This window comes from Stenotrophomonas sp. 116085_Sma (genome assembly GCF_056479585.1).
Window position 1 is genome coordinate 1 of the sequence record NZ_CM151057.1, and the last position, 445,000, is coordinate 445,000.

A 445,000-nucleotide genomic window follows, 5' to 3' on the forward strand; every position below is an offset into this window, starting at 1 on the left:
ATGGATGCTTGGTCCCGTAGTCTCGAGCGCCTCGAAGCGGAGTTCCCGCCGGAAGACGTTCATACCTGGTTGAAGCCACTGCAGGCCGATCTGCGCGTGGACAGCCTGGTGCTGTATGCACCGAATGCCTTCATCGTCGACCAGGTCCGCGAGCTGTATCTGGCCCGGATCCGCGAACTGCTGGCGCATTTCGCCGGCTTCAGCGACGTTTTTCTTGAAATCGGCTCGCGCCCGCGCCCTGTGGAGGCGCAGAACTCGCCGGTTTCCACGCCATCGGCGCATGTGTCCAGCGAACCGCAGGTGCCGTTTGCCGGCAACCTGGACAATCACTACACGTTCGCCAACTTCGTTGAAGGCCGCAGCAACCAGCTGGGCCTGGCCGCGGCGTTCCAGGCTGCGCAGAAACCGGGCGACCGTGCGCACAACCCACTGCTGCTGTACGGAGGCACCGGCCTGGGCAAGACCCACCTGATGTTCGCCGCCGGCAACGCGATGCGCCAGGCCAATCCAGGCGCGAAGGTGCTGTACCTGCGCTCGGAACAGTTCTTCAGCGCAATGATCCGGGCCCTGCAGGAAAAGACCATGGATCAGTTCAAGCGCCAGTTCCAGCAGGTGGACGCGCTGCTGATCGATGACATCCAGTTCTTCGCCGGCAAGGACCGCACCCAGGAAGAGTTCTTCCACACCTTCAACGCGCTGTTCGATGGCAAGCAGCAGATCATCCTGACCTGCGACCGTTATCCGCGCGAGGTCGAGGGCCTGGAAGCGCGCCTGAAGTCGCGGCTTGCCTGGGGCCTGTCGGTCGCGATCGAACCGCCGGACTTTGAAACCCGCGCCGCCATCGTGCTGGCCAAGGCGCGCGAACGCGGGGCCGAGATTCCCGATGATGTTGCGTTCCTGATCGCCAAGAAGATGCGCTCCAACGTGCGCGACCTCGAGGGCGCGCTCAATACCCTGACCGCCCGCGCCAATTTCACGGGCCGCGCGATCACCACCGAATTCGCCCAGGAAACCCTGCGCGACCTGCTGCGTGCCCAGCAGCAGGCGATCAGCATTCCCAACATCCAGAAAACCGTGGCCGACTACTACGGGCTGCAGATCAAGGATCTGCTGTCCAAGCGTCGGACCCGTTCGCTGGCCCGCCCCCGCCAGGTCGCCATGGCCCTGACCAAGGAGCTGACCGAGCACAGCCTGCCCGAGATCGGCGACGCGTTTGCCGGTCGCGATCACACCACGGTGCTGCATGCCTGCCGCCAGATCCGCACCCTGATGGAAACCGACGGCAAGCTCCGCGAGGACTGGGACAAGCTGATCCGGAAGCTGAGCGAATGATGCACGGATGCCGATGAGGCGTCATCGCACAAAACGGTGCAGAATCCGGTAGCAAGCGCGGGACACGTTGTGGATAAAAATGGCGTTTGAAATCGCGCCGAATTTATCCACAGCTTTCCCCACCCCCTGGGGGTCGGTAATACAGAGGGTTTCGAGGTCTGAAATTCTTTTATTTACAAAGACTTAGCGTTGTTTTCCAGCGATTCTGTCTCTACCAGCACCACCAAGCTTTTGATTTATTCCACATTTTTTAAAGCATAGGGGCACGGAACCACATGCGTTTCACACTGCAGCGCGAAGCCTTTCTCAAGCCGTTGGCACAGGTCGTCAACGTGGTCGAACGCCGCCAGACCCTTCCGGTTCTGGCCAATTTCCTGGTCCAGGTACAGAACGGCCAGCTGTCGCTGACCGGTACCGACCTGGAAGTGGAGATGGTGTCGCGGATCGCGGTTGAAGACGCCCAGGACGGCGAAACCACCATTCCCGCCCGCAAACTGTTCGAGATCATCCGTGCCCTGCCCGACGGCAGCCGGATCACCGTCTCGCAGACCGGTGACAAGATCACCGTGCAGGCCGGCCGCAGCCGCTTCACCTTGGCAACCCTGCCCTCCAATGACTTCCCGTCGGTGGACGAAGTGGAAGCCACCGAGCGCGTGGCCATTGGCGAAGCGACCCTCAAGGAACTGATCGAACGCACCGCGTTCGCGATGGCCCAGCAGGACGTGCGCTACTACCTCAACGGCCTGCTGTTCGATCTGCGCGGCGATGCCCTGCGGACCGTCGCCACCGACGGCCATCGCCTGGCCCTGTGTGAAACCGACCTGGCCAAGCCCAGCGGTTCCAAGCGCCAGATCATCGTGCCCCGCAAGGGCGTGACCGAACTGCAGCGCCTGCTGGAAAGCGGCGATCGCGAGATCGAGCTGGAAGTCGGCCGCAGCCACGTCCGCGTCAAGCGCGACGATGTCACCTTCACCTCGAAGCTGATCGACGGTCGCTTCCCGGATTACGAAGCGGTGATCCCGATCGGTGCCGACCGCGAAGTTAAGGTGGATCGCGAAGCGCTGCGCGCCTCGCTGCAGCGCGCCGCGATCCTGTCCAACGAGAAGTATCGCGGCATCCGCGTGGAAGTCTCGCCGGGCAACCTGAAGATCAGCGCGCACAACCCGGAGCAGGAAGAAGCCCAGGAAGAAATCGAAGCCGACACCACGGTCAGCGATCTGGCCATTGGCTTCAATGTGAACTACCTGCTGGATGCCCTGTCCGCGCTGCGCGACGAGGAAGTCATCATCCAGCTGCGCGACTCCAATTCCTCGGCGCTGGTGCGTGAATCCAGCAGTGAGAAGTCGCGTCACGTAGTCATGCCGCTGCGTCTCTGACAGCAGCGCTGTTCCACGTGGAACCGAACGACGCCCGGGATCTTCCCGGGCGTTTTTTTTGTTCCACGTGGAGCATTGAATTGGGTTGCTGAGCAGCCTCCGTTTGGAGGGACGTCATCCTTCCTGTTGGTCCCCTCTTTCGCTCTGCCTTCAACACCATTCATGGCAAGCGTTGGAACCTGCGATTGCAGCCAATGCCCGCTGGCGCATCCCCTTCGATCGGAAGCGCCCGCACCTGGATTCTCAACGCGGTGCATTCGGCCAGATCTGACTGGATTGACGAAGCGCCCCGCCGCTGATGCCGCGATCCCCGATGCTTCTGCAAACGCCTCTGTCCACAGGAGCGATTCGAGGCAGTTTGGGCCAAGCCTAGCTTCTAAATCTGGGTATAAATCTAAAGCATGGTGGTGATGGTAGGGCCAGATTTCGTGGGGAAACAAGCTATCTATATGATTTAAAAGAAATTTATAAGCCTGAAACCCCCTGTATAGAGGCCCCTAAGGCTGGGGGGGAACCTGTGGATAGTTTTCAGCGGCAGGCAAAAGGGCTTTTTTATCCACAGATTGCCCATACCTTGTGTATACGTCATACAGACCCGCTGTGGACAGCGTGAAACGAAGGCGCTGAATTCTTTGAAATCTGTGGAACCCTCCAGGACATTGGATCGCAGATTTGAAGGAATCCGGGGGGCATCCGACCGCACCCCCTGCCGAAGCGCGCACTCACACCTGTGTAAAAGCGCTGGAATCGTTGAAATCTGAGGGTCGATGCCCTGCTGCCCTCGGCAGAATTGAAGGGATTTCGGCCACGTCCAGGCCTGCAAGGGGCCAAGCGGACGGCGTGGTGCCACGTGGAACGTGCGATTGCCAAGCGCGCAGAGGCCTCTGCTCTGCTTGGTCGCTGGCGTGGCGCGTCCTCCTTGACCGATGCAGTAAGCTGATGGATTCCCTGCCCCACTACCGCCTCGTGCGGATGGTCTTTCGCGCCCCATGCTTATCCGCCGCCTCGCCCTGCACCAACTGCGTCGTTTCAGTGCGGTGGACCTGTCGCCCCAGCCGGGATTGAACCTGCTGACCGGCGACAACGGTGCCGGCAAGACCAGCGTGCTCGAAGCCTTGCATCTGATGGCCTATGGACGCAGCTTCCGTGGCCGGGTCCGCGATGGATTGGTGCGCCAGGGCCAGGAAGCGTTGGAAATCTTCGTGGAATGGGACGAACAGCGTGCCGATCACCCGCCCCACCGCCGAAAGGCCGGGCTGCGCCACAGCGGCCAGGACTGGAAGGGGCGATTGGACGGCGAAGATGTCGCGCAGCTGGGCAATCTCTGTGCAGCGCTGGCGGTGGTGACGTTCGAGCCCGGCAGCCATGCGTTGGTCAGTGGTGGTGGCGAGCCCCGCCGCCGCTTCCTCGATTGGGGCTTGTTCCACGTGGAACCGGGCTTTCTGTCCCTGTGGCGCCGTTACTCCCGGGCGCTGAAGCAGCGCAATGCCCTGCTCAAGCAGGGCGGGCCCTCGCGGATGCTCGATACCTGGGATCACGAGCTGGCCGAGGCCGGAGAACCACTGACAAGCCGCCGCCAGCACTACCTGGAGCGTCTGCAGCAGCGCACTGTGGCCTTGGCCGCCAGCCTGGCTCCGCAACTCGGCATCCAGGGACTGGAACTGAGTCCTGGATGGCGGCGGCATGAACTTCCGCTGGCCGATGCCCTGCTTCTGGCCCGGGAACGCGACCGCCAGGCCGGGTATACCTCGGTCGGCCCGCACCGGGCGGACTGGAGCGTTGATTTCCAGAGCATTCCGGGTCGCGATGCGCTGTCCCGGGGCCAGGCCAAGCTGACGGCATTGGCCTGCCTGCTCGCGCAGGCCGAAGACTATGCCGAACAGCGTGGCGAATGGCCGGTGATCGCGCTGGATGATCTGGCTTCGGAGCTGGATCGCACCCACCAGGCGCGGGTACTGGAGCGCCTGCTCAATGGCCCAGCACAGATCTTCATCACCGCCACCGAAACCCCAGCGGCGCTGCACGAACTGACCCACATCGCCCGGTTCCACGTGGAACATGCACAGATCGTGGCTGTGCCATAGTGGGCGCACCAGGGCCGCTCGACCCCGGCTGGTATAATTCGGGTTGGAATCCTTTCATTCTCGGCGCATCGCCCCAAGCGGTGGCCGACCTGCGGAGCCTACGGCAAGCGCAATGAGCGACGAACAGAACACCCCGGCAAACAACGGCAATTACGACGCCAACAGCATTACCGCCCTGGAAGGCCTGGAGGCTGTCCGCAAGCGTCCCGGCATGTACATCGGTGACGTGCATGACGGCACCGGTCTGCACCACATGGTGTTCGAGGTTGTCGACAACTCGATCGACGAAGCGCTGGCCGGCCACGCCGACCACGTCGCGGTGACGATCCACGCCGACGGCTCGGTTTCGGTGTCCGACAACGGCCGTGGTATCCCGACCGGCAAGCATGAGCAGATGAGTGCCAAGCTCGGTCGCGAAGTGTCTGCGGCCGAAGTCGTCATGACCGTCCTGCACGCAGGCGGCAAGTTCGACGACAACAGCTACAAGGTTTCGGGCGGTCTGCACGGCGTCGGCGTCAGCGTGGTCAATGCGCTGTCGCAGAAGCTGCTGGTGGACGTGTTCCAGAACGGCTTTCACTACCAGCAGGAATTCAGCAACGGCGCCGCAGTGACCACGCTGGCCAAGCTGGAAACCACCACCAAGCGCGGCACCACCGTGCGCTTCTGGCCGTCCACCGTCGCCTTCCACGACAACGTGGAGTTCCACTACGACATCCTGGCCCGTCGCCTGCGCGAACTGTCGTTCCTGAACTCCGGCGTCAAGATCGTCCTTGCTGACGAGCGTGGCGATGGCCGCCGCGATGACTTCCACTACGAAGGCGGCATCCGCAGCTTCGTGGAGCACCTGGCCCAGCTGAAGACCCCGCTGCACCCGAATGTCATCTCGGTTACCGGCGAGCACAATGGCATCGTGGTGGATGTGGCGCTGCAGTGGACCGACTCCTACCAGGAGACGATGTACTGCTTCACCAACAACATCCCGCAGAAGGACGGTGGTACCCACCTGGCCGGTTTCCGCGGTGCGCTGACCCGCGTGCTCAACAACTACATCGAGCAGAACGGCATCGCCAAGCAGGCCAAGATCAACCTGACCGGCGACGACATGCGCGAAGGCATGATTGCGGTGCTGTCGGTGAAGGTGCCGGACCCGAGCTTCTCCAGCCAGACCAAGGAAAAGCTGGTCAGCTCCGACGTGCGCCCGGCGGTGGAAAACGCCTTCGGTGCGCGCCTGGAAGAATTCCTGCAGGAAAACCCGAACGAAGCCAAGGCGATCGCCGGCAAGATCGTCGATGCCGCACGTGCACGTGAAGCCGCGCGCAAGGCCCGCGACCTGACCCGCCGCAAGGGTGCGCTGGATATCGCCGGCCTGCCGGGCAAGCTGGCCGACTGCCAGGAAAAGGATCCGGCGCTGTCCGAGCTGTTCATCGTCGAGGGTGACTCGGCAGGTGGCTCGGCCAAGCAGGGCCGCAATCGCAAGAACCAGGCGGTGCTGCCGCTGCGCGGCAAGATCCTCAACGTGGAACGCGCGCGCTTCGACCGCATGCTGTCGTCCGACCAGGTCGGTACGCTGATCACCGCGCTGGGCACCGGCATCGGCCGTGACGAGTACAACCCGGACAAGCTGCGTTACCACAAGATCATCATCATGACCGACGCCGACGTCGACGGCGCCCACATCCGCACCCTGCTGCTGACGTTCTTCTACCGTCAGATGCCGGAGCTGATCGAGCGCGGTTACGTCTACATCGGCCTGCCGCCGCTGTACAAGATCAAGCAGGGCAAGCAGGAGCTGTATCTGAAGGATGACCCGGCGCTGGACAGCTACCTGGCCAGCAGCGCGGTGGAAAACGCTGCGCTGGTGCCGGCCACCGGCGAACCAGGCATCGAAGGCCTGGCACTGGAGAAGCTGCTGCTGGCGTACGCCGCTGCCCTCGATTCCATCGAGCGCAACGCGCACCGCTACGACCGCAACCTGCTCGAAGCGCTGGTCGATTTCGTGCCGATGGACCTGGAGAGCCTGCGCAGTGCCGGCGAAGGCGAAGGCCTGGATGCACTGGCCAAGCGACTCAACCAGGGCAGCCTGGGCAGCCCGCGCTTCAGCCTGGAGCTGCAGGAAGCCAACGATGAGCGTCCGGCCGCCGTACTGGTCACCCGTCGCCACATGGGCGAACAGCACATCCAGGTACTGCCCATGTCGGCGTTCGAGAGTGGTGAACTGCGCGCGATCCACCAGGCCTCCAAGCTGCTGCATGGCCTGGTTCGCGAAGGTGCAACCATCTCCCGCGGCGCCAAGTCGATCGAAGTGGACAGCTTCGCCAAGGCGCAGAACTGGCTGCTCGAAGAGGCCAAGCGTGGCCGCCAGATCCAGCGATTCAAGGGTCTGGGTGAAATGAATCCGGAGCAGCTGTGGGACACCACCGTGAACCCGGAAACCCGCCGACTGCTGCAGGTGCGCATCGAAGACGCTGTCGCAGCCGACCAGATCTTCAGCACCCTGATGGGCGATGTCGTCGAACCGCGTCGCGATTTCATCGAGGACAACGCGCTGAAGGTCGCCAACCTGGATATCTGACACAATCCGGTGATGGCCGGTGCGCGAGGAGGCGCGCCGGCCTTCGATCCTTGAACGCAGGTACCCGATGTCCGCATCCGCCCCGGCTTCCGCCCCGCCCCCGATTCCGCCGGCCTCGGCCGCGCCGCGTGTCGCTTCACCGCTGGCGGGGTTTTTCATCGATCTGGGCATCGCCGCTGTCACCCTGTTCGGCCTGAGCCTGATCAGCGGCCTGCTGTGGGGCCTTTACCGTGGTGTGGTGGTTGGCTACGCCAATGCGCAGGCCAGCGGTGGAACGCCCGACGCCAATTCGGTCGCGGCGACACTGGGCCAGCCCGGCGCGCTTGCACAGATTCTCATGGCGCTGTTTGCCACCGGTGGCGCTGCGTTGCTGCTGTACTTCTGGCGACGGCCAGCCAATACCGCCGAGCGTCACGCGTCGCGCCAGGCGCTGCGCCGCCCCTCCACCTGGGGCTGGACCCTGCTGGTGGCGACCCTGATCGTGCTCGGCAGCAACGGCATTGCCTTCCTGGCCAAGCAGTTCGGCATCGAGCCGGTCCCCACCAATCTGGCGCTGATGCAGAGCGCGATCGCACGTTTCCCGTTGTTCCTGGTGCTGTTCGCCGTGGCACTGGCGCCGGCCTACGAGGAACTGCTGTTCCGCCGCGTGCTGTTTGGCCGCCTGTGGAAGGCCGGGCGCCCGTGGTTGGGCGTGGTACTGAGCAGCCTCGCATTCGCCCTGATCCATGAGATCCCTGGAACCAGCGCCAATGGCCCGGCCGAAATCGCACAACTTTGGCTGGTCTATGGCGGCATGGGGGCTGCGTTCTGCTGGCTCTACCAGCGTACCGGCACGTTGTGGGCGGCGATCACCGCGCATGCGTTGAACAATGCGGTTGCCCTTGCCGCGATGGTGTTCCTGGGGTCAACGTAACGCCGCGTCCGCTTGACGAAAGATTAAGCCGCTACGCTACACACTGCCCATATGAACACGGGGGAGCTTCCATGAAACAACTGCTGCTGGCCCTTGTCATCACCACTCTGGTCAGCGCCTGCGCGACCACCACCTCCCCTACCGGCCGCCGGCAGATGGTGGGCGGCGTCTCGCAGGCACAGCTGGACCAGCTCGGCGCACAGGCGTTCGCCGAAACAAAGCAGAAGGAAAAGATCAGCACCGACGGCCGCCAGAACGGTTACGTGCAGTGCGTGGTCAATGCCCTGGTCGCGCAGTTGCCGCCTCAGTACCGTGGCGTACGGTGGGAGACGGCAGTGTTCGTCGACAAGGAGCCCAACGCCTTCGCCCTGCCCGGCGGCAAGGTCGGCGTGAACACCGGCATCTTCACCGTGGCCAAGAATCAGGACCAGCTGGCTGCCGTGATCGGCCATGAAATCGGCCATGTCATCGCCCGTCACCACGAAGAACGCATCACCCGCCAGATGGGCGCGCAGACCGGCCTGGCCGTGCTCGGTGCGCTGGCCGGTGCGGCCTATGGCGAAGGCGCTGCCAGCACCGTCAACCAGCTCGGCGGCATGGGCGCGCAGACGGCCTTCCTGCTGCCCGGCTCACGCACCCAGGAAAGCGAGGCTGACGTAATCGGCCAGCGGCTGATGGCCCAGGCCGGTTTCAATCCGGCGCAGGCAGTGGACCTGTGGCAGAACATGATGGCCGCCAGCGGCGGCCGCAGCCCGCAATGGCTGTCCACCCACCCCGATCCGGCCAACCGGATCCAGGAACTGCGACGCGATGCCCCGGCCCTGACGCCGGTCTATCAGCAGGCGCAGGCGGCCGGGCTGCGGCCAAAGTGCGGATGAGTGCGCAGTTCTATGCTGTATTGCAGCACATAAAACGATTTCTCACGCCATCTGTTTCTGATACGTTTGGCGGCTCAGATTTTTCTGACAGTCCGACTTTGCCGCTAACCGGCGGTTCGATCGAGGTGAACGATGATTTTCCGTAACCACAAAGCTGTGCTTTCCGTCCTCGTCGCGACCGCCCTGACCGGCGCCGTGGTCACCGATGCCTTCGCGCAGTCCTCGCGTTCCTCCGAGCGCGGCAACCGCGGCGGCAAGCAGGCCAAGGCCGAGGCGCTGTACCCGAACGCGACCCGCCAGGAGCCGACGGTCAAGGCCTCGGCCAAGATGGGCAGCAAGCTGCAGAAAATGATCGACAGCTACAACAAGGAAAAGTTCCCGGAGACCCGCGAGCAGGCCGACGCGATCCTGGCTGACAGCGCCGCGAACGAGTACGACAAGTCGCTGGCCGCGCAGCTGGCCTCGCAGGCGGCCTACCAGACCGACGACGCCCCGGCGGCGATCGCCTATCTGAAGCAGGTCCTGCAGTTCAACGGCCTGGACAACAATGGCCACTTCCAGTCGATGCTGATGCTGGGCCAGCTGGAGCTGCAGGAAGACAAGACCGCCGAAGGCCTGGCAACCCTCGACAAGTACTTCGCCGAGAGCAAGTCGACCAAGCCGGAAGAACTGATCGCCAAGGGCCAGGCGCTGTACCAGCTGGAGCGCTACCAGGAAGCGATCCCGGTGCTGAAGCAGGCCATCGCCGGTTCCGCCGAACCGAAGGACAACTGGAACCAGCTGCTGATGGCGGCCCTGTCCGAAGCCGGCCAGTCCGGTGAAGCGGTCAAGGAAGCCGAGGCGCTGGCCGCCAAGAACCCGAACGACAAGAAGGCCCAGCTGAACCTGGCCAGCATGTACATGCAGGCCGACCAGATGGACAAGGCGGCCGCGGTGATGGACAAGCTGCGCAGCAGCGGCCAGCTCACCGAAGAGCGCGAGTACAAGCAGCTGTACTCGATCTATGCCAACACCGACAAAAAGGAAAAGGACGTCATCGCGGTCATCAACGAAGGGTTGCAGAAGGGCATCCTCAAGCCGGACTACCAGGTTTACCTGGCGCTGGCCCAGTCCTACTACTACTCCGACCAGGTGCCGCAGGCGATCGATGCGTGGCAGAAGGCTGCCCCGCTGTCCAAGGACGGTGAGACCTACCTGAACCTGGCACGCGTCCTGCATGCCGAAGGTCGCATCCCGGAGGCCAAGCAGGCCGCCCAGCAGGCGCTGGCGAAGGGTGTGAAGAACCAGGCTGATGCCAAGAAAATCATCAACCTGAAGTAAGTAGGAATAACGCCTGAATGCCTGCTCAGTTGATGCGCAGGCGCTCAGGATTGGTATAAGCTTGGAGGTTCCTGCGGTGTCATGCACCGCTGATCAGGGATTCCGCCCCCGGCATCCCGGCCCCACTATTGAGCTCTTGGCGCATGACGGAACAACTAGTCGTTCACCGGTACGAACAACCCGATGACAAGGGGCTGAGCTGGCCTCGCATCGTCGGCATCGCGTTTGTAATTGCCCTGCATCTGGCCGCCTTCATGATGCTCCTCATTCCCGCCGTGGCTCCCAAGGCCGTGGCTGAGAAGGAGCGCAACGTCATGGTGACCATCGTCGATGCGCCGCCGCCGCCGCCCCCGCCGCCGCCGCCGCCGCCGCCGACCGATACTCCGCCGCCGCCGGTGAAGAATCTGTCGCCGCCGAAGCCGTCGCCGGTCCCGCCGCCGCCGCAGGCGCCGGTCGTGGACTTGCCGGAGCCGCGCCCGAGCGATATCGTCACCCCGCCGTCGCCCCCCGCGCCGCCGGCACCTGCGACCTCGATCGAGGCCAGCGTGGACATCTCGTCGAAGGCCATGAATCCGCCGCGCTACCCGCCGGCAGCCTTCCGCGCTGGTATCCAGGGCGAAGTGATCCTGATCATTGATGTCGATGCCAGCGGCAACGTCACCAATGTCACGGTGGAAAAGTCCAGCCGTAACCGCGACCTGGACCGTGCCGCGATGGAAGCGGCTCGCAAGTGGCGCTTCAACGCCGCTGAATCTGGCGGTAAGAAGGCGGCAGGTCGCGTTCGCGTCCCGGTCAACTTTGCGCTGAACTGATGCGCCCGGGTGGCCGCCTGGCCACCCCCGCTCCCGGTTCGATTGTTTAGCTTAGCTACACCCTTTATCACCACACACAACAAAGGTAAGCGTCATGCTGCAGGAAATTTTCATCGCCGCTGCTGCCGGGGGCAATCCGTCCAACGCCCTGTCGCAGATGGGCTTCGAGCACCTGATCCACGAAATGACCACCAAGCCGGGTGATTTCGCGGTTTCCTGGGTCGTGCTGCTGACCCTGATCGCCATGTCGGCCATGTCCTGGTACTGGACCGTCATCAACATCTTCCGTGCGACCCGCCTGAAGAGCGCCGCTGATCGCGTCGTCAGCCTGTTCTGGGACACCCCGAACGCACAGGACGCCATCCGTGCGATGGAAGAGCAGCCGGCTTCGGAGCCGTTCTCGAAGATCGCCCTGGACGCTGCCCAGGCTGCTGCGCACCACCAGCGCGCTGAAGGCGGCGCCACCGGCGGCGTGGGTGAGAACCTGAGCCGTTCGGAGTTCGTCGACCGCGCCCTGCGTCAGGCCGTGACCCGCGAAAGCAACAAGCTGCAGTCGGGCATGACCCTGCTGGCCACCGTCGGCGCGACCGCTCCGTTCGTCGGTCTGCTGGGTACCGTGTGGGGCATCTACGGCGCGCTGATCAAGATCGGTGCCACCGGCTCCGCTTCGATCGACGCCGTTGCCGGCCCGGTGGGTGAAGCGCTGATCATGACCGCGATCGGTCTGTTCGTCGCAATCCCGGCCGTGTTCGCCTTCAACTTCTTCAGCAAGATCAACAGCGCGACCATCAGCAAGTTCGATACCTTCGCGCACGACCTGCACGACTTCTTCGCCACCGGCTCGCGCGTCCGCTAATTGCGGCGCGCGTCACCCAGCGACGAACGTAAGTAGTCACCAAGATCTAGACGGAGCCCGTTATGGCTTTCAGTAGTGGTAACAGCGGCGGCCCCATGGCCGACATCAACGTTACGCCCCTCGTGGACGTGATGCTGGTGCTGCTGATCATCTTCATCATCACGGCGCCCCTGATGTCCCACAAGGTCAAGGTGGATCTGCCGGAAGCCAACCTGATCCAGAAGCCGGAAGACGCTGAAAAGCGTTCCGGACCGATCACCCTGGCAGTCAAGGAAGACGGCTCGATCTACTGGAACGACGAAGAAATCAACAAGCAGACTCTCGAGTCCCGCTTGGCGACCGCCGCCCAGCAGACCCCGCAGCCGCCGCTGAACCTGCGTGGTGACCGCACCACCAAGATGCGCGTCATCAACGACCTGACCAAGGTCGCGCAGGAGCAGGGCATGCTGGACGTCGGCTTCGTCGCGACCAAAGAAAAGGGGCAATAAGCCATGGCATTCAGTAGTGGTGGTGGCAAGGGCCCCATGGCAGACATCAACGTCACGCCCCTCGTGGACGTGATGCTGGTTCTGCTGATCATCTTCATCGTGACCGCGCCGATCATGACGTACCCGATCGCCGTCGACCTGCCGCAGCGCGTGCTCAACCCACCGCCGCAGCTGGTTGAACCGCCGCCGCCGATCGAACTGAAGATCGACGCCAGCAACCAGGTCTCGTGGAACAACAGCCCGATCAATACCAGCGAGCTGCAGCAGCGGATGGAGCAGGAGGTCCAGCGTGACCCGACCAACCAGCCGGAACTGCGCATCGACGCCAGCCCGGATTCCGAGTACGACGTGATGGCCAAGGTTCTGGCCGCCGCGAAGAATGCTCAGATGAAGAAGATCGGTTTTGTGCAGCAGTAATCGCTACACCGCAACACAACAGTCATGACGCGACTGCAGACGCCCCTGGAAACAGGGGCGTTTTTTTTTGCGCTCATCAGCCGCCATGGGGTCAGATCCCTTTTCCTCAGGAAAAGGGATCTGACCCCATCAGGGAGCACGCGCCCGCTATGATCGGCGGATGCTCGCCCTCTTCGACTCCCTGCGCCACTGGCTCGACGGCATCGCCCACCTCGGCACGATCCTGGCGGTAGCCTATCTGCTGTACCTGCTCGCGCTGACCGGCTGGATCATGCTGCAGAAGCGTGAGCCGGTGGCCACGCTGAGCTGGATCCTGTCGCTGGCGCTGCTGCCCTACCTCGGCTTGTTCATCTATTACCTGCTGGGCCCGCAGAAGGTGAAGCGTCAGCGGCTGCGCCGTGGCCGTGCCCGTTCGGGCATGGAGCACTACAGCGACGTCTGCCCGCCCGATGCCGACTGCACCGAGCTGGCCAAGATCGCCCAGGCCACCACCGGCCTGGCGCCGAGCAGCGCCACCGAAGTGACCTGGCTTGTGGACGGTGCCGCTACGTACGCCGCTCTGTTGGAAGCGGTGACGCAGGCTCGCGATCACGTGCACCTGGAGTACTACATCTTCAATCCGGACCACGCCGGCACCGCGCTGCGCGATGCCCTGGTCGAACGCGCCCGCGCCGGCGTGCAGGTGCGCCTGCTGCTGGATGCCGTGGGATCCTCCGCCCTCCCCCGCCGCTTCCTGCAACCATTGCTGGACGCAGGCGGCGAGGCCATCTGGTTCCATCCGCGGCAACTGCTGAAGCCCTTCAAGCGCCCGTGGCTGAACCTGCGTACCCACCGCAAGCTGGTGATCATCGACGGTCGCCTGGCCTTCACCGGTGGCATCAACATCACTGACGAAGAGGACGAAAGCCGCCGGCCCGACGCCTACCGCGACCTGCACATGCGCATCCGCGGCCATGTGGTGCGCAGCCTGCAGCTGGTGTTCGCCGAAGACTGGCTCTATGCCAGTGGCCAGGATCCCTCGCGCATGGACATTGCCCGTCTTTGGCCGGCCGACATGCCGCTGCGCGGCGATGGTGCCATCAACGCCCAGGTGCTGGTCTCAGGGCCAGACTCCGGCTGGGAAACCATCCATCGGCTGCACGTGGCGGCGATCCAGGAGGCGCACGAACGGGTCTGGCTGGTGACGCCCTACTTCGTGCCCGGCGAAGCCGCGCGGATGGCGCTGACCTCGGCCGCGCTGGGCGGCCTGGACGTGCGCCTGCTGGTGCCGAAGATGAGCGATTCCTGGTTCGTCACCCAGGCCGCGCGCTCCTACTTCGACGAACTGCTGCATGCCGGGGTAAAGATCTACGAGTACGGCCCGCGCATGCTGCATACCAAGGCCTTCATCGCCGATGACGACGTCTGCATCGTCGGCAGTGCCAACTTCGACCACCGCAGCTTCCGGCTGAACTTCGAGCTGTCGATGATGATCAGCGACCGTGACCGCGTCGCCGCCCTGGCCGGGCTGCTGCAGGGAGAGTTCGACCGCGCCACCCGCGTGCACGACCAGGCCGGCCGCTCGCTGTGGCTGCACCGCCTGCCCGAGGCCTTCGCCCGGCTGGCCTCGCCGCTGCTCTGACGCAGCGCTACACTGCGGCGATCATCCGGGGAGCCCGACTATGTACTGGTTGTACCTGCTGCTGGCGCTGGGCTGTTTCGCCTTCGCGCTGAAGACCCCCAGCGCCGCATTGATGACCCTGTGCCTGCTGGCCGCCCTGGCCTTCCTGCTGGCCTGGGTGCGCGGCCGCTATGTGGCCCGCTTCGGCGACCTTCAGCGGGACCCTGCCACGCTTGTCGATGCCGAGGAACTGCGCCGCCTGCGCGAGCAGGCCCAGGCCCGCCGCAATGACGACGCCAACGACCACGATCCGTCCCCTCTTTCCAAGTAGTTCCGTTCCATGACCCAGCTCAGCGTCAACGTCAACAAGATCGCCGTCCTGCGTAATTCGCGCGGCGGCGCCGAACCGGACGTGGTGCGTGCCGCCCAGGCCTGCCTGGATGCCGGTGCGCATGGCATCACCGTGCACCCGCGGCCGGACCGCCGCCATATCACCGCCGAGGACGTGCTGGCGCTGTCGACGCTGACCCGCGCGCGGGGCGTCGAATTCAACATCGAAGGCAACCCATTCGCGCCGCCGCGCGAGGGCTACCCCGGGCTGCTGCCGTTGTGCGAACAGACCCGCCCGGCGCAGGCCACGCTGGTGCCGGATGGCGATGGGCAGATCACGTCCGATCACGGTTTCGACTTCGAGCGTGACGGCGAGCGGCTGCGACCACTGGTGGCCGAACTGAAGGCGATGGGTTGCCGGGTCAGCCTGTTCGTCGACGCCGGTAATCCGCTGCTGGAGCAGGCGGCCGAAGTCGGTGCAGATCGCATCGAGCTGTACACCGGCCCCTACGCCGAAGCGCACGCCGCCGGCGATGCCGAGGCAATGCTGGCGTTGTTCGCCACCGCCGCACGCCGCGCACAGGCGGTGGGACTGGGCGTCAACGCCGGCCACGACCTGTCGCAGGACAACCTGCGCGATTTCCTGGCCCACGTGCCGGACGTGCTGGAGGTGTCGATCGGTCATGCGCTGATCGGCGAGGCGCTGTATGACGGGCTGGATGCCACGGTGCGGGGCTACCTGGCACTGCTGTAACCGATGGATGCAGCCGAGCATGGGCTCGGCTCTACAAAAGGTAGCCGTATCCCACTGTAGAGCCGAGCCCACGCTCGGCTCAGACTTGCCCTGAACCCTTCAGGCGGCCGTCGCAGCCGCTGAGACAGGCGCGGCGTACTCTGCGGGCATGGGTATCGCGATCAAGGGCCGAGGTTCCACGTCCCACCTTGCCGGACGCTTTGAAAGCACCGTCAGCGAGGCGGTGGACGACGGCTGGGCGGTTGACGAGAGCGAGGAGTTCCTCGCGCCGCGCCTGCGCACCGAAGTACGCGCCGAGACCGCACGCAGCATCATCAGCCGCAACACTTCGCCGGACGTTGGCTTCAGCCAATCGGTGAATCCGTACCGCGGTTGCGAGCATGGCTGCTCGTACTGCTTCGCGCGTCCCTCGCACGCCTATCTGAACCTGTCGCCGGGCCTGGATTTCGAGACCAAGCTGTTTGCCAAGACCAATGCGCCGCAGCTGCTGCGCAAGGAGTTGTCGAAGCCGGGCTATGTGCCACAGCCGATCGCGCTGGGCATCAACACCGACGCGTACCAGCCGATCGAGCGCAAGTTCAAGCTGACCCGCCAGCTGATCGAAGTGATGCTGGAAACCAAGCATCCATTTTCGTTGATTACCAAGAACGCGCTGGTCGAGCGCGACATCGATCTGCTCGCACCGTTGGCGGCGGAAAACCTGGTCAGCGTGCACTTCTCGGTGACCTCGCTGGACCCTCATCTTTCCGCAAAGCTGGAACCGCGTGCATCAGCGCCGCATGCACGGCTGCGCGCGATGAAGCGCCTGCATGAAGCGGGCATTCCGGTGGGAGTGATGGTGGCGCCGGCAATCCCGTGGATCAACGACAGCGAACTGGAAGCCGTGCTGGAGGCCGCACATGATGCCGGCGCCAGCACAGCCGGTTACGTGCTGCTGCGCCTGCCGCTGGAAGTGGCGCCGTTGTTCCGCGACTGGCTCGATACCCATCATCCCGATCGCGCCGCGCACGTGATGAGCACCATTCAGCAGCTGCGCGGCGGCAAAGACTACGACAGCCAGTTCGGCACGCGCATGCGCGGCCAGGGCGTGTATGCCGATCTGTTGAACAACCGCTTCAAGCTGGCGCGAAAGCGTCTCGGCTTCAATGCGCAGAACAGCCATTGGCCGAAGCTGGATTGCAGCCGGTTCCAGAAGCCGTTGCCGCCGAAGAAGGATTCGCCGCAGGGAAGTCTGTTCTGAGTCCATCAGTCGAGCATGGCTCGACGCTGCATTCGAGGCTGTCGAGCAGGCTCGAGATCAACCCCCGAACAACTTCTGCGCACTCTGGAACAGGATCCAGCTGGTGGCGATGAACTTGTCGCCGCCCTGCGGTCGGTTGCCCCGATGGGTGTGGGTGAACGCGGTCGGCGCAATCAACAGACTGCCGGTGCGCGGCACGATCTTCCGCCCCTGGAACAGGAACTCGGTCTCGCCTTCGTCAAAGTCGTCGTTGAGGTACAGCGTCCACAGCACGTGCCGGTGCAGGGTCTCGGCCTGCGCATCCTTCGGGTACAGCTCGCAGTGCCAGTACGGGTAACCGCCTTCGCCTGCCGCATACCACTGCAGGTTGATCGCACCCGGGCGCAGGCAGGTGCGGGCCAGATCGGCCAGTTGCTGCTGCGGCATGTCAGGGAAGTCCTCGGCAGACAGGCGTCGCGGTTGGCCGTTGCTGTCCTGGATCTGCAACATCAGCGGGGCGATCAATGCCTGTGGATAACGGCGTAGATAAGTCAGCAGGCCGTTGAACACCGCGTGCTGCAGCTGATGTTCCACATCCTGCCAGCCATCAAGGCCGCTGATGCGCAGATCCTTGCTGTGCTTGAGTTCCGGGAACACGCCACTGCCCACGGCACCGGGCTGCAGGCCACGCGCTGCCCGCATGCGCTCGACGATCGCTGCGCAGACCTCGCTGGGGACCGCGTTGTGGATGACCTCGATGAAATCGACCGGGCCCTGCTCGTGCATGCGTGCATTCCTTAGGCGGCAACGGCTTGATGGTGCCGTTTGCCGCCCTCGGTGTCACCCCACGGTCATGTCATCGATCTGCCATGACCGTCGTCCGGCAACCGCCCATCAGCCCTGCGCGTCGTCGTGCGCGTGGTGGTAGCGCACGGCTTCGGCCACTTCCTCGCGCGAACCGAGGAACACCGGCACGCGCTGGTGCAGCTGGTCGGGCTGGATGTCGAGGATGCGCTCGCGGCCGGTCCAGGCGGCGCCGCCGGCCTGTTCGACCAGCAGGCCCATCGGGTTGGCTTCGTACATCAGGCGCAGCTTGCCGGCCTTGGACGGGTCCTTCTTGTCCCACGGGTAGATGAAGATACCGCCGCGGGTCAGGATGCGATGCACGTCGGCCACCATGCTGGCGATCCAGCGCATGTTGAAGTTCTTGCCGCGCGCGCCTTCCTTGCCGGCCAGCAGATCGCCCACATAGGCCTGCATCGGCGCTTCCCAGTGACGCTGGTTGGACATGTTGATGGCGAATTCCTGGGTGGCCGCCGGAATCTGCATGTTCTCGGTGGTCAGCACGAACTCGCCCTTCTCGCGGTCCAGGGTGAAGGCGTGCGTGCCGTGGCCGACGGTCAGCACCAGCTGGGTGCTGGGCCCGTAGATGCAGTAGCCAGCGGCGATCTGCTTGCTGCCCGGCTGCAGGAAGGCGTCATCGCCCGGCAGCTCGACGTTGGTCGGGCAACGCAGCACGGAGAAGATGGTGCCGACGGAGACGTTGACGTCGATGTTGGAGCTGCCATCGAGAGGATCGAACAGCAGCAGGAAATCGCCGCGCGGGTAGATGTCCGGCACCGGCTGGCTGTGATCCATTTCTTCGGAGGCGCACGCGGCGAGGTGGCCACCCCAGGCGTTGGCTTCAAGCAGGATCTCGTTGCTGATCACATCCAGCTTCTTCTGCGCTTCGCCCTGCACGTTGCCGGTACCGGCGTCGCCGAGCACGCCACCGAGGGCGCCCTTGCTGACGGCGATGGAGATGCTGGTGCAGGCGCGGGCGACGACCGCGATCAGCTGGCGCAGGTCGGCATTGATGCGGCCGGCGTGCTGTTCCTGGATCAGGAAGCGGGTCAACGAAGTACGGGACATGAGCGGGCAGGTCTCGGCAGCAGGAAAACACCTATTGTCGCCGGTCCGGCAAGCGCGTGCGTGAGCGCGGGAAGGCGTAATCGTTTCCAGATGCGTTGCGCTCGCGGAAGCGGGGCGCCCTGCTTCTGTAGAGCCGAGCCCGCGCTCGGCTGCGCTTCGTCCTTCATGCCGCACAAACCGAGCGTAGGCTCGGCTCTACAGAGACCAGCGCGCAAAAAACAAAGGCGCCTTTCGGCGCCTTTGTTCTCAAACCCGTGCAACCTTGCTTCAGCCCTTGGCGACGGTGGCCACGGCCTTGGCGACGTACTCCAGGTTGTTCTGGTTCAGCGCGGCCACGCAGATGCGGCCGGTGCCGACGGCGTAGATGCCGAACTCGTCGCGCAGGCGCTCGACCTGCTCGCGGCTCAGGCCGGAGTAGGAGAACATGCCGGCCTGCTCGTTGATGAAACCGAACTGCGGCGCGCCAGCGGCAGCCAGCTTCTCGACCAGGCCCTGGCGCAGGGCGTGGATGCGCTCGCGCATCTCGGTCAGTTCCTGCTCCCACATCGCGCGCAGTTCCGGGTTGGTCAGCACGCCGGCCACCAGCGCAGCACCGTGGGTGGACGGGCTGGAGTAGATGGTGCGGATCACGCGCTTGACCTGCGACTGCACGGCCTTGGCGTCCGCGGCGGTCGGCGCCACCATCGACAGCGCACCCACGCGCTCGCCGTACAGCGAGAACGACTTGGAGTACGAGTTGGCGACGATGAAGCTGTCGATGCCGGCTTCGGCGATGATGCGCACGGCGGCGCCGTCCTGCTCGATGCCCTTGTCGAAGCCCTGGTAGGCCATGTCGATGAAGGGGAACAGCTGCTTGTCCTTCAGCAGCTGCGCGACCTGCTTCCACTGGGTGACCGTGAGGTCGGCGCCGGTGGGGTTGTGGCAGCAGGCGTGCAGCAGCACCACGGTGCCGGCGTCCAGCTTGCCCAGGTCGGCCAGCAGGGCGTCGAAGTTGACGCCATGGGTGGTCGGGTCGAAATAGGTGTACTCCACCACGTCGAAACCGGCGGCGCTGAACACCGCACGGTGGTTTTCCCAGCTCGGGTTGCTCAGCGCCACGGTGGCGTGCGGCAGCAGTTTCTTCAGCACGTCGGCGCCGACGCGCAGCGCACCGCTGCCACCGACGGTCTGTGCGGTGGTGACGCGGCCGGCGGCCAGCAGCGGCGAATCCTTGCCGAACACCAGCTCACGCGTCGCCTGCGTGTACGCCGGCAGGCCATCGATCGGCAGGTAGCCGCGCGGTTTGGCTTCGGCGGCGAGCTGCTGCTCGATCTGCTTGACGGCGCGCAGCAGCGGAATGCGGCCGCTCTCGTCGTAGTAGATGCCCACACCCAGGTTGACCTTGGTCGGGCGGCTGTCGGCGTTGTACGCCTCGGTCAGGCCCAGGATCGGGTCGCCTGGGACCAGTTCCACGTTTGCAAAGAAGGACACGGCGGTACTCATTCGGTAGACGGAAAGGGGGAGGAAGTGCGCTACGCGGTCCGCGGCTTTTCAGCCGGAAACAGCCCATCGTAACAAAGCCTGCCGGGGCTGGCCGCCGCCATCGTCATCCGCAGCCCCGTACCATGGCGTGCGTTGCCGCCCGATCCATCAACCTGAATCATGAATCCTGCTGCACGACGCCATTGCCTGCCGCTGTCTGCCCTGCTGCTGTCGCCTTGGGCGGCGCTGGCCGAGCCCGCGCCCTCCGCCCTGCCCGCCGTGCAGGTGCAGGCCGCACGCGTGCCCGGCATCGACCCGTTCGCCTTGCCCGCGAGCCTGGACACGGTCTGGATCGATGCCAGCCGCGCGGGCACCGGCGCGCAGCTGTCCGAGGCGCTGGCCGGGGTGCCGGGCCTGCTCGCGCGAGACCGGCAGAACTTCGCCCAGGACACGCAGCTGTCGATCCGTGGCTTCGGCGCACGCTCGACCTTCGGCGTGCGCGGGGTGCGGGTACTGATCGACGGCGTGCCCGCGACCATGCCGGACGGCCAGGGCCAGCTGTCACATGCCAGCCTGCTCGGCGCCGAGCGCATCGACGTGCTGCGTGGGCCGTTCTCGGCGCTGTACGGCAACTCCTCCGGCGGTGTGCTGCAGGTCTGGAGCGCGCAGGGCCAGGCCGGCGACCCGTGGCGGTTGCGCGTGAACGCCGGCGCCGACCGCACGCTCAGCGTCGGCGCGCAGCTGAAGGGGGCGGGTCGCGGGCTGGACTACAACATCGCCGCCAACCACTTCCGTACCGATGGCTGGCGCGATCACAGCCGTGCGCGCCGCGAATCGCTCAACGCGCGCATCGGCGGTGAGCTGGGCGGCGGACGGCTGGAACTGCTGCTCAATGCGCTTGATGCACCGGATGCGCAGGACCCGCTGGGCTTGACCCGTGCGCAGGTGGCAGCCGACCCACGCCAGGCCACGGCAGTGGCGCACCAGTACAACACCCGCAAATCGGTGCGCCAGCAGCAGGCGGGTCTGCGCTGGACGCGTGAATCCGGAGCGCAGCGCTGGCAGCTGATGGGCTATGCCGGCCAGCGCGCGGTACGCCAGTACCTGCCGATCCCGCCGACCGCCCAGGCCAACCCCCTGCATGCCGGCGGCGTGATCGACCTGGACGCCGGCTACGGCGGACTGGACGCGCGCTGGGGCTGGCACGGCGATCTGGCAGGGCGACCGCTGGACCTGGTGGCCGGGCTCAGCGCCGACCGCCAGCGCCAGCACCGCACCGGCTACGAGAACTTCGTTGGCAACATCCTGGGCGTGCGCGGGCGCCTGCGCCGTGACCAGATCGACGTCGTGCAGAACGTGGACCAGTTCGCCCAGGCCTGGTGGCAGTGGAGCCCGCGCTGGTCATTGCTGGCCGGCGTGCGTCACAGCACCGTGCGCTTCGAATCGGACGACCGCTACATCATCGGCCGCAACCCGGATGACAGTGGCCGCCGGCGCTATCAGGCCACCACCCCGGTGGCCGGGATCACCTTCGAGGCCACCCCGCAGTGGCGGCTGCACGCGGCGGCGGGACGTGGTTTCGAAACCCCCACCTTCAACGAGCTGGGCTATCGCGCCGACGGCCAAGCCGGGCTGGCACTGGATCTGGCCGCTGCTCGCAGCCGCAGCGTGGAGGTCGGCAGCAAATGGCATGCGCAGGACGGAACCCAGCTTGATATCAGTGTGTTCCGTGCAGATACCGACGACGAGCTGGCCGTTGCCAGCAACATCGGCGGTCGCAGCACCTATCGCAACATCGGCCGCACCCGCCGCCAGGGTGTGGAACTGCAGTACCGGCAGCCGCTGGCCGAGCAGCTGGAACTGCAGCTGGCGTGGACCTGGCTGCAGGCGCAGGTGCGCTCGCCCTATCTGACCGCGAACAACACGGTGGCTGCGGGCAGCCGCCTGCCGGGCGTGCCCCGCCAGCAGGCCTTTGCCCGGCTGCAATGGACGCCAGCCGACTGGCAGTGGGCGCTGGAGGCCACCGCCAGCAGCGATACCGTGGTCAACGACGTGGCCAGCGAGCGCGCGCCGGGCTTCGCCCTGCTGCACCTGGAAGGTGGGCGCCGCTGGGCGCTGCCTGGCGGGGAACTGCGCGCCTTCGCGCGGCTGGAGAACGTGCTGGACCAGGCCTACATCGGCTCGGTAATCGTCAACGATGGCAATGGCCGCTACTACGAGCCGGGGCCGGGGCGGCGAGCCAACGCCGGCCTGCAATGGTCGTGGCGCTGAAGAGGGAGTGTTGGCCGCTGGCGGGCATCGCGCCGCGCAGGGCGTCAAGGGGTTGCCGGCCAGCGGCCGGCAGTACCCGTCAATCGGGGGCCTTGGCCGGCACGAACGGCGAGGTTGGATCGCTGGCCGGGAAGGTTTCCTCCAGCGCCTCGTCCTGGTTGTCGCTGGCGCGCTGCTTGCGCTCGCGGCGCTTGAGCGGGCTCTCCTGGCCACCGCGATGGCGGTCGCCGCCATCCTTGCGGTCCTGGGCCGCCTGTTCAGCCTCGTGCTTCACCGGCAGGTGTTCGTCGCCCTGCGCAGCATCGAAGAACGGCGCACCGGTGCCTCGGTAGTCGGCGTTGTCGGCATCGCGCTTGCCGCGCTGTTCGCCGGGAATGGGCGGGTGGTTTTCCCGCAGCGGGTCTCGGGAGGTCTCTCGGCTCATGGTCTGGCTACCTGCGCTCGGGGGGCCCCACTACACCGCCAGCAAGGTAAAGCCGCCGCGAACCTGGCGTCATGAACATCTCGCTCACCCCCCGGTAACGGCACCGCGCGTATTCCTGCCCACCCGCCCCCGCTGCAGGAGCCGGCCATGCCCCGTCTTGAACGACCCGCACCGTCCGTGTTCAACGCCCTGCTCGATCCGCTCGGCCAGCGCACCGCGCAGCGCCGTACGCGTCGCCACGAAGACCCCCAGGCGGTGGCGCAGGACTACCTGCAGTACATGCTCAGCGACTATGAGGAACGCCGCGGGCAGAGCCACCGCAACTGGCGTGACCTGTGCCCGGTGTATGCCTTCGCGTTGACCACGCATGCTGCCGATTGGCCACGCGGTGATGCCGCAGATACCTGCGAGGAACTGGCCGAGCACTGGGAACAGATGCGCGGACAGTCACGATTGGGCTGGTCGCAGGCGCGGCCGGTGGTGGAAGACGCCTGGCGCGCGCTGGACCATATTCCGGCAGCGGCGGTGAGGCCGCTGCTGCAGTAGTGGCGGGCACTTGAAGCAGCCGAGCGTGGGCTCGGCTCTACAGCCAAGTGGCCGCGCCACCTGACGTGCACGGCACGGACACGGGTGGTTTACATCGCTGGGCAGAAGCTGGGCATCCCCTGCCCCGTAACAGGTGTCACCATGGCCCGCCCGATCTGGACCGGCACGCTGTCGTTTGGCCTGCTCAACGTGCCAGTGTCGTTGATGTCCGGCGAGCGCAAAGTCGATCTGCAGTTCCGCATGCTCGACTCCCGCGATCGCAAGCCGATCCGTTTCGAACGGGTCAACGCCGACACCGGCGAGGAAGTGCCCTGGAAGGACATCGTCAAAGCCTATGAGTACGACAAGGGCAGTTATGTCGTGCTGGAGGAAGGTGATATCCGCTCGGCCGCGCCGGAAAGCCACGAGGCGGTGGAGGTGGAATCGTTCGTGGATGCGGCCCAGATCGACCCGCGCTATTACGAGAAACCGTATTTGCTGGTGCCCGGCAAGAAGGCCGAAAAGGGCTATGTGCTGCTGCGCGAAACCCTGCGCAGCACCGGCAAGGTGGGCATCGCGCGGGTGGTGGTGCGCACGCGCGAATACCTGTGCGCGGTCATGCCGCATGAGGACGCACTGGTGTTGATGATCCTGCGCTATCCACAGGAACTGGTGGATCCCGAGGATTACAAGCTGCCCACCGGCAAACTGTCCGACTACCGCATCACCAGCAAGGAAACGGCGATGGCCGAGCAGTTGATCGAGTCGATGTCCGGTGAGTGGGACCCGTCGCACTACCACGATGAGTTCCGCGAGCGCCTGCAGCAGGTGTTGAACAAGCGCATCAAGTCCAAGGGCGGCACCACGCGGGTGGACGATGAGCCGGCACCGCGCGAGGACGCCAGTACCAATGTGGTCGACTTCATGGCGCTGCTGCAGAAGAGCCTGGATGCGAACAAGCGAACGCCAGCGAAGAAGGCCGCAACGCGCAAAGCAGCCGCCACGTCACCAGCGAAGAAGGCCGCAAAGAAAACAACGAAGAAGGCTGCAAAGAAGACCGCACCTCGACGCAAGGCGGGGTGAGCCATGTCGTTGCACCAGTATCGGCGCAAACGCCGGCTTGGCGGCGGCGCCGGGCAGACGCCGGAACCTGACGACACGCGTGCCCCCGGTGACCCGAAGGGGCGGCCGACCTTTGTCATCCAGCTGCACCATGCCAGCTCGCGCCACTACGACTTCCGCCTGGAAATGGACGGCGTACTGAAGAGCTGGGCGGTGCCCAAGGGGCCTTCGCTGCGCGTCGGTGAAAAGCGGCTGGCCGTGGAAGTGGAAGACCATCCGCTGTCCTACGCCGGTTTCGAGGGAGACATTCCTGAAGGCCACTATGGTGCGGGCCACGTGGATGTCTTCGATCACGGCACCTGGGCCTGTGAAGGCGATCCACTGCAGGCACTGGCGGCGGGCAAGATCGACTTCGTGCTGCATGGACAACGCCTGGCCGGTGGCTGGAAGCTGGTGCGCACGGCGATGAAAGGGCGCCAGGTGCAGTGGCTGCTGATCAAGCGCGATGACGAGGAAGCACGCGATGCAGAAGCAGACGATCTGCCGGGAGTGTCCGCGCCGAAACGCTCATCGGCAGTGAAGAAGCGCACCGCGAGGGAGGCCGCGCGCGCCGCGCCTGCCGCGCGCACGGCGAACCGCAAGGCCGATGCAGGTTGGCATGCACGCGCGCTGAAACTGCACGGCGCACGTGACGCACCCTACCCGCGCGCCTTCAAACCGCAGTTGACCGATCATCGCAACAGTGCGCCGGACGGCGACCGCTGGCTTCACGAGATCAAGTGGGATGGCTATCGCCTGCTGGCTGATCTGCACAATGGCGAGGTCAAGCTGCGCTCCCGCAATGGTCTGGATTGGACCGATGATTTTCCCGAAGTGGTGCAGGCCGTGAAGGCGCTGCCGGTGCGCGATGCGCGCCTGGATGGCGAGCTGGTGGTGCTGGACAAGGAAGGACGCAGTGACTTCGCAGCGTTGCAGCGGGTGATCGACGGCAGTTCGAAGCAACCGCTGCGCTACATCGTGTTCGATCTTCCGGGCGTGGCTGGCGCGGACATCAGTCGTGCGCCGTTGCTGGAGCGCAAAGCACTCCTGAAAGCGCTCATTGGGCCCGCGCCTGGCACCCTGGCCTTCAGCGAGCACGTGATCGACCACGGCCCGCAGGTGTTCGACGCCAGTGGCAAGGCCGGATTCGAAGGCATCGTCAGCAAGCAGATGGATGCCCCGTACGTGAATACCCGCGCGCGCAGCTGGGTGAAGGTGAAGCACGAAGACACCGACGAGTTCCTGATCGTCGGCTACACGGCACCCAAGGGTTCCCGAGTGGGGTTCGGCTCGCTGCTGCTGGCGACGCCGGACAAGGGAGGCTTGCGCTATGTGGGCCGCGTTGGCACCGGCTTCGACGACGAAAGCCTGCGCGCACTGCTCAAGGCACTGCAGCCGTTGGCCGTGAAGACGCCCGTGCTGCAGCTGCCGGCGCATGTGCCGTTCCGCGCTGCCAGCGTACGCTGGGTGAAGCCGGTGGCGGTTGCCGAGGTGGCCTTCCGTGGCTGGGGCAAGGAAGGCCTGCTGCGCCAGGCCAGTTTCAAGCGACTGCGCAGCGACAAGCAGAAGGAGGACCTGGGAATGAGCGCCGCGCATGCCGAAACCGGAGGCGAGGTCCAGATCACTCATCCGGAGCGGGTAGTGTTTCCAAAGCAGAAGCTCAGCAAGGGAGACGTGGCGGACTACTACCGGCAGATGGCACGCTGGATCCTGCCCGAGATTGCTGGACGTCCGCTGTCACTGCTGCGCTGCCCGGACGGCGTGGGCAAGGCCTGCTTCTTCCAGAAGCACCATGGCCCCGGCCTGGGCGATGCGGTGCTCGCGGTGCCCCTGCAGCAGAAGAGCGGCCGCGAGGATTACGTCTACATCGACGATTTACGGGGCCTGCTGCAGCTGGTGCAGATGAACACCCTGGAACTGCATCCCTGGGGCGCGACGGTGGCCGATCCCGAACATCCGGATCGTCTGGTGTTCGATCTCGACCCCGGCGAAGGGGTGAACTGGGCACAGGTGAAGGCCGCTGCGCGCGATGTGCGTGACCGCCTGCAGCAGGTGGGCCTGAAGAGCTTCGTACGCCTGTCCGGTGGCAAGGGCGTGCACGTGGTGGTGCCGCTGCAGCCCAAGGCAGGCTGGGACGAGGCCAAGGCGTTCTGCGAGGCGTTCGCGCAGGCAATGGCGCTGGAGCAGCCTGATCGCTACGTGGCGACGATGAGCAAGGCCAAGCGCGGCGGGGTGATCTTCATCGACTGGCTGCGCAACACGCGAGGCGCCACCAGCGTGTGCTCGTGGTCGCTGCGTGCACGCGATGCTGCCGGCGTGGCAGTGCCGCTGCGCTGGGAAGAGCTTGCACGCGTCAGTGCGGCCGACGCGTTTCCGATGGCCAAGGCGCTGGCGCGCGCAAAGCGCTTGAGGGGTGACCCATGGCAGGGTATCGACACGCTTAAGCAGACGCTGCCGCGCATGGACCTGTAGAGCCGAGCCCATGCTCGGCTGCCTGTGTCCATGTGCATGAAAGCCGAGCATGGGCTCGGCTCTACAGATGCGGCGCTACGTTGCGTTCCGCGACGCACGACGCCCGAACCACCAGCCCACCAGCAGCTGCAACGGCAGCGATGCCAGCAGCGAAATGACGAACCACAGGGGAAAATCCGCACCTGCGGCCCATACCGCGTAGCCGCAGCCCAGCGCGATCAGCGACCAGATCGAGAACCCGTGCGAACGCGGCCAGCAGGGTGCGTAGTAGGTGGCGAAGGCGATGCCGGCGATGCCGCCGAGCACGCTGAAGGCCAGGTCCCAGCCCAGCTGCACGCTGTTGTTGCCGGGCGACAGGCCCAGCAGCGGCGGCAGCCAGCTGGCGACGCTGCTGACCAGGGCAAGTGACAGCACGCCGCCGATCAGGGCGACGATGGACAGGAACAGGGTCTTGAGCAGGCCGGGCATGCGCGCATTGTACGGCTGTGCGGCGCATCCGCGGTTGCCGGCCAGCGGCCGGCATTACCGATGGATCGGCATGGCCGCCGTGCCCGTGGGAGAGGGGTACGGAGCAGCGGCGGCCATGCACAGGCGGTCAGGCGGCGAAGTCGATCACCACGCGGCCTTCGATGGTGCCCGCGTGCATGCGCGCGAACACGTCGTTGATGTTTTCCAGGCGGTCGGTGCTGACCGTGGCCGCGACCTTGCCTTCGGCGGCGAACTGCAGCGATTCCTGCAGATCCAGCCGGGTGCCGACGATCGAGCCGCGTACGGTGATGCCGTTGAGCACCATGCCGAAGATGTCCAGCGGGAAATTGCCCGGCGGCAGGCCGTTGAGCGACACGGTGCCGCCACGGCGGACCATGCCCAGCGCCTGCTCGAATGCCTTCGGTGAAACCGCGGTGACCAGGGCGCCGTGCGCGCCGCCGATTTCCTTCTTCAGGAACGCGGCCGGATCGGTGGTGCGCGCGTTGACGGTGACCTGCGCACCGAGCTGCCGCGCCAGCGCCAGCTTGCTGTCGTCCACGTCCACCGCGGCCACGTTCAGGCCCATTGCGCGGGCGTACTGCACCGCCATGTGGCCCAGGCCGCCGATACCGGAGATCGCCACCCAGTCACCGGGCTTGGTGTCGGTGACCTTCAGGCCCTTGTAGACGGTCACGCCGGCGCACAGCACCGGCGCGATCTCGATGAAGCCCACTTCCTTCGGAAGCAGGCCGACGTAGTTGGCATCGGCCAGTGCGTACTCGGCGAAGCCGCCGTTGACCGAGTAACCGGTATTGCGCTGCGTTTCGCACAGCGTTTCCCAGCCACCCAGGCAGTGTTCGCAATGGCCACACGCCGAGTACAACCAGGGGATGCCGACCCTGTCGCCTTCCTTGACGTGCCCTACCCCGCCTCCCACGGCCACGACGTGCCCCACGCCCTCGTGGCCGGGGATGAATGGCGGGTTCGGTTTCACCGGCCAATCGCCCTCGGCGGCGTGCAGGTCGGTGTGGCAGACGCCACAGGCCTCGATCCTGACCAGCACCTCGCCCGCCCCCGGGCGCGGTACCGAGACTTCCTCGATGACCAGTGGCTTGCCGAACTCGCGTACGACGGCGGCCTTCATGGTGGATTGCATGTTCGGATCTCCGCAGTGCGCTTGCCCACAGAATGACGCCGGCTCGAGGCCGGCGCTTTGATCACGATCAAACCTTTGAAGATTCGTGCAGCGTGTTCAGCTGGCCAGCACCGATGCCTCGCGCGCCATGCGCTCGATCGCCTCCCAGTCACGGGTCTGCAGCAGCGCCGGGGTGGTCAGCCAAGAACCGCCCACGCACAGCACATTGGGCAGGTGCAGGAACTGCGGCGCGGTCTGCGCGCTGATGCCGCCGGTCGGGCAGAAGCGCACGTCGGCGAATGGACCGTTCCAGGCGGCCAGCAGCGCGGCACCGCCGGCCTGCACGGCCGGGAAGAACTTGAAGGTGTCCTTGCCGTGCTCCAGGCCCAGGATCAGATCGGATGCGGTGGCGGCACCGGGCAGGTACGGCAGGTCGGCATCGCGCGCGGCGGCATACAGCATCGGCGTTGCACCGGGCGATACCGCGAAACGTGCGCCGGCCTGCTTCGCCGCCTGCATCTGCGCGGCGTTGAGTACGGTACCGGCGCCGATCACTGCGTCCGGCACGGCCTCGACCATGGCCTTGATGGCGTCCAGTGCCTGCGGCGTGCGCAGGGTCACTTCGATCACCGGCAGGCCACCGCGGAACAGTGCTTGGGCTACCTCGACGGCTTCATTCACGTCTTCGGGGGTGTACACCGGAATCACCGGTGCCAGCTTCAACAGCGCGCGCAGGCGCGGATCAGCGCTGGACATGGTCTTGCTCCTTGCCCGACGGGGCATTGCGGATCGCCGCCGGGTCCGGCAGCGCAGCGGCGCATGATGCCATGCGCGCTGCGAAGGCGCTGTCCGCTGCCCTGCCCTCTGCCCGGCTCAGGCCGGATCGGCCTGCAACGCCTGGATACGGCGCTGGTACCAGTCACCCCCAAGTGGATCGAACACCGCCGAACGTTCCATCGGCGCTTCGTACACATGCACCGAAATGGCCAGGGCCTCATCGCTGGCATTGCGCAGGGTGTGGTATTCATGCGGTGGAATCAGGCTGCCGGCACTGCCGCAGCCGCCGCGCAGCACGGCATGGCGGCGGAAGCGCCAGCGCTCGCCGGCGCACTCCAGCAGTTCATAGCGGGTGATCTCCAGCTCGCCCGACCACACGCCCTCCACACACCACATGGCATCGTGGTCGTGCAGCGGCGTGCCCTGCCTTGGGCCCCAGCTCATGGCAATCACGCTGTAGCCGTGTTCGCGGCTGTGGTACAGCGGACGTCGCGCGTAATGATCACTGACCGGACGGTGCACGCATTCGGGCAACTCGATGCGGCTGTCCGCGATGGCTTCCTGCAGCGCCAGCTGCAGGTCGGCGGTGATGCGCTCGGCATCACCGGAGGTCATCGCCGCGTCGACTGCGGCGATCAACCGGTCGCGGCCACGGAACGCCGGAAACGGAGAAGTCTGCAGGTCCATGCCCCGACTGTAGCGGAGCCTGGTTAAGGGAATGTTGGTGATCGCGCGCGTCGCACCCGCATTCATGGCAAGCGCGCGTGAAAAACGGTTCAGATGCAAATGCAGTAGAGCGATCACAATGGAACCTCACGCGGTGGAACGTGTCGAACACGGTCTGTGCCGCTCCAGCTGCGACATTCCGCAACTTCGCGCCCGACGGGCGCAAGGCTAGAATTCTCCGACTTACCTGGTTCTATACATGTCAGTGCGAAATATGAGCGATGCCGCGTTGCCGGCATCGAAAGGCAAGGCTGCCACGATCAACGACATCGCACGACTGTCGGGAGTTTCCAAGAAAACGGTTTCAAGAATCATCAACAACTCGCCGCTGGTGCGCAAAGACACCCGCGACAAGGTCGAGGCGTTGATGCGCGAGGTCGGTTACGTGCCCGACCCTCTGGCGCGCGGGCTCGCGTTCCGCCGCTCCTTCCTGATCGGCCTGGTGTATGACGACCCGGGTGCCCAATGCATCGTTGACCTGCAGCATGGCGCGCTGGAAGCGCTGCGTGGCACCGGTTATGAGCTGGTGGTGCATCCCTGCGACAGCCAGGATCCGGAATGCGCGCACGGCGTGCGCCGCTTCGTGCAGCAGCAGAAGCTGCATGGGGTGATCCTCGGCCCGCGTGCATCCGAATCGGTTGCGCTCGCGCAGATGCTGGACGACATCGATTGCCGCTACGTGCGCATCAACGCACATGCGTCGGAGGATGAAGTGCAGGCGGTGGTCACCCACGATCGCGATGGCGCGGCGGCAGCAGCGGGTTACCTGCTCTCGCTCGGCCATCGTGACATCGCGGTGATCGCAGGGCCCGGAGACCGGCGCGCGGCGCGTGAGCGCACGCATGGCTTCCTTGAGCGGTTGGCCCAGGTGGGGCTGACCTTGCCGGGCGAACGCGTGCTGGAAGCCGGTGACACCTTCGAGTCCGGCGTGCATGCCGCCGAGCGGCTGCTGATGGGCGGGCAACGCCCCAGCGCGATCTTCGCCGGCAACGACGAGATGGCGGCCGGTGTCTACCAGGTTGCGCTGCGTGTGGGAATTGCCGTGCCACAGCAGCTGTCGATCGTCAGCTATGACGACAGCCCGCTGGCCTCGCGGTTGTGGCCGCCGCTGACTTCGGTGCGCCGCCATGTGTCCGACATCGGCCGCATGGCGGCGGCGATGCTGGTGCAGACCGAAGTACCGGATGCACCGACCGCGGCCAGCGTGCATCCACAGCTGATGGTGCGCGGTTCCTGCCGGGCCGTGGACGCCTGAGTACCCTGCCCTCGCCTGCGCCGCCGCGACGGCGCAGCGGTGCAGACATCAATGAAAACGGCGCACCCATGTGCGCCGTTTTCAGTGCGAAGCCATGCGCGTTGTGTGCTTACACGTCGCCGCCGTCGGCCCAGCCTTCCCCCGTGCCCTTCTGGAACACGCGGTCATCGCTCTGCACGTCACCGGCCGGCAGGTGCGCCTGGTCGGCCAGTGCCGCGTAGATCGGGGTGAAGTCCGGCGACGTCGCCTGCATCAGCTGTTCGAAGCTGTCGATGACGAAGTAGGTCTTCTGGAACGTGTCGATGCGGTACTTCGTGCGCATGATGCGCTGCAGGTCGAAGCCGATGCGGTTGGGCGCGGCTGATTCCAGCGAGTACAGCGATTCGCCCTTCGACGACACGATGCCGGCACCGTAGATGCGCAGGCCTTCGGGCGTATCGATCAGGCCGAACTCCACCGTGTACCAGTACAGGCGCGTCAGGTTCTGCAGCGCATCCGGGCCGATCGCGTGCGCTTTGACGCCGCCGCGCCCGTACGCCTCCATGTAGTCGGCGAACACCGGGTTCATCAGCAGCGGTACGTGGCCGAACAGATCGTGGAACAGGTCCGGCTCGGCGATGTAGTCGATCTGGTCCGGTCGACGGATCCACCAGGTCACCGGGAAACGGCGGTTGGCCAGGTGGTCGAAGAAATCCAGTTCCGGCAGCAGGCCTTCGACGCCGACCAGGGTCCAGCCGGTGGCTGCGCCGAGCACTTCGTTGAGCTGGTCGAAGCGCGGAATCATGTGCGCGCTCATGCCCATCTCGTCCTGCGCGTCCAGGAATTCCTGGCAGGCGCGGCCGACCAGCAGTTCGCGCTGGCGCTGGTACAGCGTGCTCCAGGTGGCGTGGTCGTCGGCGCTATAGGTGTCCCACGGCTGCTCGACGAGCGCGGTGGTGTACACCGGCACGTAGCCCTTGTCGGTCTGCTGGTGTTCGACGCGGCGGGGCTGGGCGAGGTCCATGGGGCACTCCTTGACGGGATACCTACGATGCTAGGCCAGAGCCCGCGCAACAGGGTTGCAAAAGTTGCGCCGATTGGCCTTGTTGGCGCAATATCCTTGCGTACTCACCATGTTGCGGGGCAACAATGGCCGGAGAAGTCCAGTTCGATCGCACGGATATACGCCTGCTGGCTGAAATCCAGCGGGATGGGCGCGCCACCAACGCCGAACTGGCGGCGCGGGTGAATCTCTCGCCTTCGGCCTGCCTGCGGCGGTTGCAGCGGCTGGAAAGCGAGGGTGTGATCGTCGGCTACGGCGCGCGGCTGGAACCGCGGCAGTTGCGCCTGGGCCTGCAGGCCTTCGTGCGCGTGCAGCTGGAAAAACACGACCAAGCCGCCATCGGCCACTTCGTGGACAGCGTGCAAGCGTGGGATGAAGTGGTGGCCTGCCATGCACTGACCGGCGACATGGATTACCTGCTGCACGTCTACGTGCGCGACCTGGAGCACTTCTCGCACTTCCTGCTGGACCGGCTGCTCAATGCCGGCGGCGTGGCCGATGCCAATTCCAGCTTCGTGCTGCGCACGGTGAAGGGATTCCAGGCATTGCCGCTGTCGCAGCTGGAGCCCTGAGCGGCCACCAGGCGTGCCCGGTGGCCAGGCACCAACGGATCAGCACTTGTCCTTGCGGCCCATCAGCTTGCCCAGGCGCGAGGCTTCCTCGCACTTCGGTGCGGCCACCGGCGCCGGTGCCGCTGCGGCGGCGCGCGCGCGCTGCAGCTGCTGGATCTTCGCGCGGATCTGCGGCATGGCCGCCATCGCAGCCTTTTCGCCTTCCAGGATCGCGGTGCCACGCTGGCTGAAATCGGCAGCGCCGATGTCCAGCACCTTCGGGCGGATGACGATGTCGGCGCGTGCCAGTTCCTGCTCGCCGAGGCGCTGGCCCATGATCGAGATGGACTGGTTGACGATGCCCAGCATGTCGGTCGGTGCCTTGCCGCTGGCCTTGCTGGAAATGTCCACGGCGATCACGAAGTCGGCGCCGAGCTGGCGTGCGGCATCCACCGGCACCGGGCTGACCACACCGCCATCGATGTAGTTGCGACCGCCGATCTTCACCGGCTCGAACACACCGGGAATGCTGCTCGACGCGCGCACCGCCTGGCCGACGTTGCCGCGCACGAAGATCGCCCGCTCGCCGGTTTCCAACTGGGTGGCGACGGCGGCGAACGGCTTCTTCAGGCGTTCGGCCGGACGGTTGGCGACCTGTTCGTTGACGTAGTCCTGCAGCTTCTGGCCCTGCACCAGGCCACCGGAGAACAGGCGCACGTCGCGGATGCTGGCTTCATCCAGCGCCACCGCCTTGCTCTGCATCTGGAACGCGTCCATGCCGCTGGCATACAGCGCGCCGACCACGCTGCCGGCACTGGTGCCGGACACCACCGCGGGCTCGAAGCCATTGGCTTCCAGCATCTTGATCACGCCGATGTGGGCGAAGCCTTTGGCCGCGCCACCGCCGAGCGCGATACCGATCTTCACCGGCTTGGCCTGCGGCACCACGGTGGGGGCCGGCGGCGGCGTGGGGCGGACCGGATCACCGCCGCAGCCGGCCAGCAGGCCGATCAGGGCGACGGACAGCAGCATGCGGGGGCGGAACAGGCTCATCGGCAGTGCGCTCGCGGCGCCGGGCTCGGGAAAGGGCGCCAGCATACCGAAGCCGTGGCGGGGCGGGCAGGGTGGGAATCCTCGCCCATTCAGGAAAGAGGTACGGTAGGTGCCGACCTTGGTCGGCACGCGCAGATTCCAGTGCCGACCAAGGTCGGCACCTACCAAACGAGTGGGTCAGAACCGGTTGTCGCCGTCCAGCATCCGGCCAAGACCTCCCAGCACCGAACCTTCGCCGCGGCTCTGGCCACCGCCCTGCGGTGCGGCCATCCACATGCGGCCAGCCAGGCGCGAGAACGGCAGCGACTGCAGCCAGACCTTGCCTGGACCGGTCAGCGTGGCCAGGAACACGCCCTCGCCTCCGAACAGCATGCTCTTGATGCCGGTGACCCGGCGTACGTCCATGTCCACCGTGGGGTGATACGCCACCACGCAGCCGGTATCCACGTCCAGGCGTTCACCGGCAGCCAGCTCGCGCTCGACCACGCAGCCACCGGCGTGGATGAACACCCAGCCGTCGCCCTCCAGCTTCTGCATGATGAAGCCCTCGCCGCCAAACAGGCCGGTCATGATCTTGCGCTGGAACTGCACGCCGATCTGCACGCCGCGCGCGCCGGCCAGGAAGCTGTCCTTCTGGCAGATCAGGCGGCCGCCGTGCTGGTCCAGTTTCATCGCCAGCACCGTGCCCGGGTAGGGCGCGGCGAAGGCGACCTTGCCCTTGCCGTGCCCGCTCTGCGTGTAGACGGTGGCGAACAGGCTCTCGCCGGTCAGCACGCGCTTGCCTGCGGCCATCACCTTGCCCATGAAGCCGCCGCCCTGGTCGCCGTTGGCGGCGCCGAACACCGTGTCCATCTGCACCGTAGCGTCCTTGAACATCAGCGCGCCGGCCTCGGCGATGGCGCTCTCGCCGGGGTCGAGCTCGATCTCCACGAACTGCATTTCATGGCCGACGATGCGGAACTCGATGTCGTCGGCGCGACCGCTGGCGCCTGCCGGCACCGGCGGCGGGGTATTGGGCATGCCCGGGGCCGGCGCCTGCAGCCCGGCCACCTCGGCGATCGGCGTCCACCCGCTCATGCCCTGGCACCAGGCCAGGGCGCGTGGATTGGCCTGCGCGTAGCGGCGCGCGGCCTCGTCATCAAGCGGGCCGACGCGCTCGGCCTGGGCGGAGGCATGGAAGTACCACTGGGTCATGGCGGCGGGTCCGTCGCGGTGGAAACCCCGAGTCTAGCGAGCCCCCGGGGGCGCCGGCGACGGGGCCATGAACGGCGGGCATTTGCGGCGTAGGTGCTGTATTGCAACAATTATCTGGTAGCGCCGTTTTACCACCCCTCCAAACACAGCCTACCGCCATGTCCCCGACCCGTACTTCCCGTGGCCGCCTTCCGGTCGCGCGCCCCCTCGTTGCCGCTCTTTCCGCCCTGCTGCCGCTGGTAGCAGCCGCCCAGGAAACCCCTGCCGCCAAGGATCCGGTTGCCCTCGATGCCCTGCAGGTGACCGCGCAGCGCCGCGTCGAGAACGCCAAGGACGTACCGGTCGCACTGAGCGCGATCCAGGGCGAGAAGCTGGATGTGCTCGGCTCGGCCGGCGATGACATCCGCTTCCTGGCCGCGCGCGTGCCCAGCCTCAACATCGAGTCGTCCTACGGCCGTGCCTTCCCGCGCTTCTACATCCGCGGTCTGGGCAACACCGATTTCGACCTCAATGCCTCGCAGCCGGTGTCGCTGGTGTACGACGACGTGGTGCAGGAAAGCCCGCTGCTGAAGGGCTTCCCGCTGTTCGACCTGGCCAACGTGGAAGTGCTGCGTGGCCCGCAGGGCACCCTGTTCGGCCGCAACACCCCGGCCGGCGTGGTCAAGTTCGATTCGGCACGCCCGTCGCAGGATGCCGATGGCTACATCCGCGTGGGATATGGCAGCTACAACAGCTGGAACGTGCAGGGTGCCTACGGCGGCCCGCTGACCGACCGCTGGTCGGCACGTGTCTCGGCCATCTACCAGCGCCGCGACGACTGGGTCGACAACACCCGCGTCGGAGCTCCCAACAGTGGCTTCGAAGGCTATGACGAATCCGCAGGCCGCGTGCAGTTCCTGTACGAAGGCGACGACTTCGAAGCGCTGTTCAACCTGCACAAGCGCAAGCTCAACGGCACCGCGCGCCTGTTCCGCGCCAACATCATCCAGAAGGGCGGCAATTCGCTGGTCGAGAACTTCGACCGCGACAAGGTGGCCAACGACGGCGTCAACTTCTCGGACCTGGACACCTGGGGCGGCAGCGCGCGCCTGCAGTGGAACCTCGGCTCGGTGACCCTGCACTCGATCACCGGCTACGAGACCGCCGAATCGCTCAACCGTGGTGACATCGACGGTGGCTACGGTGCAGCCTTCCTCGGTGCCGGCAATTACGGCCCGGGCCTGATTCCGTTCTCGTCGGAGTCTGCCGACGGCCTGCCGCACCACCGCCAGTGGACGCAGGAAGTGCGCATCGAGTCCAACGAATGGGGCCGCTTCGACTGGCAGGCCGGCGTCTTCTACTTCGATGAAGACGTGACCATCAACAACTTCAACTACGACTCGCTGACCCCGGGCAACCCGCAGACCGGCCACGTGGTGCAGAACCAGCGGAACAAGGCGTGGGCGGTGTTCGCTTCGGGCGACTTCGATGTCACCGACCGCTTCAAGCTGCGTGCCGGCGTGCGCTACACCCAGGACAAGAAGGACTTCAGCGCCAGCGTGCTGCAGGCCGTTCCGTTCGGCACCCCGGTCAGCGGCCCGTACCTGGCCAACACCGACGTCAACGACGTCAGCTGGGATGTCAGCGGCGTGTACAAGCTGACCGACGACATCAACGCCTACGCCCGTGTGGCCAAGGGCTTCCGCGCACCGTCGATCCAGGGCCGCCTGGCCTTCGCGCCGGGCCTGTCGCAGGCCGATTCGGAGAAGGTGATCTCGTATGAAGCCGGCATCAAGGCCGACCTGTTCGAGCGCCGCGCGCGCCTGGGACTGAGCGTGTTCCGCTACAACGTCGACGGCCAGCAGCTGATCGCCGTGGGCGGCAGCAACAACACCGCCACCCTGCTCAATGCCGACAAGACCATCGGCCAGGGCGTGGAGCTGGACCTGGAGGCCTACCTGGCCGACAACGTCCTGCTGACCTTCGGCAGCAGCTACAACGACACCGAGATCAAGGACAAGAACCTGGCGGTGGCGATCTGCGGCGGTGGCTGCACCATTACCGACCCGACCACGGTGATCAACGGCCAGACCTATGCGCTGGTCAACGGCAACCCGTTGCCGCAGGCACCGAAGTGGATCCACAACGCGACCCTGCGCGTGGGCTTCCCGCTCAGCGACGGCAGCGAGCTGTACGCCTACACCGACTGGGCCTACCGCAGTGCGGTGAACTTCTTCATCTACGAGTCGCCGGAATTCCGCGGCCGTAGTTCGCTGGAAGGTGGCCTGCGCCTGGGCTACAACTGGGATTACGGCCAGTACGACGTGGCTGTGTTCGGCCGCAACCTGACCAACCAGACCCGCGTGGTCGGTGCGATCGACTTCAACAACCTGACCGGCTTCCTCAACGAGCCGCGTACCTGGGGCGTGGAGTTCACCGCGAAGTTCTGATGCGGTCGCTGCGTTGATGCAATGAAGAAGGGCCGGCGTAATGCCGGCCCTTCTGTTTCCTGCTTCATGTAGAGCCGAGCCTGCGCTCGGCTGCTCTGAGCCGAGCATGGCTCGGCTCTACAGAGGCATGGCTTACAACGCGCTCTGCGGGCGCACCTTCAGTACCGCGTTCTCGGTGGTGCAGTCGCGGCTGGAGTGCAGGCCGGCCTTGCGCGCGGCAGCGATCTCCTTGCGTGCGGCCAGCAGGTCCTTGTTGAACGCGGCGTTGTCGTGCAGGCGGGCCACGGCGGCGGCGCCCATGAAGCGGCCTTCCAGGATGTCGCTCTGCCAGTGCACGTTGCACACCAGGCGGCTCTCGCCGTAGTTGCGGCCGCGGGCCTGGATGGCATCGGCGCGGTCCGGCACGATCTCCGACAGGATCAGTGCCCAGGCCCAGCCGATCGAGGTATGGCCGGACGGGTAGGAGCCATTCTTGCGCAGGCCTTCTTCATCCTTCGGCGAGCAGGTCGGCTCACCGTTGACCATGAACGGGCGCGGGCGCTGGTAGTGGTTCTTGGCCGCCTTGGTGGCGGCGCTGGCGTCGATCCGGCTGCGCTCCAGCAGTCGATACAGCGCCGGAGTCTTCACCGCATCGACGTCGATGTCGGCGGCGCAGGAGAAGTGGTTTGCACCTTCGGGGAAGCCGAGTTCCGCATCGATGCCGGCCTGGGCGAAGCGCGGGCTGCCACGCAGCGCGCGGGCTTCACGGCTGACCTGTTCGTCCAGGGCGAGGGCGGCCGAACCGGCCACCGGCGGCGCCGGCACCAGGTCCAGGCTGGCCGGGACCGCATCCTTGTCCAGATAGCCCACGGCCTTGGTGGTGATGTTGGCTTCGACGGCGGTCGGCTTGGCGGCGGTGGCGGCACAACCGGCCAGGGCCACGGCCACGGCAAGGCCGAGCAGCGGGCGGGCAGGGTGGGAAATCAGCGACATGGACGGGCTCCGGAGAAAAAACATCGCGCCATGATCGCAGTCCGTGTACGACACCGCAGTGGCCATCGGTCATACGGCCAGACCCGGCATGGTCATTGCCGCGATATGAAAAACGTCATCGAGTGGCGTCAGTCTCCTGAATCCGGGCGCAGCGCACGGACTTTCACGCCGCTGCACCGCGAGCATCGGCACAACGGCAAGCGCCAGGGCCGTCCAGTTCCAGCCGGGTCGGGGGGATCCGCAGACAGAGGGAGAGAAGCGATGCGCAGCACCGCAACAGGAAGTACCGTCCTGGCCCTGCTCCTCGGGCTTGCAGCAACGCCGGCGCAGGCCGCCGACGTGGTCGGCGTGGCCTTCGTGCATGGCACCGGCGCGCAGACCAACGCCACCCAGGACTACTGGCAGCCGGCCATCATCGACACCGTGCGCCAGGGCCTGCCGAACAGCAGCAACTACGTTGTCATCAACTGCGACTTCACCCAGTACATGTGGAAGCCGGAGGCCGCCGGCTGCCTGGCCAACCAGCTGACCAGTTTCATCGACAGCCGCGGCATCACCCAGCTGGTGGTGATCACCCATTCCAACGGCGGCAACGTGGTGCGCTGGATCCTGTCCAACCCGACCTACGACAGCCGCTACCCGAAGATCATCCGCACGGTGCGCAAGGTCACCGCGCTGGCACCGTCCTCGGCGGGCACGCCGCTGGCCGATGCGGTGCTCAATGGCAATACCTTTGAAACCTCGCTGGGCTGGCTGCTGGGCTACAAGAACGACGCGGTGCGGCAGCAGCAGGTGGCGAGCATGGCCACCTACAACGCGCAGAACCTGTACGGCACCGCAGGCCGTCCCGCGCTGCCCAAGCCGTTCCGCGCGGTGGTCGGCAGTGACGTGGAATCGGCGGTGTGGGACAGCAACAGCTACTGCGGGGGCTATGCCGCCAATGTCGGCCTGGAGTTCACCCAGAACTGGCTGTCGTCCTGCTCCGACGGCTTCCTGGAGTGCAGCAGCCAGAAGGCCGCCGGCACCACCTGGTTCACCGACAAGCAGCGTACCCAGGGGGCAGAGCCGCTCAGCCACAACCAGAGTCGTCGCGAGTGCTTCGGCCTCGGCACGATCCTGCGCAACGACTTGATCCAGTGAGGGAGACGACCATGACGATCCATTCCACCCTGCTGGCCAGCGCGGTGCTGGCGGTGCTGTCCCTCTCCCCAGCGCAGGCTGCGCAGCCGTTGAATGCCGCACGTGCCGGCGATCAGGTGCCCGCGGCGCTGGTTGCCGCGCCGTTGCCGGCCGATGAAAGCGAACACGCGCCGCTGTCCTTCGCTTGGGCGTTGGACCCGGTACAACCGCTGCAGGCGGCCACGCCGTATGCCTCTGTCAGCCGCAGCTACTGGCAGCAGGTCGATGGCGCGCAGCTGCAACGCGGCGTGGACCTGCCGCTGACCGCCGCCGATGCGGTGATCCAGCTGAGCCCGGCCGAAGGCGCGCGTGCAGTGCCGGCCAACACGTTGCAGGTGCGTGACCCGGCCGGCCGCAGCAGCGTGGCGCGCAGTGTCGACGCACGTGCGCTGCAGCAGGCCGGCATGCCGGTGAGCGATGGCAGCAGCATGCTGCGCACCGGCGCGACCAGTGCGGCCGGTGCGTACACGCTGCAGAGCGCGCAGGCACAGGGCCGCTACGTGGTGCAGGTGCTGGAGCCGAACAGTCCGCTGCGGCTGGAGGTGCAGGCCAACCAGGCGCAGGTGCTGGCCGGTGGCAACGTGCAGCTGCAGGCACGCCTGCTGGAAGACGGTGCCACCACCGCGCAGATGGCCTCGCGCCGCAGCAGCCTGGGCGGTGAAGCCCTGCTGGTCGCACCGGATGGACGCAGCTGGCCGCAGCGGTTGCTGCGCACCACCGATGGCGCCCTGCGTGCGCAGGTGCGGATTCCGGCTGATGTCGGCAACGTGCAGGGGCTGTGGGAGCTGCAGGTGTTCGCCCAGGCCGATGGTGTGTTGCGCGATGGCAAGGTCGCCTTCGCGGTGGCGCGGCCGACCGCGCGCTTCAGTGGCCAGGCGGCGCCGGACCCGGCCAGCCGACAGGTCGCACTGCCATTGCAGGTAGCCGCCGCTGGCCGCTACGAGGCGCGTGGCACGCTGTATGCCACCGGCCGCGATGGCCAGCTGAAGCCGGTCGCGCAGGCGCATGCGGCCGCGTGGTTCGATGGTCCGGGGCGTGGCCAGCTGGTGCTGCCGTTCGACCAGGCCGCGTTGCCGGCCGGCTTCGGCGCGCCGTACGAGCTGCGCGACCTGCAGCTGCAGGACCAGAGCCGGATGGCACCGATCGAATCGCGCGCGCTGGCGTTGAGGTTCTGAGGCTGGGTGCAGCGGGCCGGGATCCGGCCCGCTGCACCGGCATGGCGACGGAATGGCATCACATGGGGAATGGCATCACATGGGGAATGGCATCACGACGGGGTAGAGTCGACAGTTAGTCGACTGCCTTTCGCCTGAATCGCAAAGATCCCGCGCTGCGCGCGATAGTCGACTGACAGTCGACTCTACCGCCGCCGGTTTCCCGGGCCCATCGGTTTCCAAGCCGTTTCCCTCGAGGGCTCCGCCTCAGCCCGCGTAAGCGGTCAACCGGCCTTCCTGCTCGCACACGGTGATGGCGCCACCGAACACCGACGACAGCGGCTCGTTGCGCAGCAGTTCGGCGCGGGTGCCATCGGCCAGCACACGGCCATCGCGCAGCAGCACCACGCGTTCGATCTCGGGAATGATCTCTTCGATGTGGTGGGTCACCAGCACCAGGGTGATGCCCTGCTGGGCGAGCACCCGCATGGTCGCCACCAGCTGTTCGCGGGCGACCAGGTCCAGACCGGTGGAGGGCTCGTCCAGCAGCAGCGCCTGCGGCCGGTTGACCAGCGCGCGGGCGATCAGCACCCGGCGGGTCTCGCCGGCCGACAGCTCGGCATAGGCGCGCTCGCGCAGGGATAGGGCGCCGGTCATCGCCAGTGTCTCACCGACGCGTGCACGCATGTCGGCAGTCACCTCGCGGAAGGCCGGCACCACGTAGCTGGCGAAGAAGCCGGACAGCACCGCCTGTTCCACGGTCAGCCCCGGCATGTCGGCCAGGTTGCTGCTGAGATCGCCGGTGACGATGCCCAGCTGCGAACGCAGCCGGTCCACCTGCCAGCGGTTCTGGCCCAGCACCTTCACGGCCACCGAGCCGTCGCTATGCGCCAGCGGGTACAGCTCGCGGGTGATCAGCTTGATGAAGGTCGACTTGCCGCAACCGTTGGGGCCGAGCAGGGCAGTATGCTGGCCCTGCGCGATGCGCAGGCTGAGCCCGTGCAGCACCTTCACCTGGCCGCGCACCACGGTGGCGCGGTCCAGTTCGATCAAGGGGGGCAGCTCCGCAACGGGCGGGGCGGCAGTCATGGTGCTGGCGCGTGGATCAAGGCTCGACAACTCAGGTCCCCAACTGTGAACGGTGCCACGGATGACGGTGGCAATCACCGCCGCAGGGATGCAGTTTGCAACGCAAGCGCCCATGATGTCTGCCATCCCCGCGTCGATACGGAGAGCCGCCATGCCCGATGCCCTGATGTCCCTGTTGACCGGTGGTGTGCTGGGCCTGGGCTGGTGGGCCATGCTGGCGGTGCTGCTGGTCTTCACCCAGATCACCATCTTCTCGGTGACCCTGTACCTGCATCGCAGCCAGGCCCATCGCGGGGTCGATTTCCACCCGGCACTGGCCCACGTGTTCCGGTTCTGGCTCTGGCTCACCACGTCGATGATCACCCGCGAGTGGGTGGCCATCCATCGCAAGCACCACGCCAAGGTGGAAACCGAGGACGATCCGCACAGCCCGGTCACCCGTGGCATCGGCAAGGTGTTCTGGCATGGCGTGGAGCTCTACCGCGAAGCGCGCGGCATGCGCGCGGACATCGAGCAGTACGGGCGTGGCACCCCGGATGATGCGATCGAGCGCCACCTGTATACCCCGCACGCCACGCTCGGCCCGGTGCTGCTGCTGGCGATCAACAGCGTGCTGTTCGGCCTGCCCGGCGTGGCCCTGTGGGCGATCCAGATGGCGTGGATCCCGTTCTGGGCCGCAGGTGTGGTCAATGGCTTGGGTCACTGGTGGGGGTACCGCAACTACGAATCGGCCGATACCTCCACCAACCTGACGCCGTGGGGGTTCTGGATCGGTGGCGAGGAGCTGCACAACAACCATCATGCCTTCCCCAGTTCGGCGCGCTTCGCGATGCGGCGCTGGGAATTCGACATCGGCTGGAGTGCGATCCGCCTGCTGCAGGCGTTGCGCCTGGCCAAGGTGCTTCGCGTTGCACCGGCCATGGACGTACGCCCGAACATCGCTGTGCCCGATGCCGAAACGCTGAAGGCGCTGCTCTCGCACCGCTTCCAGGCGATGACCGACTACCAGCGCAATGTGTTCATGCCGGCCCTGCGCGAGGAGGCCACCCACGCCGGGGCCAAGCTGCGTCGCCTGCTGCCGCGCCGGCTGCGCCGTGGCCTGGTCAATGATGGCCGCTGGTTGAAGCCTGACAGCCGCGCCCAGCTCAGCGAATGGGTGTCGCAACGGCCGCGCATCCGCACCCTGGTCGAGTACCGGGGGCGCCTGGCCGCGTTGCTGGAAGCGCGCGGCCACGATGCGGCCGAGCGCCTGCATCAGCTGCAGGCGTGGTGCCGCGAGGCCGAGGAAAGCGGTATCGCCGCGTTGCAGGCCTACGCCGCACGATTGAAGGGCTACAGCCTGGTGGGCGCGTGAGGACAGGGTACGGGCTTCTGCTGGCGGCGCTGCTGCCGGGCGCGGTGCTGGCCCAGGTCACCGACACCGCCAGCTACCTGCAGCGGATGGACAGCGATGGCGACGGCAAGGTCAGCGAGGCCGAGTACGTGCAGTGGATGCTGTATGCCTTCGACCGCATGGACCGCAATGGTGATGGCGTGCTGACGGCCGAGGAGCTGCCCGGTGGCAAGGGCAGGGCGATCAGCCGCGAGCAGCAGCGGCAGGTGATCGTGAAGCGCTTCCACACGCAGGATGCCAACGGCGACGGCTTCCTGGATGCACGGGAGCTGGCGGCGCCGCCGCGCTGACTCTGCACCGTCGCCGGGCATGGCCCGGCGCTACCAGGTGCACCGGTCCCGGTAGCGCCGGGCCATGCCCGGCGTAGAATCGCCGCATGCCTGAACTGCCCGAAGTCGAAACCACACGCCGCGGCCTGGCGCCGCACCTGCAGGGCCGTCGCGTGCATGGGGTGATCCTGCGCCGGGCCGATCTGCGCTGGCCGATTCCGCCGGAAGTGGCCGAGCTGCTGCCGGGGCAGCGCATCGAGGACATCCGCCGCCGCGCCAAGTACCTGCTGCTGGACACCGCCATCGGCAGCGCCGTGCTGCACCTGGGCATGTCCGGCAGCCTGCGCGTGCTGCCCGGCGACACCCCGCTGCGCGCGCACGACCATGTGGATATCAGCCTGGACAACGGCCGCCTGCTGCGCTTCAACGACCCGCGCCGCTTCGGCAGCCTGCTGTGGCAGCCGGCCGGCGAGATCCATCCGCTGCTGCAGGGGCTGGGCCCGGAGCCGCTGGACGATGCCTTCGACGGGGACTACCTGTTCGCCCGCAGCCGCGGCCGCAGCGCGCCGGTGAAGACCTTCCTGATGGACCAGGCGGTGGTGGTGGGCGTGGGCAACATCTACGCCGCCGAAAGCCTGTTCAAGGCTGGCATCAGTCCGCTGCGCGAGGCCGGGAAGATCTCGCGCGAGCGCTACCAGCGGCTGGCTGGCGCGGTGAAGGAGATCCTCGGCTACGCCATCACCCGTGGTGGCACCACCCTGCGCGACTTCATCAGCCCCGATGGCGCGCCGGGCTACTTCGAGCAGGAACTGCTGGTATACGGCCGCGATGGCCTGCCGTGCCCGAACTGCGGCCGCGCACTGAAGCACGCCACCATCGGCCAGCGCGCGAGCGTCTGGTGCAGCCACTGCCAGCGCTGAGCCGGACGGCCAGCGGCAGCTGAACGGGCAGGGCGCGTCTCCGCTGCCCGTTAACGTTTGTCTGCCTATGATGGCCGACCTTCCTTCTGTGCCTGACGCGCCTGCATGCAACGACGCGACTTCATCCGCAATGCCTCCCTCGCCCTGGCTGCATTCGGCCTGCCGTCCCTGCCCGCGTGCGCGGCCAGCAAGAGTGGCCAGATGGGCCTGCGCCGCCTCGGTCAGCCGCAGCCGTTCGACTTCGCCACCCTGAAAGGGCAGGCGCGGGCGCTGGCACAAGCGCCCTACAAGAGCCACAAGCGGGTGCTGCCGGGCCGCCTGGAAGGACTGGACTGGGACCAGTACCAGTCGATCGGCTATCGCCAGGACCACGCGCTGTGGGCCGACCAGCCGGGCAAGTTCCAGGCCAAGTTCTTCCACCTGGGCCTGTACTTCCATTCGCCGGTGCGCATGTTCGACGTGGTCGACGGCAAGGCGCAGGAGCTGGCCTATGACGGCGCGGCGTTCAACTACGGCAAGAGCGGCATCAAGGACGGCGAGCTGCCGGCCGATCTGGGCTTCGCCGGGTTCCGCCTGAACACCCGCAAGGACACCGACCGCGACTTCGCTGCGTTCCTTGGCGCCAGCTACTTCCGCGCCGTCGGCAAGGAAGGCCAGTACGGCCAGTCCGCGCGTGGCCTGGCGATCGATACCGGCATGGGCAAGCCGGAGGAATTCCCGGACTTCATCGCCTATTACCTGGAACAGCCGTCGGCCGATTCGGAAACGATCGTGGTCTATGGCCTGCTGGATTCGCCCAGCGTGGCCGGCGCCTACCGCTTCGCGATCACCAATGGCGATGTGCTGCTGATGGACATCGACAGCGCGCTGTACCCGCGCAAGGCGATCGAGCGCCTGGGCATCGCACCGTGCACCAGCATGTACCAGGTGGGCGAGAACGACCGCCGCATGGGCTGGGACTGGCGCCCGGAGATCCACGATACCGATGGCCTGTCGCTGTGGACCGGCGCCGGCGAGTGGATCTGGCGGCCGTTGCTGAACCCGCGCAACCTGCGCTTCAACATGTTCATGGACCGCAACCCGCGCGGCTTCGGCCTGCTGCAGCGTGACCGCAACTTCGACCACTACCAGGACGATGGCGTGTTCTACGAGAAGCGCCCGTGCCTGTGGGTGGAGCCGAAGGGCGAGTGGGGCGAAGGCTCGGTGCAGCTGGTGGAGATTCCCACCGTGGACGAGACCTTCGACAACATCGTGGCCTTCTGGAACCCGAAGGAAAAACCGCAGCCGGGCCAGGAGCTGCTGGTCGGCTACCGCCTGTATTGGGGCGCCGAGCCGCCGGCACGCCCGCCGCTGGCGCACTGCGTGGCCAGCCGCACCGGCCTGGGCGGCGTGGTCGGCAAGAAGCGCGAGTATTTCAGCTGGCGTTTCGCGGTGGACTTCGAAGGCGGCGAACTGGCCAGGCTGATCGACAAGGCCGAGGTCGAGGCGGTGGTGGAAGCCAGCCGTGGCCGGGTCGAGATCGTGTCGGCGCGCCCGCTGCGCGAGATCAACGGGTACCGCGCGATGTTCGACCTGGTGCCGCCGGAGGGCAGCACCGAGCAGATCGATATCCGCCTGTTCCTGCGCAGTGGCGGCAAGACCCTTACCGAGACCTGGCTGTACCAGTACACCCCGCCGCCGGCGGGTGCGCCGGAGCGCACGCTGTACTGAGTGGTTTGGGATTGCAGGGCTTGCAGCCCTGCACCTGCTTCAATCAAAAGCAACGTCAACAGCAGAAGCTGGTTTCCTGTGGGGAGGCAGGGTGGGTCCGGTTGAGGGGGACGCCGTAAACCCATCCATGAAGTGACCCCCGCAACCGGACCCACCCCGCCTTCGACAGTTTTGCGCGATCTGTCGGAACAGCTCGTGGGGTCAGATCCGTTTTCCTTCGGGAAACGGATCTGACCCCGGAATTTCATTCGATATCTGACAGAGGTGTCGACCAAGGTCGACACCCACCAACAGCTGCGGGATTCTGTCAGAGGTGGGGCGGTGTCGGAGTGCGGGGTGTCAGCCGCATGGATGCGGCTGCCAAGCTTACAGGGACGTACTTGCAGCGTCCCCGCACTCCGACACCGTCCCGCCATCCCACGGAATGCCGCTTTGGCTTTGGCTGTTGCCGTTGCTGTTGCCTCTGCGGGTGCAGGGCGCAGCCCTGCCGAACACCCTCTACAGCGGCAGGGGCGCCTGCGCCGGGTCGATCCGCCCTTCACCGCGGGTGATCTTCTTGAACTCGGCACGGCTGACCGACACGTAGCGGTCGTTGCCACCGATCTCCACCTGCGGGCCATCCTTTACCGCGTGGCCATGTTCGTCCACGCGTACCGTCATCGTTGCCTTCTTGCCGCTGTGACAGATGGTCTTGATCTCCTGCATCTCGTCGGCCCAGGCCAGCAGGTACTGGCTGCCCTCGAACAGCTCGCCGCGGAAGTCGGTGCGCAGCCCGTAGCACAACACCGGAATGCGCAGCTGGTCGACCACCTCGCTCAGCTGCCAGACCTGGGCACGGGTGAGGAACTGCGCTTCGTCCACCAGCACGCAGCCCATCGGCCCGTGGGCGGCCAGGTCCTGCTCGACCCACTGCTGCAGGTCGGTGTCACGGTCGAACGCCATGCCCTCGGCGCGCAGGCCGATGCGCGAGGCGACCACGCCGGCGCCGGCACGATCATCCAGGCGCGGGGTCAGGATCGCCACCCGCATGCCGCGCTCGCGGTAGTTGTGCGCGCTCTGCAGCAGGGTGGTGGTCTTGCCGGCGTTCATCGCCGAATAGTAGAAATAGAGCTTGGCCATCGGCCAATTCTAGTCGCCCACCGCCTTGTCGTCGCGGACCGTGTCCGGCCGTCCTATCTCGACGCTGGGGGTCCGCGCGGGGCGCCAGTAGTTGTCCTGCAGGCACCAGTAGTCGGCGGCGCGCCAGTAGTCGTTGTCGTAGACGATGCTGCCCGGCGTCGCGATGCCCTGCTCGTTGCCGCGGCGGGGGACGACGATCAGGCCGGAGCTCACGTACCCGAGGCGGCTGCCGGTGATCTGCTGGCGGCCGTCCCTGAGGGCGCGCTCCATGCGAGGCTTGGCCACGCGGTCGCCATAGTCGGCATAGACCTGCTGGCCGCGCTCGATCGCCTGTGCCTGCTGCAATGCGTCCAGGCGTGCCCAATAGTGCTCCCGCAGCACCAGGAAGTCGTGATACATGCGCTCGGCGGCAAGGTCCATCCAGATGTAGGCCATCACCGGATCGGCCCGGGTACCGAGGCCCTCCTGGTACAGCCGCGCCACCATGGCCTGGGAGAATTTGTCGGCGTAGCGCGCCGAACGCTTGTAGTAGTCCAGCGCCCTGGCGGGCTGTCTGTCCCGTTCGGCCTGCTGGGCCATGCTGCGCCAGAACAGGTCCGGATGGGCATCAAAGAAGCCTCCGGTCAGGACGGTTGGCGGGATCTGCCGCGGGGCCTCCACCGGGCATTCCCTGGCGGTCACGCCAGCGGCCATCGACAGGCCCAGCAGCAGGCAGAAGAGTGGAGCGTGCTTCGCTTTCATATGATCGCCCTCCTGGCAATGACTATGGAAATACGAACGTCAGCGCCCCGCGCCTTCCACCGGGCTGAGTGGGCCGACCTCGACGCTGCGGCCGCGGAATTCCTGTTCCCAGATGCGGTCCTGCATGCACCAGTAAGCTGCAGGGTCCCAGTACGCATCCCGGTAGTAGTCATCGCCGCGGGTCGGCCAGCCGGCTTCCGGGCCGTCGGACAGTTCCACCTGCAGCATCGAGCTGACCCAGCCGGTACGGCTGCCGGTCATGCGGCTGCGGTCCACGCGCATGGCAGCCTCCATGCGCGGCTTGGCCGTGGCATCGCCGTAGGCCGCATACAGCGCCGGCCCTTCGGTGAGCACCCGTTGCCGCTGCGCGGCATCCAGGCGGTTCCAGTAGCGCTCGCGCTCCAGCAGCAGGTCGCGGTAGCCGCGTTCGGCGGCCAGGTCCATCCAGATGTAGGCCAGCACCGGATCAGGGGCGGTACCCGTGCCCTCCTGGTACATGCGCGCGACCAGCGACTGCGACAGCTTGTCGGCGTGCGCGGCTGCCCGCTTGAAGCGCACCAGCGCATGATCGGGCCGGCCCTGGCGCCACGACTGCAGGCCCAGCTCGCGCCAGTGCAGATCAGGATGAGCCTGCAGGAAGCCCTGGGTCATCAGCGCAGGCCGCAACGATGCGCCAGGATCGGGCGCGCAGTCCGCACTGCGGGCGGCCAACGGCGCCAGCAGCAACAGCAGGGTGCCCAGCAGGGCGGCAGAAGCGGTCGGGCGCATGCACCTGGCTCCAGTGCTCCGGTGGCGAATCAATAGCTTAGGAACGGTGTGCATGCAAGTCAGGTCCGCCCGCTGCGGCCCCGCTACAATCCCATTCCCATGCACGGTCTCAATCCCCCCCAAGCCGCCGCCGTCCTGCACATCGAAGGTCCGTTGCTGGTGCTCGCCGGCGCGGGCAGCGGCAAGACGCGCGTGATCGTGGAAAAGATCGCCCATCTGATCGGCAGCGGCCGCTATCCGGCACGCCGCATCGCCGCGATCACCTTCACCAACAAGTCGGCCAAGGAAATGCGCGAGCGTGTGGCCAAGCGCCTGCGCGAGCAGGATGCGGACGAGGTGACCATCTGCACCTTCCATGCGCTGGGCCTGAAGTTCCTGCAGATCGAGCATGCCGCTGTGGGCCTGAAGCGTGGTTTCTCGATCTTCGACGCCGACGATGCCGCCGCGCAGATCAAGGACCTGATGTACGGAGCCAAGCCCGACGACATCGAGGACATGAAGAACCTGGTGTCGCGCGCGAAGAACGCCGGCCTGTCGCCCGAGCAGGCGATGGCCGCCGCGCGCAGCAACCGCGAGAAGGAAGCGGCCAGCGTCTACGAGCGCTACCAGCTGCGCCTGACCGCGTTCAATGCGGTCGATTTCGATGACCTGATCCGTTTGCCGGTGCAGATCCTGGAAGAGAATCCGGAGATCGCGCTGGCCTGGCGTGAACGCATCGGCTACCTGCTGGTGGACGAATGCCAGGACACCAACGACGCGCAGTATCGCCTGCTCAAGCAGCTGGCCGGTGAGAAGGGCAACTTCACCTGCGTGGGCGATGACGATCAGTCGATCTACGCCTGGCGCGGCGCCAACCCGGAAAACCTGCAGCAGATGGGGCGCGACTACCCCACGCTGGAGATCATCAAGCTGGAGCAGAATTACCGCTGCTCCAACCGCGTGCTGCGCGCTGCCAACGCGCTGATCGCCAACAACCCGCATGAGCACCTGAAGAAGCTGTGGAGCGACCAGGCCGACGGCGAACGCATCCGCGTATGGGAATGCCGCAACAGCGAACACGAAGCGGAAAAGGTCGCCGCCGAGATCGCCTTCGTGGCCCAGTCGCGCAACGTGCCGTGGAGTGATTTCTGCATCCTGTTCCGCGGCAACTTCCAGTCGCGCCCGCTGGAAAAGGCGATGCAGCTGCTGCGCATCCCCTACCATCTGACCGGCGGCACCATGTTCCTGGAGCGCCAGGAAGTGAAGGACACGCTGGCCTGGCTGCGCCTGCTGGTGAACCCGGACGACGACACCGCGTTCATGCGCGCGGTGCAGTCGCCCAAGCGCGATGTGGGTGCCGGCACGCTGGCCAAGCTGGCCGAGCTGGCGCAAGAAAAGGACATGCCGATGGCGCAGGCCGCCGAGGCGATCGGCGCACTGCAGCAGCTGCCACCGCGCGCGGCCAACAGCCTGGCCCGCTTCACCGATATCCTGCGTGACCTGCGTGCGCAGACCCGGCAGGTCAGTTCCGGTGACATGATCCGCAAGGTCGCCAAGGAATCGGGCCTGCTCAGCGAGCTGCGCCAGCAGGCCAAGGAAGAGGCCAGCTACCAGCGCCGGGCGAACAACATCGAAGAGCTGGCGCAGTGGTTCGAGGGTGGCCCGCGTGGTGCTACCGCGGCCGACCTGGCCGGCCAGCTGGCACTGCTGTCGCGCAGTGACAAGGACGAGGGCGGCAACCAGGTGCGCATGATGACCATGCACGCCTCCAAGGGCCTGGAATTCCCGTACGTGTTCATCGTTGGCTGCGAGGACGGCGTGCTGCCGCACCAGGTCAGCCTGGACGAGGGCAACCTGCAGGAAGAGCGGCGCCTGCTGTACGTGGGCATCACCCGCGCCAAGATCCAGCTGTGGATGAGCTACAGCAAGCTGACGCGCAAGTTCGGCGAGCATGTGCGGCTGAAGCCGAGCCGGTTCTTCGAGGAGATTCCGGCCGAGGAGATCCAGCGCGATGGCGCTGACCCGGTGGCGGATGCGGCACGGAAGAAGGAGCGCGCCAGCGCGGGGTTGGCTGCGATCGAGGCGCTGTTTGATTGATCGGCGAACGGCGCAGCCCCTCGTGGTTGGCGCCGTTCGCAGTGCATTCGTGGTGGGCCGGGCGGGTGGGCTGGCCGGGACACGCCGTAAACCCGTCCATGGGGGCTCGGCCGCTGCATCCATGCCGCGGACGGTCCCGCCCAGCCCACCCGCCCGGCCTCTGACAGGTTCCGTGCGCGCCAGCCACGGAAAAGAAAAAAGAAAATCAAAAGCAACAGCCGGGGGTGAGGCAGAATCGGGGTTTCGGCTGGAGGTCTGCCTGTGCAACCGATCGAGAGTGAACGCCTGCGCCTGCGCCGCATCGAGCCCGACCGCGACGCGGCGCCGATGCTGACCCTGCTCAACGATCCCGGCTTCCTGCGCTTCATCGGCGACCGCAACGTGCGCAGCGAGGAACAGGCGCGCGAGTACATCGCGCTGCGCGTGCTGCACAGCTATGCGTTGAACGGGTTCGGCATGTACGCCATCGAGCGCCTGTCTGACGGCGCTTGGCTGGGCAACGCCGGGCTGGTGCGGCGCGATGGCCTGCCGGGGCCGGACATCGGCTATGCCGTGCTGTCGGAATTTGCCGGGCAGGGGTATGCCGGTGAGGCGGCGCGGGCAGTGTTCGCGCACGCCCGTGGCGCGCTGGGCCTGCAGGATCTGTATGGCATTACTGATCTGGACAACGTGGTGTCCGGGAAGATCCTGCTGGGCCTGGGCATGCAGGAGCGCGGGGTGATCCAGCTGCCGGGCGTGGACAGCCCGAGCCGCTTGTATGCCACGCCGGGTGCGGCAGAGGTCGGGTAGTGCCGGCAGCTGGCCGGCAACCCGAGGTGGCGATGGGGTCAGAGCCCGCAGTGCGGGATCCGACCCCGGTGGGCTGATCGTGGTGGGTGCCGACCAACGGTCGGCACCCACCCTTCAGCCCCGCAGTTCCGCCAGCTGTGCCTGCAGTTCGGCCACGGCCGCTTCCAGCTGGGCCACGCGCTCGGCCAGGCCCGGGTCGGCGGCCTCGCTGCCGCCGCCAGCGCTGGCGTACGTCGCTGCCAGCGCAGCGCCATCCACTTCGCCGCACAACAGGTGCATGTAGCGGTCCTCGCGCTGGCCGCTGGCGCGCGGCAGCACCACCAGCAGCGCGCGTTGCTGCAGGCGCTCGATGGCGTGGCGGGCTTCATCGGCATCGGCGAAGCGGTGCAGGCGCTCGCTGCGCGAGACCAGCTCGCCCAGGGTCTGCGGCCCGCGCAGCAGCAGCATGGCCAGCAGTACGGTCTGCTGCCGGGTCAGGTCCAGCGCGCCCTGCAGCCGGTGTTCGTAACGGTCGGCGCGTGAAGAAAAGTGCTGGCGTGCCAGCCCAAGTGTCTCCAGCTGGCGCAGGGCGTGCTGCACGCTGCCAGCGTCGATGTTCATCACCGGCTCGCGGGCGGTCTTCTGGTTGGCGGCCGACTGGGCCGCGTTGACCGTCAGCGGATAGGTATCCGGGGTGGTCGCCTCCTTCTCCACCAGGCAGCCCAGCAGGCGGGCCTGCACGGCATCGAGCAGGGGGACGTCGGGAGTCTGGACGGAATCGGTCATGGCGGCCTCCGGAGGGGCAACGGGTCAACCACCAAGCATAGCCGTCCCAGGGCCGCCTTTGCCGGTAAAATGCGCCGGTATATCTGATTGCCGGTGAATCCATGCGTCGTCCCGTTTCCCTGTCTGTGACCCTGCTCGCCACCGCGGTGCTGGGCCTGTCCGCCTGCAAGCGCGTGGAGGCGCCTGCCGCTGAAGCCGCTGCCCCGCAGGCTCCGGCCGCTGCCGCCAAGGCCGATGGCGCACCCGATGCGATCGCCAACGACAATCTCAACGCCGTGCTGTGGATGCAGCGCGCGCAGGAGTACAAGGCGATCACCGAGCAGACCTACCGCGCCGCCGCCGACCACCTGGATGTGGCGCTGAAGGAAGCCCACTGGGATGCGCTGGTACCGGAGGAGCGCGGCAACGAGGCCAAGGGCCTGAAGCCGGCAGTGGTGCTGGACGTGGACGAGACCGTGCTGGACAACTCGCCCTACCAGGCGCGCCTGGTGCGCGATGGCAAGGAATACGATGAACTGAGCTGGGACCAGTGGGTGGCCGAAAAGAAGGCCAAGGCCATTCCCGGCGTGGTCGATTTCGCCAAGGCCGCCAATGCCAAGGGCGTGACCCTGCTGTACATCTCCAACCGCGCCGTGCACCTGAAGGATGCCACCCTGGCCAACCTGCGCGAGCAGGGCCTGCCGGTGGCCGATGACAGCGTGTTCCTGGGCCTGGGCACCGTTGTTGAAGGCTGCGAGCAGGCCGGCAGCGAGAAGAACTGCCGCCGCCGCCTGGCCGGGCAGAAGTACCGCGTGCTGATGCAGTTCGGCGACCAGCTGGGCGACTTCGTGGAAGTGACCGCCAACACCAACGAAGGCCGTGACGCCCTGCTGCAGCAGTACCACGACTGGTTCGGCGAACGCTGGTGGATGCTGCCGAACCCGACCTACGGTGGCTTTGAGCCGGCGCAGTTCAACAACGACTACAGTCAGTCGCGCCAGGCCCGTCATGACGCCAAGCGCGCCGCGCTGGACTACGCACCGTGAGCCGCGCACCGCTGCCGCTGCGCGATGACGAGCGCCTGATCTTCGCGCTGGACGTGCCCGACCGTGTGCAGGCGCTGGAGTGGGTGGACCGTCTCGGCGACAGCGTGGCGTTCTACAAGATCGGCATGGAACTGCTGGCCTCCGGCGAGTACTTCCAGGTGCTCGATGAGCTGGCCCGCCGCGACAAGCGCGTGTTCGTCGACCTGAAGTTCTTCGACATCCCGGCCACCGCCGCGGCGGTGATCAAGCGCCTGTCGCAGTGGCCGGTCAGCTACGCCACCATCCATGGCTGGCACCCGGCCATGATGGAAGCCTGCGCGGCCGCCAACGGCAGCGACATGCGCCTGCTGGCGGTGACCGTGCTGACCTCGATGGGCCGCCCGGACCTGGCACAGATGGGCATCGACCGCGAACCGGTCGACGTGGTGGTCGAGCGCGCGCTGGCCGCCCAGGCCACCGGCATCGATGGCGTGATCGCCTCGGGCCAGGAAGCGGGGCCGATCCGCGCTGCCACGGGCGCGGGCTTCTCGATCGTCTGCCCGGGCATCCGTCCGGGTGGCCCGGTCGGCGACGACCAGAAGCGCACCGTTGGCGTGGCCCAGGCCTTCGCCGATGGCGCTGACGCCATCGTGGTCGGCCGCCCGATCCGCCTGGCCACCGATCCGCAGGCCGCGGCACGGGCGATCCAGCAGGAAATCGCGTCGGCGCTGGCTGCACGCTGAGATTCCGCGGCCAGAGCTGCACGCTCGAACGCCACCCCGTCCCGCGCGGGGTGGCGTTTTTGCATCCGGCCTGGGGAGCGGTTGTGCCCGAATCGCCACAAAACATGCCGTAGATTCCACGGGCTTGGTGTTACGGGTCATTAAATTAAATAAAATCAATAAGTTATATGACACTACGTGAAGTGTTGCCTTAACTTGAGAGGCAGCGTAGGATCGCCGCCATCCGGTCCTCGGGCCGGACATGTGCCACAACACTGTCCACCGGCCTTGTGCCGGCTTGAAGAGCCTGTGATCCCCCGTGATCCCGGCTCTTTTTTTATGCGCGGCGCCCGGTCCGGGGTCAGATCCCTTCTGCCCCTGGCAGAAGGGATCTGACCCCAAGTTGCCCCCCGGCTTGCCGCTGTCACGTCGCAGGCCGCAAGATGCGGACCGGTCCGGGGAGTCCGAGTGCATGAGCGTAGCGGTGCGAGGAAGGTCTGCGCGTGGGTGGGGGCTGGCAGCCATGCTGCTGCTGGCGGTGGCTGCGTGCCGTGATTCAGCCGACGATCCGGCCAAGCCGGCAGCCGAGCCGGTCGCGGCGGTGCAGGCGATGGCGCTGCGCCTGGCCGAGGACGATCTGGTCGGCTACGCAAAGCTGTCGGTGCCGCCGAGCCAGTACCCGCGCCTGCAACAGGCCTGGACCGAAGGCCACAGCCAATGGCCGCTGACCGAACTGCCGCTGGGCGACCAGCTGCTGCCGATGCTGGCCGCACTGCGCAAACCCAATGCCAGCGCCGAACTGCAGCGCAGCTTCGATCGCCAGCTGGCCGGACAGGCCGGCGCCGTTCGCCAGGCCGCACAGTCGATGGGCAACTTCGGCGTGCAGTATCTGCGCCATCAGAAGGGCTACACACCGGGCCAGCAGGCGCATTACATCGCCCTCGTCGAAACCCTCGCCAGCTGGGCGCAGGGCGCACCCATCAGCGACCGTGCGCGTGCCCGCAGCACCATCGCCGCGCTGGTCGGCGCCGCCAACAAGGTCGGCTTCGGCGACGAGGCCGGCCTGCAGGCCGCGGGCATGGAAGGCAGCCTGGAGCAGCTGGCGCCGTTCATCCACACCCTCAAGGCGGTGCTCGGCAGTTACGGGCTGGGCGTGGATGACGCGTTGCGCAGCGTGCGCGGCGAACTGCTGTCGGTGGAAGGCGACAACGCGCTGGTACGCCTGCGCTACGACCTCGCTGGTCGCGAGATGAGCCTGCAGCTGCCGCTGAGCCGGCGCGAAGGCCACTGGTACCTGACCCGAACCCTGGCCGACACCGACGCCCTGCTGCGCAAGGCCGATGCGGCCCGCGCCGCCGCCGCACCCGAACCGGCTGAAGCCCCCGCCGAGGATGGGGAAGCGGCAACGCCACCGCCTAAGCCATAATGGCGCCGATGTCGAAACAGAACCCGCTGCCGTTCCCCGGCGAAGAATCCCAGTCGACGCCCGCCGATACGGTGCCGGCGTCCCCCTCGACCGGTACCGGCCCAAACCCGGTACCGCCGCCCGCGCATGCGCGTCCGGCCGGCCGCCGCCCGCTGTGGGCTCGCCTGCTGGGCCGCCTGGTCGAGCCGTGGCTGTCGCTGAAGATCGAGCCGGAAGACCCGGGCCAGTACAACGATGGCCGCCCGGTCATGTATGTGCTGGAAGACTACGGCCTGTCCAACGCGCTGATCCTGGACAAGGCCTGCCGCCAAGCTGGCCTGCCGTCGCCGCTGGTGCCGCTGGCCGGCGACCCCACCGGGCGCAAGCGTGCTTACCTGGCACTGTCGCGTCGCAGCTCCAGCAATTCGCTGATCCCCGAGCAGCGTGGTGCCAAGACCCATTCGGACTCGCTGGCCAAGGTCCTGCAGGCGCACCGCGTGCGCGAGGATCTGGATGTGCACCTGGTGCCGGTGTCGATCTTCGTCGGCCGCGCGCCGGACAAGCAGAGCGGCTGGTTCGCGGTGCTGTTCTCGGAAAACTGGGCGCTGGTCGGCCGCTTCCGCCGCCTGCTGGCGGTGCTGCTGAATGGCCGCAGCACCATCGTCCGCTTCGCACCGCCGATCTCGCTGCGCAACACCGTCGACGAAGGCCTGGAGCCGGAGCGCACGGTGCGCAAGCTGCAGCGCGTGCTGCGTACCCATTTCCGCCGCATCCGTGAATCGGTGATCGGCCCGGATCTGTCGACCCGGCGCCTGCTGGTGGACCAGGTACTGGCCGCCGAACCGGTACGCGAGGCGATCGCCGCGCAGGCCAAGCGCGACAATTCCAAGCCGGCCGATGCCTGGAAGAAGGCGCACACCTACGCCTGGGAAATCGCCGCGGACTACTCCAGCCCGGTGGTGCGGTCGGCCAGCTTCATGCTCAGCCACGTGTGGAACCGCATCTATGCGGGCGTGCTGGTGCACCATCTGGACAAGTTCAAGGCTGCCGCACCGGGCCACGAAGTGGTCTACGTGCCCAGCCACCGCAGCCACATGGACTATCTGTTGCTGTCCTACCTGCTGTACGACCGTGGCATCGTGCCGCCGCACATCGTGGCCGGCATCAACCTGAACCTGCCGGTGGTCGGCACCCTGCTGCGCAAGGGCGGTGCGTTCTTCATCCGCCGCTCGATCCGCGGCAACGCGCTGTACTCGGCCGTGCTCAGCGAGTACGTCGCGCAGCTGGTGGCCGGTGGCTACTCGCTGGAGTACTTCGTCGAAGGTGGCCGTTCGCGCACCGGCCGCCTGCTGCAGCCCAAGGGCGGCATGATCTCGATGACGCTGCGCGCGTTCCTGCGCCAGCCGCGCAAGCCGGTGCTGTTCCAGCCCATCTACATCGGCTACGAGAAGCTGATGGAGGGCGGCAGCTACCTGGACGAACTGTCCGGACGACCGAAGGAAAAGGAATCGATCTGGTCGCTGCTGTGGGGCATCCCCAAGGTGCTCAAGCAGAACTACGGCCAGGTGGTGGTGAACTTCGGCGAGCCGATCGCGCTGAACGACGTGCTGGCCGAGAAGGCCCCGGAGTGGAAGGGCGAGGCGGTCTCCGAGGACGAGAAGCCGGCGTGGCTGTCGACCACGGTGGATACGCTGGCCGAACGCATCCAGGTGCGCATCAATGGCGCCGCCGACGTCAACCCGATCAACCTGCTGGCGCTGGCGCTGCTGTCCACGCCGAAGCACGCGATGGGCGAGGCCGACCTGATCGCGCAGATCGAGCTGTGCAAGACCCTGCTGGTCGAGATGCCGTACTCGGATCGGGTGACGGTGACTCCGCACTCGCCGGAACGGATCATCGCCCACGCCGAGGAAATCAACGTCCTCACCCGCATCAAGCATCCGCTGGGCGACGTGCTCAGCGTCAGCGGCGATACCGCGGTGCTGCTGAGCTACTTCCGCAACAACGTGCTGCATTTGTTCACCGCCTCGTCGTGGGTGGCCTGCTGCTTCCAGAACAACCGCCGCATGAGCCGCACCGGCCTGGTCCAGCTGGGCCGCACGGTGTACCCGTTCCTGCAGGCCGAGCTGTTCCTGCCGTGGAGCGAAGACGAGTTCGCGCAGCGCATCGACCAGACCATCAACGTGTTCGTGCGCGAGGGCCTGCTGCAGAACGTCAACGACGACGACGGCGGCATCCTGGCGCGCAACACCGGGCAGACCGACGAGGTGTTCCGCCTGCGTGCGATCGGCCACTCGCTGCAGCAGGCGTTCGAGCGCTACTACATCGCCATCTCGGTGCTGGTGAAGAATGGCCCGGGCGTGCTGGGCGCGGCCGAGCTGGAAAGCCTGTGCCAGCAGGCGGCGCAGCGCTTGAGCCTGCTCTATGCACCGGCCGCGCCGGAGTTCTTCGACCGCACCCTGTTCCGTGGCTTCATCCAGAAGCTGCGCGAACTGCGCCTGGTGTGGCCGGACGAGAACAGCAAGCTGCTGTTCGACGAGCGCCTGGATGCCTGGGCCAAGGACGCCAAGTTCATCCTCGGCCGCGAACTGCGCCACACCATCGAACGGGTCAGCCCGGAAGCGGCCCGCCTGGACGAGCCCGCGCCACAGGATTGAAGGTAGCGCCGGGCCATGCGGTGGGTGCGGACCGTGGTCCGCACACCTTCCGTCTGTGCCAACCAGGGTTGGCACCCCCCAGGACCGGCGCTACGCCGGTTCGTCGGGAATCTGCAGGCTTTCCAGCTTGGCGATGCAGTCCTTCAACTGCAGCTTGCGCCGCTTCAGGCGCTTGGATTCCAGTTCGTCCTCGCCATTGGCGGCCATGCGGGTGATCTGTTCATCCAGCAGGCGATGCTCGGCGCGCAGGGCAGCGAGGCGTTCGACGATCTCGGCGGGGCTGTAGGTGTCCACGACCTCCGAGCATACACAGCGATGATGACTGCCGGGAGAGGGGAATCCCGACCCCCGGCCGGGGCGGCTCCGAGCCGTTAGAATGGAACCCATGAGTGCCGTGATTTCCCTTCCCGATCCCCTGCCGCGTTCCCAGCCGCGCGCCGCCCGCGATCCGCGGCTGGCCGAGCGCGAACAGCACAAGCTGGCCAAGCGCCTGCGCCGCCAGGTCGGCGAGGCGATCGCCGACTTCGGCATGATCGAGGCAGGTGACAAGGTGATGGTCTGCCTGTCCGGCGGCAAGGACAGTTACACCCTGCTGGACGTGCTGCTGCAGCTGCAGAAGAAGGCGCCGGTGCCGTTCGAGCTGGTGGCGGTGAACCTGGACCAGAAGCAGCCGGACTTCCCCGAGCATGTGCTGCCGGAGTACCTGGCCGGGCTGGGCGTGCCGTACCACATCATCGAGCAGGACACCTATTCGGTGGTCAGCCGGGTCATTCCGGAAGGCAAGACCATGTGTTCGCTGTGCTCGCGCCTGCGTCGTGGCGCGCTGTACAACTACGCCGAAACCCACGGTTTCACCAAGATCGCGCTGGGCCACCACCGCGACGACATGGTGGCCACGTTCTTCATGAACCTGTTCCACCACGCCAAGCTGTCGGGCATGCCGCCGAAGCTGCGCAGCGACGACGGCAAGCATGTGGTGATCCGGCCGCTGGCCTACGTGCGCGAGAGCGACATCGTCGACTACGCGCAGGCACGCCAGTTCCCGATCATTCCCTGCAACCTGTGCGGCAGCCAGGAGAACCTGCAGCGCCGCCAGGTCGGCCTGATGCTGAAGCAGTGGGAAAAGGACCACCCGGGCCGCATCGAGCAGATCGCGCGCGCCATGGGCGAAGTGCGGCCCTCGCAGCTGGCTGACACCACCCTGTTCGACTTCATGGCGCTGGGCCGTCGCGACGACGCGCCGCTGCCCGACGCCCATGCCTGGCTGGCCGGTTCCCCGGCCGACGCCGACGCAGATCCCGAGACGCCCGCCGTTTAAGGCCGGCCGCCCTTCCTCTTTGCCATCCGGAATTCCATGTTCTTTCGCAACCTGACGTTCTTCCGTTTCCCGACCACCACCGATTTTTCCGAAGTCGACACCCTGCTGCCGCACGCCCTGCTGAAGCCGGTGGGTGCGCTGGAAATGAACTCGCGCGGTTTCATTTCGCCGTTCGGCCGCGAGGAGAAGGAACTGCTCTCCCACCGCATCGCCGAGCACCTGTGGCTGACTGTGGGTGGCGAGGACAAGATCCTGCCGGCGGCGGTGGTCAACGACCTGCTCGAGCGCAAGCTGGAGGAGATCGAGGAGAAGGAAGGCCGCCGCCCGGGTGGCCGCGAACGCAAGCGCATGAAGGACGACCTGCTGCATGAACTGCTGCCGCGCGCCTTCGTGAAGTCTTCGCGCAACGACGCCTTCATCGACCTGCAGCACGGCTACGTGGCGGTGGACACCTCCAGCCGCAAGACCGGCGAGTACTTCATGTCCGACATCCGCGGCCTGCTCGGCAGCTTCCCGGCCATGCCGCTGAACGCCGAAGTCGCGCCGCGCTCGATCCTGACCGGCTGGATCGCCGGCGAGCCGCTGCCGACCGGGCTGAGCCTGGGCGAAGAGTGCGAGATGAAGGATCCGGTGGAAGGTGGCGCGGTGGTCAAGTGCCAGCACCAGGAGCTGCGTTGCGACGAGATCGACAAGCACCTGGACGCCGGCAAGCAGGTGACCAAGCTGGCACTGATCTTCGAGGACAACCTGTCCTTCGTGATCGGCGACGACCTGATCGTGCGCAAGCTGAAGTTCCTCGACGGTGCCCTGGACCAGCTGGAGCATGCCGACGAAGACGGCCGCCGCGCCGAGTTCGACGCCCGCTTCGCCCTGCAGAGCGCCGAGATCCGCCGCCTGTTCCTGTTGCTGGAAGAAGCCTTCAAGCTCAGCAAGGCCGACTGAACAGGCAGCCCGACGGCCGCCGGTCATCCGGCGGCCCGAAGCAGCGCTATGCTGGGCGCATGAGCCGTCTGCTGCGCCGCCTGATCAGCCCGACCCCGCCCGCCACCGTACAGCGCGACACCGTTCGCCTGCGGCTGGAGGATGCCGAGATCGAGGTGCTGCGCGTGCGTGATCCGCGTGCGCGGCGCATCAAGCTGAGCGTGGACGAACGCGGCGCGCGCCTGACGCTGCCGCCGCGGGCAAGCCTGGTGATGGGCGAACGTTTCCTGGAACAGCACCGCGACTGGCTGGCGCTGCAGCTGCGCCAGTACCAGGGCCAGGGCCTGCCGGCACCGCTGCAGCCGGGCGAGGACGGCGTGCTGCCCCTGCGCGGCGAACTGCTGCCGCTGCGCTGGCAGGAAGGCCGCTACGCGCGCCTGGAGATCGACGCGCACGGTGCCTGCGTGCAGTGGCCGACCCGTGGTGGGGACGCCACCCTGCGCCGCCTGCTGCGCGAGTTCTACGAAGCGCAGACCCGCGCCGACGTCGGCCGCTGGCTGCCGAAGTACCTGCCTACCCTGCCGCGCGCACCCAGCCGCCTGCGGCTGAAAGTGATGTCCTCGCAGTGGGGCTCGCTGGCGCCCGACGGCAGCATGGCACTGGACCTGGCCCTGGTGCTGGGCCGCTCCGACGCTTTCGAGTACGTGCTGGTGCACGAACTCTGCCACCTGATCCAGCCCAATCACTCACCCGCGTTCTGGCACGAAGTGGAGCAACGCTTCCCCGCCTGGCGCGAGCAGCGCGACTACTTCCAGCTGGAAGGGCGACGCCTCAAAGCGATGCTGCGCCAGCTTCTGTAACTGTAGAGCCGAGCCCACGCTCGGCTGCCGTTGAATGCAGCCGAGCATGGGCTCGGCGCTACAGAAGCGCGCACAGCGCGCGACCCGCTCCTGTTCTTCCTTCCTTCTTCCGTGGTGGGCACACCGGAAACTGTCCGTGGCCGGGTGGGGGGGGGTTGGGCAGGACGCCCAACCCCGGTCTTGCCGTGTGCGCAGGAAAGCGCACACGAGCAAGCGGCGACCGAGCTTACAAGGGTGAAGGCGCTTTGCTTGCGAAGCACTGCTTCGCAAGCGCCTGAACGAACAGCCGCCAGCGGCTGGGCCGGGCCCCGGAGGGGGACTTGCAGCGACCCCTGCGCAATCCACCCTGTGCAGGGGTGGGATATATGGGGGCCGCTGGCGTGATAAATGCGGGACTATCCCGGACAAAGCGGGACTACCGCTCGCTTACGTCGGCGACTGATTGCGCCTGGTGCAATCAGTCGCCTGCTCGTTCCAAGGCCGCGAGCTCGGCGAGGATCTGATGCTCACGGACCCTCAGCTGGCCAAGTTCGACCAGTAGACCGATCTTGCTGCTGTTCAAAGCCCCGGATTGTCGGCGGCGCTGCATCATCGTGGCGATGACACCCCCACCCTCAGCATCAAGCGTACGAAGTTGCTGGGAGTAGTCATTGATAGCCGTCTTGCTGATCGAGAATCCGAGGTCGGCCAGCCATTTGGAAAGCTCGACAGACTGGGAATACCCGTTCTTCCGCAACCTTTCGTGTGCCTCGGCCAGAATTTCAGGTGGCAACGTGGCCATTTTGGGCGGTCTGGGCATAGCTTCTCTCGGAAGGTGCAATCAAGGGGAGTTGAGGAACAGGTTCATCTGGTTCAGGTTCCGATCCCGAAGGATGGCTCTAGCCAGCAATTTGCGAATGCCCTGTTCGGACATCCTGTACTGCTTCGCCAGGGCAGGGATCGTTGTGCCCGTTCGTTGGGCCTCGAGTATCTCACGCTCGCGAGGGGTGAGCTTAAAGGCTGCATCCTGAGGAAAGTAGATCGTTTGGCCACCCCAGTTCTCGGCCAACATATCGGCCACTACCGCTCCGATATGCTCGGCTGCATCGTCATCGAGGCCGAACTTCCGCGCAGCTTTGGCCGCCGCCTCAGCAGCATTGTCCAACAGCGCGTTACGGCGGGCCTCCATCGACCTCATGCCGAAGGAGCCTCCCGCCGGGCACGGCGATTGGCGTCGATCTGAAGAGCGGCAATCACTTTGGACAGCTGATCCGGGTTGCACCATTCCAGGCGTCCTACCTTGAACATGTGGCGGGCCACCGAATGTGCATATTCCCACTCGCGCCCCGAATCGGCCAGCAGCGCCTCGATCTTGGACAGCTGCGGGGACAGGTCGCCCTTGGGACGACCGGCCCAGCGCTTGGCCGCATACGCTGCCTTGGCGGGGATGCCACCCAGGCGGCGCAACTCATTGGCGATCGCATCGAGCTGCCGGCGATCGCACTTGCCGGCGCTGCGCTGGGCAACGCCATGCTCCCTGGATACACGCTCGACCAGGTCACGGTAGACGTCCTCGCAGAGGCTGAGCTTCTTGGCACCGGCGTGGATCGCGGCCAGTACCCGGTTACGGCCGTCGCCGGCCTTGCGAGCGCGGGTCATGCCTTGCTCCTTGCGGCCTGGGCGGCTCGGAGGGCGATCTGCCACGCCGGAACCTCCAGGCCGGACTGATCCAGAAGCCGCAGCAGGCCGGCTCGGGATCCGGCCACGATGCGGCCGCCAGCCGTCAGGACGTCGGCGATCTGGGACTTCTTGGTAAGGGGAGCCCTTCGTTCAGTAGCCACCGGTCGTCTCCAGCTTCTTCTGACCTTCCTCCAGGCCTTGGTTGAGCTTGGCCTGCCGCCCTGCGTCATAGCCGCTGGCGTAATCGTCGGCTTTGGACCGCCCACCTTTGATTTGCTTGCCGGTGCTGACCTCAACTTCGCCGCAACGAAGGCTCACCGCTGCGTCGATAGACTCACGGCGCCCTTCCGGCAGCTCTGCACGCGGGAACAGTCGGTAGATCGCAGCCACCCAGCCGAGTGCAAACTCTTCTGCGCGGCGCTGGCGATTCGCCAACTTACGAACGCGTGCAACGTGACGGGCCTTGTCGCGCTGCAACTGGCGGCGCAGCACGGTGAAGGCATATGCGGCGATCTGAGGATCGGCACCAGCACCGAAGAAGCGGAGCGTGGTACGGCCCTGCCAGATGAACTGCTCTTCCTTGAAGGACATCCCACGCTGGCGATTGCCGATCACGCGGCACCTATAGCCATCGGCAACCAAGGCGGCCAGGGCAATCAACGACTGGGGCAGATCACCACCACGAAAGCCGGTTGCGGCCTCGGTATCGCCGATTTCACTGGTGGCCGCGTCCGACTCGGTGAGGCCATAGCGGTCCATCAGCGCCCGAGCCTGGCGCAGTGCCGTCGCCGCCTCGGTGGCATTGGATGAGGCCGCCAGGCGGAGACATGCCTGGATCTTCCGCAAAGCTTGATCACGGGTCATCGATCAACCCTCCCGGCCAGAGAGCTGGAAGGCTTGTTCCAGCATCAGGAACAGGCGACGGATCTCGCCGCTCTGCAGGGCAAAGCGGGCGTCGAACTCGGCGCGGCGGCCGTCGGCATCGGCCTGCTCCAGTTGGGAGAGCGCGCCGTCCAGGAACTTCAGCTTGCGCAACACCAGGTCATCGCCCAGCTCGAAGGACAGCGCGTCCTCCAGCACCAGGGCCAGCTTGGTGACCTGCTTGCCGGCATCCAGGTGCTTGTCGATCTCGTCGCTGCGCAGTTCCTGGTCGCTGCAGCGCACCTTGGCGCCACCCTCGACCGGATCACGCAACTCGGCGGACTCGCCAAGGGACAGGCCTTCCGGCAGAGGCTCGCCAGCGATCCACCCGGTCAGGACCGAGCGCGGCGCGACTTCGGCATTCAGCGGCATCGCCGGGAAGCTGCCGAGCAGGCCGCGAATATCGGACACGAAGGCCTCAGCCACCTTGCGGCTGGAGGTGTCCACGGCCACATAGCCGTTGGCAAGGTCCAGAATAGCGTCGTGGCGGCTGTTCTTGACGAAGGCCTTGGGCAGTAGCTCGTGCAGGACGTCGTCCTTCATGCGCTTGCGCTCACGGCCACCCGGTCGACGCCCCTGTTCCTGTTCCATGACCTGAAGACGACTCTCCAGCGCACGGTTGACCACCGCGCCGGGCAGGATCTTGTCCTCGCCGCCCACGGTCAGCCAAAGGAAGTCGCCCTGCCGGCAGGACAGGTGCTCCTGCTCCTCGCGGCCGAAGGGGGAAATGAAGCCGCGAGAGTTCATTTCCAGAGGGCCGACCGGCTCCAGCACGCCATACGGCAGCACCGTCTCCACTTCGGAGAAGTCGGTGCTGGTTGGGAAGCGGAACAGCACCAGGTTACGCACGAACATGGCGGTTCTCCTCTGAGTTGGTGCCACCGTTGGCGGCGCTCATTGCACCCCAACGCAGGCGGCGCGGATGCTGGGAACACCACGCCAACCAGAGGCCCAGTGCGTCACCCTTTTCCCGCTGCGTCTGCGCCTCTGGCACGCCCGGTACAAGCAGCATCCCCTGCAGCAGTCCCTTTCCGTGCCTGGCTGCGACGCTGATCACCTTGCGCAGCTGTGCGCCGCTTCCTTCTGCGATGAAAATCGCACCGTCCGGCACACTCGTGCCGAACCCGATCTGGCCATTGGCCCAGCAGTACGCGATCACGAGTGCACCCCCAGGAGGTTGATTGGGCCACTGCGCTGCAAGACCAGCACCGGCGGGTGGAGCAGCAGCTCGAGAATGGCGTTGAGGGCCGCTTCGGCTTGGGCTTCGCACTTCTCGGCCATGCCATGCCCAACCTGGCGAGCAATGGCCGTGGCCACGTTCCGCTTCGTCTGCGGGTCGCGCAGGCCACACACGAAGTCGAGCCCGTCCATGCGCCGGATCGCGTCAGCCGTGGTAGACGCCATCGCACCTACCGCCCGCTGGGCGCACGGACCGCACATCGGCGATTCCGCCAAGCCGGTGGGCATGTCGCAGTTGACGCACGCGTTGCGCGGGCCGGAGGTGGCCACCTCAACGTCGGTACGCTCCTCGAAGAACAGCAGGGTCGGCTGCGAAATGTGGCGCTTCAGTCGCCAGGGAAACCCGTCGCCTCGGGCCTCGATGTACTGCAAGGCCAGTTGGACGCTGCCGCGAACTGGCCCGCTTACAGAGCCGCAAGTCGAGTCGTAGCCGCGCACGCCGTCCAGCTCAATGGACGGAGCATGGATCTCCACGTTCGCACGCGCAGCCTGGTCGGCGATCGCCACTGCCAGCACCAGGGTGTTGGCATTCAGTGCACCGCGAACGCCGTCGAAGCGGAAGGTGCAGGTGTCTCGGATCTTGGGCATGTCAGACCCCCGCCACATCGAGGGAAATCGGCTGGTACTGACCCCGTGCATCGCGCTCGTAGAAGCGCACGTAGGTCTTGCTGCCCACCACCGTCACCGCATCACTGATCGCGGTCATTGCCCGCTGCCAGCGGGCGTCATCGAACTGCAGCCGGCGCAGTGACAGCACCTCTGCCGTCTTGATGCTGCCGTCCTGGCCCACCTTGAAGGCGCTGTTGACCAGGGTGCGCAGCTCGGCGCGTGAGCCTTCGGTCCAGTCGTTCAGGCACTCATCGATGAGGGCCTTGGCAGCCTGCAGGCGCTCATCGAACTGGATGGTGTCCTGGCAGGCGCGCAGGATCTTGAAGCGGCCATCGTAGGAATACAGGCTGACGTTGCCCTTGTCGCCGCCGATCTTGGCGCCGTACTGCTCGCCGCTGAGCTGCACGAACGCGCCGATATCGGTGAACGTATCCGCTTTGAAGGTGCGCAGGGCTTCGCGCAGCTCCAGGGCGCGCTGGATCTTCTCCTGCACCAGCTGGTCACGCGTCAGATCGATCGGTTTGATCTGTGCCTCGGGCACCAACCGACCATTACGGTCCTCGCGGTAGCCTTCGGGAATGGATGGGGTCATTGGGCGCCTCCTTGGGCGGCGGGGGTGACAAACGGTTGAGTGGGCCGAAGGACGTCCGGGACGCCTTCGACATGGATAGGGCTGTTGGCGGTGAACCAGTCGGCGCGCCAGCGGCGGGCGGCATCCAGCGAGATGCCGAGCAGGCCGGAAATGCGCTGTGGGGTGAGCTGGCGCGGGTTCTGTGTACGGGCCCACAGTGCAAAGCGCATCGCGCGCAAGTGGTCGTAGCGCTGACGGCCTGTACGTGCCATCACTCCACCCCGCCGAAGATGCGATCGAAGTGGTTGTGCAGCGAATCGACCAGGCGGCCACCGAGGTAAGGCGGCAACTCACCTTCCAGATCCTCCTGGGACTGGCATACGGTGCCGATGGACGGCGTCAGGGGGCCTTTGTCGAAAGCGGGGCCTTTGTAGCCGCCAGCAGCAGATTGGGCCTTCTGCGTCCCTGTCGTCCCTGGCCGGGTACCACGCACGCGCTGTGCCTGCGCGGCGGCCAACGCCGTCGGGTCGATCTTCCAGTCGGGGTTGAGGCGGTAGTTGCGGGCCGGCCCTTCGCCAACGCGCAGGATCATTCCGCATCGCACCGCCTTGGCGACCGCGTTGGACACGTAGCCGCGATACTGGAAGCCGTGCTCCATCACCCGGTCGATCAGGTCGTCAGACCGGACCACGCTGCCGCCCAGCGACAGGGCGATAGCATGCTGCAGCGCGGGGCTGGGGACGGCGCTCATGGCTGAACAACCTGCGGCTGCGTGATGCCGGCTTCCGTACGCGTCAGCACGATGACCGGTGCAGGGCTGGGCGTAGTGCGAGCGACCACGCAAACCACCGCGCGGTGCTTGCCGTCGACCTTGCTGCGGGCCTGGGCGTCTTCGATCGCCTTGTCCGAGTCGGTGAAGGTGTCGCCACCCACCCACTCAGCAGGGACCACCAGGAACTGGCCGCGCTCAGCCATGAGCCACCTCCCGCAGCATCGGAGGACGCTGGGTCCACTCCAGCTGCACGCCCTGGTACTCAGCGGCCATCACGCGGTCCTGCCCGCCGCTGCCGTTGGGCTGGCGGCGCTTGAGGTGGCCACCCACCATCGTGGGAGGGCGGTCCAGAATCAGCACCGCGCGACGGCCATTGCTGTGCAGGCCCAGGATCTCGATGCCGCTGTTCTCCAGCTCGCGTGCCGTGTTGGCGGCGGCATACAGCACGTCGGAATTGCGTTCATGGTTCATGGTTGGATTCCTCGTCGGTAGCGGGCTTGTCCAGCCCGAGTTGTCCGTACAGATCCGGGAGCGCAACGCGCTTCATCGCGCTGACCTGCTCCAGGGAGGTCATGGCGCGCCCGACCAGGAAGGTGCAGGCGCGATCCAGTTCGGCCGCACTGGCGGCCAGGTGGTAGCCGTGAGCCGGGTGGGCGCAGATCGGGTGTCCCTCGCGCCGCAGCTGCTCGATGATCTGGCGCAGGCGGCGCTCGTCGGCGGTGCTGGTACGTGAAGTGATCTGCTGCACCAGGTCGCGGGCGGTGATGCCGTTGACGGCGCCGCGACGGCCCTGCAGCTGCAAAAGCACCGTCTGTGGGGACAGCTCTTGCGGTAGCAGGGCCAGCTGCATGTCAGTCGGCCCTCCGATCAATGCCGGCGGCGACGGCCAGGTCGACGATTGCGTCCGCATCCAGGTACCAGCGCTTGCTGGTGCTGGAAGACGTGACCTGAATGCCATAGCTGGGCAGAAGATCGATCCCGTACTCGCCGCCGGTCTGCATGTCCAGGATGTACAGCGTGGCCACCGCTGAGTCCTCCAGGAAGGGCGGCTTGCTCGCCACCATCCCTACGGGCCGATGGCGCTTGGGGTGGGCGCTGTGGCTCTTCCGGTTGCGCACCTGCCCGTGGCAGCGTTTGAGCGTCGGAACGGCCATCACTCCTCCTCGTCGTCGTCGCCGTCGCGCAGCTGGTCGACCAGCGCACGCAGCTGCTGCAGGTTGAGGCTGTCCAGGAGCGAGGCCATGTTCTGGCCGTCCCGCCAGTCGATGTGCGCTCGGCGGAACAGATCCCGGTGCATCACCGTCACCTGGCGATCGGGGAGTTCCGCTTCGCGCAGCAGCTGATGCGCGAAGCTGCGCAGGTACGGCAGCCCGTCGGTGGCGGCGCGGTCAGCCATTCGCCACCCCTTCGCGCTGAAGCACGTCGGCTGGGACATGGGCGATGATCCGTTCCCAGCTGGCGCGGGGCACGATCACCACCTGCAGGATGTCCAGGTTGATCGGCTCGGGCTTATCCTGAACATCGAAGGGGATCAGGATGGCCTCGGTAGCGAACGGCCACTGGTCGCCCTGCGGTGCCCTCACCATCGCTTCTGCCACCGGCCAGCCCTCAGTTCGGATCGCCATCTCACACCCCCCGCACGACATCAGCGGTGACGGTTGGCACGCCCAGGTCAGCGGCGCGGTTCATCGCCGCGGTCAGCGCGTTCTGGACGGCCAGCGGGTACAGCAGCGACCCTGCGCCGCGCGAAGGGACCAGCTTGGCGCGCAGGGCATCGATGGCCCCCTGTTCCACGACCTTGTCCAGAGGCACCTGGGCACGCTTGAAGCGGTGCGAAAGGTACGCTCCCAGCTCGTTATCCAGTGGCGGAAGCGTGATGATTTCGATGCGCTGCACGACTTCGCGCACCTCCGGGTTGTGTTCGGAGAGCTTCACGCCCAGCTCGGGCTGGCCGATCAGGATCACCGACAGCAGCGGGCGCAGGCCGTCCTTCAGCTCGCGGAAGCGCTTGAGGTGCTTCAGGGTTGGCAGCGGCAGGCTGTGAGCCTCCTCGATCACCAGCACATGGCTGTGGCCCGAGCGGGAACTGTCACGCAGAGATTCGTGCAGCTGGCGGAAGCGGGATTCGGGGCTGCTCTTCGGCTTGGCCAGCGGGGCGACAGCGGCCATGATCGCCTCGGCGATATGGTGGCTGCGCAGGGTCTTGCCCACGGCATCGCTGCCTTCGCTGGCCAGCACGTAGGGTTGGATCACGATGACGGCCTGTTCCTCGCGCTGGATGCGATCGACCAGATCTTCGCGCAGCGTGCTCTTGCCAGCACCGCTCTCGCCGATCACCGCAGCAAAGCCGCCGTGGCGGGCTACCTGGTACATGCTCTCGCGGACATAGCGAATGTCCGGCGACAGGAACACCTCTTCGGCGCTGGCCGGATCGGCGAAAGGATTGCTGGTGAGGCCGAAGTGACGCTTGGCCTGTGGAGTCAAAGCCTGAAAACGCAGTAGCATGGGATCTTCCTCGTCGTGAATGTCGTTGTCGTTATCGGTGTCTTGCGGTGGGGAAACCGGGGCTGGCGTGACCCCGCACGTCGGCCCCTCCTTTTCATGCCAGTGGGCGTCGGTTACGCCGTGCTGGGTCAGGCAGGAACTGATGGCAGCGCGCACCGCTGCCGGATCGCAGCTGGTGGGCAACTGGCCGTGGTTGATCAAGGCATTGAGGGCCGGACGGCTCAGACCTGCAGCACTGGCCAGGTCTCCCTGCTTGATGCCAGCCTCGGTGAGCAGGCGCTTCAGACGCAGCGTCATGCAGCACCTCCTTCCACAAGGCGCAGGCCGCCACGCTCAGGCGTCGCCAAGGCCTGTGCCCAGGATTCGACCTGATCCACCGGCAAACCTTCAGGCCAGCGCTGGGCGGTGCGGGCATAGTGGTCAGCCGTCCAGGCCGAACCCGCAGCCTCCAGCAGAGGCTTCAGACGCATGGCCGCTTCCACATGGTTCAGCGGCGGCAGCTCGGCGCGGATGGGCGTGACCGAATCGACCGTGAAGCGAGGGGCCTCGACCACATCGGGGACCGCGACGTCGACGCGATGACCCCGGCGCGGTAGGTGCTGGATCTCCGGCGCCTGCTGCACCGACTTGTAGGGGTCGATACGGCCACCGAACGGCATTGCCTTGGCCTTGCGCTGCGCCTTGGCTTGCTCGTCGGTCTCGGCATCCATCGCCAGGCGCTCGACCCGCTTGCGGTTTGTGTCCGCCGGGGTGTCGGCGTGCGCGTGGTATGTGCCGACCGCCACCGCACCGGTGAACCCGTATGCGTCTGCTTCCAGCGGCTCCATCGTGTACCAGGTGTCGCGGCCAGCATCGTCGGTAAACAGCGCCTGCGCACCGAACTCGCTACCGAAGGCATTGCGGGCGACCGTGAGCTTCTGGCCCACGATCACGCCCGGCACGCCCGACACGTCGTAGGTTCTGCCCAGGAAGCTGATCCGCAGCAGCGGGTTGACCTTGCGCAGTTCCGGTGCGCGGGTGGCCAGCTTCATGCAGTCCTCGGTCGCCGGTACCAGGCGCAGCTGATCGGGCTTGATCGTCATCCACGCCTGGTAGCGCGAGGACTTGTGCCGGGTGTGTTGAGCGGTGGTATTGAAGTTGCGCATCCAACGCCACGCCGATGCGTTGAGCTGCTCCAAGCTCTGCACGTTGTCGAAGCGAAGGCGGTGCTCGAACTTGCGTTCGATCAGGTCGTTGGTCTTTTCGACTTGGCCCTTTGCCCACGGCTGGCCCGGCTGATTGATCCAGATGCGAATACCCAGGGCCGCGCACAGGTTCTTGAACATCGCACCCGTATTGGCGCTGCCCGGGTCCACCATCACCATCGTCGGTGCGCCACAGAACGGATCAGCCGCACCGCGGTACTGCATGGCGTTGATGAAGGTGCGGCACAGGTTCTCGCCGCTCTCGGCGCCCAGCACGTATTCCACGTAGAAGGCGCCGCTGGTGTGGTCGGTGAACACGTAGCGCCAGACGCGCTCGTTCTCGACGCGCGCCAGGTTCTTGGGCTTGTTCTTGTAGAACTCGCTTGCCGGCATCGCATGCAGGCCGTCCTGGCGCTTGAGGTAATACAGCACGCACAGGCTGGGATCGGCCTGCCACACCTGGTTGGGATGTTCGCTGGCCAGCTGTACCTTCGGTGCGGGTGCCGACAGCTGATCAGGGTGCAAGCGGTTGGTGCGCAAGGCCTTGGCTGCCGAGCTCTCGCTCAGCAGTCGGATCTCGCCGGTACCGGCATCCACAGTCTCGCCGCGCACCATGCCATTGGCGCGCAGCATGTCGATGGCCTCGCCGATGCTGGCCAGGCGTTTGCCGGTGCCGCGACGCGACTCCAGCAACACAGCGGAAATCAGTTCCAGTTCCTGCTGGGTCCAGTCGGAGTTGCCCCGATCGCTGCGGCGCTTGCGCGGCTTCAGCGAACAGGTCAGCTTCGAGACCTGTCGGTACAGCGTCTGTACGCTGCAGCCCCATTCGGCGGCGTATCGCTCGGCAATGGCGCGTTTCTGGCCGTGCTCGGCGCAGAGCAGGTCAGCGGCGGCCTGCTCGATCAAGCTGGCGCTGAGGGCCATGTCAGCCCTCCCGCTTCCAGTCGGCCAGGCGGCGGTCATGAATCACCGTGACGCCCACCTCCTGGTGGTCGCGGACAAGGCGCAGGTCGTTGATCAGGCTGGCGATGATCCCGGCCACCTGTTCATCAACATTGAGGTCGTGCTGCTCGGCGTGCTGCATGAGCGCGATCACCGCCCCGCTGAAGCCGGCTTCTTCACTGCCGGTGGCGATGGCTAGACGGACCTGGGAGGTTGCGAGCTCCAGTTGGGTCAGCAGTTCCTGCGACTGCTCGTCCGGAGTGGCCTTCTTCCACTTCTTCTGCGCTTTTGCCGTCTTCTCCTCCGCCTTGTTGAGATCGTCGCTCAACTTGGTGATGCGCTGATCCTTGGCCTCAAGGTCGGCGCGGGCGTCGCGGATGGCGGCGCGGAGTTCGGCACGGGACATCGTCTCGACGTCATCGAGAGAGAGCCCGCCGGTCTCACCTTGTTCCGCGAGCTCGGTGAACTGCTCCTCCGGCAATGAAAGAAGTTCGATCAGCCGACTCTGGGTCTTGGTGGCAGCCACCAAATGCGTCGCATGCGACGCATTTGGGAGCATGGAGACGCGACGAGCGGCCTCCATCATGCGCTGGGCTTGCCGGGGCTCGATGCTCAGGCGTTCAAGCATTCCCTGCCAATCGCCATGCGTTGCGCATTCGCGGGCAACCACCAGGTAGCGGCCGGCGCGCAGGAAGGCTTCGCAGCCCCGGCGCAGTTCGCCGCGAATGGCGTTCTCGTAGTGGTCCGGGTGCCACGGCAGGCCGTCACCGAACTGATCCACCACCTCGCTCTGGTGCTCACCGAGGGTAACCAGCTCCTGGCTGCGCTCGGCCAGCTTTTCCGCGTCCAGATCCTGGACAACTGGCTCGGCCTGGGCGAGCGGCTTGGCGCCGCGCTTGTTGAGTTGCTTCTCTGCCATTTCGATCCTCGTCATCAGTTGGGGCTACGGCTGTAGCGGTTCTTGAAGTCGTCCAGCTGGCGCTCTTCACGAGCCACCTCGGCTTGATGGGCCAAGGCGATCTGGACAATTCGGGGGGCCAGGCGCCAGTTTTCCTGGTCGAAGGGGGAGCGTTCGACCAGGCCGTCTTCGGCCAGGCGCTGCAGGTTGCGCAGCGTGGTGCTGGGGGATTCGCCGATGCCGTCGGCGATCGGCTTCAGGCGCAGACCGGTGCGGCTGTGCCCGGCCAGGGTGAACAGCAGGCGGGTGAAGATGCTCTGCTCGCTCATGCCGCAGCACCCTGTTGACGGCGTGCCAGCTCCGTCAGGATCCGGACGGCGCGGCGGTCGGCTGCGTCGACGGCACCAGCCAGCGGCAGGGTGTTGGCCAGCGGCTCGTCTGATTCGACGGCGCACTGCCAGTTGTTCACAGCGGTGGCGTACTGGTCACGGGCCGAGGCAAGCAACAGCTCCAGTTCGCGGGTCGGGACTTCGTCCAGGGGGCGGCCGGCGGTGCTCATGCTGAGGCGCTCAGGCCTGCGGCCTTCAGCAGCCGGCGCCGCAGGGCCTGACCCTTCGGGCCGTTCCAACGCCCGATGAGGACGTCCCGGGCGTTCTGCGGGGGGACGCCGTTCTCCATGCACCAGCCGCGGAGACTGGTGCCCTTGCCAACGAAGGCGGTGCGGACCTTGAGGTGAAGATCCAGGCTGGGGGCGGGTTCGCTCATCGCGTGTATCCTTTGATCCTTGTTCCATTGGTTGGCTGCTGTAGGCGCTGCCAGTGGAAGTAATGATGTTCCCGTGCGGGAACACTTGTCAATACCCGAGCGGGAACAAAATGACTGACGGAAACTCAGAGAACGACAGCCGGCGCGACACCGGCGAAAGGCTTAGGTTGATCCGGGGCGATAGAAGCCAGAAGGACTTCGCTGAGCTGCTCGGCATCGGGCGAACCACGCTCATCCGGTACGAGGCGGGAACGCGGCCAGTAGAGGTCGAACTGCTCGTTAAATTGAATCTGCTATTCGGTACTCAACCGCTCTGGCTTCTCACCGGCATGGGCGCATCAGGAGAAGGGGTGCAGTTGACAAGTCGCGAGGCGATGCTGCTGAACAACTACCGGAACAGTCCTGAAGACGCGAAGGTGGCTCTTGAAAAAACAAGTGCTGCGTTCGCCCAGTCGAAACCGGAACTCAAAACGAAAAAGCACGGCTCGTCAGAGTGATGTGGCGTAAGAGCAAATCAACCAGGGGGAAAACATGAAGTGGAAAGTGCTCGCTATTGCTGGCGCAGTGCTGGTGATATCTGTCAGCGGCTGTGCCACCAAACGCTATGGCCGGTTGCAGCCGTTAACTGGCTACGAGACGTTGAACTATTCTTGTGAGCAGATCCGAATTGAACTATCCAAGGTGGATGCCTTTGATAGGCAGGTCGAGCAGCAAGCAAAGTTCAGCGGCATGTCCATTGCCAGCTTTTTGGGTGACTTTGGGATCGGAAATGTGATCGAACGGAATGAAGCAAAGAGGACGTCAGTGGAAAGGCGAGCTCAGCTTCAGGGGGCTTTTGCCGCCAAGCGATGTGGAGACGTTGAAATTCCCAGGGTAGAAGCCCCGGGTCCTGCGGCGATCGCACCTTCCGCTGTAAATCCTGGTTATCAACCTTCCAAACCGGAAACACCGCCCGCTGCCTCTGTCAACAGTTGGTGGGAAGCGCATAAGCCCAAGGGCGAATAGTCTTCTGCAGCTACGCACGTCGCGAAGGGATCTGCACAGTCCCACGCGCGCGCGTGAGATTCCTCGAAACCAGTTTCAAAGACGACGATCAGTCAAAGACTGAAACTCTGCCCATCGGTTTGGTGTGCGCATGGCGCACCTGGCCGGCGGGCATCCTCGTCTGCCCGTCGGCCATCTTTCCCTGGAGATGGCGCATGGCAGCAGAGCAACCCGGTAACAAGGCACTGCCCATCGCGGGCGGAATGCTGGCAACCATGCTGGCGTTGCTGCTCGGGTTGGTGCAGCCCTTCGAGGGCTACTCGGCCCAGCCCTATCGTGATGTCGTCGGCAAGCTGACGGTCTGCTACGGCCATACGGCCAAGGTAGAACAGCGCACCTACACCCGCGCCGAATGCGAGCGTCTGCTCCAGTCGGACCTCGGCGTCGCCTGGAACACCGTGCAGAGTTGCATCAAGGTGCCGATGACGGACTACCAGGCGGCCGCCCTGACGTCGTTCGCCTTCAACGTCGGTCCGGGTGGTGCTGGCGTCAAGGACGGCCTGTGCACGCTGCGCAACGGTCAGCAGCCGCGGATCCGTGTCTACGCCAATCAAGGCCGCTGGGACCTCGCATGTGCCCAGCTGAGCAACTGGGCCAATGCCGGCGGCAAGTCCTATAAGGGATTGGAGCGCCGCCGCACCGCTGAGCGCGCGATGTGCGAGGGCCGGTACTGATGGTCCGCACCCTGACCGCAACGGTCGCCCTGCTGCTGGTGCTCCTGCTGGTCGCCATCGCTGCAGCACTTCTCTATCGCGGCAATGCCCTGGACGCGCAGGCCCGTGATGCCACGGCGCAGCAGCGCGTGACCACGCTTCAATCGCAACTGGAAAGCGAGCGCAATGCTCGCGACACCGAGCATACCCAGGCCAGGGAAATGGCCCAGATCGGAGACCAACATGAAGATGATCGGGAGGCGTCCGCGTCCATCCCTGCTGCTGTTGTGGCTGACCTGCGCGCTGGCAATCTCCAGCTGCGCGACGACCTCGCCACCTGTCACACCGCCCGCCTGTCCCAAGCCGTCTCTGGCGCCGTCGAACGTGATGCGAGCGCCCAACTACGTCCAGAGGTTGCAGGCACTGCTCTTCAAATCGTCACCGAAGCTGAAGACCACGTCCGCTCCTGCCAGCGCGTCATCGGCGTCCTCACCGGACAGCGCCTACCCGTCGAGACCAACCCATGATCGTTGAAGTGCAACCGCTCTACCTGGTGTGGTTCGCAGGCATCGGCATCACGCTGCTTGGCGGCCTGATCGCCGGCGGCCGCTGGCTGGTCAACCAGCTGCAACAACGCACTGATCAGCAGCTGGCGATTCTGATCAACGACAGCAAGCGCTGGCGCGAGGTTGAGAGTCACCTCACCGACTTCCGCCTGGAAGTTGCGAAGGATTACGTCCGCCGCGAGGACTATGCCCGCGGACAGAGCGTTATCGAGGCAAAGCTTGATGCAGTGGCTTCGAAGATCACGAACATGCAAAGCAAGGGGAACACGCCGTGAGTCACGGAAATCAAGGCCCGGATTTGGGCAAGCTGCGCAGGGAGCAGCTGCGCTGGCTGATGTTGCTGGTGCTGGATCGCTCACGCCCCTATCCGATCGGTGAAGCCGTCCTGGCCGGCGCGGCCCAGGACATGTACCCGGATGCCACCGCGCTGGAGGTTCGCCGGGAACTGGACTACCTGGACACCCGTCGCCTGATCGACATCACCAAATCCCCGTCGGGGCCGTGGTCGGCGGAGCTGACCCGCCACGGTGTGGACATCGTCGAGTACAGCATCGACTGCGGTCCGGGGATCGCCCGCCCGCCGAAGTACTGGTGACCCCATGCCTCCCGTGAGCAAGATCGACTTGTTGCCGGCCGATGTGCGTGACGAGCTGGATCGGCGCCTGGTTGCCAACGCCTTCGGTGGCAGCATCTCGCTGTCCGAATGGCTGGGCGAGCAGGGCTACGAGATCAGCAAGACCACCGTCAACGAACGCGCCAAGCGGCTCAAGCGCCGCCTGGCTTCGATCAGCGCCAGCACAGAAGCCATGAAACTGGTGGCCGAGCAGGCGCCGGACAATGCCGCCGAGCGCGGCAGCGCGCTGATGGGCCTGTTGCAGACCGACCTGTTCGAAGCACTGCTGCAGTTCCAGGAGGCGGCCGACCAGGACGATGAGAGCATTTCCCCCGCCGATCGCATTGCGCTGTACAGCAAGGCGGCCAAGGCCATTGCCGAGCTGACCCGCTCTTCCATCGTGCGCGAGAAGTGGGCCGGCGAGATCCGCCAGAAGGCGCTCGTCGACGCGGCCAGCCGGGTCGAGGAGGCTGCGCGAGCCAAGGGCCTGGACGCCGAGGGCGTGGAGTTCTGGCGCAACAAGGTGCTGCATGGAGTCGGCTAAGTGAGTGCACTGGGTCCCCTGCCGGATACCGAGCGCGTCCTGGACTGGGATGAGCTGCCTGAGAGCGTGCGCTCGATCTCGGCCAACTTCGATCCGAGCAAGGCCGGTGTGCTGATGGCTCATCAGTCCGAATGGATCCGGATGCAGGAAGGGCTGGATATCGCGGTCTGCGAGAAGGGGCGCCGCACTGGCATCACCTTCGCCCAGGCGCTGAGCGACACCATCACCGCCGCTTCTGCCAAGGACGCCGGCGGCGACAACGTGTGGTACATGGCCGACACCAAGGAAAAGGGTCTGGAGTTCATTGGCTATGTGGCCAAGTTCGCGCCGATCATTGCCCAAGGCCAAGCCTCGCGTATCGAGCAGCACATCTTCCAGGACCAGCAGCCTGACGGCACCAGCCGGCAGATCCAGGCCTTCCGGGTTCGCTTCGCCAGTGGTTTCCGTATCACGGCACTGTCCTCGCGCCCGGAGAACATCCACGGCCTGCAGGGCGTGGTCGACCTGGACGAAGCGGCGCTGCACAAGGACGTGGCCAAGGTGCTCGAATCAGCCACCGCGCTGCTGATCTGGGGTGGCCGGATCCGCGTGTGGTCCACACACCGCGGCAAGAAGAATCCGTTCAACCAGCTGGTGCAGGACGTCCAGGCCGGTCGCTACGGCAAGAAGGCCGGGGTGATCCGCATCAGCTTCGATGATGCCGTGTCCAACGGCCTGTACGAGCGGGTCTGCGCCATGCGTGGCAAGGTGGCCACCGCCGAGGGCAAGAAGGAGTGGTACACCGCCATCCGCTCGGCCTATGGCCCGCGCAAGGCCGCCATGCGCGAGGAGCTGGATGTCATCCCGCGCGACGGAGATGGCTCGGCCATCCCCTCAGTCTGGATCGATCGGGCCATGTCCGAGGTCCGCCCTGTGCTGCGCTTGGTCTTCGATGACGACTTCCCCAAGCGCTCGGAGAAGGAACGCGAGATCTGGTGCTCGGTCTGGATCGCCACCACGCTGCTGCCGGTGCTGCGTGCTGCGGTGGCCGGGTTCACTGGGCGCTGGGCGGTCGGCATGGACTTTGCGCGCCACCGCCACTTCTCGGTCATCAAGCCGGCCAAGGTCAGTCAGGATCTGCGCCGGGATGTGCCGTTCCTGATCGAGATGGCCAACGCGCCCACCCGCCAGCAGGAGCAGATCCTGTGGGCGTTTCTGGACGCGCTGAATGAGGGCTTCCGCGGCCGCTGGTCGTTCGCTGGCGACGCCACCGGGCCGGGCCAGACTCTGATGGAGTACACAGGCGACCGTTACGGCCGTGCCGAGCTCGATGCCGAGACGGGCCGCTACAGCGGTGGCCCAATCCACGAGGTCACCCTGTCGCGCCCCTGGTACAGCGAATGGATGCCCAAGTACATCGCGTTGTTCGAGGACGGATTCATCACCGTGCCCAGGGACGCATCGCTGGAGGATGACCATCGGGCCGTGGAGTACGTTGATGGCATTCCGATGGTGCCGCGCCTGGAGCGCAAGGACCTGCAGGATCCGGAACTGGTGCGCCACGGCGACGGCGCGATCGCAGGCGCCCTGATGCAGTTTGCCGCGCTCAACCACGTCACCTCGGTACCCATCGAGTTCCAGGCGGCCGGCGCTCGCGCCTACATCGGCGACGGCCGAGCCGACGGCGTGGCCACCGTCGTGACCGATGATGCCTTCGGCACGGTCAGCGGCGGCAATGATTTTGGAGGATTCGCATGACCATCGCCCGCCCAGAGATCGGCCGCGAGATTGCCACCACCGCCGATGGCATCGACATCACCCGTGGCTACACCGGGCCGCTGCTGCTGCCCTTTGATAGCGTGCTGCGCAATCGGGGCGGCTATGACCTGCAGATCTACGAGCAGGTGCTGTCCGATCCGGAGGTGAAAACCACCTTCGGATCGCGCCAGGACTCGGTGGTGGCCTGCGAATGGCAGGTGGAGCCCGGTGGCGAGAAGCGCATCGACCGCCAGGCGGCAGAGTATCTGCAGGAGCAGCTGCACGGGATCGGGTGGGACAACGTCACCCGCAAGATGCTGTTTGGCGTGTTCTACGGCTACGGCGTGGCCGAGATCCTGTACAAGGTCGACGGCACCCGCATCGGCCTGGAGGCGATCAAGGTCCGCAATCGCCGACGCTTCCGCTACGGCAAGGAAGGCGACCTGCGCCTGCTCACCCAGACCCAGATGACGGAGGGCGTCCCGGCACTCGCGCCGTACTTCTGGAACTTCTGCTCCGGTGCCGATCACGACGATGAGCCCTACGGCCTGGGGCTGGCGCACTGGCTGTACTGGCCGGTGCTGTTCAAGCGCAACGGGCTCAAGTTCTGGCTGATCTTCCTGGAGAAGTTCGGCATGCCCACCGCAGTGGGCAAGTACGACAGTGAGGCGACCGATCCGGAGAAGTCCAAGCTGCTGCAGGCCACCCGCGCGATCCAGACCGACAGCGGCATCATCATGCCCAAGGGCATGGAGCTGGCGCTGCTGGAGGCCGGGCGCAGTGGCACGGCCGACTACAAGGCCCTGCAGGACTATATGGATGCCACCATCCAGAAGGTGGTGCTGGGCCAGACCGCCAGCACCCAGGGCACACCCGGCAAGCTGGGCAACGACCAGCTGCAGCGGGAAGTGCGCCGCGACATCATCACCTCCGATGCAGACCTGGTGTGTGAGTCCTTCAACAAGGGGCCGGCGCGCTGGCTCACCGAATGGAACTTCCCCGGCGCAGCCATCCCACGGGTCTACCGCGTCACGGAAGAGCCGGAGGATCTGGACGCCACTGCCAGTCGCGACAAGAAGATCCTCGACCTGGGCTACAAGCCCAAGCAGGTCTACATGGACCAGACCTATGGGGACAACTACGAGCCTGTCCAGGCGCTGCCGGAGCCACCTGCGGTACCGACAGCGATCGATGGGCCGCAGTTCGCTGATGCCGGCGGTACGGTGGGTAGCCTGCTGCGCCGGCACTATCCGGCGGCCTTTGCCGACAGCACCCCGAAGGCACCTGATCCTGCCATCGGCCTGGGCCAGCAGCTTGATCGGCGACTGTCGCCCCTCGGTGCTGGTTGGGTGGAGCAGATCCGCCAGCTGGTCGATGAGGTCGATTCGCTGGAGGAACTGCGCGACCGGCTGTTCGAGCTGCATCCGAACATGACCCTGGACGACTACGCCTCGGTGATGGCCGATGCGATGACGGCAGCGACGCTGGCCGGCCGTACCGACGTCCAGGGCGCGGGAGACTGATCAATGGCCGGCGTTGCCTACGCTCAACTGCCGTTCCAGGAGCAGATCGAGTTCTTCCGTCGCAAGAAGAACGTGCTCACCGAGAGCTACCTGGACGTGTGGGAGGCCGAGCACGACACCAGCTTCATGGTGGCCGGTGCCAACCGTGACGCACTGCTGGCCGACTTCCGGCAGTCCATCGACCGTGTCATCGCCGAGGGCCGCACGCTGGAGCAGTTCCGCGAAGACTTCGACCGCATCGTGGCCACGCATGGCTGGGATTACAACGGCGGCCGGAACTGGCGCTCGCGGGTGATCTACGAAACCAACCTGCGTCAGAGCTACAACGCCGGGCGCTGGGCCCAGCTGCAGCAGCTGATCAAGGTACGGCCGTTCTGGCGCTACAACCACAACGATGCCGTCGAACACCCCCGGCCACTGCACGTGTCCTGGAATGGCATGGTGCTACGCCATGATGATCCCTGGTGGCGCTATCACTATCCGGCCAACGGCTGGGGCTGCCAGTGCTACGTCGATGCGCTCAACGAACGCGATCTGCGCCGCTTGGGCAAGGACGGCCCCGACACGGCCCCTGAGGTTGTGATGCAGTCGGTGACGGTCGGGCAGCGCAGTCCCGGTGGACCGCGCACGGTGCTGACGCCGGCAGGCGTCGATCCTGGCTTCGGCTACGCGCCTGGAGCAACGGCGGACCACTGGCCCAGTGGCCGTGGTGGTCCGGTCACACCGCCCTCGCTGACAGGCCAACTGACCTCCGCTCTGCAGAGTGCACTGGAGACGGGCGCGCGGCTGCCAGCGGCGCCCGCTGCCGCCAGTGCCGCCCAGGCCTTGGCGCGGCCGCGTGCCAGGGACGCCCTGCAGGCCGGCTACGCAAGCTGGCTGGCCAGCATTGACGCCGATGCCGCGCACGCTGCTCGCTACCTGGCCGGCGCACTGTCTCCCGGTCTGGTGTCGCAGCTGCAGCGCGCTGCCGTTCGACCAGCGACGGCGGCCTTTGCAGTGTTGGCTGAGCAGCTCCCCATCACTCGGCCTGGCGCGGTCGCCATCGCCGCAGCCGAGCTGCCTATCCGCCTGCTCGATGCGGTGGCCATCCTATTGGACGTGGCCGCAGGCCACCTGCGGTATGTCCTTGCGGTGGGGCGCCCGGCCTTCATGGTGGTCGACGTGGCCATCTCGGAAACGGGCGTCAGCACCATCCAGCCCCAGCTGCAGATGCTGATGCCTTCTGATCTCAAGCGCAGCGTCGCCGATGGCACGCTGCAGCTGCTGCAGGGAGCACTCTGATGGCGCAGCTCGAAGTCACCCTGGATTCGGCAACACCTGCGCTGGCTGATGCGCTGCGCCAGCTGGAGGGCGAAGCACGGCAACTGATCCTGAGAGACTGGGGCGAGTACCTGCTGAGGTCGACACGCGAGCGAGCCAAGAAGGAGCGTGATCCGACCGGACAGCGATGGCGTGCACTGGAGCCAAGCTACAAACGCTGGAAACAGAAGAAGCGCCCCGGCGTCCCGATTCTGAAGTTTGATTTCCACATGCTCGGCGACATGGCATCGTGGCAAACGGATGGGAATGAGGCCGTCTTGGTTGGTACCAATGCGCCCTATGGCGCCATCCATCAGTTCGGCGGCACCATCCGTCACCCGGCGCGCCCGGCCAAGATCTACTTGAAGACTGGCAAAGGCGGTAGCCGGTTCGTCAAAGCCAATCGCAAGAATACGCGCTATAGGCGCTCGATCACGATGCCTGCTTACACGAACACCATCGCTGCTCGCCCTTGGCTTGGCGTCAGTCGCGAGGATGAGAAAGAGCTGCTGGATATCGCTCAAGATCACGTGAGCGGCGCCTTCGATTGATCGTCGCGTGGGAGGCGCTCTGCGCGCCGCTACAGGCGCGCCGCCACACTCGGGCGTCACCCACACCGGCTTGGTGTCTGACACACCTGTGCGGCCGATACTGGCACTTGTTTCCACGCAGGACGATCACCGCACGCGCATCGTGCATCTGCGGTTGAAATTCTCTGCAATGCACCGTCCCAAGACGTGAGACGGTACTGCGGGAAAAAGGAGGGCATGAGCCAGTCCGCTGCCGCCCTCGAAAGTTGGAAACCAGTTTCAAAGACAGCGACCTCTGGCGCGGGAAAACTGGCGGCATGAACCAGCCCGCCGCCACCCTGCAGATCTTCAAAGCCGGCACGCACGTTGCCGAAGACGGCCGCACGCTGACCTTCAGCGAGGCGGATGTGCAGCAGATCGCCGATAGCTACGATCCGGCGCTGCACGAAGCGCCCATTGTGGTGGGCCATCCCAAAACCGACGACCCGGCCTATGGCTGGAGCAAAGTGCTTCAGGCCAAGGACGGCCTCCTGATGGCCGAACCGCACGAGGTAGATCCTGCCTTCGCGGAGCTGGTCAACAACGGCCGCTTCAAGAAGATCAGCGCCTCCATCTTCATGCCCGATTCGCCGGGGAACCCGACGCCGGGCAAGTACTACCTGCGCCACATCGGCTTCCTGGGCGCGCAGCCGCCGGCAGTAAAGGGGCTCAAGTCGGCCTCCTTCGCCGAAGGCGATGACGCTGCGTGCTTTGCCATGTCGCTGGCCCCGCTGGGCTGGACGCTGACGGATCTGTTCCGCCGCTTCCGCGACTGGCTGATCGATACCCAGGGCCTGGAGACGGCTGACCAGGTCATTCCGGACTGGCAGATCCGCGGCATCGAGAGCAGCACACGCGATGACGAAAACTCGCGCACGTCGGCCCTCTTCGCATCGCCATTGCTCACCCAGTTCCCGCGCAGCGCCCTCGATGGACCTGCGCCCGTCCAGGCACCGCCTCCCACTCGTGAACAGGTCAAATCGGAGATCGACCCCATGTCCCAGCAGAACAACGTCGAGCACGCACAGCGCCAGCAGCAGCTCGACCAGCAGGCTTCCACCCTGGACGCTCGCGAGAAGGCCCTCGCCGCCCGTGAACAGGCCGCGCGACGCGAAGACGCAGTGGCGTTCGCCGAAGGCCTGGTGAAGGAAGGCAAGCTGCTGCCGCGCCAGCAGCCGGCCGTGGTGGAACTGCTGTTGGCTCAGCCCAATGGCAAGGATCCGCTGAACTTCGCCGAGGGTGAAACGACGGTGTCCAAGCCGGCCGAATCGGTGCTGCGCGAGCTGCTGACCAGCCTGCCCAAGGCCGTGGACTTCAGTGAGAAGTCTGGTGGTGAAGGTGTGGGGCCAGGCGCGGCCAACTTCGCTGCACCGGCTGGCACCCAGGTCGACCCGGAACGGCTTGCGCTGCACAACAAGGCGCTGGACTACCAGCGTACCCACGCGGGGGTGGACTACCTCACGGCAGTCAAAGCGGTCTCCTGACCTGTATCCAAACGCAGCTTCTCAACTCATTCCTCGCGCTGGAGCGCAGAACCATGACTCAGAAAATCTCGCTGCTCACCCTGGCTGTCATCGCAGCAGTCGCCTTGGAAGCCGAGCGCGTCGTCGGTCGTGACGGACAGTACGCCACCGCCGGCGGCAACGCCTTCGGTGTGACCAACACCAGTGGACTGGTGGGCGACCGGGTGCCCGTTGATGTGGTGGGCACCAGCATCGCCACTGCTGGCGGAGCGTTTGACGACGGTGCCTACCTGCAGGTGGGATCTACTGGAAAACTCATTGCTCGCACTACCGGCGTTGTCGTTGCTCAGGCTCTGCAGCCTGCCGCGGCAGATGGTGACCGCGTCGAAGTGCTCCTGATCCCCAACGCGCCAGCGACCACCGGCTGATCTCAGCCACAACTGCCGCCGCTCATCGTTCTCACCATCTCGCAGAGAGACCTTCCATGTCCCAGCAGACTCTCCGTCAGGCTCGCATCATCGATCCGATCCTGACCACCCATGCACTCGGCTACGTCCGCCCCGGCAACGTTGGCCAGTACCTCTTCCCGCGCGTCGATGTGGCCACCTTTGGTGGTCAGATCCTGACGTTCGGAAAGGAAGGCTTCCGTCGCTACAACACCAAGCGCGCGCCGGGCGAAGCAACCAAGCGCGTCCAGTTCGGCTACCAGGGCAAGCCTTACGCCATCATCCCTGCAGCACTGGAGGCGGTGGTTCCGGATGAAACCGCCAATGAGGCGGCCAACGGCCCAGGCTTGGACGCTTCGCAGGACGCGGTGGATATCGTCCTGGACATCATGGAGCTGGAACACGAGTGTGAGTGCGCTGACGTAGCGCGCAATGCGGCCAACTACGACAACGAACACAAGGTCGCTCTGGTGGGCGTCAATCGTTGGCGCGGCGCCTCTGGTGATCCGACTGCTGATATTGGCGTCGGCAAGGAGGCCATTCGTTCCAGCATCGGTATGCGGCCGAACACGGCGATCCTGTCGGCGGCGGCATTCGAAGCAGCCAAGGCCAATCCGAAGATTCAGGACTACCTCAAGCATCGCGGCTTCAATGCACTGACCACCCAAATCCTGGCGTCGATGTGGGAAATCCCGAACATCTACATTGGTGAGGCGGTGGTGGCTACCGGCCAGGATGATGACCTGGGCGATGTGTGGGGTCAGGACGTGATCCTAGCGTTCGTGGCCCCGCCGAGCGGCGGCAACCGCCGCAACCGCGCGCGACCGAGCTATGGCTACACCTACAGCATGGCGGGCGAGCCGAATGTGCGTCAGGCCTATCGCGAAGAGAACCGCCAGTCCTGGATTCACCCGGTCAACAACAACCGCACTCCGGTGCTCAGCGGCATGGTCGCGGGCTACCTGATCCAGAACGCAGGCGCGCCCGCAGCGTGATGAAGGGAGCCGGCGAAGGATAGTCGGCGTAGTTGCCGCTTTACCCGTACAACCCAGCGAGCGGCAGCACCAGGCGAACGCGGGACCTGGCCGTGCGAAGCACAGCAAAACCATGCGTGACAGCCGGAGAGCACGGCACCACACCTATTCGGAGATCTCGTCATGGCCAAGCCCCGCACTGCGCCGCCCAGCGCACCCAAGCCCGTCCAGGACGGCAAGCCGGCCGATGTGCCGGCCGTCACGGAAGAGAAGGCTGCCGACGCGTCGCCGGCGCAGGGCGGCTGGGTTCCGGAGGAAGGCCGCGGCGAACTTCAGCCCGCCGAGACGGTCGCCTCGGAGGTCGATGGCGCTGCCGTCGACCAACCGCCGGGCGATCAGTCTGTAGCGGACCAGGATGCCGGCGCCGAGGCGGGTACGCCTTCGGGTGACGCCTCTACCTCTTTCGATGCTGTTGCAACGGGCGACCATTCGACGGATCCCGCGTTGTCCAACGGTCTCTGGCTGTCTGCCTGCTTCGAAGTGCTCAGCCCGTTCAAGCACAACGACGTCGTCGTCAAGCCGCCGGCGTGGATCGAGATGACGTGGGAAGAGGCGCAGGCCTACCAGGATGCTGGCGTCCTCGGTGACGAACCGGCCACCCCGGAAGAGCTGGAGTAATCGGCCGCCATGTCCTACTGCACGCTCGCACTGCTGTCGGCGGCCAAGCTCGCTCAGGAGCTGGCGCAGGTGGCCACGCCGGAGCGCTATCCGATCGTGGACGATGCGCTGATGGATGCCACGCTGCTCGGCAGCGATCGCAGCGCCTTCGACCCAGCCGACGTGGCGATCGCCGATGAGGCGGCCGCGCACGTGCAGCGCGCTCTGGACGACGCCGATGGCTTGATCAACGGCTACCTGGTCATGCGCAAGCCCAAGCCCTATCCGGTGCCGTTGCCGGCGCCGGTACCGGGGATTGTGTCCACGTGGGCACGGTGGATTGCGCGCTACCTGCTGCATAAGGACCGGGTCAACACCGAGGAGCGCACCGATCCGGTGGTGCGCGACTACAAGGAAGCACTGCGCTTTCTGGAGCTGGTGCGCGATAGCAAGTTCAGCCTCGGCGCCGATGACCCGCTGCCTGCGCCCAGTGGCGGCGCGCCCGAGGTCTGTGCACCGCCGCGGGAGTTCAGCCACCGCACCCTGCAGGACTACGGCCGGTGAGCACGCAGCCCTTCGACATTGGCCTGGTGCGCGATCGCATCCGCCAGGGCGTCAGCGACAAGGACGTGCGTCAGATCCAGGGTAGCGCCGACTACGCCGCCGTCCAGGCGTTGCGCGACTTCCCTGCGCCGTGCTGCTACGTGTTGCTGGCCCGCGAGATGCCGCTGGAGACCAAGACCGGCGCCTCGATCCTGGGCCAGCAGTCGCGCCTGGCGCAGCTGGTCGAAGTCAACTTCGCGGTGGTGACCGTGTGTCGCAACTACCGCGAACAGCGCGGCGCCCAGGTGATTGATGAGCTCCGGATCCTTCTGGGCAAGGTTCGCCAACCACTGCTGGGCTGGACGCCGCCCATTGCCGGTGGCCGTGCCTGCCAGCTCATCGAGGGCAACCTCGAGGACTACGACGCCGCTACCGCCCTGTGGGTCGACGTATGGAAGACCCAGGCCCTTCTTCAACCTGAGATCCCGCGATGACCACCCAGAAATACACGATCAAGAAGCCGGGCCTGACGCTGTCGCGCAAGCCCATTGCCGCCGGCGAAACAGTCGAGGTTCCCGCCGACCTGGTGCCTTGGGCAGTCGAACGCGGCTTCATCGACGCCCCCGAGGCCGATTCCACCCCCAACACATCGCGCAGGGCCGGTGGCCAGGCGCCTACTGCCAGCGCCCAGGAGGCGAAGTAAGCCATGTCTAAGACCGAATATTTCTCGTTCCAGGGCCGCGTGTATCTGGGCCTGCGCAATGCCGACGGCAGCCGCGCGCCGGCGCGCTGGGTGTATGACGGCAGCGTCCTTGAGCTGGCCATGTCCAGCACCCGTGAAACCAAGAAGGAAAGCTGGTCGGGTGTGCGCGGCGTCGCCGCCACCATGACCACCGAGCGCAACCTGGGTGTGCGGCTGACGCTGGGTCAGATCAACACTGACAATCTGGCGCTGGCCACCGACGGCACGCGTCTGGATCTGGCGTCGGGCTCGGTCGCCAACGAGGCCATCGGCGACGTCAAGCCGGGCGACGTGGTCGCATTGGAGTACGCCGCGATCAGCGCGCTGGTGCTGGAGGGCGGTACGCCGGCAGCTCCGCTGGTGGCCGACACCGACTACACCGTCAACCCGGTCACCGGCATGATCACCTTCCTGACCACCAAGTCCGCTGTGGCCGCTAAGACCTACGAGTACGCCGCCCACAGCGTGGTCAAGGTGTTCGAGAGCAGCAAGTCGGAGTACTACGTGCTGTTCGACGCCGTCAACAGTGTCGACGGTACCACTCAGCGCGTCCGCGCCGACGTGAACCGCATTTCGTTCCCGGCGGCTGAATCCCTGGCGCTGATCAACGATACCTTCGGTGAGATCGTGCTCAATGGCGAGGCCAAGATCGATCCGGTTCGCCAGTCCGATCCGCGCTTCGGTCTGTACGCCCGCGTCATGCTGGTGGACGCCGCCTGATGGCCACCCGAATTGGCAACCAGGACCAACTGCCCTCCGAATCCGGCTCGCCGGATTCGGGGGCAGTGGCCGACGAACTGGACATCCTGGCTGCGCAGCAGCAGGGCCAGGTCGACGGCAAGACCATCATCGTGCGCGAGTACGGCTTCTTCGAAGGAGCCCGCATCCTGCCTCTGGCCGCTCCGCTGCTGGCCGACCTGCAGCCGCTGTTTGAGGGAAGTGAGCCCGCGTCGATGCTGGAGGTGACCGATGTACTGCTATCGCACCCTGACCTGATCCGCCATCTTCTGGCCTGCGCCATCGCCCCTGCGCCGGGGGAGTGCCAGGATGCTGCCGCCGAGGTGCGGGCACAGGAAGGCTGGCTGGAAACGCTCAATGAAACCGACGGCGAGCAGATGCTGCTGCTGTGGTGGCAGGCCAACGGAAATTTTTTGCTGCGCCGGCTGCTGCGCAACGCCGTCGGCAAAAGGGTGAGCCAGTCGGCTATGGACGGGTCTTCACCGACCTGATCTGCGCTGGCTACGGCCGCTGCTTTGCCGACATCGGTCGGATGACGCAGCGCCAGATCCTGCTCGCTTGGGAGCATGTCCAAGCCCAACAGCGGCGAGCACGGCGGGAGCGCATTACCGACACCAACGCTGCCTATGCCGGGGGCGATCCGGCGACCACCTTGCTGAAGGAACTGAAGTAACAATGGCCGCCACCCGCAACCTTGAACTTGCGATGCGCATCGCCCTGGATATCGAGCAGGCCCAGAAAGCCCTGCCGGTACTCCAGCGGGGTCTGGCCTCGGTCAAGGACGCCGGCACTGCTGCCGGCGCAGGTCTGGAGGGTGTCACCAAGGGAGCCGACAAGGCGGCCGGCGCGCTGGATCAAGCCAGCCGCAGTAGCGCGTCTGCAGCTGACCGGGTGCGAACTGCCGGCGCGTCCATGCAGAAGACGGTCGCCGATGAGATCCGCTCGATCTCCGAGCTTGATGCCCGCCTGCAGCAGGGCGCGGCCAGCATGTCTGAACTGGCCGACACCGAAGCCCTGCTCGACCGGGTTATGGCGCGCGGGCTGATCACCGCCGAGGACTACAACAGCGCGCTGAAGACGCTGGACAAGCAGGAAGCATCGCTGAGCCGCACTGAGCAGCAGCGTCAGCGTTCCCTAGAAGGCGTCATGGGCCGATACGACGGTGCGTCGGCCAAGCTGCAGAAACTCGAGCGCGACGAGCGCGAGCTCCAGTCGGCGGTGGATGCTGGCCGCATCAGTCGCGAGCAATACAACCGCGCCCTGGCCGGCATCAATATCCAGCGCAATGCCGTCAACCTGGCCGAGGCCAACAATCGCGGGCGCGGACCCGGCGCTATCTCCGCGGGCCAGTACCAGATGGCGATGCGCCAGCTGCCGGCGCAGATCACCGATATCACCACCAGCATCGTCAGTGGCATGCCGATCTGGATGGTGGCCATCCAGCAGGGCGGCCAGCTGAAGGATTCCTTCGGTGGTGTGGTGCCAGCCGCGCGTGCGCTGGCTGGCGCTATCACCCCCACCGTAGCCGTGGTCGGCGGATTGGCCGTGGCGGTCGGTGGCCTGGCACTGGCCTGGAAGCAAGCGGTCGACGAAGAGATGGCCTTCCAGCGGGCACTGATCGTCACCAACAACTATGCCGCCACCAGCACTGCCAACCTGCAGGCTCGGCGCGATCAGCTCGCCGGTCTCCAGGGCGTCTCCCGAGGCACCGCTGCTGAGGCGCTGACGAAGGTGGCGCAGACCGGCCGCTTTACCGGTGAACAGTTCGAGCTCGTGTCCCGCAGTGCGGCCAAGATGCAGGCCTCCGCCGGCCAGGCCATCGATACCACCGTCGCCAAGTTCCTCACCCTGAAGAAGGATCCTGTCGAAGGCCTGTTGGCGCTGACCGAGTCGGAGAACTTCCTGACCGAGGCCCAGCTGGCGCGGGTGCGCGCCCTGGTGAAGGAGGGCAACCAGCAGGAAGCTGTGGCGGAGGCGATCAGGATCTACGCCGACCGCCTGGACGACGTTGCTGCGCAGAGCAATGAAACGATGCCCGCGCTCGCCCGTGGTTGGCAGGAGGTCAAGAAAGATGTCAGCGGTGCATGGGGCGCGCTCGGCGACTTCACCAACGCAGTTGTGCAGCTGGCCGGCGAATGGGGTGTGCTGGCCAAACTGCCACGATTGTCCGATCTGCTCGGGTTGGGCGTGGTCGGCAGCACGCTGACCAAGAACTTCGGGCTTCCCTCCTTTGCCGACCTGACCGGAAAGATGGCAGCGCGCATCCGGGCGGCCTCTGGAACCAACGCGCCTGTGAAGGTGCAGATGGCTGGCATCGACGCCCCCCTCACGCCGGAGGAAGAAAAGGCCAGGCAGGAGTTCGAGCGGCTTCGCATCAGCAATCTGAGCAAGGTGAAGAAGCTCGAAGAGGAGATCGCCAATATCCGGGCACTGGGCAAGGCCGGCCGCATGGATGAAAAGTCGATCAAGTCCCTGGAGGCAGAGGCCCGCGCACGCTATGCGGAGAGCCTTCCCAAGAAACCCAAGGGTCCCAAGTCAGAAGCCCAGAAGGATGAGGCAGCGGCGCAGCGCGAACTGGAGCGCCTGAAGCAAGAGATCGAGTTGGTCGGCACGCTGGATGAAAGCCGCAAGAAGGCCACCAAGACGGCAGAGATCGAGGCTGCGATCAAGGAAGGGAACTTCCAGAACGCATCGGCAAAGACCAAGCAGGAATTGCTGGACACCGCCAAGAAGCTGGACTCTGATCGCCTTCGCGTAGAGGCGGCAAAGAAGCTGCTGGAGGTGCAGGATCAGATCGCCAACCTTGAAGGGCGCGGCCCCGATGCGCAGCAGGCAAAGAGCTTGCGCGAGCTCGAAGTCACACGCCGGCAGATGGTCGAGGCTGGCAACCAAGCGGGCGTGGAGCAGGTCGACCGTGCCAAGGAGCTGGTGCGGCTGACGGCGGACCTGCAGAAAATGCAGGAAACCTACAACCGCGCGATGGGCGAGATGGGCTTGGCCCAACAGCGCATCCAGGTTGAACTGCAGGCGGGACTGATCACCGAGGCGCAGGCACGCCAGAAGCTGGTGGATCTGTCCCGGCAGCAACTGACCGCCCTGGGCGATCTGCCCGATCGCATGCGTGCTACCGCTGAGGCGCTTAAGAACCCCGAGGCGCTGCAGGCGGCCGAGCAGATGGCTGTCAAGCTCAAGGAGATGGCCGCCACCACCAACCTGCTGCAGCAGAACGTGCGCACCACGTTCCAGAGCGCATTCCGTGACGCTCTGATGTCGCTGGCCAATGGCAATGCCACCCTGGGCGAGATCGTGCGCAGCTTCTTCCAGTCCATCGCCAGCGGCCTGGCTGGGTACGTGGCCGATGAGCTCTCGGCCAAGCTGGCGTCGACGCTGACGGGCAAGCTGTTCAACAAGGGCGCCGAGGTCGGTACCGAGGTTGCCGCGGCGACCGCAACGCAGGCGTCGGCGGCGGCCTTGTCCTCTGCCGGTGGCGTGGTGACCGCCGGCGCAAGTGCCGTGACGGGTAGCGCGTCGGCGCTGGCCGGCGCGGGTGGCGGACTTGTAACCGGTGCGGGAGCCCTGGTCGCTGCGGCGGTCCAGCTCAAGCAAGCTGCCGCAGCACTGGCCGCTGCCAACAATGCCAACGGTGTTGTCGACATCATTGGTGGGCTCGCTGGCGCCGCCAGCAAGACGGGTACGGTCAGCGTTGGGACACCGGTTCCGATCAAGAAGGCCCAGGGCGGCCCTGTCAGTGGTCCTGGTACCAGCACCAGCGACAGCATCGCGGCCTGGCTGTCCGATGGCGAGTTCGTGGCCCGTGCCAAGGTGGTCCGACAGCCTGGTGCGCTGGCGTTCCTGCACGCCTTCAATGCCATTGGCATGGATGCCGTCCGGCGCTGGGGCGCGTATGCCTTTGCCGACGGCGGCCTGGTCAGCCAGATGCCCTCGCTGCAGCGCTCGCCGGTGTTCAACACCGTGGCCGCAGCGCCGACAGGCTCGCCTACTCAGCTGGGTCTGCGCCTGATCAATCAGGTATCCCCGACCCTGTTCGAGGACTACATCGACGATCCAGGCAGCGACAGAACCATCATCAACAAGATCAACCGCAACTCTGCGGCGATCCGCCAAGTATTGGGACTCTGAACATGGCCTGGGCAACCGACACAGCAGCCAACATCACCGACCTCATGGCCCGCCTGCGGGACTTCCTGACCACCAACGCGGCCCTGGTGGCAGCGAACCAGCAGTGGCAGGTGGTGGGCGGCGTGGCCAGCGGTCCGATCGCGGCCAACGATTTCGTGTCACTGAAGGGGCGCGGGCTCTCCGGAGAGGATGAGATCTACGTATCGCTGCAGGCGTGGGTAGTGCCGGCCAGCAACTACTACAACATGCGCATGCGCGGCCACACGGCGTACAACCCAGATCTGCCAGGCATCCTCACGCAGCCCGGTGCTAACTCCAACTACGTGTCGATCCTCGGCGTCAATTCACCCATCAAATACTGGTTTATTGCCAACGGCCGCTGCTTCAAGGTGATCACCCGCATCAACGGGCGCTATGACGCTCTGTATGCAGGTTTCATCCTGCCCGAGCACCTGCCGGGCGACTGGAGCTACCCGCTTTTCATCGGCGGCTCGTTCCTGGGCAGCAACGGTGTAGCGTCGCTGGATACCTACGGCCACTCCAATTTCTGGAATGCGATCGCGGACGGGCAGAGCAACGACGCGTTGAGTCAAGGCTACCTCTTCACGCCGATGCAGGCGTGGCTGCCAGTTCGTAATGGGTACAACACCACGAACGTGGCCACGGGCCGTATCACCATGCCCTGGAACCCATATGTGGGTAATCAGAATGTCCGCAGTTGCCTAGATGGTCAGCGCTGGCTACAGCGCGGTCAGCTTATGGCGGTCGGCTGGACCTCGGGCAGCGTTGATCGCGGGTCGCGCGTCAGCGAGGTTCCAGAGGGCGGACAGTTCTACGGCAGCTTTGACGGCGTCTTCTACACGCCGGCCTTTGGTGCCACGGCTGAACAGATCGCCACGGTGAACAGCGTGGACCACCTGCTAGTGCCCAATGTCTATCGAACAGGCGATGGGCAGTACGCCGCCTTTGCTCTGGAGTAAGAGATGGCCTACGCCGAATTCACCAACGTCCCCAACGTACAGACTCTGATCGACCTGGTGGTCCAGTTCGCGCAGGCAAACGGCTGGACCGTCGAGCGCAACAATCTGGTCGGTGCCAATCGCACAGCCACGCTCCGTATTCCTGGCGTCTCTGACTACGTCCATCTTTTCAATACCGACCAGCTGAGCCTGATATCTCGCATCTCGATTGGCTATGACGGGAACGCAACACCGTCGGTACAGCCGCTCGTGTCCCCGCGCGACATCTTGACGTACGAGCTGGCTGGGCCATTCCCACGTTTGAAGCTATTCGCCAACGGCAACGCGATCCACGTCGCCATCGCACAGGCCGTTGCCGGCGAGTACCGCCATCACACCTTCGGCGTTCTTGAGAAGGCCGGCGCGTACACGGGCGGCACGTACGTCGACGGAACCTACTGGGCGCGCACGGGAAGCTATAGCGGGATGCTGACAACGAGTGGCAGCAACGTTGTTCCGTTCGGCCACAACACCAGCACCACGGGGTGTGGGCACGTGCGTGCAGACTCGGCTGAGGATGGTCGCGCCAACAGCTACAGCAGGATCTGCAACTACTACAACAGCACGCTGGGTGCCGAGGGTCAGGCAGGATCCGGTGTGGGATCTATCTACCAGTCGACCACTTCCTCCATCTACGACAGCATGTGGTTGGGCTACGCCCTGGGAGGTTGCGACGAGAACACTTTCTCTGGCCGCAGCGTGCTTCATCCGATCCAGTTGAGCATTCGCCGCCCCGGTACCGGTGTGTACCTATCACCGATCGGGCGAGTGTCTGGACTTCGTGCCTGCTACCTGGAAAAGCTCGAGCCCGAGCAGGAGATCACCATCGGCGAAGACACGTGGATGGTATTTCCGTGGCTGCGCAAGCTGGCCATGAGCAGCGTCACCAACGCGCCGCCGGCCAGTGGCAACTATGGCTGGGCCGTGAAGAAGTCCTGATGGCCATCATTCTCACCACGCAGAGCAGCACAGGGCCCAACTGGCGCAGTGGCAATCTGGCGATACCGCGCACCCGCATTCCTCTCCAGTTTCGCGGCGCAGCTGCACGGCTGGGTTTCTACACCGGGTCGACCAAAGAATCGACCATCGAGGAACCCGAACAGCGATCCAGCGGCCCTCAGCAGCGCACATCGTTCGACGACTGGTACTACCGGATCCATGTTCTGCCGCTGCGGATTGACCTGGGCAACCTGGTCACCAACCAGGTGCGCTACGTCCAGGTCTGGAACTCATACCTCCAGCAGCAGACCCTGGCCTCGGTGACCCTTGAGAACGGCGAAGGCGTCGAGCTGGTAGGTCCTGGCGCCCCGCCGTCGGCATTCTCGGCTCTGCAGCTGCGCCGTTGGCAGCTGTCGGTCACGACCGAAGGCCCGCCGGTAATCGCGGCGTCGCTGTCCTACGACTTCGTGGCCCTGGGGCGCCGCACCGTCACGATTACCGGCAATCGCATGTCGGCGTGGATGCTGCCGCCGGATTGGGAGCGGCCTGTCACCGAAACGCTGGCCTGGGCGACCGACGTCCAGCAGTCGATCGGCGGCGGCGAAGCCCGATTCCCATTGCGTGGCTCGCCGAGGCGCTCTTGGGAGTTCAGCGTGCTGGCCGACCGGCGCGAGCGCCAGGTGCTTGAACACGCACTGTTCGACTGGTCGGCGCGTACCTGGGCGCTGCCGGTCTGGAACGACGTGTCGTGGCTGAGTGCGCGCCTGGCGCTGGGGGTGCAGTCCATCCCGGTACAGGCCGCCACGCAGCGCGACTACCGCCCCGGCGGCCTGGCCATGCTTTGGAAGGACGTCACCACCTACGAGCTGGTGGAAGTGGCCGACATTGCTGCCGACAGTCTGCAGCTGGCCCGCCCCACGGCCAACGCCTGGGCACCTGGCACATGGGTGCTGCCCTGCAGGACAGCTCGTATTGCCGAGACCCCCAGCCTGGAACGCGTGACCGACCAGGTCATGCGCTCGACCGTGCGCCTGGCGGCGGTGGAGACCTGCGACTGGCCAGCAGCGGCGCCGGCGGCGGTCTATCGCGGTCGACCTGTGCTGGAGCAGCGCCCCGACCTCGACCAGGCGCAGACGGCCGAGTTCGGCCGGCAGCTGGTGGTGATCGATGGCGATATCGGCCCTGTTGCCGTCGATGACATCACCGGCAAGGCATGGCCACTGCAGTCACACGCCTGGCAGACCTGGGGACGCACGGAGCAGGCCAACCTGCGCAGCTTGCTGTACTGGTTGCAAGGCCGGGCGGCCGCTCTGTGGGTGCCGTCTTGGGCCGACGACCTGGAGCTGGTCGAGCCAGCCCTGACCACCTCCAGCGGCATCGTGATCGCCTGGGCGGGTGTGGCTCGCTTCGGGCGTGCTCAGTCCGGCCGGCGCCACCTGCGCATCGAGTTGTTCAGTGGCCAGGTGCTGTACCGGCAGCTGCTTGAGGCCACAGAGCTGGATCCACAGCGGGAGTTCCTGCAGCTGGACGTGCCGCACGGCATCGCCCTGCAGCCGAGTGCCATCCGCTTGATCAGCTGGATGGTGCTGGCCCGCCTCAGTTCCGACACCGTGGAGCTGTCCCATGAAACCGATGGTGAGGGCGTCGCGCGTTGCCGCGTGTCCTTCGCCGGCATTGGCGCTGAGGAGAGCGAACCATGAGTCTTTTTTCCCGCGACGTGGAGCTGTATGAGTTTGGCCGGGGTTCCCAGCGCTGGCGCTATACCTCCAGCGATCGCGCCGAAACCTACGACTCACAGGTGTTCACTGCCGTGGCGCTCAAGCGCGGGCGCTTGGGACAGTCGGCGCAGGAAGCCAGGTCGAACCTGGAAGTGACGGTGCCGCTGTCGCTCCCGCTGGCATTGGTGCTTCGACCGTTCCCCCCGACCGAGCGCATCACGGTTCGCTGGCGCAGGGTGCGCAAGAGCGATGGCGCCCTTCGTGGTACCTGGAATGGGGTGCTGAGCGACTTCACCGAACGGCAGAACGACCTGGTCCTGACCTGCCAGAGCAACATCGGCGCCGCCGCGACCAACGGCTTGCGACGCTGCTGGCAGGGACAGTGTCCCTTCGCGTTGTTCGACGCCGACTGCGGTCTGAATCAAGAGCTATTCCGCGTCGATGGTCTGCTCTCGGCCGCCACGTCTCAATCCGTGTCGTCGAGTGCCTTTGCGGCCAAGCCCGATGGCTGGTTCGTGGGCGGCTTCATCAAGTGGGTCCAGGGCTCGGCCACGGAGTACCGCTTCGTGGTTGCCCATGTCGGCCCGACCCTCACGTTGCTCACTGCGTCGCCGCTGGCTGCTGGGGCGCTGGTCTCGGCATACCCCGGTTGTGGCCACGCTCTGCAGGTCTGCCACGAGAAGTTCAACAACGCACCCAACTTCGGCGGTCAGCACACCATGCCAAAGAAGAATCCGTTCGGGCCAGATCCAATTTTCTGAGGGAATAGCACATGTGGTTTCAGATAGCCGCGTTGGTTGTGTCGCTGGTAATGAGCATCGTTTTCCGGGCCAAGCCAGCCGTGCCGAAACCGGCCGCTCTGGAGGACTTCAATGTCCCCACCGCTGAGGACGGCCGCGAATGCGCGATGATCTTCGGGACGAACTGGATCGACGACCCCAACGTGCTTTTCTACGGCGATCTGCGTACATCGCCGATCAAGGTCAAGGGCGGCAAGAAGTGATGGATCGTCCTGTACTGGTTACCGTCGAACACGCACGCGCGGCCAAGTTGGGCGAGCAAAGCGGTGTGCTGTGCGCCGCCGGCATCCGCACCTGGATGGAGCGTCACGGGCTGGATCTTCGCCGGTTCCTGGATGAAGGCCTGCCGGTGGAGCAGTTCGAAGCGCTTGACGACGCGTTTGCCCAGCGCCTGGCCGCGATCGCTCGCCAGGAGGCTGACCGTGGGTAGTGGCAAGAAACAGACCGTCGGCTACCGCTACTACATGGGTATCTACATGGGGGAATGCCTTGGCCCGGTCGATGCACTGCGAGAAATTCGTGTTGGCGATCGCGTGGTGTGGGCTGGAAACGTCTCATCTTCCGGGAACATCGCCATTTCCGCGCCCCAGGTCTTCGGCGGCGACAAGGGCGAAGGTGGCATCGTAGGCACGCTGGAGGTGCGCATGGGCGAGCCTACCCAGATGCCCAGCGCCTACCTGCAGTCGCTTGTGCCCGGCCCGTGGCCAGCGGCACGCGGCCTGTTCACGACGGTTTTCAATGGCCAGGTGTCGGCCATGAACCCGTACATCAAGAACTGGACAAAGAAGGTCTCGCGCTGGCGACAAGGCTGGAAGAAGGGGCTTTGGCAGGGTGACCTGGTGCAGATTGATGAGGGCATGAACGCGGCCCACATCATCTATCAGGTGCGCACTGAGGGCATGGGCCACCCGATCGACGTGATCAACGAGGCGAGCTTCCTGAAGGCGGCCCAGACATTGAAGGATGAAGGGTTCGGCCTGTGCCTGAAGTGGTCCCGATCGGTTCCAGCGGGCGAATTCATGGACATGGTGTGCGACCACGTCGGTGGCATGCGCATCGAAGATCCGGTGACCGGCCTGACTGAGCTGGTGCTGGTCAGGCCGGACTATGACCCGGCCACCTTGGAAGAGATCGGGCCGGGTCAGATCATGGAGTTGCTGGAGTGGCAGCAGCCGATGCTGGAAAACAGCGTCAACGAGATCACCGTCGTCTACCGGGATATCGCCACCAACAAAGACGCCGCTGTCACGTATCAGAACCTCGCCAGCGTTCAGGCCCAAGGCCGTGTGGTCAACACTCGGAAGAGCTATCCGGGCCTGTGGAACGCTGCACTTGCGGGGCGAGTGGCGGCGCGCGAAGTGGCGGCGGTGAGCAGCTTGCCCTGCAGGGTCAAGATCCGCGTGCGCCAGGATGCTGGCCCCTTCAAGCGCGGCCAGATCCGCGCTCTGTCGTGGCCACGGCGCGGCGTGGCCCGTATGCCGGTGCGTATCCTGGACGTCGACGGGGGCACACAGACTGAAACGGCCGTGGTGCTCACCGTCGTCCAGGACGTCGACGGCATGGCTTCAGCCAGCTACATCCAGCCTTCGGACAGTGCCTGGGTGGAGCCTGACACTAAGCCCAAGCCGGTCACGGCGCAGCGCCTGCAGGAGGCCAGCTACCGCGACCTGGCTACCACTCTTGGGGCAACGGAGCTGTCTGCCGTCTCGGCCGATGCCGGCTACCTGACCTCCATCGGCGTGCGGCCGTCCTCGGTGGCATTCGGCTACACGCTCCAGACACGGCTCGGCAGCGCGGCGTTCGCCGAGACAGGCGCGGCCGACTTCGCCCCTACCGGCCTGCTGATCAACGCGATGACGGCTACAACGACGGCCATCACGATGTCCGCCGGCATCAGCCTGGACATGATCGAGGTAGGCACCGAGGCGCTGATCGATGACGAGCTGGTCCGAGTGGTATCGATCGATCCGGTTGCGGCGACGCTGACCGTGGCCCGTGGCTGCGTAGATACCGTGCCGATGCCGCACGCCGTGGGCACGAGGGTATGGTTCACCGATGAGTACGTAGGTTTCGATGGCCGCGAGTACTTGGCCAACGAATCCCCTCAGGCCAAGCTGATCACCCGCACCAGCCAGGGCGAGCTGACCCCGGATCTTGCCACGGCGATCGCGCTGACGATGCGTCGGCGCCAGATCCGGCCCTACCCGCCGGCACGGCTGCGCATCAACGGCGATGCCTACCCGGCCGAGGCCTGGGGCAATGGCGGCACAGTCGTAGCCACCTGGGCGCACCGCGACCGTCTCCTGCAGGCCGACCAGTTGGTGGACTCCGAGCAGGCGAGCATCGGCCCAGAGCCGGGCACGATGTACTCCGCCCGCTGGTACCTGCAGGACACCCTGGTGCGCACGCAGGCCGGCATCACGGCCACGACCGACAGCTACCTGCCGCCGGTCGGCAGCGGCGGCAAGACCCTGCGGGTTGAGATCGAGGCCGTCCGCGACGGCTTCACCAGCTGGCAGCGCCTGCAGCACACCTTCCTCTACCGCGCCCAGCTGGTGACCGAAGCGGGCGACCGCATCGTCACCGAAGCCGGCGACCCGATCATCCTGGAGTAATTCCAATGCCTGACGTCAAACTCTCCCAACTCGCCGCCGCCAGTGCGGCATCGGTCACTGCCGGAGCTGGCCTGTGGACGATGGCTGGCCACATCCTCGGCCTGCAGATGGAGTATGTCGGGACGGCTTCTGTCCGGGTTTCCAGCGGTAGCGCGTGGATTCCGTCCTTGCAGCGAGCGATCGAGGTTCCGGCTGCACTGACCTTGAGCGGGCTCACGCTTGCGGCCAACACCTGGTACCACCTTTACCTGTACCTCAATGGCGCGACGCCCACTGTGGAGGCTGTGACGGCCGCGCCGGCCGCTCCGTACAGCGGGACCGCTCGCGCCAAGACTGGCGATACCACTAGGCGGTACATCGGCAGCTTTCGAACCAATGCGGCTGGCGCCATATTCAATTTTGCGCAGACCGGGACAACAATCGCCTACAAGAATGCGCAGGCTAATCCCCCTTTCCGCGTTCTCTCGCAAGGCACCGCCACATCTGAAACCAGCATCTCTTTGGCAGCCGTGGTGCCGTCGACCTCGAGGCTTGCAACGGTTCAGATCTACAACTTCACAGACACCAATATGGGTACGGGAACGAGCGACGACAGCGCTGTAGGGCCTCCAAGCCAGCCGAACGATGCCGTGTACCTGGTTCGCCGTGATTCGACGGCGATGGTTCCTCATCCGCTTGATGGCTCGCAGACAATGACCTATTGGCTGACCACCACACCAGTTGGATCGGCCTACGTGGATGTCTTCGGATATGTCTATGAACGTTGAAATGTATGCGGTCACTGGCACCGGCTACCGCGCAATCCGTGAGGAGATGGAGCTTCTGCCGGGCGAGACGGCTATGCCCTCGATTCCTGCTTCACTTCTGCTGCGGATCAGCGCCGACCAGGTCAGGCTGGAGCGGTCCCAGCGTCTGCGAGCCACTGATTGGACCCAGGCGCCTGACAGTCCACTCGATCCGGCGGCGAAGCTGGCCTGGGCGGCCTATCGGCAGGAGCTTCGTGATCTGCCAGAGCGGGCCGGCTTCCCCAACTGTGCGTGGCCGGTACCACCGGCCCTGCCTGAAAGCGCGGCCGGGCAGGAACGAGCCCCTCTCCAGAACTGAAACAGGGCGCCAGGCAGGCAGCTCCAACTGCCCACCTGGCGCCGCAACACACGCGTACAGCCCGCGTGCCATTGGCCGAGGCCCTGCTCCCCGCGCGGGGGAGACGAGCCTCGCCCAGAACCATCGCAGAGGCTGAGAATGAAGACGACCACGCTGTTCCCCTGGCCGGGCGGGAAGACCCGCCTGCTGCCTCACCTGCTGCCCCTGGTGGAAGATGTGCCTCATCGCACCTATGTCGAGGCTTTCGCCGGCGGTGCCGCCCTGCTGTTCGCCAGGGAACCCGCAAGGGCCGAGGTGTTGAATGACTGTCACGGCGAGCTGGTGCGCCTGTACCGGGTGGTGGCCAACCACCTTGAGGAGTTCGTCCGCCAGTTCAAATGGGCGCTGACGAGCCGGGAAATGTTCCGCTGGTGCCAGCTCCAGCACCCGGACACCCTCACCGATATCCAACGCGCTGCGCGCTTCTACTACCTGCAGAGGCTGGCCTGGGGTGGAAAGGCGACCGGCCAGACGCCAGGTTTCGGTAGGGGCGGCAAGGGCCTCAACCTGCTACGGATCGAAGAGGATCTGAGCGCTGCGCACCTTCGCCTTCACAAAGTCACCGTCGAGCACCTGGCCTGGCAGCAGTGCATGGCCAAGTACGATGCCGCCGACACCCTGTTCTTCCTCGACCCGCCGTATTGGGAGACCGAGGGTTACGGTGCCCCCTTTGGGATGGAGCAGTACCTGGAGCTGGCCCGCCAGATGGCAGGGTTGCGGGGCGCGGCCATCCTGACGATCAACGACCACCCGGCAATGCGGGAAGTGTTCGGACAGTTCAGTGACAGGGTGGTGCCGATTCGCTACACGATGGGCCGGCAGACGGTGCAGCGGCGGGAGTTGATCTACACGACCTGGTAGTGCGGCCGGGGCACGGGGCGGCTTCCGCCCCGTGCAATTTCATTCCCGTGGGCGCAACATGGGCGCCCCACCGTTTATCTCACGTGTTGCGGGCGATTTATCGCGCGCCGTTACACCACCCCACCCGGCCAAGCACGGCTTCTGATTTGAACGACCCACCACGAGGGGCTCAGCCGTTGGCCGAAACCCTCACCCCGCCCGCAACGCCGCCGCCGCCGCCCACCGCGCCGCCACCCGCGGCGCGGTAATGCACACCGCCTGGTCGGTCACCGTCGTCACCGCCCGCTCCAGCAGTTGGATATCCGCCTCATGCTGGCGCGCCACATGCGGGTCCTCGAAGAAGATCGCGCGCTGGCAGCGCCCTTCCAGCACGCGGTCTGCAATCTGCGCATCACCGCCCATCGGGCCGCTCTGGTAGCGCGTCACCCACGGCGTATCGCTGGGCCAGCCACGGCTCCAGGCCAGCTCGTTCAAACGTTGGCCGGTAGTACCGGTTGCCACCCGTTCACCGAACCGGGCCAGCACCTCGAAGTGCTCGTCGGCGAAGGCCAGCATCGCCGGCTTCATCGCGTCGTGCGCGATCAGCGCCAGCGTCTGCTCCTCGAATGCATGCAGGTCGTCAGCCCCGGCATCGGCGGCCAGGCGGGCGTGGATGCGTTCCACCTCGATCCAGTCGCGCGCAGTGGCCACGGTGGAGATGAACGGCTTGCCGTGGATCACGCACTGCCGCTTCAGCGCCGTGGCTTCCGGAAACACGGAGGACGGATCGACCGGATCGATCAGGTAGATCGCGCCATCCAGCGTCCGTTCCGGCCCCATGCCAACCACCTCGGCGACCAGCTTCATCAGGCCACCCTCGCGACCGTAGGGATAGCGATGCAGGCTCCCGTATCCGGCCAGGAAGCCCTGCCGCTCGATCGCGTCATGGGTGCGGCCGACCGCATGCAATGACACGCCCAGCTCGCGCAGGCCGGGTTCGCTGGCGCGCAGCCAGCGGAACAGGGCGGCGCGCGCGTCGTGGTGATGGAGACGGTTGGCGGCCAGGCCGATGCGCATCGAATGCTCCGCAGGTAGGGGTGAAAGCGGCAGTGTATGTCGGCATCTCCTCTACTTGCTGCTTTTACAACTTTCTTCATTGCTACCCGCACGCGCGTCGCTAGCGTGACAGGCAGCGGTACCGCAGCGCGGCCGTTCATTTCCGCCCGCGAAAAGAGGATGCCCATCGTGAACGTCGCTGGCATGCGTGCCGCCGCTGCGGTCATGGCCTGCGTGCTGTCGCCCATTACCGCCGCGGCTGCGGAGTGTGGGACGCCCCTGCGCATTGCCTGGCCCGCCGATCGCGCGCCCCTGTCTTCCAGTGAAGAGGGCGAGCCGAAAGGGCTCAGCGCGGAATACCTGGCGCTGCTGGGCGCACGACAGTTGCTGCAGCCCCAGCCATTGCCATCGGCCGCCGTCGCGGAAGGTGCGGTGCCCGCCGGCATCCAGGCCCTGCTGGGTTGGCCGCGCTCGCAGCTGCCGGCGGGCTGGGTGGCCAGTACCGCTTACCAGCAGCTGCCACAGGTGATCGTGCGCCGCCGCGATGCGCCGCCGATGCTGGGCCTGGAAGGGCTGCGCGGGAAGACCGTGGTCAGTCCCGACGCGGTGTCGCTGAGCGCAATGCTGGCCGAGCATGCGCCCGGTGCACAGCTGCTGCCGCCTGCGCCGATGGATGACGGATTGGCCCTGCTGGGAGCGGGCCTGGTCGATGCGGTGATCGCCAACCTCGGCGAGGCCGAGGCCGGCCTGCGCAGCTACCGGGGCACGCCGCTGGTGATCGCCGCGCCGGCGGGTATCGACGACGCGCTGGTGCTGGCCACCGTGCCGGCCTGTGCCGGTGTCGTCAGCGCGTTCGACCAGGCCATCTCGCAGCTTTCCGGCGCCGAGCATGAAGCGATCCGCAACGCGTGGCTGCCGGACCAGCCACGTCCCCAACCACCGCTGTCGCCGCTGCGCTGGCTGGTGTCGTCTTCGCTGATCCTGCTGGCGCTCGTACTGGTGTACGCCTTCGGCTACTGGCGCGTGCATCGCGAGAGTGAGCGTCGCCACGGGGCTGCGCAACGCCTGCAGGAGGTGACCTCGAACCTGCCAGCGGTGGTCTATCAAGCGCGTCGCTCTGCCACCGGCCACTACAGCTTTCCCCAGATCGCAGGCGATGTGCAGGCGCTGTTCGGAATCAGCGTGGAAACCGCCCTGATCGATCAACAGCGCCTGCTGGCAGCGGTTCATCCCGATGACCGCTCGCGGCTGATGGACACCGTCGACGCCGCTGCCCTGGCGCGGGGCCCGATCGACGTCACCTTCCGCACGCGTTCGCCACAGGGCTGGCGTTGGGTCCGCTCGCATGGACGGCCGCTGTCCCTGGACAGCAGCGACGTCGAGTGGAGTGGCTACTGGATCGACGTAAGCGAAGAGCAGTCGCGCACCCATGCGCTGGCCGAGGCACGTCGTGCGGCCGAGCAGGCAGCGCTGGCCAAGGCCCACTTCCTGGCAACCATGAGCCACGAGATCCGCACGCCGATGAGCACCCTGCTGGGCATGCTCGAGCGGCTGGATGGCAGCAGTCTGGATCATCGCCAGCAACAGGTGCTGGTGACCGTGGGTGATGCTGCCCAGATGTTGCGTCAGATCCTGGACGATGTGCTGCACACCCAACGGCTGCGGGCACTGCCGCTGCAGCTGCGGCCCACGAGCGTGGCTGCGCTGGTGCGCGCGGTGCAGCAGTTGTTGATGCCGGTGGCGGCCAGCCGGAGCCTGCATCTGCGGATCGAACTTGATCCGGAACTGCAGGCCGGATCGCTGGCCGACGGCCTGCGCCTGCGCCAGATCCTGTTCAACCTTGCCGGCAACGCGCTCAAGTTCACCGAGCAGGGCGGCGTGGACCTGCAGGTGCAGGTGCTGCAGCAGCGCGAGGGCGGCCAACGTCTTCGCCTGCAGGTAAGTGACAGCGGTGTGGGCATCAGTCCGGAACGCCAACAGGCGGTGTTCGCTGCCTACACCCAGGCCGAGGCATCGACAACGCGCCGTTTTGGCGGCAGTGGCCTGGGCTTGGCGATCTGCCGTGAACTGGCCGCATCGATGGAAGCGGAACTTTGCCTGCGCAGCACGCCAGGCAAGGGCACCACCGTGTGGCTGGAACTGGATCTGGACGCCTGTGAGTTGCCTGCGGAGGCGTTGCCGCTTCCGGTAGAGGCGGCGCGGCCACTGTCATCGGCCCGGGTGCTGTTGGCTGAAGATCATCCCACCAACCTGCATCTGCTGGAGCAGCGGCTGCATGATCTGGGACTGCAGGTGCACGCCTGCACCGATGGTCGCCAGGCCTTTGAGGCCTGGCAGGCGCGGGCGTTCGACCTGGTCATCACCGACTGCCATATGCCGCACATGGATGGCTTCGCCTTGGCACGGGCCATCCGCGCCGACGCCTGCACGGTTCGCGCGCAGGTCCCGATCATCGCACTCACGGCCAGCGTGCTGGACCGCACCCGCGAGGCCTGCCGCGAAGCAGGCATCGATCATTTCCTGGCCAAGCCGGTAGAGGCGCAGGAACTGCGTGGCTTGCTGGCCATGCTGCTGGTGCCGGAATCAACGCGCCAGTAGGCGGATGATGCTGGCGGCGGCGTCGCGGCCTTCGGCCACGGCGGTCACCACCAGGTCGGCGCCACGCACTGCGTCGCCACCGGCGAACAGGCGTGGGTGCGCGGTCTGGAAGGGCAGGCGGTCCTTGCCCCCGGCCACGATGCGGCCGTTGGACTGGCCTTCCACGCCGTGTTCGGCCAGCCAGGCCGGAACGGTCGGCGAGAAGCCGAAGGCGATGATCACCACGTCCGCCTCCAGCAGCGATTCACTGCCGTCGATCGGCACCGCGTTCTGGCGGCCGTTGGTATCCGGCTCGCCCAGTCGGGTCTCGACCACGGTCACTCCGATCACTTCGTCATCGGCACCGGCTTCGATCGACAGCGGCTGGCGGTTGAACAGGAAGCGCACGCCTTCCTCGCGCGCATTGGCGACCTCGCGCGCGCTGCCGGGCATGTTGGCCTCGTCCCGGCGATAGGCGCACGTCACCTTGGCCGCGCCCAGCCGGACCGCGCTGCGCACGCAGTCCATGCCGGTATCGCCACCGCCGAGCACCACCACGCGCTTGCCGTTGAGATCGGGCAGGGCGATGGTGTCCTCCCAGCCGGCGATCGGCCGGCCCTTCGGATCATCACCACCGACGATGCGGCTGTTCTGCACCAGGAACGGCAACGCCGGCAGCACGCCCTTCAGGTCCTGCCCGTCGAGTCCACCGTCGGTATAGCGGTAGGCGCCGGTACCGACGAACACCGCATCGTGGCTGTCCAGCAACTGCTGCACGCTGAGGTCACGGCCGATCTCCACGCCGAGGCGGAACTGCACGCCCATGCCCTCGAGCACTTGGCGGCGGCGATGGATCACGTCCTTGTCCAGCTTGAAGCTGGGGATGCCGAACTGCAGCAGGCCGCCGATCTGTTCATAGCGGTCGTAGACCACCGCGGCAATGCCGGCGCGCGCCAGGCGGTCGGCACAGGCCAGTCCGGCCGGCCCGGCGCCTATCACCGCCACGCTGTGGCCGCTCGGCTGCACCGCGCCCAGGTCCGGGCGCCAGCCCGTGGCCAGCGCCGTATCGACGATGTACTTCTCGACCGCACCAATGGTGACCGCGCCGAATTCCTCCAGCGTGCAGCTGCCTTCGCACAGCCGGTCCTGCGGGCAGACGCGGCCGCACACTTCCGGCAGCGGGTTGGTGCTGTGGCACAGCGTGGCCGCCTCGTGGATGCGGTTCTCCTGTACCAGCTGCAGCCACTGCGGAATGGCGTTGTGCACCGGGCACTTCCAGCTGCAGTACGGATTGCCGCAGTCCAGGCAGCGGCCGGCCTGGTACTGTGCGTCTTCCTTGCCGAACTTTCCGTACAGCTCACCCCAGTCGCCGGAGGTGCGCAGTTCCACCGGAATGCGCTGCGGCATGGTGCGGGGCAGGTCGAGGAACTGGAAGGCGTGCTTGCGGCTCATGGCGGGCTCTGTGTTGTTTTCCGGGGGCCGGCCAGCGACCGGCACTACCGTTATGCGGCGCGGCGCAGGGTTTCGGTCAGCGACTCGATGCTGGCGGCCTTGGGTTTGACCAGCCAGAACTTGCCGATGTAATCGCGGAACTCGTCCAGGATCTGCTGCGCCCAGATGCTGCCGGTCAGCTCGCGGTGACGGCCGATCAGGCGGTGCAGGTGCTGGCGGTAGTTCTCGAAGCCCTCGGCGGAGACGCGATGGATGTCGATCAGCTCGTGGTTGTAGCGATCGACGAAATCGCGGTCGACGTCCAGCACGTAGGCCAGGCCACCGGTGAAGCCGGCACCGAAGTTCAGGCCGACCTTGCCCAGTACCAGTACCACGCCGTCGGTCATGTACTCGCAGCAGTGATCACCGGCACCCTCGACCACTGCCAGCGCGCCGGAGTTGCGCACCGCGAAGCGCTCGCCTGCGCGACCTGCGGCGAACAGCTCGCCGCCGGTGGCGCCATACAGGCAGGTGTTGCCGATGATGGCGGTGCTGCGCGCCTCAAAGCGGGCGCCACGCGGCGGGCGAACCACCAGGCGGCCACCGGCCATGCCCTTGCCGACGTAGTCGTTGGCTTCGCCTTCCACTTCCAGGTGCAGGCCGCCGACATTGAAGGCACCGAAGCTCTGCCCGGCGCTGCCACGGAATCGGAGTTCCAGCGGTGCCTCGGCCATGCCCTGGTTGCCATGCGCGCGTGCCACTGCGCCAGCCAGGCGGGCGCCGATGCTGCGGTCGGTGTTGTGGATCAGGAAGCGGTGTTCGCCGCCGCGCTTGTGCTCGATGGCCGGCGCCAGCAGGCCGTCCATCTGCGTGGCCAGGCTGTCCGGTGATTCGTACAGGCGCTGGGCGGCACAGTGGCTGCCCTCGTAGCGGCTGTCGGCCAGCAGGCGCGACAGGTCCACGCGCACACCGTCGCGCGGTGCGGCCTCGATCTGCCGCAGCAGGTCGGTGCGGCCGACGATCTCTTCCAGCGAACGCGCGCCCAGGTACGACAGCCAGCCGCGTACTTCCTCGGCCAGCAGGCGGAAGAAGTTCTCCACACGCTCGGGCTGACCGGTGAAGTGGTTCTCGCGCAGGCGCTCATCCTGTGTGGCCACGCCGGTGGCGCAGTTGTTGAGGTGGCAGATGCGCAGGTACTTGCAGCCCAGCACGATCATCGGCGCGGTGCCGAAGCCGAAGCTGTCCGCGCCCAGCAGCGCGGCCTTGACCACGTCCAGGCCGGTCTTCAGGCCGCCGTCGGTCTGCAGCAGGGTGCGCCCGCGCAGGTCGTTGGCCAGCAGCGCCTGGTGCGCTTCGGCCACGCCCAGTTCCCACGGCACGCCGGCATAGCGGATCGAGCTGATCGGCGAGGCACCGGTACCGCCGTCGTGGCCGGAAATGGTGATCAGGTCCGCGCCGGCCTTGACCACACCGGCGGCGATCGTACCCACACCGGCATGGCTGACCAGCTTCACCGACACCAGCGCGGTCGGGTTGACCTGCTTGAGGTCGTAGATCAGCTGGGCCAGGTCTTCGATCGAATAGATGTCGTGGTGCGGCGGCGGCGAGATCAGGCCGATGCCCGGGCGCGCATAGCGCAGGCGTGCGATCAGTTCATTGACCTTGTGACCCGGCAGCTGGCCGCCCTCGCCGGGCTTGGCACCCTGCGCGACCTTGATCTGCAGCACTTCGGCATTGACCAGGTATTCGGCGGTGACACCGAAGCGGCCGGAGGCCACCTGCTTGATCTTGCTGCGCCGCTGCGTGCCGTAGCGTGCGGGATCTTCGCCACCTTCGCCGGAATTGCTGCGGCCGCCGAGGCGGTTCATGGCAATGGCCAGCGCTTCGTGCGCTTCGGGCGACAGGGCGCCCAGGCTGATCGCCGCGGTATCGAAGCGCGGGAACAGGGCACTGGCAGGCGCCACTTCATCCAGCGGCACGGGCGTGGCCGCCGGCACCAGTTCCAGCAGGTCTCGCAGCGCCGACGGCGGCCGTGCATGCACGGCATCGCAGTACTGCTGCCACGCACGCGGGTCACCGCTGCGCGCCGCGCGCTGCAGGGTGGTGACCACGTCCGGGTTGTACATGTGGTACTCGCCGCCGTGCACGTACTTCAGCAGACCGCCAACATCCACGTCCTGCTGCGCGTCCCAGGCCTGCGCGCGCAGCTCACGCGCGTCGGCGTCCAGGCGGGCGAAGCCGGCGCCGCCGATGCGCGACGCCGTATCCGGGAAGCACAGGTCCACGACCTCCGGCTCCAGGCCGATGATCTCGAACAGCTGCGCACCGCGGTAGCTGGCCACGGTACAGATGCCCATCTTCGAGATGATCTTCGACAGGCCCTTGTAGACACCCTTGCGGTAGCGGCGGCCGATCTGCGATTGCTCACCGCCCTTGCTCAGCTTGAGGATGCCGCGGCGGCCCAGGTCGAACAGGGTCTGGTAGGCCAGGTACGGATACACCGCGGTGGCACCGAAGCCGAGCAGGCAGGCCATGTGGTGCGGGTCGCGCGCGGTGCCGGTCTCGACGATCAGGTTGACGTCGCAGCGCAGGCCCAGGCGCGAGAGGTGGTGATGGATGGCGCTGGTGGCAAGCAGCGCATGCACCATCGGCCGCGCGGCCACCGGGTAGCGGTCGGACAGCAACAGCATCACCATGCCATCGCGTGCGGCCTGCTCGGCCTCGGCGCAGATACGCTCGATACCGGCACGCAGGCCTTCGTCTTCGCTGTAGGACAGGTCGAGCAGGCGGTTGGCCTGCAGGTACTGGTCCATCTTCAGCAGCTGGCGCAGCTTGCGCTGGCTCAGCACCGGCGAATTGAGGATGACGTGGTTCACCGTCTCCGGGCCGGCATGGAAGATGTTGGTCTCCTTGCCGAGCTGGGTGGACAGGGACATCGCGCAGTCTTCGCGCAGCGGATCGATCGGTGGGTTGGTGACCTGCGCGAAGGCCTGGCGGAAGTAGTCGTACAGCGGACGGCTGCGTTGGCTGAGGACGGCCATCGGCGTGTCATCGCCCATCGAGCCGGTGGCTTCCTGCTCGGTCTCGGCCAGCGGACGCAGCACCTGCTCCACTTCCTCGCTGCTGAGCTGGTAAAGCTTGTGGTAGCTGCGCAGGGTGCCTTCGTCGAAGGGCTCTTCCACCAGCGACGGGTCGATCAGTTCGGTCTGCAGGTAGGTCACGCCCTGCTGCAGCCATTGCTTGTACGGCGCGCGGCCACGGTTGATGCGGTCCACCGCGTCCGAGTCAAGCAGATCGCCGCGCTTGAGGTCGATGGCCACCATCTCGCCGGGCCCGAGCTTGCCCTTGCGCACCACGCGTTCGGTCGGCACTTCCCACACGCCGGCTTCGGAGGCGACCAGGAAGTGGCGGTCGGCGGTCAGCATCCAGCGCGCCGGGCGCAGGCCATTGCGGTCCAGCGTACACACGGCGTAGCGGCTGTCGCAGGCGACGATGCCGGCCGGGCCGTCCCACGGCTCGCTGTTCAGGCCGTGAAACTCGTAGAAGGCCGCCAGGTCCGGGTCCTTGAATTCCAGCGACTGGGTAGCCGGCGGTACCAGGATGCGCAGCGCCTGGATCAGCTCCATGCCACCGGCGACCATCAGTTCCAGCATGTTGTCCAGGCTCTGCGAATCCGAACCGTGCATGGAGATGACCGGATCGAACTCGGCGATGTCGAAGCGCGGTGTCTTCCACACCTTGCTGCGCGCCTGCGCCCAGCGCCGGTTGCCTTCGATGGTGTTGATCTCGCCGTTGTGGGCGAGCATGCGGAACGGGTGGGCCAGCGGCCAGCGCGGCAGCGTATTGGTGGAGAAGCGCTGGTGGAACACGATCGCGCTGGAGGCCAGTTCGCGGCGCTGCAGGTCCGGATAGAAGCGGCTGAGCTTGTCCGGCAGCACCATGCCCTTGTAGCTGATCGCATCCGGGGTGAGGGTGGTGACGTAGAAGTCGGCGTGTTCGCGCAGCTGCTGCTCGCTGCGGCGACGGGCCAGGAACAGCGCCAGCGCGAAGCCGGCATCATCCTGGCCGACGCCGGCGTCGACGAACACCTGTTCGATGCGCGGCAGCGTGTCGCGCGCCAGCTGGCCGCAGACGCTGTCGTCGGTGGGTACCTCGCGCCAGCCGGCAACCTTGCAGCCCACCGCTTCCACCTGCGCCTGCAGCTGCGCGCGGCAGGCCTGGGCCGCGCCTGCATCGTGCGGCAGGAACACCAGGCCGGCAGCGAAGCGCGCGGTGGTGGCGATGCCGGCCTCGCTGGCCAGCAGTTTCAGGAACGCATCGGGGCGGCGCAGCAGCAGGCCGCAGCCATCGCCGGTCAGGCCGTCGGCGGCCACGCCACCACGGTGGGTCATGCGCGAAAGCGCGGCGATGGCGGTATCAACCAACAGGCGCGATGGTTGATCGTCGAGCTGGGCGACCATGCCAAATCCACAGGCATCGCGCTCGGAGCGCGGGTCGTAAAGCCCTTGGCGGTTGCGGGGGGCCATCTCTACCTCGATGCGTATAGGGTTGGCGGCGACACTCGTCCCCGCTCATTCCCTGGAGCGCATCGTGAGGCCACCGGATGCCTCGACTAGATCACAGGTTGCTGCAACGCCGCAATACACGGTTGCAGGTGCAACGGAAAGCGCCGGCAACCCAGTGCCGGCGCGGGGCCGGACTCAGCCGCAGCGCGTGCCGCTGACCGCGCCCTTGTCGTCCACTTCGATGTTCAGGCGGTCGCCGAGGAACTCCATCGTGGCCACATCATTGGGCTTGAGCACACGCACCTGGCTGGCCCCGGCATCTTCCTGCGCCTGCTTACCGAGGGCATCGGTGTAGGCCTGGCCGACCAGGCTCTGCACCTGGCTGGCATCGCAGGTGCCGACGGGCGGTGCCTCGGTGGCCTTGCCGGCGTCGTCGGCCGGTGCCTTGGCGGCTTCGGCGGCCTGCTGGGCGTGGGCCGTAGCCGAATCCTGTTCATCCAGCGCCGGTGCCTGGCAGGCGGTCAGGGCCAGCACGGCCGGCAGCAACAGGACGGAGAGCGAACGGGCGCGAATCGGAAACGACATCATGACTCCGGAAGGGGTTGTGAAAGCCCGAGCATAGCGGCGAACCGACCCTCACGTGTTTGTCTTGTGTTATCGACAGGATCACTGCGCCGCACCAGTGACACTGCCGGACATGCCAACACCCCCCACTCCGGAACAACAGGCCGCGCGCGCTGCGGGCCTGCGCTATGTTGATGACACCCAGCCCGGCATCAGCCGCCGCCGCGCCGGCAAGGGGTTCAGCTACCGCGATGCCGACGGCCACGCGCTGCGCGATGCCACCACCCTGCAACGTATCCGTGCGCTGGCGATTCCGCCGGCCTACACCGCAGTGTGGATCTGCGCCCATGCCAACGGCCACCTGCAGGCGACCGGCCGCGATGCGCGCGGGCGCAAGCAGTACCGCTACCACCCCGACTGGGCCGCAGTGCGCGACGCCGGCAAGTTCGACCGGGTGATCGCCTTTGGCGAAGCACTGCCTGCGCTGCGGCGCCGGCTTGGCCGCGATCTCAAGCGCAGCGGCTTCCCGCGCGAAAAGGTGCTGGCGGTGGTGGTCGCGCTGCTGGCCGACACCCTGGTGCGGGTAGGCAATGAAACGTATGCCAGGGAAAACAAATCCTTTGGCCTGACCACGCTGCGCAACCGGCACCTGGACCTGCTGCGCGGCGGGCGCGTGCGCATGCGCTTCCGCGGAAAATCCGGGCAGCTGCATGAAGTAACGGTCGGTGACCGCCGGCTGGGCACGCTGGTGCGCGGTGTGCAGCAGTTGCCGGGCCAGGCGCTGTTCCAGTACCGCGACGACGACGGTGTCATCCAGCCGGTCGATTCCGGTGCGGTCAACGATTACCTGCGCGAGGTGATGGGAGAGGACTTCACCGCCAAGGATTTCCGCACCTGGGGCGGCACCCTGGCCGCGGTACAGGCGTTCGCAGCCACCGAACTGCCCGAACCGGCCAGCCAGCGCGCGCTGGCCAAGGTGCAGCGCGAGGTGGTGTGCAAGGTGGCGGCCCAGTTGGGCAATACGCCTGCGGTGTGCCGCAAGGCCTATATCGACCCTTGCGTGTTCGCCGGCTGGGAGCGCGGCGAACTGGCGAAACTGGCCGGCCTGCGTGGGCCGCGCCAATGGGAACAGGCGACGCTGAAGGTACTGCGCCGCGCGCGGCGGCTGGCCAAGCGCAGCGCCACGACGTAGCGTCGAGCTTGCTCGACGGCTATTAGCCGCAATAAATGGCCGTGATGTTGTTGGTACGGCCCTTCTCGATGGTCAGGCGGTCACCGCCTTCGTGCGCCGGTGGCACCCGCGGGCCGTCATGACGCAGCACCTGCACGTGCAGGCTGTCGCTGTCCACGCGCGCGCGTTCAACGGTGGCGGCCGAAGCGGCCAGGCCGAGCGCACCGCGCACCATGTCGCTGTGGCACTGGCCGGAAATCACCCCGTCGATCGGCTGCACCTGGGCCATCGGCGTGCTGCTGCAGGCAGCGAGGGCAAGGCTGAGAGCGGTGGCGGCGATGGCAGCTTTCATGGAGGCGTTCCTCGTGTGGTTGCGTGCAAGGGTGCGACGGCGCGCGTGGTGGCGGAATGAATGCCGTGCACATGCTGGACACGGTGCGCTCACTGCCGCCGACAGCGCGGTCAGGGACACTGCAGTTGCGGCGGATGCCGCCCCCGGTAGTGCCGGCCGCTTGCCGGCAGCCCCTTTCCCTCCCGAGGAGATCTGCATGGCCACGAGCAAGAAGCTTCCCACCCGCCGCAAGGCATCGCCGAAGGTGCGCAAAGGCAGCACCGCTACCACGACCGCCGCCGACCCGGACCGCCCACGCGTGGTGAAAACCGCAACCCGCAAGGCCGCCGCCAGCGATCCGCGGGCGGCGCGCGTCGCGTCGCGGCAGCGGCGCCTGCAGGACCAGGAAAAGGCCAAGGACGCGCGGGCGGCAAAGAAGGCCACGAAGAAGCGCGCGACCCAGGCCGGTACCCGCAGGCAACCTGAGGTCATGCCCGCCCAGCAGCTGCCCAAGCCCGGGCATGAACACGAACTTGAGCTGGCGCCACGCTTCCTCGCGCCGGACTACGCGGGCAGCGGCAAACTGCAGGGCATGCGCGCGATCATCACCGGCGGCGATTCCGGTATCGGCCGCGCGGTCGCGGTGCTGTTCGCACGCGAGGGTGCGGACGTTGCAGTGCTACATCTGGACGAGGCGGAGGACGCGGACATCACCCGCCAGCACGTGGAGCGCGAAGGCGGTCGCTGCGTGGTGATTGCCGGTGACGTGCGCGATCCGCGCTTCTGCAACAAGGCGGTGAAGCAGGTCGCCAAGGCCTTCGGCGGCATTGACATCCTGGTCAACAACGCCGCGTTCCAGCTGCACTGCGAGCGGCTGGAAGACCTCGAAGACGCGCACTTGCAGGAGACCCTGCAGACCAACATCGGTGGGTACATCCAGATGGCGCGTGCGGTGCTGCCGCACCTGGGCGAGGGCGCCAGCATCATCAACACCGGTTCGGAAACCGGCATTTTCGGCAGCAAGGCGCTGATCGACTACTCGGCCACCAAGGGCGCGATCCACGCGTTCACCAAGTCGCTGGCCAGCCAGCTGCTGCCACGTGGCATCCGGGTCAACTGCGTGGCGCCGGGGCCGGTGTGGACGCCGCTGAACCCGGCCGACAAGCCGGCGGAGGACGTGGCGGAGTTCGGCAAGGACAGCGACATCGGCCGGCCCGCACAGCCCGAAGAACTTTCTCCGGCCTACGTATTCCTGGCCTCGCCGGTCTGTGGCAGCTACATCAGTGGCGTGATCCTGCCGGTGATGGGCGGGCCGCGAGGCTGAACGGCCCTACTGCGTGGAGTCTGCTGAATGGGGCCTCGCGCAGGTGTGTGGCGTGCGTCAAAGGCTGCGCCGGTGCGGCGGGGTAGGCTGGACTCCCATACCGATCACGTTCAAGGAAAGATCATGCCGGAGATGGATATCAACGCAGCGGCCGATGAAGTCGTCGCCCTGCTGCGGCAGAACGACGCCCGTGGCGCGGCCGCGCGCCTGGAGGCCCTGCACAACGGCCAGAGTGCAGTGGTGCAGGAATCGCTGGATCGCTACATCGCGGCGCGGGGTGCCACCGAGCTTGAGGCCCTGCAACGCAGCGGTGGCGTATCCGCCGCGGATGCGGCCACGGTCAACCCGATGCTGGATCGCCTGGCTGAGGCGACGCGCCCTCCGCGCATGCCCGATGCAGCAGAGACCGCAGGCCTGAGCCAGGCCCAGCAGTACGACGTGTACGGCAGCATCGTGGCCCAGCGCGGCAGCGCCGCGGCAAACGATGCGATGGCCACCCGGGATCGCGTGGTGCTGGGGTTGCGTGATGAGAACCGCACCACCGAGGCGCGCGGGCGTGGTGTCTACGACGACCGCATCGTGGTGCTGTGGAAGGATGCGCAGGGCCACGGCCATGTGCGCGAGTTCAACCAGGCCACGACGGAGCCGACGGCCCAGTACGATGGTCACGCCAAGACCACGCCACGCAGCCCCGGCTTCGGCAACGTGGCGCCGCGCACCAAGACCGAGGGCGAGGACGTCAACGGCGACCGGGTCAAGGATCTTGGACGGTTGGGCGAAGGCACCACCGAGATGCGCGCAACAACCCATCCGCGAAATGGCCATCCCGATGAATTTGCACTGCGCCCTTCGCAGGACGCGATCACCGCAGGCGCCGGCCGTGTGGAGCGCGACAGCAATGGCGACGGCTGGTTCGATGCGCGCGATACCCAGGGCGTGCAGGACCTCAACGACACCTTCAAGATCCATCGTGGCAGCCGGTCCAATACCGATTCGGCGGGCTGCCAGACCATCGGCGGCGGCGAGTACGACGACTTCGTGTCGACGGTGCGCGGCACGCCTGGGCAGAACCGTTGGCAGTACGTGCTGACCTCGGTTGCACCCGGCCAGGCGCGCGAGCTGGGACAGGACGCGCCGCTCGCGGCCAATGACGATCCCCGTCAGCCGCAGCATCGCGACCATGCCCTGCAGCAGCAGATCAGCACGCACCTGCAGGCCCTGGGCGGACGCTACGCCGAGCATGCCGATGACTACAGTCTGGTGATGCTGCGCGAAGCGAAGGCCGCAGGCATGACCCGGGTCGACCAGATCGTGGCCAGCAATCCCAGTGGTGGCCGCGCTGCGGGCGAGACACTGTTCCTGGTGCAGGGCAGTCCGGGCGACCCCGCGGCAGTGCGCGCAGGCGTCAACGCGGCCGAGGTGCGCGAGACTACGGTGGAAACCAGCCTGCGCCAGCTGCAGCAGCAAGCGCGCGAACAGGGTGCACCGGTACCGGCGCCGGCGCCTGCACAGCAGCAGGAAGTACCGGCGATGGGAGGGCGTTGAGCGATGATCCGATCACACCTGATGCCGAGCGTTTCGTTGATGTTGTTGCTGGCCTGCAGCGCCTGCGCGCCCGCTGGAGAGCGTGTCGCGCCGGCAGCGCCCACCGCCAGCCCGGCGGCGAACCCGGAGGCCTTGCCTGCGCAGACCCTGCCCACTGATCGTGGACTGCCCGCACTGCCGGAAGCCTCCGGCAGCGCCCATCCCGGCGGTCGCTACGCTGCGCTGCCCGAACCTGCCAGGCAGGTGCTGATGCAATTGAAGTGCAACGTGGAAGGTGCCAGCAATGTGCAGGTGCTTTCCATTCCCGCGCAGGGGGGCCGGCAGGATTTCATGGTCACCGATCGCAGCGGGCCGCGTTTCCGTTACTGGATACGGTCGTTCTCCAGTAGTGGCGGCACCACGGGCTATCTGGTGCAGCTGCGGGACTGCCCAGCCAGCACCACCGGCATGCGCGCCTACATTGCACAGGGGGCGGCACCGCTGCAGGACGTCACCGCATCGCTGCTGGCGCAGGCAGGGCTGCCTGATGCGGCGACGATGACGGCATACCAGGACAAGGGCGCGGGCGACCTGTTCGCCTTCATCGGGCCGCTGGACAAGGTGCCGGTGCTGCGCTGGGTGGCCGAAGCCGACCCCGAGCAGCCATTGGCCGCCGACGCGCGCAGCTTCGACCATGGCAATGCCATCCACGGCGGTTTCCTGCGCTGGAACCAGGATCACTTCGAAGTGGCCAGGACCGTGCCGGCCGGGCTATGGCCCTGCGATGACAGCCCGTTATTGCCGTGCAAGGGCGACCCGTTCGTGACTGGGCGTTGAGGCATCGCGCGCATAGAAATCGGCAATGCGCGGAATGAACTGCTGCGGATTGGCACCGACAAGATTGGTCAGCACCACCACCGCCACGCGGCGCTCGGGATAGACCACGAACGCCGAGCGCGCACCGCCGATACCGGCCACCTGAAGGTCGGGCGATGCGCGCAGTACCGGCCAGCCCCCCGCCCACGGGCCGGCACGGCCATCCGCCAGGCGCTCTGCGCTCCACATCCGACGCAGGGCCGTCTCCGGCAGCAGACGGCCTTCGGTCAGCGCGACCAGCCAGCGCGCGGTGTCGTCGGCGGTGGTGAGGATGCCGCCACCGGCCCACAGCGAAGGCGGTATGTCGTAGAACCAGTGCGACAGGCGGGACGGTGCATCGGCAGCGTCGGTGGCTCGCGGGGCCAGGCTGTACATCGTCGCCGCATCCGGAATCAGGTCGTAGCTGTCGCCGAAGGTGGTGCGGGCCATGCGCGCGCTGCTGAACTGGCGGGTGGCGAGGAAACGTTCGTAGGGCATGCCGGATTGCTTCGCGATGATTCGTGCCAGCAGTACGTAGTTGGTCTGGTTGTAGGCGAAGCGCTGCCCGGGTTCGGCTTCGACCGGCTGCGCAGTGACGGCCGCCCACGCCTGCGCTTCTGAGCCACCGCCCAGCAGTCCATTCGCATCAAGGATGTCCGGAAGGCCGGAGGTATGCGCCAGCAACTGGTGTACGCGCACGTCTCTCCACGCTGGCGGAAGATCATCCAGGTAGCGCGAGGCCGGCGCGTCCAGATCCAGCTGCCCCTGCTGGGCCAGCTGCGCGGCGGCCACGCCGGTGAACGCCTTGGTGGCCGAATTGAGTGGGAAACGGGTGTCGCGCGAGGCAAGCACACCGTTCTCCACGTTGGCCAGCCCGTAGGCCTCGGACAACACGGTCTGCCCGTCCTTGACCACCGCGATCTGCAATCCTGGGATGCGCCGCTCCAGCATGATCTGGCGGATCAGGCGGCGGGTCTGGTCGTTGGCCTGGTCCTGGCTGGCAGAGACGGCGGCGAAGGGCAGTGCACTGATGAGCATGAGCAGGACTCGGAGCATTGGGTGGGACATGCGGAATTCCAGCCGGGCGTTGCGGATGGGATGCAGCGGGCGGATCCAAGGTTTAAGCGCTCGGTGGTGCCTACCGTTCGTCGGCCCATGACTTCCGGGGGGTTGACTACAGCTGTCGTCAAGCTGACAGTGACGACACATGTAGTCAAGGGAGTGGTGTCATGCGTGGCAAGACCATCGGGGACCAGGAGCTGGCCCTGCTGCAGTACATCGATGAACATGCGCCGGCCAGCGTCGGCGAGGTCGCCAGTGGCTACGGGGAGGCCCGTGGCCTGGCCCGTTCCACCGTGCTGACGATGATGGAGCGGCTGCGGGCGAAGGGGTACCTTCAGCGCCAGCAGCAGGACGGGGTCTACCGCTACCAGGCCACCCGTGGCCCGCAGAGCGTGCTGCAGGGTGCCGTGGCCCAGTTCGTCGACAACACCCTGCAGGGGTCGGTGTCGCCGTTCGTGGCCTACCTGTCGCAGCGCCAGCAGGTCAGCGACAACGAGCTGGCCGAGCTGGAAGCGCTGGTCGCCCAACTCCAATCGCGTCGCCACGAGGGCTGAGCCATGGACACCACGATGCTGATCCCGATGTTGGAACGGCTGGGCTGGACCAGCCTGCAGACCGTGCTGCTGGTGGCCCTGGTGTATGGCCTGTGCCGCGCGCTGCCGTCGCTGTCGGCGGCCACCCGCTGCCGCCTGTGGTGGCTGGTCTCGCTGCAGGCCGTGCTCGGCCTGTTCTGGAGCCAGCCGTTGCAGCTGGCCTGGCTGCCGGCCCCCCAGGCCGTGGCGATGACTGCAACCGAAGTGGTCACCGAGACACTGCACCCGCTGGCCCCGCAGGCCTCGGCGCAGGTGCTGGCGGCGATGCCGATGCCTGCGGCGGACGTGCCGGCGGTGGCCTGGTGGGCGATCGCACTGGCCGCGCTGTGGCTGTCCGGCGTGCTGCTGATGGCGTTGCGCACCTTCGGTGAGTGGCGCCGCTGCCGCGCACTGCTGGCTGCGGCCTATCCCTGCGAGGACCAGGCGCTGGTGCAGGCCCTGCAGCTGGCCTCCGATGCGCACGGTGTGCGCCCTGCACCGCGGCTGTGGATGAGCACTCAGGTGGACTCGCCGCAGCTGGTCGGGCCGTTCCGCCCGGTGCTGCTGCTGCCCGCAGGTGACAATGCGCTGCAAGGCGACGCGCTGGACCTGGCGCTGACCCACGAACTACAGCACCTGCAGCGTCGTGACCTGCAGTGGGGGCTGCTGCCCGCATTGGCCCAGCACCTGTTCTTCTTCCACCCGCTGCTGCGCCTGTCGGTGCGCGAATACGCCCAGGCCCGCGAGGAAGCAGTGGATGCGGCCGTGGTCGGCCAGCACGGCGCCAGCCGCCAGGCCTATGGCCGCCTGTTGCTGCAGCTGGGCGTGGCCCCACAGCCGCACCTGGGCGTGGCCAGCGCCGCACCGAGCACCACCAGCCTCAAGCGTCGCCTGCTCTCGCTGCAGTCGCACCGGTCCTGCCCGCGCCTGCTGGCGATGGCGTTGACCGCTGCCGTGGTGGTGGTGGGCGTGGCGCCGATGCGCCTGGTTGCGGCCCCGGTGCCGCCGGCACCGCCTGCGCCGCCGGCCGCACCGAAGGCCGTGGTTCCCCCGCCGCCGGCGCCGAAGGTTCCGCCTGCACCGCCGATGTCGGCGCGTGCGCCGGCGGTGCCGGTGGCCCCTGCGCCGCCCGCCGAGCCCGCCGACGTTGAGGAGCTGTCCGGCCCGGACGATGCGGATGTGGCGGTTGACGTGGATGTCGACGTCGACCCGGGCATCGACGGCGGCCGCAGCACCTCGCGCAGTTCCTCCATCACCACCTACGGGCGGCTGGATCTGGGCACGTCGCCGCCGCAGGCGTTCGTGCTGGTGGATGGTGATTCGACCTTCGCCAACGGCGGCATCGACGATGTGACGCTGGCACGCAAACAGCTCGGCAAGGGCCCGGCGCTGTGGTTCCGCCAGGGCGACAAGCGCTACGTGGTGCGTGATCCGATGATGATCCAGACCCTGCAGCGTGCCTACAGCGGCGCGGTCGATCTGGGCCGCCAGCAGAGCGAACTGGGCCGCCAGCAGAGTGCGCTGGGTCGCGAGCAGGGCGAACTCGGCAAGCAGATGGGCGAGATGGGGCGTCTGCAGAGCGAGGAGGCACGCCGCATCGCACTGGCCGCTGCCGAGGCCGCGCGCAACGCGATGGCCGCGCATGACATCAACCGCGAGGCGGCGGCGGAAGCGGCGAAGGCGGCGCGCGGTGCGACCAGCGATATCGCCGTTGCGCGAGAGGCTGCGCGCGAGGCCGCCGCCGAGGCACATCGTGCGATGCAGGAAGCCCGCAGCGAGGCCGCGCAGTCCGGCCGCACCCGTGACATGCAGCGCCTGGCCAGACAGCAGTCTGAACTGGCCAACCGACAGGCGGCACTGGGCAGCCAACAGGCCGCGTTGGGCGAGCGTCAGGCGCGCGTGCATGCGCAGGCATCGCAGCAGGCACAGCAGGTGATCGCGCGCGCACTGGCCAGCGGCAAGGCCGAGCGACTCTGAGCGGTAGTGCCGGCCGCTGGCCGGCAATGTGGGGTGCCGGCCAGCGGCCGGCACTACCCTGAGGCGATCAACCGCAGCTGGCGCGTTCGATGCGGTTCTGCGCATCCACCTGCACGGTCACGCGGTCCTGGCGGAAGTCCATGGTCACCGCCATGCCAGGCTTGACCACCCGTGCATTGCGCGCGCCGCTGGCGCTGACCAGCTGCTTCACCGTGGCTTCGTCGGCGGTCTTGCCGGTGAAGGCTTCAAGCTTGTCGGGCTGGCACTCATGCGGACCGTCGGCCGCCGATGGCGGCGTGGTCTCATGCGCGGTACTGCTGCCCGCATGGCTGCAGGCGGCCAGAGACAGGATGGCGAGCAGGGCGAGGGGACTGAGGCGCATCGTCGGGCTCCAAGCGTGGATGGTGGCGGCAGTGTCGCCGCTGCCACCGTCAGGCCGCGTCAACGCCTACTGCCCGACCAGCGCCAGCGTCTCGCGCTCGCGCTGTTCCTCGTGCACCAACCGTTGCAGCAGCAGGGCCAGCGTCACCACGTCCTGGTGGTTGTGGTCGGCCACCCGGCGCAGGTTCACCGCATCGCCACCACGCAGGAAGCGCAGCCATGCGCCCGGCGCCTCAGAACCGGGCAGATCGTCCTCGCGCACCACGCGCAGCAGCTGGCGTTCGATGGTGGACAGCTTGCAGTTCTCCCAGCTGCCACGATAACGGCGGCGGGTGGGGTAGAGCAGGTCGACATGGTCCAGCGCGCTGATCGGGTCGCGTTGCCGGGCCAGCCGGTAGCGGGCCTTCAGCAGTGGCGCATCGTAGCTGCGGCCGTTGTAGCTGCAGAACACGGTGGTCGGCTGCAGCCAGCTGGCGAAGGTGGCCAGCATCGCGTCTTCCGCAGCCATGGTGGACATCAGCAGCTGGCGGATGCGCAGGCCTTCGCCGCGTTGCGGGCACACATGCCAGTCGGCGGCCCCGATCATGAAGGCGCGGGTGCCGGTGCCGCCGGCCAGGCCGGTGGTTTCGGTATCGAAGAACAGCAGGTCGCGCGCGGCCACGTGCTGGCCTTCGCGACGGGCGAAATCCAGCGACAGGGGCTGCGCCGGAATCGTCTGCGGCTGCAGCGATTCGATCAGGAACAGACCCGGTGCGATTTCTTCGCCGGGTAGTTGCCGATCCTGTGCACGGGCATGCACCGGTGCAGGGCCGCCGCGTGTGCGCAGGCCGAGCAGGCGATGCAGGCTTCCCACCTCCGGCCGCCGCAACGTTGCCGGCGCCGGTGTCGGGGCACAGGCCGCAGCGCCGGTCGGCTTGTGGCGGATCTCCTGTTCGACCCAGGCGAACACCGAGCGCTCGACCGGCGGCTGTTGCGCATCGTTGGCGGCCCGCGGTGCCGCAGGTGCAGCAGGAGCGTCCGGTGCCGCCGGTACGGCGGCTTTCGGGTCGCCGGCCTGCTTCCGCAGCAGGCGCAGCTTGTCCAGGCTCAGGCTCACGGTGCCAGCAACTCCATCGGCTCGCGCGTGGTCACCACCACGTCGCGCACGTACTGGCAGGCTTCGGCATCGAACAGGTCCAGCACGCGCAGCGCCAGCGCCCGCGGCGAGGTCTCATCGTCCTCCTGTGCGGCCAGCACCGGGCCGACACAGGCCGGGCAGCCGGCCTTGCAGTCGCAGCGCTGGACCAGTTCGCGCGCGCGCTGCACCAGCTCGGCCTGGCGCTGCCACAACGGCTCGCTGAGGCCGACGCCACCAGGGAAGTTGTCGTACAGGTACACGGTGGGCACGAACTCCTGCAACAGCTCGACAACGCCAGGATCACCCTCGCTGCCGCGCAGCTGGCCACGGCCGCTCTGGTCGGCGATTGCGAACCAGGAACCATCGCCGTTGCCCACCGACTTCTGCAGGTCGCGCGCATCGGCCATCACCGCCACGGTGGCGACGATGTGCAGCGCATAGGCCGCGCCGAGGAATCCATCCAGCGCATCCTGCTTGCTGGCGAAGGCGCGCAGCAGCAGCGCCTGTGGCAGCTGCCACCACACCGCAGTGGTATGCAGTTCCTGGTCGGGCAGGTTCACCGGGCCGTAGCCGATGTTCTCGTGCGTGTAGTAGCGGATCTTCTTGTAGCCGGCCACGCGGCGCACTACGTGCACTTCGCCGTGGTGCGAATCGCCACGGCCGGCCACGCCTCCATCGAAGCGGTCCAGCACCTTGAGCTTGGTGAAGTCGATGCTGTCGGTGTAGTAGTCCACATGCGTGCGGGTGACGTAGGCCTTGCGCCCGTCCCAGTCCAGCGTTTCCACCTGGTACGGGGTGGACTGCACCATGTGGATGGCGCCTTCGTACAGGGTGAGCGCCGCGGCGGAGTAATCCACTTCGGCGATGATCTGCTGGCGGCCATCGCTGCGGTCGACCACCACGAAGTTGCCGTCGGCCACGGCACGCAGGCTGACCGCATTGGCCGGATAGCTGTCGGCGATCCATTCCCAGCGCTCGCCTTCGCGATGGATGACTTCGGTTTCGGCCAGCGCTTCCAGGAACACTTCCGGATCGATCGGGCCGAAGCCATCGCCGACCCGGAACGGCAATTCAAAGGCCGCGCAGCGGATGTGGTCGAACAGGATCAACGGCTGGTCCGGCGCGATGCGCGCATGTTCGGGCGAGGCCTCGGCAAAGAAATCCGGATGCCGCACCACGTACTGGTCCAGCGGCTGCGAGCTGGCCACCATCACGCCCAGCGCGGGCTGCTGGCGGCGGCCGGCGCGGCCGAAGCGCTGCCAGGTGGCGGCCACGCTGCCGGGGTAGCCATTGAGGATGACCACGTCCAGACTGCCGATATCCACGCCCAGTTCCAGCGCCGAGGTGCTGACGATGCCGTCGATGTTGCCGGCGCGCATCGCCCGTTCGGTCTCACGGCGCTCGGTGGGCAGGTAGCCGCCGCGGTAGGCACGGATGCGTGGCGGCTTGCGCGGGTCGTGGTCGAAGATGTCCTTCAGGTACTTGGTCAGCACTTCCACCATCAACCGGGTCTGTGCGAACACCAGCGTCTTCAGCCCGGACTTGATCGCGATGCGCGCGATCCGGTTGCTCTGCGAGCGCGCCGAGGCGCGCAGGCCGAGGTCGGGGTTGATCACCGGCGGATTCCACAACAGCACCTGTTTCGGCCCGCTGGGCGCACCGGATTCAGTAATGGCAGTCGCCGGGGCCTCGATCAGCGCCTCGGCATGCGCCTGCGGGTTGCCGATGGTGGCCGAGCACAGGATGAACTGCGGTTGCACGCCGTAGAACGCACAGATGCGCTTGAGCCGGCGCAGCACGTTGGTGACATGGCTGCCGAACACGCCGCGGTAGGTATGCACTTCGTCGATGACGATGTAGCGCAGGTTCTCGAAGAACTGCGCCCACTTGGTGTGATGCGGCAGGATCGCCTGGTGCAGCATGTCCGGGTTGGACACCACGATGTCGCCATGCAGGCGGATCGCCTGCCGCGCATCGCCAGGGGTGTCGCCATCGAAGGTGAAGGCCTTCACCCCCAGGTCGCCGGCGCGGTTGAGTTCCAGCAGTTCGGCCACCTGGTCCTGGGCCAGCGCCTTGGTCGGGAACAGGTACAGCGCCTTGGCCTTGTCCTGCATGGCCGCGCTGACCACTGGCAGGGTGTAGCACAGCGACTTGCCGCTGGCGGTGGGGGTGACGATGGCCACGTGTTCGCCGCGCTGGCTGGCCTCCCACGCTTCAGCCTGGTGGCTGTAGAGCTGCTCGATGCCACGGGCCTTCAGCGCGGCGGCCAGGGCCGGCGGCACTGAATCGGGAAGGGGCGCGTAGCGGCCTTCGCGGCCCGGAATGGCAAAGCTGCCGGTGATGCGGTCCTGGTAGCGGCGCTGCAGCCGCGCACTGAGCAGGGCGCCATCGCGGGCGGGCAGGCCGTCGCGGGTGGCGAGCTTCTGCTCGGCGTCGGCGGTGCGCTTGGCGAGTTCGTAGGCCATGGAAGATGGAGCCAGTACGGATTGCGAGGGGTCACATGGCACCACATCCACGTCTCAGGATGTGAGACACCGGCGTGGGATGCAGTGAACCATTCAGAGCGGGACCCGAGGAGTGGTTGATCCTTCTGCTGGCTATCGCGATGTGTCAGTCGTCGCGCATGTGGCTGGCCAATGCGCGACGCTGCTGCTCTGCCCGGAGCCCACATCGCATCAGGATGCGCAACTGGACGAGCAGCAACAGCACCGCCAGCAGCCGCCACGTGCTGCGTACCAAGGCGCTGGCAAGTGGGGATGATCCCGAGGCTGTGTCGATGTCCACATGCAATGCGTGGCCTTGCTGCGAAGCGTTGACGACCCAGCCTGCCATGTCGAAAGGCTGCGGGTGTACCAGCCGGTCGCTTGTCAGGCCCAGCGCCTGCCAGGGATCGCTGGCGGCAGCCCCAGCAAGGGTCGGGCGGGGCCGGTGCTCCCGCAGGATCACCCCGGGCGGGGCATCGCGATAGGCATGGGTGAGTTCAGCCAGCTGCTGCCTGGCAATACTGCGGCTGACGGCGCGCTGCAGTGCGTGCAGGGCAGCCATGTCGGGCGTGGTCAGGTGCAGGGCCGCGTCGCCTGAAGCGTCGATTCGTTGCATGGACGCTGCAAACCCCCTCCAGCCATCTCCCGGCGGGACCGCCTCGTCAGGAAGTGCTGCGCTGCGCCGTGCAACCGGCGTCGCCAGCAGTTCCATCACGCGCTCGCGGAAGTATCCACAGTCCGGCAGGCCCGCCTGGCATGCCAGCTCCAGTCCATCCACCAGCTGACGGCTCCCCAGCACGGCATGCCTGGCATCCTGCCGTGCGCTCAGAAACAGGGCGTCAGGTGCGTGCAGTGATACACGAACCTTCAACAGGGACTCATCGCCAAGGGCCGCGATGGCGGGCGGCAGCGCGGCCGGCGGTGGCGCAACGGGGGATGTTGTCCAGACCCGTTGCCCGCAGTCGAGGATCGCAGGTGCCTCTCTGTCTCCTGCCCAGGACCGCTGCACGCCACAGGTGGCCAGGCCGGTCAGCTGCACCTTGTCACCGCGCCTGGGGGGATCGGATAGCAGATCAGAGGGCACTGCATCGGTCCGGACGCGTGACGGCCGCAGTGCATCCGCCGAGGCACGCAGGTCTTCAATGACGCCTTCGCCGTTGCCCAGGGACCACAGCGTGACGATGACCGCCACAGTCAGCCACAGCAGGTGCCTGGCCCAGGGAAGACGAGGGTGACGCAGCGCCTCCTTGACCCGGGACGGGCCGGGTGACACCGCCAGCAGTGCACGATCCTCCTCGCGCACGTCGGCGGTGACGGTGCGACCAAAGGGCAGCACGCCGGGTTCGCACCAGTGGCGAGGGACGTGCACTTCGACGGTATCGACGAAGACCCGTGGCACGTCACCATCGATCTGACCATTGCCCTGCAGTACCGGGCCGGACAGGACACCCTCGATCCTTACCACCTGCGCCGGCGGCGGCAGCGGGCGCGTTCCCTGCCGCCGCAGCGCCACTGCGACCCCGGCCATGGCCGCGCCACCGGCCAGCAGCCCCCAGGCGATCCCCAACGCATCTGACCACCCACCCAGAACAGGGTGGATGCAAGCACGATGCACACTGCGCTTGATATGCCCAGCCAGCGGGGTTGGCGGAGGGAACGTTCTGCCTCCGTCTCCTCGCGCCGGGTGCGTGGGCTTCCCTGCGCAGTGTCCACCGTGCAGGGCCCGGGCGTGGGCTGCCGGGTACCCCTCTCGAGCCAGACACATCGGTCAGTCTGCGCCTGCGTTTCACGTTCACGCTCGCCGGTGATCGTATGGCCGTTCAGCCAGACGACCAGGGCGAATGAGCGACCCAGCACGACATCCGCACGGTTCCGCGCGGACAGATGGCGCCGCATGCCATACGGCAGCAGCACCGGCACGCTGCCCAGTCGCTCGATCTTCGTGTGTGCGTCGACCTCGCGCAGGCTGTGCTCGCCTTCGATGCGGTACACGCTGTTGGACGGGCCGAGCTGGCCGGTCAATCTGAAGGGCTCGAGAGCGTCGTATTCGGCGCTGTCCAGCTGGCGCGCCGCTTGCGAGCCTCGAAGCCTTCGCAGGGCGCGATGATCGAGCTGTCGCTGATGGAATTCGGTGGCGGACAGGGCGAGGGCGAGCAGCAGCACGCAGCCAATCACCAGCAATGAAAGGGGCATGAGTGTGCTCCGGCAGGTCGAACCTGACAGGTTCAAGGGTTCGGCATCGAAAACCAATGCAACTCGTTGCGGATTGGGCCATCGCCCGCTGAACGCCTGCGCGCGGCCACAACGAAATCTGAAGCAGCGATGCGTATCCTCACAGCCTGGACGCAACAGACGGGGCAAGGGCCGTGGCACGACGTGGAATGCAGGGAGCAGTGCTGGCCAACCTGATGCTGGCGGGCCTGGCGCAGGCGCAGCAGGCGGTGCCCGAGGCTGCGCCTGCTCCTTCTGCAGACGCGCCCACGGTAGCTACCGCGCCGGTTTCCACCACCCTGCCGCAGGACAACGTCACCACCCTTGGCGAAGTGCGCGCACTCAAGCCGGAAGACGAGCCGCTGGACCTGTACCGCTTCAAGAATCCCGTGAAGTTCGGCGACAACCGCTTCAGCCGCGACTGGAGTGAACCACCGTCGCCGGAACAGGTCAGCATGGGCGGCGGCTACATCATGATGGGCGTGGTCAAGGGCGTGATGGCAGCTGCAAAGGGCGTGAACAAGCTTACCGGTGGACCGGCGCAGATCCAGGCTGCGGTGGCGCGGCCACCGCCGGAACTCAGTGCCGAACAGCAGCAGCGTGCGCTGCGGTTCTCCGAGGAGCAGGGTGCCGGTGACCCATCGCCGGTGAAGTAGGCCGGTATATCCTGCCGGCATCCCCATCGGTGCCATGCCATGTCCCTGCGTTCGTTCTGCCTGCTGGCCGCGTTGCTGCCCGCCTCTGCCTTTGCTTCCGATATCGCCGATGACGGCGCCTGCCGCAACGGCGCGTTCCCGTCCGAACAGAGCCGGTTTGCACTGGCGCGGGTGGTCGACGCACCGCGCCTGTACCTGCTCGGCGACATGGACGGCTGCCCGGGCAAGGGCGAGCCGGCCTGCCGCCAGCGCAGCTATGTGGTCAACGGCGATACGGTGGTGACCGGGCGCGACCTGGGCGGTTATCGCTGTGCGTTCTTCCCGAACAAGGTGGGCGGCAGTGCGGGCTGGGTGGACCGCAGCAAGCTGCAGCCATTGCCTGCGGTGGTGCCGTCGCTGCGGGACTGGGCGGGCAACTGGAAGGATGGCGACAACGGCCTGCACATCTCGGTGCAGGGTGCACAGCTGCATGTGGAAGGCGACGCCTACTGGCCCTCTGCAAACCCCACGCCGGAACAGCGTCCGTATGGCCCCAACATGGGCCAGGTCGAAGCGCGTGCGACGCCACGCGGCGCCGATGTGGAGTTCGCCGAAGACACCTGCAGGGTGCGTGTGCATTCGCTGGGCGAGGTGCTGATCGTGGCCGACAACAGCGAGTGCGGTGGCATGAACGTGCGCTTCAATGGCGTGTATCGGCGCGTGGGAAAACGTTGAAGGGCGCATGAGGGACCAGTAGATCCACGCCATGCATGGATGCTCTTTGCGATCCAATCGGCCGGGGTCAGAGCCCTTTCGCGGGCGAAAGGGATCCGACCCCGAAGTCACCGCCGCCGTTCCAGCCACCACAGCAGCGAGGCGCACAGCACGAAGGCCAGCCACCATGGCCAGCGCGAGCCAGCCACCGGCTGCGTGGCCTGTGCATTCGCGGGCGTGCTGCGGGCCAGCGCCTGCGTGGTCGCATCGATCATCGCCTGCCGATGCAGTGCGGGCGCGTCCTTCGGGTCGAATGCATAGCGCCAGACGATACTGTCCCCATGCTGCAGGCGCTGCCAACCTGCGCCACGTGGCCACCAGCCGGCACAACGCAGCGCCGATGTCGCACCATCGACGATCAGCGGTACGCCGTCGCCACGCGGGTTGAAGGCCTGCAGCGGCGCCTGTACGCCACACAGCGCCTGCCGTTCGCCGGCCCAGGCAATCGCTTGTGGTGACCACAGCGCATCACCGCTGCCCTGCGCACGTGCCAGCGTGGCAACCACGCCGCTCCACAGTTCGCCGTGGCGGTCATCGCGGCCCGCCAGCACCCAACGCCAGCTGTCGGTGATGGGCAGCAGGCCGATGCGTCCCTTGCCGGCCGAGCGCCAGCCGCCGACGGCCTTGCCATCAAGACCCTGCAGCAGTGCGTTGCTGCCCGGTGCCTGCAATGCCAGTGCTTCCAGCGAAGGCAGCGCAGCGCTGTGCGAGCTGCGGTCGGCCTCTTCGCCGTAGCCGGTTGGCAGTGTGCCGGCGGCAAGCGGGCCACGGCGCGCGGCAAGGACCGCGGTGTCACCGTCGCCGGGAAGTTCGAGGGTGTGGCTGCTGCCATCGCCCTGCACGGGCAGGCCAAGATCGTGCAGGCGCTGGCGCGCGCTGGCCGAAGGTGCCCCCGCACTGCGTACCAGTACACCCAGACCGTCGCGCAGCGCCTGACGCACGGCGGCCAGCTGGCCTGCACTCAGGGCCGCCAGGCCGCGTTCGTCCAGCAGTAGCAGGTCGCCGCGCGCCAGCGTTGCAGCATCGAGCGAAACCACGCCATCGCCCACGCTGAGCCCTGCACCGGTATCGGCCTGCACCTGCACGCGCAGGCCCGCGTCAGCGGCCCAGCGCCGCAGGTACTTCAGTTCCGGGCCGGGCGCGCTGGCACGCACCAACAGGCGCAGGGGCGCTGCCGGCAGGGTCTGCTGCGGCACCGGTACGGTATCCACCACATGGCCTTCGGTGTCGAGCAGGCGCAGCCGGAATACGCTGCGGCCTTCGGCGCGGGCGATGCCAGTGAGCTGGACGCGGCCGTCTTTGGCAACGTCCGCGCGATCGACCACGGTGTCGGCCGGGTCCAGCAGCTCGGCCTTCGCCTTTGCCGCGCCACGCGCCTGCGCTTGTACCTCGAAGCGGCCACCGGGAGCAACGTCGGCCGGTGGCTGCAGCGCGACCCAGCCGCGCGGTGCGGGTGCTGCCTGCCAGCGCACGTCGCCCGGCAACGTCGCGTCGCGATCGCGTGCGACCAGGCCGGCGCCAACGAGGGTGAGCGTGGAGGCGGGGTGTTGGCGCAGCCCGGTGGCCAGGTCGGGGATACGCTGCCCATCAGGTACAACGCCCGCTTCCGGCAACAGCAGCAGCGGACCTTCGCTGGCCGGCGGTGCGCCCACCTTGTCGGCCTCGGCGCCGAGCACGACCAGGCCGGCGGCCGGTCGCTGATGGGGAGGTGGCACCAGGCAGAAATACAGCAGCGTGGCAGCGGCGATCTGCAGCGCGATGACGACCCAGCGGCGGCCTGGGTGCGTTGTGCTTCCACGCAACTGGCGCACGCTGGCGATGACCACGACCAGGGCGAGCAGCAGCGCAATCCACAGGCTCGAACCGGAGGCGTTCATGGCTGCGCCTCCAGCGCGTCGAGATACCGTTGCCCCATCGCATCGGCTGCACTGCGCCGCATTACCTGCGGCAACGGACGCTGCAGGGCACGCCACAGCTGCGCACGCAGGCGCTGGCGGCAGTCGCGGCAGCCGGGCTCGATGCGCAGCTGTTCGATGGCGGCAGCCAGGTCCAGTGCATCGGGCAGGTAGGTAGCGTTGCGTTGCTGCCAGGTCGCGAGCGCATCGAGATCGGGTGTGCCGATGTCATCGCCGAGACGCTGCCAGGCTTCGACAATGGCCGGGTCCGGCGGCGTGCGTGCGGCCAGCGGCAGTTCACGGCTGGACAGCCCGGCGCGATCACCACCCAGCCGGCGGCCTTCATCGATGGGGGGCAGCTCCGGCCCGACCCGGGCCAGGTAGATGCGCTCGGCCTGCTGCACCTGCTTGATGAAGCCCAGCGCCTTGTAGGCGAATGGCAGCGCCTGCTCCGGCCGGCCCTGGCGCAGCTCGCCTTCAGCCGACCACATCTGGTCCAGCGCGGCCTTCAGCGTGGCACGGGTCTGCGGGTCGAGCAGGGTCGCCGCCTCGGCGTGGTCGTGGGTGTGTCCGTACTCGGAAAGCACGTCGGTCGCGCTGCCGAACACCGGCGGGGTATCTGCGTTGGCTGTACCGCCATGGTCATGGCCATGGTCGTCGTGCGCATCGGCCTGCGCGCCATGGTCGTGCTCGTGATCGTCGTCGTGGCCATCTGCGGTCGGCGTATCGCTGGTGGGCAGGTCGCTGGTCGGCGGCGGCTTCGGTGCGCCTTCGCTTTCCTCGCCCAGGAACTGGCCGTAGCGCAGGCGCAGGATGCGCTGGTCGACACCGATCGCATCGCTGCGCTTGATGAAGTCATCGGCGGCGAGACCGCGCCGCTGCCGGATCAAGGCCTCGGCATCGATGATGATCTGTCGCTGGCTGCGGAAGTAGGCCGGCAGTGTCTTCCTGATACGGCCTTCCAGCTCGGCACCCAGCGCAACCTCGGCACTGGGCAGGCGCAGGATCACACTGCTGCTACGTCCCGCCTGTGGTATGGGCGCGTGGTTGTCGCGCACTTCCAGCTGGGCGATCACATCGTTGCCAGGCTGCGCACCCAGCGCGGCGAGGTCGAGCGTATGCGCGAAGCGTCGTGCGGTCGGCGCGCCACTGCCGGTGAGGCTGACGCTGCGACGGACGAAGGTGATGTTCTCACCGCTGCCCTGGGTGGTCGTGATCGACAGCGTTGCCTGTGCAGCCACGCCGTAGTCGTCGCCGGCCTCGAAGCGCAGCGACCATTGGCGCTGTCCGGGCGAGGCCAGCACCAGGCTGGCCGCCGGTTCCAGCACGCGCACGGAGGGTGCACGGTCGGCTACCACGTCCAGCCGATGCAGGCGGGTCTCGGCCAATGCCGGTTCGCTCACCACGCGATACAGCACCGGCGCGCGTGCCACGTCCTGCGCCTGCCATTGGCCGTCCTGTTCGTTCAGCGGCAGGCGTCGGCCATCGTGGAACTGCAGCCACGCCTTGTCCGGTGCACGGTCGAAGCGCAACGACCACGACAGGCGGCTGTCGGCGGCAACCTTGGCATCCAGCGCATTCTGGGTGAGCGTGGCCTGGCCGGTATAGGCCGGTGCGTCGATGCGCAGGCGGGTGGACTGCAGGTGCAGTGGGCCCGCGGGCGGGGTGCCGCCGTGCGACGTGGGTGCAGCGGTGGCGGGGCCGCTGTTCGAGCGCGGCCAGCCGAATGCCAGCAGTGCGATGGTCAGGCCCGCAATCCAGCACAGGGCCAGCGCCGCACGCGGCCAGCGCGGTCGCAGCTCCGGCATGCGGCGCTCCAGCGTGTCCAGCACGTGCGTGCGTTGGCGCTGCTGCAGCGGATTGAGCGTGGCGGTCTCGGCGAACAGCAGGTCCGCGCTGTCCTCGCTGGCGCCGCTTGCATCAAGTTGCCGCTGCAGCCACCGACGGTCGAGCTGCCGGGCACGCGCCGTCGCAACGGCGGCGCAGGCGAGCACGACGAGCGTCCCGACCACGCAGGCCAGATCGAAGCCGGACAGGCGCAGCGCCAGCGCGGTGGCGGCCAGCGCCAACGGCAGGCCAAGCAGCAGGGTGATCAGGGCGCGTCGGCGTCGCGCGCGCTGCCAGGCACGTTGCAACGCGTTCATGCTGCCACCCTGCGCCGGGCGCTGCTGGCCATCCAGCGTTCAACGGCGAACAGCAGCACGACGGCCAGCAACAGCCATGCGGTCGGCTCACGCAGCGGCGGCGTTGCGGCCGGCAGAGCGGTCTGGCGGGGCGCGTGGTCTGTTGCATCCCCCACGCGTGGGGGCGATGGCGGTTGCAGTGCCAGAAGCAGCGAGCGTGGCAGCTGCGCGTCGCGCAACGCGGCATGGGTGGTGATGTCCCAGTCACCGGGCAGTGACAGCAAGCGTCCGTGACCGACGCGCTGCTGCCAGAGCAGCGGCGCGCCATCGGCGCTGCGCAGCAGCACACTGGCCTCGGTGGCAGGTTTCGCAGCGCTCAGTACGCTGCCGCCGTCGCGCAGCCACGCCTGCCAGTGCGGCGGCAGTGCGTCGCTGCGGCTCCAGACACCGATCTCGCCGCGTTCGTGCAAGGCATCGGCCGTCAACGGTGCCGAGGGTGCCTGCACGCCCCAGGCCCGCTGCAGTGCACCGATCCAGCGCTGCACCCCGGCGGGCGCGTTGGCGTGCACGCGCAGCCGTGGCGGCGTCGTGGCGGCCTGTGTGGCTGTGGCCGCCACGGCATGTGGGCGCCACTGCACATCGCGCGACAGCTGCAGGCGTGCGCCGTCCAGGCCGGGCAGCGGATCGGGCATGTGCACGGTCAGCGCGGTACCGGCCGGCAGCTGGGCATCCAGTTCGCGCAGCAGGCTGGGCAGGGAGGCATTGGAGGCCAGCGGTGACTGGTCGATGGAGGGGAAGCCGGTTGCCAGCCAATGCCAGTTGCCATCGTTGACGGTGCCACGCAGTGCGGCGGCATCCAGTCCTGGGGCCACCACGGTCCACGCAGCGGGGACCGGCGCAGGGCCCGTCAGCGCCGGGCGCGCCAGCAGCAGCGCCAGCGCGGCCAACAGCAGCAGGCGCACCAGCAGCAGCGGCCAGTCATCGAAGCGGATGCGCTGGCGCGGTCGGATCTGCGCGCGCAGCCAGCGCAGCGCGGCGAAATCCAGCGGCGTGTACGGATGGCGGCGGGCGAGGTGGATCAACAACGGCAGCAGCCATGCGGCGAGCGCGGCCAGGCCCAGCGGGAACAACAGGTTCATGCGCCGCCCCCACGGCCGAACAGCGCCTGCAGCGGCTGGTCCAGTGGCTGGTCGAGCCAACCGCTGGCGCTGGCGATGCCACTGGCCTGCAGGCGCGCCTGCAGCGCGCTGCGTGCATCGGCGAAGCGCTGCAGGTAGTCGGTGCGGATCGCCACGCCATCGCCCAGCAGTTCTTCGCCGGTCTCCGGGTCGCGGAAGCGGTGGCCGGCGTCGAAGGGGAAATCGCGTTCGTCAGCGGTCAGGATCTGCAGCAGTGCCACTTCGCGGCGGGCGCTGGCTAGTTGTTCCAGCAGCACGATGCCGGCCTCATCGAAGCCATCACCGATCGCCAGCAGCAGGTCGCCTGGACGCACCCGTTCCCATAGCGGGCGCAGGCGATCAGGTGCAGGCCAGCCGCCGCGTGCCTGCAGCGCCTGCGACTGCAGATACACACGGTCGCGCTGGCGCGCGCCGTTCGCCGCGGGCACCAGTTGCAGGCCATCGCCATTGATCGCCAGCAGGCCGAAGCGATCACCCTGTTGCAGGGCCAGTTCAACCAGGCATGCGGCCACGCCACGCATGTGGTCCAGTCGCGTGCGCTGCGGTGCCGCGCGATCAGCCTGGCCGGCCGAGGCGGTGGCATCAAGCAGCAGCCAGACCGTTATCGGGCTTTCGCGTTCGGACTCGCGCACGAAGAAGCGGTCCGAGCGCGCATACAGCTTCCAGTCGATCTGGCGCAGTTCGTCACCCGGTTCGTACGCACGGTACTGGGCGAATTCCAGGCCGGCACCGCGGCTGCGGCTGGCGTGCTGGCCGATGCCGCTTGCCCCGCTGGCCAGGCGCGGCCGCAACCGCAGCAGGCGCAGGCGCGCACGCAGTTCCGGCGGCAGGGTCAACGGCGTACCTGCGTTCACGCGTGGCTCAACCCGGGAACGGCACAGCCTGCAGCAGCGCGGCGACCACGTCGTCGGCACGCTTCTGCTCGGCCTCGGCGGCGAACGACAGCAGCAGGCGATGGCGCATCACCGGCGCGGCCAGTGCCTGCACATCCTCGCGGGTGGCGGCGAAGCGGCCCTGCAGCAACGCGCGTGCCTTCGCCGCCAGCACCAGCGACTGGCCGGCACGCGGGCCCGCACCCCACTTCACCCACTGGTTGATCGCCGCCGGTGCGCCTTCGCCAGGCCGGCTGGCACGTACCAGGCGGGTGATCCAGGCCAGCACATCGGGGCTGACATGCACCTGGCGCACCGCGGCCTGCAGTGCGATCACCGCCTCGGCATCCATCACCTTCGGCACCGTGTCGGTGGCGCCGCCGGTGGTCTGCTCCAGGATCTGCCGTTCCTCGTCCTCGCTGGGGTAATCCACCAGCACGTGCAGCAGGAAGCGGTCCAGCTGCGCTTCCGGCAGCGGGTAGGTGCCGGCCTGCTCGATCGGGTTCTGCGTGGCCAGCACGAAGAACGGCGCCGGTAGCGCATAGGTGGTGCCGGCGTAGCTGACCGTGCGTTCCTGCATGGCTTCCAGCAGCGCCGCCTGGGTCTTGGGTGGGGTGCGGTTGAGTTCGTCGGCGAGCAGCAGATTCGTGAAGATCGGGCCCTGCTGGAAGCGGAAATGGCGATGACCGGTGCCGTGGTCTTCCTCCAGCAGCTCGGTGCCGAGGATGTCGCTGGGCATCAGGTCGGGGGTGAACTGCACGCGCCGGAACTGCAGTTCCAGGGCCTGGCCGAGCGAGCGCACGAGCAGCGTCTTGCCCAACCCGGGCGCACCTTCCAGCAGGCAGTGGCCGCCGGCCAGCAGGCCGATCAGCAGCTGCTCGACCACGGTGTTCTGGCCCACCACCGCGCGTGCGAGCGCAGCGCGCAGATCGTGCAGGCGCGGCAGCAGGGAATCGAGGTCGGGGGCGGTCATGGGCGTGCAGGTCCTATCAGTTGTTCAACGCGTACATCACGATGTTGACGCCGAAGCGGGTGTTGTCTTCGGCCAGGAAACGCTTGTTGCGCCAGTCGTAGTCCCACTCGCAGCCATAGTCCTTGTTGCTGTAGAGCAGGCCCAGGCGGCCATCGACCTCGATGCCCTTCAGGTAGTCGTGCACGAGGTCATCGCCCCAGCCGTTGAGCTCGAAGCTGGTCGCAGGCGGGCCGTCGGGGAATCGGAAGAAGCTGCGGTACAGCGCGTGGCTGTTGGGCAGTTTCTGCAATGCCCTGGGCCCGAACAGGCGGCCCATCTGCGCTTCGAACGAGGTGGCGAACAACCCGTCGATGTCATGGTTGCAGTCATCGACGAAGACGAAGCCGCCGTTGCGCACGTAGCGCACGAAGTTCTGCCGCTCCGCGGCGTTGAACTCGACCAGCGTGTGCCCGGCCAGGTAGCAGAACGGCGCTTCCAGCATGCGCGGGTCGGCCAGGGCCACCACGTGTTCCTGCGGGTCCACCCGCAGCGAGGTGTAGTCGATCAGCGAGGTGATCAGGTTGGACGGCATGCGTGCGTCCACGTCCCAGTCGCCGGAGTCGTACTGCAGCCGGGTGAACCAGAAGTCGTAGCGTGAACTGCGCGGGCCTGCCTGTGCCCAGGCCGGCAGCGCCGCCGCCGAAGCGGCAGCGGCCAACCAGCGCAGGCAGGCCCGGCGATCCATCAGACGGCGTCGGACAGCGAGGTGAAGGTGAAATCGCGCAGCTTCATCGGCGGGATCATCATCACGTAGCTGGATTCATCACCGGCCACGCGCACCGGCTTGCCCAGCTCTTCGATGTTGTTGAGCATGATCACCGGCGATTCGTTGAAGCGGAAGTTCTTCACCGGGTGCTTGATCTGGCCATTCTCGATGTAGAAGGTGCCGTCACGGGTCAGGCCGGTCAGCAGCACGGTCTGCGGATCAACCATGCGGATGTACCAGGTGCGGGTGACCAGGATGCCCTTCTGGGTGCCGCGCACCAGCTCGGCGGTGCTCTTGTCGCCACCGCTCATCAGCAGGTTGCCCGGCGACGCCTTGGCGGTCTTGCCCTGCTTCTGTGCCCAGAAACGCGAGTAGTCCAGGTTGGCGATCTTGCCGTTTTCGATGATGGCCATGCGCTCGCGCGGCAGGCCCTCGTTGTCCCACGGCAGTACAGGCGCATCCGGGTGCCACGGGTCGGCGAACATGGTCACGCGCGGGTCGTAGACCTGCTCGCCCAGCTTGTTGCCGCCGCCCTTCTTGGACAGGAAGCTGCGGCCCTCATCGGCCGAGCGTGCACTGAAGAAGTTCATCATGAAGCTGATCAGGCCGGCGGCCGCGGCCGGCTCCAGGATGACCGTGTACTTGCCCGGCTCCAACGCCTTGGCCTCGGCCGATTCAGTGGCCTTGCGCATGGCGATGCGGATGTCCTGGTCGGCCTTGAAGTCCGCCGCATCCTTCAGGTTGCGGCCGACCCAGCCCGAACCACGGCCATCTTCGGTACGCACGGTGCAGGTGTAATCGAAGTTGGTGGTGCGCTGGTAGGCGAAGTTGCCGTTGCTGTTGGCGGTGGCCTGGAAGCCCTGGCCGTCTTCGAGGAAGCCGGCGGCGATCAGGCCGTGGCCACGGCACGGCGCGATTGAATCGGCGGCAACCTTGGCACGGAAGGCCGGATCGATCGCGGCCGTGGATTCGCTGAAGGTCGGGCTGGCGCGGTAGCTCTGCTTGCCGATGGCCGGCATGAACTCCGGGTTCTCCGGGGCCAGGCGGGCCAGGTCTTCGGCGCGGCGTACCACGCGTTCCAGCGCGGCATCGTCGAACTCGTTGATCGAGGCGGTGCCGACGCGCTTGCCGAAGGCGACGGTGACCGCCAGTTCGGTGTTATCGACAATCCCGCTGGTGGACACGTTGTTCAGTGCGAAACGGATGTTGCCGCTGATCGCGCCGGCCAGCACGGCGGTGCACTCGTCGGCCTTGGACAGGGCAATGACCTTGTCGAGGATGGCCTTGGCCTGGGCTTCGGTGAAGATACTCATGGTGTAAGGGCTCCTGACCGGTCAGCCGAGGCTGCGTGCGGTGTTGATGACGTTGATGCCGTTGAAGCGCGCGGTCGACGAGCCGTGCGAGACCGCCGAGACCTGGCCCGGCTGGCCCTTGCCGTCGAAGAACGAACCGCCCAGGCGGTAGTCGCGCTCGTCGGCCACGGCGGTGCAGGCATTCCAGAACTCCGGCGTGCGGATCTGGTAGGCCACGTCTTCCAGCATGCGGGTGATCTGGCCATTCTTGATCTCGTAGAACAGCTGGCCGCCGAACTGCGCGTTGTAGCGCTGCTGGTCGATCGAGAACGAACCGTCACCGATGATGTAGATGCCGTTCTCCACGTCCTTGATCAGGTCGGGCACGCTCAGCGGCTTCTTGCCTGGCGCCATCGACACGTTGGCCATGCGCTGGAACTGCACGCTGGACCACGAGTCGGCATAGCAGCAGCCGTCGGACTCGGTCTTGCCGAGGATGTGGGCCTGGTCGCGGATGGTCTGGTAGTCCACCAGCTTGCCATTGCTGATCAGGTCCCACCGCTTGCACTTCACGCCTTCGTCGTCGTACGCCACCGCGCCGAGGCTGCCCGGCTGGGTCTTGTCGGCAAAGATGTTGACCAGCTCGCTGCCGTACTGGAAATGCTGTTCGCGCTTGTCCAGGGTGGCGAAGCTGGTGCCGGCATAGTTGGCTTCGTAGCCGAGCACGCGGTCCAGTTCCAGCGGGTGGCCGATCGACTCGTGGATGGTCAGCCAGGTGTGCGACGGGTCCAGCACCAGGTCGTACTTGCCCGGCTTCACCGACGGCGCCTTCAGTTTCTCCTGCGCCTGCTTTGCGGCGGCGATGGCGTCTTCCTTCATGTCGTAGGAGGAGCTGTAGTTGACCACGCCATTGGGGCCTACCACCTTGCCGGCGGTGGCGCCATCCAGGTACTCGTATCCCAGGCCCATCGGCGAGGACAGGCCCGAACGGGTACGGAACTTGCCGCTGGACTTGTCGATGGCGGTGACCGTCATCGGCGCCCAGATGCGGTGCACGTCCTGGTCGATGTAGGAGCCGTCGGTGGAGGCGAAGTACTTCTGCTCGTTGACCAGGAACAGCATCGAGTTGACGAAGCTGGCACCGGCACCCATCGCCGCAGCGTTGACGTCCAGCAGCAGGCCGACCTTGTCCTTGATCGGTACCTCCATCGCGTTCTTGCGGATCGGCGTGCGCCAGCTCACCTCGCCCACGCCCGGTGCCTTGGCCAGCTGTACCGGCGCGGTCTGCACGCCGGCGTTGGCCTTGGCGATGGCCGCCGCCTGCTGCGCGGCCTTGGCCACGTCGGCGGTGCCCAGCGCATTGGTGGCGGCAAAGCCCCACGCACCGTTGACGATCACGCGGATGCCCACACCGGTGGACTCGGTGTTCACCACGTTCTGCACCTTGTCCTCGCGGGTGATCACGAACTGCCGCAGGTAGCGGCCGATGCGCACGTCGCAGTAGGTGGCGCCAGCGCTGCGTGCGGCCTGCAGGGCGGCGTCGGCCAAGCGCTTCTTCAGCGCCGGGTCGAGAGTGGACTGCAGCTGCTCGGCGGCGATCACCTTGCCGAAGAAGGAGGGCACGATCAGCCCGCCCGCGGTAAGCCCGGTCAGGGCCAGGAAGTCACGTCTTTGCAAGGCTGCTCTCCATGTCGAAGGATGGGTGGCTCAAGCGCCGAGACTGCGCGCGGTGTTGATGATGTTGATGCCGTTGAAACGGGTGGTGGACGAACCGTGCGAGACCGCCGAGACCTGGCCGGGCTGGCCCTTGCCGTCGAAGAACGAACCGCCCAGGCGGAAGTCACGCTCATCGCAGATCGCGGTGCAGGCATTCCAGAATTCCGGCGTGCGGATCTGGTAGGCCGCATCCTCGACCATGCCGGCGATCTTTCCGTCCTTGATCTGGTAGTACAGCTGGCCACCGAACTGCGCGTTGTAGCGCTGCTGGTCGATCGAATACGAACCGCGGCCGTGGATCCAGATGCCGTTCTCCACGTCCTTGATCATGTCCTCGACGCTGAGCGGCTGCTTGCCCGGCGCCAGCGAGACATTGGCCATGCGCTGGAACTGCACGCTGGACCAGGAATCGGCGTAACTGCAGCCATGCGATGCATCGCGCCCGAGGATATGGGCTTCATCGCGGGTGGCCTGGTAGTCGACCAGGATGCCGTCGCGCACCAGGTCCCAGCGCTGGGTCTTCACCCCTTCGTCGTCGTAGCCGACCGCGCCGAGGCTGCCGGGCTGTGTCTTGTCGGCGAAGAAGGTGACGATATCGCTGCCCCAGCGGAAGCCGGCATCGCGCTTGTCCAGCGTGGCGAAGCTGGTGCCGGCGTAGTTGGCCTCGTAGCCGAGCACGCGGTCCAGTTCCAGCGGGTGGCCAACGTTCTCGTGGATGGTCAGGAACAGGTTGGATGGGTCCAGCACCAGGTCGTACTTGCCGGGCTTCACCGACGGCGCCTTCAGTTTCTCTCGCGCGTGGCGGGCGGCCGCAATGGCGTCCTCGACCGGGTCGTAGGAGTCGCGGTAAGCAGTGATGCCGCCCGGCAACTGCACCTTGCCGCGCGCATCGCCATCAAGGAATTCGTAGCCCATGCCCATTGGCGAAGACAGGCCGGCGCGGGTACGGAACCTGCCGCTGGCCTTGTCGATGGCGGTGGCGGTGAACGGCAGCCAGATGCGGTGGATATCCTGGTCGATGAACGAGCCGTCGCTGGAGGCGAAGTACTTCTGTTCGTTGACCAGGAACAGGGTGGAATTGATGTAGTCGGCACCCGCATTCAGCGCGGCGGCATTGAGTGCCAGCAGCAGCTCGACCTTGTCCTGGATCGGCACCGCCATCGCGTTGCGGCGCACCGGCGTCTCCCAGCGCACCTCTCCGACCGAGGGCGTCGGCGCCAGCTGCACCGGCCGGGTCTGGATGGTGGCGTTGGCACGGGCGATCGCCGCAGCCTGCTCGACCGCAGCGCGCACGGCGGCCTCGGTCTGCTGATGGGTTGCAGCGAAGCCCCAGGCACCGTTGACGATCACCCGCACACCCACGCCGGACGATTCGCGGTTGGTCACATTGCCGACCTGATGCTCGCGGGTGATGACCGACTGGTTGAGGTAGCGCCCGATGCGCACATCGCAGTAGCTGGCCTTGGCGGTGCGTGCGGCTGCCAGCGCGAGCTCGGCCAGACGCCGGCGCTGGGCGGTATCGACCGGCGCCAACAGCTGCTCGGCGGCGATGGCACGGGAATGCGGCAGCAGCAGGCCCGCCAGGCCCAGACCGGAAAAAGCCAGGAACTCACGTCGTTGCACAGCGTTTCTCTCTCTCGCTTGCGTGCGGTTGGCAACAGGCCGGACCGATCACGTCAACTCCTCGACTTTCGCCAGCACGGCGCGCGGGGACAAGTGACTGCAGTCATGGTTGGGGAGGGTTTCGGCAGGGCTGCGCCCTGCACCTGCTCAATGCAACGGCCGAAGCCGAAGCCGAAGCGGCATTCCGTGAGTTGGCGGGGCGGTGTGGGTGGGCAGGACACGCCGTAAACCCGTCCCTGGGGGCTCGATGGCGCCATCCATGGCGCCAACGGTCCTGCCCACCCACACCGCCCCACCTCTGACAGATTCCGGGTGGCTGTTGGTAGGTGTCGACCTTGGTCGACACATCTGTCAGATATCGATACATAAAAATGGGGTCAGATCCGTTTTCCTGCGGAAAACGGATCTGATCCCGAGAGCCGTTCCTGCAGACCGCAGCAAACTGTCGAAGGCGGGGTGGGTCCGGTTGCGGGGCGTGAGCGGCATGGGCCCGAGGCATGCCTCGGGCGGGTTGGGCAGGACGCCCAACCCCGGTCTTGCCGTGTGCGCAGGACAGCGCACACGAGCAAGGCGCGACCGAGCCTCCATGGACGGATTCACGGCGTCCCCCGCCACCGGACCCACCCGCCATCCCACGGAATGCCAGCTTTTGACGTTGCTCTGGCTCCGGCTTCGGCGGGTGCAGGGCGCCGCCCTGCCGAGCAACACCCCCTCGTGCACAATGGGCCGACCCCGCCTGGCCCCCGTCCTGATGTCGAGCAAGCCGTATTCAGAAGCCTGCGAGCGCAACCGCGAACCGATCGCCGCCGCACTCGATCCGTGGATGGGTGACCGCCACCGGGTGCTGGAAGTCGGCAGCGGCACCGGCCAGCACGCCGCCTTCTTCGCCGAGCGCTGGCCGTGGTTGCGCTGGCAGCCCAGTGATCACCCGGATCATCTCCCTGGCATCGAGGCATGGCGTGCCGAAGCAGCCTTGCTGAATCTGCTGCCGCCGCTGGCGCTGCAGGTGGAACTGCCGCCGGCACCCGACCTGTCGCTACCCGAGGGCAGCGCGTTCGACGCCGGGTTCAGCGCCAACACGCTGCACATCATGAGCTGGGACCACGTACAGGCGCTGTTCGCCGCGCTGCCACCGGTGCTGCGCCATGGCGCGCTGCTGGCGGTGTATGGGCCGTTCAATTACGGCGGCCGCTACACCAGCGACAGCAACGCACAGTTCGATGGCTGGCTGAAGGCGCGCGACCCGCGCAGCGGTATCCGCGATAGCGAAGCGGTGCAGGCGCTGGCGGCAGACAACGGCTTCACCCGCCTGGGTGACGTGGCGATGCCGGCCAACAACCGGCTGTTGCTGTGGCGGTTGGGCTGAACCGCCGGTAGTGCCGGCCAGCGGCCGGCACCACCTTCAAGCGACCTGCACGATATGCAGCGCCTTCGGATTGCGCCACTGCGCCAGCAGCGCCGCTTCACGCGCCTTGGCCTGTGCGAAATGCGCTTCCTTGACGTGGCCGAAGCCGCGGATGTGCTCGGGAATGCTGGCGATTTCCACCGCCAGCGACAGACGATCATCCTCCAGGCCGTCCAGCAGCACCTGCACCGTCGCCTCGTAATCAGCAATCAGCTGGCGCTCCATGCGGCGCTCTTCAGTGCGCCCGAACACGTCGAGCCGGCCGCCGCGCAGGAACTTCAGCTTGGCCAGCAGGCCAAACGCCTTGAACATCCACGGGCCGTATTCCTTCTTCAGCAACCGGCCCTGCTCGTCCTTCTTCGCGAACAGCGGCGGTGCCAGGTGGAAGCGCAGCTGGTAGTCGCCCTCGAACTGCTGTTGCAGGCGCCGCTGGAAGTCGCCGCTGGTGTACAGGCGGGCCACTTCGTACTCGTCCTTGTAGGCCATCAGCTTGAACAGGTAGCGGGCTACGGTCTCGGTCAGCGCGGTGGAACCGCCGATGCGGTCGGCCTCAGTGGCGCGCACGCGTGCCACCAGATCACGGTACCGCTTGGCGTAGGCGGCATCCTGGTACTCGACCAGGAACGCGGCGCGCCGTTCGATCATTTCATCCAGCGAGCGCGACAGGCGCGCGTCGTCCAGCGGCAGGAAGGCCACGTCGCCACTGTGCGAGGGCAGGCCGCGCAGTTCGCGTTCGTCGGCCGTGTTGCGCGGTGCCGCGGTGGCGCCCCACTCGTTGCCTTCCCACTCGCCCGGCGGCAGCGCGTGCAGCGGGCCCGGGGTGGATTCGGTATCGGTGTGGCGGTTGCGCACCAGGCCGGCGGCCTGCTGCACGGCCTGCGGATCGACCACGGCCAGGCGGCCCCAGGCGAACGCCTGCTGGTTCATCGCCACGGCGGCGCCATTCAACTCGATGGCGCGCATCAGCGACTCGAACGACAGCGGCACCAGGCCCTGCTGCCAGGCGTAGCCGAGGATGAACAGGTTGGCGGCGATGGCATCGCCCAGCAGCGCGGTGGCCAGCTGGGTGGCATCGAGCAGCAGCGGTTCCTGGCCGCCCAGGGCCACGCGCACGCCGGCGACGATGTCGGCGGCGGGGAACTGCATGTCCGGGCGGGTGGTGAAGGTGCCGGGCATCGCTTCATAGGTGTTCAGTACTACCTGCGAACGGCCCGCGCGGACCTTGGACAGTGCCCAGTAGTCATTCACCACCACCATGTCGCAGCCCAGCACCAGGTCGGCCTCGCCGGCGGCGATGCGCACGGCATGGATGTCGTCGGGGCGGCGAGCGATGCGGATGTGGGTGGTCACCGCGCCGCCTTTCTGCGCCAGTCCGGTCTGATCGAGCACGGTCGCGCCCTTGCCTTCCAGGTGGCCGGCCATGCCCAGCAGCGCGCCGATGGTCACCACGCCGGTACCGCCGACGCCGGTGATCAGGATGTTCCAGGGCTGTTCCAGCGTGCCGCGGATGGTCGGTGCCGGCAGGTTGTCCAGCAGCGTGGAGGCATCGCGCTTGCTGCCCTTGCGCGGCTGGCCACCGTGCACGGTGACGAAGCTCGGGCAGAACCCGTTCACGCAGGAGTAGTCCTTGTTGCAGTTGGACTGGTCGATCTCGCGCTTGCGCCCGAACTCGGTTTCCTTCGGCAGCACCGAAACGCAGAAGCTCTTCTTGCCGCAGTCACCGCAGCCTTCGCAGACCAGCGAGTTGATCAGCACACGCTTCTGCGGGTCTTCCAGCTTGCCGCGCTTGCGACGGCGGCGCTTCTCGGTGGCGCAGGTCTGTTCGTAGATCAGGATCGAGACGCCCTTCACTTCGCGCAGGCGCTTCTGCACGGCATCCAGCTCGCTGCGGTCGTGGAACTCCACGTCGCTGGGGAAGTGCTCACGCTGGCCGGTCCACTTGCCGATGTTGTCCGACAGCACCACGATGGTGTGGATGCCTTCGGCGCGCATCTGCCGTGCAATGTCGGGCACGCTCAGCGGGCCGTCCACCGGCTGGCCGCCGGTCATCGCCACCGCATCGTTGTAGAGGATCTTGTAGGTGATGTTGACGCCGGCCGCGACTGCCTGGCGGATCGCCAGCGAACCACTATGGAAATAGGTGCCGTCGCCCAGGTTCTGGAACACGTGCGGGGTATCGGTGAACGGCGCCTGCCCGGCCCAGGTCACGCCTTCGCCGCCCATGTGGGTGAAGGTGTCGGTGCTGCGGTCCATCCAGGTCACCATGTAATGGCAACCGATGCCGGCCAGCGCACGCGAGCCTTCCGGCACGGTGGTGGAGGTGTTGTGCGGGCAGCCGGAGCAGTAATGCGGCACGCGCGGGAAGCTGGCGCGCGGCAACGCAAGCTCGGCTTCCTTTTCCTGCATCCACTGCAGGCGCTGTTCGATCGATTCGTTGTTGAAGAACTTCTGGATGCGGCGGCCGATCACGCCGGCGATGGTGGCGGGGGTAAGTTCGCCGGTGGACGGCAGGATCCACTCGCCGCTTTCGTCGTACTTGCCGACGATGGACGGGCGCTGGCCCCAGCTGGCCGGCCAGTTGAAGAACTGTTCCTTCATCTGGCGCTCGATGAAGGCACGCTTTTCCTCCACCACGATGATGTCTTCCAGGCCCTGCGCGAAGCGCGCGATGCCTTCCGGCTCCAGCGGCCAGGTCATGCCGACCTTGTACACGCGGATGCCGATGTCGGCGCAGGCGGCTTCGTCCAGGCCCAGGTACTCCAGCGCCTGCAGCACGTCCAGGTAGCTCTTGCCGGTGGTGACGATGCCCAGCCGCGCGCGCGGTGCGTCCATCACCACCTTGTCGATGCCGTTGGCGCGGGCAAAGGCCTGTGCGGCCTTCACCGCATAGCGGTGCAGGCGCATCTCCTGGTCCATCGGCGGGTCCGGCCAGCGGATGTTGAGGCCCCCGCCGGGCAGCTCGAAGTCTTCCGGCAGCACGATGCGGCGCGTCAGCGGATCGACCTGCACCGAGGCCGATGATTCCACCGTTTCGGCGATGGTCTTGAAGCCGACCCAGCGCCCGGTATAGCGGCTCATCGCCCAGCCGAGCAGGCCCATGTCGAGGATGTCCTGCACGCCGGCCGGGTTCAGCACCGGCATCATCGCGCTGACGAATTCGTCTTCGCTGCCGTGGGGCAGGGTCGAGCTGCGGCAGGCATGGTCATCGGCAGCCAGCGCCAGCACGCCGCCGTAGCGCGAGGTGCCGGCCGCGTTGGCATGCTTGAACACGTCGCCGCAGCGGTCCACGCCCGGGCCCTTGCCGTACCACATGCCGAACACGCCCTGCACGTTGGCGCCGGGGAACAGGTTGGTCTGCTGGGTGCCCCACACCATGGTGGCGCCCAGATCCTCGTTCAGGCCAGGGGTGAACTTCACCTTCGCCGCTTCAAGATGCTTGCGCGCGCGCCACAGTTCCAGGTCGAAGCCACCCAGCGGGCTGCCACGATAGCCGCTGACGAAGCCGGCGCTGTCGATGCCTTCGGCGGCATCGCGCAGGCGCTGCATCAGTGGCAGCCGCACCAGCGCCTGCACGCCACTCAGGTAGATCCGCCCCTCGTTGCGGGTGTACTTGTGGTCGAGCGTGTAATCACGGTCGAGCAGGTCGGCGGAAGAGGGCGAAGTGAGTTGCGCGGTACTGGTCATGGCTGGCCCGGTAGGATCGGCTGGCACCGGCCGCGTGCAGGCACGCGGCGGGAAAGGCGCGAATTGTAGCAGCGGGGCCGTGGTGGTCCCGGCACTCGCGCCCGCGCCGCTGCTGGGGTTAGGATCGGGGCGAGAGAGGGAGGCTGCGGTTGTGCAGCCTGGGGAGAAGGGATGTCAGTTCCAGGAAAGATCCTGGCCAGCGTTCTGCTGGCCTCGGGAGCGGTCACGGCGTGGGCCGCGCCGGCCATGCCGGCACCACAGGAGTTCTACTTCGACAGCGACTTGGCGGCGGCACCGATGGTGGCGATGCAGGGCGAGGGCGATGAGCTGGTCACCCAGCTGGTGAGGCTGCGCGAGCGCGGCCGGCGAGCGGTGGAAGCCACCGTGCAGCTGGCTTCAGTGGCCAGTACCCAGGGCCGTGCCGAGCTGGCCGACCAGCTGTACGGCGAGGCTTTGAAGGAGGCGCCGGCACAGAGCAGCGCGGGCCGCAGCGTGCGCTGGAACTATGGCTGGGACCTGCTGCGCCAAGGCAAGCCGGAGGCAGCGCTGGAGCAATGGCTGTCATCGGCCGGCAATGCGCGCAGCAAGCCCAGCTGGGTGCCACCGACCTATGCGCTGGCGCTGTGGCGGATGGGGCAGAAACAGGAAGCGGTGCAGTGGTATGCCGCGGCGGTGCGTACCGAGCCGTCGCAGTGGAGCACCAGTGCCAACTACGCACAGCTGCTGCCGCAATGGCGCGATGATGAGCGTGCGTCGTTGGCCGAAGTGCAGCAGGCCTGGGCGGCTGCACCGCCTGCGTGGCCCTGAGGTTGGGGGTTCGGCCGGGTTGCACCCGGCACCCGCAGAGGCAACGGCCGAAGCAATAGCCCAAGCAACAGCCTAAGCAACAGCAACAGCGGGCATTTCGCGGGATGGCGGGGCGGTGTGGGTTGGCAGGACACGCCGTAGACCCGTCCCTGGGGGCTCGATGGCACCATCCATGGCGCCAACGGTCCTGCCAACCCACACCGCCCCACCTCTGACGGTTCGACGCTGCAGTTGGTAGGTGTCGACCTTGGTCGACACGGTAGATCCACGCCATGCGTGGAGGAATCTGTATCGGAATCGACTATTCGATATCTGATCGAAATGCAGCCGAGCGTGGGCTCGGCTCTACAAAAAGCGGCCAGCCAACCGGTTTTGCTCTTGCTCTTCTTCTTTCTTCTACGTGGCTGATCGCCCCCGGAAACTGTCAGAGGCCGGGCGGGCAGGCTGCGCAGGGGCGTGAGCCGCATGGATGCGGCGATCGAGCTTACATGGACGTACTTGCAGCGTCCCCTGCGCAGCCTGTCCGCCCGGCCCCACCCGGCATTCGCCTCCAGCGAGCAACCACGAGGGGCTGCGCCGTTCGCTGGAAACTCAATCGTCCGCGGAAACCGTCCGCCCCGACGCCCACGCCCGCAGTGCCTCCACCTGCTCGGCCATCAGCACCGACAACGGCCGCGTGGCGCGGATCTCGTTCATCAGCAGCTCGGTGTCCAGCGGCCGGCCCTCGGCATGCGCCGCGTACAGCCCGGCCACGATCGCCTGTTCGATCTCGGCGCCGGAGAACCCATTGGCGGCAGCCGCCAGCGCGGGTAGCGCGAAGTCGTCGGCGTTGAGCTGGCGCCGGCCCAGGTGCAGCCGCAGCAGCTCCACGCGCACCTCAGGCGAGGGCAGGTCGACGAAGAAGATCTCGTCGAAGCGGCCTTTGCGCAGCAGCTCGGCAGGCAGCTCGTGCACCTGGTTGGCAGTGGCCACGATGAACACGGGTGCCTTGCGCTCGGCCATCCAGGTCAGCAGATGGCCGAGCACGCGGCGCGACACGCCGCCGTCTTCGCCACCGCTGGCCAGGCCCTTCTCGATTTCGTCCATCCACAGCACGCAGGGCGCCAGCTGCTCGGCCGAGGCCAGGGCCTGGCGCAGGTTGGCCTCGGTCTCGCCGTGGTACTTGTTGTACAGCGCACCCACGTCCAGGCGTAGCAATGGCACGCCGAAGCCGGCAGCGGTGGCCTTGGCCAGCATCGACTTGCCGCAGCCCTGTACGCCCAGCAGCAGCATGCCGCGCGGCGGGTCCAGCCCGGCCGGTGCCGAGCCAGCGATGAACGCCATACGCCGCTGGTTGATCCAGCGCTTGAGCCGGTTGGCGCCGGCCACGTCGCCGAAGCGCGCGCTGTCATGCTCGAAGAACAGGTGGCCGCTGCGGTTGAGCAGTTCGAACTTCAGTCGTGCCAGCTGCGGCAGGTCGTCGTCGCGCAGCGCACCGTCGGCGTAGATCAGCTGGCGCGCAATGCGCCGGGCGTCGACCAGGCTCAGGCCCTGCAGGTTCTTCAGGATCTTCTTCACCGCCTCGCTGTCGACCTCGACCCGGCGGCCACCATGCTCCCGGGCGTAGGCATCGGCCTCCTCGCGCAGCATCTTCAGCAGGGCGTTGGCGTCGGGCAGGCGCGGGTTGAAGCGTACCGCCAGCGCTTCCAGCTCGGCCGGCAGTTCCACCTTGGCACCGATCAGCACCAGCACATGAGGTTCGCTGTGGCGGCGCTGGATCAGGTCGCGCAGGGCGCGCTGGTGGCTGGCATAACCCAGGTAGGGGTGGAAATCGAGGAGCAGGTAGACCCCGCGCTGCTCGGCCTGGCGGATCATCTGCAGGGCCGCGCTGGCGTCGGGTGGCCCGACCGGCGGATCTTCGCTGTCCAGGTCGATGCGGCGCAGGCCCTCGGTGATCGACCAGCGGTGCAGCGCCCGCCATACGTGCATCAGCGTCTGCCGGAACAGATCGACGATGCGACCCTCGTCCTGGGTCTCGATCACGATCAGGGGGGTGTTGGCGCGGATCAGTGCGCTCAGGTCCTGCAGCTCGCTCATGCCGGTTCGATCCTTCGGGGGCGCCACGATAGCAAAGGCGATGGCTACAGGTTCAGCACAGTGCTACCTCCCGTCACCACCGCCGGTGTACGCTCGGGGCACGTACCCGGAAGCGAGGCTGGCATGAAGACGATCCTGGTGGCCGGTTCCAAGGGCGGGGTGGGCAAGACCACCCTCGCCACCCACCTGGCCGCGTACGCGGCATTGCAGGGCAAGGCCACGGTGATCGCCGATGCCGACCCGCAGGGCTCCAGCACCCGCTGGGCACAACGGCGTGCCGGGCTGGAAAGCGCGGTGCTCCCCATTGATGTGTATCGGAAGAAGCAGTGGGCACAGAAGCTGCCCGACGGCACCGAAACCGTCATCATCGACGCACCGGCCGGTGCGTTGGCCGACGATATCCCCCATTTCCTTGACGCTGCCGACGCGGTGGTGGTGCCGGTGCTGCCCTCGGCGCTGGACATCGAAGCCATCGTCGGCTTCCTCAACAGCCTGGCCCGGAACCCGCGGGTGCACAGCCGCAAGCTGCCGGTCGGGCTGGTCCTGAACCGCACCAAGCCCTGGACCCAGACCTCGCAGCAGGCGCTGCAGATGCTGGCCGAATGGCCGTACCCGGTGGTCGCGCAGCTGCGTGACAGCCAGAGCTACGTGGTCATGACCGGCCTCGGCCGCAGCCTGTTCGACTACCGCTCCGCCCAGGTGCGCGAGCACCAGGCCGACTGGGAGCCGCTGCTGTCCTGGCTCAAGCTTTGATGCCTGCGTCACTCTTTCTGCTGCATCCTCTTCTTCATGGAAACCCGCGATGCGTGAACTGATCCTGCTGCGCCATGCCCATGCCGAACCGGCTACCCCCGGCCAGGCCGACCTCGACCGGCCGTTGTCGCCGGTGGGGCTGGCCGAAGCCGAAGCCGCCGGCAAGTGGCTGAAGGAAAACAACCTGCTGCCGGACTGCGTGCTGTGTTCACCGGCGCGGCGTACCCGCGAAACCCTGGAAGCCGTGCTCGGCACCATCGGTTACGTGGAAAAGCGCCTGGAAGACCGCATCTACGAAGCCACCCCCGGCACCCTGGCGGCATTGGTGGACGACCGCCGTGATCTCGACCGGGTACTGATCGTTGGCCACAACCCGGGCCTGGAGCGGCTGGTGGCGTTGATGACCGAGGGTACCAGCAGCGACTACCGCGGCATGCCGCCGGCGGGCATCGCCGTGCTCGGCTTCCCGCGTGAGGCCTCGATCGAGCCAGGCGTGGCCAGCCTGAACGCATTCTGGTGGCCGTGATCCGATGAGCCTGGCGCGGCGCAGCCGCTGTCTGCTGCCCGCGCTGCTGGCACTCGGCCCGGCCTGGGCCGCCGTGCCCACGCCGACCACCCTGCCACCGGTGGTCGCCGAAGCGCACCGGGTGATGCGCCTGGATACCCAGCGTTCGCAGATCGGCTTCGAGGTGCGCACCCGCTTCGGGCAGCGTATCGAAGGCCTGTTCCCGCACTTCGAAGGGCGCATCGAGATACTCTCCGACGGCCGCCACCAGGTGCACCTGAAGATGTTCACGCGCTCGGTCGAGATTCCTGGCAAATCACGCTACACCGGCTGGATGCGCGGCGAGGAGTTCTTCGATGCCGCCCGCCATCCGTTGGTCGAGTTCGACTCGCTGCCGTACTGGCCGGAAACCGTGGAGAGCGGTGGCGACATCAATGGCCGGCTGACCCTGCGCGGGATCAGCCACCCCGAGACACTGAAGGTCGAGAAGGCGGAGTGCGCCCGACCCGGCTATGATTGCGACGTCGTCAGCCGCGGTACCGTGCAGCGAGGCCGGTATGGCATGGACAGCTGGCAGCTTGCCTTGAGTGACCGAGTGACTTTCGTATTGCGTGCGCGCCTGAGCGAGGCGCCGAAACCGTGAACCTCCTGCTGCGTGTACTGGCGCTGGCAACCGTGTTGCTGGGCAGCGGTTGTGCATCGCTGTCGAATGCCGAGCGCGACCGCGCCGAGGCCATCGCCGTGCAGGCACGTTCGACCGTGGTTGATTGCCAGCGTGCCGACCGCTGTGCGCAGGACTCGCCGCTGCGTGCGCTGGCGGGCCGGGCGTTCACCGAATCCACCCCGGAACGACCGCGCCACTACGCCACCCTGCTCGATGAGGGCGAGGGTGCCCTGGTCGCACGCCTGAACCTGCTGCGCAGTGCCACCCGCAGCATCGACCTGCAGACCTACATCTTCGACAAGGACGACAGCGCCCGCCTCGTCATCGACGAACTGCTGGCCGCATCGCGCCGCGGGGTGAAGGTGCGGCTGCTGATCGACCAGCTCTCGGCGATCTCCGACCTGCAGATCCTCGGCGCCCTGTCCGGTGCCCACCAGAACTTCCAGCTGCGGGTCTACAACCCGACCTTCGGCAAGGCCCGGCTGAACTACTTCGACTATGCCGGCAGCGTGCTGTGCTGCTTCCGCCGGTTCAACCAGCGCATGCACAACAAGCTGCTGGTGATCGACGATGCGATCGGCGTGGTCGGTGGCCGCAACTACCAGGACGACTATTACGACTGGGACCGCGAGTACAACTTCCGCGACCGCGATGTGCTGATCGCCGGTCCGGAAGCGCGTGCGATGGCGGCCAACTTCGACGCGTTCTGGCGCGCCCACCGCAGCGTCCCGGCCGAGCGCCTGAACGACGTGGGCCGCACCTTGCTGCGCGAAGGCGTGCCAACGCTGCCACCGGCCACCTTCCGCCGCCCGGAACGGGTACAGCGGGTCAGCGCCGAAGCCAACGACACCGAGTTCGTCACCCGGTCCTTCGTCGATACCGCGCTACCAGTGGCTTCGGTGCGCTACGTGGCCGACCTGCCACGCAAGCATCGCCGCGAGAAGGCCGATGCACCGCTGGCCGGCCAGCATGTGACCGAGCCACAGCTGGATGCGCTGATCGCCAGTGCGCAGAAGGAAGTGATCCTGCAGACACCGTACCTGGTGCTGTCCAAGCCGGCGCAGAAGCTGTTCCGTGAACTGCGCAAGCGCCCGCAGCCACCACGCGTGGTGGTGTCCAGCAACAGCCTGGCGGCGACCGACAACCCGATCGTGTATGCGCTGTCGTACAAGTACAAGCGGCGCAACATGCGCGAACTGGGCTTCAACATCTTCGAATACAAGCCCTTCCCGCTGGATGCGCCGGTCGATTACCGCAACCTGCTGCCGGACCCGATTGCCGCGCCCGGGGGGGAAGACGAGGGCGACCGCAACCCGCTGATCGGTGGCAGTGCCGCCGGCAGCAACGCACGCAATGGCAGCAGTAGTGGTTCGGGTGAAGGCAGCAGGCAGGGCCCGTTGAACCATCGCCACAGCGATGGTGCCTACGACAACGCACGCGCGCGCCGTCGCGCCGCCGGCAGCGAGGTGGAAACGCGCCTGCTGCGCACCGAGACGCGGCCGTCGTTCCTGGGCAGCAAGGCGGTCAACAAGCCGTTGCCGGTCACCCGCAAGGGCGCGCGCATGGGCCTGCATGCCAAGTCGCTGGTGGTCGACCGCCGCATCGGCGTGGTCGGCACCCACAACTTCGATCCGCGCAGCGAGAACTACAACACCGAAGGCGCGGTGATCATCGACGACCCGGTTTTTGCCGAGGAACTGGCGCAGAGCATCCTGCGTGACACCCACCCGCAGAACTCCTGGACGGTGGCGCCGCGGGCCAAGCCACCGGTGCTGTCGGGGCTGAACTACAGCGTCGGCAAGGCTTCCGAAGCGCTGCCCATCCTTGATTTCTGGCCGTGGCGCTACGCCACCGACTACGAGTTCAAGCCCGGCCCGGAGTGCCCGCAGCCGCTGCCGCGGCAGGATCCTGATTTCCATCGCTGCTACGTCGCCGTCGGCGACTTCCCCGAAGTCAACGTCGGCCCGAAGTGGCTGCTGGTACGCATGCTGACCGCATTCGGCGCCGGCCTTGTTCCCATCCTCTGAAGGTACCCGCATGGCCCAGGTCTTCCGCGAAGCCGTTTCCATCGAGCAGCTCAACGCGCTCAGCCGCAACACGGCGATTGAATCCCTGGGCATCGTCTTCAGCGCCGCCGGCGAGGACTGGCTGCAGGCCACCATGCCGGTGGATGAGCGCACCCGCCAGCCCTACGGCATCCTGCACGGCGGTGCCTCGGTGGTGCTGGCCGAGACCCTGGGCAGCAGCGCCGGCAACCTGTGCGTGGATACCGGCAAGCAGATCTGCGTGGGCCTGGAGATCAACGCCAACCACGTGCGCGCCGTGCGCTCGGGCACGGTCACCGGCACCGCCCGCGCGTTGCACGTCGGCCGCAGCACCCAGCTGTGGGAGATCCGCATCGAGGACGAGCAGGGCCGCCTGGTCTGCATCTCGCGGCTGACCCTGGCGGTGGTGGCTGCCGGTCACGGCTGAGCCCCCCGGGGCTCGTTGACGGTGGCGGAACCCAGCGTTCCCCGCCGATTGCCCCGGTCGATGGCTGTTATGGCCTAAATCGGCTGGCAGCGATGACGGCCCTCCGGTATCGTGCGCGGATGACTTCCCCCACTCCGGCCCCCCGTGGCGGCGTGGCGCGTGTGTGCCGTTACCTGTACCGCGTACCGCTGCTGTTGGTCCACATCATCGTGTTCCTGCCGCTCATCCTGATCGGCATGCTTCCGCCGTGGGGCGAGCTGCGCGTGGGCGAGGCGACCCTCGGCGCCAAGGTGGTCAACTGGTGGCAGGGTGGGCTGATGTGGATCTTCGGCTTCCGCCTGGTGCAGATCGGCAGGCCGTTGCCCGGTGCCGTGCTGTTCGTCGCCAACCACGTCAGCTGGGTCGACATCTGCATCCTGCACAGCCAGCGCATGATGGGCTTCGTCGCCAAGCGCGAGATCGCCAGCTGGCCGTTGGTCGGTTGGCTCGCCGCGCGCGGCCAGACCATCTTCCACCAGCGCGGCAACACCGAATCGCTCGGTGGCGTGATGCAGGTGATGGCCGGCCGCCTGCGCGAAGGCAAGGCCGTGGGCGTGTTCCCGGAAGGGCGGACCCGCGGCGGTCACGAAGTGGGCCCGTTCCACGCCCGCATCTTCCAGGCCGCGGTCGAGACCGGCGTGCCGGTGCAGCCGGTGGCACTGGTGTACGGGGTGAAGGGCGACGCGCAGACCATCGTCGCGTTCGGCCCGAACGAGAGCTTCTTTGCCAATTTCCTGCGCCTGCTCGGCGAGCCGGCGCGACGTGCGGAAGTGCACTTCCTGGCACCGATCGGTGCACAGGACCTGGAAGGCCGTCGGCGCATCGCGGAAACCTCGCGCGCGCGCATCGTGGCGGCCATGAGCACCGGGTGAGGCTGCGGTGGCCCTGATCCCGCCACCTGTCCTGGACGCCGGCACGCCGACGCTGCATGCGGCTGACTACCAGCCACCGCGCTGGCTGCGCAATCCCCACCTGCAGTCGATGCTCAGCTCCAGCCGCATGCGCCTGCAGCGCGGCCTGCTGCTGCTGGCCGCCACCGGTGCGGTCAGCGAGGAGCTGATCCTGGATGGCGGCGATGGCGTTCGCCTGCAGGGCTGGCACAGCCATGTCGAAGGCCGCGAGCCCAAGGGCATCGCGCTGCTGCTGCATGGCTGGGAAGGCAGTGCCGAATCCAGCTACATGCGCATGGCGGCCGCGCGCATGCTGGAGCAGGGCTTCGACGTGGTGCGGCTGAACTTCCGCGACCACGGCAACACCCATCACCTCAACCCCGGCATCTTCCACTCCAACCTGATCGATGAAGTGGTGCATGCCGCGGGTGACGTCGCCCAGCGCTGGCCGCAGCTGCCGCTGGTGGCCGCCGGCTACTCGCTGGGCGGCAACTTCGTGCTGCGCCTGGCCCTGCGCGCACCGGCCGCCGGCGTGCCGCTGCAGCGCGTGGCCTCGGTGTGCCCGGTGCTGGACCCGGCGCTGACCATGGAAAGCATCGAGAACGGCCCGGCGATGTACGACTGGTACTTCCGCCGCAAGTGGGCCGGTTCGCTGCGCCGCAAGCGTGACCTGTTCCCCGAGCTGAGCGACTGCGACGACCGCGTGCTGAAGCTGGACATCCGCGCGCTGACCGCCTGGCTGGTCGAGCGCCACACCAGCTTCGGCTCGCTGCAGGCCTATTTCGATGGCTACTCTATTGCCGGTGACCGCCTGTCCACCCTGCAGGTGCCGGCCGACATCCTGATGGCACAGGATGACCCGGTGATCCCATATGCCACCTTCAACAACTGGCAGCTGCCACGCCAGGCGCACCTGGAAACCGCCTGCTGGGGCGGCCACTGCGGGTTCATCGAGAACTGGCGCGGCGACGGCTTCTCCGAACGCTGGGTCGCCCAGCGCCTGCAGCGGGTCCTGCGGGCCTGAACCGGCGGCAGCGCGCAGCCCGCTACAATGCGGGTTTGCACTTGAACCGGACTGCCATGCAAGACCAGATCATCCAAGCGTTGCGCCAGAACCAGGCCGACCAGGCCGTGCAGCTGGCCCAGGCGTGGACCCTTGACGAACCCGGCCAGGCCAACGCCCACCGCTGGCTGGCGCTTGCGCTGCAGCAGCAGGGCAACGCCGAGGAGGCGATGGAGGCCCTGCAGAAGGCGCTGCGGCTGGCCCCGGACGACGCCCAGCTGCACCTGCAGCATGCCGGCCTGCTGCTGGCACTGCGCCAGTTCGAGGGTGCCGACGAAGCACTGGTGCGCACCACCGGCCTCGATCCGAACTCGTTCTCCGCCTATCTGATGCAGGCGCACCTGGCGATCGGCCGCAATGACTTCGACGAAGCGCAGCGCATCTCGACCCTGGCCGCGCGCGTGGAGCCGGACCACCCGGAACTGCTGACCATCGACGGCATGGTTGCACTGCGCCGCGGTGATGCGGACCGCGCACTGGCGCTGCTGTCGGCGGCCAGCAAGGCGCTGCCGGACGATACCCGCGTGCTGTACGCGCTGGGCTTTGCTTACCTCGGCAAGGACATGCTGGCGTTCGCCGAGCAGTCGTTCCGCCGCGTGCTGGAACTCAATCCGTCGCTGTCCTCGCTGCATGGCCTGGTGGTGCAGCTGGCACTGCGCCAGGGCAACGTGCCGGCCGCCGCCGAGGCCATGCAGGTGGCCCTGCAGCAGCCGGAGATGGACGTACCGTCGATGCGCCGCCTGGCGGGTGAGCTGTCGCTGCGCAATGGCCAGCCGCTGCAGGCCCTGGACTACCTGCTGCCGCTGCTGGAGACGCAGCCGGAAGACCGCCAGGTGCTGCAGCTGCTGCTGATGTCCTGGCAGCGCCTGGGCCGCGAGGACGAAGCGCGCGCACGCCTGGATGCGGTGCTGGACAGCAACGACCAGCTGCACGACGTGTGGCTGGCGCGACTGGCCATCGAGCAGGTGGGCAGCGAAAGCGCCGTGACCGCGGTCGAGCGCTGGATGGCGGCCATGCCCGCGCACCTGCCGGCCCTGGAGGCGCGCCTGCGCCTGCATGACATGGTCGGCGAACATGCTCAGGCTGAAGCGATCGCCGAACGCATCGTCAGCCTGGAACCGGGCCGCGTCAGCGGCGAGACCCGCCTGGTCGAAGGCCTGCTGCAGCGCGATCCCGCCGCCGCCGTGGCCCGCGTGCAGGCGCTGATCGAGCTGGCGCCGGAAGACCATCGCGCCGACCTGCGGACGTGGATGGGCGAGATCCAGGACCGCGCCGGGCAGCCGCAGGACGCGCTGCGCACGTGGCTGTCGCTGCAGGCCGACCAGGCACCGCAGCGCTTGCCACTGCCGCCACAGGCCAAGTCCCCGCCGAGCTGGCCGGACAAGGGCAGCATCGACGGCGATGCCAGCTCCGCGCCGATCTTCCTCTGGGGCGCGCCGGGTTCGGGCGTTGAGCGCGTGGCAACCGGCCTGGCCGCTGCCAGCCCGGTGCTGCGCAGCGACCGCTACACCAACACGCCGCCCGATGATGCGTTCCAGAACTACAACACGCTGCAGGACCTGGCCTCGGGCGTGCTGACGCCGGAGCGGCTGGTGCAGCGCTGGCGTGAACAGCTGCCGGCACGTGGCCTGCAGAGCGACACCGTGATCGACTGGCTGCTGTGGTGGGACAACGCCCTGCTGTGGGCGCTGCGCCCGCAGCTGCCGCAGGGCCGCCTGGTGCTGGTGCTGCGCGACCCGCGCGACATGCTGCTGGACTGGGTGGCCTACGGTGCCGCCGCGCCGCTGGCGATGACGTCGTTGGCCGAAGCCAGTGAATGGCTGACCCGCGCGCTGAACCAGATCGCCACGCTGCATGAGGATGACCTGTACCCGCACGTGCTGCTGCGCATCGACCAGATCGGCAACGATCCGCAGGCGATGGCCGAACTGCTGGGTCGCCTGTTCGAGCGGCCGATGCCGCCGGCGGCACAGCTGGGCGCCCCGCGCCTGCCTGCCGGCCACTGGCGCAACTACCGCGACGTGATGAGCGCCGCCTTCGCCCAGCTCACGCCGGTTGCGGTGCGCCTGGGCTACCCGGAAGAGTGAGGAGAGTCCGATGCAGCTGACCAGCCACAGCCTGACCAACGGCGCACCGATCGATCGTGAGTTCGCCGCGGGCGACGCCAACGGTTTCGCCCCCGACCGCAACCCGCACCTGGCCTGGAGCGGGGTGCCAGCCGGCACCCGTTCGTTCCTGCTGGTATGCGTGGACCCGGACGTGCCGACCGTGCCGGAGACGGTTGGCCGCAATGACATGACGGTGCCGCGCGACCAGCCGCGCTGCGACTTCGTGCACTGGGTGATGGCCGATATCCCGGCCACGGTGCAGGAGATCGCCGCTGGCAGCTGCAGCGACGGCTTCGTGGTGAAGGGCAAGCCCGCTCCCGCCGGCCCGGCCGGCAGCCGCCAGGGCCTGAACGACTTCACCGGCTGGTTCGCGGGCAACCCGGACATGGCCGGTGACTACCTGGGCTATGACGGCCCGTATCCGCCGTTCAACGACGAGCGCATGCACCGCTACTTCTTCCGGGTATTCGCGCTGGACGTGGCGTCGCTGGACCTGCCGCAGCGCTTCACCGCCGCCGACGCGTACCGCGCCATGCACGGCCACGTGCTGGCCGAAGCCGCACTGCATGGCACCTACACGTTGAACCCGGCGCTGGGCTGAGCAGCACACAGGGTAGAGCCGAGCCGATGCTCGGCTGCTTCTGCTACACGATTGACCGGCAGTAATCGGCAAACCGCGCCAGGAACGTATCAGCGTCGGCGCGGTGCACCTTCGACTGCAGTACGTCAATCACCTGCTCGGGCTCCAGGCCAAGCACCGGTACACGCAGGAACAGCGTTGTGCTGAACGCGGCACTGACCGTGGACAGCACCGCGCGCAGTGCCTGCAGCATGTCCTCGCCACGATGGGACGCGTGCACCAACGCAATGGGCCGACCGACGATCTGGTCGCCGGATACCAGCCAGTCAATCGCATTCTTGAGCCCGCCGGGAATGCCGCGCACGTATTCCGGGCTGCATACCAGCACGCCATCGCTGTGCGCGATGGCCGCCTTGAAGCAGGTCACGCTGCCAGGTTCGTCGGCGCCTTCCAGATCCGGGGAGAACACCGGCAGTTCGCCGATGCCAGTGTAGACCTCAATCTCCATTCCGGGCGGTGCGATGGCCTTCAGCGCCATCAGCAGAGCGGTGTTGGTCGACCGCCGGCGTACGCTTCCGGAGAGGGCAAGAATCTTCATCGCGGAACGTTAGCATGCAGGATCCGCGGGATTTCAGCCGGGCGCGGGCTCGGCTCTACCTTCCATTCGTTGGCAGCGGTGCCGGTTCGAACACCGCGGTGTCGCCCTGCGCGTTGCGCAGTACCAGCGCGCCGCGGTCATCCAGCTCAAGCGTCGGTGCCGGGCTCCGGCTGCTCATCAGCGTTCCAGCACGTTCCTGCTGCACGACGATGTCACCACGCATGCATCCGGCCACTGTCTGGATGCCGTTCTCCAGGATCAGTGCGTTGCCCTGCATCCGGTACTGGCTGCTGACGTTGTTGCACAGGTTCAACTCGCTCAGGTAACCGTGCCCGAAGTGCAGCGTATAGGGCGCGCGACCGCGGACGAACAACGCGCCGATGCGCCTGCCCTTTGCATCTGTGGCGCGGGTGAGCTGCCATGTGTGGGCTTCGAGCTGGGCGGTGGTGGGCGTGCTGGCAGCGGAGGCATCGACGCACACGGCCAGCAGTGCAGCGGCCAGGAGGACGGGGACGTGCTTCATGCCGATCTCCCAGATGCATGTGGGTAGTGCCGGCCGCTGGCCGGCAACGTCCGTGTGCTGCCGGCGCCAGGCGTGGCAGCCGGCCAGCGGCCGGCGCTACAACCTGCAACGCAATGAAGAAGGGCGGCCTTTCGGCCGCCCTTCCATCGTTTTATTTCTTCTCGATGGCCGACTCGACCACCATGTCCAGCACGTACGCCTGCGACGGCGCATCGGCCGGCGGGTTCTTCACCTCGTAGCGCTTCACGCGCACCACGTTGCGCACGCCGTCTTCGTGGGTGTAGCCCTCGATGTTGCCGTAGAAGTTCTCGAACTTGCCTGGCTCGCCCTGCTTCAGGCCCTTGTCGTCGAACTTCACTTCACGCACCTGCAGGCACTGGTAGTCCGGGATCAGCGGGTGCGAGCACTTTTCGGTCTTCGCAGCCACTTCCAGGAACACGGTTTCGCCGGCGCCGCCATAGCGGGTTTCAGCGGTCGGTTCCGGGTTGAAGACCAGCACGTCGCCCTTGGCAGTGGTCAGGGTCAGCTTGCCATCGGCATCCTGCGTGGCCTTCAGCTCGCCCTGCAGGCGGCTCGACACGGCCTCGTCCAGCGCCATCAGCGCCTTGTCGGTGCAGGCCATCATGGTGGACGCCATCGCGCCCACGGTCAGCTTGCCGTCGGCCAGGGTGTAGCTGCCGCCCATGTGGTTGCAGGCGTTGCTGACCGACAGGCGGCCGTCGGCGAAGTCCAGGGTGACCGGCTTGTCTTCACGGGCGAACAGCGCGTCGATGCGCTTGCCGTCGGCACCGGTGGCCTGCTGCAGCAGCCAGTGCTGGCTCTGCAGGCGCTGCGCGTCCAGGTGCGCCAGCGTCTGCTGGTCTGCTGCCTTGGCCGCGGCCGGGGCCACGTCGTCGCCGCCGTTGCCGGCCGGGGCCGGGGTCTGGCTGCAGGCGGCCATCAGGGCCAGCGGGAGGAGCAGGGTGAGCTTGCGGTTCATGGTGATTCTCCTTGGGGAACCGTGGGGGAAACGGGGTGGGGCCGGCAACGGGGTTACCGTGCCCCGGCGCTGTTCAGCTGCCGGAAGGCAACCACAGCAGCAGCGCCGCGCCCAGCGCGATGCGGTAGATGGCGAAGGCGGTGAACTTGTGCGACTTGATGTAGCCCATCAGCCACTTCACTACGACGAAGCCGGTGACGGCCGCGGCAAGGAAGGCCACGCCCACCTCGGTCCAGTTCTCGCTGCCCAGCTGCCCGGCCCTGGCCATCTCCAGGAAGGTGTAGGCGCTGGCGGCGAACATGGTGGGGATGCCGACCAGGAACACGAACTCGGCGGCGGCGGCACGGCGGCTCAGGCCCAGCAGCATGGCCAGGAAGATCGCCGAGGCCGAGCGCGAGGTGCCCGGGAACACACCGGCCACCACCTGCGCCAGGCCCACGCCGATCGCTACCGTCCAGGTCACCTGATCGCGGTCGGGCAGGCGCGCGGTGTAGGCCTCCACCAGCAGCATCCAGACGCCACCGATGATCAGTGCCCAGGCCACCGGGCTGACCGTTTCCGGCAGCGACCAGCCGGCCTTGCGCACGACCAGGCCGACCACCGCGGTGACCAGGAAGGCGGCCCCCAGCTTGAACACGTACTCGCGGTTCTCGCGCTGGTTGAAGCCGGTGGCCAGCTGCAGCAGGCGCTGGCGGAACACCAGCACCACGGCCACGATCGCGCCGGCCTGGATGACGATGTTGAAGAAGTCCGAGCGGGCCCCCAGCCAGTGCTGGGCGATGAGCAGATGGCCGGTGCTGGAGATCGGCAGGAATTCGGTCAAGCCTTCGAGGATGCCCAGCAGCAGGGCGGAGAGCAGGTCGGACATGGACGGTGCGTGCACGCGCGGCGGAAGGAAGAAGGTCGAGAGGATAGACGATCCCTGCTGCACCAAACGGGTGCGTCTGGTGACCGGCGCACCCGTTTGGTGCGCCCCGCTCTGCACCCGCACGGGGCGGTCTTTTTGAAATCAATGACTTGCGGCATCTGAAAAGTTGGCACGGTCATTGCTGTACCTCAGCAGGCATTCATCCCCATCCGAGGTCGTACCGATGTCCGTGGAAAACGTTGAGAAGCTGATCAAGGACAACCAGATCGAGTTCGTCGATCTGCGCTTTGTCGACATGCGTGGTGTCGAGCAGCACGTGACCTTCCCGGTCAGCATCATCGAGCCGTCGCTGTTCGAAGAAGGCAAGATGTTCGACGGCAGCTCGATCGCCGGCTGGAAGGGCATCAACGAGTCGGACATGGTGCTGCTGCCGGATACCGCCAGCGCCTACGTCGACCCGTTCTACGCCGATCCGACCATCGTGATCAGCTGCGACATCCTGGACCCGGCCACCATGCAGCCGTATGGCCGTTGCCCGCGCGGCATCGCCAAGCGCGCCGAGGCCTACCTGAAGTCCTCCGGCATCGCCGAAACCGCGTTCTTCGGCCCGGAACCGGAATTCTTCATCTTCGATTCGGTCCGTTTTGCCAATGAAATGGGCAACACCTTCTTCAAGGTCGATTCCGAAGAAGCCGCCTGGAACAGCGGCGCCAAGTACGACGGCGCCAACAGCGGCTACCGTCCGGGCGTGAAGGGCGGTTACTTCCCGGTTCCGCCGACCGACACCCTGCACGACCTGCGCGCCGAGATGTGCAAGACTCTGGAACAGGTCGGCATCGAAGTGGAAGTGCAGCACCACGAAGTGGCCACCGCCGGCCAGTGCGAGATCGGCACCAAGTTCAGCACCCTGGTGCAGAAGGCCGACGAACTGTTGCGCATGAAGTACGTCATCAAGAACGTCGCGCACCGCAATGGCAAGACCGTCACCTTCATGCCCAAGCCGATCGTCGGCGACAACGGCAGCGGCATGCACGTGCACCAGTCGCTGTCCAAGGGCGGCACCAACCTGTTCTCCGGTGACGGCTACGGCGGCCTGAGCCAGCTGGCGCTGTGGTACATCGGCGGCATCTTCAAGCACGCCAAGGCCATCAATGCCTTCGCCAACTCGGGCACCAACAGCTACAAGCGCCTGGTGCCGGGCTTCGAAGCGCCGGTGATGCTGGCCTACTCGGCCCGCAACCGCTCGGCCTCGTGCCGCATTCCGTGGGTGTCCAACCCGAAGGCACGCCGCATCGAAATGCGCTTCCCGGACCCGATCCAGTCCGGCTACCTGACCTTCACCGCGCTGATGATGGCCGGCCTGGACGGCATCAAGAACCAGATCGACCCGGGCGCACCGAGCGACAAGGACCTGTACGACCTGCCGCCGGAAGAAGAGAAGCTGATCCCGCAGGTCTGCTCCTCGCTGGACCAGGCGCTGGAAGCGCTGGACAAGGACCGCGAGTTCCTGAAGGCCGGTGGCGTGATGAGCGACGACTTCATCGACGGCTACATCGCGCTGAAGATGCAGGAAGTGACCAAGTTCCGCGCTGCCACCCACCCGCTGGAATACCAGCTGTACTACGCCAGCTGACCGGATGCGATGGCGGTGGGCTTCCCCCTCCCACCCGCCGCCATCGCTTCCGTTTTCGCGGCTGGGGAGCCGCAAGGCGGGCGCAGGCCCGCCGTTGTAGAGCGGACGGTGGTAGAGCGGACTGTTAGTCCGCTGAACTTCAATCCGCTTATCCAGGGGCAAGAGAGAGACCGGATACGCGACCAGGGCCGCCCTCCCTCCCGCGTCGGTCGTGCAAGGAGAGAGGCACGGCCGTCCCGGCCCTGTACGTGTCCGGTGCAACAGCCACGGCCATCACCCTGATGGCCGCTGGTTGCCTGATGCCAACGCGCGCTGGCGCGCTGGCCCCATCCACCATCGGGACATGCGCATGAAACTGATCTCCGCCATCATCCGGCCGTTCAAGCTCGACGAGGTCCGCGAGGCCCTGTCCGACGCAGGCGTGTCGGGCATCACCGTGACCGAAGTGAAAGGCTTCGGCCGCCAGAAGGGCCACACCGAGCTGTATCGCGGCGCCGAGTACGTCGTCGATTTCCTGCCCAAGATCAAGATCGAAACCGTGGTCACCGACGAACGTGCCGATGCGGTGATCGAAGCGATCCAGTCGTCGGCAGGCACCGGCAAGATCGGTGACGGCAAGATCTTCGTCACCGCCGTCGAACAGGTCATCCGCATCCGCACCGGCGAAATCGGTGCCGACGCGCTGTAACCCCCTTCCGGAGACTCCCCCATGAAGATGCGCTTTCTCACCGGGTGGCAAGCCCGGTTCCATGTCGTGTGGCTGTTGATGCTGCTCAGCGCGTTCGCCGTCGGTGCGTGGCCGGGCAGCGCCCATGCCCAGGCACAGGTGTCGCCGCTGCCGAGCGAAACCGTTGCGGTCGAACCGCTGCAGGACCCTGCAGCTGCAGCCGCTGCGCCGGCCGTGGCCGAAGCGGCCGCTGCCTATGATCGTGGCGACGTGGCCTGGATGCTCACCTCCACCCTGCTGGTACTGATGATGGTGGTGCCGGGCCTGGCCCTGTTCTACGGCGGCCTGGTGCGTTCGAAGAACGTGCTTTCGGTGCTCAGCCAGATCCTGGTGGTGTTCTCGCTGGTGCTGCTGCTATGGGTGGCCTATGGCTACAGCGCGGTGTTCAGCGCCGGCAATCCGTTCTTCGGCTCGTTCACCGAATTCGCCTTCCTCAAGGGCTTCACCCCCGAGTCGGTGGGCAACACGCCGATCAAGGGACTGCCGGACTATCTGTTCGTCGCCTTCCAGTCGACCTTCGCCGGCATCACCACCGCACTGATCGTCGGTGCCTTCGCCGAGCGCATCAAGTTCCGCGCGGTGCTGCTGTTCTCGGCGCTGTGGTTCACCCTCAGCTACATCCCGATGGCCCACATCGTCTGGGGTGGTGGCTACCTGGGTGAGATGGGCGCGATCGATTTCGCGGGCGGCACCGTGGTCCACATCAACGCCGGTGTGGCCGGTCTGGTCGCTGCCTGGTTTGTCGGCAAGCGCCTGGGCTACGGCCAGACCGCGCTGAAGCCGCACAACGTGCCGTTCACCTACATCGGCGCGATGCTGCTGTGGGTGGGCTGGTTCGGCTTCAACGCAGGCTCGGCGGCAGCGGCCGATACCGTGGCCTCGCTGGCCTTCCTCAATACCGTACTGGCCACGGCAGCGGCCGTGCTCGGCTGGACGCTGGTGGAAGCGATCAGCAAGGGCAAGCCGTCGGCACTGGGCGCCGCCTCGGGCGCGGTGGCCGGCCTGGTCGGCATCACCCCGGCCTGCGGCACCGTCGGCCCGCTTGGCGCGATCATCATCGGCTTTGTCGCCGGCGTGGTCTGCGTCTGGGGGGTGACCGGTCTCAAGCGCCTGCTGAAAGTGGACGACACCGCCGACGTGTTCGGTGTGCACGGTGTCGGCGGCATCGTCGGCGCGATTCTCACCGGTGTGTTCAGTGCACAGTCGCTGGGTGGCACCAAGGCCGATCTGGATATCGGCCATCAGGTCTGGGTGCAAGTGGTCAGCGTGGGCCTGACCGTGGTGTGGTCGGCGGTGGTGACCACGCTGATCCTGCTGGTGGTGCGCAGCGTGGTCGGCCTGCGCGTGACCGAGGAAGCCGAGCGCACCGGTCTGGACGTCACCTCGCACGGCGAATCGGCCTACGAGGCCTGACCGGTTTCACGGTTTCAAGGGCGTCCCGCCACTGCTGCGCTGCACGCAGTGGCGGGCGTCAGGTACAGGTTTTCCTTGTGCCACCGGCATCAGTCGACGCAATGACGGAGCTCTGCTGGTTCCAGTGTAGATCCAGGGCTCTGCCCGCTGGCGGAATACCCTCCGTCGGACATCACACTTTGCCTTGAAGGCTTGCGCCAGCGTGGTTCGCTGGTGCTTTTTCCTGCCACACGATTCCCTTACAGTGCTGCCTCTTCCAGCCGCATCTTCGTCGGTCTGGCAGTCATCAGCAGGGAAAAGCATCGTGGAACAGGGACGTAAAGTACGCAGCCGGGTGTTGCAGTGGCGGTTGTCCGTGGGCGTGGCATTGGCCATCACTGGCCTCCAGGCGCCGGCATGGGCACAGACGGTGTCACCGGAGCAGGAACTGCTCCGGCAGCAGGAGCGCGAGCGCGTGCTGCGTGAACAGCAGGAATCCACACCGGATGTGCGCCTGCAGCCAGCCACCGAAGACCTCGGCCGCCTGCCGGTTGATGAGTCGCCCTGTTTCACCATCACCACCATCGCGCTGCAGGGCGAGCTTGCCGACCGCTTCCGCTGGGCGCTGGCGGCAGCCGATCCCCGCAGCAATCCCGCCACCGGGCGCTGCCTGGGTACGGCGGGCGTGGACATCGTGATGAAGCGCGTGCAGAACGCGATCATCGAGCGCGGCTACGTCACCACCCGCATCCTTGCCGCACCACAGGACCTGAAGACCGGCGTGCTGATGCTCACGGTCGTGCCAGGGCGGGTCAACGCCATCCGCTTCGCGGACGGAGAAGGCCGTACCCCCACCCTCTGGAATGCGATGCCGGTGACGCGTGGCGAGGTGCTGAACCTGCGTGACATCGAGCAGGCGCTGGAGAACCTGCAGCGCGTGCCGACCGCCTCGGTGGACATACAGATCGCGCCACCGGCCGATGGCGCGGCCGCCAAACCCGGCGAAAGCGACCTGGTGATCAGCTGGAAGCAGGCGCGTCCGGTACGCGTCAACCTGACCCTGGACGATGCCGGCAGCCAGAGCACGGGCAAGATGCAGGCCGGTGCCACGGTGTCGGTGGACAACCCTGCGGGCCTGAGCGATCTGTTCTACGTCAACGTGGGCAGATCGCTGTTCAACGGCAGCGAACGTGGCACCGACAGTTGGGCGGCGCACTACAGCGTACCGCTGGGCGGTTGGCTGCTGGGTGCCAACGCCAGCAAGTACGACTATGAGCAGACCGTTGCCGGTGCGTTCGAGAACTACGTCTACAGCGGCTCCAGCCGCAATGCGGAACTGCGGCTGACCCGCATGCTGTTCCGCAACGCGCATGCCAAGACCAGCATGTACGCGCGTGGCTGGTACCGCGAATCGGACAACTTCATCAACGATACCGAGATCGAAGTGCAGCGCCGGCGTATGGCCGGCTGGGAGCTGGGCCTGGGCCACCGTCACTTCATCGGCAAGGCGACACTGGATGTGAACCTGGCGTACCGCAAGGGTACCGGTGCCTTCAACGCGTTGCGTGCGCCGGAAGAGGCGTTTGGCGAAGGCACGGCGCATGGCCGCATCTATACCGCGGACGCGCAGCTGGTCCTGCCGCTGCAGTGGGGCAAGCAGAGCCTGCGCTACATCGGCAGCTGGCGTGCGCAGTGGAACCGCTCGCCATTGGTGCCGCAGGACCGGTTCTCCATTGGTGGCCGCTACACCGTGCGTGGCTTTGATGGCGAAATGTCGCTGACCGGTGAGCGTGGCTGGTTGCTGCGCAATGAAGTGGGCGTGCCCCTGGGCGGCGGCGTGGAGGCCTACGTCGCCGTTGATCACGGGCGTGTCGCCGGCCCGTCCACGGCCCGACTGCTGGGCGACCGGCTCACCGGTACGGCCCTCGGGCTTCGCGGTGGCACCCGCCACATCAACTGGGATGCGTTCGTCGGCAGCCCGCTGTCCAAGCCGCGTGGCTTCCAGACCGCATACACCACCTTCGGAATGAACCTGGGCGTCTCGTTCTGACGCCTGCACATGACCGGCCTGCGCAGTCCCCTGCGCGGCCAACACGATGCGGTACCGCGCAGCCTGCTGCGCATACAACCCAACAGCACCGAAAGGAATCAGCGCCGTGAACAAAGTCTACCGTCTGGTCTTCAACCGTACGCTCGGCGTCATGCAGGTCGCCTCCGAGCTGGTCAACGCTGCACACGGCGGGGTAGACCACCGCGGCGGCAATGCCGTCGGCACCCTGCGGCCGATCAGTTTCGCGCTCTGGCTGGTGCTGGGCTGGGTGGGATTGGTGCAGCCGCTGTCCGCGCAGCAGGCGCCGGCCGATCCCGGCCGTATTGCCGCCGACCCCGGCGCACCGGCAAACCAGCGCCCGACGGTGATCACCTCGGCCAACGGCACGCCGCAGGTGAACATCACCACGCCCAGCGCCGGCGGTGTGTCGCGCAACACCTACCAGCAGTTCGACGTCGGCCAGCAGGGTGTCATCCTCAACAACTCGCGCGGGGACGTGCAGACCCAGCTGGGTGGCTGGGTGCAGGGCAATCCGTGGCTGGCCACCGGTACCGCGCGTGTCATCCTCAACGAGGTCAACAGCAGCAACCCCAGCCACCTCAATGGCTACGTGGAGGTCGCGGGTGCGCGGGCGCAGGTGGTCATCGCCAACCCGGCCGGCATCCAGGTCAATGGCGCAGGCTTCCTCAACGCCAGCCGGGTGACCCTCACCACCGGCACGCCGATCGTTACCAATGGCGTGCTGGACGGGTATCGCGTGGAAGGCGGCAGCATCGGAGTCGGTGGTGCAGGCCTGGATACCAGTCGCGCCGACTACACCGACATCATCACCCGTTCGCTGCAGGTCAACGCCGGCATCTGGGCCAACCAGCTGCAGGCCAGCCTGGGAAGCAACGTGGTCAGTGCCGACCACAGCAGTGTCCAGGCGCAGAAGCCGGCTTCTGCGGCGCCCGTCTTCGCGCTGGACGTGGGCGCACTGGGCGGCATGTACGCCAATCGGATCTGGCTGGTCGGCAACGAACACGGCGTGGGCGTGCGCAACGCCGGCAAGATCGGCGCGCAGGCCGGTGAACTGGTGGTCACCGCCGATGGCCGGCTGGAGAATGTCGGCGCGATGCATGCGCAGCAGGACACCCGCATCGACGCCAGCGGCGGGATTGCCAATGCCGGCACGCTCAGTGCCGAGCGCGAGCTGCGCGTGCAGACCCCGGTAGACGTCGACAATAGTGGTGGCACGCTCAATGCGCGCCGCATCGAAGTGAACGCCGATGCGCTGCGCAATCGTGGCGGCAGCATTGAACAGCTCGGAACGCAGGCGCTGCAGCTGCAGGCGGCCGATGTCAGCAATCTGCAGGGCCGCATCGGCAACGTGGCCAGCGTCTCGCCGGGTACCGGCACCGGTACCCCGCCTGGCACCGGTACGCCCGGAACCGGGACGCCGGGCACCGGCACGCCCGGCACGGGTACCCCGGGCACCGGCTCTCCGGGAACCGGCACCCCGCCGGTCACGCCGCTCCCGCCCCTGGCAACCGGCATGCTCAACATCGCCGGAACCCTGAGCAACGACGGTGGCCGCATTGAAGCCAGCGGTGACCTGCAGCTCAGCGCCCGCAACAGCCTCGACAACAGCGACGGTACGCTGGGCGCCAGTACCCTGCAGGTACAGGGACAGGCGCTGCGCAACATGCGCGGCACCCTGCAGGTCCAGGGTGCGGCCAGCGCGCAGGTGCAGCAGCTGGACAACAGCGCCGGCCGCATGACCTTCGCCCGTGGCTTCGAGTTGAAGGCGCAGTCGGCGATCAATCGTGGCGGCAGCCTTGCCCACGGTGGCAGCGCGGCGACGACCTGGACGATCGGTCAGCTCGACAACGGCGAGGGCAGCATCTCCAGCAATGCCACGCGCCTGGGTCTGGACATCGGCACCCTGGTCAACACGAAGGGCAACATCAACCACGCCGGCAGCGAAGGGCTACTGCTGCGAGCGGAGGTACTGGAGGGTGTACAGGGCAGCATCGCTACCGCAGGCGCGGCAGACCTGCTGCTGGGCCGTGCCGACCACCGCGGCGCGCAGCTGGTCGCCCGCCAGCTCGAGCTGACGGCACGGGACCTCGACAACCGTGGTGGCCGCGTGCTGTCCACCGGCCAGCAGGCCAGTACGCTCAGCGTGCGCAATCATCTGGACAACAGCGACGGTGGCCTGCTGGCCAGCAATGCCGACCTGCAGATCGACGCAGCATCCTTTGGCAATGCCGCAGGTACCGTGCAGCAGGCGGGTACCGGCAACCTGCGCATCACCACCGCCAACCTGCAGGGCCAGGGCGGCACCGTCCTCAGCAACGGTACCCTGCAGCTGCACGGCGATACCCTCAACCTGCGCAATGGCACCACCGCTGCACAGCGCATCGATGTGCGTGCCGGCGACCTGACCACCGCGGGCGGCACGCTGACCTCGACGGGCAGTGATGCATTGCGCCTGCAGGTCGCGCGCACCCTGGACAACAGCGGCGGCACCGTGGGTGCCAATGGTGCGCTGGACATCAACGGCGGCACCGTCATCAACGATGGCGGCAAGCTGATCGCCGCAGGCACCGGCACCAGCCGCATCCATGCCAGCCAGCGGCTGCAGAACCAGCGCGGCCTGCTGTCCGGCAATGGCGACCTGGACATCACGGCCGATGGCCTGCTGAACGAGGGCGGCAGCATCGACCACGCCGGCACCGGCACGCTGAAGATCAACGCGACCTCGGTGCAGGGGACCGGTGGCAGCATTGCCAGCAACGGTCAGCTGCAGTTGAGCGGGCAGCAGCTGGACCTGCAGAAGGGCAGCACCCGCGCCCATGACGTGAAGATCGATGCTGCCGGGCTGGACATCAGTGGCGGCAGCCTGCTGTCACTGGGCGAAAATGCGATGCAGCTGCAGGTGCAGGGCCTGCTGCGCAACGACGGCGGCAGCATCAGTGCCAACGGCGCCCAGCAGATCCACGCGGGCGCGCTGTCCAACCGCGGCGGCGCGCTCAACTCGGCCGGTACCGCGGCGTCGCAGATCCGGGTCGACGGCACGCTCGACAACAGCGGCGGCAGCATTGCCAGCAATGCGGGCAACCTGCAGCTGCAGAGCGGCGCCCTGATGAACGCAGGTGGCACGCTCAGCCATGCAGGTACCGCCGGCCTGGTCATCGACACCGGGCGCCTGGACGGCGCGAAGGGACAGATCGCCACCGCCGGCGCACTGCAGCTCAACGCGGCCGAAGTCGATCACCAGGGCGCGTCGCTGACCGCCACGCAACTGGACATCACGGCAGCCGGGTGGAACAACCGGGGCGGACGCATCGTCGCCACTGGCACCGGCAGCAATACGCTGCGCGTGCAGGGCACGCTGGACAACGGCAATGGCGGCACCCTCGCCAGCAACGGCAACCTGGATATCCACGCGCGCACCTTCGGCAATGCCGGGGGAACCGTGCAGCAGGCCGGTTCCGGCAGCCTGGCCATCACCACGCAGGAGCTGACCGGTGCCGGCGGCACCCTGCTCAGCAATGGTTCGCTGGACCTGCAGGGCGACAGCCTCGATCTGCGCGAGGGCACCACGACGGCGCAACGCATCAGCATCGATGGTGACAGCGTGATCACGGCAGGTGGTCAGTTGAGCGCGCTGGGCGCCCAGCCCCTTCAGCTGCAGGCCCGCAGCCTGCTCGACAATACCGGCGGAACGCTGGGCAGCAATGGCGCCATCGACGTACGCGCAGGGCGCTTTGTCAACGACCATGGCAAGCTGATTGCGGCCGGTGAAGCGGCCTCTGCGATCCGGGCTGCACAGCTGGAGAACCGCAGCGGCTCGATCTCTGCCAACGGCAACCTGCACATCGAGGCGGAAACACTGTCGGGCCAGGGCGGGAGCATCGGTACTGCCCGCGCGCTGGATCTGCAGGGCGGGTCGTTGGACCTGCGCGGCGGTACCGTGGCGGCCGAGCAGCTCGACATCGTGGCCGGCAGCCTGGACAACAGTGCGGGTGCGCTGCGCGCTACGGGCAGTGGAACGCTGGCGATGCAGATCAGCGGTCGCTTGGCCAACGACGCTGGCACCATCGCCAGCAACGGTGCCCAGAACATTCAAGCCGGCGAGCTTTCCAACCGCGGCGGCACGCTCAGTTCGGCAGGCAGCGCTTCCACCGAGCTGCACGTGGATGGCCTGTTCGACAACAGCAACGGCGTGCTGGCCAGCAATGGTGCGGCGCTGAAGATCGACGCCGGCAGCATGGCCAACGTCAAGGGCACGCTCAGCCATGCCGGCAGCCAGGGCCTGCTGCTGCGCACCGGGCAACTGGATGGCCAGGGCGGCACCATCGCCAGCGCGGGCGCCATCACCCTGCAGGCGGGCAGCGTGGACCATCGCGGCGCCACCCTGCAGGCCGAGCGCATCGCGCTGGACGCACAGTCCTTCGACAACCGGGCCGGCAAGGTCATGGCGACGGGTGCGGAGGGCAGCCGGATCGACGTGGTCGGCAGCCTGGACAACGGCGGGGGTGGCCTGCTGGCCAGCAATGGCGACCTGGGCATCCAGGCGGCGGTGTTCGGCAATGCCGGCGGTACCGTGCAGCACGCTGGCGAAGGCGTGCTGTCGATCAATGCTGGAACGCTCAACGGTACGGGCGGCACGCTGGTCAGCAATGGCAGCCTGCTGCTCAAGGGCACCACCACCGACCTGCGGGCGGGTGTCACCTCGGCCAAGCGGATCGAGGTGGATACCGGCACCCTGATCACCGCCGGCGGCACGCTGACCGCGACCGGCGGCGACATGCTGCGGCTGAGCGCGCGCGAACGCATCGACAACAGCGGCGGCACCGTATCCAGCAACGGTGGGCTGGACCTGCGCAGCGCCGTGCTGGTCAATGCTGGCGGTACGCTGCAGTCCGCCGGCACCGCAGCGAGCCAGCTGAGCATCGGCCAGGACCTCAACAACCGTGGCGGCCGCATTCTGGCCAACGGTGGGCTCGGCATCACCTCAGGCAGCATCGACAACCAGGGCGGCACGCTGCACAGCGCAGCACGCCTGGTGGCAAAGGCCGATGGCCTGCTCGACAACAGCAACAAGGGCGTGATTGCCAGCGGCGCGGGCATGCAGCTGGCAGCGGCTTCGCTGGACAACCGCACCGGCAGCATCGAGCAGGCGGGCGACAGCCTGTTGCAGATCGATGCCGACACGCTGCAGGGTCATGCCGGCCGCATCGTCAGCAATGGCGAGCTGCAACTGAAGGGCGAGACCATCGATCTCAGTGCGGGCACCACGGCCGCGCAGCAGGTCAGCATCGAGGCCGGCCAGCTGGACAACACGGCGGGTACGCTGAACGCTACCGGCAACCAGGCGATGTCGCTGCAGGTACGCGGCGCGCTGGGCAATGACGGCGGCACCATCGCTGCCAACGGTGCGCAGCAGATCAGCGCCGGTTCGCTGTCGAATGCGGGCGGTACCTTGAGCTCGGCAGGTACGTCCGACAGCCGGATCACCGTCACCGGCCGTTTCAACAACGGCGGCGGCACCCTCGCCAGCAATGCCGGCAACCTGCGTGTCGATGCCGGGCAGCTGGTCAATGCCGCGGGCAGCATCGTCCATGCAGGGAAGGGCGTATTGACCGTACAGGCCACCCAGCTGGACGGCGCCGGCGGCAGCATCGCCACGGCAGGCGGATTGCAGCTGGATGCGGTGACCGTGGACCATCGCGGCGCCACCCTCACTGCCGATCACTTCGCCCTCAACGCCGACCGCTTCGACAACCAGAACGGCAAGCTGCTGGCGACGGGCACGCAGGCCAGCACCGTGCAGGCCACCACGTCACTGGACAATGGCGGCAACGGCCTGATCGCCAGCAATGGTGACCTGACACTGAGCAGTGCAGTGTTCGGCAATGCCGGCGGCACCGTGCAGCAGGCTGGCACCGGCATGCTGGCCATCAACACACACACCTTGAATGGCCAGGGCGGCAAGCTGCTCAGCAATGGCGCCCTGCAGTTGACCGGCGAAACCACCGACCTGCGTGACGGCACGCTGTCGGCTACCCGCATCGCCGTGGATACAGGCACGCTGCTCAACGCGGGCGGTTCGATCATCGCCTCTGGCAGCGATGCATTGAAGGTGTCCGCGCGCGACAGGCTGGACAACAGCGGTGGCACGCTTGCCGGCAATGGCACGCTGGATCTGCGCAGCGCGCAGCTGCTCAACAACCGGGGCACGATCCAGGCTGCCGGCGGCGGTATCAGCACCCTGGCGATCACCCACGCGCTGGAGAATCGCGGTGGCCGCATCCTGACCACAGGAGACGCCACCCTCACCGCAGGCGCGTTCGACAATCGCGGCGGCATCGTGCACAGCGATGGCAGCAGCGCATTGACCGTGCGCGTCGACGGCCTGCTCGACAACAGCGACAAGGGCACCCTGTCTGCCGGAGGCGCACTGCTGGCCGAGGCACAGTCCATCAACAACGATAGTGGCACCGTGGCTGCTGGTCAGGACATGCAGCTGACCAGCGCCGATGCGCTGCGCAACCAGGGCGGCCTGGTCCAGGCCGGCAAGCACCTGCAGGTCTCGGCCAGCGGCCTGAACAACAACAGTGGCCGGATCATCGCCAACGACCTGCAGCTGGATACCCGCGGCCAGGCGCTGGACAACCGCAGCGGCATCATTGCCAGCCTTTCCGGAAACGCAGAGCTGCGCAGCGGTGCCCTGGACAACACAGGCGGCCTGCTGCAGTCGGCGGCAGCCCTCAGCATCAACACCGCCGGACAGCGGCTGATCAATGCCGGTTCCAACGGCAACGGCATTGTCAGCAGTGGCACGCTGCAGATCCGCAGCGGCGATCTGGACAACCGTGGTGGCGCGGTGTCCGCCAAGGCCGGTGCCGACGTGCAGGCCATCAACATCGACAACAGTGGCGGCGGCTCGCTGGTGAGTGCGGCCGACCTGCTGCTGCGCGCGCAGCAGCTGGCCAACACCGGTGGCAGCGTGACCGCCGGTGGCAATGCCGACATCAGCTTGCAGGGCGCGCTGCTCAACAGTGGCGGCCTGGTGGCCGCGACCGGCCGCCTCGACCTGCAGGCCGGCCATGTCGACAACCGCAATACGCTCAGCCCGGGCAATGGTCCTGCACTGGGGTTGCAGGGCAAGACCCTGCAGGTGACCACCAGCAACCTGGACAACCAGAACGGCCAGGTGATTGCCGACAACCTCGTGCTGCAGGTGAACCAGCGCCTGGACAACAGCGGTGGCCTGGTGTCGGCGGCGCTGGGCTCTGATGTCCGCGCCGATACCCTGGTCAACAGCGGCGGCACCCTGGTGGCCGGCAGGCAGCAGACCCTCCGCACCCGCGAGATCATTGGTGATGGCCGGCTGATGTCGCAGGGTGACATGACTCTGGAGCTGGGCCAGAGCCACACCAACCGTGGCGAGATGGTGGCCAACGGCACGCTGAGCCTGTCCATCCAGGGCAACCTGGACAACACCGGCAAGCTGGCCGGCGCCAACGTCAACATCAATGCGGGCAACATCACCAACGCCTCCACCGGCGAGATCAGCAGCATCGGCCTGACCCGCCTTGCAGCGGGCGGCGCACTGGTCAACTACGGCCTGCTGGACGGCAACGTCACCCATATTACCGCCGCGACCGTCGACAACATCGGCAGCGGCCGCATCTACGGTGACCGCGTCGCCATCCAGGCAAGTTCGCTCAACAACCTGGCAGCCAACATCGGCGGCGTGGACCGTGCAGGTACCATCGCCGCGCGCCAGCGCCTGGACCTCGGCGTCGGCACGCTGACCAACAGCGGCAAGAGCCTGATCTTCAGCGATGGCGACGCTGCCATCGGCGGTGCCCTGAACGGCCTGGGCGCGGTAGGCAGCGCCCAGAAGGTGGACAACATCGGCTCCACCATCGAGGTCAGCGGCAACCTGGACCTGTCCGCGCTGGCGGTGAACAACATCCGCGAGAACGTGGTCGTGGAGAAGGTCACCACCGTGCATGCACCGGTGCGGCTGGAACAACCCGGCTGGTTCAAGAACGCCAACAACAACAACCGGGATTTCCGCGCTACCTCGAATTACCAGCCGTATGAGATCTACTACCTCAACCCGGCGGACATCCTCGAAGACACCCCCTATGTCACTCCGGATGGCCAGCAGATCCGCAAGGCGGTGATCCGGCTGTCCAGCAACACCAGCGCCTATGCGTTCGCCCGCGGTGGCGTGCATGGCGCACGCGCGTCACGTGAGCGCCTGAGCGTGCAGGACGGCACGGTCACGATCTATTACGTCAGCCGCGCCGACAACCGCAACAATCCCGATCAGCTTGGCGCAGGCGCGGAAGATCCCTTCCGCGATCTGTCCACCCGTGGTCCGGGGTCGCCGCCGATCGAGTACGTGACCGATACCCTTCGGTACAACAACGCCTACGGCACCTGCACCACGACCTGCGTGCAGATCATCACCTATCCGGACTATGACAATCCGGACGCGACGCTGATCAACATGCAGCGTCACCCGCAGGAGACCAGCGGCAACGAGAAGACCCGCATTGCCACCCGCACCACCGTGGAAGACGTGGTGGTTTCGGCAGGAAACAACGCCGTGATCAACGCGGGCGGCAGCATGCGGATCAGCACCGATCGGCTGGAGAACCGTTTCGCCAACATCGCCGCGGGTCGCGACCTGGCCATCGTCGGCCTGAACCGCGATCAGTCCGAGGTGATCAATGCTGCCGAGCAGCTGACCCGTACCAGCACCTTCGACAACCAGTCCATCACCTACGGTGGCTCCTCCAGCCGCTGGAAGGCGGCACCGATCACCGAGAAGACCGGCGCGCTGGGTTCGTCGATAACCGCCGGTGGCAAGCTCACCATCGATGTCGGCAACCTGCGCAACGACAACAACGGGGGCAGCAACCCCAACGCCGGTGGTGGCAAGGGCACCGCGCAGCTGGATACCAACGGCCGCGGTGCAGGTGCGGTCGGCCCCGGCGCGGGCAGCGTGCAGGGGCCCGGCCAGAGCACAGGCCAGGGTGCCGGCAGCGTGGACGCACAGGGGCCGGGCACCGCTGGCGCGGCGCAGGGCGCCAACGGTGGTCATCAGCAGGCGGTCGCCCAGACCGACGGCGTGCGCGCGGACGCGGCGGGTGCCCAGGGCCCGAGCCAGGCCGGCAACGCCGGGGCGGGTGCTGGCACGGCGCAGGACATCAATGCCGCCCAGGCCGGGCAGGCCAATGCCAACGGCCCGGCGGCGGTGCGCGCCGGAGAGCATGCCGGCAGTGGTGGCAATGCCGCAGTGGATGGCAAGCAGGCCACGACGACAACCGGTGCTGATCCGCGCGTGGTGATCACCACCAGCCCGAATGCCGGTGCACCCACCGCCAGCCTGTTCAATGTGGACGCCAACCGTGGCAACCACATCGTGGAAACCGACCCGCGCTTTGCCAGCTATCGCGATTGGCTCAGCTCGGATTACCTGCTGCAGCGCGCAGGCTTCGATCCCTCGCAGACGCAGAAGCGCCTGGGCGACGGCTTCTACGAGCAGAAGCTGGTGCGCGAGCAGATCGGCGAACTCACCGGCCGCCGCTTCCTTACCGGCCATGCCAGCGACGAGGACCAGTACCGCGCGCTGCTCGAGGCCGGTGCCACGGTGGCGAGCGAATGGGGCCTGCGCCCAGGCGTAGCGCTCACCGCCGAGCAGATGGCACGCCTGACCAGCGACATCGTCTGGCTGGTGGAAAAGGACGTCACCCTGGCCGATGGCTCGGTGGTTCGCGCGTTGGTCCCGCAGGTCTACCTGCGGGTGCTGCCGGGCGACCTTGGCAACGATGGCGCATTGCTGGCCGGCGCGGAGGTGGACGTCAAACTGCGCGGTGACCTGGTCAACAGCGGCACGATTGCCGGCCGGCAGCTGGTCAGCATCGATGCCGGCAACATCCGCAACCTGTCCGGCGGCCAGATCAGCGGTGCCCAGGTGGGCCTGTCGGCGCGGCAGGACATCGACATCATCGGCAGTACCGTCAAGGCTACCGATGCGCTGGCGTTGAAGGCCGGCGGCAACATCACCGTGGCCTCGACCACCACGGAATGGAAGGATCAGGGCGACCGCCTGTCGCAGCAGAAGACAACGCTGGATCGCGTGGCGGGCCTGTATGTCACCAACTCCGGTGGCGATGGCGTGCTGTCGGTGGTGGCCGGCGGTGACATCGGCCTCAAGGCTGCAGAGATCCGCAATGCCGGCAGCCACGGCATCACCCAGCTGGTTGCCGGTGGCAACCTGGACCTGGGTGCGCAGACGTTGGGCCAGAGCAGTGCGCTGAACCACGACAGCCGCAACCACACCAGCAACAGCCAGACCACGCATGCGGTGACGTCGATTGAGGGCGCTGGCGATGTGGTGCTGGCGGCGGGCAAGGACATCAACCTGGCTGCAACCCGCATCAAGGCCGATGGCGGCATGGCCCTGCAGGCCGGTGGCGATATCAACAGCCAGGCGCTGGTGGACAGCCGCAGCAGCGACTTCAATGCAGGTGGCAAGCGCAGCTCGCTGCAGATCAGCCAGAGTGATGAGACCGTGCGTGGCAGCCAGTTGCAGGCTGGCGACAATGTAGTGCTGAGAGCGAACCGCGATATCAACCTGACTGCCACCCAGGTTGCCAGCTCGGATGGCACGCTGAGTGTGGCGGCCGGTCGCGACGTCAACCTGCTTTCGGCCAACGAAACGCATGACTTCAGCCTGGACAGCTACGACAAGAAAAAGAAAACCCTGTCGAGCACCACCACCACCCGCCACGCCGAGAGCAGCGACAGCTACGCCATTGGCACCGGCCTGATGGGCGAGAGCGTGAGCGTCACCGCCGGCCGCGATCTGACCGCCGTAGGCGCGGTGGTTGATGCCACCGGCACAGTGGTCCTCGGTGCGGGCAACAATGTGCTGATCACTTCTGCGGAAGACCATCACAGCAGTGAGTCCAGCGAGACCAGAAAGAAGTCCGGCTTCACCGGTGGCTTCTCCAATGGAACCGCTTCGATCGGCTACGGCAGCTCGAAGAACAGCAGCAGTTCTGCCGAGCAGTCGACCACCCAGGTCGGCTCCGCCATCGCCTCGCGCGAAGGCAGCGTGCTGATCAACGCCGGCAACCAGCTGACGATCGCCGCGTCCGACGTGGCCGCAGGCAAGGACCTGACCCTGGTCGGCAAGGACATCAACCTGATTGCCCGCCAGGATACGGTGGATACCCAGGCCAGCCAGTCGAGCAAGTCCAGCGGGTTCTCGGTGGGCGTCACCTACGACCCGGCCAAGGCGTACCGCACTGCACGCGACAACGCCACCGAAGGCATGGCCGACAGTGGCACGATGATGGGCCGGATCACGCGTACCGCTGAAGGCGTAGCGGCCGGCGTGTCGGCGGCCGTGCTGCCGGCGATCACGGCCGGCAGCCAGCGCTCGAACAGCAACCAGAGCCACTCCACCAGTGACGCCCGGGTCAGCAACCTCAATGCTGGCGGCAATCTCTCGCTGATCGCCAATGGCGGCTCGATCACCAGCCAGGGTGCGCAGATGACGGCCGAGGGCAATGCTGTCCTGCTGGCCACCAAGGACATCGTGTTCGATGTCGCGCACAACACCGAGCGCAGTGACAGCGACAGCCGGGGCAAGGGTTGGGGTATCGCCACCAACTCCGCCGGTCTGCCGTTTGGCACCAACAATTCGCGCAGCGAGGGCGCCGGCCAGAGCGATACCATCACCGGCACACAGCTGTCGGTGGGTGGCGGTGTACGCATGGCCACCACCGAGGGCGATATCAGCCTGACCGCCGCCAACATCGCGGCGGAAAAGGACGTCAGCATCCGCGCTGCGGGCGACCTGACGATCCGTAGTGGGCAGGACACGGTCAGCAATGCCAACCGCTCGGACAGCAAGGCGATCGGCACTGTGCAGATCTCCGATACCGAGAAGTTCTCCGGCTGGCATCGCGAGCAGCATCGCGATGACAGCGCGCAGGTCTCGCAGGTGGCCAGCACCATTGGCAGTCTCGGCGGCAACGTCAACCTCACCGCCGGTGGCAAGTACACGCAGAGCGCCAGCAATGTGGTGGCGGCCAAGGACGTGAACATCACTGCCGCTGAGATCGAGCTGCTGACCGCTGACGAAAGCGGTCACTACTCGCAGAGCGACAAGGACCTGAAGATCGGCGCCTTCGCGCGGGTGAAATCGCCGTTGATCGATCTGCTCAACAACGTCGACGCCGCCCGCAAGTCCGACGACCGCCTGCAGAAGATGCAGGGGCTTGCTGCTGGTGCCAATGCCTATCAGGCCGCCAGTGCCATCTCCAGCATGGCCGGCAAGGGCGGAGGCGGGGCACTGATCAGTGCCGAGGCCGGCGTTGGCTTCAAGACCTCCAGCAGCAGTGCCGACGGCAGCAGCCAGGTCTCGCGTGGCTCTACCATCCAGGGCGGCGGCAACGTCAACCTGACCAGCACCCAGGGCGACATCCACGTGGTGCAGGGCAACCTGAGCGCGGGCAACACGCTCAGTCTGGATTCGGCCGGTGACATCCTGCTGGAAGCCGGCAAGGCGCATGTGGCCGACCGTAGCAAGAGCAGCAATGCCGGCGCCGAAGTCGGCGTGGGCGTTGCGGTGGGTGCACAGACCGGTGTGTATGTCTACGCCGAAGCGAGTGTGGGCAGCAGCAAGTCCAATGCCGAGAGCAGCACCTGGCAGAACACCACGCTGACCGGCAAGAACATCTCGATGAAGGCCGAGGGCGATACCACCCTTCGCGGCGCGACCGCCACCGCCGACCGCATCGACGTCAAGACGGGGGGCACGCTGACCATCGAATCGCTGCAGGACGTCGCCGAGAGCATGTCCAAGAACAGCCAGGTGGGCGGCCGCGTGCAGGTCTCGTTCGGCACCGCGTGGAACGCCGACGGCTACGCCAGCGGAGGCAAGGCCAACGGTAGCTATCAGGGCGTTGGCCAGCAGAGCGGCCTGTTTGCCGGCAATGGTGGTTATCACGTGGATGCTGGCCACGTGAATCTGGTGGGCGGCGCGATCGCCAGCACCAATGCAGGAAACAGCGAGCTGACTGCGGATTCGCTGACGTTTACCGACCTGCAGAACCATATGGACTACAAGGCCACGTCGGGCAGCATCAGCGGTGGCTTCGGCAGCAGTGGCAAGGGCCCGACGGACAAGAGTGTGGGAGCGGTTGAGCAGCTGCAGGGTATCGGCAGCAGCATCAAATCCGGAACGTTCGGCGGCGTGGATGGTGTCGGGTTCGGCGGTGGACTGCCGATGCATGAAAGTGGCAGCGACAGTTCAAGCACGCGTGCAACACTGACCGAGGGCAATATCACCATCGGCGGCAGGAAGACCACAGCGGCCGAACTTGGTGTCAATACCGATGCAGCTGCGGCACACCGCGCGCTGGAGGCAATGCCGGATGCCAACAAGATGCTGGCCGATCAGCAGGCGATGGCGAATGCAGCAGGCACGGTACTGGCCACCAGCAAGCAGATCGCATCGGACATTGGAAGCTACGGGATCAACAAGATCACTGATGCCTACCTGGAAGGGAAGAGCGCCGCAGAGAAGGAGGCGTTTGCCAACCTCAGTTCCAAGGACCAGTACGCCGCCCTTGCCGGATTTGACAGCTCCTACCCTGATGCACTGGTCACGCAGCAGAAGTGGGCACCCGACGGTACCTACGGCCGTGCGCTCAACGCGGTCTCCACCGCGCTGGTCGGCGGCGTGGCAGGGCAGGCAGGTGGTCAGGTCATCTCGAACACACTCGCGCCCTACGCCGCTGAGCTGATTGGAAAGACATTCGATCCAAACAAGCAGAGCGCCGTCCCAAGTGAGGCGATGCAGATGCTCTCGCACGCGCTTCTTGGCGCGCTGCTTGCGGAGGCGAATGGGGGTTCGGCGGGTACCGGAGCCGCTGCTGCAGGAGGTGGTGAACTGGCAGCCAAATTCCTGGGTGACTACTACGCGCGGCAGAATGGCGGGCAGCTGACTCCGGAGCAGGAACAGCAGATCAAGGCATTGGGCCAGGCGGTCGGCGCGATGGCTGGTGGGATTGGTGGAGACGGAGCCATGGGTGCGGCGTTGGGAGCCACCATCGCCAAGAACTCCGTCGAGAACAACTACCTGAATCATGCAGAGCGCATGCAGTTCCTGGACGCCATGCTTAGCTGCATGAAGAGCGGGGAGCGTTGCGGCGAACAGAAGGAGCTGGCAGCGCTGTCGGATGCGCGCAATACGGCACTGATTGCAGCATGTACCGCGGCTGCCGATTCGCCTGCCTGCCGCGCAGAGCAGTCGAAACTGGGTGACGCCTATTGGTCACTTACCCAGAATGATTCCACCTATCTGCGATGGATCAACGACAATGGCCTTGATCTGGCCCAGGCGGCACTGACGAAGGGCAATGGTGGCCAGCTCGCCTCCGATCTGCTGACGCATACGTCTTCCCTGGATGCCCGTTACAAGATCACCTGTGCAGCGGCAGGGCGCTGCGATCCATTCACCGCCGGCATGCTCGCGTTGAATGGGAAGACACAGGAGGCGGCGGCCAACGCGGCACTGAATCTGCTGTTCGACAAGGCGGGCTCGGGAGCAGGCGTGGTGACCAACGCAGGTGGAATGGTCATGGACATGGCGAAGATGAATGCCATCTACATGTCCATTGAGAGCACCAAGCAGGCCTTGAACGACTTCCAGCGCATCGGTGAAATTGGCGGCTGGGGTGTCATGAAGGAAAAGGGCGCCGGCGCCTGGTCGTCCATTTCAGGCTACTTCGGGAACGGCTGGGATGCGGCGACCTACGAGCTGGGCCTGAACCAGAAATGGAACCTGGCCGATGTGGCCGCAAACGGATTCACCAAGGGGGACATTGGGCTGGACGTCGCATTGGCTGTGATCAGCCTGGGTGATGTCACCGCGATGCGGGCGGCCGCGAAGGCCAGGAAACTGGCGGCGTTGGAGTCAGGCGCCGCTGCAAAGCCGGTGGCACCCGATCTGGTCCCCCCGCGACAGCCGGCAGACGTCCCGGCGCCTGTGAACAAGCCGTTGGCACTGCCTTCGCCAGAGTTCAATGTTCCCAACGGTTACACGCTGGTCAAGAACGCCGATGGCACGGCCAGCGTTACTGGTCCGCGAGGAGGAACCTACACCTCGACCGGGAGATATACGGATGAAGGCAAGCCGATCTTCAAAGACAATAGTGGGGGTTACGTCACCTTGGATGGTGCGCGTTCATCGGTCCCCGCTCCCGTCGATTTCGAGTCTGCTCCCAAGCATCATATTTGCACCAATAAATGTCTTGTGGGGGCCAATGGAAAGGTCGCGTGGACCAAAGAGTACATGCGGTTCTTCGAAGGCGCAGGGCTTGATATAAACAAGTCTGTAGAGAATCTGGTTGCAGTCAAGGGCCATCGTGGGCCGCACCCTGAGGCATACCATCAGTACGTATATGATAATCTTGACAGAGCGACCAGTGGCTTGAAGCCTGGCACGGCAGCGTACAACTCTGCAGTCACAAGAACGCTGGAGAGGATGAAGGCAGAAGCGGTTATCGTGGGAAGTCAGGTCAACAAGTGGTTGACGAGGAGTTGAGTTGAAATACTTTCGCATCAGGCCCGACATGAGCATTGCAGAGCGATGGACTCTAGGGAATATCAATCATGTGGATAACTGGCTCTTCATAGATCCTCCCGTCAACTTCATGGAACCTGGGACCTACAGCCTTGATCTCGTGAATTGTGGGGTTGAGGTCGATTACTCTCTTGCCGGGTATGCAAGTGTTCCAGTGGTAAGTGCGAGATTTCGAGATGCGCTTGTTGGCTTGCCTGAGTTCGATGAGCCCTATATGAATGTCGTTGTCGAACCATTGATCATCGAGGGTCAGGATGTTCGTGGCGAGTACTCTGTATTGATCGTGGAGACGCGCGTTGACTGCGTAGACGAAGGTCGTTCCGATTTCATGAAGTTTGAAGAGGATGATCCGGTCAGACCGGATCTCGCGGGTCAGTACAGGGCGTTCACGAAACTCATTGTCGATCGAGAGAGGATCGGCGCGAGGCATATTTTCCGAATCGAGAAATTCATGGGCGCGTTGATCGTGAGTGAAGAGGTGAGGCGTCGCCTGGATGAGGCTGGGGTGGTTGGTGCGGTCTACGATCCTGTTACTGAATGAGTAATCAATCAGTACATGGAAAGTTGACAAAATGCGTGGCGCTACCGACCTGTTATGGGTATGTATCTATCCATCTGGTCGGCGTGCTTGGTCGCAGGGGCGATTGTCTTCCTCGATTCTGAGTTCCGAATCAGCTCCCTCCGCTGCGGTCAGATGCGCGTGGTGGCACTCATTCCATGTGATCTACTGTGGGGTTTGGTTCGCTGTATCCTCATGCTTGGGTTGGTCACCCTACCTGTCCTGAGTATCGTGGCGATCGTGCGCTTCATGCGGCACCGCAGCTGCGGGCGTCCTGAACTATTTTGCTTATTTGTTCGTTGGTTGTTTTCGGACTTTCCGCGACGTACTTCACTTCCTGCTGGATATCCGCTCAGGGCCAAGGGGGGGCAGCGGTGCTTCGGGTGATCGGCGTCCGGCAAGTGCAGACTCCATATGAATGAAACAGGTTCAATCAGCTCGGCAGTAGCGATATGAGCAATGTGGGCAAGATGACGAAGTGGTCGATCGCGCTTCTGTCAATCGCCAGTGTACTGGCTACGATTTGTCCATGATCAGTCCCGCCTCCCTGTTTCCGCACCGCTGGCACTGGCCCTTGCGGCCTGCGCGGCTAGCGCGCCGGTGCAGCACACCCCGTTCGTCACCTGGGTGTGGTCGCCGAACCAGAACGCGCACACGCCGGATGGAATGGATGATGTGATTTCTGTGAGGACGAGGAATCAGTGAGTACTGAGGGCATTGCAATCCATCTTCAGGCACGGCCTGACAGAGCCATCTCGATTGCCGAGAGGCATCTCCATGTCATGGATAGGATGTCGGCAATCGAGTGCCCATTGGGATTCCATGGTCTCGAGCTGCCGCCTGTACCCGACTGTGGAGGAGAATTGCTGGCACGCTATGAGATCAAGACTGGACTGAAAGGTCTGTCGATCATCGGTACATACGCTTTCAGGGGGACCGGGTACGACTACGCGGATGTGGCTGCGTTGGACGAGATCATTCTGTATGGGTTCAGAAGCAGCAACAAGGCACGGGACTATCCGAGCGTTCTGACGAACTGCGTCGCTTCTGTTGCCGAGGCGTTCGGTGCGTACAGAGTGAAGGTCACGTACGGCATGCATTCGATGGACTATCAGGACGGTGTGGGCCGAGAGGGGCCAACCCTTGAGGATCTGAAAGCTGCTGGAGTCAAGGATTTCGACGGCAGGAAGAACATCCTGACGATGTACCCTGCCCAGTTCTGGGATGCCCGGCTTTGCAGCGACGCACTTGGATTTGGACCCGAGGAGGTTTTCTCCCGCCTTGAAGGTAAGGTTGATAAGGTGGAACTGACAGCGAGTGGTGTCTACATTCTCCTGAGTGACAAGGTTGATCTTTCCTATGAGGAGTATCTGTAGTTCAATCGCCGCGCAAAAGCGCTTCTGGGTTTGCAGTAGTCCGGAGCGTGACGGGATGACCCGACGGGTTACGTAACGCACCTCATCGATCCGAGCACCAGTAGTCTGATCAACATCACGGTGCCTGGAGCACATGCATTGGATCCGGGCTTTGTGATCCGACAGGTGCATACGAATGGATTCGGTGGATTCTCAGTCTCAACCAGAGGCTGGGGTACGGGTTCGAGTCCAATGTTCAACTAGAATTCGTGGGCCGATAGACAAGTGTGGAGTTCCAGTACGCGCGATATTGGTAGCGAAATTGGCAAGTTGCAGTGGCTTTGGAGTACTTTTCCCTCGAGGCAGAAACGCATGAGCTACCGGGGCCCTGATGGAAAGATGGTGGAGGTCTGCCAGTGAGTGAGCGTGAGTTGGGGGCAAAGATTGTGTCCGTGATTGCCAGTTCCGCGCTTGGAGGGGCTTTATTCATAGGCATTCCGCTGAGTTATCGGATAGGCAGTCTTTCGCAGGCTGCAATTTTCGCATCGCTGGTTTGCGCCATAGCTGCTGTGTTGGGCCTCATCTTCGGTGTGCCTGGGGTTATGCTTGTGGATAAATTTCTTCCGCGGCTCAAAGCTCGCCATGTTGTAGCTGCACCAGTCTGTGCCTTGTTGGCGTGGCTCGCGTTCGAGGGTGCCTTCTCTCCTGGCGCTTGGATAAAGGTCTGGACCAGTCCTTCCTTTTGGCTTGAGTGGGCTCCCGGGCGCGCTGGCATCATGCTTTTCATTGGGTTGGCCGCGGGTGCCTTCTACATGTTGATCTGGCCGCGGATTGGACGAATGATGAAGATCAACACGGCCTGTGATTGAGGGCGATGGAATCGGGTGCCTGTGCGCAGCAAGGTGGCGGCGGCTGACAGCCAGGCATACAGCGGCGCGGGGAAGTGGGGCGCCTCGATGACTACAACCGTGCACTGAACGCAGTGACGACGGCGCTGGTGAGTGGTGTGGCGGGACAGGGCGCTGGTCAGGTCGCGCCCAATGCACTGGCGCCATATGCCGCTTACTTCATCGGCAGCAAGCTGGACCCGAGCCACGGCAGCGATCCCAATGCGACTCTGCACTTTCTGTCGCATACGGTGTTGGGTGCGCCGCTGGCGGAAGCCAATGGAGGCAGCGCGGGAACCGAAGCGGTGTCCGCGACCGGCGGCGAGTTGGCCGCGAGGGTGCTGACCAATTCGTTGACCGGCGGAAACCCCGCCAAGCTGAGCCCGGAACAGAAGGAGGTGGCGCTGGCGCTGTCGCACGCGGTCGGAGTACTGGCGGGTGGCTTGTTAGCGCAGGATCTGGCTGGGATCACGTTGAATGCGGGGATTGCCAAGAATTCGGTTGAGAACAACTTCCTTGCGGAAGACCAGGCTCGTGCAATGAAGCAGCAGCTCGACGAGTGCGGCGGCGACACTTCATGCCAGAAGACGGTGCGTGATGTTGTTAAGCAACTGTCGGAGCGAATGGACTACGGGCTGCTATCGGTGTGTAGCGCGAACTCGTCGAGCCCTGCGTGTCAGGTGTTTGTCAATGCGGCCGTCTCCTACAAGTACGGCTCGTGGCCCGGAGTGCTTGGGCTGTTCGATGAACTTGGTCACAGTAGCGAGGCGCTTTCCTCGTTCGGCCACTCCCTGAACGGACGTGCCTATCGTGAGCTGATTTTTGAGAGTGGGGGCTCCAGCCGGTCTATATCCTGCCTCAAGAACACACTGTAGCTGCACTGGCGGAGTAGGCCGGGAATCTTGACAGGACGATTGATCAGTGCGGCCTCTTCTCGAAGGAATCGTCAGCTGAGCTGGGGCTTGGACTTTCGAAGGTACTGCTTCGAAAATATGGCGCTGTTACCATAATCGAAGGGAGCGGAGGCCTCGGGAAGGGTGCGAAGGCGGGCAGTTCTGAAGCACTGCGATGATGAGTTTGGAAGAAAATTCTCTGGCGAAGAAATTACTAATGGAAAGTGGGTGGCTTTTAATGTCTGATAGTTTCGAAAAATTCTCTTGCATTGATTTTACGGCTCTGTATGGAAGTGTTGTTTCGTTGAGGGCTTTTCTTGTTGTTCGTGGTAGGGAATGCTTTCTGGTGGATAGTCGTGATCATCAATTTTCTGATCTTAGGATGGATGTGTGTTCACCTGGTCTCGAAAGGTTGCTTGATGAGGCAGTGGGGGGATGGGTTGGTGGTGTTGCCTCATACTTTGATGAGATCCTCATATCGGGAGTAGTTCGCGAAGCGACGACCCGGAGAGACCTTGCGTCCATTGCGGAAGTTTCAAGACTTACACTTTTTAGGGATGAATTGGTGTTTGAAGTGATAGTTTGATGTTGGTTGTTTGCGGATACTGATTGGTACTTTGTGGTCTGATTGAGGTTGTGGGTTTTTGATTATTTTGGTTGTCATTGGAGAGTGGGGTTGTGGCTAGTGTCGGGCGAGGTGTTTGCGTGCAATTGTTTCTATGTGCTCGTGCGGGTCATTAGGCGAATTGTGGTTGTCGAATATCCGGTTTCAGGGCCAAGGGGTGTCTGGGAGATCGGCACGTCGCGCCGAACGACTGCTGCAGTCCATGGTTACAATCCGTCCATGATCAGCCCCCGCCTTCTGGTTTCCGCACTGCTGGCGCTCGCCCTGACGGCCTGCACCGCCACCGCGCCCGTGCAGCACAACCCGCTCGCCACCTGGGTGCCGTCACCCAACCAGAACGCGCGCACGCCACTCATCATCGTCATCCACCACACCGAGCAGAAGTCGGTGCAGCAGAGCCTGCATACGCTGCGTACCGCCAACAGTGGTGGGCCGGTCAGTGCGCACTATCTGGTCGGCTCCGATGGCCATCGCTATCAACTGGTCGCCGATGAGCGCCGTGCCTGGCACGCCGGTGCCGGGCGCTGGGGCACCATCACCGATCTCAACTCGGCTTCGATCGGCATCGAGCTCGACAACGATGGCCGCAGCCGGTTCAGTGCGGCGCAGATCGAATCGCTGATCGTGCTGCTGCGCGACCTCACCACCCGCCTGAACATCCCGCCGCGCCAGGTCATCGCCCATGCCGACCTGGCGCCGACGCGCAAGCAGGATCCCAGCCGTTTCTTCCCGTGGCAGGAGCTGGCCGAGGCCGGCTTCGGCGTCTGGCCGCGCGCGGCCGACGGGGCAGCACCGGAAGGCTTCGACGCGTGGAATGCGCTGGCCCGCTTCGGCTATCCACTGGACAACCGCGAAGCCACCGTCGCCGCCTTCCACCGCCGCTTCCGAGGCCGCGACGACCTGCCGATGACGCTGGACGCCGAGGACGCCCGCATCCTGCATTCGCTGCTGCTGCAGACGCCGTAAACAGGCCACCGGCTTGTGGCCGGCAACGGGCTGGTCCCTCGGGAATCTGATCGGGATCACTGAATGGATGGCTGCGAGATCTTTTTGCAATCCATTCGATGTTGTTCAAGGAGGTGAATGCCTAACGTCGCCCGACCTCATCAATCGAGCGAATCACCTCCCATGCGCTACTCCAAAGCCCAGGTGCTGCTGCACTGGATCTCTGCAGTCATCATCCTCTGGGCCACCATCAGTGGTTTCTCCGTAGCGCTCCTTGACGTGCCGCATACCGTCGCGGAAGCCATCGGCTTCTTCAACGTATCCATCACCTCGGTGTTGATTCCGTTGTTTGCCGTACGCGTGGTGATTGCCGTCTCAAATCATGGGGATGTGCCCGCCAGCGGAGCGGAATGGGCCGCGTTGATTGCTCACGCAGCTTTGTATCTTGTCACGATCGTTGTGCTGCTGACCGGCGTGCTGATGATGGAGCGGGAGATCAACGTGTTCAACCTGGTGACTTTCCCACAGCCCATCACCGACCCGCAGATGACAATGGCGTTCAATACCGCACATCGATATGCATGCGTCCTGCTTGCTGGGCTCCTGTTCCTGCACATTGCTGCCGTGGTCAAGCATCATCTATCGGGCAATGCGATCCTGAAGCGGATGAGTTGGTAAACGTCATGGAAAAGCCGCTCTGCAGCGGGTCATTTGCACTACATTTGACCGATGACCACATTCAACACCCAATCGAACCGCAGGTACTGGAGCCTGGGTATCCTCGTAGTGCTGGCGGGGTGCTCCACGTTGGAAACACCACCCGCAGCGGTGCCTGCCCCGTCGCCCGCCACCTACGCCAAGACCGAGTGGAGCGCACTGCCGCCGGTCTCCGATGCTGATCTGCAGGCCGGCTTCGTGGCCTGGCGCAGCAGCTGCACCCGCCTGAAGAACGACGCTGTCTGGGCCCGGCCCTGCGCCACTGCCGCAGCGGTGTCAGACAAGGATCCGGCCGCGATCCGCCAGTTCCTGCAGCGCGACCTCGATGTCTACGCCCTGCGTGCAGGTGGCCACCAGGCCGACGGATTGATCACCGGCTATTACGAGCCGATCTACCCCGGCAGCCTCACCCGCACCGACAAGGCGACGGTGCCGGTCTACGGCACGCCCGATGATCTGATCGTGGTGCAGCTGGACAGCCTCTACCCGGAACTGAAGGGCAAGCGCCTGCGTGGTCGTGTTGAGGGCAAGGTGCTCAAGCCCTACGACGATGCCGGCACCATCGCGGCCAAGGGCGCCAAGGCGCCAGTACTGGCCTGGCTGACCGACCCGATGGACCTGCAGCTGCTGCAGATCCAGGGGTCCGGCCGGGTGCGCCTGGCCGACGGCACGCAGGTGCGGCTGGCCTACGCCGAGCAGAACGGCCACCCTTACCGCGCCATCGGGCGCTGGCTGGTGGACCAGGGCCAGCTGAAGAAGGAAGACGTCACCATGGATGCGATCCGCGCCTGGGCCCGGGCCAACCCCGCACGCGTGCCGGAACTGCTGCGCAGCAATCCCAGCTACGTGTTCTTCGTGCGCAACCCGGACAGCCCGGAAGGCCCGCGCGGTTCACTGAACGTGCCGCTCACCGCTGGCTACAGCGTGGCAGTGGACCGTACCGTGGTGCCACTGGGCAGCCTGCTGTGGCTGTCCACCACGCGCCCGGATGGCACCCCGGTGGTGCGCCCGGTGGCCGCGCAGGACACCGGCGGCGCGATTGCCGGTGAAGTGCGCGCCGATCTGTACTGGGGCAGCGGCGATGCCGCCGGCAAGCTGGCTGGCGACATGAAGCAGAAGGGCAACATCTGGATGCTGTGGCCGAAGGGCGTGCCCCTGCCGAACTGAACCGGCAAGGGTCGGATCCCTTCCAAAGGAAAGGGCTCTGACCCCGGATGCCTGATAATGGCGCCATTCCGTACTTTCCGGCCGCGCCTGCGGCCAGGACCCCTGCAATGACCTACGCAAAGCACAACGCAAAATCCGGCGCGAAGTCCGCCGCAAAGAAGTACTACAAGCACTGGGCCGAATCGGGCCTGGGCAAGGGCAACGTGCTGATGGAAGCCCGCGGCGAGAAGATCGTCCGTCAGGTGGAGACCTACGGCACGACGGCGGTCTGGGCCGACGAACACGGCCACAGCGACGACCGCTTCCCGCTGGCCGACCAGCCGGTGTCGTTCCTCGATTTCGATGAGGACGACGAGATCTCCGCGCGCGAGTTCGAAAGCGCCTGGAAGAAGGCACGGCTGGCCACCGGCTATCCGGTCTGACGCCGCTGGTCCCGGGGTCGGATCCCTTTCCGAACGGAAAGGGCTCTGACCCCATAGCCGTTTTTTGCACTACATTGGTGCAATGTCCGACCCCGTATCCCCGCCGTCCCTCGATGCCCTTGGCACGCCGCTGGCCTGGGCTGGCGCTGATGGCCGCATCATCGGCTGCAATCCAGCCTTCGGCCGCTGGCTGGGTGTCAGTGGTCGTCGCCTGCTCGGCCAGCCGCTGGCCGCGCTGGAAGTACAGGGGGAGGCGCTGGCCCACTTCCTGGCCCGCGACGAGCGCGACAGCCTGCGCCTGAACCGGCTGGCGCTGGCGGTGCCCGGCGAGGCGCCGCGCTTCGCCGAGGGCTGGATGAGCCGCCGCGACGATGGCGGCTGGCTGCTGGAAGCGCATCCGGTCGATGAGTTCCCCGGGCTCGACCCGACCCAGGCCCTGCCCAGCGCACTCAGTGCGGCGCTGAAGGGGCTGGCCCACGAGCTGCGTAATCCGCTGGCCGGGCTGAAGGGCGCGGCCCAGCTGCTGGCCCGGCGCGCGGCCCAGCGCGACGCCAGCGAACGCGAGCTGATCGAACTGATCGGCTCTGAGATCGAACGCCTCAACGGCCTGCTCGACCAGCTGCTGTCGCCGGCCCCGGCGGCGCCGCACGCCGAACTGAACATCCATGCCGCGCTGGAACGCGTGCTGCGCCTGGCCGAGAACGAGGCCGGTTGGGCGGTGCGCCTGCAGCGCGACTACGACCCCAGCATTCCCGAATTCCACGGCGACGCCGACCGCCTCACCCAGGCGGTGTGGAACCTGGTGCGCAACGCGATCCAGGCCGGTGCGGGCAACATCACCCTGCGCACCCGCGTGGAGCATGGCGTGCGCATCGCCGAACAGCTGCATACGTTGGCGCTGCGCCTGGAGATCGCCGATGACGGCCGTGGCGTGCCCGAAGAACTGGCCGAGCACCTGTTCCTGCCGCTGGTCAGTGGCCGCGCCGAAGGCACCGGTCTGGGACTGGCGCTGGCCCAGCAGGTGGCGCGCGAGCATCGCGGCACGCTGACCTACCGCTCGCGCCCGGGCCATACCGTGTTCACCCTGCTGCTGCCGATCGGCAACGGCGCCGCCCCGGCCGAGGAGGCCCTGCGCGATGTCTGAGTCTTCTTCGTCCCCGCAGCGCATCTGGGTGGTCGACGACGACCGCGCCGTGCGCTTCGTGCTGTGCACCGCGCTGCGTGAGGCGGGCTACCAGGTCGTCGATTTCGACAGCGCCGCGCCTGCGTTGCAGGCCTTGAGCGAGGGCCCGCCGCCGGCACTGCTGTTCACCGATGTACGCATGCCCGGCGACGACGGCCTGGTGCTGCTGGACAAGCTCAAGGCCGCGCTGCCGCAGCTGCCGGTGGTGGTGATGTCCGCCTACACCGATGTGGCCAGCACGGCGGGGGCATTCCGCGGTGGCGCGCATGAGTTCCTGTCCAAGCCGTTTGATCTGGACGATGCGGTGGCGCTGGCACAGCGCGTGCTGCCGGCTGTGGCACCGGCACTGGCCACGCCCACGCCTGCCGCCGAAACGCACAGCGACCAGCCGCCGCAACTGGTGGGCGATACCCCGCCGATGCGCGCGCTGTTCCGCGCCATCGGTCGCCTGGCACAGGCGCCGTTGGCGGTGCTGATCACCGGCGAGACCGGCACCGGCAAGGAACTGGTGGCCAATGCGCTGCATCGTGAATCACCCCGCGCGCACGGTCCGTTCGTCGCGCTCAATACTGCGGCGATTCCCGCCGAACTGCTGGAGAGCGAGCTGTTCGGCCACGAGGCCGGTGCCTTCACCGGCGCGCAGCGCCGCCATATCGGCCGTTTCGAGCAGGCCGACGGCGGCACGCTGTTCCTGGATGAAATCGGCGACATGCCGTTGCCGCTGCAGACCCGCCTGCTGCGTGTGCTGGCGCAGGGTGAGTTCTTCCGCGTGGGTGGCCGCGAGCTGATCCGCGTCGACGTGCGCGTGGTGGCCGCCACCCACCAGGATCTGGAGGGACTGGTCGCGCAGGGGAAGTTCCGCGCTGATCTGCTGCACCGCCTGGACGTGGTGCGCCTGCAGCTGCCGCCACTGCGCGAGCGCCGCGAGGACATCGCGCAATTGGCCAGCACCTTCCTGGCTGCCGCCGCACGCAAGCTGGATACCCCGCCGAAGCGCCTGACCGCCGCGGCCCTGCAGGCGCTGCGCGAGCACGACTGGCCGGGCAATGTGCGCGAGCTGGAGAACGTGTGCTGGCGGATGGCCGCGCTGGCCGCCGCCGACACCATCGGCGTGGCCGACGTCGATACCGCGCTCAATCGCGCGCATGGCCGCCGCAGCCCCGCGCACGGTGCCGATCCGGGGCAGTGGGAAGCGCTGCTGGCCGAGTGGGCACGCCGGCAGCTGGCCGAAGGCGTGGAAGGGTTGCATGCGCAGGTGCGCGAGCGGGTCGACCATGCGCTGCTGGAGGCCGCGCTGCAGATCACCCATGGGCGCCGCGCAGAAGCCGCTGCCCGCCTGGGCCTGGGCCGCAATACCCTTACCCGCAAGCTGGGCGCCGGACGTCGCCGCGGGGGCCATTGAACGGCCCCTGCACGCGATCCTCGCGCCCGCTTGCCGAACCGTTGATCGTTCATGGACGATGCCGTCCGTAGTGTCACCTGCAAGGAGTCTTCGATGCGTCTGTCCTCTGCCATCCTGCCGTTGTCCGCCGCCGTGCTGCTGTCTGCCTGTGGCAGTGCGCCGAAGAAGGCCGAGCCCACCCCGCCGCCGCCGACCGTGGTCAGCGCCGCGAAACAGGCTGAGGCCAATCTGTCGCCGGCCTCGGCCAGCATCGTCAGTGGCCGCCTGGCATTGATGGCGGAGCCCGGTGGCCTGCACATCACCGGCCTGATTGGTGGCCTGCAGCCAATGCAGCAGGCCGGCTTCCACATCCACGAGCGCGGCGACTGCAGCGCGGTGGATGCCAGCACTGCCGGCAACCACTTCAACCCCGGTGGCGCCGCGCATGGCCGCGCCGGCACCGGCAAGCACCACCTGGGCGACATGGACAATCTGCGTGCCGACGCCCAGGGCCGCGCCAACGTCGATATCCACCTCAAGGGCGTTACCCTTGGCGGAGGCGCCGCCACCGATATCGCCGGACGTGCATTGGTCGTGCATGCCAACGCCGACGACTATCGCAGCCAGCCCGCCGGCAATGCCGGCGTCCGCATCGCCTGCGGCGTGATCCGGGTTGTCCGCTGATCACTGCAGGCATCATCCAGGGAGAGATTCCATGCGTTTGATCCACACTTCGCTGTTCGCCGCCATCACCGCGCTGGGCCTGGCGGCCTGCGGCCAGCAGCCCGCCGCACCGCAGGCGGAAACCCCGCCGGCCGCACCGGCCGACGGCGCCACCACCGAACCGGCCGCAACACCGGCACCGGCCGCCGCACCGGCCGCCGATGCTTCGGCCACCGCCGAGCTGGCACCGACCCAGGGCAACGAAGCCAAGGGCAGCGTCACCTTCAAGGTGGTCGACGGCAAGGTTCACGTGACCGGCCAGATCAGCGGCCTGAAGCCGGGCAGCGAGCATGGCTTCCACATCCACGAGAAGGGTGACTGCAGCGCGCCGGATGGCATGAGCGCCGGCGGCCACTTCAACCCGGGCCACCAGGATCACGGCAACGTTGCCACCGATCCGCACCACGGCGGCGACATGCCCAACATCAAGGCCGACGACAAGGGCGTGGCCACCATCGACGGCCCGGTCTCCAGCAACGTCAACATCGGCAAGGGTGATGACTTCGACATCATCGGCCGCGGCCTGATCGTCCACGCCGATGCGGATGACTACAAGACCCAGCCGACCGGCAACGCCGGCGCGCGCCTGGCCTGTGCGGTGATCCAGAAGGCCCCGTAAGAAGCACGTGCCGCCTGTAGAGCCGAGCCACGCTCGGCTGCTCTGCAGGCGGCCTGAGCCGGGCATGGGCTCGGCGCTACAACACGCGCCGCCCGTTTCCTGTCAGCGCGCCAGCAGCTCGCGCGCGTCCTGCCCGGCCTCGCAATGCACGAACAGCACCGGCACACCGTGTGCTTCCAGCACCGCGGCCATCTGCCGCTGGCGCATCAGGAACTGCTCGTAGATGCCCTTCAGGCGGTCGCAGTCGTTCTTGCCGTGGTTGTAGTGCGCACACCAGCCGGCCGGGTCGAACAGCGCCATGCGTGCCTCGCCATGGGTGTAACGCAGCAGCGGCTCGGGCGCGGCGTTGAGCCACTCGTCCTCGCCCGGCGCCATGATAGCGGTCTCGATCAGCGGCCACAGCGCGGCCAGGCCCTGGTTGTCGTACTGCATCGACATCATCGCGGCCAGGTCGTTCACGGTGAAATAGCGCGCGTGCTCGATGCGGGCACCGAAGCTGTTCTGCGCCATCAACGCGGTGTCGGCATGCGCCATGCCGTTGGCCAGCAGTGTCTCTTCCAGCGCATTGGCCACTGCATTGGTGGTGGCCACGTCGCTGCCGGTCAGCAGGAACGGCACCACGCGCAGGCCACCGCCCACCAGGCTGGCATCGGCCTGGAACGGCAGCGGTACGTCACCGTTGGCATCGGTACCGAACGCCAGCAGGCGCGGGCCCTGGTTGCGGCCCGGGGCACGCATCTGCAGTTCTTCCAGGCGGCGATGGATCGGCCAGCCCGGGCGCAGTACTTCGGCCGGGTCGAAATGGGCGGCAGCGAACACCAGGTCCAGCTCGGCCACCTGCGGCACCAGCTTGGACAGGTCGCGGCCGACGCGTTCGGCCAGTTCACCGGCCTGTTCAGCGCTGAGCACCGCCTGGCGGGGGATTTCGCCGCCGGCCAGTTCCAGGGCCAGCACGCCAAGGGCATTCATCGCGGGGTCGGGTTTGCTCATGGTTCCACGGTTGGCCCATCACAGGGCGGCAGCTACACTTGGCTCCATTATGCCTGCTCCGTCGTGCAGGCCATGTTGCAGACACCCTCATCCATGCCAGGTATCTCCATGCCCAACGCTCGTCCCGTCGCCATCCTCGGTGGCGTCCGCATTCCGTTCTGCCGCCAGAACACCGCGTATTCGGATGTCGGCAACCTCGGCATGTCGGTCCGTACGCTGGGCGCGCTGGTCGAACGGTTCGGCCTGCATGGCCAGCAGCTCGGTGAAGTGGCGATGGGTGCGGTGATCAAGCACTCCAGCGACTGGAACCTGGGCCGCGAAGCCACGCTGTCCTCCGGCCTGTCGCCGCTGACCCCGGGCATCACCCTGCAGCGCGCCTGTGGTACTTCGCTGGACAGCATCATCACCGTTGCCAACAAGATCGCGCTGGGCCAGATCGAATCGGGCATCGGCGGCGGTTCCGATACCACGTCCGACGTGCCGATCGTCTACGGCAAGAAGCTGCGTGCGCGCCTGCTGGCTGCCAACCGTGCCAAGAGCACCGGCGACAAGATCCGTGCGCTCACCGCCGGCTTCAAGTTCTCCGAACTGAAGCCCGAGTTCCCGGGCGTGGCCGAGCCGCGCACCGGCAAGAGCATGGGCGACCATTGCGAGGACATGGCCAAGGAATGGAACATCTCGCGCGACTCGCAGGACGAGTGGGCGGTGTCCTCGCACAAGAAGCTGGCTGCCGCTTATGAGCGTGGCTTCTTCAGCGACCTGATCGCACCGTTCCGTGGCGTCGAGCGCGACAACATCCTGCGCCCGGATACCTCGCTGGAAAAGCTCGCCACACTGAAGCCGGCCTTCGACAAGGTCTCCGGCCGCGGCACGCTCACCGCCGCCAATTCCACCCCGCTCACCGATGGCGCTGCCGCGGTGCTGCTGGCCAGCGAGGAATGGGCGCGTGCGCACGGCCATGAGCCGCAGGCCTACCTGCGTGATGCCCACGTGTCGGCCGTTGACTTCGTGCACGGCGAAGGCCTGCTGATGGCGCCGACGGTGGCCGTGCCGGAAATGCTCAAGCGCAATGGCCTGACCCTGCAGGACTTCGACATCTACGAGATCCACGAAGCCTTCGCTGCGCAGGTGCTGTGCACCCTGCGTGCGTGGGAGAGCGAGGATTACTGTCGCAACCGCCTGGGCCTGGACGCGCCGCTGGGCCGCATCGACCCGGACAAGATCAACCTGCTGGGTTCGTCGCTGGCTACCGGCCATCCGTTCGCCGCCACCGGCGCACGCGTGATCGCAACGGCGGCCAAGCAGCTGGCCGAACGCGGCGGCGGCCGTGCACTGGTATCGATCTGCACCGCCGGCGGCATGGGTGTGGTGGCGATCGTCGAACGCTGATTGTTGCGACCACACGCCAACCAAGGTTGGCGACTACCGGGTTCCACATATGAAAACGCCGCCCGATGGGCGGCGTTTTCGTTGGTTGCTCCGGTGGGTGCCGACCGTTGGCCGGCACACCTCAGCCATGCTTACGGCAACCGCGGATTACCGAATTCGTCGCGCTCTTCGTTGGCGTCATACACCGGCGGCTGCACCGCGATCGGCTGCTCTTCCACCGTGGCCCGCGACGGCGCTTCAATGCCGCGAACCAGCTCCACGCTGTCCTCGCCACGCTGCAGGCGCAGTGCATTGGCCAGGCACTGCGCGGCCAGCGCGTGTTCGCCACGCTGCGCGAACAGTTCACCCAGCGCTTCCCATGCCGGCGCACCCGCGCCCGCGGCGATGGCTTCGTGCAGGAACGCATCGGCGGCATCCCACTGCTGCTGGGCCAGCGCCACGCGGCCCTGTGCCAGGCGCAGCGCGGCCGAGTCGTCATGTACGTTGCGCCAGCGCGCCAGGTTGCTCTGGCGGGTGGCCAGGCGCTCGGCCGGCAGTCGGCCATACAGCGCCACCAGCTCGTCGTCCCAGCGATGGTCCAGGGCCTGTTCCAGCGCCAGCAGCGCGGGCTCGTCCCAGTTCAGTGCTACCGCACGGCTGGCATACGCGCCCACCACGTCCGGGGTGGGGCGCAGCGCCTTCGGCGTGGCCTCCCACTGCGCGGCCAGCGCATTGACGTCGGCCGCTTCCAGCAGCGCCTGTGCCGCCAGGCGTGCTTCCAGTTCGCTGTTCGCGTCGGTCGGCAGCACCTTGCTCTGGCGCAGCGCACCCAGCTGGCCATAGGCCTCGTGGGCGCGGCCGGCGCGGGCCAGCGCTTCGGTACGCAGCCACAGGCCGCGTGGCGGCAGCGGCTGGATTGCCGCTACGTCCAGGGCATTGATCGCATCCACCGGCAGGTCGCGCGCCAACAGCTGTTCGGCGCGCAGCAGCGCCTGCAGCGTGGCATCGCTTTCGCCCAGGCGCTGCAGCAGTGCTTCACCGGCGGGGCCGTCGGCACGCGCCTGTGCGCTGCGCACAGCGTTGGCCAGCGCCACCGCGCTCACTTCCGGGTCCTTGGCCGCGCCGTCCAGCAGCTTCTCGGCACGCTGCCACTGGCCATGTTCGTATGCCTGCAGGCCGTCGATCAGGCGCACCCGGCCCTGCTTGCGGCGGTAGCGGCCCCAGGCCCGGAACGGTGCGGCAATCAGGCTCCACAGCAGCCACAGCACCAGCACCGCGATCACCGACAGCAGCGCTACCTTCGGCAGGTTGCTGTGATAGTCGTAGCCGCCGTAACGCAGGGTCACTTCGCCGAAGCGGTTGAGGTCATCGGCGCCGAGCCATTGCGCGGCGACCACGCCGATGGCCACGGCCAGCAACAGCACGACCAGGGATTGCAGGGGTTTCATGCGGGATTACCTCCGGTCGGTCTGGGTGCGCAGTTGCTGCAGGGTGCTGCCAAGAACGGCGTTGCTGGCCTGCAGCGGAAGCTCGCGCAAGGCCTTCAGTTCAGCACGTTGCGCGCGCAGGGCCGGTGAATCCGGCCAGCGTCGCTGTGCCCAGTGCTCCACGCGTGCCAACGCGGTATCGCGGCCGGCGCGGTCGCCACGTTCGATCGCGGCGCGCGCCAGGGTCAGTTCCAGTTGCAATGCATCGTCGGCATTGCGGCGTTCGGCAGCGGTCAGCGGGCCGTTCTGGCGGCTCGGTGTGATGTCCACGAACGGGGCCAGCGTCGATTGCCACCATGGTTTTGCGGGGGCGGTCGCAGCGTTGCCGGTCACGTGCGAGGGCAGCCCCTGCAGTGCCTTGGCCAAGGCATCCAGGCGCTGCAGCGACTGCACGCGCGGGCCGGCGCCCAGTGCATCGAGCGCATCGCGCTCCTGCACCAGCGCCTGGCGCAGGTTCAGGCCTTCGCTGTCGGGAAGGTCGGCCAGCGCGGTGGCAGCCTGTGCGTACAGGCGGCGCGCGCCGTCCACGTCGTCGGCGTAGTTGAGGCGCTGCGCGGCCTGGGTCAGCAGCAGTTCGGCCTCATCGCGCTGTACCGCCTGGCGCCCCTGGTTGGCGCTGTCGGCCAGCTTGGCCAGGTTCTCTTCCAGCAGCGCACTGCGCTGCGAGAGGCCCAGCATCTCGTCGCGCAGCACGCGGTTGGTGGCCGCCGCATCCTGCAGGCGCTGGCTGGTCGCGCGCTGGTCGCGGCGCAGCGCGTCCAGCGTGGCTTCCAGGCCCTGCAGCTGCACGGCGGTGGTCTGCGCCTGCGCGTACTGCTCTTCCTGTTGCTGCTGCCAGAAGTACCAGCCGGCATAGCCGCCCGCACCCAGCACGACCACCCCGGCCAGCGGCAGCAGCCAGCGCACGGGTCGATGGGGTGGAGCAGCGGGCGGAGTGTCGTTCATCGGGCTTCCTTGTCGGCTGTGTTGCCAGTCGGTTCCGGCAGGCCGCGTTGTGCACAGCATCACTGTTGCCGACGGCAGCGGCAAGCGTGACGCACGTCCCTGTTCAGGTCGCTGCCGGGCCGGTGAGCGTGGCGTGTGCAGCGGCGACCAATTGTTCAGTGGTTGGCCCGGCACTGCGCACGACCCGGTGCAGGCCCAGGCCGCGAGCCTGTTCACCCAGCCGGTCGCTGGCGACCACGATGCTGGCATGTGCCCGCAGGCGGTGCTGCAGCACAGGCGGAATCTGGCGCCAGAAATGCTGAAGCGCTTCGCCACTGCTGACCGCAAGCACCCAGGGATACGCTGAACGCTCCAGCCGGGCCAACATACGCGGTGGCAGGCCCAGCAGACGGCGCTGATAGACGTCGGCGCGTTCGAGGGTGGCGCCGGCCGCTTGCAGCTGCGCACCAATGAGGCCGCGTCCACCGGGGGCGGTGACCAGGCCGATGCGCAGGCCCTGCACCTGCGCCAGAACCGGCAGGGCGAGCAGGCCTTCGCTGTCCATCCGCTGCGGTGCATGCACCTGGTCAATGCCCTGCGCCCGCAACGCGCGCGCGGTGCCTTCGCCCACCGTCAGCCAGGGACTGCGCTGCGCCTCGGCCAGCGGCAGCAGCGTGGCGGCTGCGGCCACCGCAGCCGGGCTGGTGAACACCACCCGATCGCAGTTCAGCGCGCGTTGCAGCTGGCGCACCACTGGCGTGCCCTGCAGGCGTTGCAAGCGCCAGGGCGGCAGGGCCACGACATGCCCGCCCAGCCCAGCAACGGCGCGGCGCAGCGTCGCATTCTGGCCCCGCGGGCGCAGCGAAATGAAGGTCCAGCCCGCCTCGGAACCGGCAGCGCCAGTGGGTATCGTATGGTCGGCCATTGCCTGCATTATGCGGGCCCTTCGTTGTCGTGGTCGCTGCTCCGATGTCCGTTGATGCCCTGACTTCCTCGTTGGCCGCCCTGCAGGACGTGCTGGACTGCATGCCGGCGGTCCGCGCCATGCAGATCCAGCTCGACGGCTATGCCGACGGCGTACTGCGCATCACCGCGCCGCTGGCCGCCAACGTCAACGACAAGGGCAATGCCTTCGGTGGCAGCCTGGCCTCGGTGCTGACCCTGTCGGGCTGGGCACTGGTCAGCCTGCGCCTGCGCCTGGCCGGCCACGATGCCGAGGTCTACGTGGCCGACAGCAACCTGCGCTACCTGGCCCCGGTCTACGAAGACCTGCATGCCCATGCCGAAGCGGCCGAAGCCAGCGGCTGGGACGCCTTCCTGAATACCTTCCGCCAGCGCCGCAAGGCCCGCATCAGCATCATCGCCACCCAGCCCGGCGCCGATGGCAAGCCCGCCGCCGAGTTCAGCGGGCGCTTTGTTGCCTTCGCCAGAGGGTAGGATGGCAGGCTGACGTTCTGGGGAAACCACCGATGCGCCGCCTCATCCAGTTCCTGATCTGTTCCCTGCTGCTGGCCAGCGCCGCCGCCTCGGCCGACGACCTCAGCCGCAAGCAGCGAAAGCTGCTGGAAGAGACCCAGATCGCCTATGGGGCGACCATCCGCTGGGGCAGCATGGACGATGCCATCGGCTATCTGGACCCCAAGCAGCGCAAGGAAAAGCCGCCCACCGAGTTCGAGCTCAACCGCTACGCGCAGCTGCGCGTGTCGTCCTACCGCGAGCGCAGCAGCGCGGCGCTGGAAGGCGGCCTGGTCGAGCGCCGGGTCGAAATCGGGGTGATCAACCAGAACACCCAGGCCGAACGCACCGTGATGGTGGTCGAGCGCTGGCGCTGGGATCCGGAGGCCAAGCGCTGGTGGCAGACCGCCGGCCTGCCGGACCTGTGGAAGGGGCAGTGACGGGCCGCGTCCGGCTTGTGCGACAATCGGCGCCCGCTTAATCGACCCGTGACCTGAGTGAATTACGAAGAGTTGCTGGCCTTTGCAGGCCGAAACCCGATGCTGTCCGCGGCCCTGGTCGGCCTGACCGTGGCCATCATCGTCACCGAGATCCGCCGCCTGTTCCGGGGCTTCAAGGGCATCAAGCCCGCCGAACTGACCCAGCTGATGAACGCGGGTGGCACGGTGGTGGTCGACCTGTCGGCCAGCGGTGACTTCGAGAAGGGCCACATTGCCGGCAGCCGCAACGCCCAGGCCAGTGCCTTCGGCCCGGACAACAAGCTGGTGGCCAATGCCAAGCAGTCGCCGGTGGTGCTGGTGTGCCGCAGCGGCAACGCCTCGGAAACCGCCGCCAAGGCACTGAAGAAGGCCGGCTTCGAGAAGGTCTACGTGCTCGACGGCGGCATTCCCGCCTGGCAGCAGGCCGAGCTGCCGCTGGTCAAGGGCCGCAACTGATTGCCGCAGGTGGCGGATCCGGCCTTGTATGGGCCTGATGCCGCCCCCATCGCAGTAATTCGACCATCGTTTTCATTGCATTCATTGGAGTTACTGGAAATGTCCGAAGAGATCACCAACGGCGCTGCTGCGCCGGTCGATGCCGCCACCGGCCCCGCTTTCACCGTCGAGAAGATCTACGTCAAGGACGTCTCCTTCGAGTCGCCGAACGCTCCGACCATCTTCAATGACCAGGTGCAGCCGGAGCTGCAGCTGAACCTGAACCAGCAGGTGCAGCGCCTGGGTGAAAACGCCTTCGAAGTCGTGCTGGCCGTCACCCTGACCTGCCAGGCCGGTGAGCGCACCGCCTACGTGGCCGAAGTGAAGCAGGCCGGCGTGTTCGGCCTGGTCGGCCTGGACCCGCAGTCGATCGACGTGCTGCTCGGCACCCAGTGCCCGAACATCCTGTTCCCGTACGTGCGCCAGCTGGTCAGCGACCTGATCCAGGCCGGCGGCTTCCCGCCGTTCTTCCTGCAGCCGATCAACTTCGAAGGCCTGTACGCAGAAACCCTGCGCCAGCGCCAGGAGCAGGGCGACGCACCGTCGCTGGCTGACTCCGAGCCGGCCGGCAACGCCTGATTCCTGCCGCGACGTCACGGATGAGCACTACCGCTGACAAGATCGCCGTGCTGGGCGCCGGTTCCTGGGGAACCGCGCTGGCCAGCCTGCTCGCACGGCACGGTCACCCGACCGTGCTGTGGGGGCGCGACGCTGCCGTGGTCGAAGCCATCGACCAGCGCCACGAGAACCCGCGTTACCTGCCGGGCATCCCGCTGCCGGACAGCCTGCGTGCCACCACCGACCTGGCGTCGGCGGTGGAGGGCGCGGCCTGGATCCTGGTGGTGACCCCGTCGCACGCCTTCGGTGAAACCGTGCGTTCGCTGGCGCCGCTGCGCCCGGCCGGTGCCGGCGTGGCCTGGGCCACCAAGGGCTTCGAACCCGGTTCGGGCCGCTTCCTGCATGAAGTAGCGCGCGAAGTGCTGGGCGAGGACGTGCCGCTGGCCGTCGTCACCGGCCCGTCGTTCGCCAAGGAAGTGACCCAAGGCCTGCCGACCGCGATCACCGTGCATGGCGACGTGCCCGAGTTCGCGCAGACGGTGGCCGAGGCGATGCATGGCCCGGCGTTCCGTGCCTACACCGGCGACGACATGGTCGGTGCCGAGCTGGGCGGTGCGATGAAGAACGTGCTGGCCGTGGCCACCGGCGTGGCCGATGGCATGCAGTTGGGCCTCAACGCCCGTGCCGGGCTGATCACCCGTGGCCTCAACGAGATGCTGCGCCTGGCCGCTGCCATCGGTGCCAAGCCGGAAACGCTGATGGGCCTGGCCGGCCTGGGCGATCTGGTGCTGACCTGCACCGGCGACCTGTCGCGCAACCGCCGCCTGGGGCTTGCCCTGGGCCGTGGCCAGACGCTGCAGGATGCCGTGCGCGAAATCGGCCAGGTGGTCGAGTCGGTGCAGACTGCCGACGAAGTGATGCGACAGGCACGCCGCCATGGCATCGACCTGCCGATCTCCGACCGCGTGCGCGCCGTACTGCACGGCGAGCAGACACCGGAAGAAGGCCTGCGCGCATTGCTGGCGCGGGAACAGAAACCGGAATACCCGGACACACTGTTCAAGTGAATCGAAAAACCCCGGCTTCGCGCCGGGGTTTTTTCATCAGGGAGTACCCCATGCGGGTGCCGGACCGGAGACAGGCATTGATGGGTGCCAAGCTTGCTTGGCATCACGCGCGCTGCATATCCACGCATGGCGTGGATCTACTGCAACGCCCGATCACCGCGCCCGTGGCGGCGCGTTGGCGTTGTCCATGTCCGAAAAGACCAGCCACGGCCCATCGCCCTCACGCTTCAGCGTGAGCGTGAACTTGCCGGTATCGCCCACGTTGTTGCCGTAGCCGTAGGCACCGATGATGTAACCCGTGTTCCCCTCCACTGCATACGCCAACGCGCGCAACCGCAACGGGCTGCTGCCCTGGCCGGCATACGCGGCCTCGATCGCGCTGCGGCCGCGCACCGGCGGCTGGTTGCTCTGCAGCACAAAGCCATCTTCGGCGAACAGCGCAGCCAGTGCCTTGGCATCACCGGTGCGCCACGCCTGCTCGTAATCGCGCAGTACGCGCTCCAGTGGCGCGGGCACTGCTGTATCGGCCAGGCGCGCAGGCGTCGAGCCTTCAGCTCCGAACGCCATTGCCGGCGTTGCCAGCAGCAGGGCACTGCAGAAGATCATGGCGAGTGGTGTACGGCGCATGCGTCCGGCTCCAGGCGATGACGGGAAGCTACAAACGCATCCTAGCGCGGTGCTGGTTAGAATCACGCGGCCGCCAATTCGGCGGATGCAGCGCAGATCAGACAAGGACACGCGATGAAGATGCGGATCACAGGGATGGCGATGATGGCGGCGCTGCTGGCAGCCTGCGGGCAGGCACCTGAGAAGACTGGCGGGACTGCACCTGCTGCGGCGCCAGCGCCGACGACTGAAGCACCGGCCGCCACGGCCACCGTGGTCGAGAAGGAACCGTCCATCGAAGACGGCGTGGATCCCGCGGTGTGGGACAACGAAGGCGAACCGGAAGACCCGGACGCCGGCGGCGAACTGACCTGCGCGGACAATCCGCTGGCGACCCACTTCTTCACCCTGGTGGGCGGCAACACCGTGGACGACTGCGGCCGCAAGGACCCGAAGGTGCTGGCCGCGTTCGATGCGCTGATGAAGGGCACGCAGGACGCCGAATCCACCGACAAGGACATTCCGTCGCTGCGCAAGCGCCTGTTGAGCGGACCCAGCGGCCCTGGCGAGCTGGTAGTGCTGCAGGGCGAGCCGTGGTGGTTCTACACCGCCTGCCAGGCCTACGATTGCCCCGGCACCGCGTTGGCGATGCTGTACTCGCCCGATCAGTCGAAGCTGGTCGGCCGTCTTACCGCGCGCTGCCGTGTGTGGTGGCTGGGCGAACCGACGGCGGAACAGCGTGCGCAGATCGAACAGCGCCAGCCACTGCAGGATGCCGCGTTGAAGGAAGACAGCGCGCTCTGCGAGTGATGTGGCGCGCTCTGCAGCGCCGGGCCGTGCCCGGCGCTGCAGTGAGCGTTGTTCCCCGTATCACCCTTCCGGCCGCATGCGTGCACTGACCTGTGCGGCCAGCGACAGACTGGCCATCATCAGGCCCTCCATCACGCGGTCGCCCACGTACTCCTTGTCGGGTCCGTTCTGGCGCACGCGCTCGGCAGCCAGCAGCATTTCCAGCGCCACGCGCAGCCCGGCCAACGCACAGTCCGCGTCGGCCAGCGCCATGCGGCGCCCTGGCATCTGATGACGTTCGGGCCAGGGCTGGCCGTCGGCGGCCGCGCCCTTGCCGATGCGGTCGAGCGTGGCGATGAAACCGTGCGGATCGTGCGGGTGCGGTGTTTCCGAGGGCGCGTCCGCGTTGGCGGGCACGTACTGCGCGCGCAGGCGGGAGGATTCGGGTGTGCTCATGGCAAGGGCTCCGTGCAGGACAGACGGCAGCCGCCACGCAGAGGTGGCAGGCGGAGACGTGGCTCGAAAACCGGGAGATCACGAACAAGACCGGCAGGCGCAAGGCCTCCACGCTCCGCCCGCCATGGCCGGCAGACGGATTACCGACCGGCGCCACACAAGGTGACGCCGGCCGGCAAGCGCAAAACAACGTTCGTGATCTGACGGGTTTTCGAGTCCCGGCCACCCTTTTCCGGTGGCACGTCATCTGTACCGCCGTCGCTGCGCAACGCCAATCAGACAAGTTGCAAACAGCATTCGATCGAAGACGCTTTCAGCATTCTTGCATGCTGTTGAGTTGCCGAAGATCGAGGCGGCGCAATGGCCGCAGCGGCTTTGGCAATATGCGACACGGATCGAAGTTGAGGGTGTGGCGTGGGGCGGCATCACCAAGGCAATAGCGACAGCGGCACGTCGGATCGGACATCGACACCGCAGGACCACGCTGGCCGCGCGCCTGATCTGTCAGCGCTCCCCGCGCCTCTCATACCAGCCCTGAGTACGGTTCACGATCCGCACCACGGACAGCATCACCGGCACCTCGATCAGCACGCCCACCACGGTGGCCAGCGCCGCCCCCGAATGCACGCCGAACAGTCCCACCGCGCTGGCAACCGCCAATTCGAAGAAGTTGCTGGCACCAATCAACGCCGAAGGGCCGGCCACGCAATGCGCCACGCCCAGGCGACGATTGAGCAGGTAAGCCAGGCCGGAAGTGAAATAGACCTGGATCAGGATCGGCACCGCAATCAGTGCGATCACCAGCGGCTGCTTCACGATCTGCTGGCCCTGGAAGCCGAACAGCAGGACCAGTGTGAGCAGCAGCGCACACAGCGAGACGGGCCCAAGCTTGCGAAGCACCCGCTGCAACGCTGCCTCGCCACGACGCATCAGGATCCAGCGCCGCAGCAACGCAGCCACCAGCACCGGCGCCACGATGTAGAGGCCCACCGACAGCAGCAGCGTATCCCACGGCACGGTGATCGCCGACAGGCCCAGCAGCAGTGCAACCACCGGCGCGTAGGCAACCACCATGATCGCGTCGTTCAACGCCACCTGGCTCAGGGTGAAGTTGGCATCACCGCGGCACAGGTTGCTCCACACGAACACCATGGCGGTGCAGGGTGCGGCTGCCAGCAGGATCAACCCGGCGATGTAGCTGTCGATCTGTGCTGCTGGCAACCAGTCGGCGAAGGCATGGCGCAGGAATAGCCAGCCCAGCAGCGCCATCGAGAATGGCTTGACCGCCCAGTTGATGAACAGCGTTACGCCGATGCCCTTCCAGTGCTGCTGCAACTGGCGCATCGCAGCGAAGTCGACCTTCAGCAGCATCGGGATGATCATCAGCCAGATCAGCACCGCAACCGGCAGGTTGACCTTGGCGACCTCTGCGGATGCCAGCGCGGCAAAAGCGCCGGGCAGGACGTGGCCCAGCAGGGTGCCAGCCGCAATGCACAGCACAACCCACAGCGTCAGGTGTCGCTCGAACAGGCTCATGGCACCGTCACTGCGCGCCGTCGGTCGGCAGCAGCCGGCCGATCCGGTCCAGCGCCTGCTGCAGCGCCGTGCGGTCGGACCACACCGATTCGGGCAACGCGAGCAATGCACGCAGTCGCAGCTTCACGATGGCATGGGCCTGCGCGAATGCTGCGGCCTTGTCGGCATCGCTACCCGCTACGGCCGCCGGATCGGGCAGGCCCCAGTGGCTGCGGACGAAGTCACCGAACACCACAGGGCAGGCCTCCGCTGCGGCTGCATCACACACGGTGATCACCAGATCCATCGGTGCTGCATCCACGAACTCATCCCACGACTTGCTGCGCAGCCCTTCAATGGGCATTCCTTCGGCCTGCAACTGGGCCAGCGCGAAGGGGTTGATCTGGCCAGTGGGCTGGCTGCCCGCACTGAATGCGCTGAAGCGATCGCCGCCCCAGGCGCGCAGGGTGGCTTCAGCAAGCACGCTGCGGGCGCTGTTGCCGGTACAGAGGAACAGGACAGAACGGGTCATGGGCAATCGCTTCGATGGGGAAGGTCGTGTGCGGTGTCAGCACTTGCACGCAGGTGCTGCGGGTGCGCACTCCGCGTCAGGCGAGCCCGCGCAGCAGTTGTGCGTCAGGTACTCGATCAAGCCGTTCATGGCGCCGAAGTTGGCCCGATAGCAGACATGGCGGCCCTGGTTTTCGCTCTCCACCAGCCCGGCCTGCACCAGCTCCTTCAGGTGGAAGCTGAGCGTGGCTGGGGGCACCTGCAGGGCCGTGGCGATGTCGCCCGCCATGCGACCTGCCGGGCCAGCCTCCACCAGCAGGCGGAAAGCCGCCAGGCGGGTGGCGTGACCCAGGGCAGTCAGGGCGGCGATTGCATTCAACGTTTCCATATTTCTAGAATAGTCGAATGAATAAGCCGATCACAAGTACCCACCTGCCCAACCTGGTGGAATCGTCATTGCCCCAGCCCGATCACCGCCAGCTCGCCGCCGCCGATCTGGGGCCGCCACGCATCCTCCTGCTCTACGGCTCACTGCGGCCGCAGTCGTTCAGCCGCAAGCTGGCGCTGGAAGCCGAACGGCTGCTGCGTCACCTGGGGTGCGAGACCCGGGTGTTCGATCCGCATGCGCTGCCCATGCTGGACAGCGTGGACACGAGCCACCCCGAAGTGCAGCGGCTGCGTGCGTGGTCGCAGTGGTCGGAAGGCCAGGTCTGGGTCAGCCCCGAGCGGCACGGGACGATCACCGGTGTGTTCAAGAACCAGATCGACTGGTTGCCGCTGGAAGATGGCAGCGTGCGGCCCACACAAGGCAGGACGCTGGCGGTGATGCAGGTGAGCGGCGGTTCGCAGTCGTTCAACACGGTCAACACGTTGCGCGTGCTCGGCCGGTGGATGCGCATGCTGACCATTCCCAACCAGTCGTCGGTGGCCAAGGCCTGGCAGGAATTCGATGACGATGGGCGCATGAAGCCCTCGCCGTACTACGACCGCGTGGTGGATGTGATGGAGGAGCTTGTGAAGTTCACGCTGCTGACGCGAGGGCGGTCGGACTACCTGGTGGACCGCTACAGCGAGCGCAAGGGCGCCGCGCACGCCGCTGCATTGGCGAGGGCCGCAGGGGCTGCGGCTTCCTGAATTCCAATTCGCCGATCGACGTATTACTTGCTTGCGCGCCGCGCGCCCTTCTCGTCTTCGTCCTTCGCATCCCCGCGGCTCTGCGCGAATTCCGGAAAGGTCTTCGCGATCGAATCCTTGTCCGGCAGGATGTAGAACACGCCGCCCTTCTCGAACATGGGCTGCACGATCTGCCCGTAGAACGCGGGCGAGACGTTGATGCAACCGTGGGTGACGCGGTTGTCGTCCGGCGTGGGCGATGCCAAGCGCTCGGCGCGCTTCTCCTTCGGGCTGCCCGGTGGCAGCGGATGCATTGAAACGGCCGAATCGTAGTCCACCCACAGCACGCGCCCGGCATCGTCGGAGGGGCCGTAGCCACCAATGAAGCGGCCGGCCGGCGTGGTGCGGTCGTGGCCAGGAATCGCGCTCAGTGCGAGCTTGGCGACGCCGGGTGCGGAGTGGTCGCCGATGGCCGAACCGAACAGCGCCGGTGCCGCGCCACGCAGCTTTCCGTCGCCGCTGAAGATCAGAACCTGCGCCGCCGCCTTGTCCATGACTGCAAACGGATAGCCCTGGTTATCCTTGCTGGCCACCACCCAGCCGGCCAGTTCGATCACCGTTTCGGACACGCCCTGGTCAGGTGGAAGTTCATCAACGGCGGCCACCGGTGGTGCAGGTGCGTCCTTGTCCCTGGCGTTGGCTACGCCGCTGCATGCAACGACCAGCGCCATGGCCAGTGCGGCATGGAGGGCGCGGCGTGCAGGGGAGGAGTAGGTACGAATGGGACGGCTCCTTGCAATGCAATCCTGGGTGGAAGGACGCCAGTGGCCGGCGAAGGCCACTGGCTCCCGATACAGAGGTGGATCAATTCAAACAGTGAGGGAGCAATTACCCGCGCGGCTTGCGGCCGGCCGGTGCCCTTTCAAGCTGCTGCACGCGACCTTCGATCTGGTCCAGACGCTGGTTGGCCTGCTGCGCGGACTGGTTGGCGGACTCCGCGCTCTGCGCAGCACCCTGCACCTTTACGTCGAGCTGATCGAGACGCGAGTTGATGGTTGCAAACTCGTTCTTGTAAGAGGCGCAGGCGCCAAGGCTGACGGTGGCGATGAGCGCTACAGCAAGTGCGCGGGCCGTCTTCATGTGTTGCGGGTTCAGGTTCATTGCACTCCCTCCTTCGTCTGGGGAAGCTGGAATATAGCGGCGTTTGTTCCCGTCGCTACCAAGCGCTTTCAGCTGGAATTTGAGTACGTGGATGCACTGTGAAGCCTGCTTCTGACCCAGCATTAACAAGCGGGACCAGGCGAGCTGATGTACGCCGGCCGATCGCCTTGTGCCTGTTCAGAACAGCCAATTCATCTGTATGAAGCCGATATCACCCTGTGAGGCTTTCGCGTGTTCATACAGGCTGCAAACACGGATTGCCCGTTGCCCGGTAGATCGGCGCGTATGGCTACTTCAAGGCTGGCAGCGTGAAGCCACTGCCGTAGACAATGCCAACGAGGGTCTGCAGGAAGTCAGAGGTTGGAATGCGCTCGCCATTGGTGGAGTACGCGATCGACACATCATCGGCAGGGTTGTAGATGACGCGCGAATGAGAGCCCAGTACATCGCCAGCGTGGCCCAGGAAGCGCTGCTCACCGAACGGGAACTCGGCCAGTCCTTTTCCCCAGCCCGCGCCGGCAACCGGCGTCATCCGGTCGAGGCTTTCCCTGCGCAGCAACCGGTTGTGGAACAGCGCGTTGATCAGCACGTTCAGTTCGCGCGTGGTGCCGGCGATGTCGCCCACGCCGATGACGTTGGTGTACGCGATGTCCTTGATCTCGTTCCACTGCCCTGCGTATGCATAGGACTTGAAGGTGTTGGCGGTGTGCGACGGTGCTGCAGCGAAGTGCTGCAACGCCAGCGGTTCTGCAATCTGCTGTTCGACGATGTGCTGGTAGTCGGTGCCGTAGCGCTGTTCCAGGATCATCCGCAGCAGCAGGTAGGCAGAGTTGGAGTAGGCCACGCGCGTCCCCGGCTCGAACGCAGTGCCCTGCCTTCGTATCTCGTCGAGGATCCGTGCCTGGCTAACCTCGTCCACCACCCAGACCGCGCCGTCCTTTATCGCGAAGTTGCCCAGGCCACTGGAATGCGCCAGCAGATGGCCAACGGTGATCTGCTGCGCCGACGGCATGTCGGGGAAGAAGTCCGACAGGTGATCGTCCAGGCTCAACCGGCCTTCTTCGACCAGCTTGAACGCCAGGATGGCGGTGACCATCTTGGTCACCGAGGCGATCTGGTAGCGGGTGCTGTCGTCGTGCGCGACGGGCGGCAGGCTGTTCTGCCCGAAGCTTCTGTTGTAGACCTCGTGGCCATTCCTGAAGATGGATACGCTGCCGACGCCTGCGTTGCTTTTCTCGACCTGATCGAGGAAGTCATCCAGCGTGCCCGCATTGACCCCCGCCGCGGAGGCGGCTGCATGCGCACCGTGCGCAAGCATCGGCATCGTGAGCAGCAGAAGCAGGCAAGCCAATCTCTTCATCTCGCGACCCTGGGTTGGATTGATGCGTACTAGACGGGCAAGCATAGGTTGATCCTGCTGGGCAACCATAGGTTCAGCCAAAAGCGCTCTGTACAGATCAACCTATGCTTGCCCAGCAACCATAGGTTGGCAGCGTTCTTCACAAAAACTATTTAACATCAACGCGTTACGGATCTTGGGTCTGCGCTCGGGCTTAGCGTTCAGACTTTGGTTGCCGGCCTCCAGAGCGAGCCGTGCTCGCGAGGGACGTACCGCCAGGGAAGCCCAATGTGGGGACTCAACAGCTGCCTGCGCTGGCACCGCATTGCGGTGGGCGGTGGACCTTTCGCCGCGCAAAGGTCGAGGACAAGGGCCGCTGTTGGAAGAAACATGAATGGGAGAGTGCTTTCCCGTTGTTCCGGCAAGTGGTAGGTTGGTTCCACGCTCTCATCACATGAAAGCACCCGGCGCCGGGGATGCTGCGTCCGACGTTAACAGCGCGCTCAACCTAGTAGAAACATCCCTCGTCTGAAGGCCTGGGTACTTAAACGGACGATACCCACTGGCTGATTTTTCAGAGGAGTTGTCATGTCTACTGATTCCGTTTCATCCACGGTTGACTTGGTCCGCCGAACCGTCGCCCCAAAAGAGGGGATGAGCAAAGCACGCGATGCCATCGCACTGATGCTGTACGGATGTACTTTCTCCACGGCGATGGTTGCCAGTACCCAGGGCAAGCTCCCCGCAGCTCGCGTTGATCGAGATGCGCTTGAACGCCTGTCTTTGAAATATGGAACCTGGGTCTTCGCTGCTTCAGACCTCGCCGAGGAACTGCTTGCCCCTTCGCAACTGCCGTGCAAGGCATTGTCCTATTGGGATATTGTGGATATCTGCCGCATTGCCGAAGAACGCGATCGGGTCCTGATGGATCACGTCGAGACAGAAGGCGAGTTTGCTGGCACCATGAGCTTCACGGGATTCCGGGCAGGGATGCCATTGCGTAACGCTCTCCAAAACCGCCTCGCCAAGCTGGCCCCGGAGGCACTGATCGAACTCAAGGCAATAGTGTGGATTGGCCGCGGTGACGCAAGTCGATATGACGCCGCGCTTTCTCACGCTGGCCAACACACGGCAGGGGATGTGCAGTACCTGGCTGCCAAGGCACCTCTGCACAAGTACCTGCGCAAGGGCGTTGAGAAGCTCAATCGTCGGGCAGCGAGCATCAATCGCTAGTTCAACTGGGCGACGGGCCCCCCCGTCGCCCGGTTCTGGCTCAAACCGCGCGGCCGCAGCGCTCCTTGCCAACTCACGGAGCCGGCGGTCCCGAATGCGTGGTTCCACGGTCCAACGCGTCCCCGCATGGCCGGCGTGATGCCAAGCGCAAGACAGCATCTCATTGGCGGCGGACGCCCCTCCGAATCAATGGACTGCCTCCGATCGCATGCGGCAGAGTGATTTCGGCCATCACCCGGAGCGGGTATGGCAGGCAACCGCCTCCGCTTTACGCCACAGGATCATCCGCAACCGAGAAGGCTCGAGAGCGCATGGCCTTTGTAATAACCATCGCTGTCCTGACGCATTCTCGAGCTGCCTCTGCCGTGATAGCGAAACTTTCCACGAGTTCGCTGGCGACGCCCCGCTCTCGTGCGCCGGCAGCGACGCGGGTAATGGAGAGGTCCATGATCGCTTTTGTCACTCCCCGACCCGCCAAGAGGTCCTGCCTAGGCCGCATCTGGAGATCCCTGTATACCCGGAACGAGGGTGCGCGGTGGATAGAGCTATGTGCCCTCGAAACCAACAGTACGCCGAGGAACTCCTGACTCGGAAACACGCGCGTATTAGACTTGCAAAGCGCTTGGAGCACGACTTCGAACTTTCTTGCGTGCGCTCCCCAGTCCTCAAGATCAAAGGCGATCTCACCGTCCACTTCATGGTTTGGAAACAGCGAAGTTGACGAGGCCGGAACTGGATCGGTCAGAATTCCGATGATGTCTACAGATTTTATCGCAGATAAGTTGAGGAGTGTTCTGAACGTGGTAGTAGATCGCCTGAAGCGGATTGCGTCCCTCCAGAATCTGTTGTGAACTAGCTTCAGCCTGCCCAATGTCCCATCTTGGCGAAGCCCTTCAAAAAAGCGCTGATAGTTCTCTGGAGGAATAACCACGTCGGGGTTGTTCGCCGTCCAGCCCACAACGTCCTCGATTGAGGCGTTAGCCCACGATTGAAGCGCGCTGGGCCTCTCGTGGGTGGCTGCGCGCGCTAGTCTGCCACCGCAGCATGCGCATAAGGCCGCTTTGACCCTTCGCAACTGTTGGACGTTCCCGCAATCCGGGCAACGATCAACGATTCTGGCTGAGTGCAACGAGCAATGTGAGTAGTGAAGGAAATTCCAGACCAGCCGCTCGCTTAGACCACTACTCTCGCCTGCCTCGAGTAGGCATTCAGGACACCAGCGGCGATTTATGCGGGTAAGGCCACCATCCCTCATCTGCAGAACCTTGATGAAAGGCGAGAGGGTGCAGCCCACCAGTCGTTGGTTGGTCAACTGCTCTAGCGCGCGCGCGCGGTTTAGGCTCACCTGTCCTGGTCCCACGAAACTGTTCCGCTGTAGCAGACCATTGACTGGCTGACCTGCAATCTTGTCAAGCACTCCTGCGAGATGTGTCCTGGTGAACCCAGTAATCTCGCACATCCTCTGGAAGTATCCCCCAAGGGATTCAGTCTGGGCAGTGCCTCCATCGATGGGCGCAAGTGGCGGAAGAGTGGTCCACCGGTACCCCGTGCTTGTCATGCTCGTCATGACTCTGGACCGCCAGCACCGACTCGTTTGAGGAAGTCAGCGATTCTCTTCTCGCCGTTCAAAGGCTTCTGATCAGCAAGCTTGTTGAATGCGTGCACACTGCTCCACACCGTTCCCAGCTCCCTTTCACTGGAGGAGCTGGCGTGCAGATGCGCTTCAGTAATGGTGCTTGCGCCCTCATTCTTTCGGCGAAGCTCAGCGCGATGTACTACATCGATAGTGGGTCCAAATACGCCGGCACCATTGGCATACATCAGATCGACGTTCTTAACGAGAACTTTCGGATCCTCCAGACGGAAGCTCTGACCCATACCCTTGAGAACTGCAACGAAGTCGCGCTCATCCTGGGGGTTGCTCAGGTTGTACGGCCGGATGTAAACGAACCGGGATCGATTCCAGACGTCGGGATGTCCGGCCCACAAGCTCTCTGCAGTATGGTTAGCCAGCATCACCATGACGCACCCGATCTCTTCGATCAGTCTCACCAGATTCGACATGTACCCATAGCTGGTTTGATGAAGATGCACCATGGTCAAGGTGGCCGCCTCTTCCAAGAAGATGTACTTCAGTTGACGCTGCTTCGCCACCGATTCGAAGCTGTGCTGCAGTCTCGGTTGCGAATGCTTTGCCCTGACCTTCCTCCACAATTCATTGCTCACCTCCACCTCGGCTTGGAGATGGTGCGCATCAGTGCTGATTGATCGATCCTTGGACTCGAGCCAGCCGAAATCCGGTGCCACCACGGCGTGATGCAGGCGAAGCGTGAGATCCTTGGAGTTGAACTTTCCCCGATCATTGGCCATCGCCCGCACCGATATCAAAGGTAGGGTTCCGGCTGGCCAGAAGTGTTGCTTCCCGGCTAGTACAGGAAGAATAGCTTGTCGGATTTCGCTTTTACCCGATCCAGAAGGTGCCAGCGCCCAAACGAACGTACCTGCGCGCGCACCTTGGATGGCGTTCAAGAGCTCTGAATAGGCCGTCCTCATGCGGCTATGATTCACAAAAGGAATTCCAGAGTTGCTGTCCACTATCGGTTCCTATGAGTTTGATTGACTGGCGCGGCCTTGCCTCCAATTGCACAAGCTACGGCGCTTCAATGGAGTCAAAGTCATCCGTGGCTCGCTTCTTGATTCCGCGCAGAGCGAGTTCGTCAAGAGCGTCGTCTGTTTGTGAAGGGGGGCTACCGGAGTCCGCCTCGCTGAGTTCGGGAAGGGCGGTGGTGGCGAGCTTCGAATTTGCGACCGCGGTACGAATCGCCTGAGCGTGCCTCGCGGCCTTCTTTGCTTCGCGGAGCGATGGCACGTGGAGTTGGTCATGCATACCCCAGAACGACCGCTCAAGCAGGGTGGTATGAGCTAGAGGCCCGATCAAGTTACAGAACGCCTTGAACAGTCCAAGGTTCGTTCTAACCCAAATGAAGCTCGGGTCCTCCGGGTCTGTTCGAAGCTGCTCAACATCGAATGACGCGTCGAACTCCCTCAGTTCATTGGAGTGAAAGTACCGACCATTCACCTCGAACCCCCGTCCGGGTACATACTTGTTATTGCTGTGCGGGATCGCGGTTCTGAAGAGGAACTCTTCGTCAACCATGGCGTGCAGGCCGGCACTAGGAAAGAGAAGATCTGCGTGGGCTGCACGATCGGCCGGACTTGCGAAGCCTTGTACAGGAACGCTCGGGAAGTGCTCGTAAAGCGTTTCCTTGGCCACCGTATGAACGGTTTCAAAGCAGTGGCTGGCAGTTTTGTAGCTCTTGAACTTCCCATCCACGCCTCGGCCCGCCTTGTCTGGATCGGTGCTGCCGACAAGCTCATGGCTGACTTGGGAATTGAACCTTTCAAAGTATCGCTCTACGTTCGAGTTGAACCTCGAACCTGCCGTTGGGCAGATATGGATTGAGAATTGATATCGCAAAGCCAGAGCTATGAGAAAGTGCGACTGATTCTCCGTTCCGCGATCGACAAAGATGCTGTTGAACAGTCGTCCATGTCTGCGGACGTAGTTCCGTATCAGGATGGCCAAACCATCGCGCCGTGCTGGCCCGAAGACAACGGAATGAGCCATCGGCAAATCAGTCGCCTCATCTGTTCCTAGATAAATCAGAGGGGACTCTGCGCTTGCACCCATTCCATCGTCGTGCACCACCCTGACGTCAACTTTGGTACTGTCGACGTGCAGGACTGCATGTTTGGCTAAGGCTGTACCCGACCGGTCGCGCGCGTCCGAGCGCGGCCGTTGCTTTTGGTAGCCACGCAGTCCCTGCGTTGCAAGGACCTTACGCAGCTCCAGGCGCGGATCAGCGAGCTTGCGTTCGAAGGCCTGGCGGCTCTGTGGCGACTCGCCGTCAGATTCACAGGCCTCCTTGAGCGCAGCGTATGCGTCCTTCTTCTGTGAATACTTGCCTGCGGCGTATGCGCGAATTGCCTCAGCCGTCCTCTTCTCCTGAATGGGGGTAAGCCGGCTCATTCGGTTACCGCTTGCATGAAACCTGGTAAGGCACTGCTCGAGTTCGTTGTCACCTCTGCTTCGCGCCTCGGCCACATTCCGCGCTATCTCACGCAGGTGTTTGGGGACGGCTGTACCCTTCGCATGCGCGGATTGAATCAATGCGAGCCGCTTTTCGGCGTTGGTGGCGTCGACTAGCGTCGCCGTTGCGAACGCCGACTTCAGTTGATTGCGAGATTGCCTGGCAACCTCAAAGAAGTTGCCTCCTATCTCGATTGACTGAGTCTGACTCAAGGTCAAAAAGAAGTTGCTCGTGTCCGTGAGCGGCACATGCTCAACTGGACCGAAGGCCCAGCGGGTTCCAAGCAGAAGCGCCGCTTGGCTCACGTTGAATCCCTCGATAGTCTCGATCATCCAATCGAGGCTCTTGGGACCGTCGGCGAGATGCGCATGGATGCGCCTGCCCAAGACTTGAGCCTCGTTGGCAGGTACCATGCGCACCTCGTTATAGATGACCTGCAGGTTCCGGAGTGGCGTGTCGACGCGGGAGGGACTGAGCCACAGGACGTGCTCCATGCCGCGCTGCCTTGCCCAAGGACCATAGGCAAGGTTCTGAAGATTTCCATCGACATCGACCCATTCACCGGACTTTGCCGTAAGCAAGCTGTCACGAGCGGAGCCGGCCTTGCATTCGACCAGCTCAATGCGACGGGTGCGGACGACCAGAAAATCCAAGGTACCGCTCCTCACATGATTGCCAAGTCTCACTCCCTTACAGGCGACCTGCGGGAAATAGCCAAGCACATCCGGATCCAGCTCCAGAGTCAGCGCGAACAGATGTTCAACGGTATGACTCTCCAGCGTGATCAGCTGGCCACATTTCACTGAATTGAAGTGGGTCACAACGTTGTTCAGCGCGCCCTTTCCTGGCTTCCGCGCTGGACTCGAGCTAGCCATCTCAAGGATGTGCTGTCGCTGTTCGACAGTTAGGCCCTCCTGCTCCCGCAGACGCTGGGCCAGTTCTTCTTGATTCATGGATCCCTGCCTATCTACTGGGAAGCGGCCAGCCGCCTCCCTCCCGGAATGCCTAGGGGTTGATTCTTATCGGGGTAAGGGGGTAGATTCGGCATAGCGGTACTCATCGCTGCGCCTCAAACAGACCCCGGCCTGCCAGCCGGGGTTTGTCTTTTCTGCCCCAGAGAGTGTACTTAGCTCACCTGGAGATCCTCCATGGGAAGATCGGGATCATTGAGTGGCCTGCCGATTGCTGACGGTCTCCGCGCCGCGTGCTGCGGTGAACAGCCATTGCGCGAGATCTCTGGAGCGGATCATGCGGCCCTTCCTCCCTGGGATGGTTGAGGTCGCTATACCCAGTCGGTTGTCATATGCCGCGCGCCTGGCCGCGCCGATGCTGTTGTAGCCAAGCAGCATCCAGACTTCTGAGAGGCGGACATAGAGCCCGTACTCCTCCGCCACCTGCTCGGCGAGCTGGTCAGAAGTCGTTGCGCGAAGTGCGAGCGTTTGTATCGACAAGGGCACCATGTAGGCGAGCATCACTCACTCTCTTTCATATTGCAAACAGCGAGCACATCTTCTTACTTGTGGGGCGCAGATTATCTGATTACGTATCAGATAATCTGATATGCATGCTGCTACAGCGGTTGGCATGTCAGATGATTCAGTACGCAATACAGTTTGTGGATTGCGCTAGCATGGGCATGCTGCCGACTGTTGAAAGAGATGACGCCGCACCTGTAGGCGTGGGGTTGTGGTGCACCGCGATGTGCTTCTAAGGGAGGTTGATTGGAAGATAAATACATGATGAGCATCCCTACAGATGAGCTCAGTCGCGACGAGCTTTCAGGCTCAGCATTGAGAGCCTTCTTCAACCTCGCTGCGCGATGGGAGCTGTCCGGACTTCAGCAGAGAGCTTTGCTTGGAAGCCCACCCGATGCTTTTTATGAGGCATGGGCGCGAGGGGCCTACGAGCATATCGATGCCGAGGTGCTGGTGCGGATTAGCTATCTACTCGGCATTTACAAAGCTCTTCATATCCTTCTGCCTGACCCCGCTCAGGCGGATGGCTGGATAAGGCGACCTAACATGGCGCCCATGTTTGCTGGTAACACCGTGCTGGATTTTATTTGTCGCGGAGGCTTGAGCGAACTTCGGGATGTGCGATCTTACTTGGATGGGCAGCACGTCAGCACCTAGGCAAGGGGTGCCATTTACCATGGACGGTGGAACACGGTCGTACTGCTGACTGTCGTTTATGCGCACCTGAGGCGATCTGACTTTCGTGTAGGTCTGGCTAAAGATCAGAGGGATGTATGAGACCAACCATTCTTGCAATGGACCTAGAAGGAACGCTGATCTCAAATGCGGTCAGCCAGATCCCACGCCCCGGCCTGTTCGCGTTCCTGGAAGCGATGCGGATCGAGTTCAGTCAGCTAGTACTCTTTACGACTGTTCCGGAGTCAAGAGTGCGAGAAATCTGTAGGCTTCTCGCGGCGGAGGGCGTGGCCCCGTGCTGGTTTGCGAAGCTTCCCTGCGTCTCTTGGCACGGACCAACCAAGGACCTGCGATTTGTCACATCTCACGCCGGGAAGGCCCTTCTTCTGGACGATCATGCGCCTTATGTACATCCCGGTCAGGAATGCTGGTGGGTGGAGATCCCGTTGTTTGGCTCACCCTACGCCGACGATGACACTGGGTTAAGCCTGGCGCACCTAAGGATCGATGAGCGACTTGCCCAACTCTCACTTGGGAGCGGGCATTGAGGCGGCTCTAGGAGGACGTCAGAGATGAGCGGTTTCGCATGGCATGCAGTCAGTAGGCATGTAATGGGAGTGTCTGGTCTCCCCCAAGGCCTACAGAACCCCCGCTCGTTGCACTGTGCATGTGTCCAGCGCAGCCGACGCTCAACGGGCCATGAAGCGGCGCGAACCATCCGCGAACCAGATGCCCAGTCATCAGGCGTAGCGCTCTGCTGCCAAAAGGGGAGGGCTTACAGCGGACATCGGCTTTGCGTCAAGCGGGTATAAGGAGGCTCGGTCGTCGACAAGGTCTCAACCAGGTCGTTTGCAGGACTTTATGCTCGCTACAACGCCCGGACAGATGAGTAGGAGATAGGTGTGCAGCAGAACTGTGCGATGGACGGGGCAACCACGCGGTGGCCAGAGCGGATCTGGGTGGTACGGCATGGCCAAAGCGCCGGAAACGTGGCGCGTGACCACGCCGAAGCAAACAACATCACCTTGATCGAGTTAGAGCACCGCGACGCGGACGTACCGCTGTCCTCGCTGGGGAAGCGCCAGTCGCAAGCACTGGGCGCCTGGGTCTTGGGACTCACCGAGCACCAACGTCCACAAATCGTGCTGACTTCTCCGTACATGCGTGCAAGGCAGACCGCCCAAGTCGTGGCCGACGCGCTTGGCCGTGACCACCGTCTAATCATTGATGAGCGCCTGCGTGAGAAGGAGTTCGGCGTTCTGGACCGCTACACCTCCAGTGGCATCGTCGCTACCTTCCCAGAACTGGCCGCACAGAGACGGCTGGTCGGAAAGTTCTACTTTCGCCCGCCGGGTGGAGAAAGCTGGTGTGATGTCATCTTGCGGTTGCGCGGCGTGGTCGGGGACCTGCAACGCAGCCACGCCGGTGCACGCGTGATGATCGTAGCGCACCAAGTGATTGTGAATTGCATGCGATACCTCTTGGAGGGCATGGACGAGCAGACGATCCTCGACATTGACCGCGAAGGCGATGTGCCCAACTGCGGGGTCACCGAGTACTACGCTGCCCAAGGTGAACAGCTTGCCTTGGTACACGCCAATTTCATCTCGCCGGAAGTGGGTGAGGCGCCCGCTACCACCCCGTCGGACCAACTCGCGGGGACCCCGGTAAGATGAGGCGTCGGAGCCGGCAACGGTCAACGCCGGCGGCGCTGCGTGAGTGTCGTCTGACGGAACCCGGTTACGACGAGGACGGACGGGACGGCTGTGCGTGATTTGTAGGCCGTGCCACGTTCCTGGCGCAGCGCTTCTGGCGGACGTGGGTGCAGTTTGGACCGGACCTGTCAGGCTGAACTTTGCTCTGGTGTCGGTTCCAGTTTTCCTGATCAAGCTCGCGCATCCGCAGGAATATCTTCACGAAGACCAAGCCTTTCGAGTTCAGCCACAATGATGGGGCTCAGTTTGTTTGCAATGACATCTAGCGTGCGAAGCGCTTGGCGCGCCTCGACGACCGTCATGCTAGAACTCGGAAACAGATCTTCCAGCGCCGATGCAGCGATGCGTGAAAGCCCAAGTTCAACGAATGCGGTGCCTGTGTCTGTCGAAACGCCGAGTTCGAGTGCAAGCGCGAAATCGTAGACTCCTGGAACACGATTCTGTAGACCCTTCTCCTGTAATGCGAGCACGAGTAGGTCACGGTAGGCCTTTCCTAGCTGAACAAAGCGGAAGCGGACGACGTCCTCGATGAGGTCGAACACCTCACGAATCAATGCGTCTACCGTCTTAGGCCTCTTCGGACGAGAGCCCGTTTCGGCCGCCTTCTGTGCGTCGCGTTCCTCCGCCAGTCGAGCGCGCTTCACCCAGTATTTCAGGATCACTGGGTAGGGAGTCCCCTTCATCCATTGAATCGCGATGCCGGCAACCAGTGCGCCGAAGTTTCCCTGCTGCTGGTCAACGGTCCGCAAGATGCGCTTGAAGATGGCTTGATACAGCCCGTCAGGTGCCTCCCGGGGATTCAATGGAATGATGCTATCGAGATCGCCATCGTCGATCTTTTCAATCAGTCTGTCGTAAAGTCGCCTTAGGCCGTAAGGATCGATGGTCCAATTGGCATGGAGGAGCTCCGCGGGCAATCCGATCCGTCGGGCCGCGGCGGTAGCGGTGTTGGCGACTTCGGGTGCGGAGGTCAGTAGGTTGGGTGGAAGGACGGATTCGAGGAACTGGTCCGACACTCCTGCTGCGGCCTTCGAGATAAGTAGGCCGGCGCAAGCTCTGATTTGCGTGATCTCAGTATTCCATGGTTGTGCGACAGGCATGTTGCCTCGCACTGCGTCCATCACGCCCTCGAACTGCCCAGAGAGCGTCGTGGTGATGGCCGATGTCACCTCGAAAGGGACAAATTTGTCCATGGGCCTAGTGTCCCATTCGTCGTAGTCAACCAAGAACACGTTTCCGACGATGTCCTGATTCAGGCGACCCGCACGTCCCGCGAAGTTCCACAGCAACGCAGGGTCGAGGCTTACTCCACGTCCGCGTTTGGGTGTGTCGATGAACACATTGCGTGCAGGCAGGTTTATTCCTTGAGCAAGGGTGGTTGTGCAAACGAGGTACTGCAGGCCGCTCTGAGTTCCCTTGAATGACGACTCGATTGCTTCACGCAAGAGGCTCGGCATGCGGCCGTAGTGATATGCGACGCCGTGGGCGACCATAGTCGCCAGCTGGTACTCAGGATGAATGTGCTCTTTGATGAAAGTTGACAGGTCCAGCAGAGACTGGCGCTGGGGCTCCGGGTGCTTGCGACGAATCTCGTTCATCAGTTGTAGGGCAGTCTTCTCAGCCTCGCGTGGCCCAGTCTCATATACCAAGGAGCCCTCGCTGCCGCCGAGTTCGAGAGCAATTGCAGCAAGCCTCGTTGCCTTGTTGTCCAAGCCGAGGGTCGAAACCAGCCTGCCAATCTCAACGCGATCCTCCGGTCCAGAAAGCAACTGCAGACGTAGTTCCCTTGGACGGCCCCTGACCTTGCTGACGACGATGCGGTTCTGGAGCACGGGAGATACACCAGTAAATTCGGGACGCAATGTGTCTACGCCGATAGCCCTAGCTATCTCTGGAAGGCCGACGGCGCCTGGTGCGAGCATGATTAGTTGTGTCGCTCTGTGCCGCGACATCACCGTATGGAGGCAGTCTTGCAGGATCATGCCTCGTGCCTGATCCGAAAGATTCTGAGCCTCGTCAACGACTACGATGTTGAACGCCGCGTTCCAAATTGACAGGAGGACCTGAAGCCGCTCCTGCGTAAGCACAAAGATCTGGCAGGCTCGTTGCAGCGGATCGAGGGAGGGGACAGTCGAGATACGAATGTCATCCCTGTCCTTGAGGCGGAGCTGGATCTTTTGCTGCACCTCCGACAGAAGTGCACGGGTAGGCGCGATGTACACGGCGGCGAATTCTTTATGCGTTTCGGCCTGACGGCAAAGGTGCTCGATGACAACGTACGACTTTCCTGCTGAGGTAGGTGCCGAGATTGCAAGCGTCCGCATAGTCGGCAAGCTGTCCCATACCTGGCGCTGATAGTCAGTGAGTGCGACGGGCAACCTATTGATGGAAACCGTGTTCAGGGCCTGGGAAACCTTTCGGTTCATCCTTCCGAGCAGAGACTCGTCCCCCGCGCCGTAGGTGCGTTCGGCATAAGACAATCCAGGGAAATTCCCGAGCTCCGTCAGAACCTGGAGGCTCCTTTCGCGTAGGTTGCCATCCTCGTACAGCAGGAGCGTATTAAGGCTGATTGCCTGCGCGAGCCGCTTGAGTTCATCCTCATCTGTCTGCACAAATACCGATGCGCAGTAGAGCAGCTTGAGGACGTTGTTTAGATCCAAGGTTGGAGAGTCGGACAAAGGCACGGCCAGAGTGTGCGCTGCCCCGGCCCCTTGAAGACACCCAAGGTAGTTCCAGAAGGAGGAATGGCCTGTCATACGCCGGGACAGGTCGTGGGCAAAGGTACTCATTTCTTAGCCTCGGGCTTGTAGCCCATGCGCATATAGAACTGCTCGCGAAGCTCGTCGACGTCGGGCACGGCGACGAAGTACACGTGGCACTTATTAGTGTCCACGTTTTCCGTCATGAGGTGCTTTAGCGCCGCATTCTGATGATGCGCTAGTTGCGCGGCGTATGCCGTCGCGAACTCCGTCTCGTGAAATCCTACGGGCTGCCCCGCCTGTACGGGTGAAAGTTTGCCGAACGCGCTCTCCTTGTACAAAACAACTCCGACAGACCGCTCCCGTCGTTCGACGGCGTCCGGACTATCCATCACGTCAAAGCTCGCAAGCGCTAAGTCGCGCTCGGCGCCTGTAAGCGAATCTAGGTTGCCGAGATCCCTCACAATCGAATACTCAAGCAGATACTGCTTGAGATTGCTGCCGAATCCTGCGATCGATTTGGCGTAGTCCTTGACTCCTGCGTTTGCGGTCTGGCTCAGTTTGGATTCCAAGAAAAAAACATAGAGTGCACCGTGCTCCACCTTCGCGTGAATTCCGTCAAGTCCATGCACGGGCATGTTCCCTGAAGTCTTCAGGGACATCTTCGCCGCCACTTGTGCGGCACCCAGCTCGTTGACGGCGATGCAATAGGCCAGAACTTCGCCTATTTCACTAGCGCGACTGGGGTAATCCTTATGGAACTCGATGAAGGCGTCTCTTGCTGCATTGACGGGAGCAGCGATTGCACTGATGTCACCTGGCGGGGCGCTCTCAAGCCTGGCCCGAATTTGCTCGCGTCGCCGCCTCGTTAGCGCGTAGTTGAGAGCCTGGTTCCATAGAAAGTCGGCTAGTGCAAATGTATTGCCAAGATTTTCTTTGAATCCGACATGCATTAGCGTTGTCGCGGGGGCGGTCGGACCCGAGGACTGGATCGCAAGTTTGACGTATTTCCCCAACGGCGACTTGTCGAGCAGCTTCTCGAGCGCCGCCTGGACGATCTCGGTATCAGTCTTGTCGTTGTCCTCCACGCGCCTCACCCCTCCTTGTGGCCGCTCTTTCAACGAGTTGGCAAGGCCCAAGCTGGCATGCCGACACCTTTTCCAGCATACCCGGCCCTGCTCGCCTCAACAATGGCCAAGGCATGGGGCCTGTACGGATGGATCATGGGTCCTGATCAATGGGCTAGACATTGGGCTCGGTGATGTCCGCTGCCGACCGAGGGTGGACGGATTGAGCGAGATCGTCGGAAGGTTGCGTGCAGTTTAAGGTGGAGTACATATCGCGACCAAAGCCGTCGCCGTTCGTGATGGTTCGGCACCTCAAGGCCGGTAGCTTCGAGTTCGGTCCGAACCCCGCTCTCGATGGGATTCTGATTGCAGAGTGGGCCAGTCCGCCCAGGTCCATTAGCCCTGGTGGCATTCCTGATCTCGCAGTTTTTCTTCCAACCGATTCTCCGCGCCGATTTAGCCAAGCTAAGGGCACGGCAAGTGGTGAGGCTGACAAGCTGACCTGCCGAAAGGACCGCTTCTGGCCGAAGGAGGCCCTGGGACCCGATCTGGCATTGCGTGCAGTGTTTGGCTTTCTGTAAGTTGGATGGACTGGCGCCAGGAATAGGGGGATAAAGGTGGGGGAGTTTACGAGGCGGGTCCGTAATGATGATATCGCCGGGCCGTTGAGGCGGGCATTCACGCCTGACAGATGGCACCGTGCATTCGGTGACATGCCAGTACCTGATGCTGTAGATCACGACATGCATGCCGCCGGGCTGGCGCTACACCAGAAGCTTGGAGCGATCCGCGGGGTCCTGAAGCTTTCTTCGTCTCACGAGATCTCCGCGACGACCAAACTGCGGGCCTTTCTCGCGATCGCGAACTACGACTTTTTCGTAACACGCGACAAGACCAAGCTTGCGATTCAGAAATTCCAGGCCGAGAGAGAGGGCGTCTCGGAGGAGGTCTACGACATGGAGGAAATGGCGGCGGTGAAACTCAGCTTGCCAGGGGGGAGCGACTGGATGCCCAACGAGGTTGTAGAAAGCCTTGTGGATGGCATAGAACTGCCGATTAAGGTTGTTCTGCAAACCAAACCCAACCTAGCCGGCAATCCTCGAATGAATCAGATCCAGTGGACCGAAGCTAGCCGCGAACTGAATTTGGGCATCCTGTATCGCTTCGCCGAGGACCTGTGGGATGACTGCCTTTGGAACAGCTACAAGATGGTCGACAAGGGACAGGTCAAGGTTTTCCTGCCGCAGGATTTCGATGTACTCCGTGCCTATCGGACAGGCTTGGCGCGCCGGGCTTCTCTCTCGATGGGCTTTAACATAGTGGCGACGCAGTTCCAGCGCGATGCGCTCACTTTAGGGGCGCGGTTGAGAGTTCGTGATGTCTGCGGTATCGAACGTAGTGGCAAACGCCAAGTGATCAAGGTCGCCAAACAAGGCGTCTCGACCGGCATCCTAGAGGAGCTCAGCGTCCTGCGCACGCATGCCGCCGAGCCGTACTACGGAGAGTTGTTGGAGGAGGGTCTTGAATCTCTCCAGGGATTGACCCTATCCGCGCTCATCGACGCCTGGACGTTCATTTCGCGTGTCGCGCACGTGTTGATTGAGTCCATCGGCGAGAAGCATGCTCAGAATGCTGGGGATGATCGTGTGCATGCCTGGATGCCCGAGTATGCTCCCACGCTGCAGGTTGGGGCCCTTGTGGATGCGTTGGTGGTGGCTGCCGGGATCAACAAGCCGGAAGGCAGGCGAATCGTGGAATTCTTCACGTTTCGGGGCATGGCCGAACAAGAGATCTGGGCGCAGCCACTCGTACCAGTTGGGCCAGATACCGTGGTACCCGTATTCGCAGCAGTCGCATCTCCTAATCTGCGTCGGCTGGTCGATGTATGGATGCGACAGGCCGGCGTGGACTTGAGCAGGCGGGGGCCTGCGTTCGAAATCCACATCCAAATGCTTGTCATAGATGCCATCCGGAGCTCAAGGCTTTTGTCACCCGTGGCCGCTTGCATCACTGGGAACTATACGTTCAGGCCCCCGGGCAGCCGCGATGAGCAAATCGATCTGATCTTCTCCATCGGAAACACGGTGTTCGTTGCCGAAGCTAAGTGCATCCTTGAGCCAACCGACGCTAAAGGCATCGCTATGCATCGCAAGACCGTGCTGGGCGCTGCCGAGCAGGTACTACGCAAGGCCAAAGCGCTTGAGAACAACCGCATCGAGTTCATCGGGGATGCGCGTCGATTCGGAATGGCCTTGAGCGAAGACTTCAAAGTTGAACCCTTGGTAGTAGTGAGTACTAGCACCCATGTGGGCATTGCCGCGTTGACAGTTCCTGTCATCGACGAGCACATTCTTGGCCGCTTCTTGGATGGCGAGTTGGAGGACATCGGCTATCAGCCGGGCGATCCAACCTCCTCAAAGCGGTTCAAGACCCGGTTCTACTCGAACGCCGCTGAGGCTGAAGAGCGAGCTCCTGGCTACTTTGCGTCTCCGCCGCAGATGAAGCGATTCATTGATGGCGTGCGCGGACGTGTCGTGCCTATCTACGCCGCGAACGAAAGTGATTGGGCAGGCCACATCGTGACAATGGAGTGCGTCGCGGGAGGTGTCCCACTCTCGCTTCAAGAGCAGGCGAGCTCGCCGATCAAAGGCGATCCAGCCGCGTCCTTCGCTCACGAGAGCCAAGTCGACGTCCCATAGCCAAGGTGACCCATCGTCGCAGAACGCTTGAGGCTGCGTTGCCACAAGGTAGTTCCGGCTGATACTGAGTACAGAGAACCAATGCGCGCTCATCTGAACATTGCTTGCGCCCCGATGAGTGCATCAGCAGACCGCTACTGGCCGGACGCTGACGTTCTCGGAAGCACAGGCAAAGCCTGCTCTGCAACGATTGGAGTCTTCCACTTCGCCGAACTGGACGGCAGGAAGTTGCCGTTCAATGTTTAACATCGATGGCTTCAGCCGCTGCTTGGGTGACGGAAGGATCAGTCGTGGCTCGATGCGCTACGAAACCAGCCCCTAGAGCAGAAGTACTTGACCAGGATACCCAAGCAACCGGCCTACTGATCATTATCGCTGTTCACTGAGGAGTTCGTCACGAATCTGTTGGATGAACACTTGCTCTATGGCTTCCTGGAAGGCAGGGCCGAATGTGGGCGAGTCAAGCGGCGTGCGATGCAGCTCAGATAGAGCTCCTGCGTACGTCGAGGAAATTACCAGCTCAGTACCGATGGCGTCCACGCGAAACTGAATGGAAGGATCGATCGACGAAGACGCAGACGTTAAAAAGCAGAGTGCTGTCTTAGCCCGCCGTTCCTCAATTCTCACTTCATACGCTGTTTGCGTAGGCCGCAGCATGGGGGCGATCCTCTGGGCCTCAAGCGAAGACATCACGGCAGATATCTCCTGAAGAGCTCTCTCGAGGCTGCTCAGCAGTTGTTGCTTCGCCTTGGACGACGCGGAGCCTTGAAGCACGCGAACATCCTCGAGCAACGCCTTACGAGTCATCGGGGTCTCAATGGCACCCGTCTCAATTCGTTGAAGTTCCGATATGAGTTCCCCAGCCGACTGCCATCTGCTAGTCAACGCATTCTGAAAGGCAGTATCGAATACCCGCTTTAATTGGCTCACTCGCCAGATATCGCCTATCGACAACAGCCTCTCGCTGACACTCTCGACTTGATGTGGCAGCCGGCCATGACCATCTGCAAGTACAGCAGGAACCTCGCCCGTGAGCGCGTAAAGCAGTACGCCTGAACAAAACGTCACGTCGCTGCGCAGATCACGCTTAATTGGCGAACTCGGAGCGAGCTCGGGCAGCCGGAGAAACCGATTTCCGACCTCCTCATAGAGATCGGTTGCATCTCGTGCCACCTCATCGTCGTTGAACGAGAGGCCGAAGTCCACAAGCACAGGATCTCCGGGATTGAGTTCGCGCAGGATGATGTTGGCAGGTTTGATATCGCGATGAACGACTTCAGATTGATGGCAGTGTTCTACGATACCTAGCAATGCGATGGCGAATCCGATCGCGTCTAAGAGAGGTAAGGGCCCGTGACTTTCAACGTACTTGTCGAGCGTTAAACCTTTCACTGCCTCAGTAACCAGATAAAGCTTGTAACTCTGGTCGCCGAAGTTTTCCGCGTTCGTTTCGATGAGCTTGGGAATTGCTGGGTGCTGCAGCGTCAGGTACGACGCCACCTCCCGATACATCCGCTGTCGACGACTCAGATCATTCTGGTGTCGAAGAATCTTTAGGAACCTTTCTCCGGGCTCACTTCCGTCCTTCCGAACCACAATCTTGACGTCACCCTGACCACCGCCTTCGCCGCTTGAAACAGCGGTCCAGTTTTCGTCCCATTTACGGGCGTCTGGGTGTGTGGCTGCGGCGCTTGAGTTCATGTTCTCTCCCTGAATTGGTCCTTCCCGTAGCGCGCATGCTAGTGCATTTTTCATCCCGATGCCGACGTTGCCTGATCGCCCAAACGGGCTGACCTCACCGTTGCCATTAGCCGCCTACTGGTCTGAATCTCCCCATCACTCTGAGAAACCCGCAACTCGCACGGTGGGCAGCCGCATAGCTCCCGCTGGTGGACTTCCCCCTTCAACCTGCATTGGTCTCTCGCGGAGATGCTTTCAAGGACTGCTTCGGCCATAGGGCGCCGCGCGCCCCGTTGTTGCTGGTGGCGAACGTCCGCTTTCTGGATGAGCCGTTCACAATCACTGGGGGTACGGAGGCCGCGATTCATGGATGCGAAGGGGTGTGGCGATGTATCCGGTCACCAAACCTTCTAACGCAACCCCAAGCGGAGCCAATGACCTGGCCGTGTGGAAGGGCTATGCGATCGTTTGCCATCCGAGCTGCTATGGAATGCACTTCATCCGCTTAGCACTTTGTCATAACCGGAGCCTCGTATTCCGTTATTGGTGGAAAGCACCGACGATCGAACGATATCACGAGTCGTAGTGTGTCGATTGGCCTAATGCTACCTAATGACAGCGGGGCAGCCTGCCCACGAGAAAGCCTTCTTTAGATGAGTGAGAATGATGTAGTGCGCTCGCAAAGAACGTACGTCGACCAGAACCGCCGTATGCTAGGACTATCGATCATAAGCATCGGTATGCCCGTTGCGAGTTAAGCCACATCGGCGTCTCACCCTTTCAGATCGTCAAGCAGGAAGCCTCCTTCCACAAACTCTCCATCGCTAGGAAACGCGAATCCATCCTTCGTCGCCGGCTGGAAGGTGATCCAGGATCTATGAGGTTTGGCGATTGTGGTCGGTGCGAGGGTCAGCAAAATTTCTTTCAAATAGGGGGTGACATCGAAGCTGGCATCATTCTTCCAGCGCTCCACTATGGCCTCGATCGCGACCCACACTGATTCGTGTAGGCCGCCATCGACAGTCCGGAATTTCTGGCGCAAATGGTTGCGGCTGCCTTCACTGATAGCGCCGCCTGGTGCAATGAGGGTGAAGAAATGAATAGCACGCTCGATGCGACCTTGTGCCTTCGCGAGCTCGTTCAAGAGGAAAAGTTCCGTACCTACGTCGCTATCCGCATAAAACTGCTTACTGCGAAAATTCATGGAACGAAAGGGGGCGAACATGCGCTGATGTTGCAGCTCGTTATCGAGGCATGTCATCAAACGTTTGAATGTGGCTGAGTCGACAATGTCGGAAATGAAGCCGCTGGGGCGTCGGTAACCCTTGAGCTGCAAATCAATGTGCAGTAGCTCGTGAACGAGTGCCGCGCTGGGGTGTTCCGTTTCCGCCACAGTGATGACAGCACACTCATTCTCGATGTGCGCGCCCCAGTAAGCGCCATCGCTCCATTCGTAATTGATTGGGATCTGCCGTCTGATGTGGGCCAGCAGATCGGAGATGCGCTGATCAGCATGAGCTTTGTTGAGGATCTTTTGCATTGCATTATTCTGGGCGGCCATTGGCACATTGTCCCTATAATTGCGTGGTGGCCATTGAAGAGCATGTAAAGATGGGCGCGACGCAATTGCGGTACGCCATACGGCCCGATTCCTACAATCATAACGCGAAATGGTCGCAGTACCGCCCATAGTGGTTGTTCGTGATCGACCGCTCTGGGGCGTTTTACTTGAACGAGCGAGTGTCCGGAATTGGCCGATAGCGGACAGCATGTGAGGGCCGTACCTGCCTACTGCACCTTGGGCGATTCAAACATTCTCCGCCCTGCCGCTTTCGCTCTTTCGGTTGCGTATTGCCGACGCCTTCAAGCGCGTGATCATCGCAAGGGGCATTTCTGGAGTGTCCGTGGCCAATGGTGTTTACACAATCGCGCGGGAACCATGGCCGCAAGATCGTGTTGAACAGAGAGCGTTTGGCCAACGTACACCGTCGCAACACCTTGTGCTCGGCTGTGCAACAAGCAACATCGGCCGGGCTGGCATCCGGGGCAATCTGTAAAATAAGGCTCCGAAAAGCAGGGGCCAGTGGTGGGGAGGTATTTGAGGTTTGGGGAGATCGAACACAAGGTTCAAATTCAAAGTAAATCATCCTTTGCGGTGGTTATTGTTCACTATGGCGTACATGCACTAAGCGTCCACATCAGCCTTAGCTTAGCGAGTCGGGCCGGTGGACCGGCGTCCGCCGTCGGCCTTGTTCGGCCGTTTGGCCAGTGTGGGGGTAGGCTCTGGTGGCGAAGCCGCTGAACGTCTTGATGCCTATCTTCATCAGTGCGGGGGGCGGGAAGACCTTCATCTGGAGGTCGACCGGCAGTTTGGGCAGCATTTCCCGCGTGATGTCATCGATCTTCATTCTTGGCCAGAGCAAAGACAGGCCTGATGGCGGGGGCTGTGTTGGGGGCTCTGACGAGTCCTTGATTAGTTAGTGGCGTCGGAATGTTGACGCTTGATCCGCGCCTTGCAGACTGGCGGGCGCTGGCCAGCAGGCTTATTATCGAACTGGCCATCAGGGGGATGGCTTGCCATGGAGGCTGCGGTATGTTCGACCTGTGCTTGTTCGACTTGGATGATACGCTACTTCGCACCAGTGATTTGTCGGACATACGCCCGCAGGGTGTGGGCAAGCAAGACGATGAGGCATATGCGACGGAGTTGTTGCGGCGCTTCGGCGACCCTGTTCAGCGGTACATCTACACGCCTGAACGTCTGGCTTCATTGAAAACCCGATGGCCAGAGATGAGGTTCGGTATCTTTACGCGCGCTCCCTGGGCTTACGCCAAAGCCATCGTTGACCGCGCGTACCCGGACTTTGACTGGGACACGGGCGTGGTATACGAGACCGTGCCCAAGGGCCACCATAAGCCAGACGGCTGGGGCATACGGGAGTGCATGTCCCGATTGGAAATAGAAGATCCTCAGCGCGTGGTTATGGTCGGGGATGAGACCGTGGACGTTAAGGCTGCTTACAACGCGGGTTGCTATGTGGTCCTCGACAAGACTTCTTGGGCGCATGGGCAATGGGACGGGCGGCGCCATTTCGCAGCCTTGGAACTCATCCCTGACGCTGTCATCAGTGGGCCGGCAGAGCTGGCTGAAGTGATTTCCGACATCGGGGCGTATGCGCCGAAGTTGGAATGGGAGTTCAATGGAAGCCAGGACCACCGGCACCAGCCACGTTTCTCTGCCGTCAACCACTTCTACCCAGCGAACTTGGGCGAACCAGATAAGGCTAGGGAAGAGATCCATTCAGCCGGACGGCACTTTTCCGATTACGAGTCGTTGGATAATCGCAGAGCGTGGCACACGCTCACGCACAGCATCCATCAGAATAAGGACCGCCAGGTCTTCCCCGTGGAATGGTGCGCCGCCGTCTACGCCTTCGTGCAGAGGAGCAATCCGTTCATGGCGTTGACCAATCAAACAGTTACGGTCGCGGCCATTCCCGCGCGTCCAGATCGCCTTCCCAGGATGCAGCATTTCATCGCACAGCTTCACGGCGATTTCCGGCGTCGTCCGCCAATTGGCCAGACACACGACTCTGTGCAGTTCAGCAACGACTTTCTCGCTTACACAGCAGGGGTGCGCTCGCAGAGCGGGGAACACCTCAATCGGATTGAGCGTTTCGAGAACGTGCGTGATCACTTGATCGTCAGCAATCCCGGCGCTGTCCGCGGCAAGGACTTTGTTATCATTGATGACGTATGCACTACTGGCGCAACATTGATGTACGCGAAGAAGCGATTGATCGAAGCTGGCGCACGTCAGGTGAAGTTGCTGGCATTGACCAAGAATGTGAGTAACGTGCTGTCGTGAGTTCAATTTCCCCGGCCACAGCCAAATTGCTGGCGCTTTCCATGCTGAAAGGCGTGGGGCCCGCTTCGTTACGCCTAGCGCTGAACGTGGCGAACTTCGCCAATGCCCCCATCGATGCTATCGCCAAGCAGGTGCCGCGCATGGCCTCGGCGACCCACGCGTCGTTGTGGACGGACGCCCTTGAAAGGGCGGAACGGCAAGTGGAGTACGCGGAGATTTCGAGCGCCCGCATTATATCCGTGCTCGATCCTGATTATCCGCCGTTGTTGAAGGCCACGAAGGACGATCCTGTCATTCTGTATGTAAGGGGTGCTCTGGCCGACAGGCCTGAGCAGTCGGCTGCTGTCGTTGGCACACGTGAGCCCACGAAGCACGGCGTGAAGATCGCCGAACGTGTCACCCAGTTCCTGGTGGAGAACGGCTGGTCGGTGGTGAGCGGATTAGCCCTGGGCTTAGACGCTGTGGCTCACGAGGCCACGCTGAAGGCCGGTGGCCACACGGTGGCGGTGATGGCCCATGGTCTACACACCGTGGCGCCGTCCAAGCACAAGGGCTTGGCCCAGGAGATCCTTGACAAGGGGGGAGCGCTCGTATCGGAGTACGGTTTCGGTGTTGACCCGCGCCCGGAGTTTTTCGTCAAGCGCGACCGCATTCAAGCGGGCCTTGCCCAGGGTGTGGTGATGGTCCAGTCGGACTTGAAGGGCGGGAGCCTGCACGCTAGCCGTGCTGCCCTGGACTATGGCCGGTGGTTGGCCGTGCCCGAGCCCACCAAGTTGGACGCGGACAACGGCGAGCCCAAGGTGCGGGCCAACGCGCTCATTGTCTCGGACCGGCGCGACGCGATTGCCGAGTTGCTGGCGTGCTCGGAGACCTCATTGCGCAAGGTCGTGGTGCTGCGGGGGAAGGAGGATTATCCCAGCCTGCTGACGACATCGGTTTCCCCAGTTGATAGCGGTGTGATGCCGCAGGTTGGGTTGCTGTAGGTCACAGCGACAAGGCCGGCTCCGGCCGCCGGTCGTCCATCGCCAGGCCATTCTCATGGTGCACCTGATGGATAGTCGACCACACGTCCAGTGGCCATTCCTGAGAAGGCAAGGAGCCATCACGATGGCGGCTCAGACCTTGGCCACGTCGTTGAACTCGTTCCTTTGCTGCTGCACCTAGCCTTACCACGCCTTTCTGGCCTCATGCTTCCCGAATGCTTGGACTCTTTTCAACCTATGGTTGCCTCGAAACCATAGGTTGGCGGCGTCCTTCACGCAAATTCTTTAACATCAAGACCTCACGGTTCTCGGGGTTGGCGCTCGGGCATAGCGTTCAGACTTTGGTTGCCGAACTCCAAGGGTAGCCGTGCTCGCGAGGGACGTACCGTCAGGCTCACCCAATAGACGGACCATCATACTGTCCGCTTCTGGCCGAAAGCGGACTTTGCCCAATGGGTTGACCAGCGAAGCTGCTATCCAATGACCGGAACAACGAGAGACTCTCTGCCGACCGAGCCCGACACCGTGTCTTCGCATGATCATCCAGGCACACGAGTTGCTGACTACTATTCGAACCGCTGCTCTCTCGCGTGATGCTCGGACTCCTCCTGCCTTCGCTCCCGCTCGATTAGTAGGTCGAGGTCCGTGACCTTCTTCGCTACCAGCGCCCTGACCTCTGGCAGTTCATGCTTAACCAGCTCGCGAAGAGCCTGCTGTCGGGCTTCGATGATCGGAACGCGTGAATTCATCCAACTGTTCGGCACAGCTTGGCCGAAAGCGAACTCGATCAGGCTCGACTTGTCGCACACGACGTCCAGGAGCCTCTTGAAGTGCATGCTGAGTCGAAGCGGAGTTGTCGAATCGTCGTCCTTTTCCGACAGGTCTTTTGCCTCGTAGACGCGGACGTTCCGCGCAACGAACTCCTTACGTTGAGCGTCCTCCCCGCACCACGTCAGGAGCTGGTCAATGGATGCGAGATTCAGCGACGGCGAGGACTCACCGGATCGCTGCCGGAACAGCCAGTCCACCGCGCCGGATTCGGGATCATCACGTTCGATTTCGAGTAGTGCATCCAGCAGCATCTCCGGACGTGCCTCGATGAATGACGACAGCACCTCGGAGTAATTCTCCCGCGAGAGCCGATACTCCTTGACCGCGTCACAGAGCTCGCCGACGAGTCTGGCCACGTCGTCTTCGGGTGCCGCAGGACCAAGAGCTTCTACGATCAGCTTGCCTATGCCGTGATGGGCACGCCGGTTCACGTCGGTGGCCTGATCACGCAACAGGCTACCCAATGCGATGCGGATGGCTGAGAAGATCTCCGGCCCTGGGATATAATTCCAGTCAGCCCTCGCGTGTAGCCGCATGATCAGCATGTCGAACGACGAGTGGTATCCCTCTGGCAGGCGGCAGACTGCATTCGTAAGCGCTGAAAACTCCAAGTCAGACATAGACTCATGACGTCTGCCGTGACCAACTCCCTCAAAATGAGCCGCGGGCACGCTGCCCTGGCGGGCGACGTCGAGCAATCGCGCGCTCACCCATGGCGTGATAGGGGTAGCCAGAAGTAGCCAGACGCTGTATGGCTTGAGCTTAGTCTCCGCCAGCAACTTCTCGTGCACTGGTGGCAGGAGGACCGGGTTGCGCTCCGCGGTCGCCAGCAAGCAGCCCTCGATGAACTCGACACTGGCGCGGTTAGCGGCATGTGCCTTGAACGACCGGATCAACATATCGACCAGGGCTTCTAGATCTTCGTGGGCTTCGGCATAGCCATAACCCAGCCAAGCTACCGGTCTCACGCGAGTTGCCCAGATCTGTGGCGCCAGATGCTCGAACAGGTCCGGGTTGGACGCGAGTGACCGCCCCAATGCGAAGACGTGGTCCAGCAGTTCCGTCCTTGCTGCTGGGCGGTCGGCGCCGCGACAGTAGGGATGCGACCATTCGTTCACGAAAGCGTAGGCGCCGATCTCCGACTCGAGGTCGGAAGGCGCCGCCAGAGACTGCAACACCTCCAGGCGCCGCAACACCGCCCGATCAAGACCCGCGCCGTCGTACTCGATAGTCTCGCCGATGGCCAACCAAATCGCAGGCCACCACCCACCCGCGCCATAGGTTGATACTAGGGATTCCAGAGCGTCGAAGCAGCCGGCAGAGGTCCAGAGCTGTCGAAAGTTCTCTGCGATCAGCGACTTGCCCCACTCGCGCGAGTCATAGTCTGACTCGAGTACTGGATCGAGCAGTGCGAGAAAGCCGTCATACCAGTCGCGTTGCTCCTGCCTGGACCTAGGCCTCCAGCCGGATCCACGGTTGCGCGCGCCGAACTGAAACCCTCCGAAAGACGTCCAGGATCGCGCCTCAAAGGCTGCGCGGAGGAGCTCGCCAGCGATCTGGCGGTCACGATGTTCATCGGTCGCAAGCAGCCTCTGCACAAACGCCTGGCGTCGGGCCGGGCCAGCCAGGGTTCCGGATAGATGCAGCTGATGGAGTCGGCGCAATCGACCCACGACGCTGTTGTTGTTCTCTCCATGACGCTCGGTCCGAGCGATGCTGAGCAGGATACTCGCCGAACGGTCGAAGGATTCGTCGTCATAAGCCAGATTGACGAGGAGCCCGACAAAGCGCTGGACGTTGGGATTGGCGCGGTCAGCGAACCCCGGAATGCGGGCCGATTGCTCGATCGCGCCAAGAAGGACGTCTGGGAAAATCGGAGCTACATAGTTGAGAACCACGAGGTGGCTCTCGCTGAGTGCCGCGAGGTTTGCCAATGGCGCGCCCGACTGGACCCACGTGAGGGCCAACTCGCGGGCACGTTCGTTGTCATGAAAGTAGCCGAGGCGGTGGGCACAAGATTGAAGCAGCCGAATATTCTCGGGCTTCAGAAGCTCGCGGTTGATGTCCTCGGGTTCGTAGTCGTCCAATGCGCGGCGTGCGAGCCGGTTTGCGAGCGCATGCGGCAACACCGCGCGCCAACTGCCTCGTTTTTGGGCGAGCTGCCGGCGCACCAGCTCAGCCTGGGCACGTTGCAGGTCGGCGCGCGCGACCTCGGATATCGCCGACAGAACTCCAAGCTCATCCCCGCGCTCGTCGCGGGAGACGTTGAACGAGTAGACCAGCGACAAGACCGTTGCTGCCCGAAGTAAGTCCGCTGACTCGCCCTTTCTCTGCTGAAACAGGCGTAGGAAGAGCTCCTCGTCATTGAAGCTCGTAAGCGTTTCGTCCGCCTCAACCCGGTCAGCGAGCGCCAGCGCGAGTCGGGCGTTGCCGCCGGCGAACTCGGCGATACGCGCTGAATTGAACCGGTTGAGTTTGGGATAACGCCGAAGAAGCAGTGTGGCGACTGTCTCCTCGCTACCCCGTTCTATATGGATGACATCGGTCTCCTCCGGTCTATCGTCGGATATGTCGTACTCAATGGTCAGCAAATGCAGCGCAGCGGTGCTGGCGCTGAGCTGCTTCTGCAGCGATCGGTGCGTCTGGGGTGGGCAGTTGTCGAGGACGACGTAGCTCGCCAGCTTGTTGGCGATCAAGTAGGTGACCACGGCTGATGCCGAAGGCACCAGGTCTTCACCCAGATCGGCGTAGAGGACGTCAGTGGCAGGCAACGCGTCTTCCCCTACGTGCTCTTCAAACAACGCCTGCGCAAAGCGCGTCTTGCCCACGCCTGACAGCCCAGTAATGCGGACGGCACGAGAGCCTGACCTCAGTCGGCGGCGTGCTAGTTCGATGCCTTCCATGACCGTCATCTTTTTCTTGTCGCTGGAGCTGCCATCGATGACACAGGGGTGCGCGTCGGCCAAAAACTCGTCTTTATCGGTCTTCGGTGTCGAAGCCCAGCGGCCGTAGGGCCGCCATCCAGCCAGCGACTTGCCAAGCTTTTCCCGCGCCCAGAGCGCGACGCCGGGATGGCTCTTCAGCCACAACGCCAACCGGTCAGCTCCATAGAAGTCCAAGTGCAGATCCCCACCCTCACCATACGTCTTCAGTGCCACCTCCATGCCGGCAAGGCGCTCCTTGTACATGGTCGCCGAGCAGCTATCCTTGCCGCTGACGATGACGTAGGCCCCCTTTTCATCGGTGAGCGCCTTAATGGAGTCCCTGAGCTCACCCGCCTCGAGCATCTCCCGTGTGCAGCCGCCGCGGCTCATGCTGTGCTTTTTCACTTGGAACCCGGTGGTCGCACGTGGGACGAAGGCCGGACGCTGGAGTGGACCTACGGTGGCGACGCTCACGTCCAGTCCGCCGTCGGCCGCCTCCTGCGCCCCACCGGCTTGCACGCTTGACCGGGAAATCCCCTGCTCGCGAAGCTCAGCTTCCGCTAATCGAGCGACTAGCTCTCGCAGCTGACCGTCATCCAGAGCGGTGATATCGGCGGCAGTTAGTTCCAGGAAGTCCATCAATCTCTCGAAGTTCTCGGTGCGGGTCCTTCCCTTCATAGTGCCGAGGGTGCGACCCGGGGGGGGGGGTAATGGGCTCGCCTGACGAGATTTCGGAACTTCGAGTAAGTTACTAGATTGAACAACTCCAGGTCCCGAACCTTTTCGCCAAGCCGGGGCCTGGTCCGGATAGTGCAGCTGTCTTTCAGATGACCAGCCGCTTGTCTGTCTCAAGTATTGTGACCGTAACAAGCTCGAACCGCCTTCAGCGAGCGGTTCCAAATCACAAGTCTGGCGTGCATCACCGGCTTTCAAGGGCAGGTAGGGTCTCCGAGTATGGACGGGCCCGAGCCGTGTCAGATGGGCGCGGGACTCTTCCAACGCAGCTTAGAAAGAGTGGGCACGCTCTAAGTCCGCTTCTGGCCGGAACAGCTATCAGCGGGGGCGACAGTGCCCGATCCGTAGCGGAAGTTACTCTAGCGATGTCGGCTGCTATTGCCCCTGGGAAACGACCTGAGCCAGATGCTTCGTCCGACTCCAGCCCCGATACCTCACAAGCGACCTGTGGCGACCATTTGTTAAGAATCCAGAAGTACGTACCGGCATGAAGAATGCTTCCCCTCTCGCTAGGAGGACAAATGAGCAGCGGACGCCAGCCCCACTCCTGAGCAAATGCAACCAAAGGTTTTCAGCCATCAGGCAACCATAGGTTCAGCAAAGACGTAAACCTATGGTTGCCCGTCTAGTACGTAGCCACGTGCCCATAGTTAGAGCGCGTTTTGGCCTCATAGTTGGGTGCAGCCGAGGCTCTACATTCACCGACTATTAGCACTTTGGCCCCATAGTCGGGGCGCTCGTAGCGTAGCTAATTGATATCGAAGGAAATGATTGCATAGTTGGAGACTTCTTTCATAGCTGAACCAACTATGGGTACGCGAATGAATATCCGCTCTCCAGACCGTGCAGTCTGCTGGCGTCTGCCACCTACCTGGATTCCGATGCAAGGTTGTGAAGACGTGGCTGAACCTAGTGAGGCAGCACGGATCTCGGATGGACGCAACGCGCAATGCAAGAAGTCGCTAATCAATGTGGCATGGACCCACAAATGAAAAGCCACTGTTAGTTCCACTCGCGCAATGGGCTCCAATCTAGCATTCGACTCGTCCGGAGAACGCTCGACGTACTAAGGCTTCAAGGATTGTAATGGATTGATTTTAAAGGAGGTATAACCATTTATGGCTTGCGAAATGCAGAGGGACTCAACGAGCTTGCAACGAGCATTGGTTTGCGTATGTTGGAGGAATGAACGCACTTTCCCTGCAAAGAGCGGCACTTGAAGCGTCCTCAGAAGAGGAACTGGCAGACAGGATCGTTGATGAGTCTGGGATCTGTGTTCGCGTGGGGGATGCCAGGCAGCTACTTGGATTCCGTAGCCTAGATGCAGGTAGACGAGCTGCAGTGCAGGGGCGCTTAGGCATCGAAGCGGTGAACTTTCCAGGTCGCCGTGGACGTTTGTCCCTTCGGCAGGCACCTATCAAGGAGCCCGTGCAATGAGCTAAGTAAGAAAGATCTCTGGGGAGAAGAAACAACAAACCCTGGCTGGCAGGCCAGGGCTTGTTCGCAGCTAGCGCTTAGTTCCGCGTAGCTGAATCTACTCCCGACCCGTGCTTCTTTCAAGTGCTCGTCAAAGCGGGAGGGGGCCGTGCAGCCATCTCCCACCATGAGGGAGATGGCAATGACCCCAGATCAGCTGAGGGATCATCTAAGAACGCTAGATCTATCAGTAGAAGATAGGTCCTTCGCACTCGAGCTCTTTGGCCAGGAACCAGGGCGCAGCGTTGGCGCCTATGCACTGGACAATGTGGTCGTCGACTTCTATTCAAGAAAGTGTCGCGATGTTCGCAGGCTGGAAAGCCATACAGTCGAGCAAACATTTGCATATGAGCTAGAAATTGATCCTGACGTCATCTCATATGTTTGCCAGGTCACTTGTCGTGGCATAAGGCGCGGCAATCATGTGTGCACCGCCCATGCAGACTTCTTTGTGGTTCGACGGTCCTCCGTGGAAATCGTGGAATGTAAGCCCATCTCCAAGCTCAGCACTCTTGTGGAGAGAAAGCCCGAAGAGTGGGTGCTGGACGGTGGGAAATATCGCAATCTGGTGTATGAGCGATGGGCAGCATCCCATGGGATCGAGTACAAGATCTGGGCCTCACCCAGCAACATCAGCCGATACCATAGGAACTTGCAGTTCATCTACCAAAACTGGGATGAAGATCTCTCAATGGTGCGCCGAGAGGGCTTTGCTGCGGTGGAAAAGCAGCTTTACATGGGGCCAAAAAGCATCGCGTTTCTTATGGAAGAGATCCCTTGGTTCAACGCTGGGGTCGCAGCAGGACTCTTGGCGGATAGGCTAGTCCACGGGCCCATAGGGCACATACCGATTACCGATACGCGCAACTTTCTCTTAAGCCTAAGTCAAGAGCAGGCGGAGGCGATTGCGGCCGAGTGCTGTAAGAACATCAACAACCTGTATGCCGAAGCTAGCGGCCCAGTTGCGCTCGCAAGTTCAGTTGATGTGGCAAAGGCAGTTGCAAGGCTGAAGAAGCTTGAATGCCTTGCTCGTGAAGGAAAGCGAGCGACACCCAAGATGAGGAAGTTGGAGGAGCGGGTGAGACTAGCGCGCGCAGAGGGTCGCAATCCTCTAGATGATCTCATCACCAACTACGCAAAGTGCGGGAACCGATCCAGTCGTCTCACTCACGCGCAATCAGAACTTGTACGCGGAGTCATTGGCTCACATTGGCTAAAGGGTAAGGTTGCGACGCTAGCCGATCTGTATCGTGAGCTAGCCCTGCAGTGCGAGTGCGCTGGCGTTCCTGTGCCTGGCCGGAAGGCGCTCGTCAGAAGAGTTCGATCCGTTTCAAGGGGGCAACGTGATCTTGCTGTCGGCGGTAAGCGAAACTATCAAGCAAATAGGCCGCGTTCCGACGCTCGGGTTAGATCAGGCCAAGCGCTTGCTGTGCACTCTGTCCTGCACATCGATGCAACCAAGGTTGACAACCGAGTCTTTACACAAGAAGACGAAGGGCAGCAAGACCACTGCCCGGTACTGTACTGCGGCCGTGACGAAGCGTCGTCTAAGGTTATGGCCCATGCCTTTGTCTTCGGTCCCGCTCGGCGCGAAGGGCCACTAATTTTGCTGAGGAACTATGTGCGCGAGCACGCGAAGCTTCCACACGCAATCGTGATCGATCGAGGCACTGATCTGAAGTCAGCCTTAGGTGATCTCTGTCGAACCTATGGCATCTCCATACTCACAGTGCCGACAGGCGCGAGTCGCTTCAACTCACAGTGTGAGACGGTTCAAGGGCTTATCAATTCCATGGTCAGCCACAAATTGATTGGGAGCACAAAGCCAGATAAAGCCGGTAGAAGTGTCGATGGAAAATTCAAAAGCAGATCGACCGCGCGCCTAGATTTCTCGACCGTAGAATCCGAAATTCACCACCTTCTGTACAGCCTGATGCCCGAGATGCCCGTGGATGGCTTCGCAGGTGCGCGAGAGCGATTTGAGAACAGTCAGTTGACTGCTCCAAACTCTGGAATACCAACGGTTGTAGACGATGACTTCCTATTTCAAACTTCAGTGAAATTGAAATCATGCTCTTATGAAAGAACAAGGGGGATCAGACACTGGAGGAGAAGCTACACGAACGCGGATCTCGCGTCGCGCGCGCATGAAGAGAAGATCCTCAGTGCTCGGCGTGATCCTGAGGATATTTCATTCGTTTGGATTCAGACCACGAAGAGACGCTACAAGGCATGGTGCTCGAAGGTCTCGGAGATTGGTCACTACTCCGAGCAGGATCGTCACTTCGAGGCAATGTGGGAGCAGTTCATCACGCCGGATGTTGAGAGCAAGAAGGAGGAGCTGCAGCGTAAGAACTATGAGAGGACGAGCATGGCCAACGCCAGGCAGCGAGCCAATGATATGGGGCTAGCAAGTGGAAAGGAAACGCAAGCCCCGCCAAATGCGAGTCGATCGAAGGTTCAAGCGAGATTGGTCGTCAACTTTGATGAGCTCCCCGATCTCATTGTGGAAGGGGATTCGCATGGACGCTAGCATCCTGCCCCATTTTCCAGCTGATGAGATGAGCTTCCCTTTCATACCACATCAGCGCTTTCTAACTACCCAGCACAGCCTACTGAAATCAGTTTCGAGAGCTCGGCCAGGAGACTTTGTTTGGTTGATAGCGCCCTCCTGGTCAGGAAAGAGCGAGTTGCGTCGGCAGCTGTTGCCTGAGCTCGGAGGAAATCCCCAACTTTGGCCAACAGGCCACTTGCCGCTGATCTCCGTAAGGGCAATCCTGAATCAGGGCGACAAGTTCAATCCGAAAGACTTCGCTTTGCGCCTACATCAGGAAATAACTGAGCCCGACACTAGCTGGACTAATGCTATGGAAACCGGTGGCGATCCTGACCAAACGCACGTGGCCGCAGAGCGGCGAGCCTCTTCAGTGTTCTGGCGTGAAGTGCGCGCGAGAACAGCGGAGAGAGACCTTCGTCTTTCGTTTGAGCGCATGTCTAGAATTCGCGGATTGAGGTACATCGTCATAGAGGAGGCTGCGAACATCTGCAGGGTTCCGAAGAGTCAGAGTTCACGCAACTACATGCTTGGCATCATGGCGCTTGTTGAAGAAATTGGTTGTGTGGCGATCATGATAGGAACCCATGAAGCGTCCACGCTCTATGAGGATTCCCAAGAGGTGTTCAATAGATCTGACGTTCTCTATATGCGTCCGTACGGTCTGAATGACAATGACGACCTGCGATCCTACGCCTCTCTGATCAAGGCGATCGGCAAGGGATTTCCACTTTCAAAAGGTAGCCTTCTCCAGGAAAACCTAGAGCTCATTGCTCTCAATGGAGGAGGAATTTTTGGCCCAACTCTGCGGTACTTGATGCGGGCGAATGAAGAGCGTTGTCGCAATGGTTCCAATACCATCGAGCTCGGGCATCTGCGAGCAGCGTCTGGAACCGAAAGGAATCACAGGCTGCTCTGGGGAGAGATAGACGCGTTCAATAGACTTGCCGATGGCAAGCGTTCTCTACGCCTAGCGGACTTCTTGACCATCAAGGGCTCATTGCCTAGCGAAGGCGATCTGTGAGGATGGAACCACCAAGATGGACGGTACTTCCACCTCTTGAGCTTCGTGATGCAGGTACTCCCTGGACAGAGTCGCTCAATGGATACGCAAATCGCTTGGCTAAGCTCAGCGGAATTTCGTGGTGCAAGATGCTTCAGCTTATCGACACCCACTCGTCGGAGGTGCCGTCTAGATACATTGATCAGCGCAGACTCGATGGGCTCGGGCCTGTGTCAGTACGGCGTGCGCGTTCACTAGAGAAGCTGACTGGGCAGTCACTTGTCGGTGCTACTTTGTATGGACTCTCAGAGATCGTCTCCTCAAGGGCAGCGAGCTGGAGTCGACACGCCGCTTGGTGTCCGATTTGCATCGGAGCTAGCGATATGGACGAGAGCGCCACAGAGAGGCTGATTTGGAGCTTCGATGCTTATTCTCACTGCTCGCTGCACGACGCCAGGATTGAGAACAGCTGTTCCAATTGTGGACTCGGGAAGTTGAAGAGCATTGCATTGAGAAAGTGCCCATCCTGCGGAGATCGCCTAGACAGGCGCACACGCTTTGACTCGGCGAACCCGACTCAGCGCTGGATCAATCAGTGCATAGAGGAACTGATCTCTTGGTGCTCAAATCATCCAAATCAGAGGCTTGAACTCTCGAACTTGGAGGTGTTTATAGAGGCAGTCGTGGCTAGAGGCGAGGGGCGAAAGTTGGATTACCGACCTCCTGCACGCTTGCCTGCAAGCTATTCTGACTACAAGAGCTGGACTAGAGTGAATTGCTTCAGACTCTTTAGAAGGAATGATCCGAGTCGATTAGAGTTCAATGAGCTACTCAATCTATCGGCAAATCAGTGCGTTTCTGTCTTGGACATTCTTCTCCAGCCTATCGAATCTGCGTCCGAACTTCTGCCTGGAATTGGATCGAATCCGGAGCTCCCACTAGGACGCGGTCGAGTGGCAGATGAGCGAAGAGAGTTTGCTCGATTGATTGACGCTCTGCTTGGTGATGACCAGTGCGTCCTTCCATCCTTCCAGGTGCTTGCGCAGCTGAGCGGAAGACGAGGGTCGTTCAAGTCTGGCCTACCGCACCACCACGCTCACTATGCGGTCCGGCTAAGGCGGCAACAGATGATGATTCGCGGTGTTTCGCGAAGAACGATAAACAGAGCATTTCGTCTTGCATGTCAGTTGAAACTTTCGCTACAAGGACAGCTGCTGATATCCGAAGCCGTGGCAAAACGAATCCACATCGAGATGGATGTCGCATCGAACATCGTGCGATCCGCGGAACTTGCCTGTAGCCTTCTTCTCCCAGTGGGAGGGATGAAGGGCGTAGCTCGTATACCCAATCTATGAGCTGAAGCCTTCCTGGTGGTCTTAGAAGTCTCTTGGTCTTAGATGCCCCGTCTGCCTGACGAACACGAGTGCATTCCACGGTTGCGAGGTGTCAGCAATAGTGCCGAAGGGTGGCATAAGTGCTGTTTGCTACGTCGACGGATGCGCAGAGCATCAGAGCTGTCCAAGATCTTGGACGACCGATCGCCCTTGGCGCAGGTCGATTGCCAGCAGGCGACCACCTGCGACCTGCCGGCCAGCGGCGCTGTTTAACCATGCCGCTTGAATCCTGCCCGCCTCAATTACCGCATCCGCCGCAAAGCTGTCAGGCATGGCCCGCAAGGGCTCGCCGGGTGACGCCAGACCTCCGACCAAGGGTTGCACCACCGTTGCTGCGGTGCTGTTGGACTTGGCGTAGGCGGTGGCTATCATTCGTCCGGCGCGTGGGCACCACCCTCCAAGTACCAGTTCGGTGCCTAGGGTTTGCCTCGACAGGCCTGCTTCAAGGGCTGCCTTCTCGTACTCAGGCCAAAGCTGGTCGATCACCAATGTCAGTTCCTTGGCTAGCTGCTCCATTGTGAAGTCCGCCCGAAAGCTGGCCTGCAGCATAAGTGCGTAGATCCGAAGGAAGAATTGAGTGCTACCGCGGCAGGCAAGCACCACGTTGTGTTGTGGAATCAATAAGAACTTCGCGCCGGACGATTTGGCGCCGGTGAGTGCATCCTCGGCGAGAGTGTCAACTGCAACCAGCATCCGTTCAGGGCTAAGCAGGACGTTCAGGATACTCAAGTGCGCGCGCTCCACTGGCTTGCGGCAATATCATGCGGATTGTGACGATTGTCCATCTAGAAGCACATTGGAATGAATTTTGAGATTTCTGACTTAAAGGCTCGCTTAGAGGCGTGCGAGACAGATCTTGCGGCGCACCGTGGCTACTTGAAGGCCCTGGAGTACGGGGTGCGGACGCTAATCATCACGCATCCGTATCCAGACTTGTTATCGAGAGCCTGGGCCTCGATTCTTCCTGGGATCACTGAGGCTCACGGGCCGGAGGGCGGGTGGATTTTCAACGCGGCCTTCCAGCAGCTGCTCTCGGTGTTGACTCAGCAAATTGAGGCGCGGGGCGGCAAGGTCGGTGATTAGGGGAACAGGACCTCGATCTGAGGTGGCATTGCCTCCCAGCCCAGAGCAGGGCTTTCTGGACGGTTCAGGGCGGGACTTGGGGAACTTCAGGGCGGGACTTGGGGAACTCAAGCACGAATGCTGGAGGGAACTGATGTGCAGCTTTGAGGGGAAGGGGGATTGGCGTGCGTATAAAGAAGGGCAGATGAGGAGAACTTCAAATGAGTGACGTAGATGAATGGCTGACAAGGGCCTCGGCTGCCACTCGGCCCTGCGGCAATGAGCAGGCCACTGATGTGCTAGTTCAGCGCTTGTCCCAAGAAGCTTCCCCTTCGCAATGGGCCGGTAAGCGAGAGTTCCGCCGGGCACTCGCATGCGCCGCGCTCGCGGCGGTGCTTACCTGCGGAGGAGTAGGCTCCGCCTTCTTTGTCACCCAGGCACCCTCGCGCCCGACATGGGTCGCGGCCCCAGCTTCCATGTCCCCATACGCTCTACTGGTGGAACGCTGATGGCAATCGGACCCCTCATGAGGCTGCCGCTGGCAACAATCGCTGGCGCCATCATTGGCGTCGTGTGCGCGCTGGCTATCGGCTGGACCTGGCACTCGCTCAATCCTGGGCACAGCGATCTCCATGAACGCCTTCACGCCGTGGTGCCTCTGGACGACTCGGAGAAGCAGATCCTCCAGGCCAAGGAACAGCTGTTCGCAACAAGGCGAGGTGAGATCGAAGCGCGCCTGCGGATTGCCAACCGCCAGCTGGCGGACGCCATCGCGGCTGACCCCAAATGGAACCCCCAGGTGGAACGTGCAAGTCGTGAGGTGGAGCGGGCTGCGGGCGATCTCCAGCGCATCACGCTCGAGCATGTGTTCGAGATGCGCGAGGGCTTGAAACCCGAGCACCGGCCGGCCTACGACAAGGCACTCCTTGAAGCACTTCGCACCGACTCTCCCTGAGCCACACAAACGTTGTGACCATCGAGGACGACAACAACTGGGCAGTTGAAGCTGCGGCAGGTAATGCTGAGGCCTTCGCTCGCCTGGTCCGCCGTCACTCGCCAGCAATCAAGCAGATGGTTCGAGGCATGGGCCTGCCCGAAACCGACGTCGATGATGTCGTGCAGGAGACATTCGTTGCCGCTTGGCGAGGCCTGTCAGAGTACGATCCGACGCGCTCGGTACTTCCCTGGCTGATGCGTATTGGAATCAACAAGGTTCGTGATACGCAACGGTTTCGACGCGTCCGCCATTTCCTGTTCCGGGCCAAGCCTTTGGATGACGAGGAAGGACGCGCCCTGCATTCCGAGCAGGCCGGGCCAGAGCAGGTTGCCGGCTCTCAGCTTGAGCTCGCAGAAGTAAGAAGGGTTCTCAACACGATCGACCCGAGCCTGCGTGAAGCCCTGGTTCTGACTGCCTTCGTCGGCCTTTCCCAGGTTGAAGCAGCTTCCGCCCTGGGTATCAGTCTCAAAACAATAGAGGGTCGCGTACTGAGAGCACGGGCCAAGCTGACAGATGCACTGAGCCGCGGGAAATAAATTTTCGCCGGATTCGAGGGGAAGGCCGCGCAGGCCGCGTAGTGCAGAAAGACGGCCGAGATTGCGGCCCCACTGCACCGGATCCTCATGAAACCATCATTGCTTGCCCTGACGGTGATGCTGGCCCTGACCAGTATCTCTGCGGCCTATGCCTCGGACGCCCCGAACTTCAGCGCGTTGCTCGAGCAGAGCAGGGCCCAATCCCCCTTCCTTCAGGAAAAGGGGTTCGACACAGCTGCCGCTGCGGGCGAAGCCCGCCAAGCGCGAGCGCTACGTAACCCCACCATTGATGCCCTCGCAGAGAATCTCAACGCTCCCCCCAGCAATGGCGCGAGCCAGCGGCAGACGACCTACACCATCAGCCAGCCACTCGAGATCTTTGGCCAACGTGGGGCTCGAATCCAGGCGGGAGAGAAAGGGCTGCAGGCGGCCGAAGCTCGCCAGCACCAGGCACAAGTCGAATTCGCCGCAGCCTTGGCTGTTGCCTACGCGTCTTCCGAGGCTGGGCTGATACGGCGAAACATTGCTGCCGAAGATGTTGATCGCGCCAGAGGCGACCTGAAGGCAGCTCAGGCGCTGGTTGACGCAGGAAAGGAGGCCAGCCTGCGCGTAGCACAAGCCCAGGCCGGCTTGAGCTCAGCAGAAGCGATTGCCGCCTCAAGAGAGGCAGAGGCGGCTGCAGCTCTCGAGCAACTGTCAGTACTGGCGGGAAGAGCTGAACCCTACTCAGGCACGTCCGAGTCACTCCTGGTGCGCGAGTGGGTTGCGCCCGCAATTGCGAACGTCGATTCGGCATCTGTCCTGTCTGCGAAGGCAGACGTCGATGCGAGCGATGCGGTTCTGCGCACTGAACGCTTCAAGCGGGCACCGGACCTTAACCTCACCGCAGGCCGTCGCAACTTCGCCGCCGGTGGGGACGCATTGGTCGTCGGCGTGTCTCTGAGCATCCCATTGTTTGACCGGAACAGCGGCGGGATCAGCGCGGCTCGAGCACGGAGCGACGCCGCCCGTGCTCGATTGGATGCAGCACGCCTCCAGAGCCAGGCGGACCGTGCGACTGCGCTTGCGCGTGTTGACGCCGCCAAGCGAGGACTGATCGCTGCCTCCAAGGGAGAGGAAGCAGCCACGGAAGCCTACCGAATGGCGCGCTTGGGATACGAGGCCGGTAGAACCCCACTGGTTGAGCTGCTGCTTAGCCGTCGCACGCTGACGGACGCGAGGCTGAGCGTGGTGGATGCACGACTCGCACGCGTTGCCGCCTACGCATCGCTCGCCGTGGCCAGCGGTCAGATTGCCTTTGGAGACATGTAGATGAAGAGAAGTATTCCGGCTGTTAACACCCTGACGATGATCGGCGTGGCTACCTTGGCGCTTGGCGCGGGATTTGGCATTGCACGCTTATCCGCCCCTTCAGAGACGGTGGTCGACCCCGCGAAAGACGAAGCCAGCGCCAGTGCGCCGGCGGAGGCGGAGGCAGCTCAGGAAGTCGCGATTCCCAAGGAGTATCTTGCCGCTGCCGGGATCTCGGTGGAGCCCGTCACTTCCGCTCAGGTAGCGGCGAATATCACCGCATCGGGTTCGGTCGTGGCAATCCCCGGTGGTGAGGCCGTCGTGGTGGCACGTGCGGCCGGTAACGTCACCGATGTCATCCGGCAGGTGGGCGACAAGGTGAAGAAGGGCGAAGTGCTGGCACGCGTAGCCAGCCCTGATGGGGCCCGTATTGCGGCTGACCTTCGTGTGGCCAGCGCCAGCCTCTCCCTCGCCGAAAAGAACGTCAAGCGCGATGAGTCGTTGCTCGCACAGGGCGTGCTGGCACGACAAGAGGCTGAGGCGAGTCGCGCCGCCTATCTCACAGCGCAAGCAGAAGCACAACGCGCTGCCCTGGTGGCACGCACCGCCAATGTGGATGGAGGAGGTAGCGTCAACGTCATCAGCCCTATCGATGGAACCATCAGCAGCTCGCAAGTGACTCTGGGCGCTTTCGTCGAGCCGCAGGCCTCCCTTTATAGGGTCACAGGTTCCAATGGCGTGGAGATTCAGGCCTCCGTTCGTGCGGGTGACACCGGTCGGATCAAGGCCGGCGACAGCGTGTCCATTACCCGCTCCGACGGAAGCGTCACCTCAGGAAAGGTCCGTTCAGTTGCTGCCGCCGTAGGTGGGCTGACAAGGGCTGCCACAGTCGTAATCACCCCGAGCGCAGAGGCGAACGGATTGGTTGTGGGTGACGGTGTGCAGGTCCGGCTGGTCACCGCTTCCGGATCGGGTGAGGGGCTGTCTGTCTCGGAAGAGGCGGTCCAGAACATCGACGGAAAAGACGTCCTCTTCGTCAGAACCAGTAAGGGGTTCACTGCACAGCCGGTCTTCATTGGCCTCCGTAGCGGTGGTATGGCGCAGATCCTTTCTGGCGTCACTGCGGGAACCCCGGTTGCTACCCGTAATGCGTTTCTGGTGAAAGCCGAGATGAAAAAGTCGGGCGGAGACGAGTAATGATCGAGCAAGTACTCACGGGTGCCGTACGGCACCGCTGGCTGGTTCTGTTGATCACACTGGTGATTGCGGTGATCGGCGGGTGGCAACTGAACCTGCTACCGATCGACGTGACTCCGGATATCACGAACAAGCAGGTCCAGATCAACACCGTCATCCCGACGCTGAGTCCAGTGGAGGTCGAGAAGCGCGTTACCTACCCGATCGAGACCGCGATGGCAGGACTTCGGGGCGTCGCGAACACCCGGTCGTTCTCGCGCAACGGCTTCAGCCAGGTCACGGTGATCTTCGATGAGAGCGCAGACCTCTACTTCATGCGCCAACAGGTCACCGAGCGTCTGACTCAGGCTCGGCCCCAGTTGCCGGAGGGTGCCGAACCACTGATGGGCCCGGTTTCGACCGGGTTGGGCGAAGTATTCCACTACAGCGTTGAATTCACCCACCCAGATGGCAAAGATGCCCCGCGAAATGATGGTAAGCCTGGCTGGCAAAGCGACGGTTCGTTCCTGACTGATCAAGGGGAACGGCTGACGGACAACATGGCACGTCTGGCCTACTTGCGCACAGTCCAGGACTGGATTGTGCGGCCTCAGCTGCGCACGACGCCAGGCGTAGCAGACGTCGACAGCCTCGGCGGCTACGTCAAGGAGTATGTCGTTGAGCCCAATGCGAGCAAGCTCGCGGAGTACGGGTTCTCCTATACCGACCTGGCCGACGCGTTGCAGGATGCCAATCTGTCGGTCGGAGCAGACTACATCCAGAGGTCGGGCGAGTCCTATCTGGTGCGCGCAGACGCCCGCATCCGCTCCGTGGACGAGATTGCCCGTGCCGTTGTGGGCAATCGCAACGGAGTTCCCGTAACGGTGGGTGACGTCGCACGTGTGGTCGTTGACGGTGAGCTCCGCCGCGGTGCTGCCAGCCGCAATGGATACGAGACTGTCGTCGGCAGTGCACTCATGCTGGTTGGCGCCAACAGCCGAACTGTGGCGGCGGCGGTGGGTGACAAGCTGCAGGAGATCGGCAAGACCATGCCGCCGGGCGTGACGATTGTTCCCACCTTGGACCGATCCCAGCTGGTTGTCGCAACGATCAAGACCGTCGCCAAGAACCTGGCCGAAGGCGCTCTTCTAGTCGTGGTCATCCTGTGTGCATTGCTCGGAAACTGGCGAGCTGCTGTCATTGCTGCATTGGTGATTCCGTTGTCCCTGCTGATCACCGCGATCGGCATGAACAAGCTCGGGATCTCTGGCAACCTGATGAGCCTGGGTGCGCTCGACTTTGGCCTGATCATCGACGGCGCGGTCATCATCGTCGAGAACGCACTGCGCCGCCTGGCAGAGCGACAGCATGCACTTGGGCGCCCGCTCAATCTATCGGAGCGCCTGCATGAAACGATCGCCTCGTCCAAGGAGATGGTCCGCCCGACCGTATATGGGCAGGCGGTCATCTTCCTGGTCTTCGTGCCCTGCCTGACCTTCCAGGGCGTCGAGGGGAAGATGTTCTCTCCGATGGTCATTACCCTGATGCTGGCGCTGGCCTCTGCATTCGTGCTCTCCCTCACTTTCGTTCCGGCGATGGTGGCGGTCATGCTCAAGGGCCACATTTCCGAGAAGGAAGTACGGGTAGTAGCTGCTACCAAGAGCCGCTATCAGCCGATGCTTCGCAGCGCAATCCGCCAACCCATGCCCTACCTGGCCGGTGGTCTTGGCGTCCTGGTGGCCGGCGTTGTGGCCTTTGGCTTTGTGGGTCGGGAGTTCATGCCCACATTGGATGAGCAGAATCTCAACCTGTCCTCCGTTCGCATCCCGTCCACATCGATCGAGCAGTCCGTCGCCATCGACCTTCCTCTTGAGAAGGCACTGATGACGTTGCCGGAGGTACAGACGGTGTACTCCAAGGCCGGTACCGCAAGCCTGGCCGCAGATCCCATGCCGCCCAATGCGTCCGACAACTACGTGATCCTCAAGCCCAAGGACCAATGGCCGGATGGAGTGAAGACCAAAGAGCAGGTGATCGAGAGGATTCGAGAAAAGACAGCCTTTCTTGTTGGTAACAACTATGACGCCACCCAGCCCATCGAGATGCGCTTCAATGAGCTGATCGGCGGCGTTCGTAGCGACGTTGCAGTCAAGATCTATGGCGAAGACCTGACGGCGCTTGCCGGCAGCGCTGACAAGATTGCGGCCGTCCTCAAGAAGATTCCGGGCGCATCGGATGTCCGTGTGGCGCAGACGGGAGGCTTCCCGACCTTTGACATGGCGTTCGACCGGGCCGCGATCGCCCGTTACGGACTCACCGTCAAGGAAGTGGCCGACACAGTGTCTGCTGCTCTGGCAGGTCGCATGGCGGGCCAGATCTTCGAAGGTGATCGGCGCTTCGACGTGGTGGTTCGTCTGCCCCGTGTGGACCGCAGCGATCTCGATGTACTAGGAGCCGTTCCGGTTATGCTGCCGCCAGGCAGTCAGGAAGGCCGTCAGTCTGTTCCGCTTCGTGAATTGGTCAGTTTCCGCTTCACACAGGGTCTGAACGAAGTGAGCCGCGACAATGGCAAACGTCGAATCTATGTGGAAGCGAATGTGGTCGGGCGTGACCTGGGTAGCTTCGTTGACGACGCCAAGGCGGCTATTGCCCAGCAGGTGCAGTTGCCCACGGGTTCCTGGATCGAATGGGGCGGGCAGTTCCAGAATCTGCAGGCAGCAACGAAGCGACTGGCGATTATTGTGCCTCTCTGCTTCATTCTCATTGCAGCCGTCCTCTACATGGCGATTGGCAACGGTTTGCTGACAGGTACGGTACTGACTGCGGTGCCACTTGCTCTGGCCGGTGGATTCTTCGCATTGGCGTTGAGAGGAATCCCCTTCTCGATCTCAGCTGCTGTGGGCTTCATCGCGGTATCTGGTGTCGCGGTGCTCAACGGCCTGGTTCTGATCTCCGCGATCAAGAAACGCCTGCACGAGGGGCTTCCGCCAGATGAGGCGGTCGAACTGGGTGCAATGGAGCGCGTTAGACCGGTTCTTATGACCGCGCTGGTTGCCTCCCTGGGCTTCGTCCCGATGGCGATTGCAACAGGTACGGGCGCCGAAGTGCAGAAGCCACTGGCTACAGTGGTTATCGGGGGTCTTGCCACGGCAACCGTACTGACGCTGTTCGTGCTGCCTGCGCTGTGCGGGCTGGTACTCCGAAGAACTGCGCGCAGGAAGGCCGCGGGCATTGAAGACCCCTTGCCGGTACCCGAAGTCGATTGAGCGCAAGCCCCTTCCACGGCTTCACGTCCTGCCCTGCGGATCGGATTACGATCCGCAGGGCAGCGGCGCTTTCCACTGTTCCATCTAGAGGTGAGCCATGATCGAGGTCCTACGCTTTCCAACATTCAGGAACCTGTTCGCTGCGCAGGTTATCGCGCTGATCGGCACGGGCTTGGCTACCGTGGCGCTCTCTCTTTTGGCCTATGACTTGGCGGGGGCTGAGGCGGGCGCTGTGCTAGGTACGGCTCTGGCAATCAAGATGATTGTCTACGTGCTGTTGGCCCCTCTGTCCGGAGCGATCGTCCCGGCAAATCTACGCAAACCGGTGCTTATTGCCCTCGACCTGGTGCGGGCGGGCGCGGCGCTTTGTCTGCCGTTCGTCAACCAGATCTGGCAGGTGTACCTGCTCATTGCCTTGCTGCAGTCGGCCTCGGCGTGCTTCACCCCTCTGTTCCAGTCGACGATCCCGGAAATCCTGAAGGAGGAACGCGACTACACCCGAGCACTGTCCCTGTCGCGCCTGGCCTATGACCTGGAGAGCCTGCTGAGTCCCGCGTTGGCCGCTGCTCTGCTGACGCTGATCAGCTTCCACGGCCTGTTCGCTGGTACGTCCGTAGGCTTCGTGATATCCGCCATCTTGGTGTTCTCAACTGCATTCCCCTTCGTTGCTCCGTCCCTAAGAAAGGACGGTCCCTACGCCCGCGCGATTCGAGGAATGCGGATCTACCTGAAGACGCCCAGGCTGAAAGGGTTGCTTGCCCTTAATCTGTGTGCGGCCGCCGGCGGCGCCATGGTGTTCGTGAACACCGTCGTTGTGGTGCGCAACGTTCTCGGCGGAGCAGAGTCACAGGTGGCATGGGCGCTGGCAGCTTTCGGTGGCGGCTCGATGCTGACGGCGCTTGTCCTCCCCAAGGTTCTCGATCGGGTGGCTGACAGGCGCGTGATGCTCTCCTCAGCCCTTGCAATGTGCATCGTACTTGTGACCCTCGGGCTTACCTGGCTGCTCTCGCCCTCCTCCATAGGTTGGCCCATCGTGCTCGCCGGCTGGGCATTGTTGGGGATGAGCTATGCGGGGCTGGTGACTCCTGGCGGCAGACTGCTGCGGCGATCAGCGGAATCCACCGATCTGCCATTCCTGTTCGCAGCGCAGTTCTCTCTCTCCCACGTGTGTTGGCTGATTGCCTACCCTCTGGCGGGAGCCGTGGGTGCGAAGTTTGGAATGCCAGTGGCGATCATGGCACTGGCAGTAGTCGGCATCGCCGGATTCGTGTTCGCCTGGAGAATCTGGCCCGCCCATGACCCGGACGAGATCTCCCACGGTCACGACGATCTGGCTGCGGACCATCCCCACTGGGCGGAACACGCTTCTTCCAACGGCAAGCACTCACATCGGTATGTCATCGACGACGTGCACCCTCGTTGGCCTGGATGACGGAAACTTGAACAAGGGGCGCGAGAGGGCACTTTCACCGCTCGCGCCCGACGTTGTCATATCGACTTTGCCAGAACAAGCCTCTAGTCTTTGCCCGTGCGATCCCTTCGTCTACCAACCAGCGTGCTGTTGCGCAGCTGCATCTTCATGATGCTGGTGGCGAGTCTGTTCGTGCGACCCGTCCTGAATCATCTGGGTGAGCTGCACGGCTTGCAGCACATCGTGCAGGCTGCGGTGGAACATGGTCACCCCCATGTTGGGGTGAGTGATGCCGCAGACCGTGATCTTGAACACGCGGTTGGATTGCACAGCCTGTTGCACCAGGCCGATCTGACGGCTTCTGTAGGCATCTTGGCCAGCCTTGCTGGACCCGCTCGAGTTGATCTGAGCGATATCCATCCCTGGCACCAGCCAGCGGCAGAGCTTCAGCATCATCGCTCATCCCTGTTCAGGCCTCCTATCGCCTGAGACCCAGGCCTCGTGCTCGCACTGAGCAGAGGCTTGGCAGCGCCCGTCCAGTCAATCCTTACTGGACGTTCGTCGCTGCAAGAAATTATTCATTCGTTCCCCGCCCGGACCCCGCTTACACGCAGTGATCCGTGTGACGTGCCGTGCGCGCCCTCTGCGCACTCGTAGCACGTTGCGCCGGTTCCCAGTGTCGTAGCGGATAGCTTTGGCGGAGGTCCGCTGACCGCATTCGTAGATCCTCATCATGATCCCCAGTTCTGAATCCGGGGCGCTCTCGCGCGTCCTTCTCCAACCCCCACTACGGTCGCACTGGCCGCGAACTCTACTCGCACTGCTTTCCCTGTTCATGCTGCTACTCACAGCTGACGGGGCGTTGGCTCACGCGATCGCCGAAGGCGACAAGGGCTACATCCAGGAAATATCTGGAGTAAATCTGATCGCATTCGCCTATCTGGGCGCAAAACACATGGCCACCGGCTATGACCACATCCTGTTCCTCCTGGGCGTGGTGTTCTTCCTGTACCGGATGAAGCATGTCGCGCTGTATGTGACGCTGTTCGCGATCGGGCACTCCACAACGATGCTGCTGGGTGTGCTGTTCAACGTGGGCATCAACAGCTACCTGATCGACGCGATCATTGGTCTGTCTGTGGTCTACAAGGCCCTGGACAATCTGGGCGCCTACCAGCGTTGGTTCGGCTTCCAGCCAAACACAAAGGTTGCGACGTTGATCTTCGGCCTGTTCCACGGCTTTGGTCTGTCAACCAAGATCATCGAGTACGACATCTCACCCGATGGTCTGTTGCCCAACCTGCTCGCGTTCAACGTCGGCGTGGAGATCGGCCAGATCCTCTCGCTTGGCGCGATTCTGATCGCAATGGGCTACTGGCGCCGCACGCCCAGCTTCTTCAAGCACGCCTACACCGCCAATGCCGCCATGCTCTGCGCCGGATTCATTCTGATCGGCATGCAGCTCACTGGCTACTTCGTTTCCTGACTTTCAAGAGAACTACATCATGTACAACAGTAAGCCCGCCGAAGGCGACCTCCCCACCAGCCGCCAGTTGGGACGCACCACCGCAATTGCCGCCGGCATCGCCATTGTCCTCCTGGTTGGAGTGGTGATGCCATCTGAGTACGGAATCGATCCCACTGGTGTTGGTCGGGTACTGGGCTTGAAGGAAATGGGGGAGATCAAGGAACAGCTTGCCGAGGAAGCGGCAGCTGACGCTGCGATGGACGCAAAGGCCGCCGAAGACGAGGCAGCCGCCCTGCTGACGCAGGTGTCCACGCAGAACCGTAAGACCGTTGAAGTTGCTCAGAAGCCTGCCGCGAGCAATGCGGCCACCGCTGCTGAATGGCGGGACGAAGAACAGGTTGTCCTGGCGCCGGGCCAAGGCACCGAGATCAAGCTCGTCATGAAGGCGGGCGAGCGCGCCAGCTACCAGTGGTCTGTTGAAGGCGGCGTCGTGAACTTCGACGCCCACGGAGACGGCGGCGGTCGAGCGATCAGCTATGAGAAGGGTCGAGGGGAAGCCACCAAGCAGGGGGTGCTCCTGGCTGCCTTCGACGGCAACCACGGATGGTTCTGGCGCAACAGGGGCGAGGAGCCCGTAACGCTTCTGCTCCGCACCGGAGGGGAGTACGAGTTGATCAAGAAGATGTAAACCGCAGCGGTTAGCGGTGGCCGGGTGCGCTTAAGGCCCGGCCACCGCCCTATGTGCGGTATTTCCGATGGGCTGCGCCCAGTTTCGGCCCCCTCGACAACCCCAGCCAGCCCCGCTTAAGCTAACCTATATGCGTCTTTCCGCCCGCCACGGCCTTGCCCTCAGGATCAGCTTCTTTGCGCTGATGCTGTTGAGTGTCGTTGCGCGGCCGATGGTGATCCAGCTCAGCGAACTGCACGGATTGGAACATGACATCGCAGCAGCGGTGGATCATGGCCATTCACATGCCGGCGGTGCGGGCGACAATCTGGACCCGGATCACGCCACTGGCGCTCATGCGGTACTGCATCAGGCAGATGCGAGTTTCGCTGGAAGCCTGTTCACGCCCCACGTCTACCTGGCTTCACTACCGCTGGCCGGTGAAGTCCATGCTCTGCGACTTCTGAGGGTGCCTGCAGGGCACCCGGCGTCACCCTTCCGACCTCCGATCGTCTGACGACCCTAGCTGCGCTCTAGCAGCCTGAGCGCGCCTCCCGTGTAGCGGAAGGCGGCGCGTCGTTCTGACTTTCTTTCCGGAGGCTTCCGTGAAATTCCGTAGTGTGTGGGCGCTGGCTGTTGCCGGCGCCTGCGGTGTGGCCGTTCCTGGCTACGCCGCCGAAGTGCTGCGCCTGGAGGATGCGGTCGCCCGCGCTCTGGGCACTCACCCAAGCGTGCAGGCAGATGCCGCACAAATAGAGGCGACAAAGAACCGTGCGGCGCGAGAGGGCTTAGCAGCCCCGTTGGTGCTCGGCGGAGAACTGGAGAACGTGGCCGGTAGTGGCAGCGTGCGAGGTATGGACGCTGCCGAGGCAACGTTCCGGGTATCCAAGATTCTGGAACTGGGTGGCAAGCGGGCGGCCCGCCAAGCGCTTGGCGGCGCCGAGGTGGATGCAGCCCTGCGAGAGGCTGATGTGACCCGGGTGGCCATCGCCACACGCACCGCTGGTCGATTCATCGACGTGCTTGCGGCGCAGGAGCATGTCGAGCATGCGGAAGAGCGGATTCGTATGGCCCGCGCGCTTCAGCGAGAGGTGGCCCGCTGGGTCTCTGCGGCACGGAACCCGGATTCAGACCTGAGGGCCGCTGAAATTGCCCTGGCCGATGCAGAGCTCAAGCGTGATCAAGCAGTCCAGCGGTTGGAGGCCTCGCGCATGGCGCTTGCGTCTTCCTGGGGCTCTTTCACCGCTGACTTCGACACCGTCGCCGGCGATACAAACATCCTCCCTCCGCTGGATGACTACCAGACGCTGTCCGAACGCCTTCAGAACGCGCCACAGCAACGTGCCTTCGATGCCCAGTCCAGAGTTCTTGCCGCGCGCCGCGATGTCGCCGTTTCCAGCGCGAAGCCTGACGTGAGTGTTGGATTTGGACTTCGCCGTCTTGAAGCAACGAAGGACAGTGGCTTGGTCATGTCGATCTCGGTTCCCTTGGGAACCCGGCGTCGATCAGCCTACTTGGTATCCGAAGTCGACTACGAACTGAGTGCGCTCAAGTCACGCCGTGAAGCACAAATGTTGGAGCTCAACCAGGAGCTGTTCGGAGTCTATCAACAGCTGCGCCAAGCGCAGTTGGAGGTCACCTCCGTTCGTGAGCGGCAGCTCCCCAAGGCGGAGCAGGCGATGAATCAGAGCCGTCGTGGCTTCGAGGAGGGTCGATTCTCCTATCTCGCATTGAGCCAGGCGCAGAAGACGCTGTTCGACCTTCGTGAGCGCGAAGTCGAGTCCGCCGCACTCTATCTCCGATTGCTGGTCGAGGCAGATCGCCTCACCGCCTCCGCCCAGGATATCCGCCCATGAATCGTTACGCCCTTCTTATGTTGCTTCCGCTGGCACTGGCCGCCTGTGGCGGTGAAAAGCCGGTTGAGAAAGAAGCCGCAGAATCCGCCGCCGCGGCCGGCGACTACGAGCGCGGCCCCAACCGCGGTCGCATGCTCCGCGATGGTGATTTCGCACTTGAAGTCACCGTCTATGAAACCAACACGCCTCCTCAGTTCCGCCTCTACGCCTATCGAAATGACAAGCCGATCTCACCGAATGAGGTGAAGGCAACAATGCAGTTGAAGCGCCTCGACGGTGAGGTCAATGATTTCACTTTCACCGCCGAAAACGACTATCTCGTAGGGAACGGCGAGGTCGTGGAACCTCATTCTTTCGACGTGAAGGCAGACGCAGTGGTAGGAGGAAAGACACACACCTGGTCCTATCAGTCCTATGAAGGCCGTACCACCATCGAGCCAAGCGCTGCCAAGGATGCGGGTGTGGTGGTGGAAGAGGCTACCGCTGGCACTATCCGCGATACGGTCACGCTGATGGGAAACATCGCGGTCAACACTGGCCGCCAGGCCGCCGTCAAAGCACGATTCCCAGGTATTGTCCGCAGCGTGTCGGTCGAGATGGGCCAACGCGTTTCGGCAGGGCAGACGCTGGCGACGGTTGAAGGCAATGACAGCATGCGCACCTACGCGGTGATTGCTCCCTTCAGCGGCATCGTTCTTGCGCGCAACACCAGTGTTGGTGATGTGGCCGGCGACAACACACTGTTCGACGTTGCCGATCTGTCAGAGGTCTGGGTCGATCTACGAGCTCTGGGCACTGACGCCGAGCGTCTCGCTCCAGGTCAAGCAGTGCGGATCCGTTCCGCCACGGGTGCCTTGGAGACTGAAGGTAGGCTCCAAAGCCTGCTTCCGCTGGCAAGCAGCGGCCAAAGCGTGGTTGCGCGCGTGAGTATCCCCAATGGTGACGGCAAGTGGCGTCCAGGAATGGCTGTCTCGGCCGAGGTCATCATTGCCGAGACACCTGTTCCACTGGCCGTCAAAGAGTCAGGGCTCCAGCGATTTCGCGACTTTACCGTCGTATTTGCGCAGGTGGGCGATACCTATGAGGTGCGCATGCTTGAGCTTGGAAAGCGTGATGGCGAGTGGGCAGAGGTTCTTGGCGGACTGAAGCCCGGAACGCGGTACGTCGCCGAGCAGAGCTATCTGATCCGTGCAGACATCGAGAAGTCTGGCGCCAGCCACGACCACTAAGGATCCATCATGCTAGAGCGAATCATTCGCGCGTCCATCGCGCATAGATGGCTTGTGCTGCTTCTGGTCCTGGCGCTGTCAGGCTTGGGCATCTGGAACTACAGCAAGCTGCCAATCGACGCCGTCCCTGACATCACCAATGTCCAGGTCCAGATCAACACCGAAGCACCAGGCTACTCTCCACTGGAGGCAGAGCAGCGGGTAACGTTCCCCGTCGAGACAGCCTTGGCCGGCTTGGCCAAGCTGGAGTACACGCGGTCCATCTCGCGTTATGGTCTCTCCCAGGTCACCGTTGTATTCGAAGACGGTACCGACATCTACTTCGCGCGGCAGCAGGTGGCCGAGCGCTTGCAGCAAGCCGCATCCCAGCTCCCAACTGGGCTGAAGCCAACGCTGGGCCCGGTCGCCACCGGTCTCGGTGAGATCTTCATGTACACCGTGGAAGCCGAGAAGGGTGCTGAAGAGACCTGGACGCCGATGGCGCTTCGTACCCTCCAGGATTGGGTGGTACGCCCCCAGATGCGACATCTGAAAGGTGTGACAGAGGTCAACACCGTCGGTGGCTATGTGCGGCAGTTCCACATCACGCCTGACCCGCGCAAGCTTCAGGCGTACGAGCTGACCATGCAGGATGTGATGGAGGCCGTGGCGCGCAGCAATGCGAACGTGGGTGCCGGCTACATTGAAAAGAGTGGTGAACAGTACCTTGTACGCGTTCCTGGCCAAGTGGCGGACATGGACGGCCTGCGCAAGATCGTGGTCGCCAATCGCGAGGGGCTGCCGCTTCGCGTCGGTGACCTCGCAGACGTTCACGAGGGCACCGAACTTCGAACGGGGGCAGCGACCAAAGATGGCAAGGAAGTGGTACTTGGTACTGCATTCATGCTCATTGGTGAGAACAGCCGCGAAGTCGCTCAGCGAACCGCTGCCAAGCTGAAGGAGATCGACGAGACGCTTCCAGAAGGTGTCCGCGCGCATGCGGTCTATGACCGTACGGAGCTGGTCGACCGCACCATTGAAACCGTCAAGAAGAACCTGCTGGAAGGTGCCCTGCTGGTCATTGCGGTGCTGTTCCTTCTGCTCGGAAATCTTCGCGCCGCACTGATCACGGCCGCGGTCATTCCTTTGACCATGCTGCTGACCATCTCCGGCATGGTCCAGAACCGTGTCTCAGCAAATCTGATGAGCTTGGGTGCGCTGGACTTCGGTCTGATCGTCGACGGCGCGGTCATCATTGTTGAGAACTGTCTGCGCCGCTTCGGCGAGCGTCAGCACGCCCTGGGGCGTCTGTTGACCCGGGATGAGCGCTTTGCTTTGGCCGCCAGCGCCAGTGCCGAGGTGATCAAGCCCAGCTTGTTCGGCTTGTTCATCATTGCCGCCGTCTACATCCCGATCTTTGCGCTCTCCGGCGTGGAAGGAAAGATGTTCCACCCGATGGCCCTGACCGTCGTTATCGCGCTGACTGGTGCGATGGCATTGTCCCTCACGTTCGTTCCCGCTGCGGTTGCTCAGTTTGTCACGGGCAAGGTCTCGGAGAAGGAAACCAAGGCTATGCGGGGCGTGACCAAGCTGTATGGCCCGATGCTGGAACGGGCAGTCAGTGCTCGCAAACTGGTTGTGGGTGGTGCAGCCGTTCTCACCGTACTGGCGGGTCTTCTGGCCAGTCGCATGGGCACTGAGTTCATTCCGAATCTGGACGAAGGTGATATTGCGCTTCACGCGCTGCGCATTCCCGGCACTAGTCTGACGCAAGCCATCGGCATGCAGCGCCAGCTTGAAGCGACCATCAAGAAGTTCCCCGAGGTCGATGAGGTTGTCGCAAAGATCGGCACAGCAGAGGTAGCGACCGACCCCATGCCACCGTCGGTCGCAGACACCTTCATCATGCTCAAGGATCGCGACCAATGGCCTGATCCCCGCAAGCCAAAGGCGCAGCTCATTGCTGAGCTGGAGAAGGCTGTCCGAGCAATTCCCGGCAACAACTACGAGTTCACCCAGCCCGTGCAGATGCGCATGAACGAGCTGATTGCCGGTGTACGCGCCGAGGTGGCGGTGAAGTTGTACGGTGACGACCTGGATCAGCTGGCGCAGATCGGCAGCCAGATCGAGGACGCCGCAGGTTCCATCCCAGGCGCCGCAGACGTGAAGTTAGAGCAGATCAGTGGTCTGCCTCTTATGACCATCACGCCTGACCTGGATGCTTTGGCCCGCTATGGCGTTTCGATCGACGAGGTCCAGAAGACCATCTCTGTTGCGCTGGGCGGTGAGGCGGTCGGTCAGGTCTTTGAGGGTGATCGTCGCTTCGACATCGTCGTTCGTCTGCCCGAGAACCTGCGTCAGGACACCCGGACGCTCGCATCGCTACCGGTAGCCGTCGCCCTCGGGGCCAGTTCCGGCGAACAGAGAGCGTTCGTTCCGCTGGGGCAGCTGGCTAAAGTTGAAGTTGCGCCAGGCCCAAACCAGGTCAGTCGCGAGAACGGCAAGCGTCGCGTCGTCATCACCAGCAATGTACGTGGTCGCGACCTTGGTTCGTTCGTAGAGGAGCTGCGAGAGAAGGTTGGTCAGGAGGTGCAGTTGCCGGAAGGCTACTGGATTGAGTATGGCGGTACCTTCGAGCAGCTCATCTCTGCCAGCAAGCGGCTGTCCGTGGTCGTGCCGGTCGTCCTGGTGATGATCTTCGGCTTGCTCTTCATGGCGTTCGGCTCGGGCAAGGATGCTGCCATCGTGTTCAGCGGCGTTCCACTTGCGTTGACCGGTGGCGTGGTGGCTCTGTGGATGCGTGACATACCCCTGTCCATTTCTGCAGGCGTGGGGTTCATCGCGCTGTCGGGCGTCGCCGTGCTCAACGGCCTGGTCATGATCAGCTTCATCAAGAGCCTTAGGGAACAGGGCACTCCCCTGCACCAAGCGGTAACCGAAGGTGCACTGACCCGGCTGCGCCCCGTGCTGATGACGGCCCTGGTTGCCAGCCTGGGCTTCCTGCCAATGGCCCTAAACGTTGGGGCTGGCGCGGAAGTTCAGCGCCCGCTGGCGACGGTCGTTATCGGCGGAATCATCTCCTCCACGCTGCTGACCTTGCTGGTGTTGCCGGCGCTCTATCGCCTCATCCACCGCGAAGGGGATGAGCGGAAGGAGGACGCAGCGTGAACCCGTCCATCTCAACCCCTCCCAGGAACATGCAGTTGACCATTTCCAAACGAACCCAAGCGTGGCTCTACCTGCTTGCAGCCATCCTTCTGCCTTGCGTTGCTTGGGCGCATGGCGTCAGTGAAGGCGACCAGGCCTTCCTGGAAGACAGTACCGGCCTGCAGCTCATCGCGTTCACGTACCTCGGCGCCAAGCACATGGTGACTGGATACGACCACCTCCTGTTTCTGTTCGGGGTGATCTTCTTCTTGTACCGGATGCGTGATGTCAGCATCTACGTGACGTTGTTCGCGATCGGCCACAGCACCACCTTGTTGCTAGGTGTCCTGGGCGGATTGCATGTGAATGCGTACCTGGTCGACGCAATCATTGGCCTGTCGGTTGTCTACAAGGCGCTGGACAACATGGGCGCGTTCAAGCGCTGGTTTGGGGTACAGCCCAACACCAAAGCCGCCGTGCTGATCTTTGGCTTCTTCCATGGCTTTGGTCTAGCGACAAAGCTGCAGGATTTCTCGCTCTCACCTGACGGGCTTGTCCCAAACATGCTCGCCTTCAACGTGGGGGTCGAGATCGGACAGCTGCTCGCGCTCGCAGGCATCTTGATCGTGATGGGCTTCTGGCGCCGCTTGCCGTCATTCCATCGACAGGCGTACAGCATCAACACCGCCCTTATGTGCGCCGGCTTCGTGCTTGTTGGCATGCAGCTCACCGGCTACTTCGTTTCCTGAATCTACAGAGGTACTCATGTCCATCACGCTTTCCAATCAGCTGCCCAGCACTCGCAAGCTGCTGAAATCCACCGCCCTGGCCGCTGCCGTTGCAGGGGTGATTCTGCTCACCACCGTGCTTCCCGCGGAGTACGGAATCGACCCTACGGGCGTAGGCAAGGTTCTGGGTCTGGACGCCCTAGCCTCCACTGACCAGGTAGAGGCCGTAGCTCCCCCAGTTCCGGCATCTGCTGGCAGCGCCGAAGCCGTCTCGGCGCTGTTCGAGAAGGCCAAGGTTGCCTTCGGGAGCAATGGCAAGCAGACCTTCGAACCCGCCGCTGTCTCTCTCGCCAGCACTCCTTTACGGCAGGACTCACTGACGATCGAGCTTGCCCCTGGTAAGGGCCAGGAGGTGAAGGCCCATATGGCTCAGGGCGCTGGGATGGTTTTCAGCTGGAAGGCCACGTCTGATGTTGCCGTGGACATGCACGGCGAGCGTCCCGACGTGAAGGGCCCCTGGACCAGCTACGCCGTTGAAGGCGCCCAGCGTCAGGCTGAGGGAACGTTCATTGCTCCCTTTGAAGGTACCCATGGGTGGTACTGGCAGAACCGCGGCAGCACCCCCGTGATCATCGAGGTGCAAATTACCGGCTACCAAGCCGACCTCTACCAGCCGTGACACCCGGCATAACGCCGAAATCAACCTAGGAGAAGCAACATGAAGAATCGTTTTGCCCTCATCAGCGTCCTTTTCGCTTCCATTGCAGCGTCCGCATCGGCCTTCGCACATGATCCGGCGCTTCATGCCGAGTCGGAAGTGAAGGAGGCGCCTAAGGCAAAGCCTGCTACGTGTGAACAGCTGGCTGACCGGACGAAGTTCAAGGTGGATCTTGCCGATCCTCAGACCAAGGCGCTGAAGGACAGGTGCGACGCTCAGGCGCAGTCTGCAGCCAAGAAGAAGTAGTAGGCTGCAAAGGATGGTCCGGATTGTGAGGGGCCGGACCATCCTTCCCCTTCTAACCTATATGCATACGTTGAGCTGACGCGTGGATTCAGGGCTGTGCAAGCTGACTCAATTCGGCAAAGAAGGTATGCATATCTTGGGGTACCTCTCCATAGGTTAGATTCCTGGCGACGTCTTCTCTGCTTACGCGGAATTTTTTAAGAACGGAGTTTCCGCTTATGAATATTTCTTTCCCATGCGCATCACGGATTGGTAGTGCGATATCGCTAGCTGTTGGATCAGCAGGGATAACAAGAGCGTGCTCGGCGAAGAAGGCGGTGACATCGCCTTGAGGTGATCCAGCTGCGCGAGCTATGGCGCTCGTGCAGAGGAGATGGTTCTCAATGTGCCTACGCCGCCATTTCATGGCTTTGAAATGGGGTTGTTTGGAAGTGAAAGACTTGTCGATAAGATCATTACCGACCGTCGCATGTGGCTCATCGTCGCGATCCCGAATGCTGATTGCCCGAAGACCAGGAATCTCCGCCAACAGCTGGAGGTAGAGTTGCTGCCTCTCGCCGGCAGATCCCGTCCAGTACCAAGGGACAACGTTCTTGGGCCACGCAAAGTTTGCTTGTTTAGCGATTAGCTGGAGGAAGCGCCAATCGCTCTCGGCTTCCAAGATCAGCATACGTCTGTGCTCCATCAAGGAGTGCAGGGTAGGGGTCTGGATCGTCCCAATCCCGCCAAGAACCTTGACTTTGCCCACTTCCTCTTGGAGGTACTTTGCCTTTCTTTCTGCGACAGCCAGAATTTTCCCATGATCGTAAAAGCGAATCAGTTCAGGAGAGTGTGTGGCCATCAGTACTTGCTTGTTGCGGAGGCTTGCAACGTGCCCGAGGGACATAAGCAGCTCCCTCTGCAGGGTCGCGTTCAGATGTGCATCCGGCTCATCGAGAAGAACGACGTCGACATCGGGTGAGAGTGCGAGGGCGTACACGCTCAGCCATTGGAGGAAGCCACTTCCCTCCACCATAAGGTCTCTTGGAGTGTATTTGGGGTGTCGCTTGAATGTGTCACCCTTCAGTTCACCCTTGGCGCTCTCTACACGAAGGTAGCTGTGAAATCTCTCGTTGAAAGGAACGACCCTCAAATCAGTGGCAAAGATGGACTGCATCGTGCGTAGCAGGATCTCCCAAGGGTCGTTCGAGCGCAGCCATTTCAGCGAGGAATCCTTCAACTTTCTGCTGTTTCCACGCAGGCGTTCACGTTCCCTCCTGTTGTGTTCGTGCAGATCGAATAGGACGTTGCGAATGACTCCACCCGATAGGCCTTGGCCTATCAGACGTTCTCTCATGGCAGGAGTCAGTCTGCCTTCACGATCAGTGATGCCAGCGAATGGCGGTAGATATCCCACTCGCGGGACGTTGCCATCGATCGGCTCGCCCTTTGCGTTGACGATCTCAGCAGCTACCAGATTCGTTGAAGTGGTTCGCACAAAGAGACGATCATTGGCCTGTGACAGACCTATCTCCAAGTGCCGCTCCTGTTTGTCGGGCAGGTCCCAATAGACGCCAATCTTCAGTGTATAGCCGTCGGGCTCGTCGTCCTTGCTAGTCTTCAGATTGGTCCAGAGATGGCTGAGCGATGGAATTTGCATCGGCGTGAAATCCGCAATACCCATGCCCAGGCCAGTTTTGTTCTTGGTTTGCAGCCAGCTGGATCGCCCTTTCTCGATCTCTAGCATAGTCTTGCAGAACTGCCAGATAGCGAGAGCTTGCAGAATCGAGGACTTGCCGGAGTTGTTTCCTCCAACAACAAGCGAAAGGCCTTGATCAATCTCTATCTCTGTGTCCCGAAACTGCTTAAAGCGATGTAGCGTGATCTTCTTTATATGCATGTATCCCCCCTAGAAATTTTTCATTTCCATTTGCGACGAAGTCAATGCTCAGCCGATTTCGTTCGGCGAATTCTCCGTACCCGCTACCGTAGCAGGAGGCGGAATGGAATTGGAGTGACCTAGGAGCTGGAGAGAAGATGCGCTCCCTTCAGTCTGACGGAGTAGGACAACTGCGCAGCAGGGGTAGCTGGCTAGAATTGTGTCCAATGTTCCACCACGATTGCCAGATTCTAGTTGGCGGCGCTCTATCGGGCAGACGAAGAGAGATCCTTGCATGCTGCGCAGTGTTGAGGGCAGCACATTGATTGATTTGGTTGACGGATTCGTCTGCATCGCCGCCATCTCTCAAAAGCAATGGGCCGATGTGCTTGAGGTCGTTCGCAGAGCCAAACCAATTTCGATATCATCAGATAGTCAAGAAAATCACCTCAAACGGTGGCGAGGACATGAACGCAATTGATCGAGATATCCTGATCGTCGGCTTGTTTATCGCTTCTTTTGCCGTCTTCTTTGTCGGGTGGGCCTGCTGGCTCGCTGCGCGTCGGCGGCCTTGCCGGCGATCTGAGCGGAAGGTCTGAGTGAGCCTCAGGGCTATTCACGCCTAGATCTTCTTGGTCTCAGTGCCGCTCGCCCAGGCTACTCGGGGCGTACCCCTAGTCGGTGCCCGAGAGTGTTCCCATAGTTGGGACGCCGATGTGTTCCCATAGTTGGCGTTCAAGTGCCCAACTATGGGCACGTGGCTACCCGCACCGCAGTTGGAGTTCCCTGAACGCCAGCCTTATTTATACACCAGTCAGTTCAATATTCAGGGTCGATTAGACCCCCTAACGGATAATTCACACCTGTCGACCGCCTCCTCTCTCTCCCCCTCCCGGGAGGCGGTCGACGAAACCAAAATAATTAAAGGTGTGTCCCGATGAACAAGAATTCGCTGCTCGCCCTGGGTCTTCTGGCTGCTCTGCCGTTCGCTGCATCGGCGACCGATGGCCTGTCGTACAACTACGTTGAAGGCGGCTACGTGAACACCGATGCCAAGGGCGGCGACGCCGATGGCTGGAAGGTGAAGGGTTCCGTGGCGGTGCACCCGAACTTCCACATCTTCGGCGACTACAGCGCGCAGGAGACCGACAAGTTCAAGAATGACGTCGACCAGTGGCGCCTGGGTGTCGGCTACAACTACGGCATCGCACCGAACACCGACCTGGTGGCCCGTGTTGCGTACCAGAAGTACGACGAAAAGCGTGGCCTGGACTTCAACGGCTACTCCACCGAAGTGGGCGTGCGCACCGCGTTCAACCCGTACGTGGAAGGCTACGTGATGGCCGGCTACGAAGATTTCAGCAAGAAGCACGGCTACAACCCGGACGGCGAGTTCTACGGCCGCGTGGGCGCCACCGCCAAGTTCAACCAGAACTGGGGCTTGAGTGGCGAAGTGAAGCTGGCCAAGGCCGGCGACCGCGAGTGGTTCGTGGGCCCGCGCTTCACCTGGTAACAAACGCCTGTCGTTAGTGCGTGTTGTTCTGGCGTGTGACTCTCTCTCTCCCACACGCCAACCGAAGCCCGGCCTCGCGCCGGGCTTCACTTTTATGGGCCCTGTGGCGCCACAATGCGGCATGGGCGACCCTTCCCCCCTCGCAGGTACTGGCACGGCCTACCAGGAGCATCCGGCGCCTGCGCCGCTGCGCGGCCACTTTGGTCAGCTGTGGCAGAGCCAGCTTCCTGCCGATGCCGATGGGCACATCACCGTACTGCCCGATGGTTGCGTGGATATCCTCTGGCGCGACGGTGCGTTGTTCGTGGTCGGCCCGGATCGCGTGGCCGCGCACCCGGCGCTGGCACCCGGTGCGCAGGTGCTGGGGGCACGCTTCCGTCCCGGCCAGGCATTGGCCGCGCTGGGCCTGCCCTTGGCCGAGATCATCGGCCAGGCCGTGCCACTGGCCGATCTGAAGGGCGCGTGGGCGAGCAAGGCGGCGGCCTCCATTGGTGACACCGCGCCTGCACAGCGCCTGCAGCGGATGGCGCACTGCCTGCAACAGCATATGGGTGCGTCCGCGCTCGATACCCCGGCGCAGCGGGCACATGTCCTGTTCCAGGCGCTCGCCATTGGTGACGCCACGCTGGATGCGCTGGCGGCACGCCTGAGCCTGAGTCCGCGCAGCCTGCGGCGCTTCAGCCAGTCGCAGTTCGGCTACGGCGCCAAGACGCTGGAGCGGATCCTGCGCCTGCAACGTTTTCTTCGCCACAGCCGTGCGCTGCCGCAGCACTCGCTGGCGATGCTGGCCGCCGAGGCCGGCTATGCCGACCAGGCCCATCTCAGCCGCGAGGCACGTGAGCTTGCCAGCATGACAGCACGCGAGCTGCGCCTGGAATGGGGCCAATGATGGCCGTTTCGTTCAAGACCGCGATGCCACGTTGATTGAAGCTGGGGCTCCCACCACGGAGCCACGCCATGAGCCACGTCGCACCTCACGATGCCGAACGCCGCATCGACAACATCGAATTCAACGTCGCCGACATCGCCCGCAGCAAACGCTTCTACGGCGAGGTGTTCGGTTGGCACTTCACCGACTACGGGCCGGCCTACACCGAGTTCGACGATGGCCGCCTGAAAGGCGGCTTCGTGGCCGACGCGCCGGTGCGTGCCCACGGCGGGCCGCTGGTGATCCTCTACTGCGCGGACCTGGCCGATGCACAGCAGCGTGTGACTGCCGCTGGGGGCGAGGTGGTGCAGGCGGTGTTCGCGTTTCCTGGTGGCCGCCGCTTCCAGTTCCGCGATCTGGATGGCTACGAGTTGGCGGTCTGGAGTGATGTGGATTGAGGTCTTCGTACCTTCGCTGGTGGACGGAACGAGAACCGCTCCGTCCCCGGTCAGGTGGTTCCGCTATGATCGCCCGCACATCGCCACGCGATGCGCCCGCCTCAAGCCAGCAGGAACCGCCGTGAACTCCCAGCCCGCACCGATCACCGCCCTCAACCACACGCTCGACAACGAGCCGCAGCAGATCACTGCGCCACTGACCCATTCCGCGGCGTTCCTGGTGCTGAAGGTGAAGGACGACGAAGCGTCGATCGCCAAGGCACGCGAGGTGCTGGCCAGCACCGACGACCTGATCAAGAACACCGCCATCCGCGAGATCGAGCGCACCTTCACCTGCAACGTGGCCATCGGCCACCGCGTATGGCAATCGCTGGTCGGCACCACGCCACCGCGCGAGCTCAAGCCCTTCCGCGAGATCAAGGGCGCGACCCATACCGCTGTTTCCACGCCGGGTGACCTGCTGTATCACATCCGCGCACGCACCATGGACCTGATCGTGGCGTTCGAGCGCAACCTGCTGATGGCCTTCGGCGATGCGGTGGAAGCGGTCGATGACGTAGCCGGTTTCCGCTATTTCGATGGCCGCGACCTGCTCGATTTCGTCGACGGCACCGCCAATCCGGAAGGGCTGTCGTTGCCGGAAGCCACGATCGTGGGTGACGAAGACCCGGAGCATGCCGGCGGCAGTTACGTGGTGGTGCAGAAGTACCTGCACAACCTCGATGCGTGGCGCGCTCAGAAGACCGAGGCGCAGGAAGCGATCATCGGCCGCACCAAGCACGACAACATCGAGTTGGATGACGCACCGGCGGATGCGCAGAAGTCGCACAAGACCTTGTGCACCATTGAAGACGCCGACGGCGAGCACGAGATCCTGCGCGACAACATGCCGTTCGCCAACCCGGGCCGTGGCGAGTACGGCACCTACTTCATCGGTTACACGCGCCGCCTGTGGGTGATCGAGAAGATGCTCGAGCGCATGTTCATCGGCAATCCCGCGCCGCTGCACGACCGCATCCTCGACTTCTCCACCGCCACTACCGGCGTGACCTTCTTTGCGCCTTCTCGCAAGGTGCTGGCCGACCTTGGCGACTGATCGCGCCGGGCCATCACGGCCCGCCATCTGCCTGTCATCTATGGCGCCGACCATGGCGCGCTGGATGGGAGTGCAGGAGGCTGGCGATGGTCAGGACTGGGAACGGGACCGGCGCGCGGCGCTGGTGGCGGCCGCTGGCCGCGTTGTTCGGCGCGTTGGCACTGGGGAGTGCCAGCGTTTCCGCGCAGGAGGCCCCTGCGCACTGGATGGCCTATGCCGCCGCCGTGGGGGGCCAGCTGCAGCAGCGCCTGCAGCAGGAGCAGGACCCGCAGGCGCAGCGCGTGGTGGAGTGGTTGCGTGCACACCCGGATACACCCACGCCGCTGCCGGTGAGCCTGTGGATTGCGGCGGACGGCCACATCTCGAAGCTGGAGTTCGACAGCCTGGGTGATGCCCAGGTCGACGCAGACCTGCGCGCGACGCTGCAGGCCGCGCCGTTGCAGGCAGCCCCGCCGGCGGACATGCGCCAGCCGCTGCGGCTGGGCCTGCTGCTTACCCAGTAGATCCACGCCATGCGTGAATGTGCTGGGTAGATGCCGACCTTGGTCGGCACGCACGCGCCAACCAAGGTTGGCGACTACCGGTGCCCAGCCCGGCCATCCGCATCAACGAACCGGCGCCACCTGCGGTTCGCGTGCGGCCGCGCTCCATGCACGCAGGCCGAACACGGCCAGGCCCAGGAAGAACACGTACAGCGCGGCAGTCACGTGCAGCGACTTGAACAGGTACGCGCCCACGTAGACCACGTCCACCCCGATCCACACCCACCAGCAGGCCACGTGGCGTCGCGCCTGCCACCACTGGCCAACCAGGCTCAGTGCGGTCAGCATCGCGTCCAGCCACGGCAGCGCGGCGTCGGTGAAGGTGTGCATGCCGGCTCCCAGCGCCACGCCACCACACAGGCCGATGGCCAGGTCGCGCAGCAGCTTGCCGCGCGCCAGCGGCACGATGCGGATGCTGCCCTCATCGACGGCATGCTGCCGCCAGTTGAGCCAGCCGTAGACCAGGAAGCCACCGAAGGCGACCTGCAGCAGGGTGTCCGAGTACAGCTTGGCCTCGGCGAACACCAGCCCGTACAGCGTCACCGACAGCAGGCCCACCGGCCACGCCGCCAGCCGGCGCCGGGACATCAGCCAGACACCGAGGATGCTGCAAAGGGCGGCGGTCCACTCGAGCATCACGCCGCTCACAGCGCGAACGTCACCGACAGGCGGGCCTGTCGAGGCGCGCCGGGGAACAGGTAGTAGTCACCGCCGCTGCTGCCGGTATCACGCCAGTAGAAGCGGTTGAACACGTTGTCCACCGACAGGTTCCAGGTTACTGCACGGTCGTGCAGGCGATGCTGGAAACGCAGGCCGGCATCGAACACCGAGTAGTCCGGTGCACGCACGCCGCCGTCGGCGCGGGCCACGTTGGCACCGGCATAGCGCCAGCCACCGGTCACGTCCAGACCCTGCACGAAGGGCAGCGCATAGGCCAGGTGCACACTGGCCCGAACCTTCGGTACGTTCACCAGCTGATGGCCTTCATAGGTGGGCGTGCCGGTATCGCGAGCACGCGCCTGCAGCAGGCTTGCACTGGCCACGATCTGCAATGCGTCCGTCAGCTGGCCGTTGGCGGTCAGCTCCAGGCCGGTGTGGGCCTGGGTGCCTTCCTCGATGAAGGTGTAGCCCACGTCGCTGTTGTCGGGCTTGGCGTACTGGTACGGCTGCGAAATTCGGAACACCGCCGCGCCCAGGGTCAGCGCCTCGACCGGCACGTACTTCACGCCCACTTCCAGCTGCCGCGACTGCACCGACGGCAGGAAGGTGTCGGCATTGCTGGTCCAGAACGGCGCTTCCTGGCCCAACGAAATGCCACGCACGTAGCTGGCGTAGGCGTTGAGCTGGTCGGTGGCCTTCCATACCACGGCGGTCTGTGGCAGGAAGCGCGACAGGCGGCTGTGGCGCTGCGGGGTGCCGCGCTTGTCGTAGGCGCGCTCGTCCAGGCGCACGAAGCGGCCACCGGCCAGCCACTGCCAGTCATCACCGAAGCTCATCCGGTCCAGCGCGAAGAACGCGGTCTGGCGGCTGTCCAGGCGGCGTGCGGACGGGCCTGGCATCTTCGGCGACGGCTCGAACACTGGCACCGGCGTTTCGTGGATGTTGCTGGTGCCGACGTACTCGTTGACGCTGGGGCGCTTGTCCACGGTGCGGCGGAAGTAGTCGGCGCCGACGGTCAGCTGGTGGCCGACGCTGCCGGTCTCGAAGCGACCGCGCAGCTCGGCACGGGCCTGCTGGTTGCGTCGGGTGTCGTCCGGGCTGCGGTAGTCGTAGATGTCGTAGTCGCCGTTGGGTGCGAAGTAGTTGCCTGGCACGCTGCCATCGGCGCATTGCACGGCGTAGTAGCAGCCGTAGGCGAAGGCGACGTTGTCGTCGATCACCGAGCGGCTGTGGCCGACCGAGACGCGCGACTGCCAGGCCTCGTTGAAATCGTAGGTGTGCAGGGCGGTGATGTTGGTGCTGGCGATATCCACCGGGCGCTGCCACGGCTGGTAGCCGAGCAGGTGCTCGCGGTCGACGCCGCGCGGCAGGTCGCGTGCGCCCAGCAGCTGGTAGCCGGACACCGAACGCTGCGAGCTGGTCTGGTAGTTGGCATCCACTTCCAGCTTGCCGCGCTCGCCGATCAGCCAGTCGGCCGCCAGCGAGTAGAAGTTGCGACGGCCATCGGCGTGCTCGACATAGGAATTGCTGGAGTCCCAGGCGGCATTCAGGCGAAGACCGAAACGCGGGGTGATCCAGTGGCCGACATCGACGGCGACGTAGCGCGAGCCTTCCGAATCGGTACCGAGCGTGGCGGTGCGCACTTCGGCCGGGCGCTTGCCGATGTAGTTGATGATGCCGCCGGGCGCCATCACGCCTGCGGCCAGGCCGGCTTCACCCTTGAGGATCTCCACCGACTGCACGTTCTCCAGCGCCAGGCGCTGTTCGCCGGCGATGGACAGTCCGTTGAAGCGGTAGCCGGTGGCGGGGTCCAGTGCGAAGCCACGGATGGCGACGTTCTGGTAGTAACCCACCGGCGCATACGCATCACCCAGCGAGGCATCGTTGCTGGCCAGCTCGGACAGCGAACGCACCTGGCGGCGATCGAGGTAGTCGCGCTCAAGCACGTTCACCGACGCCGGCGTGTCCTTCCAGCTGCCGCCACCGAAGGCATTCACGCGCGAAGTATCGGTCTTCGGTCTGCCGGCCTGCACGCGCACCGCTGCCAGTTCGGTCGGCGAGCGTTCGGCGCCGGTGGCAGCCGCATCGGGGGACGCATCGGGGGACGCATCGGCCTCGCTGGCGTGCAATGGCAGCGCGGCGCAGAGGGCGAGGGAAAGCAGGGTGGGGCGCAGGCAGCTGTTCATTCGGTTCGTCTTCGGACAACAAGGGAGACGAAGCGACGGCGCGCAGGTGCACCGGCCCATGACGGGGGTGTGGCTGCGGCTCAAAGCTCCCTACGCCGGTGCAAACCGGATCAGGTTCCAAGGGACTCTCTCAGCCTGGCAGATCCAGGCACCCCCGCTTCAGGTGGCCATTTCACTACAAATGGTACGGATTTGCGAGCCGGCGCCCTTCAGGCTGCCGCGTGCAGGGCCTGCAGCAGTGCCTGTCCCGGCGCGCTGTGGAACCATGCCGGGTGCCCCAGCATGAAGGGCTGCCACGCCACGTCCGCGTTCGCGGTGGAGCCGGTGATGCCTTCGAAGTACTCCACTTCGGACAGTGCGAAGTCGAAATGGACCATCGGCAGCAGGTCGGCCAGCAGGTGCACGCGTGCCGCAGACAGCGGCAGTACCTGGCGGTAGCCGTCGAGCAGGGCCAGCGCGATATCGATGCGCATCGCCTCCATGCCGCGCTCGAGTTCCAGCCACGCCACCGCGTTGCGCTCGATCGCGGTGGCGAGGTCGAACAGCGCGCTGGTGGGCGAGGCCAGGCCGAAATCCAGCACGGTGCTGACCTGCCCGTCGCGCCACAGCAGGTTGGACACATGCCAGTCGTTGTGCGCCCACAGCCGCGGCTCGTCGCGCAGGCGCGCGGCCAGGCCGGCGTGCCACGGCAGCACGTCGCGCTGCAGCTGCGCCTCCCATGGGATGCGTGTGAGGTAACGTGCCAGGCCGGGGCGTTCGTGCAGCCCTGACTTGATTGCCGCGATCGGATCGTCGGCGCGGATCAGATCGTCGCGCGCGACCAGCAGGTGGGTACTGCGTTGGGGCGCGTGGTAGCGGGCGGCGGCGCGGTGCAGCGTGGCCAGCATGCGGCCCGCCTCGCGTGCCTGCGCGACATCGGTCAGCAGCGACCACGACACGGCGTCGCGGTAGACGTCTTCGCCCACGCCGACGGCATGCAGTTCAAAGGTCCATTCGCCGTGTTCAACGGCCGTGCGGCCATCGGTCGCCGCCAGCACCTGCACCACCGGTACGCCCCCTGCGGCGAGACGGGCGATGAAGCGATGTTCTTCTTCCAGGCAGGCCGCGCTGCGCACGCTGTGGTGATGGCGCTTGACGAACACCGCGCCGTCCACGCCGTCGACGATGGCGGCGGCCGACAGTGGTCGCGGGCTGTGCCAGCGGGCCTGGCTGTGCTCGCCCAGCTGCGGGTAGCGCGCACCCAGCCACGCGATGTCCGCGGCGCTGATGGGTGGCCAGTCGGCAGCGACCTCGTCGTTGTTGAGGCCCTGCACGCGGTGGGAGGAAGACGTCATGCCGCAGCCCGAGTGGGAAAAATCACATCCAAGGCTGCGCATTCAACGCCATGACCACGGCCAACGCAAACGGGCGGGTCATCGACCCGCCCGTCCGTGCATCACCTGCGATGATGCCGCCGCGCCGCTTACCAGCCGCGATGGCGGCCGCGGTCGTGGTAGTAGCGGTTGTCGTAGTAGCGCTCGCGCTGCCAGCGATGGTCGTCACCACGGTCGTAATAGCCGCTGCGGTAATAGCCACGATCGTAGCGGCGGTCGTAGCGGTTGTCGTAATAGCGATTGTCGTAATAGCGACGGTCGCGGCGGTCGGAGGTGGTCAGGTTGCCGATCGCGCCGCCGGCCACGGCACCACCGACGGTGGCCGCAGGATCGCCGTTGGAGAGCAGGTTGCCGGCCACGCCACCGACCACGGCGCCGACCAGGGTGCGCTTGTCCTTCCTCGACATCGCGCTGGCATCGCTGACCACGGCGACACCGGCAACCAGTGCCAGCGCCATCGCCAGACCACGGAAGCTGAGTGTGGAAGTACTGAGCATGTTCGTTCTCCTGTGAGGTGCATGCCACGCTGGGCAGGGAGGGCGCGGGGCGCCCCGGCTGCCGTGGTGTCCACGCTGGCGTTCCAACATTGCCGGAACATTGCCTGGTCCACCGGTCGGCTTGCGCATTCATCTAGCGGCAGGCGGCATGAAGCAAGGCTGAAAGCGGCTGCGGCCGCTCAGCTGGCAGAAAGGGAAAGGGCCACGCGGACGTGGCCCTCCCTTCTCTCCCAAGGCGCTGCGGGCTTAGACGCCCATCGCCTTCTGTGCCTGCCGGGCCTGCTCCTGCTGGGCATCCTGCTGCTGGTGCAGCACGTTCGGCGCGCCCTGCACGGCACCGCTGCTGAGCGCCAGGCTCTGCTCGCTGGCGGCACGGGTATCCACCGCCACGCGGCTGGCGGCGGGGTCACCGATCGTGCCCTGCACGGCAAACAGGCGCTCACCGTTCGGGCTCGGCACCACCGTGTCGATGCGCTGCAGGCCGGCGGCATGCGCCTCCTTGGTCAGGGCCGCAGCGGCGCTTTCCAGCGCATGGCGATCCTTGAAGGTGCCTGCCGGCATCAGTTCCAGACCCTTGCTGGCCTGGATGAACAATGGATTGCGCGGGTGCCGCTCGTCGTTCAGCAACGGCCGTTCGCGGGCTTCCTTGATGGCCTCCAGCGTCTTCACCCCGACAATGCCGTCGGCCACCAGGCCGTTGTCCTTCTGCAGCTGGCGCACCGCCGCGTCGGTGTTGCGGCCGAAGCGGCCATCCTCGACCAGCGGCTTGCCGTCGGCACCGACGTAGCCGAGGTGGCCCAGCTGCTCCTGCACCTTGCGCACGCCCTCGCTGTGCGCGCCCTGCTTGTACAGTTCGGCGTGCGGCGTGGCAGCGGCCTTGTGCTCGGCGGCAGGCTTGCCCTGGGTCTGCTCATGCGACTGGGTGCGGTTTTCCAGCAGGTCGCGCGCCTTGGACAGCGGATCGGAGGCGTACAGCTTCCAGTTCGGGTGCTCCTTCACCTGCTTGAGGTAGTCCTCCACCGGCATGGTGTGCACGCCCTTGCTGCCGGTGGACTGGCTGATCAGCAGCTTGTCGGTGTTGGGGTCGCGCACCACCATCACGATGTGGTCGATGCCGTTCCAATGCTCGTGACGGGTCCTGGCCGTATCCAGGCCGATGATCATGCCTTCCTTCAGCGCATCGGGCTTCAGGATCGCGTCGCGGTCAAGCAGCACGCCGGACTGGTCGAATGCCTTGCGCACGATGCCGCCGGAGCCCAGGTTGCCCAGGTCGATGCGATCGGCCTTGCTGAACACCGCATGCCCGGCCTTCTGGTTGATCTCGTCCATGGTGCGGTTCTGCAGCGTGCCGACCCAACCGGAACAGTCGATGTAACCCTGCTCCACGTTCTTGCCGGTCTTGCCCGGCACGTACAGCGCGTGACCCGGGATGTTGATGGCGTACTTGACGTGGTCGTACTTCAGGCCTGCGTCGTAGGCGGCCTGCAGTTCGATGCCCGGCTTCGGCGCGGCAGCAGCCGTTGCGGTCGCCGCCAGCGTGGCAGCACCGGCCGCCACGGCGGCGCTGGCCGCTGCCGGGGTCTGGGCCTGGCCCTGGCCCGACGCCACCGTCTGCGGCGCGATGTTCTTTTCCGGAATGCTGATCGCCGCGTACTTGTGGATGTAGTAGCTGGAGAAGGTGCGCGCCAAGTCGCCATCGTTCATGCCGCGCATCTCGGCCAGGGTGTGGCCGGTGAGCGCTTTGGCATCGGAGCCGATCTGGTTGAGCACGTTGCGGCGCATGTTGATCTCTTCACCATGGCCGTTGCGCACCACGCCGAAGGTTCCGGTGGCGATTGCGGTCTGCACCGAGCCATAGCCGGCGCTGCCCTGCTGGTGGGCCAGGTACAGGTCCAGCCCGGTCGGCGTACTGCCACCGGACAGGTACGGGTGGCCAGTGCGTTCGTTGCGGCGTGCCATCGAGTCCAGGTTGTCCTGGTACATCTGTGCGGCCGCTTCGGTGTTGCGGGTCGGGTCGAACTCGTGGCCGGTCAGGTGATACTGGCGCGCGGAGCCGGGCACGAACTGGAACAGGCCCTTGGCGCCGGACGAGGTGTTGTGGGCGCGCTCGTTGAACGTGCCGCCGGTCTCGATGTGCGCAAAGCGCATGAAATCATCGACGGGAATGCCCTTGTGCCGGGCGACCTGCTCGACGATGTCCAGGACTTCCTTTCTGCTGTAGTCATGCTGTGCCATGACGTCTTCCTCGGGGTTGATGGAGCGGCGCGTGCCGCGAATCGCCAACCGGACTCATCCATGAGTCAAGAACATGTCGGTCAACAGGTAACCCGCGTGTGCGGGTGGCAATCAGGGCGCGACGTACTGCTGGGTCGCGCTGTCGAAGGTGTAGTGCACGGCGTCGCCGGCAGCCAGCGCACGGGTCTTGCCCGGGGCGTCGATGGTGGTGCCCTTGAAGGTCACGGTCAGTCGCGGCAGGCCATTGCCGTCGGCAGCGAACGCCAGCTCGCCATCGCTGTCGGTGCAGGGCATCACGTTGCCCTCGTCGCAGGCGGCACTGTTGTCCTCGCCGGTGCGCACCGAGCCGACATAGCGCCAGACCTTGCTGTCCACGTCGTCTTCGCTGCGCTTGGGGTTGAACAGCAGCAGCGCGTAGCCGGTGCTGCTGATGCCACGGTCGAAGCTGCTGGTTGGCACCGCCAGCAGCAGGCGGCCGTCGGCGGTGCGGTGTTCAAGCGGCTTGCGCCGTGTATCGACGTCGTCGGCCTTGTCGTAGGCGCCCAGTGCGCCGATGGTCCATTCCTGGCCACGGAACTTCCAGGGCTTGTTCGCATCGCTGCCGGCCAGCACGAAGGTGGCCTCGGCGAGGTTGGCGCGGTCATCCGGGCCGGCCGGTGACTGCTCGCCCGGCTTGCCGTAGTGCTCGCGGGTATCCCAGGAGAAACCCGTGTAATACGTGGTGCCGTCGAGGGTGAAAGTGTGGCCGAACCAGAAGGTCGCCACGCTGCCGTTCTGTACCTCGTAGGAGGTCGCGCCATCACCGTCCACCTGGTAGGTGAAGTACATCACGGTCGGCGCGTCGGGCGGGGTGACGGCGGTGTCGGGAGAGGTGTTCTGCATCGGGGCAACATCCTGTCGGGGCGCATCGGCAGCCTGCACGGGGGCACCAGGCTGGGAGGACGAGGGGGCCGGATCGGCGGCGCTGCAGGCGGCAGCGGAAAGAGAGACGAGCAGGCACGCCGCGAATGCGCGCAGGGGCCGCAACGGCAGGGTCCAACGTAGCTCGGGGGGGGGATGCATGCGCCTCTCCATGGTCAGCGTTGCCGGGCCAGACGGCCGGCAGGAAACCGCACCCCATCCACCAGGGACGGGAGCGAGGACATGAGCCGGTCGATTCCTTCGACCTCGCATTGAAAACCCATGCCGGATCATCTTGGCACAGAATGGCGGCCGGTCAAAGAGGGCGGTGACAGAGGCCCCTACAGTGTGATCTGGTTCTCAGATCTTGCCGTCGCGCAGGTAGTCGAACAGTTCGGCGTCGCCCTTCAGGCCCAGCTTGAGCATGGCGTCGCCCTTCTGCCGGCTGATGGTGCTGACGCTCTTGTGCAGCTGCAGCGAGATTTCCTTCACCGTCATGCCGGTGCCGAGCAGCCGCAGCACTTCCACTTCGCGCGGTGACAGGGGCTTGCCATCACCCTCGCGCATGCGCCAGCTGCCCGCAGCCTCGACCCGCTCACGCAGGCTGCGGCTGATGTAGGGCTGGCCCCGGTAGACCGCTTGGATGGCCTGCGGCAGTTCGTCCATCGACGAGCTCTTGTCGACCAGACCGAGCACACCGCTGTCGAGCACCATGCGCAGGATCGCCAAGTTGTTGGAGACGCTGAGCATCAGCACCGGCAGGTCGGGGTAGCGGCGGCGGATCATGCCGATCATGGCGAAGCCGTCTGCCTGTGGGCTGCCCGGCATGGAGTAGTCGGTCACCAGCAGGTCGCAGGGTTGGCTTCCGAGCAGGGCCATCAGCGCCTGCGCGCTGTCGGCCTCGCCGACCACGCGGCCGACCCCGCTCGACTCGATGACGGCGCGGGTACCGATACGGACCACCGGGTGGTCGTCTGCGATGATGATGCGCAAGCTCATGCTCTAGTATGGCCACCGGGCAAGCCGGACCGCGACCATCGCGGCCCTGTCAGGATTCTAGGAGATCGACGCCGATGCGTAGCTGGGCTGTTCGCGGGCTGGTCCTGCTGCTGGCCGTGCTGGTGCTGCCCGTGGCGCTGGCACAGGCGGTGCCTGGGCTGTTGCCGCTCAGCTCCATGCAGCGCGAGTACCTCGCCGCCCATCCAAGCATCGTCGTGGGCCAGTATGACAGCGGCTGGCCACCGTTCGAGTCCCTCCGTGATGGCCAGCAGGTTGGCCTGGGGCCGGATTATCTGTCGCTTCTTGCCCATCATCTGGGTGTGAAGGTCGAAGCCCGTCGTTACCCCGATTGGACATCCGTGCTGGATGCGGCGTGCCGTGGCGAGATCGATGTGGTCATGAACGTCGCTCTGAGCGCCGACCGTACCCGCTGCATGGTCTACACCGCGGCCTATGGCGAGTCGCCGCTGGCCCTGGTGGGGCGACCGGGCGATCTGCGCGCTTCCGATACCCCCGATCTGGATGGCCTGCGGGTGGTGATCGAACAGGATTTCCTGACCGGTCCGCAGGTGCGCGCGCGTTTCCCGCGCGCGCGGCAGCTTGTCGCAAACAGCTCGCTTGCGGCATTGCTGATGGTCAGAGACGACAAAGCTGACGTCTATATCGGCAACGCCTATGTCGCCAACGAGCTGATCGCGCGTGAGCGTCTGCAGGGCGTGGTGCTGCTGAGGCCCAGTGATCTGCCTCCCGAGCGGCTGCATTTCGGGGTTCCCAACGGCAAGCAGCCGTTGGCCGAAGCGCTGGACGTCGCCCTGGCCGCGACCAGCCAGGCCCAGCGCGACGCGTTGGCGCGGCGCTGGCTGCCGCCGCCGCAGTGGTCGGCCTCGGCACAGCTGGCCCTGAGCCAGGCCGAGCAGCGGGTGCTGGAGACGCCGTTGAAGGTCGGTTTTGCACCGAACGCTGCGCCGCTGTCGTTCGCCGATGAGAAGGGCAGGCCCAGTGGCCTGGCCAGCGAATACCTGCAGCGGCTGACGCAGGCCGGTGCCAATCTGCAGCCGCAGAACAGCCATGACTGGTTCGAGGTACGCGAGAAGGCGCGCCGTGGCGAGGTGCAGGCCGTGATGGGCATTCCGGCCGATTCGCGCTACCTGGGCCCGGAGTGGGTGTTCAGCCAGCCCTTCATCAGCGTGCCCAACGTGATCGTCAGCCGCCACGACGGGGCGGCGTTGCTGGGCCTGTCGGACCTGCAGGGCAAGCGCGTGCTGCTTTCCGATCCCGAGCGCGTGCGTGGCTACGTGCTGCAGCAGGCGCCACAGGCCAGGATCATCGCCGCGCGCAGTGCGGAGCAGGCGCTGCAGCGACTTATCGATGGCGAGGCCGACGCCTACGTCGGCAATCTGGCCGTGGTTGATCATCTGCTGCGCGACCGCTTCCCGGGCCGCCTGCAGGTGGCTGCGCCGGCGGGCTTCAACGACCAGCTGGTGCTGGCGGTGGAGCGCCGCCATGCCGCCCTGGCCACAACCTTCGACCGGCTGTTGATGCAGATGACTCCACGCGAGCGCGAGGCGCTGCGCGGTGACTGGTTGGCGGTCGAGTACCGCAACGGCATCAACTGGAGCGGTGCGCTGCGCTGGGGCGTACCACTGCTGCTGGTGCTGCTGACCGCGCTGCTGGTCCATGGCATCGGCTACTGGCGCCTGCGCCGTGAAGTGGCCGGGCGGCGCCAGCTGGAGCAGCGTCTGGCCGAAGTGACCGACAACCTGCCTGCCGTGGTCTACCAGGCCCGTCGCGAGGTTGATGGCACGCTCAGCTTCCCGTTCATTGCCGGCGACCTGCAGGCCCTGTTCGGGATCACCCGGCAGCAGGCCGAGCAGGACGCCAGGATGCTGCTGGAACGTGTTGAAGAGGACGATCGCGCGCGCATCCTGCAGGCCGTCGAACAGGCCGCGCACCAGTTCGCACCGCTCGTGCTGGAATTCCGCCTGCGTGGCGACGGCGCAGGCCCGCGCTGGGTGCGTACCCAGGCGCAACCCTATGCCGCCGAGGCCGGAGTGGTGACCTGGAGTGGCTACTGGGTGGATGCCAGCGAGGCCCGTGCGCAGGCCGATGCCCTGACCGCAGCCAAGGCCGAGGCCGAGCAGGCGGCCGAGGCGAAATCCCGTTTCCTTGCCACCATGAGCCATGAGATCCGCACGCCGATGAGTGGCGTGCTGGGCATGCTGGAAGTGCTGGCGCACTCACCGCTGGATGCAGAGCAGAAGCGCATCCTTGGCGTGATCGAGGACTCGGCACAGATGCTCCGGCAGATCCTTGACGACATCCTCGACTACTCGCGGCTGGAGGCCAACGCATTGCGGCTGGAGCCGGTACCACAACCGCTGAGGCCGTTGCTGGAAAGCGTGTGCCGCCTGCTCTCCGCACAGGCCAGCGCGCGCGGCCTGGCGTTGCAGGTACAGATCGATCCGCAATTGGCAGCGGCCCATGAAGTGGATGGCGTTCGTCTGCGCCAGATCGTGTTCAATCTTCTCAGCAATGCCATCAAGTTCACCCCGAGCGGCGAAGTGCGGCTGCAGGTGGAGGTGATGGGCCCGACCTCCGAAGATGGCCGCCAACCGCTCCGCCTGAGCGTCACCGACACCGGCATGGGCATCGCGCCCGAACAGGTGCAGCACCTGTTCGCGCCGTTCACCCAGGCCGGCGCCTACATCCAGCGCGACCATGGTGGTACCGGCCTCGGTCTGAGCATCTGCCATCGCCTGGTGCAGATGATGGAGGGCGAGCTGGAGCTGCACAGTACCCTCGGCGAAGGTACCTGCGCCGAGGTACGGCTATCGCTGGTGGAAGCGGGCATTGCCGATGCTGAAGCGCTGGCTGCCGAACAGGAACAGGCTGCCCTGCTGCCGTCGGCTCTGCGCCAGGCGCGCGTGCTGGTGATCGAGGATCATCCGACCAACCAGGCGATGATGGCCTGGCGGCTGCAGCAGCTGGGCGTGCCGCACGTGCTGGTCGGTGATGGCCAGCAGGGGCTGGATCGCCTGGCATCGGAGCACTTTGATCTGGTCATTACCGATTGCCGTATGCCGGTACTGGATGGTTTCGCCTTCACCCGGCTTCTGCGCGAGCGCGAGGGACGCACCGGGCAACCCCGGCTGGCCGTGCTGGCGCTGACCGCCAGCGTGCTGGACGACGATGCGCGTCGTTGCCGTGAAGCCGGCATGGATGAGGTGCTGGCCAAGCCATTGTCATTGGCGACGCTGCGCGCGGCCCTGTTGCGCTGGTTGCCGCAGGCGCAGGGTCAACGGTTCGAGGAGGCGGTGCTGGAGTCCGCCACCGACGGCGTGATGCTGCCTGACCTGGCCACGCTGCGACAGCGCTTCGGTTCACAGGCCGTGGCCGAGCAGTTGCGCGACAGCCTGCTGCAGGCCAGTGAAGGTGACCTGGCCGCTGTGCAGCGCGCGCTGGAGGCCGGCGACCGTGAGGCTGCCGCGCTGCACCTGCATCGTCAGGCGGGTGGATTGGGTGCGGTGGGGGCGACGGCACTGGCCGGGCAGGCCAATGCACTGGTCGAGCGCCTGCAGGACGCGGCCGAGACCGATCCGGTGCCGTTGTTCGCCGCGGTGGCGGCATTCGTGGCGCGGCTGCAACAGCAGTTGCAGCGGCTGGCTCACTGAGCCGACTGCTGCTGCAGGTAGGCGATCACAAGCGCACGGCGTTCGGCGCTGGGGAAGGCGTTGTACATGCGTGTGCCCGGTACAACATGGGTGGGTGACTGCAGGAACGCATCCAGGGTCTGTGCGGACCAGGTGATGTCGGCGCGGCGCATGCCGTCGGAATAGCCGTAGTCGGGCAGGCTGCCGGCGCGACGGCCGATCACGCCGTGCAGGTTCGGGCCGAAGCGGTGGATGCCGCCAGGCTGCACGGTGTGGCAGCCGGCACACAACTCGAACGCGCGTTGCATGGCCTGCTGGTGCGCCTGTTCCGGCGTGGGGGGCGCTGCAGGCGGGCGCTGGCAGGCCGTGGCGACCAGGGCCACGGCAACAGCGATGAGCGGGAGTGATGCACGCATGGGCGGGCAGGATAGCGGTGCGCGGCAAGCGATGGACTGCGACGCTCGGTCGCAGCCCGTGGCGATCACATGCCCGAGTAGTTCGGGCCGCCGCCGCCCTGCGGGGTCACCCACACGATGTTCTGGGTGGGGTCCTTGATGTCGCAGGTCTTGCAGTGCACGCAGTTCTGCGCGTTGATCTGCAGCCGCGCGTTGTCGGCTTCGCCAACGAACTCGTACACGCCGGCCGGGCAGTAGCGCGCTTCCGGGCCGGCGTACTCGGCCAGGTTCACCTTCACCGGAATGCTCGGATCCTTCAGCGTCAGATGGCTGGGCTGGTTCTCGTCGTGGTTGGTGCTGCTCAGGAACACCGAACTGAGGCGATCGAAGGTCAGCACGCCATCGGGCTTGGGGTAGGCGATGCGGGTGTGCTTGGACGCAGGTTCCAGGCAGGCGTGGTCCGGCTGGGTACGGTGCAGGGTCCACGGCGGGTTGCGCACGCCCAGCTTGGGCAGCAGCCACTGCTCCACGCCGGTCATCAGCGTGGCCACGGTCTGGCCCTTCTTGAACCACTGCTTGAAGTTCTTGGCCTGCTGCAGTTCGGTGAACAGCCAGCTGGCTTCGAACGCCTTCGGATAGGCGCTCAGTTCATCGTGCTGGCGGTCAGCAGCCAGCGCGTCGAACGCGGCGTCGGCGCACAGCATGCCGGTCTTGATCGCCGCGTGGCTGCCCTTGATGCGGCTGGCGTTGAGGTAGCCGGCCTCGCAGCCGACCAGTGCGCCACCCGGGAACACCGTCTTCGGCAACGACAGCAGGCCACCGGCGGTGATCGCGCGTGCGCCGTAGCCGATGCGGGTGCCGCCTTCCAGGTGCTTGCGGATGTCCGGGTGGGTCTTGAAGCGCTGGAATTCCTCGAACGGGCTCAGCCACGGGTTTTTGTAGTCCAGGCCGACCACGTAGCCGATGGCGACCTTGCCGCCGTCGGCGTGGTACAGGAACGCGCCGCCGTAGGTGTCGCTGTCCAGCGGCCAGCCGGCGGCATGCACCACCAGGCCCGGCTCATGCTTGGCCGGGTCGATCTGCCACAGTTCCTTGATGCCGATGCCGTAGGCCTGCGGGTCCTTGCCTTCGTCCAGTTTGTAGCGTGCGATCAGCTGGCGGCCCAGGTGGCCGCGCGCGCCTTCGGCGAAGATCGTGTACTTCGCCTGCAGGGCCATGCCGCGCTCGAACGCCGGGCCGATGCTGCCGTCCTTCTCGATGCCCATGTCGCCGGTGGCCACGCCGATCACTTCACCGTTGTCGCCATAGAGCACTTCGGCGGCGGCGAAGCCCGGGAAGATGGCCACTTCCAGCGCCTCGGCCTGCTGCGCCAGCCAGCGCGTCACTTCGCCCAGGCTGATGATGTAGTTGCCTTCGTTGTGGAAGCACTCCGGCAGCAGCGCGTTGGGCGTGCCGCGCGAACCGGTTTCGCTGAGGAACAGGAATTCGTCGCGGGTGACCTTCTGCTTCAGCGGTGCGCCGCGCTCGGCCCAGTCCGGGAACAGTTCGGTCAGCGCGCGCGGGTCCATCACCGCACCGGACAGCACGTGAGCGCCTGGTTCGGATCCCTTTTCCAGCACGCACACCGACAGCTCGCGGCCGGCTTCGATCGCGCGCTGGCGCAGGCGGATCGCGGTGGCCAGGCCGGCGGGGCCGGCACCGACGATCACCACGTCGAATTCCATTACTTCACGCGGGGGCAGGGCGTTGGCTTCAGCGCTCATCGATTGCATGACTCGTGGGTAGGGCCGGCATCGGGGCCACCGGCGGTGCCTGGGAATCGCGCGTGCGGCCACGGGCGAAACGGTTGTTTGAATGTGTCAGGGTACCGGGACGCGCCGGATCCAGCTAGATCGCCGATGTTCACACCCGGATTGCTGCAATGCAGCGTAGGGCCGCAGCTCTGGTGGATGCCGACCTTGGTCGGCACGCTCTGCCCGGATGACCGACAATGGCCGGGTCCTGACTGCGTGTGAGTGCCATGGCTTTGCATCCGTACGATCTGTTCGATGTCCGTTCCCTGCTCAACGAGGAAGAGCGCGCCGTACAGGAGAGCGTCGCCCGCTTCACCAACGAGCGGGTGCTGCCGATCATCGGCGATGCCTTTGACCAGGCACGTTTCCCCGACGAACTGGTGCCGGAGATCGCCTCGTTGGGCCTGCTCGGTGCGACCCTGCCGGCCGAGTACGGCGGCGGTGGCCTCGGTGCGGTCAGCTACGGCCTGATCTGCCAGGAACTGGAGCGCGGTGACTCGGGCCTGCGCAGCTTCGTGTCGGTGCAGAGCTCGCTGTGCATGTACCCGATCTACGCCTACGGCAGCGAAGAACAGCGCCTGCAATGGCTGCCGGCGATGGCCCGCGGCGAACTGATCGGCTGTTTCGGCCTGACCGAGGCGCACGGCGGTTCCGACCCGGCCAGCATGAAGACCCGCGCGGTGCGCGACGGCAGCGACTGGCGCATCAGCGGCAGCAAGATGTGGATCACCAGCGGCCCGGTGGCCGACCTGGCCATCGTCTGGGCACAGACCGAGGACGGCATCCAGGGCTTCGTGCTGGAAAAAGGCATGGCCGGTTTCACCACGCAGGAAATCAAGCACAAGATGAGCCTGCGCGCGTCGCTGACCGGCGCGCTGTTCTTCGACGACGTGCGCGTGCCCGACAGCCACCGCCTGCCGAACGTAAAAGGCCTGAAGGGCCCGCTGGGCTGCCTGACCCAGGCCCGTTACGGCATCAGCTGGGGCCCGATCGGTGCCGCCATCGCCTGCCTGGATGAGGCGCTGGGCTACGCCAAGGAGCGCGTGCTGTTCGGCCGCCCATTGGCGGCCACGCAGAGCGCGCAGATCAAGCTGGCCGAGATGGCCCGCCGCATCACCACCGCGCAGCTGCTGGCACTGCAGCTGGGCCGCCTGAAGGAAGCTGGCCAGCTGCAGCCGCAGCAGGTCAGCCTGGCCAAGTGGAACAACTGCCGCATGGCCATTGATATCGCCCGCGAGTGCCGCGACCTGCTGGGCGGGGCCGGCATCACCACCGAACACGTGGCGATCCGGCATGCGCTGAACCTGGAATCGGTGATCACCTATGAAGGCACCGAGACCGTGCACCAGCTGGTGATCGGGCGTGAGTTGACCGGCATCAACGCGTTTTGACGCTATCCGGTTTCCGGACGCGATACGGGGGAGCCGAGCGCGGGCTCGGCTCTAAAGGAGCGTACGTGTAGAGCCGAGCCCATGCTCGGCTGCTTTCTTTCACGCCCCGCCGGCAAACCCGTGCTGGCGCCAGGCCTCGTACATCACCACGGCAACGGTATTGGATAGATTGAGGCTGCGGTTGTCCGGCCGCATCGGCAGGCGCAGGCGGCGGCCATCAGGCAGGGCATCGAGCACGTCCTGCGGCAGGCCGCGGCTTTCCGGGCCGAACAGGAACGCATCACCGTCTTCGAACGCCACGCTGTCATAGCGGACGCTGGCACGCGTACTCAGGGCGAACAACCGCTTCGGTGCGATTCGCGCCAGCGCTGTGTCCAGGTCGGGGTGCACCTGCAGGCGCGAATACTCGTGGTAGTCCAGGCCGGCGCGCTTGAGCTGCTTGTCTTCCAGTGCGAAGCCGAGTGGCTCGACCAGGTGCAGCTGCGCGCCGGTGTTGGCACAGAGCCGGATCACGTTGCCCGTGTTGGGCGGGATTTCCGGTTGGAACAGGATCACGTGGAACTGGGGCGCGGCATTCATCGGCGCAGTGTACCTGCGACGGCCGCCGCCTTTACGGCGCACGCCCTGCGCGAGGCAGGGCGGCACCGCTTACGGGCGCAGCAGGACCTGGGCGGTTTCGGTTGCCAGGGCCTGCAGGTCGGCAGCGCTCGGACGCACCTGCAGGGCCGGCAGGTTGACGATCACCTGGTTGGCGACGCTGGTGGCGGCGGCGGCCAGGGTGGCGGCGTAGCGCTGGGCTTCCAGTTCGGCGGCCAGGGCGACGCGCTGTTCCAGGCTCGGGCGCACTTCCACCGAGGCCAGGGTGGTGATCGGCATCGCGGCGGCGACCGGGGCGGCGACGTAGCCGCTGCGCTCGGCCAGCTGGTCGGCGCTCGGGCGCACTTCCACGGTGGCCAGGGTCGGGATGCCGCTGGCCTGTTCCCAGGCCTGCTGGGCCAGCTGGTCGGCGGCCGGGCGGACCTGCACGGTAGACAGGGTCTTGATGGATTCGGAGGCCTGCACCGACGAAACAACCGCGGTGCCGGCGATCAGGGCGATGGCGATGGCAATGGTCTTGGCGTTCATGACGGGGCCTGTTTAGTGTTGGTGATCGGTGGTGTGGTAGTAAGGTAGTACACCAATTCTGGGCTTGCAAGGAAAATTTTCGATTTCCCGCATTTGTTCAGTCTTCAGTCAGCTTTTGTCTGAAGCCCTTCCTGGCGCAGGAACTACCAAGCAATCCTCGTGCCAACTTTTAGTTGTTGATTTACAAGGGTTTTTTTTGGATAGAAAGGTGTCCGGTGGGCGGACACCTGTCCATTCGATGCACCGCGGACACTGTCCGGACGCCTGCTGCGGGCGCATGTGACTTCCCACGCCGGCCTGGGACGGCTGCCCGGATGGCGAACCGGGGCAAACACCCCCAGTGACTGGCGACCGATTCCTGCCATTGCGTGCGCACGCTAGGATCGGGGTTCACCTATGTGACCAAGGATCCGGATATGTCTCTCGCCCTTCGCCCGCGCGCTGCGCTGCTGGCCGTCGCCCTCAGCACCGCCCTGGGCACGCTTGTGCCTTCCCATGCGTTGGCGGCAAAGCCGGCCGCACCGGCCAGGGTCGATATCCCGTATGAGCAGTTCACCCTGCCCAACGGCCTGCGCGTGATCGTGCATACCGATCGCAAGGCGCCGATCGTCGCGGTCAACGTCTGGTATCACGTCGGCAGCAAGGACGAACCGGCCGGCCGCACCGGCTTCGCGCACCTGTTCGAACACCTGATGTTCCAGGGCAGCGAAAACCACAGCGGCGAATTCTTCGAGCCGTTCAAGCAGGTGGGTGCCACCAACCAGAACGGCACCACCAATACCGACCGCACCAATTACTTCGAGAACGTGCCGACCACCGCGCTGGACATGGCGCTGTGGATGGAATCGGACCGCATGGGCCACCTGGTCGGCGCGATCGACCAGGCGGCGCTGGACGAGCAGCGCGGCGTGGTGCAGAACGAGAAGCGCCAGGGCGAAAACCAGCCCTACGGGCAGGCCTGGGACCAGCTCAACAAGGCGATGTACCCGGTGGGCCACCCGTACCACCACGGCGTGATCGGTTCGATGAACGATCTGAACGCCGCGTCGCTGGATGACGTGAAAACCTGGTTCCGCACCTGGTACGGCCCGAACAATGCGGTGCTGGTGCTGGCCGGTGACATCGACCTGGCCACCGCCAAGGAAAAGGTCGGCAAGTACTTCGGCAGCATTCCGGCCGGCCCGACCATGGCGCAGCCGGCGGTGAACGTGGCCAAGCGCACTGCCGATACCCGCGAGACGATGACCGACAAGGTGCCGCAGGCGCGCATCTACCGCGCCTGGAACGTGCCGCAGGTCGGCACCACCGAGGTCGATCAGCTGCAGCTGTTCGCGCAGGTGCTGGGCGGTGCCAAGTCCTCGCGCCTGAGCCAGCGCCTGCAGCACCAGGACAAGCTGGTGGACAGCATCGCGTCGGGCCTGTCGACCTCGCAGCTGGGTTCGAACTTCGTGATCATGGCGACGGTCAAGCAGGGCCAGGACCCGGCCAAGGTCGAGAAGATCATCGACGAGGAACTGGACCGGCTGATCAAGCAGGGCCCGACCGCGGCCGAGCTGGAGCGCGCCAAGACCGGTGCCCGCGCCGGTTTCATCCGCGGCATTGAGCGCATCGGTGGTTTCGGCGGCAAGGCCGACGCACTGGCCGAGTGCGCGGTGTTCACCGGCGACCCGGGCTGCTTCCGCACCTCGCTGGCCAACATCGAGAAGGCCAGTGCCGCTGATCTGAGCCGGCTCGGCGCGCAGTGGCTGGACAAGGGCAGCCACACCCTGGTGATCGCACCGGGTGAACGTGTGGCACTGAAGGAAGACCCGAGCCAGGCGCCGAAGCCGTTCAATGTGCCTGCAGTGGACCCGAAGTACAGCACCCTGCCGGAGCAGGTCGACCGCAAGGCCGGCGTACCGCAGACCCGCGAGTTCCCGCAGCTGAAGTTCCCGGCGCTGCAGCGCGCCACGCTGAAGAACGGCACGCAGGTGATCCTGGCCGAGCGCCATGAGATTCCGGTGGTGCAGTTCAGCTACCAGTTCCCGGGCGGCTTCAGTGCCGACCAGGGCCGCAAGCCGGGCACCGCCAACTTCACCATGAGCCTGATGACCGAGGGTGCGGGCAAGCTCGGTTCGTTGGCCTTTGCCGATGCCGCCGACGCGCTGGGCGCGAGCCTGGACGCCTCGGCCGGCCTGGATTCGATGAGCGTGGACCTGTCGGCGCTGAAGGAAAACCTGGCGCCGTCGCTGGCGCTGTACCGCGACCTGCTGCGCGAGCCGCGCTTCGAACAGGGCGAGATCGACCGGGTCAAGGCGAGCTGGATCGCCGGCATCCAGCAGGAGAAGGTCAACCCGGGTGCGGTGGCGATGCGCGTGCTGCCGCCGCTGCTGTACGGCAAGGGCCACCCGTATGCCATTCCGTTCACCGGCAGCGGTGACGAAGCGGCGATCAACGGCCTGACCCGCGAAGACCTGGTCGACTTCCACCATGACTGGCTGCGCCCGCAGAACGGCACCCTGATCGTGGTCGGTGACACCACCCTGGCCGAGATCGTGCCGCTGCTGGACAAGCAGCTGGGCGACTGGAAGGCCAGTGGCGACGCTCCGCAGGTGAAGGCGGCCACCGACGTCGCGCTGCCGAAGGGTCCGCGCGTGTTCCTGATCGATCAGCCGGGCGCGGTGCAGGCCAACCTGTTCGCCGGCCAGGTGGTGGCGCCCTCCAGCGCTGCCAGCTCGACCCGCTTCGACATCGCCAACGGCGTGATCGGCGGCGACTTCACCTCGCGCCTGAACATGAACCTGCGTGAAGACAAGCACTGGTCGTACGGTGCACGCAGCAGCGCGGTCAACTCGGTGGGCCAGCGTCCGTGGATGGCCAGCGCGCCGGTGCAGATCGACAAGACCGGGCCGGCGATGGCGGAAATGCGCAAGGAAATCGCCGCGTTTGCCGATGGCAGCAAGCCGGCCACCGCCGACGAGGTGAACCGCATCCGCAACATCCAGACCCTGAGCCTGCCGGGTGCTTACGAGACCGCCAGCGCGGTGGCATCGACCATCGGCTCGATCGTGCAATTCAAGCGCCCGGACGATTACGTGCTGCGTCGCGAGGCCGAGATCGAAGCGATGACCCCGGCGCAGGTGCAGCAGGCCGCCGCCGAGATCAAGCCGCAGGCGCTGACCTGGGTGGTGGTGGGTGACCTCAAGCAGACCGAAGCGGCCGTGCGCGCGCTGAACCTGGGCGAGGTGACCGTGATCGATGCCGAAGGCAACCCGGTCAAGAAATAAGGGACGTGCCTGCCCGCCACGGCGGGCAGGTCTCCCGTGGTAGCGCCGGGCCATGCCCGGCGGCCTTCCAGCGGCCAGCCATGCCGAGCTGTGCGCTCGCCGGGCATGGCCCGGCGCTACCTGGGCTCCGCCCCGGCTACCCCCGATTCAGGCTGTTCAGGCAGAATCCCCCCATACCCTTCCAGGATCTGCCCATGCGCGTTCTGCTGCTTTCCTCCCTGCTGCTCACCGTCACCGCCTGTACCTGGGTGCCGATCGAACCGGCCGGCAAGGCGACCCGCGTGCTGCCGGCAGGCCCGGTTCCGGCCGGCTGCATTGCCAAGGGCGAGGTGGTGGTGACCGTGAAGAGCAAGGTCGGTTTCTACAACCGCAACCCGCTGCGCGTGCAGGAAGAGCTGGAAACCCTGGCCCGCAACGAGGCTCCGAGTGCCGGCGCCAATGCCGTGCAGGCCGCCGCGGCCCCCGCCGATGGCAGCCAGCGCTTTGCTGCGTTCCAGTGCCCGCCGCGCTGAACGCTTCACCATACGGGCAAGGCTGAATTCGTAAAGATGCGGTGAAGGCCCCGGGGGTTATAGAATAGCGCCCCCTTTTGCCTGAGCCTTGGCGCTAACCTCGATGCTCTTCAAGAATGTCTCGATCGCCGGCCTGGCACACGTCGACGCGCCGCACACGCTGACGACCAAGGAAATCAACGAGCGGCTGCAGCCGACGTTGGACCGCCTGGGTATCCGCACCGACGTGCTCGGCGACATCGCCGGCATCCACGCCCGCCGCCTGTGGGATAACGGCGTGCTGGCGTCCGACGCTGCCACCATGGCGGGCCGCAAGGCGCTGGAAGACGCAGGCATCAATGCGACGCAGGTCGGCCTGCTGGTCAATACCTCGGTCAGCCGCGACTACCTGGAACCGTCCACCGCTTCCATCGTGTCGGGCAACCTCGGCGTCAGCGACGAGTGCATGACCTTCGACGTCGCCAATGCCTGCCTGGCCTTCATCAACGGCATGGATATCGCCGCGCGCATGATCGAGCGCGGTGATATCGACTACGCGTTGGTGGTGGACGGTGAGACCGCCAACCTGGTGTACGAGAAGACCCTGGAGCGCATGACCGCCCCGGACGTCACCGCCGACGACTTCCGCAACGAACTGGCCGCGCTGACCACCGGTTCGGGTGCCGCGGCGATGGTGATGGCGCGCTCGGAGCTGGTGCCGGACGCGCCGCGCTACAAGGGCGGCGTGACCCGTTCGGCCACCGAGTGGAACCAGCTGTGCCTGGGCAACCTGGACCGCATGGTCACCGACACCCGCCTGTTGCTGATCGAAGGCATCAAGCTGGCGCAGAAGACCTTCAGCGCCGCCAAGATCGCCCTGGGCTGGGCCGTGGAAGAGCTGGACCAGTTCGTGATCCACCAGGTCAGCCAGCCGCACACCGCCGCGTTCATCAAGAACTTCGGCATCGACCCGAAGAAGGTCATGACCATCTTCGGCGAGCACGGCAACATCGGCCCGGCCTCGGTGCCGATCGTGCTGAGCAAGCTCAAGCAGCTGGGCAAGCTGAAGAAGGGCGATCGCATCGCGCTTCTGGGCATCGGCTCGGGCCTGAACTGTTCGATGGCTGAAGTGGTCTGGTAAGCAGCCCGCTGCCTGACTCCCTGTAGAGCCGAGCCCACGCTCGGCTCACGCGCACAGCGCGGTTCTTCCGCGGCCTGACCGGAGAGCCGCCGAGCATGGCTCGGCGCTACACCGCGCCGCGATTCTTCCAAGGTGCTCCGCATGCGCGATCTTCCCGGTTACCCCGCCCACCCGCAGCGCTTCGAGGTCCGCCCCGGCCTGTCGATGAACTATCTCGACGAAGGCCCGCGCGACGGCGAGGTGGTGGTGATGGTGCACGGCAACCCGTCGTGGAGCTATTACTGGCGCACGCTGGTGGCAGGCCTGTCGGACACGTACCGCTGCATCGTGCCGGACCACATCGGCATGGGCCTGTCGGACAAGCCGGACGACAGCCGCTACGAGTACACGCTGCAGTCGCGCGTGGACGATCTTGATGCGCTGCTCAAGCACCTGGGCATCACCGGCCCGGTGACCCTGGCCGTGCACGACTGGGGCGGCATGATCGGCTTCGGATGGGCGCTGTCGCACCACGAGCAGGTGAAGCGCCTGGTGGTGCTCAACACCGCTGCCTTCCCGATGCCGGCGGCGAAGAAGATGCCGTGGCAGATCGCGCTGGGGCGCCACTGGAAGATCGGCGAGTGGATCATCCGCACCTTCAACGCCTTCTCGTCCGGTGCCTCGTGGCTGGGCGTGGAGCGGAAGATGCCGGCCGATGTGCGCCGCGCCTATGTGTCGCCGTACAACAGCTACGCCAACCGCATCAGCACCATCCGCTTCATGCAGGACATCCCGCTGTCGCCGGCCGACAAGGCGTGGTCGCTGCTGGAGCGTGCCGGCAAGGCGCTGCCGTCGTTCGCCGACCGCCCGGCCTTCCTCGGCTGGGGCCTGCGCGACTTCGTGTTCGACCATCATTTCCTGAAGGGCTTCCAGGCCGCGCTGCCGCGGGCCCAGGTGCATGCCTTCGAGGATGCCGGGCATTACGTGCTGGAAGACAAGCACGAGGTGCTGGTGCCGGAGATCCGCGCGTTCCTGGACAAGAACCCGCTGTAACCGGATGCGGGGTCGGATCCCTCTCGCAGAGAGGGCTCTGACCCCATCTGAGACGGAACCCTTCGGTAGCGCCGGGCCATGCCCGGCGTTGTCGTACATGGGGTCAGAGCCGTTTCCGTGCCGGAAACGGATCCGACCCCGCCGGTCACGCGGCGACCGGCGCCTGCGGCGGCGAAGACGGGCTGTTGCCGTTGTCGTCCGGATGGTCGTCGTCATTGTCCGCGTCATCGCGCCAGCGCCAGTCGGCCAGCGTCAACGGATCCAGGCCGTAGGCAATGCGCGCCTTGTCGCACTGCGGGCTGGCCTTGCCGTACTCCCACGATGCATCCACCTCGCGGCACACGCTGGGCCGGTTGGGGTGGATGGTGCAGCGTGAATACACGCCGATCTGCGCATCCAGCGCCACGCAGCGCACTGGCTTGGAATGGGTGCCGCGCATGCACAGGCGATGCGGGTCGAGCACCTCGGTCAGCTGGTGCGGTACGCCGCCGGGGGTGACCTCGTCCGATTCCATCCAGTGGAAGGCCACGCGGTACTGGGTGCAGCAGGCGCCGCAGGTCATGCAGGGATGTTGCATGGGCAAGCCGCCTCGGGCGGCAGTCGGAATCAGGAACGAGGGTGCGGATTTTCCACGAAGTGGGCCGCCGCGCAAGAAATTCCGTAAGCGGCGACAATGAACGGATGAACCGACCCTGCAATATTGCCGCCCGCTTGCCTGAACTGGCGCGTGAACGGCCCGACCAGATCGCCATCCGCTGCCCTGGCCGCCGTGGCGCCGGCAACGGCATGGCCGCTTACGACGTGACCCTGGACTACCGACAGCTGGACGCCCGCAGCGACGCCATGGCCGCTGGCCTGACCGGTTACGGGATCGGCCGTGGGGTGCGCACGGTGGTGATGGTGCGGCCGTCGCCAGAGTTCTTCCTGCTGATGTTTGCCCTGTTCAAGCTGGGCGCGGTGCCGGTGCTGGTCGACCCGGGCATCGACAAGCGCGCGCTGAAGCAGTGCCTGGACGAGGCGCAGCCAGAGGCCTTCATCGGCATTCCGCTGGCGCATGTGGCGCGGCTGGTGCTGCGCTGGGCACCGTCGGCGACCCGCCTGGTGACCGTCGGCCGCCGCCTCGGCTGGGGCGGGACCACGCTGGCCGCGCTGGAGCGCGCAGGTGCCAGCGGTGGGCCGATGCTGGCCGCCACTGACGGCGAGGACATGGCCGCGATCCTGTTCACCAGCGGCTCCACCGGCGTGCCCAAGGGCGTGGTCTACCGCCATCGCCACTTCGTCGGCCAGATCCAGCTGCTGGGCAGCGCCTTCGGCATGGAAGCGGGCGGGGTGGACCTGCCGACCTTCCCGCCGTTCGCCCTGTTCGATCCTGCGCTGGGCCTGACCTCGGTCATCCCGGACATGGACCCTACCCGGCCGGCGCAGGCCGACCCGGCGCGCCTGCACGACGCCATCCAGCGTTTCGGGGTGACCCAGCTGTTCGGCTCGCCGGCGCTGATGCGGGTGCTGGCGAAGCATGGTCAGCCGCTGCCGACGGTGACCCGGGTGACCTCGGCGGGTGCGCCGGTGCCGCCGGACGTGGTCGCCACCATCCGTAGCCTGCTGCCGGCCGACGCGCAGTTCTGGACGCCGTATGGCGCCACCGAGTGCCTGCCGGTGGCCGTGGTCGAAGGCCGTGAGCTGGAGCGTACGCGCGCCGCCACCGAGACCGGTGCCGGTACCTGCGTGGGCAATGTGGTTGAACCAAATGAAGTGCGCATCATCGCCATCGACGACGCGCCGCTGCCGGACTGGTCGCAGGCGCGCGTGTTGTCCACCGGCGAGGTGGGCGAGATCACCGTGGCCGGGCCGACCGCCACCGACAGTTACTTCAACCGCCCGCAGGCGACGGCGGCAGCGAAGATCCGCGAGACGCTGGCCGATGGCAGCACGCGCGTGGTCCATCGCATGGGTGACGTCGGTTACTTCGATGCGCAGGGCCGCCTGTGGTTCTGCGGACGCAAGACGCAGCGCGTGGAGACAGCGCGCGGACCGCTGTACACCGAACAGGTCGAGCCGGTGTTCAACACCGTCGCAGGCGTGGCGCGCACCGCGCTGGTCGGCGTCGGCGTGGCCGGTGCGCAGGTGCCGGTGCTGTGCGTGGAACTGCTGCGCGGCCAGTCCGACAGCCCGGCGCTTCAGGAAGCGCTGCGCGCGCAGGCCGCTGCACGGGTGCCCGAGGCCGGCCTGCAGCACTTCCTGGTGCATCCATCATTCCCCGTCGATATCCGTCACAACGCCAAGATCGGCCGCGAGAAGCTCGCCGTCTGGGCCAGCGCCGAACTGGAGAAGCGCGCATGAAGATCCTGGTCACCGGTGGTGGTGGTTTCCTTGGCCAGGCGCTGTGCCGCGGTCTGGTCGAGCGTGGCCACCAGGTGCTGGCGTTCAACCGCAGCCATTACCCGGAACTGCAGGCGATGGGCGTGGGCCAGATCCGTGGCGACCTGGCCGATGCGCAGGCGGTGCTGCACGCGGTGGCCGGCGTCGACGCGGTATTCCACAACGGTGCCAAGGCCGGCGCCTGGGGCAGCTATGACAGCTACCACCAGGCCAACGTGGTCGGCACCGACAATGTGATCGCCGCCTGCCGTGCGCATGGCATCAGCCGGCTGGTCTATACCTCCACGCCCAGCGTGACGCACCGTGCCACCCACCCGGTGGAAGGCCTCGGCGCCGACGAAGTGCCGTACGGCGAGGACTTCCAGGCCCCGTATGCGGCGACCAAGGCGATTGCCGAACAGCGCGTGCTGGCCGCCAATGACGCCGTGCTGGCCACGGTGGCGCTGCGCCCGCGCCTGATCTGGGGCCCGGGTGACCAGCAGCTGGTGCCACGCCTGGCCGAACGTGCACGGCAGGGCCGGCTGCGCCTGGTGGGCGATGGCAACAACAAGGTCGATACCACCTACATCGACAACGCCGCGCTCGCGCACTTCCTCGCTTTCGAGGCATTGGCGCCGGGTGCCGCGTGTGCGGGCAAGGCCTACTTCATTTCCAACGGCGAACCGCTGCCGATGCGCGAGCTGGTCAACAAGTTGCTGGCCGCTGTTGGTGCACCGACGGTGGACAAGGCGATCAGCTTCAAGACCGCTTATCGCATTGGCGCCATCTGCGAGCGCCTGTGGCCGCTGCTGCGCCTGCGCGGCGAACCGCCGTTGACCCGCTTCCTGGCCGAGCAGCTGTGCACGCCGCACTGGTACAGCATGGAACCGGCGCGCCGCGACTTCGGCTACGTGCCGCAGGTCAGCATCGAGGAAGGGCTGCGCAGGCTGAAGGCTTCATCTGCCGCATAGATCGCCATCACTGGTTGCACACCGCCAGATCGGGAGGATGGACCTACGCCATCCAACGGCCCGGACATCTGCGAGGAGCGCCATGCTGCATTACGCCGTCATATTTTTCGTCATCGCCATCATCGCCGCCGTGCTCGGCTTCTCCGGCATCGCTGGTGCTGCCAGCAACATCGCCTGGATCCTGTTCGTGATCTTCCTGGTGCTGGCGGTGATCTCGATGTTCCGCAAGCGCGGATAGCAGACCGCAGGGCAGGATCGGCCGCTGGCCGGCACTGTTCTTTCCGGTGGGTGCCGACCGTTGGTCGGCACCCACCACTGTAGAGTCGAGCCATGCTCGACTGCCTTTCATGAGTCGAGCATGGCTCGACTCTACAAGGCGCTGTGCAATCCGCGATCGGCCGCATGGCGCTCCAGCGCCAGCTCGATCAACCGCGTGATCAGGGTGGTGTAGTCCACGCCGCTGGCGCCCCAGAGCTTCGGATACATGCTGATGCGGGTGAAGCCCGGCAGCGTGTTGATCTCGTTGATGATGATCTCGCCATGGGCCGTGAGGAACACATCGACCCGCGCCATGCCCGCGCATTCCAGCGCCTGGTAGGCCTGCAGCGCGATCTGCTGGATGCGTGCCTGGGTAGCGGCATCGATGTCGGCCGGCACCACCACGTCAGCGCCATTGGCATTGATGTACTTGGTGTCGTAGGCGTAGAACTCGTCGTGCACCACCACCTCGCCGCATACGCTGGCCTGCGGCTGCTCATTGCCCAGCACCGCGCATTCGATCTCGCGGCCGACGATGGCCGATTCCACCAGCACCTTGTGGTCATGCCGCAGCGCCAGTTCCAGCGCATCGGCGAAGCCCGCGGCATCCTTGACCTTGCTCACGCCCACCGACGAACCCTGGTTGGCAGGCTTCACGAACAACGGCAGGCCGAGCTGGGCGATCACCGCATCGACATCGACCGCTGCGGCCTGATGACGGCGGATGCACAACCACGGTGCCACCCGCAGGCCGGCATCGCGCAGCAGGCGCTTGGCCACGTCCTTGTCCATCGCTGCGGCCGAACCCAGCACCGGTGAACCGACGAAGGGCAGGTTGACCATGCGCAGCAGGCCTTGCAGCGCACCGTCCTCGCCCAGTGGCCCGTGCACGATCGGCAGCACCACATCGATCTGGCCGAGCGCTGCGGCCGCATCGGAAGGGCGCAGCTGCGCCTGTTCGGCGCCGGGATGCACCGCCAGCGACGCGCCGGACCGATGCAGCGCGATGCGCGACGGATCATCGGCATTGATCAGGAACGTCTCCGGCTGGCTCAGGTGCCACTGGCCCTGCTTGTCGACGCCGACCAGCACCGGCTCGAAGCGCTCGCGGTCGAGCGCGTCGAGGATGTTCTTCGCCGACTGCAGTGAAACTTCGTGCTCGGAAGACTTGCCACCGAAGATGATGCCGACCCGGGTCCGTGCCATGGCGAATGCGATGTCCTGTGCGTTGCGTGGCCGTACAGCATGAACCTTCCGTTGCCGCCCAGGTGAGGCGCGGATGAACCAACCATCCATCCACGCATGGCGTGGATCTACCGTCCTCATGGCCCATCAACAGGGGTCAGAGCCCGTTGCGCAGCAACGGGATCCGACCCTACAGACGGCAGGAACCTGTCGAAGGCGGGGTGGGTCCGGTTGCGGGGGTGTCCGCGGCATGGATGCCGCGACCGAGCTTACAGGGACGTACTTGCAGCGGCCCCCGCAACCGGACCCACCCCGTCAACCCACGGAATGCCGGTTGTTGCTGTTGCTTCGGCTATTGCTGTTGCCGTTGCCTCTGCCGTTGCCTCTGCGGGTGCCGGGCGGCAGCCCGGCCCAAGCCCCCCACCCACGCAGGTAGAATGCGCACATGGCTCTCTCCCTGCTCAAGTCCCTCAAGCCGGTCGCTGGCCGCGCCCTGCAGATCGCCCTGAACCGCGCACTGGCGCTGGATCAGGATACCCGCCATGCATTGGTCAGCCTCGACGGCCGGCATATCGACCTGACCCTGGAAGCGCCTTCGCTGGCCATGCGCATCAGCGTCGACGGCGATGCACTGCGGGTCGGCCCGGTGGACGCGCAGGAGGCCGACCTGGCCGTGCGCAGCAGCCTGGCCGGCGTGCTCGCTCAACTGCCGCTGCTGGCCAACGCGCGGCGCGGTGACAACAACGGCAAGGGCCGTGTGCGCGTGGCCGGCGATGCCGAGCTGGCGCGTCGCCTGCAGCAGCTGGCCAAGGGCTTCGACCCGGACTGGCAGCAGCCCTTCGTCAGCGTGTTCGGCGAAGTGCTGGGCGTGCAGGTCGCCAACACCCTGCGCAGCGCCCTGCAGCATGCACGCCAGGGTGCCATCGACTTGGCCCACAGCGCTGCCGAGTTCATCACCGAGGAATCGCGCGACGTGGTGCCACGTGCGGAGCTGGATGCCTTCCACGACGACGTGGATGTGCTGCGCGATGACGTGGAGCGCCTTGGTGCACGCGTACAGCGGCTGCGGGGTGCCGCATGAAGGCCGTGCTGCGGGCAAGCCGCATTGGCCGGGTGATCCTGCGTTACCGTCTCGACGACCTGTTGCAGGGCACGCCGGCCGAGCGCTGGCTGCGCCTGGCCAAGCCGTTCGTGCCGCGCGCCTCGGCCAGTATCGCTTCGCAGTCGCGTGGCGCCCGCCTGCGTCTGGCGCTGCAGGACCTCGGCCCGATCTTCGTCAAGTTTGGCCAGATCCTGTCCACGCGCCGCGACCTGGTGCCGCCGGACGTGGCCAACGAGCTGACCCTGCTGCAGGACCGGGTCAAGCCGTTCGATGGCGAGACCGCGCGCCGCATCGTCGAGGACGCGCTCGGCCTGCCGGTCAGCGAAGCGTTCGCCAGCTTTGATACCGAACCACTGGCCTCGGCCTCGATCGCGCAGGTCCACGCGGCCACGCTGGCCGATGGCCGCCAGGTGGTGGTCAAGGTGCTGCGTCCGGGCATCGAGAAGCAGATCGACGCCGACATTGCGCTGCTCAACTCGCTGGCCGCGCTGGTCGAGCGCACCCACCCACGCGCCGACAAGATCCGCCCGCGCGAAGTGGTGGCCGAAGTCGAGAACACCCTGGCCGCCGAACTGGACCTGCAGCGCGAGGGCGCCAATGCCAGCGTGCTGCGCCGTTTCTGGGAGAACAGCGACGACCTGTACGTGCCGGAAGTGATCTGGAGCCACACCGCCGAGCGCGCACTGACGCTGGAGCGGGTGTGGGGCATTCCGTCCGACGACATCGCCGCGCTGGACAAGGCCGGCATCGACCGAAAGGCGCTGGCCGCCAAGGGTGTGCGGGTGTTCTACACCCAGGTGTTCCGCGACAACTTCTTCCATGCCGATGCACACGCCGGCAACATCTGGGTCGACACCGATCCGGCGCGCCGAGCCAATCCGCGCTTCATCGCACTGGACTTCGGCATCATGGGCCAGCTCTCGCAGGAAGATCAGTACTACCTGGCCGAGAACTTCATGGCCATCTTCAACCGGGATTACCGTCGCATCGCCGAACTGCACGTGCAGGCACGCTGGATGCCCGACCACGTACGCATCGACGATCTGGAAGCGGCGGTGCGCTCGGTATGCGAGCCGTACTTCACCCGGCCGCTGTCGCAGATTTCGCTGGCCGAAGTGCTGATGAAGCTGTTCCGCGTGGCGCAGCGTTACCAGCTGACGTTGCAGCCGCAGCTGATCCTGCTGCAGAAGACCCTGCTGAACATCGAGGGCGTCGGCCGCCAGCTGGACCCGCAGATCGATATCTGGGCGGTGGCCAAGCCGGTACTGGCGAAGATCCTGCGCGAGCGCTACAGCCCGCGCCGGGTGGTACGCGAGATCGGCAAGCGCCTGCCGGAGATCATGACCCACGCGCCGGACATGCCGCGCCTGGTGCACGCCTGGTTGACCCAGCAGGTGGAGGGCCGCCACGAACTGGCGATGCGTTCGCGCGACCTGGTTGCGCTCGATGCCAGTCTGCAGCGCCTGCAGAAGCGCGCGGTGGGTGCGATCACCGGTGTCGGCCTGCTCGCCATTGCCGCGCTGATGTATGTGCTGCAGCCGCCGGGCTGGTACTGGGGCGACCTGCCGATGTGGAGCTGGCTGTCCGGTGTGGTAGGTGTCGTTGCGCTGGCACGCGCGTGGTGGCGCTGACCCCAGCAGATTGAAGATCGGCGGCAATGTGCGCCGCCGATCGACCACAGGCTTACCAGTGGTAGCCCAGGCCCAGGTGCGACTGCACGCTCTGGAAGCTGTCCAGGCGCGTCTTGTGCCAGGTCTTGCCGACACCCACGTCCAGCACCAGGTGCTCACCCAACGGCTGGCTGCGGCGCAGGAAGGCACGCCGTGCGTCGTGCTCGCGCAGCAGCAGCGGATCGGACTCGGCGGTGTAGCCGGACGTACCGCTGCCCAGCCACAGCTGGGTCGAGCCACGGCCTTGCGCATCCTTCAGTCGCAGCGACAGTGTGGTGCCATGCCCATCCGGTCCATTGGACTGGCGGTGCCGCTCGTGGCGCAGTGAGGTGGTCACGCGCGGGAAGTAATGCGAGGCACCCACCGACCACCCGCTCACGTAGGCGCCGGCATGGTACTGGGCGTATTTGCCGCCCACGCTCAGTACGGTCTGCGGTGCCACTTTCCACAGGATGTCCTGGTTCACCTGGCGGTTGACGAACACGGGATCATCGTTGGATGCCGTGACGGCAGTGCGGGTGGACAGGCGCGGGCTCCAGCGATGGTGCAGCGAGCCCTGCACGCGGTTGCCGCTGAATCGCCTGCTGCCGTAGTCACGCTCGCCATGGGCCAGCCCGAGGTGCCAGCGGCTGTCGCCATTGCGGCCGGCCACGTCCACGGTCTGTACGTCACGCTTGCCGAAGCCATCGCTGTAGTCGGCATGGTCCAGCTGCACCGTGACACGGTCGACGCCGGCGTGGGCGCTGGAAACAGCCAGCAGCAGGGCGCACGGCAGTGCGCTACGGATGATCAATCGCATGGGGTTACTCCAGGGGTTGGGAATGCAGTGACTGCAGCAGCCGGTAGCGGCCGGGCGGCAGGTTTCGTTCCACGGTGATACGTGGGCCGAACTGGCTCCCCGGCGCGACGATGCGACCGGGCAGGATGATCACGCCGACACCCAGCGCGGCACCTTCACCGATCCAGGCACCGAGCTTCTCGCGTTGGCTGTCGATGGCGGTGCCTTCGATGTGCACGCTGACGGCGGCGCCATCGAGGCGGTGGTTGCTGGTGCGCACCAGAGCGCCGAGATAGACCCGGTCATCGATACGACTGTCGGCGATGAAGCATTGCGGACCGACGCTGACCTGGCTGCCCAACCGCGCGTTCTTCAGTTCACTGGCAAAGCCGATGCGCGTGCCGTCACCGATGCACAGCGGGCCGCGCAGCAGCGCGTTGTTGCCGATCAGGCAGTCGCGGCCGATCGACACAGGACCCTGGACATGGGCGCCGTCGCAGATGCGACTGCCGGCACCGATCCGTACGGCCCCCTGCAGGGTGGCCCGTGGCGAGACCCGTGCGCTGGGGTCAGTGCGGGGCGCCAGTGTCGACAGCGCCTCTGCCATGGCGTCGAGGTCATTCCACCACATGCGGGTACCTCGTCGGTTTGTCGCGCACCGGCTCACGGCCGGTGAAAAGTCCCGCCAGGCCGTGCAGCAGCCAGATCGCGTAGGCGAGCAGTACATACAGCATCGAGAAGGCCGCCGCCGGCACCAGCCACGCGCGTCGGTGGTGGACGGCGCTGATCACTGCCAGCAGCATGACGATGCCGACCCAGAACAGGGGCATCACCGACAGTACAAGGCCACCGGGTCCGTGCAGCCGGGCCGCGCCGAACCATACCTGCAGCGACAGGACGATGCCGGCCAGGGCGAGCAGCATCATCGGCAGGATGCTGAAAAGGCCGAAGCGGGTCAGCAACAGGCGCCGATGCAGGCGCATGCATACCGCATAGCCGACGATCCAGCGTCGCCATCGCCGCCACTCCTCCACCAGCGTGTTGCATTCCTGCGGGTAGACCACGCAGCGGACGCTCTGGCGAACCCGATAGCCCTGCGCAACCAGTGACCAGGACATGTCCAGGTCTTCCACGCAGGTGCGATCGGAAAACCCGACCTTGCGCAGCACCGAAGTGCGGAACAGGCCACACGAACCGGAGACGATGAACGGTGCGCCGCCCAGCCATTGCTGGAAGCTGCGCTTGATCACGATCATCGGCAGTTTCAGGCTGGCGCGCACATGGGGGAGGAAGCCGGCACCTTGCAGACTGGAAGAAGGGATGCCGCCAACTGCATCGGCGCCGCGTTCGATCTCGTCCAGCAGATGGCCCAGGCCATGGCTGCGTGGATCGATATAGGTATCTGCATCGGTCAGGAACACCTGCTTGGCGGTCGCGTGCTGCAGCCCGTGCATCAGTGCACCGCCCTTGCCGGTGTTGGCCTGGTGCACGGCCACCAGACGCCCGGGCCAGCGTACCTGCAGCGCATCAAGCACTTGGGCCGTGTTGTCGGTGGAACCATCGTTGACGCAGATCACCCGCGCCACGTAGGGGTTTTCCAACAGGCTGGCCAGCGAGCGCTCCAGGCACGGGGCTTCGTTGTAGGCCGGCACGATCGCGTCGATGCTGTACAGGCGGGTGCTGGGCCGGCGCGAGACCTGCACGCAGATGCGCACCAGGATGAAGGCGCACATGGCCAGGAACAACAGTGTCTTCATCACAGCACCAACCGGTATGGCAGGAAACCCTCGCTGGGCCCGATGCCGATCTGCTGACCACGGAACTGCGCATGGCAGCGGAGGTGGCTTTCCTGCATGTAATGGCGATCGCCCTGGCTGGCATGCTCGCGCAGCGCGTGGATCTTCAGCTCCAGCTGCGCGCTGATGTCCTCGAACACCTGTGGCGCGAACTGCGGCAGGGTGCTGGGGCTCTCATAACAGAGGATCTGCGGAATGTGGCGGCAGGCGATGATCGACGCTTCGTGGACGGTGCGATGGTCCTGGTGATGATCCTCGCCACACATCGTGTAGACGCGGCCTGGTCCGATCACGGCGCAGGCCTGTTCGATCGACGCGATGATGTCGTTGCGGCAGGCGGGGAATCGCGTGTCGGGGAAATCCTTCTGGATCACCTCGGCCACCCCGAGTCGGCGCAGCGCGCGATGCGATTCCTCGCTGCGATCGATGCCGGCGTGGCAGCCGCGGCCGCCGCGGCTGAGTACCAGTGCATGGATGCGTGAGCCGGCGCGGGCGAGCTTTGCCAGGCTGCCACCGCAACCGAGTTCGATGTCATCTGGATGGGCGCCGATTGCCAGAATGTTCAATGTCATGGCTGTGTCCTAGCGGAAGCCGGGTTCGCGGCGGCCAGGCATGCTGCCCCCGCGTGAAGGAGGCGGGAACTATCTCAGCGTGAAAATGCAGCGGCTCTAGGATTAGTACGAAATTCGGGATTCGGGTAAGAATGGACGCTGCCTCATGGCGAGCTCAGTGGGAAAATGGCTCTGGAACTGTCGGAACTGAAGAATGAACTGGCCCGGCTTGGTGCCGAAAACGACGCCCGTGAAGTCGAACGCGGCCGCCGCATGCTCAACATCACACCGGATACGGGCGAATTCCTGGCGGTGCTGGTGCGTTTCGGCGCAGCGCGGCGGGTGCTGGAGGTCGGCACCTCCAACGGCTATTCCACGCTGTGGCTGGCTGAGGCCGCCGCCGCCATCGACGGCCACGTGACCACGCTGGAGTTCGCCGGGGACAAGGTGGCGATGGCACGTGCGAACTTTGCACGCAGCGGTCTGGGCGAGCACATCACGCTGGTGCACGGCGATGCCGGGCAGTGGTTGGCTCAGGCCGGTGAGGACAGCATCGATCTGCTGTTCCTCGATTCGGACCGCGGGCAGTACGCCGGCTGGTGGCCGCAGCTGCGTCGCGTGCTGCGCCCGGGCGGCCTGCTGGTGGTGGACAACGCCACCTCGCACGCGGAAGAGATGGAACCGCTGCGGACGCTGCTGGAGTCTGACGCGGACTTCAGCACCAGCCTGGTGCCGGTGGGCAACGGTGAACTGCTGGCCGTGCGCAACGCCTGATTGCCGTGCCGCCCCGCATCGGGGTCAGAACCCTTTTCCGAAGGAAAAGGGTTCTGACCCCGATCTGCGATAATCCCGCGGTGAGCACCGAACCCGAGACCCTCGCCGCGGTCGAGACCGACACCGCGCCCCTGCAGCTGCTGCACCTGGATGAACGCCTGGCCGTGGTCAACAAGCCTGCCGGGCTGATGGTCCACGACAGCAAGCTGGCCCGTGGCGAAGACGATTTCCTGGCCGACCGCCTGCGCGAGCAGCTGGGCCGCCCGATCTTCCTGGTCCACCGGCTGGACCGGGCCACCAGTGGCTGCCTGCTGCTGGCCTTCGACCGCGATACCGCCAGTGCGTTGGGCAAGGCCCTGATGGGCGGCGAGGTGTTGAAGGACTACCTGACCGTCTGCCGCGGCTGGCCGGCCGAACTGTCCTGGCGGGTCGACCACGACCTCGACGGTGGCCCGGGCAAGCCGGTGAAGAAGCCGGCGATCACCGATTTCCAGCGCCTGGCCACCGGCGAGCTGCCGGTGCCGGTTGGCGAGTTCACCAGCTCACGGTACGCGCTGCTGCGCTGCCAGCCACAGACCGGGCGCTTCCGGCAGATCCGCCGGCACCTCAAGCACCTGTCACATCACATGATCGGCGACACCAGCCACGGTGATGGCCGCCACAACCGCATCTTCCGCATGCAGGGCGTGCACCGCATGCTGCTGCACGCCGAGCGCCTGCGTTTCCCGCATCCTGATGGTGGCGTGGTCGATGTACGTGCGCCGCTGGACCATGGGTTCCAGAAGGCGCTGGACCTGTTCGGCTGGCACCAGGACCTGTAGAGCCGAGCCCACGCTCGGCTGCGCTTCACGGCACTGCGCGCCGCCGCCCGAGCATGGGCTCGGGCGCTACGGAAATCCCGGTCACTTCTTTTCCGGCTCGTTGACGATCGCTTCCAGGTCCTTCTGCAGGTCTGCGAACAGCGGCTGCATGCGCGCCTGGATCGCTACCATCACGTTCTGCATCAGCGCCGGGGTCTTGTCCAGCAGGCTCTGGCCGGCCGCGCTCTCATAGAACTCGGCCATCGCCAGCACGTCTTCCTTGCTGAAGGTTTTCTTGTACAGGTCCACGTACATCGGCCGCAGCTGCTGCCACGACAGGGCCTGGCGCAGGGTCTGGCTGGTCCGTGCCTGGATCCGCTTGAGCTGTTCCTGCTGCTGGGCGTTGAGCTGGCGCTGCGCGGCCACCTGCTGGAACTGCTGCTGCTGCATCGCCTCGATCTGCGGCAGCATGGTGTCGATCATGCTCTGCGCGCGCGAGGCCGAGAGCAGGCGGTTGATGTCGCCGTCGGTCGGCGGTGCGGCCAGGGCCGGGACACTGGCCACGGCCAGCGCCAGCAACAGGGCAGCGCGGCGCAGCAGGGATGGCAGGGCGGATGCGGAGCGGGTCATGCGAAGCTTCCTGCGGTACATGGGATGGCCAGCATACCCGCAGCCAAGGCGAAGGCGGCGTGTTCGGTACCTGATCGGCGGCATACGGCGCGCGATGCGCACTCCGACACGTGGCTGCCGCTACAATGCGCGGATGGGCAGTGGACCGGTCACCATCAGCGCGCAGCTTGAAATCCCCGACGGCGAGATCGTCGAGCGGTTCGTGCGCGCCAGCGGTGCCGGTGGCCAGAACGTCAACAAGGTCTCCACCGCGGTGGAACTGCGTTTCGATGTGGCCAACTCGCCCTCGTTGCCCGACCCGTTGCGCGAGCGCCTGCTGGCGCGGCGTGACCGGCGCATGACCGGCGAAGGCGTGCTGGTCATCGACGCGCAACGTTTCCGCACCCAGGATCGCAATCGCGAGGATGCGCGCGAGCGGCTGGCGGCCTTCATCCAGGCCGGGCTGAGCGTGCCCAAACCGCGCAAGGCCACCAAGCCGACCCTCGGGTCGAAACTGCGTCGTCTGGACGCCAAACGCGGGCGCGCGCAGATCAAGCGCGGGCGCTCATCACGTGACTGGGAGTGATTGCTTGAACAAGCCGACTTCGTTGCTGCCGGCCGTGCCGCCGCAGATGCCACAGGTCAAACCCAACGCCTTCCTGCGCTGGCTGGCGCGCTGCACCCTGCGCATGGGCGGCTGGAAGGTGACCGGCACCCTGCCTGACATCCCGCGGCTGGTGTTCATCATCGCCCCGCACTCCTCCAACTGGGACGGCCTGTGGGGCATGGCGGCCAAGATCGCGCTGGGCATGAAGGTGAAGGTGCTGGGCAAGGCCTCGTTGTTCTGGTGGCCGCTGGGGCCGCTGCTGCACAAGCTGGGCGTGATCCCGCTGGATCGCAGCTCGCCGCAGGGCACGGTCGGGCAGGCGGTGGATCTGCTGCGCAACAACGAGAAGATGTGGTTCGCCATCACGCCCGAGGGCACCCGCAAGGCGGTGAAGGACTGGAAGGCCGGCTTCCTGAAGATCGCCCGGATGGCCGACGTACCGATCCTGGCCGCGTATTTCCACTATCCGGAAAAGACCATCGGCATCGGCCCGCTGTTCACGCCCAGCGGCGATGACGCCGCCGACATGGCCGCCATCCGCGAGTTCTACCGGCCGTGGATCGGCAAGACCCGCGGCACGGTCTGAGCCGGCCACAGGCCGCCGCATAGACGCCACGTCCGGCACATGCCGGGCGAGCGCGACAGGAGTAGGGTGGAGGGCTGGTATTCCATACCGTCTGCCCAAGGAGCGTTTTACATGTCGCGTACCGTAGTCCTGGCCGCCGCCATCAGCCTGGCGCTGGCGGCCTGTTCCGGCAAGGAGTCCACCCCCGTGTCCGATGCCCAGAAAGCCCCGGCCCAGCAGCCGGCCGAAGCCTCCACCAATCCGCTGCTGAGCGCCAGCACGCTGCCGTTCCAGGCGCCGCAGTTCGACAAGATCAAGGACAGCGACTACCTGCCGGCCTTCGAGGAAGGCATGCGCCAGCACCTGGCCGACGTGCGCAAGATCGCCGACAGCAGTGAGCCGGCCACCTTCGACAACACCATCGTGGCGATGGAGCGCAGCGGCGAGACGCTGACCCGCGTGTCGCGCATCTTCTTCGGCCTGGTCCAGGCCGATACCAACGACGCGCGCCAGAAGATCCAGGAAGAAGTGGCGCCGAAGCTGGCTGCGCACCAGGACGAGATCAATCTCGACCCGAAGCTGTTCGCTCGCGTGAAGTCGATCTATGACCAGCGCGACACGCTGGAAATGGATCCGGTGCAGAAGCGCCTGGTAGAGCATTACTACGACGGCCTGGTGCGTGCGGGTGCGCAGCTGTCCGACGCCGACAAGGCCTCGCTGCGCAAGCTCAACGTGGAAGAGACCACCCTCTCCACCCAGTTCCACACCCGTCTGGTGGCGGCCACCGCCGCTGCGGCCGTGGTTATCGACGACAAGGCAAAGCTGGCCGGCCTGGACGAGGACGCGATCAACAATGCTGCGGCCGCCGCCAAGGACCGCAAGCTGGATGGCAAGTTCCTGCTGCCGCTGCAGAACACCACCCAACAGCCGGTGCTCGGCTCGCTGAGCGATCGCGACCAGCGCGCCGCTGTGCTGAAGGCCTCGGAAACCCGCGCCGAGCGCGGCGATGCCAACGACACCCGGCAGACCGTGCAGCGCCTGGCCCAGCTGCGTGCGCAGAAGGCCAAGCTGCTTGGCTTCGACACCTTCGCCGACTACCAGCTGGGCGACCAGATGGCCAAGACCCCGGCCGCCGCGCTGAAGCTGCTGACCGACACCGTGCCGGCCGCCACTGCCAAGGCCCGTGCCGAAGCCGGCGAGATCCAGAAGGTGATCGACGCGCAGAAGGGCGGCTTCCAGGTCGCCGCCTCGGACTGGGACTTCTACGCCGAGCAGGTGCGCAAGGCCAAGTACGATCTGGACGAGTCGCAGCTCAAGCCGTACTTCGAACTGGACAACGTGCTGCAGAACGGCGTCTTCTACGCCGCCACCCAACTGTACGGCATCACCTTCAAGCCGCGCACCGACATTCCGACCTACAACCCGGACATGAAGGTGTACGAAGTGTTCGACAAGGACGGCACCTCGCTGGCCCTGTTCTACACCGACTACTTCAAGCGTGACAGCAAGTCCGGTGGCGCCTGGATGGACGTGTTCGTCGAGCAGGACGGCCTGACCGGTGCCAAGCCGGTGGTCTACAACGTCTGCAACTTCACCAAGCCGGCCGCCGGCCAGCCTGCGCTGATCAGCTTCGATGACGTCACCACGATGTTCCATGAGTTCGGCCACGCACTGCATGGCATGTTCTCGAACGTGAAGTACCCGTCGATCGCCGGCACCGCCACCTCGCGCGACTTCGTCGAGTTCCCGTCGCAGTTCAACGAGCACTGGGCACTGGACCCGAAGGTGTTCGCCAACTACGCCAAGCACTACAAGACCGGCGAGGCGATGCCGCAGGAACTGGTCGACAAGATCCTCAAGGCACGCAGCTTCAACCAGGGCTATGCGACCACCGAGTACCTGTCGGCCGCACTGCTGGACCTGGCCTGGCACACGCAGAAGGCCGACGCGCCGCTGCAGGATGTCGGTGCCTTTGAAGCCAGCGCGCTGAAGAAGTTCAAGGTCGATCTGCCGCAGGTGCCGCCGCGTTACCGCACCACCTACTTCGACCACATCTGGGGTGGCGGTTACTCGGCCGGCTACTACGCCTACTTCTGGGCCGAAGTGCTGGATCATGACGCCTACCAGTGGTTCACCGAACACGGTGGCCTGACGGCGGCCAACGGCCAGGAATTCCGCGACAAGATCCTCTCGCGCGGCAACAGCGTGGAGCTGTCGACCCTGTACCGCGATTTCCGCGGCAAGGACCCGTCGGTGGAACCGCTGCTGAAGTTCCGCGGGCTGAAGTAAGAAACAAAAAACGGCGGGGGAAACCCCGCCGTTTTTCTTTCTGTAGAGCCGAGCCCGTGCTCGGCTGATGTTTCCTGGAAAGGCAGCCGAGCATGGGCTCGGCTCTACAAAGGCGGAAAAGCCAGTCGAGCATGGCTCGACGCTACACCAGCGGTTTACGTCCCCACGTGCACCCGATTGGCCTGCTCGGCCAGCCCCAGGTGATCCAGCGCGATGTCCAGCGCCAGCACATAGCTCTGCGCGCCATACCCTGCAGCAATGCCCAGTCGATGGCCGACACCAGCCGGCAGGCACGGCTCGGCCACCGCGCCGTCGTCATGCACTTCCACGTACGCGTTGTGCAGATAGGGCAGCAGACGCTGCAGGCGCAGGCTGTTGGCGCACGCGCCCGGATCGAGCAGCGTCACCTCGCCGCGGCTGTGGTCGGCCACGCGCAGTGCATCCAGCAGTTCCTGTTCCGAACCACAGGCACGGATCGCCACGCTGGTGCCGGCGTCGATCGCACGATGCACCAGCGACTTCAGCACCGGCGCCGGCAGCGGCATGGCGGTACGGATCAACGCACCGGCGGCTTCCGGGCCACGGATGATGAAGATCGACATGGCTCAGCCCTCCTGCGCCAGGCGGCGACCGACAATGGCCAGCGACAGCGGATAGCCGGCCTGCTGGCTGCGCTGGTCGATCACCACTGCGGCGGGGCCATGCTGCAGGCGCAGGCGCGCATCCAGGCCAAGCTCGCTGGGCGACTGCAGCTCGATGTACTGCGCCGGCAGACGTTCCAGCGCCGCCTGCAACGCACCGCCCTCGGCCTGCCATTGCGCTTCGTCGGCCACGCCGACATCCAGCAGCACCCAGTCGGCCGAACGCGCCTGCGGCTGGCACAGGCACTGGCGTACTTCGGACAGGCTGGCGCAATCGCTGCACAGCACGCGATGGCCGGCCAGCTGCGCCGGCAGCTGCGGACGCGGCGCCGACGAAGACGCGTGGCGGATCACCAGGAGGGTCATACAACACCTTGCGGAATGCGCCCTGCGGCGCGGTGGGCACACGATGCGCGCGGCGGCCGTAAAGGTGCGATGCCCTTGGCCGGCCCCGCGCGTAAAACCTGCGTAACCCTTCCTGTAGAGCCGAGCCCACGCTCGGCTGACGCAAACCGACGCTCGACAAGCAGCCGAGCGTAGGCTCGGCTCTACAGGATCGTGGCGCGGGAACCTCTCCCGCCCGCCTGTGGTCTGATGCAGCTACCACCCACCCGGAGCCTGCCATGGATGCTGTTGCCCGCCCTCCCTTTTCCGAACGCGCGCTGGCCTGGCTGAAGAAGGAGGCGTTGCCGCTGCTGGTGATGCTCGGCCTGCTCGCCGCTGCCCGCGATACCCTGGCCAACCACTACGTGGTGCCCAGCGGCTCGATGCAGCCGACCCTGCAACCGGGCGACCGGGTGGTGGTGGACATGCGCGCCTACGGCCTGCGCCTGCCGTTCACCAACAAGGAACTGCTGGCGACCGGTACCCCGCAGCGCGGCGAAGTGGCGGTGTTTGATTCGCCGGCCGATGGCACCCGGTTGATCAAGCGCGTGGCGGCGGTGGCGGGGGACCACGTGCACATGCGCGAGGGACACCTGAGCATCAACGGCCAGCCGCTGCAGATCGCTGACCTGCAGGACGTGGAAGCCTTCGGTGAACGTCGTGCCCGCCTGGACCTGGACATGGGCGGTGGTCCGGACATCGCCGATCTGGTGGTGCCAGCCGGCAAGGTGCTGGTGCTGGGAGACCACCGTGGCAACAGTTTCGATGGCCGCTTCTTCGGTTTCGTCGATGCGGACAAGGTCTACGGCCGGGCGGTGGCGGTGTACTACCGCCGGGGCGACGGCTTCGAGTGGCAGCGCCTGTAAGCTGAATCGATAGGTCAGACGTATCAATCCTGACCTATCAGGTTATGGATCGACTGGATGGTCGGGCCTAGTCTAGGCCCGTTCCCTCCCACGTCCGGCCGTCCCCCAGCGGCCCATCGATCCCATGACTGGCGAAACCGCAGCGGCCGTCGAACACCGCCCCCACACTGTCGATTCCAGCGCCGAGACCCGCATCCAGCAGGGCACGCCGGCCTTCCGCCGCACTGCGCTGGCGCTGTTCCTGGCCGGCTTTTCCACCTTCGGCCTGCTGTACACGGTGCAGCCGCTGCTGCCCGAGTTCAGCCGCCACTTCGGCGTTTCTGCTGCCGGCAGCGCGATGTCGCTGTCGCTGACCACCGGCACGCTGGCGGTGGCCATGCTGCTGGCCGGCCTGCTGTCCGACGCGGTCGGCCGTCGCCCGTTGATGATCGCTGCGCTGCTGGCCTCGGCCATGCTGTCGCTGAGCACCGCGCTGGTGGACGACTGGACCACGTTGCTGGTGCTGCGCACCCTGCTCGGCCTGGCGCTGAGCGGCGTACCGGCGGTGGCGATGACCTACCTGGTCGAGGAAATGGACAGCCGCGCGCTGGGCCTGGCGATGGGCCTGTACATCGGCGGCAACGCCATCGGTGGCATGAGCGGGCGCCTGCTGGCCGGCATCATCGCCGACCACTGGGGCTGGCGCTGGGGTATCGGCGTGGTCTCGATCATCGCCATCGCCAGCACCGCGCTGCTGTGGCTGCAGCTGCCCCCGTCGCGCCATTTCCACGCGCGTCGCGATGGCCTGCGCCAGTTGCCGTCGCGCTGGCGCATGCTGTTCGCCGACCCGGGCCTGCCGTGGCTGTTCGCCACCTCGTTCGTGCTGATGGGCGTGTTCGTCACCCTCTACAACTACCTGGGCTACCACCTGCTGGCGCCGCCGTACCACCTCAGCCAGACCGTGGTCGGCCTGATCTTCAGCGTGTACCTGGTGGGCACCTTCAGTTCGGCGTGGATGGGCCAGCAGGCCACGCGGTACGGGCGCGGCCGCATCCTGTCGATCTCGTTCGCGCTGATCGGCGCCGGCATCGCGCTGCTGGCATTGCCATGGCTGAGCACGATGGCACTGGGCATCGCGCTGGTGACGTTCGGCTTCTTCGGTGGTCACTCGGTGGCCAGCAGCTGGGTTGGCAGCCGTGCCGGTGCGATGCGCGCGGAAGCCTCGGCGCTGTATCTGTTTGCCTATTACCTGGGTTCGAGTGTGCTCGGTGGTTTAGGCGGCCTGGCTTATGCGGCGTGGGACTGGCTGGGTGTGTGCCTGTTCGCCGCCGTGCTGACCCTGATCGGCGGTGGCATTGTCTGGGCGCTGCAGCAGCGCGCCCCGCAGCCGGTCACTGCCTGATCCTGTGGAGTTGCGCTTGCCTTGGTAGAGTCGACTGTCAGTCGACTGCTCTTCCATCAGACCGCAAAAGCCCCGCGCTGCGCGCGATAGTCGACTAACAGTCGACTCTACCGGCGAACGCCCCGCGCAGCAGCGTGGCGAAGTTGCGGATCAACGGCGTTACCCGTTCGCGATGCCAGGCCAGCTGCACCTCCGAATGCGCACCGGCATCGGCCAGCGCTACGAAGCGCGCCCCTTCCACGCGGATGTGATCGCACGAGGAGGGCAGGATGGCCGCACCCAGCCCGGCGGCGGCCAGGCTGATCAGCGTCGAGGCTTCGCCTGCCTCCTGCACGATGCGCGGCGTGAATCCGGCAGCCGCGCACAACGCGATCATGTGGTCATGGATGCCCGCGCCGGCACTGCGCCGGAACGCCACGAACGGCTCCTGCGCGAAGTCGCGCAGCGACAGCGTTCCCTGTTTCGAGAGCCGATGAAGGGCAGGGTGGTCTGCATGCACGATCAACGCCAGCGGATCAACAAACAGGCTGTGTGCCACCAGTTCCGGGGGCAGTGCGCGCTTGCGGATGATGCCCACGTCCAGTGAACCGTCGAGCAGCGCGTCGATCTGCTGCAGCGTGTTCATCTCGCTCAGCTGCAACCGTACCTGCGGATACTGCTGGCGGTAATGCAGGATCGAACGTGGAATCTGCGGCGACAGCGGCGTGGCCCGGGTCAGGCCGATATGCAGTTCACCCTGCTCACCGCGCTGCGCACGCTGCACCTCGTCCACGGCCATTTCCACCTGCTGCACGATGGCGCGTGCACGTTCCTGCAGCAGTTCGCCCGCAGGCGTCAGCTGCACGCGGCGATGGCTGCGCACGAACAGGCGCGCGCCGATGAGGTCTTCCAGCTGGCGGATCTGCTGGCTGAGCGGCGGCTGCGACATGCCCAGCCGCTCGGCCGCCTGGCCGAAGTGCAGCGTATCGGCGACGGCAAGGAAGTAACGCAGATGGCGGAGTTCGATGGACATGGGGCCAGTCTAGCCAGACCGACACCGTGCCTGGCGTCTTCTTCGATCGTTTTTCCGCCAGTCGAGCATGGCTCGACTCTACAAATACCCATTTCGATCATTGTTTACGTGTCGACCAAGGTCGACACCCACCAACAGCGCTAGCGATCTGTCGAAGGCGGGGTGGGTCCGGTTGCGGGGGTGTCCGCGGCATGGATGCCGCGGCCAAGCCCCCATGGATGGGTTTACGGCGTCCCCCGCAACCGGACCCACCCCGCCATCTCACAGATAACCGGTTTTTGCTGTTGCTTCGGCTTCGGCAGGTGCAGGGCGCAGCCCTGCCGAACACCTCTCACCGCTCGGAATGCCCGCTCTGGTCGTAATCGCGCGGGCTGAACAACTCCGGCTGGATCAGCTCGATGAATGCCCGCGCCTGCGCCGACAACGCTCTGCCGCGCCGCACGATCACCCCGTAACTGCGTTCCGGGAACCAGCGCTTCATCGACCGCGCTGCCAGCCGCTCATGGTCGGCCTCGTTCAGGCACAGCGTCGGCACGATGGAAATGCCCATGCCCATCGCCACGTACTGCTTGATCACCTCCCAGCCGCCCACCTCCAGCGCCACGGTGTAGGCGATGCGGTGGCGCTGGAAGACCTGGTCGACCAGCCGGTAGGTGATCTGCCGCTTCGGCGGCAGCACCAGGGGGTAGCGCGCAATGTCGGCCAGCTCCAGCTCGCCGCCACTGGCCAGCGGATGATCGTGCGGCGCGATCAGCACCTGCTCGAAGCGGTAGGCCGGGGCGTAGCTGAGATCGGCCGGCACGTCGGTCATCGAGCCGATCGCCAGGTCGGCGGCATCCTCGCGCAGCAGGTCGGTGCCGTCGGCGCTGATCGCGTTGTGCAGGGTCAGGCGCACGTCCGGGTGATGCAGGCGGAAGCGCTCCACGATCTTCGGCAGCAGGTACAGGATGGTGGAACTGTTGGCGGCGATGTTCAGCTCGCCCGCGTCCAGGCCGCGCACCTTGTCGCGGAAGCGCGCCTCCAGCCCGTCCAGGTTCTCCACCAGCGGCTGTGCCATTTCGTACAGCAGCTGGCCCTCACGGCTGGGCACCAGGCGCCGCCCGCTGCGCTCGAACAGCGGCACGCCCAACTCCCGTTCCAGCGCCTGCAGCTGCAGGCTGATGGCCGGCTGGCTGACGAACAGTGCCTCAGCAGCCCGTGAGACCGAACCCAGGCGCACCGTCTGGCAGAACGCGCGCAGCGGCTTCAACCGGTCGGATTTGTAGGAAAAACGCGGACTTGGCGAGGGGCGCGTGGTCATGGCGTCATAAGTATTAGCACAATTTATGTAGAACATTGCAAAAACTGTTTTGCCAAATACTCGGCCCCGGCCGCACCGTGGAGACGTTCCCCCACCGCTGGAGTCGCCTCATGTCCGCCGTCGCTTCCGCTGTTCCCACCCCTGCCAGCAAGGCTACCCCCGGCATCGCCCTGGCGACCCGCGTGGCCGGCCAGGACACCATGCTGCCGGCGCCGCTGCTGGCCCTGCTGGTGTCGCTGCACCGTGCGGTGGAACCGGGCCGGCAGGCACGGCTGCTGGCCCGCCGCGAGCGCCAGGCGTTCTTCGACCAGGGCGGCCTGCCGGATTTCCGCGAAGACACTGCCGCCATCCGCAGCGGCGACTGGACCGTTGCGCCGCTGCCGGCCGCGCTGCAGGACCGCCGCGTCGAGATCACCGGCCCGACCGACCCGAAGATGGTCATCAACGCGCTGAACTCGGGCGCCAAGGTGTTCATGGCCGACTTCGAGGATTCGACCTCGCCGACCTGGCGCAACCTGCTGGCCGGGCAGCAGTCGCTGGCGGCGGCGGTGCGCGGTGATCTGGAATACACCGCACCCAATGGCAAGCACTACCGCCTGCGCCCCTACGACGAGCAGGCGGTGCTGATCGTGCGCCCACGTGGCTGGCACCTGGACGAAAAGCACGTAGCCATCGACGGCCAGCCGCTGGCCGGTGGCCTGTTCGACGCGGCCGTCTTCGCCTTCCACAACGCCCGCACCCTGCAGGGCAAGGACCGCGGCCCGTACTTCTACCTGCCCAAGCTGCAGAGCATGGAAGAGGCTGCACTGTGGGAGACCGCGCTGTCGCACATCGAAGGCATGCTCGGCCTGCCGCACGGTCAGATCAAGGTGACCGTGCTGATCGAAACGCTGCCGGCGGTGTTCGAGATGGACGAGATCCTGCACGCGCTGCGTGACCGCATCGTCGGCCTGAACTGCGGGCGCTGGGATTACATCTTCTCCTACCTGAAGACCTTCCGCCACCACGCCGACCGCGTGCTGCCCGAGCGCGGCCAGGTGACCATGACCCAGCCGTTCCTGAAGGCCTATTCGGAGCTGCTGATCCAGACCTGCCATCGCCGCGGTGCGCATGCGATGGGTGGCATGGCCGCGCAGATCCCGATCAACAACGATGCCGCCGCCAATGAGCAGGCGATGGCCCGCGTGCGCGCCGACAAGCTGCGCGAGGTCACAGCCGGCCACGACGGCACCTGGGTCGCGCACCCGGCGCTGATCCCGGTGGCGATGGCAATCTTCGACGAACACATGCCCGGCCCGAACCAGCACAGCGTGCTGCGCCAGGACGTGCGCGTCGGTCGCGATGAGCTGATCGCAAGGCCGCCGGGCACCATCACCCGCGCCGGCTTCGAAGGCAACGTGGAAGTCTGCGTGCGCTACCTGGCGGCGTGGCTGGATGGCAACGGCTGCGTGCCGATCCACCACTTGATGGAGGACGCGGCCACCGCCGAGATCAGCCGCAGCCAGCTGTGGCAGTGGCTGCACACGCCGGGCCAGCAGCTGGACGATGGCACCGCGATCGACCTGGCCCTGCTCGACGCCACGCTGGCACAGCTGCCGGCGCGGCTGGGCGACGCCGGCGCGCTGCCCGGTGGCGCACGCATCGGCGAAGCCATCGCGCTGCTGGCCGAACTGAGCCGCAGCAACGAACTGACCGATTTCCTGACCCTGCCGGCCTACGCGCGCATCGACTGACCGACCGCCCGCAATCCCGCCGTTTCCCTCCCCGCTGCACGCACGAACCGAACTGGAGAAAGACATGAGCAAGCTGCCCACTGCCGAACAGATCCAGCACGACTGGGACACCAACCCGCGCTGGGAAGGCATCCAGCGCAACTACAGCGCCGCCGACGTGGTGCGCCTGCGCGGCACCGTGCACATCGAGCATTCGCTGGCCCGCCTGGGCGCGGAGAAGCTGTGGGCGTCGCTGCATGAGCGCGAGTTCGTCAACGCGTTGGGTGCGCTGACCGGCAACCAGGCCATGCAGCAGGTCAAGGCCGGGCTGAAGGCGATTTACCTGTCCGGTTGGCAGGTGGCGGCCGACGCCAACCTGGCCGGCCAGATGTATCCGGACCAGTCGCTGTACCCGGCCGATTCGGTGCCGGCGGTGGTCAAGCGCATCAACAACACCCTGCTGCGCGCCGACCAGCTGCACCACGCCGAAGGCAAGGATGACATCGACTTCCTGCAGCCGATCGTGGCCGATGCCGAGGCCGGTTTCGGCGGCGTGCTCAACGCGTTCGAGCTGATGAAGGCGATGATCGAGGCCGGCGCCGCCGGCGTGCATTTCGAGGATCAGCTGGCCTCGGTGAAGAAGTGCGGCCACATGGGCGGCAAGGTGCTGGTGCCGACCCGCGAGGCGATCGAGAAGCTCAACGCCGCGCGCCTGGCCGCCGACGTGCTGGGCGTGCCGACCCTGCTGGTGGCGCGCACCGATGCCGAGGCGGCCGACCTGCTGACCAGCGACATCGACGGCAACGACAAGCCGTTCGCCACCGGTGAACGCACCGTGGAAGGCTTCTACAAGACGCGTAATGGCCTGGACCAGGCGATCAGCCGCGGCCTGGCCTACGCGCCCTATGCCGACCTGGTGTGGTGCGAGACCGGCAAGCCGGACCTGGAATTCGCGCGCAAGTTCGCCGAGGCGATCCATGCGAAGTTCCCGGGCAAGCTGCTGGCCTACAACTGCTCGCCCAGCTTCAACTGGAAGAAGAACCTGGACGACGCAACGATCGCGAAGTTCCAGCGCGAGCTGGGCAGCTACGGCTACAAGTTCCAGTTCATCACCCTGGCCGGCTTCCACGCGCTGAACTACGGCATGTTCAACCTGGCCCACGGCTATGCACGCCGCCAGATGAGCGCCTTTGTGGAATTGCAGGAGGCCGAGTTCGAAGCGGCCGAGCGTGGCTTCACCGCGGTCAAGCACCAGCGCGAGGTCGGCACCGGCTACTTCGATGCCGTGACCCAGGCGATCCAGCAGGGCCAGTCCTCGACCACCGCGTTGACCGGTTCGACCGAAGAAGAGCAGTTCCACGGCGGGCGTAGCGAGCGCGCCGCCTGATCGGTAGTGCCGGCCAGCGGCCGGCGCTACCGAAGCCTCGAAATACGATCAGGGTGGCCAGGGAAGGGCCAGACAACGCCGGCCGGTCGGGGGACCTGCCGGCGTTGTTGTATCGATGGAAACGCGATGAACGCAGGCAGCGTCAATTCGGCGCACCCCACAGACCGGCAACTTGGCCGAAACCCTGTGAAGGTGGCCATCAGATTGATCCGGAACGACTTTTCCCTCGACCGTGGCGGGCAGAACGGCCACCGCGCGCCTTCACATCGGGAAAGTGGACCACAAGGCTCAAAATGAGATAGGGCGCACATTTTAAAGCGGTGCTATGCTCCGCGGCTCACCAGGGGACGCTGGCGGCGGGTGCAGGGAATGACCGGCAGGGGTGCGGCCGAGAACAGTGATGTGACGTCAGGTATCGCCCGGGTGGCGATGGCCGAGATCGTGCATGCGCTGCTGTCCGATGCCGAAGTCGCATTGTTCGCCAGATTTGCCCGTCCATGCAAGCTTCATGCCGGACAGTGGCTGTTCCAGCGCGGGCATCGTGGCGAGCGCATGTATGTGATCCTGGAAGGCCAGATCGAACTGGACTTCGGCGAGGACCTGGTGATCAAGACGCTTGGCCAGCACGAGTTCTTCGGTGAACTGGGGCTGCTGGTGGGTGACCACCCGCGCAGCGCCAGTGCGCGCGCCCTGGTGGACTGCGAGGTGCTTGAGCTGGGGCCCGCCGACTTCCATCGCCTGGTCGAATCCGATCCGGGCCTGGTCGCCTACTTCCTGCGCCGCACGATCATGCGCGTGTTGACCAACGAACAGGCCCTGATCAGCCAGCTGCGCCGGCGCAACCATGACCTGGAAACCGCGCTGGACAACCTGTACATCACCACCCACCAGCTGACCCACACCCGCGAGCTGGTGCGTACCGATGAACTGACCGGGCTGCACAACCGCCGTGGCCTCACCCTGTACCTGCAGGAATGCCGCGCCGATGGCAGTGGGCTGCCGCAGGCGCTGCTGCTGATCGACTGCGACCGCTTCAAGCAGATCAACGACCGCCATGGCCACCAGGCCGGCGATCGCGTGCTGCAGAGCATGGGCAACATCCTGCGCTCGATGGCCGGCGAGCAGGACCTTGCCTGCCGCCTCGGCGGTGACGAGTTCTGCCTGATCCTGCGTCGTGGCAACCACGAGATCGTGCAGCACGCGGCCGAGTTCATCCTCAGCGCGGTACACGGTCTGCTGGAACGCAGCCACGGCACGCCGCACGTCAGCCTGGTCAGCATCGGCGCCAGCCTGCTGGCACCGGAGGCGGGCTGGAGCGAGTGGTACGCCAGCGCGGACCGTGCGCTGTACCAGGCCAAGCGTGATGGTGGCAACTGCCTGCGTTGGGCAGACGCAGTGGACTCACCCTAGATCGGGAGACAGAGGCGATGAATGGCGACAACGGAACGTCGGCGCCGCACAACCAGCAACTGCGCGCCCTGCTGTTCACCGACCTGTGTGACTCGCTGCTGCTGGTCGAACGCATCGGCGACGTCGCTGCCGCCGAACTGTTCCAGGAACACGACCGGCTGGTGCTGGCGCTGCAGCAGCGCTGGAACGGCCAGCTGATCGATCGCTCCGACGGGTTGTTCATGCTGTTCGAGCGCCCGATCGACGCGCTTGGCTTCGCATTGGATTACCAGCGTGGGCTGCAGCCGCTGGGGCAGAGACACGAGATCCATCTGCAGGCGCGGGCCGGTCTGCATGTTGGCGATGTGCTCACGTGGGAGAACAGCGCCGAGGCAGTGCGGGCTGGCGCCAAGGCGATTGAAGTCGAAGGCCTGGCCAAGCCGACGGCGGCGCGCCTGATGCAGTTGGCACGGCCGGGCCAGATCCTGCTTTCGGCGGTGGCCGAATCCATCATGCGTCGCTCCAGTGGGTCGCTGGGCGCGATGGCTGAAGGCCTGCAATGGCGATCGTTCGGGCGCTGGCGCTTCAAGGGTGTGAGCCAGCCTGCTGAAGTCTACGGCGTGCAGGCGGCGGGCATGCCCACGCCGGGGCGGCTGCGGCACACGGCCAAGGCCCGGCGTGATCTTCCGTTGTGGCGCCGTCCACTGGCGATGGCGGCGCAGGCCGCCGTACTGCTGGCCGCGGTGCTTGGCGTCTGGTTGCTGACCCGGCCACAGCCGGCCATCGCATTCGCTGAACGCGATTGGGTGGTGCTTGGCGGGCTGCACAACCTCACCGGCAACCGCTTGCTTGATGACGCCCTGGACCAGGCGTTCCGGATCAGTCTCGAGCAGTCCCGCTACGTCAATGTCGTCAGTGACGACCGCGTTGGCCGTACCCTTGAGATGATGCGGAAACCGCTGGATGGTGGCCTCCGCGAACGCGGCGATGCCGCCGCTGTGGCGGTGCGCACCGGCGCCCGCCTGGTGTTCGTGCCATCGGCTACCGATATCGGCGGCCGCACCCGCTTCAGCGTGGAGGTGGTCGAGCCGTCGACGCTGCGCACCCTGGCCGTGGTATCCGCCGATGCGAAGGCGGGTGCGGTACTGGCGGCGGTGGACGATGTTTCGCGCCAGCTGCGCGATCGCCTGGGCGAAGAGCCCGCATTGATCCAGCGCGACAGCCAATCCCTGCCCGAGGTGACCACGGGCAGCATGGATGCGCTGCGTGCGTTTGCCTTGGGCCAGAAGCGCTACAGCCGCGGAGATTTCAACGGCGCGATGGCGTTCTTCGAGCAGGCGATCCAGGTCGATCCTGAGTTCGCCCTGGCATGGCTGGGCCAAGCCCGCTGTCGCTTCGCCATGATGAACTACCACGATGCCAAGCGTCTGCTGGAAGAGGCCGACCGTCGATCAGGGCACCTTACGCCACGCGAGCGCCTGTATGTGCAGAACTGGGCGCTGCAGATCGGTGATCCGGATCGTGCCACCGATGGCTGGGCGCGCATGGCAGAGCTGTATCCGGATTACATGCCTGCAAGCTACAACGCCGGTCTGAATCTTTTCCACGAGAACCGCCTTGCCGAGGCCCTGGCGCTTTCCAGGCGTGTTGCACATAGCAGGGTCGAATTGCCTGAGATTGCACAGGACCAGTACGGCCGCGCCTTGCTGGCCAGCGAGCGCTACGCAGACGCTGACATCGCGTTCAGCCGTGCCGCCAGCAATGGCTGGGAGGGTGCATTGATGCGCCAGGCGACGGTGGCGGCAGCGCGTGCCGAGTTCGAGAAGGCCAATGCGCTGCTTGGACGGATCGATCCGAACAACTTCCATGCTGGTAATTTCGCTACCACGATTGCGCTTGACCAAGGCGATGTCGAGGGCGCCATCAAGCTCGCCGAACAGGGGAGGATGCTTGCCGCACGGCGCCAGGGCATGGATCGGTACAACTTCGACATGCCCCTGGCCGTCGCCTACCTGATGGCCGGCAGAAAGTCGAAAGCCTTGATGGTGGCGCGCGCGTCCGCGACCGCGCCATTCGAAGAGCTGAGCGGCGAACCCGCGGTGGAGGTAGTGGATCGCCTGGTTGCAGCACACGCGGCAGCCTTGCTGGCACTGAGACTGGGCGATGCCGCACCGGCCAAGGCGGTCCAGGCCCGGATGAACGCGCTTCAGGATCTTCCTGACAGCAGCGTGTTGCGCCAGTACGTCACCCTGTTGGCCGGGCGGATGATGCAGCATGAGGGTCGGCCCCAGGCCGGGCTGGACCTGCTCGTACCGCTGCTGAAGAAGCAGCCACGCCTGCAGGTGCGGCTGGCAGTGCGTGACCTGGCGCTGGAGGCGGGCTTGAAGGATGTTGCCCATGAGCAGACGCGTTGGCTGCGTGATCGCCCCGGATTTGCCTATGCAGAAGCGCAATGCAGCTTCTGCCTGCAGGCACTTAACGTAGTGGATGTGCGCAGGCTCATGGCGGCGCCGGCAATCGAGGCTGCCGACACCATGGCCTCGATGCCTCAGCGCAGCGTGCGCGGCGAGCCGTAACCGTCCTCAAGCATCGGCACGGAGTAGCCGGTACCACTGGTCAGAATGGCGACGATCTGGTCTTCGGCCTGTGCGATGACGTCCTTCTCCGCCAGGCAGATGTTCTTGCAGCAATCCTGGACGAACTGCTGAAGGTCAGCCGGGTTGGATGGAACGTGTCCAGCCAGCAGTATCGCGGCGGCCGTGTCGGTGGCGAAGAGCTGGCGGAAGGTGTCATCGGTGGCGAGGCGCTGAACCAGCGTCCTGGCAACCGGCAGCGAGAGCGTCAACGTGGGCATTGTGTCCTGCATCCATGGAGTGTCGAGGGGCAGTGGTGATGTCGGCCTGGCAAACCGGTTCTTGAGAGGGTGGAGCGGAAGATGTAAAGGAATCGGGCCGCGGTTCGATAACGTGGATTCACGATGAAGGAAGGCTGATCCGATGGATGTCAGGCGCTGCGCGATCGTAGTGGTACAGCCCACCGAGCAGATCCGGTTTGAGCTTGAAGGCCTGCTGCGCGGTGGTGATGGCCTGGTGCGCACGCTTGCCTGGGAGGCACTCGCCCCTCACCTGGATGCGCCGGTGGTGCTGGACGCCACGGCACAGGCGCTGCTGGGAAGCCTGAGCCCAAGTGCATGGACCACGCTTGAGGCAGAGAAAGCCTGTTCACCTGCGATGGACCTGCTGATTGCCAGTCGCCTGGTGTTGACCCGCGGACAGGATGACGATGTTGCCGCTCGTGATGAGCGGCTGCGTGCAACGCACTGGCACCCTCTGGCTGCGGTCATGCATGCCTTCTCACGCTGGGAGGATGTTGACGCCGTTCGCAACATGCGTGAATCACAGATCGAAACAGCCTCGCAGATGCGCAGGACGTTGGGAGCGCCCCCACCGCACGCTGCCGCTGCCGCTGCCGAAGCAGGATTGGTACCACTGCCGCCTCAGCAGTCCAACGATTTCGACGCACTGCTGGCGCGGCGCGTCACCTGCCGGAACTTCGATGTCACCCGATCACTGCCACTGCCCCTGCTGAGCCAGATGCTGCAGCGGGCATTCGGCAGCAGCAGCTGCCAGCGAGAAGGCGATGATCTGGTGTTCCTGAAGAAGAACGTACCCTCAGGCGGCGGACTGCATCCTGTCGAAGCCTACGTGCTGGTGCGTAATGTCGAAGGACTTGCTGCCGGCATGTATCTCTATCGAGCGCAGGGCCACGGACTGCTGCCGATTGATTGCCCCGTGGCCATCGATGGCGACTTCGTGATGTCCATGGTCGGGCAGCAGCACTGGTTTGCGGATGCGCATGTGCTGGTGATCCTGGCCCCGCGTTTCAACAGGACGTACTGGAAGTATCGCCAGCATGGGAAAAGCTATCGGGTTGTCGCGATGGAGGCGGGACATCTATCGCAGACGCTGTATCTGGCGGCCACGGATGCCGGCCTGGGAGCATTCATTACTGCGGCGATCAACGAAAAGCCGATCGAACGAGCCTTGGGCCTGGACACGATCAATGAGGGGGTGCTCGCGGTCTGCGGTTTCGGATGGCGTGCATCACGGATGACGACCAGCGAGCTGGACCCGGCAGGCGTGATCTGGAACCTTGAAGACCGCGCGGGCTGACCCCGCGCGGCCTCTGCCACATCACGCCGCTTCGAAGTCCACCAGCACTGCGCCATCACCCACCTGGTCGCCTGCCTTGGCGCGGTAGCCCTTCACCGTTCCGTCGGCCGGTGCCTGCAGGGTGTGCTCCATCTTCATCGCTTCCAGTACCACCAGCGGGGTGCCGCGCTTGACCTCGGTGCCGGCCGCGACCAGCGTGGCGACGATCTTGCCCGGCATCGGCGCCAGCAGGCTGCCGGCATCGGCCACGGCGTGGTCCGATTCGCCCACCGGATCATGCAGGGTGAAGCGGTGCTGGCCGTCGGCGCCGAACAGGTACAGCTGGTCGCCTTCGCGCAGCAGCTGCAGTGACCAACGGCGCTCGCCCAGCTGCACGGTCAGATGCTGTGCATCGGCCGTGCCGATCACCTGCACCGGTGCTGCGTCGTCGCACTGCACGCGCCAGCCATCAGCCCGCGGCCACACCCTCAGCGTGTGCCGGCGCTCGCCCTGCTGCAGCGGCAGCACGCGCGGGGTGGATGCGCCGAGGCGCCAGCCGTCCTGTGCCTGCCATGGCGAATGCGGGTCGCGGGCATCGGTGATGGCTCCTGCGGTGCTGGTCACGGCGGCCACCGCTGCCAGCAGCCACAGTGCATGTTCGCTGTCGCCGACTACGCTCAACGCCGTCTGTTCGCGTTCGATCAGCGCGGTATCCAGCTTGGCGTGGGTGAACGAATCGGTGTTTACCAGCCGGCGCAGGAAGCCGGCATTGGTGGTCACGCCCACCACCTGGCAGTCGGCCAGTGCCTGGCTCATGCGGCGCAGCGCGGCAACGCGGTCCACGTCCCAGACGATCAGCTTGGCGATCATCGGGTCGTAGTACGGGGTGATGCTGTCGCCTTCCTCCACGCCGGTATCCACGCGCACGTTGGCCGACGGCGTCGGCAGGCGCAGGCGACGCAGGGTGCCGGTGGAGGGAAGGAAGCCACGATCGGCATCCTCGGCGTACAGCCGCGCTTCAATTGCGTGGCCGTGGATGGCCAGCTGTTCCTGGCGCAGCGGCAGCGGCTGGCCCGAAGCCACCCGCAGCTGCCACTCCACCAGGTCGGTGCCGGTGATGTACTCGGTGACCGGGTGCTCGACCTGCAGGCGGGTGTTCATTTCCATGAAGTAGAAATCGCCGTCCGGGCCGGCGATGAACTCCACGGTGCCCGCGCCCTCATAGCCCACCGCGCGCGCGGCATCGACCGCGGCCTTGCCCATCGCCGCACGACGCTCGGCGCTCATGCCCGGCGCCGGCGCTTCTTCCAGCACCTTCTGGTGGCGGCGCTGCACCGAGCAGTCGCGCTCGAACAGGTACACCGCATCACCGTGGGAATCGCCGAACACCTGGATCTCGATGTGGCGCGGACGCTCGACGTACTTCTCGACCAGCACATGGTCGTTGCCGAACGCCGAGGCCGCCTCGCGCTGGCAGCTGGCCAGCGCATCGACGAAGTCCTCGCTGCGCTCGACCTTGCGCATGCCCTTGCCGCCGCCGCCGGCGCTGGCCTTGATCAGTACCGGGTAACCGATGGCGTCGGCCTGTGCGCGCAGGAAGTCCGGCGCCTGCTGGTCGCCGTGGTAGCCCGGGGTGAGCGGTACGCCGGCCTGGGCCATCAGTGCCTTGGCCGCGCTCTTGTCACCCATCGCGCGGATGGCGCTGGCCGGTGGGCCGATGAAGGTGATGCCGGCGGCGGCGCAGGCGTCGGCGAAGTCGGCATTCTCGGAGAGGAAGCCGTAGCCGGGGTGGATGGCCTGCGCGCCGGTCGCGCGTGCGGCGTCGAGCAGGGCATCGCCGCGCAGGTAACTCTCGCGCGCGGCGGCCGGGCCGATGTGGATGGCTTCGTCGGCCAGCCGGACGTGACGCGCAGTGCGGTCGGCATCGGAATACACCGCCACGGTGGCGATGCCGAGGCGGCGGCAGGTGGCGATGACGCGGCAGGCGATCTCGCCGCGGTTGGCGATCAGGACTTTGGTGAACATGGCAACGGGCTTCATGGGAGCGTGCTCGGTCATGGCATGGGTTACATGCGGAACACGCCGAAGCGCGTCTGCTGTGGAGCGGCGTTGAGGCTGGCCGACAGCGCCAGGGCCAGTACGCGGCGGGTGTCGGCCGGATCGATCACGCCGTCGTCCCACAGGCGCGCGCTGGCGTAATACGGGTGGCCCTGCTGTTCGAACTGGTCGCGGATCGGCGCCTTGAACGCGTCTTCCTCCGCTGCCGGCCACTGCCCGCCCTTGGCTTCGATGCCATCGCGCTTGACCGTGGCCAGCACGCTGGCCGCCTGCTCGCCACCCATCACGCCGATGCGCGCGTTCGGCCACATCCACAGGAAGTTCGGCGAGTACGCGCGGCCGCACATGCCGTAGTTGCCGGCACCGAACGAACCGCCGATCACCACGGTGAACTTGGGCACCCTGGCGCAGGCCACCGCCATCACCAGCTTGGCACCGTCCTTGGCGATGCCGCCCTGTTCGTACTTGCGGCCGACCATGAAGCCGGTGATGTTCTGCAGGAACACCAGCGGGATGTTGCGCTGGGTGCACAGCTCGATGAAGTGCGCGCCCTTCAGTGCCGACTCGGAGAACAGGATGCCGTTGTTGGCGATGATGCCGATCGGGTAGCCGTTCAGATGGGCGAAGCCGGTGACCAGCGTGGCGCCGTAGCGCGGCTTGAACTCATCAAAACGCGAGCCATCGACCAGGCGCGCGATCACTTCGCGCACGTCGTAGGGCTTGCGCGTGTCGGCCGGGATCACCCCGTACAGGTCGTGCGCCGGCAGCAGCGGTTCTTCGGAAGGCTGTACCGCCATCGCCGGTTCCGGCTTGCGCCAGTTCAACTGGGCGATGATCGCGCGAACGCGTGCCAGTGCCTGCAGGTCGTTGTCGGCCATGTGGTCGGCCACGCCGGAAATGCGCGTATGCACGTCGGCGCCGCCCAGTTCCTCGGCGGTCACCACTTCGCCGGTGGCCGCCTTCACCAGCGGCGGGCCGCCGAGGAAGATCGTGCCCTGTTCGCGCACGATCACCGTTTCATCGCTCATGGCCGGCACGTAGGCGCCGCCGGCGGTGCAGCTGCCCATCACGCAGGCGATCTGCGGAATGCCCTGCGCCGACAGGTTGGCCTGGTTGTAGAAGATGCGGCCGAAGTGGTCGCGGTCGGGGAACACCTCGTCCTGCAGCGGCAGGAAGGCGCCACCGGAATCGACCAGGTAGATGCAGGGCAGGTGGTTCTGCTCGGCGATCTCCTGCGCGCGCAGGTGCTTCTTCACCGTCATCGGGTAATAGGTGCCGCCCTTGACCGTGGCGTCATTGGCCACGATCACGCACTCCACGCCGCTCACCCGGCCGATGCCGGCCACCACGCCCGCAGCGGGCACGGCGTCTTCATACATGCCATGCGCGGCCAGCGGCGCGATTTCGAGGAAGGCGCTGCCTGGGTCGAGCAGGGCGTCGATGCGGTCACGCACCAGCAGCTTGCCGCGTGCGGTGTGCTTGGCGCGTGCCGCTTCGTTGCCGCCCAGTGCGGTGCGGGCAAGCGTGGCGTGCAGGTCGTCGACCACGGCCTGCATGGCCGTGCGGTTGGCTTCAAACGTATCGCTGCCCGGTTGCAGCTGGCTGTTCAGGACGGTCATCGCGGTGGCCTTACAGGGTGCGCTGGAACAGTTCGCGGCCGATCAGCATGCGGCGGATCTCCGACGTGCCGGCGCCGATTTCATACAGCTTGGCGTCGCGCCACAAACGGCCGGTCGGGTATTCGTTGATGTAGCCGTTGCCGCCCAGGATCTGGATCGCCTGGCCGGTCAGCCAGGTCGCCTTCTCGGCGGCGTACAGGATGGCACCGGCGGCGTCCTGGCGGGTGGTGCGGCCCTGGTCGCAGGCGCGTGCCACGGCATAGACATAAGCACGGCAGGCGCCCAGGCCCACGTACATGTCGGCGATCTTGGCCTGGATCAGCTGGAAGCTGCCGATCGCCTCACCGAACTGGTGACGCTCGTGCACGTAGGGCATCACCACGTCCATGGCCGCCGCCATCAGGCCCAGCGGGCCACCGGACAGCACCACCCGCTCGTAGTCCAGGCCGGACATCAGCACGCGCACGCCGCCACCGACCTGGCCCAGTACGTTTTCTTTCGGCACTTCGCAGTCCTGGAACACCAGCTCGCAGGTGGGCGAGGAACGCATGCCCAGCTTGTCCAGCTTCTGCGCGGTGGAGAAGCCCTTCATGCCCTTTTCGACCAGGAAGGCGGTGATGCCCTTGGCGCCGGCGTCCATGTCGGTCTTGGCATAGACCACCAGCACGTCGGCATCCGGGCCGTTGGTGATCCACATCTTGTTGCCGTTGAGCACGTAGCGGTCACCACGCTTGTCGGCGCGCAGTTTCATCGACACCACGTCCGAACCGGCACCCGGCTCGCTCATCGCCAGCGCGCCGACCAGGCTGCCGTTGCACAGGCCCGGCAGGAAGCGCTGTTTCTGTTCCTCGTTGCCATTCTTGCGCAGCTGGTTCACGCACAGGTTGGAGTGCGCGCCGTAGGACAGGCCGATGCCGCCGGAAGCACGCGAGATCTCTTCCATCGCCACCACGTGGGCCAGGTAGCCCATGCCGGTGCCGCCGTATTCTTCTTCCACGGTGAGGCCGAGCAGGCCCTGTTCGCCCAGCTTCGGCCACAGGGCCAGCGGGAACTGATTGGTGGCATCGGCCTCGGCGGCCAGCGGTGCGACCTCGGCGGCGGCAAAATGGGCCACGCTCTGGTTCAGCAGGTCGATGTCTTCGCCAAGGTCGAAGTTCAGGGATGGCACGTGCATTGTGGTGGCTCCACGGCGGGATGGCAGGAAATGGACGCACCCGGCGGGGGAGCGGGCGGCGGTCTGCAGGACCGCTGCCCGCACGGGCGATTGGACCCCAGCGTAGCGGGGTTCGGGTAAGAAGTGAATACGAATTCAAAAATTGAAACTAGAATCAGAACATGGCCTATAAACGCTCTGCATTGATGGAAGAACGCCTGGCCGGGGCCCGTGAAAGGATCCTGCTGGCCACCCGCGAGCTGGTCGCCACCGGTGGCTGGCGCAACGCCCCGGTGACCGCCGTAGCGACCCAGGCCGGGGTGTCCACCGGCCTGATCTACCGCCACTTCCCGTCCAAGGCCGAACTGTTCGTGGAGGTGCTCAACGCCGCCGTGGCCCATGAAGTGGCGATCATGGAGCGCATTGCCAGTGGTCCGGAGGCGGCCAGCGAGCGGCTGCGGCTGGCGATCACCGCCTTCGTCCGCCGCGCCCTGGCGGGGCCGGGGCTGGCCCATGCCTTCATCGTCGAGCCGGTCGACCCGGACGTGGAAGCCGAACGCATGCGCGGCCGTCGTGCCTTTGGGGATGTCTTCCTGCGCCTGGTGGAAGAGGGCGTGGCCGCCGGTGAACTGCCGGCGCAGGACGCGCACGCCACGGCCGCGTGCCTGGTCGGTGCCTTCACCGAAGCGATGGTCGGCCCGACCGCGCCCAGCCGCGAAGCGCACCGCGACGAAGGCGCGCTGGTGGATGCGATCTGCAGCTTCTGCCTGCGCGCGATCGGCGCCCCCGCAAAACGGTAGCGCCGGGCCATGCCCGGCGGCTGTTGCCGCGCTTGCGTTGCCGGGGTCAGATCCCTTCTGCGTGGCAAAAGGGATCTGACCCCAGCCCCCCGGCATGTTGCGCCGCATCAGCAGTGACGCCTGTTGTCGCACGCAAAGTGCGTTCTATACTCGGCCCATCACGCAGTCGCTCAGCCGTGGTCCAACGACTATCAGCCAGGGGTAACGAAGAGTGCGGAATTACGATCTGGAGTTCCTGAAACGCTTCTCCATGGTGATCGCGCTGCTGGCGACCATCACCCTCGGCCTCATCCTCCTTGCCGCCTATATCCACACCCGGATTCCGCCCGAGGTGTCGCCGACCGCGGCCAAACGCACTGAACAGCGCATTTCGCCCACCGGCGCGGTGTACGCCGGCAGCACTGGCGCCGCCGCGCAGGCTGCAGCCAAGGCGGCAGCACTGGCCAAGGCGGCGTCGCAGGTGGCCTATGGCGGCACCAAGGACGGCAAGGTCATCTTCGACAACCTGTGCACTGCCTGCCACACCACGGGCGTGGGCATGGCGCCAACGCTGGACCACTCGCACTGGGACAAGCGCATCGCGCAGGGCAAGGACACGCTCTACAAGCACGCCATCGAGGGCTATACCGGCCCGGATGGCGGCATCATGCCCCCCAAGGGCGGCAACCCGGCGCTGACCGAGGAGCAGATCCACGCCACCGTGGACTGGATGCTGGGCAACCTGAAATAGCCTCCGAACGGCGGAACGGCCAAACCGCTGGATGGCCGAACTGCTGAACCGCCGAACCGCCGAACGACCGAATCGCCTAACCGCCGGTAGAGTCGACTGTTAGTCGACTGCTCTTCCCAACGCTGCCGGAAAGCCCGCGCTGCGCGCGACAGTCGACTAACAGTCGACTCTACCGCCGGTCACGCCGGTCACGCCGGTCACCGCACCGGCTTTGCCCACCGAGGCCTGATCGCCCATATTCCCCCGCCCGCAAGCGGGGTTTCGCATTTCAGGGTTAGTCTGTGCGCCCTCTTCCCTGGAATCGCCCGTCGATGCGCCGCCGTTCCCTCGCCCTTGCCCTGTCCCTGCTGCTGCCGGCCAGCGCCTTCGCCCAGGCCCAGCCGCAGGCCGCACCGGTTACGACGCCCGCTGCCGCGCGCAGCAGCGCGACCGTGGTGCTGACCGCCGCGCCGGCTGACTGGCGCGCGCTGGACGGCCAGCGTGTGCGCATCGCCGCGCCGCTCACCCTGGCCGGCACCGATGGCCTGGAGCGCTTCGGCCAGCTCACTGTCGCCTTCGATGGCCGCCTCTGGCAGCCCACCGAAGTGGCCGCGCCGGGTACTGCCGGCTACGAGCAGGTGATGGCCGACAACCTGCGCCGCCGCCTGGTGCTGGACGATGGCAGTGATGCCCGCGACCCGGCCAGCGTGCCGTACCTGCCGGGCAACCCGGTGCTGCGCGCCGGCATGCAGCTGCGCAACGTGGAAGGTGTCGTGCACGTGGACGCGCAGGGGCACCCGCGCTTGCAGGTCGAAGGTGTGCTGAAGCTGCCGGAGCTGAAGCGCCCGGCGGTGCCGACGGTGCCGGGCAGCCTGCACGTGGCGGCCTTCAACCTGGAGAACTTCTTCAACGGCGACGGCCAGGGCGGTGGCTTCCCGACCCTGCGCGGTGCGCGCACACTGGATGAACACAAGGCGCAGGTGGCCAAGCTGGTCACCACGGTCAACGCGCTGGGTGCCGACGTCGCCGCGCTGATGGAACTGGAAAACGATGGCTACGGCCCGCAGTCGGCCATCGCCGAACTGGTCGATGCGCTCAACCGGGACCGCGGCGCGCAGGGTGACTGGCGCTTCGTCGATGCCGGCAACGGCCCCGGCGACAATCCGATCCGGGTCGGCATCATCTACCGCAGCAACCGCCTGCAGCCGCAGGGAAAGCCGGCCACGCTGACCGGTGGCCCGTTCGTCGAGCACAGCCGCGTGCCGCTGGCGCAGGCCTTCCAGGGCAAGCAGGGCGCGCCGTTCGTGGTGGTGGCCAACCACTTCAAGTCGAAGGGCTGTCGCGAGGCCGCCGGTGCAGACGCCGACCACAATGACAACCAGGGCTGCTGGAATGCGACCCGCGTGACCTCCGCGCAGCAGCTGCACGCCTGGCTGCAGACGGATCCAACCGGCACCGGCGCCAAGGACGCCGTGCTGCTGGGTGATTTCAACGCCTATGCGATGGAAGACCCGATCCGCACCCTGCATGACCTGGGCTGGCAGGACGCGTTCAAGGTGGCCAAGGTCGAGCATCCCTACAGCTACGTCTACAACGGCTACACCGGCCGCCTCGACCATGCACTGCTGAGCCCGGGCATGGCCAAGCGCCTGCGCGGCGCCGCCGAATGGCACAGCAACGCCGACGAGCAGGACGCCAGCGGCTACCAGGGCCGCAATGTGCAGGGGCCGTGGCGCAGCTCCGACCACGACCCGCTGCTGCTGGGTTTCGATAAATAACGCCCAACGCAGGGGTCGGAGCCCATTCCAACGGAATGGGCTCCGACCCCGATGCACATGCTCACCCCCAGGCGATCAACCCGATCGCCAGCACCGCCAGTGCCAGGCCGGCGCGGTTCCACTTCGTGGTCGCCTCGCCGAAGGCGAACACGCCCACCAGCGCACCCAGCACCACCACGCCGATGTTCATGCCGGCGAACACGGTAGCCGGGCTTTGCGGCATCGCCTGGTGCGCATGCACATAGAAGAGAATGTTGCCGCCATTGAGCAGGCCCAGCAGCGCGCCGGCACCGAGGTTGCGCCAGGCCAGCCGGCTGCGGCCGCTGAAATGCCGCGACAACTGCAGCGCCAGCATCAGCACGAAGGCCACGCTGAAGCTGGCCAGCACCGCCGCCATCGACGGTGTGCCCGACAGCGCCACCTGCTTGAGCAGCACGTCCACCACCGCGAACCCGCCCCACACGCCCAGCAACCACCCCCAACCGCCGGGTGAGGCCGCCAGGGCCGGCCCACGCGGGCGCAGGCTGATCGCAACCATGGCGACCAGGCCCAGCGCCAGGCCGGCCAGCTTCCACGGCGTGGCGCTCTGGCCGAAGAACAGGAACGCGGCGGCCAATGACAGCAGCAGCGACAGCCGCTGCGCCACATCGCTGCGGACGATGCCGGCCACCGCCACCGCACGGCCCAGCACCAGGAAGATCGAGGGCAGCACCACCGCCAGCGCCAGCAATGACAGCCACGGGGCATGCGGCGCGCGCAGTGCGTCCAGCGGCGGCTGCAGCACCACCGCCGTCATTGTCGCGGCCACCAGATAGTTCCAGGTGACCATCTGCGCGACATCCAGCTGGCGGCGTCCAGCCACCTTCAACAACACCGAAACCAGCACGCTGCAGATCACGGCCAAAGACAGGTAGAGCATGGGGCGGGCACAGGGCAGGGGCGGGGGACGGTATCATGGTGCCATGCACAAGCCCTTGTTCCCCGTTGCCCCCGGCGAAACCGCCTGCCTCGAACTGGACGGCCCGGCCGGCCCGCTGGAAGTGGTCGTCGACCTGCCCAAGGCCGATGTGCCGGTGCAGCCGATCGTGGCCATCATCTGCCACCCTTTGTCCACCGAAGGCGGCACCCTGCACAACAAGGTGGTCACCATGACCGCCACCACCCTGCGCGAGCTGGGCATCGCCACGGTGCGCTTCAACTTCCGCAGCGTCGGTGGTTCGGCCGGTGAGTTCGACCACGGCGTGGGCGAGCAGGATGACCTGAAGGCCGTGGCTGCCTGGGTGCAGAGCCAGCGCCCCGACGACCGCCTGTGGCTGGCCGGTTTCAGTTTCGGTTCGTTCGTTTCGCTGAAGGCCGCTGCCGCGCTGCAGCCCGAAGCGCTGATCTCGATCGCGCCGCCGGCCGGCCGCTGGGATTTCGATGGCATCGCACCGCCGGCGCGCTGGCTGGTGATCCAGGGCGAGCAGGACGAGATCGTCGACCCGCAGGCGGTCTATCAGTGGCTGGACACGCTGGATTTCCCGCATGAGCTGGTGCGCATGCCCGAGACCAGCCACTTCTTCCACCGCAAGCTGATCGACCTGCGTGGCGCGCTGACCCACGGCGTGAAGCATTGGCTGGGCGCGGCGGCATGAGTGCAACCGAGTTGACCCCGTCGCAGCGGTACGCGGAAGGGGTCGCCCGTGGCGACTGGCAGAACGACCCGGCCCAGCATGCGGCGCTGGCCGAGCTGGACCGCATCCACCTGGGCCTGCTGGACAGTGCCGAGGACGGCTGGCTGGACCGCCTGTCCTCGTTCTGGAAGAAGCCCGAGCCGGTAAAGGGGCTGTACTTCTGGGGTGGCGTCGGCCGCGGCAAGACCTTCCTGGTCGACCTGTTCTACGACGGCCTGCCGATCAAGCAGAAGTACCGCACCCACTTCCACCGCTTCATGCGCAGCGTCCATGAGCGCCTGCGCGAGCACCAGGGGCAGAGCGACCCGCTGGCGAAGATCGCCCAGGAATGGCGCAGCAACCTGCGCGTGCTGGTGCTGGACGAGTTCTTCGTCACCGACATCGGCGATGCCATGCTGCTGGCGCGGTTGCTGGAACGCCTGTTCGCCGAGGGCGTGACCCTGGTCACCACTTCCAACACGGCGGTGGAGAACCTGTACCTCAATGGCCTGCAGCGCGAGAGCTTCCTGCCGGCGATCGGCCTGCTGCAGCGCTTCTGCGTGGAGCTGTACGCCGAAGGTACCGAGGATTACCGCATGCGCGCGCTGACCCGCTCGCCGGTGTACCGAGCACCGCTGGCCGCCGACAGCGATGAATGGCTGGCCACGCGCTGGAACGAACTGAGTGGCGGCCAACCGGCCAAGGCTGGCAACATCGAGATCGAGGGCCGCAAGATTCCGGTCCGCGGCCGTGGCAAGAGCATTGCCTGGTTCGACTTCGCCGCCCTGTGCGAGGGCCCGCGCGGGCCCTCGGACTACATCGAGATCGCGCACGAGTTCAACACCGTGCTGCTGGGCGGCATTCCGGCATTCGATCGCCTGAACGAAGACGCCGCGCGCCGCTTCGTCAACCTGATCGACGAGCTGTACGACCGCCACGTCAACCTGGTATGCACCGCCAGCACCTCGCCGATCGAGCTGTATACCGGCCAGCGCCTGCAGGGTGCATTCGAGCGCACCGCCTCGCGCCTGATCGAAATGCAGAGCGCTGAATACCTGGGTACCCCGCACCGGGCGTGAGGGTAGTGCTGTTTGTAGAGCCGAGCCCACGCTCGGCTGCTTTTGCATGATGTGCCGAAAAGCAGCCGAGCGTGGGCTCGGCTCTACAACAGCGCCGCGTGGTTATCGGGAGGGCGCCAAGGAGTCGTCACGCGGCCGCTCATCCGGTCCGGCCGACACATGCAGCCCCGAACCGCTGCCGTGCTCCACCCGCACGCTCTCACCGCGTTCCAGCAGCCGCAGTGGCTGTCCCTGGTAGCGCACTTCCAGCGCATCGTGGGCCTCTGCCAGTGACCGCACCAGCGGGCACAGGGCCATTGCCTTGGCTTCCAGCTGCTGGCTGCGCGCTTCCATGCGGCGGTCGACCTCGGCATCGAGCCGGTCGGCGCGGCGCTCCATGGCCCCGGCGCGGCCGGTGAACACCTGCCACAGCACGCTGCGGGTCATCGACGTGGCCATCGTCTCGGCCATCTGCTCGATGTGCGCGTCGAAGCCATCGCCGAACGCGTCCTGCTCCCAGTAGCCGCGGCCGAGGCTGGCGTCGATCCAGTCCTGCATCTCGCCGCGCATCGCGCGCATCTGGCGGTTGCGGGACTTGCCGGTGATGGCCTCGAAGGCAGCGTCCAGCGCATCGAAGGTGACCCCGGAGACTTCGTGGGCCAGTGCGGTGGCCGCCGGCATCAACTGGCGGGCACCGGCCTCCATCTGCCGCAGGCGGGCGGCGTCGGCGGCGCTGACCGGCACCATGGTGCCGTCCAGGCTCAGCTCGCCATCGTGGAACACCACTTCATGCGGCGCCTGCGGGCCATGCCGCAGCCAGATGCCGCCGCTGTCCACCAGCACGTCATAGTCGGTATGGATGCCGCACTGGTCCGAACGCAGGTCCGGCCCCTCGGCGGCCAGCGCCGGGGCAATGAACAGGGCAGGCAGCAGGGCCAGCGCGGGCAACCACAAGTGCATCGGAGCATCCTTTTCCGGGAGCGAGTGGCCAGCATCCGCTGCCCGCCCGAGCGCGTCACCGGCCGGAAGTCACCCGTCCACCGCATTCCCACCGGCTGCCCACCACCTATCCACAGGGTTGTCCCTAGCCAGTTTCATCACTGTCATGTGAAGCTGTCATTGTTCCGTTTTCGCGGTGCGTTGTACCACCGCAATGACGCCTTTCGGGCTTGACTGCGCAGCCCGTTCCGGCAGGTCTGAAGCGTCTGATCCGGGCGCCGATGGCACGATCCTTGCGGCGCAAGGGATTGCCGAATTTCACTACATTTGGCGTTGACGGACCCCACTACCCCCACTATCTTGTGGCCGTCGGTCGCAGCAACCCCAATTCCAGGGGTTGCCAGGGGTACCCATCCGCGATCGCCAACGGCAGTGGCAGGCGCAGGGTCTCATCCCCTGCGACGCCGTCCTGCCATCCTGGGCTGTCATGTCCCGGGCTGCGTCACCCGATGCATCGAGCACCCACCAATCACGCCAAGAGGACACACGCCGTGACCACCGAATCCAGCGCCACCATCGAGAAGGAAAGCGAATTCCTGTTGACGTCGCCGCCGACGGCCAACGCGATGAGTGTGACCAAGCGCAATGGCACGACCGAACTGGTGGACCTGAACAAGATCGTGCGCGCGGTGCAGCGTTCCTCCGAAGGCCTGCACGCCGTCGATCCGATGCGCGTGGCCACCCGCACCATTTCCGGCCTGTACAACGGCGCCACCACCCGCGAGCTGGACGAACTGTCCATCCGCACCGCCGCCCTGCTGATCGGTGAAGAGCCCGAATACGGCCGCCTTGCTGCGCGCCTGCTGGCCAACTACATCGCCAAGGAAGTCTCGGGCCAGGAAATCTACGCCTTCTCGCAGTCGGTCAGCCGTGGCCATGAAGTCGGCCTGATCAACGACCGCCTGCTGAACTTCGTGCAGACCAACGCACGCAAGCTCAACGATGCCATCGACATCTCGCTGGACCTGAACTTCGATTACTTCGGCCTGCGTACCCTGTACGACCGTTACCTGCTGCGCCACCCGCACACCCGCAAGGTGATCGAGACCCCGCAGCAGTTCTTCCTGCGCATCGCCAGCGCGCTGAGCGAGGACGTGTCCGAGACCCTGGCGCTGTACAAGCGCATGGGCAACCTGGACTACCTGCCGTCCAGCCCGACCCTGTTCAACTCCGGCACCACCCACGAGCAGCTGTCCTCGTGCTTCCTGCTGGACTCGCCGCAGGACTCGCTGGAGTCGATCTATTCCAAGTACGGCGACATCGCCCAGCTGTCGAAGTTCTCCGGCGGCATCGGCGTCAGCTACACCCGCGTGCGTTCGCGGGGTTCGCTCATCAAGTCGACCAACGGCCACTCCAACGGCATCGTGCCGTGGCTGAAGACCATGGATTCGTCCGTGGCCGCGGTGAACCAGGGCGGCAAGCGCAAGGGCGCGGCCTGCGTGTACCTGGAAACCTGGCACGCCGACATCGAGGACTTCCTCGAGCTGCGTGACAACACCGGTGACGAAGCCCGCCGTGCGCACAACCTGAACCTGGCCAACTGGGTGCCGGACCTGTTCATGAAGCGCGTCGAAGCCGACCAGGAATGGTCGCTGTTCGATCCGCGCGTCGTGCCGGAGTTCACCGACCTGTTCGGCGAAGCCTTCGAGCAGGCCTACCTGCAGGCCGAAGCCCAGGGCAAGGCCAATCGCACCATCTCCGCGCGCAAGCTGTACGCCCGCATGATGCGTACGCTGGCCGAGACCGGCAACGGCTGGATGACCTTCAAGGACAAGTGCAACCGCGCCAGCAACCAGACCCTGCGTCCGGGCAACGTGATCCACCTGTCCAACCTGTGCACCGAAATCCTGGAAGTCACTTCCAACGATGAAACCGCGGTGTGCAACCTGGGTTCGATCAACCTGGGCAACCACTTCGACGAGCACAACGAGTTCGACTTCGAGAAGCTGGCCGAGACCGTGCGCCTGGCCGTGCGCCAGCTCGACCGCGTCATCGACCTGAACTTCTACCCGATCGAAACCGCCCGCCGCGCCAATCTGCGCTGGCGTCCGGTCGGCCTGGGCTGCATGGGCCTGCAGGACGTGTTCTTCCGCAAGCGCCTGCCGTTCGACAGCGCCGAAGCCCGCGCCCTGTCGAAGAAGATTGCCGAAGCGATCTACTTCCACGCGCTGGAAACCTCCTGCGAGCTGGCCCAGGAACGCGGCAAGCACCCGTCGTTCAACGACACCCGTGCCGCCAGCGGCGAACTGCAGTTCGACGCCTGGAACGTGGTGCCGGAAGACACCGCACGCTGGGATGCCCTGCGTGAGCGCATCAAGGAACACGGCCTGCGCAACTCGCTGATGATCGCGATCGCCCCGACCGCAACTATTGCCTCGATCGCCGGTTGCTACGAGTGCGTCGAACCGCAGGTGTCCAACCTGTTCAAGCGCGAGACCCTGTCCGGTGACTTCCTGCAGGTCAACCGCTACCTGGTGAACGAACTGAAGAAGCTGGGCCTGTGGACCGCCGACATGCGCGATGCCATCAAGCTGGCCGAAGGTTCCATCGCCGGCGTGGCGCAGATTCCGGAAACGCTGCGCGAGGTCTACCGCACCGCGTGGGAACTGCCGATGCGTTCGCTGATCGACATGGCCGCCGAGCGTGGCGCCTTCATCGACCAGTCGGCCTCGCTCAACCTGTTCATGGAAAGCCCGAACATCGGCGCGATGTCCTCCATGTACATGTACGCCTGGAAGCAGGGCATCAAGACCACCTACTACCTGCGTTCGCGCCCGGCCACCAAGATCGCCAAGACCACGGTGAGCAGCGCGGCCCCGGCCAAGGTGTTCAGCCCGGACGAAGCCATCGCCTGCTCGCTGGAAAACCCGGAAGCCTGCGAGGCCTGCCAGTAAGACGCGGCGTGCCGGCCTTGCCGGCACCTCGCACCTGTAGAGCCGAGCCATGCTCGGCTGCCGCACGGAAACACCCAGGTAGCGCCGGGCCATGCCCGGCGTTTTGACCCGAGAAGACAAGGAAACACCCATGGCCGACAAGCCCAAGCAGATGCTGCTCGATCCCGGTTTTGAACTGACCCTGCGCCCGATGCGCTACCCGCAGTTCTATGACATGTACCGGAACGCGATCAAGAACACCTGGACGGTGGAAGAGATCAACTTCCAGATCGACATCACCGACCTGCACAGCAAGATGTCGCCGGGTGAGCGCCACCTGATCCACCGCCTGGTCGCGTTCTTCGCCACCGGCGACTCGATCGTGTCCAACAACCTGGTGCTGAACCTGTACCAGCACCTCAATGCGCCGGAAGCGCGCATGTACCTGTCGCGCCAGCTGTATGAAGAAGCGCTGCACGTGCAGTTCTACCTCACCCTGCTCGACAACTACCTGCCGGATCCGGAAGAGCGCGCCAAGGCGTTCTCGGCGGTGGAGAACATCGACTCGATCAAGAAGAAGGCCGATTTCTGCTTCAAGTGGATCGACTCGATCCAGAGCCTGACCCGCATCGAGACCCGCGAACAGCGCCGCCAGTTCCTGCTCAACCAGATCTGCTTCGCTGCCTGCATCGAAGGCCTGTTCTTCTTCGCTGCGTTCGCCTACGTGTACTACTTCCGTTCGCGCGGCCTGCTGCCGGGCCTGGCCTCGGGCACCAACTGGGTGTTCCGCGACGAGAGCGCGCACATGGAGTTCGCGTTCGAGTCGGTGCGCGTGGTGCGTGAGGAAGAGCCGGACCTGTTCGACGATGAAATGAAGCAGCAGGTCTACGACATGCTGGCCGAAGCCATCGAATGCGAAGTGCAGTTCGCCGAGGACGTGCTGTCCGGCGGCGTGGCCGGCATCTCGACCCGCGACATGCGCCAGTACCTGCAGCACTGCGCCGACCAGCACTTCGCCAAGCTGGGCATGGAAAAGAAGTACAACGTGCGCAACCCGCTGCCGTTCATGGAGCTGCAGGACGTGCAGGAACTGACCAACTTCTTCGAACGCCGCGTCTCGGCCTACCAGGTGGGCGTGCAGGGCGAAGTGGCCTTCGACATGAACTTCTGATCGAACCGGTCAGGCCTGCCGCAACGAAGAACCCCGGCCAATGCCGGGGTTCTTCGTTTCTGTAGAGTCGAGTCATGCTCGATTGATCTTCGCGAACAGCAGTGGAGCATGGCCCCACTCTACAAAGGGCGGCTACCGCCGCCCTTCCACCGCCATGCGCACCGCCAGCCCGGCCAGTACCGCGCCCATCAGCCAGCGCTGCACCGCCTGCCAGGTCGGGCGCGCAGCCAGGAAGCCGGCGATGCTGCCTGCAGTCAGCGCGATCATACCGTTCACGCTGACGCTGACCAGGATCTGGGTGGAGCCCAGCACGATCGACTGCATCAGCACGCTGCCTTCGCCGTCCGGGTGCAGGAACTGCGGCAGCAGCGACAGGTACATCACGGCCACCTTCGGGTTCAGCAGATTGGTCAGAAAGCCCATCGTGAACAGCTTGCGCGGGCTGTCCTGCGGCAGGTCGCGCACCGCGAACGGCGAACGGCCACCCGGCTTGAGCGCCTGCCAGGCCAGGTACAGCAGGTACAGCGCGCCGCCGATGCGCAGCGCGTCGTAGGCGAACGGTACCGTCATCAGCAGGGCGGTGATGCCCAGCGCCGCGCACAGCATGTAGAACACGAAGCCCAGCGCCACCCCGCCCAGCGAGATCAGTCCCGCCATCGGCCCCTGGCAGATCGAGCGCGAGATGACGTAGATCATGTTCGGCCCGGGCGTGATCACCATGGCCAGCGAGACCAGTGCAAAGGCCAGAAGGTCGGAAGTGGCGGGCATGGGTGGTCCTGGCGGTGGTCGTGGCGCAGTGTAGCGCCTGCCATGGACGCGGCCTGCGCAGGCACCACTGCCAGGTGGCCATTGCACATTCGTTCCGATGGCCGTCACGCCGGTCGCATAAAATCACGGGACCCCACACACCGAAGCCGCTCCCATGACCCCGATTCCCGAGACCGTGCCGCCCACCGAAGTGCGCATGGCCGAAATCGTCTTCCCCAACCACACCAACCACCTCGGCACCCTGTTCGGTGGCCAGGCGCTGGCGTGGATGGACAAGGCCGCCTTCCTGGCCGCCGCCCGCTACTCACGCCGCACCGTGGTGACCGCGCGCAGCGACCAGGTCGACTTCAAGCTGCCGATCCGCATCGGCCAGATGGTCGAGACCATCGGCCGCATCGTCGAAGTCGGCCGCAGCTCGATGAAGGTGGAGGTGGAGCTGGTCGCCGAGGACCTGCACAGCGGCGAGCGCAAGCTGTGTACCCGCGGCCACTTCGTGATGATCGCGCTGGACGAGGAAGGCCACCCGATCGCGGTGCCGCCCCTGCCGGCGGCCTGACCCGGCCAACTGACCAGCGCTTGCGGGGGCGCCCACGCGCCCCCATCTGGCTCCCATGACCCCGCCGCTGACCGACTTCATCGACCGCGCCCAGCGCCTGTTCGTGCTGACCGGCGCCGGCTGCAGCACTGCCTCGGGCATTCCCGACTATCGCGATGCCGACGGCCAGTGGAAACGCACGCCGCCGGTGACCTACCAGGCCTTCATGGGCGAGGCGGCCACCCGCCAGCGTTACTGGGCGCGCAGCCTGCTGGGTTGGCCGCGCTTCGGCCTGGCCCGGCCCAACGGCACCCACCAGGCCCTGGCCGCCCTGGAAGCGCGCGGCACGCTGCAGGTGCTGCTGACCCAGAACGTGGATGGCCTGCACCAGCGCGCCGGCAGCCACAACGTGATCGACCTGCATGGCCGCCTGGACCAGGTGCGCTGCATGGGCTGCGAACGCCGCAGCGGCCGCGAGGACTTCCAGCAGCGCCTGCTGGACGCCAACCCGGGCTGGGACGCGCTGGAGGCCGGCATCGCCCCGGATGGCGATGCCGATCTGGAGACCGATTTCTCCAGCTTCGTGGTGCCCGATTGCCCGTCCTGCGGCGGCCTGCTGAAACCGGACGTGGTGTTCTTCGGCGAAAACGTGCCCCGTGAACGCGTGGCGGCGGTGCATGACCACCTGCAACAGGCTGATGCCGTGCTGGTGGTGGGCTCGTCGCTGATGGTCTATTCCGGCTTCCGCTTCGTGCAGGCGGCCGCGAAGGCAGGGTTGCCGGTGGCGGCGCTGAATCGTGGCCGTACCCGTGCCGACGACCTGCTGCAGTTCAAGGACGAGCGGGACTGCGCCGAGGCGTTGGCCGGTTGGGTGGCGGGCTGAGCCGAGCGCGGGCTCGGCTCTGCAAGGGGGTGTTGGTTTCTGTAGAGCCGAGCCCACGCTCGGCTTCAGCAGGCCGCGCGAAACAGCGATCCATCCAGACGGTTGATTCGCAGGCCGTGCGGCGGTGCAATACGCACCCCTTCGTCGTCCATCACCGTCTTGAGCCAGTTGTTTTCGCCGATTTCGTTCGGCCCCCTGACCCTGTCCAACCGCATCGTCATCGCGCCGATGTGCCAGTACTCCGCCGAGGACGGCCGCGCCAGCGACTGGCACGCCATGCACCTGGGCAACCTGGCGCAGTCCGGTGCCGGCCTGCTGATCCTGGAAGCCACCGCCGTCGAACCGCGCGGCCGCATCAGCTGGGCCGACCTGGGCCTGTGGGACGATGGCACTGAAGCCGCGCTGGCACAGGTGCTGGCCAGCGTCCGCCGCTGGTCGCCGATGCCGTTGGGCATCCAGCTCGGCCACGCCGGCCGCAAGGCCTCGGTGAACCGGCCTTGGGACGGCGGCGGCCAGCTGCCGGCCGACGATACCCGTGGCTGGACTACGGTGGCGCCGTCGCCGCTGCCGTTCCATGCCGCCGATCCAGCGCCGCAGGAACTTGACGAGACCGGCATCGCCGACGTCATCGCCGCCTTCGCCGCCAGCGCGGTGCGTGCCGAGCGCCTGGGCTTCGAACTGATCGAGCTGCACGCCGCGCACGGTTACCTGCTGCATCAGTTCCTGTCGCCGTTGAGCAACCGCCGCACCGATGGTTACGGTGGCTCGCTGCCCAACCGCCTGCGCCTGCTGGTGGAAGTGTTCGACGCCGTGCGTGCGGCGGTATCGGACAAGGTCGCTGTGGGCGTGCGCATCTCCGCCAGCGACTGGGTCGATGGCGGCTGGGATCTGGTGCAGAGCGAGGCGCTGGCGCAGGTGATGGACGCGCGCGGCTGCGATTTCCTGCATGTCTCCAGCGGCGGCCTGGACGAGCGCCAGAAGATCACCGTCGGCCCGGGTTACCAGGTGCCGTTCGCGGCGGCGATCAAGGCCAAGGTGCGCATGCCGGTCATCGCGGTGGGCATGATCACCGAACCGGAACAGGCCGAATCGATCCTGCGCCATCGCCACGCCGATGCCGTGGCCCTGGCGCGCGGCATCCTCTACGACCCGCGTTGGCCGTGGCATGCCGCAGCTGCACTGCGCGAGAGCGTGGTACCGGCGCCGCAGTACCTGCGCTGCGAGCCGCGCGACGCGCGTGGCGTGTTCAAGGCACGCTGAGGCTCACACCCGCCAGGCGGGCGCCATGCCGGCCTGCAGGTGTTCGAACAGCGCGCGGATCTTGGCGGTGAAGTCGCGGCGGTCACTGACGCAGAAGTAGACCTCCATCGGTTCCGGGCGCCACGCGGTATCGGCGCCGAACACCGCCTGCAGGCGGCCATCGCGCAGGTAGGGCTCGGCCACGAACGCAGCCAATCGAGTGATGCCGGCATCGGCCGCCGCCAGCGTCGCCAGCGCATCGATGTCATCGCAGACCATGCTTGGTGGCAGCGCGGCGTCCACGCGCTGGCCGTCCTTCAGCAGGCCCCAGCGCAATGGCCGGCCATCGGTGGGGAAGCGGTGCAGCAGACCACGATGGCTGCCCAGGTCGGAGGGTTGCCGCGGGGTGCCGTGCGCCTTCAGATAGGCCGGCGAGGCGCAGAACACGAACGGTACGCGCGCCAGCTGCCGTGCGACCACGCCGTCCTCCAGCTGTGCGCCGATGCGGATGCTGGCATCCACGGCTTCAGGGCCATGCTGCACGGCACGGTCGGTCAGGCGCAGTTCCAGCTGCAGTTGCGGGTAGCGTTGCTGCAGTGACGGCAGCAACGGCGCCAGTACGTGGCGGCCGAACGCGCTGCTGCTGGCGATGCGCAGTGGCCCGGCCGGTTCGATGTCGCCGGCGGTGACCATGGCCTGCGCACGCGCCAGGTCGGCTTCGATGTGGCGCACCTGCGCCAGGTACAGCGCGCCGGCCTCGCTGAGAGCCAGCTGCCGCGTGCTTCGGTTCAGCAACCGCACGCCCAGATGGGCCTCCAGCCGGTTGATGTTCTGGCCGACAGCGGTGGCGCTGATGCCAAGGATGCGGGCCGCGGCGGCAATGCTGCCGGTCTCTGCGGTGCGGGTGAAGCTGCGGATCAGTTGCAACAGGTTCATGACCAACCAGCTTGCCACGGGTACACCCAAGTATCGCTTGGGACTGAACCAAGCTGTTCGGTTGCATCGGTGACCATCGATCCGGCGGACGCGGCGCTGCCCTACACTCGGGGGATGCGCCCCGATTCCATTCTTACCCTGTCCTGTCCCGACCGTACCGGCATCGTCTACCGCGTGTCCGGCCTGCTGTTCGACCACGGCTGCAACATCCTCGACGCCCAGCAGTTCGGTGACGAGGAAAGCGGCCGCTTCTTCCTGCGCGTGCACTTCGACCGCGACGCCAGCCTGCCGCTGGAGACCGTGCACACGAGCATGGCCGCGCTCGCCGAAGGCTTCGGCATGGACTGGCAGCTGCACGATGGCCGCCGCCGCGCACGCCTGCTGGTGCTGGTCAGCAAGCAGGGCCACTGCCTCAACGATCTGCTGTTCCGCGCCCACAGTGGCCAGCTGAAGGTGGACATCGCGGCAGTAGCGTCCAACCACGCCGACTTCGCGCCGCTGGCCGCGTCCTACCAGGTGCCGTTCCACCACCTGCCGGTGACCGCCGAAACGCGCGCGGTGCAGGAACAGCAGATCATCGATCTCGTCGAGCACGAGCGCATCGACCTGGTGGTGCTGGCGCGCTACATGCAGATCCTGTCGCCCACGCTGTGCCGCGCACTGGCCGGCCGTGCGATCAACATCCACCACAGCTTCCTGCCCAGCTTCAAGGGCGCGCAGCCGTATCACCAGGCGCACGCGCGCGGGGTCAAGATCATCGGTGCCACCGCGCACTACGTCACCGAGGATCTGGACGAAGGCCCGATCATCGAACAGGACGTGGCCCGCGTGGACCACGCGATGGCACCGCGCGAGCTGGTGCGGCTGGGCAGCGATACCGAATCGCTGGTACTGGCACGCGCGGTTCGCCGCCATGTGGAGCACCGCATCCTGCTCAACGGGCATCGCACCGTCGTATTCCGGTAGGGGCCTTTCTGTAGAGCCGAGCCATGCTCGGCTGCACTTCGGCCCAAGGCCGTGAATCTGACGGATGAGCCGAGCATGGCTCGGCTCTACAGGGCAACTCAGATGATCGCGATCCCTGCTTTGCCCAGCGCCTCGCGCACCATCGCATCGTTGGCGTCGGTCACCGGTCGGGTCAGCTCCCACAGGAACTTCACCCGGAAGCCAGACTTCACCGCGTCCTGCGCGCTCCACAGCACGCAGTAGTCGCGGGCCAGGCCGCACATGTGCACTTCGCGGATGCGGCGCTCGTGCAGCCAGCCGGCCAGGCCGGTCGCCGGGCGCTCGCCATCGGGACCGTGGTTCTCGCGGAAGGCGCTGTACGAGTCCACCTGTTGGCGCGTGCCCTTGCGCAGGATCAGATCAGCCACAGTCCAGTCCACGCCCGGATGCAGCGCGGCGCCGTCGCTGCCCTGCACGCAATGGTCGGGCCACAGGGTCTGTGGCTGTGCGTGCAGCAGGATGGTCTCAAACGGACGCTTGCCGGGGTGCTGGCTGGCAAATGAGGCGTGATCGGCGGGGTGCCAGTCCTGGGTGGCCACCACCGTGCGATAGCGGCGCTGCGCCAGCAGCCCTGCAATGGGTGCCACCAGGGCATCGCCCTGGTCGCAGGCCAGCGCGCCACCGGGCATGAAGTCCGGCTGCAGGTCGATCACCAGCAGGGCGACGTCGGCGGGCAGGGCGGTCATGGCAGATCCACTACAACGCAAAGGGGCGACCAGCGTGGCCGCCCCGGCGGCACAGGTCAATCGCCCTGCGGCGTCCCAGCGTCCTGCCCGTAGTACAGCAGGCCGATCTTGATCCGTTCGCGGCCGTTCTCGCGGCGATGGCGGTTGGCATCGCGCAGCGAATACACGCAGCCGCAGTACTCCTGCTGGTAGAACTGCTCGCGCTTGCTGATCTCGATCATGCGGCTGGCGCCGCCGCCCTTGCGCCAGTTGTAGTCCCAGTACTGCAGGCCTTCATAGCGCGACGCGGCACGGATGCCGCAGTCGTTGATCTGCGCCATGTTCTTCCAGCGCGAGATGCCCAGCGAAGAACTGATGGTGTCGTAACCGTGTTCGTGCGCGTACAGGGCGGTGCGCTCGAAACGCATGTCGAAGCACATCGTGCAGCGGATGCCGCGCTCGGGTTCGTTCTCCATGCCGCGCGCACGGCTGAACCAGTTGTCGGTGTCGTAGTCGCAGTCGATGAACGGAATGCCGTGCTTCTCGGCGAAGCGGATGTTCTCCTGCTTGCGCAGCTCGTATTCCTTCACCGGGTGGATGTTGGGGTTGTAGAAGAAGATCGCGTAGTCGATCCCGGAGGCGGTGATCGCCTCCATCACTTCGCCGGAGCAGGGTGCGCAGCACGAATGCAGCAGCAGGCGCTTGCCGTCGGCGGGCAGGGTCAGGGCGGGGCGTTGGAACTCGGTCATCGTCGGGTGCGTCAGGGCGTGGAAGTGGGCTGGCCGGATACCGTGAACAGGACGCGCGCGGCCACACCGCCTGCGCGCGCAGGACGACGACGGCCCCGGCACCCTCCCCGCGGAGAGTCCAGGTCGAATCAGGGGACGGTCGTGTCCCCCGGCCGGGGCCGGTATTCGGGCTGATGGACACGGGCCGCAGCCCACCTACTCCCTGCCGCTTCCCAGGCGTGAGCCCAGTGCTGTTGGCAGGATTCGTTTCCATTCACCGCTGCGGGGCAGCTCCGGAATGGGCGCGTGAGGCGCCTTCACCGGATTCCCGTTTAAATCCCTCCCCGCGCGTGAACGCCTGGAGGGATACCTTCGGCGCGCCCACGGTGGACGGGTTGCTGGCCAGGGTCAAGGGGGCAGAGCCCGTTGCGCTGCAACGGGATCCGACCCCGGGCGGGACGTACCTTCAACGTCCCACCGCAGCCCGCGCGCGGATGTCGTCCAGCCGCTGGTCGTGCAGCAGGTGCCCGTTCTCCCACACGGTCACCATCGCGTCCTCGAAGCCGACCGGCAGGGTGTCGTCGCCGTTGGCCGGCAGTGGCACCGTATGCAGGCTGCCGTCACCCAGGCGGCGCAGCAGGCGCATGCGGCCACGCTTGCTGGTCTTGCCGGCATCGGTGACCGGATCCTTGTATACATCGACCCACTCACCGTCGACCCGTGCCGCCGAGCATTTCAGCGCGAACTTCTGCGTGTCGCGGTCCAGTCGCTGCAGCAGGGCGCCGCCCATGCCGAAGGCTATGTTGTCGGCGGCGTAGCCATCGTAGGTGATGCGTTGCAGGATGGCGCGGATCATATCCGGGTTGATGCCATCGCCCTGGATCACCCGCACGTGGTTGAGCACGCGATAGCCCTTGCCGTTGATCACGTGGCCGAACGCTTCATCCAGCCGGCGCAGACTTTCGGCCACCACCTCCACCGGGTCGCCCGAGTCGGGACGGATGACCAGGGTGGCGCCCGAGGCGATCACTGCATCGCGCAGGGTGGTACCCCAGTGCTCGCTGATCGCGCGGTAGATGTCATAGCTGTCCGACACGACCGCCACGATCGCACCGGGCTTGCCGAACTGGCGCAGCATGTTGCGGTAGGCGTCCACTTCACGCTCGCGGCCCCAGCTGGTGATGGTGCTGTGCTCGGCGGCGGGAATCGAATAGCCGGCCATCGGCGCGTGATAGTGCGCGCGGGCCAGGCACAGGGCCGATACGGTATCGGTGCCGAGGAAGTTGACCAGGTGCGCGGCACCGCCCAGCGCGGCCGATTCCAGGCTCGATACACCGCGCGCGCCGAAGTCGTGCAGCTTGAACGGCAGCTGCCCCTGCGGATCGTCGCTGGTCTGCTGCAGGAACGCGGCAATCGTCTGCCGTGCGTGCCAGCTGATGGTGGCCACGGTGACCGGATACCACACCCGCAGCAGCAGCGTTTCCAGGTACGACGGCACCCAGAACGCGGCCGGATCGGTCGACTCGATCGTCATCAGTGCCTGGTGGGTGGGCACCACGCTGCCCTCGGGCACGGCACGGATGCGTACCGGCAGGTGGCCGCCAAGCCGGTCGACGATATCGCGCCAGCCGGTCTCGTTGAACGGTTCGCCATGCGCGGCGAACACCGCAGCAGCGTCGTCGATGTCGGCGTGGGTGACCGGCCGTGCCAGTGCGTCCTTGAGGATCGCCTGCAGGCCGAAGAACACCGTGCGATCGTGCAGGCCGCCACGCGATTCGACGTAGAAGAACGTGGCATCGGTACCCGGGGGGTACTGCAGCCAGTGGCTGGCCTTGTAGCTGTCGGTGTTGAGGAGAAGATTATCGAGGTAGTGCATGACGGAAGCTCCTTCGCGTCGGGTGGCACCGGCGGTCTATCCGCCAGTGGGGAGGCCGGGCCTGTCAGCCGCGGCCGAGGAAATACTCCAGGATGTGCAGGTGGTCTTCGAACAGCTGCGGGCCCATGTCCAGGGCTTCACTTACCGGTACCCAGCGCGCCTTGTCGGCGTCATCGCCGCCGCGCACCGGCGGCAGCTCGCCGGCGGGGAATTCGAAGTGGAAACCGTGGGTGATGGTGCGGCCGCGCTGGCTGCGGTCGGGGTGGTCGAAGACCTGCTGGCCCTTCAGTGACCCCTTCAGCACCGGCAGCGGGATCTTCAGCCGGGTTTCCTCGCGCAGTTCGCGCAGGCAGCTGTCGAGCAGGCTCTGTTCCTGGCCGACGAAACCGCCGGGCAATGCCCACAGCCCCTTGCCGGGTTCCGAGCGGCGGCGCACCAGCAGCACGTGGCCCGAATGCACCACCACCGCATCGGTGGTGACGAAGGTCGGCGCGTAGGGCGCATCCTTCCAGGCGGCCTTGTACTGCTCGATGAAGCGGTACTCGGCCACCAGCTGGGCATAGGCCGGCGCGCTCTTGCGGAACGCTTCGAGCATGTCGAAGACCGGCGCCGGCACATTGCCACGCAGCATCAGCAATGCACCGTGGAAGTCCACGTCGCCGGCCTCGAACAGGTAACGCCGCAGTTCGGTGGCCGACAGCGTGGCGGTGTGCTGCACGTCCACCAGCGGCCACTGCGGGAACTCGCGCAGGTAGTAGCTGGACGCATCCTTGTCCATGCCGATCAGGCCGACTCTGGCATCGGCCGCGGCGCCGTCGTTGCGCAGGGCCTCGGCCACCTGGCGCTGCACGTTGGCGATCCACTGGGCTTCGTTGTACAGGTGGTCACGCAGCGGGCGGATCAGCAGGCGGTCGCCATGGCCGTCGAGGGCGGCTTGGATCATCACGGCACGTTCGGCCACGGTCCAGGGATTGCGGAGGCTGCGGGGGGTATCGGCAGAGCCGACCAGGAAGATCAGCTTGCGGGCCCGGCTCAGGGCCAGGCGCGCAACGGCGGCGTGGCCGTTGTGAAAGGGCTCGAAACGCCCGATGAAGACGAGATAGTCGAATTCCATGAGAATCCCTCATGTCGTTGTGGCAGCCGCAGGTCTGTCCCTTGGCTTGCTGCAGATGCTACGCCGATGGCGGGGCGGGTCAAGCCTGCAGGCATGCCATCGGCTGAACGCCGCAGATTCCTGCTCGGACTGCGGTGGTGTTCTCAGGCCCTGAGAAGCCTCTGCGCCATACTGGCACCCACGCGGCGGACGGCATGCTCGGGGGCAAGACAGTGGCAGACAAGTACTGCGATCTGGTCATGAAAGGCGGCATCACCAGCGGCATCGTGTACCCCAATGCGGTACTGGCGCTGGCGCGCGAGTATCGATTCAAGAGCATCGGCGGCACTTCGGCCGGCGCCATCGCTGCGGCGGTGGCGGCTGCGGCGGCCTGCGGTGATCGCCGCCAGCAGGCCGGTGAGCACTTGCCCGGCGATGCCGGCTATGGTGGGTTGTCGGCGGTATCGGCGCAGCTGTCGCGGCGCGGCTTTATCTACAGCCTGTTCCAGCCGGCGCGCGGCGCACGCGCGGCCTATCGGCTGCTGGTGGTGCTGACCGGCAATGCCAGCCTGCCGCACAAATTGCTGTGCCTGGCCGTTGCCGTGTTCGAGATCGCACCGCTGGAAGTGCTGGTGTCGCTGGCGCTGTTGCTCGGCCTGGGCTGGTGGGGCGGTGGTTGGAGCGGCGTGGCGGCCACGCTGCTGCCGTCGCTGCTGTGTGCGTATGGTGCGGGTGTGGCCGGTGCCGCGCTGCGTGTGGCACGCGTGGCGCGACGCAATCTGCTGGGCCTATGCAGTGGACTCGGCCGCGATGCACGCACGCCGGCACTGACCGAGTGGCTGCACGAATGCCTGCAGCAGTTGTCCGGCAAGCCGCTGGATGCACCGCTCACCTTCGCCGACCTGCACGACGCGCCGCGCTATGCCGGCGAGCCGGACAGCCCGCATGCGATCAGCCTGCAGATGATCACCACCTGCGTGTCGCACAACGAGCCGCGTACGCTGCCGCTGGGCGGCGCGCAGTTCTGGTTCCTGCGCGAGGAATTCGAGCAGCTGTTCCCGGCCAGCGTGGTGCAGTGGCTGGTGAAGCAGGCTGGCCCGCCGCTGGAGGTGGAGGGGCGCCAGTATTATCACCTGCCGCCGGGCCCGCAGCTGCCGGTGCTGGTGGCCACGCGCATGAGCCTGAGCTTCCCGCTGCTGATCAGCGCCGTGCCGCTGCACGAACCTTCGCGCCGCGAGCGTCGCTGCGATCCGACTGCGCCAGCGGCCGACCCCGAGCACAACGTGGCCGACAGCATGGAAGGGCTGACCAGTGCCGGGCAGGCCTGCGGCCCGGTGATCACCGCGTTCCGCATCTGCTGGTTCTCCGATGGCGGCATCAGCAGCAACTTCCCGATTCATCTGTTCGATGCCGCGTTGCCGCGCTGGCCGACCTTCGCCATCAATCTGGTCTACCCGCAGCACGCCGAAGAGGTGAACCAGGGCAGCAGTGGCCGCCAGGCGCTGGAACACGCCGTGTTCCTGCCCACCGAAAACCGGCATGGCTGGCAGCGCACCTACCAGTCGATCGCCACGCCGTTGGCGGCTGCGGAACTGGGGCGTTTTCTGTTCGCGGTGGTGGCAACCATGCAGAACTGGCGTGATCTGCTGCAGGCGCGCGCGCCGGGCTACCGCGACCGCATCGTGCACGTCAGCCTGCAGGGCGACGAAGGCGGCATGAACCTGGACATGCCACAGGAGGTGCTCACCCGCATCGCCGACAAGGGCAGCCTGGCCGGTGCGCGCTTCTGTTCGTTCTCGTTCGAGAACCACTACTGGATCCGCTGGCGCAACCTGGCCTCGGCCTACCAGCGCTACACGCTGGAAGTGGCGCGTACCGACGACCCGGCGCAGCAGGTGCTGGCCTACCGCGCGGCCTATTCGATGGTCGCCCGGGGTGAACCGGCACCGCCGTCGTACAAGCTGGGCTCGGACGACAAGCGTCGCGGCTCGCAGCAGCTGTGGGCGCAGATGGTCGAGCAGGGCCGCACCTGGGAAGACCTTGGCCCGGACCTGACCGACGGCGCACCACGCCCGCTGCCGCAGATGAAGGTGACGCCGATCTACTGACCGGGTAGCAGATCCACGCCATGCGTGGATGGAACCCCGTTGAAGTCGAGCATTTCGAACATTCATCGAAGAGCATCCACGCGTGGCGTGGATCAAGCGTGTCGACCAAGGTCGACACCTACCCACAGCAGCAAAGGATGCCGTTTTGACAGCTCGCGGAGATCTGTCGAAGGCGGGGTGGGTCCGGTGGCGGGGGTGTCCGCGGCATGGATGCCGCGGCCAAGCCCCCAAGGACGGGTCTACGGCGTCCCCCGCCACCGGACCCACCCCGCCATCCCACGGAAAGCCCGCTGTTGCTTTTGCTGTTGCCTTGGATTGAAGCAGGTGCAGGGCGCAGTCCTGCCGAACCAACCCTACCGCCCCGGCAACTGCGCGAACGCACGCTGCATGCAGTCCTCGCGCGGGCACACCCGGCAACCCGGCCCGATCGACACCGAATTGCCCGGGCTCTGCACATCCAACCCCAGCGAATACACCAGCCGCTCGGCGTGCTGCAGGTCGCAACCCAGCGCCACGGCGAAGGTCTTGCGCGGCTGGCCGTGGCCGACCGGTCCGCTGCTGACCTGCCGCGCCAGCCAGAAATGGCGGCGGCCATCGGGCATGCGCGCGGTCTGGGTGAGGATGCGCCCGGGCTGGTTGAATGCCTCGTAGACGATCCACAGCGGGCACGAACCACCTACCTGCGAGAAATGGAAATCGGTGGCCGAGTGGCGCTTGGACACATTGCCGGCGCGGTCCACGCGGATGAAGAAGAACGGCAGGCCGGGCGCACTGCGCCGTGCCAGCGTGCTCAGCCGGTGGCAGACCGCTTCGAAGCCGACGCCGAACTGGTGCGCCAGCAGTTCGATGTCGTAGTTGCAGGCCTCGGCGGCGCGCAGGAAGCGCATGTACGGCATCACCAGCGCACCAGCGAAGTAGTTGGACAGACCGATACGCGCCTGCGCGATGCGGGCGTCATCGGTGAATCCAGCACGTGCCACCACTGCATCGATCTGCGGCAGGTAGCCGTGCAGGGCCAGCTCGGCGGCCATCTGGAACGCCTGCTGGCCTGGCTCCAGGTAGTCCGGCAGCCACAAACGGCGCGTGCCGGCGTCGTACTGGCGCTTCTCGCGCCCCGCCTGCAGCGCGGCCACTTCCACCAGCACGCCATGGCGGTCGGCCAGCAGCTGGCGCAGGCGTGGCGCCACGTGCCCGGGCGACAACCCCCACTCGGCGAACAGGCGCTCGGCCAGTTCGTCCAGCTCGGGGATGTGGTTGTGCATGCGGTTGAAGAACTCGCGCACCTGGTCACCGGCAGGCAGGGTGCTGCCGGCACCCGGCTCGCCCAGCTGGAATTCCAGGGCGGCGGCATGTTCGCGCAGGGCCAGGTGGCGGCGGTGCAGGTCCAGCAGGGCGCGGCTGACCTGCGGCAGGTTGCCGGCCAGTGCGCGCAGTTCGGTCGCGCTCACCTCCGCCAGGCCCAGGTCGCGCAAAGTCTCGCCCAGCGCCTCCTGCAGTGCGGCGGGCTCATCTTCGTCGAACAACGAGGAAACGTCGCCCAGCACCTCACCCAGCTTTTTCTGCACCGCCGGCGTCAGCGGGCGCTTGTTGCGCTCGATCTGGTTCAGGTAACTGGCCGACAGCCCCAGCGCCCGCGCCAGATCAGCCTGGCTGTAGCCACGCTGCTCGCGCAGCCGCAGCAGGCGCAGGCCAAGTTGTCGTTGGGTGGCTGAATAATTCACAGAATTAACATGAATCGTCTGGCGTGTTGGCCAGATTAAGCGGATTCAGCCCGGAAATCGAGGTGGGTGCTGTGAATAATGCCAAGCATCTTTCGAGCCCGTGGGATTGTCGTCATGACTGTTGCAGCGCCCCGTATCCGCATGCTGATCGATGGCCAGTTCATCGAATCGGCCACCTCCCACTGGCAGGACGTGATCAATCCGGCCACCCAGGACGTGCTGGCCAAGGTGCCGTTCGCCACCACCGGCGAAGTGGACGCCGCCGTCGCCGCCGCCAAGGAAGCCTTCAAGACCTGGCGCAAGACCCCGATCGGCACCCGCGCGCGCATCTTCCTGAAGTACCAGCAGCTGATCCGCGAGAACATGAGCGAGCTGGCCCACATCCTCACCGCCGAGCAGGGCAAGACCCTGCCGGACGCCGAAGGCGATGTGTTCCGCGGCCTGGAAGTGGTCGAGCATGCCGCTGCCATCGGCAACCTGCAGCTGGGCGAGCTGGCCAACAACGTGGCCAATGGCGTGGATACCTACACGATCATGCAGCCGCTGGGCGTGTGCGCCGGCATCACCCCGTTCAACTTCCCGGCGATGATCCCGCTGTGGATGTTCCCGATGGCGATCGCCACCGGCAACACCTTCATCCTCAAGCCGTCCGAACAGGATCCGATGGTCACCATGCGCCTGGTCGAACTGGCGCTGGAAGCCGGCATTCCGAAGGGCGTGCTGAACGTCGTCCACGGTGGCGAGGAAGTGGTCAACGCGATCTGCGATCACCCGGACATCAAGGCCGTGTCGTTCGTCGGTTCCACCCGCGTCGGCACCCACGTCTACAACCGCGCCTCGCTGGCCGGCAAGCGCGTGCAGTGCATGATGGGCGCCAAGAACCACGCCGTGGTGCTGCCGGACGCCAACAAGGAACAGACCCTCAACGCGATGGTCGGTGCTGCTTTCGGTGCCGCTGGCCAGCGTTGCATGGCCGCCTCCACCCTGGTGCTGGTCGGTGAAGCACGCAACTGGGTGCAGGACCTGGTGGCCAAGGCCAAGACCCTGAAGGTCAGCGGCGGCACCGTCGCCGGTACCGATGTCGGCCCGGTCATTTCCTGCAGCGCCCGCGAGCGCGTGGAAGGCCTGATCGCCTCGGGCGTGGAGCAGGGCGCCCAGCTGGTGCTCGACGGCCGCAAGCCGCAGGTCGATGGCTTCGAGAAGGGTAACTTCGTCGGCCCGACCATCTTTGCCGGTGTCACCACCGACATGCGCATCTACCAGGAAGAAATCTTCGGGCCGGTGCTGGTCATCCTCGAAGCAGAGACGCTGGAAGACGCCATCGCGATGGTCAACAGCAACCCGAACGGCAACGGCACCGCGCTGTTCACCCAGTCCGGCGCGGCCGCCCGCAAGTTCCAGGAAGACATCGACGTCGGCCAGGTCGGCATCAACGTGCCCATCCCGGTGCCGGTGCCGCTGTTCTCGTTCACCGGTTCGCGCGCCTCCAAGCTGGGCGACCTGGGCCCGTACGGCAAGCAGGTGGTGCTGTTCTACACCCAGACCAAGACGGTCACCGCGCGCTGGTTCGATGACGAGACGCTCAGCCACGGCGTCAACACCACGATCAGCCTGAAGTAACGGCAGGAGCAGCCATGAGCCACTCGATGACGACGGAACTGGAAGAAGCGCAGCAGGCGTACCGCGAGGCCGCGCGCGACTTCGCACAGGCCGAACTGGCACCGCACGCCGCGCGATGGGATGCGGAGGGCATCTTTCCGCGCGAGGCGATCGCCAAGGCCGGTGAACTGGGCTTCTGCGGTCTGTACATGGACCCGGAAGTGGGCGGCAGCGGCCTGAGCCGACTGGACGCCGCCGTCGTCATCGAGGAGCTCGCCAACGTCGATCCGTCGACCGCGGCCTACATCAGCATCCACAACATGGCCTCGTGGATGGTGTCCAAGTGGGGCCAGCCGGCACTGCGCGATGCGTGGGGCACCGACCTGTCCTCGGGCATCAAGCTGGCCTCGTACTGCCTGACCGAGCCGGGTGCCGGTTCCGATGCGGCCTCGCTGAAGACCACGGCGGTGCGCGATGGTGATCACTTCGTGCTGAACGGCTCCAAGGCCTTCATTTCCGGCGCTGGTGCCACCGAGCTGCTGGTGGTGATGGCGCGTACCGGCGGTGTCGGTGCAGGTGGCGTCAGCGCCATTGCAGTGCCGTCGGACCTGCCGGGCATCAGCTTCGGCCGCAAGGAAGAGAAGATGGGCTGGAACAGCCAGCCCACCCGTGGCATCACCTTCGAAAACGTCCGCGTGCCGGTTAGCCACCTTCTGGGAGAGGAAGGTGGCGGCTTCAAGCTGGCGATGAAGGGGCTGGACGGCGGCCGCATCAACATCGCCGCCTGCTCGCTGGGTGCCGCGCAGGGCGCGCTGGATGCCGCACGTCGCTACATGGGCGAGCGCCGCCAGTTCGGCAAGGCGCTGGCCGAGTTCCAGGCACTGCAGTTCAAGCTGGCCGACATGGTCACGCAGCTGGTGGCCGCGCGGCAGATGGTGCATACCGCTGCACGCAAGCTCGATGCCGGTGCCACCGATGCCAACGTGTGGTGCGCGATGGCCAAGCGTTTCGCCACCGATGCCGGCTTCAACATCTGCAACGAAGCCCTGCAGATCCACGGTGGCTACGGCTACATCCGCGAATATCCGATCGAGCGCCTGCTGCGCGACAGCCGCGTGCACCAGATCCTGGAAGGCACCAACGAGATCATGCGGGTGATCGTTGCCCGTCACCTGCTCAACACCGAAGAGGAACTGCGATGAAGGATTGGCGTACCCAGGAGCACGTGGGCCTGAAGGTCGAGGCCGACGGCCACACCGCCGTGGTCACCCTGCACAACCCGCCGGCGCACACCTGGACCGTGCACAGCCTGTCAGCGCTGCGCGACCTGGTCGGCGCGCTCAACGCAGACCGCGACATCTACGCGCTGGTGATCACCGGCGACGGTGAGAAGTTCTTCTCTGCCGGTGCCGACCTCAACCAGTTCGCCTCCGGTGACAAGGCCGCTGCACGTGAAGCCGCGCGCCGTTTCGGTGAAGCCTTCGAAGCGCTGTCCGGTTTCCGTGGTGTGTCGATCGCCGCGATCAACGGCTACGCCATGGGCGGTGGCCTGGAATGCGCGCTGGCCTGCGACCTGCGCATCATCGAAGACCACGCCCAGGTCGCGCTGCCGGAGGCCACCGTCGGCCTGTTGCCGTGCGCCGGTGGCACCCAGAACCTGCCGCGCCTGGTGGGCGAGGGATGGGCCAAGCGCATGATCCTGCTGGGCGAGCGCATCAACGCCGAGACCGCACTGCGCATTGGCTTGGCCGAAGAAAAGGTTGGCAAGGGCGAATCCAAGGCACTGGCGCTGGAATGGGCGAAGAAGGCCGGCAAGCAGAGCCCGACCAGCATCGCCGCCTGCAAGACCCTGGTGCAGTCCACCCGCACCGGCACCCACGCCTCGGCGCTGGTGGCCGAGCGCGAAGCCTTCGTCGACCTGTTCGACACCGCCGACCAGGTCGAGGGCGTGACTGCCTTCCTGGAAAAGCGCACCGCGCAGTGGAAGAACGCATGAGCACCGACACCGCTGCCGACGACGCACCGGTGCTGTTCGAAGAGCGCGTGGCCGGCAACGGCACCCGCATCGGCATCGCCACGCTCAACGCGCCGCGTACGCTCAATGGTTTCTCGCTGCCGATGGCGCACCTGCTGCTGAAGCAGTTGAACGCCTGGGCCGACGACGGCGGCATCGCCATGGTGGTGCTGCAGGGTGCTGGCGAAAAGGCGTTCTGCGCCGGCGGCGACCTGCACAGCCTGTACCAGAGCATGGTCGCCTTCCGCGAGGCCGGCCGCAGCGACATCCGCGAGAACGACTACGCGGCCGAGTTCTTCGACGTCGAATACCGCGTCGATTACCTCATCCACACCTACGCCAAGCCGATCCTGTGCTGGGGCCACGGCATCGTGATGGGCGGCGGCATCGGCCTGATGTCCGGCGCCAGCCATCGCGTGGTCAGCGAGCGCTCCAAGCTGGCCTTCCCGGAAATCACCGTCGGCCTGTTCCCCGATGTCGGTGGCAGCTGGCTGCTGCCGCGCGTGCCCGGCAAGGGCGGCCTGTTCCTGGCCCTGACCGGCGCCCTGCTCAACCCGGGTGATGCCATCTATGCCGGCCTGGCCGATGTGCACGTGGCTGAAGAACGCCGCAGCGCAGTGTTCGATGCGCTGCTGCAGGTGGCCTGGTCGGGCGATGCCGCACACAACCACGAACGCCTCAGCCATCTGCTGCAGTCTCACGCCAGCGATGCCGCCACCGGTCCGCTGCTGGCCAATGCCGCGCAGGTCGACGGGCTGTGCGAGGGCGATGACCTTGCCGCCATCATCGATCGCATCAGTGGCCTGCAGACCGACGATGCCTGGCTGCAGGCGGCACAGAAGACCCTCGCTGCTGGTGCGCCGGGCTCGGCGCGGCTGGCCTTTGAACTGCAGCGCCGCAGCGCCGGCCAGGATCTGGCCAGTGTCTATCGTCTGGAGTACATCACCGCGCTGCATTGCGCCGCCCACGGCGATTTCGCCGAAGGCATCCGCGCGCTGCTGATCGACAAGGACCGCAACCCGCAGTGGAACCCGGCCAGCCTGGCCGAGGCCGACACCGCGTGGGCCGATACGTTCTTCGCTTCGCCCTGGGCCGATGCCGCGCATCCGCTGGCCGACCTGGGCACCCCCGTCGCTGAAAGGAGCCTGGCATGAGCCGCATTGCATTCATTGGGTTGGGCAACATGGGTGGCCCGATGGCCGCCAATCTGGTCAAGAACGGCCACACCGTGCGCGTGTTCGATCTGGTCCCGGCCGCAGTGCAGGCCGCCGTCGACGCCGGTGCCAGCGCGGCCGCGTCGGCACGCGAAACCCTGGCCGATGCCGAAGTGGTGATCTCGATGCTGCCGGCCAGCCGCCACGTCGAAGGCGTGTACCTGGGCGACGACGGCATTCTCGCCGCGATTCCCGCCGGTGCACTGGTCATCGACTGCAGCACCATCGCCCCGGCCAGCGCACGCAAGGTTTCTGAAGCCGCCGCCGCGCGCGGCCTGCAGATGATCGACGCGCCGGTGTCCGGCGGTACCGCCGGTGCCCAGGCCGGCACATTGACCTTCATCGTCGGTGGTGAAGAGGACGCGCTGGAACGCGCGCGCCCGGTGCTGCAGGCGATGGGCAAGAACATCTTCCACGTGGGCGCCAGCGGCGCCGGTCAGGTCGCCAAGCTGTGCAACAACATGGCACTGGGCGTGATCATGGCGGTGACCGGTGAAGCCATTGCGCTCGGCGTGGCGCACGGGCTGGACCCGAAGGTGCTGTCGCAGATGATGGCGGTCAGCACGGGCCGCAGCTGGGCCACCGAAGTGTGCAACCCGTGGCCGGGCGTGCTGGAGAATGCGCCGGCCTCGCGCGGCTACAGCGGCGGTTTCGGCAGTGACCTGATGCTGAAGGACATGGGTCTGGCGGTGGAAGCGGCGATGAGTGTCGGCGCCTCGATTCCGCTGGGCGAAGTGGCCCGCAACCTGTACTCGATGAACCACCAGGCCGGCCGCGGCAAGCTGGATTTCTCCAGCGTCGTGCAGCTCATCACGAGCGAGAAGTAACCGGTCTGCGGCGCGCCTTTCCTCCGTATGGATGGCGCCCCCCGGATTCTGTAGAGCCGAGCCCATGCTCGGCTGCTTTTCCGCCGGATGTCTCAGCGTCGGACGGATCAGCAGAGCATGGGCTCGGCGCTACGCAAGCGAATGCGTCCCCGGTCGCGTGCCGGGGCCCACCCGAGGTGGGATGGGCGGATGCCCGGTTTCGACCGGCATCCGCCCATTTTTTTTTTGGGTCGGATCCCTTTCGCAACGCGAAAAGGCTCTGACCCCTGAGATCCTGTGCTGGGGTCAGAGCCCTTTGCCGTTGGCAAAGGGATCCGACCCCGGCCGACCCCGCGTTGCATCAGGCAACGATCAACGTCACGTCGATGTTGCCGCGGGTGGCATTGGAGTACGGGCAGACGATGTGCGCCTTCTGCACCAGTTCTTCCACCTGCTCGCGCGGCACGCCCGGCACGTTGATGGTCAGCTCGGCTTCGATGCCGAAGCCGGTCGGGATCTGGCCGATGCCGACCTTGCCGGTGACGGTGGTGTCGGCCGGCAGCGCGACCTTGGCCTGGCCGGCCACGAACTTCAGCGCGCCCAGGAAGCAGGCCGAGTAGCCCGCGGCGAACAGCTGCTCCGGGTTGGTGCCCGGGCCGCCGGCGCCGCCCAGCTCGCGCGGGGTCGACAGCTGGATGTCCAGCACGTTGTCGGAGGACACGGAACGGCCTTCACGGCCGCCGGTGGAGGTGGCCTGGGCGGTGTACAGAACCTTTTCGATGGACATCGGGATGCTCCTGGTCGGTGGGTGGGTGTTGCGTTGGAGCCTACTTTGCCCGGTTTCCGCGTACGTTGGGTTGCAATGCGTACGAAAAACTTGATTGATCGTCCTGCGGGCCTAGATCGTCCATTCGCGGTCGGTGGTGAACATGATGGTCAGCCAGCGGTCCGGCGAAGCCTCGCCCAGTGCATCGCCGATCTCATCACGCAGCTGGTCCCATTCCACCAGCGGCCGCGGCGGGTCGTCCTCGCGCACCACGAAGAACAACTCGATCTGCTCGCCACGCCCCACCTGCGCCACGTAGCTGCGGTGCTCGACGAAGCCATGCCTGGCGACGATGCCGCGCGCCACCGCATCCACGTGGGCCTGCAGTTCCGGCGGCGTCACCAGCAGGATGCCGGCCAGCGCCCGGCGTACGGTGCCGAGCGGGGCGATCATCACCAGCACGCAGACGAAGGCGAGGATGGCCGGGTCGATGTACGGCCCGACCCAGGCCCACGAGGTGCCCTGCACCAGCACGCCGCCGAGGAAGGCCAGCAGGTAGCAGGCCGACATGCTGGCCGCGATCACCCAGTTCTTTGCATCCAGCGCGATGAACTCCGAGCCGATGCGGCGGTTGGCGCGCAGGATGAACCACGCCAGTGCGCCTTCGCCCACGATCGACAGCCCGGCAAAGGCGATGGCCGGGCCCAGCGCAATGTGGCGGCCCCCGGACATCAGTGCATCCACCGCATTGACCAGGGCATACAGTGCCGCACCGATCATCAGCGTGCCGCTGACCCCCAGCACGATCGGTTCCAGGTGCCAGAAGCCCATGGTGAAGCGCTGGTTGAGCCGCGATTGCAGGGCGTCGGTCTGTGTGGACAGCGCGATCAGCCGTGCCACCAGCAGCGACAGCCAGGTCATCACCACGTCGATCAGGCCGTAGATGCCGTCGAAGATGATCAATGACGAATTGGCGAGCAGGCCGAACACCACCGCCGCCGCGGCCAGCAGCAGCGAAGCGGCGATCGACAGGCGCAGCACGCCCTGTTCGGTGGCGGGGTCGAAGAACTGCGGGCGATCGGTAGGCATGACCCGATTGTAGAGCGGCGCCATGCTCCGCTGCCTTCTGCTGCCCGGCATCGTCGTCGTCCTGCCGCTGATTCCCGAGGCTATCGCCCTCTCGCTCATCGCCGGCGTCAACCCGCGTTCTCCATTGCCTTCATCGCCGGCATCCTGGGAAACGCTGCGCATCCTGTTGCCGGTGTCGGCCACGCTGGCCGTGGTCGGCCCGCTCGAATCGATGATGACCACCTGTGGGACCTGACTGCCGTGGCCGCCTTGGAACGCGCGCAGGAAAAGCTGGCCGCGCATGGTGCGGAGGTGACGGTGGTGGGCCTCAATGCGGCCTGCCAGACATTGATCGAGCAGGTGGAAGCGCGCGGCGGCGGGCACTGAAGCGGTCACCTGGCCCGGGTAGCGCCGGGCCACGCCCGGCGAATGAAGCGGTCGCGGTCAGGCCTTGCCGGCCTGCACGATCAGGTGCACCCCAAGCGCTGACAGCACACGTTGCACGGTATCGAAGCGTGGGTGTGCTCCGGGGCGCAGCGCCTTGTACAGGCTCTCGCGTCCAAGACCGGACACCTCGGCAACGCCGCCCATGCCGCGGGCGCGCGCCACTGTTCCGAGCGCCTCCTGGAAGTGGCCCGCATCACCTGCTGCCAACGCCTCGCTCAGATAGGTGGCGATTGCGACGTCATCAGCCAGATAGTCGGCGGGGTCGAAGGGAATCGTCTTCAGCTTGCTCATGGGGAGAGTCCTGGGAACGGCATGGAATCAAATGGTGGCTACAGCAGCTCCGCGAGCCTGACCGCTTTTTCGATATCGCGACGCTGGCTCGACTTGTCGCCACCGTGCAGGAGCACGACGATGGATCTCCCGCGACGCGTGAAATACACGCGATATCCCGGCCCATGGTTGATTCGCAGTTCGCTCACGCCATGACCCACTGATCGAACATCTTCCTCGAGACCGCGGGCGACGCGCTGCAGGCGCTCCACGATCACGCCGCGGGCCCTGCTGTCGTTGAGTCCGCGCAGCCATCGCGTGAATGTTTCTGTTGCCTGGAGAATCGCCATTCATCCACAGTATCCATAAGGATACATGGTTCAATTGGCATCCGCGACGATCATCGACGCACCGTGCTCGACCCCACTGGTCTGCCTCAGGCGGACCAGTGGGAGCGCGCGAATGACGACAGCAGGCCCGTGGGCCTGCATCCCTCACGCCATCATGGCCCGCGGCCCGTGCTGCTGGGTCTGCTGGTCGATCTTCTGCTGCTCGCGCTGCTGATCGCTCACCTGCAACGCCCGCTCGCTGTTCTCCTGCACGCTCTGGCGCATCGCGTCAGCGGTTGATACCGGCGCGGTATTGCGGTTCAACGCGCTTTCGTCGTGCAGTGCATTGGCCTGCACCGCGCGCGCCATCGAGCCATCCTGGTTCAGCTCAACGCGATCAACCCGGTACAGGCCGGCGCGCGCAGCTTCCACGGTAAGCGCAGCGGCCAGCTTCTCGCTGTGCTCGCCGGAGGGCAGGCCACGCGCTTCCTCGGCGAACTTCACCTGCACCAGGGTTTCGGTGTACAGCCAGTTCTGTGGGCTGCGCGGGTCGGACATCGGGTACACCGTCTCGCGCGCTGGCTCGGCCGCTGCCTGCTGTTCCGGGGTGTTGCCCTGTCCCTGCGCACGCTGCCGCACTTCATTGGCCAGCGCCTGGCGGGTTTCCGCATCGGCGATGCCAGTCGCAGGCAGGCCATGCTGCTGCTGGAAGGTGTTGATCGCGTGGCGGCTGCCGCCGCCCAGATAGCCGTCGCTGCCGATGGCCTGGCCCTTGGCATCGGTCAGCCCCAGCGCGGCCAGGTTGCCCTGCAGTTCGCGCGCGTCGCGGTCGATCGCGGCCAGCGTGGCCGGGCCGGCCTTGCCGTCCACCGGGTCCAGATTGTGTGCGCGCTGGAAGTCTTCCACCGCCTTGCGGGTAGTGGCATCGAAGCGCCGGTCCGGATTCAGCGTCTGCTGGCCGTCAGCACTGGCATGGCCCAGCGTGACCAGGTTGCTTTCCAGCTTCAGCACGTCACGGCCGCTGGACCCTTCCTTCAACGTCTGCGAACCGGCCTGCTGGCGCGGTGCGCCGATCTGGCCCAGCGCCACCTGGATATCGGCGTCGTTGTGCTCACCGGCAGGCGAGTAGTCGCGGCTGCTGACCTTGGCATGGGCGCGGTCCATTGCGTCCTTGTTGTTGGCATACGCGTCCTCATAGCGCACGGCGATGTCGCCGGCCTTGGGCGCATCGAAGTACTGGTAGGTTTCGCGGATCTGCCCGGCCTTGGCGCGCAGCGCCTCGTAGTCACCGCCTTCTTCCAGCACCTTCTGCAGCTTGGGCAGCTGGCTGGGCAACTGGTTGGCGGTCTTGGCGATCAGGCTGATCGCTTCGAAGCGGTTTTCCTCGGCGATGCCGCTGCCGTGCGCGTCCACCATCGTCATGCCGATCCGGGTGGCGTTGCGCACCTGCGGGTAGTCGATGTTGGCGTGGATCCACTGCTTGCCCTCGGCCGAACCGGCCCAGGCGTTGATGCTGTCGCGTGTGCTGGTATCGATGAACTGGATCGAGCTGCGCCCGCTCAGGCCATTGCCGTGGCTGAGCAGGTCGCGGCGCAGGTCGGCGTGGTCCTGGGTGAAGGGCAGGTTGTGCGCCTTGGCATAGCTGCTGGCCTGATCGATCACGGCGTCGACATAGGTCGTCTCACCCGCCTTCAGTGCGCGGCCGTCGATGGCGCCCAGTGCCCATTCGCCACGCTGGCCGAAGTCGACCTGGATCGCGCCCAGGCTGTAACCGCTGTTCTGCGCGACTTTGTTCACCGTGCCCCAGTGCGGTTCGGTCACGCCCTGGGTGATGCCGGCGATGGCCAGATGGTAGGAGGCGGGGCCACCTTCGGTGCCACGGCCGACGGCGAAATACACGGCGCCGGAGGTGGCATCGAGATCGTGGGTATCGATGTTGGTTGGCATGTCTTACATCCTTGTGCAGTCAGAGGGTCTGCCCCTCATGGGTCAGTCCAGCAGCTGGAGATACTTCTGCAGCTGGTCGGCGCGCGCGCTCAGGCGCATCACATCGTTCAGCTCGCCCTGCAGGTTGCCGGGCTGCGAATCGTCGTAGAGCGCGGTATCCAGTTCACCATCGCGGCTGCGCGACTGCAGCCACGCACGCTGGGCATTCACCAGCTTGGTCTTCTTCGCGCCACTCAGCTTTGCCTGCAACTGGCGGTAGGCCTGGTTCAGGCGCTGGTCCTGGCGCGCGCTTTCCGAGGTCAGGCAGGCGGCCTGCTCGACCGCACCCTGCGCCTTGTCACGGCAGGTGGTGAAGGTCGGGCTCAGCCCGGTGGCCGCCGGTGCTGCGGTTGCCGTGCCGATGGCCAGGGTGGCGACGGCCAGCGCGGTGGCCAGGGTCCTGCTCAAACGCTTGTGCTGCATCATCTGCTCCACACGTCCAATCCATTGCGAGCGCTGGACTATAACGGCGTCAATATTTCGTCGTCGTCAACGAATCGCGACAACTGTGACCGGTTGCCCGTCATTGCGGGTGGGCGCCGCCCGGCGTGCGGACGGCCCTCGGGCCGGGGCGCCGAAGCGGTATCCCGGCGCCACCCGCCGCCATTCAGCCACCCGGTGTAAACTATTGATCTCACTGGCAATGCCAGTTTCCACGATCAACACCCCGATGACGTCCGCCACCGCCCGTTACGCCGATTCCCTGCGCCTGTCCGTTGCCCCGATGATGGACTGGACCGATCGCCATTGCCGCGTGTTCCATCGCGTGCTGGCGCCGGGCGCACGCCTGTACACGGAAATGGTGCACGCCAACGCGGTCATCCACGGCGATCGCGAGCGCCTGCTCGGCTTCGACCGCAGCGAACAACCGCTGGCGCTGCAGCTGGGCGGCAGCGATCCGGCCTTGCTGGCGCAGGCTGCGCGCATCGTCGCCGAGTGGGGTTACGACGAGGTCAACCTCAACTGCGGCTGCCCGTCCGACCGCGTGCAGGCCGGGCGTTTCGGCGCCTGCCTGATGCGTGAGCCGGTGCTGGTGGCCGAGTGCGTGGCGGCCATGGTCGATGCGGTCGACATCCCGGTGACGGTGAAATGCCGCCTGGGCGTGGACGAAGACAACGACTACGACGTGTTCGCCGCCTTCGTCGACCACCAGGTCGCCGCCGGTGCCAGCATGGTGGTGGTGCATGCGCGCAATGCCTGGCTCAAGGGCCTGTCGCCGAAGGAGAACCGCGAGGTTCCGCCGCTGAAGTACGACTGGGCCTACCGCCTCAAGCAGGAGCGCCCGGCACTGCCGGTGGTGATCAACGGCGGCCTGGCCAGCATCGAGGCGGTGCAGGCGCAGGCCGCGCACGTCGACGGCGTGATGCTGGGCCGCGCGGCTTACCACGACCCTTACCTGCTGCATCAGCTGGAGGCGCTGCACACCGGCGCCCCGCTGCAGGCCCGTGGCGATCTGCTGCGCGCGCTGCGCCCCTATGTGGAAGCACGGTTGGGCGAAGGCCTGGCGCTGAAGCACATCACCCGCCACCTGCTCGGCCTGTTCCACGGCCAACCCGGTGGCCGCGCGTTCCGCCAGGTGCTGAGCGAGGGCGCACACCGCCCTGGCGCCGATTGGACCCTGGTCGAGCAGGCGCTGGCCGTCACCGAACGCGACGCGGATCGTGCCGCGGCGTGAGCGCGGTCACACTCCTGGCTTGACAAGGGGCGCCGATTCGTCCCGAATGTTCACTTAGCTGAACAACGCAGGGGCGGGGCCGGAAAAGTTCAGACCGGATTCACTGCCCCAAACCAAGAATTTGCAAAGGAATTGTAAAGCGCCGGGTCCCGAACCCGGCTCCCGGATTTACGGCTTTTGAACGAATCGCCGAGCTCGGCTAGGATCGCATCGATGTCTTCCGCTCCCTTCCATCGCCGCATTGCCTTCGCCACCTGCGTGGTGCTGTCGGCTGTGCCGCTGTCTTCGGCGCTGGCGCAGCAGCCGCCGCGCGGCGACCAGGGGCGGGCGGAGATGATGGAGCGGGGCGAGCGTGGCAACCGTGGCGACGAGCGTTCGCTGTCCGATGCCGTGCGCCGCGTGCAGCGCACCACCGGCGGCCACATCCTCGGCGCCGAGCGCGTGCCGTTCGATGGTCGTGACATCAACCGGGTGAAGTACATGGACGACCGGGGCCGTGTCCGCTACATGGACGACCCCGCCCCGTCGCGTTCACAGCCGCGCACGCCGCGGTCGGATATGTCATCACTACGCGGCGATAACCCCTGAACAGGGATAGTTGTCGCTATCAACCCGTACCCCACAGGCCTCCGGGCCACACCCAGGACACTAGGGAGAGTTCATGCGTATCCTTCTGGTCGAAGACGAAGCCCCGCTGCGTGAGACCCTGGCAGCCCGGCTCAAGCGCGAAGGCTTTGCCGTCGATGCTGCGCAGGACGGCGAGGAAGGCCTCTACATGGGGCGCGAAGTTCCGTTCGATGTCGGCATCATCGACCTCGGCCTGCCCAAGATGTCGGGCATGGAGCTGATCAAGGCCCTGCGTGACGAAGGCAAGAAGTTTCCGGTGCTGATCCTGACCGCGCGTTCGAGCTGGCAGGACAAGGTCGAGGGCCTGAAGCAGGGCGCCGACGATTACCTGGTCAAGCCGTTCCACGTCGAAGAGCTGCTGGCCCGCGTCAACGCGCTGCTGCGCCGCGCAGCCGGCTGGAGCAAGCCAACCCTGGAATGCGGCCCGGTCGCCCTGGACCTGGCAGCGCAGACGGTCAGCGTGGCCGGCAGCAATGTCGACCTCACCAGCTACGAGTACAAGGTGCTGGAGTACCTGATGATGCATGCCGGTGAACTGGTCTCCAAGGCCGACCTCACCGAACACATCTACCAGCAGGACTTCGACCGCGACTCGAACGTGCTGGAAGTGTTCATCGGCCGCCTGCGCAAGAAGCTGGACCCGGATGGCGAACTGAAGCCGATCGAGACCGTGCGCGGTCGCGGCTACCGTTTCGCGATCCCGCGCAACGAGGGCTGAGCCGGCTCCGCCTGGCGAGACCATGATGTCCGGCCGTCTGTGGTTCTTCCGACGCTGGCGGCCGCGCTCCCTGCAGGCGCGCCAGATGCTTGCCGCGTCCGTGGGCCTGGTCGCGTTCCTGGCGCTGGCCGGTTACGCGCTTGACGCCGCCTTTGCCGATACGGCCAAGGCGAACCTGCGCGAGCGCCTGAAGAACTACGCCACCGCCTACGCGGCCGGCATCGACTTCACCCGCGACCGCTCGCTGTACATCCGCGAGCAGCCGCCGGACTCGCGCTTCGACGTGCCCGGCAGCGGCCTGTACCTGCAGGTGGTGATGCCGCACGGCAAGGGCAATTCGATGTCCGCCGAAGGCCCGATGCTGCCCACCGTCGGCGGCGGCCTGCTGGCGCCGCGCCAGGAAGTGTTCGAAGGCCCGCTGCCGATGATCCAGATCGACGGCAGCCAAGGCTCGGTGTACCGCTATGGCCTGGGCCTGGTGTGGGACGCCGACGCCGACCCGGCCACCGAATTCCCGTACACCATCTACGTGATGGAAGACTCGCGCGCACTGGGCGCGCAGCTGCGGGTGTTCCGTGGCCGTGTCTGGTTCTACCTGGGCGGCATCGGCCTGATCCTGCTGCTGCTGCAGACCGTCATCCTGCAGTGGAGCCTGCGCCCGCTGCGGCGGGTGATCACCGAGCTGACCAAGGTGCAGCGCGGCGAGACCGAGCGCATGAGCGAGCGCCACCCGCGCGAGCTGGAGCCGCTGACCGACAGCATCAACGCCTTCATTGAAAGCGAGCGCGAGAACCTCGAGCGCCAGCGCAACACCCTGGCCGACCTCGCGCATAGCCTGAAGACCCCCATTGCGGTGCTGCGCACGCAGATGGACAGCGGTGCCGGCGATGGCGCGCTGCGCGAGGAACTGGACGTGCAGCTGCAGCGCATGAACAACCTGGTTTCGTACCAGCTGGCACGTGCTGCGTCATCGGGCCACAAGCTGTTCTCCGCACCGCTGCCGATCGAGTCCAACGCCGAGGAAATCGTGCGTGGCCTGGAAAAGGTCTACGCCTCCAAGGGCGTGCTGTGCGAGTTCGACATCGACCCTGCCGCGCGCTTCCACGGTGAACCGGGTGACCTGCAGGAACTGCTTGGCAACCTGCTGGAGAACGCCTTCAAGTGGGCCAACCGCCGCGTGTTGCTGACCGCGCAACCGCTGCCCGCCCCGAACGCGCGCCGCGCCGGCCTGCTGCTGGCCGTGGACGACGATGGCCCGGGCATTGCCCCGGACGACATCGGCAAGGTGCTGCAGCGTGGCGTGCGTGGCGACGAGCGCGTGCAGGGCCACGGCATCGGCCTGTCGATCGTGCAGGACCTGATCAAGGATTACCGCGGCGAACTGGCCGTAGGCCGTTCCAGCGAACTGGGTGGGGCCCGTTTCGAAGTGCGTCTGCCGCCGGGGCCGTGATCCACGTCGCCGGGCCATGCCCGGCGGACCCGTGAATCACCCCACCATCTTCGGCGGCTCGCCATACAACCGCCGCAGCTGCTCCGCCACCTCCGGCAACGCCTGCTGCAGCACATCCGGCGCCGAGAAGTGGTACTCGCTGGCCACCGCGAAGAACTCCTCCGGTGCCTCGGCCGCGTACGGGTCGATCAGCGTTTCCTCACCCGCGTCCACCTGCGCACAGAACGCATCGTAGGCGCGCTGGAAAATGCCCGCCCATTCGCGCTGCCATTCGCGCGGCAGCGGTGGCGTGCCGTCCATCGCGCCATCCAGCGCATCCAGCTTGTGCACCATCTCGTGCACCGCCACGCAGTAGCCCTCGTGCGGCGCGGCCAGCTCGGCCTGCACGTCGGCCCAGGACAGGATCAACGGGCCGCTGTCCCACGACTCGCCGATCAGCTCGTCATCCCATTCGTGCAGCACGCCGGCCGCATCCATGTGGCTGCGGTGCACGCGGAACGCATCGGGGTAGACCACCAGCTGCGACCAGCCTTCCAGCCCCACTTCGCCGAATTCCAGCAGCGGCAGGCAGCACAGTGCGGCCAGCAGCACGCCATCGCCGGCGTGCAGCTGCAGATCGCCGATCGGGGTAATGGTCTTCTCGTGCAGGAAGCGGGTGGCCAGCACGCGCAGGCGTGCGCGGCGTTCGTCGTCCAGGCCGTGCAGCCAGGCCGCGCGGCGGCAGGCCTCATCCCACAGTGCATCGTCGATCGGCCGCGGTGCAGGCCGCAGCCACTGCAGCAACGACTTGATCAGCGGAACATTCCCGGCAGGTAGCTGTGCCACTTCGGGGCACGGATGCGCTGCAGCACGTCGTCGTCGCTGCCACCGCCGCCCGTGCTGGTGTTGGCCGCCGGGCGGACCGGCGCCGGCTTGGTGGTGGCGGCCGAAGCGGTCGCGGTCGGTGCGCGCTGCGAGGCGGCATCGCCGTTGGAGGACACGCAGGCCCCGCGGCTGTCGTCCAGCGCTGCCGTCGCAGACGCCGCGAAGGGCATCGTCAGCAGGATCAGGCAATGGGCATAACGGCGCATTGACGACATCCACGTTAAGGGAAGGTGAGTTCCCGATTCTAGCCCGAACCCGGCGCCCCGTTGGAAGCCCTCGCGGAACCCAGCGTGGCGGGCGTCGTTGGCGGCTTTCCCGCATAATTCCTTCCTGACTTCGTGGAAGCTGCCGTGGACGACCGCCAATTGCTGGCCAAACTCGCTGCCGGTCGCCTCTCCGGCGACGCCCTGGCCCGTGAGCTGGGCCAGACCCGGGCGGCCATTTGGAAGCGTATTCAAGGACTTAGAGCCGCCGGTGTAGACATCGAGGGCCGTGCTGGCGAGGGCTATGGCCTGACCCGGCCGGTCGATCTGCTGGACCCGGCCACGATCCGCGCCGGCCTCCCCGCCGACGCGCAGGCCCTGCTGCATGACCTGCAGGTGGCCTGGACAGTGGACTCGACCAACGCCGAATTGCTGCGTTGCAGCGCGCCCCAGCGCGGGGTGAGCGTTCTGCTGGCTGAACGCCAGACCGGTGGCCGGGGTCGCCGCGGCCGCACCTGGGCCTCGCCACTGGCAGCGCACGTCTATCTGTCGGTGCTGCGCCTGTACTCCGGTGGCCTGGGTCGCCTGGCCGGGCTGAGCCTGGTGGCCGGCATCGCCGTGGCCGAGGCGATGCACGACCTGGGCTACACCCAGGCACAGCTGAAGTGGCCGAATGACCTGATCGTTGATGGCCGTCGCAAGCTGGTCGGCCTGCTGGCCGAGGGCGGTGGCGAATACGCCGGCCCGGCGCGGGCGGTGGTCGGCATCGGCATCAACACGCACATGCCGCCGTCGTTTGCCGAGCAGATCACCCAGCCATGGGTGGATCTGGACACGTTGGCCGGCAAGCCGGTGGATCGCAACGTCGTGGTCGCCGCCGTACTCGCGCGCCTGCTGCCGGCACTGGAAGAATTCGACCGCGAAGGGCTGGCGCCCTTCCTGCCACGCTACGCCGCCTTCGACATGCTGGCCGGCCGCGAAGTACGCGTGGAGCTGGAAGGACAGTGGCAGCACGGTACCGCGCTCGGCCTGGCCGATGACGGCGCACTGCGCGTGCGCATCGATGGCCAGGAGCGCCTGCTGCACGCCGGCGAAGTCAGCGTGAGGGCGGCATGAGCGATTGGTTGTTCGACCTCGGCAACTCGCGCTTCAAGTTCGCGCCGTTGCAGGGTGACCGTGCAGGCGACGTGCAGGCCTGGGCGCATGGCGCCGAAGGCATGGCCGGGCAGCCGCCGCACAGCCTGCCCAGCGGCCGCACCGCGTTCGTGGCCAGCGTGGCCGCGCCGTCGCTGACCAGCGCCATGCTGGACCAGCTGCAGCGCCGCTTTGAACACGTGCACGTGGTGCGCACCAGCGCCGAATGCGCCGGCGTGCGCATTGCCTATGCCAAGCCGGAAAAGTTCGGTGTCGATCGCTTCCTGGCCCTGCTGGCCGCGGCCAAGGCGCAGCGCCCGGTGCTGGTGGTGGGCGTGGGCACCGCACTGACGATTGATCTGCTCGACGCCGACGGCCAGCACCACGGTGGCCGCATTTCCGCATCGCCCACCACCATGCGCGAAGCACTGCATGCCCGCGCGGTGCAGCTGCCGGCCACGGGCGGTGATTACAGCGAATTCGCCAACGACACCGCCGACGCGCTGGCCTCCGGCTGCGATGGTGCGGCCGTGGCGCTGATCGAACGCAGCGCACAGCAGGCGGACGCGCTGCTGGGCGTGGCACCGTCGCTGCTGGTGCACGGCGGCGGCGCACCGGCGCTGATGCCGCTGCTGCCCGGCGCCGACTACCACCCGTCGCTGGTGCTGGATGGCCTCGCCCGCTGGGCGGTGCACCAGCCCGCAGGCTAGTATCCGCGCATGCTGACCCGTGCCCTGATCGTCGTACTGGCCATCCTCAATCTTGGCGTCGCCTGCTGGTGGCTGCTGCGCGATGCGCCGCAGAAGCCTGCGCCGCCGCCGCAAGCGCCCGGCGTGGCCGAGCTGCGCTGGGTGCCCGGTGGCGTGGATGCCACCGCCGCTGCCGAAGCCACGGCCGCCGCGCCGACCGCGCCGCTGATAGAACGGGAACCGGCCGAGAAGACCGCTGTGGCAGCGACGCCTGCGCCGGCCGTGCCGGCCAAGCCTGAGGCCACGTCGGTTGCCGCAGCTGCCAAGCCGGTGACGCCGCCCGCGCCGACCCCGACCCCGACCCCGACCCTGGCGCCGGAAAAGCCCGCGCCCCCGCCTGCCGCCGCCGAGCCGCCGCGCTGTGTCGCACTGGGGCCGTTTGCTGACCGCGCCGCCGCCACCAGCGCGCAGGGCAAGGCCGGCAACGTCATCAGTCAGGTACGCCTGCGCGAACAGCCTGCCGCCAGCGGCAGCGCCCGCTACCGGGTGATGCTGCCGGCCGGCGCCAACCGCGAAGAGGCCCAGGCCACGGTCAAGCGCATCGTCGCCGCCGGCCTGAGCGACTACTACATCATCAGCCAGGGCGAGGACATCAACGCCGTGGCGCTGGGCCAGTACCGCAACCGCGAAGGCGCCGAGCGGCGCATGGCTGCCGTGCAGGCTGCCGGCTTCCAGCCGCGCCTGGTGGCCAGCGGCGACGCCGGCCAGTGGTGGCTGGAGGGGCAGCTGGCGGCGGGCACGCAGCCGGCCCAGGCCCAGCAGCGCAGCGGCGCGGCACAGAGCCGGTCGCTGGAATGCGCAAGGTTGCGCTAGAATCCCCGGACCGCGGCGCTGCCGCCGGTGATGCACCCATGCCGCTTTAGCTCAGTTGGTAGAGCAACTGTCTTGTAAACAGTAGGTCATCCGTTCGATTCGGATAAGCGGCACCATCCCCTATGAGTCGGCGTCTCTTTGCGCTGCTCCAGGCACTCGCCCGGCGGTTCGAAGGACGGAAGATCCGCTGTCTCGACAGCCCTACCTTGAGAATGATGTTCCATCCTGCGCATGAACCTGCTGCGCTGGTGGCTGTTCAAGATTTGCGGCCAACGCTTCAGCGCGATGAAGGGACTCTGCTTCGGGCGAGCGAAGCGCGTCCATCGTATTCATGGCTCCGCGGCGTTGGGCAGGATCGTCCATCGCTCCCTCGACGATGAATACTTTCTCGCCACGTGCAAGGGACTCTGTCGGGTTGTTCAGTACAACGTGGTCAACTCTTGAAAACCCTTGCTCCTTCGCGAGCACCAACAGACTCGCGGACATGCGCTGGCTCGACTCATCCCACTGCTTCCCGCTCTCGGCGTCCAGGCGTTCCACACCCGCTCTTATCTGCATGTAGAGAGAGCGGTCAGCGTTGCCGAGTTCAGCTACAGAGGAAGCTGTTCGCTGCACTGAGAGTGAGTCGTCGGCGACCACGGCGACTCTCTCCCCAGCCGAAGTGCGCTCGGCGTCAAATTCTGGCTCGGGCCTACGTCGACGCTGCGTGGGTGCTATGTGCTGATCATAGTGCGCGCCATAGTAAAGCTCGTATGTCGCATGAGGACCCACAGAAGGAGCCTCCGTTTTGAACACCTCAGCGATCTGTCCAAGCGCCTGGTTTCGATTGATCCGCCCGGCCTGGAGTTCAACGGCAATGGCTCCATACTGTTGCGGTCGATTACCCGTACCCGACACGCCAATGTCCGGTCCACCGGCCGCAATGAGTTCACGCTGGACCTGGACATTACTGAGCGTCGCAGCGGCTTCTCCGCGTAGCAGGGTGTTTACATAGGATTGCTTGGACGTCCGATCTGGTTGCTCGGTGAAGAGATGATGCCCAACTTCATGAGAAAGAGAACGTGCGATTCTGGGGCCCTGCCCGATGGCGTTCTCGTCAATGACGATCTTCACACCGGGAATAAGATAGGTGCCGCCACCGGCTGGCCCCCATTCGACACCCAGGTTGTCGTGATCAGCCTGTGCAAGACCCGCTCGAAGTGTTGGGGATTTGGTCAGAAGCGGTGCCAGCGAGGGATCAACCAAAGGCGAAGCCGGACGACGTGTTGCCCCTGGTCGGCCACTCTCCTGCGGCTGTGACAGTGCAGATTCTTCAGTAGGCTCCATGGTGCGGCTCTTTCGCAATGACAGGGATCAGCGCTGACTGATCGATACGTAGGTCAGCGTCTTGTGGTCAAGGGAGAGCCCGAGTACAACCTTGGCACTGTTCACCTGAGCAGACCAGTAAGGGCGGGAATCAGGCGCATCCGGGTGGGGTGGATACATGGCGGATTCCTCCCAGATGATTTCCTCGAGCGCGATGCTCGGTGGTGCGACCTCAAAGATCAAGGTCGCGTGCGTAGGATCGTCGGCAGGACTTCTCAGCGTGATGTTCTGGATACCAAGTCCGCCCAGCATGCCGCGTTCTGCGGTCCGCTCGTCCCTCAAGCCTTGTCGAGTTGGCTCTCCCAGGTGCGTGTGGAGCTGTTCATTCAATGCGTCGACATCATCAAAACGCAACTTGGTCAAACGCTCGATATCGTTCTTGAACCGCTCCATACCAGTTTCACTCCCTGATTCGACGGGCCGTTTTTGATTCAGATGATCTGATGGGGTCGGCGGCGCGGCGCTCGTACATGCTGCCAGCACAAGCGCCGGAACAGCGATCGCGAGGCGACGACGCACTGCTATCCAGAGGTGGCGCCGAAGTCCACGTTCTGATGAAGAAGCGCATTTCTCGACCCATGCATTCATGAAAGCATCTCGCGCGCCAATGTCACACTCTTGAATCTAGCACAGCATTTTGTGAGCGCGGATCGGGTACGAGTGAACAATGAGCTGCTGAAAGCGCACCCGATTCCACTTTCCAATCTGAAAAGACGGGGCGTCGGCTGCGAGGGAGGGAGTGCCAGACGGGAGGCCGAGCACAGCTCCATGCGTGCATTCCCGATAGTTGAAAGAATGTAGCCAGTAGGCTACAGTCCTCCATGAAGATCCAGCGTACCCGTCAGTTCGCGACATGGATTGACGCTCTCAAGGACGTAACCGCACGCGCTCGCATCCTGGCCCGTATCGGTCGGCTCGCTGAAGGCCATCCCGGTGATCACCGCTATCTGGCGGATGGCGTTTCTGAATTGCGTATCGATGCAGGACCGGGTTGCCGCGTTTACTACACCCAGCGCGGCAGGCAGTTGGTGATTCTCTTGGTTGGAGGCGACAAGGGTTCGCAGCGGCGCGATATCGAGAAGGCCAGGGAGATTGCGCGTGCCCTGTGAGCGTGGAACTGGCTGTCGACGAAACGACTCAATACCGAAGTACCGGAGCTGTCCCATCATGGCCATCAAGAGAAAAGTCGAACTCAAATCATTTGATGTGGCCGAGCATCTTCGGACGCCGGAGGAAATGGCGGCTTATCTCGACGCCTGCATCGAAGAAAGCGACGGCGATTCTGCCTTCATCGCCAAGGCGCTCGGCGATATCGCCCGCGCTCAGGGGATGAGCAAGGTTGCGCGTGCGGCGGGTTTGTCGCGCGAGAGTCTGTACCGCGCACTGTCGGGCGAGCGCAGCCCCGATTTCGCCACCATCCTGAAGGTAACCCGGGCCCTGGGTGTGCGATTGCATGCCAGCGCTGTGTAAAGCATCAGGGCATTTCGCTCAAGCTCGGCGATCTCAGAAAGTCTGGCGCGGACAGGTTCAATCAAACCGGATGATGCGGATCAACCCTCTTGTCGACGATCCGTCTCCGAAGGCGGCCACCGTGCCACAGCGGAATACCTCTTTCGCACCGTCATGGTTGACGAATGAGATCGTGCAGTGTGCCCGCGTGCCCGCGTGCCCGCGTGCCCGCGTGCACGCGTGCCCGGCGCGATGCGGGTGATGGCGCGATCATTCAGCACGAAGCTGTACCACATGAGTTCAGGGCTTATCGAAAGCGCGATGGGGCGCGCGGTGGCGGCGATCATCTCGGCAGCAGCGCCGCCGCGCGAATCCACTTCGTCCAGCCGCAGCTCAACGAGAACAGGTTTCAGGTTTGGATAGGGTGTGCTCATGCCAGCAGCGGTTCCGCCTGATTCGATAGCCGGGGTGGCGATGCGTTGAACCTGTGCGTTGGGAATCCCACTGTTCTTCATTATTGAGCCCCCTGCACCTGCAACGCCACATACTCCGCCAGTCCCCGGCAGGCCAGCATCAGCCCTTCGCGCACGCCGTCGCCGATATCGTCCTTCTCTTCCCCATCCACGCGCACGCGCTCATTGGCGTGGTACAGCTCCAGCAGCGACACCAGGCCCACGGCGGCGCGATCCCTGCGTGCGGCGGCCACGGCGTGGCCGGGCGTGCTGGATGGCCCCTGCCACGGCTGTCCGTCGGCGGCATCTCCGGCCTGGATGCGGCGCAGGCAGAAGGGCAGGTTGATCGGCGCGGGCGCATCGTTGGCGGCGGCAAAGGCGGCTTCCAACGGCTGCGCCAGTTCGAGCGGCAGATGCAGGGCGGCGTCGCCCAGCGTGGCGGTCAGATAGGGGTAGAGCGTCTTGGACATGCGGGCATCCTCGTCAGGCACAGAGGCGCCGCCACGATAGGGTGGCGGGCGATGCGTGGCTTCCAAGACCGGAGATCGATGAGCCGGCGGGCACAGGGCCCCCACGCACCGCCCGCCGTAGACCGGCGAACGGATTGCCAGCCGGCGCCGCTCCTGGGAGGACGACGCCGGCTGGCAAGCGTATACAGCTTCAATCAAACGGGCTTGGAAGACCCGGCCACCTCTGCAGGTGGCGATTCATCATGCGCACGCCAAACCCCCGTCTGCCAGTCGATTGTTTCGATGGCATCGGGTGATCTGAAAGGAAAAATGAATTATCGCGATTGGCCTGTTCCCGCCGCTGCGATGCCGAAACCGACATATCGCGCAGTGCCATCATCCGCTGGAGATCGGTAGGTCTCAGCGCGGTTGCGAGGCCTGGCAAGGCCTACCAAGTGAAGCTGGCTTAACAGCCCAGGTAGAGCGCCACGGCCACCATAGCAAACACAACCCCCAGAACGCGCACCCGGATATTGATTCTCCTCACACACCGCTCCCGACTTCTCACCGCATACTTCGGGCACATACCTTTCAGGACCCGCCCATGCGTCGCCACGCCCTGCCGCTCACCGTCGCACTGTTGTCCACCGCGTTCGCAGTCCCGGCCATGGCCGCCGTGCCGTTCTTCAACGCCAGCTGCCCGGGCGGCATCGATGTGCACGCCGATGAGGGCGGGCCGGTCTACGTGCAGGGCCGCGAGACGGCGTTGAAGCGCTTCAACGACCGCTATTTCGAAGCACGCGATGCCAACAGCGGCATCACCCTGTCGATCAGCCGCAACGATGACGGCTCGCCGCAGGTCAGCTACACCGGCCGGGGCGGCGCCAATGGCATCTGCCAGGTCAGTAGCAGTGGTGCGCCCGCGCCCGCCGCAAACAGCGCGCGCCCTCGCGATGGCGCTGCCGGGGACGCCGCGCTACCGCGCGAAGTCACCTGCGAATCCACCGGCCAGCAGCAGGTATCGTGCGATCTGAATACCCGTGGCAACGTGGAAATCGTGCGCCAGCTCAGCCACACCCGCTGCGAACAAGGCCAGAACTGGGGCCTGTCGCGGCATTCGGTGTGGGTGAATGGTGGCTGCCGTGCGGTCTTCCGCAATGTGTCCAAGGCGGCCAACAGCGCGGCGCCGGGCGATACCGCGCTGGGTTCCTGCAATATGAGCAAGGGCGCGCAGGGCACGCTGGTCACCCAGATGCCGGTGGGCAGCGATTACCAGGAACTGATCATCGATTATCCGGATGGCCGCTTCCTGTGCATGATGCGCAACAACGGCCAGGTGCAGAGCGTGACGCCACTGCGCCGACGCTGACGGCAGTACGAGCAGCGCTGCTGAAGGGGAGCATCACGGAGGGCAGTGCGGTCGCCTGCCCTGCTGCACCGCCGCGAGTGGTGTCACACAGCTCTGGCTAGACTGTGCTTCTTTTTCCCCCGCAGGAGGCACCCATGGCCCATCCCATTTCCGTATCGTTGATTGGCGTACCCACCGACGTGGGTGCCGGCCATCGCGGTGCTCGGCTGGGGCCGGAAGCGCTGCGCGTGGCGGGCCTGCCGGAGGCGCTGGAAGCGCGTGGCGTGGACGTGCGCGACCTGGGCAACCTGGATGGCCCGCGCAACCCGTGGACCGCGCCGGTGGAAGGCTATCGCCACCTGGATGAAGTGGTGGCGTGGAACCACGCGCTGATGGAAGCCAGCTACGCCGAACTGCAGGCCGGCCGCATGCCCATCATGCTCGGTGGCGACCACTGCCTGGGCATCGGTTCGATCACTGCCGTGGCGCGCTGGTGCCGCGAGCAGGGCAAGACCCTGCGCGTGCTGTGGCTGGATGCGCATTCGGACTTCAACACCAGCGACGTGACCCCGTCGGGCAACATCCACGGCATGCCGGTGGCCTGCCTGTGTGGTCTCGGCCCGGATGCGCTGACCCGCCTGGGTGGCAGCGCGCCGGCGATCACCCCGGCGCAGATGCACCAGATCGGCATCCGCTCGGTGGACCCGGAAGAAAAGCGCCTGATCAAGACCCACAAGGTGGATGTCTATGACATGCGCTACATCGACGAGAACGGCATGAAGCGCGCGGTGGAAGCGGCGCTGGCCGGCATCGACGAAAACACCCACCTGCATGTCAGCTTCGATGTGGACTTCCTCGACCCGAGCATCGCCCCGGGCGTGGGCACCACGGTGCCGGGTGGGGTGAACTACCGCGAGGCGCAGCTGGTGATGGAGATGATCGCCGATACCGGGCGCATGGGTTCGCTGGACATCGTCGAGCTCAACCCCTTGCTGGACAAGCAGAACGCCACCGCCGAACTGGCCGTGGACCTGGTCGAAAGCCTGTTCGGCAAGTCCACCCTGATGCGTGACTGAGCTCTCCGCCTGAACGGATCTGTGATCCGTTCACACCCGCTCCACGCCCCTGCCGCCAGATTGCACTTCACGCGGCGGCAGTGGCATTGGCTCCTTCCGCCGAGCGACCGAACCCCATCCGCGAATGAAGCGGTATAGCGGCGAACCCAAGGAGAAGCCCATGAAGCGCGTAGTTGCCCTGATGCTGTTGTCGATGTTCTCGGTGGCCCTGCTGGCCGGTTGCAACACCGTTGCCGGTGCCGGCAAGGACGTGCAGAAGGCTGGCGAAAAGGTTGAGGATGCCGCCAAGGGCCGTTGAGCCTGAAGTGGAACGGAAAGAAAAAAGGCCGGGGATCTCCCCGGCCTTTTCTGTTGCGCGTTTTCTCCAGCGCACGTGTCGAAGCGTAGTGAACCATTCAAGCAGGTGAGCATCCATTTCATTGCCGGTTGACCAGCACTCAACAGCCGCTGCGCGATGCTGGAGCCACGGTAAGAACGCCGTTGCAGCCAAGGATTCCCAGCAATGAACAAAGACATCATTTCCGGCAAGTGGTCGCAGCTGAAGGGCAAGGCCCAGGCCAAGTGGGGCGATCTGACCAACGACGATTTCGATGTGGCCGAGGGCAATGCCGAGTACCTGGCCGGTCGCCTGCAGGAACGTTATGGCTGGGCCAAGGACCGCGCCGAGAAGGAAGTGCGTGAGTTCCAGGACAGCGTGAGCAAGGACTACCCGGACTACAAGTAAGCGCGACGGTTTCCCCCACAACACAACGCCCGCACCGAGAGGTTGCGGGCGTTGTGTTGTCTGGGCGCGAGGATCAGCGTGCCGGCGGGTCGGGCACGTAGCGGTTCGGGAAGGCCTGCGGTTCGCGCGGCAGGCGCGAGGGTGCATCGACCAGGATGCCGCGCGCACGCAGGTTGCGGGCGCTGTCGTAGCGCAGCTGCAGCACCTGGGCCGGACTGCGGCTGGCGCGCTCGAAGTCGGTATCGCGTACCGAGGACTGTTCGCGTGCGCCGTGGCCGGTCCCCAACGCAGGGGCCTGCGACTTGCTGGCATAGCCCTCGATGCGGCTGGCACTGGCATCGGCGGCAGCCTCAGCCTGCGCGGCCGGCGCCGGCAGCGGCACGCCACGGCGCAGGATCGGCTCCGGACGCCAGCGGCGCGCCTCCTCGAACACCGCAACGCCGACCACGCCGATGTTGTCCGGGCGGCCGGTGCGGCTGGCATAACTGCCGCTGGGGCTGCTGAACACGAACTGCGCCACTTCGTCCTGGCTCTTGCGCCAGCCGGTGATGTCGGCGCGCTGGCCGGGGTTGAGCACGTAGCCGGTCTGCGAAGGATCGGCATCCTCGCCGGAGATGGCGTTGATGCCGTCTACCGACAGCACCACCAGCACCCGGCGCGGGCTGTCGTTGTACAGGCGCACGGCGTAGCGGTGGCCGCGCTCGCCGGCCACCCAGCGCTGGCCTTCGGCGGGGTAGCTGCGCAATTCGGTGCCACGGTCGCGGTCGACCAGGGCCATGCGCACCGGGCCACCTTCATACATTGGCGGCGGGGGCGGGGCCGGACGGAAACCGGCCAGGGGCAGGATCAGCAGCAGGGGCAGCAGGCGTTTCATCGGGCTTCTCCAGCGGGGTTGGGTGAATGAACGCGCCGCAGGCCCTGACGGGGTTGACCGTTGGCACGGTAAACTGGCCCCGTTCATCGAAGGTTTCCCCACGCAGTCATGACGACCCGAGTCCTTACCGGCATCACCCCCTCCGGCACGCCCCACCTGGGCAACTACGTTGGCGCCATCCGTCCGGCCATCGCGGCCAGCCGCGCCCCGGGGATCGAGAGCTTCTTCTTCCTGGCCGACCTGCACAGCCTGATCAAGTCGCAGGACCCGCAGCGCACCCAGCGCGCGACCCTGGAGATCGCAGCCAGCTGGCTGGCCTGCGGCTTGGACCCGGAACACGTGTGGTTCTACCGCCAGAGCGACATCCGCGAGACCACCGAGCTGATGTGGTTCCTCACCGCCATTGCCAGCAAGGGCATCCTCAACCGCGCGCACGCCTACAAGGCGGCGGTGGACAAGAACCGCGAGGAAGGCGTGGATGAAGATGCGGGCGTCAGCGCCGGCCTGTTCATGTACCCGGTGCTGATGGCCGCTGACATCCTGATCTTCAAGGCCAACCAGGTACCGGTGGGCCGTGACCAGATCCAGCACATCGAGATGGCGCGCGACTTCGCCCAGCGCTTCAACCACGTGTACGGCAAGGAGTACTTCCCGCTGCCGGACGTGGTGATCGACGAGCAGGTGGCGACGCTGGCGGGCCTGGATGGCCGCAAGATGAGCAAGAGCTACCACAACACCATTCCGCTGTTCGTGCCGCGCGAGGAGCTGAAGAAGCTGGTGTTCTCGATCCTGACCGACTCGCGCGCACCGGGCGAGCCGAAGGACACCGAGGGCTCGGCGCTGTTCCAGATGTACCAAGCCTTCGCCACCCCGGAACAGACCGCCGAATTCGCCAAGGCCTTCGCCGCCGGCATCAGCTGGGGCGATGCCAAGCAGCAGCTCTTCGAGCGCATCGACAGCGAGCTGTCCCCGCTGCGGGAGCGCTACAACGCGCTGATGGCCGAGCCGGAGAAGATCGAGGCGTTGCTGAAACGCCGTGGCCAGCAGCTGCGCGAGCAGCTGGCGGCACCGCTGCTGGATGAACTGCGCCATGCCGTGGGCCTGCGCGACCTGTCCACCGCCGGCGATATCGCCAGCGAGGACGCAGGCGTGGCCCGCGTGGCACCGCCGCTGTTCAAGCAGTACCGCGAAAAGGATGGCCGTTTCTACTTCAAGCTGACCGCCGGTGACGGCACGCTGCTGATCCAGAGCGAAGGCTTCGACTCGCCGCGCGATGCGGGCCAGTTGATCGCGGTGATCAAGCAGGCCGAGCAGGGCGACCAGCTGCAGAGCGAGCTGTTCAAGCTGGAATCCGAAGTGGATGCGGTGCTGGCCGCGCTGGCGGCGCTGCGCGAAGCGGCCTGACCTGCTCGCCCTTGTAGAGCCGAGCCCACGCTCGGCTTGGCGGAAAAGCAGCCGAGCATCGGCTCGGCTCTACAGGGCATTGCACCCATGGCATGATGCCCACGCGCCTCCGGCGCGATGACATGGAGTCTGCGATGGCCTGGTTGTCGCTGCTGCTGTTCCTGCCCTGGTTCCTGCTGCTGGGCAGCCTGTACTGGCTGTTCCCGCGCCAGCCGCGTACTGCGCGCCGGCGCCTGTTCGATGGCACCACCCTGCTGCTGGCATTCGCGCTGAGCATCGTCTCGATGCTGTGGGGGCACCGCATCGGCGTGGTGCAGACCGGCGCTGGCGCTATCTGGCCACAGGTGCTGGCGGTGCTGTACGCCTATGGCGCGTTTCTGGCGGTGCTGGTGCTGGCGTTGCTGCTGCGGCCGCGCTGGCTGGCCCGGTAACCCTGCCTCTGTGGAGTCGAGCCATGCTCGACTTCGCGTGCCCTCTGTAGAGCCGAGCCTAGGCTCGGCTGATGCCTGACAGAATGGCAGCCGAGCGTGGGCTCGGCTCTACAGAAGGCCCTCTCCGACCAAAGCCGCATCGAACCCGGGCCGCCCGCGCGCCTACCATGGGCGTCTGTTCCCGATCCTGCCAGGTGCGTGCCGATGACCGCCGACCCCAGCATCCACACCATCGATACCGGCTTCCAGCGCGCGGACTTCGATGCGGCCTACCTGATTGTTGAAAACGGCCGCGCGGCCTTCGTCGATTGCGGCACCGGCCTGTCGGTACCTGCGATGTTGCAGGCGCTGGCCGACGCCGGCCTGGGCGTGGAAGCGGTGGACTGGCTGCTGCTGACCCACGTGCACCTGGACCATGCTGGCGGCGCCGGTCTGCTGATGCAGCAGCTGCCCAACGCGAAGGCGGTGCTGCACCCGCGTGGTGCACCGCACATGATCGACCCGACCCGGCTGATTGCCGGCGCCACGGCGGTGTACGGCGCCGAAGAGATCGCGCGCAGCTATGGTCGTATCGAGGCCATTCCCGAACACCGTGTGGTGGTGGCCGAAGACGGGCACCGCATCGATCTGGCCGGCCGCGAGCTGGTGCTCCTGCATACACCCGGTCACGCACTGCATCACTACTGCGTATGGGATGCGCGCAGCCGCAGCTGGTTCACCGGCGATACGTTCGGTATTTCCTATCGCGAGCTGGACAGCGCGCAGGGTGCTTTCATCTTCCCCACCTCGTCGCCGGTGCAGTTCGACCCGGAGGCGATGAAGACCTCGATCCAGCGCATGCTCGATTACGCACCGCAGGCGATGTACCTGACCCACTACGGCCGCGTGGAGCAGGTGCAGAAGCTGGCCGACGACCTGTTCGAGCAGATCGATGCAATGGCCACCATCGGCCGCCAGTGCGATGGCCGCCCGGACCGCCACCGCTGCCTGCTGGCCGCGCTGCAGGCGCTGTATCTGGAACGTGCACAGCTGCATGGCTGTGCGCTGGACGATGCGGCGGTGACCGCCGTTCTGGCGATGGACATCGAGCTCAACGCACAGGGCCTGGCCTGCTGGCTGGACCGCATCAGCAGGTAGATCCACGCATGCGTGGATGACGCAGGCCCAAGCCGCACCGCGATGTCGCGACCACGTTACACTCTGGTGACTTCCAAGCCTGCCGTGGTATTGCCGTGAATCCGATGCGCGTGTTGCTGCTGTCGTCCTGCCTGTTCGTCGGTGGCCTGGCCCATGCGGCCAACGACCTGCCGGGTGGCGGCATCGATCCGCAGGCACTGTCGCGGCATGTGCGTGTGCTGGCGTCGGATGAATTCGAGGGCCGCGCGCCGGCCACCGAAGGTGAAGAGCGTACGGTGAAGTACCTGATCGAGCAGTTCCGCAGCTATGGCCTGCAGCCGGGTGGCGTGGACGGCAGCTGGGTGCAGCCGGTGCCGCTGGTGCGTGCGCAGCTGGAAGGCGCGGCCACGGCCAGCCTGTCGCTGAAGCAGGGCAAGCGCGCGCTGGCCAACGGTGTGGACGTGACCCTGCAGAGCCTGCAGCCGCGCAAGCGCGTGCAGATCAAGGATGCGCCGCTGGTGTTCGTCGGCTATGGCATCGACGCACCGGAACGCCAGTGGAATGACTACAAGGACGTGGACCTGCACGGCAAGATCGCCGTGGTGCTGATCAACGACGCTGATTTCGAAGCCGATGCGCCGGGCGCGTTCGACGGCAAGGCGGTGACCTACTACGGGCGCTGGACCTACAAGTTCGAGGAAGCCGCACGCCGTGGCGCCGAGGGCGTGCGGATCGTGCACGAAACCGCACCGGCCGCCTATGGCTGGGCCACGGTGAAGAGCTCGGGCACCTCGCCACTGTTCGACATCGAGCGCGGCCAGACTGAAGCGATGGCGCAGCACACGCCGCTGCGCGGCTGGATGCAGCGCGAGCTGGCCGAAGCGATCTTCGCCGACGCCGGCCTCGACTTCGATGCCGAGAAGCGCAAGGCCATGCGTGCCGACTTCCGCCCGGTGGCCCTGGACAACGCGAAGCTGAGCGTGGATTTCGCGCTCAAGCGCGAGCAGGTGGTGACCCGCAACGTGGTGGCCAAGCTGCCCGGTGGTGAACATGCTGACGAGGCCGTGATCTTCTCCGCGCACTGGGATGCGTTCGGCATCGGCCAGCCGGATGCCAAGGGTGACCGCATCCGCCGTGGTGCGATCGACAACGCCACCGGCGTGGCCACGGTGCTGGAGCTGGGCCGCGTGTTCGCCGCCGGCCCGCAGCCGCAGCGCACGCTGTACTTCGTGGCCCTCACCGCTGAAGAGAAGGGCCTGCTGGGTGCCAGCTACTACGCCGCGCACCCGCTGGCGCCGCTGGACAAGACCGCCGCGGTGCTGAACATCGAAATGTTCAGCCCCGATGGCGCGACCCGCGACATCGCATCGTGGGGCAAGGGCCGGGTCTCGCTGGAAGGGGATCTGGAACGTGTGGCCAAGGCTCGTGGCCGCAGCTACAGCCCGGACCCGAACCTGGAAGCCGGCTTCTTCTATCGCGCCGACCACTTCGCCTTCGCCCGCCTGGGCGTGCCGGCGATCACCATCGGCCCGGGCCTGGACAAGCTGGACGGCGGCGTTGAAGCCGGCCGTGCGCTGCGCGAGAAGTACTTCGCCGACTGCTACCACCAGGCCTGCGATGCCTGGACGCAAAGCTGGGACCCGGCCGGCCATGCCGCCGACACCCTGCTGGTCTACGACCTGGGCGCCGAGCTGGCCAACAGCCGCCGCTGGCCGACGTGGGAAAAGGAATCAGAGTTCCGCGGCGCGCGTGACAAGAGCGAATCCGCCCGCCGTTGATGGGCCGGCGGACGACGGTGTGCGTGTGTAGAGTCGACTGTCAGTCGACTATCGCGCGCAGCGCGGGGTTTTTCGCCATCTGATCGAAGAGCAGTCGACTGACAGTCGACTCTACCGTGCAGGCTCCATCCGAGCGGTGTTCCACAGCGGCCACCGGCATTGCACCGGTGGCCGCGATCACCACAGCGCCCTTACTTGCGGGTGCCGTCGAGCCAGTTCGGGCCCTTGTTGGTCAGGAAGAAGATGTAGACCACCAGCGAGACCGCGATCGTCGCGGTGACGTAGATGGCGAACCAGTCCACATGGCCGGTCTTCAGTGCGCCCTGGTACAGCAGCGGGGCGGTGCCGCCGAACAGCGAGTTGGCCAGCGCATAGCCCAGGCCCACGCCCAGTGCACGCACGTGGGTGGGGAACAGCTCGGCCTTCACCACTGCGTTGATCGAGGTGTAGCCGGTGAGGATGACGAAGGCCAGTGCCAGGGTCAGGAACGCCAGCGTGGCGTCATGCTGGTGCGGCAGCTGGGTGATCAGGTACCAGCTGTACAGCACGCCACCGACACCGAAGAACACCAGCAGGGTCTTGCGGCCGATGATGTCCGACAGCCAGCCGCCGACCGGCTGCAGCACCATCAGGAACGCCAGCACGCCCAGGTTGATCAGGGTGCCGGTCATCGGGTCGTTGCCCGCGAAGGCGCTCTGGATCATCTTCGGGCCGTTCACCGAGTAGGTGTAGAAGGCCACGGTGCCACCGGCGGTGATCAGGAAGCACAGCAGCAGCGGCCGCCACTGGTGCACGAACAGCTCGTACATCGAGCCGGACTTCTGGGCCTTGCCCTCGCGTGCGGCCTCGATCGACGACTCCGACAGCGATTCGTCCATGCCGCGGCGCAGCCAGAACACCACCACCGCGGCGATGCCACCGATGCCGAAGGCGATGCGCCAGCCCCATTCGGAGATTTCCGGCTTGCCCCAGAAGGTCAGCATCAGCAGCAGGGTCAGCTGGGCCAGCACATGGCCACCGACCAGGGTGACGTAGTGGAACGAGGACAGGAAGCCGCGACGGCCCGGAATGGCGGCCTCGGACATGTAGGTGGCGCTGGCGCCGTATTCGCCGCCGGTGGCGAAGCCCTGCAGCAGGCGCGCGAACAGCAGGATGACCGCTGCCCAGATGCCGATGCTGGCCGCCGTGGGCGTAATGGCGATCAGGAACGAGCACAGCGCCATCAACGTGACCGAGACGGTCAGGGCCAGGCGGCGGCCGTGGCGGTCGGCGAAGCGGCCGAAGAACCAGGCACCGATGGGGCGCATCAGGAACGTGGCGGCGAAGATCGCCCACACGTACATCGTGGAATTCTTGTCGTCCGGCGAGAAGAACTGTGATTCGAAGTACACGGCGAATACCGAGTACACGTAGACGTCATACCACTCCACCAGGTTGCCGGCGGAGCCTTTGAGGGTATTGGAGATCGACCGCCGCAGGGCGGCGCGGTCGTTCGCGGGTACGGCGGGTTGGGACGTGGTGCTCATCTGGGTGGGAATCCTCGATGCGGCGCGTCCGTGCGCAGGGAAAACGGCGCCCGGCCTTGGGGCGGCGCGGCCGGGCAGCCCTCTTGGTACTGCATCAGCCGTCAACACGGGGTAGCAGACCAGAGCAGGGTGCATGGATGGATGACAGCGTGCCACCGTACGGGGTGCCGGACCATACTCAAAACGTCCTAGAATCCGCCTTCCCCCGGCTCCCTGGTGTGTCATGTCGGCTCCCCCCTCTTCGTCTGCGGCTGCCCCCCGGGGTGGCCTTGTCGCGCTGGCATTGCTGCTGGTCTACGTGGTCTGGGGCTCGACCTACCTGGGCATCGCCAAGGCCCTGCACGGCGGCGCACTGCCGCTGACGATGGTCTCCGGCAGCCGGTTCATCATTGCTGGCGGCCTGATGTTCCTTGCCCTGCGCCTGTTCTGGAAGCTGCCGAACCCGACGCTGCGGCAATGGCGCAATCTGGTGGTGATGGGCGTGACCATGCTGGTGCTGGGCAACGGCATGGTGGTGCTGGCCGAGCGTGAGGTGTCCTCGGGCCTGGCCGCGACCGCGGTGGCCTCGGTGCCGCTGTGGATGGCGCTGTTCTCGGCGCTGCGCGGGCAACATGCCAGCCGCGGTGAGTGGCTGGGCATCGCCATCGGCTTCCTCGGCGTGGTCTGGCTCAATGCCGGCAGCAGCCTGACGGCCTCGCCGACCGGGCTGGTGCTGCTGCTGATCGCGCCGGTCGGCTGGGCCTTCGGTTCGGTGTGGGCACGCGGCCTGGACCTGCCGGGCCCGTTCATGACCGCCGCCGGGCAGATGATCTGCGGCGGCGTGCTGCTGGTGCTGATCGGCCTGGCGGTCGGCGAGCGCCCGACCACGCTGCCCGATACCGGCGGCCTGCTGGCGATGGCGTACCTGTGCGTGTTCGGTTCCATCGTCGCCTTCACCGCCTACGTGTGGCTGCTGCAGAACGTGCGCCCGGCGCTGGCCGGCAGCTATGCCTACGTCAATCCGGTGATCGCGGTGCTGCTGGGCGCGCTGCTCAATGGCGAGCGATTCGGCTGGCGCGACCTGCTGGCGATGGTGGTGATTCTTCTGGGTGTGGTGGTGCTGACGATGGCAAGGACGAGAAAGAAATGAGCATGGATGAGAAAGAACAACGCCGGGGTCTGCTGGTCACTGCGTCCACCTTCGTGATCTGGGGCCTGGTGCCGGTGTACTGGCACCTGCTCAACGAGGTGCCTTCGTTCCAGATCATCGCCCACCGCATCATCTGGAGCACCGTGCTGGTGCTGGGCTGGCTGTTGATCAGCGCGCGCCTGGGCTGGTGGCAGAAGATTGCCGCACAGCCGCGCGCGCTGCCGATCCTGCTGGTGTCCAGCCTGACCATCGCCTTCAACTGGGGCCTGTACATCTGGGCGGTCAACGCCGGCCATGTGATCGAGACCAGCCTGGGCTACTTCATCAACCCGCTGGTGAACGTGCTGCTGGGCGTGATGGTACTGAAGGAGCGCCTGCGCCGCCTGCAGTGGGTGGCCGTGGCGATGGCAGCGGTGGGCGTGGCCTGGCTGACCATCGATGCGGGCACGCCACCGTGGATCGCGCTGGGCCTGGCCTGTTCGTTCGGCCTGTATGGCCTGCTGCGCAAGCTGGTCTCGGTCGATCCGGTGGCCGGCCTGGGCGTGGAGAGCATGTACCTGTTCCTGCCGGCGCTGGCGTTTGCGATCTGGGCCGAGAACGGCCATGGCGGCGCGTTCTTCCACGGCTGGGGCTGGCGCAACGACCTGCTGCTGATCTTCGGTGGCGCGGTCACCGCAGTACCGCTGATCGGCTTCGCCTACGGCGTGAAGCGCATTCCGCTGTCACTGGTCGGCATCCTGCAGTACATCGCGCCGAGCCTGCAGCTGCTGCTGGGCGTGTTTTTCTTCCATGAGGCGTTCGATACCGCCAAGGCGATCGGCTTCGCAGCGATCTGGGCCGGCCTGGTGCTGTTCGTCGGCGACAACATCCGCACGATGCGCAAGCGGTAACGGCGCCGGGGTCGGATCCCTCCGCAACGCGGAGGGCGCTGACCCCCTGTTCCTCGCCGCCTGGGGTCATAGCCCTTCGCCGGGCGAAGGGATCCGACCCCGCTTCGGCGCGAAAAAGAACGGCGCCCCGAAGGGCGCCGTTCTGCTTCCATCCACCGCCAGGAGAGAGAGGTGGCGGTGGCGGGAACGCGGTTGCAGGCTTAGAAGCGCTGCTGGTACTTCATGTACATGAAACGACCGATGTCGAAGCCACCGTAGTAGGTGAAGCTGCTGTTCGGCTGGCTGTACATGATCGGACCCTGGTGGTCGAAGACGTTGTTCACGCCCAGCGACACGGTGCCGTCCCACGGCAGGGCATAACGCACCTGCAGGTCGTGGAAGGTGTTGGAACCCACCTGGTTGGTCGGCGAGGCATCGGTGTAGGCCGAGCTGAAGCCCGGCATGTTGCACTCGTCCATGTAGGAGCACTTCTCCTTCATGCTGGAGTAGTAGCGCGCGGTCCAGCCGATGCCCAGGTTGCCGTACTGCCAGTCCAGGTTGAAGGTCGAACGCACGCGGAAGTTGCCGCCCCAGCTGGTCAGCTGCTCCACCGGCGTGGTGGCGGCGTTGTCATTGCGCTGCTCCAGGTAGTCGGTGTAGGTGGTGTTCCAGGTAACGGCGAACTTGCCGAACGCGGTTTCCGGCAGGCGGTAGCGCGCGCTGATGTCATAGCCGGCGGTTTCGCGGTAGCCGGCGTTGACCAGCGAACGGTCCAGCGCGTTGACCTGACCGTTGCTGCCACGGGTGAAGCGGCCGCAGGCGGCGTCCGAGCCCTGCACGTAGCACTGTTCCAGGATGTTGGTGGCCGACTCGCCAACGATGGCGTTGTCGATGCGGATCTTCCACCAGTCCAGGCTGACGTCCAGGCCCTGCACGAAGTCGGGGCTGTAGACCAGGCCCACAGTCCAGGTCTTGGCGGTTTCCGGCTTCAGGTTCGGGTTGGAACCGGAGTTGAAATCGGTGGTGGCCTGCTGGCCCGGCTTGCTGGCCACGGTGCCGTCGCTGTTGAGCTGGCGGAAGTTGGCCGGCACCTTCAGGGCCTTGCAACGGGCAGCCACGGCGGCGCTGCTTGCAGCGGTGCCGAACGAGGTATCGCACGGATCGGTGAACGAATCACGGGTGCTGACAGTGCCGCCGTACAGGTCGTCCACGGTCGGTGCACGGAAGCCAGTGCCATAGGTGGCGCGCACCAGCAGGCTGTCGATCGGCTTCCACTTCACGCCGAACTTGCTGTTGGTGGTCGAACCGAAGTTGTTGTAGTCCGAATAGCGACCCGCGACATCCAGCGACAGTTCGCGGGCGAACGCCATGTCGGCCAGCAGCGGCACCTGCATTTCCAGGTAGACCTCGTTGAGCGAGTAGTCGCCCTGGGTCGGCTTGCCGGTGGTGCCGGCGATCTGGCCGTTCTGCACCATCAGGTCCGGGGTGTAGCGTGCTTCTTCGGTGCGGTGCTCGAAGCCCATCGCAGCCATGATGTCGCCGGCCGGCAGCGAGAACAGTGAACCGGAGATGTTGGCGCTGGCCACCTTGGTGGTGGTCTGGCTCTTGTCCACGTAGCGGGCGAACAGGTAGTCCTGCACGTCCTGGTTGCTCAGCGAGCCCGGGCCGGTGTAGCCCATCGGCGCGGCCGGGTTCCACGGCACGCAGCCGGCGATCACCGCGTCGCGGGTACCGCAGTAGGCCACGCCGTTCTCGATGAAGGACGGGCCGACGGCCAGGTTGACGTTCGGCTGGTACATGCTGCCGGTACCAACGCGCTCGCCTTCATTGCGGTTGTAGGTGTAGCTGACGTTCCAGTCCCAGTAGCGCGAGCCGGTTTCGAAGCTGCCTTCCAGGCCCAGACTGCCGCGCTTGGTTTCCAGGGTGTTCTCGGTGCCACGCAGCATTTCTTCGGTGCGGTGCGAGAACAGCACGTCCTGCTGCCACAGGTTGAACGCGCTGTCCTTGGACAGAGCGGCGCGGCTGCCGTTGCGCGCCTGTGTGGCGGTGACCGAGTACGGGTAGCCGGCCAGGTGCTTGGTGGATTCGCGCTTGCTGTACATGGCATCGGCAACGATGCGCAGGTCATCGGTGATCGAGAAGCCGCCGTTGGCGAACACCGAAGTGCGCTCCAGGCCGGTCAGCAGGCTCATGTTGGTCTTGGTGTTGGCACCATCGGCCGGGTTCGGCGCATGGAAGTTGCTGGCGCTGGTCGGGTCGCCGCCCGGGCCGACGGTCAGCGACTTGCCGCCGACGGTGACGCTGCCCCACGGCGTGGTGCCGTTCAGGCCATCGTTCGGGTGGCGCGGGCCGTTGACGTAGCGGCTGAACTCGCGCGCGCCGCCCATCACTTCGTCTTCCTTGGTGCGCTCGGCACCGACGCTGAACCAGCCGCGGTCGAAGGTCTTGCCGAAGGTGGCACTGTAGGAGCGCTTCTGACCGTCGCCTTCGCCGTACTGGCCGACGTAGACGCTGGCTTCGGCACCATCGAAGTTCTTGCGGGTGATGATGTTGACCACACCGGCGATGGCGTCCGAGCCGTACAGTGCCGAAGCACCGTCAGTCAGCACTTCCACGCGCTCGACGATGGCCGACGGGATCGAGGCCAGGTCGGAGTAGCCACCTGCGCTGACGCCCATGCGGCGGCCGTCGATCAGCACCAGGCTGCGTTCCGGGCCGAGGTTGCGCAGGCTGACGTACGTGCCGCCGAAGTCGCGCGAAGAACTCAGCGACGACGAGCGGCTCAGGCTCGGAGCACCGGCGGCGGTGACGTCCTGCAGGATGTCGGCGACGTTGATGTAGCCCTTCTTCTCGATCTCGGCGCGGCTGAGCGCGACGACCGGCTGTGCGGTCTCGACACTGGCCTGGCGGATGCGCGAGCCGGTGATTTCGATGCGATCGAGGTTGGTCGGGGTATCGCCGGCGCTCTGTGCGAAGGCGGGGGTGGTGCAGCTGGCGGCCAGCGCGATGACGATCGCGTTGCGCAGCGGATTGGTTTTCAGGGACATCCGTGACATCTCGTGTTTCAGGAAAAACAAGCGCCCGTTCTATGGGCGCGTGGGGTGCTGCAAACCAACGTGGGGGCCGGGATTCTAGAGTGTTTCCATTCGTAACTGTTTGTCGCCATGCCGCTGAATGTGCGCGAAGATGAATCGCAACCAACAATCCACAGATGCCATGTGCGCGGCGTCACGCACGTTGCGTGCGCGATGGGCAGAGGCATCGATAGCGGCAGATTTGTGGATATCTGTAGCCGCGCGTGTGCGCACGCTTCCATCCACGCATGGCGTGGATCTACTGGATCCAGATTGGGGTCAGATCCCTTCGCGCAGTGAAGGGATCTGACCCCACCAATGAAAAAGGGACGAAGCTCCCGCTTCGTCCCCCTGCAACGTGCGCGTTGTATCGCTGCGAAATGCTCAGGTTTCGCGCAACGCCGTGGTGATCGGCAAACGTGCCGCGCGCAGCGCCGGGAACAGGCCACCGACCAGGCCGATGCCCAGTGCCCATTTCAGGCCGGTCCACAGCAGTTCCGGCGAAACATGGAACTTGAACACCACCGCGCTGAAGTTGCTGCCGATGGTGGACACGCTGTAGCCATTGAACAGCAGCCACGCCACCGCGCACCCCAGCAGGCCGCCCAGCAGCGCCAGCAGCATCGTCTCCAGCATCACCGCAGTGACAACCGGCAGGCCACGGAAGCCGATCGCGCGCATGGTGGCGATCTCGCGCGCACGCGTGGCAACAGCCGCATACATGGTGTTGAGTGCGCCGAACACCGCACCCACCGCCATGATCGTGCCGATCACCTTGCCGAGGATGTCGATCAGCTTGGTCAGCCCGCCGCCCTGCTTGCTGTAGTAGACACGGGTGGTTTCCACGTCCAGCTTCAGGCGCGGGTCGGCGGCGACCGCCGCCTTGAACTGCTCGAAGCCGGCCTTTTCATCGGTACGCACGCTGATCGACTGCCACGCGCTGCGCTGGTAGGTGGTGGCCAGCGTATCGGCGTCGGTCCACAGTTCCGAATCATGCGCATCGCCGGTGGCGAACACGCCGACCACGGTCCAGGTCTGGTTGCCCAGCGTCAGCGTCCTGCCCACGTCCATGTCGCGGAACTGGCCCTTGGCACCCTGGCCGACCACGATCTCGCGCAGGCCGGTGGCGAACTTGCGGCCTTCGATGATCTTGACCTTGTCATGTACTGCCCAGGCCTGCGGACCAACGCCGCGGAACTGCGCGTTGACGTCGGTGCCGTCGGACTTCGATACCAGGTTGACCACCTGCGACAGCTCCGGCGACAGCAGCGGCCGGCCTTCGCCATCGCGGCTGATGCCGGGCAGGGTGGACAGCGTGGGAACCTGTTCGCGGGTGATCACCGAATTGGTCTCGGCCTGCGAGCCACCGCGCAGCACGATGGCGGTGGTGTCATCGCCGGTGTTGTTGAGCGTGGCCTGGAAGCCTTCGCCCATCGCCAGCATCGCCACCAGCACGCCGACCACGCCGGCAATGCCGACCACGATCACCGAGGAGGCACCCCAGCGCTGCGGCAGGCTGGCTACGCCGATGCGGGTGGCGGCCAGTGCCAGCCGGCCGCCGCGGGTCAGCAGCAGCCACAGGGCCACCAGCACGGCGACGGCCAGTACACCAACCCACGGCAGGCTGATCCACAGCACCAGGCCGATCACCAGCAGCAGCACGGTCAACGCGTTGCCGGCCCACTTCTTGAACTTGTTCATCTGCAGGTCTCCTCAGCGGCCGGCCAGTGCGTCGACGATCTTCAGGCGCTTGGCACGCAGCGCCGGCAACAGGCCGACGATGATGCCGATCACCACGATCAGGCCCAGCCCCATCAGCCAGGTCGGCGTCGGTACGTGCGGCGGCAACATGCCCATGCTCTTCGGCCCGATCGCTGGGAGGATCAGCGCGGCCAGGCCCATGCCGATCAGGCCACCCAGGCCGATCAGCAGCACCGACTCCACCATCACCAGGGTCAGCACGGTGCTGTCCTTGAAGCCCAGCGTCTTCAGCGTGGCCAGCTCCGGCACGCGCTCGCGCACCGCCTGCGCCATGGTGTTGCCGGTCAGCAGCAGCAAGGTGAAGAACACCGCGCCCATGATCGAAGTGACGATCATGCCGATGTCGGCGAACTGCTTGACGAAGGCCTGCTGGAACGCTGATTCGGTCTGGGTCTTGGTCTCGTGGTCGGAGTTGGCCGAGATCGCATCGATCGCCTGCGCCACCCGCGAGGAATGGTCCGGATTGTCCAGCGTCACCGTGTACCAGCTCACCTGGTTCTTGATGTAGTCGTTGGATTCATCGAAGTACTTCCAGTTCATCATCAACTGGCGTTCTTCGTTGGCGGCCAGCGCGCGGTCCTTGGAACGGTAGATGCCCTTCAGTTCCAGCGGCCAGTCGTTGCTGCCACCACGCGGGAAGATCGTGGCCTGCAGCGGGATGGTGTCGCCGATCTTCCAGCCGAACTGCTTGGCCAGCGATTCGCCGACGATGGCGCCGGTGCGGGTCTGTTTCCAGTCTTCCAGCTGCGCCGGATCGATCTGCAGCTCGCGGTAGACATCGAAGTAGTTGGGCGACACCGAGAAGTTCGGGAAGAAATTCTTCGGGTCCTGGTAGATGCCACCAAACCACATGCCATAGGCCACGTCACGCACCCCGGCTACCTGGCGGATCTGGGTTTCCAGCCGGATCGGCAACGACTGGGTGATCGATAGCCGCGAGGCCACCACCAGGCGGTTGGCGCCTTCCACGCTGCCGCCGGACGAGAACGCCACGCGCACCGAGTCGAGCATGCCGAACAACAGGAACGCGGCCACCACCGACAGCAGGGTCAACAAGGTGCGCGTGCGGCTGCGGAACAGCTGCGCCCACACCAACGAGAAGTATTTCATCGCGGTGGCCTCCGTCAGTGGGCCAGCGGCGCGTCGGCCAGCTCGCCCTTGTCCAGGTGCACCGTGTGCGTGGCGTACTCGGCGGCCTTCGGGTCATGGGTGACCATGATGATGGTCTTGCCGTGCTCACGGTTGAGCTGCTGCAGCAGGCCGAGAACCTCCTCGGCCGATTGGCGGTCGAGGTCGCCGGTCGGTTCGTCGCAGATCAGGAAGGTCGGGTCGGAGACGATCGCGCGGGCGATCGCCACGCGCTGCTGCTGGCCGCCGGACAGTTCATTCGGGCGGTGGCTGCGGCGGTCGGCCAGGCCGACCAGGGTCAGGGCGATCTCCGCATTGCGGCGGCGCTGCGCCGCATTGAGGTGGGTCAGCAGCAGCGGCAGCTCCACGTTCTTCTGCGCGGTCAGCATCGGCATCAGGTTGTAGAACTGGAACACGAAGCCGACGTGGTGGCTGCGCCAGGTCGACAGCTGGCCGCCGCTCATCTGGTCGATGCGCTCGCCTTCGATGCTGATTTCGCCGCCACTGGGGTTGTCCAGGCCGCCGATCAGGTTGAGCAGGGTGGTCTTGCCGGAACCAGACGGACCCATCAGCGCCACGAAGTCGCCGCTGGCGATGTCCAGGTCGATGCCGTGCAGCACCTGCACTTTCTCGGGGCCACGCTGGTAGGTCTTGGTGATGTTGCGCAGTGAAACCAGGGTCGACATGGGGGGTTCTCCACGGAAGGCGGGAAACGGGGACGCGCGCCGGCGGTGGCCGGGGGCGTGCGTCGAGCGGTGCTGCCGGCGGCGCCCACGGGCGCCAGGCCGTTACTGCGCTTGTTTCTGTTGCACCTTGGCGCCATCGCGCAGGGTGTCTGGCGGGTTCACCACCACCGATTCACCTGCGCTCACGCCCTTGAGGATCTGGCGGTCCTTGCCCATCGCCTGGCCTGCTTCGACCGTGCGCTGCTGCACGCGGCTCTCGTCACCCAGCACGAAGGCCACCGACGTGCCGTCGCGCTGGACCACCGCGCCGCCCGGCACGCGCACGCCCTGCGGCTTGGTCGCCGCCTGCGGCTGCGCCTGTTCGAGGAAGCTGACCCGCACGCCCATCTCCGGCACGATGCGCGGGTCTTTCACCTTCAGCGCCACGCGCACCTTCACCGTGGCCTTGCCGCGGTCGGCGGTGGGGATGATGGCGATCACCTCGCCCGGGATCTTCCACTCCGGGTAGGCATTGAGCGTGGCTTCCACCGGCATCTTCGGCTGCACGCGGCCGATGAAGGCCTCGCCGACCTCGACTTCGATCTCCAGCGAATCCATGTCGACGATGGTGCCGATGCCGGTACGGGTGAAGCCACCGCCGGCCGACAGCGGCGAGACGATCTCGCCCGGCTGCGCCGCCTTGGCGGTGACCACGCCGGAGAACGGCGCGCGCACTACGTTGTTGTCCACGCCCAGGTCGGCGATGGCCAGCTGGTCGTGTGCCACCTTGACGTTGCGCTGCGCAGTGTCCAGCTGTGCGCGCAGGCTGTCGCGCTGGGCCACGGCCTGGTCGTACTGCGAGCGCGACACCAGCTGCTGGCCGACCAGCGCCTGCAGGCGGCTGGCTTCGGCGGCGGCCTGCTTCTGCTGTGCTTCCAGCCCGGCCACCTGGCTGCGTGCGGCCTGCAGCTGCGAGGCATACAGGCTGCGCTGCGCATCGGCATCGATCGGGTCCAGGGTGGCCATCACCTGGCCGGCTTCGACCCGCATGCCTTCCTCGATCATCACCTCGCGCACCTTGCCGGTGATCTTGGCCGATACCGTGGCCATGCGCCGGGCGACCACGTAGCCACTGGCGTCAAGCACCGAACTGCTGGCGCTGCCCTGCTGGATGGCTACCGCGGGTGCGGTTTCCACCTCAACGGCCGGGGTGCGGCCGAACAGCGCGAAGGCGCCGGCGGCCAGCAGCACGGCAATCACGACAATCGTGATCCACAGCCAGCGCCGACCGCCGCCATTGCCACCGGAGGGCGGCTGTGGCGACTTGCGGTCGATACGGAGTTCCTTCAACAGCTCGGCAGAAGCGTTCATTCGTTCCATCACAGACGTTCGGGCGGGTGTGGCCGGAAGAGCGGACGGCGGCGGTTCCGGCGGTGGAGCGTGCGGCACAGCATGAAGGCAGGCACAGCGATGACGGCAGTGACAGCTGTCATCCGATGACACTGACGGCGGCAACTGCGAAATGTGACCACGGCGGCACAGGATGGCAACGTCCCCGCTACCGGTACCGCCCATGGATCCGATCGCCCCGTCGCTGGCCCGCCTGCAGCAGGTGCAGGTGCGCTATCGCGACCATACCGCCCTGCATGGCATCGACCTGCAGGTCCGCGCTGGCCAGGTGCTGGCATTGCTGGGCCGCAACGGTGCCGGCAAGAGTACCGCGATCAGCGTGCTGTTGGGCCTGCGCCGCGCCGACGCCGGCCAGGTCGAGCTGCTCGGTGGCGACCCGCAGCAGCGTGCCAGCCGCCTCGGCCTGGGCGTGATGCTGCAGAGCACGAACCTGCCGCCGATGCTGCAGGTGGACGAGCTGGTGGCCCAGGCCAGTGCCTGCTACCCCGACCCGATGCCGTTGCAGGAGGTACTGCAGCGCGCCGGACTGCAGGCGCTGGCGGGCCGCCGCTACGGCCAGCTGTCCGGTGGCCAGCAGCGCGCCGTGCAGTTCGCCAACGCACTGTGTGGGCGCCCGCGCGTACTGTTCCTGGACGAGCCCACCACCGGGCTGGACATCCAGGCGCGGCAGACCATGTGGCAGGCCATCCGGCAGCTGGTGGCCGAAGGCTGCGGCGTGCTGCTGACCACCCACTACCTGGAGGAGGCCGAGGCATTGGCGCAGCAGGTGGTGGTGCTGGAACAGGGCCGGGTGTTGGCCGACGCGCCGCTGGCCGAACTGCGCCTGGCCGAGCGGCCGCGTCGCATCCGCTGCCGCAGCGTGCTGTCCGCTGAAGAGGTGCAGTACTGGCCGGGCGTGCAGCAGGTGCAGCGCGACGGCGAGCATCTGCAGCTGCTGGCGAGCCCGGCCGAGCCGGTGGTGGCTCGCCTGCTGGCCGCCGATGCGCAGCTGCGTGAACTGGAAGTACAGGGCGCGGCGCTGGCCGATGCCTTCCTCGACCTGACCCGGGAGGCCGCATGAATACCCTGAATCCGACTGCCGCCGCTGCGCGTCCGGTATCGACCTGGCGGCGCGCGCTGCGCCCGTACCGTGCCGAACTGCAGGCCGAGCTGCGCCGCGCCTGGCGTACACCCGCCTTCGCCGTACCCTCGCTGCTGTTCCCGGTGCTGTTCTACCTGTTGTTCGGCGTGTTGTTGGGCCGCGGCCATGCATCGCTGTACCTGCTGGCCACCTACTGCGTGTTCGGTGCGATGGCGCCGGCCCTGTTCGGCTTCGGCGTGCAGCTGGCGCTGGACCGTGAAGGCGGCCTGCTGACCCTCAAGCGCGCGCTGCCGATGCCGGCGGCGGCACCGTTGCTGGCGCGACTTGCGATGGCCGTGATGTTCGCGCTGCTGGTGGCCGCTCTGTTGATCGGCGTGGCGCGCGCGATGGGTGGCGTGCAGCTTCAGGCGGTGCAGATGCTGCAGCTGATGGCGGTGGCGGGGCTGGCCGCGCTGCCGCTGGGGGCGATCGGCCTGCTGATCGGAAGCCATGTCAGCGCCAGTGCGGCGCCGGCGATGGTCAACCTGGTCTACCTGCCGCTGGCGCTGCTGTCCGGCCTGTGGCTGCCGCTGTCGGCGCTGCCGAAGGTGTTTTCGACGATGGCCCCGCTGTGGCCGACCTGGCACCTGGCCCAGCTGGCGTTGCCGGTGGTGGGGCTGCCGTCGGTGGGCAGCGTCTCCGGCCATCTGCTGGTGCTGCTGGCGGTCACCCTTGTGGCGTTGCTGCTGGCGCGTCGCCGCCTGCGCCGGATCGGCTGAACTGGCATGATCGGCAGCGATCGTCCCCGCCTGGATCACCCCGTGTCGTCGAGCTGGCTTGCTTCCCTGCTGCGCCCCGCACCGGACTCGGCAGTGGCCGACAACCTGCGCCGCGGCAAACCGGCCTGGGCCGATGCCATCCACCTGCTGTGGACGGTGTGGGTGTTCATGACGCCGCTGTTCTCCGGGGGCTACACGCTGCGCTGGCTGGGCTTCACCCTGGCCAGCTATCCGCTGTTCCTGCTGCTGTACGCGCGCCTGCTGTTGTCTCCCCGCCACCATGCGCCACGTTACGCATTGGCGATGACCGCACTGGCGATCGTGCTGGTGCCCTGGTACCCGTCGGGCATCAGCTACTTCATCTTCGGCTGCGTGATGCTGCGGGTCTGCGGGCGTGGCAGCTGGTGGCGCTATCTGCTGCAGCTGGCCGTGCTCAATGCGGCCTTCTACCTGGTGGCCCATCTGGCGCACTATCCATGGCAGAGCCTGGTCTGGGTGCCGGCGGTGTCGTTCATCATCGGCATGGTGGTGAACGTGGAGGCCGTGAACAAGGAAAAGGATGCCGCGCTGCAGCTGTCGCAGGAGGAGGTGCGGCGGCTGGCGACCACCGCCGAGCGTGAGCGCATCGGCCGTGACCTGCACGACCTGTTGGGCCACACCCTGTCGCTGATCACCTTGAAGCTGGAGCTGGCGCGCAAGCTGCACGACCGTGGCGATGCACGTGCGCGGCAGGAGATCGGCGAGGCCGAGGACATCGCGCGTGAGGCACTGGCGCAGGTGCGCAGTGCGGTCACCGGCATCCGTGCCAGCGACCTGGCGGGCGAACTGGCCTCGGCACGCCTGCTGCTGGAATGCCAGCAGGTGCACCTGCACTATGCGTCGCCACCGGCAATGCCGGTGGACGTCGAACGTGGCCTGGCGCTGGTACTGCGCGAAGCGGCCACCAACATCGCCCGGCATGCGCAGGCAACGCAGGCGCGGGTGGATTTCATGCTGGAAGGAAGGATGTTGGCGATGCAGATCCGCGACGATGGCCGCGGCGGTGTGCAGGCCGAAGGCAATGGCCTGTGCGGGATGCGTGAGCGGGTGGCGGCGCTGGGCGGGCAGTTGCAGGTGCAGTCTGCGAAGGGCGAGGGCACGGTGCTGACCGTGCGCGTGCCTGTGGGCGCGGCCACCACACCGCTGCCGCCGGGCGCGCCGCCGACGCTGGCAGCGGGCGGTGCCGCATGATCCGCATCCTGCTGGCTGAAGACCAGGCGATGGTGCGGGGTGCGTTGTCCGCGCTGCTGGGCCTGGAGCCGGACATCGAGGTGCTGGGCAGTGCTGCCGACGGCGAGGCCGCCTGGCGCATGCTGCAGCAGCTGCAGCCGGACATCCTGGTGACCGACATCGAGATGCCGGGCCTGTCGGGGCTGGAGCTGGCGCAGCGCATCGCCCGCCATGAGTTGCCGATCAAGGTGGTGATCGTGACCACCTTCGCCCGCGCCGGTTTCCTGCGCCGCGCGCTGGAAGCGGGCGTGCTGGGCTACCTGTTGAAGGATGCGCCGGCGGAGAACCTGGCTGAGGCCCTGCGCAAGGTAAAGCAGGGCATCCGCGCGATCGATCCGCAGCTGGCGCTGGATGCGTGGTCGCAGGCCGATCCGCTGACCGACCGCGAGCGCCGCGTCCTGCGGCTGGCAGGTGAGGGCCGTACCGCCAGTGAGATTGCCGAACAGCTGGGGCTGTCGCACGGCACGGTACGCAATTACCTGTCCGAGTGCATCGGCAAGCTTGGCGTGGCCAACCGGATCGAGGCGTACCGGCTGGCGCGGCAGAAGGGGTGGTTGTAGGGGAGTACTGCTTTTCCTGGTGATGTCGTTTCCGTGACCGCGGAGGGGTGTCACTTTCTTTGCTCGTGCAAAGAAAGTAACCAAAGAAACACGCCGCCAGATCGCGAGCCGGCGCTGCGCGCCGGTGCCCTGCGCTTCTCGGTGAATCAGGGGACGGCGCCGAACTCGCTGCGCTCAGACACCCGCGCCTCTTCGCCCCTGATTCCCCTGCGATGCTCGGCTCGCTAAAAGGCGGACCCAACGTCAAAAGCCGATGTTGCACCCCGTAGGTCCACGCCATGCGTGGATGCTGTTGCCATTGATCTTGACCTTCAAGTCCGCCTTGAGCGAGCCGAGCACCGCAGGTCCGGCGAGGGCGAAGAGGCGCGGGTGTCTGAGCGCAGCGAGTTCCCGCGCCGTCCCTCGACGGATCGAGGAGCGCAGGGCACCGGCGTGCGAAGCACGTCGGCTCGCGGCCGGCGGAGCGTTTCTTTGGTTACTTTCTTTGCGCGCAAAGAAAGTGACACCCCTCCGCAGTCGCGGAAACGATCCGCCGGGAACTCCCGGCGAGCCCCTTCAATCCTTCCCGCGCGCCATCGCCTGGAACACCCCATCGCGCCGCACCCACAGGTGGAACAGCGCTGCACCCACGTGCATCAGCACCGTGGCGAACAACACATATGCCAGCAGGCTGTGCGCATTGCGCAACGCGGCGTACAGCGCCGGGGTGTGCGGCACGATCGGCGGCAGCTGCAGGCCTCCCCACAGCACGATCGGGTAACCGCCCGCCGACAGCATCGCCCAGCCGATCAAGGGCATCGCCAGCATCAGCGAATACAGCATCCAGTGCGAGGCCTTGGCCGCCATCACCTGCCACACCGGCAGGTCGGCCGGCAGTGGCGGCGGGCGATGGCGCAGCCGGTTGTACAGGCGAAGCAGCACCAGCAACAGGATCGCGATGCCCAGCGGGCGGTGCAGGTCGATCAGCACGGGACGCAGATGCAGCGAGGCGACCATGGTCACGCCGATGAACAGCATGGCGATGATCATCAGCGCCATGGTCCAGTGCAGCACCCGCGCCAGCAGGTTGAAGTGGCCGTTGTGGGTGTTCATCGCGCGGCCTCCTTCGGTTGCTCGACATTGCCGCTGGCGCGCTCGCGTTCGCGACGGTTGAAGGATTGCGAATAAACGGCCGAACGCGCAGCCAGGATCGGATCGTCACTGCCGCGCACGCCGCTGGGCAGGATCAGCGGATCGAAGTTGATCTGGCCGCAGGCGCCTTCCTCCTGCGACTGCATGCGGTCCAGGCTGAGTACGCCGGCCACCACCTCATCGCGCGACGCGGGCCACGGCACCGATGGATCATCGATGGCATCGCCGGGCGCGGCGATGGTCACGACCAGGTTCCAGCGCACCGGGCCGCTGGCCAGGCGCTGTTGCAGTTCCTGGCTGAGGAAATCGACGCTGGCCTGCTTGCGCGTTTCCGCATCCATCTCCACCACTGCCGCCTGCGGCTGCCAGCGCCAGCGCACCGCACGCTTCTGGCCCTGTGCATTGGTGAACCAGAAGCTGTTGACGCTGTTGAAGGTGGTGTCGGCCCAGCTGCTGGTCCACGGTGCGGTCTTGGCCCACTGCTGGAACGCCTGCGCACTGGGGTATTTCGCCAGCACTGCCGCCATCTTCTGTGGGTCCGGCTTGCCGGTGGCCGGGTCGGGAATGGAGGCACGCGTCTGCGCGTAGAACGCCTCGGCGTTGGGCACGGCGAAGAACGGGAAGCTGTTCATCGCCATGCGCCATTCCTGGCCATCATCACTGACCATCTGCACCGCGATGCTGCGGACGCGTGCGGTGTTGTCGGCGCCGTAGGGATCGCCGCCGCCGATCGACAGCCGCCCCATCACCGGCACGCGGCGCTGCGAGAACACCCGTGCACTGGACAGGGTGGGAGCCTGCGCGCTTGGTTCGAACCAGCCGCTCACGCACACGCCTTTGCTGTGCGCACGGCGGAACCCGGGATGAGCCGGGCCGGTGGCTTCGATGGTGTCGGTGAAGCGCTGCGCGGTCAGGCGGCCGCCAATCCATCCGGCCAGCCAGGCGAAGGCCAACGCGACCGCACCCAGGATGAGCGCGATCAGTGCGATCCAGAGCAGGGGTGAATGCTTGCGTGGTGCGCCCGGCGTCTGGCCGGCGCGGGTGTAGCGGAAGAGCGACATGGTCGGAGTCCTGCCTTCACGGAGCGTGTGGGTGGTCGACCCACACATCCTCGCAGAACCCGGCCGCGGCCGAAATTCAATTTTTCGTCAAACTTCCAGCCCTGCCAACGCCCCGGTAGAGTCGACTGTCAGTCGACTCGCGCGCGCAGCGCGGGGTTTTCACGGCCGGTTCCAATTGAAGAGCAGTCGGATCCAAGAGCAGTCGGATCCAAGAGCAGTCGGATCCAAGAGCAGTCGACTAACAGTCGACTCTACCGTGCCCATGCCTGCTCCGGCGGTCGGGTCGGGTACGGCGTGCCGACCAAGGTCGGCACCCACCCGATCAGCTGTAACGCGCCTTCAGCATCGCCCATGCCGAGCGCAGCGCCAGCGCTTCGCCACCGGCGGGACGGCCCGGGCGTTCGCCGTCGTTCCAGGCATACACGTCCAGGTGCGCCCAGCGCTGGCCGTCTTCCAGGAAGCGTTCCAGGTACAGCGCGGCGGTGACCGAGCCGGCCATGCGCGAACCGGCGTTGGCCAGATCGGCGATGCCGCTGCTCAGGTAGCGCAGGTAGGGGCGCCACAGTGGCATGCGCCAGACCGGGTCGCGGGTTGCATCACCGGCCTGCAGCCACTGCTGGGCCACCGTGTCGTCGTTGCTGAACAGTGCCGGCAGGTCCGGGCCCAGTGCGATGCGCGCGGCACCGGTGAGGGTGGCGAAGTCCAGCACCAGGTCCGGCTTCTGCTCGCCGGCGAAGGTCAGCGCGTCGCACAGGATCACGCGGCCCTCGGCGTCGGTGTTGTCAATCTCCACGCTCAGGCCCTTGCGGGTAGCGATCACTTCGCCTGGACGGAACGCATCCGGACCGATCGCGTTTTCCACCGCCGGCACCAGCAGGGTAAGGCGCACCGGCAGCCCGCGCGCCATCACCAGGCCGGCCAGGGCCAGCGCGTGTGCGGCGCCGCCCATGTCCTTCTTCATGTTGCGCATGCCGTCGGCGGGCTTGATGTCCAGGCCGCCGGTATCGAAGCACACGCCCTTGCCGACCAGCACCAGCGCCGGATCGGTGTCCTTGCCCCAGCGCAGCACGACCAGGCGTGGCGCACGGTGCGAAGCGCGACCCACGGCGTGGATGGCCGGGAAGTTCTGCTTCAGCAGCTCATCGCCGGTGATCGCCTCGACCTGCGCGCCATGTGCATCGGCCAGGGCGCGTGCGGCGTCTTCCAGCTGCTGCGGGCCCATGTCTTCGGTCGGGGTGTTGACCCAGTCGCGCACGCGCAGGCTGGCGGCGATCAGGTCGGCCACTTCGCCGGACGGTGCAGCCACCAGCTGCGCCGGTGCGCGGTTGCGCTTGCGGTAGCGGTCGAAGCGGTAGCTGCCCAGGCCCCAGCCCAGCTGCAGCAGCGCCAGTTCGGCGGCCGGCAGTTCATTGGCCAGCTGCCAGACGCTGCCTTCGGGCAGCGCGTGCGGCGCATGCGCATAGCTGTAGGCATCGCCACGATCACCCACGCCCATCACGGCACCGGCCAGGCCATCGGTCCCCGGCAGCAGCGCCACGCTGTGGGCGCCGGCGTTGAAGCCCTGCGATGCCAGCCATGCCTGGGTGGCAGCCGGCTGGCCGTCCTTCCACGCGGCGAACTGCTCGCGGTCCAGCACGTACAACGGCAGCGCCGCGGCGGTGTCGGCGGTGAAACCAGTGATCTCGCTCATGCGTCAGATACTCCGGGGTGCGGCGGCGTCGAGGTTGGCGTCCAACCAGTCGGCCAGGCCGGTAAGGGTGTCGAACTGCAGGTCCGGCTGCAGTTGCGGATGGGTCCAGGTGGCAGCCTCGCGGTTGATCCAGCAGCCGCGCAGGCCGGCGGCAATCGCTCCGGCCACGTCCATCTCGGCGTGGTCGCCGACGTGCAGTACCTGGGCCGGCGCCACACCCAGACGGGTGCAGGCGGCGTGGAAGATGCTGGCCTCGGGCTTGGCCGCGCCGTGTTCGCGCGAACCCAGCTGGAAGACGAAATGATGGGCCAGGCCGATCCGTTCCAGGTCGGCATTGCCGTTGCTCAACGCCGCTACCGGCACCCGCGCGGCGATACGCGCCAGCGCGTCGATCGCATCCGGGTAGCACTCGACCTGGTTGCGCGCGGCGTAGAACACCTCATACGCCGGTTCCAGCAGATCGAGGCTGGCGCCACTGGTGTGCAGCGCTTCGTGCAGGGTCAGCCGGCGCAGTGCGCTCAGGTCGTGGTGGAGGTGCGGATGGGCGTGGTACAGCCGCTCGCGCAGTTTGCGCATCGCCGCCACCGGATACATCGCAGCGGTGGCCGGGCTGTGTTCGCGCATCCACGCGTGCAGGACCTGTTCGATGCGGGCGCCGATCGGAGCGAACGGCCACAGCGTGTCGTCAAGGTCGAGGGTGATGGCTTGGACGGGGAAATTCACCCCGCCATTCTACCCCTGCCCGCGCGGCCTTTCATGCGGCGCGGCGGGCGGGGCAGCCGGGTTCGGGGCGGCGCAGGTTGCCTGCCAGTTATGCCCTTGCTCCTGTTCCTGTGGCCTGCGTTACCTGTCTTCAGGCCGGCTCATTCCAGCAGCCTTGCCCAGCCCTGCATGCCGTCCAGCCGCGCCAGCACCAGCTTGATGCAGACCAGCAGCGGCACCGCCAGCAGCAGCCCGATCATGCCCCAGGCCCAGCCGAACACCATCAGTGCCAGGATCAGCACCAGCGGCGACAGCTTCATGCGACGGCCCAGCACGATCGGGGTCACCATCTGCCCTTCCAGGGTGTGCAGGGCCAGGTAGGCGGCGGCCGGCAGCAGTGCCTGCAGCGGGTCGCGGAACTCGACGAAGCCCATCAGCAGCATCAGCGCCACGCCGATCAGCGGGCCCACGTAGGGGGCGAAATTCAGCAGTGCGGCCACCGTGCCCCACAGCAACGCCTCCTGCAGGCCGATGCCGAACAGCATCAGCACGCCAGCGAACACCAACCCGACCAGCGTATTGATAACGCTGATGGTCAGCACATAGCGCGAGACCTCGCGCTCGATCGAACGCAGGATGTCACTGGTGAATCGCTGCTGCTGGCGGTTCGGGAACAGGGCGATGGCCGCGCGCTGCAGGCTCTGCCCATAGATCATGAAGAACAGCGTGAGCAGCACCACCGCCAGCACCGAGGCGGCCAGACGTGGCGCGCGGGTCAGCATGCGGTAGGGGTCGTCCATCTGGGTGCGGATCACCTGCACCTTGTGGTTGCTGTCACCGCCGGCCACGCGGGCGAAGTTCTCCGCCGCCTGGTTGGCCTGCTGCACCGGCTTGGTCAGGTCCTGCACCTGGCGCGCCACCTTGCGCAGCTGCTGCGGCGCTTCCTGTGCCCAGTCCATGGCCGGACCGATCAGCTGCACCGCCAGCGAACCGGTCACGCCCAGGCCGGCGCCGAGGATCAGCAGTGCGCCCAGCGCACGCGGAATCCACAGTTTCTGCAGCAGGCGCAGGATCGGATTGCCGACCAGCGCGAAGAACACCGCCAGCAGCACCGGCAGGATGATGTCCTGCGCGGCCCACAGCGTGTAGCCCACCGCCAGGGTCGCCAGCACCACCAGCGACATCGGCCCGCGCGGGCGCGAGGGGGACGGCAGCGGTGCCTCCGGATCCTGCGGATCGGCCGGTGACGGGGACAGGAGGGACTCGCTCATCGACGCACCAACCGGGAAGGGGAGCGCATTATCTGCCGGCCGCGATCGGCGCGGCGGATTACATGCATCAACGTTCGGACAGCTCGGTGGCCGCTTCGGCCGGCCGCGGTTCGCGCAGTTCCGGTTCGGGCACGGGCCGCGCTGCCGGCGCAGGTCGCTCGGCGGTCGCCGACGTTGCCGCCTGTGCCTGTTCGCTGGCCTCGTCGGCTTCCTCGGCCGCGTCGTCGGCAGTGGCCGCGGCCTGCGCTGCCATCGCCGTGGCAAATGCCGCCTGTGCGCTGGCGAACAGGTTCGAGACCGAACCGACCATCTGCAGCCAGCGGGCACCATTGACCTTGCCCGGCACTTCCAGCTTGCCGGCGATGAAGCCACCTGCCAGGCCGACCACCACGATGCGCAGCGGCGACCACCCCTGTCGCCAGACCTGGCTGAGCGTGGACCAGTGGTCCTGGGTCTCGCCCAGGCGCACGGTCACCACCTGTTCGCAGCGTTTCACCCGCCGCTGCAGCGCACCGAACTTCATGGCTTGCCCTCGGGCAGCTGCACGCCGGCATCGGGGTCGTCTTCGCTGGGCTCGTCGAACAGGCCCAGGCGTGACAGCTGGCGCCGGGTGGCATGCATGCCGGTGTGGTGGAAGAAGTAGGACACCCGCCAGATCGCATAGCCGGTGACGGCCAGGCTCAGCAGCGAGGTAATCAGCAGGGCCTGCAGCCAACTCAGGCCCCAGCTCTCCAGCAGTGCGATGAGGGTGGCGGCCATCAGCAGCCACGCCGAGGCACCAAATACGATCGCCACGCCGGCCCAGGCCAGCGCACGACCAAACGCACTGCGGGCCAGCGCGAAGTCGGCCGAAGCCAACCGGCGCAGCGAGCGCACGGTGTGCTTGGCCGAATCGGCAGCGGCACGACCGGCCGCGCCGACCTGGCGGATGCTCTCATCCAGCGGCGGGGTGGCCGCCGGATCAGGCGCTTGCGTGTTGTTTTCGCTCACGCTGCGGCTTACTTGTCGCTGCTGCCGCGGGCCAGCTTGGCGATGATCCAGCCGGCTGCGAAGGCGACGCCGAACGAGGCCAGCGGACGTTCGCGGATCAGTTCGGCGGCGCTGTCGATCAGGTCCTTGCCCTTGTCCATCAGCGCATCGACCTGTTCCTTGGCGGCGGCACCGCCGAACTCGGCGGCGGCCAGGCCGGACAGTGCGCTGTCGGACAATTCAGCCTTGACGTTGGCCTTGCCGATGCGAAGCTCGTCGGTCGCTGCACCGGTTGCACCCTTGATCGCACCGCCGGCGGCCGTAGCGGCCTGCTTCAGGTGGGAACCGGCTTCACCCAGGTGTTCCTTCAGGTTCTCGGTATTGGTGGGGCTCATCGAATCACTCCTGTTGCGATGGGGGAACGGGGTCGGCGGTGCCGACCTGGACTGACAGCAATAGCATTGCCGGGGTATAGGGGGTGTTACGGCAGGGCGATCAGCGCATCACGAGCTGGCCCTGCTGCTGGCCATTGTTGCGCAGCACGCGCAGCACCAGCGTCGGCGGGCGCTGCTGGAAGTTGGCACGCCAGCTGGCCAGGTCGGCGAATTCGCCCACGGTGGCATCGGTGATGATGTCGCCCTGCTGCAGGCCGTTGCTGGCGGCGCGGCTGCCCCGCTTGACCTCGCTGACCAGCACGCCGCTGGCGCCTGACTGGCGCAGCGACTCGGGCAGGTCGACAAAGGTGGCCCCACCCAGGCGCGGGTCCAGGCTGTCGCCGGTGACCGCGCGTGCCTGTTCCTTCAGTGTCGCCTTGATCTGCAGCGGCTTGCCTTCGCGGCGTACGTCCAGCGTCAACGGGCTGCCGACCGCCGCCAGGCCTTCCACGTTGTGCAGGGCTTCGGCGCTGTCCACGCGCTGGCCATTGGCCGACACCACCACGTCGCCCGGCTTCAGGCCGGCCGCGGCGGCGGCCGAACCGGCCAGCACGCGGGTGATCAGCGCACCGCGGGTTTCGCCCAGGCCCAGGCCCTGCGCGATCTGTGCGGTCAGGTTCTGGCTTTCCACGCCCAGCGTGCCGCGTACCACCACGCCGTGCTTGACCAGCTGGTCGACCACGCTGCGCGCCAGGTTCGAGGGAATCGCCAGGCCCAGGCCGATGTTGCCGGCCATGCTGCCCTGCGGGTTGAAGCTGGCCGTGTTGATGCCGACCAGCTGGCCCTGCAGGTCGACCAGCGCGCCACCCGAGTTGCCCGGGTTGATCGACGCGTCGGTCTGGATGAAGTTCTGGTAGCCCAGCCCGCGGATGCCGCTGCGGCCCACCGCCGAGACGATGCCGGAGGTGACCGTCTGGCTGAAGCCGAACGGATTGCCGATGGCCACCACGAAGTCGCCCACCCGCAGCTGGTCGCTGTTGCCGAGCTTGATGTCGGTCAGGTTCTGCGCCGGGATGCGGATCAGCGCGATGTCGGTGTCGCGGTCGGAGCCGAGGAACTCCGCCTTGACCGTACGCCCATCGGCCAACGTCACCTGAACGTCATCGGCGTTGTCGATGACATGGTGGTTGGTCAGCACCAGGCCCTCCTTGGCGTCGATGATGACGCCCGAGCCCAGCGATTCGTTGATGCGTTCCTGCGGGATGTCCGGGAACAGGCGCCGGAAGAACGGGTCGTTGAAGAAGGGGTTGCGCACGCGAACCACCTGCTTGGTGTTGACGCTGACCACCGCCGGCATCGCCTTCTCCAGCATGGGTGCCAGTGACGGCACCTGCTGCCCGGCCACTGCAGCCGGCAGAGCCGCCATGGTCGGTACCACCGCCGGAAGCGGTGCGGCATCGGCACGGTTGTCCAGGTGGGCGTTGATGCCGGTGGCAACGAAGCCACCGAAGGCGGCGGCGATTGCGAGCGTGAGCAGGGTAGGTAGCGGTCGCATGGGAGTCGGTTCGCTGGCGGGAAGGGGGGGCGGTTCGTCTCTACGGTAAAACAAGCTGAATGAGTGTGTCGCGATCTGGATAAATGCGCCATGAAAAACAGGTATGCGAACGGTGCGTCGAGAGCCGGGCACCTGACCCGCGGCGACACCCATCGAGATGATCAGGACACCTCCGAGAGCCACCCTTCGCCGCGCGGACGCAGTCGGATACTTGCGCAGTTCCGCGCAGGGAGGTGCCGCACTGCGCCACAACGCATGCCTGCCGTTGCACGTGCGCAGGTGCGCGCAGCGGCGACGATCAACCCGGTGGGCGGCGGCGCACAGTCCTTAAAAAAAGGGGTTTCCTGAAAACCTGCCGCAACGCGAGGGGTGGTCGACTACACCATTGTCGTCGCAGCAGATGCGATTGCTGGCGCATGACCCGTTCCACGATCGTCAATGTCGGTATAGCATCGCCCCGTTTTGATACTTAAGGCCCCCAGGAGGGCAACATGAGCAACGGTAATGGTGTGTCGGTCGTGACCGACGCCGTCGAGAACGTCAAAGAAACCGCCACCAACGTTGGCGAGACCATCGCCCACGCTGCCGAAGACGCAGTGAAGTCGGTCAAGAAGACCGTCAAGCGCGCCACCAAGGCTGCCGGTACCCGCGTTGCCAAGGCCAAGAAGGCCGTGGCCAAGGTCGAGAAGACCGTTGCCAAGAAGGCCGAGAAGGCTGCCAAGTCGGTCGGCAAGACCGTTGCCAAGGCCAAGCAGAAGCTGGAAGCGGCCAAGAAGAACGCCAAGGCCGAAGCCGCTGCCCTGAAGAAGGAAGTGGCCAAGAAGAAGGCGGCTGCCGGCAAGACCGTGACCAAGAAGGCTGCTGCTGCCAAGAAGACCACCAAGGCTGCCGGCAAGAAGGTCGCCACCGTGAAGAAGGCCGCCACCAAGAAGGCTGCCGTCGCCAAGAAGACCGTTGCCAAGAAGACCGCGGCCGCCAAGAAGGTGGTCGGCAAGAAGGTCGCCACCGCCAAGAAGGCTGTGGCCAAGAAGACCGTCGCCGCCAAGAAGGTCGCCGGCAAGAAGGCCGTGGCTGCGAAGAAGGTTGTCGGCAAGAAGGTTGCCGCCACCAAGAAGGTCGCCACCAAGAAGACCGCCGCTGCCAAGAAGGTTGTTGGCAAGAAGGTTGCTGCCACCAAGAAGGTTGCCACCAGGAAGACCGCTGCTGCCAAGAAGGTTGTCGGCAAGAAGGCCGCCGTTGCCAAGAAGGCAGTTGGCAAGAAGGTTGCCGCCACCCGCAAGACTGTCGCCAAGAAGGCTGCGCCGCTGAAGAAGGTCGCCGCCAAGAAGGCTCCGGCCAAGAAGGCCGTGCGCAAGGTCGCCAAGCGCAAGTAATCGCGCCGTGACCGAAGGCCCTGCCACCCCCCGGGTGGTGGGGCCTTTCGCGTTTCTGGGACGCGGTCTGGGGCAAGATGCAGGTTCTTCCGCCGGAGCCCCGGGCATGCGTGGTATCGACTTCAGTTCCTGGCAGGGCGTGCTGTCCACGTTGGCCGGCCTGGTCCTGATCACCCTGCTGGGCGTGGGCATCCGCCTGCTGGTGATGCAGACCCTGCAGCAGCGCCGCGAGCGCGAGAACCGGCAGATCAACGAACGGCTGCGCACGCTGATGGCGGCCTACAAGACCCTGGGCGGTTCGTTCACCGGCGAACTGGGTGTGGATCCCAGCCATCGCCGTGACCTGCGCCAGCGCGAAGATGCCGAGGGCATCGCCGAGCCCCGCTCGGATCGCGCGCGCCGCATCCGTGATGCCGTCGAGGCCGCGTTGTCGGACATCCTGTTGCTGGGCACCGACGAACAGGTGCGGTTGGCCGCGCGCGCTGCCAACGAACTGGCACAGGGGCGGCCGGTGCACACCCACGAACTGGTGGTCTCGCTGCGCGACTTCGTGCGCGAGGCGCTGGATCTGGCGCCGATTCCGGCCGACCTGCAGATTCCACCGCAGGGGCCGACCCGGCCCGGTGCCAGTGGTGGCGGCAAGGGCCGCAACGACGGCGATGCCAAGGGCGGTCGTGCGGGTGGTGGTGGAAGTGGCGGTGGCGGAGTGGGAGCCGGCATGGGCGGCGTGGGCCTCGGCGCCGGCGCCGCCCTGGGCGCCGGCCATGCCTCCGCCAGCGAAGAAACGGACGCGCGCTGAGCACGTCCGCCCGGTTCAGCGGGTCAGTTCGTAGATCGGCACGAAGCCGCCGTAGATCATCCGCGCGCCGTCGAACGGCATCGGATTCCTCGCAGGATCAAACCGCGGGTCTTCCATCATCTTCTTCATGCCGGCGTCGCGGGTCGGCTTGTCCGGCCATTCGATCCACGAAAACACCACCGTCTCGTCTGGCGTGGCTTTCACTGCGCCGAAGAAGTCGGTGGTCTTGCCGTGCGGCACGTCGTCTCCCCAGCACTCGACCACGCGCAGCGCGCCGTATTCGATGAAGACGGGATCCCCTGTGCGTGCGTGGGCGAGGAACTTCTCCTTGTTGGCGGTGGGCACCGCCAGGACGAAACCATCGATGTAGCTCATTGCCTGCCTCCGGATGGACCGTGCCGCATGCACGGCCTTCAAGTACCCGACGAACCAGGGCGTCGTGGATCGACATCCTGTGTGCGCCTGTTCAGCCCGGACCGCCGGGCAGCGGCGCCAGCACCGTATCCGGTGGCTGCTGGCCGGCCAGGTGGCGCACGAAGTAGTCCCACATGCGGTGCGTGTAGGTGGCGTCGTTGCGGAACAGTTCGTGGTCCTGCCGGGCCAGGTACAGCAGGTCGTAGCTGCGCTGGGCCTTGTTCAGGGCGGCGGCCAGCTGCAGGGTCAGCGCCGGTGGCGCGTTCTCGTCCAGTTCGCCATAGACCAGCAGCAGATGCCCGCGCAGGTTGCCGGCCAGTGCCGCATTGTCGAGCCCGGCAAAGGGCGCCGGCACGCCATCCGCCATGGCCGTAGCTGGCAGCACGCCACCGAACAGCCGGTCCATGCCGTGCAGGGCGCCGCCGTAGATGCCCTGGAAATTGTGGCTGCCGGCCGAGGCCACGCCTACCTTGTAGAACGCCGGATAGCGCAGCAGGGCGCGCGCTGCGCTGTAGCCGCCGAACGAATGCCCATAGATGCCGACCCGCTGCAGGTCGATGCCCGGGTAGCGTTCGCCCAGCTGGCGCAGCGCAGCCACATGGTCATCCAGCTGCACATCGGCGGCGCGCAGGAAGCTGCTGTCATGGAATGCCTTGTCGCGGCCACCGGTGCCACGCGCATCGATGCTGACCACCATGAAGCCGAGTTCGGCCAGGCTGGCGCGTGCCACCGGGTTCAAGGCAGACACCGCCTCGGCGTAGGTCACCGGTGCATTGCTGATGAAGGAACCACCGTACATCGCGTCGATCACCGGGAAGCTGCCGTCATCGCGATAGTCACGGGGCAGGTAGACGGTGGCGAAGATCGGCGTGCGCCCATCGGCGGCCAGCAGCCGCTCGCGCCGTGGTGGGCGCCAACCGGCAGCAACGATCGCGCTGTCATCGGCTGTTTCCAGCACCATCACTTCACGGCCGTCATCGCTGGCCCGCAGCACGGTGCGTGGTGGCTGGTCGAGACGGGAAACGGTATCCACCAGATAGCCGCCGCCCGGCGACAGCGCCTGCGGCGCGCGTGCCCCGAACAGCGCGCCGGTACCGGCATCGGCCATGTGGTCGTTGCCATCGGCGGCCAGGCGCTGGATCGGACCGCCCTGCAGCGATACCCGGTACAGGCCTCGCACGTAGGGGTCGCTACCGTCGACGCCACCGGCGCTGAAGTACGCCCAGCCACCCCCAGCGTCCACACCCAGCAGGTCACGCACCACCCATTTGCCGCGGGTGAGCTGGCGCAGCACTTTGCCGTCGGACAGGCGCACCCGGTACAGATGGCCCCAGCCATCGCGCTGCGAGAACCACACGGCGGTGTCCTGCCCGGGCAGGATCGCCACCGCTGGCCGGTTGTAGGAATACACGTTGAGCTGCAGGCGAGTGTCGCTGGCTTCTTCCAGAACCGTGCGCAATGCACCGCTGTTGGCATCGATCTCCACCAGGCGCAGCCTGCGCGGCGTGCCGAAGTGCGCGATCACGGCATACAACCGATCACCGTCCCAACCCAGGATGCCGGCCTCGCTGAGCGTGTTCCAGCCCTCGGGCAGCGCGATGTCATGCTGCCTGCCGCTGAGGATATCGATCACATACAGGCTGTCGCGGACCTGCTGTGCATCGCCCAGTACCCCCAGCTTCACGGCATGCACGCGCGGCCGCGCGCTGTGGGTCGGGCTGCTTTCCAGATAGGGATAGTCCTGCAGCGCGCGTTCGTCGTAGCGGATGCCGGCTGCGTAACGGCCATCGGGTGACCAGCTCACCGCGAACGGTCGTGCCGGCATCCGGCCCTGACGGCGTGGAATGCCGCGCAGGGTGAAGTCCGGCAGTACGCCATAGCCATGCCCGGTTTCACCGCCGTGGGTCAGTACCTGCGGCGCCGCTCCAGAGCGCTGCAGCCACAGGTTGTGGTCGCGTACCTGCAGCCAGGCATCACCGCCGGGCGACGGCAGTGCATCAGCCGGCGGCAACGCCTGTTGTGCGGCCGTGCACTGCAGGCGTGGCCATTGGCAGTTGATCTCCGCTTCGCCGTTGAACTGCAGGCGCAGGCCATCATCCAGTACCTGCACGTTGTTCAAGCGCAGGCGTGGCCCGCTGGCACCCAGCGGTGCAACTGCGGCGCCCAGCGCATCGGGTTCGAACAGGATCTGGCGCGTAGCCTGGATTGGATCGACCAGTATCGCCTGGCGCCGGCCCTGTGTGTCTTCGCGTTCGTACCAGAAGCGCCCATCCGCCAGCCAGTGGGGCAGGACCGAAGCATTGCGCAGCGCACCGCGCAGATGACTGTCATGCACGCGTTCGGCGCGCTGGTAGTCAGCCGCCTGCAGCGCGTGCGCAGCATGGATCGGAAACAGGGAAGCGCAGGCCAGGAGGGCGGCGCGAACAGACATCAGCAGCGGATCGGAAACGTGCAAGGCAACCTCCTGTTGCAGTCGGCGACGAATCACAAATGCACGCGCGCCGCGCGCGTATGCCAGACGAAGCCTGAATCAAGCCCAAAAATTCAGCAATGCGAAGACGGCTGCTTTCAGGGAGCGTTGTGGCGAATAACGGAGAATTTACATTCCCGATGCGATGGCGCCCTGGCGCTGCTGCACACCATAAGAAAGTAAAGGTGTACCCCCATGAAGAATTCGCTGATTGCTCTGGCCCTGGCCGCTGCCCTGCCGTTCACCGCCTCGGCTGCTGAGAACCTGTCCTACAACTACGCCGAAGCCGACTACGCCAAGACCGACATCGACGCGTTCAAGGCCGACGGCTGGGGCGTGAAGGGTTCGTACGGCTTCCTGCCGAACTTCCACGCGTTCGGTGAGTACAGCCGCCAGGAAATCGACCACACCAACATCAAGCTGGACCAGTGGAAGATCGGCGCCGGCTACAACGTTGAAATCGCTCCGACCACCGACTTCGTTGCCCGCGTTGCTTACCAGAAGCGCGACCAGAAGCACGGCCTGGACTTCAACGGCTACAGCGCTGAAGCTGGTATCCGCACCGCCTTCGGTGCCCACGCCGAAGTCTACGGCATGGTCGGCTACGAAGATTTCTCGAAGAAGCACGGCATCAATCCGGAAGGCCAGTGGTACGGCCGCCTGGGTGGTCAGGTCAAGCTGAACCAGAACTGGGGCCTGAACGGCGAGCTGAAGATGAACCGCGATGGCGACAAGGAATACACCGTCGGCCCGCGTTTCAGCTGGTAATTGCTTCCTCGGCGCGCCTGCGCGCTGAAGATGCCTCGACAGGCCCGGCTCATGCCGGGCCTGTTGCGTATCCGGCCGGGCAAACGCCATCTGACCGAGTCACGCCGGGGCCACGGCATTGCAACGAATTGGATTCCGCACGCGCCAACTCCACCCTAGGGTGGGTGGCCTGTTCTGCAGGAATGCAAAGATGCCCACGTTCCAGTCGCCCCGCGATCCTCCCCGCCGGTTGTTGCTGCTGGATCCGCACCCACTGCTGCGGCATGGCGTACAGGAACTTCTGGCGAAGCAGGCGGGCCTGCGCGTGGAAGGAAGCTTTGGCTGCAGCGGTGACCTGCTGCAACGCCTGAGGCAACAGGAGGCTGCGATCGATCTGCTGCTGGTTGATGCATTGCCGATCGGCGACAGCGGAGAAGGCCTTGAACTGCTGCGCCACGTATCGCTGCACTGGCCGGCAATGCCGATTCTGGTGCTGTCGGCGCACTGTAACGCTGGTGTCGTGGCCAGGGCACTGCAGGCGGGGGCGCGCGGGTTCCTGTCCAAGACCTGCGCCCCACAGATGCTGCTGCGGGCGTTGAGCGTGGTGGGCCGTGGTGGACGCTTCGTGCCGCCGGAACTGCGAGCGCAATTGAACCAGTCACGCCGGCAGCGCCAGCAGTCCATGCGTCCACTGCGATTGAGCATGCGCGAACGAATGGTCCTGCAATGGGTGTTGCGTGGGGGCAGTACCGGCGAGATGGCACGCCGCTGCGGTCGTTCGCCCAGCACCATCAGCACGCAGAAGCGCGCGGCCTATCGCAAGCTGGGCATCCGCAACGATAGCGAGCTGTTCCGCTTCCGCCATCTGATCGAAGCGGATTGAGGGGCAACTACTCGCCCTGGTACTGCTTCTCCTCCACCAGCGCCGAACCTGCCACCCGGTTGATCTCGTTCTTCACCTGCACGCGCTCGCCATTGGTGCCATAGACACCGCGTGCCAGCTGGATGAAGGCATCGTCGAACACCTGGGCCGCTTCCTTGTCGCGCAGCTGGTCCTGGATGTCCCACATGCGCTCGTTGATCGCCTTCAGCTGCTGCTTCAGCACGGCCAGCGCCGGCTGTGCCTGCAGCTGCTGCTGCAACAAGGGAAGCAGGCCGTCCAGCTCGGTGCGTACGTTGGCCAGCTTGGCGGCATCATCGATGCGCTCGGCCTTGATCTCGAGAATGGTGATCTTGTCGATCAGCTCGCCGATCGATACCGGAGTCAGGATGGCATCCACGCAGTTGGTCCCTTTGAACAGGGCGCCATGATACCGCGCCGGTGGTGCCCGGCCCCGGTCTGCTGGATTTACGCCGAATTTGCGCTGCGGACCCGGCAGCACCCTCGATCCGTTACGGCCCCTCCTCCGACACTGCCGTCCCGGCGGCCAGACCGCCTTCGACGAGGAAAACAGTGCAGTGAACAGCAAGGGGACAATGGCGGCGGCGGTGGCCGCGCTGGCAGGGCTGCTTGGCATCGGCAGCGCGCAGGCACAGGTGCAGGTGAGCGGCAACATGGCGTTGACCAGCGATTACGTGTGGCGTGGCAGCTCGCAGAGCGATGGCCAGCCGGCCGTACAGGCGGGCGCCAAGGTCACGGTGGGATCGGGCTGGTACGCCAGCGTGTGGGGTTCCAATGTTTCGTTCAAACCGGACAACGGCGCGCGCAGCGAATTCGATCTGGTTGCTGGCTGGTCGGGCGCGCTGGCCACGGACTGGACGCTGGATGCCAACCTGACGCGCTACGTGTATCCAGGCACCGGCCGCGCGCTGGACTGGACCGAACTCAACACCACGCTGACCTGGAAGCAGCGCGCCTGGCTGCAGGTCGCGCACTCCAACGATGCGCTGGCCGGTGGCCATCGTGGTACCTATGCCCAGCTCGGTGTGCGTGTGCCGCTGCACGAGCGCGTCCGTCTGGAAGCGGCGGTGGGCCAGTACTGGCTGGCCACCGCACAGGGACCGGATTACCTGCATGGCCAGCTCAGTGCCATTGCCACGTTGACGCCGGCGTGGGAGCTGCGTGCCACCGTTCACGACACGGACAACGCAGCCAAGCGCCTGTTCCCCGGCAACGCCGGTGGGCGATGGGAGCTGGCGCTGCAGGGCAGCTTCTAGTCGGCCATCGAGGCCTGGCGTGCACGCAGCGCGCCGGGCAGCCACAGCAGCAGCGCCAGCACGGCCACGGCAGCACCGGCCACGCAGACGCCGGTCCAGCCGAAGCGCTGGTAGACCTGCGCCGACAGCAGCGAACCCAGCGAACCGCCGATGAAGTAGCCGGTCATGTAACCGGCATTGAGGCGATTGCGTGCCGCAGGCTGCAGCGCATAGATCAGGTTCTGGTTGCTGACGTGCAGCAGCTGCGCAGCCAGGTCCAGCACCACCACGCCCACCAGCAATGCCAGCAGCGAGTGCGCGGACAGCCCCAGCGGCAGCCACGACAGCAGCAACAGCAGCAGTGCGATGGCGGTGGCGCGACCGGTCTGGCCACGGTCGGACATGCGCCCGGCCAGGCCGGCGGCCAGCGTGCCGGCCGCACCCACCAGGCCGAACAGGCCGATGGTGGCGTCGCTGTAGGCGTAGGGCGGCTGTGCCAGCAGGAAGGCGAGCGGTGTCCAGAAGATCGCGAACATGGCGAAGCTGCAGGCGCCCAGCAGGGTGCGCTGGCGCAGCACCGGTTCCTGCACGAACAGCACGCCGATCGAGCGCAGCAGTGCGAAGTAGCCGAGGCCGGCGCTGTGGTGGAATCGCGGCAGGCCGCGCTGCAGCGCCAGTGCGGTCACCACCAGGGTGCCGGCCGCGATCGCGTACACCAGGCGCCAGTCACCCAGGCTGGACAGCAGGCCAGCGACGGTGCGGGCCAGCAGGATGCCCAGCAGCAGGCCGCTCATCAGCGTGCCGACCACGCGGCCGCGATGCTCGGGGGCAGCCAACGTGGCCGCGAACGGCACCAGCACCTGTGCCACTACCGAGAACAGGCCGGTGATCGCGGTACCCACCAGCAGCCAGGCGAGCGACGGCGCGCAGGCGCTGATCACCAGGCCGCCGGCCGACAGCAGGCTCATTACCACGATCAGGCGGCGGCGCTCGAACAGGTCGCCCAGTGGCACCAGCAGGATCAGCCCGGCGGCGTAGCTCAGCTGCGCGGCGGTCACCACCATGCCGACCTGGCCGAACGGCACGCCGAAGGCATCGGCGATGGTGTGCAGCAGTGGCTGCGCATAGTAGTTGCTGGCCACCGCCACGCCGGTAGCGACCGACATCAGCAGCACCTGCCAACGGTGCAGAGGGGGAAGGGACGGGCTCACGCGATGTTCCAGGAAGCGGGGGGGCACAGTGTCCGCCTGCTGCGAGCATGATGGAAATGAATCATCATCATCCGTACCATCTGGAAACAAGATAGTTGTATGAACCTCAAGCAGCTCGAATTCGCCGTGGCGCTGGCCGAAGAGAGCAATTTCACCCGTGCCGCCGAGCGCTGCCACGTGGTGCAGTCCGCGCTCAGCCACCAGATCGCCCACCTGGAACAGGAACTGGGTGCCACGCTGTTCGAGCGCCTGCCGCGCCAGGTGCGGGCCACCGCCGCCGGCGAGGCGTTGCTGGTGCACGCACGCCAGGTGCTGGCCAGCCTGCGCCACCTGCGCGCCGACGTGGCCGCCGTCAGTGGCGAAGTGGGTGGGTTGCTGGCCATCGGGCAGATTTCCTCGCTGACCGGCATCGACGTTGTGGCGATGCTGGCGGCCTTCCAGCGCGTGCACCCGCAGGTGGAGTTCCAGCTGCACGTGGACAAGAGCGAGGACCTGATCGCGCAGGTACAGTCGCGCGCGCTGGATGTGGCACTGGTAGGCCTGGCGCCTTCGGCAGCGCTGGACGGTGTCTGCCACCAGGTGCTGCAGGAGGAGGATCTGGTAGCGGTAATGGCGCCATCGCACCGGCTGGCCGGGCGCAAGCGGCTGCCATTGGCCGCACTGCAGGATGAAGCACTGGTCGACTTCCCGCGCGGCACCGGCGCACGCCAGCAGACCGATGATGCTTTTGCCGCAGCCGGACTGCCGCACACGGTCCGTTTCGAGGTCAACCTGATGGAACTGGTCGAGCGCTTCGTCCGCCATGGGTTGGCGGTCGGCATCGTGCCGGCATTGATCGCCGATGGGTTCCAGGGTGTGGTGCAGATTCCGCTGCAGCCGACCCCGACCCGGCGCGTGCACCTGGTCTGGCAGCGCCTGCCGACACCAGCGGCGCGGGCGTTCGTCGACGCCGTGCTCAGCCGCGCAGGCGCAGGCTCAGACCCTTGAGGAAGTTGCGCAGCATCTGGTCCAGGCAACGCCGGTAGTTGGCGTGCCCGGGTTGACGGAACAGCGCGCCCACTTCCGACTTGGAGACATTGAAACCTGCGCTGGCAAAGATCTCCATCAGATCGACGTCGCGCAACTGGAATGCCACGCGCAGCTTCTTCAGCACCAGGTTGTTGTCGATGCGGGTTTCCACCGCACGCTGCGGCTGGCTCTCGTCGCGACCGCGCAGGTGCACGATCAGGCCGTCGAGGAAGTGGGCCAGCGCGCTGTCGTTCATCGCCTCGAAACCGGCTTCGTCCTCGCGGCGCAGCCAGGCTTTCACCTGTTCGGTATCCACGGCGAAGGCCGGGTCGGCCATCTGGCACAGGGTCACCACGTGCTGGTCGCCCAGGTCCAGGGAGTAGCGCACGCTGCGCAGGACATCGTTGTTGATCATGGCCCATTGTACCGGCCCCCCTGCAGCTGGGGTCAGATCCCTGTGCGGAGCAGAGGGATCTGACCCCGGATCTGGCCGATCCGGCAACACAGCGGCCAACCGACGATGCCAGAATGGGGGTCTGGTTTCCCCTGGAGTTGCCTGATGACCCGCACTGTCCTGATTACCGGCGCCACGTCCGGCTTCGGCGCCGCCGCCGTCCACCGCTTCGCCCAGGCGGGCTGGAAGGTGATCGCCACCGGCCGCCGCGGCGAGCGCCTGCAGCCGCTGGTCGACCGCTACGGCAAGGACGTGGTGCACGCCGCCGTCTTCGACATCCGCGATGCGGTGGCGATGGAAGCGGCGCTGCTGGCGCTGCCGCCGGCGTTCGGTGAGATCGACCTTCTGGTCAACAATGCGGGCCTGGCACAGGGCACAGCGCCGGCGCAGAGCGCGAAGCTGTCGGACTGGACCACGATGATCGACACCAACATCACCGCGCTGGTGACCCTGACCCACCGCCTGCTGCCTCAGCTGGTGGAGCGCAAGGGCGCGATCATCAACATTTCGTCGGTGGCGGGTGTCTACCCGTACCCGGGCGGCAACGCCTACGGCGGTACCAAGGCCTTCGTCAGCCAGTTCTCGCTGGGCCTGCGTTCGGACCTGCACGGTACCGGCGTGCGCGTGACCACGATCGAACCGGGCATGGCCGAAACCGAGTTCACCGTGGTCCGCACCCACGGCGACCAGGCGGCGTCGGACAAGCTCTATACCGGCGCCAACCCGATGACCGCCGAGGACATCGCCGAGCAGATCTTCTGGGTGGCCACGCTGCCGCCGCACCTGAACATCAATCGCTTGGAACTGATGCCGGTCAGCCAGTCGTTCGCCGGCTTCCAGGTGGCCCGCGAAGGCTGACCTGCGCCGTACGACGTCTCGTGCCATCGCGGAAGTGTAGAGCCGAGCCCATGCTCGGCTTCGTCGGGATTCAGCCGAGCACGGCTCGGCTCTACAGAAACAGAAAAGCCGGGCAATGCCCGGCTTTTTCCATTTGGATCCGGCAGGTTACTGCGCCTTGATCGCCATCGCCTGCAGGCCGGTGCCATCCAGCTTCTGCTTGGCTTCGGACAGTTCGCCGGCGCTGCCATACGGCCCCATGCGCACGCGGTACACGGTCTTGCCGTTGATCTGTGCCGACTCCACGCGTGCCGCAAGACCCATCATCGCCAGCTTGGCCTTGGTCGCTTCTGCATCGCCGGAGGCACCGAAGGCGCCTGCCTGCAGGATGTAGCGGGCGTTGTCGGCGGCCGCCGGTGCGGCAGCGGCCGGGGTACCCGTCGTTGCCGGTGCAGTTTCCGCGCGTGCTGCCGGCGTGGCGGCGGCGGTGCTGGTCGAGGCCGGGGCCGTGCCGGCCGGTGGCGTTGCCGCGGCCGGGCGTTCACTCAGCGGTGCCGGCAGCGGACGGCTGGTGGCGGTCACCTGCGCGGTGCTGGACACGCTGGCGGTGGCCGCCGGTGCCGGTGCCGGTGCGGTGGTGGTCGCCGGCGGAACCGGCTTGCCTTCCAGCGCAGCCTGCGCGCGTGATGCTTCGGCCTTGGCCCGGCGCTGCTCTTCGGCACGTGCGCTGGCAGCCAGTTCGGCGTCGGACATTTCGACTTCCTTGCCCGGCAGCAGGGTGTAGAAGTCGTACTGGGTGGCGGCCGGCTTTTCCGGTTCGGCCGGCTTCGGCGTCGCCGGCTGCGCGGCCGGCTGGGTGCCGACATCGCTGTCGGCATCTGCGACCGGCGCCGGCTGCGCGTTCGGGTTCGGTTGCGGACCGGCGCGCAGGAAGCCATCGCCCTCGCCCTTGAACAGGTTCGGCGCCGCCAGGAACACCACGGCCGCGATCGCTACACCGGCCACCAGCCACACCCATCCGGGTGTGCCCTGGCTGCCGCTGTTGCGTCGTGCCTGGCTTTTGCCGCGTCGTGCTGCCATGAGTACTGCGTCTCCTGATGCTTACATTTTTTCCGGGGCGCTGACGCCCAGGAGGTCGAGGCCATTGGCCAGTACCTGGCGCGCCGCACAGGCCAAGGTCAGCTTGGCGTTGCGGTCGGCGGCGTCATCCACCAGCACCGGCGTCCCGTGATACCACGTGTGGAACGCGTGCGCCAATTCACGCAGGTACTGCGCCACCAGATGCGGTTCCAGTGCCACGCCGGCCGCTTCCACCACTTCCGGATACCGCGAGATCTCGTTCATCAGCAGCAGAGAGGCGTCGTCGGCCAGGCGGCCGAGGTTGGCCAGGCCGTTGCCCTGTTCGTACACCAGGCCCTTCTCCTGAGCTTGGCGCAACAGGCTGCAGACGCGGGCATGCGCGTACTGCACGTAGAACACCGGGTTGTCGTTGCTCTGCTGGCGTGCCAGGTCGATGTCGAAGGTCAGCTGCGAATCGGGCTTGCGCGCGATCAGGAACCAGCGGGTCGCATCGCGGCCGGCTTCCTCGATCAGGTCGCGCAGGGTGAAGTAGCTGCCGGCACGCTTGGACAGTTTCACTTCCTCGCCGCCGCGCATGACGGTGACCATCTGGTGCAGCACGTATTCCGGCCAGCCCTGCGGGATGCCCACTTCCATCGCCTGCAGGCCGGCGCGCACGCGCGCCAGCGAGCCGTGGTGGTCGGCGCCCAGCTCGGTGATCGCGCGCTCGTAGCCGCGTTGCCACTTGGACAGGTGGTAGGCTACGTCCGGCACGAAGTAGGTGAAGGTGCCGTCGGACTTGCGCATCACGCGGTCCTTGTCGTCACCGAAGTCGGTGCTGCGCAGCCACAGCGCGCCACCTTCCTCGTAGGTATGGCCCGAGGCCTGCAGCTTGGCGACCGCTTCAGCAACCTTGCCGTCGGCGTACAGCGAGCTTTCCAGGAAGTAGATGTCGAAGTCGACGCCGAACGCGGCCAGGTCCAGGTTCTGCTCGTTGCGCAGGTAGGCCACGGCGAAGCGGCGGATCGCCTGCATGTCGTCCGGGTCCTTGGCGCCAACCACGGTGCTGCCTTCCAGGTCGACGCTGGCGCCGGCCATGTAGGCGCGGGCGACGTCGGCGATGTATTCACCGCGGTAGCCGCCTTCCGGCCAGCCGTCCTGGTCAGGCGCGATGCCCTTGATCCGTGCCTGGGTGGACAGCGCCAGGTTCTCGATCTGAACGCCGGCGTCGTTGTAGTAGAACTCGCGCTTGGCGTTCCAGCCGTTGGCATCGAGCACGCGCGCCACGCAGTCGCCGATCGCCGCCGCGCGGCCATGGCCGACATGCAGCGGACCGGTCGGGTTGGCCGACACGTACTCCACGCCCACCGTGCGGCCATTGCCGGACAGGTTGCGGCCGTAGTCGTGGGCTTCCTTGATGACCGAAGCGGCTTCACGCTGGTACGCAGCCGGAGCCAAGTGGAAGTTGATGAAGCCGGGGCCGGCAATCTCGACCTTGCTGACGTCCTCGCTGCGCGGCAGCGCCTCGACCAGCGCCTGTGCCAGTGCGCGCGGATTGCTGCGCGCGGCCTTGGCCAGCAGCATCGCGGCGTTGGTGGCGAAGTCGCCGTGGTCGCGGGTCTTCGGGCGCTCGACCACGAAGTCCGGCGGCAGGGAGTCGGCGGGCAGGGTGCCATTGGCGCGCAAGGCTTCGATGCCTTGGCTGATCAGGGCGCGGAGGAGATTTTTCACGAGGCCTGCTGTGAGAATGAGCGGCGGAATCGCCCATTTTAGCGCAGATACCCGCAGCCACGCTGACCGGAAGATGCCTGTGGGGGCGACCGATGGCCCCTGGCGGGGCCGCGCTCAGCCGAACAGGCGCGGCTGGGCCTGGGCCAGCAGGCCTCGTTCAGCAAACGAAACGGGACGGCCCTCGCCGACCACGAAGTGGTCCAGCAGGCGCACGTCCACCATTGCCAGCGCCTGCTGCAGTTCGTCGGTGATGCGGGTATCGGCGCTGGAGGGCTCCGGGTCGCCGGAAGGGTGGTTGTGGCTGAGGATCACCGCCGCCGCGTTGTGCAGCAGGGCGCGCCGCACCACTTCGCGGGGGTAGACCGGGGCGGCGTTGATGGTGCCGTGGAACAGCTCTTCACAGGCGATCAGGCGGTGGCGGTTGTCCAGGAACAGGGCCATGAAGACCTCGCGGGCCTGGCCACGCAGCCGGTGCTGCAGGTAGCGGCCGACCGCCGCCGGGTTGTTGCCTACCGCCTCGCCGTGCTCCAGTTCGGCCGCCAGATGGCGATGGGCCAGCTCCAGCCCGGCAGCGAGCGTGCAACTGCGGGCCGGGCCGAGCCCGGGCAGGCGGGCCAGTTCGGCTGCGGGGCGGTCGAGCAGTATCCGCAACGGGCCGTGCGCCTGCAGCAGGTCGCGCGCGGTCTGCACGGCATCGCGGCCACCGAACCCGGAGCCGAGAAACAGGGCCAGCAGTTCGGCGTCGGAAAGTGCCGTGGGCCCGCGTGCGATCAACTTCTCGCGCGGGCGTTCCTGTTCGGGCCAGTCATGGATGGGCATGGCCCCATCATCGCCAGACTTTGCGGCGGCTCCCATCGGGGCAAGCCGCGGGCCCGGGTCGGCCAATGCCTCAGTCGCGCCGGGTCTGCAGGTAGTCGAACAGTTCCTGGTTGTTCTGCAGGCCCAGCTTGCGCTTGGCCTCGGCCTTCTGCCGGCTGATCGTCTTCGGGCTGCGTCCACATCGTGCGGCCACGGCGTTCACGCTGAGGCCGGCCGCCAGCAGGTCCAGCACTTCCTGCTCGCGTGCCGACAACGGCGCCGGTTCGCGTGGGAACAGCAGGTCGCGGGCCTGCAGGTGGTGGCGCAGCTGCTGGGAAACGAACACCTGCCCGACAAGCGCGGCATTCAGTGCCTGCGGCAGTTCGGAGAAATCGGCGCATTTGTCGACCAGACCGTTGATGCCATCGCGCAGCAGGCCATCAAGCAGCCCGGGATGGCGCGCGCCGGTCAGCACGACCACTGGAAGCCCGGGGAAGCGGGTGTGCAGCACATCGATCAGTTCCGGGCCATCCGGGCCGGTGCCGGGCATCGACAGGTCGGTCAGCACGGCATCGCATGGGTGATGGTCGACCAGCTGCAGCAGCCCGGCGCCGTCACGGGCGCTGCCGACGATGTCCATCAGATGTGTCTGCAGCACGATGCGGATGCCGTGCAGGACCACGGGATGGTCGTCGGCAATGATGATACGTGGGCGCACGTGGCTCCTCGGAGATCGAACAGGCCACGCTGTGCGGCAGCCAAGGCCTGATTCTGCAAAAGCACTGTCCCGCATAGGTATAGGAAAGGTCCGAAATCGATGCCGGCTGGATTCCCCGCCAACCTGGGCGGAATCCATCTGCTGATAGCCGCCCGCTATGTGCACCGTGCACCGGGACGTTACCGACCATCGGGTAAGCTAGCGCCCTCGTTTGCACAGGAATTCCAGGTGGCTGACTCCCCCAACGCTTCCCCCGCGCCGGCTCGCGCGCTGGAAGGTCAGAAACTGCTGTTGTGCGTCGGAGGCGGGATCGCGGCCTACAAGGCCCTGGAACTGGTGCGGCGCCTGCGCGACGCCGGTGCCCAGGTGCAGGTGGCGATGACCGCCGGTGCCCAGCAGTTCGTCACTCCGCTCAGTTTCCAGGCCCTGTCCGGGCAGCCGACCCGCACCACGCTGTGGGACAGTGCCGCCGAACAGGCCATGGGCCACATCGAGCTGGCCCGCTGGGCCGACCGCATCGTGGTCGCCCCGGGGACCGCCGATCTGCTGGCCCGGCTGGCCCAGGGCCACGCCGATGACCTGGTCAGCACCCTGTGCCTGGCCAGTACCGCGCCGCTGACGATCTGCCCGGCGATGAACCACCGCATGTGGCTGCATCCGGCCACCCAGGCCAACATCGCCCTGCTGCGCCAGCGCGGTGCGCAGGTGATCGGCCCGGTCGATGGTCCGCTGGCCGAGGGCGAATCCGGTCCCGGCCGTCTGGCCGAACCGGGCGACATCGTCGCCGCGCTGGCCGCCAATGGCAGTGCCGCAGCGGTGATTGCCGCACCGGAAACCCGCGCGCTGCAGGGCCTGCGCCTGCTGATCAGCGCCGGCCCGACCTACGAAGACATCGATCCGGTGCGCTATGTCGGCAACCGCAGCAGCGGCAAGATGGGCTTTGCCCTGGCCGCGGCCGCCGCGACGATGGGCGCCCAGGTGGTGCTGGTCAGCGGCCCGGTGCAGCTGCCGACGCCGCCCGGCGTGCAGCGCGTGGACGTGCGCTCGGCCGCGCAGATGCGCGATGCCGTGCTGAAGGCGCTGCCGGCCGACATCTATATCGGTGCCGCCGCGGTGTCCGACTACACCCCGCGCCAGGTGGCCGCGCAGAAGCTGAAGAAGACCGCCGAGAGCCAGTCGCTGGTGATCGAGCTGGTGCGCACGCCGGACATCCTCGCCGAGGTCGCTGCACAGACGCAGTCGTTGAAGCTGGTGGTCGGCTTCGCCGCCGAGACCCACGACGTGGAGAAATATGCGCGTGGCAAGCTGGTCGACAAGCGCCTGGACCTGGTGATCGCCAACCAGGTCGGCATCAGCGGCGGTGGTTTCGAGAGCGACAACAACGCCGCCACGGCCTACTGGCAGGACGGTGAACAGGTATTCCCGGCCACCTCCAAGCGCGAGCTGGCCGAACAACTGCTGGCGCTGATCGCGCGGAGACTCCAGGCATGACCCAGGCTTTCACTTCCCAACCGCTGCAGGTCAAGCTGCTCGATCCGCGCTTCGGCGACAGCTGGCCGCTGCCCGCCTACGCCACCGAAGCCAGCGCCGGCATGGACCTGCGCGCCGCGCTGGATACCGCGCTGACCCTGCAGCCGGGCGACACCGCGCTGGTGCCCAGCGGCCTGGCCATCCATATCGCCGATCCGAACCTGTGCGCGGTGATCCTGCCGCGTTCCGGGCTGGGCCACCGCCACGGCATTGTGCTCGGCAACGGCACCGGCCTGATCGACGCCGACTACCAGGGCCCGTTGCTGATCAGCGTCTGGAACCGTGGCCGCGAGGCCTTCACCATCGAGCCGGGCGATCGCATCGCGCAGCTGGTGGTCGTGCCGATTGCCCGCGTCAGCCTGCAGGTGGTGGATACTTTCACCGACAGCGTGCGGGGAACGGGTGGATTCGGCCATACCGGGGTGCGTTGACGGGGGACATTGATGAGCGGCATCGGGGAAGGGCAGCGGGAACGGTCGTTGGGACGCAGTGCGCCACTACTGGGGGTGCTGCTGGTCCTGCTCGCCGGCTGGTTCGGATGGAGCGCGGTGCAGCAATGGCGGCAGGAAGCCAATGGCCAGGCGCTGGAAGAAGCGCGTGACCAGGCCGTGCAGGGACTGCAGGAGGCGGCTGCCGGCCAGCTGAAGCAGCTGCAGCAGCAGTTGAAGAACGAACGCGTGCAGCAGGCACTGCAGGCCGGCGACGCCGCCGCGGCAGCGCTGGCCGTACGCGAGAGCTGGACCGGGGTGGAGCAGGTTGAAGTGCTGGGCGCCGATCTGGCCACGGCCTATGCCGACCCGGCCACCTTCGGCTATGCACGCCTGGCCCTGCTGGAAGAAGCGCTGGCCGAGGGCAAGCCGGGCCTGCGCGTGGTACGCGATGCCGGTGGCAATCGTCTTGGTCTGGCGGCACCGGTGCAGCTGGGCAGCCTTGGCCCGGCAGTGCTCTACGTGCGCCAGCCATTGCTGCGGCTGACCTCGCCGCTGGACCAGGTGAGCGCCCCGTCCACCGGTTTCCTCGGCCTGCGCCAAGGCACGCATGACCTCGTTGCCCAGGGCGACGCCGGCCTGGCCGAGAGCGCCGAAGCGCTGGCGCGCCCGGTTCCGGGCACGCCGTTGCGGCTGGTGGCTGCCGTACCCAATGTCGAAGCCGGTCCGCTGGGCCTGGGATCGCTGGCCAGTGCCATCGTCGCGCTGCTGCTGGCCTTTGTCGCCGTGTTGCTGGTGGTCGGTCGCGGCCGCCTGCCGAAGACCCTGCCGCTGCCGCGTCGCGCCGCTGCGGCCGAAGCCGATCACGGTCCTACGCTGAGCGAGAGCCTGCAGATGGCGCCGCCGCCGGTGGCCGCCGCCAGCGCCGCGGAAAGTGCGCCGCCGCCACCGCCGGTCCCGGCCGGGGAACTGGCCGCCGGCATCTTCCGTGCCTACGACATCCGTGGCGTGGTCGGCAGCGAACTGACGCCGAAGACCGCCGCGCTGATCGGCCAGGCCATCGGTACCGTGGCGCTGGAACAGGGCCTGCGCGAGGTGGTGATCGGCCGTGATGGCCGCCTGTCCGGCCCGGAACTGGCGGCGGGATTGGCCGAGGGCCTGCGTCGCACCGGTTGCACCGTGATCGACATCGGCCTTGCACCGACCCCGGTCGTCTATTACGCCGCCTTCCATCTGCGTACCGGCACCTGCGTGGCGGTCACCGGCAGCCACAACCCGCCCGAGTACAACGGCTTCAAGGTGGTCATCGGTGGCGAGACGCTGTCCGGCGATGCCATCACCGATCTCTACCAGCGCATCGTCGAGGGGCGCCTGGTGCAGGCGGCCGAGCCGGGCGATTACCAGCAGCGCGAAGTGGGGGCCGACTACATCCAGCGCATCGCTGATGACGTGCAGCTGGACCGCCCGCTGAAGGTCGTGGCCGATGCTGGCAACGGCGTCGCAGGTGCGCTCGCACCACAGCTGCTGGAAGCCATCGGCGCCGAAGTCATTCCGCTGTACTGCGATGTCGACGGTACCTTCCCCAACCATCACCCCGACCCCAGCGAACCGGCCAACCTGGAAGACCTGGTACAGACGGTCAAGCGCTTCGGCGCCGACCTCGGCGTGGCCTTCGATGGCGACGGCGACCGCTTGGGCGTGGTCACCGGCGAAGGCAGGATCATCTATGCAGACCGCCTGCTGATGCTGTTTGCCGCCGATGTGCTGATGCGCAATCCCGGCGCAATGGTGATCTACGACGTGAAGTGCACCGGCAAGCTGTCCGACCACGTGCTGCGCAATGGTGGCAGCCCGCTGATGTGGAAGACCGGGCATTCGCTGATGAAGGCGAAGATGCGCGAAACCGATGCGGAACTGGCCGGCGAAATGAGCGGCCATTTCTTCTTCAAGGAGCGCTGGTTCGGTTTCGACGACGGCCTGTATGCTGCCGCGCGACTGCTGGAGATCCTGGCCCAGCGCGAGGAAACCCCGGACGAGGTACTGGCCGAGCTGCCGGAGATGGTGGCGACGCCGGAACTGAAGGTGCCGGTGGCCGAAGGTACGCCACACGCGCTGGTGGCGATGCTGGTGGCAGCAGCGCAGTCGCCGGACAACCCGTACGTGGGTGGGCGGCTGTCGACCATCGATGGCCTGCGCGTGGACTTCCCCGATGGTTGGGGCCTGGTGCGTGCCTCCAACACCACGCCGGTGCTGGTGCTGCGCTTCGAGGGCAACGACGAGGCGGCACTGGAACGCATCCAGGCGCTGTTCCGCAGCCAGCTGCAGCCGGTGCTGGGCGACACCCCGCTGGGGTTCTGAGCTGGGGCCGGGCTGCGCCCGGCACCCGCCGAGGCAACGTCAACGTCAAGAGCGGGTTTTCTGAGGGATGGCGGGGTGGGTCCGGTTGCGGGGGACGCCGTAAACCCATCCCTGAAGTGACCCCCGGGAGTTGGACGCCAGATCCAACCCCGAGGGATACATGAACAGATACGACGCGCGTTTCAAACTGCAGGTCGCCAAAGAGGCCTGCAAGACCTCCACATCGGTCAAAGCCGTTGCTCGTCGCCACAGCCTGGAGTTCTCCACGGTCAGACGCTGGGTGGCGACCTATCGGCTGCACGGTTGGCGCGGGTTTCACCGCCAGGCCCGGTCCTATGACCTCGCGTTCAAGCTGGCTGTCCTGGAGAAGATGAGCCAGGACGGCATGTCCGGGCGCGAGGCCACCACCTACTTTCAGATTGGTGATGCCGGCGCAGTGGGGCAGTGGCGGCGCCTGTATGCTCAGGGCGGTGCCCAAGCGTTGGCACCGCCCCTGCCGCCGCCCCGAAAGCCGATGAAAAAGACCCGTTCGTCCAAGCCACCTGAGGATATGAGCCGCGATGAGCTGCTCAAGGAAGTCGCCTATCTGCGCGCGGAGACCGACTACCTAAAAAAACTCGATGCCTTGATCCGGGAAGAGCAGGCGGCGCAAGACGCAAAGCGCAAGCCATCCAAGGATTGAGGCAGGTTCATACGCTGTCGCTTCTGCTCGAAGCGGCAGGGCTGTCGCGCAGTACGTTCTATTACCAGAACCATGTCCTGGCCCATCCGGATCAGGACGAGGCAGACCTGCGTGAGCGTATCCGTGCAATCTACGATCAGAGCCAAGGGCGCTATGGCTATCGCACGGTGACGCTGGAACTGGCCAATCAGGGCCATCGGACCAATCACAAGCGGGTACAGCGCCTGATGGGGGAGATGGGCCTGAAATCGCGCGTGCGCGTCAAGCGCTATCGGGCCTTCAAGGGGGCGGCCAATATTGTGGTTGGCAACGATCTCAATCGTGAGTTCCAGGCCGAGCGACCCAATCAGAAGTGGGTGACCGACGTCACCGAGTTCAAGGTGCAGGGCATGAAGCTGTACCTGTCGCCGATCATGGACCTCTACAACGGTGAAATCGTGGCTTATCAGATCAAGCGCCAGCCCGTGTTCGATCTGGTGGGTCAGATGCTGGAGGAGGCCATCAGCAAGCTTTCCCCGGATGAGCGCCCCATGATCCATTCTGACCAGGGCTGGCAGTACCAGCATGAAAACTACCGGCACATGCTGGAAAAGCACTCGTTGAAGCAAAGCATGTCCCGGCGTGGCAACTGTTTGGACAATGCGGCAATGGAGAGCTTTTTCGGAACGTTGAAGTCGGAGTTCTTCTATCTGAACAGCTTTGACAGCATCGAGAGTCTGGAGGCTGGGCTGGTGGAATACATCCAGTACTACAACGAAGAGCGCATCAAACTGAAACTGAAAGGTCTGAGCCCGGTAAAGTACCGGGAGCAGGCCCAATCGGCCGCCTGACCCCGTCCAAGTCTCGGGGGGCACTTCACCCTGGGGGCTTGGTCGCGGCATCCATGCCGCTCACACCCCCGCAACCGGACCCACCCCGCCTTCGACAGATCTCCGCGATCTGCCGGAACGGTACGGGGTCGGATCCCGTTGCTGCGCAACGGGCTCTGACCCCATATACCGGAATGACGGCATCAATGACGGCATCCACGCATGGCGTGGATCTACCCCTTGAACCGCAACCCCACGCCCGGTTCGGTGAACAGGTAGCGCGAATCCAGTGCCGAATCGCCCAGCTTGTGCCGCAGCTTGCCGACCAGGATGCGCAGGTAGTGGGTGTCGTGCTGGTGGGTCGGGCCCCAGATCTCCTGCAGGATCTGTGGCTGGGTCACCACCCGCCCGGCATTGCGCAGCAGCAGTGACAGCAGCGCGTATTCCTTGCGGGTCAGCGCCACCGGCTCGCCACCGAGGGCGACTTCGCGACGCAGCAGGTCCACGTGCAGGTGGCCGTCGTCGAACACCGGCGGCGTGCCATCGCTGGGCACACTGCGCGTACGCAGCAGCGCGCGCACCCGTGCCATCAGTTCCTGGGTACCGAACGGCTTGGTTACGTAGTCATTGGCGCCGGTATCCAGTGCGCGCACCTTCTCGGCTTCACCCGCACGCACGGTCAGCATGATCACCGGTACCTGGCTCCATTGCCGCAGCTGCTCCAGTACCTCATGGCCTTCCATGTCCGGCAGGCCAATGTCCAGGATCACCAGGTCCATGTCCTCGCTGGCGGCCAGCTGCAGGCCTTCCTGGCCGGTTGCGGCCTGCCGCACCTGGTAGCCCTGCGCGCGCAGGCTGATGTCCAGGAACCGGCGGATCTGGGTTTCATCATCGATCACCAGCACGCGCGCGGCCGGCACGCTGGCATCAATCGGAGTCGGGCTCATCGTGGGAGGCTGGCTTGAGCAGGGGCAGGGTGATGCGGATCAGGGTACCGCGACCGTCGCGTCCGGGCAGCGCCTGCACGCTGCCGCCATGCGCGCCGATCATGCCCTGGCAGATGGTCAGGCCCAGGCCGGTGCCGTGGCGGCCGCGGTCACCGCGCTCGACGCTGTAGAACATGTCGAAGATGCGCGCGCGCTCGTCGTCGGGAATGCCGGGTCCGGCATCGATCACGTCGATGCGCAGCTGGCCGTCCAGCTCGCGCGCCTGCACCTGCACGGCGGCGTCGGGCGGTGAGAACTTGGCGGCGTTCTCCATCACGTTGAACACCGCCTGTTCGACCAGCGCGGGGTGCACCCAGATCGGTGCCAGCGTGGCTGGGATGTCCAGCTCCAGCCGCACCTTCGGCTGGTAGCGCTGCAGGCGCCGCGCCGCCGAGCCGATCAGTTCGTCCACGCCGATCCAGTCGCGATTGATCTTCAGGCCTTCGTGGCCAAGCCGGGTCATGTCCAGCAGGTTCTGGATGTAGCGGTCCAGGCGTTCGCCTTCGACCAGGATGGTGTCCAGCAGGGCGCGTCGATCCGTCGTGTCCATCGCCGCGCCATAGCTGGCCAGGCTGTCGGCGGAGCCGATCATCGCTGCCAGCGGCGAGCGCAGGTCGTGCGACACCGAAGAGAGCAGGGCCGAGCGCAGCCGCTCGGTCTCGTTGCTGACGTGCGCCTGTTCCAGTTCGGCCACCAGCCGGGTGCGCAACGCGGCCTGCGCGATATCGTCGACCATCGCCTCGGCCAGCTGCCGCTGCTCGGGCAGCAGGCGCGCCTGCGCGCCGGGCAGGTACAGGCCGGCCACGCCGATGGCGCGGTCTTCGCCATCCAGCAGCGGCAGGAACCACCACTGCGCACCGGCCAGGGTATCGGTGAAGCGGCCGCTGGGCTGGCCGTGGCGCAGGGCCCAGTCGGCCGCCGCCAGATCGGTATCGCCCGGCTGCGAACGGCCACCGGATGCCGTGTCGGCGCCGATCCGCAGCCACGAAGGAACGTCCATCGCCTGTTCCAGCGCCAGGCGCCCGGCCTGCGCCACTTCACCATTACCGGCCGCACTGGCCAGCTGCCGTCCCAGCTGCTGGCGCGCACGCGCATGACGGTTGGCCGCGCGCAGCGCGATCACCTGCATGCGCAGGCGCGAGGCCAGGCGCCCGGCGACCAGTGCGGCGGCCAGGAACAGGAACACGGTGATCACGCCCTGGCGTGCACCGATGGCGAAGGTGAAGCGTGGCGCGATGAACAGGAAGTTGTAGGCGAGGAAGCACAGGATCGCCGCCATCACCGCCACGCTGGCGCGCGTGCGCGCAGCCACCAGCACCACCGCCACGATGAACACCATCGACAGGTCGGCCATGCCTACCCAGCGTTCGGCCAGCCATGCCACCGCACAGGCCAGCGCCGTGGCGACCAGCGCCTGCACCGGCTCGTAGCTGATGCCGCGCATCGGTGGCAGCAGGCCCTCGCGGCGCGAGCGCGCACGTGCCTGCGGGGTGCTGATGATGGTGATCTCGTAATGCGCGCCGCGCTGGATCAGCTGCTGGGTCAACGTCCGGTTGAACATCCGTGCCAGCGGGCGTTCGCGGGTCCGGCCCAGCACCAGGGTCGACACGCCGTTGTGCGCGGCGTGGTCGAGCAGGGCGTCGGCGATGCTCGATCCGTGCAACAGTTCGGCGTCGCCACCCAGCCGCCGTGCCAGCGCGAAGGCGGCATCGATCTCGCGCCGTGTCGCTTCATCCTGGCGCCGCCCCTGCACGGTCACCACGGTCCACGGTGCGTCGCGGCGCTCGGCGATGCGGCGCGCCACGCGCACCAGGTATTCACTCTGGCCACCGCCGTCGATCGCCACCAGCACGCCGCGGCGCAGTGGCAGGTTGCTCTCGCCACGGGCGGCGCGTGCCTCGCGCAGGCTGCTGTCGACGCGGTCGGCAGCCTCCTGCATGGCCAGTTCGCGCAGCGCGGTCAGGTTCGCCGGCGAGAAGAACGCCTGCAGGGCCTGCGCGGCCTGTTCCGGCACATAGACCTTGCCCTGCTGCAGGCGCGCGATCAGCTCGCGCGGTGGCAGGTCGACCAGCACGATGTCGTGCAGGCGGTCGAGCACGACATCGGGCACGGTCTCGCTGACCCGCACGCCGGTGATGCGCATCACCACATCATTGAGGCTTTCCAGATGCTGGATGTTGACCGTGGTCCAGACATCGATGCCGGCGTCCAGCAGCTCCATCACATCCTGCCAGCGCCGCTCGTGACGGCTGCCCGGTGCATTGCGATGGGCCAGTTCGTCCACCAGCACCAACGCTGGATGCCGTGCGAGCACGGCATCCAGGTCCATCTCCTGCAGGGCGTGGCCGTGGTAGGCCACGTCCTTCAGCGGCAACTGCGGCAGCCCCTCCAGCAGCGCCTGGGTATCGGCACGGCCATGGGTTTCCACCAGCCCGACCACCAGGTCGACGCCGCGGCGCAGCTGTTCCTGCGCGCGGGTCAGCATGGCGTAGGTCTTGCCCACGCCCGGCGCCGCGCCGAGGAACACGGTCAGCTTGCCGCCAGCTTCGCGTTGCAGGCCTTCGACCAGGGCATCGGCCTGGCGGGTACGCGCATCAGTCATGGGAGCCGCTGTCATGGCTGCCATTGTGCGCGCAGCCGGTGCAGGCCGGCATCACGGTGCCTTGGCTGCATGGTCCAGCGCGAAGTTCAAGGTCACCACGTTTACCCGTGGCTGCCCGAACAGGCCCCACTGGCGGCCTTCGGTATGCGCCTGCACCAGCGCCTGCACGCGTTCCACTGGCAGGCCTCGCGCACGCGCCACGCGCGCCACCTGCAGCTGTGCGGCGGCCGGCGACAACTGCGGATCGAGACCGCCGCCGGACTGGGTGACCAGATCGGCCGGAACCTGCGCTGGCGCGACACCTTCCCGTGCAGCCACCGCAGCGGTGCTGGCAGCGACGCGCTCGGCCAGCGCGGGGTTGCTGCGCGCCATGTTGGAACCGGCGGCCGCCATCGGATCGTAGTTGGCGGCCGACGGCCGTGCCTGGAAGTAGCCATCACCGGTGAACGGCTGCGCCAGCCATACCGAGCCGCGCACCTGGCCACTGTCATCGCGCAGCAGGCTGCCTTCGGCCTGTCCCGGGAATGCCAGGCCGGCAAAGCCGGTTGCAATGCCGGCGTAGACCGCACCGGCCAGCAGCAGGGTGGCCAGGCCCAGGCCGATCGCCGGACGCCAGCGGGCGTCATCCTGCAGGCTGGCTACGCGGGCCTCGGCCTTCGGTTCACGGGACAGGGAAGACGAGGTGGAAGCAGAACGGTTCATGCGCCGAATACCAGGACAAGAAGGAGGTCGATCAGCTTGATCGCCGCGAACGGCAGCAACACGCCGCCGAGGCCGTACACCAGCATGTTCCGGCGCAGCAGCGCCGTCGCGGTGGCCGGGCGGAAGCGCACGCCACGCAGGGCGAGCGGGATCAGAGCGGGAATCACCAGGGCGTTGAAGATCAGCGCCGCCAGCACGGCGTTGCGCGGGCTCGACAGCTGCATCACGTTCAGTGCGGCCATGGTCGGAACGGCAGCGGCGAACAGCGCCGGCAGGATCGCGAAGTACTTGGAGACGTCGTTGGCCAGCGAGAAGGTGGTCAGCGCGCCGCGGGTGATCAGCTGCTGCTTGCCCACTTCCACCACCGCCAGCAGCTTGGCCGGGTCCGAATCGAGGTCGACCATGTTGCCGGCCTCCTTCGCCGCCTGCGTACCGGAGTTCATCGCCAGGCCGATATCGGCCTGGGCCAGCGCCGGGGCGTCGTTGGTGCCGTCGCCGACCATTGCCACCAGGCGACCGCCGGCCTGTTCCTGGCGGATGCGCGCCAGCTTGTCTTCCGGCCGCGCTTCGGCGATGTAGTCGTCCACACCGGCTTCGGCAGCGATGGCGGCGGCGGTCAGCGGGTTGTCACCGGTGATCATCACCGTGCGGATGCCCATCGCCCGCAGCTGCGCGAACTTCTCGCGCATGCCGTGCTTGACCACGTCCGACAGCTCGATCACACCCAGCACGTGGCGGCCCTCGGCCACCACCAGCGGGGTGGCGCCGTTGCGCGCGACCTGCTCGACACGACCGGCCAGCTCGGCCGGCACGTTGCCGCCCAGCGACTGCACATGCGCGCGGATGGCATCGGCGGCGCCCTTGCGGATCTGCCGCCCATGTTCCAGGTCCACGCCGGACATGCGGGTCTGGGCAGTGAAGGCCAGGTAGTCGGCATGGTCCGGTTCGGCGGTGGCGCAACCCTGCTCGCGCGCCAGGCGCACGATCGACTTGCCCTCCGGAGTCGGGTCGGCCAGCGAGGACAGCAGTGCCGCTTCACGCAGCTGGCTGGCGTCGATAGCGGCCAACGGATGGAAGTGGCTGGCCTGCCGGTCGCCGTAGGTGATGGTGCCGGTCTTGTCGAGCAGCAGCACGTCTACGTCGCCCGCCACTTCCACCGCCTTGCCCGACTTGGCCAGCACGTTGGCAGCCAGCGCCCGGTTCATGCCGGCAATGCCGATGGCTGGCAGCAGGCCACCGATGGTGGTCGGGATCAGGCACACCAGCAGCGCGATCAGCAGCAGCGGATCAACCTGCACGCCCACCGCTGCACCGATCGCCGGCAGCGTTGCCACCACTACCAGGAAGGTCAGCGTCATCGCCGCCAGCAGCAGGGTCAGCGCGATCTCGTTCGGGGTCTTCTGGCGATTGGCGCCTTCCACCAGCGCGATCATCCGGTCCAGGAAGCTGTGGCCCGGCTCGGCGGTCACCCGCACGATGATCTGGTCGGACAGCACCTTGGTACCGCCGATCACGCCGGAACGGTCGGTACCGGCTTCGCGCAGCACCGGTGCCGATTCGCCGGTCACGGCCGCTTCGTTGATGGTCGCCAGGCCCTGCACGATCTCGCCATCGGCCGGCACCAGTTCACCGGCACTGACGATCACATGGTCGCCCGGGCGCAGCTCCGCAGCCGGTACCTGGGTTTCGGCGGCACCCGGCTGCGGTGCGGCCAGACGGCGCGCCACCAGATCCTGGCGGGCACGGCGCAGCGATGCAGCCTGGCCACGGCCGCGCGCTTCGGCCACGGCTTCGGCGAAGTTGCCGAACAGCACGGTCACCAGCAGGATCGCGGTCACCGCCAGGCCAAAGCCCAGCGGCGCATTGCCGGTCAGGGTGACGATGGCGGCGACGATCGTGCCGGCCATCACCACCGCCATCACCGGGCTGCGCACCAGGTGCATCGGCGACAGCTTGCGCACCGCCTCGACCAGTGCACGGCGCAGGCCTGCGGCATCGAGCAGGGCAGGGCGCGGTGCGAGGGAACTACGGGTTGAACTTGCGTGGGTACTCATTGCGGTGTCCTCAGTGCAGTCCCAGGCTCAGGTGGTCGGCGATCGGGCCGAGTACCAGCGCCGGCATGAACTGCAGCACGGTCAGGATGACGATCACCGAGACCAGGGTCAGGGCGAAGGTCGGGGTTTCGATCTGCAGGCTGCCGGCAGACTCCGGCGCCTGGCGCTTGGCGGCCAGCTGGGCGGCTACCACCAGCGGGATGATCAGCAGCGGGAAGCGGCCCAGCAGCAGCACCAGCGAGCAGCTCAGGTTCCACCACAGCGTGGCGTCACCCAGCCCTTCGAAGCCCGAACCGTTGTTGGCGTAGGCCGACACGTACTCGTAGAACACCTGGCTGATGCCATGGAATCCGGGATTGGAGGTGCCGGCCAGGCCGGGCACGGCCAGGGTGATCGCGGTGAATACCAGCAGGGTGATCGGCTGCAGCAGCACCAGCAGGGCCAGCAGGCGTACCTGTGGCGTCTCCAGCTTGCGGCCGAACAGTTCCGGCGTACGTCCGGTCATCAACCCGGCCAGGAACACGCCCAGCAGCAGGTACACGATGAACTGCTGCAGGCCACAGCCGATGCCGCCCCAGATCGCGCTGACCAGCATGTTGACCATCGCGATGCCGCCACTGAGCGGCGCCAGCGAATCGTGCATGCCGTTCACCGAGCCGTTGGACACCTGGGTGGTCACCGCCGCCCACAGCGCGGTGCCATCGGCACCGAAGCGCACCTCCTTGCCTTCCATCAGCAGCGGCGTGGCGGCGCTGGCGCTATGGCCCTCGCTCCACATCATCGCGCCGGTGGACAGCAGCGACATGCCCAGCATGCAGCTGAACACCAGGGCGCCGAAGCGACGCCGGCCGGTGAACGCACCGATCATGAAGATCACTGCCATCGGCACCAGCAGGATGCCGACGATTTCCAGCGCATTCGACAGCGGGGTTGGATTCTCCAGCGGGAAACTGCTGTTCGGGCCATACCAGCCGCCGCCGTTGGCGCCCAGCTGCTTGGCCGCGACCATCGCCGCGACCGGGCCCAGCGGCAGTTTCTGCTGGGCCATGCCGGCGCTGGCATCGATTGGCGCAGCCTGCGGCCCGCCGGCCATCGTCGAGGGCACGCCCTGGCTGGTCAGCAGCAGCGTCCACACCAGGCACAGCGGCAGCAGGAAGCGCACGCACAGGCGCACCACGTCCACGTAGTAGTTGCCGACCGCGACCTGCCGGTCATCGCCGGCCCCGTTGGCCGCCGCAGCCTGCGGCGCACGCGAGAACAACGCGCGCAGCGTGGCCACCGCCAGCGCCAGGCCCATCATCGGCGTCACCACCTGCAGGCCAGTGATGCCGGTCATCTGCGAGAGGTAGGACAGCTGCGCCTGGCCCGAGTAGTGCTGCTGGTTGGTGTTGGTCAGGAACGAGATCATCGTGTGCAGCGCGGTGTCCCAGCGCATGTTCGGGATCTGGTCCGGGTTCAACGGCAACCAGGCCTGGGTCATGAACACCGCCTGGGTCAGCACCGCGACCACCACGTTGCTCAGCACGAAGGCCAGCACATAGCCGCGCCAGGACATGGCGCGCGATGGATCGACGCCAAGCACCTTGTACAGCGGCTTTTCGATCCAGTGGAACAGCACGTCGACCTTCATCGGCGTGCCGTGCATCACCCGCGCCAGGTACAGACCCAGCGGCCACGCCAGCAGCAGGCTGGCGGCAATAATCACAAGCATCTCAGTCATGGCAGGCTCCGCTCAGAACGACTCGGGCCGCAGCACGACATAAAGGAGATAGGCGGCGGCGACCAGCACCAGCACGCCACACAACAACGACAGCCAGGGGGACATTGCAATAGCGTCCTGGTGGAACCCCTCCACCTCAGGCCGCCATCGTCGTCCTGCCCCCCATAAACGCACTACGCGCCGGACCGGGCCGACGCGTAAAAAGTGCATAAATTCCGTGGGCCAACCCGTAACCGGGCCCGGGGTAGCGCCGGGCCATGCCCGGCGGAGGCAGCGCCGTCAGCCCGCCGGAGCGTCCGCCGGCACCAGCCCCTTCAGCTCGCGATAGCGCTGCAGGGTGCTGTCGATCTCGGCCTTCAACGCCTGCTGCTGCTGCACGAGCCCGGCCTGCAGGCGCTGCTGGGCCTGAAGCTGCGCATGCCGCTTGCGGATCGCCTCGGCCTGCTTGTCGACCACCTTGCCGCCGGCCAGCTCGCGGTCTCCTGCCGCCGACAGCAGCGCCACCAGCGACTCACGCAGGCTGGTGACGTTGTATTCGGCGGTCTTCAGGTTGTTGTCCAGCACTTCCTGGCGCTCGGCAAACACCCGGCGCAGGTCGGCCTCGCTGCCGTAGGTGGACAACATGGCCTGCTCGGTGCGCTGGCGGGTCTGCTCGGCCATCAGGTCCAGCTGTTGCTGCTGCGCAGCGGTGCTGGCAGCGGCACGTTCCTCGTCGGTCAACGCGCGCTGGACCTGCGCATTGCGCAGGCCCGTGCTCGCATTGAATTCCTCGCGCGCATGATTGACCGCGTCGGCCGGCAGCGAATCACTGCAGATCCGCTCCTTGCCCTCGTTCCAGCAGTACAGCTTCTTTTCCGCCTTGCCGCTGTCGCGCGACTGCGCCGGTACGGTGAACGGCACGGCCAGCAGCAGGCCGGTGAAGAGGACAGCAGGAACTCGGGACATGACCTTTCCCCTGGTCGGTCAGCGGATCGAACGAACGCCGTACTGGGCCCGGTAGGCTTCCAGCGGCTGCCGGTAACCCACAAGTTCCGGGTTGCCGGAGGCAAAATCAAGCAGGTCGGCCAGCGACGCCACGGCGATCACCGGGATACCAGCCTCTTCCGCTACCGACTGCGCCGCCGAGCGGCGGTCGGTCTCCGAAGCGATCTCCTGGCGGTCCAGCGCCACCACGATGCCGGCCGGGGTGCCACCGGCGGCGCGGATGATGCCCAACGCTTCGCGGATCGCGGTACCGGCGGTGATCACGTCATCGACGATCAGCACGCGCTTGCCCTGCATGTCGGCGCCGATCAGCTGGCCGCCTTCGCCGTGGTCCTTGGCTTCCTTGCGGTTGAACGACAGCGGCAGGTCGCGGCCGCGCTGGGCCAGCTCACAAGCCATCGCGGTGGCCAGCGGGATGCCCTTGTAGGCCGGGCCGAACACCACGTCGTACTTGATCCCGCTGGCATCGATGGCATCGGCGTAGCAGGCGCCAAGCTGGGACAGCAGCGAGCCGGAGTCGAAGCGGCCGGCGTTGAAGAAATAGGGGCTCAGCCGGCCGGACTTGAGGGTGAACTGGCCGAAGCGCAGGGCATCGGCGGTCAGGGCCAGCTGCAGGAAACGGTGGCGGTGGTCGCTCATCAAAACTCGATTCATCTTCATTTGGAGCATAAATCCTAATCCAGCTGGGCGTTTCGCGCTCGTCCGGCCCCGTGTGAAGGCGTTTGCGGGCCCAACCGACGGACTGCGCAGCCCCGCGGTCAACCGGTATGCTTGCCCGGTTTCCCGCCGTAGGTCTTCCGCATGCGCATCATCAGTTTCAACGCCAATGGCATCCGTTCCGCCGCGACCAAGGGCTTCCTCGACTGGTTCCGTGCCCAGGATGCCGACGTCCTGTGCATCCAGGAAACCAAGGCCCAGGAAGACCAGCTGACCGACCCGATGTTCCGCCCGGACGGCCACCACTGTTTCTACCGCGACGCCATCACCAAGAAGGGCTACAGCGGCGTGGCGATCTACAGCAAGCGCGAGCCGGACCAGGTCATCACCTCGCTGGGCTGGGCCCCGTTCGACGACGAAGGCCGCTACATCGAGGCACGCTACGGCAACCTCAGCGTGGTCTCCTTCTATATCCCGTCCGGCAGCTCGGGCGACCTGCGCCAGGGCTTCAAGTTCGAAGTGATGGAATGGCTGCGGCCGATCCTGGAGGAGTGGGCACGCAGCGGCCGCGACTACGTGCTGTGCGGCGACTGGAACATCGTGCGTTCGGCGCTGGACATCAAGAACTGGAAGTCCAACCAGAAGAATTCCGGCTGCCTGCCGGAAGAGCGCGACTGGCTCAACGCCCTCTGCGCCGACCACGGCCAGGCCACCGATGTCGCCGCCGGCCGCGGCTGGGCCGATGCCTACCGCCTGCTCAACCCCACCGGCGAGGACTACACCTGGTGGAGCAACCGCGGCGCCGCCCGCGCCAACAACGTCGGTTGGCGCATCGACTACCAGTTCATCACCCCGGGCCTGCGTGACCGCCTGCGCAGCTGCTCGATCTACCGCGACGAGCGCTTCTCCGACCACGCCCCGTTCACCGTGGACTACGACCTGTGACCGAGGCTGCCAAGCCGCGCCGACCGTGGCAGCAGGTGTTGTCCAACCTGAGCCAGCGCAAGGTGCTGGCGATGCTGCTGCTCGGCTTCAGTTCCGGCCTGCCGATCTACCTGGTGGGCAACACGCTCGGCTTCTGGATGCGCAAGGAAGGCATCGAGCTGAGCACGATCGGTTTCCTGTCATGGGTCGGGCTGGCCTACACCATGAAGTTCCTGTGGGCGCCGATCGTCGACAAGACCGACGTGCCTCTGTTCGGCCGTTTTGGCCGCCGCCGTGGCTGGATGCTGCTGTCGCAGCTGGTCGTGGTGGTGGGCCTGGTCGGCATGGCGCTGGTCCAGCCCAAGGGGGGCCAGATCCAGTTCCTGGGTATCGCCTGGCAGCACATCGTCGTGTTCGGCGTGATGGCCGTGATCGTGGCATTTGCTTCGGCCACCCAGGACATCGTCATCGATGCCTGGCGCATTGAAAGTGCTGACAACAGCGAGCAGCTCGGCCTCCTGACCTCATCCTCGGCGCTGGGCTATCGCACCGCATTGCTGGTCACCGATGCGCTGATCCTGATCATCGCGGCCCGTGTCGGCTGGCAGGTCTCGTACGAGGTCATGGCCGTACTCATGGCGCTTGGCGTGGTGGCCGTGGTCATGGCCCGGGAACCGGCCAGGGAGGTGGCTGCCGTGCAGGCCCAGGCGATCTCGCTGTGGACGCCGCGGGGCCTGTTCGACGCCGTGGCCGGGCCGTTCATCGCCTTCGTCCGCGAGCACCGCAGCGGCGCGATCCTGATCCTGGTGGCCATCAGCGTCTATCGCATGGCCGACTTCGTCATGGGGCCGATGGCCAACCCCTTCTATGTCGATCTCGGCCTGGACGAGGATACCGTGGGCGCGGTGCGTGGCTCGGTCGGGCTGGTCGCGACGTTCGTCGGCATTGCCGCAGCGGGCCTGGTCTCGGTCCGCTGGGGCGTGCTGGCGGCGCTGATGGTGGGCGCCGTGCTGGGGCCGGCCTCCAATCTGGCGTTTGCCTGGCTGGCCTATTCCGGCCCGGACACAACCCATTTCGCCGTGGCCATGGCGATCGACAACTTTGCCAGCGGCTTCGCCGGTACGGCGCTGATCGCCTACATGTCGAGCTTGACCAGCATCGGATACACCGCCACCCAGTACGCGCTGCTGAGCTCGTTCTACGCGATGCCCGGCAAGGCCCTCAAGGGATTCTCGGGGTGGTCGGTACAAACGCTCGCGCAGGGTCGGACGCTGCTGGAAGGTTATGCATTGTTCTTCGTCGGTACCGCGCTGGTGGCGATCCCGGTGGTGATCCTGTGCGCTCTGTTGATCGTGCAGCAGCGCCGTCGCCAGGCCGCAAGCGCCACCTGATTGCCTGCCCGCCCGGTCTGCGGGATCATCGCCCCGACGCGCCGAGGGGGCGGTGCCCTGCGAACGGGGAAGTGAGCATGGCCGACGTTGTGCTGCGGGACCTGGACCCGCTGCTGCTGGAACGTATCAGACGCGTCGCGGTCGCCCGCGGCTGGACTCACGAACAGACCTGTGCCGCCTTGCTGGAGCAGGGCCTGTTCAGCAGTGAGCTGGAAGTCCGCTCCGGCTTCGGCGATCCCGAAGTGGATGCCCTGTCCGATGCCATCGCCGCCCTGCAGGCGTTGCCCGCAGGGCAGGGGTTTGATTAACGGCCGCGCCGCAATGCTGTAGAGCCGAGCCCACGCTCGGCTGCCCCGTAGATCCACGCCATGCGTGGATGGCACCATCCTCACGCCAGATGGATCGCCCCCAGGATCCGCGGCCCCTGGGCGCCGGTCACGCTCGGCAGGTTGCCGGCCAACCCGTCCATCGTCCGCTGCGCCAGCCACGCAAAGCCCATGGCCTCCACGTACTCCGGGTCCAGCCCGTGCACGGCGCTGGATTCCACCTGCACGCCCGGCAGCCGTGCGCTCAGCCGCTTCATCAGCTGCCGGTTGCGCACACCGCCGCCACAGACCAGCAGGCGGCGGGTCTGCGGCTGCTGCGCCAGCAGCGCATCGGCCACCGTTGCCACGGTCAGCTCCAACAGGGTCGCCTGCACGTCGGCCGCAGCGTACTGGCCTTCGGCCATGTGCGCCTCGGCCCAGGCCAGGTGGAACTGCTCACGGCCGGTGCTCTTCGGCGGCGGCAGCGCGAACCACGGGTCCGAGCACCAGCCGGCCAGCAGGCTCTCGTCCACCGCGCCACTGGCGGCATATGCGCCGTCGGCGTCGAAGGTGCGGCCGGTGTGGCGCTGGCACCAGGCATCCATCAGCGCATTGGCCGGGCCGGTATCGAAGCCACGCACCGCACCTTCGCGCGGAATCAGGGTCAGGTTGGCGATGCCGCCGAGGTTGAGCACCGCGCGGTCTTCGTCAGCCGTGCCCAGCATGGCCAGGTGGAAGGCCGGCATCAGTGGCGCACCATGGCCCCCGGCCGCCACGTCGCGGCGGCGGAAGTCGGACACCGTGGTGATCCCGGTCAACTCGGCGATGCGGTTGCCGTCGCCCAGCTGTACGGTGAAGGCGGGGTCGGCCAGCGGGCGGTGACGCACGGTCTGGCCGTGCGAGCCGATCGCGCGCACCTGGCTGCGGTCCACGCCAGCCTCGGCCAGCAGCTGGTTGGCGGCCCCGGCGAAGTTGATCGCGATCCGGGCGTCCAGCTCGCCGAGCTCCTCCAGCGAGTCCAGCCGGCCACCTTCGCCCAGCGCCACCAGTCGCGCACGCAGCACCGGCTCCCAGCGGGCGGTCAGGCCGTGCACGAAGCGGCAGCCTCCGCCGGCGGGGAACTGCACCAGCGCGGCATCGATGCCGTCGGCGCTGGTGCCCGACATCAGGCCAAGGTACAGGGGGGCGTCAGCGTCGGCGGTCGTGTTCATGGCGGGCATAAAAAAAGGACGCGGCAAGCTTGTGCTGCCGCGTCCTTCTTCGTCAACGCAGCGGCTCAGCCGCGCTTGCGGCCGGTGCTGCTCTTGTCCTTGGCGCTGGCCACCTCGGGGGCGGCCTCGTCGCGGCTGGTCGGCGCGGGGCTGGCATCGGCGTAGATCAGCTTTTCCATGCCCTGGATGCGGGCCATCGCCGGCGCGGTCTGCGCGCGGAAGGCGACCAGCTCGGCGCCCTTCAACGGCTCCGGCGGCGGCATGGTCACGGTCAGCGGGTTGCGATGCTCGCCGTTGACGCGGAATTCGTAGTGCAGGTGCGGGCCGGTGGCCAGGCCGGTCGAGCCCACATAGCCGATCACCGTGCCCTGGGCCACGCGCTGGCCGGTCTTGATGTTCGCAAAGCGCGACATGTGCCCGTACAGGGTGGTGTGGCCGCGGCCGTGATCCAGGATCACCACGTTGCCGTAACCACGCTGCACGCCGGCGAACTGCACGCGGGCGTCGCCAGCGGCCATGATCGGGGTGCCGGTGCGCGCGGCGTAGTCCACGCCCTTGTGCATGCGCATCTTGCCCAGCACCGGGTGCTTGCGCGCACCGAAGGTCGAGCTCAGCCGCGCGAACGGGATCGGCATGCGGATGAAGCTCTTCTTCAGCGAACGGCCGTTGATGTCGTAGTACTCGGACTTGCCGTTGCGGTCGAAGCGGAAGCCGGAATAGGTCTTGCCACCGGTGGTGAAGGTCGCCGCCAGGATCTTGCTGGTGTCCACCTTCTCGCCTTCGCGCCAGGTTTCATCCATCACCACGCTGAAGCGGTCGCCCGGCTGCAGGTCCTTGGAGAAGTCGATGTCGTACTTGAAGATATCGTCGGTCATCGTCGCGATCGCCGACGGCGACAGCCCGGCGCGGCGTGCGGCGGCGTACAGCGAACTGGTGATCTCGCCACTGGTGACCACCGTGCGCGTGGAGGTCTCGCGCTTGGTCACCTTCTCCTTGATGTCATCACCGGCCAGGCTCAGCTCCACCCGGTTGTCGGCATCGCGGTCGAAGCGGATGCTGCGCAGGTCACCGGACAGCGGCATGTCGAAGGCGATCTCGGCGCCCGGGCGCAGCTTGGTCAGCGCCTCGCGCGCGCCCGGGTGGTCCAGTACCCGGTGCAGGGTGGTGGCCGGAATGCCGGCCTTGTCGAACAGATCGCTCAGGGTCTGGCCGCGTTCCACGCGCAGTACCTGCCAGCTGTCACCGGGTACCTGCTGCTGGCGGGCCATGGTCAGCGGCGGCAACGGCAGTGCCAGGCTGGTATGGCTGTCGGCAAAGGGGGCGTCGATGGTGTGCGAGAAGCCCGGGACGATCGTTGCCACCAGGGCGCCGATGGTCGCGAACAGGCTGGCATGCATCCAATGGCGCCGGGTCCAGCGCTCGTTGAAGGCGGCGGGAAGATGTTGCCTGAGCTTCCGATGCAGGGCGTTGTCGTGCAGGACGTGGAGGCGTTCCTGGAAGCGCTGCTTGCGTGCGCGCCCTTGTTCGGAATTGTGCATCGGCGGTTTTTTCCTGGCTGCCCGGGAGCGCGGGCCTGATCGCCGGTTACCATAGACACCTGAGAAAACCGCGTCAAACCCTTGTGCCCATTGGCTTTTGTGAAGCCAATCGGGTTAACTTTGCTTTAACACCCCACACAAGAATCGGCGTTGCCGGGAGTAGTCACGTGTCCTCGATTGAAGAAGCCCTTGCCCTGATCGGCCGCGGTGCCGACGAGATCCTCAAGCTCGAGGATCTGCGTGCGCGCCTGCAGGAAGGCCGCCCGCTGCGGATCAAGGCCGGCTTCGACCCCACCGCGCCCGACCTGCACCTGGGCCATACGGTGCTGCTGAACAAGATGCGCCAGTTCCAGGACCTCGGCCACCAGGTCATTTTCCTGATCGGCGACTTCACCGGCATGATCGGCGACCCGTCCGGCAAGAGCCTTACCCGCAAGCCGCTCAGCCGCGAGGACGTGCTGGCCAACGCCCGTACCTATGAGGAGCAGGTGTTCAAGGTGCTGGACCGCAGCCGTACCGAAGTCCGCTTCAACTCGGAATGGTTCGGCAAGATGGGCGCGGCGGACATGATCCGCCTGGCCGGCCAGCACACCGTGGCACGCATGCTGGAGCGCGACGACTTCGCCAAGCGCTACGCCGCCCAGCAGTCCATCGCCATCCATGAGTTCCTGTACCCGCTGGTGCAGGGCTACGACTCGGTGGCCCTGGAGGCCGACGTCGAGCTGGGTGGCACCGACCAGAAGTTCAACCTGCTGATGGGCCGCGGCCTGCAGGAACACCACGGCCAGAAGCCGCAGGTGGTGCTGACCATGCCGCTGCTGGAGGGCCTGGACGGCGTCAACAAGATGTCCAAGTCGCTGGGCAACTACATTGGTATCAGCGAGCCGGCCATCGACATCGTCACCAAGACCATGAAGGTGGACGACACCCTGATGTGGCGCTGGATCGAGCTGTTGTCCTTCGACATCAGCCAGGCCGAAGCCGTGCAGCTGCGCGAGCAGGTGGCCAATGGCGGGCTGAACCCGCGCGTGGTCAAGCTGCGCCTGGCGCGTGAACTGGCGACCCGTTTCCACGATGCAGCAGCGGCCGAGCAGGCCATTGCAGGCTGGGAGGCGGCGGTGACCGGGCAGGGCGACATCACCCAGCTGCCGCTGCAGGACGTGGCGATCCCGGCCGAAGGCCTGCGTATCGCTGCACTGCTGACCGCTGCCGGCCTGACCCCGAGCAACTCCGAAGCCAACCGCAAGCTCAAGGAGCGCGCGGTGAAGGTGGACGGCGAAGTAGTGGAAGATGGCCAGCAGGTGCTGCAGCCGGGCTTCGAAGGCCTGTTGCAGGTCGGCAAGCGTACGTTTGCCCGCGTGCGCCTGGTTGCTGCCTGAGACAAAGGAAGGGCCGGCGCCAGCCGGCCCTTCCTTATGCTCTTGTAGAGCCGAAGGCAACGGCAGGAGCCGTTGCCAACGTCGCTTGCGACGGCCCGCAGGGGGCCGGGCAGGACGCCCGGCATAGCCCATGCTCGGCTGCTCTTCACGGGGGCCTCCCGCAGCGCGATGCATGAACGGATGCAACATCCGGTGAAAAAAATCGCCACACCCCCTTCACAAATGATGCGAATGGGGACATACTTCTCCTCCCCCGTCGCAGGGGTCGCCACCAAGGGGCTTC

At 65.7% G+C, this 445,000-nt stretch carries 398 protein-coding genes, 1 tRNA gene, 1 pseudogene and 2 riboswitches; of the genes and pseudogenes, 227 read left to right on the plus strand and 173 right to left on the minus strand.

The annotated features are described in order from the left end of the window. The 15 genes from dnaA (at window position 1) to ACZK0Z_RS00075 (ending at window position 16,972) form a co-directional block, all read left to right on the plus strand. Window positions 1-1,332, plus strand: coding sequence for a chromosomal replication initiator protein DnaA (gene dnaA, locus ACZK0Z_RS00005; RefSeq protein ID WP_049429225.1), 1,332 nt, complete (start codon window positions 1-3; stop codon window positions 1,330-1,332). Window positions 1,333-1,607: 275 nt separating this feature from the next. Beyond that, on the plus strand, window positions 1,608-2,708 hold the full coding sequence (dnaN, locus tag ACZK0Z_RS00010; RefSeq protein ID WP_005411731.1) for a DNA polymerase III subunit beta: 1,101 nt from the start codon (window positions 1,608-1,610) through the stop codon (window positions 2,706-2,708). Window positions 2,709-3,697: 989 nt separating this feature from the next. After that, entirely contained in the window at window positions 3,698-4,792 is a 1,095-nt protein-coding gene (gene recF, locus ACZK0Z_RS00015; protein ID WP_197619881.1) for a DNA replication/repair protein RecF, read from the plus strand. Window positions 4,793-4,904: 112 nt separating this feature from the next. Continuing rightward, complete coding sequence (gyrB, locus tag ACZK0Z_RS00020) at window positions 4,905-7,364, plus strand: DNA topoisomerase (ATP-hydrolyzing) subunit B (RefSeq protein WP_197632686.1); 2,460 nt, start codon at window positions 4,905-4,907, stop codon at window positions 7,362-7,364. 67 nt (window positions 7,365-7,431) lie between these two features. After that, window positions 7,432-8,277 (plus strand): CPBP family intramembrane glutamic endopeptidase, encoded by an 846-nt coding sequence (locus ACZK0Z_RS00025; protein ID WP_049429183.1) that lies wholly within the window; start codon window positions 7,432-7,434, stop codon window positions 8,275-8,277. 71 nt (window positions 8,278-8,348) lie between these two features. Next, entirely contained in the window at window positions 8,349-9,155 is an 807-nt protein-coding gene (locus tag ACZK0Z_RS00030) for a M48 family metallopeptidase (protein WP_010487422.1), read from the plus strand. 132 nt (window positions 9,156-9,287) lie between these two features. Next, on the plus strand, window positions 9,288-10,475 hold the full coding sequence (locus ACZK0Z_RS00035) for a tetratricopeptide repeat protein (protein ID WP_049429182.1): 1,188 nt from the start codon (window positions 9,288-9,290) through the stop codon (window positions 10,473-10,475). 143 nt (window positions 10,476-10,618) lie between these two features. After that, the gene (locus ACZK0Z_RS00040; RefSeq protein WP_459004593.1) at window positions 10,619-11,287 is read left to right on the plus strand and encodes an energy transducer TonB; all 669 of its coding nucleotides are present in this window, start codon (window positions 10,619-10,621) and stop codon (window positions 11,285-11,287) included. Between the two features lie 94 nt (window positions 11,288-11,381). Then, window positions 11,382-12,143, plus strand: a complete 762-nt coding sequence (exbB, locus tag ACZK0Z_RS00045; RefSeq protein WP_005411738.1) for a TonB-system energizer ExbB — start codon at window positions 11,382-11,384, stop codon at window positions 12,141-12,143. Window positions 12,144-12,205: 62 nt separating this feature from the next. Then, entirely contained in the window at window positions 12,206-12,631 is a 426-nt protein-coding gene (locus ACZK0Z_RS00050; RefSeq protein ID WP_005411739.1) for an ExbD/TolR family protein, read from the plus strand. A gap of 3 nt (window positions 12,632-12,634) precedes the next feature. Next, window positions 12,635-13,048: an ExbD/TolR family protein gene (locus tag ACZK0Z_RS00055; protein ID WP_005411740.1), complete on the plus strand. Its 414-nt coding sequence runs from the start codon at window positions 12,635-12,637 to the stop codon at window positions 13,046-13,048. A gap of 160 nt (window positions 13,049-13,208) precedes the next feature. Then, on the plus strand, window positions 13,209-14,669 hold the full coding sequence (gene cls, locus ACZK0Z_RS00060; RefSeq protein WP_049429179.1) for a cardiolipin synthase: 1,461 nt from the start codon (window positions 13,209-13,211) through the stop codon (window positions 14,667-14,669). Window positions 14,670-14,709: 40 nt separating this feature from the next. Continuing rightward, on the plus strand, window positions 14,710-14,979 hold the full coding sequence (locus ACZK0Z_RS00065) for a hypothetical protein (protein ID WP_049429178.1): 270 nt from the start codon (window positions 14,710-14,712) through the stop codon (window positions 14,977-14,979). Between the two features lie 9 nt (window positions 14,980-14,988). Then, on the plus strand, window positions 14,989-15,732 hold the full coding sequence (locus ACZK0Z_RS00070) for a pyridoxine 5'-phosphate synthase (RefSeq protein ID WP_049429177.1): 744 nt from the start codon (window positions 14,989-14,991) through the stop codon (window positions 15,730-15,732). A 148-nt stretch (window positions 15,733-15,880) separates the two neighbouring features. After that, complete coding sequence (locus ACZK0Z_RS00075; RefSeq protein ID WP_197632685.1) at window positions 15,881-16,972, plus strand: PA0069 family radical SAM protein; 1,092 nt, start codon at window positions 15,881-15,883, stop codon at window positions 16,970-16,972. A gap of 57 nt (window positions 16,973-17,029) precedes the next feature. Here ACZK0Z_RS00075 and ACZK0Z_RS00080 read toward each other — a convergent pair whose 3' ends face one another. The 3 genes from ACZK0Z_RS00080 to ACZK0Z_RS00090 form a co-directional block, all read right to left on the minus strand. Then, entirely contained in the window at window positions 17,030-17,737 is a 708-nt protein-coding gene (locus tag ACZK0Z_RS00080; protein ID WP_197632684.1) for a 2OG-Fe(II) oxygenase, read from the minus strand. 108 nt (window positions 17,738-17,845) lie between these two features. Next, window positions 17,846-18,862 (minus strand): class 1 fructose-bisphosphatase, encoded by a 1,017-nt coding sequence (locus tag ACZK0Z_RS00085; RefSeq protein WP_014035428.1) that lies wholly within the window; start codon window positions 18,860-18,862, stop codon window positions 17,846-17,848. A gap of 267 nt (window positions 18,863-19,129) precedes the next feature. Beyond that, the gene (locus tag ACZK0Z_RS00090) at window positions 19,130-20,332 is read right to left on the minus strand and encodes an amino acid aminotransferase (RefSeq protein ID WP_049429175.1); all 1,203 of its coding nucleotides are present in this window, start codon (window positions 20,330-20,332) and stop codon (window positions 19,130-19,132) included. 171 nt (window positions 20,333-20,503) lie between these two features. On the opposite strand from ACZK0Z_RS00090, the gene ACZK0Z_RS00095 reads away from it, so the two are divergent. Beyond that, a complete protein-coding gene (locus ACZK0Z_RS00095; protein WP_197632683.1) occupies window positions 20,504-22,594 on the plus strand; it encodes a TonB-dependent receptor domain-containing protein in 2,091 nt (696 codons plus the stop codon). A gap of 79 nt (window positions 22,595-22,673) precedes the next feature. On the opposite strand, the gene ACZK0Z_RS00100 is transcribed toward ACZK0Z_RS00095, so the two are convergent. After that, window positions 22,674-23,018, minus strand: coding sequence for a hypothetical protein (locus tag ACZK0Z_RS00100; RefSeq protein WP_033833524.1), 345 nt, complete (start codon window positions 23,016-23,018; stop codon window positions 22,674-22,676). 147 nt (window positions 23,019-23,165) lie between these two features. Between ACZK0Z_RS00100 and ACZK0Z_RS00105 the strand changes: the two genes are divergently transcribed. The 3 genes from ACZK0Z_RS00105 to ligD all read left to right on the plus strand — a co-directional run bounded on the left by ACZK0Z_RS00105 (window position 23,166) and on the right by ligD (window position 27,116). Continuing rightward, the gene (locus tag ACZK0Z_RS00105; protein WP_014035432.1) at window positions 23,166-23,564 is read left to right on the plus strand and encodes a hypothetical protein; all 399 of its coding nucleotides are present in this window, start codon (window positions 23,166-23,168) and stop codon (window positions 23,562-23,564) included. Window positions 23,565-23,705: 141 nt separating this feature from the next. Next, on the plus strand, window positions 23,706-24,626 hold the full coding sequence (ku, locus tag ACZK0Z_RS00110; protein ID WP_049429173.1) for a non-homologous end joining protein Ku: 921 nt from the start codon (window positions 23,706-23,708) through the stop codon (window positions 24,624-24,626). Between the two features lie 3 nt (window positions 24,627-24,629). Continuing rightward, window positions 24,630-27,116 (plus strand): DNA ligase D, encoded by a 2,487-nt coding sequence (gene ligD / locus ACZK0Z_RS00115; protein ID WP_197632682.1) that lies wholly within the window; start codon window positions 24,630-24,632, stop codon window positions 27,114-27,116. Between the two features lie 75 nt (window positions 27,117-27,191). On the opposite strand, the gene ACZK0Z_RS00120 is transcribed toward ligD, so the two are convergent. From ACZK0Z_RS00120 to ACZK0Z_RS00135, 4 genes are all read right to left on the minus strand, one after another. Further along, window positions 27,192-27,584 (minus strand): hypothetical protein, encoded by a 393-nt coding sequence (locus ACZK0Z_RS00120; RefSeq protein ID WP_197632681.1) that lies wholly within the window; start codon window positions 27,582-27,584, stop codon window positions 27,192-27,194. A 127-nt stretch (window positions 27,585-27,711) separates the two neighbouring features. Continuing rightward, entirely contained in the window at window positions 27,712-28,740 is a 1,029-nt protein-coding gene (gene adhP, locus ACZK0Z_RS00125) for an alcohol dehydrogenase AdhP (protein WP_197632680.1), read from the minus strand. A gap of 96 nt (window positions 28,741-28,836) precedes the next feature. After that, complete coding sequence (gene eda, locus ACZK0Z_RS00130; RefSeq protein ID WP_197632679.1) at window positions 28,837-29,475, minus strand: bifunctional 4-hydroxy-2-oxoglutarate aldolase/2-dehydro-3-deoxy-phosphogluconate aldolase; 639 nt, start codon at window positions 29,473-29,475, stop codon at window positions 28,837-28,839. 117 nt (window positions 29,476-29,592) lie between these two features. Continuing rightward, window positions 29,593-30,183, minus strand: a complete 591-nt coding sequence (locus ACZK0Z_RS00135) for a cysteine dioxygenase family protein (RefSeq protein WP_197632678.1) — start codon at window positions 30,181-30,183, stop codon at window positions 29,593-29,595. A 238-nt stretch (window positions 30,184-30,421) separates the two neighbouring features. On the opposite strand from ACZK0Z_RS00135, the gene ACZK0Z_RS00140 reads away from it, so the two are divergent. Beyond that, window positions 30,422-31,477 carry a LacI family DNA-binding transcriptional regulator gene (locus ACZK0Z_RS00140; RefSeq protein WP_197632677.1) on the plus strand — a complete coding sequence of 352 codons (1,056 nt, stop codon included), beginning with the start codon at window positions 30,422-30,424 and terminating at the stop codon, window positions 31,475-31,477. A 109-nt stretch (window positions 31,478-31,586) separates the two neighbouring features. On the opposite strand, the gene phhA is transcribed toward ACZK0Z_RS00140, so the two are convergent. Continuing rightward, window positions 31,587-32,480 carry a phenylalanine 4-monooxygenase gene (gene phhA, locus ACZK0Z_RS00145; RefSeq protein WP_049429166.1) on the minus strand — a complete coding sequence of 298 codons (894 nt, stop codon included), beginning with the start codon at window positions 32,478-32,480 and terminating at the stop codon, window positions 31,587-31,589. A 125-nt stretch (window positions 32,481-32,605) separates the two neighbouring features. Here phhA and ACZK0Z_RS00150 point away from each other — a divergent pair, with 125 nt between their 5' ends. After that, a complete protein-coding gene (locus tag ACZK0Z_RS00150; RefSeq protein ID WP_049429165.1) occupies window positions 32,606-33,091 on the plus strand; it encodes an Lrp/AsnC family transcriptional regulator in 486 nt (161 codons plus the stop codon). A gap of 39 nt (window positions 33,092-33,130) precedes the next feature. Here ACZK0Z_RS00150 and ACZK0Z_RS00155 read toward each other — a convergent pair whose 3' ends face one another. Continuing rightward, window positions 33,131-34,123, minus strand: a complete 993-nt coding sequence (locus ACZK0Z_RS00155; RefSeq protein ID WP_019337382.1) for a patatin-like phospholipase family protein — start codon at window positions 34,121-34,123, stop codon at window positions 33,131-33,133. Window positions 34,124-34,300: 177 nt separating this feature from the next. Further along, window positions 34,301-35,317, minus strand: coding sequence for a TIGR00266 family protein (locus ACZK0Z_RS00160; protein WP_049429164.1), 1,017 nt, complete (start codon window positions 35,315-35,317; stop codon window positions 34,301-34,303). Between the two features lie 158 nt (window positions 35,318-35,475). Here ACZK0Z_RS00160 and ACZK0Z_RS00165 point away from each other — a divergent pair, with 158 nt between their 5' ends. Continuing rightward, window positions 35,476-37,746, plus strand: a complete 2,271-nt coding sequence (locus tag ACZK0Z_RS00165) for a TonB-dependent receptor (protein ID WP_049429163.1) — start codon at window positions 35,476-35,478, stop codon at window positions 37,744-37,746. A gap of 132 nt (window positions 37,747-37,878) precedes the next feature. Here the strand turns inward: ACZK0Z_RS00165 and ACZK0Z_RS00170 are convergent, their stop codons facing one another. Further along, window positions 37,879-38,718 carry an acid phosphatase gene (locus ACZK0Z_RS00170; RefSeq protein ID WP_049429162.1) on the minus strand — a complete coding sequence of 280 codons (840 nt, stop codon included), beginning with the start codon at window positions 38,716-38,718 and terminating at the stop codon, window positions 37,879-37,881. Between the two features lie 261 nt (window positions 38,719-38,979). On the opposite strand from ACZK0Z_RS00170, the gene ACZK0Z_RS00175 reads away from it, so the two are divergent. Together ACZK0Z_RS00175 and ACZK0Z_RS00180 are read left to right on the plus strand one after the other, a co-directional pair. Continuing rightward, on the plus strand, window positions 38,980-39,858 hold the full coding sequence (locus ACZK0Z_RS00175; RefSeq protein ID WP_197632676.1) for a lipase family protein: 879 nt from the start codon (window positions 38,980-38,982) through the stop codon (window positions 39,856-39,858). Window positions 39,859-39,869: 11 nt separating this feature from the next. After that, window positions 39,870-41,072 carry a DUF4785 domain-containing protein gene (locus tag ACZK0Z_RS00180; RefSeq protein WP_197632675.1) on the plus strand — a complete coding sequence of 401 codons (1,203 nt, stop codon included), beginning with the start codon at window positions 39,870-39,872 and terminating at the stop codon, window positions 41,070-41,072. Between the two features lie 246 nt (window positions 41,073-41,318). On the opposite strand, the gene ACZK0Z_RS00185 is transcribed toward ACZK0Z_RS00180, so the two are convergent. Further along, window positions 41,319-42,140: an ATP-binding cassette domain-containing protein gene (locus ACZK0Z_RS00185; RefSeq protein ID WP_197632674.1), complete on the minus strand. Its 822-nt coding sequence runs from the start codon at window positions 42,138-42,140 to the stop codon at window positions 41,319-41,321. 151 nt (window positions 42,141-42,291) lie between these two features. On the opposite strand from ACZK0Z_RS00185, the gene ACZK0Z_RS00190 reads away from it, so the two are divergent. From ACZK0Z_RS00190 to ACZK0Z_RS00205, 4 genes are all read left to right on the plus strand, one after another. After that, a complete protein-coding gene (locus ACZK0Z_RS00190) occupies window positions 42,292-43,494 on the plus strand; it encodes a DesA family fatty acid desaturase (RefSeq protein ID WP_197632673.1) in 1,203 nt (400 codons plus the stop codon). Further along, window positions 43,491-43,823, plus strand: coding sequence for an EF-hand domain-containing protein (locus tag ACZK0Z_RS00195; RefSeq protein ID WP_197632672.1), 333 nt, complete (start codon window positions 43,491-43,493; stop codon window positions 43,821-43,823). Before ACZK0Z_RS00190 ends, ACZK0Z_RS00195 begins: the two co-directional genes overlap by 4 nt. An 86-nt stretch (window positions 43,824-43,909) precedes the next feature. Beyond that, window positions 43,910-44,722: a bifunctional DNA-formamidopyrimidine glycosylase/DNA-(apurinic or apyrimidinic site) lyase gene (mutM, locus tag ACZK0Z_RS00200; RefSeq protein WP_295548580.1), complete on the plus strand. Its 813-nt coding sequence runs from the start codon at window positions 43,910-43,912 to the stop codon at window positions 44,720-44,722. Between the two features lie 105 nt (window positions 44,723-44,827). Further along, the gene (locus ACZK0Z_RS00205) at window positions 44,828-46,432 is read left to right on the plus strand and encodes an OpgD/OpgG family glucan biosynthesis protein (RefSeq protein WP_049431089.1); all 1,605 of its coding nucleotides are present in this window, start codon (window positions 44,828-44,830) and stop codon (window positions 46,430-46,432) included. A gap of 498 nt (window positions 46,433-46,930) precedes the next feature. On the opposite strand, the gene ACZK0Z_RS00210 is transcribed toward ACZK0Z_RS00205, so the two are convergent. From ACZK0Z_RS00210 to ACZK0Z_RS00220, 3 genes are read right to left on the minus strand one after another with little or no spacing between them, the layout of a single operon-like run. After that, on the minus strand, window positions 46,931-47,551 hold the full coding sequence (locus ACZK0Z_RS00210; RefSeq protein WP_049426678.1) for a thymidine kinase: 621 nt from the start codon (window positions 47,549-47,551) through the stop codon (window positions 46,931-46,933). 9 nt (window positions 47,552-47,560) lie between these two features. Continuing rightward, entirely contained in the window at window positions 47,561-48,292 is a 732-nt protein-coding gene (locus ACZK0Z_RS00215; RefSeq protein WP_049426677.1) for an SEL1-like repeat protein, read from the minus strand. A 39-nt stretch (window positions 48,293-48,331) separates the two neighbouring features. After that, window positions 48,332-49,060 carry an SEL1-like repeat protein gene (locus tag ACZK0Z_RS00220; protein ID WP_049426676.1) on the minus strand — a complete coding sequence of 243 codons (729 nt, stop codon included), beginning with the start codon at window positions 49,058-49,060 and terminating at the stop codon, window positions 48,332-48,334. Between the two features lie 99 nt (window positions 49,061-49,159). Between ACZK0Z_RS00220 and ACZK0Z_RS00225 the strand changes: the two genes are divergently transcribed. Both ACZK0Z_RS00225 and ACZK0Z_RS00230 read left to right on the plus strand, forming a co-directional pair. Further along, complete coding sequence (locus tag ACZK0Z_RS00225; protein ID WP_049426675.1) at window positions 49,160-51,136, plus strand: UvrD-helicase domain-containing protein; 1,977 nt, start codon at window positions 49,160-49,162, stop codon at window positions 51,134-51,136. 261 nt (window positions 51,137-51,397) lie between these two features. After that, window positions 51,398-51,925, plus strand: a complete 528-nt coding sequence (locus ACZK0Z_RS00230) for a GNAT family N-acetyltransferase (protein WP_197633781.1) — start codon at window positions 51,398-51,400, stop codon at window positions 51,923-51,925. A gap of 114 nt (window positions 51,926-52,039) precedes the next feature. Here ACZK0Z_RS00230 and ACZK0Z_RS00235 read toward each other — a convergent pair whose 3' ends face one another. Next, window positions 52,040-52,690: a DUF480 domain-containing protein gene (locus tag ACZK0Z_RS00235; protein WP_197633753.1), complete on the minus strand. Its 651-nt coding sequence runs from the start codon at window positions 52,688-52,690 to the stop codon at window positions 52,040-52,042. 101 nt (window positions 52,691-52,791) lie between these two features. On the opposite strand from ACZK0Z_RS00235, the gene ACZK0Z_RS00240 reads away from it, so the two are divergent. From ACZK0Z_RS00240 to plsB, 4 genes are all read left to right on the plus strand, one after another. Further along, complete coding sequence (locus ACZK0Z_RS00240) at window positions 52,792-53,715, plus strand: 5'-nucleotidase, lipoprotein e(P4) family (RefSeq protein ID WP_049430918.1); 924 nt, start codon at window positions 52,792-52,794, stop codon at window positions 53,713-53,715. Further along, complete coding sequence (gene pyrF, locus ACZK0Z_RS00245) at window positions 53,712-54,437, plus strand: orotidine-5'-phosphate decarboxylase (protein WP_197633754.1); 726 nt, start codon at window positions 53,712-53,714, stop codon at window positions 54,435-54,437. Before ACZK0Z_RS00240 ends, pyrF begins: the two co-directional genes overlap by 4 nt. A 451-nt stretch (window positions 54,438-54,888) precedes the next feature. Next, entirely contained in the window at window positions 54,889-55,842 is a 954-nt protein-coding gene (locus ACZK0Z_RS00250; protein WP_197633755.1) for a hypothetical protein, read from the plus strand. Then, window positions 55,842-58,478 carry a glycerol-3-phosphate 1-O-acyltransferase PlsB gene (gene plsB / locus ACZK0Z_RS00255; RefSeq protein WP_049430913.1) on the plus strand — a complete coding sequence of 879 codons (2,637 nt, stop codon included), beginning with the start codon at window positions 55,842-55,844 and terminating at the stop codon, window positions 58,476-58,478. Before ACZK0Z_RS00250 ends, plsB begins: the two co-directional genes overlap by 1 nt. Before the next feature lie 90 nt (window positions 58,479-58,568). Here plsB and ACZK0Z_RS00260 read toward each other — a convergent pair whose 3' ends face one another. Next, window positions 58,569-58,772, minus strand: coding sequence for a YdcH family protein (locus ACZK0Z_RS00260; protein WP_049430910.1), 204 nt, complete (start codon window positions 58,770-58,772; stop codon window positions 58,569-58,571). Between the two features lie 91 nt (window positions 58,773-58,863). On the opposite strand from ACZK0Z_RS00260, the gene ttcA reads away from it, so the two are divergent. Genes ttcA through ACZK0Z_RS00275 form a run of 3 tightly spaced genes read left to right on the plus strand, consistent with a single transcriptional unit; the run spans window position 58,864 to window position 61,577 of the window. Beyond that, window positions 58,864-59,796, plus strand: coding sequence for a tRNA 2-thiocytidine(32) synthetase TtcA (ttcA, locus tag ACZK0Z_RS00265; protein WP_180849206.1), 933 nt, complete (start codon window positions 58,864-58,866; stop codon window positions 59,794-59,796). A gap of 36 nt (window positions 59,797-59,832) precedes the next feature. Then, window positions 59,833-60,738 carry a recombination-associated protein RdgC gene (locus tag ACZK0Z_RS00270; protein ID WP_005411825.1) on the plus strand — a complete coding sequence of 302 codons (906 nt, stop codon included), beginning with the start codon at window positions 59,833-59,835 and terminating at the stop codon, window positions 60,736-60,738. A 59-nt stretch (window positions 60,739-60,797) separates the two neighbouring features. Further along, on the plus strand, window positions 60,798-61,577 hold the full coding sequence (locus tag ACZK0Z_RS00275) for a M48 family metallopeptidase (protein WP_049430906.1): 780 nt from the start codon (window positions 60,798-60,800) through the stop codon (window positions 61,575-61,577). A gap of 457 nt (window positions 61,578-62,034) precedes the next feature. Here the strand turns inward: ACZK0Z_RS00275 and ACZK0Z_RS00280 are convergent, their stop codons facing one another. The 22 genes from ACZK0Z_RS00280 to ACZK0Z_RS00385 form a co-directional block, all read right to left on the minus strand. Beyond that, window positions 62,035-62,358, minus strand: a complete 324-nt coding sequence (locus ACZK0Z_RS00280) for a phage protein Gp27 family protein (protein WP_057503404.1) — start codon at window positions 62,356-62,358, stop codon at window positions 62,035-62,037. A gap of 39 nt (window positions 62,359-62,397) precedes the next feature. Beyond that, window positions 62,398-62,745, minus strand: coding sequence for a Mor transcription activator family protein (locus ACZK0Z_RS00285; RefSeq protein ID WP_057503403.1), 348 nt, complete (start codon window positions 62,743-62,745; stop codon window positions 62,398-62,400). A gap of 5 nt (window positions 62,746-62,750) precedes the next feature. Further along, the gene (locus ACZK0Z_RS00290) at window positions 62,751-63,215 is read right to left on the minus strand and encodes a regulatory protein GemA (protein WP_057503402.1); all 465 of its coding nucleotides are present in this window, start codon (window positions 63,213-63,215) and stop codon (window positions 62,751-62,753) included. Between the two features lie 171 nt (window positions 63,216-63,386). Then, on the minus strand, window positions 63,387-64,100 hold the full coding sequence (locus ACZK0Z_RS00295; protein WP_082587862.1) for a DUF2786 domain-containing protein: 714 nt from the start codon (window positions 64,098-64,100) through the stop codon (window positions 63,387-63,389). 3 nt (window positions 64,101-64,103) lie between these two features. Next, entirely contained in the window at window positions 64,104-65,012 is a 909-nt protein-coding gene (locus ACZK0Z_RS00300) for a recombination-associated protein RdgC (protein ID WP_057503399.1), read from the minus strand. Beyond that, window positions 64,999-65,316, minus strand: a complete 318-nt coding sequence (locus tag ACZK0Z_RS00305) for a hypothetical protein (RefSeq protein ID WP_064968336.1) — start codon at window positions 65,314-65,316, stop codon at window positions 64,999-65,001. Before ACZK0Z_RS00305 ends, ACZK0Z_RS00300 begins: the two co-directional genes overlap by 14 nt. Continuing rightward, a complete protein-coding gene (locus ACZK0Z_RS00310; protein ID WP_057503398.1) occupies window positions 65,313-65,984 on the minus strand; it encodes a hypothetical protein in 672 nt (223 codons plus the stop codon). The genes ACZK0Z_RS00305 and ACZK0Z_RS00310 overlap by 4 nt, the downstream gene beginning before the upstream one ends. A 1-nt stretch (window position 65,985) precedes the next feature. Continuing rightward, window positions 65,986-66,597: a DUF3164 family protein gene (locus ACZK0Z_RS00315; protein WP_057503397.1), complete on the minus strand. Its 612-nt coding sequence runs from the start codon at window positions 66,595-66,597 to the stop codon at window positions 65,986-65,988. Continuing rightward, window positions 66,594-66,848, minus strand: coding sequence for a hypothetical protein (locus ACZK0Z_RS00320; RefSeq protein ID WP_057503396.1), 255 nt, complete (start codon window positions 66,846-66,848; stop codon window positions 66,594-66,596). The genes ACZK0Z_RS00315 and ACZK0Z_RS00320 overlap by 4 nt, the downstream gene beginning before the upstream one ends. Next, entirely contained in the window at window positions 66,848-67,327 is a 480-nt protein-coding gene (locus ACZK0Z_RS00325) for a hypothetical protein (RefSeq protein ID WP_057503395.1), read from the minus strand. The genes ACZK0Z_RS00320 and ACZK0Z_RS00325 overlap by 1 nt, the downstream gene beginning before the upstream one ends. Further along, window positions 67,324-67,551, minus strand: coding sequence for a hypothetical protein (locus ACZK0Z_RS00330; RefSeq protein ID WP_008265784.1), 228 nt, complete (start codon window positions 67,549-67,551; stop codon window positions 67,324-67,326). Before ACZK0Z_RS00330 ends, ACZK0Z_RS00325 begins: the two co-directional genes overlap by 4 nt. Beyond that, on the minus strand, window positions 67,544-67,819 hold the full coding sequence (locus ACZK0Z_RS00335; protein WP_040006676.1) for a hypothetical protein: 276 nt from the start codon (window positions 67,817-67,819) through the stop codon (window positions 67,544-67,546). The genes ACZK0Z_RS00330 and ACZK0Z_RS00335 overlap by 8 nt, the downstream gene beginning before the upstream one ends. Next, window positions 67,809-68,198, minus strand: coding sequence for a hypothetical protein (locus ACZK0Z_RS00340; RefSeq protein ID WP_024957596.1), 390 nt, complete (start codon window positions 68,196-68,198; stop codon window positions 67,809-67,811). Before ACZK0Z_RS00340 ends, ACZK0Z_RS00335 begins: the two co-directional genes overlap by 11 nt. Before the next feature lies 1 nt (window position 68,199). After that, window positions 68,200-68,502: a hypothetical protein gene (locus ACZK0Z_RS00345; protein ID WP_057503394.1), complete on the minus strand. Its 303-nt coding sequence runs from the start codon at window positions 68,500-68,502 to the stop codon at window positions 68,200-68,202. Beyond that, window positions 68,502-68,744, minus strand: a complete 243-nt coding sequence (locus tag ACZK0Z_RS00350; protein WP_057503393.1) for a hypothetical protein — start codon at window positions 68,742-68,744, stop codon at window positions 68,502-68,504. Before ACZK0Z_RS00350 ends, ACZK0Z_RS00345 begins: the two co-directional genes overlap by 1 nt. Next, complete coding sequence (locus tag ACZK0Z_RS00355; protein ID WP_057503392.1) at window positions 68,737-68,973, minus strand: hypothetical protein; 237 nt, start codon at window positions 68,971-68,973, stop codon at window positions 68,737-68,739. Before ACZK0Z_RS00355 ends, ACZK0Z_RS00350 begins: the two co-directional genes overlap by 8 nt. 1 nt (window position 68,974) lies before the next feature. Next, the gene (locus tag ACZK0Z_RS00360; RefSeq protein WP_057503391.1) at window positions 68,975-70,150 is read right to left on the minus strand and encodes an AAA family ATPase; all 1,176 of its coding nucleotides are present in this window, start codon (window positions 70,148-70,150) and stop codon (window positions 68,975-68,977) included. Next, entirely contained in the window at window positions 70,147-71,961 is a 1,815-nt protein-coding gene (locus tag ACZK0Z_RS00365; protein ID WP_057503390.1) for a DDE-type integrase/transposase/recombinase, read from the minus strand. The genes ACZK0Z_RS00360 and ACZK0Z_RS00365 overlap by 4 nt, the downstream gene beginning before the upstream one ends. Before the next feature lies 1 nt (window position 71,962). Next, window positions 71,963-72,913 (minus strand): DUF3102 domain-containing protein, encoded by a 951-nt coding sequence (locus ACZK0Z_RS00370; RefSeq protein WP_231298637.1) that lies wholly within the window; start codon window positions 72,911-72,913, stop codon window positions 71,963-71,965. Further along, window positions 72,913-73,206, minus strand: coding sequence for a helix-turn-helix domain-containing protein (locus ACZK0Z_RS00375; protein ID WP_057503388.1), 294 nt, complete (start codon window positions 73,204-73,206; stop codon window positions 72,913-72,915). The genes ACZK0Z_RS00370 and ACZK0Z_RS00375 overlap by 1 nt, the downstream gene beginning before the upstream one ends. Beyond that, window positions 73,203-73,436, minus strand: a complete 234-nt coding sequence (locus ACZK0Z_RS00380) for a hypothetical protein (protein WP_057503387.1) — start codon at window positions 73,434-73,436, stop codon at window positions 73,203-73,205. Before ACZK0Z_RS00380 ends, ACZK0Z_RS00375 begins: the two co-directional genes overlap by 4 nt. After that, window positions 73,433-73,642: a hypothetical protein gene (locus ACZK0Z_RS00385; protein ID WP_024957605.1), complete on the minus strand. Its 210-nt coding sequence runs from the start codon at window positions 73,640-73,642 to the stop codon at window positions 73,433-73,435. The genes ACZK0Z_RS00380 and ACZK0Z_RS00385 overlap by 4 nt, the downstream gene beginning before the upstream one ends. A 110-nt stretch (window positions 73,643-73,752) precedes the next feature. Between ACZK0Z_RS00385 and ACZK0Z_RS00390 the strand changes: the two genes are divergently transcribed. The 31 genes from ACZK0Z_RS00390 to ACZK0Z_RS00540 all read left to right on the plus strand — a co-directional run bounded on the left by ACZK0Z_RS00390 (window position 73,753) and on the right by ACZK0Z_RS00540 (window position 100,988). Continuing rightward, window positions 73,753-74,139, plus strand: a complete 387-nt coding sequence (locus tag ACZK0Z_RS00390) for a helix-turn-helix domain-containing protein (RefSeq protein WP_064968338.1) — start codon at window positions 73,753-73,755, stop codon at window positions 74,137-74,139. 34 nt (window positions 74,140-74,173) lie between these two features. Continuing rightward, on the plus strand, window positions 74,174-74,647 hold the full coding sequence (locus ACZK0Z_RS00395; protein ID WP_231298636.1) for a hypothetical protein: 474 nt from the start codon (window positions 74,174-74,176) through the stop codon (window positions 74,645-74,647). A gap of 53 nt (window positions 74,648-74,700) precedes the next feature. Beyond that, window positions 74,701-75,360, plus strand: a complete 660-nt coding sequence (locus tag ACZK0Z_RS00400) for a lysozyme (RefSeq protein ID WP_159054930.1) — start codon at window positions 74,701-74,703, stop codon at window positions 75,358-75,360. Then, complete coding sequence (locus tag ACZK0Z_RS00405; protein ID WP_107378970.1) at window positions 75,360-75,866, plus strand: lysis system i-spanin subunit Rz; 507 nt, start codon at window positions 75,360-75,362, stop codon at window positions 75,864-75,866. Before ACZK0Z_RS00400 ends, ACZK0Z_RS00405 begins: the two co-directional genes overlap by 1 nt. Continuing rightward, the gene (locus tag ACZK0Z_RS00410) at window positions 75,863-76,180 is read left to right on the plus strand and encodes a hypothetical protein (RefSeq protein ID WP_008265891.1); all 318 of its coding nucleotides are present in this window, start codon (window positions 75,863-75,865) and stop codon (window positions 76,178-76,180) included. Before ACZK0Z_RS00405 ends, ACZK0Z_RS00410 begins: the two co-directional genes overlap by 4 nt. Beyond that, complete coding sequence (locus tag ACZK0Z_RS00415) at window positions 76,177-76,500, plus strand: hypothetical protein (protein WP_024957611.1); 324 nt, start codon at window positions 76,177-76,179, stop codon at window positions 76,498-76,500. Before ACZK0Z_RS00410 ends, ACZK0Z_RS00415 begins: the two co-directional genes overlap by 4 nt. A gap of 13 nt (window positions 76,501-76,513) precedes the next feature. Then, the gene (locus tag ACZK0Z_RS00420) at window positions 76,514-77,062 is read left to right on the plus strand and encodes a DUF3486 family protein (RefSeq protein WP_158229543.1); all 549 of its coding nucleotides are present in this window, start codon (window positions 76,514-76,516) and stop codon (window positions 77,060-77,062) included. After that, the gene (locus ACZK0Z_RS00425; RefSeq protein WP_107378969.1) at window positions 77,063-78,799 is read left to right on the plus strand and encodes a hypothetical protein; all 1,737 of its coding nucleotides are present in this window, start codon (window positions 77,063-77,065) and stop codon (window positions 78,797-78,799) included. It begins immediately after the preceding gene. After that, window positions 78,796-80,322, plus strand: a complete 1,527-nt coding sequence (locus ACZK0Z_RS00430) for a DUF935 domain-containing protein (RefSeq protein WP_107378968.1) — start codon at window positions 78,796-78,798, stop codon at window positions 80,320-80,322. Before ACZK0Z_RS00425 ends, ACZK0Z_RS00430 begins: the two co-directional genes overlap by 4 nt. Window positions 80,323-80,325: 3 nt before the next feature. Continuing rightward, entirely contained in the window at window positions 80,326-81,603 is a 1,278-nt protein-coding gene (locus ACZK0Z_RS00435) for a phage head morphogenesis protein (protein WP_099590028.1), read from the plus strand. Continuing rightward, a complete protein-coding gene (locus ACZK0Z_RS00440) occupies window positions 81,603-82,172 on the plus strand; it encodes a phage virion morphogenesis protein (RefSeq protein ID WP_057503380.1) in 570 nt (189 codons plus the stop codon). Before ACZK0Z_RS00435 ends, ACZK0Z_RS00440 begins: the two co-directional genes overlap by 1 nt. Window positions 82,173-82,468: 296 nt before the next feature. Beyond that, window positions 82,469-83,674 carry a hypothetical protein gene (locus ACZK0Z_RS00445; RefSeq protein ID WP_064968337.1) on the plus strand — a complete coding sequence of 402 codons (1,206 nt, stop codon included), beginning with the start codon at window positions 82,469-82,471 and terminating at the stop codon, window positions 83,672-83,674. A 53-nt stretch (window positions 83,675-83,727) separates the two neighbouring features. Next, window positions 83,728-84,081: a capsid cement protein gene (locus tag ACZK0Z_RS00450; RefSeq protein ID WP_057503378.1), complete on the plus strand. Its 354-nt coding sequence runs from the start codon at window positions 83,728-83,730 to the stop codon at window positions 84,079-84,081. Between the two features lie 56 nt (window positions 84,082-84,137). Continuing rightward, window positions 84,138-85,094 carry a hypothetical protein gene (locus ACZK0Z_RS00455; RefSeq protein WP_057503377.1) on the plus strand — a complete coding sequence of 319 codons (957 nt, stop codon included), beginning with the start codon at window positions 84,138-84,140 and terminating at the stop codon, window positions 85,092-85,094. Window positions 85,095-85,256: 162 nt separating this feature from the next. Further along, a complete protein-coding gene (locus tag ACZK0Z_RS00460; RefSeq protein WP_057503376.1) occupies window positions 85,257-85,751 on the plus strand; it encodes a hypothetical protein in 495 nt (164 codons plus the stop codon). A gap of 9 nt (window positions 85,752-85,760) precedes the next feature. Further along, on the plus strand, window positions 85,761-86,294 hold the full coding sequence (locus ACZK0Z_RS00465) for a gp436 family protein (protein WP_107378967.1): 534 nt from the start codon (window positions 85,761-85,763) through the stop codon (window positions 86,292-86,294). Further along, a complete protein-coding gene (locus ACZK0Z_RS00470) occupies window positions 86,291-86,767 on the plus strand; it encodes a phage tail terminator protein (protein WP_234367979.1) in 477 nt (158 codons plus the stop codon). Before ACZK0Z_RS00465 ends, ACZK0Z_RS00470 begins: the two co-directional genes overlap by 4 nt. After that, window positions 86,764-86,976, plus strand: a complete 213-nt coding sequence (locus ACZK0Z_RS00475; protein WP_107378966.1) for a hypothetical protein — start codon at window positions 86,764-86,766, stop codon at window positions 86,974-86,976. Before ACZK0Z_RS00470 ends, ACZK0Z_RS00475 begins: the two co-directional genes overlap by 4 nt. A 3-nt stretch (window positions 86,977-86,979) precedes the next feature. Further along, entirely contained in the window at window positions 86,980-87,735 is a 756-nt protein-coding gene (locus ACZK0Z_RS00480; protein ID WP_107378965.1) for a phage tail tube protein, read from the plus strand. Then, entirely contained in the window at window positions 87,735-88,244 is a 510-nt protein-coding gene (locus ACZK0Z_RS00485) for a DUF6631 family protein (protein WP_107378964.1), read from the plus strand. Before ACZK0Z_RS00480 ends, ACZK0Z_RS00485 begins: the two co-directional genes overlap by 1 nt. A gap of 184 nt (window positions 88,245-88,428) precedes the next feature. Then, entirely contained in the window at window positions 88,429-91,893 is a 3,465-nt protein-coding gene (locus tag ACZK0Z_RS00490) for a phage tail length tape measure family protein (protein WP_478449355.1), read from the plus strand. A 2-nt stretch (window positions 91,894-91,895) separates the two neighbouring features. After that, window positions 91,896-92,873, plus strand: coding sequence for a hypothetical protein (locus ACZK0Z_RS00495; RefSeq protein ID WP_478449357.1), 978 nt, complete (start codon window positions 91,896-91,898; stop codon window positions 92,871-92,873). A 3-nt stretch (window positions 92,874-92,876) separates the two neighbouring features. Continuing rightward, window positions 92,877-93,851: a hypothetical protein gene (locus ACZK0Z_RS00500; protein WP_478449358.1), complete on the plus strand. Its 975-nt coding sequence runs from the start codon at window positions 92,877-92,879 to the stop codon at window positions 93,849-93,851. Continuing rightward, a complete protein-coding gene (locus ACZK0Z_RS00505; RefSeq protein ID WP_478449359.1) occupies window positions 93,851-95,551 on the plus strand; it encodes a hypothetical protein in 1,701 nt (566 codons plus the stop codon). The genes ACZK0Z_RS00500 and ACZK0Z_RS00505 overlap by 1 nt, the downstream gene beginning before the upstream one ends. Next, window positions 95,548-96,330, plus strand: coding sequence for a phage BR0599 family protein (locus ACZK0Z_RS00510; RefSeq protein ID WP_478449361.1), 783 nt, complete (start codon window positions 95,548-95,550; stop codon window positions 96,328-96,330). Before ACZK0Z_RS00505 ends, ACZK0Z_RS00510 begins: the two co-directional genes overlap by 4 nt. A gap of 50 nt (window positions 96,331-96,380) precedes the next feature. Continuing rightward, entirely contained in the window at window positions 96,381-96,572 is a 192-nt protein-coding gene (locus ACZK0Z_RS00515) for a hypothetical protein (RefSeq protein ID WP_414547080.1), read from the plus strand. Beyond that, window positions 96,572-96,799, plus strand: coding sequence for a hypothetical protein (locus ACZK0Z_RS00520; RefSeq protein ID WP_197604361.1), 228 nt, complete (start codon window positions 96,572-96,574; stop codon window positions 96,797-96,799). The genes ACZK0Z_RS00515 and ACZK0Z_RS00520 overlap by 1 nt, the downstream gene beginning before the upstream one ends. Then, window positions 96,750-98,984, plus strand: a complete 2,235-nt coding sequence (locus tag ACZK0Z_RS00525; protein WP_478449363.1) for a hypothetical protein — start codon at window positions 96,750-96,752, stop codon at window positions 98,982-98,984. Before ACZK0Z_RS00520 ends, ACZK0Z_RS00525 begins: the two co-directional genes overlap by 50 nt. 5 nt (window positions 98,985-98,989) lie before the next feature. Continuing rightward, window positions 98,990-99,751 (plus strand): hypothetical protein, encoded by a 762-nt coding sequence (locus ACZK0Z_RS00530; protein WP_197604365.1) that lies wholly within the window; start codon window positions 98,990-98,992, stop codon window positions 99,749-99,751. Continuing rightward, complete coding sequence (locus ACZK0Z_RS00535; protein ID WP_478449365.1) at window positions 99,741-100,088, plus strand: tail fiber assembly protein; 348 nt, start codon at window positions 99,741-99,743, stop codon at window positions 100,086-100,088. Before ACZK0Z_RS00530 ends, ACZK0Z_RS00535 begins: the two co-directional genes overlap by 11 nt. A gap of 138 nt (window positions 100,089-100,226) precedes the next feature. Next, window positions 100,227-100,988: a DNA adenine methylase gene (locus ACZK0Z_RS00540; protein WP_414547077.1), complete on the plus strand. Its 762-nt coding sequence runs from the start codon at window positions 100,227-100,229 to the stop codon at window positions 100,986-100,988. A gap of 189 nt (window positions 100,989-101,177) precedes the next feature. On the opposite strand, the gene ACZK0Z_RS00545 is transcribed toward ACZK0Z_RS00540, so the two are convergent. Then, a complete protein-coding gene (locus tag ACZK0Z_RS00545) occupies window positions 101,178-102,044 on the minus strand; it encodes a methylglyoxal synthase (protein WP_197633666.1) in 867 nt (288 codons plus the stop codon). Window positions 102,045-102,212: 168 nt separating this feature from the next. Between ACZK0Z_RS00545 and ACZK0Z_RS00550 the strand changes: the two genes are divergently transcribed. Continuing rightward, on the plus strand, window positions 102,213-104,621 hold the full coding sequence (locus tag ACZK0Z_RS00550) for an ATP-binding protein (protein WP_197633665.1): 2,409 nt from the start codon (window positions 102,213-102,215) through the stop codon (window positions 104,619-104,621). On the opposite strand, the gene ACZK0Z_RS00555 is transcribed toward ACZK0Z_RS00550, so the two are convergent. The 3 genes from ACZK0Z_RS00555 to ACZK0Z_RS00565 all read right to left on the minus strand — a co-directional run bounded on the left by ACZK0Z_RS00555 (window position 104,607) and on the right by ACZK0Z_RS00565 (window position 111,121). Continuing rightward, window positions 104,607-106,052, minus strand: a complete 1,446-nt coding sequence (locus ACZK0Z_RS00555; RefSeq protein ID WP_049430900.1) for an FAD-dependent oxidoreductase — start codon at window positions 106,050-106,052, stop codon at window positions 104,607-104,609. The genes ACZK0Z_RS00550 and ACZK0Z_RS00555 overlap by 15 nt on opposite strands. Before the next feature lie 50 nt (window positions 106,053-106,102). After that, window positions 106,103-110,557, minus strand: a complete 4,455-nt coding sequence (gene gltB / locus ACZK0Z_RS00560) for a glutamate synthase large subunit (RefSeq protein ID WP_197633664.1) — start codon at window positions 110,555-110,557, stop codon at window positions 106,103-106,105. A gap of 174 nt (window positions 110,558-110,731) precedes the next feature. Next, complete coding sequence (locus ACZK0Z_RS00565; RefSeq protein ID WP_049430928.1) at window positions 110,732-111,121, minus strand: I78 family peptidase inhibitor; 390 nt, start codon at window positions 111,119-111,121, stop codon at window positions 110,732-110,734. Window positions 111,122-111,233: 112 nt separating this feature from the next. Between ACZK0Z_RS00565 and ACZK0Z_RS00570 the strand changes: the two genes are divergently transcribed. Further along, window positions 111,234-112,292, plus strand: coding sequence for a DNA topoisomerase IB (locus ACZK0Z_RS00570; RefSeq protein WP_049430896.1), 1,059 nt, complete (start codon window positions 111,234-111,236; stop codon window positions 112,290-112,292). A 22-nt stretch (window positions 112,293-112,314) separates the two neighbouring features. Here ACZK0Z_RS00570 and ACZK0Z_RS00575 read toward each other — a convergent pair whose 3' ends face one another. Further along, window positions 112,315-112,623: a hypothetical protein gene (locus ACZK0Z_RS00575; protein WP_049430894.1), complete on the minus strand. Its 309-nt coding sequence runs from the start codon at window positions 112,621-112,623 to the stop codon at window positions 112,315-112,317. A gap of 196 nt (window positions 112,624-112,819) precedes the next feature. Between ACZK0Z_RS00575 and ACZK0Z_RS00580 the strand changes: the two genes are divergently transcribed. The 3 genes from ACZK0Z_RS00580 to ACZK0Z_RS00590 all read left to right on the plus strand — a co-directional run bounded on the left by ACZK0Z_RS00580 (window position 112,820) and on the right by ACZK0Z_RS00590 (window position 116,287). Then, the gene (locus tag ACZK0Z_RS00580; RefSeq protein WP_197620571.1) at window positions 112,820-113,926 is read left to right on the plus strand and encodes an SDR family oxidoreductase; all 1,107 of its coding nucleotides are present in this window, start codon (window positions 112,820-112,822) and stop codon (window positions 113,924-113,926) included. Window positions 113,927-114,049: 123 nt separating this feature from the next. Then, window positions 114,050-115,471 carry an XVIPCD domain-containing protein gene (locus tag ACZK0Z_RS00585; protein ID WP_197633663.1) on the plus strand — a complete coding sequence of 474 codons (1,422 nt, stop codon included), beginning with the start codon at window positions 114,050-114,052 and terminating at the stop codon, window positions 115,469-115,471. A 3-nt stretch (window positions 115,472-115,474) separates the two neighbouring features. After that, a complete protein-coding gene (locus tag ACZK0Z_RS00590; RefSeq protein ID WP_197633662.1) occupies window positions 115,475-116,287 on the plus strand; it encodes a hypothetical protein in 813 nt (270 codons plus the stop codon). On the opposite strand, the gene ACZK0Z_RS00595 is transcribed toward ACZK0Z_RS00590, so the two are convergent. Beyond that, window positions 116,246-117,343, minus strand: a complete 1,098-nt coding sequence (locus ACZK0Z_RS00595) for a serine hydrolase domain-containing protein (RefSeq protein ID WP_049430925.1) — start codon at window positions 117,341-117,343, stop codon at window positions 116,246-116,248. The two genes, ACZK0Z_RS00590 and ACZK0Z_RS00595, sit on opposite strands and share 42 nt — an antisense overlap. Before the next feature lie 191 nt (window positions 117,344-117,534). Between ACZK0Z_RS00595 and ACZK0Z_RS00600 the strand changes: the two genes are divergently transcribed. Together ACZK0Z_RS00600 and ACZK0Z_RS00605 are read left to right on the plus strand one after the other, a co-directional pair. Next, complete coding sequence (locus ACZK0Z_RS00600; RefSeq protein ID WP_049430885.1) at window positions 117,535-117,921, plus strand: BlaI/MecI/CopY family transcriptional regulator; 387 nt, start codon at window positions 117,535-117,537, stop codon at window positions 117,919-117,921. Window positions 117,922-117,924: 3 nt separating this feature from the next. Beyond that, on the plus strand, window positions 117,925-119,916 hold the full coding sequence (locus tag ACZK0Z_RS00605) for a M56 family metallopeptidase (RefSeq protein ID WP_197633661.1): 1,992 nt from the start codon (window positions 117,925-117,927) through the stop codon (window positions 119,914-119,916). A gap of 67 nt (window positions 119,917-119,983) precedes the next feature. Here the strand turns inward: ACZK0Z_RS00605 and ACZK0Z_RS00610 are convergent, their stop codons facing one another. From ACZK0Z_RS00610 to ACZK0Z_RS00630, 5 genes are all read right to left on the minus strand, one after another. Next, window positions 119,984-120,298, minus strand: a complete 315-nt coding sequence (locus ACZK0Z_RS00610; protein WP_197633646.1) for an I78 family peptidase inhibitor — start codon at window positions 120,296-120,298, stop codon at window positions 119,984-119,986. A 66-nt stretch (window positions 120,299-120,364) separates the two neighbouring features. Further along, entirely contained in the window at window positions 120,365-121,393 is a 1,029-nt protein-coding gene (locus ACZK0Z_RS00615) for a ribonuclease H-like domain-containing protein (protein ID WP_197633645.1), read from the minus strand. Next, window positions 121,390-123,879 (minus strand): DEAD/DEAH box helicase, encoded by a 2,490-nt coding sequence (locus tag ACZK0Z_RS00620; RefSeq protein ID WP_197620653.1) that lies wholly within the window; start codon window positions 123,877-123,879, stop codon window positions 121,390-121,392. The genes ACZK0Z_RS00615 and ACZK0Z_RS00620 overlap by 4 nt, the downstream gene beginning before the upstream one ends. Before the next feature lie 145 nt (window positions 123,880-124,024). Continuing rightward, the gene (locus ACZK0Z_RS00625) at window positions 124,025-125,425 is read right to left on the minus strand and encodes a hypothetical protein (RefSeq protein WP_336339890.1); all 1,401 of its coding nucleotides are present in this window, start codon (window positions 125,423-125,425) and stop codon (window positions 124,025-124,027) included. After that, window positions 125,356-126,090 (minus strand): hypothetical protein, encoded by a 735-nt coding sequence (locus ACZK0Z_RS00630; protein WP_197633643.1) that lies wholly within the window; start codon window positions 126,088-126,090, stop codon window positions 125,356-125,358. Before ACZK0Z_RS00630 ends, ACZK0Z_RS00625 begins: the two co-directional genes overlap by 70 nt. Window positions 126,091-126,278: 188 nt before the next feature. Here ACZK0Z_RS00630 and ACZK0Z_RS00635 point away from each other — a divergent pair, with 188 nt between their 5' ends. Then, window positions 126,279-126,764, plus strand: a complete 486-nt coding sequence (locus ACZK0Z_RS00635) for a hypothetical protein (protein WP_049430869.1) — start codon at window positions 126,279-126,281, stop codon at window positions 126,762-126,764. Between the two features lie 39 nt (window positions 126,765-126,803). Continuing rightward, on the plus strand, window positions 126,804-127,478 hold the full coding sequence (locus tag ACZK0Z_RS00640; protein ID WP_049430867.1) for a hypothetical protein: 675 nt from the start codon (window positions 126,804-126,806) through the stop codon (window positions 127,476-127,478). A gap of 107 nt (window positions 127,479-127,585) precedes the next feature. On the opposite strand, the gene ACZK0Z_RS00645 is transcribed toward ACZK0Z_RS00640, so the two are convergent. The 9 genes from ACZK0Z_RS00645 to ACZK0Z_RS00685 are packed head-to-tail and all read right to left on the minus strand — an operon-like array spanning window position 127,586 to window position 139,934. Beyond that, a complete protein-coding gene (locus tag ACZK0Z_RS00645; protein ID WP_197633642.1) occupies window positions 127,586-129,394 on the minus strand; it encodes a hypothetical protein in 1,809 nt (602 codons plus the stop codon). Next, the gene (locus ACZK0Z_RS00650) at window positions 129,391-131,556 is read right to left on the minus strand and encodes a hypothetical protein (RefSeq protein ID WP_049430863.1); all 2,166 of its coding nucleotides are present in this window, start codon (window positions 131,554-131,556) and stop codon (window positions 129,391-129,393) included. Before ACZK0Z_RS00650 ends, ACZK0Z_RS00645 begins: the two co-directional genes overlap by 4 nt. Then, on the minus strand, window positions 131,553-132,674 hold the full coding sequence (locus ACZK0Z_RS00655) for a BatA domain-containing protein (protein WP_197633641.1): 1,122 nt from the start codon (window positions 132,672-132,674) through the stop codon (window positions 131,553-131,555). The genes ACZK0Z_RS00650 and ACZK0Z_RS00655 overlap by 4 nt, the downstream gene beginning before the upstream one ends. Next, a complete protein-coding gene (locus ACZK0Z_RS00660) occupies window positions 132,671-133,567 on the minus strand; it encodes a DUF58 domain-containing protein (RefSeq protein ID WP_197633640.1) in 897 nt (298 codons plus the stop codon). The genes ACZK0Z_RS00655 and ACZK0Z_RS00660 overlap by 4 nt, the downstream gene beginning before the upstream one ends. 7 nt (window positions 133,568-133,574) lie before the next feature. Beyond that, window positions 133,575-134,558: an AAA family ATPase gene (locus ACZK0Z_RS00665; RefSeq protein ID WP_106550558.1), complete on the minus strand. Its 984-nt coding sequence runs from the start codon at window positions 134,556-134,558 to the stop codon at window positions 133,575-133,577. A gap of 16 nt (window positions 134,559-134,574) precedes the next feature. Next, a complete protein-coding gene (locus tag ACZK0Z_RS00670) occupies window positions 134,575-135,282 on the minus strand; it encodes a DUF4159 domain-containing protein (RefSeq protein ID WP_049430856.1) in 708 nt (235 codons plus the stop codon). Further along, window positions 135,282-136,616: a TldD/PmbA family protein gene (locus ACZK0Z_RS00675; protein WP_049430853.1), complete on the minus strand. Its 1,335-nt coding sequence runs from the start codon at window positions 136,614-136,616 to the stop codon at window positions 135,282-135,284. Before ACZK0Z_RS00675 ends, ACZK0Z_RS00670 begins: the two co-directional genes overlap by 1 nt. Before the next feature lie 21 nt (window positions 136,617-136,637). Beyond that, the gene (locus ACZK0Z_RS00680; protein WP_049430850.1) at window positions 136,638-138,272 is read right to left on the minus strand and encodes a TldD/PmbA family protein; all 1,635 of its coding nucleotides are present in this window, start codon (window positions 138,270-138,272) and stop codon (window positions 136,638-136,640) included. Between the two features lie 30 nt (window positions 138,273-138,302). Beyond that, entirely contained in the window at window positions 138,303-139,934 is a 1,632-nt protein-coding gene (locus ACZK0Z_RS00685; RefSeq protein WP_197633639.1) for a metallopeptidase TldD-related protein, read from the minus strand. 751 nt (window positions 139,935-140,685) lie between these two features. Here ACZK0Z_RS00685 and ACZK0Z_RS00690 point away from each other — a divergent pair. Continuing rightward, complete coding sequence (locus tag ACZK0Z_RS00690; protein ID WP_197632195.1) at window positions 140,686-141,300, plus strand: DUF938 domain-containing protein; 615 nt, start codon at window positions 140,686-140,688, stop codon at window positions 141,298-141,300. 36 nt (window positions 141,301-141,336) lie between these two features. Here the strand turns inward: ACZK0Z_RS00690 and ACZK0Z_RS00695 are convergent, their stop codons facing one another. Next, the gene (locus ACZK0Z_RS00695) at window positions 141,337-145,023 is read right to left on the minus strand and encodes an indolepyruvate ferredoxin oxidoreductase family protein (RefSeq protein ID WP_197632194.1); all 3,687 of its coding nucleotides are present in this window, start codon (window positions 145,021-145,023) and stop codon (window positions 141,337-141,339) included. Between the two features lie 171 nt (window positions 145,024-145,194). Between ACZK0Z_RS00695 and ACZK0Z_RS00700 the strand changes: the two genes are divergently transcribed. Beyond that, the gene (locus ACZK0Z_RS00700; RefSeq protein WP_197632193.1) at window positions 145,195-145,830 is read left to right on the plus strand and encodes a tetratricopeptide repeat protein; all 636 of its coding nucleotides are present in this window, start codon (window positions 145,195-145,197) and stop codon (window positions 145,828-145,830) included. A 591-nt stretch (window positions 145,831-146,421) separates the two neighbouring features. Here the strand turns inward: ACZK0Z_RS00700 and ACZK0Z_RS00705 are convergent. Then, window positions 146,422-147,906 (minus strand): AAA family ATPase, encoded by a 1,485-nt coding sequence (locus tag ACZK0Z_RS00705; RefSeq protein WP_197632192.1) that lies wholly within the window; start codon window positions 147,904-147,906, stop codon window positions 146,422-146,424. A 123-nt stretch (window positions 147,907-148,029) separates the two neighbouring features. On the opposite strand from ACZK0Z_RS00705, the gene ACZK0Z_RS00710 reads away from it, so the two are divergent. The 9 genes from ACZK0Z_RS00710 to ACZK0Z_RS00750 all read left to right on the plus strand — a co-directional run bounded on the left by ACZK0Z_RS00710 (window position 148,030) and on the right by ACZK0Z_RS00750 (window position 157,001). Then, on the plus strand, window positions 148,030-148,659 hold the full coding sequence (locus ACZK0Z_RS00710) for a ParA family protein (protein ID WP_049429868.1): 630 nt from the start codon (window positions 148,030-148,032) through the stop codon (window positions 148,657-148,659). 49 nt (window positions 148,660-148,708) lie between these two features. Next, the gene (locus tag ACZK0Z_RS00715; protein WP_005407539.1) at window positions 148,709-149,185 is read left to right on the plus strand and encodes a SixA phosphatase family protein; all 477 of its coding nucleotides are present in this window, start codon (window positions 148,709-148,711) and stop codon (window positions 149,183-149,185) included. A gap of 4 nt (window positions 149,186-149,189) precedes the next feature. Next, window positions 149,190-149,807 carry a YceI family protein gene (locus ACZK0Z_RS00720; RefSeq protein ID WP_049429867.1) on the plus strand — a complete coding sequence of 206 codons (618 nt, stop codon included), beginning with the start codon at window positions 149,190-149,192 and terminating at the stop codon, window positions 149,805-149,807. Beyond that, on the plus strand, window positions 149,804-151,855 hold the full coding sequence (locus ACZK0Z_RS00725) for a phospholipase D-like domain-containing protein (protein WP_197632191.1): 2,052 nt from the start codon (window positions 149,804-149,806) through the stop codon (window positions 151,853-151,855). Before ACZK0Z_RS00720 ends, ACZK0Z_RS00725 begins: the two co-directional genes overlap by 4 nt. Before the next feature lie 10 nt (window positions 151,856-151,865). Then, window positions 151,866-152,300, plus strand: a complete 435-nt coding sequence (locus ACZK0Z_RS00730; RefSeq protein ID WP_049429865.1) for a hotdog fold thioesterase — start codon at window positions 151,866-151,868, stop codon at window positions 152,298-152,300. A gap of 119 nt (window positions 152,301-152,419) precedes the next feature. Continuing rightward, window positions 152,420-153,211, plus strand: coding sequence for a lysophospholipid acyltransferase family protein (locus ACZK0Z_RS00735; protein ID WP_049429864.1), 792 nt, complete (start codon window positions 152,420-152,422; stop codon window positions 153,209-153,211). A 52-nt stretch (window positions 153,212-153,263) separates the two neighbouring features. Further along, window positions 153,264-154,253, plus strand: a complete 990-nt coding sequence (locus ACZK0Z_RS00740) for a YheT family hydrolase (protein ID WP_049429877.1) — start codon at window positions 153,264-153,266, stop codon at window positions 154,251-154,253. A 56-nt stretch (window positions 154,254-154,309) separates the two neighbouring features. Continuing rightward, on the plus strand, window positions 154,310-156,379 hold the full coding sequence (locus ACZK0Z_RS00745) for a tetratricopeptide repeat protein (RefSeq protein WP_049429863.1): 2,070 nt from the start codon (window positions 154,310-154,312) through the stop codon (window positions 156,377-156,379). Window positions 156,380-156,389: 10 nt separating this feature from the next. Continuing rightward, on the plus strand, window positions 156,390-157,001 hold the full coding sequence (locus ACZK0Z_RS00750) for a YbhB/YbcL family Raf kinase inhibitor-like protein (RefSeq protein ID WP_049429862.1): 612 nt from the start codon (window positions 156,390-156,392) through the stop codon (window positions 156,999-157,001). Between the two features lie 43 nt (window positions 157,002-157,044). Here ACZK0Z_RS00750 and ACZK0Z_RS00755 read toward each other — a convergent pair whose 3' ends face one another. From ACZK0Z_RS00755 to ACZK0Z_RS00770, 4 genes are all read right to left on the minus strand, one after another. Beyond that, complete coding sequence (locus tag ACZK0Z_RS00755; protein ID WP_197632190.1) at window positions 157,045-157,578, minus strand: NAD(P)H-dependent oxidoreductase; 534 nt, start codon at window positions 157,576-157,578, stop codon at window positions 157,045-157,047. Window positions 157,579-157,633: 55 nt separating this feature from the next. Beyond that, the gene (locus ACZK0Z_RS00760; RefSeq protein WP_197632189.1) at window positions 157,634-158,101 is read right to left on the minus strand and encodes an META domain-containing protein; all 468 of its coding nucleotides are present in this window, start codon (window positions 158,099-158,101) and stop codon (window positions 157,634-157,636) included. A gap of 151 nt (window positions 158,102-158,252) precedes the next feature. Beyond that, window positions 158,253-159,080, minus strand: coding sequence for an META domain-containing protein (locus ACZK0Z_RS00765; protein ID WP_197632188.1), 828 nt, complete (start codon window positions 159,078-159,080; stop codon window positions 158,253-158,255). Between the two features lie 73 nt (window positions 159,081-159,153). After that, window positions 159,154-159,948 (minus strand): undecaprenyl-diphosphate phosphatase, encoded by a 795-nt coding sequence (locus tag ACZK0Z_RS00770; RefSeq protein WP_049429858.1) that lies wholly within the window; start codon window positions 159,946-159,948, stop codon window positions 159,154-159,156. Between the two features lie 223 nt (window positions 159,949-160,171). Between ACZK0Z_RS00770 and glnA the strand changes: the two genes are divergently transcribed. From glnA to ACZK0Z_RS00860, 18 genes are all read left to right on the plus strand, one after another. After that, entirely contained in the window at window positions 160,172-161,581 is a 1,410-nt protein-coding gene (gene glnA / locus ACZK0Z_RS00775; RefSeq protein ID WP_010487206.1) for a type I glutamate--ammonia ligase, read from the plus strand. 349 nt (window positions 161,582-161,930) lie between these two features. After that, window positions 161,931-162,269, plus strand: coding sequence for a P-II family nitrogen regulator (locus tag ACZK0Z_RS00780; RefSeq protein ID WP_004134334.1), 339 nt, complete (start codon window positions 161,931-161,933; stop codon window positions 162,267-162,269). A 21-nt stretch (window positions 162,270-162,290) separates the two neighbouring features. Continuing rightward, the gene (locus ACZK0Z_RS00785) at window positions 162,291-163,721 is read left to right on the plus strand and encodes an ammonium transporter (RefSeq protein ID WP_197632187.1); all 1,431 of its coding nucleotides are present in this window, start codon (window positions 162,291-162,293) and stop codon (window positions 163,719-163,721) included. A gap of 304 nt (window positions 163,722-164,025) precedes the next feature. Then, complete coding sequence (locus ACZK0Z_RS00790) at window positions 164,026-165,750, plus strand: ShlB/FhaC/HecB family hemolysin secretion/activation protein (protein WP_049429856.1); 1,725 nt, start codon at window positions 164,026-164,028, stop codon at window positions 165,748-165,750. Between the two features lie 106 nt (window positions 165,751-165,856). Beyond that, window positions 165,857-181,384, plus strand: a complete 15,528-nt coding sequence (locus ACZK0Z_RS00795; RefSeq protein ID WP_197632186.1) for a hemagglutinin repeat-containing protein — start codon at window positions 165,857-165,859, stop codon at window positions 181,382-181,384. A gap of 28 nt (window positions 181,385-181,412) precedes the next feature. Then, the gene (locus ACZK0Z_RS00800) at window positions 181,413-181,964 is read left to right on the plus strand and encodes an imm11 family protein (protein ID WP_197572800.1); all 552 of its coding nucleotides are present in this window, start codon (window positions 181,413-181,415) and stop codon (window positions 181,962-181,964) included. Window positions 181,965-182,683: 719 nt separating this feature from the next. Then, window positions 182,684-183,358: a hypothetical protein gene (locus tag ACZK0Z_RS00805; protein WP_197632185.1), complete on the plus strand. Its 675-nt coding sequence runs from the start codon at window positions 182,684-182,686 to the stop codon at window positions 183,356-183,358. A gap of 395 nt (window positions 183,359-183,753) precedes the next feature. After that, window positions 183,754-184,206, plus strand: a complete 453-nt coding sequence (locus tag ACZK0Z_RS00810; RefSeq protein ID WP_197632184.1) for a hypothetical protein — start codon at window positions 183,754-183,756, stop codon at window positions 184,204-184,206. Between the two features lie 74 nt (window positions 184,207-184,280). Then, window positions 184,281-185,099 (plus strand): VENN motif pre-toxin domain-containing protein, encoded by an 819-nt coding sequence (locus tag ACZK0Z_RS00815; RefSeq protein WP_157804768.1) that lies wholly within the window; start codon window positions 184,281-184,283, stop codon window positions 185,097-185,099. 196 nt (window positions 185,100-185,295) lie between these two features. Then, complete coding sequence (locus ACZK0Z_RS00820) at window positions 185,296-185,703, plus strand: hypothetical protein (protein ID WP_197632183.1); 408 nt, start codon at window positions 185,296-185,298, stop codon at window positions 185,701-185,703. Between the two features lie 258 nt (window positions 185,704-185,961). Further along, window positions 185,962-186,708 (plus strand): N-acetylmuramoyl-L-alanine amidase, encoded by a 747-nt coding sequence (locus ACZK0Z_RS00825; protein ID WP_197632182.1) that lies wholly within the window; start codon window positions 185,962-185,964, stop codon window positions 186,706-186,708. Between the two features lie 162 nt (window positions 186,709-186,870). Then, window positions 186,871-187,365 carry a cytochrome b gene (locus tag ACZK0Z_RS00830; protein WP_049429850.1) on the plus strand — a complete coding sequence of 165 codons (495 nt, stop codon included), beginning with the start codon at window positions 186,871-186,873 and terminating at the stop codon, window positions 187,363-187,365. Window positions 187,366-187,416: 51 nt separating this feature from the next. Continuing rightward, window positions 187,417-188,571, plus strand: coding sequence for a murein transglycosylase A (mltA, locus tag ACZK0Z_RS00835; protein ID WP_049429849.1), 1,155 nt, complete (start codon window positions 187,417-187,419; stop codon window positions 188,569-188,571). Between the two features lie 107 nt (window positions 188,572-188,678). Beyond that, window positions 188,679-188,993 carry a hypothetical protein gene (locus ACZK0Z_RS00840; protein WP_197632181.1) on the plus strand — a complete coding sequence of 105 codons (315 nt, stop codon included), beginning with the start codon at window positions 188,679-188,681 and terminating at the stop codon, window positions 188,991-188,993. 82 nt (window positions 188,994-189,075) lie between these two features. Continuing rightward, window positions 189,076-190,137, plus strand: a complete 1,062-nt coding sequence (locus tag ACZK0Z_RS00845) for a two-component system sensor histidine kinase NtrB (protein ID WP_049429876.1) — start codon at window positions 189,076-189,078, stop codon at window positions 190,135-190,137. Then, window positions 190,130-191,578 carry a nitrogen regulation protein NR(I) gene (gene ntrC / locus ACZK0Z_RS00850; RefSeq protein WP_049429847.1) on the plus strand — a complete coding sequence of 483 codons (1,449 nt, stop codon included), beginning with the start codon at window positions 190,130-190,132 and terminating at the stop codon, window positions 191,576-191,578. Before ACZK0Z_RS00845 ends, ntrC begins: the two co-directional genes overlap by 8 nt. A gap of 93 nt (window positions 191,579-191,671) precedes the next feature. After that, a complete protein-coding gene (locus tag ACZK0Z_RS00855; protein ID WP_197632180.1) occupies window positions 191,672-192,241 on the plus strand; it encodes a superoxide dismutase family protein in 570 nt (189 codons plus the stop codon). A 31-nt stretch (window positions 192,242-192,272) separates the two neighbouring features. After that, window positions 192,273-192,899 carry a superoxide dismutase family protein gene (locus ACZK0Z_RS00860; protein ID WP_197632179.1) on the plus strand — a complete coding sequence of 209 codons (627 nt, stop codon included), beginning with the start codon at window positions 192,273-192,275 and terminating at the stop codon, window positions 192,897-192,899. Window positions 192,900-193,001: 102 nt separating this feature from the next. Here ACZK0Z_RS00860 and ACZK0Z_RS00865 read toward each other — a convergent pair whose 3' ends face one another. Further along, a complete protein-coding gene (locus tag ACZK0Z_RS00865; RefSeq protein ID WP_049429844.1) occupies window positions 193,002-193,889 on the minus strand; it encodes a hypothetical protein in 888 nt (295 codons plus the stop codon). 93 nt (window positions 193,890-193,982) lie between these two features. Here ACZK0Z_RS00865 and ACZK0Z_RS00870 point away from each other — a divergent pair, with 93 nt between their 5' ends. Further along, a complete protein-coding gene (locus tag ACZK0Z_RS00870) occupies window positions 193,983-195,278 on the plus strand; it encodes an acetyl-CoA C-acetyltransferase (RefSeq protein ID WP_100443738.1) in 1,296 nt (431 codons plus the stop codon). 131 nt (window positions 195,279-195,409) lie between these two features. On the opposite strand, the gene ACZK0Z_RS00875 is transcribed toward ACZK0Z_RS00870, so the two are convergent. From ACZK0Z_RS00875 to ACZK0Z_RS00885, 3 genes are all read right to left on the minus strand, one after another. Further along, a complete protein-coding gene (locus tag ACZK0Z_RS00875; protein ID WP_197632178.1) occupies window positions 195,410-196,705 on the minus strand; it encodes a heme biosynthesis HemY N-terminal domain-containing protein in 1,296 nt (431 codons plus the stop codon). A 6-nt stretch (window positions 196,706-196,711) separates the two neighbouring features. Continuing rightward, window positions 196,712-197,689 (minus strand): uroporphyrinogen-III C-methyltransferase, encoded by a 978-nt coding sequence (locus ACZK0Z_RS00880; protein WP_049429841.1) that lies wholly within the window; start codon window positions 197,687-197,689, stop codon window positions 196,712-196,714. Between the two features lie 103 nt (window positions 197,690-197,792). Next, on the minus strand, window positions 197,793-198,602 hold the full coding sequence (locus ACZK0Z_RS00885; RefSeq protein WP_049429840.1) for a uroporphyrinogen-III synthase: 810 nt from the start codon (window positions 198,600-198,602) through the stop codon (window positions 197,793-197,795). Window positions 198,603-198,637: 35 nt separating this feature from the next. On the opposite strand from ACZK0Z_RS00885, the gene ACZK0Z_RS00890 reads away from it, so the two are divergent. From ACZK0Z_RS00890 to ACZK0Z_RS00910, 5 genes are all read left to right on the plus strand, one after another. After that, window positions 198,638-199,105, plus strand: a complete 468-nt coding sequence (locus ACZK0Z_RS00890) for a YiiD C-terminal domain-containing protein (protein WP_100443740.1) — start codon at window positions 198,638-198,640, stop codon at window positions 199,103-199,105. A gap of 32 nt (window positions 199,106-199,137) precedes the next feature. Further along, window positions 199,138-199,563, plus strand: coding sequence for a hypothetical protein (locus ACZK0Z_RS00895; RefSeq protein WP_049429838.1), 426 nt, complete (start codon window positions 199,138-199,140; stop codon window positions 199,561-199,563). 57 nt (window positions 199,564-199,620) lie between these two features. Continuing rightward, window positions 199,621-200,058 (plus strand): rhodanese-like domain-containing protein, encoded by a 438-nt coding sequence (locus tag ACZK0Z_RS00900; protein WP_004153552.1) that lies wholly within the window; start codon window positions 199,621-199,623, stop codon window positions 200,056-200,058. Between the two features lie 99 nt (window positions 200,059-200,157). Further along, window positions 200,158-200,676, plus strand: coding sequence for a protein-export chaperone SecB (gene secB / locus ACZK0Z_RS00905; protein WP_004153553.1), 519 nt, complete (start codon window positions 200,158-200,160; stop codon window positions 200,674-200,676). A gap of 20 nt (window positions 200,677-200,696) precedes the next feature. Beyond that, complete coding sequence (locus ACZK0Z_RS00910; protein WP_197632177.1) at window positions 200,697-201,722, plus strand: NAD(P)H-dependent glycerol-3-phosphate dehydrogenase; 1,026 nt, start codon at window positions 200,697-200,699, stop codon at window positions 201,720-201,722. 153 nt (window positions 201,723-201,875) lie between these two features. On the opposite strand, the gene ACZK0Z_RS00915 is transcribed toward ACZK0Z_RS00910, so the two are convergent. Beyond that, window positions 201,876-202,328: an SgcJ/EcaC family oxidoreductase gene (locus ACZK0Z_RS00915; RefSeq protein WP_197632201.1), complete on the minus strand. Its 453-nt coding sequence runs from the start codon at window positions 202,326-202,328 to the stop codon at window positions 201,876-201,878. A 135-nt stretch (window positions 202,329-202,463) separates the two neighbouring features. On the opposite strand from ACZK0Z_RS00915, the gene ACZK0Z_RS00920 reads away from it, so the two are divergent. After that, a complete protein-coding gene (locus ACZK0Z_RS00920; protein ID WP_197632176.1) occupies window positions 202,464-203,138 on the plus strand; it encodes a hypothetical protein in 675 nt (224 codons plus the stop codon). Window positions 203,139-203,198: 60 nt separating this feature from the next. Here the strand turns inward: ACZK0Z_RS00920 and ACZK0Z_RS00925 are convergent, their stop codons facing one another. The 4 genes from ACZK0Z_RS00925 to ACZK0Z_RS00940 form a co-directional block, all read right to left on the minus strand. After that, window positions 203,199-203,573, minus strand: coding sequence for a hypothetical protein (locus tag ACZK0Z_RS00925; protein WP_080354663.1), 375 nt, complete (start codon window positions 203,571-203,573; stop codon window positions 203,199-203,201). A 504-nt stretch (window positions 203,574-204,077) separates the two neighbouring features. Next, window positions 204,078-205,109: an ACR3 family arsenite efflux transporter gene (arsB, locus tag ACZK0Z_RS00930; RefSeq protein WP_049402852.1), complete on the minus strand. Its 1,032-nt coding sequence runs from the start codon at window positions 205,107-205,109 to the stop codon at window positions 204,078-204,080. Between the two features lie 7 nt (window positions 205,110-205,116). Continuing rightward, window positions 205,117-205,620, minus strand: a complete 504-nt coding sequence (locus tag ACZK0Z_RS00935) for an arsenate reductase ArsC (protein WP_049429834.1) — start codon at window positions 205,618-205,620, stop codon at window positions 205,117-205,119. Between the two features lie 36 nt (window positions 205,621-205,656). Further along, a complete protein-coding gene (locus tag ACZK0Z_RS00940; protein ID WP_049429833.1) occupies window positions 205,657-205,986 on the minus strand; it encodes an ArsR/SmtB family transcription factor in 330 nt (109 codons plus the stop codon). A gap of 17 nt (window positions 205,987-206,003) precedes the next feature. Between ACZK0Z_RS00940 and arsH the strand changes: the two genes are divergently transcribed. Beyond that, complete coding sequence (arsH, locus tag ACZK0Z_RS00945) at window positions 206,004-206,732, plus strand: arsenical resistance protein ArsH (protein WP_197632175.1); 729 nt, start codon at window positions 206,004-206,006, stop codon at window positions 206,730-206,732. Between the two features lie 23 nt (window positions 206,733-206,755). Here arsH and ACZK0Z_RS00950 read toward each other — a convergent pair whose 3' ends face one another. From ACZK0Z_RS00950 to ACZK0Z_RS00960, 3 genes are all read right to left on the minus strand, one after another. Beyond that, a complete protein-coding gene (locus tag ACZK0Z_RS00950; RefSeq protein ID WP_049429831.1) occupies window positions 206,756-207,442 on the minus strand; it encodes a L,D-transpeptidase family protein in 687 nt (228 codons plus the stop codon). A gap of 157 nt (window positions 207,443-207,599) precedes the next feature. Then, window positions 207,600-207,872: a hypothetical protein gene (locus ACZK0Z_RS00955; RefSeq protein WP_010487149.1), complete on the minus strand. Its 273-nt coding sequence runs from the start codon at window positions 207,870-207,872 to the stop codon at window positions 207,600-207,602. Between the two features lie 289 nt (window positions 207,873-208,161). Beyond that, window positions 208,162-209,277 carry a serine hydrolase domain-containing protein gene (locus tag ACZK0Z_RS00960; protein WP_458998475.1) on the minus strand — a complete coding sequence of 372 codons (1,116 nt, stop codon included), beginning with the start codon at window positions 209,275-209,277 and terminating at the stop codon, window positions 208,162-208,164. Window positions 209,278-209,799: 522 nt separating this feature from the next. Between ACZK0Z_RS00960 and ACZK0Z_RS00965 the strand changes: the two genes are divergently transcribed. Further along, window positions 209,800-210,444, plus strand: coding sequence for a DUF3775 domain-containing protein (locus tag ACZK0Z_RS00965; RefSeq protein WP_197632174.1), 645 nt, complete (start codon window positions 209,800-209,802; stop codon window positions 210,442-210,444). A 268-nt stretch (window positions 210,445-210,712) separates the two neighbouring features. Here ACZK0Z_RS00965 and ACZK0Z_RS00970 read toward each other — a convergent pair whose 3' ends face one another. From ACZK0Z_RS00970 to ACZK0Z_RS00985, 4 genes are all read right to left on the minus strand, one after another. Then, a complete protein-coding gene (locus ACZK0Z_RS00970; RefSeq protein WP_197632173.1) occupies window positions 210,713-212,011 on the minus strand; it encodes a TniQ family protein in 1,299 nt (432 codons plus the stop codon). After that, window positions 212,008-213,039 carry a transposition helper protein gene (locus tag ACZK0Z_RS00975; protein ID WP_336339718.1) on the minus strand — a complete coding sequence of 344 codons (1,032 nt, stop codon included), beginning with the start codon at window positions 213,037-213,039 and terminating at the stop codon, window positions 212,008-212,010. The genes ACZK0Z_RS00970 and ACZK0Z_RS00975 overlap by 4 nt, the downstream gene beginning before the upstream one ends. A gap of 55 nt (window positions 213,040-213,094) precedes the next feature. Then, a complete protein-coding gene (locus tag ACZK0Z_RS00980; RefSeq protein ID WP_197632172.1) occupies window positions 213,095-215,488 on the minus strand; it encodes a transposase in 2,394 nt (797 codons plus the stop codon). Window positions 215,489-215,698: 210 nt separating this feature from the next. After that, entirely contained in the window at window positions 215,699-216,007 is a 309-nt protein-coding gene (locus tag ACZK0Z_RS00985; RefSeq protein WP_197632171.1) for a hypothetical protein, read from the minus strand. 249 nt (window positions 216,008-216,256) lie between these two features. Here ACZK0Z_RS00985 and ACZK0Z_RS00990 point away from each other — a divergent pair, with 249 nt between their 5' ends. Both ACZK0Z_RS00990 and ACZK0Z_RS00995 read left to right on the plus strand, forming a co-directional pair. Beyond that, on the plus strand, window positions 216,257-216,667 hold the full coding sequence (locus ACZK0Z_RS00990; protein ID WP_336339717.1) for a hypothetical protein: 411 nt from the start codon (window positions 216,257-216,259) through the stop codon (window positions 216,665-216,667). 914 nt (window positions 216,668-217,581) lie between these two features. Beyond that, on the plus strand, window positions 217,582-218,361 hold the full coding sequence (locus ACZK0Z_RS00995; protein WP_197632197.1) for a histidine phosphatase family protein: 780 nt from the start codon (window positions 217,582-217,584) through the stop codon (window positions 218,359-218,361). 209 nt (window positions 218,362-218,570) lie between these two features. On the opposite strand, the gene ACZK0Z_RS01000 is transcribed toward ACZK0Z_RS00995, so the two are convergent. After that, window positions 218,571-221,189 carry a DEAD/DEAH box helicase gene (locus tag ACZK0Z_RS01000; protein ID WP_197632169.1) on the minus strand — a complete coding sequence of 873 codons (2,619 nt, stop codon included), beginning with the start codon at window positions 221,187-221,189 and terminating at the stop codon, window positions 218,571-218,573. Next, window positions 221,186-222,187, minus strand: coding sequence for a Hachiman antiphage defense system protein HamA (locus ACZK0Z_RS01005; RefSeq protein ID WP_197632168.1), 1,002 nt, complete (start codon window positions 222,185-222,187; stop codon window positions 221,186-221,188). Before ACZK0Z_RS01005 ends, ACZK0Z_RS01000 begins: the two co-directional genes overlap by 4 nt. A gap of 692 nt (window positions 222,188-222,879) precedes the next feature. On the opposite strand from ACZK0Z_RS01005, the gene ACZK0Z_RS01010 reads away from it, so the two are divergent. Further along, the gene (locus ACZK0Z_RS01010; protein WP_197632167.1) at window positions 222,880-224,865 is read left to right on the plus strand and encodes a hypothetical protein; all 1,986 of its coding nucleotides are present in this window, start codon (window positions 222,880-222,882) and stop codon (window positions 224,863-224,865) included. Window positions 224,866-225,234: 369 nt separating this feature from the next. Here the strand turns inward: ACZK0Z_RS01010 and ACZK0Z_RS01015 are convergent, their stop codons facing one another. The 3 genes from ACZK0Z_RS01015 to ACZK0Z_RS01025 form a co-directional block, all read right to left on the minus strand. After that, entirely contained in the window at window positions 225,235-226,566 is a 1,332-nt protein-coding gene (locus tag ACZK0Z_RS01015; RefSeq protein ID WP_197632166.1) for a protein kinase domain-containing protein, read from the minus strand. 751 nt (window positions 226,567-227,317) lie between these two features. Next, on the minus strand, window positions 227,318-228,085 hold the full coding sequence (locus tag ACZK0Z_RS01020) for a hypothetical protein (RefSeq protein WP_478449371.1): 768 nt from the start codon (window positions 228,083-228,085) through the stop codon (window positions 227,318-227,320). A gap of 664 nt (window positions 228,086-228,749) precedes the next feature. Then, window positions 228,750-228,953: a hypothetical protein gene (locus tag ACZK0Z_RS01025; protein ID WP_197632164.1), complete on the minus strand. Its 204-nt coding sequence runs from the start codon at window positions 228,951-228,953 to the stop codon at window positions 228,750-228,752. Between the two features lie 83 nt (window positions 228,954-229,036). Between ACZK0Z_RS01025 and ACZK0Z_RS01030 the strand changes: the two genes are divergently transcribed. Both ACZK0Z_RS01030 and ACZK0Z_RS01035 read left to right on the plus strand, forming a co-directional pair. Then, entirely contained in the window at window positions 229,037-230,413 is a 1,377-nt protein-coding gene (locus ACZK0Z_RS01030) for an HAD hydrolase-like protein (RefSeq protein WP_197632163.1), read from the plus strand. Further along, window positions 230,410-231,396 carry a DNA-processing protein DprA gene (locus ACZK0Z_RS01035; protein ID WP_197632162.1) on the plus strand — a complete coding sequence of 329 codons (987 nt, stop codon included), beginning with the start codon at window positions 230,410-230,412 and terminating at the stop codon, window positions 231,394-231,396. The genes ACZK0Z_RS01030 and ACZK0Z_RS01035 overlap by 4 nt, the downstream gene beginning before the upstream one ends. Before the next feature lie 566 nt (window positions 231,397-231,962). Here the strand turns inward: ACZK0Z_RS01035 and ACZK0Z_RS01040 are convergent. Then, complete coding sequence (locus ACZK0Z_RS01040; RefSeq protein WP_197632161.1) at window positions 231,963-235,790, minus strand: hypothetical protein; 3,828 nt, start codon at window positions 235,788-235,790, stop codon at window positions 231,963-231,965. A gap of 1,714 nt (window positions 235,791-237,504) precedes the next feature. On the opposite strand from ACZK0Z_RS01040, the gene ACZK0Z_RS01045 reads away from it, so the two are divergent. The 3 genes from ACZK0Z_RS01045 to ACZK0Z_RS01055 are packed head-to-tail and all read left to right on the plus strand — an operon-like array spanning window position 237,505 to window position 242,274. Continuing rightward, window positions 237,505-239,895 carry a hypothetical protein gene (locus tag ACZK0Z_RS01045; protein ID WP_130768356.1) on the plus strand — a complete coding sequence of 797 codons (2,391 nt, stop codon included), beginning with the start codon at window positions 237,505-237,507 and terminating at the stop codon, window positions 239,893-239,895. Next, the gene (locus ACZK0Z_RS01050; protein WP_158229108.1) at window positions 239,885-240,940 is read left to right on the plus strand and encodes a hypothetical protein; all 1,056 of its coding nucleotides are present in this window, start codon (window positions 239,885-239,887) and stop codon (window positions 240,938-240,940) included. The genes ACZK0Z_RS01045 and ACZK0Z_RS01050 overlap by 11 nt, the downstream gene beginning before the upstream one ends. 2 nt (window positions 240,941-240,942) lie before the next feature. Further along, window positions 240,943-242,274, plus strand: coding sequence for a TniQ family protein (locus ACZK0Z_RS01055; protein ID WP_080052957.1), 1,332 nt, complete (start codon window positions 240,943-240,945; stop codon window positions 242,272-242,274). 153 nt (window positions 242,275-242,427) lie between these two features. Here the strand turns inward: ACZK0Z_RS01055 and ACZK0Z_RS01060 are convergent, their stop codons facing one another. After that, window positions 242,428-243,042, minus strand: a complete 615-nt coding sequence (locus ACZK0Z_RS01060; protein WP_033836041.1) for a hypothetical protein — start codon at window positions 243,040-243,042, stop codon at window positions 242,428-242,430. A gap of 72 nt (window positions 243,043-243,114) precedes the next feature. On the opposite strand from ACZK0Z_RS01060, the gene ACZK0Z_RS01065 reads away from it, so the two are divergent. The 8 genes from ACZK0Z_RS01065 to ACZK0Z_RS01100 all read left to right on the plus strand — a co-directional run bounded on the left by ACZK0Z_RS01065 (window position 243,115) and on the right by ACZK0Z_RS01100 (window position 252,072). Further along, on the plus strand, window positions 243,115-243,396 hold the full coding sequence (locus ACZK0Z_RS01065) for a hypothetical protein (protein ID WP_033836035.1): 282 nt from the start codon (window positions 243,115-243,117) through the stop codon (window positions 243,394-243,396). Between the two features lie 200 nt (window positions 243,397-243,596). Then, window positions 243,597-243,884, plus strand: a complete 288-nt coding sequence (locus ACZK0Z_RS01070) for a CnrY/NccY family anti-sigma factor (protein WP_130768358.1) — start codon at window positions 243,597-243,599, stop codon at window positions 243,882-243,884. A gap of 17 nt (window positions 243,885-243,901) precedes the next feature. Further along, window positions 243,902-244,330: a periplasmic heavy metal sensor gene (locus ACZK0Z_RS01075; protein WP_087948687.1), complete on the plus strand. Its 429-nt coding sequence runs from the start codon at window positions 243,902-243,904 to the stop codon at window positions 244,328-244,330. A 14-nt stretch (window positions 244,331-244,344) separates the two neighbouring features. Then, the gene (locus ACZK0Z_RS01080; RefSeq protein ID WP_049429827.1) at window positions 244,345-244,908 is read left to right on the plus strand and encodes an RNA polymerase sigma factor; all 564 of its coding nucleotides are present in this window, start codon (window positions 244,345-244,347) and stop codon (window positions 244,906-244,908) included. Between the two features lie 87 nt (window positions 244,909-244,995). Further along, entirely contained in the window at window positions 244,996-246,219 is a 1,224-nt protein-coding gene (locus ACZK0Z_RS01085) for a TolC family protein (RefSeq protein WP_033836037.1), read from the plus strand. Beyond that, window positions 246,220-247,395: an efflux RND transporter periplasmic adaptor subunit gene (locus tag ACZK0Z_RS01090; protein ID WP_014645517.1), complete on the plus strand. Its 1,176-nt coding sequence runs from the start codon at window positions 246,220-246,222 to the stop codon at window positions 247,393-247,395. Continuing rightward, entirely contained in the window at window positions 247,395-250,640 is a 3,246-nt protein-coding gene (locus ACZK0Z_RS01095) for a CusA/CzcA family heavy metal efflux RND transporter (RefSeq protein WP_014645518.1), read from the plus strand. The genes ACZK0Z_RS01090 and ACZK0Z_RS01095 overlap by 1 nt, the downstream gene beginning before the upstream one ends. Before the next feature lie 97 nt (window positions 250,641-250,737). Then, a complete protein-coding gene (locus ACZK0Z_RS01100; RefSeq protein WP_033836038.1) occupies window positions 250,738-252,072 on the plus strand; it encodes an MFS transporter in 1,335 nt (444 codons plus the stop codon). 111 nt (window positions 252,073-252,183) lie between these two features. Here ACZK0Z_RS01100 and ACZK0Z_RS01105 read toward each other — a convergent pair whose 3' ends face one another. Next, window positions 252,184-252,507 carry a hypothetical protein gene (locus ACZK0Z_RS01105; protein WP_008264507.1) on the minus strand — a complete coding sequence of 108 codons (324 nt, stop codon included), beginning with the start codon at window positions 252,505-252,507 and terminating at the stop codon, window positions 252,184-252,186. Window positions 252,508-252,886: 379 nt separating this feature from the next. Between ACZK0Z_RS01105 and ACZK0Z_RS01110 the strand changes: the two genes are divergently transcribed. The 9 genes from ACZK0Z_RS01110 to ACZK0Z_RS01150 all read left to right on the plus strand — a co-directional run bounded on the left by ACZK0Z_RS01110 (window position 252,887) and on the right by ACZK0Z_RS01150 (window position 262,089). Continuing rightward, on the plus strand, window positions 252,887-253,537 hold the full coding sequence (locus ACZK0Z_RS01110) for a HupE/UreJ family protein (protein ID WP_223224807.1): 651 nt from the start codon (window positions 252,887-252,889) through the stop codon (window positions 253,535-253,537). 19 nt (window positions 253,538-253,556) lie between these two features. Then, window positions 253,557-254,207, plus strand: a complete 651-nt coding sequence (locus ACZK0Z_RS01115; RefSeq protein ID WP_033835782.1) for a hypothetical protein — start codon at window positions 253,557-253,559, stop codon at window positions 254,205-254,207. Window positions 254,208-254,337: 130 nt separating this feature from the next. Continuing rightward, the gene (locus ACZK0Z_RS01120) at window positions 254,338-254,703 is read left to right on the plus strand and encodes a hypothetical protein (RefSeq protein WP_075075811.1); all 366 of its coding nucleotides are present in this window, start codon (window positions 254,338-254,340) and stop codon (window positions 254,701-254,703) included. Window positions 254,704-254,791: 88 nt separating this feature from the next. Beyond that, window positions 254,792-256,042: a TolC family protein gene (locus ACZK0Z_RS01125; protein ID WP_014645521.1), complete on the plus strand. Its 1,251-nt coding sequence runs from the start codon at window positions 254,792-254,794 to the stop codon at window positions 256,040-256,042. Next, window positions 256,039-257,271, plus strand: a complete 1,233-nt coding sequence (locus tag ACZK0Z_RS01130) for an efflux RND transporter periplasmic adaptor subunit (RefSeq protein ID WP_014645522.1) — start codon at window positions 256,039-256,041, stop codon at window positions 257,269-257,271. The genes ACZK0Z_RS01125 and ACZK0Z_RS01130 overlap by 4 nt, the downstream gene beginning before the upstream one ends. Before the next feature lie 9 nt (window positions 257,272-257,280). Beyond that, window positions 257,281-260,418 carry an efflux RND transporter permease subunit gene (locus tag ACZK0Z_RS01135; RefSeq protein ID WP_014645523.1) on the plus strand — a complete coding sequence of 1,046 codons (3,138 nt, stop codon included), beginning with the start codon at window positions 257,281-257,283 and terminating at the stop codon, window positions 260,416-260,418. A gap of 29 nt (window positions 260,419-260,447) precedes the next feature. Further along, the gene (locus ACZK0Z_RS01140) at window positions 260,448-261,146 is read left to right on the plus strand and encodes a HupE/UreJ family protein (RefSeq protein ID WP_008264906.1); all 699 of its coding nucleotides are present in this window, start codon (window positions 260,448-260,450) and stop codon (window positions 261,144-261,146) included. Between the two features lie 16 nt (window positions 261,147-261,162). Then, window positions 261,163-261,804 carry a hypothetical protein gene (locus ACZK0Z_RS01145; protein WP_033835097.1) on the plus strand — a complete coding sequence of 214 codons (642 nt, stop codon included), beginning with the start codon at window positions 261,163-261,165 and terminating at the stop codon, window positions 261,802-261,804. A gap of 39 nt (window positions 261,805-261,843) precedes the next feature. Beyond that, window positions 261,844-262,089, plus strand: coding sequence for a hypothetical protein (locus ACZK0Z_RS01150; RefSeq protein WP_008267212.1), 246 nt, complete (start codon window positions 261,844-261,846; stop codon window positions 262,087-262,089). An 88-nt stretch (window positions 262,090-262,177) separates the two neighbouring features. Here the strand turns inward: ACZK0Z_RS01150 and ACZK0Z_RS01155 are convergent, their stop codons facing one another. Continuing rightward, window positions 262,178-263,968 (minus strand): ATP-dependent nuclease, encoded by a 1,791-nt coding sequence (locus tag ACZK0Z_RS01155; protein ID WP_014645525.1) that lies wholly within the window; start codon window positions 263,966-263,968, stop codon window positions 262,178-262,180. 274 nt (window positions 263,969-264,242) lie between these two features. Between ACZK0Z_RS01155 and ACZK0Z_RS01160 the strand changes: the two genes are divergently transcribed. From ACZK0Z_RS01160 to ACZK0Z_RS01185, 6 genes are all read left to right on the plus strand, one after another. Beyond that, the gene (locus ACZK0Z_RS01160; RefSeq protein WP_130768359.1) at window positions 264,243-264,428 is read left to right on the plus strand and encodes a hypothetical protein; all 186 of its coding nucleotides are present in this window, start codon (window positions 264,243-264,245) and stop codon (window positions 264,426-264,428) included. A gap of 456 nt (window positions 264,429-264,884) precedes the next feature. After that, the gene (locus ACZK0Z_RS01165) at window positions 264,885-265,460 is read left to right on the plus strand and encodes an OmpO family porin (RefSeq protein ID WP_004153562.1); all 576 of its coding nucleotides are present in this window, start codon (window positions 264,885-264,887) and stop codon (window positions 265,458-265,460) included. A gap of 121 nt (window positions 265,461-265,581) precedes the next feature. After that, complete coding sequence (locus ACZK0Z_RS01170) at window positions 265,582-266,349, plus strand: helix-turn-helix transcriptional regulator (protein ID WP_049429819.1); 768 nt, start codon at window positions 265,582-265,584, stop codon at window positions 266,347-266,349. Between the two features lie 68 nt (window positions 266,350-266,417). After that, on the plus strand, window positions 266,418-266,786 hold the full coding sequence (locus ACZK0Z_RS01175) for a VOC family protein (RefSeq protein ID WP_010487140.1): 369 nt from the start codon (window positions 266,418-266,420) through the stop codon (window positions 266,784-266,786). 121 nt (window positions 266,787-266,907) lie between these two features. Continuing rightward, window positions 266,908-267,882, plus strand: coding sequence for a Dyp-type peroxidase (locus tag ACZK0Z_RS01180; protein ID WP_049429818.1), 975 nt, complete (start codon window positions 266,908-266,910; stop codon window positions 267,880-267,882). Between the two features lie 86 nt (window positions 267,883-267,968). Beyond that, window positions 267,969-268,385: a hypothetical protein gene (locus ACZK0Z_RS01185; protein ID WP_404830713.1), complete on the plus strand. Its 417-nt coding sequence runs from the start codon at window positions 267,969-267,971 to the stop codon at window positions 268,383-268,385. 102 nt (window positions 268,386-268,487) lie between these two features. Here ACZK0Z_RS01185 and pnuC read toward each other — a convergent pair whose 3' ends face one another. The 7 genes from pnuC to ACZK0Z_RS01220 form a co-directional block, all read right to left on the minus strand. After that, the gene (gene pnuC, locus ACZK0Z_RS01190; RefSeq protein WP_459004569.1) at window positions 268,488-269,060 is read right to left on the minus strand and encodes a nicotinamide riboside transporter PnuC; all 573 of its coding nucleotides are present in this window, start codon (window positions 269,058-269,060) and stop codon (window positions 268,488-268,490) included. Between the two features lie 8 nt (window positions 269,061-269,068). Next, entirely contained in the window at window positions 269,069-271,270 is a 2,202-nt protein-coding gene (locus tag ACZK0Z_RS01195) for a TonB-dependent siderophore receptor (protein ID WP_197632159.1), read from the minus strand. A 70-nt stretch (window positions 271,271-271,340) separates the two neighbouring features. Next, a riboswitch (TPP riboswitch) is annotated at window positions 271,341-271,436 on the minus strand. Between the two features lie 43 nt (window positions 271,437-271,479). Beyond that, complete coding sequence (locus tag ACZK0Z_RS01200) at window positions 271,480-272,604, minus strand: phosphotransferase (protein WP_197632158.1); 1,125 nt, start codon at window positions 272,602-272,604, stop codon at window positions 271,480-271,482. Between the two features lie 128 nt (window positions 272,605-272,732). Next, complete coding sequence (locus ACZK0Z_RS01205) at window positions 272,733-273,140, minus strand: glycine zipper 2TM domain-containing protein (protein WP_049429814.1); 408 nt, start codon at window positions 273,138-273,140, stop codon at window positions 272,733-272,735. 246 nt (window positions 273,141-273,386) lie between these two features. Beyond that, window positions 273,387-275,375, minus strand: a complete 1,989-nt coding sequence (locus ACZK0Z_RS01210) for an XVIPCD domain-containing protein (protein WP_197632157.1) — start codon at window positions 275,373-275,375, stop codon at window positions 273,387-273,389. A 111-nt stretch (window positions 275,376-275,486) separates the two neighbouring features. After that, on the minus strand, window positions 275,487-276,257 hold the full coding sequence (locus tag ACZK0Z_RS01215; RefSeq protein WP_049429813.1) for a hypothetical protein: 771 nt from the start codon (window positions 276,255-276,257) through the stop codon (window positions 275,487-275,489). A 378-nt stretch (window positions 276,258-276,635) separates the two neighbouring features. Beyond that, window positions 276,636-277,274: a response regulator gene (locus ACZK0Z_RS01220; RefSeq protein WP_049421098.1), complete on the minus strand. Its 639-nt coding sequence runs from the start codon at window positions 277,272-277,274 to the stop codon at window positions 276,636-276,638. Window positions 277,275-277,348: 74 nt separating this feature from the next. Here ACZK0Z_RS01220 and ACZK0Z_RS01225 point away from each other — a divergent pair, with 74 nt between their 5' ends. Beyond that, window positions 277,349-280,945 (plus strand): ATP-binding protein, encoded by a 3,597-nt coding sequence (locus ACZK0Z_RS01225; RefSeq protein ID WP_197632156.1) that lies wholly within the window; start codon window positions 277,349-277,351, stop codon window positions 280,943-280,945. On the opposite strand, the gene ACZK0Z_RS01230 is transcribed toward ACZK0Z_RS01225, so the two are convergent. Next, a complete protein-coding gene (locus tag ACZK0Z_RS01230) occupies window positions 280,939-281,340 on the minus strand; it encodes a c-type cytochrome (RefSeq protein ID WP_049429811.1) in 402 nt (133 codons plus the stop codon). The genes ACZK0Z_RS01225 and ACZK0Z_RS01230 overlap by 7 nt on opposite strands. Window positions 281,341-281,405: 65 nt before the next feature. Then, the gene (locus tag ACZK0Z_RS01235; protein ID WP_049429810.1) at window positions 281,406-283,082 is read right to left on the minus strand and encodes an electron transfer flavoprotein-ubiquinone oxidoreductase; all 1,677 of its coding nucleotides are present in this window, start codon (window positions 283,080-283,082) and stop codon (window positions 281,406-281,408) included. Window positions 283,083-283,339: 257 nt separating this feature from the next. On the opposite strand from ACZK0Z_RS01235, the gene ACZK0Z_RS01240 reads away from it, so the two are divergent. Further along, entirely contained in the window at window positions 283,340-284,503 is a 1,164-nt protein-coding gene (locus tag ACZK0Z_RS01240) for an acyl-CoA dehydrogenase family protein (RefSeq protein WP_049429871.1), read from the plus strand. Window positions 284,504-284,602: 99 nt separating this feature from the next. On the opposite strand, the gene ACZK0Z_RS01245 is transcribed toward ACZK0Z_RS01240, so the two are convergent. After that, on the minus strand, window positions 284,603-285,082 hold the full coding sequence (locus ACZK0Z_RS01245) for a tRNA (cytidine(34)-2'-O)-methyltransferase (RefSeq protein WP_005407625.1): 480 nt from the start codon (window positions 285,080-285,082) through the stop codon (window positions 284,603-284,605). Window positions 285,083-285,151: 69 nt separating this feature from the next. Then, window positions 285,152-285,628, minus strand: coding sequence for an XAC0231 family protein (locus ACZK0Z_RS01250; RefSeq protein ID WP_005407626.1), 477 nt, complete (start codon window positions 285,626-285,628; stop codon window positions 285,152-285,154). Window positions 285,629-286,044: 416 nt separating this feature from the next. Here ACZK0Z_RS01250 and ACZK0Z_RS01255 point away from each other — a divergent pair, with 416 nt between their 5' ends. From ACZK0Z_RS01255 to ACZK0Z_RS01270, 4 genes are all read left to right on the plus strand, one after another. After that, window positions 286,045-288,894 (plus strand): insulinase family protein, encoded by a 2,850-nt coding sequence (locus ACZK0Z_RS01255; RefSeq protein ID WP_197632155.1) that lies wholly within the window; start codon window positions 286,045-286,047, stop codon window positions 288,892-288,894. Between the two features lie 194 nt (window positions 288,895-289,088). Next, window positions 289,089-289,406 (plus strand): DUF4156 domain-containing protein, encoded by a 318-nt coding sequence (locus ACZK0Z_RS01260; protein ID WP_005407628.1) that lies wholly within the window; start codon window positions 289,089-289,091, stop codon window positions 289,404-289,406. Between the two features lie 103 nt (window positions 289,407-289,509). Beyond that, the gene (locus ACZK0Z_RS01265; protein WP_049429808.1) at window positions 289,510-290,526 is read left to right on the plus strand and encodes a 3-oxoacyl-ACP synthase III; all 1,017 of its coding nucleotides are present in this window, start codon (window positions 289,510-289,512) and stop codon (window positions 290,524-290,526) included. 141 nt (window positions 290,527-290,667) lie between these two features. Next, window positions 290,668-291,558: an alpha/beta fold hydrolase gene (locus ACZK0Z_RS01270; protein ID WP_049429807.1), complete on the plus strand. Its 891-nt coding sequence runs from the start codon at window positions 290,668-290,670 to the stop codon at window positions 291,556-291,558. 145 nt (window positions 291,559-291,703) lie between these two features. On the opposite strand, the gene ACZK0Z_RS01275 is transcribed toward ACZK0Z_RS01270, so the two are convergent. After that, window positions 291,704-292,135, minus strand: coding sequence for a YkgJ family cysteine cluster protein (locus tag ACZK0Z_RS01275; protein WP_029380125.1), 432 nt, complete (start codon window positions 292,133-292,135; stop codon window positions 291,704-291,706). 104 nt (window positions 292,136-292,239) lie between these two features. On the opposite strand from ACZK0Z_RS01275, the gene oleC reads away from it, so the two are divergent. The 3 genes from oleC to ACZK0Z_RS01290 all read left to right on the plus strand — a co-directional run bounded on the left by oleC (window position 292,240) and on the right by ACZK0Z_RS01290 (window position 295,125). Beyond that, window positions 292,240-293,898 carry an olefin beta-lactone synthetase gene (gene oleC, locus ACZK0Z_RS01280; protein ID WP_049429806.1) on the plus strand — a complete coding sequence of 553 codons (1,659 nt, stop codon included), beginning with the start codon at window positions 292,240-292,242 and terminating at the stop codon, window positions 293,896-293,898. Beyond that, the gene (gene oleD, locus ACZK0Z_RS01285; protein ID WP_049429805.1) at window positions 293,895-294,887 is read left to right on the plus strand and encodes a 2-alkyl-3-oxoalkanoate reductase; all 993 of its coding nucleotides are present in this window, start codon (window positions 293,895-293,897) and stop codon (window positions 294,885-294,887) included. The genes oleC and oleD overlap by 4 nt, the downstream gene beginning before the upstream one ends. Window positions 294,888-294,969: 82 nt before the next feature. Next, entirely contained in the window at window positions 294,970-295,125 is a 156-nt protein-coding gene (locus ACZK0Z_RS01290) for a DUF1328 domain-containing protein (protein ID WP_049429804.1), read from the plus strand. Window positions 295,126-295,256: 131 nt separating this feature from the next. On the opposite strand, the gene ddlA is transcribed toward ACZK0Z_RS01290, so the two are convergent. After that, complete coding sequence (gene ddlA / locus ACZK0Z_RS01295) at window positions 295,257-296,351, minus strand: D-alanine--D-alanine ligase (RefSeq protein ID WP_336339713.1); 1,095 nt, start codon at window positions 296,349-296,351, stop codon at window positions 295,257-295,259. A gap of 424 nt (window positions 296,352-296,775) precedes the next feature. Here ddlA and ACZK0Z_RS01300 point away from each other — a divergent pair, with 424 nt between their 5' ends. Beyond that, the gene (locus ACZK0Z_RS01300; RefSeq protein WP_197633712.1) at window positions 296,776-297,411 is read left to right on the plus strand and encodes an SCP2 sterol-binding domain-containing protein; all 636 of its coding nucleotides are present in this window, start codon (window positions 296,776-296,778) and stop codon (window positions 297,409-297,411) included. After that, the gene (gene ubiB / locus ACZK0Z_RS01305) at window positions 297,408-299,063 is read left to right on the plus strand and encodes a ubiquinone biosynthesis regulatory protein kinase UbiB (RefSeq protein ID WP_197633711.1); all 1,656 of its coding nucleotides are present in this window, start codon (window positions 297,408-297,410) and stop codon (window positions 299,061-299,063) included. Before ACZK0Z_RS01300 ends, ubiB begins: the two co-directional genes overlap by 4 nt. Before the next feature lie 52 nt (window positions 299,064-299,115). Here ubiB and ACZK0Z_RS01310 read toward each other — a convergent pair whose 3' ends face one another. Genes ACZK0Z_RS01310 through ACZK0Z_RS01325 form a run of 4 tightly spaced genes read right to left on the minus strand, consistent with a single transcriptional unit; the run spans window position 299,116 to window position 302,248 of the window. Then, window positions 299,116-299,901 carry a YaiO family outer membrane beta-barrel protein gene (locus tag ACZK0Z_RS01310; RefSeq protein WP_049429800.1) on the minus strand — a complete coding sequence of 262 codons (786 nt, stop codon included), beginning with the start codon at window positions 299,899-299,901 and terminating at the stop codon, window positions 299,116-299,118. Window positions 299,902-299,905: 4 nt separating this feature from the next. Beyond that, complete coding sequence (locus ACZK0Z_RS01315; RefSeq protein WP_049429799.1) at window positions 299,906-300,511, minus strand: LbetaH domain-containing protein; 606 nt, start codon at window positions 300,509-300,511, stop codon at window positions 299,906-299,908. Further along, complete coding sequence (locus ACZK0Z_RS01320; protein ID WP_049429798.1) at window positions 300,498-301,637, minus strand: glycosyltransferase family 2 protein; 1,140 nt, start codon at window positions 301,635-301,637, stop codon at window positions 300,498-300,500. The genes ACZK0Z_RS01315 and ACZK0Z_RS01320 overlap by 14 nt, the downstream gene beginning before the upstream one ends. After that, on the minus strand, window positions 301,637-302,248 hold the full coding sequence (locus tag ACZK0Z_RS01325; protein ID WP_197633709.1) for a PIG-L family deacetylase: 612 nt from the start codon (window positions 302,246-302,248) through the stop codon (window positions 301,637-301,639). The genes ACZK0Z_RS01320 and ACZK0Z_RS01325 overlap by 1 nt, the downstream gene beginning before the upstream one ends. Before the next feature lie 165 nt (window positions 302,249-302,413). On the opposite strand from ACZK0Z_RS01325, the gene ACZK0Z_RS01330 reads away from it, so the two are divergent. Then, window positions 302,414-303,001: an O-methyltransferase gene (locus tag ACZK0Z_RS01330; RefSeq protein WP_197633708.1), complete on the plus strand. Its 588-nt coding sequence runs from the start codon at window positions 302,414-302,416 to the stop codon at window positions 302,999-303,001. An 80-nt stretch (window positions 303,002-303,081) separates the two neighbouring features. After that, window positions 303,082-303,822, plus strand: a complete 741-nt coding sequence (locus ACZK0Z_RS01335) for a pseudouridine synthase (RefSeq protein ID WP_111204838.1) — start codon at window positions 303,082-303,084, stop codon at window positions 303,820-303,822. 81 nt (window positions 303,823-303,903) lie between these two features. Here ACZK0Z_RS01335 and ACZK0Z_RS01340 read toward each other — a convergent pair whose 3' ends face one another. After that, window positions 303,904-304,431, minus strand: coding sequence for a DUF2059 domain-containing protein (locus tag ACZK0Z_RS01340; protein ID WP_197633707.1), 528 nt, complete (start codon window positions 304,429-304,431; stop codon window positions 303,904-303,906). A gap of 133 nt (window positions 304,432-304,564) precedes the next feature. Here ACZK0Z_RS01340 and arfB point away from each other — a divergent pair, with 133 nt between their 5' ends. The 3 genes from arfB (at window position 304,565) to dcp (ending at window position 307,871) form a co-directional block, all read left to right on the plus strand. After that, on the plus strand, window positions 304,565-304,996 hold the full coding sequence (gene arfB / locus ACZK0Z_RS01345; RefSeq protein WP_049429794.1) for an alternative ribosome rescue aminoacyl-tRNA hydrolase ArfB: 432 nt from the start codon (window positions 304,565-304,567) through the stop codon (window positions 304,994-304,996). A gap of 46 nt (window positions 304,997-305,042) precedes the next feature. After that, window positions 305,043-305,603 carry a lysophospholipid acyltransferase family protein gene (locus ACZK0Z_RS01350; RefSeq protein ID WP_226053502.1) on the plus strand — a complete coding sequence of 187 codons (561 nt, stop codon included), beginning with the start codon at window positions 305,043-305,045 and terminating at the stop codon, window positions 305,601-305,603. 111 nt (window positions 305,604-305,714) lie between these two features. After that, complete coding sequence (dcp, locus tag ACZK0Z_RS01355) at window positions 305,715-307,871, plus strand: peptidyl-dipeptidase Dcp (protein WP_197633706.1); 2,157 nt, start codon at window positions 305,715-305,717, stop codon at window positions 307,869-307,871. A 155-nt stretch (window positions 307,872-308,026) separates the two neighbouring features. On the opposite strand, the gene ACZK0Z_RS01360 is transcribed toward dcp, so the two are convergent. Both ACZK0Z_RS01360 and ACZK0Z_RS01365 read right to left on the minus strand, forming a co-directional pair. Beyond that, a complete protein-coding gene (locus ACZK0Z_RS01360; protein WP_049429791.1) occupies window positions 308,027-308,473 on the minus strand; it encodes a hypothetical protein in 447 nt (148 codons plus the stop codon). 3 nt (window positions 308,474-308,476) lie between these two features. After that, window positions 308,477-308,878 (minus strand): hypothetical protein, encoded by a 402-nt coding sequence (locus tag ACZK0Z_RS01365; RefSeq protein WP_049429790.1) that lies wholly within the window; start codon window positions 308,876-308,878, stop codon window positions 308,477-308,479. Between the two features lie 257 nt (window positions 308,879-309,135). Between ACZK0Z_RS01365 and lepB the strand changes: the two genes are divergently transcribed. Beyond that, window positions 309,136-309,762 carry a signal peptidase I gene (gene lepB, locus ACZK0Z_RS01370; RefSeq protein ID WP_049429789.1) on the plus strand — a complete coding sequence of 209 codons (627 nt, stop codon included), beginning with the start codon at window positions 309,136-309,138 and terminating at the stop codon, window positions 309,760-309,762. Window positions 309,763-309,886: 124 nt separating this feature from the next. Beyond that, entirely contained in the window at window positions 309,887-311,143 is a 1,257-nt protein-coding gene (locus ACZK0Z_RS01375; RefSeq protein WP_197633705.1) for an MFS transporter, read from the plus strand. 94 nt (window positions 311,144-311,237) lie between these two features. Here ACZK0Z_RS01375 and ACZK0Z_RS01380 read toward each other — a convergent pair whose 3' ends face one another. Continuing rightward, window positions 311,238-312,155 (minus strand): LysR substrate-binding domain-containing protein, encoded by a 918-nt coding sequence (locus tag ACZK0Z_RS01380; protein ID WP_197633704.1) that lies wholly within the window; start codon window positions 312,153-312,155, stop codon window positions 311,238-311,240. 331 nt (window positions 312,156-312,486) lie between these two features. Continuing rightward, window positions 312,487-313,455: a LysR family transcriptional regulator gene (locus ACZK0Z_RS01385; protein WP_336339712.1), complete on the minus strand. Its 969-nt coding sequence runs from the start codon at window positions 313,453-313,455 to the stop codon at window positions 312,487-312,489. A gap of 110 nt (window positions 313,456-313,565) precedes the next feature. On the opposite strand from ACZK0Z_RS01385, the gene aceB reads away from it, so the two are divergent. The 4 genes from aceB to ACZK0Z_RS01405 all read left to right on the plus strand — a co-directional run bounded on the left by aceB (window position 313,566) and on the right by ACZK0Z_RS01405 (window position 320,519). Further along, window positions 313,566-315,188 (plus strand): malate synthase A, encoded by a 1,623-nt coding sequence (aceB, locus tag ACZK0Z_RS01390; RefSeq protein WP_197633633.1) that lies wholly within the window; start codon window positions 313,566-313,568, stop codon window positions 315,186-315,188. Between the two features lie 64 nt (window positions 315,189-315,252). Next, window positions 315,253-316,554, plus strand: coding sequence for an isocitrate lyase (gene aceA, locus ACZK0Z_RS01395; RefSeq protein ID WP_004153647.1), 1,302 nt, complete (start codon window positions 315,253-315,255; stop codon window positions 316,552-316,554). Window positions 316,555-316,923: 369 nt separating this feature from the next. Next, window positions 316,924-317,964: a GGDEF domain-containing protein gene (locus tag ACZK0Z_RS01400; RefSeq protein WP_049429785.1), complete on the plus strand. Its 1,041-nt coding sequence runs from the start codon at window positions 316,924-316,926 to the stop codon at window positions 317,962-317,964. 17 nt (window positions 317,965-317,981) lie between these two features. Beyond that, window positions 317,982-320,519 carry a putative peptide modification system cyclase gene (locus ACZK0Z_RS01405; protein WP_197633634.1) on the plus strand — a complete coding sequence of 846 codons (2,538 nt, stop codon included), beginning with the start codon at window positions 317,982-317,984 and terminating at the stop codon, window positions 320,517-320,519. Here the strand turns inward: ACZK0Z_RS01405 and ACZK0Z_RS01410 are convergent. Beyond that, window positions 320,492-320,797: an NHLP-related RiPP peptide gene (locus tag ACZK0Z_RS01410; protein ID WP_197633635.1), complete on the minus strand. Its 306-nt coding sequence runs from the start codon at window positions 320,795-320,797 to the stop codon at window positions 320,492-320,494. The genes ACZK0Z_RS01405 and ACZK0Z_RS01410 overlap by 28 nt on opposite strands. Before the next feature lie 142 nt (window positions 320,798-320,939). On the opposite strand from ACZK0Z_RS01410, the gene ACZK0Z_RS01415 reads away from it, so the two are divergent. Continuing rightward, complete coding sequence (locus ACZK0Z_RS01415; protein ID WP_049429782.1) at window positions 320,940-322,115, plus strand: putative peptide maturation dehydrogenase; 1,176 nt, start codon at window positions 320,940-320,942, stop codon at window positions 322,113-322,115. Window positions 322,116-322,136: 21 nt separating this feature from the next. On the opposite strand, the gene ACZK0Z_RS01420 is transcribed toward ACZK0Z_RS01415, so the two are convergent. The 3 genes from ACZK0Z_RS01420 to ACZK0Z_RS01430 are packed head-to-tail and all read right to left on the minus strand — an operon-like array spanning window position 322,137 to window position 326,945. Then, window positions 322,137-324,152, minus strand: a complete 2,016-nt coding sequence (locus ACZK0Z_RS01420) for an acetyl-CoA carboxylase biotin carboxylase subunit (RefSeq protein ID WP_404830273.1) — start codon at window positions 324,150-324,152, stop codon at window positions 322,137-322,139. Window positions 324,153-324,160: 8 nt separating this feature from the next. Next, on the minus strand, window positions 324,161-325,771 hold the full coding sequence (locus tag ACZK0Z_RS01425; RefSeq protein WP_049429780.1) for a carboxyl transferase domain-containing protein: 1,611 nt from the start codon (window positions 325,769-325,771) through the stop codon (window positions 324,161-324,163). A 10-nt stretch (window positions 325,772-325,781) separates the two neighbouring features. Continuing rightward, on the minus strand, window positions 325,782-326,945 hold the full coding sequence (locus ACZK0Z_RS01430; protein WP_478449383.1) for an isovaleryl-CoA dehydrogenase: 1,164 nt from the start codon (window positions 326,943-326,945) through the stop codon (window positions 325,782-325,784). 161 nt (window positions 326,946-327,106) lie between these two features. Here ACZK0Z_RS01430 and ACZK0Z_RS01435 point away from each other — a divergent pair, with 161 nt between their 5' ends. From ACZK0Z_RS01435 to ACZK0Z_RS01445, 3 genes are all read left to right on the plus strand, one after another. Further along, window positions 327,107-327,724 carry a TetR/AcrR family transcriptional regulator gene (locus ACZK0Z_RS01435; RefSeq protein ID WP_106548774.1) on the plus strand — a complete coding sequence of 206 codons (618 nt, stop codon included), beginning with the start codon at window positions 327,107-327,109 and terminating at the stop codon, window positions 327,722-327,724. A 211-nt stretch (window positions 327,725-327,935) separates the two neighbouring features. Next, window positions 327,936-328,454, plus strand: a complete 519-nt coding sequence (locus tag ACZK0Z_RS01440; protein WP_005407662.1) for a c-type cytochrome — start codon at window positions 327,936-327,938, stop codon at window positions 328,452-328,454. 311 nt (window positions 328,455-328,765) lie between these two features. Then, window positions 328,766-330,211, plus strand: a complete 1,446-nt coding sequence (locus tag ACZK0Z_RS01445) for an ExeM/NucH family extracellular endonuclease (RefSeq protein ID WP_329860885.1) — start codon at window positions 328,766-328,768, stop codon at window positions 330,209-330,211. Window positions 330,212-330,272: 61 nt separating this feature from the next. On the opposite strand, the gene ACZK0Z_RS01450 is transcribed toward ACZK0Z_RS01445, so the two are convergent. After that, window positions 330,273-331,130, minus strand: coding sequence for an EamA family transporter (locus tag ACZK0Z_RS01450; protein WP_197633637.1), 858 nt, complete (start codon window positions 331,128-331,130; stop codon window positions 330,273-330,275). 43 nt (window positions 331,131-331,173) lie between these two features. Here ACZK0Z_RS01450 and ACZK0Z_RS01455 point away from each other — a divergent pair, with 43 nt between their 5' ends. Continuing rightward, the gene (locus tag ACZK0Z_RS01455) at window positions 331,174-331,845 is read left to right on the plus strand and encodes an alpha/beta hydrolase (RefSeq protein ID WP_049429775.1); all 672 of its coding nucleotides are present in this window, start codon (window positions 331,174-331,176) and stop codon (window positions 331,843-331,845) included. Further along, entirely contained in the window at window positions 331,842-332,942 is a 1,101-nt protein-coding gene (gene zapE, locus ACZK0Z_RS01460) for a cell division protein ZapE (protein ID WP_029380119.1), read from the plus strand. Before ACZK0Z_RS01455 ends, zapE begins: the two co-directional genes overlap by 4 nt. A gap of 102 nt (window positions 332,943-333,044) precedes the next feature. Here zapE and ACZK0Z_RS01465 read toward each other — a convergent pair whose 3' ends face one another. Next, the gene (locus ACZK0Z_RS01465; RefSeq protein WP_049435479.1) at window positions 333,045-333,881 is read right to left on the minus strand and encodes a DUF2884 family protein; all 837 of its coding nucleotides are present in this window, start codon (window positions 333,879-333,881) and stop codon (window positions 333,045-333,047) included. A 530-nt stretch (window positions 333,882-334,411) separates the two neighbouring features. On the opposite strand from ACZK0Z_RS01465, the gene ACZK0Z_RS01470 reads away from it, so the two are divergent. Together ACZK0Z_RS01470 and ACZK0Z_RS01475 are read left to right on the plus strand one after the other, a co-directional pair. Continuing rightward, window positions 334,412-336,814 (plus strand): ribonucleoside-diphosphate reductase subunit alpha, encoded by a 2,403-nt coding sequence (locus ACZK0Z_RS01470; RefSeq protein WP_049409985.1) that lies wholly within the window; start codon window positions 334,412-334,414, stop codon window positions 336,812-336,814. A gap of 130 nt (window positions 336,815-336,944) precedes the next feature. After that, window positions 336,945-337,964, plus strand: a complete 1,020-nt coding sequence (locus ACZK0Z_RS01475; protein ID WP_049429771.1) for a ribonucleotide-diphosphate reductase subunit beta — start codon at window positions 336,945-336,947, stop codon at window positions 337,962-337,964. A gap of 132 nt (window positions 337,965-338,096) precedes the next feature. Here the strand turns inward: ACZK0Z_RS01475 and ACZK0Z_RS01480 are convergent, their stop codons facing one another. Continuing rightward, a complete protein-coding gene (locus tag ACZK0Z_RS01480; RefSeq protein WP_197632577.1) occupies window positions 338,097-338,732 on the minus strand; it encodes a LysE family transporter in 636 nt (211 codons plus the stop codon). Window positions 338,733-338,886: 154 nt separating this feature from the next. On the opposite strand from ACZK0Z_RS01480, the gene ACZK0Z_RS01485 reads away from it, so the two are divergent. The 3 genes from ACZK0Z_RS01485 to ACZK0Z_RS01495 all read left to right on the plus strand — a co-directional run bounded on the left by ACZK0Z_RS01485 (window position 338,887) and on the right by ACZK0Z_RS01495 (window position 341,410). Beyond that, entirely contained in the window at window positions 338,887-339,288 is a 402-nt protein-coding gene (locus ACZK0Z_RS01485; protein ID WP_004153688.1) for an acyl-CoA thioesterase, read from the plus strand. A 55-nt stretch (window positions 339,289-339,343) separates the two neighbouring features. Further along, a complete protein-coding gene (locus ACZK0Z_RS01490) occupies window positions 339,344-340,150 on the plus strand; it encodes an NAD-dependent protein deacetylase (RefSeq protein WP_100443743.1) in 807 nt (268 codons plus the stop codon). A 159-nt stretch (window positions 340,151-340,309) separates the two neighbouring features. Further along, window positions 340,310-341,410, plus strand: a complete 1,101-nt coding sequence (locus ACZK0Z_RS01495; RefSeq protein WP_197620495.1) for an NADH:flavin oxidoreductase/NADH oxidase — start codon at window positions 340,310-340,312, stop codon at window positions 341,408-341,410. Window positions 341,411-341,413: 3 nt separating this feature from the next. On the opposite strand, the gene ACZK0Z_RS01500 is transcribed toward ACZK0Z_RS01495, so the two are convergent. Next, window positions 341,414-342,325 (minus strand): LysR substrate-binding domain-containing protein, encoded by a 912-nt coding sequence (locus ACZK0Z_RS01500; protein WP_197632576.1) that lies wholly within the window; start codon window positions 342,323-342,325, stop codon window positions 341,414-341,416. 114 nt (window positions 342,326-342,439) lie between these two features. On the opposite strand from ACZK0Z_RS01500, the gene purU reads away from it, so the two are divergent. Further along, entirely contained in the window at window positions 342,440-343,291 is an 852-nt protein-coding gene (gene purU / locus ACZK0Z_RS01505) for a formyltetrahydrofolate deformylase (protein WP_197632575.1), read from the plus strand. 98 nt (window positions 343,292-343,389) lie between these two features. Here purU and pncA read toward each other — a convergent pair whose 3' ends face one another. The 4 genes from pncA to ACZK0Z_RS01525 all read right to left on the minus strand — a co-directional run bounded on the left by pncA (window position 343,390) and on the right by ACZK0Z_RS01525 (window position 347,713). Next, window positions 343,390-344,016 carry a bifunctional nicotinamidase/pyrazinamidase gene (gene pncA / locus ACZK0Z_RS01510; protein WP_049429766.1) on the minus strand — a complete coding sequence of 209 codons (627 nt, stop codon included), beginning with the start codon at window positions 344,014-344,016 and terminating at the stop codon, window positions 343,390-343,392. Window positions 344,017-344,072: 56 nt separating this feature from the next. Then, on the minus strand, window positions 344,073-344,744 hold the full coding sequence (locus tag ACZK0Z_RS01515) for an epoxyqueuosine reductase QueH (RefSeq protein ID WP_049429765.1): 672 nt from the start codon (window positions 344,742-344,744) through the stop codon (window positions 344,073-344,075). Between the two features lie 156 nt (window positions 344,745-344,900). Continuing rightward, window positions 344,901-345,094: riboswitch (cobalamin riboswitch) on the minus strand. A 95-nt stretch (window positions 345,095-345,189) separates the two neighbouring features. Continuing rightward, window positions 345,190-346,599, minus strand: a complete 1,410-nt coding sequence (locus tag ACZK0Z_RS01520; RefSeq protein WP_049429764.1) for a nicotinate phosphoribosyltransferase — start codon at window positions 346,597-346,599, stop codon at window positions 345,190-345,192. Between the two features lie 64 nt (window positions 346,600-346,663). Continuing rightward, window positions 346,664-347,713, minus strand: a complete 1,050-nt coding sequence (locus tag ACZK0Z_RS01525) for a bifunctional nicotinamide-nucleotide adenylyltransferase/Nudix hydroxylase (RefSeq protein WP_049429763.1) — start codon at window positions 347,711-347,713, stop codon at window positions 346,664-346,666. 194 nt (window positions 347,714-347,907) lie between these two features. Here ACZK0Z_RS01525 and ACZK0Z_RS01530 point away from each other — a divergent pair, with 194 nt between their 5' ends. Beyond that, the gene (locus ACZK0Z_RS01530; RefSeq protein ID WP_049429762.1) at window positions 347,908-349,800 is read left to right on the plus strand and encodes a patatin-like phospholipase family protein; all 1,893 of its coding nucleotides are present in this window, start codon (window positions 347,908-347,910) and stop codon (window positions 349,798-349,800) included. 353 nt (window positions 349,801-350,153) lie between these two features. On the opposite strand, the gene ACZK0Z_RS01535 is transcribed toward ACZK0Z_RS01530, so the two are convergent. Further along, window positions 350,154-351,521 carry a helix-turn-helix domain-containing protein gene (locus ACZK0Z_RS01535; protein WP_106549918.1) on the minus strand — a complete coding sequence of 456 codons (1,368 nt, stop codon included), beginning with the start codon at window positions 351,519-351,521 and terminating at the stop codon, window positions 350,154-350,156. A gap of 114 nt (window positions 351,522-351,635) precedes the next feature. Between ACZK0Z_RS01535 and ACZK0Z_RS01540 the strand changes: the two genes are divergently transcribed. The 5 genes from ACZK0Z_RS01540 to mmsB are packed head-to-tail and all read left to right on the plus strand — an operon-like array spanning window position 351,636 to window position 357,175. Then, window positions 351,636-353,141 (plus strand): CoA-acylating methylmalonate-semialdehyde dehydrogenase, encoded by a 1,506-nt coding sequence (locus tag ACZK0Z_RS01540; protein WP_049431353.1) that lies wholly within the window; start codon window positions 351,636-351,638, stop codon window positions 353,139-353,141. A 14-nt stretch (window positions 353,142-353,155) separates the two neighbouring features. Next, window positions 353,156-354,322 carry an acyl-CoA dehydrogenase family protein gene (locus ACZK0Z_RS01545; RefSeq protein WP_197632518.1) on the plus strand — a complete coding sequence of 389 codons (1,167 nt, stop codon included), beginning with the start codon at window positions 353,156-353,158 and terminating at the stop codon, window positions 354,320-354,322. Beyond that, entirely contained in the window at window positions 354,319-355,116 is a 798-nt protein-coding gene (locus ACZK0Z_RS01550; RefSeq protein WP_049431358.1) for an enoyl-CoA hydratase, read from the plus strand. Before ACZK0Z_RS01545 ends, ACZK0Z_RS01550 begins: the two co-directional genes overlap by 4 nt. Further along, window positions 355,113-356,288, plus strand: a complete 1,176-nt coding sequence (locus tag ACZK0Z_RS01555) for an enoyl-CoA hydratase/isomerase family protein (protein WP_049431361.1) — start codon at window positions 355,113-355,115, stop codon at window positions 356,286-356,288. The genes ACZK0Z_RS01550 and ACZK0Z_RS01555 overlap by 4 nt, the downstream gene beginning before the upstream one ends. Beyond that, a complete protein-coding gene (gene mmsB, locus ACZK0Z_RS01560; protein ID WP_004136647.1) occupies window positions 356,285-357,175 on the plus strand; it encodes a 3-hydroxyisobutyrate dehydrogenase in 891 nt (296 codons plus the stop codon). The genes ACZK0Z_RS01555 and mmsB overlap by 4 nt, the downstream gene beginning before the upstream one ends. 340 nt (window positions 357,176-357,515) lie before the next feature. On the opposite strand, the gene ACZK0Z_RS01565 is transcribed toward mmsB, so the two are convergent. After that, window positions 357,516-357,941, minus strand: a complete 426-nt coding sequence (locus ACZK0Z_RS01565; RefSeq protein WP_004153735.1) for an organic hydroperoxide resistance protein — start codon at window positions 357,939-357,941, stop codon at window positions 357,516-357,518. A 111-nt stretch (window positions 357,942-358,052) separates the two neighbouring features. Further along, window positions 358,053-359,033 (minus strand): cation diffusion facilitator family transporter, encoded by a 981-nt coding sequence (locus ACZK0Z_RS01570; protein WP_049431365.1) that lies wholly within the window; start codon window positions 359,031-359,033, stop codon window positions 358,053-358,055. Here ACZK0Z_RS01570 and ACZK0Z_RS01575 point away from each other — a divergent pair. Beyond that, window positions 359,032-359,244 carry a hypothetical protein gene (locus ACZK0Z_RS01575; protein ID WP_049431367.1) on the plus strand — a complete coding sequence of 71 codons (213 nt, stop codon included), beginning with the start codon at window positions 359,032-359,034 and terminating at the stop codon, window positions 359,242-359,244. The genes ACZK0Z_RS01570 and ACZK0Z_RS01575 overlap by 2 nt on opposite strands. Continuing rightward, window positions 359,208-359,375 (plus strand): annotated as a pseudogene (locus ACZK0Z_RS01580) (sodium-independent anion transporter); the annotation flags it as partial. The gene ACZK0Z_RS01575 and the pseudogene ACZK0Z_RS01580, both read left to right, overlap by 37 nt. A gap of 57 nt (window positions 359,376-359,432) precedes the next feature. On the opposite strand, the gene ACZK0Z_RS01585 reads toward ACZK0Z_RS01580, so the two are convergent. The 4 genes from ACZK0Z_RS01585 to ACZK0Z_RS01600 all read right to left on the minus strand — a co-directional run bounded on the left by ACZK0Z_RS01585 (window position 359,433) and on the right by ACZK0Z_RS01600 (window position 362,443). Then, on the minus strand, window positions 359,433-359,726 hold the full coding sequence (locus ACZK0Z_RS01585) for an addiction module antidote protein (RefSeq protein ID WP_049431370.1): 294 nt from the start codon (window positions 359,724-359,726) through the stop codon (window positions 359,433-359,435). A gap of 38 nt (window positions 359,727-359,764) precedes the next feature. After that, window positions 359,765-360,055 carry a type II toxin-antitoxin system RelE/ParE family toxin gene (locus ACZK0Z_RS01590; protein WP_197632519.1) on the minus strand — a complete coding sequence of 97 codons (291 nt, stop codon included), beginning with the start codon at window positions 360,053-360,055 and terminating at the stop codon, window positions 359,765-359,767. 144 nt (window positions 360,056-360,199) lie between these two features. Further along, window positions 360,200-361,981: a peptidoglycan-binding protein gene (locus tag ACZK0Z_RS01595; RefSeq protein WP_197632520.1), complete on the minus strand. Its 1,782-nt coding sequence runs from the start codon at window positions 361,979-361,981 to the stop codon at window positions 360,200-360,202. 42 nt (window positions 361,982-362,023) lie between these two features. After that, on the minus strand, window positions 362,024-362,443 hold the full coding sequence (locus ACZK0Z_RS01600) for a lysozyme inhibitor LprI family protein (protein WP_239503727.1): 420 nt from the start codon (window positions 362,441-362,443) through the stop codon (window positions 362,024-362,026). Between the two features lie 220 nt (window positions 362,444-362,663). On the opposite strand from ACZK0Z_RS01600, the gene dusA reads away from it, so the two are divergent. The 4 genes from dusA (at window position 362,664) to ACZK0Z_RS01620 (ending at window position 366,490) form a co-directional block, all read left to right on the plus strand. After that, the gene (gene dusA / locus ACZK0Z_RS01605; protein WP_197632521.1) at window positions 362,664-363,695 is read left to right on the plus strand and encodes a tRNA dihydrouridine(20/20a) synthase DusA; all 1,032 of its coding nucleotides are present in this window, start codon (window positions 362,664-362,666) and stop codon (window positions 363,693-363,695) included. Between the two features lie 213 nt (window positions 363,696-363,908). Further along, window positions 363,909-364,283, plus strand: coding sequence for a hypothetical protein (locus ACZK0Z_RS01610; RefSeq protein ID WP_049431386.1), 375 nt, complete (start codon window positions 363,909-363,911; stop codon window positions 364,281-364,283). 73 nt (window positions 364,284-364,356) lie between these two features. Then, window positions 364,357-365,040 (plus strand): response regulator transcription factor, encoded by a 684-nt coding sequence (locus ACZK0Z_RS01615; RefSeq protein ID WP_004136763.1) that lies wholly within the window; start codon window positions 364,357-364,359, stop codon window positions 365,038-365,040. A 25-nt stretch (window positions 365,041-365,065) separates the two neighbouring features. Beyond that, entirely contained in the window at window positions 365,066-366,490 is a 1,425-nt protein-coding gene (locus tag ACZK0Z_RS01620) for an ATP-binding protein (protein ID WP_032953760.1), read from the plus strand. Window positions 366,491-366,526: 36 nt separating this feature from the next. Here the strand turns inward: ACZK0Z_RS01620 and ACZK0Z_RS01625 are convergent, their stop codons facing one another. Next, complete coding sequence (locus tag ACZK0Z_RS01625; RefSeq protein WP_180849127.1) at window positions 366,527-367,315, minus strand: M90 family metallopeptidase; 789 nt, start codon at window positions 367,313-367,315, stop codon at window positions 366,527-366,529. Continuing rightward, window positions 367,282-367,560 (minus strand): hypothetical protein, encoded by a 279-nt coding sequence (locus tag ACZK0Z_RS01630; RefSeq protein WP_005411956.1) that lies wholly within the window; start codon window positions 367,558-367,560, stop codon window positions 367,282-367,284. The genes ACZK0Z_RS01625 and ACZK0Z_RS01630 overlap by 34 nt, the downstream gene beginning before the upstream one ends. A 144-nt stretch (window positions 367,561-367,704) precedes the next feature. On the opposite strand from ACZK0Z_RS01630, the gene birA reads away from it, so the two are divergent. The 4 genes from birA (at window position 367,705) to ACZK0Z_RS01650 (ending at window position 370,369) form a co-directional block, all read left to right on the plus strand. Further along, window positions 367,705-368,673, plus strand: a complete 969-nt coding sequence (gene birA, locus ACZK0Z_RS01635) for a bifunctional biotin--[acetyl-CoA-carboxylase] ligase/biotin operon repressor BirA (protein ID WP_197632522.1) — start codon at window positions 367,705-367,707, stop codon at window positions 368,671-368,673. Beyond that, entirely contained in the window at window positions 368,670-369,401 is a 732-nt protein-coding gene (locus ACZK0Z_RS01640; protein ID WP_197632523.1) for a type III pantothenate kinase, read from the plus strand. The genes birA and ACZK0Z_RS01640 overlap by 4 nt, the downstream gene beginning before the upstream one ends. Window positions 369,402-369,410: 9 nt before the next feature. After that, a complete protein-coding gene (locus ACZK0Z_RS01645) occupies window positions 369,411-370,253 on the plus strand; it encodes an SPOR domain-containing protein (protein ID WP_197632524.1) in 843 nt (280 codons plus the stop codon). A 40-nt stretch (window positions 370,254-370,293) separates the two neighbouring features. Further along, window positions 370,294-370,369, plus strand: a tRNA-Thr gene (locus ACZK0Z_RS01650). An 85-nt stretch (window positions 370,370-370,454) separates the two neighbouring features. On the opposite strand, the gene ACZK0Z_RS01655 is transcribed toward ACZK0Z_RS01650, so the two are convergent. Together ACZK0Z_RS01655 and ACZK0Z_RS01660 are read right to left on the minus strand one after the other, a co-directional pair. Further along, window positions 370,455-371,579 (minus strand): XVIPCD domain-containing protein, encoded by a 1,125-nt coding sequence (locus ACZK0Z_RS01655; RefSeq protein ID WP_197632525.1) that lies wholly within the window; start codon window positions 371,577-371,579, stop codon window positions 370,455-370,457. A 27-nt stretch (window positions 371,580-371,606) separates the two neighbouring features. Then, entirely contained in the window at window positions 371,607-372,137 is a 531-nt protein-coding gene (locus ACZK0Z_RS01660) for a hypothetical protein (RefSeq protein WP_197632526.1), read from the minus strand. Between the two features lie 302 nt (window positions 372,138-372,439). Between ACZK0Z_RS01660 and ACZK0Z_RS01665 the strand changes: the two genes are divergently transcribed. Both ACZK0Z_RS01665 and ACZK0Z_RS01670 read left to right on the plus strand, forming a co-directional pair. Beyond that, window positions 372,440-372,727, plus strand: coding sequence for a type II toxin-antitoxin system RelE/ParE family toxin (locus ACZK0Z_RS01665; RefSeq protein WP_197632527.1), 288 nt, complete (start codon window positions 372,440-372,442; stop codon window positions 372,725-372,727). A gap of 58 nt (window positions 372,728-372,785) precedes the next feature. Next, window positions 372,786-373,088: an addiction module antidote protein gene (locus tag ACZK0Z_RS01670; RefSeq protein WP_049431463.1), complete on the plus strand. Its 303-nt coding sequence runs from the start codon at window positions 372,786-372,788 to the stop codon at window positions 373,086-373,088. Window positions 373,089-373,168: 80 nt separating this feature from the next. Here ACZK0Z_RS01670 and ACZK0Z_RS01675 read toward each other — a convergent pair whose 3' ends face one another. Further along, the gene (locus tag ACZK0Z_RS01675) at window positions 373,169-373,582 is read right to left on the minus strand and encodes a hypothetical protein (RefSeq protein ID WP_459018176.1); all 414 of its coding nucleotides are present in this window, start codon (window positions 373,580-373,582) and stop codon (window positions 373,169-373,171) included. Beyond that, the gene (locus ACZK0Z_RS01680) at window positions 373,582-373,989 is read right to left on the minus strand and encodes a hypothetical protein (protein WP_197632528.1); all 408 of its coding nucleotides are present in this window, start codon (window positions 373,987-373,989) and stop codon (window positions 373,582-373,584) included. Before ACZK0Z_RS01680 ends, ACZK0Z_RS01675 begins: the two co-directional genes overlap by 1 nt. Window positions 373,990-374,572: 583 nt before the next feature. On the opposite strand from ACZK0Z_RS01680, the gene ACZK0Z_RS01685 reads away from it, so the two are divergent. The 4 genes from ACZK0Z_RS01685 (at window position 374,573) to ACZK0Z_RS01700 (ending at window position 377,116) form a co-directional block, all read left to right on the plus strand. Then, window positions 374,573-375,337, plus strand: coding sequence for a DUF3011 domain-containing protein (locus tag ACZK0Z_RS01685; RefSeq protein ID WP_049431466.1), 765 nt, complete (start codon window positions 374,573-374,575; stop codon window positions 375,335-375,337). A gap of 134 nt (window positions 375,338-375,471) precedes the next feature. Then, window positions 375,472-376,392 (plus strand): arginase, encoded by a 921-nt coding sequence (rocF, locus tag ACZK0Z_RS01690; protein ID WP_049431469.1) that lies wholly within the window; start codon window positions 375,472-375,474, stop codon window positions 376,390-376,392. Between the two features lie 160 nt (window positions 376,393-376,552). Continuing rightward, window positions 376,553-376,690, plus strand: coding sequence for an entericidin A/B family lipoprotein (locus ACZK0Z_RS01695; RefSeq protein WP_005407710.1), 138 nt, complete (start codon window positions 376,553-376,555; stop codon window positions 376,688-376,690). A 204-nt stretch (window positions 376,691-376,894) separates the two neighbouring features. Next, on the plus strand, window positions 376,895-377,116 hold the full coding sequence (locus ACZK0Z_RS01700) for a CsbD family protein (protein WP_004137109.1): 222 nt from the start codon (window positions 376,895-376,897) through the stop codon (window positions 377,114-377,116). Window positions 377,117-377,189: 73 nt separating this feature from the next. Here ACZK0Z_RS01700 and ACZK0Z_RS01705 read toward each other — a convergent pair whose 3' ends face one another. Next, window positions 377,190-377,990 (minus strand): hypothetical protein, encoded by an 801-nt coding sequence (locus ACZK0Z_RS01705; RefSeq protein ID WP_049431474.1) that lies wholly within the window; start codon window positions 377,988-377,990, stop codon window positions 377,190-377,192. A 108-nt stretch (window positions 377,991-378,098) separates the two neighbouring features. On the opposite strand from ACZK0Z_RS01705, the gene ACZK0Z_RS01710 reads away from it, so the two are divergent. The 4 genes from ACZK0Z_RS01710 to ACZK0Z_RS01725 all read left to right on the plus strand — a co-directional run bounded on the left by ACZK0Z_RS01710 (window position 378,099) and on the right by ACZK0Z_RS01725 (window position 382,719). Further along, a complete protein-coding gene (locus ACZK0Z_RS01710) occupies window positions 378,099-379,394 on the plus strand; it encodes a tryptophan--tRNA ligase (protein ID WP_197632529.1) in 1,296 nt (431 codons plus the stop codon). A gap of 134 nt (window positions 379,395-379,528) precedes the next feature. Beyond that, window positions 379,529-379,825, plus strand: a complete 297-nt coding sequence (locus ACZK0Z_RS01715; protein ID WP_197632530.1) for a hypothetical protein — start codon at window positions 379,529-379,531, stop codon at window positions 379,823-379,825. A gap of 204 nt (window positions 379,826-380,029) precedes the next feature. Further along, on the plus strand, window positions 380,030-380,962 hold the full coding sequence (locus ACZK0Z_RS01720; RefSeq protein ID WP_132863860.1) for an MBL fold metallo-hydrolase: 933 nt from the start codon (window positions 380,030-380,032) through the stop codon (window positions 380,960-380,962). A gap of 104 nt (window positions 380,963-381,066) precedes the next feature. Continuing rightward, window positions 381,067-382,719 (plus strand): M28 family metallopeptidase, encoded by a 1,653-nt coding sequence (locus ACZK0Z_RS01725; RefSeq protein ID WP_478449648.1) that lies wholly within the window; start codon window positions 381,067-381,069, stop codon window positions 382,717-382,719. Between the two features lie 191 nt (window positions 382,720-382,910). Here the strand turns inward: ACZK0Z_RS01725 and ACZK0Z_RS01730 are convergent, their stop codons facing one another. Continuing rightward, entirely contained in the window at window positions 382,911-384,245 is a 1,335-nt protein-coding gene (locus ACZK0Z_RS01730; protein ID WP_106549891.1) for an MFS transporter, read from the minus strand. A 223-nt stretch (window positions 384,246-384,468) separates the two neighbouring features. Here ACZK0Z_RS01730 and yedA point away from each other — a divergent pair, with 223 nt between their 5' ends. Beyond that, entirely contained in the window at window positions 384,469-385,374 is a 906-nt protein-coding gene (gene yedA, locus ACZK0Z_RS01735; RefSeq protein ID WP_197632531.1) for a drug/metabolite exporter YedA, read from the plus strand. Further along, entirely contained in the window at window positions 385,371-386,264 is an 894-nt protein-coding gene (gene rarD, locus ACZK0Z_RS01740; protein ID WP_197632532.1) for an EamA family transporter RarD, read from the plus strand. Before yedA ends, rarD begins: the two co-directional genes overlap by 4 nt. Window positions 386,265-386,464: 200 nt before the next feature. Here rarD and ACZK0Z_RS01745 read toward each other — a convergent pair whose 3' ends face one another. From ACZK0Z_RS01745 to ACZK0Z_RS01765, 5 genes are all read right to left on the minus strand, one after another. Beyond that, a complete protein-coding gene (locus ACZK0Z_RS01745; protein ID WP_197632533.1) occupies window positions 386,465-389,290 on the minus strand; it encodes a TonB-dependent receptor domain-containing protein in 2,826 nt (941 codons plus the stop codon). A 411-nt stretch (window positions 389,291-389,701) separates the two neighbouring features. Further along, window positions 389,702-391,018 carry an ABC transporter permease gene (locus tag ACZK0Z_RS01750; protein ID WP_197632534.1) on the minus strand — a complete coding sequence of 439 codons (1,317 nt, stop codon included), beginning with the start codon at window positions 391,016-391,018 and terminating at the stop codon, window positions 389,702-389,704. Window positions 391,019-391,030: 12 nt separating this feature from the next. After that, window positions 391,031-392,188: an ABC transporter permease gene (locus tag ACZK0Z_RS01755; RefSeq protein WP_005407727.1), complete on the minus strand. Its 1,158-nt coding sequence runs from the start codon at window positions 392,186-392,188 to the stop codon at window positions 391,031-391,033. A gap of 14 nt (window positions 392,189-392,202) precedes the next feature. After that, a complete protein-coding gene (locus ACZK0Z_RS01760) occupies window positions 392,203-392,892 on the minus strand; it encodes an ABC transporter ATP-binding protein (RefSeq protein WP_197632535.1) in 690 nt (229 codons plus the stop codon). 102 nt (window positions 392,893-392,994) lie between these two features. Then, a complete protein-coding gene (locus tag ACZK0Z_RS01765) occupies window positions 392,995-394,242 on the minus strand; it encodes an efflux RND transporter periplasmic adaptor subunit (protein ID WP_049431503.1) in 1,248 nt (415 codons plus the stop codon). Between the two features lie 202 nt (window positions 394,243-394,444). Here ACZK0Z_RS01765 and ACZK0Z_RS01770 point away from each other — a divergent pair, with 202 nt between their 5' ends. The 4 genes from ACZK0Z_RS01770 to ACZK0Z_RS01785 are packed head-to-tail and all read left to right on the plus strand — an operon-like array spanning window position 394,445 to window position 397,949. Beyond that, the gene (locus tag ACZK0Z_RS01770) at window positions 394,445-395,341 is read left to right on the plus strand and encodes an ABC transporter ATP-binding protein (protein WP_100443745.1); all 897 of its coding nucleotides are present in this window, start codon (window positions 394,445-394,447) and stop codon (window positions 395,339-395,341) included. Beyond that, entirely contained in the window at window positions 395,338-396,120 is a 783-nt protein-coding gene (locus ACZK0Z_RS01775) for an ABC transporter permease (RefSeq protein WP_197632536.1), read from the plus strand. Before ACZK0Z_RS01770 ends, ACZK0Z_RS01775 begins: the two co-directional genes overlap by 4 nt. Window positions 396,121-396,126: 6 nt before the next feature. Next, window positions 396,127-397,350 carry a histidine kinase gene (locus ACZK0Z_RS01780; protein WP_197632537.1) on the plus strand — a complete coding sequence of 408 codons (1,224 nt, stop codon included), beginning with the start codon at window positions 396,127-396,129 and terminating at the stop codon, window positions 397,348-397,350. Further along, entirely contained in the window at window positions 397,347-397,949 is a 603-nt protein-coding gene (locus ACZK0Z_RS01785; protein ID WP_025878350.1) for a response regulator transcription factor, read from the plus strand. Before ACZK0Z_RS01780 ends, ACZK0Z_RS01785 begins: the two co-directional genes overlap by 4 nt. Window positions 397,950-398,504: 555 nt before the next feature. Here the strand turns inward: ACZK0Z_RS01785 and ACZK0Z_RS01790 are convergent. The 9 genes from ACZK0Z_RS01790 to ACZK0Z_RS01830 form a co-directional block, all read right to left on the minus strand. After that, the gene (locus ACZK0Z_RS01790; protein ID WP_197632538.1) at window positions 398,505-399,041 is read right to left on the minus strand and encodes a cytochrome b/b6 domain-containing protein; all 537 of its coding nucleotides are present in this window, start codon (window positions 399,039-399,041) and stop codon (window positions 398,505-398,507) included. Further along, complete coding sequence (locus ACZK0Z_RS01795) at window positions 399,038-400,141, minus strand: catalase (RefSeq protein WP_197632539.1); 1,104 nt, start codon at window positions 400,139-400,141, stop codon at window positions 399,038-399,040. The genes ACZK0Z_RS01790 and ACZK0Z_RS01795 overlap by 4 nt, the downstream gene beginning before the upstream one ends. Window positions 400,142-400,463: 322 nt before the next feature. Continuing rightward, entirely contained in the window at window positions 400,464-401,831 is a 1,368-nt protein-coding gene (locus tag ACZK0Z_RS01800; protein WP_197632540.1) for a leucyl aminopeptidase family protein, read from the minus strand. A 3-nt stretch (window positions 401,832-401,834) separates the two neighbouring features. After that, entirely contained in the window at window positions 401,835-402,554 is a 720-nt protein-coding gene (locus ACZK0Z_RS01805) for an HAD family hydrolase (protein WP_049429638.1), read from the minus strand. 140 nt (window positions 402,555-402,694) lie between these two features. Next, window positions 402,695-403,804, minus strand: a complete 1,110-nt coding sequence (locus ACZK0Z_RS01810; protein WP_197632541.1) for an AI-2E family transporter — start codon at window positions 403,802-403,804, stop codon at window positions 402,695-402,697. Window positions 403,805-403,871: 67 nt separating this feature from the next. Then, complete coding sequence (locus ACZK0Z_RS01815; protein WP_049429640.1) at window positions 403,872-404,327, minus strand: hypothetical protein; 456 nt, start codon at window positions 404,325-404,327, stop codon at window positions 403,872-403,874. Continuing rightward, window positions 404,324-404,794, minus strand: a complete 471-nt coding sequence (locus tag ACZK0Z_RS01820) for a phage holin family protein (RefSeq protein WP_197632542.1) — start codon at window positions 404,792-404,794, stop codon at window positions 404,324-404,326. The genes ACZK0Z_RS01815 and ACZK0Z_RS01820 overlap by 4 nt, the downstream gene beginning before the upstream one ends. An 8-nt stretch (window positions 404,795-404,802) precedes the next feature. Beyond that, window positions 404,803-405,168 carry a hypothetical protein gene (locus ACZK0Z_RS01825; RefSeq protein ID WP_004153835.1) on the minus strand — a complete coding sequence of 122 codons (366 nt, stop codon included), beginning with the start codon at window positions 405,166-405,168 and terminating at the stop codon, window positions 404,803-404,805. Between the two features lie 100 nt (window positions 405,169-405,268). Then, window positions 405,269-406,702: a Do family serine endopeptidase gene (locus ACZK0Z_RS01830; RefSeq protein ID WP_049429642.1), complete on the minus strand. Its 1,434-nt coding sequence runs from the start codon at window positions 406,700-406,702 to the stop codon at window positions 405,269-405,271. Between the two features lie 491 nt (window positions 406,703-407,193). On the opposite strand from ACZK0Z_RS01830, the gene ACZK0Z_RS01835 reads away from it, so the two are divergent. Both ACZK0Z_RS01835 and ACZK0Z_RS01840 read left to right on the plus strand, forming a co-directional pair. After that, window positions 407,194-408,075 (plus strand): hypothetical protein, encoded by an 882-nt coding sequence (locus ACZK0Z_RS01835; protein WP_049429643.1) that lies wholly within the window; start codon window positions 407,194-407,196, stop codon window positions 408,073-408,075. Between the two features lie 106 nt (window positions 408,076-408,181). Beyond that, window positions 408,182-408,874: a hypothetical protein gene (locus tag ACZK0Z_RS01840; RefSeq protein ID WP_049429644.1), complete on the plus strand. Its 693-nt coding sequence runs from the start codon at window positions 408,182-408,184 to the stop codon at window positions 408,872-408,874. A 15-nt stretch (window positions 408,875-408,889) separates the two neighbouring features. Here ACZK0Z_RS01840 and ACZK0Z_RS01845 read toward each other — a convergent pair whose 3' ends face one another. Together ACZK0Z_RS01845 and ACZK0Z_RS01850 are read right to left on the minus strand one after the other, a co-directional pair. Then, entirely contained in the window at window positions 408,890-409,249 is a 360-nt protein-coding gene (locus ACZK0Z_RS01845) for a DUF1428 domain-containing protein (protein WP_049429645.1), read from the minus strand. Window positions 409,250-409,340: 91 nt separating this feature from the next. Next, window positions 409,341-411,743 carry a DPP IV N-terminal domain-containing protein gene (locus ACZK0Z_RS01850; protein WP_197632543.1) on the minus strand — a complete coding sequence of 801 codons (2,403 nt, stop codon included), beginning with the start codon at window positions 411,741-411,743 and terminating at the stop codon, window positions 409,341-409,343. 210 nt (window positions 411,744-411,953) lie between these two features. Here ACZK0Z_RS01850 and ACZK0Z_RS01855 point away from each other — a divergent pair, with 210 nt between their 5' ends. Both ACZK0Z_RS01855 and ACZK0Z_RS01860 read left to right on the plus strand, forming a co-directional pair. After that, window positions 411,954-412,526 carry an OmpO family porin gene (locus tag ACZK0Z_RS01855; RefSeq protein WP_032130335.1) on the plus strand — a complete coding sequence of 191 codons (573 nt, stop codon included), beginning with the start codon at window positions 411,954-411,956 and terminating at the stop codon, window positions 412,524-412,526. 190 nt (window positions 412,527-412,716) lie between these two features. Beyond that, window positions 412,717-413,388, plus strand: a complete 672-nt coding sequence (locus ACZK0Z_RS01860) for a response regulator transcription factor (protein ID WP_197619912.1) — start codon at window positions 412,717-412,719, stop codon at window positions 413,386-413,388. Window positions 413,389-413,395: 7 nt separating this feature from the next. Here ACZK0Z_RS01860 and ACZK0Z_RS01865 read toward each other — a convergent pair whose 3' ends face one another. After that, on the minus strand, window positions 413,396-413,785 hold the full coding sequence (locus tag ACZK0Z_RS01865) for a DUF6165 family protein (RefSeq protein WP_049429648.1): 390 nt from the start codon (window positions 413,783-413,785) through the stop codon (window positions 413,396-413,398). 178 nt (window positions 413,786-413,963) lie between these two features. On the opposite strand from ACZK0Z_RS01865, the gene ACZK0Z_RS01870 reads away from it, so the two are divergent. Further along, entirely contained in the window at window positions 413,964-414,662 is a 699-nt protein-coding gene (locus ACZK0Z_RS01870) for a TorF family putative porin (RefSeq protein WP_049429649.1), read from the plus strand. On the opposite strand, the gene ACZK0Z_RS01875 is transcribed toward ACZK0Z_RS01870, so the two are convergent. Next, window positions 414,659-415,807 carry an MFS transporter gene (locus tag ACZK0Z_RS01875; protein ID WP_329861007.1) on the minus strand — a complete coding sequence of 383 codons (1,149 nt, stop codon included), beginning with the start codon at window positions 415,805-415,807 and terminating at the stop codon, window positions 414,659-414,661. The two genes, ACZK0Z_RS01870 and ACZK0Z_RS01875, sit on opposite strands and share 4 nt — an antisense overlap. A gap of 144 nt (window positions 415,808-415,951) precedes the next feature. Between ACZK0Z_RS01875 and ACZK0Z_RS01880 the strand changes: the two genes are divergently transcribed. Then, the gene (locus ACZK0Z_RS01880; protein WP_049429651.1) at window positions 415,952-416,839 is read left to right on the plus strand and encodes a LysR family transcriptional regulator; all 888 of its coding nucleotides are present in this window, start codon (window positions 415,952-415,954) and stop codon (window positions 416,837-416,839) included. Here ACZK0Z_RS01880 and ACZK0Z_RS01885 read toward each other — a convergent pair. After that, window positions 416,808-417,275 carry a YehS family protein gene (locus ACZK0Z_RS01885; protein ID WP_014035693.1) on the minus strand — a complete coding sequence of 156 codons (468 nt, stop codon included), beginning with the start codon at window positions 417,273-417,275 and terminating at the stop codon, window positions 416,808-416,810. The genes ACZK0Z_RS01880 and ACZK0Z_RS01885 overlap by 32 nt on opposite strands. Before the next feature lie 144 nt (window positions 417,276-417,419). Here ACZK0Z_RS01885 and ACZK0Z_RS01890 point away from each other — a divergent pair, with 144 nt between their 5' ends. Then, the gene (locus ACZK0Z_RS01890) at window positions 417,420-418,172 is read left to right on the plus strand and encodes an SDR family NAD(P)-dependent oxidoreductase (protein ID WP_049429652.1); all 753 of its coding nucleotides are present in this window, start codon (window positions 417,420-417,422) and stop codon (window positions 418,170-418,172) included. Between the two features lie 147 nt (window positions 418,173-418,319). Here ACZK0Z_RS01890 and ACZK0Z_RS01895 read toward each other — a convergent pair whose 3' ends face one another. From ACZK0Z_RS01895 to ACZK0Z_RS01910, 4 genes are all read right to left on the minus strand, one after another. Further along, entirely contained in the window at window positions 418,320-419,231 is a 912-nt protein-coding gene (locus tag ACZK0Z_RS01895) for an SPOR domain-containing protein (protein WP_197619913.1), read from the minus strand. Between the two features lie 21 nt (window positions 419,232-419,252). Then, window positions 419,253-420,941, minus strand: a complete 1,689-nt coding sequence (gene argS / locus ACZK0Z_RS01900) for an arginine--tRNA ligase (protein WP_049429654.1) — start codon at window positions 420,939-420,941, stop codon at window positions 419,253-419,255. 114 nt (window positions 420,942-421,055) lie between these two features. Further along, window positions 421,056-421,760, minus strand: a complete 705-nt coding sequence (radC, locus tag ACZK0Z_RS01905; protein ID WP_197632545.1) for a RadC family protein — start codon at window positions 421,758-421,760, stop codon at window positions 421,056-421,058. Window positions 421,761-421,830: 70 nt separating this feature from the next. Next, a complete protein-coding gene (locus ACZK0Z_RS01910; RefSeq protein ID WP_197632546.1) occupies window positions 421,831-422,457 on the minus strand; it encodes a response regulator in 627 nt (208 codons plus the stop codon). A gap of 228 nt (window positions 422,458-422,685) precedes the next feature. On the opposite strand from ACZK0Z_RS01910, the gene coaBC reads away from it, so the two are divergent. The 4 genes from coaBC to ACZK0Z_RS01930 all read left to right on the plus strand — a co-directional run bounded on the left by coaBC (window position 422,686) and on the right by ACZK0Z_RS01930 (window position 428,285). Then, window positions 422,686-423,948, plus strand: a complete 1,263-nt coding sequence (gene coaBC / locus ACZK0Z_RS01915) for a bifunctional phosphopantothenoylcysteine decarboxylase/phosphopantothenate--cysteine ligase CoaBC (RefSeq protein ID WP_197632547.1) — start codon at window positions 422,686-422,688, stop codon at window positions 423,946-423,948. After that, window positions 423,945-424,418, plus strand: coding sequence for a dUTP diphosphatase (dut, locus tag ACZK0Z_RS01920; protein ID WP_021204751.1), 474 nt, complete (start codon window positions 423,945-423,947; stop codon window positions 424,416-424,418). The genes coaBC and dut overlap by 4 nt, the downstream gene beginning before the upstream one ends. Window positions 424,419-424,430: 12 nt before the next feature. Further along, window positions 424,431-426,773, plus strand: a complete 2,343-nt coding sequence (locus tag ACZK0Z_RS01925) for a phosphomannomutase/phosphoglucomutase (RefSeq protein WP_295550192.1) — start codon at window positions 424,431-424,433, stop codon at window positions 426,771-426,773. A gap of 160 nt (window positions 426,774-426,933) precedes the next feature. Continuing rightward, window positions 426,934-428,285 (plus strand): IS3 family transposase gene (locus ACZK0Z_RS01930; RefSeq protein ID WP_197633811.1). Its coding sequence is split into 2 segments (ribosomal slippage): window positions 426,934-427,381 and window positions 427,381-428,285, totalling 1,353 coding nucleotides; the frame shifts between segments, so codons are not numbered across the junction. A 212-nt stretch (window positions 428,286-428,497) separates the two neighbouring features. On the opposite strand, the gene ACZK0Z_RS01935 is transcribed toward ACZK0Z_RS01930, so the two are convergent. The 8 genes from ACZK0Z_RS01935 to pyrE form a co-directional block, all read right to left on the minus strand. Next, the gene (locus ACZK0Z_RS01935) at window positions 428,498-429,211 is read right to left on the minus strand and encodes a response regulator transcription factor (RefSeq protein ID WP_197619915.1); all 714 of its coding nucleotides are present in this window, start codon (window positions 429,209-429,211) and stop codon (window positions 428,498-428,500) included. Further along, window positions 429,192-431,852, minus strand: a complete 2,661-nt coding sequence (locus tag ACZK0Z_RS01940) for a sensor histidine kinase (protein ID WP_049431084.1) — start codon at window positions 431,850-431,852, stop codon at window positions 429,192-429,194. The genes ACZK0Z_RS01935 and ACZK0Z_RS01940 overlap by 20 nt, the downstream gene beginning before the upstream one ends. Window positions 431,853-431,903: 51 nt before the next feature. Beyond that, window positions 431,904-432,554, minus strand: a complete 651-nt coding sequence (kdpC, locus tag ACZK0Z_RS01945; RefSeq protein WP_049431077.1) for a potassium-transporting ATPase subunit KdpC — start codon at window positions 432,552-432,554, stop codon at window positions 431,904-431,906. Then, a complete protein-coding gene (kdpB, locus tag ACZK0Z_RS01950) occupies window positions 432,551-434,608 on the minus strand; it encodes a potassium-transporting ATPase subunit KdpB (protein WP_049431074.1) in 2,058 nt (685 codons plus the stop codon). Before kdpB ends, kdpC begins: the two co-directional genes overlap by 4 nt. 10 nt (window positions 434,609-434,618) lie before the next feature. After that, window positions 434,619-436,328 (minus strand): potassium-transporting ATPase subunit KdpA, encoded by a 1,710-nt coding sequence (kdpA, locus tag ACZK0Z_RS01955; RefSeq protein ID WP_197619917.1) that lies wholly within the window; start codon window positions 436,326-436,328, stop codon window positions 434,619-434,621. Window positions 436,329-436,340: 12 nt separating this feature from the next. Further along, the gene (locus ACZK0Z_RS01960) at window positions 436,341-436,433 is read right to left on the minus strand and encodes a potassium-transporting ATPase subunit F (RefSeq protein WP_005407770.1); all 93 of its coding nucleotides are present in this window, start codon (window positions 436,431-436,433) and stop codon (window positions 436,341-436,343) included. A 174-nt stretch (window positions 436,434-436,607) separates the two neighbouring features. Next, window positions 436,608-437,273: a hypothetical protein gene (locus tag ACZK0Z_RS01965; protein ID WP_049431068.1), complete on the minus strand. Its 666-nt coding sequence runs from the start codon at window positions 437,271-437,273 to the stop codon at window positions 436,608-436,610. A gap of 18 nt (window positions 437,274-437,291) precedes the next feature. Then, window positions 437,292-437,951, minus strand: coding sequence for an orotate phosphoribosyltransferase (pyrE, locus tag ACZK0Z_RS01970; protein WP_005407772.1), 660 nt, complete (start codon window positions 437,949-437,951; stop codon window positions 437,292-437,294). A gap of 162 nt (window positions 437,952-438,113) precedes the next feature. On the opposite strand from pyrE, the gene ACZK0Z_RS01975 reads away from it, so the two are divergent. From ACZK0Z_RS01975 to ACZK0Z_RS01985, 3 genes are all read left to right on the plus strand, one after another. Then, window positions 438,114-438,914: an exodeoxyribonuclease III gene (locus tag ACZK0Z_RS01975; protein ID WP_005412008.1), complete on the plus strand. Its 801-nt coding sequence runs from the start codon at window positions 438,114-438,116 to the stop codon at window positions 438,912-438,914. Continuing rightward, window positions 438,911-440,284 (plus strand): AmpG family muropeptide MFS transporter, encoded by a 1,374-nt coding sequence (locus tag ACZK0Z_RS01980; protein ID WP_197633699.1) that lies wholly within the window; start codon window positions 438,911-438,913, stop codon window positions 440,282-440,284. The genes ACZK0Z_RS01975 and ACZK0Z_RS01980 overlap by 4 nt, the downstream gene beginning before the upstream one ends. A 77-nt stretch (window positions 440,285-440,361) precedes the next feature. After that, complete coding sequence (locus ACZK0Z_RS01985; protein ID WP_005420465.1) at window positions 440,362-440,592, plus strand: hypothetical protein; 231 nt, start codon at window positions 440,362-440,364, stop codon at window positions 440,590-440,592. Between the two features lie 80 nt (window positions 440,593-440,672). On the opposite strand, the gene ACZK0Z_RS01990 is transcribed toward ACZK0Z_RS01985, so the two are convergent. After that, window positions 440,673-441,800: an anhydro-N-acetylmuramic acid kinase gene (locus tag ACZK0Z_RS01990; RefSeq protein WP_080355073.1), complete on the minus strand. Its 1,128-nt coding sequence runs from the start codon at window positions 441,798-441,800 to the stop codon at window positions 440,673-440,675. Between the two features lie 65 nt (window positions 441,801-441,865). After that, entirely contained in the window at window positions 441,866-443,338 is a 1,473-nt protein-coding gene (locus ACZK0Z_RS01995; protein WP_049431060.1) for a M23 family metallopeptidase, read from the minus strand. Between the two features lie 167 nt (window positions 443,339-443,505). On the opposite strand from ACZK0Z_RS01995, the gene tyrS reads away from it, so the two are divergent. Then, on the plus strand, window positions 443,506-444,717 hold the full coding sequence (tyrS, locus tag ACZK0Z_RS02000; RefSeq protein ID WP_049431058.1) for a tyrosine--tRNA ligase: 1,212 nt from the start codon (window positions 443,506-443,508) through the stop codon (window positions 444,715-444,717). Window positions 444,718-445,000: the final 283 nt, after the last annotated feature.

Bases quoted from the DNA above. Each gene is read 5' to 3' on its own strand.
- dnaA (WP_049429225.1), top strand. From the start codon at position 1: ATGGATGCTTGGTCCCGTAGTCTCGAGCGCCTCGAAGCGGAGTTCCCG.
- dnaN (WP_005411731.1), top strand. From the start codon at position 1,608: ATGCGTTTCACACTGCAGCGCGAAGCCTTTCTCAAGCCGTTGGCACAG.
- recF (WP_197619881.1), top strand. From the start codon at position 3,698: ATGCTTATCCGCCGCCTCGCCCTGCACCAACTGCGTCGTTTCAGTGCG.
- gyrB (WP_197632686.1), top strand. From the start codon at position 4,905: ATGAGCGACGAACAGAACACCCCGGCAAACAACGGCAATTACGACGCC.
- ACZK0Z_RS00025 (WP_049429183.1), top strand. From the start codon at position 7,432: ATGTCCGCATCCGCCCCGGCTTCCGCCCCGCCCCCGATTCCGCCGGCC.
- ACZK0Z_RS00030 (WP_010487422.1), top strand. From the start codon at position 8,349: ATGAAACAACTGCTGCTGGCCCTTGTCATCACCACTCTGGTCAGCGCC.
- ACZK0Z_RS00035 (WP_049429182.1), top strand. From the start codon at position 9,288: ATGATTTTCCGTAACCACAAAGCTGTGCTTTCCGTCCTCGTCGCGACC.
- ACZK0Z_RS00040 (WP_459004593.1), top strand. From the start codon at position 10,619: ATGACGGAACAACTAGTCGTTCACCGGTACGAACAACCCGATGACAAG.
- exbB (WP_005411738.1), top strand. From the start codon at position 11,382: ATGCTGCAGGAAATTTTCATCGCCGCTGCTGCCGGGGGCAATCCGTCC.
- ACZK0Z_RS00050 (WP_005411739.1), top strand. From the start codon at position 12,206: ATGGCTTTCAGTAGTGGTAACAGCGGCGGCCCCATGGCCGACATCAAC.
- ACZK0Z_RS00055 (WP_005411740.1), top strand. From the start codon at position 12,635: ATGGCATTCAGTAGTGGTGGTGGCAAGGGCCCCATGGCAGACATCAAC.
- cls (WP_049429179.1), top strand. From the start codon at position 13,209: ATGCTCGCCCTCTTCGACTCCCTGCGCCACTGGCTCGACGGCATCGCC.
- ACZK0Z_RS00065 (WP_049429178.1), top strand. From the start codon at position 14,710: ATGTACTGGTTGTACCTGCTGCTGGCGCTGGGCTGTTTCGCCTTCGCG.
- ACZK0Z_RS00070 (WP_049429177.1), top strand. From the start codon at position 14,989: ATGACCCAGCTCAGCGTCAACGTCAACAAGATCGCCGTCCTGCGTAAT.
- ACZK0Z_RS00075 (WP_197632685.1), top strand. From the start codon at position 15,881: ATGGGTATCGCGATCAAGGGCCGAGGTTCCACGTCCCACCTTGCCGGA.
- ACZK0Z_RS00080 (WP_197632684.1), bottom strand. From the start codon at position 17,737: ATGCACGAGCAGGGCCCGGTCGATTTCATCGAGGTCATCCACAACGCG.
- ACZK0Z_RS00085 (WP_014035428.1), bottom strand. From the start codon at position 18,862: ATGTCCCGTACTTCGTTGACCCGCTTCCTGATCCAGGAACAGCACGCC.
- ACZK0Z_RS00095 (WP_197632683.1), top strand. From the start codon at position 20,504: ATGAATCCTGCTGCACGACGCCATTGCCTGCCGCTGTCTGCCCTGCTG.
- ACZK0Z_RS00100 (WP_033833524.1), bottom strand. From the start codon at position 23,018: ATGAGCCGAGAGACCTCCCGAGACCCGCTGCGGGAAAACCACCCGCCC.
- ACZK0Z_RS00105 (WP_014035432.1), top strand. From the start codon at position 23,166: ATGCCCCGTCTTGAACGACCCGCACCGTCCGTGTTCAACGCCCTGCTC.
- ku (WP_049429173.1), top strand. From the start codon at position 23,706: ATGGCCCGCCCGATCTGGACCGGCACGCTGTCGTTTGGCCTGCTCAAC.
- ligD (WP_197632682.1), top strand. From the start codon at position 24,630: ATGTCGTTGCACCAGTATCGGCGCAAACGCCGGCTTGGCGGCGGCGCC.
- ACZK0Z_RS00120 (WP_197632681.1), bottom strand. From the start codon at position 27,584: ATGCCCGGCCTGCTCAAGACCCTGTTCCTGTCCATCGTCGCCCTGATC.
- adhP (WP_197632680.1), bottom strand. From the start codon at position 28,740: ATGCAATCCACCATGAAGGCCGCCGTCGTACGCGAGTTCGGCAAGCCA.
- eda (WP_197632679.1), bottom strand. From the start codon at position 29,475: ATGTCCAGCGCTGATCCGCGCCTGCGCGCGCTGTTGAAGCTGGCACCG.
- ACZK0Z_RS00135 (WP_197632678.1), bottom strand. From the start codon at position 30,183: ATGGACCTGCAGACTTCTCCGTTTCCGGCGTTCCGTGGCCGCGACCGG.
- ACZK0Z_RS00140 (WP_197632677.1), top strand. From the start codon at position 30,422: ATGTCAGTGCGAAATATGAGCGATGCCGCGTTGCCGGCATCGAAAGGC.
- phhA (WP_049429166.1), bottom strand. From the start codon at position 32,480: ATGGACCTCGCCCAGCCCCGCCGCGTCGAACACCAGCAGACCGACAAG.
- ACZK0Z_RS00150 (WP_049429165.1), top strand. From the start codon at position 32,606: ATGGCCGGAGAAGTCCAGTTCGATCGCACGGATATACGCCTGCTGGCT.
- ACZK0Z_RS00155 (WP_019337382.1), bottom strand. From the start codon at position 34,123: ATGAGCCTGTTCCGCCCCCGCATGCTGCTGTCCGTCGCCCTGATCGGC.
- ACZK0Z_RS00160 (WP_049429164.1), bottom strand. From the start codon at position 35,317: ATGACCCAGTGGTACTTCCATGCCTCCGCCCAGGCCGAGCGCGTCGGC.
- ACZK0Z_RS00165 (WP_049429163.1), top strand. From the start codon at position 35,476: ATGTCCCCGACCCGTACTTCCCGTGGCCGCCTTCCGGTCGCGCGCCCC.
- ACZK0Z_RS00170 (WP_049429162.1), bottom strand. From the start codon at position 38,718: ATGTCGCTGATTTCCCACCCTGCCCGCCCGCTGCTCGGCCTTGCCGTG.
- ACZK0Z_RS00175 (WP_197632676.1), top strand. From the start codon at position 38,980: ATGCGCAGCACCGCAACAGGAAGTACCGTCCTGGCCCTGCTCCTCGGG.
- ACZK0Z_RS00180 (WP_197632675.1), top strand. From the start codon at position 39,870: ATGACGATCCATTCCACCCTGCTGGCCAGCGCGGTGCTGGCGGTGCTG.
- ACZK0Z_RS00185 (WP_197632674.1), bottom strand. From the start codon at position 42,140: ATGACTGCCGCCCCGCCCGTTGCGGAGCTGCCCCCCTTGATCGAACTG.
- ACZK0Z_RS00190 (WP_197632673.1), top strand. From the start codon at position 42,292: ATGCCCGATGCCCTGATGTCCCTGTTGACCGGTGGTGTGCTGGGCCTG.
- mutM (WP_295548580.1), top strand. From the start codon at position 43,910: ATGCCTGAACTGCCCGAAGTCGAAACCACACGCCGCGGCCTGGCGCCG.
- ACZK0Z_RS00205 (WP_049431089.1), top strand. From the start codon at position 44,828: ATGCAACGACGCGACTTCATCCGCAATGCCTCCCTCGCCCTGGCTGCA.
- ACZK0Z_RS00210 (WP_049426678.1), bottom strand. From the start codon at position 47,551: ATGGCCAAGCTCTATTTCTACTATTCGGCGATGAACGCCGGCAAGACC.
- ACZK0Z_RS00215 (WP_049426677.1), bottom strand. From the start codon at position 48,292: ATGAAAGCGAAGCACGCTCCACTCTTCTGCCTGCTGCTGGGCCTGTCG.
- ACZK0Z_RS00220 (WP_049426676.1), bottom strand. From the start codon at position 49,060: ATGCGCCCGACCGCTTCTGCCGCCCTGCTGGGCACCCTGCTGTTGCTG.
- ACZK0Z_RS00225 (WP_049426675.1), top strand. From the start codon at position 49,160: ATGCACGGTCTCAATCCCCCCCAAGCCGCCGCCGTCCTGCACATCGAA.
- ACZK0Z_RS00235 (WP_197633753.1), bottom strand. From the start codon at position 52,690: ATGACCGATTCCGTCCAGACTCCCGACGTCCCCCTGCTCGATGCCGTG.
- ACZK0Z_RS00240 (WP_049430918.1), top strand. From the start codon at position 52,792: ATGCGTCGTCCCGTTTCCCTGTCTGTGACCCTGCTCGCCACCGCGGTG.
- ACZK0Z_RS00250 (WP_197633755.1), top strand. From the start codon at position 54,889: ATGAGCGTAGCGGTGCGAGGAAGGTCTGCGCGTGGGTGGGGGCTGGCA.
- plsB (WP_049430913.1), top strand. From the start codon at position 55,842: ATGGCGCCGATGTCGAAACAGAACCCGCTGCCGTTCCCCGGCGAAGAA.
- ttcA (WP_180849206.1), top strand. From the start codon at position 58,864: ATGAGTGCCGTGATTTCCCTTCCCGATCCCCTGCCGCGTTCCCAGCCG.
- ACZK0Z_RS00270 (WP_005411825.1), top strand. From the start codon at position 59,833: ATGTTCTTTCGCAACCTGACGTTCTTCCGTTTCCCGACCACCACCGAT.
- ACZK0Z_RS00275 (WP_049430906.1), top strand. From the start codon at position 60,798: ATGAGCCGTCTGCTGCGCCGCCTGATCAGCCCGACCCCGCCCGCCACC.
- ACZK0Z_RS00280 (WP_057503404.1), bottom strand. From the start codon at position 62,358: ATGGCCACGTTGCCACCTGAAATTCTGGCCGAGGCACACGAAAGGTTG.
- ACZK0Z_RS00285 (WP_057503403.1), bottom strand. From the start codon at position 62,745: ATGGAGGCCCGCCGTAACGCGCTGTTGGACAATGCTGCTGAGGCGGCG.
- ACZK0Z_RS00290 (WP_057503402.1), bottom strand. From the start codon at position 63,215: ATGACCCGCGCTCGCAAGGCCGGCGACGGCCGTAACCGGGTACTGGCC.
- ACZK0Z_RS00295 (WP_082587862.1), bottom strand. From the start codon at position 64,100: ATGACCCGTGATCAAGCTTTGCGGAAGATCCAGGCATGTCTCCGCCTG.
- ACZK0Z_RS00300 (WP_057503399.1), bottom strand. From the start codon at position 65,012: ATGTTCGTGCGTAACCTGGTGCTGTTCCGCTTCCCAACCAGCACCGAC.
- ACZK0Z_RS00310 (WP_057503398.1), bottom strand. From the start codon at position 65,984: ATGCCCAAGATCCGAGACACCTGCACCTTCCGCTTCGACGGCGTTCGC.
- ACZK0Z_RS00315 (WP_057503397.1), bottom strand. From the start codon at position 66,597: ATGACCCCATCCATTCCCGAAGGCTACCGCGAGGACCGTAATGGTCGG.
- ACZK0Z_RS00320 (WP_057503396.1), bottom strand. From the start codon at position 66,848: ATGGCACGTACAGGCCGTCAGCGCTACGACCACTTGCGCGCGATGCGC.
- ACZK0Z_RS00325 (WP_057503395.1), bottom strand. From the start codon at position 67,327: ATGAGCGCCGTCCCCAGCCCCGCGCTGCAGCATGCTATCGCCCTGTCG.
- ACZK0Z_RS00330 (WP_008265784.1), bottom strand. From the start codon at position 67,551: ATGGCTGAGCGCGGCCAGTTCCTGGTGGTCCCTGCTGAGTGGGTGGGT.
- ACZK0Z_RS00335 (WP_040006676.1), bottom strand. From the start codon at position 67,819: ATGAACCATGAACGCAATTCCGACGTGCTGTATGCCGCCGCCAACACG.
- ACZK0Z_RS00340 (WP_024957596.1), bottom strand. From the start codon at position 68,198: ATGCAGCTGGCCCTGCTACCGCAAGAGCTGTCCCCACAGACGGTGCTT.
- ACZK0Z_RS00345 (WP_057503394.1), bottom strand. From the start codon at position 68,502: ATGGCCGTTCCGACGCTCAAACGCTGCCACGGGCAGGTGCGCAACCGG.
- ACZK0Z_RS00350 (WP_057503393.1), bottom strand. From the start codon at position 68,744: ATGGCTGACCGCGCCGCCACCGACGGGCTGCCGTACCTGCGCAGCTTC.
- ACZK0Z_RS00355 (WP_057503392.1), bottom strand. From the start codon at position 68,973: ATGGCGATCCGAACTGAGGGCTGGCCGGTGGCAGAAGCGATGGTGAGG.
- ACZK0Z_RS00360 (WP_057503391.1), bottom strand. From the start codon at position 70,150: ATGACGCTGCGTCTGAAGCGCCTGCTCACCGAGGCTGGCATCAAGCAG.
- ACZK0Z_RS00365 (WP_057503390.1), bottom strand. From the start codon at position 71,961: ATGGCCCTCAGCGCCAGCTTGATCGAGCAGGCCGCCGCTGACCTGCTC.
- ACZK0Z_RS00370 (WP_231298637.1), bottom strand. From the start codon at position 72,913: ATGACGAGGATCGAAATGGCAGAGAAGCAACTCAACAAGCGCGGCGCC.
- ACZK0Z_RS00375 (WP_057503388.1), bottom strand. From the start codon at position 73,206: ATGAGCGAGCAGAGCATCTTCACCCGCCTGCTGTTCACCCTGGCCGGG.
- ACZK0Z_RS00380 (WP_057503387.1), bottom strand. From the start codon at position 73,436: ATGAGCACCGCCGGCCGCCCCCTGGACGAAGTCCCGACCCGCGAACTG.
- ACZK0Z_RS00385 (WP_024957605.1), bottom strand. From the start codon at position 73,642: ATGAGCGAACCCGCCCCCAGCCTGGATCTTCACCTCAAGGTCCGCACC.
- ACZK0Z_RS00390 (WP_064968338.1), top strand. From the start codon at position 73,753: ATGACTGACGGAAACTCAGAGAACGACAGCCGGCGCGACACCGGCGAA.
- ACZK0Z_RS00395 (WP_231298636.1), top strand. From the start codon at position 74,174: ATGAAGTGGAAAGTGCTCGCTATTGCTGGCGCAGTGCTGGTGATATCT.
- ACZK0Z_RS00405 (WP_107378970.1), top strand. From the start codon at position 75,360: ATGGTCCGCACCCTGACCGCAACGGTCGCCCTGCTGCTGGTGCTCCTG.
- ACZK0Z_RS00410 (WP_008265891.1), top strand. From the start codon at position 75,863: ATGATCGTTGAAGTGCAACCGCTCTACCTGGTGTGGTTCGCAGGCATC.
- ACZK0Z_RS00430 (WP_107378968.1), top strand. From the start codon at position 78,796: ATGACCATCGCCCGCCCAGAGATCGGCCGCGAGATTGCCACCACCGCC.
- ACZK0Z_RS00435 (WP_099590028.1), top strand. From the start codon at position 80,326: ATGGCCGGCGTTGCCTACGCTCAACTGCCGTTCCAGGAGCAGATCGAG.
- ACZK0Z_RS00440 (WP_057503380.1), top strand. From the start codon at position 81,603: ATGGCGCAGCTCGAAGTCACCCTGGATTCGGCAACACCTGCGCTGGCT.
- ACZK0Z_RS00445 (WP_064968337.1), top strand. From the start codon at position 82,469: ATGAACCAGCCCGCCGCCACCCTGCAGATCTTCAAAGCCGGCACGCAC.
- ACZK0Z_RS00450 (WP_057503378.1), top strand. From the start codon at position 83,728: ATGACTCAGAAAATCTCGCTGCTCACCCTGGCTGTCATCGCAGCAGTC.
- ACZK0Z_RS00455 (WP_057503377.1), top strand. From the start codon at position 84,138: ATGTCCCAGCAGACTCTCCGTCAGGCTCGCATCATCGATCCGATCCTG.
- ACZK0Z_RS00460 (WP_057503376.1), top strand. From the start codon at position 85,257: ATGGCCAAGCCCCGCACTGCGCCGCCCAGCGCACCCAAGCCCGTCCAG.
- ACZK0Z_RS00465 (WP_107378967.1), top strand. From the start codon at position 85,761: ATGTCCTACTGCACGCTCGCACTGCTGTCGGCGGCCAAGCTCGCTCAG.
- ACZK0Z_RS00475 (WP_107378966.1), top strand. From the start codon at position 86,764: ATGACCACCCAGAAATACACGATCAAGAAGCCGGGCCTGACGCTGTCG.
- ACZK0Z_RS00480 (WP_107378965.1), top strand. From the start codon at position 86,980: ATGTCTAAGACCGAATATTTCTCGTTCCAGGGCCGCGTGTATCTGGGC.
- ACZK0Z_RS00485 (WP_107378964.1), top strand. From the start codon at position 87,735: ATGGCCACCCGAATTGGCAACCAGGACCAACTGCCCTCCGAATCCGGC.
- ACZK0Z_RS00490 (WP_478449355.1), top strand. From the start codon at position 88,429: ATGGCCGCCACCCGCAACCTTGAACTTGCGATGCGCATCGCCCTGGAT.
- ACZK0Z_RS00495 (WP_478449357.1), top strand. From the start codon at position 91,896: ATGGCCTGGGCAACCGACACAGCAGCCAACATCACCGACCTCATGGCC.
- ACZK0Z_RS00500 (WP_478449358.1), top strand. From the start codon at position 92,877: ATGGCCTACGCCGAATTCACCAACGTCCCCAACGTACAGACTCTGATC.
- ACZK0Z_RS00505 (WP_478449359.1), top strand. From the start codon at position 93,851: ATGGCCATCATTCTCACCACGCAGAGCAGCACAGGGCCCAACTGGCGC.
- ACZK0Z_RS00510 (WP_478449361.1), top strand. From the start codon at position 95,548: ATGAGTCTTTTTTCCCGCGACGTGGAGCTGTATGAGTTTGGCCGGGGT.
- ACZK0Z_RS00515 (WP_414547080.1), top strand. From the start codon at position 96,381: ATGAGCATCGTTTTCCGGGCCAAGCCAGCCGTGCCGAAACCGGCCGCT.
- ACZK0Z_RS00520 (WP_197604361.1), top strand. From the start codon at position 96,572: ATGGATCGTCCTGTACTGGTTACCGTCGAACACGCACGCGCGGCCAAG.
- ACZK0Z_RS00530 (WP_197604365.1), top strand. From the start codon at position 98,990: ATGCCTGACGTCAAACTCTCCCAACTCGCCGCCGCCAGTGCGGCATCG.
- ACZK0Z_RS00535 (WP_478449365.1), top strand. From the start codon at position 99,741: ATGAACGTTGAAATGTATGCGGTCACTGGCACCGGCTACCGCGCAATC.
- ACZK0Z_RS00540 (WP_414547077.1), top strand. From the start codon at position 100,227: ATGAAGACGACCACGCTGTTCCCCTGGCCGGGCGGGAAGACCCGCCTG.
- ACZK0Z_RS00545 (WP_197633666.1), bottom strand. From the start codon at position 102,044: ATGCGCATCGGCCTGGCCGCCAACCGTCTCCATCACCACGACGCGCGC.
- ACZK0Z_RS00555 (WP_049430900.1), bottom strand. From the start codon at position 106,052: ATGAGCCGCAAGCACGCCTTCCAGTTCCTCGACCTGCCCCGCACCATG.
- gltB (WP_197633664.1), bottom strand. From the start codon at position 110,557: ATGGCCCCCCGCAACCGCCAAGGGCTTTACGACCCGCGCTCCGAGCGC.
- ACZK0Z_RS00565 (WP_049430928.1), bottom strand. From the start codon at position 111,121: ATGTCGTTTCCGATTCGCGCCCGTTCGCTCTCCGTCCTGTTGCTGCCG.
- ACZK0Z_RS00570 (WP_049430896.1), top strand. From the start codon at position 111,234: ATGCCAACACCCCCCACTCCGGAACAACAGGCCGCGCGCGCTGCGGGC.
- ACZK0Z_RS00575 (WP_049430894.1), bottom strand. From the start codon at position 112,623: ATGAAAGCTGCCATCGCCGCCACCGCTCTCAGCCTTGCCCTCGCTGCC.
- ACZK0Z_RS00580 (WP_197620571.1), top strand. From the start codon at position 112,820: ATGGCCACGAGCAAGAAGCTTCCCACCCGCCGCAAGGCATCGCCGAAG.
- ACZK0Z_RS00585 (WP_197633663.1), top strand. From the start codon at position 114,050: ATGCCGGAGATGGATATCAACGCAGCGGCCGATGAAGTCGTCGCCCTG.
- ACZK0Z_RS00590 (WP_197633662.1), top strand. From the start codon at position 115,475: ATGATCCGATCACACCTGATGCCGAGCGTTTCGTTGATGTTGTTGCTG.
- ACZK0Z_RS00595 (WP_049430925.1), bottom strand. From the start codon at position 117,343: ATGCTCATCAGTGCACTGCCCTTCGCCGCCGTCTCTGCCAGCCAGGAC.
- ACZK0Z_RS00600 (WP_049430885.1), top strand. From the start codon at position 117,535: ATGCGTGGCAAGACCATCGGGGACCAGGAGCTGGCCCTGCTGCAGTAC.
- ACZK0Z_RS00605 (WP_197633661.1), top strand. From the start codon at position 117,925: ATGGACACCACGATGCTGATCCCGATGTTGGAACGGCTGGGCTGGACC.
- ACZK0Z_RS00610 (WP_197633646.1), bottom strand. From the start codon at position 120,298: ATGCGCCTCAGTCCCCTCGCCCTGCTCGCCATCCTGTCTCTGGCCGCC.
- ACZK0Z_RS00620 (WP_197620653.1), bottom strand. From the start codon at position 123,879: ATGGCCTACGAACTCGCCAAGCGCACCGCCGACGCCGAGCAGAAGCTC.
- ACZK0Z_RS00625 (WP_336339890.1), bottom strand. From the start codon at position 125,425: ATGGCCGGGGTCGCAGTGGCGCTGCGGCGGCAGGGAACGCGCCCGCTG.
- ACZK0Z_RS00630 (WP_197633643.1), bottom strand. From the start codon at position 126,090: ATGCCCCTTTCATTGCTGGTGATTGGCTGCGTGCTGCTGCTCGCCCTC.
- ACZK0Z_RS00635 (WP_049430869.1), top strand. From the start codon at position 126,279: ATGCAGGGAGCAGTGCTGGCCAACCTGATGCTGGCGGGCCTGGCGCAG.
- ACZK0Z_RS00640 (WP_049430867.1), top strand. From the start codon at position 126,804: ATGTCCCTGCGTTCGTTCTGCCTGCTGGCCGCGTTGCTGCCCGCCTCT.
- ACZK0Z_RS00645 (WP_197633642.1), bottom strand. From the start codon at position 129,394: ATGAACGCCTCCGGTTCGAGCCTGTGGATTGCGCTGCTGCTCGCCCTG.
- ACZK0Z_RS00650 (WP_049430863.1), bottom strand. From the start codon at position 131,556: ATGAACGCGTTGCAACGTGCCTGGCAGCGCGCGCGACGCCGACGCGCC.
- ACZK0Z_RS00655 (WP_197633641.1), bottom strand. From the start codon at position 132,674: ATGAACCTGTTGTTCCCGCTGGGCCTGGCCGCGCTCGCCGCATGGCTG.
- ACZK0Z_RS00665 (WP_106550558.1), bottom strand. From the start codon at position 134,558: ATGACCGCCCCCGACCTCGATTCCCTGCTGCCGCGCCTGCACGATCTG.
- ACZK0Z_RS00670 (WP_049430856.1), bottom strand. From the start codon at position 135,282: ATGGATCGCCGGGCCTGCCTGCGCTGGTTGGCCGCTGCCGCTTCGGCG.
- ACZK0Z_RS00675 (WP_049430853.1), bottom strand. From the start codon at position 136,616: ATGAGTATCTTCACCGAAGCCCAGGCCAAGGCCATCCTCGACAAGGTC.
- ACZK0Z_RS00690 (WP_197632195.1), top strand. From the start codon at position 140,686: ATGTCGAGCAAGCCGTATTCAGAAGCCTGCGAGCGCAACCGCGAACCG.
- ACZK0Z_RS00695 (WP_197632194.1), bottom strand. From the start codon at position 145,023: ATGACCAGTACCGCGCAACTCACTTCGCCCTCTTCCGCCGACCTGCTC.
- ACZK0Z_RS00700 (WP_197632193.1), top strand. From the start codon at position 145,195: ATGTCAGTTCCAGGAAAGATCCTGGCCAGCGTTCTGCTGGCCTCGGGA.
- ACZK0Z_RS00705 (WP_197632192.1), bottom strand. From the start codon at position 147,906: ATGAGCGAGCTGCAGGACCTGAGCGCACTGATCCGCGCCAACACCCCC.
- ACZK0Z_RS00710 (WP_049429868.1), top strand. From the start codon at position 148,030: ATGAAGACGATCCTGGTGGCCGGTTCCAAGGGCGGGGTGGGCAAGACC.
- ACZK0Z_RS00715 (WP_005407539.1), top strand. From the start codon at position 148,709: ATGCGTGAACTGATCCTGCTGCGCCATGCCCATGCCGAACCGGCTACC.
- ACZK0Z_RS00720 (WP_049429867.1), top strand. From the start codon at position 149,190: ATGAGCCTGGCGCGGCGCAGCCGCTGTCTGCTGCCCGCGCTGCTGGCA.
- ACZK0Z_RS00730 (WP_049429865.1), top strand. From the start codon at position 151,866: ATGGCCCAGGTCTTCCGCGAAGCCGTTTCCATCGAGCAGCTCAACGCG.
- ACZK0Z_RS00735 (WP_049429864.1), top strand. From the start codon at position 152,420: ATGACTTCCCCCACTCCGGCCCCCCGTGGCGGCGTGGCGCGTGTGTGC.
- ACZK0Z_RS00745 (WP_049429863.1), top strand. From the start codon at position 154,310: ATGCAAGACCAGATCATCCAAGCGTTGCGCCAGAACCAGGCCGACCAG.
- ACZK0Z_RS00750 (WP_049429862.1), top strand. From the start codon at position 156,390: ATGCAGCTGACCAGCCACAGCCTGACCAACGGCGCACCGATCGATCGT.
- ACZK0Z_RS00755 (WP_197632190.1), bottom strand. From the start codon at position 157,578: ATGAAGATTCTTGCCCTCTCCGGAAGCGTACGCCGGCGGTCGACCAAC.
- ACZK0Z_RS00760 (WP_197632189.1), bottom strand. From the start codon at position 158,101: ATGAAGCACGTCCCCGTCCTCCTGGCCGCTGCACTGCTGGCCGTGTGC.
- ACZK0Z_RS00765 (WP_197632188.1), bottom strand. From the start codon at position 159,080: ATGAACCGCAAGCTCACCCTGCTCCTCCCGCTGGCCCTGATGGCCGCC.
- ACZK0Z_RS00770 (WP_049429858.1), bottom strand. From the start codon at position 159,948: ATGTCCGACCTGCTCTCCGCCCTGCTGCTGGGCATCCTCGAAGGCTTG.
- glnA (WP_010487206.1), top strand. From the start codon at position 160,172: ATGTCCGTGGAAAACGTTGAGAAGCTGATCAAGGACAACCAGATCGAG.
- ACZK0Z_RS00780 (WP_004134334.1), top strand. From the start codon at position 161,931: ATGAAACTGATCTCCGCCATCATCCGGCCGTTCAAGCTCGACGAGGTC.
- ACZK0Z_RS00785 (WP_197632187.1), top strand. From the start codon at position 162,291: ATGAAGATGCGCTTTCTCACCGGGTGGCAAGCCCGGTTCCATGTCGTG.
- ACZK0Z_RS00800 (WP_197572800.1), top strand. From the start codon at position 181,413: ATGAGCATTGCAGAGCGATGGACTCTAGGGAATATCAATCATGTGGAT.
- ACZK0Z_RS00820 (WP_197632183.1), top strand. From the start codon at position 185,296: ATGAGTTTGGAAGAAAATTCTCTGGCGAAGAAATTACTAATGGAAAGT.
- ACZK0Z_RS00825 (WP_197632182.1), top strand. From the start codon at position 185,962: ATGATCAGCCCCCGCCTTCTGGTTTCCGCACTGCTGGCGCTCGCCCTG.
- ACZK0Z_RS00830 (WP_049429850.1), top strand. From the start codon at position 186,871: ATGCGCTACTCCAAAGCCCAGGTGCTGCTGCACTGGATCTCTGCAGTC.
- mltA (WP_049429849.1), top strand. From the start codon at position 187,417: ATGACCACATTCAACACCCAATCGAACCGCAGGTACTGGAGCCTGGGT.
- ACZK0Z_RS00840 (WP_197632181.1), top strand. From the start codon at position 188,679: ATGACCTACGCAAAGCACAACGCAAAATCCGGCGCGAAGTCCGCCGCA.
- ACZK0Z_RS00845 (WP_049429876.1), top strand. From the start codon at position 189,076: ATGTCCGACCCCGTATCCCCGCCGTCCCTCGATGCCCTTGGCACGCCG.
- ntrC (WP_049429847.1), top strand. From the start codon at position 190,130: ATGTCTGAGTCTTCTTCGTCCCCGCAGCGCATCTGGGTGGTCGACGAC.
- ACZK0Z_RS00855 (WP_197632180.1), top strand. From the start codon at position 191,672: ATGCGTCTGTCCTCTGCCATCCTGCCGTTGTCCGCCGCCGTGCTGCTG.
- ACZK0Z_RS00860 (WP_197632179.1), top strand. From the start codon at position 192,273: ATGCGTTTGATCCACACTTCGCTGTTCGCCGCCATCACCGCGCTGGGC.
- ACZK0Z_RS00865 (WP_049429844.1), bottom strand. From the start codon at position 193,889: ATGAGCAAACCCGACCCCGCGATGAATGCCCTTGGCGTGCTGGCCCTG.
- ACZK0Z_RS00870 (WP_100443738.1), top strand. From the start codon at position 193,983: ATGCCAGGTATCTCCATGCCCAACGCTCGTCCCGTCGCCATCCTCGGT.
- ACZK0Z_RS00875 (WP_197632178.1), bottom strand. From the start codon at position 196,705: ATGAAACCCCTGCAATCCCTGGTCGTGCTGTTGCTGGCCGTGGCCATC.
- ACZK0Z_RS00880 (WP_049429841.1), bottom strand. From the start codon at position 197,689: ATGAACGACACTCCGCCCGCTGCTCCACCCCATCGACCCGTGCGCTGG.
- ACZK0Z_RS00885 (WP_049429840.1), bottom strand. From the start codon at position 198,602: ATGCAGGCAATGGCCGACCATACGATACCCACTGGCGCTGCCGGTTCC.
- ACZK0Z_RS00890 (WP_100443740.1), top strand. From the start codon at position 198,638: ATGTCCGTTGATGCCCTGACTTCCTCGTTGGCCGCCCTGCAGGACGTG.
- ACZK0Z_RS00895 (WP_049429838.1), top strand. From the start codon at position 199,138: ATGCGCCGCCTCATCCAGTTCCTGATCTGTTCCCTGCTGCTGGCCAGC.
- secB (WP_004153553.1), top strand. From the start codon at position 200,158: ATGTCCGAAGAGATCACCAACGGCGCTGCTGCGCCGGTCGATGCCGCC.
- ACZK0Z_RS00910 (WP_197632177.1), top strand. From the start codon at position 200,697: ATGAGCACTACCGCTGACAAGATCGCCGTGCTGGGCGCCGGTTCCTGG.
- ACZK0Z_RS00915 (WP_197632201.1), bottom strand. From the start codon at position 202,328: ATGATCTTCTGCAGTGCCCTGCTGCTGGCAACGCCGGCAATGGCGTTC.
- ACZK0Z_RS00920 (WP_197632176.1), top strand. From the start codon at position 202,464: ATGAAGATGCGGATCACAGGGATGGCGATGATGGCGGCGCTGCTGGCA.
- ACZK0Z_RS00925 (WP_080354663.1), bottom strand. From the start codon at position 203,573: ATGAGCACACCCGAATCCTCCCGCCTGCGCGCGCAGTACGTGCCCGCC.
- arsB (WP_049402852.1), bottom strand. From the start codon at position 205,109: ATGAGCCTGTTCGAGCGACACCTGACGCTGTGGGTTGTGCTGTGCATT.
- ACZK0Z_RS00935 (WP_049429834.1), bottom strand. From the start codon at position 205,620: ATGACCCGTTCTGTCCTGTTCCTCTGTACCGGCAACAGCGCCCGCAGC.
- ACZK0Z_RS00940 (WP_049429833.1), bottom strand. From the start codon at position 205,986: ATGGAAACGTTGAATGCAATCGCCGCCCTGACTGCCCTGGGTCACGCC.
- arsH (WP_197632175.1), top strand. From the start codon at position 206,004: ATGAATAAGCCGATCACAAGTACCCACCTGCCCAACCTGGTGGAATCG.
- ACZK0Z_RS00950 (WP_049429831.1), bottom strand. From the start codon at position 207,442: ATGGCGCTGGTCGTTGCATGCAGCGGCGTAGCCAACGCCAGGGACAAG.
- ACZK0Z_RS00955 (WP_010487149.1), bottom strand. From the start codon at position 207,872: ATGAACCTGAACCCGCAACACATGAAGACGGCCCGCGCACTTGCTGTA.
- ACZK0Z_RS00960 (WP_458998475.1), bottom strand. From the start codon at position 209,277: ATGCTTGCCCGTCTAGTACGCATCAATCCAACCCAGGGTCGCGAGATG.
- ACZK0Z_RS00965 (WP_197632174.1), top strand. From the start codon at position 209,800: ATGTCTACTGATTCCGTTTCATCCACGGTTGACTTGGTCCGCCGAACC.
- ACZK0Z_RS00970 (WP_197632173.1), bottom strand. From the start codon at position 212,011: ATGACGAGCATGACAAGCACGGGGTACCGGTGGACCACTCTTCCGCCA.
- ACZK0Z_RS00980 (WP_197632172.1), bottom strand. From the start codon at position 215,488: ATGAATCAAGAAGAACTGGCCCAGCGTCTGCGGGAGCAGGAGGGCCTA.
- ACZK0Z_RS00985 (WP_197632171.1), bottom strand. From the start codon at position 216,007: ATGCTCGCCTACATGGTGCCCTTGTCGATACAAACGCTCGCACTTCGC.
- ACZK0Z_RS01000 (WP_197632169.1), bottom strand. From the start codon at position 221,189: ATGAGTACCTTTGCCCACGACCTGTCCCGGCGTATGACAGGCCATTCC.
- ACZK0Z_RS01010 (WP_197632167.1), top strand. From the start codon at position 222,880: ATGCCAGTACCTGATGCTGTAGATCACGACATGCATGCCGCCGGGCTG.
- ACZK0Z_RS01015 (WP_197632166.1), bottom strand. From the start codon at position 226,566: ATGAACTCAAGCGCCGCAGCCACACACCCAGACGCCCGTAAATGGGAC.
- ACZK0Z_RS01020 (WP_478449371.1), bottom strand. From the start codon at position 228,085: ATGCAAAAGATCCTCAACAAAGCTCATGCTGATCAGCGCATCTCCGAT.
- ACZK0Z_RS01025 (WP_197632164.1), bottom strand. From the start codon at position 228,953: ATGAAGATCGATGACATCACGCGGGAAATGCTGCCCAAACTGCCGGTC.
- ACZK0Z_RS01030 (WP_197632163.1), top strand. From the start codon at position 229,037: ATGTTGACGCTTGATCCGCGCCTTGCAGACTGGCGGGCGCTGGCCAGC.
- ACZK0Z_RS01040 (WP_197632161.1), bottom strand. From the start codon at position 235,790: ATGGACTTCCTGGAACTAACTGCCGCCGATATCACCGCTCTGGATGAC.
- ACZK0Z_RS01045 (WP_130768356.1), top strand. From the start codon at position 237,505: ATGACCCCAGATCAGCTGAGGGATCATCTAAGAACGCTAGATCTATCA.
- ACZK0Z_RS01050 (WP_158229108.1), top strand. From the start codon at position 239,885: ATGGACGCTAGCATCCTGCCCCATTTTCCAGCTGATGAGATGAGCTTC.
- ACZK0Z_RS01055 (WP_080052957.1), top strand. From the start codon at position 240,943: ATGGAACCACCAAGATGGACGGTACTTCCACCTCTTGAGCTTCGTGAT.
- ACZK0Z_RS01065 (WP_033836035.1), top strand. From the start codon at position 243,115: ATGAATTTTGAGATTTCTGACTTAAAGGCTCGCTTAGAGGCGTGCGAG.
- ACZK0Z_RS01070 (WP_130768358.1), top strand. From the start codon at position 243,597: ATGAGTGACGTAGATGAATGGCTGACAAGGGCCTCGGCTGCCACTCGG.
- ACZK0Z_RS01075 (WP_087948687.1), top strand. From the start codon at position 243,902: ATGAGGCTGCCGCTGGCAACAATCGCTGGCGCCATCATTGGCGTCGTG.
- ACZK0Z_RS01085 (WP_033836037.1), top strand. From the start codon at position 244,996: ATGAAACCATCATTGCTTGCCCTGACGGTGATGCTGGCCCTGACCAGT.
- ACZK0Z_RS01090 (WP_014645517.1), top strand. From the start codon at position 246,220: ATGAAGAGAAGTATTCCGGCTGTTAACACCCTGACGATGATCGGCGTG.
- ACZK0Z_RS01095 (WP_014645518.1), top strand. From the start codon at position 247,395: ATGATCGAGCAAGTACTCACGGGTGCCGTACGGCACCGCTGGCTGGTT.
- ACZK0Z_RS01100 (WP_033836038.1), top strand. From the start codon at position 250,738: ATGATCGAGGTCCTACGCTTTCCAACATTCAGGAACCTGTTCGCTGCG.
- ACZK0Z_RS01105 (WP_008264507.1), bottom strand. From the start codon at position 252,507: ATGATGCTGAAGCTCTGCCGCTGGCTGGTGCCAGGGATGGATATCGCT.
- ACZK0Z_RS01110 (WP_223224807.1), top strand. From the start codon at position 252,887: ATGCTGCTACTCACAGCTGACGGGGCGTTGGCTCACGCGATCGCCGAA.
- ACZK0Z_RS01115 (WP_033835782.1), top strand. From the start codon at position 253,557: ATGTACAACAGTAAGCCCGCCGAAGGCGACCTCCCCACCAGCCGCCAG.
- ACZK0Z_RS01120 (WP_075075811.1), top strand. From the start codon at position 254,338: ATGCGTCTTTCCGCCCGCCACGGCCTTGCCCTCAGGATCAGCTTCTTT.
- ACZK0Z_RS01130 (WP_014645522.1), top strand. From the start codon at position 256,039: ATGAATCGTTACGCCCTTCTTATGTTGCTTCCGCTGGCACTGGCCGCC.
- ACZK0Z_RS01135 (WP_014645523.1), top strand. From the start codon at position 257,281: ATGCTAGAGCGAATCATTCGCGCGTCCATCGCGCATAGATGGCTTGTG.
- ACZK0Z_RS01140 (WP_008264906.1), top strand. From the start codon at position 260,448: ATGCAGTTGACCATTTCCAAACGAACCCAAGCGTGGCTCTACCTGCTT.
- ACZK0Z_RS01145 (WP_033835097.1), top strand. From the start codon at position 261,163: ATGTCCATCACGCTTTCCAATCAGCTGCCCAGCACTCGCAAGCTGCTG.
- ACZK0Z_RS01150 (WP_008267212.1), top strand. From the start codon at position 261,844: ATGAAGAATCGTTTTGCCCTCATCAGCGTCCTTTTCGCTTCCATTGCA.
- ACZK0Z_RS01155 (WP_014645525.1), bottom strand. From the start codon at position 263,968: ATGCATATAAAGAAGATCACGCTACATCGCTTTAAGCAGTTTCGGGAC.
- ACZK0Z_RS01160 (WP_130768359.1), top strand. From the start codon at position 264,243: ATGCTGCGCAGTGTTGAGGGCAGCACATTGATTGATTTGGTTGACGGA.
- ACZK0Z_RS01165 (WP_004153562.1), top strand. From the start codon at position 264,885: ATGAACAAGAATTCGCTGCTCGCCCTGGGTCTTCTGGCTGCTCTGCCG.
- ACZK0Z_RS01170 (WP_049429819.1), top strand. From the start codon at position 265,582: ATGGGCGACCCTTCCCCCCTCGCAGGTACTGGCACGGCCTACCAGGAG.
- ACZK0Z_RS01175 (WP_010487140.1), top strand. From the start codon at position 266,418: ATGAGCCACGTCGCACCTCACGATGCCGAACGCCGCATCGACAACATC.
- ACZK0Z_RS01185 (WP_404830713.1), top strand. From the start codon at position 267,969: ATGGTCAGGACTGGGAACGGGACCGGCGCGCGGCGCTGGTGGCGGCCG.
- pnuC (WP_459004569.1), bottom strand. From the start codon at position 269,060: ATGCTCGAGTGGACCGCCGCCCTTTGCAGCATCCTCGGTGTCTGGCTG.
- ACZK0Z_RS01195 (WP_197632159.1), bottom strand. From the start codon at position 271,270: ATGAACAGCTGCCTGCGCCCCACCCTGCTTTCCCTCGCCCTCTGCGCC.
- ACZK0Z_RS01200 (WP_197632158.1), bottom strand. From the start codon at position 272,604: ATGACGTCTTCCTCCCACCGCGTGCAGGGCCTCAACAACGACGAGGTC.
- ACZK0Z_RS01205 (WP_049429814.1), bottom strand. From the start codon at position 273,140: ATGCTCAGTACTTCCACACTCAGCTTCCGTGGTCTGGCGATGGCGCTG.
- ACZK0Z_RS01210 (WP_197632157.1), bottom strand. From the start codon at position 275,375: ATGGCACAGCATGACTACAGCAGAAAGGAAGTCCTGGACATCGTCGAG.
- ACZK0Z_RS01215 (WP_049429813.1), bottom strand. From the start codon at position 276,257: ATGCAGAACACCTCTCCCGACACCGCCGTCACCCCGCCCGACGCGCCG.
- ACZK0Z_RS01220 (WP_049421098.1), bottom strand. From the start codon at position 277,274: ATGAGCTTGCGCATCATCATCGCAGACGACCACCCGGTGGTCCGTATC.
- ACZK0Z_RS01225 (WP_197632156.1), top strand. From the start codon at position 277,349: ATGCGTAGCTGGGCTGTTCGCGGGCTGGTCCTGCTGCTGGCCGTGCTG.
- ACZK0Z_RS01230 (WP_049429811.1), bottom strand. From the start codon at position 281,340: ATGCGTGCATCACTCCCGCTCATCGCTGTTGCCGTGGCCCTGGTCGCC.
- ACZK0Z_RS01235 (WP_049429810.1), bottom strand. From the start codon at position 283,082: ATGAGCGCTGAAGCCAACGCCCTGCCCCCGCGTGAAGTAATGGAATTC.
- ACZK0Z_RS01240 (WP_049429871.1), top strand. From the start codon at position 283,340: ATGGCTTTGCATCCGTACGATCTGTTCGATGTCCGTTCCCTGCTCAAC.
- ACZK0Z_RS01245 (WP_005407625.1), bottom strand. From the start codon at position 285,082: ATGAATGCCGCGCCCCAGTTCCACGTGATCCTGTTCCAACCGGAAATC.
- ACZK0Z_RS01250 (WP_005407626.1), bottom strand. From the start codon at position 285,628: ATGAACGCCAAGACCATTGCCATCGCCATCGCCCTGATCGCCGGCACC.
- ACZK0Z_RS01255 (WP_197632155.1), top strand. From the start codon at position 286,045: ATGTCTCTCGCCCTTCGCCCGCGCGCTGCGCTGCTGGCCGTCGCCCTC.
- ACZK0Z_RS01260 (WP_005407628.1), top strand. From the start codon at position 289,089: ATGCGCGTTCTGCTGCTTTCCTCCCTGCTGCTCACCGTCACCGCCTGT.
- ACZK0Z_RS01265 (WP_049429808.1), top strand. From the start codon at position 289,510: ATGCTCTTCAAGAATGTCTCGATCGCCGGCCTGGCACACGTCGACGCG.
- ACZK0Z_RS01270 (WP_049429807.1), top strand. From the start codon at position 290,668: ATGCGCGATCTTCCCGGTTACCCCGCCCACCCGCAGCGCTTCGAGGTC.
- ACZK0Z_RS01275 (WP_029380125.1), bottom strand. From the start codon at position 292,135: ATGCAACATCCCTGCATGACCTGCGGCGCCTGCTGCACCCAGTACCGC.
- oleC (WP_049429806.1), top strand. From the start codon at position 292,240: ATGAACCGACCCTGCAATATTGCCGCCCGCTTGCCTGAACTGGCGCGT.
- oleD (WP_049429805.1), top strand. From the start codon at position 293,895: ATGAAGATCCTGGTCACCGGTGGTGGTGGTTTCCTTGGCCAGGCGCTG.
- ACZK0Z_RS01290 (WP_049429804.1), top strand. From the start codon at position 294,970: ATGCTGCATTACGCCGTCATATTTTTCGTCATCGCCATCATCGCCGCC.
- ddlA (WP_336339713.1), bottom strand. From the start codon at position 296,351: ATGGCACGGACCCGGGTCGGCATCATCTTCGGTGGCAAGTCTTCCGAG.
- ACZK0Z_RS01300 (WP_197633712.1), top strand. From the start codon at position 296,776: ATGGCTCTCTCCCTGCTCAAGTCCCTCAAGCCGGTCGCTGGCCGCGCC.
- ubiB (WP_197633711.1), top strand. From the start codon at position 297,408: ATGAAGGCCGTGCTGCGGGCAAGCCGCATTGGCCGGGTGATCCTGCGT.
- ACZK0Z_RS01310 (WP_049429800.1), bottom strand. From the start codon at position 299,901: ATGCGATTGATCATCCGTAGCGCACTGCCGTGCGCCCTGCTGCTGGCT.
- ACZK0Z_RS01315 (WP_049429799.1), bottom strand. From the start codon at position 300,511: ATGTGGTGGAATGACCTCGACGCCATGGCAGAGGCGCTGTCGACACTG.
- ACZK0Z_RS01320 (WP_049429798.1), bottom strand. From the start codon at position 301,637: ATGAAGACACTGTTGTTCCTGGCCATGTGCGCCTTCATCCTGGTGCGC.
- ACZK0Z_RS01325 (WP_197633709.1), bottom strand. From the start codon at position 302,248: ATGACATTGAACATTCTGGCAATCGGCGCCCATCCAGATGACATCGAA.
- ACZK0Z_RS01330 (WP_197633708.1), top strand. From the start codon at position 302,414: ATGGCTCTGGAACTGTCGGAACTGAAGAATGAACTGGCCCGGCTTGGT.
- ACZK0Z_RS01340 (WP_197633707.1), bottom strand. From the start codon at position 304,431: ATGACCCGCTCCGCATCCGCCCTGCCATCCCTGCTGCGCCGCGCTGCC.
- arfB (WP_049429794.1), top strand. From the start codon at position 304,565: ATGGGCAGTGGACCGGTCACCATCAGCGCGCAGCTTGAAATCCCCGAC.
- ACZK0Z_RS01350 (WP_226053502.1), top strand. From the start codon at position 305,043: ATGCCACAGGTCAAACCCAACGCCTTCCTGCGCTGGCTGGCGCGCTGC.
- dcp (WP_197633706.1), top strand. From the start codon at position 305,715: ATGTCGCGTACCGTAGTCCTGGCCGCCGCCATCAGCCTGGCGCTGGCG.
- ACZK0Z_RS01360 (WP_049429791.1), bottom strand. From the start codon at position 308,473: ATGTCGATCTTCATCATCCGTGGCCCGGAAGCCGCCGGTGCGTTGATC.
- ACZK0Z_RS01365 (WP_049429790.1), bottom strand. From the start codon at position 308,878: ATGACCCTCCTGGTGATCCGCCACGCGTCTTCGTCGGCGCCGCGTCCG.
- lepB (WP_049429789.1), top strand. From the start codon at position 309,136: ATGGATGCTGTTGCCCGCCCTCCCTTTTCCGAACGCGCGCTGGCCTGG.
- ACZK0Z_RS01375 (WP_197633705.1), top strand. From the start codon at position 309,887: ATGACTGGCGAAACCGCAGCGGCCGTCGAACACCGCCCCCACACTGTC.
- ACZK0Z_RS01380 (WP_197633704.1), bottom strand. From the start codon at position 312,155: ATGTCCATCGAACTCCGCCATCTGCGTTACTTCCTTGCCGTCGCCGAT.
- ACZK0Z_RS01385 (WP_336339712.1), bottom strand. From the start codon at position 313,455: ATGACCACGCGCCCCTCGCCAAGTCCGCGTTTTTCCTACAAATCCGAC.
- aceB (WP_197633633.1), top strand. From the start codon at position 313,566: ATGTCCGCCGTCGCTTCCGCTGTTCCCACCCCTGCCAGCAAGGCTACC.
- aceA (WP_004153647.1), top strand. From the start codon at position 315,253: ATGAGCAAGCTGCCCACTGCCGAACAGATCCAGCACGACTGGGACACC.
- ACZK0Z_RS01400 (WP_049429785.1), top strand. From the start codon at position 316,924: ATGACCGGCAGGGGTGCGGCCGAGAACAGTGATGTGACGTCAGGTATC.
- ACZK0Z_RS01405 (WP_197633634.1), top strand. From the start codon at position 317,982: ATGAATGGCGACAACGGAACGTCGGCGCCGCACAACCAGCAACTGCGC.
- ACZK0Z_RS01410 (WP_197633635.1), bottom strand. From the start codon at position 320,797: ATGCCCACGTTGACGCTCTCGCTGCCGGTTGCCAGGACGCTGGTTCAG.
- ACZK0Z_RS01415 (WP_049429782.1), top strand. From the start codon at position 320,940: ATGGATGTCAGGCGCTGCGCGATCGTAGTGGTACAGCCCACCGAGCAG.
- ACZK0Z_RS01420 (WP_404830273.1), bottom strand. From the start codon at position 324,152: ATGACCGAGCACGCTCCCATGAAGCCCGTTGCCATGTTCACCAAAGTC.
- ACZK0Z_RS01425 (WP_049429780.1), bottom strand. From the start codon at position 325,771: ATGACCGTCCTGAACAGCCAGCTGCAACCGGGCAGCGATACGTTTGAA.
- ACZK0Z_RS01430 (WP_478449383.1), bottom strand. From the start codon at position 326,945: ATGCACGTGCCATCCCTGAACTTCGACCTTGGCGAAGACATCGACCTG.
- ACZK0Z_RS01435 (WP_106548774.1), top strand. From the start codon at position 327,107: ATGGCCTATAAACGCTCTGCATTGATGGAAGAACGCCTGGCCGGGGCC.
- ACZK0Z_RS01445 (WP_329860885.1), top strand. From the start codon at position 328,766: ATGCGCCGCCGTTCCCTCGCCCTTGCCCTGTCCCTGCTGCTGCCGGCC.
- ACZK0Z_RS01450 (WP_197633637.1), bottom strand. From the start codon at position 331,130: ATGCTCTACCTGTCTTTGGCCGTGATCTGCAGCGTGCTGGTTTCGGTG.
- ACZK0Z_RS01455 (WP_049429775.1), top strand. From the start codon at position 331,174: ATGCACAAGCCCTTGTTCCCCGTTGCCCCCGGCGAAACCGCCTGCCTC.
- zapE (WP_029380119.1), top strand. From the start codon at position 331,842: ATGAGTGCAACCGAGTTGACCCCGTCGCAGCGGTACGCGGAAGGGGTC.
- ACZK0Z_RS01465 (WP_049435479.1), bottom strand. From the start codon at position 333,881: ATGCACTTGTGGTTGCCCGCGCTGGCCCTGCTGCCTGCCCTGTTCATT.
- ACZK0Z_RS01475 (WP_049429771.1), top strand. From the start codon at position 336,945: ATGGCCGACAAGCCCAAGCAGATGCTGCTCGATCCCGGTTTTGAACTG.
- ACZK0Z_RS01480 (WP_197632577.1), bottom strand. From the start codon at position 338,732: ATGCCCGCCACTTCCGACCTTCTGGCCTTTGCACTGGTCTCGCTGGCC.
- ACZK0Z_RS01485 (WP_004153688.1), top strand. From the start codon at position 338,887: ATGACCCCGATTCCCGAGACCGTGCCGCCCACCGAAGTGCGCATGGCC.
- ACZK0Z_RS01490 (WP_100443743.1), top strand. From the start codon at position 339,344: ATGACCCCGCCGCTGACCGACTTCATCGACCGCGCCCAGCGCCTGTTC.
- ACZK0Z_RS01500 (WP_197632576.1), bottom strand. From the start codon at position 342,325: ATGAACCTGTTGCAACTGATCCGCAGCTTCACCCGCACCGCAGAGACC.
- purU (WP_197632575.1), top strand. From the start codon at position 342,440: ATGCGCCCCGATTCCATTCTTACCCTGTCCTGTCCCGACCGTACCGGC.
- pncA (WP_049429766.1), bottom strand. From the start codon at position 344,016: ATGACCGCCCTGCCCGCCGACGTCGCCCTGCTGGTGATCGACCTGCAG.
- ACZK0Z_RS01515 (WP_049429765.1), bottom strand. From the start codon at position 344,744: ATGACCGAGTTCCAACGCCCCGCCCTGACCCTGCCCGCCGACGGCAAG.
- ACZK0Z_RS01520 (WP_049429764.1), bottom strand. From the start codon at position 346,599: ATGCACTACCTCGATAATCTTCTCCTCAACACCGACAGCTACAAGGCC.
- ACZK0Z_RS01525 (WP_049429763.1), bottom strand. From the start codon at position 347,713: ATGGAATTCGACTATCTCGTCTTCATCGGGCGTTTCGAGCCCTTTCAC.
- ACZK0Z_RS01530 (WP_049429762.1), top strand. From the start codon at position 347,908: ATGCTCGGGGGCAAGACAGTGGCAGACAAGTACTGCGATCTGGTCATG.
- ACZK0Z_RS01540 (WP_049431353.1), top strand. From the start codon at position 351,636: ATGACTGTTGCAGCGCCCCGTATCCGCATGCTGATCGATGGCCAGTTC.
- ACZK0Z_RS01545 (WP_197632518.1), top strand. From the start codon at position 353,156: ATGAGCCACTCGATGACGACGGAACTGGAAGAAGCGCAGCAGGCGTAC.
- ACZK0Z_RS01550 (WP_049431358.1), top strand. From the start codon at position 354,319: ATGAAGGATTGGCGTACCCAGGAGCACGTGGGCCTGAAGGTCGAGGCC.
- ACZK0Z_RS01555 (WP_049431361.1), top strand. From the start codon at position 355,113: ATGAGCACCGACACCGCTGCCGACGACGCACCGGTGCTGTTCGAAGAG.
- mmsB (WP_004136647.1), top strand. From the start codon at position 356,285: ATGAGCCGCATTGCATTCATTGGGTTGGGCAACATGGGTGGCCCGATG.
- ACZK0Z_RS01565 (WP_004153735.1), bottom strand. From the start codon at position 357,941: ATGTCCATCGAAAAGGTTCTGTACACCGCCCAGGCCACCTCCACCGGC.
- ACZK0Z_RS01575 (WP_049431367.1), top strand. From the start codon at position 359,032: ATGCTCCGCTGCCTTCTGCTGCCCGGCATCGTCGTCGTCCTGCCGCTG.
- ACZK0Z_RS01570 (WP_049431365.1), bottom strand. From the start codon at position 359,033: ATGGCGCCGCTCTACAATCGGGTCATGCCTACCGATCGCCCGCAGTTC.
- ACZK0Z_RS01585 (WP_049431370.1), bottom strand. From the start codon at position 359,726: ATGAGCAAGCTGAAGACGATTCCCTTCGACCCCGCCGACTATCTGGCT.
- ACZK0Z_RS01590 (WP_197632519.1), bottom strand. From the start codon at position 360,055: ATGGCGATTCTCCAGGCAACAGAAACATTCACGCGATGGCTGCGCGGA.
- ACZK0Z_RS01595 (WP_197632520.1), bottom strand. From the start codon at position 361,981: ATGCCAACCAACATCGATACCCACGATCTCGATGCCACCTCCGGCGCC.
- ACZK0Z_RS01600 (WP_239503727.1), bottom strand. From the start codon at position 362,443: ATGCAGCACAAGCGTTTGAGCAGGACCCTGGCCACCGCGCTGGCCGTC.
- dusA (WP_197632521.1), top strand. From the start codon at position 362,664: ATGCCAGTTTCCACGATCAACACCCCGATGACGTCCGCCACCGCCCGT.
- ACZK0Z_RS01610 (WP_049431386.1), top strand. From the start codon at position 363,909: ATGTCTTCCGCTCCCTTCCATCGCCGCATTGCCTTCGCCACCTGCGTG.
- ACZK0Z_RS01615 (WP_004136763.1), top strand. From the start codon at position 364,357: ATGCGTATCCTTCTGGTCGAAGACGAAGCCCCGCTGCGTGAGACCCTG.
- ACZK0Z_RS01620 (WP_032953760.1), top strand. From the start codon at position 365,066: ATGTCCGGCCGTCTGTGGTTCTTCCGACGCTGGCGGCCGCGCTCCCTG.
- ACZK0Z_RS01630 (WP_005411956.1), bottom strand. From the start codon at position 367,560: ATGCGCCGTTATGCCCATTGCCTGATCCTGCTGACGATGCCCTTCGCG.
- ACZK0Z_RS01640 (WP_197632523.1), top strand. From the start codon at position 368,670: ATGAGCGATTGGTTGTTCGACCTCGGCAACTCGCGCTTCAAGTTCGCG.
- ACZK0Z_RS01645 (WP_197632524.1), top strand. From the start codon at position 369,411: ATGCTGACCCGTGCCCTGATCGTCGTACTGGCCATCCTCAATCTTGGC.
- ACZK0Z_RS01655 (WP_197632525.1), bottom strand. From the start codon at position 371,579: ATGGAGCCTACTGAAGAATCTGCACTGTCACAGCCGCAGGAGAGTGGC.
- ACZK0Z_RS01665 (WP_197632527.1), top strand. From the start codon at position 372,440: ATGAAGATCCAGCGTACCCGTCAGTTCGCGACATGGATTGACGCTCTC.
- ACZK0Z_RS01670 (WP_049431463.1), top strand. From the start codon at position 372,786: ATGGCCATCAAGAGAAAAGTCGAACTCAAATCATTTGATGTGGCCGAG.
- ACZK0Z_RS01675 (WP_459018176.1), bottom strand. From the start codon at position 373,582: ATGAAGAACAGTGGGATTCCCAACGCACAGGTTCAACGCATCGCCACC.
- ACZK0Z_RS01680 (WP_197632528.1), bottom strand. From the start codon at position 373,989: ATGTCCAAGACGCTCTACCCCTATCTGACCGCCACGCTGGGCGACGCC.
- ACZK0Z_RS01685 (WP_049431466.1), top strand. From the start codon at position 374,573: ATGCGTCGCCACGCCCTGCCGCTCACCGTCGCACTGTTGTCCACCGCG.
- rocF (WP_049431469.1), top strand. From the start codon at position 375,472: ATGGCCCATCCCATTTCCGTATCGTTGATTGGCGTACCCACCGACGTG.
- ACZK0Z_RS01695 (WP_005407710.1), top strand. From the start codon at position 376,553: ATGAAGCGCGTAGTTGCCCTGATGCTGTTGTCGATGTTCTCGGTGGCC.
- ACZK0Z_RS01700 (WP_004137109.1), top strand. From the start codon at position 376,895: ATGAACAAAGACATCATTTCCGGCAAGTGGTCGCAGCTGAAGGGCAAG.
- ACZK0Z_RS01705 (WP_049431474.1), bottom strand. From the start codon at position 377,990: ATGAAACGCCTGCTGCCCCTGCTGCTGATCCTGCCCCTGGCCGGTTTC.
- ACZK0Z_RS01710 (WP_197632529.1), top strand. From the start codon at position 378,099: ATGACGACCCGAGTCCTTACCGGCATCACCCCCTCCGGCACGCCCCAC.
- ACZK0Z_RS01715 (WP_197632530.1), top strand. From the start codon at position 379,529: ATGGCCTGGTTGTCGCTGCTGCTGTTCCTGCCCTGGTTCCTGCTGCTG.
- ACZK0Z_RS01720 (WP_132863860.1), top strand. From the start codon at position 380,030: ATGACCGCCGACCCCAGCATCCACACCATCGATACCGGCTTCCAGCGC.
- ACZK0Z_RS01725 (WP_478449648.1), top strand. From the start codon at position 381,067: ATGCGCGTGTTGCTGCTGTCGTCCTGCCTGTTCGTCGGTGGCCTGGCC.
- ACZK0Z_RS01730 (WP_106549891.1), bottom strand. From the start codon at position 384,245: ATGAGCACCACGTCCCAACCCGCCGTACCCGCGAACGACCGCGCCGCC.
- yedA (WP_197632531.1), top strand. From the start codon at position 384,469: ATGTCGGCTCCCCCCTCTTCGTCTGCGGCTGCCCCCCGGGGTGGCCTT.
- rarD (WP_197632532.1), top strand. From the start codon at position 385,371: ATGAGCATGGATGAGAAAGAACAACGCCGGGGTCTGCTGGTCACTGCG.
- ACZK0Z_RS01745 (WP_197632533.1), bottom strand. From the start codon at position 389,290: ATGTCCCTGAAAACCAATCCGCTGCGCAACGCGATCGTCATCGCGCTG.
- ACZK0Z_RS01750 (WP_197632534.1), bottom strand. From the start codon at position 391,018: ATGAACAAGTTCAAGAAGTGGGCCGGCAACGCGTTGACCGTGCTGCTG.
- ACZK0Z_RS01755 (WP_005407727.1), bottom strand. From the start codon at position 392,188: ATGAAATACTTCTCGTTGGTGTGGGCGCAGCTGTTCCGCAGCCGCACG.
- ACZK0Z_RS01760 (WP_197632535.1), bottom strand. From the start codon at position 392,892: ATGTCGACCCTGGTTTCACTGCGCAACATCACCAAGACCTACCAGCGT.
- ACZK0Z_RS01765 (WP_049431503.1), bottom strand. From the start codon at position 394,242: ATGAACGCTTCTGCCGAGCTGTTGAAGGAACTCCGTATCGACCGCAAG.
- ACZK0Z_RS01770 (WP_100443745.1), top strand. From the start codon at position 394,445: ATGGATCCGATCGCCCCGTCGCTGGCCCGCCTGCAGCAGGTGCAGGTG.
- ACZK0Z_RS01775 (WP_197632536.1), top strand. From the start codon at position 395,338: ATGAATACCCTGAATCCGACTGCCGCCGCTGCGCGTCCGGTATCGACC.
- ACZK0Z_RS01780 (WP_197632537.1), top strand. From the start codon at position 396,127: ATGATCGGCAGCGATCGTCCCCGCCTGGATCACCCCGTGTCGTCGAGC.
- ACZK0Z_RS01785 (WP_025878350.1), top strand. From the start codon at position 397,347: ATGATCCGCATCCTGCTGGCTGAAGACCAGGCGATGGTGCGGGGTGCG.
- ACZK0Z_RS01790 (WP_197632538.1), bottom strand. From the start codon at position 399,041: ATGAACACCCACAACGGCCACTTCAACCTGCTGGCGCGGGTGCTGCAC.
- ACZK0Z_RS01795 (WP_197632539.1), bottom strand. From the start codon at position 400,141: ATGTCGCTCTTCCGCTACACCCGCGCCGGCCAGACGCCGGGCGCACCA.
- ACZK0Z_RS01800 (WP_197632540.1), bottom strand. From the start codon at position 401,831: ATGAGCGAGATCACTGGTTTCACCGCCGACACCGCCGCGGCGCTGCCG.
- ACZK0Z_RS01810 (WP_197632541.1), bottom strand. From the start codon at position 403,804: ATGAGCGAGTCCCTCCTGTCCCCGTCACCGGCCGATCCGCAGGATCCG.
- ACZK0Z_RS01815 (WP_049429640.1), bottom strand. From the start codon at position 404,327: ATGAAGTTCGGTGCGCTGCAGCGGCGGGTGAAACGCTGCGAACAGGTG.
- ACZK0Z_RS01825 (WP_004153835.1), bottom strand. From the start codon at position 405,168: ATGAGCCCCACCAATACCGAGAACCTGAAGGAACACCTGGGTGAAGCC.
- ACZK0Z_RS01830 (WP_049429642.1), bottom strand. From the start codon at position 406,702: ATGCGACCGCTACCTACCCTGCTCACGCTCGCAATCGCCGCCGCCTTC.
- ACZK0Z_RS01835 (WP_049429643.1), top strand. From the start codon at position 407,194: ATGAGCAACGGTAATGGTGTGTCGGTCGTGACCGACGCCGTCGAGAAC.
- ACZK0Z_RS01840 (WP_049429644.1), top strand. From the start codon at position 408,182: ATGCGTGGTATCGACTTCAGTTCCTGGCAGGGCGTGCTGTCCACGTTG.
- ACZK0Z_RS01845 (WP_049429645.1), bottom strand. From the start codon at position 409,249: ATGAGCTACATCGATGGTTTCGTCCTGGCGGTGCCCACCGCCAACAAG.
- ACZK0Z_RS01855 (WP_032130335.1), top strand. From the start codon at position 411,954: ATGAAGAATTCGCTGATTGCTCTGGCCCTGGCCGCTGCCCTGCCGTTC.
- ACZK0Z_RS01860 (WP_197619912.1), top strand. From the start codon at position 412,717: ATGCCCACGTTCCAGTCGCCCCGCGATCCTCCCCGCCGGTTGTTGCTG.
- ACZK0Z_RS01875 (WP_329861007.1), bottom strand. From the start codon at position 415,807: ATGTCGGTCGCTACCGGCGTGGCGGTGGCCAGCAACTACTATGCGCAG.
- ACZK0Z_RS01880 (WP_049429651.1), top strand. From the start codon at position 415,952: ATGAACCTCAAGCAGCTCGAATTCGCCGTGGCGCTGGCCGAAGAGAGC.
- ACZK0Z_RS01885 (WP_014035693.1), bottom strand. From the start codon at position 417,275: ATGATCAACAACGATGTCCTGCGCAGCGTGCGCTACTCCCTGGACCTG.
- ACZK0Z_RS01890 (WP_049429652.1), top strand. From the start codon at position 417,420: ATGACCCGCACTGTCCTGATTACCGGCGCCACGTCCGGCTTCGGCGCC.
- ACZK0Z_RS01895 (WP_197619913.1), bottom strand. From the start codon at position 419,231: ATGGCAGCACGACGCGGCAAAAGCCAGGCACGACGCAACAGCGGCAGC.
- radC (WP_197632545.1), bottom strand. From the start codon at position 421,760: ATGCCCATCCATGACTGGCCCGAACAGGAACGCCCGCGCGAGAAGTTG.
- dut (WP_021204751.1), top strand. From the start codon at position 423,945: ATGACCCAGGCTTTCACTTCCCAACCGCTGCAGGTCAAGCTGCTCGAT.
- ACZK0Z_RS01925 (WP_295550192.1), top strand. From the start codon at position 424,431: ATGAGCGGCATCGGGGAAGGGCAGCGGGAACGGTCGTTGGGACGCAGT.
- ACZK0Z_RS01935 (WP_197619915.1), bottom strand. From the start codon at position 429,211: ATGAGCCCGACTCCGATTGATGCCAGCGTGCCGGCCGCGCGCGTGCTG.
- ACZK0Z_RS01940 (WP_049431084.1), bottom strand. From the start codon at position 431,852: ATGACTGATGCGCGTACCCGCCAGGCCGATGCCCTGGTCGAAGGCCTG.
- kdpC (WP_049431077.1), bottom strand. From the start codon at position 432,554: ATGAACCGTTCTGCTTCCACCTCGTCTTCCCTGTCCCGTGAACCGAAG.
- kdpB (WP_049431074.1), bottom strand. From the start codon at position 434,608: ATGAGTACCCACGCAAGTTCAACCCGTAGTTCCCTCGCACCGCGCCCT.
- kdpA (WP_197619917.1), bottom strand. From the start codon at position 436,328: ATGACTGAGATGCTTGTGATTATTGCCGCCAGCCTGCTGCTGGCGTGG.
- ACZK0Z_RS01960 (WP_005407770.1), bottom strand. From the start codon at position 436,433: ATGTCCCCCTGGCTGTCGTTGTTGTGTGGCGTGCTGGTGCTGGTCGCC.
- ACZK0Z_RS01965 (WP_049431068.1), bottom strand. From the start codon at position 437,273: ATGTCCCGAGTTCCTGCTGTCCTCTTCACCGGCCTGCTGCTGGCCGTG.
- pyrE (WP_005407772.1), bottom strand. From the start codon at position 437,951: ATGAGCGACCACCGCCACCGTTTCCTGCAGCTGGCCCTGACCGCCGAT.
- ACZK0Z_RS01975 (WP_005412008.1), top strand. From the start codon at position 438,114: ATGCGCATCATCAGTTTCAACGCCAATGGCATCCGTTCCGCCGCGACC.
- ACZK0Z_RS01985 (WP_005420465.1), top strand. From the start codon at position 440,362: ATGGCCGACGTTGTGCTGCGGGACCTGGACCCGCTGCTGCTGGAACGT.
- ACZK0Z_RS01990 (WP_080355073.1), bottom strand. From the start codon at position 441,800: ATGAACACGACCGCCGACGCTGACGCCCCCCTGTACCTTGGCCTGATG.
- ACZK0Z_RS01995 (WP_049431060.1), bottom strand. From the start codon at position 443,338: ATGCACAATTCCGAACAAGGGCGCGCACGCAAGCAGCGCTTCCAGGAA.